Source organism: Citrobacter sp. R4 (assembly GCF_026719175.1).
Lineage (GTDB): Bacteria > Pseudomonadota > Gammaproteobacteria > Enterobacterales > Enterobacteriaceae > Citrobacter_A > Citrobacter_A sedlakii.
Window position 1 is genome coordinate 338,249 of record NZ_JAPPSU010000002.1, and the last position, 348,907, is coordinate 687,155.

Sequence of the window (348,907 nt, forward strand, 5' to 3'; positions counted from 1 at the left end):
AGTCGAATATCCGTTTGACAAACGATAGCGCCAATATTTTTCGCCTTGCTCATCCCTGAAATAAAAACAAAACTATGATGATGACAAATATCTTTATTTCGCCCCATAAACTGCACATACCGTGTATCTAATGCCCTCTTACCATGTAATAACACTGTGCACGAAGATATTGAGGTTGCATCAAGAAGTGTATAAGCGGAAAAAAGGGATTCCGCCGGGGTAAATACCGCCACCGAAACCCCGACGCTGGCCAGTAGCGTCGACACCAAAAGCGTCCCGGTAATGAATGTAAGCTTAAAAAAGGAACGTTTTCTGTCGGGGGGAGATTCTGCATGTAATTCCCTGTCAACATTTCCCACGCCTTCCGCAGGAGAAACATCTGTGCAATGAACATTTGCTGAAATCATTATACCGCGGCGAGCAATGGTTTTAATCAGATCGCGTGAAAGCCCCACTTCCGCGAGAGCATTACGTAACGTTAAAACCGTCTGATATAGCGTATTCATTGACGTGATTGTGTTCTTCTCTCCCCAACCTACTTCAACGAGTTGGTTTTGTGGGATAACCGCCCCTTCATTTTCAATTAAATATAAAAGAATAAAACAGGCGGGTGTTTGCAGCGTGACGCTTTTTTCTGTGATTTTATTGGTTAAGGAGCGGTCACCCGGGTGAAAGTCAACCAGGTTATTAATAGTGTAACATATTGTGTGTGTGGAATTCTCAAGCACCGTGTGCATACTCGCATTTACATGATGAATATCATGCTACAAAAATCTTAAAAAGAGATCACCCTATATATAATAGATGTGCAAACACGATCATGCAATTTCCAGTAAAATTGTTATAAATCAAGAGCATTAAGTTTTAACTGGATCACAAATTCTTAATTAAGACCATTTTAGATGCGTAATGCGGAAGCTCCCGATATCATAGCCTCAGGTTTAAAAAACAAACAGACTGATAAACAAGGCTTTATAATTTAACACAAGCACAATGTAACAAATGCTTCAGACATTGTAACAGATGCTCAACTTTTAACGATAAATGCTATCTGCGGCTATAAAACCAACATTTTTGCAATATAACTATTCCTGGTGGATGTAGCAAAATTCCTGGATGGCTTTTTGCACGTCTTTTACGCAACCGGATAACACCGCTCAGAATTAGACTAAACGCATTTTTATGTCTAAAGCTAAAAATTGTTTTTTTAGGAATAATAGCAATAACGTAAGTTTAGGATTTTTACTCTATCGAATACACATTTTGTAGAGTATTGACATGTTTTAAAACGGATGAAATTATCAAATTATCACGGATAGGGGGGCTCTCAATATGGGGCTGGATGAAAAAATAAAAAGGCTTACATGTAGTAGTTGTACTTTGCACTGTAAAATAATGCCAGAGAAATCGCCACGTTTACAATATTGCGCCAATGCCTGTTTTTGCATGTGGCCTGAAGAAAGCGTCTATTTTAATAAAGGCATTATTGAAGGTATTTTAGCGAATAATCACAACGCCAGGTTAAGTGGGTATATTTTTGTCGATTTCTCGATCAGCTTTTTACGCCTGTTTTTGGACAAAGAGTGGATTGAATATCTGGCAAGTACCCGCATGGGCATTATCCTTGTTAGCGACAGAAATATGCAGTCGCTGGCAAATTATTGGCGGAAATATCATCCTGCGGTGTCCGCCATCATTTATCATGATGATGGACTGGACGTGGCGAATGAAAAAATCCGTCAGGTGTTTATCGGGCGTCATCTGTCGTTCACTAAGGGTAATACCCTGACGCAGATGGAATTCACCATCCTGGGCCATATGGTCGCGGGCAGTACGCCGCATCAGATTTCCCAGGCGCTTGATATGGATATTCGCAGCGTATATGCCTACAAACAGCGCATCGAAAAACGCATGGGTGGACGGATCAACGCATTGTTTATCCACTCTCATTCCGTTTCAGAAGACAAAAATGTCTATTCTGTACTGATGAAAGAGAGTGATTGCACAACGGGACCTTTGCACAGACGTAATTGAGTCCAGGCTCAGGGAAGAAAATGGACGGGAGTCACCAGTGAGTTATTACGAAGAAGAAACGCGCGCGCTGAGCACGGTACTTATTTTTCTTTATGGGGGGGATGGCGAACGGGCTTATCAGGAACTGACGGCTGCGCTGCAGCAACTGACATTTCCGCCCTCGGTCCGGCGCCTCTGCGAAGAAGCGCTGCGGCAACACGCCGATGCGAAAGGCGTTATCTGTCTGCTTCAGGCACTGGAAACGATCAGCGGCTATAAACATATTGAACGTTATATTGTTCAGCGAAATCAGCACACGGTGTTTGGCTGAATGACGGGCCGGGACGGGATTCCCGGCTATTTTATATAAGAGTCCAGTACTTTGAGGATCACGTCCAGATCCGCCTCACGCTTTTCTTCTTCGCTTTGATGCACAATATGCTCTGTGAGATGACCTTTAATCACTTCCCGCATTAAACCATTTACCGCCCCGCGAATTGCGGCAATCTGCTGGAGTACGGCAGCGCATTCGTGCGGCTCATCAAGCATTTTCTTCAGCGCAACCACCTGCCCCTGGATTTTACTGGTACGGGCTTTTAGCTTTTGTTTATCACGAATAGTGTGCGACATAGCAACACCTCCTTAACATAAAACAAGGAAGATTATAGCATTACGCATTTACTGGGGGGTAGTATTTGGTACTGGGGGGGAGTAGAATTCGTCGAAAACAGTCAACCAAGAATCATTATCATGGGTGAATTCACAACGCTTCTTCAGCAAGGCAACGCATGGTTTTTTATTCCCAGCGCCATACTCCTCGGCATTTTGCACGGGCTGGAGCCGGGACACTCCAAAACGATGATGGCGGCATTTATTGTCGCCATTAAAGGAACCGTCAAACAGGCCATCATGCTGGGACTGGCGGCAACGGTTTCCCACACGGCGGTCGTCTGGCTTATTGCCCTCGGCGGCATGACTCTCAGCAAAGCGTTCACCGCGTCCGCCGTTGAACCCTGGCTTCAGTTAATTTCCTCGGCCATCATTTTATCAACCGCGGGCTGGATGTTCTGGCGGACGTGGTCCGGTGAACGCAGTTGGTTAGCCGACATGCAGCACGCTGACGATCGCCATCATCATGACCATCAACATGATCACGACCATCATCACGATCACGACCATCATCACGATCACGACCATCATCACGATCACGCCGGGCTGGAAGGGTTAACGGCAGGGTCGAAGGAATACCAGGATGCCCATGAACGAGCCCATGCCCGAGACATTGAGCGACGCTTTCACGGCAAAAGCGTCGGCAATGGGCAGATCATCCTGTTTGGTCTGACCGGCGGGCTTATTCCTTGTCCGGCGGCTATTACCGTTCTGCTGATTTGTATTCAGCTTAAGGCATTTACGCTCGGCGCGACGCTGGTACTCAGTTTTAGCCTTGGGCTGGCCTTAACCCTGGTAACAGTGGGCGTAGGGGCTGCGATTAGCGTCCATCAGGTAGCCAAGCGCTGGAGCGGAATGGGTACGCTGGTGAGAAAAGCGCCTTATTTTTCCAGCGCGCTGATAGCGCTGGTCGGGCTGTATATGGGGATCCACGGCTATTTTGGCGTTATCCAGACGGCCTGACCGTTGTACACGAGCATCAGCGCATGCCTGGTGCTCATTAAAATTTTCAGAAAACAAACGCCGCGATCGTCGCTGACGCTTCCGCTCGCAGGGCGCAATCCCCCGTGTACTCCTGTGGCATATGACATCATTAACGACGCGGGTAACCACTGGAACTACACGCAGCCCGCGACGATAACACCGTAGCACAGACCTCCCCGGTCGGGTTAGCCCGTTACGCGCCCTGCCATCACTGCGTAACCGCGCCCCTCTCATGCGCGTATATCGTCATACTCCCGCGTCTTATCAAACTCGTGCTTCGCAAACGGGCAAAGTGGGATCACCTTACGGTTCTCACGGCGCATTTTCTCCACGACTTTTGCCACCAACTGTTTCCCGACGCCCTGCCCTTTCAGGCTGGCATCCACATCGGTGTGTTCGATAATGCTTAAATGCTCTCCAGTCGGCACAAAGACAATTTCGGCGACCTGGTTACCCTGCGCATCATTAACATAAAATTTATTGTGACCCTCAATTATTTCCATCTTTCCCCCTACTTATGGCGATATTGCAGCGCGCCGCTTGGACAGGTGTCGATAACCTGCGTCACGATCTGGACATCCACCTCGTCAGGCATAATCCACGGCTTACGCTTCAGGTTAAAAAGCCTGCTATTGCCGCGGACGCAATTTCCCGAGTGTTGGCAGAGGGCCGTATTAAAATAGACATCAATTTTCTCGCCGGTGTAGACACGGTAACCCGCATCTTGAAGATCTTTATCCATGACATTGCCTCGTTATTCGTCTTATTGCTAAGCATAGCGCCGAAATAGCCTTACTTGCTCTCTAATTTTCGAATGAGTAAGTCCTCACCACAGACAGCACCTTCCAGACAAAAATCTAAATATAAGATTATTTAAGATGCTTTATTTGACATTTCAGGGGAATTAAGAAATTTTCCCCTGGCGGATTAATTTTGACCGCCTCCCCCGGGCAACTCATTCAAAAAACTCGCCATAAAAGGCAAAAATCAATCAAAAAAACTCATCAATATTCCTGTTTTAAACCCAGGCTTCGCTGGCTGCCTTTTAACTTGTCTTAAATCGCGTGGTTAAAACAGAATTTCAATTCCGTCAAGAAAATGCAGTTGATAATCTGATGGGAAATGGATGTGTATAAACGAAAGGATATCCCATATGTTAATAAATTGCTTTATATAATAGAGACATATGTAAATAACAGCGATAAAAACATTAGTTTCATAAATGATACCTACTACTGTATTCGCATATTTTATATGTAATACTATGTTCAGACTTTATCTACACTTAAGTATCTTTCTGTCTAACTTCCCCCATCGTGAACATATATGTACTGGATAATCAACGATAATATTGAATTCAGACCCGACAGTAAAAAGTTAATTTCAGTGTCAAATCCTGAACTTAACGTGGTTTTGACAACGCCCGCCAGTCGTTGTCTGCTTTTGCTGCTCGAAGCGTCTCCGGACGTGGTTACCCAGCAGGAGTTCTTCAAGAAGGTATGGGAAGATGAAGGTATGCTGGTTCCGGCGAACACCCTTTACCAGAATATCTCTATCGTTCGTCGCGGCCTGCGCGCCGTCGGGGAAACAGATCGTATTCTGGTCGCCACGGTGCCGCGTAAAGGTTTTCAAATTGATAAAAGCGTAAAAATCACCCGCATCGCGGCGAATCAAATGGCAGAAGCGCCCGTGGATACGCTGGCAGGCGAAGACGAACTGGACGTTGACGATAAAACGGAAGCTGTTGCGCCGTACGAGCCAGAACCCGCATCCGCACCCGCGGTACAGGCCAAAGAAACAGCCAGATTGCCGCGCGTCGCCAGCATTTTGCTCATCGCCGCAGCGTTTCTCATTGGCGCGGTCGGCGTGCATTTTTTCTGGCATGTGACCGACACAAAACCGTTTTTTAAAGATTATGCTTTCGTCGAGCAGGTTCAGGGCTGCCGTTTCTATACCAAAGACGACAGCCACGACAATAAAAGCAATTATGCACGATTTAAGTCCCTGATCCTGAGTTCAGGGCTCGACTGCAAAAAGTTCCCCTGGGTTTACTTCCCGGTATCCAAAACCTCCCCCGGTCTGTCGGTCTTTGTCTGCCGGAAGGAGTACGTAAAATCTCCGGTAGCAGGTTGCATCACTCTCTCTTTCCGAGGAGTCGAAAGTGAATAAAAAAACAATAATAACGATCAGCGCGGTGTTTTTAGCTGCCGGAATGCTCGTCGGCGCGTTATATAACGTGTTTATGTACAGATATCACAATAAACAAGAATGTTCTGCCTCTGTGGTGGTATTTTATAACAACGTCCGCGCGAACATTACGCTGAACTATATGTATTCGCTGGACAACAAAAATGGCATTGTGGCGGTCAGCGGAACCTATTTAGAAGACGGTAAGCTCAAAGGCCGGATCCGCCGGGATGTTGCATACGACTGGAATGAAAACCAGGATTCGTATCACCTCCACTCAACCCGAATCAATAAATTTGAAATTATTGAAACCTTACCGGATGAACTCCTGGCCGATATTCTGCCTGATTTTTACGTCTATCCGGACAAAAACGTGAGCTACTCCATTCTCAACCAGGGCGTTCATGGCTTTTTGTTCACCATTGGTCAGCGCCCGCTCTTTTATTGCGCGCGATAGCCTCACTCAGGCACAGCCCTGTTGTACACAGGGCTGACGCCATTAAAACAAAAAACCTTCTTCCAATAGATTTTCTTTGATTAATAACAGATCGTGAATTTTATTACCGCCAAGTTTTTTACAGGCGATATTGCGATAGGTATATACCCGCTTAGGCGGTAGCGAGAGCGATTTGGCGATCAGATTGATATCTTTTCCTTCCAGCGACTCACGAATGATAATCTTCTCTACCCGGTTAAGCAGATGATTTTTAATGGCTTTACTTTTCTTCATGTTCACCAGGCGCGTTATCGCCATCATCAGGGCCGAAAGCGACTCTCTGGCGTTGATGATCATATCCGCGTCACAAATTAAGGCATTTTTTTGCGCGTTTTGAATAATCATAAGCTTGCATGTCTTGTTCAGCCGAGGAATATCCTTTGCACAACATTTATTATTCAGATGTAGATGTAAAATAACCGTATCGTCAAACGTCAATTGGTCAACAGGCAAATGATGTATGGTCTCTATCATGATGTCCATGTCTGCATCTTTTGCTAATAAGACGATTCCTTCCTGCAAGTAATTATCGTTGCTTATGATATATATAGCCATAGTTTTATTGCCGTATTAATAATTCATTATTAAAATAGTTTTTTGCCTTGTTAAATTCACCTTTAGCGAGACATGGTCAAATTGTATGCGGAGGACCACAGATAACGTAATTAAATAGTCTTAACTGGCGTGATATAACTAACCGATTGAAAAATCATTAATAAAATAATTTTTTTAAGCGTTCTTAAACACGTTTTGCTGGACTTGTCGCTGTATTCTGCGGCTTTCTCTATGCTATGTTGTGCCACACGGGGAGATGCGTAGCGAACAGGAAGGAAAGCAACATGGCCAGGCGTATCGATTATCTGATTGAGAAATATCAATTCACCGAGATCAATGAATCGCCGCGTATTGCCAGCCAGTGGAAGGACGTTCTGGCAGAGTGTCAGCAGGAGCAGGCGGGCGTTGAAGAACGGCTCCGGATTGCGTTGCTCAATGTCGATTACGTCACCAGCTTCGAACTGCCCTTTCGTTTATTGCTCACCCGCACACCACAGCTCATCGATAAGCTGCGTAAAGAATTCTCGCTTACCCAGAAAAGCGTGCTGATCAATGAAAAGCGTCGCGGGCAGGTCTATAGCATCAGCGCCGATCTCAGTCGCGTCCCGGACGCGTTTCGCTACCGCTTATCCTCCCGCATTCGCCGTATGGACGATCAAACCCTTACTACCGCGCCCTATCAGCAGGTGGCCAGCGAGACAAAACAGCCTGAAGATCGTCTGCGTCTGGCGCTGGAAAGCGGACTGGCGGTAAACGCGCTCGACGGACTTTTCTGGCTGGGCATCCAGCGTATCGCCGCCGATATTCAGCGCCTGCGCGCGTCCGGTATGCCCATTCAGACAACAGACGTGGAGGTGTTTGACACCCTGACGGGAACGGTGCGCACCATCACGGCTTATCATCTTTAACCAGTCGTCTCAGTTGTAGTCCAGCACGAAGGTTGCGCTGCTATTTGCCGAACCCGCCGTCACCGTTGCGCCGGTCTGAACATACTGGGCGATAAAATTCACCGGCGTCGCCGCCGATGCGCTGGAGGCCGTCATATGCTTCACGATCGGCGACACCGCGTCGTTGAGCGTCACCCGCGTACCGGCAGCCGGAGCGCCAGCACCGTTATTACCATAGCTGAGTCTGACCCCCACCCCCTCCGCGCCGCCCGACGTACGGACAACCGCCAGCGCGTCGCGGCTGCCGCTTACCGCTGGCGTACCAAAAAAGCCGATCCGCAGTTCAACAGGCGCAGTGCAGTAAACAGGGATGGAAAACGCCGTCGGCGTTCCGCCCGTCGTCCCTTCGCCGGTGAAATCCGTCCGCTTCACTTTCCCCAGGTTGACCTTGATACTGCCGGTCGCGACGCGACAGCTGCCGCTGTTGCCGATGTCCACGTTCATCGCCGCCAGATCGAGGCTCACGTCATGCGTGGACAGCGTCCCGTTGCCACCACCGTTGTCACTCAGCGTCAGAGTGCCCACCCCCGGCAACGCGCCGGAGGAGGCGTGGTTATTACTCACCAGTTGAATATCGCCCGTTTTATAAAACGTGACGAACGGGGTGACGGTGATCTCACGCGCCGACAGCATGGCCGGCAGCGTTGCGCTGTCGCAGACCACCGTCGACGAACCGGCGGTAATAAAGGTTTGCGGCCCGCCGCCGCACTGAAAACTTAATGAATAACCAATACCTGGCAGCGAGGCGCTGAACACCTCATGTCCGTTGATCGTGGCAATGCTTTGTCCCTTCTGGTTATACACAATCTTCTTCAAAGACGATGCCGCATTTTGCTGGTCGCAGGTGAAGTGAATACCGCCGCCGTTAGCCTGCATCGTGGCGCTCATTTGCATATGGGTGCCTAACGCCGGTAAGTAACGAATATTATTAAAGTTAATCGTCATCTGACGGGTACTGGCCTGGCAAGTTTCCGCCCATGCGTTTTGGCTGATTGTTCCCGCCAGCAGCAACAGTCCGGTGATGATGCGAATAATAACTGACATGACAACGTCCTCGTAATTCAGAGACAGGGGCCAGAGATAGTCTTGACCGTTTTATGCGCTTGCGACTCGTCAATATGAAAATGCAGCACGCAGCGACGCGCCACGCCGCCCTCATCCCATCGCGCTTCCAGAACGCCGTCGCTGGGAACGCCGCTCAGATAAACCTGGCCGCGTTCAGCGACGATACCGCTCATCGCCCCTTCATCACCCTGAACCTGTGCGCTGGCGCCAAACGGCAGCGAATGCCGACCGTGATGTAACGTAAACAGTACGCGATGGCCAATATGGGTTTGATAACGGGCTTCAACTACCGCGCCGCCGCCGGGGATCACCGTCGCCCCTTCAATTTCCACGTCGGCATCGTCTGACAACGACGCCGAATCGAGCGTGATCACGTTTTTGTGATAGGGCGTCAGCGTGGGCACCACAGCATACCCGCGCCAGTCGGTATGAACGTTATTGCCGTTCTGAATCGCAACGTTCGTCGCCCCCGGCGCCCGAACGATGGCGAAGCTGTCACCGACATTCTGGCCCAGGGTAATGCCATGGGGATGAGCGATAACAGACCCCGAGGCGCCCCAGGTAAGCTGGCTGCTGTCAGGATCGCGACGATAGCCTATTTGCGTGGTGGCGTAGCCACCGTGGTATTCCAGCGAGGCGCTGCTGTTGTTCCCTTGCCCCTGGTTGGCGTATCCCTGTTGCAAGGCGTAATTCAGATTCGCCTGTCCTGGTACCGAACCATACATCGCCAACTGGTGCGAAGTGTCGCCGTGATTATCCGTCGCGGTGTTGTAACTAACAGCGTTGTCGGACAACGCGCCGCCCAACGGAATAGTCATGTTGAATGACCACGAACGATCAGCCTCCTGATGCCCTGCCGACCGGGTGTAAAAATACCCCAGACTCCAGGAAATGCTTTTCCAGGCGCTGTAATAGCCAGCATGCATTGTTTGCTCACGCTGGTCGCTGTGCCAGTACGCCTGGGCATAGGCAGAAAGGGAAAGACTCCCCACCTCGCCCAGAGTCTGGTTAAGGGTGATTTCCTCGCGACTGCGCTTGTTCCAACGCGGTCCGTCGCGTCGCTCCAGCGTCACCGCCTCGCTCAGATCATAAAAGCCGCTGGAAGAGTAACGATAGTTGGCGAGACTGAAAGAGGTGCCAGTGCCGGTGAAATTCTTCTGGTACTGCGCACGTACCGAATAACCAGCGTAACGTGTTCCGGACGGCGTTGCGGTAGCCGCCCAGGTGGTATCCGCGCCCAACGCGCCCAAAATGCCTAACCCATGACCGGCGCCAAGGGCAACCGCATGATAATCCTCCGCCAGTTGCGTCCCGCCATACAGCGTCAACTCATCCGGCAGACCGTAAAAAAGCGTGCCCTGCATAAACAGAGGGGAACGGCTGTCATCGCCGCTGGCATGATACCGCCCTGCGCTGAGGCTGTACGTCGTTAACCCCTCGCGCAGCATAAACGGCACCGCCGCGAACGGCTGCGTCCAGCGGCGCTCAGTACCGTTGCTCTCTTTAACGTTGATCTCCAGATCGCCGCTTTGCGCGGTGGGATAGAGATCTTTTATGGCGAACGCGCCCGGCGAGACGTAGGTTTCGTAAATCACATAGCCGTGCTGGGAAAGGGTTACTTTCGCGTTACTGTGCGCGACGCCGCGAATCACCGGAGCAAAACCGCTCATGCTGTCCGGCTGCATGTCGTCTTTCGACATCAGTTGCACCCCACGAAACGGTACGCTGTCAAATACCTCGCCGCTGGTGTAAGTATCCCCCATGCGCAATTGGCTTTTCAGCGAACGAATATCCCGCTGCAGCCAGGTGCTCTGCGCGTCCCAGCGGCGAGTTTTGTCATACTGCATTGACGAAATATTGCGCAACCGCCACGCGCCAAGATTCACGCCACTGCGTAAATTCAGATAGCTGGAACGTCCATCAGCGTCGGATTGACGGGTTTGCGAACCGTTGAAGGTGTAATCCACAAACGCGGCCGGGATCCCGTCATCCCAACGGGCGGGATCAACGTAGCCCCGGCTCATGATCTTCATCGCCGCTTGCGGAATACTGAGGTTAAGGCGCTGGGTCGAGAACTCAAACCGGCTGCTGGCATCGGGAATGAACTGTTCTATGCGGGTAAAAGTCTCCCCTTCACGCAGTCGGTCGAAAGCGGAAAACGCGCTAACGTTAACACCGTATTCCTCCAGCTGTGCGGCAGTAAGGACTGGCCTCAGCGTCCCGTTATCCTCGACAAAGGTGATGTTCTCCTGCGCGATCTGCTGGTCGTTGACCCAGATGCCGACAGGATACGTTCCCGGTTGCTGTCCCCCCGCTTTGGCAAAGTAATGCAGATCCGCCATTTTTTGCTGCGGATCGCTTAACTCCAGCGCGGCCGGATCAAAATAATCATCGGCCCAGGCCAGCCGCTGATGCAACAACAGTATGATCACCGTCGGCAGCGTGGCCAACAGCAGGCCAGACCGGTTACAGGAGGCAGAATAAATGCGTTCTTTCACGGTGCTGTCGCCCGGCATCGTTCGTTGTTAGCGTCACTGCTGCGCATAGTCGGTCACGCCGCCAAAATCGTTGATCGCACGCCATTTCACCGTTCCGTGGTTGTTAACGTTCCACGTCCGGGTACTGAAAGGCGCCATCATTCCCGGCTGAGAAATGTCGTACCCGCCCACCGACAGAGAGAAAAAAGAGACGTAATACGGCGTGGGATTCGTGGCCGCTAACTGGTTTCCGTTCTGGCTAAACGTCAACGTTTGCCAGGCCTGGTTAGCCTCTCCTTTCAGCCCGGCAGGGCGATAAAAGAGTTTGAAACGGGATTTGACGTTAATCTGCAACTTATTGACGTCATCTTTTTGCGACGGCGCAATGCTTTTGATACTCAACCAGAAGACGGATTCCCGATCGGCAGGCAGTTCGCCGCCGGTAAAAGTAATACGCAGCACGTTCTGCTGCTCAGGCTCAAGCCGAAACAGCGGCGGCGTTACCACAAACGGCACCGGACGCGGGTCGCCCTCAGCGACATTATCGACAAAGGATTGCACCAGATACGGTGTTTGCGTATCGGCATTGGTTACCGTCATCGACGCCTCCCGCTTCCCTTCCTGATAAATTACGCGGGTTCCTCCCATCACGATGCCAGCCTGAGCCGTTATGCTAAGCAGTAATAAAGATGCCGACAGAGCGGCAAGAATGTGTTTCATTGCGAATAACCATCAGGAAAAAGAGAACAGGAACGCTGACCGGGCAGGCATTACGCCTGCCCAAACGGGAATCAGTTGTAGACCATCAGAAACGTCGCCGTCGCGTTTGCGGGACCGGCGGTCACCGTGGTCGTGGTGGCCCGATAATCCGCCAGGAAATCCAGCTGAGCTTTTGCACTGACCGGCGCCACGGCTTCCGATAACTGACCCAACTGAATTTGCGATGCATTACTGGCGTTATACAGTTTTATCGCAACGCCGGTTGCCGCAGTGCCTCCTGCAGAACCGGCGGCCACTTCCAACAGCGTGGGATCCGTTTTATCTTTTTGCCCGTCAAATAATACTGCCACCGAGGTTACGGATGCCGGGCAATTATCCACATTGATGCTGAACGGTTTTTTTGTCGTCTCATCACCCACGCTGGTGAAATAGCTTTTCGCCCAATGGCCCAGATCGACATGCAGATTTTTTGAGGTCGAGGTGACATTGCACGAGCTGTCAACAATCTCACCGGTAAATTCAATATTGCCACCGGCTCCCTTAAAAGTCGGTACACTTCCTGCGGCGCTGGCTGCGCCAGAGAGGAATACACTGACCAACACGGCAGTTGCTTGAATAGTCTTTTTCATTATCTTGCTCTTTTGTCACATATAATTAATGTTTACTTTCACCGAACACTAAATATCCGGTATTCCTCCCTTCGCGTTGTCCTGCTAATAATATTCACAATCCGTTCGTGATAATACGAGGTATAAGGTATTGCAGTAGCCTGACAATGCATTAACATTGCCGCTAATATAGAGACAGTGGTAAGCCCCACTTAAGATTAAATAAATATTATTTTGCATTGATACAAAACGCAATAAAATAAAATTTAGCAAACTAAGGAAAAATAAAAGTCAGCATTAATATTTTTGTTAATATTTTTTCTTGCTGTATCAGTAAGAACAATACCATCAGCATAAGTAAACATAGTTGCAACAAATAGCCCTATATCTGATCATCTTCATGCTGAAAAATTGCGCAATAACGTAATGCCATACTCAAAATTAGGATTAATCCTAATACGCATTATCTGTATTGCGTTCGCCCAGGGTATGACAGCCTTAACCTGCGGGTAGCGTTCCAGTAAGTACTGATAAAGAGGTGTAGCAGAGCAATGTATCACCCGATATGACGCTCGCGATGTTGCGGTCAGATCGTACCCGGTAAAGTCAGTTTCACTACGATATTAGTTGCCTGCGTTATTATTTACTCGCCTGGTGCCTTTTTGTTGCAAAGTATTTCTTCATCCTGACAACCTATATTGTGCTGGCGCTTTGCGTTAGGGTAAATATACCCACTGCGCAAAATTTCCCCAAACAAAGCAGCCTGGTGAATCGTTACGCACGCCAACAACTTTTTTGAATGAAAATAGGCTATTACAAACATCCTGATTAAATAACCTGCAAGAAATGGTGGGTAACTTATCCCTGTCGACGGTGAAGAATACACGTTTAGCCGGTAACTTTTTAGCGTTAAGCGGGAATCATCCTGGTCATGATAAAATATGATTTTTGCGCCAATACCCCCGCTTGTGCTTATTATGACTATTCTCAGGCTGTTTTTTGCAGTATGGTTTAATCATTGTTGTAGTATTGCAGTGAATGCTAGCCAGGCTGCCATAATGTTCTTCGTATTCACTGAAGTCACTTGCACCCTATTTGCCTGGTTGTCGGGATCTCCGCCCACGAAAAACGTGGTCGTTGCGTATGCCGATTAAAGGCCAATACATTTGGCGCGGTTGGTGTGTTTATATCAACCACAGGGGCTTCTGAGTTCATCATCCAGAGGAGTAAGAATGAACAGGACGTGGAAACCACCCGGAAAACCGTTTTTTTTCAGTCTTAAACATCACTACACCGCGAGATGTCCGAGGAGGCTTTCCCCAGGGAATGGCAATACGTCATGACCTAACGAACAACCGCCGTTTTAACTATCCGGTTCAGCGCAGCAGGGGCCAGGCGATTTTTACCCCCGACAAAGTGCCTATAAATAACGAGTAAAACCGGAAGAGCCATTGGATTGATGGTGATGAGCAGAACAGTTGCATGCCTGCAAAAAAAAGGGAACCTAATGAAAAACAGCGCCGATAACAAAAAAAGGAACTTCCTGACTCAGAATGAAATAGAGTCGCTTCTCAAAGCAGCCAATACCGGACCTCACGCTGCCCGCAATTACTGCCTGACACTACTGTGTTTTATCCACGGGTTTCGTGCCAGCGAAATCTGCCGTCTGCAAATTTCAGACATTGATATCAAATCAAAGTGTATTTATATCCATCGACTGAAAAAGGGTTTCTCTACCACCCATCCTTTATTAGGTGAAGAAATCCAGGCGCTGAAAAACTGGCTGGATATTCGCGGAACGTATCCGCACTCCGACAGCGAATGGTTATTTTTATCACGAAAAGGAAACCCGCTTTCTCGCCAGCAATTTTATCAAATCATTTCCGCATCTGGCGATAACGCCGGACTGCCGCTGGAAATCCATCCGCATATGCTTCGCCACTCCTGCGGCTTCGCCTTAGCCAATATGGGAATCGACACCCGCCTGATCCAGGACTACCTCGGCCACCGTAACATCCGCCACACCGTCTGGTACACCGCCAGCAACGCCGGGCGTTTTTATGGTATTTGGGACGACACAAAACTTAAACAACGTAACGCTCTTTCACTCTGATAAAGCTAACGCCATGGATGGTGTTAAAAAATAACCTTCTGCTTACCGAAGTTTAATCAACATTAACCCTATGTTAATTATGATTATCGTTCAGGCATGTTCATGTAATTAATAATTGCGATACTTATTATATCCTTGTAATCACTCTGGATATCAGATTTTTATTAATCCCAAGGTTAAACCATTCAGCTTATCTTCTTTCGCTGAAAATATCGGCAACGCGAACTATTTTCCTTTTATTTTTAACCACCTGACATTAACGCCTTCGGGTTCGGTTGTGGTAATCCTTAAAATAAATAAAAATAAGATTTATCATGTGGCAATGATTTCCTCATGTGTAAAAGTAATGTAATCACCATTTTGTGATTATTTCCCCGCATATAATACGCCTTTAACATCGTCGATTATTTTTTAATCGTCATGGTTTTTTACAGGTGTTCATTAGCAGAAACCCATTCAGGAGTAATGTATTGTGAATCGACGTCGTTATCTTACCGGCAAAGAAGTTCAGGCGATGATGCAGGCCGCTCGTCACGGTCCGACCGGAGAACGGGATTATTGCCTTATTCTGCTGGCATTCCGTCACGGGATGCGGATCAGTGAACTCCTCGACCTGCATTACCGCGACCTCGATCTTCATGAGGGGCGTATTAATATCCGACGGCTGAAGAATGGTTTTTCAACCATTCACCCGCTGCGCTTTGATGAACGCGAAGCCGTCGAACGCTGGAGCCAACAGCGCGCGAACTGGCGTGGGGCAGGCCGCACCGACGCGGTGTTCATTTCCCGCCGGGGTACACCACTGTCGCGTCAGCAGGCGTATCGCATCATTCGCGCGGCCGGAATTGATGCCGGTACCGTCACCCATACCCATCCCCATATGCTCCGCCACGCCTGCGGTTATGAACTTGCCGAAAGGGGGACGGACACGCGACTTATTCAGGACTATCTCGGCCATCGCAATATTCGCCATACCGTGCGTTATACCGCCAGTAATGCCGCGCGTTTTGCCGGATTATGGGAGAGAAACAATCTGATAGACGAAATTTCACAAGGGAAAAAGAAATAAGCTAAATCATTGAAAAGGAACAGAAAAGTCTAGACCGAACAGGTCAATTGGGGCCAAACTGTTTATATCATAAAAAAATTTAGTTAAGCATTGCAACTAACAAGTTAAGATTTATCTCAAATTCAATGTTATCTCATTGATTAACCAATCATTATATTAAGTCTTTTTTCACAACATTCTTCCCCGACGGATGGCTTCTCACCGATTTGTCTTCCCACGCCTTTCCTGTTCGCGCTTGCTGAACAAATTAAAATATCAGTTTTTTACACTTCAAATACATCAAACACCAATACAAAAAATTAAAAAACACCACAAAAAAACCATCCAAAAGCCATTTATCCCGATGAGTCAAAATGGCCCCAATTGTCTCATAAATTGGGCAAAAACTGTGCAGAACCGGCAGTCGCACCATTCGGCTGAAATAGGGAATGCCTGGAAGGCACAACGACTGCCCATTTCGGTTCGTTACATCGATTTTGTTTAAAGGAAAACAACATGAAAATTAAAACACTGGCAATCGTTGCTATGTCAGCACTGTCCCTGACCTCCGCGGCGGCTCTGGCCGATACCACCACGGTGAACGGCGGTACAGTACATTTTAAAGGGGAAGTCGTTAACGCAGCCTGCGCCGTTGATGCCGGATCTGTCGATCAAACCGTTCGTCTGGGCCAGGTGCGTTCAGCAAAACTGGCGACGGCGGGGAGCACCAGTTCCGCAGTGGGCTTCAACATTCAGTTGGTTGATTGTGATACCAGCGTCGCCACCAAAGCGTCTGTTGCGTTCTCTGGCGCAGCGGTTGACGCCACCAACACCACCGTACTGGCGCTGCAAAACTCCGCAGCCGGTAGCGCAACCAACGTAGGCGTGCAGATCCTCGACAGCCAGGGCACCCCGCTGGCGCTGGACGGCGCAACCTTTAGCGCGGCGACAGCCCTGAATGACGGCCCGACCAACATCCCGTTCCAGGCGCGTTACTACGCGACAGGCGCTGCGACTGCCGGTATCGCAAACGCCGACGCAACCTTCAAAGTTCAGTACGAATAATCCCTCTGACAGGGACGCATTCAGGGCCAGGACGGCCCGTTATCCGCAACAGGACTGAGGTGATAACGATGCAATGGATGAAATCTGGTCTGCTGATCCTTCTGTTTCCCGTTTGCGCGCTGGCCGGGAACAAATGGAATGTGACGTTACCCGGCGGGAACTTACGTTTTCAGGGGGTCATTATCGCCGAATCCTGCCGCGTCGAGGCAGGCGACAGGCAGATGACGGTACAGATGGGACAAATCAGCAGTAATCGGTTTCATGCGCCAGGTGAAGATACGGACCCGGTGCCTTTTGATATTCATCTTCAGGATTGCAGCACTTCGGTAAGCCAACGTGTCGGCGTGGCGTTTCATGGCGTAGCCGATGGTAAAAATCCCGACGTGCTCTCCGTGGGTGAAGGACCCGGGATCGCGACCGGGATCGGCATCGCGTTATTCGATAAAGACGGCAGTCTGGTGCCGCTTAACAGTCCGCCGCTGAGCTGGACACGACTTTATTCCGGGCCAACGACGCTGCATTTCATCGCGAAGTATCGTTCAACCGGACGCCAGGTAACCGGGGGGGCCGCGAATGCCCAGGCCTGGTTCTCTTTGACCTACCAGTAATTAACCCGCAGAGAAACGGAATACAGGAAACGACGGTGAGTATAACAAGGGTAAACATGAACAAAACATGGGCTATGACGCGCGGCCTGCTGGCCGGGTTACTGCTGGTCGCCACCCTGGGCGTGTCTTCTCAGGCTGACGCAGGCGTGGCGCTGGGCGCGACCCGGGTGATTTATCCGGCGGGCCAGAAACAGGTTCAGCTCGCCGTCACCAACAATGACGACAGCAGCACGTATCTGATCCAGTCGTGGGTGGAAAACGCCGACGGCGCGAAGGACGGACGCTTTGTGGTCACGCCGCCGCTGTTTGCCATGCAGGGAAAGAAAGAGAACACCTTACGCATTCTTGACGCGACCAATAATCAGTTGCCGCAAGACCGGGAAAGCCTGTTCTGGATGAACGTAAAAGCGATTCCGTCGATGGACAAGTCGAAGCTCAGCGAGAACACCCTGCAACTGGCGATCATTAGCCGCATCAAGCTCTATTACCGTCCAGCCAAACTGGCGATGTCGCCGGATGAGGCGCCAGCAAAGCTGCGATTTCGCCGCGCGCCGGGCACGCTAACGCTGATTAACCCGACGCCTTATTACCTGACGGTCACCGAACTCAATGCCGGCACCAGGGTGCTGGAAAACGCGCTGGTCCCGCCGATGGGCGAAGCCCAGGTGAAATTACCGGCCGATGCAGGTCGCGAGATTACTTACAAGACCATAAATGATTATGGCGCGCTGACGCCGCGTATGACAGGCGCAATGCAATAACGAACGGGGAAACCAGCGAGATCCCCTGAACAAAAAAAGAACTGACAGCCGGGCGATTTCGGACCGGAGGGACTATGTCATATCTGAAATTTGGACTCGAACGTTTGGGGTCCCGGCGTAGGCGGTATGACGCCACGCGTTTGGCTGGCGCACAGGCGCTGCTCCCCTTTGCCCTTTTGCTTGCCTCGCACTCATTTTCCGCGCAAGCGGAGCTTTATTTTAACCCGCGTTTTCTGGCGGACGACCCTGCGGCCGTGGCGGATCTTTCCGGCTTCGAAAAGGGGCAGGAACTGCCGCCGGGCACGTATCGCGTGGATATTTACCTTAACAATGGGTATATGACCACCCGCGATGTCACCTTCAATGCCAGCGAAAATGGTCATGGGTTAGCGCCATGCCTGACGCGCGGCCAGCTTGTCAGTATGGGGTTGAACGCCGCAGCCGTCAGTGACATCAACACGCTGGCGGCTGACGCCTGCGTGCCGTTAACCGGGATGATTAAAGACGCCACTGCCCGTTTAGACGTGGGGCAACAGCGGCTGTACCTGACCATCCCTCAGGCCTTTATGGGAAGCCAGGCGCGCGGTTATATCCCGCCGGAAATGTGGGATAACGGCATCACCGCCGGGCTGCTGAACTACAACTTTACGGGTAATAATGTCGAAAACGATGTCGGCGGCAGCAGTCATTACGCGTATCTGAACTTGCAGAGCGGGCTGAATCTTGGCGCCTGGCGTTTGCGTGATAACACCACCTGGAGCTACAGCAGCGGCGGAAGTGCATCCAGTAATGAAAACAGGTGGCAGCACGTCAACACCTGGCTGGAGCGGGATATCACGCCTTTACGTTCACGACTGACGCTTGGCGACAGCTACACCAACGGCGATATTTTCGACGGGATTAACTTCCGTGGCGCGCAGTTGGCCTCTGACGACAACATGCTGCCGGACAGCCAAAAAGGGTTTGCCCCGGTGATCCACGGTATTGCCCGCGGGACGGCGCAGGTATCCGTCAAACAAAACGGTTATGAGATCTACCACAGCACGGTGCCGCCGGGTCCGTTCACCATTAACGATCTCTACGCGGCAGGCAACGGCGGCGATCTGCAGGTCACGATCAAAGAAGCCGATGGCAGCAGCCAGAATTTCACCGTGCCCTATTCGTCGGTTCCGGTGCTGCAACGTGAAGGGCATACCCGTTTTGCCCTCACCGCCGGGGAATACCGTAGCGGTAACGATCAGCAGGAAGAACCTAAATTCTTTCAGAGCACCCTGCTGCACGGGCTTCCGGCTGGCTGGACGCTGTATGGCGGCACCCAACTGGCGGATCGCTATCGCGCCTTCAATCTCGGGGTCGGTAAAAACATGGGAGAGTTGGGCGCGCTGTCGGTTGACGTGACACAAGCCAATTCCACCCTGCCCGATGACAGTAAACATCAGGGTCAGTCGGTCCGTTTTCTCTATAACAAGTCGCTCACCGATGTCGGCACCAACATTCAGTTGGTGGGCTATCGCTATTCCACGCAGGGGTATTACAGCTTTGCCGACACCACCTACAAGCGGATGAGCGGCTATGACGTGCAGACCCAGGATGGCGTGATTCAGGTGAAGCCCACGTTCACCGATTACTACAACCTTGCCTATAACAAGCGCGGCAAGGTGCAGGTCAGTGTCACTCAGCAGTTAGGCCGCACCGCCACGCTCTATCTGAGCGGCAGCCATCAGACTTACTGGGGCAACGACAGCGCCGACGAACAGTTTCAGGCCGGACTGAACGCCGCCATTAACGACATCAACTGGACACTGAGCTACAGCCTGACCAAAAACGCCTGGCAGGACGGACGCGATCAGATGCTGGCCATCAACGTCAACATCCCGTTCAGTCACTGGCTGCGATCCGACAGCAAATCCGTCTGGCGCCACGCCAGCGCCAGCTACAGCATGTCCGACGATCTTAACGGTCGGATGACCAACCTCGCAGGGCTGTACGGCACGCTACTGGAAGACAATAACCTGAGCTACAGCGTGCAGACCGGCTACGCGGGCGGCGGCGAGGGCAACAGCGGCGGCAGCGGCTATGCCGCGTTGAGCTATCGCGGCGGCTACGGCAACGCCAACGTCGGCTATAGCCGTAGCGACGGCATTAAACAGCTCTACTACGGCATGAGCGGCGGCGTGCTGGCGCATGCCAACGGCGTGACGTTCAGCCAGCCGCTAAATGACACGGTGGTGCTGGTGAAAGCGCCGGGCGCGGAAGGCGCGAAAGTGGAAAACCAGACGGGTGTCCGCACCGACTGGCGCGGTTATGCCGTTCTGCCGTACGCCACGGAATACCGGGAAAACCGCGTCGCGCTGGACACCAACACCCTTGCGGACAATGTCGATCTTGACGACGCGGTGGTCAGCGTCGTGCCGACACACGGTGCGATTGTCCGTGCGGAATTTAAAGCCCATGTCGGGATGAAGCTACTGATGACGTTGATCCACAACGGCAAACCGGTTCCCTTTGGCGCAATGGTGACATCGGAAAGCAACCAGAGCGGCAGCATCGTTGCCGATAACGGCCAGGTTTATCTGAGCGGAATGCCGCTTGCGGGGCGCGTGCGGGTGAAATGGGGCGACGGCGCGAACGCCAGTTGTGCGGCGGACTACCGTCTCCCCGCCGAAAGCCAGCAACAGTTGCTCAGCCAGCTCACGGCGGTATGCCGTTAAGGACATGAAGATGAAAAAACGCTTTTACCTGCTGGTCGCGGTGCTTTCGCTGGTCGCCGCGAACACCCGGGCCGCTGACAGCACGATCACCATCAGCGGCTACGTCAGAGACAACGCCTGCGCCGTGGCGGGGGAATCAAAAGATTTCACCGTCGACCTGCTGGATAACGCCGCGAAGCAGTTCAGCAGCGTCGGCGCGACGACGCCGCTGGTGCCATTTCGGATTGTGCTGTCCCCCTGCGGCAGTTCAGTAACCGCGGTGAAGGTGGGCTTTGTCGGCGTCGCCGATAACGACAACACCAGCCTGTTAAAGCTTGATAGCGGGGCGTCAGCGGCGGCGGGAATGGGCGTGCAGATCCTCAATGGCCAGCAGACGTCGCTGCCGCTCAACGCCGCTTCCTCCGCTATTCCGTGGACCACATTGACGCCCGGACAGCCTAACACGCTGAATTTTTACGCCCGTCTGATGGCGACACTCGTGCCGGTAACGCCGGGACACGTTAACGCGACAGCAACATTTACTCTCGAATTTCAGTAAGCGGAGGCTCTGATGAAATGGTTTCAATCCGGCTGGCTGTTAACGGTACTGCTGGCGGTCTCCCCAACGCCGCACGCCGCCGACGTGACCATCACGGTAAACGGCAAGGTGGTGGCGAAGCCCTGCACGGTCTCTACCGTCAATGCCACCGTCGATCTTGGCGATCTTTACACCTTCAGCCTGGTGTCTGCCGGATCGTCTTCAGCATGGCACAGTGTGGCGCTCGATCTCAGCAACTGTCCGGTTGGCACCTCGCGCGTGGTCGCCAGCTTCAGCGGTACGGCTGACAGCACCGGCTATTACAAAAACCAGGGCACCGCCAGCAATATCCAGCTCGAATTACAGGACGACAGCGGCAATACCCTGAACACCGGCGCAACAAAATCAGTACAGGTGGATGACGCCTCGCAGTCCGCCCGTTTTCCCCTGCAGGTTAGAGCGCTCTCGGTGAACGGCGGTGCGACCCAGGGGACGATTCAGGCGGTGATTAACGTGACTTATACCTATGCCTGAGCAGGAGAAAAAGTTGATGAAAAAAGTGTTCGCCCTACTTACCACCCTGCTGCTGTTGGGCTGGTCGCTCAACGCCTGGTCCTTCGCCTGTAAAACCGCCAACGGAACGACCATCCCCATTGGCGGCGGCAGTGCTAACGTCTATGTCAATCTCGCGCCTGCCGTCAACGTCGGGCAAAACCTGGTGGTGGATCTTTCAACGCAGATTTTTTGTCATAACGACTACCCGGAAAGCATGACCGACTATGTGACCCTTCAGCAGGGTTCCGCCTACGGCGGCGTTTTGTCGAGCTTTTCCGGTACCGTCAAATATAATGGCACCAGCTATCCGTTCCCGACCACCAGCGAAACCGCGCGGATCATCTACAATTCGAAAACCGATCAGCCGTGGCCGACCATTCTCTACCTGACGCCCATCAGTTCCGCTGGCGGAGTGGCGATCAGCGCGGGTACGCTTATCGCAAAGCTGATCCTTCGCCAGCGAAACGACAAAAACAGCGACGACTTTCAGTTTGTCTGGAACATCTACGCCAACAACAACGTGGTGGTGCCCACCGGCGGCTGCGACGTTTCGGCCCGCAACGTGACGGTGACGCTACCCGACTACCCCGGCTCTGTAGCAATCCCGCTAACGGTCTACTGCGCGCAAAGCCAGAATCTGGCGTATTACCTTTCCGGCGCCACCGCGGATGCCGCAAACTCGATCTTCACCAATACCGCCTCGGCCACGCCGGCGAAAGGAGTAGGCGTTCAGCTTACCCGCAACGGCAGCATCGTGCCCGCCAACAGTACGGTCTCTTTAGGTACGGTAAGCACCTCCGCCGTCAGTCTCGGTCTCACCGCCAACTACGCACGCACCAGCGGACAGGTCACGGCAGGCAACGTACAGTCAATCATTGGGGTGACGTTTGTTTATCAGTAACGCAGGCGGGTTACGACAGGATTATGTTCTGTCGCCCTGCGCGTTCGCTGCCGAGGGAGTGGCGAGAATGATGACGCCAGAGCGCGGGCATCTGACGCGTCTGCATCCGCAAACATTGGTGATGACGCCGCTGCCGGCGCTGGCGTCGGCACGCCGGATAGTGGTGTTTTTACCGGAGGATCCTCTCTGGCTGCTCACAACGCTGCAACAGGCGGCCCTTCTGCTGGATCAGGCCGCCACGCCGTTGCCGATGCTGATCCTCAGCCGCTGTCCGAATGGTTGGCTGTGGCACACGCTTCTTCATCTTGTCGCCGACCGCGCGTTGCTGTCCGAAGTGCGCGCCGCCTCGTCCGACCTGCCCGCCCGCTGTATTGCGGCGCTGCTTCGCGGTCACGCTTTACAGGCGTATCCGCCCCTGCCGACGCTGGCGGAAAAGGAGGCGTTGATTCGCCATAAACCCGCCGCCGGCCTCAGCAAACCGGAACTGATCACCATTCTCGATTTACTGCACGGCGCCAACATTGCGGAACGGGCGCTGCACCGTGGCGTGAGCCAAAAAACCCTTTATAACCAGAGAACTTCAGGACTGAAAAAGATGGCGGAACATCACCCGCAGCTGGCGGCGAATTTTCCCGGTCACCCGGTGACCGCGCAGAATAAAATAGACGGCGAAGATCTCTCTGCTTTTGAGCGTGAGTTTGTGCATGCAATCCACTGCCGGGATCTTTTTCCGGTTTTCCAGCCCATCGTGGATGACGAACAGCGGCTACAGGGTATGGAGATCCTCTCGCGCTGGCGGCGCGACGGGACGATTCTCCAGCCCGGCGCATTTTTGCCAGAGATACAGGCCGACTATGCCTGGCTGGTGCTCACCGCCTTTGTTCTGCAGGAGGCCGTGCAGAAGATCAATCGCTATCCAGGCTCGTTTTATTTCTCCATTAACATACCGCGAGCGATTGCCGGTCACATCCATCTTCCCCGCATGCTGGAAACCGCACGTCAACAGTTGCGCCAGCCCCGACATGTCGACAGGCTGGTACTGGAATTTGCTGAAACCATCGATTTCCGGTTACAGGCTCACGCCGCCGCCAACATTGCAGAATTACAGCGGCTCGGTTTTCGTATTGCGCTGGACGACTGTTATTCGCAGGGTAGCGTGTTTTTTCCGGTCAGACAGATCCGCTTTAACGAATACAAGCTGGATATGAGCATTGTTAACGAGATGCAGCACGATCCCCACGCGCTGGCGCTGATTAAAAGTCTGCATTATTACTGCAAGCTGACCGGCAGCCGCTGCGTTGCCGAAGGCGTGGACAGCGACGAAAAGTTCAGGATGCTGAAGGCGCTGGGTATCGATCGTTTTCAGGGCTACCTTATTTCCCCGCCGGTGAACGGAATGGAACTGGAGGCGTTGATGCTGCGAAAGCGCGAGGAACGGGACGTGTGTGAAGATAAAGCCGACGCATAAGGCGTCGGCCCATTGCGGCCTCATCCGTGGCGAACCTTGCGCGTGAGATAATCACGACCCGCAATGAAAATTCCTGGAGTGATGCCGATTCCCTTGTCCCGGCGCGGTGATGCGATAAAATCCCCCTCTTTGCCTCAGGAGTTGTTGCGTGAAACCGGAAAAGCGAGAACGTAGAATTTCCATCATGCCGCTCGGCAATCCTTTCCCTCCCCGTCACTGTTCCCTCTGTCCTAAAGGCACCGCGATTGACCGTAACAATGAACGAGGGTTGATCGACAAAAGAAGACGATTTGCGCCAGGCGATATCATCGCCTCACAGGGAAAACCGGCAGCGTCGCTGTTTGTTATTCATGAGGGGTACTGCACCGCTCAGGTAGAAATGAATAACAAGGCGGTGGTCAGTCGTTTCTTTCTGCCAGGCGACATCATGGCGCTCGATGCGATAAACGATGGGCGCTATATTTCGACACTTAAAGCCGCCACGGCTGCCGAGATTTGTCATATCAATCTTTCCCGCTTACTTGAAACCGCCGCTAACGACCCTACGGTTGCGGCGTCGGTGATTAAATTTCTCAGCCATGACAGCGGCTTTATGGTGGAAAAGCTTCAGCGCTACGCCAATAAACATGCCGACGCGAAACTTGCCGCCTTTCTGGTGGAATTCTATGAAATGCATTTGCGAATTGGCCGTCCGGAAACGACGCTGCGTCTGCCTTATTCCCGGGAAGATATCGCCAGTTATCTGGAACTTAAAATAGAAACAGTGAGTCGGTCATTAAAAGCGCTTGAACACCTTGGACTCATTAGTCTGCATCGCGTCCGAACGGTCACGCTACATAGTTATCTGGGGTTAAAGAGTCTGCTTTAAAGGATTCCCGTCCGTCACGACACGGAGTGTCATTTTCTGCCCACCTCAAACTGTTTCTGACGTTTATAAATCTCTTGATCAGTAACAGCCTGCGACATAAAAACACGCGCAAATATCGGAATATTCTCCAGATTCCCCGAAAAACATAAGAATTTTCCGATCTTAAATAAAATTTATCATATTTTTAACAAAAAATAAGCATTTAAAAACGTTTGCGTTATAAATCTGTATCATTATGTTTTATAAGAAATTTCCGGACCGTTGCGCTCACTGACTTTTTGATTTTTATCAAAAAGTCAAAACAGGCCAAAAATCTATTTCAGTGTTATTTTTAGAGAAAAAACCTAATACAAACTTCTCTGCCAAACAAAGATACTACACAAAACCCTTTATCGCCGTTATTGAATGGAAAATTCCTGGCTTTTTTATTATTCATAAAATTTATCGGCTGTTGAGTACACATATATTTCAAAAGATAATTTTTATCGCGGCAATTGTTGTTCGCAAATAAAGGATCTGCTGGCTTCCATTTTATAAACAGACGCCCGCAGAGAATAAGTTCTTAGGAGAAGACAAAAATGAAAAAAATATTACTGGTTGCCTCTCTGGCTTCTGTTTTTGCGGCAGCAAATGCGACGGCTGATGTAACGGCCTCTGCGACCGCCTCATGGGATGCTACGGCAACGAAAGATACCAAAAGTATGCTGGTCGTTACCCCGCTTAATTCCCTGACCTTTCAGTACGCCGAAGGGTTAAATGCGTTTAATTCCCAGGACGGCGCGTTTGATATTACCATTCAGGGTCAGGACACCGCGACTGACTTTGAACTGACTGCTCAGGTTATTAGCAATACGCTGACCAACGCCAGCGGCGATGCGTCAACGCTTGACGTAGGCGTTGCGTGGAATGGCACCGCGCTTTCCAGCGCCAGCGAAACCGTTCTGGTCAATAAATCTAAAACCTCTGGCCTGGAAAACCTGCTGGCGGATGGCGCATACAATGGCACTGAGCGCGTCAGCGACCAGTCTAATTTCAAATTTACCATTGCTTCCGCAACGGTCGACGGCACCACCCCGGTAACCGACTATTCCACTCTGCCGGACGGCTACTGGAGCGGTGATGTGAAAGTTCAGTTCAACGCAACCTGGACGACGCCGACCACGACGCCTTAATCGTGATGATAACGAATTCGGGAGAGTACTCTCCCGAATTTTTCAGGGACAATTATCATGAAGAAATATTTTACCGCCGCTATTTTCACAGGTGTTTTCGCACCCTTTTCAGGTTGGGCAATTAACGTCGGTGATATCACGTCGATAATGACGTCCACGGAGAGTTCATTATCGAAAGAGATCACCAATACGACGGATTCCGCCCGCTTTGTTAGCGTCTCGGTAAAACAATTGTCATCGCCCCTTGCGGATGGCGTCGAGATTAAACCAGCGAATAACGGCGAACTGCTGTCCACACCCGCGAATCTTATCCTCCCTGGACAGGCGACGGATGTGTTCCGTTTTTTCTATAAAGGTCCGGAGGACGACACCGAACGCTATTATCGTCTGCAATGGGTTGACGAGCCGGTCAGTGAAAATGCTGAAACCAAAGCCAATAAAATGGCGGTAGCTACCGCTTCCGCGCAGATTGGCACCATTCTGGTCGTCGCGCCGCGTAAAGAAAATTTTAATTACAGCCGCAGCGGTGACGTTATTAGCAATACCGGCAATGTCTCCTTTCGGGTCATCGCGTATGGCGCCTGTAAAGACAAGGCACGCGAGAATGGCAAAGGTTGCCGCGAGCGTTATTACGTCATGCCGGGAACAAAAATAAAACTGCAATATACCGACGTAAACCATTCACGTTCACATATTGGGATCTGGCACGGTAAGCGATTTATAACGGTCAAATAATACACCGTAATCGGATTAATACGGATAAATACTCTACACCGGAATGTAAGGAAGCGAATGACAATGAAATATTTTGTCAGGGGAAGCGTTACCCTTTTAATAGTGCTGACACCGATTATCGTTTATTCAGCGCCGACGAAAGTGGGTAAGTATATTATCCCAGGCGCTTTCTCGCGTTCTCTGGAACAGGGAATGACCGTTCCGGTTTATATTCGTTACAATGAGACTGACGAAAAAAGTCAGCAGAAAATTGCCGATGCGATCATCTCGCTCACGGATAGCAGCATTACCGTGAAATCAATTGCCATTGCGGAATTACCCGACAACGCCGTGTTATCAAGAAAAACCCGCATCATGGTGGAAGGCCTTCGCGATGTGAAATTTCGCGATAACACCGTTATCGATCTGTCGGCTGATGCACGCCTGAAGCTGAATATCGCCTCCTTTCATCTGGAAATGATTGTCAGTAAGGATGCGCTGACGGAGGCCATCGTTGCCCGAAGCAGTCTGCTTGGCCCCTCCAGCGTCGAGACGCTTTCCAACGTGCTGAACTACAACGTCGGGACGTATTACAACGATTATCGAACCGGCAACAGCTCGCGAAGCTATCTTACTATTGATAATACGGCCTCATTACGTGAGCACCATTTAAATATTAATGGCTCGTTCTATGGGATTGGCGACAGCAATAACACCAGCAAACTGTACCGTGCGATGTACGAACGCGACTACCAGGGCTATCGGCTGGCATTGGGTATGCTTGATACCTGGAACGTGCAGTCGGTAGCCAGCCTGAACGCGTTAAATGGCGGTAAAATTTACGGCGTTAGCTACGGCAATAAAGGAAGTACGGTTATTGAGAAAAATTCCCTCTCCTTAACCCCAATTACCGTATTTTTACCCGCGGCAGGTGAAGTCCACGTATTAAGAGAAGGGCGACTGCTGAGCGTACAGAACTTTAATATGGGCAGCTATGAAATCGACACCAGCCGTTTTCCTTACGGCGTATATGACGTCACGGTCGAGGTGGTGGTGAATGGCCGAACGGTAAACAGCCGCGTCAGCCGGGTGAATAAAATCTTCGCCCGACAGCAAACCGCCGGAATACAGGGGTTGAACTGGCAACTCTTCGGCGGCTCGCTGGATTACGATCGCGTGAGTTATAAACGCAATCACTACCGGGATGAAGGGAGTGAGCAAACCTGGATCGCAGGCGGCGCCGCATCAATGACGCTGGCCATTTTGTCTGGCTTAAATCTGAAAACGACCGTTTACGGTTTTGGCAACAACGCGGTCAACGAAACCGATGTGACGCTCAATGTGAATGAGTACGTTAGCCTCGGCAATCAGACGCTTGTCGCTAACGATTCTTCCTGGCGAAACGTCAGTAATATCAATGTGACGATCCCCGGTGGCTACGGGTCGCTGTGGGCGTCACGCGAGGACAGTAAAATTGGCGACCAGCTACCGGTCCAGGAGCGCGATAACTATTCTGTCGGCGGGACGCTTAATCTCGGAAAATTTATTCCCCACGGCGGTTCGTTAACGCTAAGCCAGACGGAAAATCGCTATTCTGGCAACAAGTACCGGAACCTGGATTACAGCACCACCCTGTATTCTGGCCGATACGCCACGGTAGGGCTCCGCGCCGGGATCCAGCGTTATTACTACAACAATAGAAATGATGATGGTCGGCAGGAACGCTACGTCAGCCTGGATTTTTCATTACCTCTGGCTTCCTGGTTAAGTATGGGCGTCTCGCGGGACCGCTACGGCAGCACCCAGGGGAACCTCAGCGCGCGCAAACAGTTTACTGAAGGCGCCATCCGGTCAGTTGGGCTGTCTGCTTCGACGCGCCTGAGCGGCGAACAACATTACGATAATAATTATTCGCTTAACGGTAATATGAGTTACGCCACGAAATACAATTCCGGAATGCTGTCCGTTACGCGCGCGGCAGATAATTCGACGAATATGAACTTTTCGTCACAGGGGTCGGTGGCATGGAGCGGGAAAAACGTGGCGCTGAGCCAGGAACGTCAGCGCGCAGGGATCATCGTCAACACCGATTTGGCTGGCGAAGGGCAACTGGCGGCCAAAATTAACAATCGTCATTATCTCCTGAGCGGTAAGTCAAACTTCATCGCCCTGCCGCCCTATGCGCAATACAGAATGGAAATACTCAATGACAGAAATTCAGAAGACAGCTTCGATATTGTTTCCGGGCGTACCCAGGAATTGACGCTTTATCCGGGCAACGTCGGCGTGATCAATCCGGAAATAAAAAGCATGGTTACGGTATTTGGTCGCATCCGCTACCCGGACGGCCAACTGGCGACGAATACCGATATTCATAACCATATCGGCAAAACGCGCACCGACGCAAAAGGTGAATTCGCCATTGATATTGATAAAAAATATCCAGTAATCACTCTTGTTTCGGCGAATGGCAGCCTGTGTGAAGCCGATCTCGATCTGGACAAAGCGCGCGGCGCGGCATGGGTAGGCGACGTGAAATGTACGGCGCAAACCTCAATGGCACAACGGTGAGGCTAAATTGATGAACAAAACACTCCACCTTATTCTTGGCTGCGCGCTGGCGTCAGTATCCCCTTCTCTCTGGGCATTAACAGCATCAACGCAGGCTGCGGTGAGCAGCAATATTTTATTTATCGAAAACAATATTGATAACGAATATTTTATAACGCCATCTTCGCTGGATCCGCGCATAAGTGGTTCAAACACCTGGGTGAAATACGGTAACAACCAGGTCAGTCTTGGCTATATGGGTATCGTGGGTTGGGTCAGCAGTACCAGCTATTACCGGGACATGTGGATTGACGATTCGCCAGTGAGTGAACCCTTTAACGGCATTCGCTGCACAACGGGCGCGAATTGCCCTTCTTCTGGTTATATTGCGGCTGATTTAACGGATCAATATGGCTTTTACCATACGAAAGCGACCGGGGCGGGCATCGCTGGCGGATACTATGGTTTTGCTTCATTTACTGACTCGGCATTTGACTATTTTCGCTCAATGACTGTCGGCGCGTCGGAAACGCTGAAACTGAATTTTTGTCGCACCACGGTGGATTATGACTATGCCGCCGGTGCGCGTTGTAAAGACCAAACCAGCGGTAACTGGTATATCCGGCCTTATACCATTAATAAAATAGGTCATTTATCGCTCGAGTCGACAAACGCGTTTCAGGAATTGTGGATTGCCAGTGATGGCACGCCGAGTATTACGAAGGACTCCGGCTATTGTGAACTGGGTGTGGTGAGCAGTGTCGATGGCGTAATTTGTAAGATGGTGAGCTATGATCTCCAGCAAACATCAAACCTCACGGCGTCGCTGACGTTCAGAGCCTATATCGACTCGGCGATGCTGGGCTTTACCCCTGCGGCATCAGCGGTCAAGTATTCAGGTAACGGTTCAAACTGGTATAACTACAGTGCAACCACCGCCTATTACAATGTGCTGACGACCTCCGGAGACTATATCTATATTTTTCTGTCGAAAACGTTTTTGAAAGGCCTTGTCGACTCAGGGTTAAGCATAACCAATAGCCAACCCTTCACGTTTGGCTTTTATAATAGCTTAACGCCGGAGTCTGGCTATTACCAGTTTACGCCTTCGTTACAGCTCAATATCGTACCGAAAGAATATGGCATCAGCATTACCTCCACTGATAACACGACATCGGCACAGGGCAGCGGCACGATTGGAGATGCCGATCCTATAGAAATGAATTACACCGTTACCGTTTCCGGGCCGCGGCAGGCCGATACCATTACCGCGCAGGTTATCGGCGACAGCACCACGGTCAATGGCGTGCCGTATTGCCTGTTTCAGTCGGCGCAGGACGGGCTTTCTGTCCCTGTTCCCGCCTACCTGCAATACAACAGTGAGTCGGGCGGGGTAATACAAAAGCGTAACAGCTGTAACGAAGCGCCGATTTCGATGGCCGACGCACAGTGGCAACAAACACCATGGGATGTGAATAATACTGATGACGGCAGTTTTTTTACCACCGGTCTGACACTGTTATTTCCCATGAATGATTCACGTTCAATGCTTACCGTTGCCGGGGCGGACTGGGAAGGGGTGGTCAGCGCAACCGGTGAAATTAAAGTCACGGCAAACTGGCTGGGCGTAACGCCATGAAACGCGCTCAAACAGGGAAACGAGGTCTGTGGCTGGCAATCATGCTGATGGTCTTTCCGGTCCATGCTGTTTATCTTGAGTCGACTATTTATGAAATGCCTGCCGATAAGTCCTTTATCAGCAAGCGGATTTACAACGATAGTGATAAACAAAACGTTTACAGCATTAGCGCGGTGAAAATCGACAAGCCGGGGCCCGGGGGCGAAAAGCGAAGCCCAATTGCCGATGGCGAACTGCTTTTTACGCCGTTAAATTTCTCACTGGCGCCCGAGTCTGGTGAGTTCTTCAAGATCTTTTATCGTGGGCCTGCGGATGAAACGGAGCGCTATTACCGCATACTGTTTCGCGAGCTCCCTGTTACCCTGTTAACCGATCGCGAACATGGCAAGAAGAGCGAAGCGATACCCGCGGTCGCAATTGATACGATCCTTGTCGTTCGGCCACGAAAAATTAACTTCCAGTATCACCTTGATGAACAGAGAGGGATACTGAGAAATACCGGTAACACGTTTTTTAAAATCATTCTTCATCAGGGTTGCCACTCGACGGATGATGAGGCTGAAATGCGCTATCTCCTGCCAGGAGAAACATTCAACAGCGCTCAGCTGAGAGCAAATAACAGAAAATTTATCGTCGCCTTAAACAGGTATCATCCTGTGGGTAAGGCTTGCCAGAGGACGCAGTAATAACACCTTATTACGCGGCATCAGTATGAAAAATCTCATGGCAATTAACCTGAGTGTGTAAGGTCTATAACGGAATAGTTAATTTTAAACAATGATTTTCATTCCCTTTAACAAAAAAAATTTATAGATTTTTCTGAAGCTCCTTGAGTATTTTTAAGTCAATTGTATGGTCAACTGCACTTTTGGTAAAACTTTTAAAACACACTAAAACACAGGGGTTATATTTTTTATACTCAAGAAAAATTTATGTTTTGAGTTTTATATCTCATTTGTGCCTGTAATTTTCGTAACGCCCTGATTTTGTTGATAAGAGTCAGACTCTATCGCTGCTTTGTATTTATTAAAAAGAGAAAATTCGCGTTTTATCACTTTCTCCCGGAAGACGAGGTAGACGCTATACAATAAATTCACGCTGGTAATAGCTATGAATACTAAAAAAATTTTCCTGTTAAGTTATGACATCTGTCTTTTTTCTGGAATTAAGTCCTGGTTACCTAATTTAGTACTGGTTGATGTTCAGTCAGTAACCAATGAAAGACAGCAACACTTACCGCAATATCAGTCCTGTTTGTTGATCATCGACAACAGACTGCCTTTATTTTTCGTCAACAAGTGGATCCAACAAAACAGCAGCTTATTTAACCACATACACAGTATTGTCCTAAAGATGAGTAAGCATGACTGCTTTCATCGCGGTTATGAAAATGTCGACACTATAGATGCGAAACTGGGTGTGAATAGCGTGATAAATGCATTACATAAGAAGGCATTAGCGAGCCATGAATCCACCTTTAGTCTCGAAAATCTATCGGTTGCCCATTTCCGCTTAACGCATTTTGAAAAAGAAATGCTCAATGCCTCTTTTAGCCGAGGGGAATTGAATAATTTTTGCGTCGCGAATGCTGTGAGTCCGAAAGCGCTGTACCGGTATCGGGATAAAATTAACGCCCGACTGGGTTTTCGTTGTTTCAATGAGTCAGTTATCTTTTTATCCCGAAACGGCTTATTGAACGGCTTCACAGACTCGCCGGGCAACGCGCAATGTCTTGATTATGACGAACTGAACGCCAGCAGGCTGAGCATGGCTATTGTGGAGGAAGAGATCATCCCCTACTACCAGCCGATCGTTAATCAGAATGGCGATATGTGCGGTGTGGAAATCCTGGCTCGCTGGCCACAGGGGCACCACTACGCTATTTCGCAAAAAGAGTTTATTCCTTTAGCGATCAACAGCGGTCTGATCTTCGAATTGACCAGCTATCTGATGGCGACCGTCGCCCGCGATCTGATCTCCGCAAAGAGAATCATCAAAAATGAGCTGCTTATCGCTTTTAATATTGGTCCTTCCGGCTTAAGCAACCCTGTTTTCTACTGGGAATGCCTCAATTTTCTGGAGCAAACCCAACATTTACCCATAAAGCTGATGATTGAGATCACTGAAGACCAGGCGTTGAATATTACCCCGGCCATTAAAGAACTCATCCGCTCTCTGCGAAACCGCGGTGTACTGTTCGCCCTCGACGACTTCGGCACCGGTTATGCGAATCTTTACTATCTGAACGAGCTGGAGCTGGACATTATCAAAATTGATAAAACATTTATCAATAATATTAAGGATGGCGAACAGCGGGTTCCGATGCTGGAGTCAATTATTCACCTTGCCAACATTCTGGGTTTACGCACGGTCGCTGAAGGGGTTGAGCATGAGTACCAACACCGCTGGCTGGTCAACAATCACATTCATTTTCTGCAAGGCTATTACTTCCTGCCGCCAGTGCCTTTTGCCGATTTTCTTCGCTATCAACGGCGTGAGGAAAGCCCATGGCAATACAACGTAAATCAGTATGGATGCTGAGCTATCTCCGAAAGGAGATAGCCGCCTTTTCATGATGATATTAATGAAGCCCACCTCTTTTTCAGCCTATCCGCGCGCGGGTCATCCTGGCGACGATTGTCATAAGGTGAGCTTCTGCCTGTTAACGACGCGTCAAATCGATTCTGCGGCGGGCATACACCGTTTCCAGAGGCATGTGAATGTGATATACCGCCAATGCCCCCTTCCTTGATTTAAGCATCTTCTTCGTCACCCCGCTTATCTCTCCTGAATCGACTCGCTTATAAATTTCTGCTGAACTCAGCATGAGCTGCTTTTTCAGAATGGCCAGCAAGTTAACCTGAAAAGCACGGGGGATCCGGATACAAACGCTGACCCATTGTCGAGGGAAAATACTGACCGGCCACTGCTCCTGAATATGAAAATCAGGTTTGCCCGACGGCCTCGCATTGTTCCGCTTAAGAATCGCTTTGTTATGCGCAAAGTTTTCAACCGTATCCGCATCATTGAGCAGGAAACGGCGATAAAGCTCAGGATCTAATTTGTTGACATTGAGCCGCGAAAACAGAGCGATATTCCACGTACATTCGCAATGCGTACATTTATAAATACTCCAGACGTCCAGTCTCTTTTTTTGCGAATTGATTCTGAATGCCCCGGCGGGCGTAAACTCTCGTTTGATGTTGCATGACGGGCAGCGTTTTGCAATGCGCTGGTGCCCAACAGGGGTGACAGTCCATGTGACTTTCATAACGTACCTTTTTTAACCCGTACAAATTCGGATCCGTATTGAACGAACCATGTCTTTGTGTACGAAAAATATTTATTTGATATTTTTCAGTGGGTTAAAAAAAGATGTCCAATGCCACTCCCTTTCTTTGGCAAAGCGATACGCCGAGACTAGCAAAGCGGTCATCATCGGGTATATGCGTTCAATCAATATTCATGATGGTACCGCATGGGATCCTGGAGCGAATGACATGTTTGCACAGGCTAACGCCTGAGCGGTTTCGCGCTGAGATCACACTTTAAAGGATTCGCTATAGCCGCACAAAAAACCTGTGTTAACATTCACTCCGTAAATACCTTTCAACGTCACCCGAGGCTTTGATGCTGGAGAATGTAATCATCTGATAATCAGCTCCCCGACCTTTCAGGCCGGACTGATTATCAATGCGCCGAAATAGAATGCGGACACCGCTGTGTGTTTGCACGTTTTGCACATGATGATTAAACAGGTTTTCCAGTATGAATTTATCCCGTCAGGAACAACGTACCCTACACGTTCTCGCTAAAGGTGGACGTATTACGCACGTCCGCGATACTTCTGGCCGCGTTACCTCTGTTGAATGCTACAGCCGCGAAGGGTTGTTGCTCGCCGACTGTACGCTCGCCGTCTTCAAAAAACTCAAAACCAAAAAGCTGATCAAGTCCGTCAACGGTCAGCCTTACCGCATCAACACCACCGGGCTGAACCACGTTCGCGCCCAGCCTGATAATCGCTAAGGAGAGGATGATGAATATCAGCGCTGTTATTGTCGCTTCAGGACGCATTCGACTTTCACCTGATGAAGGCAAAATCCCCTGGGATGAACCCGCCTTTAGCCAGCGCATGCTGGAAAACCATCTGTCCCAGGAACATGACTGGGCCAGCCGCAGACTGTCGGTGATTGAACAACAGGTTGCGTGGATTGCCCGTCAGCTCCCCTCAGGCGCACGCATTCTGGACCTTGGTTGCGGCCCCGGTTTTTACACCCGTTTGCTGGCCGAACGCGGCTTTAGCTGTACCGGCGTGGATTTCTCGCCGGCTTCTATCGAATGGGCTCGTCAACAGGCGCAAGCCGAGGGGCTGAAGATTGATTATGTTCAGCAGGATGTCCGGGCATATCGCCCGCAACAATCGTTCGATTTCATCATGATGACGTTTGGGGAACTGAATGTCTTTAATGCCGCAGACGCAACCCACCTCATCGGTCAGTGCGCGCGCTGGCTTACGCCGGGCGGAAAACTCCTCGTGGAAGTACACACCTTCGACGAGGTGAAACGTCAGGGCATGGCCCCTGCAAGCTGGCAGCGTTGCCCGCAGGGACTGTTTCTTGCCGATCCTCATCTTCTGTTGACAGAAAATGACTGGGATGAAGAGACACGGACCAGCTCAACCCTGTTCTGGGCAATTGAAGAAACAGGTCGGACGACCCGTTTCGGTAATCAAATGAAGGCCTGGCGTGATGAGGAGTACCTCAACCTGCTTGCTGACGCAGGTTTGAACGTGCTTCAGCGACCTGCCGGCGCCGACTGGCCAGTCAGCGAGACCTTCGCGGACAAACTTTTTGCGTTGCTGGCAGAAAAAGCACACGCGACGGCGAACGTTTCACCGAATATGCATGACATACAAGGAATTAACTAATGGATATCCCACGTATTTTTACGATTAGCGAAAGCGAGCATCGCATTCATAATCCGTTTACAGCAGAAAAGTACGCCACGTTAGGTCGCGTATTACGTATGACTGCGGGCACGCACATTCTCGATCTCGGCAGCGGTTCAGGCGAGATGCTCTGTACCTGGGCGCGTGATCATGGCATTACCGGCCTCGGCATTGACATGAGCCCACTCTTCACCGCACAGGCAAAGCTGCGCGCAGCGGAACTTGGCGTCAGCGAGAGCGTGAAATTTATTCATAACGACGCATCCGGTTACGTTGCCGACGAAAAATGCGATGTGGCGGCCTGTGTCGGCGCCACCTGGATCGCGGGCGGTGTCGCCGGGACGATTGACCTGCTGGCAAAAAGTCTCAAGCCCGGCGGGATCATGCTCATTGGCGAACCCTACTGGCGTAAGGACCCTGTATCGGACGAGGTGGCTGTCGCCTGCGGCGTGGGCAGCGTGGCCGATCTCCTCACCCTGCCCGACCTTGTCGCCTCTTTCGACGCAAGAGGGTACGACATTGTGGAAATGGTGCTGGCGGACCAGGAAGGCTGGGACAGGTACGAAGCCGCGAAGTGGCTGACCCTGCGTCGCTGGCTGGCGGAAAACCCCCATGATGATTTCGCGCAGGAGGTCCGGGCGGAACTGACTGTCGCCCCTAAGCGTCATGTCACCTATAGCCGGGAATATTTTGGCTGGGGCGTGTTCGCTCTGATTGCCCGATAACCTGAAACAGGCGGTGTGGTTTTCACTGCACCGCCATCATGTCAACTGAGAATATTCCCTGGCCTCGCAGACCGCAAAGCGATTTTGTCTTGGGCAAAGAGGCGAGATAAACAATATTGATGCATTCTCTATCTTTTTGAAGGCTAACAAAGCAGACTATACTTATCCACCCATTCATCCCAGAGGCAGTAACTGACGTGAAGGATACGTATTACAACGATACAAGGATCAATGCGTTAATCCAGAATGAGCTGAATAAGTTCTTTGAGGACTACAACGGTATCATCTACGCCTACGCGATAATGAACAAGAAAGACCCTTCACAGATGCGGATAATTAATAATAATCCGGCATGGTTCGACACCTACCTGGAAAGAAAATATCAGTTTATAGACCCTGTTATTATTCGGGCTTTACGCTGTGTGGAAGATTTCTTTTGGGAGAACAAGGTCATCTTGTCTGGCGGATACAACCTGACGCGCATTTTCAACGAAAGTTCTGAACATAACATCTACCAGGGGCAGACATTTCCACTGCATGACTACCTGAATAATCTGGTGGTGTTATCCATCATCAGCCAGGAAGATTCCGGCGTGGACATGGAAAAAAATCGTTCACATTTTATGCACTTTCTTATTCAGTTGCATCAGAAGACGCTCAATCTCTATAGTAAAGTGGATCAGAAAAAGAACGTTTTCTTGTCGCCACGTGAACGGCAAATTCTTAAATGGGTTAGCGCCGGAAAAACATACGCCGAGGTGTCGGTTATTTTGTCCATTACGGAACGCACCGTGAAATTCCATATGAGCAACGCAATGAAAAAACTCGGGGTGAACAACGCCAGACATGCGGTAAAACTGGGGATGGAGCTCAGATTGCTCGACAACTGAGCCCCGGCGCCCGTTATATACGAAGCAGTTGCTGGAGCATTTCACGAAGCCAGTCGCTGTTCTTGTCTTTGCGAATGATGTCTTCCACGGCGCTTACGCTGGCAGGCATAAAAATATAATAGATTGTTTCCCCTTTCTCAGAAAGTCCCTGCTGAATAACCTCTACTTTCCAGTTCGCATGACGAAAAATGGCATACATGCCGCGGCTGGCAACAGCATACATTCCCCGATATTGTTTCTTCATACAGTAAACGATCATTGCCAGAAACAGCGCCTTACTGGTGGGCATACTGCGCAAATTTCCGTTGTCGCGTCGTTCTTTATCTAAAAACAGTCGGCTGACTTCACAGCAGGGAATATCGGTAGGAAGACTAATATCGTCAAAGTAATCATGGAATATTTCGCTGATCATTGTCGGCTGGGTCGCATCGATAAATCGCGCGCCGCAAAGTAATTGCCCGTCATGCATGCCCAGCAGGTAAGTCGTTTTTTCGTTGTCAAATTGATCCTTTTCCATGCCGTTAATGCATTCGACTTTCCAGTCGAGCCGCTCGCGAAATGTTCTTCGTCTGAGCCGGTAGAGTTCGGAGGCAAATCCTGGCGGCAATTCATCGTAATCATGCAAAAAAAACTCAACAACAGAGTTCATCCAGTTATTCCTGATAATCACACACTGAAATTATTATCCCCTGTCTTTTAGGACAGCTTTTTTTTATGTCGGGTCTTCCTTATACTTAAAAAATACCTGACCAACAGCACTCGCAATGCTAACTGGTCAGGGGGTCAAAGACCAACGCAACACCAGGGATAAATCCACACGGGATTATCTTACATTTAGCGTCCCGGGTACAGAATGTTAGAAGCACTTAGCGTATAAAAAACCAATAAAGTACGAAAAATATCAAATAACTATAATTAATCTGTTGCCCCTTGTATTTTCAAGGGGTAATATTTTCTGTTGCTTTAGCAAAAATAAACACCACAGGCTCTCCGTTTCTCTCCTCTCCACAAGCTCTCTTTTCGTAACCGTATGCCTCTGCGCGGCAATCACCGTCATAAGCTGAATGCCGACTCTCGCCGTTATCTTACTGAGTAAACAGACAGTTACCCGTTATTATCACGCAAAACACCAGGGGTTACCGCACGGTGTCGCTTATCCGTTCTATTGACATCTCCTATTGTACAGCCTGGCGATGGGGGCGTAGCGTTTTCCCCGTTAGAGACAGACGGTGAATCGATAAAGCCCGCCTGTCGGATTATGGGCTGTGTCCTATAATCTTGTGGAATATCACTACAGGAGTGACCTCATGGCATTTGTAACGACAGACGACAGTGTAAAGATCTTTTATAAAGATTGGGGAGATAAAACAGCCCAGCCCATCGTGTTTCATCACGGTTGGCCACTTAGCGCCGATGACTGGGATAATCAGATGTTGTTCTTCCTGGGACAAGGTTACCGCGTCATTGCCATTGACCGTCGCGGTCATGGTCGATCAGATCAGGTCAGTGAAGGGCATGATATGGATCATTATGCTGCTGATGTTAATGCCGTTGTTGAACATCTGGATCTGAAAAATGCGATTCATATCGGTCACTCAACCGGCGGCGGGCAGGTTGCCCGCTATGTCGCGCGCTTCGGACAACCCCAGGGACGCGTGGCGAAAGCGGTGCTGATCAGTGCGGTACCGCCGTTAATGGTAAAAACAGCGGCGAACCCGGAGGGCACGCCTGTAGAAGTATTCGACGGATTCCGTAAAGCGCTGGCCGCGAATCGTGCCCAGTTCTATCTTGATGTGGCCTCCGGTCCTTTTTACGGCTTCAACCGTGAAGGGGCTGACATTTCCCAGGGCACTATTCAGAACTGGTGGCGCCAGGGCATGATGGGAAGCGCAAAAGCCCATTACGAAGGCATCAAGGCATTCTCTGAAACAGACCAAACGGAAGACCTCAAAGCCATCACGCTTCCGGTACTGGTGATGCAGGGCGATGACGACCAGGTTGTGCCCTATAAGACCGCCGCACTTATGCAGGATAAATTGTTGAGCAACAGTGAACTGCGTATTTATCCGGGCTATCCACACGGGATGCACACCACCCATGCGGATGTCATTAATGCTGATATTTTGGCTTTTCTTCGCAAGTAAGCGATGACCGTACCGACTCCCGGAGCAGGTGCAGGCAGGTGAGTTGATATTCTGCCGCTCCTCCGTTGTCAGACCCAATACAAGGCGCACGTTATTCCGCAAGCGTGCGCTTTTTTGCGTGCGACAAATCCGCGCCCTTCATCTCCCACAAGATTTATCCTTCGCGTTCACTTTCTTACCAGAAATCATCTTTTTTTGGGAATTGTTTAGTTTATTGTCTGACAATGACGATGTTTAAAGAGCTATTCTGTGACACTTTCTTCAGCACAATGTCCACATAACGTCGTCCTTAACATATGAAGAAAGATCATTTCTCGGTCTTCGTTGTCAGATGGCTGGGGTACATGCCGTATCAGCGGAAACCGCCTTCCGGTTTGCCCGTCATATGCATGACCCGTTTTTCGCCCCTCTTTCGTACCATGACAGAACCCTGTGGGGGAAACACTGGAATTGAACGAGATGAAACTCTTCTTCTTTTACTGACTGACGTGATCGGCTGGCAGCATCAGAGAAGAACCGCCCCACCACAGTCAATTGCGCTTGCGAGAGACCGGATTGACGTATGGCGTGAGGCCGGGCGAATCGTATTTGTTTACTACGAATCCACCCGTTTTAAGCTTCAACAGTCTCGATAATGCATCAAACGGCTTCAGGAGAATACTATGACACCGGCTTTTAATGAAATCGATGTAATGTTTGTAGCAGGCTTTGGACCAGTGACACGCGATACTGATATCAGTAAAGCGTTTTACAAGGATACTCTCCGCTTACCTTTAAAGCATCTCGAGGGTAATAAGGAATATATGCTGACGGACGTTGATGGCTTAGAGGGTGTAAAGCATTTTGCTCTCTGGCCTTTGTCTCAGGCTGCGCTGTCCTGTTTTGGTACAGAAGAATGGCCGGACGATATCCCGGTTCCTCAGGGATGGATCGAGTTTGAAGTAAAAGATATCGAAAGGGCGACGGATATCCTGATGAAAAAAGGTTATCAACTGTTAATCGCCGGGCGGCTGGAACCCTGGGGCCAGACCGTGACCCGTTTACTGAGTCCGGAGGGCTTATTGACAGGTGTGACAATCACTCCGTGGTTACGTCCGGAATCGTTATAAATGGCCGATCTGATTTTTTAAGGCAAAGGGAACTGAGACTGGAGCGGGCGAAGGGAATCGAACCCTCGTATAGAGCTTGGGAAGCTCTCGTTCTACCATTGAACTACGCCCGCTTAGATGAGCGTAAAGCATTATAAACCTTACGCTCTTGTTGGCAAGGGACAATCTGCTGACTGGCGATTAATTCGCCGTCAGCATTTCGGCGGGCTACCCTGCGGCGGCAGATAGCGCAGCGGATCGATGGCCGTGGCGCGATAGCGGATCTGGAAATGCAGTCGCACCGACGCCGCGTCAGTACTGCCCATTGTGGCAATCTTCTGCCCGGCCTTCACGCTCTGCCCGTTATTGACCAGCATTGTGTCGTTGTGCGCATAGGCGGTAATGTAATCTTCACTGTGCTTGATCATAATGAGATTACCGTACCCGCGCAGTTGGTTACCGACGTACACCACCTTCCCTGCGCCTGCGGCGTAAACGGGCGTGCCACGGGCGGCGGCAATATCAATTCCTTTATTGCCTCCGTCAGCCGTTGAGTAAGGCAATATTACTTTCCCGCTGGCAGGCCAACGCCAGCAGCGCTGTCCAACAGGCGGCCAGGATGACTGGGGTACGGAAGAAGACGGTCTGACGGCTGCCGTTTTGCTGGTCGATTTTTTACTCGTTTTGGCGGAAGCCTTTTTCGAACCGCCAAGCCTGAGTTTCTGCCCCACTTCGATGGTATAAGGCGGCGAAATACCGTTCAGGCGCGCCAGCTCTTTAACGCTGGTCCCCGTCGAACGTGATATACGGTAAAGCGTATCCCCCCGTTTAACGGTGTAAACGGCGCCAGAATACGATCCAGATCCGGATGATTTATTTCCTGAACAGCCCGCAAGCAGCAATCCCACACACAGCAGCATCGCCATACCCAGACCATTTCTCTTCAGGCGTCCTGCGCTCAAAACACGTCCTCGCAAAATAATCAGACGCTTTATCATAGCAGCCATAAGGCCGATGCCAAATTTATTGCGTAAGGACAGAACAATCGAGACCATTATTGTCTTATATTTCTGGCTGCCGGGGCGTGTTTTGGTAATACTTAACCCGCAATTCTGCGCTACTCTGGTTCTCTGAATACAAGGTTCAGCGCATTGCCGAATCGTTATCGCTTTTCAGGAGTTTTCATGACCGGGGAACATGTCATTTTACTGGATGCGCAGGATATTCCTTCCGGCACGCTGGAAAAATACGCCGCCCATACCGCTCACACCCCACTGCACCTCGCGTTTTCTTCCTGGCTGTTTAATACCGACGGGCGATTTCTGGTCACTCGCCGTTCGTTACTGAAAAAGGCGTGGCCAGGCGTATGGACGAATTCCGTATGTGGTCATCCTCAGCAGGGCGAAAGCACAGAGGAGGCGATTGTTCGTCGTTGCCGCTTTGAACTGGGCGCGCAAATCAGCCGTCTTACGCCGGTTTATCCTGATTTTCGTTATCGCGCCGCCGACCCGAACGGGATCGTCGAAAATGAAGTGTGCCCGGTCTACGCCGCGCAGGTAGTCGGCGACATGGCGGTAAACAGTGATGAAGTGATGGAATATCAATGGTGCGATCTGGAGAGCATACTGGCATCCATTGACGCCACGCCGTGGGCGTTCAGTCCGTGGATGGTAATGCAGGCGTCAAACAGCGCAGCGCGTCATTTGCTTCGGGAATACTGCCAGCGCTAAAGGTTATCGAATGGCGTAACGCTTACCCGGCCTACAGAACAAATGCCGCAGGCCGGATAAGGCAAAATCGCCATCCGGCAACTCAATGCTTACTTAACCGGACGCATCGCCGGGAACAGGATCACGTCACGAATAGTATGGCTGTTGGTAAACAGCATGACCATACGGTCGATACCGATACCCAGACCCGCCGTTGGCGGCAGGCCGTGTTCCAGCGCCGTCACGTAATCTTCGTCGAAGAACATCGCTTCGTCATCGCCCGCCGCTTTCGCGTCAACCTGATCCTGGAAGCGTTGCGCCTGATCTTCTGCGTCATTCAGCTCGCTAAATCCGTTACCGATCTCACGTCCACCGATAAAGAACTCAAAACGATCGGTGATTTCCGGGTTCACATCGTTGCGACGCGCCAGCGGCGACACTTCCGCCGGGTACTCGGTAATAAAGGTCGGCTGAATCAGATGCGCTTCCGCCACTTCTTCGAAAATCTCGGTCACGATTCGGCCCAGGCCCCAGCTTTTCTCAACCTTAATGCCGATAGCTTCAGCAATGGCTTTTGCCGAGTCGAAGTTATCCAGATCGGCCATCTCGGTTTCCGGACGGTATTTCTTGATCGCTTCGCGCATGGTCAGTTTTTCGAACGGCTTGCCGAAGTCGAACACGTCGTCGCCGTAAGGTACCTGGGTGGTGCCCAGAACGTCCTGCGCCAGAGTGCGGAACAGCGACTCGGTCAGTTCGATCAGATCTTTATAGTCCGCATACGCCATGTAGAGTTCCATCATGGTGAACTCTGGGTTGTGACGTACAGAAATCCCTTCGTTACGGAAGTTGCGGTTGATTTCGAACACACGCTCGAAGCCGCCGACCACCAGACGCTTCAGGTACAGTTCCGGCGCAATACGCAGGTACATGTCGAGGTCCAGCGCGTTGTGATGGGTGATAAACGGACGCGCAGACGCGCCGCCAGGGATCACCTGCATCATCGGGGTTTCAACCTCCATAAAGCCGCGTCCCACCATGAACTGACGAATCCCCGCCAGGATCTGCGAGCGGATTTTGAAGGTATTGCGAGACTCGTCGTTAGAGATGAGGTCCAGATAGCGCTGGCGATAGCGCGCTTCCTGATCCTGCAAACCGTGGAACTTGTCCGGCAGCGGGCGCAGCGCTTTGGTCAGCAGGCGTAGCTCTGTGCAATGAATAGACAGTTCGCCAGTTTTGGTCTTAAACAGCTTGCCTTTCGCGCCAAGGATGTCGCCCAGGTCCCATTTTTTAAACTGCTCGTTATAAACGCCTTCCGGCAGATCGTCACGGGCGACATACAGCTGAATGCGTCCACCGACGTCCTGCAGCGTAACGAAAGAGGCCTTGCCCATGATACGACGAGTCATCATACGGCCTGCGACGGATACCTCGACGTTCAGCGCTTCCAGCTCTTCGTTCTCTTTGGCGTCGAAGTCAGCGTGCAGTTGGTCTGAGGTGTGATCGCGTCGAAAATCGTTCGGGAAGGCGATACCCTGCTCGCGCAGGCCAGCCAGCTTCTCGCGGCGCGTTTTCAGTTCATTGTTAAGATCGGCTACCGCGTCAGCGCCCTGTGCGTGTTGTTCAGACATGTTGGTTCCTCATAACCCTGCTTTCAAACTTGCTTCGATAAATTGATCCAGGCTGCCGTCCAGCACCGCCTGCGTGTTACGGGTTTCAACCCCAGTACGCAAGTCTTTAATGCGGGAGTCATCAAGGACGTAAGAACGAATCTGGCTACCCCAGCCGATGTCCGATTTGTTGTCTTCCATCGCCTGCTTCTCGGCATTTTTCTTTTGCATTTCCAGTTCATAAAGCTTTGCTTTCATCTGCTTCATGGCCTGGTCTTTGTTCTTGTGCTGAGAACGGTCGTTCTGGCACTGGGTCACAATCCCGGTCGGGATGTGGGTGATACGCACCGCTGATTCAGTACGGTTAACGTGCTGACCACCCGCGCCGGATGCGCGGTAAACATCAATACGCAGATCCGCTGGGTTGATTTCGATATCAATGTCATCGTCCACTTCCGGGTAAACAAACGCGGAGCTGAACGAGGTGTGACGGCGACCACCGGAATCGAACGGACTTTTACGCACCAGGCGGTGAACGCCGGTTTCGGTACGCAGCCAACCGTAGGCGTACTCACCTGAAATTTTAATGGTGACGGATTTGATACCGGCCACTTCCCCTTCAGACTCTTCAATGATCTCGGTCTTGAATCCGCGCGCTTCCGCCCAACGCAGATACATACGCTCCAGCATGCTCGCCCAGTCCTGCGCTTCAGTACCGCCGGAACCGGCCTGGATATCCAGATAACAGTCGGCGCTGTCATATTCACCGGAGAACATACGACGGAACTCCAGCTGCGCCAGTTTTTCTTCCAGCGTATCAAGTTCAGCTACGGCTTCGTTAAACGTTTCTTCGTCGTCGGCCTCTACAGCCAGTTCCAGCAGGCCGGAAACGTCTTCCAGACCCTGAGCCATTTGATCGAGAGTGTCGACAATGGCTTCCAGCGAGGAACGTTCTTTACCCAGCGCCTGTGCGCGTTCGGGTTCGTTCCAGACGTCCGGCTGTTCCAGCTCGGCGTTTACTTCTTCCAGACGCTCTTTCTTGGCATCGTAGTCAAAGATACCCCCTAAGAACGTCCGAGCGCTCCGTGAGGTCCTGAATGCGGTTTTTTACCGGGTTAATTTCAAACATGGTCTGATTTCTTTTATTGGACTCGTTAAAATGCGGTGATAAGAGCGGGATTGTACCGAATCCACGCTCTTTTTTATAGGTATTGCTGACGCTAAATTGGCCAGATATTGTCGATGATAATTTGCAGGCTGCGGTTACCACGAAACTCGTTGATGTCGAGCTTATAGGCCAGTTCCACTTCGCGCACGCCGTTGTCCGGCCAGCAGGTGGTGTCGACGTTAAAGGCGATACCGTCCAGCAGCGGCCCGCCGCCAACCGGCTCCACCATCACCTTCAGGTGCCGTTCCCCCACCAGACGCTGCTGGAGCAAACGAAAACGCCCGTCAAACAGCGGCTCCGGAAACATTTGCCCCCACGGGCCTGCGTCGCGCAGCATCTGCGCCACTTCCATCGTCATCTCAGCCGCGCTGAGCGGGCCGTCGGAAACCACTTCGCCCTGCAGCAGAGAAGGATCCAGCCAGTCAGTCACCAGCTCGCCAAAGCGTTGCTGAAACAGCTCAAACCGCGATTCCTCCAGCGACAATCCCGCCGCCATCGCATGGCCGCCAAATTTGATCATCAGCCCGGGATGCAGCGTATCTAACCGCTCCAGCGCATCGCGCATATGCAGCCCCTGGATCGAGCGGCCAGAACCTTTCAGCGTACCGTCGCCCGCAGGGGCGAAAGCAATGACCGGACGGTGAAAGCGCTCTTTAATGCGTGACGCCAGGATCCCGACCACCCCCTGATGCCATTCGGGATGGTACATCGCCAGGCCGCCCGGCAGGGCGTCGCGACTGCGTTCAAGCTTCTCGCACAAGGCCAGCGCTTCCGCCTGCATTCCCTGTTCGATCTCCTTGCGCGTCTGGTTTAGCGCGTCCAGTTCATTCGCCAGCACGCGTGCTTCGCCAATGTTGTCGCACAGCAGTAACGCCACGCCGACGGACATATCATCCAGCCGACCCGCGGCATTCAGACGCGGTCCGAGTGCAAAACCCAGATCGCTGGCGGCCAGCTTTTGCGGGTCGCGATTCGAGACTTCCAGCAACGCTTTGATCCCTGGCCGACACTTCCCGGCGCGAATCCGGCTTAGTCCTTGCCACGTCAAAATACGGTTGTTGGCGTCCAGCGGCACCACGTCGGCGACGGTGCCGAGCGCCACGAGATCCAGCAGTTCCGCCAGATTCGGCGGCGTAATACCGCGTTCGTCAAACCAACCCTTATCACGCAAAAACGTGCGCAGCGCGAGCATCAGATAAAACGCGACGCCCACGCCCGCCAGCGACTTCGACGGGAAGTCGCAGTCACGCAGGTTTGGGTTGATAATGGCCTGAGCGGCAGGCAGCGTCTCGCCCGGGAGATGGTGATCGGTCACCACCACCGGTATCCCCAGCGCGCTGGCGTGATCGACGCCCGCATGAGAGGAGATGCCGTTATCAACAGTGACAATAAGCTGTGCGCCGCGAGCGTGGGCCTGATCGACCACTTCCGGACTCAGACCGTAGCCATCTTCAAAGCGGTTCGGCACCAGATAGCTGATGTTATCGCAACCCAAGGCGCGCATACCCAGCACGCTCAGGGCGGTACTGGTCGCGCCATCGGCGTCAAAGTCGCCGACCACGATAATCCGCGTCCCCTCGCGAAACGCGTTATAGAGGATCTCCACTGCTTTTTCGACGCCGCTTAGCTGCTGCCAGGGCAGCATGCCTTTTACGCTGCGTTCCAGATCCCGTGCGCTACGTACGCCGCGGCTGGCATACAAGCGGCGCAACAATGGCGAGAGGTCGGAAGGCAGTTCCGCCGTCTCATCGACCTCACGCCGACGAAGCTGTATCTGTTGTTTCACGCGAATTACTTACCGCTGGTCTGTTTCTGATGCGCGTCGAGGAACGCCTTCATCTCTTTCGGTCCCTGGTAGCCGGGAACCACATAGCCGTTATTCAGCACAATGGCTGGCGTCCCGCTGACGCCAAACTGCACGCCCAGCGCATAATGGTCGGCAATATCCACGTCGCAGGTTGCCGCTTTCACGCCCTTACCTGCCATCGCTTCGTCGAAGGCTTTGGTTTTGTCCTTCGCACACCAGATCGATTTCATATCCTGCTCAGCCTGGCTTTCCAGCCCCTGGCGCGGGAAGGCCAGGTAACGCACAGTGATCCCCAGCGCGTTGTAATCTTTCATCTCTTCATGCAGCTTGTGGCAATAGCCGCAGGTGATGTCAGTAAAAACGGTAATAACGTGTTTTTCCTGCGGCGCTTTATAGACGATCATCTCTTTTTCCAGCGCGTTCAGGCGCTTCATCAGCAACTGGTTGGTCACGTTTACTGGACTCGCGCCGCTGACGTCATACATCGGCCCCTGAATGATGTGTTTACCGTCTTCGGTGACATACAGTACGCCGCTGTTTGTCATCACCGTTTTCATCCCGGCAACCGGTGCGGGTTGGATATCGGTGCTCTGTACGCCCAGTTTGGTGAGCGACTGGCGAATCGCGGCGTCGTCAGCCTGCGCCAGACCAGAAAACGCGGCGGCCAGCAAGGTGAACATCATTAAACCTTTTTTCATATCTTTTCCTGTTCTTTCAGCCATCACGCTCTGGGGTGATGCTGTTGATGAAGTTGACGCAAGCGCTCGGTCGCGACGTGAGTATAAATCTGTGTGGTGGAGAGGTCGCTGTGTCCCAGCAGCATCTGCACCACGCGCAGGTCAGCGCCATGATTGAGCAAATGCGTGGCAAATGCGTGACGCAAAACGTGCGGCGACAGTTTCTCGCTGTCGATCCCCGCCAGCACGGCATAATGTTTAATGCGGTGCCAGAAGGTCTGGCGCGTCATCTGCTGCGCGCGCTGGCTGGGAAACAATACGTCAATGGAGGCGCCGTTAAGCAGCCATGGACGCCCATGTTCAAGGTAAGTCTCCAGCCAGTACACCGCTTCCTCGCCCAAAGGAACGAGGCGTTCTTTGTTGCCTTTGCCAATCACGCGGACCACCCCCTGACGCAGGCTGATGTCACTCATTGTCAGCCCCACAAGTTCAGAAACACGCAATCCGGTGGCATACAGAATCTCGAGCATCGCTTTATCGCGTAACTCCAGCGGTTGGTCAACCACCGGCGACTGTAATAATCTCTCAACTTGCGCTTCGCTAAGATCCTTCGGCAAGCGCTGCGGAAGTTTGGGCGATGCCAGCGCCGCGCTCGGATCGTCTGCGCGAATCTTTTCCCGATACAGATACTGGAACAGACGACGCACGGCGCTCAGCAGTCGCGCCGTACTGGTCGCTTTATAGCCACCGTCCATCCGCTCGGCCAGCAGCGCTTGCAGATCGTCGCTCTGAGCGGTTTCCAGCGACGCGTTACGGTGCGCCAGCCACTCCACCAGCATAGTGAGATCGCGACGATAGGCGCTCAGGGTATTTTCCGCCAGATTTTTCTCCAGCCACAGCGCATCAAGAAAGTGTTCAATGCGCGCGAGATCCTTTTCCACATCAGCCTCTTTGATTTTGCAAGCCGCCATTATGACTCAATGGTATGGGTTCTGGTACACTACGCCTAAAATCAAAGCAAATATTGAGACGTTTACGCGATGAATATGGGTCTTTTTTACGGTTCCAGCACCTGCTACACCGAGATGGCCGCGGAGAAAATTCGTGACATCATCGGCCCGGAACTGGTCACCCTTCATAACCTGAAAGACGACGCGCCTGCCCTGATGGAGCAGTACGACGTGTTAATCCTCGGTATTCCTACCTGGGATTTTGGCGAAATTCAGGAGGACTGGGAAGCCGTCTGGGATCAACTGGACACACTCAACCTCGAAGGCAAAATTGTCGCGCTCTACGGGATGGGCGACCAGTTAGGCTACGGCGAATGGTTCCTTGACGCGCTGGGCATGCTGCATGACAAGCTGGCGACCAAAGGCGTAAAATTCGTCGGCTACTGGCCTACCGAAGGTTATGAGTTCACCAGCCCAAAACCGGTTATTGCCGATGGTCAGCTGTTTGTCGGTCTGGCGCTGGATGAAACCAACCAGTACGACCTTAGCGACGAGCGGATCCAGACCTGGTGTGAGCAAATTCTCGGCGAGATGGCGGAACACTACGCCTGAATGAGCTCAGTCTGACGGCACAGGGTTCTGCCTGTCCGTCAGCGTTATCGTTGCATTGACTGTTGCAGCATCAGCCGACATAAATCCCGCCACTCCGCTTCATCCATGCTGTCCGCTGCAAGCCACAAATGCTGGCGCTTCCCGCTTTCTGAACGCAGGCGCAACATCATGCCGGTTTTGATGATCCAGGGCGCGCTGACGATTGTCCATTCACGCCCTTGCCATCGAAGCCGACCGTCCATTAGCAGTTTCACCTCGCCCTGACAGGCGTTTATTCGACGCTGACTACGGACGCAGTCAAACACCACCAGCGACAGTAAAATCATCCACAGCGGGGTGTAGCTCAGCGGCCAGGGCATTAACAAAATCGCCGCGGCCACCAGCCCATGCAGGAGCAGCGACAACCACTGCGCGCGCCACGAGACGCGGAGATCAGATTGCCACAGGACCACGATCCCGATTCCGTGTCTGGATGAGTCGTACCATCTGTTCCAGCTCAACATCCGCTGGTTTACCGTGGTTCATTAACCAGTTGAATAAATCGGGATCGTCGCATTCCAGCAGACGGACAAAAATGCGTTTTTCATCATCGCTTAACGTATCGTATTCATGTTCGAAAAACGGCATGATGGAAATATCGAGTTCACGCATACCGCGACGGCATGCCCAGTGAATACGTGCTTTGTTGTTAATATCCATGTTCTTCTTCCTGTCTTACGAAAATGAACGACCCGGCTATTGTAACGTGTTTTTCATCATAATTTACGGGAATATCAGTATTCGGAAGCACGATCGCTAATTAAAACCACAAAGAGACAATGGGTTCATTGTTTCTGGATGACGCCTCGCAATGCGAAAAATAAGGCACAAATGGGATGAGTAAAGCGCTTGCATTAGGCACTGGCTCTTTTACCATTAGTCATTATTACTGCGTTAAGCAAATCAGGACATTATTATGGCATTTACTCCATTTCCTCCCCGTCAGCCGTCAGCCTCCGCGCGTTTGCCGCTGACGCTGATGACGCTTGATGACTGGGCGCTGGCTACCATTACCGGCGCCGACAGCGAAAAATATATCCAGGGTCAGGTCACTGCCGACGTGAGCCAACTGGATGAGCACCAGCATGTTCTGGCGGCGCATTGCGATGCTAAAGGCAAAATGTGGAGCAACTTGCGCTTGTTCCGAGACAACGGCGGTTTCGCCTGGATTGAGCGCCGCAGTCTGCGTGACGCTCAGCTCACCGAACTGAAAAAATATGCCGTGTTCTCGAAAGTGGTTATCGCGCCGGATGACGAGCGCGTGCTGCTCGGCGTTGCTGGTTTTCAGGCGCGTGCGGCGCTGGCGAACAGTTTCAGCGTACTGCCGGACGCCGAAAAGCCGGTTGCTCGTGATGGCGTTACCACGCTGTTATGGTTTGAACATCCGGCAGAGCGTTTTCTGTTGATCACCGATGCCGCAACCGCGGAAGCCGTCAGCGAAAAATTGCGCGGCGAAGCAGAACTGAACAACAGCCAACAATGGCTGGCGCTGGATATCGAAGCCGGTATTCCGGTCATTGACGCGGCAAACAGCGCGCAGTTTATTCCGCAGGCTACTAACATTCAGGCGCTGGGCGGCATCAGCTTTAAAAAAGGCTGCTATACCGGCCAGGAAATGGTCGCCCGGGCGAAATTCCGCGGCGCCAATAAGCGCGCGCTGTGGTATCTGGCCGGTAAAGCCAGCCGGGTTCCGGAAGCGGGTGACGATCTGGAATTGCAGATGGGTGAGAACTGGCGCCGCACCGGCACGGTGCTCGCCGCGGCGCAGCTCGACGATGGTCAGCTGTTGGTGCAGGTGGTGATGAACAACGACATGGAAGCTGACAGCGTATTCCGCGTTCGTGACGATGCCAATACGCTACACATCGAACCGCTGCCCTATTCGCTGGAGGAGTAAAAACCGACCCAGTGGCGCGGCGTCTGACGGCGCTGCGCTTACCAGACCTACCGCTCGGTTAGAAGCCGGATGAGGTGCTCACCGATATCCGGCATACAAACTACGCCTGACCGACGTACAGATAAATCGCGAGGAAATGGCAGACGCTGCCGCCGAGTACAAAGCCGTGCCAGATGGCATGGTTATAAGGTATGCGTTTACATACGTAGAAAATAACGCCCAGCGAGTAGACCACGCCGCCGACTGCCAACAACGTCACACCGCCTGCCGCCAGCTTGATCGCCAGTTGATACACGACAATCAACGACAGCCAGCCCATCGTCAGATAGGTCACCAGCGACAGCACCTTAAACCGGTGCGCAATTGTCAGCTTGAACAAAATGCCCAGCAGCGCCAGACTCCAGATCACAATCATTAGACCACGCGCCAGCGGTGAGTCCAGTCCCACCAGCAAAAACGGCGTATAAGTACCGGCAATCAACAGATAGATCGCGCAGTGGTCGAATTTCTTCAGCCACACTTTGGCGCGCTGATGTGGGATGGCGTGATACAACGTGGAGGCCAGAAACAGCAGAATCATACTGCCGCCATACAGACTGTAGCTGGTAATCGCCGTGGCGCTGGCGTTCATATCCACCGCCTGAACCAGTAACAGCACCAGGCCGACAATACCAAACACCAGCCCAATACCATGACTGATGCTGTTGGCGATTTCCTCTGCCAGTGAATATCCCTGTGCGATTAATGGCTTTTGAACCATAGCTTACTCCGGAGAAACGAACATATTCGTGATTGCTCCTCTAGCGTAACTGAGAATAGTTCCAGTGAACACCTGTTAGCTAAAATATTTCCACTTTTAAATTTAATCAATAAATATCAATAACTTGAATTTACCATTTCAACTTACAGCTGTTCGGTAAAATCAAACACATTTAAAATCAATTACATAAAACTGCTTCTCATTCGGGTAAATGTCAGCGATTACCTGCTTTAGCTCATCAAGCGTCATATTTTCCTGTCGTGCATGTTCTTCCGTCAGCGTGTCCAGCGTCACTGTCGACGTTCCTACCACGTTAATCGTGCAAAAATAACCATCATCTTCATAACGCCCCACCCGCAGAACATCGCCTGCTTTAAAGTGCGCTTCTGAAGCATCGCGAATGGTGATGGTTTTCCGGCCTGCCAGAATATCGTCCTGGAAGCGCTGAAAAAAAGTGATGTCATTGGACTGCATGTTATTATTTCCTGAAGATCAAGTCAGATGAGTGAGTTTTGCCATTGTGAGTATGTTCTCCCACGCCGCCGTCGCCAGTCTCAACAATATCGAGATGTTGGTCTACAACTATGTCATTAAAAACCGTGACAAAGTGATCTACATGACCATCCGCGAGCTGGCCGACGCGGCAGGGGTTTCCACCACCACCGTGTTACGCTTCTGCCGCAAACTCAGTTGCGAAGGCTACTCAGAATTTCGCGTACGTTTTAAATTATATGTAGAGCAAAATGAACCGCAACAGACAAATTTTGGCGCCAGCGAAATCATTAGTTTCTTTAAAGGCGTAAATAATGATGAATTTGATCAGTTACTCGATCGGGCCGTCGAGATAATATTGTCTTCTGAACGCATTATATTTGTCGGTGCAGGGACATCCGGCGCCTTAGCGAAATACGGCGCGCGTTTTTTCTCGAATGTGGGTAAATTCAGTAACCATATTGACGACCCTTATTTTCCGGTCACTAACGATATGGCGCGTAATGCGCTGGCGATTGTGCTTTCAGTTTCGGGCGAAACCGAGGAGATCCTGCGTTTTGCCAGCCAGTTCAGCCTGCATAAGTGTAAGGTCCTGTCGGTCACCAGCCACGAACATTCGCGCCTGGCAAAACTGGCCGACTTTAATCTCTCCTGGCACGTCCCGCAAACCCGTATTGGCGGCGTATACGATATTACTACGCAAATTCCGGTGATTTATATTCTTGAGACGCTTGGTCGCAAGCTGGCAAAAAAACTAGCGTAAAAACAGGGTGTTTTTTGGTGGTAACAAATTACCGCTGCGCTATTTTGTTATATCGTGACATTTACCTTCCCTTTGTTAGACTCAAATCCGTTTGTATGAATTTGAGATAACCTGACGATGAACACACTCACCTTACCGAAAGATTTTTTATGGGGCGGCGCAGTCGCAGCGCATCAGGTGGAAGGCGGCTGGAATAAAGGCGGCAAAGGACCGAGCATTTGTGATGTGCTGACCGGCGGCGCGCACGGCGTACCGCGTGAAATCACCCGGGAAGTGGTGCCGGGCAAATACTACCCGAATCACGACGCAGTGGACTTCTATGGTCACTATAAAGAAGACATCAAACTGTTTGCCGAAATGGGCTTCAAATGTTTTCGCACATCGATTGCCTGGACGCGCATTTTTCCACAGGGCGATGAAACGCAACCCAATGAAGAGGGGCTGAAGTTTTACGATGACATGTTCGATGAGTTGCTTAAGTACAACATTGAACCGGTCATCACCCTCTCCCACTTTGAAATGCCGCTGCATCTGGTAGAGCAATACGGAGGCTGGACGAACCGTAAGGTGGTCGATTTCTTTGTTCGTTTCGCTGAAGTGGTGTTTGAACGCTACAAGCACAAGGTCAAATACTGGATGACCTTCAACGAGATCAACAACCAGCGTAACTGGCGCGCGCCGCTGTTTGGCTACTGTTGCTCCGGCGTGGTATATACCGAGCATGACAATCCGGAAGAAACCCTCTATCAGGTGTTGCATCATCAGTTTGTCGCCAGTGCGCTGGCGGTGAAAGCGGCGCGGCGCATCAACCCGGAAATGAAGGTCGGTTGTATGCTGGCCATGGTGGCGCTGTATCCCTTCTCCTGTAAGCCGGAAGATGTGATGTTCGCTCAGGAGTCGATGCGTGAGCGCTATGTTTTCACCGACGTCCAATTACGCGGATATTATCCTTCTTACGTGCTGAACGAATGGGCGCGCCGCGGCTTTACCATTCACATGGAAGAAGGCGACACGGACATTTTACGTGAAGGCACCTGCGACTATTTAGGCTTCAGCTACTATATGACCAACGCGGTGAAAGCGGAAGGCGGCAGCGGCGACGCCATTTCCGGCTTTGAAGGCAGCGTGCCGAACCCGCACGTGAAAGCCTCTGACTGGGGCTGGCAGATCGATCCGGTGGGTCTGCGTTATTCCCTCTGCGAACTGTACGAGCGCTATCAGAAACCGCTGTTTATCGTCGAAAACGGCTTTGGCGCTTACGATAAAGTCGAGGAAGACGGCAGCATTAATGACGACTATCGCATCGACTACCTGCGCGCCCACATCGCGGAAATGATCAAAGCGGTAACTTACGATGGCGTGGATCTGATGGGTTACACCCCGTGGGGCTGCATCGACTGCGTCTCGTTCACAACGGGTCAGTACAGTAAGCGCTACGGCTTTATTTACGTTAACAAACACGACGACGGTACCGGCGATATGTCACGCTCACGCAAAAAAAGTTTTGAGTGGTATAAAAAAGTGATTGCCAGTAACGGCGAAGAGCTTTAACCCTTTACGCCGGGTGGCGGCTTCGCCTGACCCGGCCTGGACAGGGTCGCGGTGGGATTTACTTCCCCCCGGCCAGTTCCAGAAAACTCCCCGTCACGTATGACGCCTTCTCACTTAATAGCCAGACGATCGCCTGCGCCACCTCTTCCGGCTGACCGCCGCGCTGCATTGGCAGCATTGACTTCACCCGATCCACCCGCCCGGGCTCGCCGCCGGAAGCATGAATATCGGTATAAATCAGTCCAGGACGAACGCAGTTGACGCGGATGCCCTGCGCCGCCACTTCCAGTGATAATCCCGTCGTAAGGGAATCGACGGCGCCTTTTGACGCCGCATAATCCACATATTCCCCCGGTGCGCCTAACCGTGACGCCGCAGAGGACACATTCACAATCGCCCCGCCTTTGCCTCCGTGCCTGAACGACATACGTTTAACCGCTTCACGACAGCAGAGAAAATACCCCGTCACGTTAGTTGCCAGCACGCGGTTGATCCGCTCAGCGGTCAGATACTCAACCGTGCTTTGTTCAAACAGGATACCTGCATTATTGACCAGCGCGGTTAGCGGCTCGTTTTCACTATCGATAGCGGCGAACATCGCCACGACCTGCGCCTCGTCGCTAATGTCAGCGCGCAGGGCAAAAGCCTTGCCGCCCACGGCCGTTATCGCCTGCACGACCTCGGTTGCCGCGCGGATATTATGATGAAAATTCACGGCGACGGTATAACCTTCGCACGCCAGTTGCAGCGCGGTGGCCCTGCCAATTCCCCGGCTGGCGCCGGTGACCAGTGCAATTCCCATACTCTTTCCCCCACAAAAAAGCCGAGCGGCAGTGACGCTCACCCGGCCTACAATGTCACTGACACAGCGGAATGATTACTGGTATTCGCTCATCGGTACGCAGGAGCAGAACAGGTTACGGTCGCCGTAAACATCATCAAGACGCTTCACGGTCGGCCAATACTTATTCGCTCCCCCCGCCGGGAACACCGCGACTTCGCGGCTGTAGCTGTGATGCCATTCTGCCACCAGCTCGTTCTGGGTATGCGGCGCGTTCACCAGCGGGTTATCGTCCAGCGACCACTCACCCGCTTTCACGCGATCGATCTCCGCACGAATCGCCAGCATCGCATTGATAAAACGATCCAGCTCGACCTTGCTTTCAGATTCCGTTGGTTCCACCATCAACGTGCCCGCTACCGGGAACGACATGGTCGGCGCATGGAAGCCGTAGTCGATCAGGCGCTTGGCAATATCCAGTTCGCTGATGCCTGTCTCTTCTTTCAGTGGACGAATGTCGAGAATACATTCGTGCGCCACGCGACCGTCGCGGCCGGTATACAGCACCGGGAACGCGTCTTTCAGACGGCTGGCGATATAGTTAGCATTGAGAATCGCCACCTGGCTTGCCTGCTTTAAGCCCTCCGCACCCATCATCCGGATGTACATCCAGCTGATCGGCAGAATAGACGCACTGCCAAACGGTGCGGCGGAAACCGCGCCCTGACGAGTCAGCATTCCTTCGATCTGTACCACGCTGTGGCCCGGCACAAACGGCGCCAGGTGCGCTTTCACGCCAATCGGCCCCATGCCCGGACCGCCGCCGCCGTGCGGAATACAGAAGGTTTTATGCAGGTTAAGGTGCGACACATCCGCGCCGATAAAGCCTGGCGAGGTAATGCCAACCTGAGCGTTCATATTCGCCCCGTCAAGGTATACCTGACCGCCATACTGATGGACGATCTCGCACACTTCACGGATCGTCTCTTCATACACGCCGTGGGTGGAGGGGTAGGTCACCATGATGCAGGAGAGATTTTCGCCCGCCTGCTCTGCCTTCGCGCGGAGATCGGCAAGATCGATGTTACCGTTCTTGTCGCAAGCGACAACCACAACCTGCATCCCTGCCATTTGTGCAGAGGCCGGGTTAGTACCGTGGGCGGAGGCCGGGATCAGGCAAATATCACGATGCCCTTCGTTACGGCTTTCATGGTAATGACGAATCGCCAGCAGACCAGCATATTCCCCCTGCGCGCCGGAGTTTGGTTGCATGCAAACGGCGTCGTAGCCGGTCAGTTTCACCAGCCAGTCGGCAAGCTGGCCGATCATCTGCTGGTAACCTTCCGCCTGCTCCGGTGGACAGAACGGATGCAGTTCAGCGAATTCCGGCCAGGTGATCGGGATCATCTCTGCCGCCGCGTTCAGCTTCATCGTGCAGGAGCCCAGCGGGATCATCGCCTGATTCAGCGCCAGATCTTTGCGCTCAAGCGAGTGCATGTAGCGCATCATTTCGGTTTCGCTGTGATAGCGGTTAAATACCGGATGACTCAGGATCGCGTCGTCACGCAGCATACTTTGCTGAACAGAGCGGCTGTCATGGGCGACGTCTTTGTCCAGTGCGTCTACGTTCAGACCGTGATCGTCGCCGAGCAGGACGGTAAAAAGTTGCTCTACGTGTTCACGGGTTGTGGTTTCATCCAGAGTAATGCCCACTGCGCTGATGATATCGCTGCGCAGATTAAATTCTGCGGCTTCCGCACGCGCCAGCACCGCGGCTTTATCTGCCACTTCCACACACAGGGTATCGAAGTAGTGCGCATGACGCAGTTTCAGCCCTTTTTGCTGCAAACCTGCCGCCAGAATATCCGTCAGGCGGTGAATACGATTTGCGATACGTTTCAGGCCAACCGGACCGTGATATACCGCATACAGGCTGGCAATATTCGCCAGCAGCACCTGTGAGGTACAGATGTTGGAGTTGGCTTTTTCACGACGGATGTGCTGTTCGCGCGTCTGCATCGCCATGCGCAGCGCGGTGTTACCCGCCGCATCTTTCGATACGCCAATGATTCGGCCCGGCATGGAGCGTTTAAATTCATCTTTTGCCGCAAAGAAGGCCGCGTGTGGACCGCCGTAGCCCATCGGCACGCCAAAGCGCTGGGCGGAGCCGAATACAATGTCCGCGCCCTGTTTGCCCGGCGCCGTCAACAGCACCAGCGCCATAAAATCGGCCGCGACGCTGACAATCACCTTCCGCCCCTTCAGTTCGCTAATCAGCGCGCGGTAATCGTGCACTTCGCCGGTGGTGCCGACCTGCTGCAACAGCACGCCAAAGACGTCCTGATGATCCAGCACCTTTTCGGCGTCATCGACAATCACGTCAAAACCGAAGGTTTCCGCACGCGTCCGCACGACATCCAGCGTTTGCGGATGGACGTCAGCGGCGACGAAGAAACGGTTGGCGTTCTTCAGTTTGCTCACCCGCTTCGCCATCGCCATGGCTTCTGCTGCGGCAGTCGCTTCATCGAGCAGCGAGGCAGACGCCATATCCAGACCGGTCAAATCCAGCGTTACCTGCTGGAAGTTGAGCAGCGCTTCCAGACGGCCCTGAGACACTTCCGGCTGGTATGGCGTGTAAGCGGTGTACCAGCCCGGGTTTTCCAGCATATTGCGCAGGATCACCGGCGGTAACTGCACGGCGGTGTAACCCATACCAATGAAGGAGGTGAAGCGCTTGTTACGTCCGGCGATGGCTTTTAATTCAGCCAGCGCTGCATATTCTGTCGCCGCCTCGCCCACCTGCGGCGGTGTGGCAAGCTGAATATCTTTCGGCACAATCTGGCCGATCAGCGCATTTAACGACTCGGCGCCAACCGTATTCAGCATTTCTTGCTGCTGCGCGGCGTCCGGTCCGATATGGCGTTCAATGAAAGCGCCGCTGTTTTCAAGCTGGCTTAACGTCTGTGTCATGGGCGATGGTTCCTGAAACGTGCAGTGAATCGTGATTGTCTTTAACTCAATTGCCCGGTGGCGATACGCTTACCGGGCCTGGGCGTATAAAACAAATATGCAGAATCATTCGCGTTGCAGGAGGGCGGCGACGCAGAGGATCCCCAGGCGCTTAGGTGAGTCAGTGACCGGGGTAAGCCACGCCTGCAGCGTGAAGAATGCAGCGTAATTACTCGTCTTCTAACAATGCTTCGTACGCCGTGGCGTCCAGCAGTGAATCCAGTTCGCTCTCATCGCTGGCTTTGATCTTAAAGATCCAGCCCGCGGCATACGGCTCGCTGTTGACCAGCTCCGGAGAGTCGCTCAGCGCGTCGTTGACGGCCACAATCTCGCCGCTCACTGGCGCGTAGATGTCAGACGCCGCTTTCACGGACTCGGCCACCGCGCAGTCGTCGCCTGCGCTGACCGTCGCGCCCACTTCCGGCAGGTCAACAAACACCATATCGCCCAGCAACTCCTGAGCGTGTTCAGTGATGCCAACGGTGTAGGAGCCATCTGCTTCTTTACGCAGCCATTCGTGTTCTTTGCTGTATTTCAGTTCTGCGGGTACGTTGCTCATCAATCAATCTCCAGAAAAGGATGAATCACGCGACGGCTTTGCCGTTGCGCACAAAGACAGGTTTAGTCACTTTTACCGGCATTTCACGGTTACGGATCTGCACAATCGCCGTCTCGCCAATGCCTTCCGGCACACGCGCCAGCGCAATGCTGTAGCCCAGCGTCGGAGAGAACGTACCGCTGGTGATGATGCCTTCTTGTTGATTACCCTGGGCATCGGTAAAGCGGACCGGCAGCGCAGTGCGCAGCACGCCTTTTTCCGTCATTACCAGACCGACCAGTTGTTCGGCGCCTTTTTCACGCTGCATCTCCAGCGCTTCACGACCGATAAAGTCGCGCTCAGCCGGTTCCCAGGCGATCGTCCAGCCCATATTGGCCGCCAGCGGGGAGATCCCTTCGTCCATCTCCTGACCGTACAGGTTCATGCCCGCTTCCAGGCGCAACGTGTCGCGCGCGCCGAGGCCGCACGGTTTAACGCCAGCATCGACCAGCGCCCGCCAGAAATCGGCGGCCTTTTCATTCGGCATCGCAATTTCATAGCCCGCTTCGCCGGTGTAGCCGGTGGTTGCGATAAACAGATCGCCCGTCTGGACGCCGAAAAACGGTTTCATGCCTTCTACCGCCTGACGCTGTTCGTCGGTGAACAACGTGGCGGCTTTCGCCTGCGCGTTCGGCCCCTGAACGGCAATCAGCGACAGGTCATCACGAACGGTGATCTCAATGGCGTAAGGTTCGGCGTGTTGGGAGATCCAGGAGAGGTCTTTTTCGCGGGTGGCGGAGTTGACAACGAGGCGGAAGAAATCTTCGGTAAAGTAATACACAATCAGGTCATCGATGACGCCGCCCGACGCGTTAAGCATACCGGAATACAAGGCTTTCCCGGTTTTGGTGAGCTTTGCCACATCGTTCGCCAACAGATAGCGCAAAAACTCCCGGGTGCGGCTGCCGTGCAAATCGACGATGGTCATGTGCGACACATCGAACATGCCGGCATCGGTGCGGACCGCATGGTGCTCATCAAGCTGAGAACCATAATGCAGCGGCATCATCCAGCCATGAAAATCGACCATGCGCGCGCCACATAGCGTGTGTTGTTCGTACAAAGGAGTCTGTTGAGCCATCTTGTCCTCATTGAATAAGCGGGGCTGACAACCATTTCGCCGTGACAATATTCACCACGAAACCTGGCGCCGGAGCCCTGTCCCGACCCCGACGCAAACGTTCTCTTTGACTCTGAACTTACCACCGAAACTGACGCTTAACCATAAGGCAAAATTAATCATCACATTAGCTTATGACCAAAAATCGCCAGCAGCACAGAAAAATAAAATACTGCTTAAATGCCCTTCTGTCTGTGTTTTATTTTTAAAATTGCGCACCCTCTCCGCAGAATGAAACATTAAATGCGGAAAAATTGTCAAAAATCGCGTAGCGCAAAAACACTTTCATTAGAAAAAGTAATGCGAAAACGTGGGTGAAATTAGTTTATTTCAAATGAGTGAAGGTCCCCGGCGAAGACGCCGGGAGAGAGAAGTGTGACGGGTCTCAAACTCTGTGAATCGGGACGATTCTCAGCGTAGCCATTCGGGAAGATCGTTCAGGCCCATCGCCTGACGAATCAACTGCGGTTTTACGCCAGGAAGGGTATCGGCTAGCTTCAGACCGATATCCCGCAGCAGTTTCTTCGCCGGGTTCTCACCGGCAAACAGTTCGCGGAAACCCTGCATACCCGCCAGCATCAGCGCGGCGCTGTGCTTGCGGCTGCGCTCGTAGCGACGCAGATACAGATATTGACCGATATCTTTGCCCTGACGATGCAGGCGCTTGAGCTCCTCAATCAGTTCTGCGGCATCCATAAAGCCAAGATTCACGCCCTGACCGGCCAGCGGGTGGATGGTATGGGCGGCATCGCCGACCAGCGCGAGCCGGTGCGCAGCAAACTGACGCGCATAGCGCCCGGTCAGCGGAAACGCCTGACGCTCGCTTTCCACACGGCACAGGCCGAGACAGTTATCAAACGCGATGGTCAGCGCCTGGTTAAACGCGGCCTCATCAGCGTGCTGCATCCGTTCCGCCTCTTCAGGCGAAAGCGACCAGACGATAGAACACAGGTGCGGATCGCTAAGCGGCAGGAATGCGAGAATGCCGTCGCCGTGAAACACCTGACGGGCCACTGCGCCGTGCGCTTCTTCAGTACGAATGGTGGCGACCAGCGCATGGTGACGATAGTCCCAGAAGGTTAGCGGAATGTCCGCTTTATTACGCAACCACGAATGCGCCCCGTCGGCGCCAATGACCAGACGCGCGGTGAGCATCGTTCCGTCCTTCAGGGTCAGGAAGGTTTCGTTTTCGCCCCACGCCACCTGTTGTAACTCCGCTGGCGCCAGCAGCGTGATATCGGAAGACTGTCGGGCCTTTTGCCACAGCGCGTCGTGAATGACAGCATTCTCGACGATATGACCGAGATGGCTGTAACCCATACTTTTGTCATCGAACGTGATACGGCCAAAGCTGTCTTTATCCCAGACTTCCATTCCGTGATAACAGCTCACACGGTGGGAAACGATCTCTGACCATACGCCGAGACGGCTCAGCAGTTTTTCACTGGCGGCGTTGATGGCCGACACGCGAAGCGCTGGCGCCGCATCCGCTGCCAGAGGCTGCGGTTCACGCTGCTCAAGAACCGCGACGCGCAGTCCGCTGCCCTGTAAACCACAGGCGACAGCCAGGCCAACCATGCCTCCACCAACAATTGCTACATCAACACTTTGCACTGTTTACTCCTGGTCAAAAAAACGTCTTTCGTCTGTTGCAGACCTGATAAAGCCCTCATTCAGGCATTTTAACGCGCATCGTGCCGGATGGCGGTTCACTTATCGCGCAACCCAGCCAAGCGTGCGCTTCACCAGAGCGTCACGGGCGGGTGGAAAAAGCTCCATAGCCATTAACCCGACGTTGCGCCCAACCACCAGCGGTATCCAGCGATTGGCAAACAGATGCACCATGCCGTCGGTCACGCCGACCGTGGCGTTCCGGTCTTGCTGGCGGCGCTGCTGATAGGCGGAAAGCACATTGTAATCGCCGATATCCTGCCCCACAGACTGCGCCTGCGTCAGGGTTTCAGCAAGACTCATCACATCGCGCAGCCCGAGGTTAAACCCTTGTCCGGCGATTGGATGCAGCGTCTGCGCCGCATTGCCCACCAGTACGGTGCGATGGGTAAACGCTTTCGCCGCTGTAGTCAACGCAAGCGGATAAGCATTACGTTTGCCCGCCAGCGTGATCCGGCCAAGCCGCCAGCCGAATGCTGTCTGCAGTTCGCGGCAAAAACGTTCGTCTGACCAGGCCAGAATCTCGTCGCGCTTTTCCAGCGGGTGACACCACACCAGCGAACAGCGGCCTTCAGACATGGGCAGCATCGCCAGCGGACCATGCGCGGTAAAGCGTTCAAAGGCGCGGCCGTCATGCGCAAGAGACGTGGCGACGTTCGCTATCACCGCCAGTTGCTCATACGGTTCCTGCTGCCAGTCAACGCCACACGCGCTTGCCAGCGCTGAACGCGTGCCGTCGGCGGCAACCAGCAGGCTACCGGTAACCGTCTGACCGTTTTCCAGCGTCACGCTCACCTGCTCCGCCGTGCGCGATACGCTGGCGACCCGATCCGGGCAGTGCAGCGTAACGCCAGACGCTTTGCGCAGCAGGGCAAAAAGCCGCAGCCCTACGTCGTGCAGTTCAACCACCTGCCCCAGCGCCGGGAGGCGATAGTCCTCAGCGTGAAGGGTAACAAATCCGGCATGACCGCGATCGCTGACGTGAACGCTTGTGATAGCGGTCGCGCAGTCGGCAATTGCCTGCCACACGCCTATTCGCGCCAGTTGCTGGCAGGTACCTGCTGCCAGCGCAATCGCCCGGGCGTCGAATCCGGGGTGGCCATCGGCCTCCGGCGCCGTCGCTTCAATCAGATGTACCGGCAGCGTCCCATGACTGAGTTGCGAAATAGCCAGCGCCAGCGTCGCGCCGACCATGCCGCCGCCCACGATAATTACGCTCATTGCTGACGCGCCGCCGCCATCAGCGCTTCAATCTCGTCCGCTTTTTTCACGACGCTGGCGGTGAGATTCTCGTTGCCGTTTTCGGTGATCAGGATGTCATCTTCAATACGAATGCCAATGCCACGGTATGCGTCAGGCACATCGGCATCCGGAGCGATATACAAACCCGGTTCAACAGTGATGACCATCCCCGGTTCCAGAATCCGCGAGCGATCCTGACCGTATTCGCCAACATCGTGCACATCCAGACCCAGCCAGTGGCTCAGGCCATGCATGAAGAACGGGCGATGAGCGTTGTCGGCAATCAATTGCTCCACCTCGCCATGCAGGATGCCAAGCTTCACCAGTCCGGTGATCATAATGCGCACCACCTCGCCGGTGACCGCCTGAATGGACGTTCCCGGACGGAACAGGCGCAGGCTGGTTTCCAGCGACTCGAGCACGATGTCATAAATTTCACGCTGGGCCGGGGTGAATTTGCCATTCACCGGGAAAGTACGTGTGATGTCCCCCGCGTAGCCTTTGTATTCACATCCCGCATCGATCAGCACCAGATCGCCGTCGCGCATTTCGCTTTCGTTTTCTGTGTAATGCAAAATACAGCCGTTTTCACCGCTGCCAACAATGGTGTTGTAAGAAGGATAACGTGCGCCGTGGCGGTTAAATTCGTGATGGATTTCACCTTCAAGCTGGTATTCGAACATACCGGGACGGCACTTTTCCATCGCCCGGGTATGCGCCAGCGCGGTGATTTCGCCCGCGCGACGCATGACGGCGATCTCTTCTTCTGATTTAAACAGGCGCATTTCATGCACCATTGGACGCCAGTCGGTCAGGGTTGCCGGTGCTTTCAGATTCTGCCGCGACCCTTTGCGCAGTTTTTCCAGCCCAGAGAAGACGATCTCATCGGCATAAGCGTACGCGCCCTGCGCGTGATAAACCACGTCCAGCCCGTTAAGTAACTGGTACAGTTGCTGATTGATTTCGCTGAAGGCCAGCGCGCGATCGACACCCAGTATTTCCGGTGCGGCATCCTGCCCCAGACGACGACCAAACCAGATTTCTGCGGTCAGATCGCGCACGCGATTGAACAGTACGCTGTGGTTATGGGTTTCGTCGCTTTTGATCAGCACCAGCACAGCTTCCGGCTCGTTAAAACCGGTGAAATACCAGAAATCGCTGCTCTGGCGATACGGGTACTCGCTGTCTGCGCTGCGGGTGACTTCGGGTGCGGCAAAAATCAGCGCGGCGCTGCCTGGCTGCATCTGCGCCAGCAGTGCCTGGCGACGACGTTGGTATTCCTGCGGTGTCATGACGTGGCCTCCGTTTTCGTTATCTTTTTAGTGTAGCGTCGGTTTTCGCACTTCCGGTGCGGTCGGCTGCTGTCGGGTAAAAGTGTCGTGACACAGCAGCGCGGCAACGCGCACGTACTCGATGATCTCCTCGAGGGACATTTCCAGTTCCTCCTGGTCTTCATCTTCGTCGTAGCCAAGTTGCGCGATATTACGCAAGTCGTCGATGGCTTCACCCGTTTCGCCGGTGACCTTATCCAGTTTAGGCTGCGTCACGCCCAGACCGAGCAGGAAATGGTTGACCCATCCCGCCAGCGCGTCGGCGCGATCGAAGACGCTCACGTCATCGCCTTCAGGCAGATAAAGCTGAAAAAGGAAGCCGTCATCTTCCAGCGCGTCGCTGGTGGCCGCGTGCATTTTGCGCAACGCCTGAGCCAGTTCATGACCGAAGGCCAGTCCCTCGTTCGTCAGGTCGTGAAGCAGCGGCTGCCATGAGCTGTCGTTGTTGCCGCCGCAAATCATCCCGCTGATTAAACCGTGCATTTCGGCTGGTGTCAGGCCAGCCCCTTGTTGGTTCAAATACTGGTTCATTTCGTTGTAACCAGGCATTTCGTTCTGTATAGACATACGCATTCGTCATCAAAGGGAGGATATTCATGATATGCTACCACTTTGGACCCTGGTGATACCAGAAAAGGGCTTGTATCTTCACACCAGGGTAGCTATAGTGTCGCCCCTTCGCGGACCCCGGGTCTGGAGACGAAGGCAGCGCAGTCAATCAGCAGGAAGGTGGCATGTCTGCACAACCCGTCGATATCCAAATTTTTGGCCGTTCACTGCGAGTGAATTGCCCGCCTGAACAAAGGGATGCGTTGAATCAGGCTGCGGACGATCTGAATCAGCGGTTGCAAGATCTGAAAGTTCGCACTAGAGTCACAAATACTGAGCAGCTGGTTTTCATTGCCGCACTGAACATCAGCTACGAATTAACTCAGGAAAAAGCGAAGACCCGCGACTACGCGGCGAGCATGGAGCAGCGTATTCGGATGCTACAACAGACCATCGAACAGGCACTGCTTGATCAGGGTCGCATAACCGAAAAAACGGGCCAAAATTTTGAATAACACTTCCCGGTTGACTATGGTACAGTGACCGTGAAGAAAAAATTTCTCTGAGATGTTTGCAAGCGGGCCAGTCCCCTGAGCCGATATTTCATACCACAAGAATGTGGCGCTCCGCGGTTGGTGAGCATGCTCGGTTCGTCCGAGAAGCCTTAAAACTGTGACGACACATTCACCTTGAACCAAGGGTTCAAGGGTTACAGCCTGCGGCGGCATCTCGGAGATTCCCCTTCTTAAATCTGGCGACAGCCATGACGCTACATTCTGAACTTTCCTTATCCAGACAAGACATTCGCCGTATGATTCGGCTACGCCGCCGCGCCCTGACGCCATCATATCAACGTGAATCTGGTCAGCGCGCCGCTACCCGTATGCTTGCTTATCCTCCGGTGGTGATGGCGCATACGGTCGCCGTGTTTTTATCCTTTGATGGCGAACTCGACACACAGCCGCTGATCGAGCAACTCTGGCGCGCGGGCAAGCGCGTTTATCTGCCGGTTCTTCATCCTTTCAGCCCCGGCAATCTCCTGTTTTTACACTATCACCCGCAAAGCGAACTGGTGACAAACCGTCTGAAAATTCAGGAACCTAAGCTCGACGTACGCGACGTACTGCCGCTTGCGGATCTGGACCTGCTGGTGACCCCGCTGGTGGCGTTTGACGAACAGGGTCAGCGATTAGGCATGGGCGGCGGTTTTTACGATCGCACGTTGCAAAACTGGCAGCAGCATGGTTTTACGCCAGTGGGGTATGCGCACGATTGCCAGGTTGTAGAAGCCTTGCCCGTTGAGAAGTGGGATGTTCCGCTACCTGCGGTGGTGACGCCGTCGAAAGTGTGGGAGTGGTGAAAAAAAACCGGGTGGCGGCGACGCCTTACCCGGCATGAAGATAGTATTGTTCATATTTCATACTTTTTTCACGCTACTATGCGATCGTTCCAGCGGTCTTTATACATAATGTTTCCGTCCGTATACTTCCATGTAATTGTTTCATAACGGAGATTTATTTCTTCGAGATGCATATTAGTCATACCACTGGGATGCAAATTAGGCGTTATTGCAGTAATTTTCACATTCTCTAAGAGCATATTGAAATACTCAACTTCGATACCTGCATCATTAATCTTGTACATTTTTATCGTGGCTGATTTGAGCGTTCTTCCTTCACAAAGCGCCCGAAATAACAGTGGCGTTGTTTTATCAAATTCTTTCTGGAACAGAACAGGCGCATGGAGTCTGGTACCTGTCAGTCTTCCTGTATGCTGATCTGTAGGTAACCAGACATGATGGCTCACTGAGCGTAATTCTATAGAACCGAGTCGGGTTGGCATCAAACAAGAACCCGTGACCGGGGAACCATTTTCATCTGTTAACCATAAATATGCAGGATTTGACATAGTATAAAACCCTCAAATAATTATTTCCATTTAAACCAAAGAAAGATATGTATACCGATGATCAGTAGGATATAAAAACCCATCAGTGTAATTGCGAAATCAGGAAAAAATGACACTGCTACCATGCTCAAAACAACAATCGACAGCAACCATCCCGCAGACCAGAAAAAAAGGAAAAGCTCTTCCTTCAACCATTTTATAAAGTAACCCATATAATCACTTCACCAACCTGATGATCAAATCAACTAACGCATCATCTGTAATAAAAGCCGGGTTTAAATATGGGTTCTTCGTAATGACAGGCTCTATGAATAAATACATCATTTCCAGATGATACTCATATAAAGCCTGATAATAGTAGACATTAAACCTCTTCAAATTATTCGCACTTATTGATGCCTGTTGAACTAACCCATAAATGTTCAGTGCCATTGCCGTTGTTGTTACACTGCCTTTTAGCATAAGCGAGCATAACTTCGATATACGACTGTACACCAGAGCATTAAAAGTAAAACTTTGACAGATTGCGACCGCCACGGAGGAGATTAATAATCTATTGGTTAAACCTGTTGTTGAAATATGAACCCCTGCACCTACAATTTTTCGTACTATATTTTGCACCTGCCCTTCTTTTTTATTCTTGAAATGAATCTCTAAATAGATCCGCATCATTAGAAAAATAATATTGCGATCCTTTACGAGTTGAATAAGACCAGAAATAAACCTTACATCTTCATGTTTGAGTCGAGTGCAAACGTCCTGATAGTTTTCCATAAAACAAGAAGAATAATATGTAGCACGAGTAAAACCATCACCCATTTGTTTCAATGTATCGATAACATTTTTTTTCACTCCAGTCAGTGCACTTTCGAGCTTCAAAGCGAGAATTTTTTCAGCTTCTATTGATGTAATGATTGAGTCACTATAATACATAACCATCCTTCAATAATATTCATTAAATAGCAGCATGAATTGTTACAGTCAAAGGCTTTCAACACGCTGTCTGTATTTAACATCAGGTTATACTAAAAAAGGGTTATTCACGCTTATGTCATCTTTTTTCAGAATAAGGCCCGAAAAGGGCAAAAATAGCTGCGCTTGCTGAAGACAGGAAAGGGGACTTGTCAAAATGCCGGATGGCGGCGATGCCTCACCCGGCCTGGAGTTCATGATTCGTGGTTTGCGGCTTGCGGTTATTCCAGGCCCGGTAAACGTAGCGCCTCCGGGAAGAATCATCAGCCATATCAATAGGTTAATTTTTCGAGTCGCCTTCCAGAATACCCTCTTGTCAGCGTCATGGTTAAGCGGTATCTTCTTGCCGCACCTGCAAAATCAGGTGCCGGAATTAGCCTTCCGAAAATCATACTGGCGATATATACTTCTATGTCGTGCGACTGGTCTCGCCTCAATGGTGGGCCGGTCGGGGGCGTCGCAAGACGCGCCGGTATCCAGTATGACCGGTAAGGCTAACTCCGTCCGGCACCACCACCCGCGAGATTAGCCTCTCCAGTGGTGGTTTAAATACGACATACTGGAGACGTCCCTAATGGACACTACCCCACTTTTTTCACACTCTTTATTTACCCTGCCGTTTAACCATGCCACGGATTTCACCGAACTGGCGGATAACTGCGAGCGCTTTACAGAAGCGTTGGTCGAATGCCATAACCCGGTGGAGAAACTGGCTATTTGCGCACGTCTGTCCGCCTGTCTCGCGTTGTTACAGCCCACGCTAACCGAGCCTGTGCCCGCGCATTTGAAAGACAGCCTGACGGTTGACACCTTGCCGACGCGTTTTCCTCTTTTCGCGCCGGAAGCGGATCAGACCGGACGCTACTGCCAGCTGTTAACGCAGTTATTACTGAGCAAAACGCTTTCCGCGGAGATGGAGCGGGTCGCCGGTGATTTATTGCAGGATCTGGTCATCTTTTTTGCCGATACGCTAAAAGCGCCACGCTGGCTGAAAACCGAAGAAGGGTTGGTGGACCTGTAAAAAAAAACCGGGTGGCGGCGACGCCTTACCCGGACTGGAGCTTGACTCTGTATCAGGCCCGGTCAGCGTTAACGCCACCGGGCATTCTGGATAATCAGTACAGCAGACGTGCGCGAATGGTGCCTGGAATGGCTTTCATCGCCTGCAACGCTTTTTCCGCCACGTCTTCATCCGCTTCAATATCAATCACCACATAGCCCATTTGCGCTGAGGTTTGCAGATACTGCGCAGCGATGTTCACGCCCTGCTCAGCAAAGATCTGGTTAAGCGCGGTCAGTACGCCCGGACGGTTTTCGTGGATGTGCATCAGGCGACGCCCACCGTGCAGCGGTAGCGAGACTTCCGGGAAGTTTACCGCAGAAAGCGTGGAGCCGTTATCGGAGTATTTCACCAACTTACCCGCCACTTCAAGACCGATATTTTCCTGCGCTTCCTGCGTGGAACCGCCGATGTGCGGCGTCAGGATCACGTTATCGAATTCACACAGCGGCGAGGTAAACGGATCGCTGTTGGTCGCAGGCTCGGTCGGGAAGACATCGATTGCCGCCCCGGCCAGATGTTTGGTTGCCAGCGCATCGCACAGCGCCGGAATGTCGACGACCGTACCGCGCGCGGCGTTGATCAGCAGCGATCCGGGCTTCATCAGGGCGATCTCTTTCGCGCCCATCATATTTTTCGTGGAGGCGTTTTCTGGTACGTGCAGGCTGACCACGTCGCTCATATTCAGCAGGTCAGAAAGATGCTGCACCTGGGTCGCGTTACCCAGCGGCAGTTTGTTTTCAATATCGTAAAAGAAGACATGCATACCCAGCGATTCCGCCAGGATCCCCAGTTGCGTACCGATATGGCCGTAACCAATGATCCCCAGCTTTTTGCCACGCGCTTCGAACGAACCGGCCGCCAGTTTGTTCCACACGCCGCGGTGCGCTTTGGCGTTGGCTTCCGGCACGCCGCGCAGAAGCAGCAAGAGTTCACCAATCACCAGTTCCGCAACCGAACGGGTATTCGAGAACGGTGCGTTGAACACCGGAATACCGCGCTTCGCCGCCGCGGACAGATCAACCTGATTGGTGCCGATGCAGAAACAGCCGATGGCGACCAGTTTTTCCGCTGCGTTGATCACGTCTTCAGTCAGATGGGTACGGGATCGCAGGCCAATGAAGTGGGCATCACGGATGGACTCTTTCAGCTGTTCAGCATCCAGCGCCCCTTTGTGAAATTCGATGTTGGTATACCCTGCCGCACGAAGGCTATCCAGCGCCTTCTGGTGCACGCCTTCAACCAGCAGAAACTTAATCTTGTCTTTCTCCAGCGATACCTTTGCCATTTCCCCGACCCTGTGTTTTATCTGATGTTGTGTGTGCGGATTTCCATCCGCCTTTCAACATATCAAAAAAAATTATTGCGGCAATATGAACGTTTGCGTCGACTTGCTGAAGAAATATCATGCAGCGGGAAATACCAGAGGAAAATGCTGGAGATAACTTTTTCTTTGGTGAGTTCAGCAGGGCAAACGATAAAACGTGACAGAAGTCACCAAATTTGCCCTGCGGAAATTTTTTAACCGGAGACGGACGCCCCCTGTCAGATCATTTGGTAATGGTTTTTACGCCGTCGGCAGTACCGATCAACGCCACATCCGCGCCACGATTGGCGAACAGACCGACGGTCACCACGCCTGGAATAGCGTTGATCGCGTTTTCCATCGCCACAGGGTCGAGGATCTCCATGCCGTGGACATCAAGGATCACGTTACCGTTGTCGGTCACCACGCCCTGACGGTATTCAGGACGACCGCCCAGTTTTACCAGTTGACGCGCGACCGCGCTGCGCGCCATCGGGATCACTTCGACCGGCAGCGGGAAGTTGCCAAGAATATCCACTTCTTTCGAGGCGTCGGCGATGCAAACGAACGTCTTCGCCACCGAAGCGATGATTTTTTCACGGGTCAGCGCCGCGCCGCCGCCTTTAATCATCTGCATATGCGGGTTAATTTCATCCGCACCGTCGACGTAAACGCCGAGGCTGTCCACTTCGTTGAGATCGAACACAGGAATGCCGAGGCTTTTGAGTTTTTCGGTGGAGGCGTCCGAGCTGGAAACCGCGCCTTCAATTTGTCCTTTCATGGTGCCCAGCGCATCAATAAAGTGTGCGGCGGTTGAACCGGTTCCCACCCCCACAATGGTACCTGGCTGTACATACTGAAGTGCCGCCCATCCTACCGCTTTTTTCAGTTCATCCTGCGTCATGATCGTATCGCCTGTGATATGGAAAAATTCACGCGCATTATAGACGATTGCGCGGAAAAATCTTCCCGCCCCGCTCTCACGCTGCGGATTTCGTCTTTACCGGGGGCGAAATTATGTCATAGTGCAGAACAAGCAATAATTTTCAGGAGTGGGTCAGAGCAATGAAACGTCCGGACTACAGAACATTACAGGCACTGGATGCGGTGATACGTGAACGCGGGTTTGAACGCGCGGCGCAGAAGCTGTGCATCACCCAATCCGCGGTATCACAACGCATTAAGCAGCTTGAAAACATGTTCGGACAGCCGCTACTGGTGCGCACCGTTCCGCCGCGTCCGACCGAGCAGGGGCAGAAACTGCTGGCGCTGCTGCGTCAGGTAGAACTGCTGGAAGAGGAGTGGCTCGGCGATGAGCAGATCGGCTCTACGCCGCTGCTGCTGTCGCTGGCGGTTAACGCCGACAGTCTGGCGACCTGGCTGTTGCCCGCGCTGGCGCCGGTGCTGGCCGACTCCCCTATCCGCCTCAATTTGCAGGTGGAAGATGAAACCCGAACCCAGGAGCGTTTGCGTCGCGGTGAAGTGGTGGGCGCGGTGAGTATTCAGCATCAGGCGCTACCAAGCTGTCTGGTCGATAAGCTCGGGGCGCTGGACTATCTGTTTGTCGGCTCGAAACCCTTTGCCGAGCGCTATTTCCCAAACGGCGTTACCCGTTCAGCGCTGCTGAAAGCGCCTGCGGTGGCGTTTGACCATCTCGACGATATGCATCAGGCCTTCCTGCAGCAGAACTTCGACTTACCGCCTGGCAGTGTGCCGTGCCATATCGTTAACTCCTCGGAAGCCTTCGTCCAGCTGGCGCGTCAAGGCACCACCTGCTGCATGATCCCGCATTTGCAGATCGAGAAAGAGCTGGAAAGCGGCGAACTGATCGACCTCACGCCGGGACTGTTCCAGCGTCGGATGCTTTACTGGCACCGCTTTGCGCCGGAAAGCCGGATGATGCGCAACGTAACCGACGCCCTGCTGGCCTACGGTCACAAGGTGCTGCGCCAGGACTGACGCACTTTAAGACCCCGTGTAAAAATGCCTGAGTTCGTCAAATTGCATGGCAAACTCAATATAGCTCATCAGCGCGGGGGAATTCAGCTTACGGCTGGGGTAAACCAGCCAGAGATCGTTTCCCGCCACCGTCCATTCCGGCAGCACCTGAATTAGCTCGCCTTTTTCGATGCGATCTTCCAGCATAAATGCCGGTAGCAAAGTGATCCCCGCCCCGGCAATCGCGCTTTCACGCGCATAGACCAGGTTATCCGTCAGATGCAGGCGATCGGGTACGTGTTGATAATCTTCGTCCCCGCGATGGAATACCCACTCCGTCCACGCCTTGTGGGTAATGCACTGATGCTCCGGCAGTTGCCGCGGATGAGTCAGTTGCGCAAACCGCGAAAGGTAGTCCGCCGACGCCAGCAGGTAACGCGGGCAATGGCCTATCATCCGGCCAATCAGCGTCGAATCCTGCGGCCTGCCGGTGCGTAACGCGACATCGAACCCGCTGTCGACCAGATCCAGCATGTCGTCAGAAATCGAGACTTCAAGGTTCACGTCGGGATAATGCTGTTGAAAGCGGGCGTTCAGACGCGCCAGCAGCGTCGCGCCGATGCCCGCCGGCGAGGTGATGCGCAACCGTCCACTGGGGTTGTCGCGCAGACGTTGCACCGCGTACTCCGCGCGTTCGCTGGCAGCGAGGATCTCCCGGCAGTGCACAAGATAGTGTTCGCCAGCATAAGTCAGGTTCAGCTTACGGGTGGTGCGGTTGAGCAAACGGATGCCGACCTGCTGTTCAAGCTGGCTGATGCGCTGGCTAACACTGGACTTCGGTAGCCCCGCCTTCTGCGCCGCCGCGGTAAAGCTGCCGTTTTCAGCGACCAGGGCGAACAGCGCCATATCCTGCAAATGCTTAAACATCGTGTTCACCCCGCCGCGAACATTATCCCTGCTCGCCCATCATCTCTTTGACCAGCTCGACGCAGCGCAGGAAGCGTCCGTCGTAATCGGCCTCCTCAACGTGGACAAAGTCGATGTTGTTTTCGCGCAACATCTCCACCAGCAGGGTCTGGAACTCTTTGCGATCCACAGAACTGCCGAGGCTGCGCAAACCGTCGGCCACCCACGGGGTATTATTTTCCAGCAGGATCACAAGGTCAAAGCGATACTCGTCTATCAGCGCCTGCACAAACGGATGCTCCCGCCCTTCGTACTTTTTGCAGAACGCCTGGGTCGTGACGAAATCGGTGTCGATAAACGCCACTTTGTTTGCGTATTTGACCGCAAAATCAATGTATTGCGCATGACCGAGCGCAATCTTGTCGTAATCGGAATACTGAAGCGCCATTTCGTCGCCGCCAAGATGGGAAAAGACGTAGTCACGCCCGTATTCCCACGCGCTGGTGGTGTTGAAGATATTCGCCAGCTTGTTGACCAGCGTCGATTTGCCGCTCGACTCGCCGCCCAGTACCGCCACGGTGCGGACGAAAAACGGCTTTACTTCCGTCGGGATGTATTCCCAGTAGCGGAACGGGTTTTCACGGATTTGCGCGCCGCTAATGCTCATAAAAGTGCGTTTCGGATCGATAAGCACCGTTTCGATGCCCAAATGTTCCAGATACTGCGGCGCGTCGGCTTCCTCAGAGGTATAGATCCAGTTGGGCTGGATGCCCTTATCAGCCATAAACGTTTTGATGCCGCGACTCCACACATCCCAGCCGTGGGGATACGGCTCCATGCCCTCTTCGTTGAACGCATGAATACGAATGTTCTTCTGGTATTTAAAGGTCTGGAGTAGCCAGCGCAGCCGATCCGGCACCGTTGGCTGCTGGGACATGGCGCTGTCTTCAAACAGTTCGCGGTCGCGGGTATCGTCGTAACCCATGATGATATGCAGCTCGTCCACCTGGCTACAGGCACGCTGAATCAGATAAATGTGCCCGGTATGCAGCGGATAGAACTTGCCAAACACCACGCCGATGTTTTTCTGCTGGCGCGGAAATTCCAGACCGAGAAAGCGGTGCAGCGCCTCCAGCTTCTGCGCGCTGGGGCTTTTGATTTTTGCGTTAAGAAGCTGGCTGAGATACCCCTTGGTCATGCCGCTGGCATCCGCCACTTGTTGCAGGGTACAGCCCTTCTGCTTGATGGCGGTTTTGAGATAGTCGAACGATGACACAAGAGCCTCCTGCTGGAAAAACGACGGGTCTTAATTATAAATCGTCAAACACGCTTAGCGCGTCAGAAAGTTTTTTAACGCCGAACACCTGCATCCCTTCCGGCGGTTTTTTCGGCACATTCGCCGCAGGCACAATCGCCCGACGGAAACCGTGCTTTGCGGCCTCGGAAATACGTTCCTGTCCGCTCGGGACCGGACGGATCTCGCCCGCCAGCCCCACTTCGCCGAAGACCACCAGGTCCTGGGGCAGCGGTCTGTCACGCAGACTGGAGACCATCGCCAACAGCAGCGCGAGGTCGGCGCTGGTTTCGGTGACCTTCACCCCGCCCACTACGTTAACAAACACGTCCTGATCCGCCATTTGCAAACCACCGTGGCGATGCAGTACCGCCAGCAAAATCGCCAGCCGGTTTTGTTCGAGACCGACCGCCACGCGGCGAGGGTTCGCCATCATCGAGTGATCCACCAGCGCCTGAATCTCTACCAGCAGCGGGCGCGTGCCTTCCCAGACCACCATCACCGAACTGCCGGAGGTAATTTCGTCGCCGCGGCTTAAAAAGATGGCGGATGGGTTGCTGACTTCCCGGAGCCCCTGTTCAGTCATCGCGAAAACGCCAAGTTCATTGACCGCGCCAAAACGGTTTTTATGGCTGCGCAGGGTACGGAAGCGGGAGTCCGCGTCGCCGTCGAGCAGTACTGAACAGTCGATGCAGTGCTCCAGCACTTTCGGCCCCGCCAGCGAACCGTCTTTGGTGACATGCCCGACCATCACAATCGCCACCCCGCGCGTTTTGGCAAAGCGCGTCAGGTAGGCGGCGGTTTCACGCACCTGCGCCACGCTGCCGGGCGAGGACTGAATGTCCGCCATATGCATCACCTGAATGGAGTCGATCACCATTAGCTTCGGCTGTTCTTCTTCCGCAATCAGGCATATCTGCTCAATGCTGGTTTCCGACAGCATGTTGAGATTGTTGGTCGGCAGGCCGAGACGGTGCGCGCGCATCGCCACTTGCTGTAACGACTCTTCACCCGTGACGTACAGGGTTTTCATCTGCTCGGCGAGTTTACACAGCGTTTGCAGCAGCAGCGTTGATTTCCCCGCGCCGGGATTACCGCCAATGAGGATGGCGCTACCGGGAACGACGCCGCCGCCCAGTACGCGATCGAACTCTTTAAAGCCGGTCGAAAAACGCGGTAGCGCTTCCAGGCTGATATCGGAAAGTTTTTGAACTTTCGCCACGCCCGCGCTGCCGGCGTAACCGCTGAGCCGCTCGTTACGCGCCACCGTTGGCGATGCGGCGAGACGCACCTCAGTGATGGTGTTCCAGGCGTGGCAGGCGCTGCATTGCCCCTGCCAGCGTGGATAATCCGCCCCGCATTCATTACATACAAAGGCGCGTTTTGGAGCTTTTGCCACGGGTTACCTCGTTATTTCTGATTCATGCTGCCAGAAAGAATGCAAAACACGCCCATCAGATCGGCGTGACGGATGGTGATTTCCGTTTTCTCATTCACTTTCGGCTTGGCGTGGTAGGCTATGCCCAGCCCCGCCGTTTTGATCATCGGCAGATCGTTCGCGCCGTCGCCAATCGCCACCGTTTGCGCCATGGGGATCTCATACTCCTGCGCCAACCGGGTCAGGGTATTGGCCTTATATTGCGCGTCAACGATATCCCCCGTCACGTGTCCGGTGAATTTGCCGTCTACGATCTCCAGTTCGTTCGCCACCACGGCGGTTAAGCGCAGCTTTTCACGCAGATACTCGGCAAAAAAGGTGAAGCCGCCGGAGGCGATCGCCACCTTCCAGCCCAGCGTTTCCAGCTTCAGCACCAGTTGCGTCAGGCCGGGCATGAGCGGCAGCGTGTCGCGCACCTGATGCAGGATGTTAGCGTCAGCGCCTTTCAGCGTCGCCACGCGGCTGCGCAGGCTGGCGGTAAAGTCCAGTTCGCCGCGCATCGCGCGCTCGGTCACTTCCGCGACCTGCTCGCCGGTACCGGCCAGTTTTGCGATCTCATCAATGCACTCGATCTGGATCGCGGTGGAGTCCATGTCCATCACCAGCAAACCTGGCGTCCGCAGATGCGGTATTTTACCCAGTGGCGCGACGTCCAGTTGCGCATCATGCGCCAGCTTCGTGGCGCGCGGTGTCAGCGACCCCGCCAGGCGGATCACCTGGTAGTCTTCCACGCACCAGGCTGCGACGATCACCATTGCCGCGCCCAGCTTGCTCTGGTACTGGGTCAGTCGTTGTTTATCCAGCCCGCGACCATACAGCAGCCAGCCGCTACGTCCTGCGTGGTAATCCAGTGGCATCACCTCGTCACCACTTAAAGAAAGGGGCAAACCTGGCCATAAAGAGACATCTTCAGGCAAATCGCACCAGGTAATGTTAGGCATTAAAGCTCCTGTAAAATCGTTCGGGCCGGGAAGGTTCCTGGGGAAAATAACGCATGAGGCTACCTTGTAACCATCGCTTCTGGCAACATTAAGCCTCAAATTTTCAGCAGGTGGAATATGGCTCGCGCAAAACTGAAATTTCGGCTTCATCGTGCAGTGATTGTATTGTTCTGTCTCGCACTGCTTGTCGCGCTCATGCAGGGGGCGTCCTGGTTTAGTCAAAACCACCAGAAGCAACGCAATCCGCAGCTTGAAGAACTGGCTCGCACACTGGCGCATCAGGTCACGCTGAACATCGCGCCTTCTATGCGTACCGAAACGCCTGACGAAAAGCGTATCAAAAGCATATTGCAGCAATTGACCCATGAAAGCCGCATCCTTGACGCCGGGGTTTATGATGAACAGGGCGACATGATTGCCCGCGCGGGTGAAAGCGTAAACGTGCGCGACCGCCTGGCGCTGGACGGCAAAAAAGCCGGGGGCTATTTTAACCAGCAAATCGTCGAACCCATTCAGGGAAAAAATGGTCCGCTGGGCTATCTGCGCCTGACGCTGGATACCCACACCCTGGCGACCGAAGCGAAACAGGTGGACAACACCACCAATATTTTACGCCTGATGCTGCTGCTCTCGCTGGCGATTGGCGTGGTGTTGACCCGAACATTGCTGCAGGGTAAACGAACGCGCTGGCAGCAATCCCCTTTCTTGCTCACCGCCAGTAAGTCGGTACCGGAAGAGGAAGAGAGCGAGAAAAAAGAATAAATTCTGTAAAGGAAAACGCTATGTCTACACTTCGCCTGCTTATTTCTGACTCTTATGATCCGTGGTTTAACCTGGCGGTAGAAGAGTGCATTTTCCGCCAGATGCCCGCCACGCAGCGCGTGCTGTTTCTCTGGCGCAACGCCGATACGGTGGTCATTGGCCGCGCGCAAAACCCGTGGAAAGAGTGTAATACCCGCCGCATGGAAGAGGATAACGTGCGTCTGGCGCGCCGGAGCAGCGGTGGCGGCGCGGTGTTTCACGATCTGGGAAATACCTGCTTTACCTTTATGGCAGGCAAGCCGGAGTATGACAAAACCATCTCAACGTCCATCGTCCTCAACGCGCTCAATTCGCTCGGTGTAACCGCCGAGGCCTCGGGGCGTAACGATCTGGTGGTCAAAACGCCCGACGGGGATCGCAAAGTATCGGGTTCGGCCTATCGCGAAACGATGGATCGCGGCTTCCATCACGGCACCCTGCTGCTTAACGCCGATCTGAGCCGTCTGGCGAACTACCTTAATCCCGACAGGAAAAAGCTTCAGGCCAAGGGGATCACCTCGGTGCGCGGCCGCGTGGCGAATCTGGTGGAGCTACTGCCGGGGATTACGCACGAGCAGATTTGCGATGCGATCCGCGAGGCGTTCTTTGCGCACTACGGCGAGCGCGTGGAGGCGGAGGTAATCTCTCCTGATAAAACCCCGGACCTGCCCAACTTTGCTGAAACCTTTGCCCGCCAGAGCAGCTGGGAGTGGAACTTCGGCCAGGCGCCGGCGTTCTCCCATCTGCTGGACGAGCGTTTTACCTGGGGCGGCGTGGAACTGCATTTTGACGTAGAGAAAGGCCACATCACCCGCACGCAGGTATTCACGGACAGCCTTAATCCCGCGCCGTTAGAGGCGCTGGCAGCGCGTTTGCAGGGCTGTTTGTATCGGGCGGATACGCTGCAGCAGGAGTGCGATGCGTTGATAGGTGATTTCCCGGAGCAGGAAAAAGAGTTGCGGGACCTGTCAGCGTGGATTGCGCAGGCCGTGCGCTAGGTGCGGTCTGCTGCCCTCACCCCGGCCCTCTCCCACAGGGAGAGGGTGGGAAAATGATTACGCTTTGTCGCCCAGAAGAACGGATTCCAGCGCGATTTTGATCATGTCGTTGAAGGTGGTCTGACGCTCGGCAGCCGTGGTCTGTTCATGGGTACGGATGTGGTCAGACACGGTGCAGATGGTCAGCGCTTTCGCGCCAAACTCAGCCGCGACGCCGTAGATACCTGCCGCTTCCATTTCCACGCCCAGGATGCCGTATTTTTCCATCACGTCGAACATCTCGCCGCCGTCTGGTGCGTAGAACAGGTCAGCAGAGAAGATGTTACCTACGCGCGCCTCAACGCCCAGCGCTTTTGCCGCGTCAACCGCGTCACGCACCATGCCGAAGTCCGCAATCGCGGCGAAGTCATGATCTTTAAAACGCATGCGGTTAACTTTCGAATCGGTGCAGGCACCCATACCGATAACGATATCGCGCAGCTTAACGTCCATGCGCACCGCGCCGCAGGAGCCGACGCGGATGATTTTCTTCACGCCGAAATCGGTGATCAGCTCTTTGGTGTAGATGGAGCAGGATGGGATACCCATGCCGTGGCCCATAACGGAAATTTTGCGGCCTTTATAGGTACCGGTGAAGCCCAGCATGCCGCGAACGTTGTTCACTTCACGCACGTCTTCAAGGAAGGTTTCTGCAATGTGCTTCGCGCGCAGCGGGTCGCCAGGCATCAATACGACGTCAGCGAAATCACCCATTTCTGCATTAATGTGAGGAGTTGCCATCTTCAGTTCCTTTTCATTTAAATTCTCCCTCTCCCTGTGGGAGAGGGTTGGGGTGAGGGCATCAGGCCGCACCCCTTGTCATTCAGAACATAGCCTTGCCATATTCCATGTCAGACGTGCCAAAGTATTTCGCAATGGTCTGGCCGATGTCTGCGAAGGTGTCACGGTGGCCCAGCGAACCCGGTTTCACTTTCGGGCCGTACACCAGCACCGGAATATGCTCGCGGGTGTGGTCGGTGCCGGTCCAGGTTGGGTCACAGCCGTGATCCGCGGTCAGGATCAGAATGTCATCTTCACCCACCAGCTCCATCAGCTCCGGCAGGCGGCGGTCAAACAGTTCCAGACCCGCAGCGTAGCCTGCGACGTCGCGACGGTGGCCCCAGGAGGAGTCGAAGTCCACAAAGTTGGTGAAGACAATCGTGTTGTCACCCGCGTCTTTCATCTCTTTGACGGTCGCGTCGAACAGCGCGTCCAGACCGGTCGCTTTCACTTTTTTGGTGATGCCGCAGTTAGCGTAGATATCCGCGATTTTACCCACAGACACTACCTGACCGCCCTTCTCGTCGACCAGTTTTTGCAGCACGGTGGGGGCTGGAGGCTCAACGGCCAGGTCGTGACGGTTGCCGGTACGCTGGAAGTTACCCGCTTTGTCGCCGATAAACGGACGCGCGATCACGCGGCCAATGTTGTAGCCGCCTTCGGTCAGCTCTTCACGGGCGATTTCGCACAGCTCGTAGAGTTTATCCAGACCAAACGTCTCTTCGTGGCAGGCGATCTGGAACACGGAGTCAGCAGAGGTGTAGAAAATCGGCTTGCCGGTTTTCATGTGCTCTTCCCCGAGCTGGTCCAGGATCACCGTACCGGAAGAGTGGCAGTTACCGAGGTAGCCCGGCAGATTGGCGCGCTTCACCAGCTTGTCGAGCAGTTCCTGCGGGAAGCTGTTCTCGTGATCCGTGAAGTAGCCCCAGTCGAACAACACCGGTACTCCGGCGATTTCCCAGTGACCAGACGGCGTATCTTTACCGGAGGAAAGTTCGTGTGCCCAGGCGTAAGCGCCAATGACTTCCGCATTCGCGTCCATTCCGGCCGCGATTTTTCCGGTTGAGCCTTCATGGGCTTTCACCAGACCCAGGCGGGTCAGGTTCGGTAAATTCAACGGGCCTTTGCGACCGTTATCCGCTTCGCCTTTAGCACAGGCTTCTGCGATGTGTCCCAGAGTATCGGCGCCCACATCGCCAAAGCGATCGGCATCTTCCGTTGCACCAATACCAAAGGAGTCCAGCACCATAATAAATGCACGTTTCATAATGTTCTCCATACATCTGCGCTGTAAAAAAGCGATCAGATCAGTATACCGCTATTCGGTAATACGACGATAGACCGTTGGTGTAATTTCAGGCGCGTTGTCGTCAAGGATAATTGCCGCTTTGACCGCTTTCGCCGCATCCTGCCAGCTGGTTTCATCTTTGGCATGAATCACCGCCAGCGGACGTTGGCCATCAACGCTGTCGCCCAGACGGACCATATCGGTGAAGCCGACGCTGTAATCAATGGTGTCGGATGCCTGACGACGACCGCCGCCCATCGAGACCACCGCCATGCCGAGCGCGCGGGTATCCATCGCGCTGACGAAGCCTTCGCTATCGGCATACACCGCTTTGCTGAGCATCGCGGTTGGCAGGTATTTCGCGTAATTTTCCACGAAGTCGGTCGGACCTTTCTGCGCCGCCACCATGCGGCCAAAAATTTCCGCCGCTTTGCCGTTGTCCAGCACCGCCTGGAGCTTCACGCGGGCTTCCGTATCGTCTTTGGCAAGCTTGCCGGAGATCAGCATCTCCACGCACAGCGCCATAGTCACGTCGAACAGGCGCGGGTTGCGATACTCGCCCGTCAGGAACTGCACGGCTTCACGCACTTCGACAGCGTTACCGGCGCTGGAAGCCAGCACCTGGTTCATGTCCGTCAGCAGTGCGGTGGTGCGCACGCCCGCGCCGTTGGAGACGCCAACGATCGCTTCGGCCAGCGCCTCAGAGAGTTCATAGGTTGGCATAAACGCGCCGCTGCCCACCTTCACATCCATCACCAGCGCGTCCAGACCTTCCGCCAGTTTTTTGGCAAGAATCGAGGCGGTGATCAGCGGGATGGAGTCAACGGTTGCGGTGATATCGCGGGTCGCGTAGAAACGCTTGTCTGCCGGCGCCAGAGAGCTGGTCTGGCCGATAATCGCCACGCCAACGTCTTTAATAATTTCGCGGAAGCGGTTGTCATCCGGGAAGATATCGAAGCCCGGAATGGCTTCCAACTTGTCGAGCGTACCGCCGGTATGGCCCAGGCCGCGCCCGGAGATCATCGGAATGTAGCCGCCGCAGGCTGCCACCATAGGACCGAGCATCAGCGACGTCACGTCACCCACGCCGCCGGTGGAGTGTTTATCCACAATCGGGCCGTTAAGGTTGAGGCTTTTCCAGTCCAGAACGGTTCCTGAATCTCGCATCGCCATGGTCAGCGACACGCGCTCAGGCATCGACATATCGTGGAAGAAAATGGTCATCGCCAGGGCAGCAATCTGTCCTTCAGAGACGGTGTTGTCACGAATGCCGTTGATAAAGAAGCGGATCTCTTCGTCGCTCAGGGCAAGACCATCACGTTTTTTACGAATAATTTCTTGTGCGAGAAACACGGTAACCTCCTCAAACCAGGCCGGGCTCGCTACGCGTCGCCCGGCAATTCAAATCTTAGTAGCTGCTTGCGCTCTTACCGTCGCCGTGACCCAGCGCTTTCAGCAGGCTGGCCAGCAGGCTCGACGCGCCGAAGCGGTAGTGACGGGAATCCGCCCACTCAGCGCCAAACAGTTCGTCGGCAATCGCCAGAAATTTCTGCGCGTCTTCCGCCGTACGTACGCCGCCCGCAGGTTTAAAGCCCACGGTTTTTTCAACGCCCATATCACGGATGACTTCCATCATGATGCGCGCGCTTTCCGGGGTTGCGTTGACCGGCACTTTACCGGTAGAGGTTTTAATGAAATCAGCACCGGCTTTAATAGCGATTTCAGACGCTTTACGGATCAGCGCCTCTTCTTTCAGTTCACCGGTTTCGATGATCACTTTCAGCAGCACGTTTGCCGCCGCGCACGCGTCTTTACAGGCTTTCACCAAATCAAAGCCGACCTGCTCATTACCGGCGATCAGCGCGCGGTATGGGAACACCACGTCAACTTCGTCTGCGCCATACGCGATCGCGGCGCGGGTTTCCGCCACGGCGATCTCAATGTCGTCGTTGCCGTGCGGGAAGTTGGTGACGGTCGCGATGCGGATCTCCGGGGTGCCCTGCTCTTTCAGGGCCTTACGCGCAATGGGAATGAAACGCGGATAGATGCAGATGGCGGCGGTGTTGCCGACCGGGGTTTTCGCCTGATGACACAACGCGATCACTTTTTCATTGGTGTCATCGTCATTCAGGGTTGTCAAATCCATCAGTTTCAGGGCACGCAGGCTGCTTGCTGTTAAATCGCTCATAACATTCTCCAACGGCATCGCCGTATCAATTCTCACCTTGCGGGTTTGTTAGTATTCTAACATCCACCCGCGATTACACTTCGATATACATCACAGTTAATGAAAACTACGTACAAATTTGCATTACTGTAATGAGATCAAATTCAAATAAATGACCTCTTCTGCCGCGATCTTCTTCGCACAGGCGCATCAGGATCAAAAGCCGCGTCAGCGCTTCTTTCTACAATGCCCGCACGCCCTTCGGCATAAAAAGGAATCACGATGACCACGAGCAACGAAACCGCGCTGCAACAGCGCTGCCAGCAAATCGTCACCAGCCCGGTGCTGAGCCCGGAGCAAAAACGGCACTTTCTGGCGCTGGAGGCCGAAAACAATTTGCCTTATCCCGCGCTGCCCGCCGGGGCGCGCCAGGCGCTGGACGACGGGGTCATTTGCGATATGTTTGAAGGCCACGCGCCGTTCAAGCCCCGCTATGTGCTCCCCGATTACGCCCGTTTTCTGCGCAATGGCTCCGCCTGGCTGGAACTGGAAGGCGCGCAGGATCTGGACGATGCGCTGTCGTTACTGACCATTCTTTATCATCATGTGCCGTCGGTAACCTCCATGCCGGTTTACCTCGGTCAGCTTGATGCGCTGTTGCAACCATATGTTAAAATTCTAACACAAGACGCGATCGATATTCGAATAAAACGTTTCTGGCGTTATCTCGACCGAACCCTGCCAGACGCGTTTATGCATGCCAATATCGGTCCTGCCGATACTCCCATTACCCGGGCGATTTTACGTGCTGACGCAGAGCTAAAGCAGGTTGCGCCAAATCTGACCTTTATCTACGATCCAGACGTCACCCCGGACAATCTGCTGTTGGCGGTGGCAGAAAACATTTGTGAATGCAGTAAGCCGCATATTTCCAATGGCCCGGCGAATGATAAAATTTTCACAAAAGGGCAGTACGGCGTGGTGAGCTGTTACAACTCGCTGCCGCTTGGAGGCGGCGGCAGCACGCTGGTGCGTCTTAACCTGAAGGCCGTGGCGGAGCGCAGCAGCTCTGTTGATGACTTCTTCACAAATGCGCTTCCTTACTATTGCCGCCAGCAAATCGCCATCATTGATGCCCGATGTGAATTCCTCTATGAAAAATCACATTTCTTTGAGAATAGCTTCCTCGTGCAGGAAGGACTGATCGATCCACAACGTTTTGTGCCCATGTTCGGTATGTACGGTCTGGCGGAAGCGGTAAACCTGCTGTGCGAAAAAGCGGGCATGCGTGCGCGCTACGGAAAAGCGGAAGCGGCTAACGAACTGGGCTATCGCATCAGCGCTCAACTGGCGGAATTTGTCGAGAATACGCCGGTAAAATATGGCTGGAAGCAGCGCGCAATGCTGCATGCACAGTCAGGGATTAGCTCTGACGTTGGCACCACGCCGGGCGCGCGTCTGCCCTATGGCGACGAGCCGGACCCGATCAGCCATCTGCAAGCCGTCGCGCCGCATCACGTCCATTATCATTCCGGGATCAGCGACATACTGACCCTGGACGAAACCATCAAACGCAATCCACAGGCGCTGGTGCAGTTGTGCCTCGGCGCGTTTAAGGCCGGGATGCGCGAATTTACCGCTAACGTCAGCGGCAACGATCTGGTCCGGGTGACTGGCTACATGGTGCGCCTGTCGGATCTGAAAAAGTATCGCGCTGAAGGTTCCCGTACCAATACCACCTGGCTGGGTGAAGAGGCCGCGCGCAATACGCGTATTCTGGAACGACAACCCCGGGTGATCGGTCATGAACAGCAGATGCGCTTCAGTCAGTAAGCTGATCCCCTTCTCCTGCGTTGACGGGCCCGGAAGTCGTCTGGCCCTGTTTTTACAGGGCTGTAATCTGCGCTGTAAAAACTGCCACAATCCATGGACGATGGGACGCTGTAACCACTGCGGCGAGTGCGTGGCGCAGTGCCCACACCAGGCGCTGAGCGTCAGCGACGGAAAAGTCATCTGGCACGCCGAGCATTGCCAGCAGTGCGACACCTGTCTGAAGATGTGTCCGCAACAGGCGACGCCGATGGCGCAGAGCATGAGCGTTGACCAGATGCTGACCCACATCCGCAAGGCCGCGCCGTTTATTGAAGGCATTACCGTTAGCGGCGGCGAAGCCACGACCCAACTGCCGTTTATCCTTGAACTGTTCACCGCGATGAAAGGCGATCCGCAACTGGCATCGCTGAGTTGCCTGGTGGACAGCAACGGGCAGCTTAGCGAAACCGGCTGGCTGAAACTGCTGCCAGTGTGTGAAGGCGTGATGCTCGACCTTAAAGCCTGGAGCAGCGAATGCCACAAGCGGCTTACCGGTCGCAATAACGCGCAGATTAAGCATAGTATCGTGTGGCTGGCAGAGCGTGGAAAGCTGGCGGAACTGCGGCTGCTGGTGATTCCGGGACGGGTGGATTATATGCAGCATGTCGATGTGCTCGCCGCGTTCATCCGACAGCTTGGCGATGTGCCGGTGAGGCTAAACGCCTTTCACGCGCACGGGACGCATGGCGAAGCCAGGACATGGGCAAGCGCAACGCCAGAGGACGTAGAGCAACTGGCCGATGCCCTGCGCGAGCGCGGCGTAGAAAAATTGCGCTTTCCTGCGTTATATCTGTGAATATGCCGGGGGCGCATGGAGCATATAGCGTGCGGCATCTGGCTCCAGGATATTCTCAACGTTGTCACATCAGCAACAGGTTGCGTTCACCCTACGGGAAGTGCTTCTCTACCTCTTCAGCACATTTGAACACTGAGCAGCGACAACGATATTACACATCAAACAACGCCGTGGTATTGCGGTACAACGCGTCAGCGATCACGTCCGCAGGTTCCGGGCGCAGTTCGCAAAGCGCATCAAACACCTTAGCCGCCTGTTCCGGGCGGTTTGGCTGGCCCTGAAAACCATTAAGCGGCATGTCCGGGGCATCGGTTTCCAGCAGTAGCGCCGTCAGCGGCAGTTGCGCTATCACGTCGCGGGTTTTGCTGGCGCGCGGATAGGTGATCGTGCCGCCGACGCCAATCCGGTAACCCAGTTGCACAAAACGCTCGGCTTGCTGAAAACTGCCGGCAAAGCCGTGGACTACGCCGGTGCGCGGCAGGTTCTGACGTTTCAGATGCATCGCCAGCTTGTCATGGGTACGACGGGAATGGAGGATCACTGGCAGATCGTAGCGTTTTGCCAGCTTTAGCTGCGCCTCCAGGATCTGTTCCTGCCTGTCGAACCGCGGGTCGTCGCGAAACAGATCCAGGCCGATCTCTCCCACCGCCACCACTTTTGCCGGACGATCGTCCAGAACCTGCTGTAAGCGTTCCAGACCGTCATCCGCATGCTGTTCGATCACTATCGGGTGTAGCCCCAGCGCGGCGTATAGCGGTACGAAGCGTTCTGCCAGCGCCAGTACGCGGGCAAAATTGGCCGCCTCTGTCGCTGGCACAATGATCTTCTCAATACCCGCTGCGCAAGCCCGCTGCAGGCTGGCGCGCTCATCGCCGGTAAACGGCGGAAAATCAAAGTGACAATGGGTATCGATAAAACGCAAACTCACGCCAGATCCTCATCAGTAAACAGTGTGTCATTGGCCTGCGGCGCTGCTGACACCGCCGCCACATGGGTATCGTTGGCGACCGGTGCGGGAGGCACCACCACCGGGCCAGGCGTGACAATTTTCGGAAGATGCCGCAGCAAAGGCGGCTCTTCGGCCAGCATTTTACCGACCGTGGCGAGAAAATAACGGCCACATAGCCGCCCGACTTTATAATCTTCGCGCAACGCCGGAATGCGGCTGCCCAACGCCATGCTTTTTAATGGCTTCGGCGGATAAATTTCAAAAAGACGGATCCTGCCCGGCGGCTTTTCAATGAAACGCTGGATGTCGGTGTAACTTGCCTCATGATGCTGCACCAGATTCACCAGCGGCTGCAGGCTGCTCTCGCCCAGCCAGCGCTCCATGCGCTTGAACCATTGCGGCGTGTAATACATTTGCGACGGCACGGTGCGGATCACCACCACCGTTTGCGCCCCTTGTTTCACTGCTTCGCGAACCGGGATCGCATCGCTAATCCCACCGTCCAGGTAGCTGACTCCTTCCAGCGACACCCCGGTGCGATAAAAACCGGGGATTGCGCTCGACGCGCGAATGATATCCAGCCAGTTCTGCTTCGTCGGCGTGAAGTAACCGGGCGTATAGTCGTCGCCACGGCAGGCGCACATATAAAAATGTTTGCCGCTGTCGAACAGCCGGGCGGCGGTATCCATTTGCAGCGGCATCTGGCTGGCGGTCGCCTCCACCAGCCAGTCAAGATCGATAAGATTGCCTCCACGCACAAAGCGCAACGGATCAAAAAATTCTTTGCGCGTGGTGTAACGCATGATGACTTTGCGCCCATAGCCAGGTTGATTACAGAGGTAGGCTGAAAGATTTTGCGCGCCTGCGGAGGTGCCGTAGTAGAGATCGAACGGATTAAACTGCGCGCGCATAAATTCATCCAGCACGCCTGCGGTAAAGATGCCGCGCTGTCCTCCGCCTTCACACACCAGCGCCAGGCGGCCCGGCTTGAACGGTCTTAATGACAACGGCGCAATATTGCCGAGCGTGACGGGTATACGCTGCCCCACCTCTGCCTTCCTGTTATTGTTATGCTTAAGGGAGCCAAAGTAACGCAAATTGACCGCGGCGAAAACAGAAAAAGCCAGTCCACTGGACTGGCTTCGTTGCAAGTAAGCGTTACGCTTTCACGCGCTAGGGTCGTTTACGGCCCATAAACAGGCTGACCAGGAACAGGATGATACCGACGACGAAAACAATTTTCGCTGCGCCTGCAGCTGTACCTGCCAGTCCACCAAATCCCAGAGCGGCGGCAATTAACGCGATAACCAGAAATATAATGCCCCAACGAAACATAAGCTTCTCCTTTACCATAGTTAATGTCGACCGCTTGTTATGAGCGCTCAGGCTACTCATTCGCGATATTTTTAGTGTGGTGCACATTACGCCTCCCGACAAATGTCAGGAGGTCGAATACGAAGAATTACTGAGCTTTCAGATCGTTCTTGACGCTTTTCACGCCATCAACGGCTTTTGCGATGCTCTCAGCGCGATCGATTTGCGCCTGCGACTCTACGGTTCCGGAAAGCTGGACAACACCATCGGTGGTTTCCACTTTCACTTTTCGGGAAGGAACAATGTCATCCGCCAGCAGTTTGGCTTTGATTTCACTGGTGGTTGCCGTATCACCGGCATAGCCTTTCACTGAACTCTCTTTACCGTCGCGAACGTGCAGTTTGTCGCTCACCGAGGTCACGCCTTCCACGCCTTTCGCCACTTTCACGGCTTCTTCAGCCTGTGCCTGACTTTCGACGAAGCCGCTCAGGGTCACCACTTTCTGATCGGTTTTGACAGAAATATCGGTGCTCTTAATATTTTCATGATCCACCAGTGCCGCTTTTACTTTTGCGGTAATGGCGCTGTCATCCATGAAATTACCGACTTTATTCATAGAGCTATCGACTTTTTGCCCTGCGCTTTCGGCCCCGGCTTGCGCTTTGTCCATGGTAGCGTTTTCTGCATATGCAGAACCCGTCGCCACAGCAGACGTCAGCATTACGGCCAGCAGAGTTTTAGAAATCTTCAGTCTTGTCATAGTCATCGATCTATTCCTGTATGTTTGCTCGTAATTTGAGCTCCGGCAACACGGGGTTGCATTGCTGAATGGGGTGACAAAACATCACCCAGTCAGAAGTCAATGGCAGCGGTCACATTCACAACGTGTGAAGCAGTGCTGTCGAAGGCCCTTCCGTTTCAGTTATTAATATCGTGGCTACAATCAACATCAGCTTTAAGCACTCCACTTCACGCATTGAACGGTATTTAAAGCCAATATTTATGTCATCACTTTGTTAAATATAGATCACAATTTTGAAATCGCGCGGGGAATTGCGCAAAAAATCGGCAAACATAAGCAAAAGAGAGGGATTTAAGAACATTCCGCAAGGGACTAAAAAGGCAGGGAAAGTGGCAGAGCGCAGCATTGCCGCGCTCTGAGAGGGAGATTAGTGCTCGCGAGTCTTACGGAACTGAACATCAGGATAACGTTCCTGCGTCAGGTTGAGGTTAACCATCGTTGGCGCAATGTAGGTGAGGTTGTCACCGCCATCCAGCGCCAGTTGAACTTCATTTTTACGTTTAAACTCTTCGAACTTCTTCGCGTCAGCGCATTCCACCCAGCGAGCGGTCGCCACGTTGACGGATTCATAAATCGCTTCAACGTTGTATTCGCTTTTCAGACGCGCAACCACCACGTCAAACTGCAGCACACCGACCGCGCCGACGATCAGATCGTTGTTGGCGATAGGGCGGAACACTTGCACCGCGCCCTCTTCCGACAGCTGGACCAGCCCTTTCAACAGCTGTTTTTGCTTGAGCGGATCTTTGAGGCGGATACGGCGGAACAGTTCCGGCGCGAAGTTCGGGATACCGGTGAACTTCATCATCTCACCCTGAGTAAAGGTGTCGCCGATCTGAATGGTGCCGTGGTTATGCAGGCCAAGAATATCCCCCGGATACGCTTCTTCAACGTGTGAACGATCGCCAGCCATGAAGGTCAGCGCATCAGAAATCACCACGTCTTTACCGATGCGCACCTGACGCATTTTCATGCCTTTTTCATATTTTCCGGAAACGACGCGCATAAACGCCACGCGGTCGCGGTGTTTCGGATCCATGTTGGCCTGAATCTTAAAGACAAAGCCAGTGAACTTCTCTTCTTTGGCTTCCACGGTGCGGGTGTCGGTTTGGCGCGGCATCGGCGCAGGCGCCCACTCCACCAGACCGTCCAGCATGTGGTCAACGCCAAAGTTACCCAGCGCGGTACCAAAGAAGACCGGCGTGATTTCCCCGGCGAGGAACAGTTCTTTGTCGAATTCGTTAGACGCGCCCTGCACCAGTTCCAGTTCATCGCGCAGTTGCTGCGCCAGATCGTCCCCCACGGCGGCGTCGAGATCCGGGTTGTTCAGCCCTTTAACAATGCGCACTTCCTGAATGGTATGGCCTTTCCCTGTCTGGTACAGATAAGTTTCATCTTTATAGAGGTGATACACCCCCTTGAACAGCTTGCCGCAACCGATCGGCCAGGTGATCGGCGCACAGCCAATTTTCAGCTCGTTCTCAACTTCGTCCAGCAGTTCCATCGGGTCGCGGATGTCGCGGTCGAGCTTGTTCATAAAGGTCAGGATCGGCGTATCGCGCAGACGGGTGACCTCCATCAGCTTACGCGTACGATCCTCGACGCCTTTCGCGGCGTCGATGACCATCAGACAGCAGTCCACCGCCGTCAGCGTGCGGTAAGTATCTTCCGAGAAGTCTTCGTGCCCCGGGGTGTCCAGCAGGTTTACCAGGCAGTCGTGATACGGAAACTGCATTACTGAGGTGGTAATAGAGATACCACGCTGCTTTTCCATTTCCATCCAGTCGGATTTCGCGTGCTGGCTGGAACCACGGCCTTTAACGGTACCCGCAGTCTGGATAGCCTGTCCGAACAGCAGCACCTTCTCGGTGATGGTGGTTTTACCGGCGTCCGGGTGAGAAATAATGGCAAAAGTGCGGCGCTTGGCCACCTCCTGCAAATAAGGAGACAACGTCATAATTCATTCTTCTTGGTAAGCGCGGCGTCGCGCCGCGCATGTTGAATACGAAAAATTGCGGCTATTTTACCCATCAACGGGGGGGAGGCAATCAGTGTTTACACAGGAGTTGCTCCAGTTCGGCTAATGACGTCACGGTCCAGGTCGGTTGTATGCCTTCTGGCTGCTCGCGATGATGCGCATTCAACCAGCATGTCGCCAGCCCGGCATTGATACCGCCGAGGATATCAGATGCCGGGGTATCGCCCACCATCAGTACCCGGGAACGGTCCGGATTACCGGCCTGCGCCAGCGCGTAATCGAAAATCTTCGGGTCCGGCTTCGCCACGCCAACTTCTTCCGAGATGACCAGCAAATCAAAATAATCGCGCAGACCGGTCCGCTCTAAACGGATCTGTTGCAGGGCGGTAAAACCGTTGGTGATGATGCCAAGCCGGGCATTGCCGCGCAGGGCATTAAGCAGCGACACAGCGCCTGGCAGCGGCGCGCAGATCTCCGCCATCGCATTTATAAAGGCGTCATTAAGCTGCCCCGGCGCCACGTTGAGCCGTTCCGCCCAGCTTTGAAACCGGGCATGCTGAAGCTGTAATGAGGTGATCGCGCCGTTTTGGTAATCCACCCACAGTGGTTTATTGACGGCCTGATAGTCCTGAAAATCCTCAGCGGTAAAGGTAATGCTATAGTCGAGAAACATCCGCTGTAAGCCGGTAAACGAGTCAAACGTAAACAGCGTCTCGTCGGCATCAAAGAAAATCCAGTCCCACTTCATCATTACACCTTCTCTTACATACTGATTGGCAGTGCCATTATGATGGCGTCCTCGCGACCGTCGGCGGTCGGGTAGTAGTTGCGGCGAATCGTTGCCTCGTTGAAGCCTAAGCTTTCATACAGTGCGATGGCGGCAACGTTGGAGGCGCGAACCTCCAGCCACAGCGTCAGGACGCCGCGTTTTTCCAGCTCATCAATGAGGTGTTCCAGCAGCGCTTTCCCTACGCCCTGGCGCTGAAAGTCGGGATCGACCGCGATATTGAACAGCGTCGCTTCATCGACTACCACCTGCGTGATGGCAAATGCGGCCATGCGTCCGTCTATCGTCAACTGATAGTTGAGATAACGTTCCCCCTGATTACTGGTAAATGTCTGTTCACTCCAGGGAAACGCGTGGGCGCGCTTTTCAATCTGAAACGCCGCGGGTAAGTCACGCTGGCTGAGGGAAGAAATCGTGTTCATGTGTGCAGATTTGTCGCCATAACGCGGCGCGCGCGGGCGCGCTGGTTTGTAGTTCATTAAATGAAGGCGTTGAAATCACCGCCCCTTCCAGCGTGACGGGCGCATCGTTGCCGAGACGCCAGCAGTGGCAGCGGCTCCCCTGCGGCAGCATGACCACGCGGTCGGGCGTCAACGGTAATACCTGATCAGGCGTCAGGCGCAGCGCGCGAAGAATATCGCGCATCAGCGGTTCCGTCAGCGCGGGGAGATCGTCGCCAACGATCACCAGGCTGACGTGCCGGGGAAGCGTAATCGCAATCTCGCCCTGTAAAGCGCCAGGGCGACGCAGTGACCACTGGGTGATACCCAACTGTTGCAATTGCCAGTCTCGCCGCGATGTCATGTAAAACGCTCCTGTCTGTCAAGGGCGCAAATATAGCAAATTCATCGAAACTGCGCCAATTACGCTCTATAATCCCCGGCTGATTAACTTAAGGAGCCTTCCATGTCTGCTTTTACCCCGGCAAGTGAAGTCTTGCTGCGCCACAGTGATGATTTCGAACAAAGCCGTATTCTGTTTGCCGGAGATTTGCAGGATGACCTGCCCGCGCGTTTTGCCAGCGCCGCCAGCCGTGTGCATACCCAACAGTTTCACCACTGGCAGGTGCTAAGCGGCCAGATGGGCGACAGCGCCCGTTTTAGCCTGGTAGCCCAGGCTGAAGACGTGGCCGACAGCGATACGCTGATCTACTACTGGCCGAAAAACAAACCGGAAGCCCAGTTCCAGCTGATGAATCTGCTGTCGCTGTTACCGGTGGGCACCGATATTTTTGTCGTTGGCGAAAACCGCAGCGGCGTGCGCAGCGCTGAACAGATGCTGGCGGAATTTGCGCCGCTGAACAAAGTCGACAGCGCCCGTCGCTGCGGTCTGTATCATGGCCGTCTGGAAAAACAGCCGGTCTTTGACGCAGAAAAATACTGGGGCGAATACGCCGTTGACGGCCTGACCATCAAAACCCTGCCGGGGGTGTTTAGCCGCGATGGTCTGGATGTGGGCAGCCAGTTGCTGCTTTCCACCCTGACGCCGCATACCAAGGGTAAAGTGCTGGATGTCGGCTGTGGCGCTGGCGTGCTTTCCGTCGCGCTGGCCAGCCACTCGCCGAAGGTGCGCTTAACCCTGTGCGACGTTAGCGCACCCGCGGTTGAAGCCAGCCGCGCAACGCTTGCCGCCAACGGCATTGAGGGTGAGGTGTTTGCCAGCAACGTCTTTTCTGAAGTGAAGGGTCGGTTTGACATGATCATCTCCAACCCACCGTTCCACGACGGTATGCAGACCAGCCTGGATGCGGCGCAGGCGCTGATTCGCGGCGCAGTGCGCCACCTGAACAGCGGCGGCGAGTTGCGTATCGTCGCTAACGCCTTCCTGCCCTACCCACAGGTGCTGGACGACACCTTTGGCTTCCATGAGGTCATCGCTCAGACCGGTCGCTTTAAGGTCTACCGTACCGTTATGACCCGCCAGGCGAAGAAATAGTCTGGTCATCCCTGGCCGGATTAAGGCGCCTGCGCACCGTCCGGTATGGTTTACAGATGCCGGATAACGCGTTGTTTATCCGGCCTGCGTTCAACGCTACGGTTAGCGCCCATTTTTCCAGCAATTGAGCTTGCGTGCGCAATTAACTATTGACGAAAAGCTGAAAACCACTAGAATGCGCCTCCGTGGTAGCGATTCTTTTCAAGAATCGATGGTATGCGAAGGTGGCGGAATTGGTAGACGCGCTAGCTTCAGGTGTTAGTGTCCTTACGGACGTGGGGGTTCAAGTCCCCCCCCTCGCACCATAATCCACGTTGATATTGCTCGCACTGGGCGAAGGTGGCGGAATTGGTAGACGCGCTAGCTTCAGGTGTTAGTGTTCTTACGGACGTGGGGGTTCAAGTCCCCCCCCTCGCACCAACGAGGCGATATCAAAAAAGTAAGATGACTGTGCGAAGGTGGCGGAATTGGTAGACGCGCTAGCTTCAGGTGTTAGTGTCCTTACGGACGTGGGGGTTCAAGTCCCCCCCCTCGCACCAATTATCTTACGGCCTTCCTTCTGCTGTTCCCTGTTGTTTATCCCTGATTCAAATTCATCATTACCAGCATCATTCCACCGATCAACGCAACGCATGATGGCAACAGAACAAAATGCCGCAGGTGTTTGTGATACAGCATCACCGGAGTGAGTAATAGCCCTAATACAATAATGGTCTTCCAGACCTCAAGGGAAAGATCGGCAAACGCCAGTCCGGCAATCACGATCCCCGGCAGTAATACTCCCCAACCACTGCCCAGCGCCCGTTGCAACATGGTTTCACCTCTCACACTGATAATGATAACCAATATCATATGATAAACTTTCTCATTTGTCAGCACACCGTTGCACACCCTGACATCAGCTTTACTTAAGCATTGATGACATGAATTCTTTAAGGTGATAAATTGCGCAGCGGTAAACATAGAAAGCAAATACCTCTTACTTTGAGCGAGCGACTTCTCGCTTTTTTCACGTGGCCTGAACAGTGTAATTGTTAGATAAATAATGAATTAAGACATGACTGCACAATCCTGGCTTTCCCTGCGCGCTAAAAAATATCAGCTCTCTCTCCGTCTGTTTTTGTTTCTTAACGCCGTTTCCGCTTTGTTTGCTATTGCTTATCCGATCTATCAGATTAAAACCGTCTCAGTGCCGGGTATTGTGATTCTGGCGCTGAGCGCGGCCCTCCTCGCGTGGCACGGTAGATACGCCAATAAAAGGATTAATTTACCGATCGTTTCTTTCGCGTTTGGCGGGCTATGGGCGGCGCATATTACGTTGAAATACACCGAGCTCCCTTCTCCGGACGACACTTTCCTGCTGATGGCGCTGCTGACTGTTTTATTCATCGGATCTATTTCATTTGCCAATAATATTGTCGCTTTTACGCTTCACTCGCTGCCCTCCGTACTGGTCTGCCTGTGGTTAAACGACAATGAACAGGGCCTGCGGATCCTCTATTTCCTGGCGTTGCCCATGGCGGGAGTGGCGATTCAGCATGCAATCCAAAAACGTTACGATGATTTCGCCCAGCAGCTGATGTACAAACTGTTGGCGGAAAAAGAGACGTTGAACGACCTCAGCATGCTCGATCCTTTAACGGGGTTATACAACCGGCGGGGACTTCAACACCGTCTGGAGACCCTTCTTGAGACGGATACCGATGAGCATTACGTGTTGCTGATCGATATCGACCATTTCAAAGCCTACAACGACCATTACGGACACATGATGGGCGATCAGGCGCTGATGCGCGTATCCGCGGCTATTCGCGACGCCGTACGTTCGCGTGATGTGGTTGCTCGCTTTGGCGGCGAGGAATTTATGGTTTTGCTGACGGCAGCCGATCCGCAGCAGGCGCATGCCGCCGCTGAGCGTATTCGTCAAAGCGTGTATGACCTTAAGATCCCACATATGTTTAATGAAAGCGTTGCGACCAACGTCACGATCAGTATCGGTATCGCGCCGCTGTCAGGCAGAGAGATCGAAAGCGCCATTAGCAGTGCGGACAAAGCGCTTTATAAAGCCAAGCATCTGGGACGTAACCATATTTTAGCCAGCAGCGATCCCGGTATCGCCTGACGCGGTATGGTGTAATCGTGCGGCGTGAGAAGCAAGCCTGACAAAGCGCTTGCTATCGGTTATGCCTATAGCTAGGATTGGCAATCATTATCATTTAGATTATTATCCAGACTATGGCTTATCGTTCCGCATCCGTCATTGATAACGTCATCTGGCGAACGCCTCTGCAGCCGCAGCGCCCTTCGCTGGCGGAGGCCGTACGCGCAACTATCGCCCAGACACGCGAGCACCTGCTGGATTTCATTCGTCTGGACGAACCTGCTCCCCAGTCTGCTATGACTCTGGCGCAATGGTGTCGACCAAATGAGCTGCAGTCATTGCTGGCGGTCTATTCCGACCATATTTATCGCAACCAGCCCACGCAGCCGCGAGAAAACAAGCCACTGCTATCGCTGTGGGCGCAGTGGTATATCGGTCTGATGGTGCCGCCGTTGATGCTTGCCTTATTAACGCAGGAAACGGCCATCGATGTCTCTCCCGAGCATGTGCACGTGGAGTTTCATGAAACGGGTCGCGCCGCGTGCTTCTGGATTGACGTTCATCCGGATCGTCAGGCGACGGAATGCTCTCCGCAGATGCGCATTGAAATCCTGATCAAACAGGCGCTAACGCCTGTCGTCCAGGCTCTTGAGGCCACGGGCGAAATTAACGGTAAACTCATCTGGAGCAATACCGGTTACCTTATTCACTGGTACCTCAACGAGATGAAACCGCTGCTTGGCGAAGAGTTACTTCACGCGCTTCGCCATGCCTGCTTCTTCGAAAAACAGCTTTCCTGCGGCACTGATAACCCACTCTGGCGGACCGTTGTCCCGCGCGAAGGCGTACTGGTACGCCGCACGTGCTGCCAACGATACCGCCTGCCCGACGTGCAGCAATGCGGCGACTGCACGCTGAAATAAGCCGGGAGCTTTCGCTCCCGGACCGTTATAACGCAATCTGCTCGCTTTCGGCGTCAGTTCGCTGCGCTTCTTCCGCTTCCTGCGCCAGTAACTGCTTCTCATATACCTTAAAGAAGGGGAAGTAGATAATGGCGGAGACCAGCGCCAACAGCACCACCAGGATCGCCGCGCGATAATCCCAGCCTAATGCCCATGCCGCCCCCACCGGCGCAGGCGCCGTCCACGGCACCACCGAAATCACCCGACCAATCAGATCAAACTGCATGGCTGCCCATGCGATGATGGCGTTAACCATTGGCGCCAGCAGAAAAGGAATGAAGAACACTGGATTCATCACGATGGGCGTACCAAATATCACCGGTTCGTTGATATTGAAGATGCTGGGCACCACGCTTAAACGACCAATCGAACGCAGATGTACGGAACGGCTGCGAAGGTAACAAATCACCAGCCCCATCGTCGCTCCTGAACCGCCAATGACAATGAAGAAGGTCCAGAACGCCTCCATAAAAATGTGCGGTAACGGCGCGCCCTGCGCCAGCGCCGTCTGGTTCATGCCGAGATTGGTCAGCCAGAACATTTGCAGCATCCCGGAGACGATCGCCGCGCCATGGATGCCCGCAAACCACAGCAGATGCCCAATCAGCACCGCCAATAAAATTGCCGGCAACGAATCGGCTGCCGAAACCAGGGGTTTAAAGATGGCCATGATCGCCTGCGGGATCAACATGTCGAACTGCGCCTGGATCAGCAAGCTGAGTGGATACAACGTCAACACAACGACCAGCACGGGGATCAACAGATCGAAGGAGTTTTTGATCATCGGCGGCACCTGATCCGGTAAGCGAATCCCGATGTTATGCGTCTTCAGAAAACGCATCATCTCAACGCAATAAATCGCCACCAGAATCGCCGTAAAAATACCTGTACCGCCAAGACTGTCAACCGGCAACGTCCCCTTCGTTTTTGGCGCGGCGATCAATAAAAAAGCCATAATCGCCAGCATTGCGCACATAAAGGGATCAAGCTGATGTGACTTCGCATAGTGTTTTCCGAGGTTGTACGCAATCGCCGCGCAGATGTAGATAGACATGATCCCCATCGTCATATCGAACGGGGTAAGGATTTGTCCTTCAAACTGCTTTGCCAGATCCAACCAGCCTCTGGCAAAACCCCAGGTGGTGTCGGGGGAAAACGGCGGATAGGCGAAAACCAACAGAAACGATCCAACAATCATAAACGGCATCGCAGAAATAAAGCCGTCGCGAATAGCCATGACATGACGTTGTGAGGAAATACGCCCCGCGACAGGGCTGACGTAGTTTTCGACGAACCGGAAAATCACATTAAAGACTGCATGGTTGGTAGATTTCATAAGTGGCTCTTTTTATGTGATACAGAGGAAGTGACAACTGCAGTATTAATCGCCCTTTCCCGTACTGCAACCGGTTACGGTAACCGGTTTCCGTGAATGTGAAGAGGATCGAAAAAACGTCTATGTTACTGGTTTGTTACATTAAAATATTTACAGCGGCGCCTGTCTTATGACAAATTACGCCAGCGGTTTTGCACACACTGGAAAACCGTCGAATGGTATCAGGAGAAAAGAATGAGTTTGCAATCCGTACGGCAGTTTCTGGCCGAACATGCGCCCGATATTGAAATCATTGAATTAGACCAAAGCACCGCCACGGTTGATCTCGCGGCAAAAGCGCACAATGTGCAACCGGGACAGATCGCAAAAACCCTGTCGCTAAAAGTCAAAGACACGATCGTACTGATCGTCGCGAAAGGCGACGCGCGACTGGACAATAAAAAACTTAAAAGTACCTTTGGCGCGAAGGCCCGAATGCTCAGTTGTGATGAAGTGGTGAACGCGACGGGTCACCCGGTTGGCGGCGTTTGCCCGTTTGGCCTGGAGACGCCGTTACCGGTTTATTGTGATGTGTCGCTAAAGACGTATACCGAAGTGCTTCCCGCCGCTGGCGCAATCCATAGCGCTATCCGCATTTCACCAGAACGGATGGCTGAACTGACCTCAGCGACCTGGGTGGATGTCTGCCAGTGAAGGTCAACCGTACGCATTACTCTTAAGAGAAGCGCGATTCCCGCGCCTACAGCAGAATATCCGCCGCATTCAGCAAACCGGCGTCCGAACTGACGCCCAGTTTCGACATCACATTAAATTTATGCGCCCGAATGGTTTTAATATTTCGCTCAAGCTCAACGGCGATTTCAGGCATAGAGTAACCGTGGGACATAAAACGCAAAATTTCACGCTCAGTAGGGCTGAGCATCCGGCTCTGTGTGAGATACCAGAGATTATGATTACTTTCATTAATTCGGCGGGTACCGCTAAGCGCCGTAAATAATGCTTCCTGTAATACCGGCAGCGACGCCTCTTTACTGAGAACGCCGTCCAGCGGCGACGGCGACAGCGCGCCGATTAATCGCGCTTCGACGTTATCATCGGCAATCACCAGACGTCGCATACGGGGAAAATTGGTGGCCAGTTCAGCCAGACACATTAACCCCATCCGGCGATCTTTTCTGATTGAAGAAAGCGAGAAAATAACGGCAGAAAATGTCGTTGTGTTCATCGCCTGTAGAAATTCATCTCGTGTCGAGTAAAGGTGCAGTTTATAGTGATATTCAGTATTTGTTTTAAATAAATCCTGAATACCAATACCGCTCATAACACATTTTTCTATGAGTGCGACATTTCCCGCATAGCTTCGGTTTTCCATTCTGGCGTATCTCCATATACAGAAGGTAAATTCAGCTCTCTCGCTCCTTGAGAACTGTTAATCCAGGCGTACATCTCAGCGTTGCTGTTGATTGATAAACGGCGCATCGCGCTATTTTTCTGGGCGCTGATGGTTTTATTACTTTTCTTTAGCAGCATCGCGATCTGATTGATGCCCCATCCCTTGCCTAACAAGCGCAGCACTTTCCGCTCGGAGAGCGTTAAGATAATAGAACGCGAACCAAATTCCGCGTGCTCGACGTGTTCTGGCGACAGCAACGTTTGGCTCACGCTGTCAGGATGTTTGCTGCCTGCACGCAAGGTGTTGACCAGGTTTTCAATCGGTTCCACATCGGACAGCAGCGTACTGGATGGGCACATTAGCAATTCCACCGCCTGCGGATACCAGGCGCGTGAGACGAGAAAAACCCAATGGATATCGCGATACTGAGAGATCAGGGTGGAGAACTGTTCACAGATAGTGCGCGGATGGCGGCACTCTCCGGTAAGATCGGCGATGACAACGTTAGAACGACGAAGTTGTAATAACGTAAGTTCGTCGACAGCGCGACAGGTGGAGACGTCATATTCCGGGAAATGCCGATGCATCACCCCATTCAGTCCAGCCTGAATGACCGGTACTTTGCTGATAATAATTCCGTTTTTGCAGCATCCTGGCAACATATATCCTCCACATCCCATAGCCGTTATCGCCCTGTTATTTTTGCATTTTGCGCAGAAAAAGATTATTCAACGCAATACAAATAAACATAACAATAATCAGTATGAATTGTTAATCCCTGGTTTTCTTTCAGAATTCATAGGGGCGATTATACAACTATCCACGTAGTATAATGCAATCCTGCCCCGTCAATATTTAACCATAAATCCAGAATGAGACATTAAAATATTCTTAAATTATAAATTAGCATTACTAATCCTTTTTGAGATAACGGATTTGTTTCATTAATTCACGAAATGCTTTAGGCGACATATTTTCATTTTTTTTAAAGAAACGCGAAAAGTAAGTCACATCGCTAAACCCCAGGTAATCTGAGATCTGGTTGATGGTCATGCTGGTATATTGCAGACTGCGTTTGGCTTCCAGCATGATGCGCTGATGCACGACGATTAATGCACTGCAATTATGAAATTCACGGCATAACTGATTAAGGTAATTCGCGGAGAGTCCCACCCGACGTGCATATTCCCCCAGCGGCAGGTGCTCGCGATAATGACTTTCGATCTGGCGCGCAAAAAGACGCATTGCGCTACGTCTGCGCGCCAGTTTGTCGTCCTGTTGTATTGCCGGGCGATGTTGCCGACGCAGCCAGACCAGTAGCGCGCTCAGCAACGCAAACAGCATCATTTCCCGCGCCTCGTGATCCGTCTGGTATTCCTTACGTAACGCCGAAAACAGGCTGTGAATATGGCCACGGGAGTGTCCCACCGGCACGCACTGCGGGGCGCTGAGCAAAGAGAGCGGCTGTGGAAACTGCGCCTCCAGGCGGCTTATCAGCGGCAGGGCAAGCGAGAGCACATAGCCCTGGGTTCCCGGTGAGAAACGAAAGCCATGCACGCACAGCGCAGGCACCACCTGCAGGCAGGGCTCCCGCATGACCGTCGAGAGTCCTTCAACCTCGATCGTCGCCTCCCCCCGGTGCAAATAGAGAAGCTGGACAATCTCGGCGTGCTGGTGCACCCGGATGTGCCATTCATGCAGGCTGCTGCGCTGATGGATCGACTCACAGTGCAGCAATTCCGGCGTCGGCCACCCCTGTTGTTCGCCATACAGTTTGAAAACGGGAACCCCATCAGTGAACGGCATCTTCTCTCCTTCTCGTTAACCCACTTTTTCGTATGGCAGCCCGACGTAGTTTTCCGCAATGGTCGTCAGTCCGGCGACAGACCCAAGATAATATTGCCGATCCGCCTCCTGCATCTTGCGGTCGAAATCGCTCTTGTCCTGAAAATCATGCAGCAGGTGAGTCATAAACCAACTGAATCTTTCCCCTTTCCAGACCCGGTTAAGGGCCAGGCGTGAATAGCTTGCCAGCAGGTCGCCCCGCCCATGCTGGTAATATTGCGTCAGAATACGCCATAAATAGTTCACATCCGAGGCGGCAAGATTCAGGCCCTTCGCCCCGGTGGGCGGAACGATATGCGCCGCGTCGCCAACCAGGAACAGCCGACCATACTGCATTGGTTCCACGACGTAGCTGCGTAGCGGCGCGATACTTTTTTCCAGTGAGTGACCCGTCACTACCTTTTGCGCTAATCCGTCCGGCAGCCGCCGTTTGAGTTCGTCCCAGAAGCGCTCATCGCTCCAGGCCTCAACCTGCTCGCTAAGCGGCACCTGCAAATAGTAACGGCTTCTTGTTAGTGAGCGCTGACTACAGAGCACGAACCCGCGTTCATGATGGGCGTAAATCAGCTCCGGATTCACCGGTGGCGTGTCGGAGAGCAGCCCCAGCCAACCAAAAGGCCAAAGACTTTCATACTCGCGGATCGCCTCGCGCGGAATACTTTGCCGCGAGACGCCGTGAAAACCATCGCAACCGGCGATGAAGTCACAATCCACACGACACTTCTCCCCCTCCTTTTCAAACGTGACGTACGGGCGATCGCTTTTGGCGTCGTGAATGTCTACCTGCTGCACGCCATAAATCGTGGGCGCTCCACATTCGCCACGTTCCTGCATTAAGTCCCGAGTGACTTCCGTTTGGCCGTAAACCATCACGCTTTTTCCATCGGTTAATTCGCTCAGCGCCACAGGGATACGTTTACCGTCGAAGATAAACTCAACGCCATGATGTACCAGCCCTTCATTGTCCATGCGTCGGGCGGCTCCCGCTTCGCGCAAAAGTTCTACGGTCCCGCTTTCCAGAATGCCCGCGCGGATCCGGCCAAGCACATACTCCGGCGTCTGGCGTTCAATGATAAGCGTGCGGATCCCCGCCTTATGCAGCAATTGCCCGAGCAACAGGCCGGAAGGCCCTGCGCCAATAATGGCGACCTGAGTTTTCATCGCGTCCCCCAGCTGATAGTTGATTATTTGTTTAAACAATGTTGATTAAAAGTTTCAAATTGCATTTTTGATAAGCACGCGACGAAAAAGAAGGTCAAAATGCGGACAAAAATTGCACTTTTCACCGATTTGATAAAAGTGTGGCGCAGTTCAAATTCTCATCTGCAGAGAACTGGCTCTTTTTTCAACATAAAGATTGATCTCAGCGGGAGCCAAAAAACGTCCGCTTCATGATACAAAGAAGTCTTTCGTCATCAGTCAGTACGCAACGCGTCTTTTCAGTCAGGGCGAGTCATGCAAGAAGAGCAGTCATTTCAGCGAACGGTTACACGGTTGTGCATTCAGTGCGGGCTTTTTTTACTGCAACACGGTGCGGAAAGCGCGCTGGTTGATGAACTCTCCACCCGCCTCGGCCTGGCACTGGGCATGGACAGCGTGGAAAGCGCTATCTCCTCAAACGCCATTGTCCTGACCACCATCAAAGACGGGCAATGCCTGACCTCAACGCGTAAAAACCAGGACCGCGGGATCAACATGCATGTGGTGACAGAGGTTCAACATATTGTGATCCTCGCTGAACATAAGTTGCTGGATTACAAAGGCGTCGAGAAGCGCTTTAGCCAGCTCAGACCGTTACGTTACCCGCGGTGGCTGGTCTCGTTGATGGTCGGCCTGTCCTGCGCCTGTTTCTGTAAGCTGAACAACGGCGGCTGGGACGGCGCGGCGATCACCTTCATCGCCAGCATGGTCGCGATGTATATCCGACAGCTGCTGGCGCACCGCCATCTGCATCCGCAGATCAACTTTTGTATTACGGCATTTGTCGCCACCACAATTTCCGGTTTATTGCTGCACCTGCCGGCCTTCCGCCTGACGCCCACGGTGGCGATGGCCGCCAGCGTCCTGCTGCTGGTGCCTGGTTTTCCACTGATCAACGCCGTAGCGGATATGTTCAAGGGGCACATCAACACCGGGCTGGCGCGCTGGGCTATCGCCAGCCTGCTGACGCTGGCGACCTGCGTGGGGGTGGTTATGGCATTAACATTGTGGGGGCTTCGCGGATGGGTATAATCGATTTTATTCTCGCGCTGATGCAGGACATGGCGCTTTCCGCCATACCGGCGATGGGTTTCGCGATGGTGTTTAACGTGCCGCACCGCGCGCTGCCCTGGTGTGCGTTGCTTGGCGCACTCGGACACGGCTCGCGCATGGTGATGATGAGCGCGGGTTTCAATATTGAGTGGTCGACTTTTGTCGCCTCACTGCTGATCGGCAGCATCGGCATTCAATGGTCGCGCTGGTATCTGGCGCATCCAAAAGTGTTTACCGTTGCGGCGGTGATCCCGATGTTCCCCGGCATTTCCGCCTACACGGCGATGATCTCCGCGGTAAAAATCAGCCACTTTGGTTACAGCGAGGCGCTGATGATCACGTTGCTGACCAATTTCCTCAAGGCGTCGTCGATTGTCGGCGCGCTGTCGATCGGCCTGTCGGTACCCGGCCTGTGGCTTTACCGCAAGCGTCCACGCGTATAATCCTGGCGGCAGGTTCCTCCCTGCCGCTCGCCCGCCCCGGTGTGTTACTATAGAAGCAGAGTCCCTTCTCGGTTGCAGTCCGTATTGAGAAACGTTATGTCATCCAGAATTTTAACCCCGGACGTCATTGGTATTGACGCCCTATTACATGACCACCAGACGGTGCTGGCAAAATCCGAAGGCGGCGCGGTAGCGGTGTTCGCCAATAACGCCCCGGCCTTTTACGCGGTCACCCCGGCGCGTCTGGCGGAACTGCTGGCGCTTGAAGACAAACTAGCCCGTCCGGGTTGCGACGTGACGCTGGACGCTCAGCTGTATGAAGAGCCGCAGCCGGTGCCGGTTAGCGTGCCGCTGGGGAAATTTGCGATGTATCCCGACTGGCGCCCGGACGACGACTTTCAGCGTCAGGCTGCGCTTTGGGGCGTGGCGCTACGCGAGCCGGTCACCGCCGAAGAGCTGGCCGCGTTCGTGGCTTACTGGCAGGCGGAAGGGAAAGTCTTTCATCATGTCCAGTGGCAGCAAAAACTGGCGCGCAGCGTACAGATAGGCCGCGCCAGCAACGGCGGGTTACCGAAGCGGGACGTCAACACGGTCAGCGAACCTGACAATCAAATTCCACCGGGTTTTAGAGGGTAACAATGAAAAACGTTGGCGATCTGATGAAACGTCTGCAAAAAATGATGCCAGCACACATCGAACCTGCATTCAAAACGGGTGAAGATCTGCTGGCATGGCAGAAACAGCAAGGTGAAATCCGCGCAGCGGCGCTGGCCCGCGAAAACCGGGCGATGAAAATGCAGCGTACCTTTAACCGTTCCGGCATTCGTCCATTGCATCAAAACTGCTCCTTCGATAACTATCATGTTGAATGTGAAGGACAGATGAACGCGCTCAGCAAAGCGCGCCAGTACGTTGAAGAATTTGACGGCAACATCGCCAGCTTTATCTTTTCGGGCAAGCCGGGAACCGGAAAGAATCATCTGGCGGCAGCCATTTGCAATGAACTGTTGCTGCGCGGCAAATCGGTGCTGATCATTACCGTCGCGGATATTATGTCCGCGATGAAAGAGACCTTCAGCAACCGGGAAACCAGTGAAGAGCAGTTGCTAAACGATCTCAGTAACGTCGATCTGCTGGTGATCGACGAGATCGGCGTACAGACAGAGTCACGCTACGAAAAAGTGATCATTAATCAGATCGTCGATCGGCGCTCTTCCTCCAAGCGTCCGACCGGCATGCTCACTAACAGCAACATGGAGGAAATGACCAAATTGCTGGGCGAGCGGGTGATGGATCGTATGCGACTCGGCAACAGCCTGTGGGTGATCTTCAACTGGGACAGCTTTCGCAGCCGGGTCACCGGTAAAGAGTATTAATAGCCTGATGGGCGGGTTCTAAGACCATTCTTACCTTTCACAGCGCTATACTGCGCTAAACGTGCCTGATGGCGCTACGCTTATCCGGTCTGCGATTCATGTCATCAGGCCGGGTAATCCGCCATACCGATAACTTCCTTACATGAGTCAGTATGATGAAAACAGCTAAATACCTTCTGGGCTGCGCGGTAACCGCCAGCGTGTTTATCGCCACCAGCACCTTTGCCGCCTCCTGGCAGGAGTCGCTTTCCAGCGCCGCCAATGAACTGAGCAAGCAAAGCGCCTCTTCTTCCCAGAGCGGAACGTCGCTTTCTTCCCTGACCAGCCTGCTTAACGGCGGCAATCAGGCGCTGAGCGCGAACAATATGAACAACGCCGCAGGTATTTTACAGTACTGCGCGAAGCAGAAACTGGCCTCGGTAACCGACGCGGAAAACGTGAAAAATCAGGTACTGGATAAACTCGGGCTGGGTGCGACAGAGCAGAAGCAGGACACTCACTATCTGGACGGCATTCAGGGTCTGCTGAATACCAAAGACGGCCAACAACTTAACCTCAACACTATCGGCAGCACGCCGCTGGCGGAAAAAGTGAAAACGAAAGCCTGTGACCTGGTGCTAAAGCAGGGAATGAACTTCATTTCCTGACGCCAGAAGCCGCGTTTCAGCTGTCTCCCGGCTGGCGCGGCGTTTGCCGCTTCTTTTTATCTATCTCCCCCCTCTCGTCCCCCGTATAGCGGGAAGTGACGGCGATCAAAAAAGTCTATTTCTAAACCAATTCTGAATAACATCGCATTAATATGTCACTAGAATTGCAGCTAAGTGACAACCCCATTACATTGTACTTCCTGAAAAAAGATTCACTGCCAGCCAACGCCTGGTTAAGCGCCTTTCTGCAAGAAGGCTATTCGTGAGGATCGTCTGTTGTCTGAGTTACTTTCCATCGTTCTGTTTCTCGCTTCCGTATTCATTTATGCGTGGAAAGCGGGTCGCAACACCTGGTGGTTTGCCGCAACATTAACCGTGCTGGGGCTGTTTGTGATTTTAAATATCACGCTCTACGCCAGCGACTATTTTACCGGTGACGGCATTAACGACGCAGTGCTCTATACGTTGACCAACAGTCTGACGGGCGCAGGCGTGGGCAAGTACATCCTGCCAGGCGTCGGCATTGCGCTGGCGTTAGTGGCGGTCTTTAGCGCGCTGGGCTGGGTGCTGCGCCGTCGTCGCCACCACCCGCACCATTTTGGCTACAGCCTGCTGGCATTGCTGCTGGCCCTCGGTTCAGTGGATGCCAGCCCGGCCTTTCGCCAGATCACCGAACTGGTAAAATCCCAGACCCGCGATGGCGATCCTGATTTCGCGACATACTATAAAGAGCCTGCGAAGCGTATTCCTGACCCGAAGCTGAATCTGGTTTACATCTATGGTGAAAGCCTCGAACGTACGTATTTCGATAACGACGCTTTTCCGGATCTGACCCCGGAACTGGGGGCGCTGAAAAATGAAGGGCTGGACTTTAGCCACACTCAACAACTGCCGGGCACCGACTACACCATCGCCGGAATGGTCGCTTCGCAGTGCGGCATTCCGCTGTTCGCCCCGTTTGAAGGTAACGCCTCGGCGTCCGTTTCCAGTTTCTTCCCGCAGAATATTTGTCTGGGGGATATCCTGAAAAACTCAGGCTACCAGAACTATTTTGTCCAGGGCGCCAACCTGCGTTTTGCCGGAAAAGACGTATTTCTGAAATCCCACGGCTTTGACCATCTGTATGGCGCGGAGGAGTTAAAAAACGTGGTGGCAGATCCGGCCTACCGCAACGACTGGGGCTTTTACGACGATACGGTGCTGGACGAAGCGTGGAAGAAGTTTGAAGAACTGTCCCGTTCCGGCCAGCGTTTCTCACTGTTTACCCTAACGGTCGATACCCATCACCCGGATGGCTTTATTTCGCGCACCTGTAATCGTAAGCGCTACGATTTTGACGGTAAGCCGAACCAGTCATTCAGCGCGGTAAGCTGCAGCCAGGAAAACATTGCCGCCTTTATCCAGAAAATCAAAGCGTCACCATGGTTTAAAGACACCGTTATCGTGGTCTCTTCTGACCATCTGGCTATGAACAACACCGCATGGAAATACCTGAACAAGCAGGATCGTAATAATCTGTTCTTTGTGCTGCGTGGCGACAAGCCGCAGCAGGAGACGCTGGCGGTCAAGCGTAACACCATGGATAACGGCGCAACGGTGCTGGATATTCTCGGCGGCGATAACTTTATCGGTCTTGGCCGCAGCAGCTTATCCGGTCGGTCCTTGTCCGAAATCTTCCTTAACAGCAAAGAAAAAATCCTGTCGATGAAGCCGGACGTTATCCGTTTGTGGAACTTCCCGAAAGAGATGAAAACGTTCACCGTCGATCGGGATAAAAACATGATCGCTTTTTCCGGCAGTCATTTCCGTCTGCCGCTGCTGCTGCGGGTCTCCGACAAGCGTGTCGAGCCGCTGCCGGAAAGTGAATACTCCGCACCGCTGCGCTTCCAGCTTGCCGATTTCGCCCCGCGAGATAACTTCGTCTGGGTCGATCGCTGCTACAAGATGGGCCAGTTGTGGGCGCCGGAACTGGCGCTTTCGACTGACTGGTGCGTGTCGCAAGGACAGCTTGGCGGTCAGCAAATCGTACAACATGTCGACAAAGCGCAGTGGAAAGGCAAAACGGCATTCAACGAGACCCTCATCGACATGGAACGTTATAAAGGCAACGTCGACACGCTGAAGATCGTTGATAACGACATCCGCTACAAAGCCGACAGTTTTGTCTTCAACGTGGCTGGCGCGCCGGAAGAAGTGAAGCAGTTCAGCGGGATTTCCCGCCCGGAATCGTGGGGACGCTGGTCGAACGCCCAGCTCGGCGATGAGGTGAAAATCGAATACAAGCAGCCGCTGCCGAAAAAATTTGACCTGGTGATCACCGCGAAGGCATTCGGCGACAACGCTAACCGCCCAATTCCGGTGCGGGTTGGCAAGCAAGAGCAGACGCTGGTATTAGGTCATGACGTCACCACCACCACGCTTCATTTTGAAAACCCCTCCGAGGCGGATACGCTGGTGATTGTTCCGCCTGAACCGGTTTCCACAAACGAAGGCAATATCCTCGGCCACTCACCGCGTAAGCTCGGTATTGGGATGGTGGAAATCAAAGTGGTTAACGGCCAAAGCTAACATTATCAGTCGGGATAATATTCCGCCTTTAACCCTTAAACACAAAATATAAACCTATAAAAAAATAAAAAACCAGTCATAATAACCTTATAAATAGAAATTATATTTATAAATATCCTGCAGAAAGATAATCCCTTACGCTTTCCCGACATTCATTTTCAGGGCAAGCGAACGCGCCGGTTATCATGCTTACAGGTTATAAATTCGAATCTATCCGCGTTTTACAAAGTGAAAACGTTATCGCCTGGGAGGTGTTGTCCACCGCCCCTGATGAGGTAGACCTGGAGCATTTTTTCAGTCACTTATCGTTGCAGGACAGGTTCAGCCTCTTTTTTGCTCAGCTCACTCACGTCCTGCAAACAACGCAGACGGGTAAATATTATCTCAACGCCAGTGAGGATGTGCTGCTGAGCGAGGGGTTCATAGAACGCCTGGCAGCGGAAGTGCATCAGCCGGAAAAGATTGCCATTGAACTCACAGACCTTGAGCGTCTCCGAGCGCTCAGCCCTGACGAAAGCCGCAGGCTACGTGAGCGCATCGCCACCCTTCGTCAAATGGGCATTGCCGTCTGGGCCGACGATGTCCATGACGACATTCTCACCTGCCTGCTCGAACAGGCCTACGCCTTTTCCGGTGCGAAAATCGACAAACACGCCTTCTGGGCCGGTCGCGAACAGCAAACTCCGCTGTTGAAGCTGGCTCAGCGTTGCCGACAGATTGCGGAAGAAGTGCTGATAGAAGGCATTGAGACCGTCAACGATTACGAATTAGCCTGCCGCTCTACGGCGCATTACGGCCAGGGTTATCTCTGGAATAAACCAGCACTATGATTCCCTCATTTGCAGAGCGTTATCAGCTCATTGTATACAGCGACAACTACTATCTCTGGTCAGGGTTACGCCACTTAATCCGCGAGATGGGCGAACCACAACTGTCGATTGCCTGGCACAACGATCTCTCCAGTAAGAGTCTGTTTCAGCTACGCGAAACGATGCTTAACGACGCCAGCAGCAGAAGATGGTTGGTCGTCACCCCTGACAACCGTCTGCGCGAAGTGCAGCAAATCCTGCCGCCTGAAAACGTCTGCGTAATCCATGACACTCTGACGCTAAAGCAGTTTGCCAATCATCTCCGTCACCCTGATTTTCGCCGCACGATCCAGAGAGATGCGCCACTGACCCGAACAGAAGTGAGCGTTTGTTTATTGATCATTAAGGGATTTTCCACCGTGAAAATTGCCGAAATGATGAACAAATCGCCGAAAACCATTTACACCCATAGACGCAACGCGATGGTCAAGTTTCATTGCCATACGCTGGCGGAACTGCATCGAAAAATGCATCTGATGGAAAGCCGTTCGCTTTACCTGTCATCGTAAGGACGAAAACATGAAAAGTTCTTCCCGCGCGCTCCCGGCGCTTTGTCTCAGTTTATCCGCACTTGTCGCGCCGCTGGCGTGGGCTGACAGCACGGCCAGCGCCACGCTGCACGTCTCGCTGGAGGTGCTGAAGTCCTGCACGCTGCAGGCTAACGATCTGAATTTTTCTCGCCACGGTTCCGACGAAACCAACGAGATTCAGGCCAGTACGCAGCTCAGCGTGCTGTGCACTAACGGTACGCCGTTTTCGCTTTCTGCCGCCAGCGCCGACAGCGAAAACGATGGAACATTCTGGCTGAAAGCAGAAGACAGTAGCCTCGGCGCGAAAAATATCGCCTATAAGCTGTATGCCGACGAAAGTAAGAAAACGCCGGTAAACGCCAGCGGCGGCATCGAAGGCACGGGTAACGGTCAAACGCAGTCAGAAACCCTCTACGGCGTCATTGAGGCTGGCGCGCTGGCCGAGGCCAGAGCCGGTTTATACAGCGATGATGTGACGCTGAATCTGGTGTACTAATATGCGCTGGCTATTTCTGTTGACGCTGTTTTGTCTGGCTATCCTCGGTTTGTTAAGCCGTTACGCCGAGTCCGCCACGTTACAGGTCGCCCCCGTGACGCTGAATCTTAACCCACATCAGCGCGCCGCCGCCCTGTATCTCACCAACACAGGCGATACGCCGATTCACGCGCAGGTGCGAATCTATGACTGGACGCAGGACGACGGTAAAGACGTCCTCACGCTGACCGACGACATCGTCAGCAGCCCGGCGGTGGCCTCACTGGAGCCCGGACAACAGCAACTGGTGCGCATCGTGGTACTAAACCCAGGCTTACACGCGCATGAACAGAGCTTTCGCCTGCAGATCGACGAACTGCCAGGGCTTTCCGCCGCTGGCGCCAGCCATACCGGCGTCCATTTTCTGTTGCGCTATTCGATCCCGCTGTTTATCGCAGCGGAACACAACGCGGCGCTGGATGACATTTCGCAGCTCGCCTGCGCGCAGCAAGAGACGGATATCTGGTGCCAAAACCGCGGAACATCGCATATTCGTCTGAGTAACGTTCAGGCGCTGGCGAACGATGGCCGCCCCATAGAAACACTCCCGGGTCTGGCGGGTTATGTACTGGCAGGACAGCGGTTCATGCTTCCGTTTAAACGCGATCACCGTCGCCTGCTATCCGCCCTGCGCGCCTATCTGAATGAAAATACTGAAGCCAGCCTGCTTAAGGTACATCCTGCTGCTGTGGCTACTGCCCATGACACTCCACGCTGAACCCTCTGCGAAAACCACGCTGTACCTGTCCATTACCGTTAACCATTATGTTCACGACGGACTCTGGGCGGTACGCGTTGAGGATAACGCTCTCTGGCTCGCCAGCCGCGACGCGAAATCTCTGGGGATCGCGTTGAACGATGACAGTCGCCCCTGGATCAATCTCGCTTCTCGCAAGGACATTAAGGCGGAGTTTGACCCTCTGCAACAGCATCTGTCGCTAACGCTCAAACCGTCGGCATTAAACCATCGTCAGCATCTGGTCAGCCAGCCGCCCCCATCGTCACAGGTGCTGCCGCAGGCGGAAACCATGGGGACGCTCTCTCTCGACTATTCACTGTACGCCAGCGAAAGCGCAACGGAACGACAGGCAAGCGTCCAGAGCCGGATGCAAAGCTCCGGATGGCTGCCTGGCCAACTAAGCAGCAGCATGAACAGCCGCATTCAGCAAGGGCAGAATGACGCGCGCACCCGCCATACCCGTCTGATGACCGCCTGGCAATACGATATGCCGCAGTCGTTAACCAGCCTGACGCTCGGTGACGCCATCACCACCGGGGTAAGCTGGAGCCGCCAGGTACGGTTTGCCGGGCTGCATCTGTCGCGCAACTTTCAGCTTGATCCCCGGCTGAATACCGCGCCACGGGCAGAATTCAGCGACAGCGTGGTTTTGCCGTCAACGGTCGATTTGTACATTGACGGCCTGCGACAAAGCCGCCAGCGGGTCGCGCCGGGCAACTACGTTCTGGATACGATGCCGACCTTTTCTGGTCGCGGGCAGGCGCAGGTGGTGATCACCGACATCAATGGACAGCGGCGAGAGGTCACTCTCGACGTATACGGTACGCCAGACATGCTGGCGAAAGGGATGAGCAGCCATTCGCTGGATATCGGTTGGCTACGGGAAAATTATACCGAACACTCAAACGATTACGCCGCATCCCCGCTACTGGATGCGGGATGGCGCTACGGGGTCAGCAACCAACTGACGCTGGGCGTCCATAGCGAGCAGCATCGACAGGCGCACAATATCGGCATCGCCAGCGACTGGCTACCCTCGCCACGCGCCGGGGTGCTCAGCGGTCATCTGGCGACCAGCCAGGGAAAGGTGGGCAACGGCGTGAAATGGGGGCTGGGCTATCAGTGGAACGCGCAGGGCAGCGGTTTTTCGCTGAACACCAGCCGCAGCAGCGACGACTGGTCTGATATTGCCCGGGTCAGCGGAAGTCTGCCCGTCAGCCGCAGCGACAGCCTGTGGCTCAGCCAGGCGTTACCGGACTGGGGCACACTCGGTGCGGGCTGGGTGCGGCAGGACAGCGTACGCTACATCAATGCCAGTTGGTCGCGTACCTTTGATAACCGGATTTCTGCCACGCTGGGCTATAGCCATTCACTCAGCAATGGCGACAAAACCGTTCAGCTTCTGCTCTCTTTGCCACTGGGAAGGCGGGACACGGTGTCGTTCCAGACCCGCCAGACCGCAACTCGCTGGGATTATCGCCATCAACCTGATGACCTGCAGGGCGGCTGGTCCTGGCAGCTTGCCCGCAGCGACGGTCAGCTCAGGCAGCAGCATGCGGAACTTGGGCATTTGAGCCGCTATGGCGAATGGCGCGTTGGTCTGGATCGCGACAACCGCGAGAACAGCCGCTACCTCACCGGCGAAGGCTCCCTGATGCTCCTGGAAAAACACGCCTATGCGCTGCGCTACAATCAGCAGGGCATGGCGCTGATCACCACTAACGGCATAGGTCATATCCCCATCGCCATCGAAAACCGGCCTGCGGGCGAAACCGATGAAAATGGCTTTCTGCTGCTGACCGATCTGCCTCGCTACCACCAGAGCAAAATTACCCTGGATCCGCTGAGGTTGCCGCCGGACGTGGTGACGCCGATGACGGATATCCACGCCGCGCCGGGCGTCACCGAAGCGGTGAAGGTCGACTTTCACGTCCACCGTTCGCGGTTAGTCACGGCAAAGGTAGTGGATAAACAGCGTCATCCGCTTCCGATGGGCAGCAGGGTCAATACTCCCGACGGCGCCACGATTGTCGGACGCGACGGGTTTATCTGGCTGGAAAATCCGCCCATGCCGGGAAAACTGGAGATACAACAGCCGGCAGGACGCTGCCAGATCCGTCTGCCCGCCTCTGAACCGCAGGCTGGTCCGGTTAATCTGGGAGAGCTGTCGTGTCTGTAAGCCAGCGCCCGCTGTTCGCGCTACTGCTGTTTATTCTGTCGGCTTTTAACGCCAGCGCCAGCAAATGCTGGATAACCCAGGGCGCAGGCGTCACGTTTGGTACACTGGTGACCGGTAGCGCCAGTACGACGCATGCCAGCGTCCATTTCAGTTGCTATGCCGATTTCGGCGAAACGCGCTACTTCAACGTCTGCCTGAGCAGCCTTGAGGCCAGCCCGTTTAAGATGACCTCCAACGGCGATGAGGAAGGCAAGGCGTACACGATGCTGTTTAACCTGTACAGCGCCGTGGACAATACCCGGCCGCTTACCGCGCAAACGGCGGGTCGCGCGCTGCAAACGCCGCTAACGGTGGGCGGCAATCAGGTCGGCAGCGGCAGTTTTCCCTTAAACGCGGAGATCCCCGCCGGGCAGAACAACCTGCCGGTGCGCAGTTATTTTAACTATGCCCTCGGACTGAAATTAACGTGGAATAGCGCCACCCGCCCCGAGGCGCTCACTGCCTGTCAGGACGGCGTATCACAAGGCGAAGCCATCGACAGCGCCTCACACGCCAGTGCAACTCTGTCAGACAGCTGTTTCATCCAGAATGTCTCGCCGCTCAACTTTGGCGTGGTAAACAGCACCGCATTACGCGGCCAGGTGAACTCAACGGCATCGATCCGTGCCCGTTGTCCTGTCGGCACGCGCTATTCCCTGGGGCTTAGCGTCGGAGAACATGCGCGCGGGCAAAACCGCCAGATGTGCAATTCGCAACAGCAATGCCTCACGTATAACCTCTGGCAGGATGCCGCCATGAGCCGCCCCTGGGGAGACCAGATCGGCAACAATACGCTGGAAATGGACCATCATAACGGCAGCATTCAGGATGTGACGGTGTACGGCAGCGTACCGGCGCAAACCTTAACCGGCACAGGTGAGTTCAGCGACGATGTTGTCGTAACGCTCACTTATTAATCTGTTTAATACCGGTCTGGATCAATGTTACCGATAACATTTAGCGTTAAAATTATTCACGCACTAAATAAATACACCGCTACTCTTTCACCCGGACTACCAATAATCCCATGAAATACCTGCTTGCAGACATGCTCGTTTACGACAACGAGGATGGTACGCTTACACTCCAGAATGACGCCGCTGCGGAAAGTCAGTCGTTAACCTGCACCGCGCAGACCATTCTGAATCTGCTGATCGACCACCACGGCATGGTGGTTGAACGCGAGACGTTCCTGCAGGAGGTGTGGGATAACCGCGGCCTGCATGGCTCCAGTAATTCACTAAATCAATACATCAGTATCCTGCGTAAAATGCTGGCGACGCTGGTGCCCGACAGCCTGTTTATCGTCACGGTGCCGAAAGTGGGGTTTATGCTCAGCGCAGATATGCCCGTGATCCCTCTCGACACAGAAACGCGCGAAAGCGCCCCCGCGTCCCCCCGCTCCCCGCGCATAACCGGGTCGTTGATACTCGTGACGCTCATCGTGACGGGGTTATGTCTCGCGGCACTGTTCTGGAATGCGCATCGTCAGCGTGCAGAATTGTTTCTGCTCAGCCACATTGATACCTGTCCGGTTTACAGCTTCACTCCCTTCCCTGACGGCTTTCGCGAACAGGCGGATGCGCTGCTGGCGCAGATACAAAAAGCCGGTGAATTTCGCTGTCTGCCCGACTCGCTCTTTTATGTGCACATTCAGGATCCGCTGCTGTATGGCGATCAAGGACGGCTGGTGCTCTCGCAGTGCTCGCGCTTTCGCGGACACACCAGCAGTTGTCAGACCTTGTATTACTATGAGTGGTAGACCGTGAAACAGAAAAAAAGGATCTTCGCCGTTCTTGCCCTCAGCCTGCTGGTGATTCTGAGCACCTGGCTGTGGATCAAACACAGTGAGCAGTTGGCCATGACCTGTCAGGGAGGCCTGGTCTTTAAGGATCGGCGGGCAGACAACCCGTTTACCTTTGAAGGCGTCGTGGTGATGCATTTCACGCCCGACGGCACCGGTTATTTCAGTCTGAACGGCGATATCATGAATAAGCAGAATCACTGGACAGTGTCGCGCCAGCAGAATTTCAGTTGGAAGCACATCCATGACGCTTTTTACCAGTTGCAGATCAATCAGGTTGAACGGTTCGGTCATGATGACGTGCCCGCGGGGGTGTTCGAAAAATACGCCCTTGGGATAACGCAGGACCAGAAGCGCCTCTTAAACATTCAACGAACGCCTGATGAGGCGGTTGTCATCAGCAACTATTACTCGCCGCTGCTGGTTTGTGCCGGATAAAAAGACAGCGCCCCACACTGCTCCGGGCGCTGTATGGCAACAGCTAAAACGTTATCACGCCCTTGATCAGTTCCCGGTTATTGATCACTTCACGTTCGAAGATCCCGGCAAGCTGGCTGAACGGATAGCGATGCGTCAGCATCATCTCAGCGGTCAGCTTGCCTTCCGCCATCAGGCGCCCCACTTTGGCAAAATCTTCCGGAGTGGCATTACGGCTGCCCATCAGGGTGGTCTCTTTCTTGTGAAATTCCGGATCGGAAAACTGAAGATCGCCTTTGAACAAACCGACAAACACAATCGTGCCGCCGTGACGAATCAGGTTAACGGCGTTATTCATCGCGTGCGCGCTGCCAGTGGCATCCAGTACTTTCTGTGCCAGCGCGCCGTCAAATTGCGCACGCAGCTGCGCGTCAAAGTCTGTGGCCGACGGATCCACCACCGGCAGCCCCAGGCGGGTGGCGACATGTTCGCGCCGGGCTGGGCTGGTATCCGCCACCACGACCTGCGCACCATCCGCTTTGGCGATCGCCGCTGCGCCCAACCCGATCGGACCCGCCCCCACAACCAGCACCTGCTCGCCCGGCGCAATTGCCGCCCGTCGAACCGCATGCGCGCTGATGGCATAAGGCTCAATCAATGCCGCCGCTTCCGGCTCAATATCTTCCGCCAGCAGTAAATTCGTTTCCGGGACGCTGAGATACTCGCCAAAGCCGCCGTCCTGGTGAACGCCGATAACCGAAATATGTTCACAGCAGTTTGTGCGACCGCTCAGGCAAGCGGGACACTGTTGGCAGGCGACGTAAGGGATCACCGCCACCTGTTGACCGACCTTAAGATGAGTCACCTTTTCGCCGAGCGCGACAATATCCCCACATATTTCATGGCCTAATACACGTGGATAGTTAAAAAAAGGCTGGTTCCCGCCCCAGGCATGAATATCGGTACCGCAAATACCGACAGTTTTTATTTTAATTAACGCCTCATACCGCGCCGGAATCGGAATTTCTGTTTTTTTCACTATTAATTTTTTGGGTTCCTGACAAATCAACATCGTCATTGTGGACATAATCATGCACTCCGGTTTTTTCGTTGCTTCAGATATTGATGAAAAGCGAAATAACGGCGTAACCGGAAAGCTAATTTGTGAAACTCTACGCATTAAAATGTTTTAAATCGGGTTTTAATGGGCAAAAAGGAGGAAATAATGAGCCGTTCACAAAATTTACGCCACAATGTAATTAATCAGGTAATCGACGATATGGCGCGCGGCCATATTCCCTCTCCGCTGCCGTCGCAAAGCGCGCTGGCGGAAATGTACAACATCAGCCGGACGACCGTGCGCCATATCCTTCATCACCTGTGCGCATGCGGCGTACTGACGCCGGTGGCGGGTGATTACGTCATCGCCCGCCGTCCGGACGCCGACGACGGTTTTGCCTGCACAACGGCGTCGATGGCGGAGCAAAACCGGATATTTGAGCAGGCGTTTTTCACCATGATCAACCAGCGTCAACTGCGCGCGGGCGAAACCTTCTCTGAACTTCAACTGGCGCGCGCGGCGGGCGTAAGCCCGGTCGTGGTGCGGGAATACCTTTTAAAATTCGGGCGTTATAACCTCATTCAAAGTGAAAAACGCGGCTACTGGAGTATGAAGCAGTTTGACCAGTCGTGGGCTGAACAGCTTTTTGAGCTACGGGAGATGCTGGAGACGCACGCATTGCAGCATTTTCTCAATCTACCCGATGACGACCCGCGCTGGTTACAGGCCCGAACCTTGCTTGAGCGCCACCGGACGCTGCGCGACAGCATCGGCAGCAGCTTTCGCATGTTTTCCCAGTTGGACCGGGATTTTCACGCGTTGCTCCTTTCCGCTGCAGATAATATATTTTTTAATCAGTCACTTGAAATTATCTCCGTGATCTTTCATTTCCACTATCAGTGGGACGAGCGTGACCTGAAGCAGCGCAATATCATCGCCGTCGACGAACACATGACCATCCTCAGCGTATTAATCTGCCGAAGCGATCTCGATGCCACGCTGGCACTGCGTAACCATCTGAATACCGCGAAACAATCGATGATTCGCTCAATCAATCAGCGTGTCCAGGAGACGTATTAAAGACAGATTAAAAACAGGATTCCGGAACCCACCGCACGCTTTTATCAAAATAAAAACGCGGAAGAAATATCCCTTACCTATGCTCACGAACTGTCGACGTTATTAAAAAAGCATTGTGAGCGGCGGGGATAAAATATTCCTTTGCCGATCGTTTACATGAACGTTGCGCGACACGATGTCCCGCAGAAAATAATAAACACAAGTAATGGGAGTCCGGCGTGGAAAAAGACAATATTACCCTCGACCCGCGTTCTTCATTTGACAAACCGGCCACTGCCGATATTACCGTCCCGCCTGAAGGCATGGTACAACGCAGCAGTCGAATAAAACGTATTCAGACCACTGCAATGATTTTATTATTTTTCGCGGCGGTGATTAATTATCTTGACCGTAGTTCACTGTCGGTGGCGAACCTGACGATCCGGGAAGAGTTAGGGCTAAGCGCCACCGAGATCGGCGCGCTGCTGTCGGTCTTTTCTCTGGCCTACGGCATCGCCCAACTTCCCTGCGGCCCGCTGCTGGACCGCAAAGGGCCACGCATTATGCTCGGCCTCGGCATGTTCTTCTGGTCGCTGTTTCAGGCGCTTTCCGGGATGGTGCACAGCTTTACGCAGTTTGTGCTGGTGCGCATCGGCATGGGGATTGGCGAAGCGCCGATGAACCCGTGCGGCGTGAAGGTCATCAACGACTGGTTTAACATCAAAGAGCGCGGTCGCCCAATGGGCTTTTTTAACGCGGCATCCACTATTGGCGTAGCCATCAGTCCGCCGATTCTGGCGGCAATGATGCTGGTCATGGGCTGGCGCGGCATGTTTATTACCATCGGCGTGCTGGGTATTTTTCTGGCCATCGGCTGGTATATGCTGTATCGCAACCGCGAGCAGGTGGAACTGACCGCCGTCGAGCAGGCTTATCTGAACGCCGGGAGCGTCAACGCCCGTCGCGACCCGTTGAGTTTTGCCGAATGGCGCAGCCTGTTCCGCAACCGCACCATGTGGGGCATGATGCTCGGCTTTAGCGGCATTAATTATACCGCGTGGCTGTATCTGGCCTGGCTGCCAGGGTATCTGCAAACGGCCTACAGCCTGGATTTAAAGAGTACCGGGCTGATGGCGGCGATCCCTTTCCTGTTCGGCGCGGCGGGGATGCTGGTCAACGGCTACGTCACCGACGGGCTGGTAAAACGCGGAATGCAGCCAATTAAAAGCCGTAAAATCTGCATTATCGCCGGGATGCTGTGCTCTGCGGCCTTCACCTTTGTGGTGCCAAACGCCACCACCTCCATGAGCGCGGTTCTGCTGATTGGCATGGCGCTGTTCTGTATCCATTTCGCCGGGACTTCCTGTTGGGGTCTTATCCACGTGGCTGTCGCTTCACGGATGACCGCGTCGGTGGGCAGTATCCAGAACTTCGCCAGCTTTATCTGCGCCTCGTTCGCGCCGATTATTACCGGCTTTATCGTTGATACCACCCACTCATTCCGCCTGGCGTTGATTATTTGCGGCTGCGTCACCGCAGCAGGCGCGCTGGCTTACATCTTCCTGGTTCGCCAGCCAATTAGCGATCCCCGTAAGGTGTGAAAGGCAATATACTGAGCGGATGAAAATACACTGCCGCCCCACCACACTTGCTGATACCGCCGACCTGCCCGCCATTGAGCGCTCGGCAGGACGGCGCTTTTTAGCCGTTCCTGCGCTTGCCTGGATCGCTGACGACACCATTACGACCGTGGAGCAGCATCGGCAATATGTCTTAGCCGGAATGAGCTGGCTGGCAGAGACCGACGGGCATGCCGTTGGCTTTCTGCTCGCAGAAGCACAGGAGTCTTCGTTGTATATCGCAGAGTTTTCGCTGCATCTCGACTGGCAGGGGAAAGGAATTGGTCGTCAGTTGCTCAACGTTGTCAGACAATGGGCTGATGAACAGGGCTATACCGCGATGACGTTGACCACGTTTCGTGACGTGGCGTGGAACGCGCCGCTGTATGCCCGGCTGGGCTTTGAGATGCTCGACGAGGACTCGCTGCCAGCCGCATTGCGTCAGAAGCGAGAAGCAGAAACGGCGCGGGGTATCGCCCGTGGATCCCGCTGCGCCATGCGCCTGCGTCTGAGGTAAACGTCCGAGGGCGGCTACGCTTTTCCAGGCCGACGCTTACCCGGTAGGCCGGTTAAGCGCAGCGCCAACCGGCGGCGTTCCTTCGCCACCGGCTTTACCGCTTAAAACGTTTCCCAGTTCTCGCCGGTATCCGCCACAACGGCCTTGCGCGGCTGAACGGGCGCCGACACCGGTTTCACGCTGGCGGTTTCGCGCGCGCGCTGCTGCTCCTGTTGGATGCGGAACACGGCGACAGCCTGAGTCAGGCGGCTGGCCTGCTCTTCCAGCGCTGCAGCCGCCGCTGCGGACTCTTCCACCAGCGAGGCGTTCTGCTGCGTGACGCGATCCATCTCCGCCACGGCCAGGCCGACCTGATCAATCCCACGGCTTTGTTCGTCAGACGCGGAGGCGATTTCGCCCATAATGTCGGTTACGCGCGTGACCGCGTTCACGATCTCATCCATCGTTTCCCCCGCGCTTTCCACCAGCGTAGAGCCAACGTCAACACGGCTCACCGAGTCTTCGATCAGGCTCTTGATCTCACGCGCCGCCTGGGCGCTACGTTGCGCCAGATTACGCACTTCACCGGCGACCACAGCGAATCCGCGGCCCTGCTCGCCTGCACGCGCCGCTTCAACCGCCGCGTTAAGCGCCAGGATGTTGGTCTGGAAGGCAATACCATCGATCACGCTAATAATGTCGGCGATTTTTTGCGAACTGGAAGCGATATCGCGCATGGTCTGCACCACGTTGTCCACCACTTTACCGCCTTTTTGCGCCGTCTCGGAGGCGCTAAGCGCCAGATGGCTGGCCTGACGGGCGTTTTCGGCGTTCTGCTTCACGGTAGCGGTCAGTTCTTCCATGCTCGCCGCGGTCTCTTCCAGAGACGCCGCCTGTTGTTCGGTACGGGAGGAGAGATCGTTGTTACCCATGGCGATTTCACTGGCGCCGCTGTAAATCGCGTTCGCGCCGTTACGCACATCACCCACGGTACGCACCAGCTCGCCCTGCATATGGCGCAGGCTCTCCGCCAGCTGGCCCATTTCGTTAGAGCCTTCCACATCAATACGCTTCACCAGATCGCCGCTGGCGATATGGCGAATGCTTTCAATCAGCCGGTTCATCGGCGCAATCAGCGACAGCTTAATGCCAAACCAGACGGCAAAAATCACCACCAGCACCGCGAGCAGCACGCAGCCAAGCACCCACATCGCCTGATTGTAAGAGTTGTTGTTGTCCTTGACCGCCTGGTCATAAAGTCGGTCGTTCTGCTCAAGATAGCTCACATACTGCTTCTCAAAAGCGTCCTGATATCCCTGGGTTGGCTGATCGAAAAACGCGTTGATATTACCCGCGCCGAGCAGTTGTATAAGTTCAGCCAGCGCGTTGTGGTAAATATCGTAATTGCGTTTGATCTCAGCCGAAGCCGCTTCGCTTTGGCGCGGGTCACGCGGCAACGCTTCGTAATCGGCCCAGTTTTTTTCCGCCTGTTTCAGCGACGCCGTGGCTATCTGCATCAGATCCGCCACGGTCGCGCCGCTACCGATGTTGTTCTGATCCATCATGTAACGGATACCTGCGCGGTTCAGGGTATTGCGGGTCTGCAACAGCGCCACCCAGCTACCGTTTAGCGTGGACTGTTGCTGGCGAATGGTTTGTAAAACGGTGAAATTCTCTTTGTCATTCTTCAATGCGTTAAAGAACAGACCGCCTGAGGTGAGTTGTAAAAGGCCAAACAGCGCCAGGACCAGCAATAAGCTGGTCACAATCTTGATACGTTTTAACATGTTTTCTCTTTCCGCTAGACAGATACTCTGGTTTTCGGCCTGGAATGAGAAAACTTTATGGAACCGCGGGCGGTATCACAGGAAATTTGCTTAATTAACTGGCAATAACGGTGATAACCCACTCTGCAAACGGGCAGCGGGCGGCTGCCCGCGTACGTTACAGCAGTGCTGAAATCTCCTCATACAGCGAGCGTGGGATCGTCACGCCTGCATCCTGGCATGTTTGCCGCGAGATGAAACGACGCTCGCCCGGCAGACGCGCCCCCTGCGCCTGCATTGAGGCAAACAGCGTTTCAGCACGATCCAGATGTACATGGGCTTCCGCGCCCAGAAACCGTTCAGGATCAAGCGCCAGGATCAGCTCGCCGCCGTACGGCAAACCGCCTGCGCCATCGTCCCAGGCCAGCGACTCTGCGCTGGTCATATCGCCAATCAGCGGCCCGGCCAGCAGCTCCACCATCGCGGCGAAGGCGGAGCCTTTATGGCCGCCAAACGTCAGCATCGCGCCATCCAGCACCGCCTGCGGATCGGTAGACGGTTGCCCTTCACTGTCGATTCCCCAGCCTTCGGGTATGGGCTTTCCGGCTCGCAGATGAAGCTGAATTTCACCACGCGCCGCCGCGCTGGTCGCCATATCGAAAATATACGGCGGCTTGTCTTTTCGCGGCCAGCCAAAGGCGATGGGGTTCGTACCAAACAACGGACGCGTACCGCCAGCCGGCGCGACCCAGGCATGGCTTGGCGTACAGGCGTAGCCGACCAGCCCGGCGTCGGTGAGCGGTTCGATATCGGCGAACAGCGCTGAGAAATGCACACAGCGATTAATGGCCAGCGCCGCAATGCCGCAGGTTTTGGCTTTGCAAATCAGCAGCGGCAGCGCCTGTTCATAGGCCACCAGCGAAAACGCGCCGCCCGCGTCGGCTTTGACAATCGCGGGGGCCTGATCGGTAATGACCGGACGCGCATCCGCAGAGACTTTTCCCTTACGCAGGGTGTCGACAATCCCCAGCAGCCGCCACAGGCCATGTGACGCGCATCCGTCGCGTTCACCCGCCGTGACGTTACGCGCGATAGCATCTGCATGTTCAGCGCTAAAGCCGTTTTTACATAACACTTCGCGTGACAGCGCATAGGCCTCAGAGAGTGCGAGGGTGACGTTTTCCATGTTCTTCTCCTTATAAGGGTGTCGGCAATAAGCGTAGACCCTTATTGCCCGAGGCCACAGTATTTTTCATTGTGATCTCAGTCACATAAAATCAATCCCTTAACGGTCTTCTTTACCGCTTACTGACACTTCTGACCGCTTAACTCAACATTTGACCGCTTACCCATTTACCTTACTTTACGCGCGCGTACCTCTGGCAAGATCGCTCCACCTTAGTCGTCATTTTTTCTCCTCAAACGCAACGCAAACCCAACGGCTTCGGCCAATTATTCATCTTAGAAAACCAGGTTTTACTATGGATACTAAAAAGATATTCAAGCACATACCCTGGGTGATCCTCGGGATCATCGGGGCCTTCTGCCTCTCGGTAGTGGCCTTACGTCGGGGTGAACACGTCAGCGCCCTGTGGATCGTGGTCGCTTCCGTGTCGGTATATCTGGTGGCTTACCGCTACTACAGCCTGTACATCGCCCAAAAGGTGATGAAGCTTGACCCTACACGTTCAACGCCTGCGGTCATCAATAACGATGGCCTGAACTATGTTCCGACCAACCGCTACGTGCTGTTTGGTCACCACTTTGCCGCTATCGCTGGCGCGGGTCCACTGGTTGGGCCGGTTCTGGCGGCGCAGATGGGCTACCTGCCGGGTACGCTGTGGCTGCTGGCGGGCGTGGTGCTGGCCGGGGCGGTGCAGGACTTCATGGTACTGTTTATTTCTTCACGCCGTAACGGCGCGTCGCTTGGCGAGATGATCAAAGAAGAGATGGGCACCGTGCCGGGGACCATCGCCCTCTTTGGTTGCTTCTTAATCATGATCATCATCCTCGCCGTCCTGGCGCTGATCGTGGTCAAAGCGCTGGCGGAAAGCCCGTGGGGCGTCTTCACCGTCTGCTCAACGGTGCCGATCGCGCTGTTTATGGGCATTTACATGCGCTTTATTCGCCCCGGTCGCGTGGGTGAAGTCTCCGTGATTGGTATCGTTCTGCTGGTCGCCTCGATCTATTTCGGCGGCGTGATCGCGCACGACCCGTACTGGGGCCCGGCGCTGACCTTTAAAGACACCACCATTACCTTCGCGCTGATCGGCTACGCGTTTGTTTCCGCACTGCTGCCGGTCTGGCTGATCCTCGCGCCGCGCGACTATCTGGCGACCTTCCTGAAAATCGGCGTTATCGTCGGTCTGGCGCTGGGTATCGTTATCCTGAACCCGGAACTAAAAATGCCTGCGATGACTCAGTACATCGACGGCACCGGCCCGCTGTGGAAAGGCGCGCTGTTCCCGTTCCTGTTCATTACCATTGCCTGCGGCGCGGTTTCTGGCTTCCACGCGCTGATCTCGTCCGGTACCACACCGAAACTGCTGGCCTGTGAAACCGACGCGCGTTTCATTGGTTATGGCGCAATGCTGATGGAATCCTTCGTGGCGATCATGGCGCTGGTTGCGGCGTCCATCATCGAACCGGGTCTCTATTTTGCGATGAACACCCCGCCTGCGGGCCTGGGCATCACCATGCCGAACCTGCATGAAATGGGTGGCGAAAACGCGCCGCTGATTATGGCGCAACTGAAAGACGTCACCGCACACGCGGCGGCCACCGTCAGCTCCTGGGGCTTCGTGATTTCGCCAGAGCAGATCCTGCAAACTGCGAAAGACATCGGTGAACCGTCCGTGCTGAACCGTGCTGGCGGCGCACCGACGCTGGCGGTAGGTATCGCGCATGTCTTCCACAAGGTGCTGCCTATGGCGGATATGGGCTTCTGGTACCACTTCGGTATTCTGTTTGAAGCGCTGTTCATCCTGACCGCGCTGGACGCCGGTACCCGTTCTGGCCGCTTCATGCTGCAGGATCTGCTGGGTAACTTCGTGCCGTTCCTGAAGAAAACTGACTCTCTGGTCGCCGGCATTATCGGCACTGCGGGCTGCGTGGGTCTGTGGGGCTACCTGCTGTACCAGGGTGTGGTCGATCCGCTGGGCGGCGTGAAGAGCCTGTGGCCGCTGTTCGGTATCTCTAACCAGATGCTGGCTGCCGTGGCGCTGGTTCTCGGCACCGTGGTGCTGATCAAAATGCAACGCACCAAATACATCTGGGTCACCGTGATCCCTGCGGTCTGGCTGCTGATCTGCACCACCTGGGCGCTGGGTCTGAAACTTTTCAGTGACAACCCGCAGATGGAAGGCTTCTTCTACATGGCTAACCAGTACAAAGAGAAGATTGCCAACGGTGGCGAGCTGACCGCTCAGCAGATCGCCAACATGAACCACATTGTTGTGAACAACTACACCAACGCAGGCCTGAGCATTCTGTTCCTGGTGGTGGTGTACAGCATTATTTTCTACGGTTTTAAAACCTGGCTGAAAGTGCGCAACGTGGACAAACGTACCGATAAAGAAACCCCGTACGTTCCGGTTCCGGAAGGCGGCGTGAAGACATCTTCACATCATTAAAAACCGAGACCGGGTGGCGCTGCGCTTACCCGGTCTACGTATGATGAGCGCCGCAGTAAAGTAGGCCGGATAAGGCGTTAGCCGCCATCCGGCTTAATTCATTACAGGTATAAGACAATGTTTGGTAACTTAGGGCAGGCAAAAAAGTACCTCGGCCAGGCGGCGAAGATGTTGATTGGCATTCCAGACTACGACAATTACGTCGAGCATATGCAGACCAATCATCCCGATCAGCCGTACATGAGCTACGAAGAGTTCTTCCGCGAGCGCCAGCAAGCACGCTACGGCGGCGACGGTAAAGGCGGCATGCGCTGCTGTTAGAAGGAGAAGTGAATGACCCCGATTGCAGTCACCCTACTCACTGGATTTCTTGGCGCGGGTAAAACCACCCTGCTGCGCCATATCCTCAACGAACAGCACGGCTATAAAATCGCTGTTATCGAAAACGAGTTCGGCGAAGTCTCCGTCGACGACCAACTCATTGGCGATCGCGCCACGCAGATAAAAACCCTGACTAACGGCTGTATTTGCTGCACCCGCTCCAACGAGCTGGAGGATGCGCTGTTGGACCTGCTTGATAATCTTGATAAAGGCAACATCAGCTTTGACCGGCTGGTGATTGAGTGCACCGGCATGGCCGACCCCGGTCCGATCATTCAGACCTTTTTCTCCCATGAGGTCATTTGCCAGCGTTATCTGCTGGACGGCGTAATTGCGCTGGTCGATGCGGTTCACGCCGACGAGCAGATGAATCAGTTCACCATCGCCCAGTCCCAGGTCGGTTACGCCGACCGTATCCTGCTGACCAAAACCGACGTGGCGGGCGGGAGTGAAAAACTGCGCGAGCGGCTGGCGCGCATCAACGCCCGCGCCCCGGTATATACCGTGACGCACGGCGATATTGACCTCTCTCTCCTGTTCGATACTAACGGCTTTATGCTGGAAGAGAACGTGGTCAGCGCGACACCACGCTTCCATTTTATTGCCGATAAGCAGAATGATATTTCTTCCATTGTGGTGGAACTGGATTACCCGGTAGATATTGGCGACGTTTCGCGCGTGATGGAAAACCTGCTGCTGGAATCCGCCGACAAACTGCTGCGCTACAAAGGAATGTTATGGATTAAAGGCGAACCCAACCGCCTGCTGTTCCAGGGCGTACAGCGTCTGTACAGCGCCGACTGGGATCGCCCGTGGGGCGACGAAACACCCCACAGCCAGCTTGTGTTTATTGGTATTCAATTGCCGGAAGACGAAATCAGAGCCGCATTTGCGGGGCTGAAGAAGTAATACCTCCCTGCCCGATGGCGACGCCTGTCGGGTCTGGCCTGGCCCCACAGGCCGGAGAAAGCGTTTACGCTATTATCCGGCGCCTTCCCATGTAAGCCCGAATCACTTCACCACAAACCGCGTTGCCGCAAAGCAGTTCAGTACCCGGTGTACCAAAAACACCATCGTCAACGTTACCATCAGCGCCACGGTGACCGAGGTGATGCGGTACAGATCGCTGAACACCAGGTCGCTGTCCGGGTGCAGGTTCTGACCGAACATAATGCCGATGGTGGTGATGCTGGCGAAGCCCACTCCCGCGCCGACCTTTTCCATCACATGCAGGCGGGCGCTGAAGGCCAGGCCGAGCCCAATCAACGGCATCATGAGCAGCATGTGGTTGCTGAAGTCATAAATAATCAACTGCACCACCAGAATGTACAGGCAGGCCAACACGACGCCCACCACGCGCCAGATAGAACTGATCACCGCGCCACGATAGTGCATGGGAAAGAGAATCAAAATGCCCGCCATCAGCGCCGACAGGGAGTCACTGAGATCGCAAATCTGGAAAACCACAAAGATCATCGTCGCCACGCTGCCGGAAAGCAGCGACTCATGACGAACCCGGGCAGCGTCTTTGTCAATACGCGGCGGCGGCTGTCGCGGTTCCACATCGGGAATCAGATAGTGCAGAAGCGCGCTCAGCGCCACGGCCATCACACAGGCTTCCATATTGGAAAACATCAGCGTATGCCAGTTCGTGGTGGGATAGCTCATAAAGTTAAGCATTGTACTCTGGCAAACCACCCCCATTGAGCCAAGCAGAAACAGTGGCCCCTTGCTCATAAAGCGAAAGCGCATCACGTACAGAGCCAATACCACCAGCGTCATAATAAGCGGCCATTGCGAAAGATAACCGACAATCAGTACCATTTCGACGCAGTTCACCGCTGCGCTGAACACAAACTGCGTCGCCACGTGACGGTTAAACACGGGCACCAGCGACATCAGCATCAGCGGATAGACCACAAAAAACACGCCGTAGTGAACGTTGTAAAATGTGGAAACACTGAGGGCAACCGTTCCGGCGACGGCGATGCGTACGGTCTGGCGAAAATCGTTGGCCGTGTAAACAATCTTCCCGTGCGGCGTAAACACCTGTGCCAGCGTATTTATCGAGGCCAGAGAGCTAATAAACATAGTGCAGCCAGCTTACGAGGTGGATCTGCGCCCCGGCGAAGGTGCGGGCAAACGGCCCTTCACTGTTATACAGTTGCACTGTGGCGCGCGCCCCGGTCGGTAACGGTTTTTCCAGCGGCTTGTCCAGCGCCACATGGATGCGCATCCGCTGGGCATCACGTACCCAGCGTGTGGACTGCTCCGGCTGCGACAGTTGGCCATTCACATCCTCCTGCCCCGCCAGGATCCCGGCATCGCTGCTGGTGACGTGAGCGGGAAACACGTTGCCCGGCAGTGCGTCAAAGACCACGGCGGCATCGGTGCTGGTCTGAGTATGGCGCAGGCTCTTCTCGCGAAAGTCGGCCACGATATCGGTCTGGTTGCTGACCAGCGCCAGCAGCGGCGTGGCGGCAGTGGCATACAGGCCGGGGTTTAGCTGCAGATTACTCACCGTGCCGTCGGTCTCGGCTCTGACCTTCGTCCAGCCCAGGTTCAGCTTCGCCTCGTCAAGCGCGTTACGGTATTTTTGAAGCGTGACGTTACGACTGTCGTCGCGTTCGCCACGCTGGATCAGCAGGTTCTGAATATTGGCTGTCAATGCCGATACCGACTGTTCGCTGGTTTGCCAGGCGGTGCGGACTTTGTCGAGATCCGCCTGAGAGACGTTCTGCATCGCGCTCAGCTTCTGGTAGCGATTAAGCGTAAGTCTGTCGTTGTGGGCGGTGTATTGCGCGGTGCGCAGGCTGGCGCGCGCAGCGGCGATCTGCGCATCCAGTTGCTGATTGCTCAGTTTCGCCTGTTCCAGAGCGATCTGCGCAGCCTCAACTTTATTAATAAACGGTGTCGGGTCGAGCTCATACAGCAGATCGCCTTTTTTCACCTGGCTGTTGTTGTGTACGTAAACGTGGGAGACGTAACCGGATACCCGGGAAGAAACCGGCGTGACCACGCGCATTACGGTGGCGTCCGGCGTCAGTGGGATCCAGATATCGGCAACAATAAACCAGGCGAATATCACCAGGAAAGCGGCAATACTCACCCTTACCCAACGGGCAAATTTTTGTTCTGGCGTCATCATTTTTAACGTTGATTATCTTCTTCGCGGATTGTCCGCAGATTGCAGGCGATTTGATTAAGTGTGGCGCTGAAAAGGGCAAGTTCCGCTTCCGGGATGGTGCAGGTCACGCGCTGCTGATACGTCTCGATCACCCTGTTGAGTTCACGCAGAACCGCGCGACCGTTGTCCGTCAGGGTGAGCAGGCGAATACGCTTGTCCCAGGGCGATATGGAACGTATCAGATAACCCCGTTTTTCCAGCTGCGCGAGCGTGCGCATGAGCGGCGGCAGTTCAATACCCTGCATTTCAGCCAGCTCGCTTACCGAGACGTTATCGCCCAGTTGATGCAATTGCATCAATACCGTCCAGCTTGACTGCGTCAGGCCGGTGTCGGTGATGGCGGTATCAATAATGGCGCGCCACTGACGCACCACCATCGCCATGCGCATGCCCATCGGACGGCGGGCAAACAGTTCGTCTTCGGTCATAGCACTTCCCCTCTTAGCTGAGGGGAAAATAATACTTATCAGGATAAGTATCAAGAAACAGGCCGGGTATTCGCATGAATTGATAAATATCATGAATGTATTTAGAACGACGCTGTGCGCGTCGCCCTTATTGATTTTACGGGCTTTTAGAGCTCATCCCGCCGTAAGCCAATATCTTTGAGCCGTTCATCATTCATCTGTTGCAAAATGCGTCGCGAGTAAACCCGTAAGCGCCACGCTTTATACGCCCGCCAGATCAGCATAAATCCCGCAAATGGCCGTTTTGCCCTGTTCTCGTAAAATTCCATTCTCCACCTCCGCATTAACCTGAGGCTTTATTCTGGCGGGGGGCGATTATTCAATACAGATTCAAAAAACACTTTTCTTTAACATACAGATTGACTAAAAATACGTCTGAACTGCAAAAAATGCACCTGTCTGTACTGGTTTTGAAATCTGTATGGCATTTATAAGGGATACAGCATGACGCGTTATCAACATCTGGCCAATCTGCTGGCTGAACGTATTGAGCAGGGTTTATATCGTCATGGAGAAAAATTGCCGTCAGTGCGCAGCCTGAGCCAGCAACATGGCGTGAGTATCAGCACTGTGCAACAGGCGTATCAGCGCCTGGAATCTCAGCAGCTCATTACGCCACAGCCGCGGTCGGGCTATTTTGTCGCGCCGCGCGAAGCGCAGCCGCCGGTCCCTCCGATGTCTCGACCGGTACAGCGTCCGGTGGAGATCACCCAGTGGGATCAGGTGCAGGATATGCTGGAAGGGCATCACGATGCGTCTATCATTCCCTTTAGTAGCGGCATCCCGGACATCAGCCAGCCAAGCCTGAAGCCGCTGTGGCGCGAGTTAAGCCGCGTCGCGCAGCACAATCTGAGCGCGGTGCTGGGCTATGATGAGCTATCAGGCTGTCGCGAACTGCGTCAGCAAATCGCGCGACTGATGCTCGACGGCGGTTCCGTGGTCACCGCCGAAGATATTGTCATAACCAGCGGCAGCCAGAGCAGCATGTCGCTGGCGCTGCTGGCGGTGTGTCAGCCGGGGGATATTGTCGCCGTGGAATCGCCCGCATACTACGGCACCATGCAGCTTCTGCGCGGTTTAGGCATCAAAGTAATTGAAATTCCTACCGATCCGGATACGGGGATCAGTATCGAAGCGCTGGAACTGGCGCTGGAACAATGGCCGGTCAAAGGGGTCATACTGGTGCCAAACTGCAATAATCCGCTTGGGTTTATCATGCCGGATGCGCGTAAGAAAGCGGTACTGGCGCTCGCCCAGCGTCACGATATCGTTATTTTCGAAGACGATGTTTACGGCGAACTGGCCTCGGAGTACCCTCGCCCGAAAACCATTCACGCCTGGGATATCGACGGACGGGTGATTCTGTGCAGCTCGTTTACCAAATCGGTCGCGCCGGGCCTGCGCGTCGGTTGGGTGGCGCCTGGCCGTTACCATGACAAGCTGCTGCATATGAAGTACGCCGTTATCGGCTCCAACGTCCCGGTCACCCAACTGGCGGCGGCCGCGTTTGTCCGGGAGGGTCACTATCACCGTCACCTCCGGCGAATGCGCCAGATTTACCAACGCAACATGGAAATCTACACCTGCTGGGCACGGGAATATTTTCCCGGCGGCATCTGCATCACGCGGCCAAAAGGCGGTTTTTTACTGTGGGTTGAATTACCAGAACAGGTCGATATGGTCTGCGTGGCGAAACAACTCTGTCGACTGAGAATCCAGGTTGCGCCCGGCTCCCTGTTTTCGGCATCAGGTAAATACCGCAACTGCGTGCGCATCAATTGCGCGCTACCACCGGACGAGAAACACCGGGAAGTGATGCAAAAGCTTGGCGAGGCGATTAAGGTGGCGATGGACTAGCTTCTGCCACCCGCTACGCGTTGCCAGTCGGGCGCCCCTCAATGCGCCACGTTTTGTATCTCTTCCGCAGAGAGCCCGGTCAGACGCTGCACCGTTGGAGGTTCAATCCCCTCCGCGAGCATCATTGCGGCAATACGCCGGGCTGCTGCGCGCTGGCCTTCGGCCAGCCCTTCCTGTTTACCCTGCTCCATGCCCTGGCGGATCCCTTTTCTGAGAATCGCATTACGAAATCTTTCTGCAACCGTCATTAATCGCTCCTTGTGTTGAGGCACCCGCTGCGCCATCTCTTCCAGAAAGACGCTGAACCGTGGCGTATAACCGTGCTGTCTTTGTAAATAATTAAACAGCGCTTTCAACTGTCTGTCATTAGCGCAACCGGTAACGAGTAGCGATGCCAGTTGTTCTACCAGCCCCAACAGATCGCGTCTGCGAATATGCTTTTGGACCAACTCCAGTACCGCCATCCGCCGATGCTGCATAATTTCATCGTCCGGGATCACCGTGATATCCACCAGAGGGAACGCGGCGCTATACAGTTCACGCGCCAGCGCAGGATCGGCAAAGTCATCCAGCCAGTTCAGAGAAAAGGGATAAGGGCTTTCCGCGCCGTGATAAAACAGCATCGGCACCACCAGCGGTAGCCGCTTATGTCCGGCGTCTAAATGCTGTTGCATCGCCGCGATGGCGTAGCGCATCAGCCTGAATGCCATATGTGCATCAGGCGTGCTTTGATGCTCGATAACCACATAGATATACCCCTCGCCTTCATCGGTTTGTACCGACCACAGCACATCTGAATAATACGCCCGCAGATTGTCTTCAATAAAACTGGTCGGCTCCAGCTTCAGCGTCTGCAAATCGCACAGCGATCGCAGCGAAGCCGGAAGGTGAATATCCAGAAAATCACGGGCGGTATCCGGATGGCGCAGAAAGGTCTTAAACACGGCGTCATGCGGGGTGGATGTGTTTGATTTGCTCATGGCGGTCCGTCACCTAAAAAATTTACCGCCACGTTACCGTGCCGCCTCCCCCGTTTCATGCGCCACTTTTCTTCTCTGCGAAACGCCTCCAGAGAAAAAGCCCCCCCAGATGTAACAGCAACATGTTCGCGGAATGCGCTACGCAAAAACCACACAACGTCGGCGATTACGACGTTTTCGCCGTCCGGCCTGTGGTATAACTCATCATTATCAACAGGAGAGGCTGACCGTGAACCGCACCCGAAATATTTCACAATCATTCTGGCGTGACGAACAACTGCCGTGGCTGGAATTGCGCAGTACCAGACGCAGCCATCAGGCCTACAAGCGCCATTACCACCCGCAACTGTCGGTTGGCGCGATCCTGGAAGGAGAAACCCGTTGCATCAGTCACGGGGTGGAGTACCGCCTGCAGGCAGGCGATCTGATTGTGATCCCGCCGGATGCGCCACACAGCTGCAACCCGGTAGACGGACAGTGTCGCAGCTATCATATGCTCTATCTGGACGCAGACTGGTGCCGTGCGCAATTCGTTGGCGTGACCGCCAGCGCGCGCCTTGTCGCCCCCGCGCCGGTCATTCGCAGCCCGTCGCTGTTTGCCGATTACCTTACGCTGGTCACGTTCATGGCGCGCCGGCAGACGGCGGCGGTAGTGAGCGCCGCCCAGCGTCTGCTGCGCCAGCTCCCCTTGCACATTGGCACGACAGATACTCCACGCGCCAGCAGTCGCTATTTACTGACACGCCTGCAAAGCGATTTGCTTTCTCCACCGTCGCTGGATGAGTTAGCCCATGAGTGCCAGATGCGTAAAGAGACGCTGATCCGCACCTTTAAACAGGATGTCGGCCTGACGCCGGGCAGTTACCTGAACATCGCGCGCATCGGTTACGCCCGCGCGCGTTTACGCGCCGGGGAGACGATTGCCGACGTCAGTTACCAGAGCGGATTCGCCGATCAGAGTCATTTTCATCGCACCTTTGTCAGCTATACCGCCGCCACGCCGCGTCAGTATGCATCGGGGCGATCAATATCAGACAATAATTAGCGCCGGACAAAAGGTAGGGTGATCTCAGGTTTACTGTCTGAGGTCACTATGGAACGCTTCTCTGTTCTCTTTCCGTCGGCATTCCCCGCGCTGGCGTTGGCACATTTTGTGGCGCTGCTGAGTCCGGGTCCCGACTTCTTTTTACTGGTCGGCTATGCGGTCCGCTACCCATTGCGGGGTAGCGCCGGGCTGTGTGTCGGGATTGCCGCAGGCAATGGCCTGTACATCCTGCTGGCGATTGTCGGCTGGGGGATCCTGCGCCAGCTGCCGCTCCTGTTTACCGTCATTGAGCTGCTCGGCGCAGTGTATCTTCTGTGGATTGGCGCCCTGCTGCTGCGAAGCCGTCCGCAGACGTTGTCCGGTTCCGGCGCTGAAAACGCTTACCCGGGTTTTCACCAACAGCTGCTGTTGGGGCTGGGCTCCTCATTGCTCAACCCAAAGAACGCGCTGTTTTACCTGGCGCTAATGACAGCGTTGCTTGGCCCCGGGGTGACGCTGGTGCAGCAAACGGTAAGCGGCATCTGGATGACCAGCGTGGTGCTGGCATGGGATATACTGATCGTCACGGTTATCGCTCTGCCAGCCGTCCAGCAGCGCTTCACCCACGGGTTACTGTGGATTGAGCGGGCCGCTGGCGCCATCTTGTGCGTTTTTGGCGTGGGGATTGTCGGACGGTTTATCTGGCCGCTGATTGTCGCTACGCCGAATTAACCCGCAAAACTCTTTTGATTACCGTCAAAATTTAATTACACTCAATGTGTATATTTTCCACTCAACTTACTTTTCCCGAGGTGTGATGTGCTGAATGTCATCTGTAATCGACACACTTTCTGACGTGAGTCAGTGGTGTTTTCCTGTCTGTGTTTATGTGCGGACAGCGCTTTTGATTACATGAAATTCAGTCCATCCGCAGTCTGTTTGCGCCCGTTCTCTGCCTGACGTCCCTGTGACGGTATTGAATTTCGTTGTTCCCGCTATGGGTTGTTCCACATGGAGTGCGTTTACGATGTCACGGATTTCTCACTTTTTCTCACGGCACGCCACGTCGCTGTTTTTTCCGATGGCGCTGATCGTGTATGACTTTGCCGCTTATCTGTCGACGGATTTGATTCAGCCTGGCATCATCAACGTCGTGCGCGATTTTAACGCCGACGTCAGCCTTGCGCCCGCGGCGGTCAGCCTTTATCTGACCGGCGGCATGGTGTTGCAATGGTTGCTGGGGCCGCTTTCGGATCGCATTGGCCGCAGGCCGGTGCTGATTACCGGCGCGCTGATCTTCGCCCTTGCCTGTACCGCCACGCTGTTCACCACCACCATGACGCAGTTTCTGATCGCGCGCGTGGTACAGGGCACCAGCATTTGCTTTATCGCGACGGTCGGCTACGTCACGGTTCAGGAAGCCTTCGGTCAGACGAAAGGCATTAAATTGATGGCGATTATCACCTCTATCGTTCTTGTGGCACCTATTATCGGCCCGCTTTCCGGCGCGGCGCTGATGCACTTTGTCCACTGGAAAGCGCTGTTTGGTATTATCGGCGTGATGGGCTTTCTTGCATTTATTGGCCTGTTGTTGACCATGCCGGAAACGGTCAAGCGCGGCGCGGTGCCGTTCAGCGCGGTCAGCGTGCTGCGCGACTTCCGCGATGTGTTCCGCAATCGTGTGTTCCTCGCGGGCGCCGCGACGCTGTCGCTCAGTTATATCCCGATGATGAGCTGGGTTGCCGTTTCGCCGGTGATCCTGATCGACGCTGGCGGCATGACCACCTCGCAGTTTGCCTGGGCGCAGGTGCCGGTGTTCGGCGCAGTGATCGTCGCCAACGCCATCGTCGCGCGCTTTGTTAACGATCCCACCGATCCCCGCTTTATCTGGCGCGCGGTGCCTATCCAGCTTAGCGGACTCGCGGTGTTGATTGCCGGAAACCTGCTCTGGCCGCACGTCTGGCTGTGGTCGGTGATGGGCACCAGCCTGTACGCGTTTGGTATAGGAATGATCTTCCCGACGCTGTTCCGCTTTACGTTGTTTACCAACAATCTGCCCAAGGGCACGGTCTCGGCGTCGCTGAATATGGTGATTCTGCTGGTGATGGCCGTCTCCGTCGAGGTTGGCCGCTGGTTGTGGTTTAACGGCGGGCGAATCCCTTTTCACCTGCTGGCGGTAGCGGCAGGCGTGGTGGTCGTGTTCACGCTACGAGGTTTGCTCCATCGCGTGCGCCAGCATGGCGAAACCGAGCTGGCGCTTGAGAAATAAAGCAAGCCGGATGGCGGTGAAGGCCCCTTAACCAACCGACAGGGTTCGCAGGTGGGTTAAGCGTCAGCGCCATCCGGCAAGGGAATCACTTTACGCGATGCGCGCAAATCCGGCGTCGAGATCGGCAATCAAATCGCCCACGTCTTCCAGCCCGATATGCACCCGCACCAGCGTTCCGCTGAAGTCCACGTCCCCTGCCAGACGGATGCTGTTTAGTTCCTCCGGCTGATTCGCCAGAATCAGCGATTCAAAGCCGCCCCAGGAGTAGGCCATATGGAACAGCGAAAAGTTATCAAGGAACGCGGCCAGTTGCGTGTCCGACAGGCGTTTTTTTAGCACAAAGGAGAACAGGCCGGAGCTGCCGCTAAAGTCACGCACAAAGTACTCGTGCCCCGGGCATTCCGCCAACGCCGGATGGTTCACGCGCGCCACTTCCGGTCGCGCCGACAGCCAGCGGGCAATCTCAATACTGCTCTCCTGATGCTGCTTCAGGCGGACCGACAGCGTACGCAGGCCGCGGCTGCCGTTATAAGCGGTATCTGCATCCAGCGTCTGCCCCATCAGATACGAATTCTCACGCAGGCGCTCCCAGCAGCGGGCGTTGGACACCGCCGTACCCAGCATACCGTCTGAATGACCGATGGTGTACTTGGTTCCTGCCTGAATCGAAATGTCCACACCATAGTCCAGCGCCTTAAACAACACGCCAGCCGCCCAGGTGTTGTCGATCATAATGACGATCTCCGGGTTCACCGCGCGGATCGCTTTTACCATCCCCGGAACATCCTGCACTTCCATGGTGATCGAACTGGGTGATTCAAGAAACACCACTTTGGTTTCCGGCCGGATCAGTTCGGCAATTCCCGCGCCGATCATAGGATCGTAATAGGTGGTTTCGACATTGAATTTACTGAGGATCTTATTGCAGAAATCCTGGGTCGGCTCATACGCCGCGCCGGTCATCAACAGATGATCGCCCCCCTGTACAAAGGCGAGGATCGCATTGGTCACCGCCGCCGCGCCGCACGGATAGAGCGCGCAGCCGACGCCGCCCTCCAGTTCGCTCATCGCCTTCTGAAAGGCGAAGTGAGTATACGTGCCGCGACGTCCGTAAAACAGCTCGCCGTTGGCGCGATTGGCAGTGGCGAATTTTTTGTCTTTGACGGTATCAAACACCAGAGAGGAGGCCCGCTGGATCACCGGGTTCACCGCTCCCTGGGTATAGCGCTTATCGCGTCCGGCGATGATTAACTGCGTTTCAAGCTTCATTGAATCTTTCATATTTTTTATCCTTCATCCGTACGCAAACTTATACCGTCGCCGTGCCAGGGTTAATCCCGACACTGGCCTGTTTCTTTCCCGCGAAGCGCTCAACAATCTGCGTCGCGTTTAAATCGTGAATGACGTTAATCAGCGTTGCCGGAGCATCGGTAATGGTACCAAGCACCACCAGCATCGGAATTGCCTCCATCGGCAGTCCCAGCGTGGTGACGATAAAGATCTCGCCGAGAAACGCCCCACCCGGCACGCCGCCAACGATAATCGCCGACAGCACGGCAATCAGCATGGTCAAAAAGAAGGTCTCGGTGGTAAATTCCATCCCCAGTACTGAATAGATAAAGACAATCTTCAGCGCCGCAATCATCGCCACGCCGCCCTTGTTCAGGTTGACCAACAGCGGCACGGAGACATCAACAATTTCCGGATTAATGCCCATCGCCTTGCCCGCGCGCAGGGTCACCGGTAACGTGCCCAGCGAGGAACAGGTGCCCAGCGCGGTCACGGAAGGCTCAATGGCGTGGCGCCAGAAGGCTTTTACCGCCGGAACGCCCCCGCCGATGTACGAATAGAGTATTGAGCCAAAGACGTAATACACCAGGGTGGCGACCATAAACAGGCCAATTGCCCGGGCGAAGGTCAGCAGCAAGTCGGCGTCCTGGCTGGCCATCGTCGCCGCGAAGTAGCAGCCAAGCCCGACCGGCGCGACCTTCATAATGATCGACACGATCTTCATGATCACCGTGTTGGCGTCTTCCAGCAGCGACGCGATGCGCTTACCGGCCTGCTCCGACTGACCGATAGCGATCCCGGCAACGATCGCCATGACGATCAACGCCAGAATATTCGACTTGGAAAACAGGCCGATAAAATCATTGGTGGTGATCATACTGACAAAATCCATCTTGCCGCTGCCCGCCTGCACGGACTGAGACAGATCGATAGTGACGCCCTGCGCCGGGTTGTACCACAGCGCCAGAGCGACGATCCCTGCCGCGGGTATAAACGCCATCGCAATAGAGACGATAAAAATAACCGCCATAATGCGCCCCAGACGCTTCAGGTCGGTCATGCTGGCAATAGAAGACATCACGCTAATGCCAACCAGCGGAACAATAATCATAAACAGCAGGTTCAGGAAAATCTGACCTATCGGCTGAAGTTGACTGGCAACCGCGGGGGCATAAATACCGAATACGCCGCCGGCCACCAGTGCGAGTAATAAGATAATTGACGATTTATAGGGTTCGAGTCGTGACCACATACGAGGCACCTTTCATTAAAATAGAATATAAAATGAGAGTAAATTCACAATTTGATGGGGTTCCGATTTTTCCTCCTTATTATTTTGTGACCTGACTCACTTAAGTTGTTATTTTTTCATTTTGTCAGCACGTTGTTTCCTGTGATTCAATAGTTGCATGTTTCAGAAAGGAATGTAACGGCATATTCGTACCGTTTTTGCAAATCACTTGTGAATAAAAGGAAACAATGAGCGCGCCCATTTCACTCAAGCATTTAGAGTTTTTTGTCCGGATTGTCGACTGTGGCGGCTTATCTGAAGCGGCGGCGCAGCTTAACGTTTCGCCGTCGGCGGTAAGTAAAAGTCTGGCGGCAATGGAAGATACATTAGGAACGACCTTAATTAAGCGTACCACCCGCAGTATTACGCTGACCGACGCTGGACACTATTTATTTAATCGCGCCAATAAATTACTGAAAGAATTTGATGAAACGTTGAATACCACCTCTGGCTATTATCACAATCCTCAGGGGGAATTACGCATTACCTGCTCTATTGCCTTTGGTTATTCCCGGCTGGTCAATCTGGTGGATAAATACCGCACCCAGTTTCCCGACGTGAATCTGTATATCGATCTCAACGATAATTTTATCAACCTGAACGATACTGACTTTGATATTGCGCTGCGCATCTCCACCGCACCGCCGCAAAACTATGCGATGCGCAAGCTGGTGCCGATCCGCTGGGCCTGGTGCGCCTCACCGGGCTATCTCGCCAAAAAAGGGATGCCGCTGCGGCGCGCCGATCTGGTGGATCATGACTGTCTGGTTTACCCCGGCCTGACGCCAACCGTAAAGGTCGCCGACGAGCAGGATCGGCTGCATCAACTCAAACTGCATATGCCGATTCAGGCCAACAGCAGTCTGGTGCTGCTGAAATCGGTGCTGGAGGATCAGGGCGTGGCGTATCTGCCCACCTACCTGATTGGCGATCATATCCAGAAAGAAGAGATCACCCCGCTGATGCTCGACGGTACGATCGCCTGCGAAACGCACACCCTGTACGCACTTTATTTCCCCAGCAAATACAGTAACCCAAAGGTACGATCGTTTATCGATTTTCTGGTGGCGGAACTCGGCGCTCTTCCGGCCTGGGACAACTGGATCCCGGGCTGAGTACGCGTTGCACAATCCCACTGTCTGCCTCTATCCTTAAGCGTATGAATAAAATCGCTGAACTTAAACGCGCCAAACTGCTGGCGCTCTCGTTGCTGCTGATCGCCGCCAGCACTTTTGTGGTCACGCTTTTTCTGCCTCCCGGTTTCTGGGTTAGCGGAATCAAGGCCATTGCCGAAGCGGCGATGGTCGGCGCGCTGGCGGACTGGTTCGCGGTCGTGGCGCTGTTTCGCCGCGTGCCGCTGCCATTTATCTCGCGCCATACGGCGATCATCCCACGCAATAAAGATCGCATTGGCGAGAATCTCGGCCAGTTCGTCCAGGAAAAATTCCTCGATACTCAGTCGCTGGTGGCGTTGATCCGCCGCCACGAACCGGCGCTGTTGATCGGCAACTGGTTTAGCCAGCCGGACAATGCCCAGCGGGTCGGCCTGCATTTATTGCAGATCATGAGCGGTTTTCTGGAACTGACCGACGACGCCCGCATTCAGCGCCTGCTGAAACGCGCGGTACATAAAGCCATCGACAAGGTGGATCTCTCCGGTACCAGCGCCCTGATGCTGGAAAGCATGACCAAAAACGATCGTCACCAGGTGCTGCTCGACACGCTGATCGCCCAGCTTATCGCCCTGCTGCAACGCGACAGCTCACGCCGGTTTATCGCCCAGCAGATCGTGCGCTGGCTGGAAACCGAGCATCCGCTGAAAGCGAAAATTCTGCCGACCGAATGGCTCGGCGAGCACAGCGCCGAACTGGTTTCTGACGCGGTGAATTCACTACTGGATGACATCAGCCAGGATCGCGCTCACCAGATCCGCCATGCTTTCGATCGCGCCACATTCAAACTTATCGATAAGCTGAAAAACGATCCGGAAATGGCGGATCGCGCCGAAAGCATTAAAGAGTACCTGAAGGAAGATGAAGCCTTTAACCGCTATCTGGGCGAGCTGTGGGCGGATCTGCGCCAGTGGCTGAAAAACGATATCAACGCCGACGATTCGCGCGTCAAACAGCGGATCGCCAATGCTGGCCAGTGGTTTGGCGAAACGCTGATTGCCGACGATGCGCTGCGCGCGTCGCTTAATGGCCATCTGGAACAGGCTGCGCATCGGGTTGCCCCAGAGTTCGCCAGCTTTCTGACCCGCCACATCAGCGACACGGTAAAAAGCTGGGACCCGCGCGATATGTCGCGGCAGATTGAACTGAATATCGGCAAAGATTTGCAGTTTATCCGCGTCAACGGCACCCTGGTCGGTGGTACCATTGGGCTGGTGCTTTATCTGTTATCCCACGCCCCGGCCCTGATGGGCTTTTAAGGAAATACTATGGCTGATCTCACTCTTTCCGCAGCGGAGCGCGAGCGCTTGCGCGACGAGCTGGAGCGCTACTGCCGCGATCAGTTCGATCTCCACCTGGAGCAGTTCGACGCTGAGTTTTTTATCGATTTTATTATCGATAAATTGGGCCCCGCCTTCTACAACGCCGGCATTGAAGAGGCGATCCGCACTCACCTTGCGTGGAATGAACGGATTCAGGAGGAGATGGATCTGAAAAAGATCCTCTAGCGATGCCGTCTCAAAGCGATCCGTTTGACGGTTAAGAAGTCGTTAAGATCTTTGCCTAATACTGGACGTCTGTTCGCCGTTCAGGGAAAGATCGCTTATGAAAAGGATTGTCTGGCTGTTAAAACGCCCCGTGGCCGGGTTTGTCGTGTTTGCTGGGGTTATCGCCGCAATGGGCTTCATGCTCCTTACCGGGGCGATGGCCGATGCCGAACGTCCGGATTCTTCTCTACAGCACTATCGCGCCACGATTGATGGCAAAGAAATTGCTGGCATTAAAAACAACATCTCTTCGCTCACCTGGTCGGAAAAAAGCGACACCCTGTTCAGCACCCTGAACAGACCCGCCACCCTTGTTGAGCTGACCAAAGAAGGTGACTTACTGCGCACCATCCCGCTCGATTTTGTGCAAGATATGGAAACGATCGAATACGTCGGCGACGACACCTTCGTGGTGAGCGATGAGAAAAACTACACCATTTACGTGATCACCGTAAATGAGCGCTCAGAGGTGAAAATCGTCAAAAAAGTGCAGTTCGCTGTGCATGACACGCCGACCAACCGCGGTTTTGAAGGACTGGCCTGGTCACAAAACGATCGTACCTTCTGGTTCTTTAAGGAGCGTAAACCGATTGAGATTTACACGGTTCGGGGATTACTGCGTAACGATGAGCTCTCGATTGGCCGGGATCTCGCGCTGCAGCGCAATCTGGCGGTAAAAGACATTTCCGGCGCAGAGTTTAATTCACAAAATAATACCTTGTTGATCCTTTCTCATGAGTCACGAACGCTAAAAGAGGTGACGCGGGACGGCGACGTGATTGGCTCCCTGTCGTTGACCGGAGGCCACCACGGGCTGGCAAAGACTCTCCAGCAGGCGGAAGGGATTGCGATGGACAACCAGGGCACGATCTTTATCGTCAGCGAACCGAATCTGTTTTACCGCTTTACGCCAGTGCCTGCACACTAAATTCACATTATGCCTTACCCGGTTGTTAAAAATTTGTTACTCTCACTCTTACCACGCGAATCATCACACAGGGTACGGCATGAGCCAACAACCGCATCATCTCGCTGACCGTTTTTCTTTTAGCACCGCTCTGTTTGGCATGATGGTTTTAGCGCTCGGCATGGGCATAGGCCGCTTTTTGTATACGCCTATGCTGCCAGTACTGCTGGCTGAAGGACGCTTTAGTTTTAGCGAACTGTCGTGGATCGCCAGCATCAACTATGCGGGCTATCTGATGGGAAGCCTGCTGTTCTCTTTTGGTCTGTTCCATCTGCCGGGACGGTTACGCCCGCTGCTGTTCACCTCTGCCGTCGCCACCGGCATATTGATTCTGGCGATGGCGGCGCTGACACATCCGGTCGGCGTGATGCTGGCGCGTTTTCTCGCCGGGGTCGCCAGCGCCGGAATGCTGATTTTTGGCTCGACGCTGATCCTGCAACATACCCGTCATCCGTTCGTTGTGGCCTCGCTGTTTTCCGGGGTCGGCGTGGGCATCGCGCTGGGCAATGAGTATGTTATCGCCGGGCTTCAACTGGCGCTTACCTCGCAGACCCTGTGGACAGGGGCCGCCGCCTTCTCCGGCCTGCTGGTGGTTTTGCTCGCGCTGCTGCTGCCTTCCCGCGCTCATGCGATACCGCCCGCGCCACTGGCTGAGGCAAAGCATCAGCCAATGCGCTGGTGGTTACTGGCGATACTCTATGGCCTTGCCGGGTTCGGCTACATTATTGTTGCCACCTATCTGCCGTTGATGGCTAAAGACGCGGGGTCGCCGCTTTTAACGGTACACCTGTGGACGCTGGTGGGCCTTTCGATTGTGCCGGGCTGCTTCGGCTGGCTATGGGCCGCAAAACGCTGGGGCGTTCTGCAATGCCTGACGGCAAACCTGGTGATTCAGGGTGCCTGTGTGCTCCTCACCCTCGCCAGCGGCTCGCCGACGCTGCTGGTGCTCAGCAGTATTGGTTTTGGCGCGACCTTTATGGGCACCACTTCGCTGGTGATGACCCTCGCCCGTCAGTTGAGCGTGCCCGGGAATCTCAATCTGTTGGGCTTTGTCACGCTGACTTACGGTATTGGGCAGATCCTCGGCCCGCTATTAACCACCTTTTTCGCCAACGGAACAGAGGCCATTACCCGCGCAACGCTCTGCGGCGCGCTGGCGCTAATGATTGCCGCATTAATCAGTGTCGCCCAGCTTTATCAACAAAAGCGCTTATTACGCTGCCGCGCAAAATAATCACCGGAGTCATAAAAAGCGGGCCTGGATTATTTTCGAAACGCGATGAAGCCATTCCAGAAGTTCCGAAAGAATAAATCCGTGATTATTTTATGGGTGGTGATAATCGGCGAAGGAAATATGATGACGGTACATCCCCACATCATTATCGGTATCATCACGACGGCCAGGGTCAGGCCCATTGTAAAAGCGCTAATACAGTCCACGGAACGGCAGAGCGGCAAAGACAACGTCTGAAAACCTGCGCTTAATTTTCCGCGCCGTGCTTAAGATCGTCTTCGTGGACGGTGCGGTGAAGCATTAACGCTTCGGCAATAATATCCTGCTTACTTTTCCGCGTTTCCAGCGCCAGCGCACGGACATAGTCCCAAAGGGTTGACTCTACGCGGGCGCTCAACAGAACCATATTTTTAGAACGCGTGCCTCTGGCTTTGCGTTGATCGGGATAATCGCGAGAAGGCATTGTCATCTCCTGAAAGCGGGTGGTCTTAACAGGAGAGGAATATGCAGTTAGCGGAAAAACAAGTCAACGCACAAAAATTCATCAGTCACGTAATTTAATTGTTAATAAATCGCCTCAAAATGGAACGATATTTCAAATGAAAGGGAAGACTGGCAACCTTTATTTCGTCACGATTCCTTTACACCCTGACCTTTATTCTACGTCGGCCTGGTGTAAATTGGCATGGATAAAATGTGGACCGACAGTGGAAAATTCCCGTTCGCCAATAAGTTACTCCTCAAATAAATGTTTACATTGCGCGGAATAACCGGAGTTTTAGAGGGGCTTAAACGATGCTTACCCCATCATTTTTGTAGTGAGCCTCACAATATTCTGCCCCCGGACGTCTTACCACTGCTGCTTGTCGCACTGGAAAGGTAAACAAGACGTAAACGGCAACATTTTTTAAGGACGCAAATTAAGTGCCTTCAGTTTGATTTAAGTCAATTTTCAAGAGACACATTTGCCAATTTTTGGTAAGAATCTGATGAAGCGCACAAATAACCGCCCTCGTTGTACAGAAATTTTTACGCGTTTGCCTGTCCATCTCTCTGCGGAGTGGCATTGACATAAAAAAGCTGCTGGTCCGCCCTGAAATTCCCCGGCGGACCGTTGTCCACTGCGGGCTGTCGTTATCTTTCCCGCATGGCTTCTTTCGCCTTATTCAGCGGTTTCAGCAGATACTCCAGCACCGTTTTATTGCCGGTTTTGATATCCACGGTGGCAATCATGCCGGGAAACACCGGAAAGGCTTTTTTCTGTTTATTAATTAACTGATTGCTGTTGGTGCGAATGTAAACCCGGTAATAGTAGAGATCGCGTTTGACTTCATCCTGAATCGTATCCGGCGATATGAGCGTCACCACGCCGTTGATGCCGCCATAAATGGAGTAATCGTAAGCGGTAATCTTTACCATCGCTTCCTGTCCCGGATGGATAAACGCAACATCGCGCGGCAGGATTTTCGTTTCAATCAGGATCTGATCGTCTAACGGCACCAGGCTCATCAGCTTGCCGCCTGGGGCGATCACACCGCCCACGGTCGTGACGTCAATATCTTTCACAATGCCGCGTACGGGGGCGGTAAAGGTCAGGCGGGTCAGCGAATCTTCCCGCCCGCGCATCACTGACCGCTCGGTCTCGATTTCAGCGTTGGCCTTCGCCAGCTCTTCACGGGCGCGCACGTAATACTGGGTTTGCAGCTCGGCGATCTTATTTTCCATCTCATTCTTTTGCCGGCGCAGGCGCAGCACTTCCACCTGGCTGGCTGCGCCCTGTTTGATCAGCGGTTGGGTGAGCGCCAGCTCGCCGTCAATCAGCGCGATGCCCTGCTTCAGCCCCTGGATCCCTTTTTCCAGGCTTTCACGTCGGGAGAGAAACAACGCGCGCTCCTGGTTTATCAGCGCCGTCTCGTTGTTCAGCTCCGGCGGGAATACCGGCTCGGTGCCGTTCACTTCCGCCGTTAAACGCGCCGAGGTCGCCAGCGCCGCATGCAGTTTCGATTCGCTCTCCTGCACGCCGGACTCGGTTTTCGTCCGGTCGAGCTGCGCCAGGACTTGCCCTTTTTCCACAATGTCGCCTTCACGCACGTGCAGTTTGTAGATAATGCCGCCTTCCAGCGACTGGATCTCCTGCTCGTGGGACGATGGCACCACTTTGCCGCTGCCGGTGGTTACTTCATCCAGATGAAAGTAGCTCGCCCAGGCGACAAACGCCGCCAGCAGGGCAAACAGGAACCAGACGATCAGGGAAGAGCGCGGCAGTTTAGGCTCGCTGAGGCGACTGTTAAAACGGTTTACATCGCGCATTTTACGCTCTCCCTGGGTTGTTCGACGGCATCCGGGTAACATTGCCTGTCGTCGGCGGCGTCATACCGTGTTTATGCAAAATGGCGTCACGCGGGCCGTCCATGACAATACGTCCGTTATCCAGCACGATAATGCGATCCACCAGTTCAAGGATCGGCAAACGGTGCGTCGCCACCACCATCGTTCGCGTATTGCCCAGCCAGTTCTTCAGGTGCTGAATAAACTGGCTCTCGCCAATTTCATCCAGCCAGGCAGTGGGCTCATCCAGCAGTAAAACGTTCGGCGACGTCAGCAGCGCGCGCGCCAACAGCAGCGCCTGACGTTGTCCGCCCGACAGTCCGGCGCCGCCTTCGCTGATCACATAGTTCAGCCCGGTTTTCTGCTTGCGCACAAATTCGAGCGCGCCGCTGATCGCCAGCGCCTGCTGGATATCGTCATCGGTCGCCGTGGGGTTACCGAGCGTAATATTGTCGTGGATGGAGCCAAAGAACAGGCGTGCCTGCTGGCTCAGCAACTGCATATCGCGGCGCAGATCCGCCGGGTCAAGGTGATTGAGCGCGATATTGTCGAGCAGCACCGACCCCTGCTGCGGTTCCTGCATACCCGCCAGCACCTGCAGCAACGTACTTTTACCCGAGCCGTTGCGACCGAGCAGCGCCACGCGCTCCCCGGCGTTGATATTCAGCGAAGGCACCGTCAGCACGTTAACTTTCTCTTCTTCGTCGTAGTAAAACGCGACGTTTTCCAGTTGATAATGCCCGCGCAGGTGCGCTTTATGTACTTTCTTGCCCTGCTGCGGCTCATCAACCGGACGCTGCATCAGCTCATCCAGCCCCTGTAACGCCACCTTCGCCGACTGCCAACGCGACAACACGCCGGAGATTTGCGACAGCGGCGCGATAGTGCGCGAGGCCAGAATCGAGGTCCCGACCAGCGCGCCCGTGGTCATATCACCAGCAATGACCAGATAACAGCCAATCAGCAGCACCACCGCATAGACAATGGACTGAACTTCCTGGGTCCAGGTCAGCAACAGACTGGTCAGCCAGCGCTGGCGCATGCCGACGTCAGCGGCGACAAAATTGGTGTTGTTCCACTGGTTCTGAAAACGCTGTTCGGCGCGCATCAGTTTGATATCTTCAATGCCCTGTACCGCTTCCACCAGCGTGGCGTTACGGATAGCCGACTCGCGCATCCCCTCGCTGGACAGCCGCCCCAGCGGACGCTGCACCAGCAGGCCGGGGATCAGCAGCAGCGGAACCGCCATCAGCACCACCAGCACCAGCGGACCGCCAATCATCCATAAAATGAAGACAAACAGCAGGAAGAAGGGCAGATCGGAGAGCGCGGCGATGGTGGTAGAGGTGATCAGCTCACGCACCGACTCCAGTTCGCGGATCTGGGCAATAAACGATCCGGTGGATTTGGATCGCGCGCCGTTCTTAATCCGCATCGCATGAGCAAAAATGCGTTCTGAAATACGCAAGTCGGCCCGCTTGCCCACCACGTCAGAAATATAGACGCGCAGCATGCGCATAATAAATTCAAACAGGATCGCCAGCATTACCCCGCCAAACAGCACCCACAGGGTAGTTTCAGACTGCGAGGGCACTACGCGGTCGTAAACCTGCATCGAAAAAATCATGCCAGAGAGCGCCAGCACGTTCGCCACCAGCGCAACCACCATAATGTCGATATAGCGAGGCCAGTCTTTTAACGCCAACTGCCAGAACCAGTTTTTCTTATACGGCTTAATGTAATCATCAACGCGCGCGTCAGGCGTGGATTCCAGCGGACGTAAAATAAATAACGCTTTCAGTCGCGCGCTTAATTCATCGCGCGGTAATACGGTTTCCAGCCCTTCATCGCCGCTGAACTGCAGGCTGATATTCCCGTCGTTGTCCATGCGGGTAATGACGGCGATTTGCCCTTCGCTAAATTCCGCAATGAGCGGCAGACGCCACGGATCGAGATGCGAGACTTTCGCTGCGACCCTGCGCAAACCCAGCCCCAGTTGGCGCGCCATATCTTTTAACACCAGCTCGCGCGGGGAGTCAGTTTCATAGTTTATCGACACCCGAACATGCTCCTGCGAGTAGTCGAGACGATAATGTTGCGCCACGCCGATCATAGCCTGTAACCAGGGTTCATATTGCGACTGCGTGTTCATAGCATTCTGTTCCTGTTCTGCGACATTGCGCCGTAACGGAATTGCGTGAGGAATAACGGATTGTGTGCTCATACTCGTTTCTGCCGCAGCGCGATAAACCTGTTATCCACTCTGCGCTGTTCATTTTTTAGTCTAGTGCGTATTTACCGCGAAGTGTGCCGGGGGAAGCGATTCCCCCGGACGTCGGTTATTACATAATCACCAATTGATGGTTTGCCAGCAGGGTGGCGAGGTCGGTTTGTACGCCGTTCAGGGTGACCACGGTGGTGGAGGCGGAGACCCCGCCCGCACCGTCAAGATCCACATGAATTTCGGTGTTGCTGCCGTTCTGCACCACGCGGACGTAGTCTTCGATATTCCCCGCCTGGGCATCCAGCGTCGCGACGCTGTTGACGTAGGTGGCTGACCCGCTGCCGGTGTAGCCGCTGCCGGATAACAGTTCGCGCAGGTCGATACGATCGGTATCCGCCGTCCCTTCCCAGGTGCCGACGGTAAAGCCGTTGACCACGTCGCTGCCGTTGCCGCCAGTGGCGTCTGAGGCGTTGATCAGCTTGTACAACAGGGTATCGTGTCCGCCGTTGCCAATATTGAAAGTATCGTTACCGCCGCGCCCGTTGAAGACGTTTTCGCCGGTGCTGCCGGTAAAGACATCGTCACCGTTGCCTCCGGCAATCCCTTCAATGTTGACGAACTGTGCCTGACCAAAACCGGTGTTCTGCATCGCGCCGTTGCTGAGATCGATGTTCAGCGCAGCGCTGCCCGCCAGCGTGTAATCCACCACATCCATCCCGCCCTGTGCAGTCCAGACGTCCACATCCGACACGACGCGACTACCGCCGCCGCCGTTATAGATATGGGTGCCCGCGGTAGCGTTCAGCGTATCGTTGTAGCCGGTACCCACAATTCCCACGGTATTGCTGCCGTCGGTCGCCGCCAGTGCGCTATTCGCCGCTGACGCGCCGTCTTCCGCTGTCAGGACGTACGCATGGTTCTTCTCCACCGCCGTCAGGCCGCCCCAGGAAGCGTTGACGTTTTCAACCGTGTTCACTACGCCGGAAGCGTCAAACGTCGCCGACGACACGCCGCCGTAATCCTGACCGTTCGCCAGCAGCACCGCGCTGTACGACTTGCTGGCGTCCAGACCGTAGAAGTAGACCAGACCTGACGAGTCGTTCATGTTCACACCGCCCTGCGGGTTAATCACCTGCGAGCTGACTACCTTGCCGGTGCTCTCATCCACCAACAGCACGGTATTGCCATAGAAGGCGTTAATCCCGTTGGCATCGGCAATACGCAAAATCATGCTCGTGCCGTTGCTGATGGTGCTGGTGTTCTCGATGTATTCCGTTTTACCGCCCGCGGCGCGGAACACCACCAGATCCTTGTCGCCGTCATAATCCAGGTCCAGCGTCAACGCGCCAGTAGTGATGTTGGTGCTGCCCTGGTTCGCGCCGGTTAGCAAAGTCTGAGAAGACCAGTCAACCTGGTTGCTGCCGTTCACGCCGTTGTTGGTCCACAGCAGCCCCACGTTGCTGGTATTGGTGGCGATGGTCGATCCCGCCGCTCCGGCGATTTCGATCAGATCCATCCGGCCATCGCCGTTCCAGTCCACTGCCAGCGAGGACATACTGTTCACGCTGTCGCCCAGCGTCTGCACGTTTGACCCTACGCCCGCGCCGTTGGCCGCCGCGGTGAGTTTGCCGGTGCCGTCGTTATAGAAGATGGCGCTGGTGGCGCCGCCTTTGGCGGTCAACCCGGCAACAAACAGATCCATATAGCCATCGCCATTCAGATCGGACCAGGTTAGCGTGGTGTAATGGTTATCGGATGCGTTATCCCCGTTGAACACATCCGTGATCAGTTGGGTATTGGTCAGCGTCATATTGCCGTTAGCATCCACGCCGTTGGTTACGATCGCCAGACGGGAGTTGGAGCTACTGGTGCCTCCGGCCGAAGTCGTACTGGTGCCTGAGGTTGCGTGATAGGTAATGTCCACGTAACCGTCGTTGTTCAGGTCAACGCCCGATACTTCACGGTCCGGCGTCGGGTTACCGCCATTGGTCGAAGCCACGCCGTCCTGCGAGTTATTGGTATAGACATAAGCGCCGGTCTTATCAAACCCCATCACGGTGCCGTCAGTGTTGAGTACAAACCCGGAGTCATAGCCGCCCCGTCCTTCAGAGTCGTTCGGCGTTTCGTCGCCGTAGACCATATCCACATAGCCGTCGCCGTTGATATCGATCCCCATTGCGCCGCCGTACCAGCCGTAGACGTTGCCGTTCGGATCGTTAGTCTGGCCCGACACGCCATAAGCGCCCACCTGGAAGGCGGTATAGCTGCCGTCGGCGTTGTATTTGAACGACTGCTGTCCGTTGGCATAGCTGGTGTCCGCGCCGAGAATATCCATCAGGCCATCGCGGTCGAAATCGATAAACGACGACTGCTGCTGACGATCTGGTCCGCTGATCGCCACCGAGTCAAACGAGCCCAGGGTAGTCGAATCCGTCGCGTTCTGGGTAAAGACCGTCGAGTTACTGAGGATACGCCACGTCCCATCTTCGCCCAGGGTTAGCGCGGTACCGGTATCTTCCGAAGAGGCCGCGGATGACGTAAAGGTGATGGACGGCGTTGGCGAAACCGTCAGCTCACCAGTGGTGTCGTCATGGGTAATCTCCGTGCCATCGGCTTTAAACAGCGCGGCCTTCACGTCGTAAGTGCCCAGCGCCAGCGCGTCGCTGTCCGGGAGCTGCACGTACCAGGTGCTGTTTTTTGGGTCAATGACCACCGCGCCGTTGCGTGAGCTGTACACGACGTTATTGATCGTCACCTCCACGTATTCGCCCGGCAGGATTTCAAAGTCCACGCGCCCTGTAATAATCGGCGTGGTATCCAGCGTATTCTGGGTATCGGCATACATTTTGAGGTCGACAGTGAAATCAAATACCGGCGACTGCGCGCCTTCGTTGCCAGCGGCATCGACGACAACCGCATAGAACTCCCCTTTTTCGCCGTCAACCAACGGTTCGTTCAACTGGAACGTCCAGTCGGTGCCGTTGACGTCCGCTTCGCCGACCAGTGTGCCGTCGGCGCGGTAAATACGCACCATTTCCCCGGTCAGCAGACCTGTCGTCAGCGTGCCGTTCAGCACCGGCATACGATCGTCGGTTGTGGTGCCTGCCGCGAACTCGCCGCGTGAAGAGGCAACGTCGTCGGTATAACTGTGGATATTCACCGCGTTGGTGGATGCGGTCAGATCGACGGTGACAACCTGGTTCGTTGTCGCGCCCACGTTGCCCGCCACATCGACAACGCGGACCTGGTAAGTCTGATCGCCTTCCGGCAGCGTGCGCGAATCGACATAATGCCAACTGTTGCCGTTCGTCACGACATCATGCCAGGTCAGGCCGTTATCGACGCTAATCTGTACGCGATCGCCTGCGGCAAGCGGCGCGCCAAGGGAGCCGCTGAGGGTCAGCGAGGTATCGTTGGTCAGGAAGTCGCTGCTGCTGTAACCAGTATCCGTAGAGATACTGTCGATGCTGACCGTGATCGCGCCGTCCGGCGGGGTCAGATCGACGGACACCTGCTGGTGCGCGGTCGCGCCAATGTTTCCGGCGGTGTCGATCACGCGGACCCAGTAATCATGAACGCCTTCGCCCAGCGTACGCCCATCGGCAAACGACCAGCTATTGCCAATCACCGTAACGTTCTGCCAGGTGGCGCCGCCATCGAGGCTGATCTGGACGATCTCGCCCGGCGCCAGCGTCGCGCCCAGCGATCCCTGCAGACTGAGCGAGGTGTCTTTCGTAATAAAGTCACTACTGCTCAGACCACTGTCGTCCGTAATGCTGTCAAAGACGATGGTTTTCGTCGCGTCCGGTACCAGAGTATCCACGGTCACCGTCTGGCTGGTGGTCGCGCTGACGTTACCCGCCTGGTCGATCACGCGCAGCTGATAAATATAATCGCCGTCGGCGAGCGTGCGCCCGTCGGCAAACGACCAACTCAGTCCGCTGACGCTGACGTCAGTCCAGGTGTTGCCGCCATCAAGGCTGATCTGCACATGTTCACCGCTGGCGATCGCCGCGTTCAGCGAGCCTTGCAGGGAAATCTGGTTGTCATGCGTAATGTAATCGCTTGTCGACAGCCCGGTATCCTGGGTGATCGCATCAACGGAGATCAGCGTTACGGCTGGCGGCGTGGTGTCTACCCGCACCGACTGACTGTCGACCGATCCGACGTTACCCGCCGCATCAATCACTCGCACAATGTACAGATAACCGCCGTCCGCCAGGCTACGACCGTCGGCGTAAGTCCACTGTGTGCCGTTCACCAACAGATCGATCCAGGTTGTCCCGCCATCAAGACTGATCTGCGCGGTTTCGCCACTGGCGAGCGATGCGCTGAGCGAGCCGTCCAGTACCACCAGATTGCTGTTAGTCATGAAGTCGCTGCCGCTCAGGCCGCTGTCGCCCTGCACGGCATCAATGTTGATGATCTGGGCTGGCGCGGTCAGATCGACGTTCATTACCCGATCGGCGCTGGCGCTGTTGCCAATGGTATTGCTGACCTGCGCATTTACCGTATACGCCGTGCCGTCCGCCAGCGCGGCGACGTCGACGCTGCTCACTACGCAGCTCCACTGTCCGTTGCTGTCGACCACCGCGGTATAGCGATTGCCGTTAAGCGTGATGGTCACCGTCTGACCGGCAGGCGCGTCCGTCGTACCGCTGAGAGTCAACGGAGCACCTTGCTCTGCGGCATTGATCACATCATCGGTGCTGATGGCATCAATGGCGATAGTCGGCACATCACCGTTCAGGATCACGTTGTGCGTGACGTTACCTGCATTACCCGCCGCGTCGTTAACGGTGACGGAGATGGCATAGTTACCGTCCGCCAGGCCGGTAAAATCGCCCGCCGGGACGAATAGCGACCAGTTGCCGCTGGTATCTACCGTCGTCTGATACGTGTGCCCGTTAAAGGTCAGGGTTACCGTCTGTCCCGGTTCGGCAGTTGTGGTGCCGCTGAGGGTCTGTCCGGCTCGTTGCTCGCCACTGTTGATGATGTTGTCGCCCGCCACCGTATTGACGGTAATAACCGGCGCGCTGGCATCCACCGTCAGATTATGGGCAGCCTGACTTTCATTTCCCGCCTTGTCGCTGACAACAGCGGAAACCGTCAGCGGACCGTTGCTTAACCCGGCCAGATCGGTAGCAGGCACGGTGACGCTCCAGGTGCCGTTCGCCTGCACCTGCGCGGTGTAATTAGCACCATTCAGCGTTACCGTTACGGTCTGCCCCGCTTCTGCGCTGGTGTTGCCCTGCACGGTCAGCGGCTGCTGCTGTTCCGCCGCGTTCAGTACGTCATCCGCGGAGATCGTGTTGATGGCGATCACCGGCGCATCCGTGTCGATGCTGTAGCCGTGGGTGGCCGATGCGGAGTTACCTGCCGCATTGCTGACGCTGGCCTCCACGCGGGCGTTGCCGTCGGTCAGGGTCGCCAGTTCCGCAGCCGGGACGACCAGCGTCCAGTGGCCGGTGCTGTTGACAGTTACCGTGTACGACTTGCCGTTAAACAGCACGGTGACGTTCTGGCCGGCTTCCACGTTTGTGGTGGCGCCGGAGAGCGTCAGGTCTGCGCCCTGCTCGGCGGCGTTGATCACGTCGTCGGCGGTCACGCTGTTGATGGTGATGGCCGGTGCGGCGGTGTTCACCGTCACATCGTGGGTGGCCGAGCCGCTGTTGCCTGCCGCACTGGTGACGGTCACGGACACAGTGGTGGTGCCGTCGTTCAGCGCGGTGATATCTGCCGCCGGGACGCCGATGCTCCAGTTGCCGGATGCATCCACCACCGTGGTGTAGGTTTTGTTGTTAATGGTGACGACAACCGCGTCACCCGCCGCCGCACCGGTGACGGCGCCGCTGACCAGCTGCGTCTGGCCGTGTTCGGCGCTGTTGATGATGTCGTCCGTCGCCACGGTGTTGATGGTCACCACCGGCGCGGCAGTGTCAACGGTCAGGGTATGGCTGGCCGAACCGGTATTACCGGCGGCGTCTGCCACGCTGGCCGTCACTGCCCCCGTTGTGATGGAGGCCACGTCCGCTGCCGGGACGGTCACGCTCCAGCTGCCGTTGGCCTGTACCTGGGTGGTGTAGCCGGTGCCGCCAATCGTCACGGTCACCGTCTGCCCTGCCGGGGCGGTGGTGGTGCCGCCGATCAGCAGATCCGCCTGCGCTTCCGTGGCGTTCAGGATATCGTCAGCCGCGATGGTGCTGATGGCGATCACCGGCGCGTCCGTATCCACGCTGTAGTCGTGGGTGGCTGACGCTGAGTTACCTGCCGCATTGCTGACGCTGGCCTCCACGCGGGCGCTGCCGTCGGTCAGGGTCGCCAGATCCGCTGCCGGGACGACCAGCGTCCATGCTCCGTTACTGTCAACGCTGGCTGTATATGTTTTGCCGCCAAAGGTGACGGTGACGTTCTGGCCGGCTTCCACGTTTGTGGTGGTGCCGGAGAGCGTCAGGTCTGCGCCCTGCTCGGCGGCGTTGATCACGTCGTCGGCGGTCACGCTGTTAATGGTCACCACCGGTGCGGCGGTGTTGACGTTCACATCGTGGGTGGCCGAGCCGCTGTTGCCTGCCGCGTCGGTCACGGTCACTGACACAGTGGTGGTGCCGTCGTTCAGGGCGGTGATATCTGCCGCCGGAACGCCGACGCTCCAGTTGCCCGCCGCGTCCACCACCGTGGTGTAGGTTTTGTTGTTAATGGTGACCACTACCGCATCGCCCGCCACCGCACCGGTGACGGCGCCGCTGACCATCTGCGTCTGGCCGTGTTCGGCGCTGTTGATGATGTCGTCCGTCGCCACGGTGTTGATGGACACCACCGGGGCGGCAGTGTCAACGGTCAGGGCATGGCTGGCCGAACCGGTGTTACCGGCGGCGTCTGCCACGCTGGCTGTCACTGCCCCCGTTGTGATGGAGGCCACGTCCGCTGCCGGAACGGTGACGCTCCAGCTGCCGTTGGCCTGTACCTGGGTGGTGTAGCCGGTGCCGCCAATCGTCACGGTCACCGTCTGCCCTGCCGGGGCGGTGGTGGTGCCGCCGATCAGCAGATCCGCCTGCGCTTCCGTGGCGTTGAGAATGTCGTCGGCGGCGATGGTGCTGATGGCGATCACCGGCGCGCCCGTATCCACGCTGTAGTCGTGGGTGGCTGACGCGGAGTTACCTGCGGTGTTGCTGACGCTGGCCTCCACGCGGGCGCTGCCGTCGGTCAGGGTCGCCAGATCGGCAGCCGGGACGACCAGCGTCCATGCTCCGTTACTGTCAACGCTGGCGGTGTACGTCTTATTGCCAAAGATGACGGTGACGTTCTGGCCGGCTTCCACGTTTGTGGTGGTGCCGGAGAGCGTCAGGTCCGCGCCCTGCTCAGCCGCGTTGATCACGTCGTCGGCGGTCACGGTGTTAATGGTCACCACCGGCGCGACGGTGTTCACCGTCACATCATGGGTGGCAGTACCGCTGTTGCCTGCGGCATTGGTCACGGTCACTGACACGGTGGTGGTGCCGTCGTTCAGGGCGGTGATATCTGCCGCCGGAACGCCGATACTCCAGTTGCCCGCCGCATCCACCACCGTGGTGTAGGTTTTGTTGTTAATGGTGACGACGACCGCGTCACCCGCCGCCGCACCGGTGACGGCGCCGCTGACCAGCTGCGTCTGGCCGTGTTCGGCGCTGTTGATGATGTCGTCCGTCGCCACGGTGTTGATGGTCACCACCGGGGCGGCAGTGTCGACGGTCAGGGTATGGCTGGCCGAACCGGTATTACCGGCGGCGTCTGCCACGCTGACCGTTACGGTGCCGCTGGCGAGGGACGCCACGTCCGCTGCCGGAACGGTCACGCTCCAGCTGCCGTTGGCCTGCACCTGGGTGGTGTAGCCGGTGCCGCCAATCGTCACGGTCACCGTCTGCCCTGCCGGAGCGGTGGTGGTGCCGCCGATCAGCAGATCCGCCTGCGCTTCCGTGGCGTTCAGGATATCGTCAGCCGCGATGGTGCTGATGGCGATCACCGGCGCGCCCGTATCCACGCTGTAATCGTGGGTGGCTGACGCAGAGTTACCTGCGGTATTGCTGACGCTGGCCCCCACGCGGGCGCTGCCGTCGGTCAGACCAGCCAGATCGGCAGCCGGGACGACCAGCGTCCATGCTCCGTTACTGTCAACGCTGGCGGTGTATGTTTTGCCGCCAAAGGTGACGGTGACGTTCTGGCCGGCTTCCACGTTTGTGGTGGTGCCGGAAAGCGTCAGGTCCGCGCCCTGCTCGGCGGCGTTGATCACATCGTCGGCGGTCACGCTGTTAATGGTGATGGCCGGGGCGGCGGTGTTCACCGTCACATCGTGGGTGGCAGTACCGCTGTTGCCTGCGGCACTGGTGACGGTCACGGACACGGTGGTGGTGCCGTCGTTCAGGGCGGTGATATCCGCCGCCGGGACGCCGACGCTCCAGTTGCCGGATGCGTCCACCACCGTGGTGTAGGTTTTGTTGTTAATGGTGACGACGACCGCATCACCCGCCACCGCACCGCTGACGGCGCCGCTGACCAGCTGCGTCTGGCCGTGTTCGGCGCTGTTGATGATATCGTCCGTCGCCACGGTGTTGATGGTCACCACCGGGGCGGCAGTGTCAACGGTCAGGGTATGGCTGGCCGAACCGGTGTTACCGGCGGCGTCTGCCACGCTGGCCGTCACTGCCCCCGTTGTGATGGAGGCCACGTCCGCTGCCGGGACGGTGACGCTCCAGCTGCCGTTGGCCTGTACCTGGGTGGTGTAGCCGGTGCCGCCAATCGTCACGGTCACCGTCTGCCCTGCCGGGGCGGTGGTGGTACCGCCGATCAGCAGATCCGCCTGCGCTTCCGTGGCGTTCAGGATATCGTCAGCGGCGATGGTGCTGATGGCGATCACCGGCACGCCCGTATCCACGCTGTAGTCGTGGGTGGCTGACGCTGAGTTACCTGCGGTGTTGCTGACGCTGGCCTCCACGCGGGCGCTGCCGTCGGTCAGGGTCGCCAGATCCGCAGCCGGGACGACCAGCGTCCAGTTGCCGCTGGTGTCAACGCTGGCTGTATATGTTTTGCCGCCAAAGGTGACGGTGACGTTCTGGCCGGCTTCCACGTTTGTGGTGGTGCCGGAGAGCGTCAGGTCCGCGCCCTGCTCGGCGGCGTTGATCACGTCGTCGGCGGTCACGCTGTTAATGGTCACCACCGGTGCGGCGGTGTTGACCGTCACATCGTGGGTGGCAGTACCGCTGTTGCCTGCGGCACTGGTGACGGTCACTGACACAGTGGTGGTGCCGTCGTTCAGGGCAGTGATATCCGCCGCCGGAACGCCGACGCTCCAGTTGCCGGATGCATCCACCACCGTGGTGTAGGTTTTGTTGTTAATGGTGACCACTACCGCATCACCCGCCGCCGCACCGCTGACGGCGCCGCTGACCATCTGCGTCTGGCCGTGTTCGGCGCTGTTGATGATGTCGTCCGTCGCCACGGTGTTGATGGACACCACCGGGGCGGCAGTGTCAACGGTCAGGGCATGGCTGGCCGAACCGGTGTTACCGGCGGCGTCTGCCACGCTGGCCGTCACTGCCCCCGTTGTGATGGAGGCCACGTCCGCTGCCGGGACGGTCACGCTCCAGCTGCCGTTCGCCTGCACCTGGGTGGTGTAGCCGGTGCCGCCAATCGTCACGGTCACCGTCTGCCCTGCCGGAGCGGTGGTGGTGCCGCCGATCAGCAGATCCGCCTGCGCTTCCGTGGCGTTCAGGATATCGTCAGCGGCGATGGTGCTGATGGTGATCACCGGCGCCCCCGTATCCACGCTGTAGTCGTGGGTGGCCGATGCGGAGTTACCTGCCGCATTGCTGACGCTGGCCTCCACGCGGGCGCTGCCGTCAGTCAGGGTGGATAAATCCGCAGCCGGGACGGCCAGCGTCCATGCTCCGTTACTGTCAACGCTGGCGGTATATGTTTTGCCGCCAAAGGTGATGGTGACGTTCTGGCCGGCTTCCACGTTTGTGGTGGTGCCGGAGAGCGTCAGGTCCGCGCCCTGCTCGGCGGCGTTGATTACGTCGTCGGCGGTCACGGTGTTAATGGTCACCACCGGCGCGGCGGTGTTCACCGTCACATCATGGGTGGCAGTACCGCTGTTGCCTGCGGCACTGGTGACGGTCACGGACACAGTGGTGGTGCCGTCGTTCAGGGCAGTGATATCCGCCGCCGGAACGCCGACGCTCCAGTTGCCGGATGCATCCACCACCGTGGTGTAGGTTTTGTTGTTAATGGTGACCACTACCGCATCGCCCGCCGCCGCACCGCTGACGGCGCCGCTGACCATCTGCGTCTGGCCGTGTTCGGCGCTGTTGATGATGTCGTCGGTCGCCACGGTGTTGATGGTCACCACCGGCGCGGCAGTGTCAACGGTCAGGGTATGGCTGGCCGAACCGGTGTTACCGGCGGCGTCTGCCACGCTGGCCGTCACTGCCCCCGTTGTGATGGACGCCACGTCCGCTGCCGGAACGGTCACGCTCCAGCTGCCGTTGGCCTGCACCTGGGTGGTGTAGCCGGTGCCGCCAATCGTCACGGTCACCGTCTGACCCGCCGGGGCGGTGGTGGTGCCGCCGATCAGCAGATCCGCCTGCGCTTCCGTGGCGTTCAGGATATCGTCTGCGGCGATGGTGCTGATGGTAATCACCGGCGCGTCCGTATCCACGCTGTAGTCGTGGGTGACCGACGCAGAGTTACCTGCCGCATTGCTGACGCTGGCCTCCACGCGGGCGCTGCCGTCAGTCAGGGTGGATAAATCCGCAGCCGGGACGACCAGCGTCCAGTTGCCGCTGGCATCAACGCTGGCGGTGTACGTTTTGCCGCCAAAGGTGACGGCGACGTTCTGGCCGGCTTCCACGTTTGTGGTGGTGCCGGAGAGCGTCAGGTCCGCGCCCTGCTCGGTGGCGTTGATCACGTCGTCGGCGGTCACGCTGTTAATGGTGATGGCCGGCGCGGCGGTGTTCACCGTCACATCGTGCGTTGCAGTACCGCTGTTGCCTGCGGCACTGGTGACGGTCACGCTGATGGTTGCCATACCGTCGTTCAGGGCAGTGATATCCGCCGCCGGAACGCCGACGCTCCAGTTGCCGGATGCATCCACCACCGTGGTGTAGGTTTTGTTGTTAATGGTGACCACTACCGCGTCACCCGCCGCCGCACCGGTGACGGCGCCGCTGACCAGCTGCGTCTGGCCGTGTTCGGCGCTGTTGATGATGTCGTCCGTCGCCACGGTGTTGATGGTCACCACCGGGGCGGCAGTGTCAACGGTCAGGGTATGGCTGGCCGAACCGGTGTTACCGGCGGCGTCTGCCACGCTGACCGTTACGGTGCCGCTGGCAAGGGACGCCACATCCGCTGCCGGAACGGTCACGCTCCAGCTGCCGTTGGCCTGCACCTGCGCGGTGTAATTAGCACCATTCAGCGTTACCGTTACGGTCTGCCCCGCTTCTGCGCTGGTGTTGCCCTGCACGGTAAGCGGCTGCTGCTGTTCCGCCGCGTTCAGTACGTCATCCGCGGAGATCGTGCTGATGGAGATAACCGGCGCATCGGTGTCGATGCTGTAGTCGTGGGTGGCCGATGCGCTGTTACCTGCCGCATTGCTGACGCTGGCCTCCACGCGGGCGCTGCCGTCAGTCAGGGTGGATAAATCCGCAGCCGGGACGACCAGCGTCCAGTTGCCGGTGCTGTTGACAGTTACCGTGTACGATTTGCCGTTAAACAGCACGGTGACGTTCTGGCCGGCTTCCACGTTTGTGGTGGCGCCGGAGAGCGTCAGGTCCGCGCCCTGCTCGGCGGCGTTAATCACGTCGTCGGCGGTCACGCTGTTGATGGTCACCACCGGCGCGGCGGTGTTGACCGTCACATCGTGGGTGGCCGAGCCGCTGTTGCCTGCGGCACTGGTGACGGTCACTGACACAGTGGTGGTGCCGTCGTTCAGGGCGGTGATATCTGCCGCCGGAACGCCGACGCTCCAGTTGCCGGATGCATCCACCACCGTGGTGTAGGTTTTGTTGTTGATGGTGACGACAACCGCATCACCCGCCGCCGCACCGCTGACGGCGCCGCTGACCAGCTGCGTCTGGCCGTGTTCGGCGCTGTTGATGATGTCGTCCGTCGCCACGGTGTTGATGGTCACCACCGGGGCGGCGGTGTCGACGGTCAGGGTATGGCTGGCCGAACCGGTGTTACCGGCGGCGTCTGCCACGCTGACCGTTACGGTGCCGCTGGCAAGGGACGCCACATCCGCTGCCGGAACGGTGACGCTCCAGCTGCCGTTGGCCTCCACCTGGGTGGTGTAACCGGTGCCGCCAATCGTCACGGTCACCGTCTGACCCGCCGGAGCAGTGGTGGTGCCGCCGATCAGCAGATCCGCCTGCGCTTCCGTGGCGTTCAGGATATCGTCTGCCGCGATGGTGCTGATGGCGATCACCGGCGCGTGGGAGTCCAGGGTGACGGTATGGCTCGCACTGGCCGTGTTGCCACTGACGTTAGTCACGCTTACGCCAATCTGTTCGCGGCTGTCGGTCAGTAAATCCATCGCCGATGACGGTACAGTCACGCGCCAGGAACCGTCCGCCTGAACCTGTGCCGTAAAAGTCTGGTCAGCGAATTTCACCACCACAGTTTGACCCGCTTCCACGCCCTGAGTTTGCCCTGAAAGCAGCAGGTCTGCGCCTTTCTCCGCGGCGTTAATGAGATCGTCTGCGGAAACGGTATTGATCGTAATTGCCACCGGATCAAGATCCAGCTCAACCGGATGATCAACGGACACGGGGTTGCCCCAGCCATCCTGTGCGCTGGCTGTTACGGTCAGTTGTCCTGCGTTCCAGTTTTGCAAGTCGCTTGCCGGAACACCAATCTGCCAACCCCCGTTGCTGCTCACCACCGCCTGATAATTCACGTTATTGATAGACACCGTGACCAGCGTACCCGCCGCCAGATGGCTGCTGCTACCGCTCACCACCAGATCCTGATGGTGTTCGATGGCGTTAACAATGTCGTCGCCAGAAAGCGTATTTATACGCAGGCCCGGCAGCGACGCATTAATGCTGATATCGCGATCGCCGGTCCCGGTATTGCCATGACTGTTGGTTACGGAAGCGGTAAAGGTGAGGTCGCCATCGCCAAAGTGTTGCAGGTCGTTGGCCGGAATGGTCACCTTCCAGCTCAGATCATTTTCCACGGTAGCGCTGTAGCTTTTTCCGCCGACCTGAACGGTGACCGTATCGCCCGCCGCGGCATGGATGACACGACCGCTTAAAATCTGGTCGCTTTGCGTTTCCGCGTGGTTCACCAGGTTGTCGGTGGCGAAGTGATTAATGACCACCTGCGGCAGCGCCGTGTCGACGAGGAAGGATGCGCTGGTCGTGCCGCTGTTACCGGTGGCGTCCGTGCCGCTAACGGTGACATGATAGAGGGTATTGGCAAGGTTCAGTACATCAGAAACCGGCACCTGAACAGACCAGACGCCACCGTTGACCGTTGCGGTATAGGCGATATTGTTGAGCATCACGGTCAGGGTGCTGCCGTCCGCGAGAGTACTGGCGCCGCTTAAGGTCAGCGGCTGCATCGACTCCTGGGCGTTAAGTACGTTGTCCTGGCTAATAGTATCGACGGTGATCCCGACGGCCAGGCTGTTGAGAGTCACATCGTGGGTGGCTGTGCTGGTATTGCCCGCCGCATCGGTCACCGTCACGGTAATGGTGTGCTGCCCGTTGCTCATGGAATTAAACAACGAGGCCGGAACGCCCACGCTCCAGCTGCCGTCTGCCTGTACCACGCCAGTAAAGGTCTGATCACCAAACTGAACGGTCACGACGTCGCCGGGCGCGGCGCCGTTCGCCATTCCTGAAATCAGTTGAGCGACATCCTGCTCATCATCATTAAGGATATTATCGCCAGCTACGGGATTGACCGTCAGGATCGGCGCGGTGGTGTCGACAGTCAGTTGATCGGAGAAATCCGCCGCGTTCCCGGCTTTATCGCTCACTGAAACCGTCAAAGAATGGTCGCCATTCGCCAGCGCCTGTACGTCTGCGGCGTCCACCGTCAGCGCCCAGGTCCCCTCGTTCGTCACAAGGGCGGTATAGGTTTGGCCGTTCAGCGTCAGTGTGACCGTCTGCCCGGCTTCGGCAGTGGTTTTTCCGCTTAATGCCAGGGACGCGTTGTGCTCAACGGCATTGAGGATCTGATCAACGGCGATGCTATCCATCGACAGCAGCGGCGCCTGTGTGTCGACAGCGATCACCTGAGTGCCCGTCACCGTATTGCCCGCCGCATTCTGACCGCTTACGCTCACCGTCCAGCTCCCGTCAGCCAACGCAGCGGCATCCGCCGCCGGGACGTTGATCTGCCACTCCCCGTTCGCGTCGACGCGGGTGAGATAGCTTTTACCGTTTAGCGTGACGGTCAGTTGCGTGCCCTGCGCCAGATGACTGCTACTGCCTGACAGCGTAAACCCGGCAGACTGTTCACTGGCGTTAATCACATTATCGTTAGCCGTTGTCGCCAGCGTGAGGGTTGCCTGCGTGGTATCGACATTGACCGTAATTTTGCCTGCTGAGGTGGACTCGCCACCGTTGATTTGCACGACAGACCAGGTATGTACGCCGTCGGTCTGCGTGGGCAGCAGTACCGTCCAGACCCCATTTGCATCGACCATTGTACTGGCGATGGTGTTGCCGTTGCTGTCTTTGATTTGAATTGTCGCGCCCGGATGGCCGGTCCCGCTGAAGGTCGGCGTGTTATCGTCGGTCGTGGCATTGGCGGTCAGACCGCCCTGTTTGTCGCCCTGATTATCGGTGACCATGTAGGTTGGCGTATTTTTGGTGTTATCAACGGTTTCAGTTTCGGTCACTGTGACTGTTTTCGTTTCACCGCCGTCATCATTAGCCAGCAGCGCGCCAATCGCGCCGCCGCCCAACGCGGCACCTGCCAGCCATGCCCACGGAAAATCATTCTCTTCGCTGGCGGCTTCCGCCATCAACGGTTCGATGCTGTCGATCGGCGTCGCATGCGCCGTCAGCTCAACCGCGTCCAGGCTGGCAACATTGCCCACATCGTCAAAGGTCACGTGGGTCAGTCCCGTTTCATCATTGAAAACCAGTTCAGAGTGCAGTTTCGACTCGGGATCTTCGGTGAAATAGCCGCTGCAACGAATCACGCTGCCGTCTTTCATGTAGATCAGCAGGTCGTTGCCCTGGCGGACGTAGCGGGCCACATCCTGAGCGGAACCGAGGATTTCGATCACGGAAGCGCCGGATACTGCGACGGAAAGGTTGCCTTCGCCCGACAGGACGGTTTTTTTCGCGGTGTGACGATTGATAATGTTTGCGGTTTTTAATGTATTCATAGTCTGGCTCATAAAGGTCAGTTAATCAGTACTACGCTTGCGGGTCGCGTCCCTGAGGTCATGGTGCTGCGAGTAAAATGGATTAGAGATCGGGCAATTTTTTAGATGCCTGTTTTTCAATCCCGATAAGGGGCAACAGGTTGTCGACTGCCGTCGCGTACTGAATGGCGGCGCTCCAGCCGTCGTATTCAGCATTAATGCGTGAAGATTGCGCCTGCCAGACGTCCTGTTCGACGCTCAGCAGGTCATTAATGCTTTTTTTGCTCAGGGTGTATTCGTTTTTGTAAACGCTGCGGGTTTGCATGGCATTAACCAGTTGGAATTTGCCGGCATCTTCACGACCGCGTGCGCCTTTCCAGTCCGCCATTGCCGATGAGGCTTTTTGCAGAATGTCGAATCGCGCTTTTTCTTCTTCTGAAGCGGCCATCGCCTTTGCCCCCTGCGCCTGATCAACGCGCGCGGAAACCGCACCACCCTGATACAGCGGCGCATCCACGCTGAGCTGGATTTGATCGTCCCAGTAGCCGCGATTGTCAGATTCATAACGGGTGCGTCCCGCTTTCAGGCTGAGCGTGGGCAGATGTTGGGCTTTCGCCCGATCAATGCCGTGCTGTGCGGATGTCACCATCGCGCGTGCGGACAGCACGGCAGGGATTCTGGAATAATCGATATCGTCAACGGCGACCTGTTTGGCTTCCAGGTTCTCCGGCAGACGGGCGTAACGATGGGCACTGATACCGGTCTGTACCGCCAGCACCGCTTTCGCTTTTTGCAACGCGGCGTCGTACTGCTCCAGCGTCGCTCGCATCCCGGCAATGCGGGTCTGGGTTTGCAGATCGTCAGAGGTCGAGCTAAGACCTGCGCCAGCGCGCAGCTGCGCCAGATGCTGAATTTTCTCCAGCGCGGCGATGTTCTCCCGCGCCGCATTCACTAAGGCGCTATAGCGTTTCACTTCGACATAACCCTGCGCGGCTTTTTCCGCCACTTCCGAAAGGGTGGCCATCAACTGATAGCGATAACTTTCGTATTGCGCTTCCGACTGGGCAATAGCGCTATTGGTTTTACCAAAGTCATACACTAATTGCGTAACGGTAATTCCCCAGGCTGCAGAATTATTTAACGAGCCACTGGAATCCGTTGTCTGGCTGTGACCGGTACTCGCCGTTAAGCCAATTTGCGGCATCCAGCCGCTTTTCGCCTCTTTTGTCATTGCCTGGCCGATTCCCATTTGCGCGGCCTGACGGCTAATTGCCGGGTCGCGATCTAAAGCAAATAAAATACTTTCTTTCAGATTCGTCTCTTCAACATTCGCTAATGCCGCGAAGCAAGAAACAGAAGCGCCGCAAAGTGCAAGGGTTAACGTCACCAATGAAAAAACAAAACGCATACTCACAACACATATCCTAATTAAAATGGCTTTCTTCAGGCTGACCGATGCCTCCACACTTTTCTTTTTCAGAGCGATATGGAAAATAACGAAGCCTGCTATGAGATATGCCCTTATCAATGTGTTTTCAGCGCATTCCGCTGAATTTAACGGTCAGTCTCCCCTGAGCTTAAATAATGCCCACACTGATAACGACATATACCTGTCCGTGACAAACAAAGTTGAAAAACGTCATCATCACTACGTCTGTATGACATTTTCCAGCGTCCAGAAAAGACACTTCCCCGGGTATTCAGGGTAAGCGTTACCTATCGCTGGCATCACGGGTTGAAGAATATTCTGAGGTGTCGGGGTAAACGAGGAAAGAAAAATAACCTTAATTCATCTTAAATGATTTCTGATTGTAACCATGAAGAACTAAAACCAATAAAAACAATAAGATGATATTTCAACCAAAGATCTTAAACACTCTGAAAAGCCCTTTACCTGCTGAAATTTTGAACTAAAAAGCCATGGGTGCGCAGAGATTCATCAGTATTGTTCATCCCTGACTAAAATTAAACCGGATCAGTTTTCAGATGAATAACAAATTAGAAACAATATTATTCCAATCAGTTAGCATCCATGCCGAGGTGAGCGTGTTAATGCGGGAAATCAGGAAGGGAGTAAAACGGTGTGGTTTTTCCGCTTACAGGTGAAAAGAAAGCGGTCGTACTTTTCGATCATCATTTGCGACTTGATGCCTATTTTGTCGCGATAGTCGTTGTATTCCGAGCCTTCAGAGAGCAGGAATGCGTATATTGTATAATTAAGTTCGATGATCGAAGAAATGAATTCACGTTTCGCCAGTTCGAGCGTTTCATCATGCAGGCGATAGTCGGTATCGTTAAATTTTTCAGCCTGCTCCATGCGATGTGAGATTTGATGAATAATCGCCGGATGCAAATAGTACTGCGTACAGCCCACTGTTTCTTCATAGGGCCAAACGTGAAGGATCTCCTCAATAATACGCTGGTCACGCATTCGCTGTTCGGACAACAGATTATTCGCACTAAACGGCGACGTCAGCAAATAGCGAATTGAAAGAAAAAGAAAGGTGCCAATGCTTAATGCACACAGCAACATGAAGACTTTTGTGTAGAACATGATATAGCGAGTCAGTAATTTTGGAAAAGCTATCCTAACGGCAGTCGCGATGGATTTATAGTTTTTTGGAACTGAAAAGTCCTAAATTTTCCAGTTAATGTGAAAATAATAAAACGTTACGGTAAACAGTCGGCTAAATTACCCCCATTATTTAGGATAATCTTAATGGCAGAACGAAATATCCTGGCGAATTTTCTGACATCGCCTTTTTGCCGGGTGGTGCGAAAACACCTTACCCGGCCTGCAACAATGGGGCCACGGACGGCCTTATTTTCGATGCCAGTAGGCCGCCGCGCGCACCAACTGCGGGTCAAACGCATCGCTTTCGAAACGGCGGCTGAGGTTTTTGACCACCTTTCCTTCTCCGGTGACCCAGATAAAGTAATCTGCCGCTGGCACCGACAATTGCGCCAGTCGCGCATCAATCGCCTGCTCGTCGTGCGCCAGCCATTCGATGTTGAACCCGTCAAGATGCGCCAGGTAATCCCGATAAGCAGGATCGTTGACGCTCACCAGCGCGGTCACCGACGGCCTGACCGGCAAGCGGCTGAGCGCTTCCAGACGCCGACGCAGCGCGGGCATACCTGACTCATCGCAAACATAAACCTGGTATGCATAATCCTCCGGCACCACCAGCGAACCACGCGGCCCGCCGATGGTCAGCGTGTCCCCTTCGCGAGCCTGCATCGCCCAACGGCTCGCCACGCCGCCATCGTGAATGAAGAAATCCAGCGCCAGTTCATGACGCGCTTCATCGTAAAGCGGCGTGTAGTCACGGGACGCCGGGCGTGCGCCCTCTCCCCAGACAATGCCTTCGTCAGTGACCGTTGGAGGGACAAACGGAGCGCCAGCCTGGGGGAAAAAGACTTTCGTGTGATCGTCAAAGCCGTGTGAGCAAAAGCCTTTCAGCGCGTCGCCGCCCAGTACAATGCGTTGAAAGCCTGCGCTGATACGTTCCGCGCGCAAAACGGTAAGTTCGCGAAAACGCAATTCGTTGCGCACGCGTTGAGGATAACGTGGGGTGATGTCGGTCATGTCGCTGCCTTCGTGAAATAATCAGATATATCGAATTTAATCTTCAAATGATAATGATTGCTAATCAAGATGATTGCAAGCGATTTTTCGATACTGTTTTATAAAGCCTCACCCGCTACAAATAAGCATTAAATTCAATAGATTATAAAATTTTCATTGCACAGCTTGCCAAAATCAAAGATTTAGATATAAATTAGATACATCTAATAAACATCAGGAGAAACCTATGCGACATCATCACGAGGGTTGCTGCAACGGCGAAGGGGAGCATCATGAGGGCTGCTGTTCCGGCGAAGGTCGCCACCAGGGCGGCTGTCACAGCGAAGGTCATCAACACGGCGGATGTAATGGCGAAGGTCATCATCACGGCGGGTGTGGGCAACGTCATGGCAGAGGCGGTGGAAGACGCCAACGCTTCTTCGGACATGGCGAGCTGCGTCTGGTGATTCTGGATATCCTCTCCCGTGAGGCCAGTCATGGCTACGAGCTGATCAAAGCTATCGAAAATTTGACTCAAGGGAACTATACCCCCAGCCCGGGCGTGATCTATCCAACGCTCGATTTTTTACAGGAGCAGGCGCTTATCACCATTAGCGAAGAAGACGGCGGACGGAAGAAAATCACCCTTACCGCGTCCGGCGCACAATGGCTGGAGGAGAACCAGGAACACCTCGGACACATTCAGGCGCGGATCACTGCACGTAATGTTGGCGCTGAACTGCGTAAGAATCCGCAGATGAAGCGGGCGCTGGACAATTTCAAGGCGGTGCTGGACCTGAAAGTGAATCAAGGGAATCTCAGCGACGCGCAGTTAAAACAGATCACTGGCGTGATCGACCGCGCGGCGCTGGAAATCACTCAACTGGATTAAGCTGGCTGCGCGTCGTCTTCCCTGACACGGAACACTTTCACCAGCTCTTTTAAGTGAAGCGCCTGCTCATTCAGTGACGCTGCCGCGGCAACGGACTCCTCCACCAGACAGGAGTTCTGTTGCGTGGTGGCGTCGATCAGGCCAATCGCGCTGTTGATCTGCGAAATTCCGTCGGTCTGTTCGCGACTGGCCTGGCCGATTTCCCGCAGGATCACGTCCATTTCCTCAACATTGCTCACCATACCGTTGATTAGCGCATTCGCTTTTTCGACCAGCAGCATTCCCTCCTGAGTCTGACCGGTGGAATCTTCAATCAGATTACGGATCTCGCTGGCGGACGAAGCGCTTTTCTGCGCCAACTGCCGCACTTCACCCGCCACTACCGCGAACCCACGCCCGTGTTCACCCGCACGCGCCGCTTCTACGGCAGCGTTCAGCGCCAGTATGTTGGTCTGGAAGGCAATAGAGTCAATCAGATTAATGATGTCGGACATGCGGTTAGCGGTTTCATTTATGACGCGCATTTTTTGCGTGACCTGATTCATCATTTCACCGTTGTTTTTCACTACGGTCGCCGCCCCCGCAGAGAGCTTCGTCGCTTCTCCGGTATGCTCCGCTGTGTTTTTCACCGTCGCGGTGATCTGTTCCATCGAGGCGGCAGTTTGTTCAACCGAGCTGGCCTGCTCTTCGGTACGCGCCGCCAGATCCTGGTTGCCAGCCACAATCTGCGCCGCCGCGCTGGAAATATTCTCCGAGCCGTTTTGTACCTCCTGCACAATCTCTTGCAGGCGGTTTTTCATGGTCATCAGCGCCTGCAGCAATACGCCGGTTTCGTCCCGCTGTTCGCAGGCGATAGTGCGGGTCAGGTCGCCCTCGGCGATCGCTTCGGCAAACTGGACAGCGTCGTCCAGCGGTCGGGTAATGGAACGCACGATGTACAGCCCCATAACGCAACCAGCGACAATGCCTGCCAGCGCCAGGGCGACAAGCAGGATCCGGTTGGCTTTAAAATCGCTCTCCACTTGCTCGCCTGCTTTTAGCATCTGCGCGTCTTCGATGGCGATCAACGCCATAACTTTATCTTTATACGCCTGCTGCACGTTTACCGTGGTGGTCATCATCTCCTGCATTGCCGCCTGACGGTTGTGACTTTGCACCGCCGCCTGGATACGGTGCTGCGAGGCAAGATACTGCTCACGCACGTCGCGAATGTCTGCTATCACCGTTTTCGATTTATCGTCGAGCGGCGCCGCGCTTAGCTCGTCCAGCAGAAGGCTAATCTGCTGGCTTATCGCGTCGAGCCGGGCCTGCGAAGCCCCTGTCCAACGCCCTTCTTCATCCATCAGCATCAGTTGTTGCGTGCTGACATACTCCTGAAAATTGTCGATAAGTTTGTTGGCTTTTACCGTGATCGGATAATCGTCGATCAGGATGTTTTGCATACCACGATTCGCACGATCCAGGCTAAATATCGACAAACCGGAACTCACCATCATCAGCACAATAAACAAACCAAACGCGATAAATAACTTTGAACGAATTTTCACGTTACGCAAAAACATATTTCCCCTCCCGGAGATCGTTTTTCTCAGATAGCATTTCTTATCGGTCGGAATCTCAGTAACTTTATGATATTGATCAGTTTTTATTTTAAACGCTTTCTGATAAATCGTTTTTAACGATGAATAACGGTATACCGATCGTTATATAAGCGTTTTTTATGCTTTCGTGAAATGCGGAAAACCGCCGGGCGACAACGAGAATAAAAATAACTATCTCACCCTTATGGGTTAATATTTAATATAAATTTAACATTAAATTCACAAAACGCTCACCCATTACGGTAAGCGTTGGCAGAAAAAAGAAGAGGCAGAGATGTGAAGAAATGAGGAAATTAATGCAGTACCGTCACGGCATCTTCCAGACGGCTGGCGCGGTGTTTGACCATAGCGGATACCTGCGCGCTTTCTTCAACCAGTTCGGCATTTTTCTGGGTGATGTGGTTAAGCTCATCCACCGCACGGGTCAGGCTGCTCAGCCCGTCGGCCTGTTCCGACGTCGCATGACTGATTTGCGCAATCAGTTGGGTGACGTTTTGCACCTGCGAAACAATGTCATCAATGGTGCGTCCTGCGGCGTGAACCTGCTGCGAACCGGACTGAACTTTGTCCGCGCTGGCGTCAATTAACTTACGGATGTCGTTCGCCGCACTGGCGCTGCGGCTGGCCAGATGGCGTACTTCTCCCGCCACGACGGCGAACCCTTTTCCTTGCTCGCCCGCACGCGCCGCCTCCACCGCCGCGTTAAGCGCGAGGATATTGGTCTGGAAAGCGATGTCGTTTATCAGCGTGGTGATGGTGCCTATCCGCTGGGTGCTGTTGGCGATGTCATCCATCGTTTTGATCACCGTATCCATGGCTTCGCCACCCTGAGTCGCTGCGCTGCTGGCGGCGCTCGACAGTTTGTCGGCAGCGGAGGCGGTTTCGGAGTTCTGCTTAACCGAAGCGGCCATCTGGTTCATGGTAGCAACCGTTTGTTGCACGTTATCAACCGTCTGGCGGGTGTGTTTATTCAGATCGTCATTGCCTTTCGCCAGCGTTTCGCTGCCGTTACGTACGCTCGACACCTGACTTGAGACATCGTTGATGAGCCAGCGGCACATCAACCCAAGTTGCCCAACTGCGCGCAGCGTCAGTCCCAGTTCGTCACTGCGATTAAGATGCGACACGCTGTTACGCTCCCCGGTCGCGACTTTCAGCGCCTGCTTCGCCACGTTTTCGATCGGACGAACTATTTGTCCTTCAAAGATCGCGGTGCCGGCTGCCAGCGCCAGCGCACTCATCAGATACGCCAACGCGGACGCGTCGGAGGCATACAGGCCTGCCGCGACCATCACGAACAACAGCGTCATCACGCCGCGTACCCGCCAGCGCAGCGGCAGAGAAGGGAGTTTTCCCAACCAGCCTTTGCGTACCACCAGCCCTTTGTGAATGCGTCGGGCGCAGCGGTTTTCGTTCAGCGCCTGGTATAAAGGCTCCACCGCGGCGATCTCTTCTTCCGTTGCGCGGGTACGAATCGACATGTAGCCAGTGACCTGCCCTTCACGAACCATCGGCACCGCGTTGGCGCGAACCCAATAATGATCGCCGTTTTTACAACGGTTTTTAACAATGCCGCTCCACGGCTCGCCCTGTTTCAGGGTGTACCACATATCGGCAAACGCAGCTTTTGGCATGTCCGGATGACGTACAAGGTTGTGCGGCTGCGCCAACAGCTCATTGAGCGAGTAGCCGCTAACAGTGACGAAAGTATCGTTAGCGTGCGTGATGTAACTGTGCAGATCGGTCGTGGACATGAGCGTCGTATCGTCATCCAGCGGTGTATTTTGCTGGGTAACGTAGAGATGAGAAGACATAGTAGCGTCCTGTGCAGGTTATCTGGTTGTTAACTTCTTGTCAGATGTTATTTCGGCGCTAACGGATTTATCTTTAGTTGTTAAATTTGATTTAGATCGCAATTTGCGATTAAACCTTATTATTTGTACGAATTCCAATTTGTTGATTTTGAATACTTTCGGGATGAAACTATCCGTACCTGCGAGCCCACCCGCACCACCATAGCGCAAAATCCGCCTCTTTTTTGTGCAGCGAGCGGGATCTCTCCTCGTCGTGAACTGATTAAATTCTGCTCAATATGCTACTTTTTGTTAACAAATAAGATTAAATATTGCGCATTTTCCTTATTTCCTCATGTTTATCCCGATTTTCGTCGGCCTCATTGGGATGGCGCAATCCCTGCAATACTTAAATCGGTATCATGTGATACGCGAGCCGCGGGAGCATATTTTGAACAGGTTACCTTCCAGCGCGTCGGCATTAGCCTGCAGCGCACACGCCCTGAATCTCATCGAAAAGCGAACGCTTGACCATGAGGAAATGAAAGCACTAAACCGAGAGGTGATTGATTACTTCAAAGAGCATGTGAATCCAGGTTTTTTAGAGTATCGCAAATCTGTTACCGCCGGCGGGGATTACGGAGCCGTAGAGTGGCAAGCGGGGAGTCTGAATACGCTTGTCGACACCCAGGGTCAGGAATTTATCGACTGTCTGGGTGGGTTCGGCATCTTTAACGTGGGGCACCGTAATCCAGTCGTGGTTTCCGCCGTACAGAATCAACTCGCGAAACAACCCCTGCACAGTCAGGAACTGCTTGATCCTTTACGGGCGATGCTGGCAAAAACGCTCGCCGCCCTGGCGCCAGGCAAACTGAAATACAGCTTCTTCTCCAACAGCGGTACTGAATCCGTCGAAGCGGCGCTGAAGCTCGCCAAAGCGTACCAGTCGCCGCGCGGTAAGTTCACTTTTATCGCCACCAGCGGCGCGTTCCACGGCAAGTCATTAGGTTCCTTGTCCGCAACGGCGAAATCGACCTTCCGCAAACCGTTTATGCCCCTGCTGCCGGGCTTTCGTCATGTGCCTTTTGGCGATATCAGCGCGATGCGATCGGTCCTTAGCGAGTGCAAAAAGACCGGCGACGACGTGGCGGCGGTGATCCTCGAACCCATTCAGGGAGAAGGCGGCGTGATCCTGCCGCCGCAGGGGTATCTTAGCGCCGTGCGTAAACTGTGCGACGAATTCGGCGCGCTGCTGATTCTGGATGAAGTGCAAACCGGCATGGGGCGCACCGGCAAGATGTTCGCTTGCGAACATGAAAACGTGCAGCCTGACATTCTCTGCCTGGCGAAGGCACTGGGCGGTGGCGTGATGCCGATTGGCGCAACGATTGCCACCGAAGAGGTCTTTTCGGTGCTGTTCGACAACCCGTTCCTGCACACCACCACCTTTGGCGGAAACCCGCTTTCCTGCGCAGCGGCGCTGGCAACCATCAACGTGTTGCTGGAGCAAAACCTGCCCGCTCAGGCAGAGCAGAAAGGCGATATGCTGCTGGACGGTTTCCGCCAGTTGAGCCGTGAATATCCGGATCTGGTGCATGACGCGCGCGGCAAGGGGATGCTGATGGCGATCGAGTTTGTCGACAATGAGATCGGCTACAGCTTCGCCAGCGAGATGTTCCGACAGCGCGTACTGGTTGCCGGCACGCTCAACAACGCGAAAACGATCCGCATTGAGCCACCGCTCACCCTGTCCGTCGAGCAGTGCGAGCAGGTACTGAAAGCCGCGCGTAAAGCGCTGGCGGCGCTACGGGTAAGCGTGGAAGAAGTGTAACGCAACAGTGCCGGGGGGCGGTATGGCCACCCGGCTTACGGGCAAGAAACCAATCCAGGCCGGATAAGCGCTATCCGGCTTTTTTTTATCTGCGGTGGCGCTTTTTTGAATCCCATCACAATCATCGCATTCCCCTTTTCCCTTTTACGGCGCGACGGCTAAATTAGTAACTCATCCGACCACATAACAATAATTTTACATACTGGATACTGCTATGAGCTACCCGTCGCTGTTTGCCCCGCTGGATCTTGGCTTTACCACGCTGAAAAACCGCGTGCTGATGGGATCGATGCATACCGGGCTGGAAGAGCACCCCGAGGGGGCTGAACGCCTGGCGGCCTTTTACGCCGAACGCGCACGGCACGGCGTTGCGCTGATTGTGACAGGCGGCATTGCGCCCTCCCTGTCCGGGGTGGCGCTGAAGGGCGGCGCGACGCTTAACGATGCCTGTCAGTTGCCGCAGCATCGCGTAGTCACTGACGCAGTGCACAATGAGGGCGGCAAAATTGCCCTGCAAATTTTGCACACCGGGCGCTACAGCTATCAGCCGCAGCTGGTCGCTCCCTCCGCGATTCAGGCGCCGATCAACCGTTTTACGCCCCATGCGCTGTCTCATGATGAGATACTGCAATTGATTAAGGACTTTGCGCACTGCGCGCAGCTGGCGCGCGAAGCGGGTTATGACGGCGTAGAGGTGATGGGGTCGGAAGGCTATCTGATTAACGAATTTCTCGCCCTGCGCACCAATCAGCGCGACGACCAGTGGGGCGGAGAATACGCCAACCGCATGCGTTTTGCGGTGGAGGTGGTGCGCGCGGTACGCCAGCGTGTCGGCAACGATTTTATTATTATCTATCGTCTGTCAATGCTGGATCTGGTGGAAAATGGCAGCACCTTTGAGGAGACCGTCCAGCTGGCAAAGGCCATTGAAGCCGCGGGCGCGACAATCATCAACACCGGCATTGGCTGGCACGAAGCGCGTATTCCCACCATCGCCACGCCGGTACCGCGCGGCGCCTTCAGTTGGGTGACACGCAAGCTGAAGGGGCATGTCTCTGTACCGTTAGTGACCACCAACCGTATTAACGATCCGCAGGTCGCCGATGCGATCCTCGCGCGCGGCGATGCCGACATGGTATCGATGGCGCGTCCATTTCTGGCCGATGCCGGGATCCTGTCAAAAGCGCAGTCGGGACGTGCGGATGAGATCAACACCTGCATCGGCTGCAATCAGGCCTGTCTGGATCAAATCTTCGCCGGAAAAGTCACCTCGTGTCTGGTCAACCCACGCGCGTGTCACGAAACCCAAATGCCGGTTCTGCCTGCGCTGCAGGCAAAAAACCTGGCGGTAGTCGGTGCGGGTCCGGCAGGGCTGGCCTTTGCCATCAACGCGGCGTCGCGCGGTCATCACGTCACGCTGTTCGATGCCCTGGGCGAGATCGGCGGGCAGTTTAACATTGCCAAACAGATCCCCGGCAAAGAGGAGTTTTACGAAACTCTACGCTATTACCGGCGGATGATCGACGTTACAGGCGTTACGCTGCAGCTGAACCACGTTGTCAGCGCGGACGACCTTCAGGCCTTTGACGAGGTGATCCTCGCCTGCGGGATCGAACCGCGCAGACCGCCAATTGAAGGCATCGATCATCCTTCAGTATTAACCTATCTCGACGTGCTGCGTGATAAAGCGCCGGTGGGCAACCGGGTTGCGATCGTTGGTTGCGGCGGTATCGGCTTTGATACCGCGATGTATTTAAGCCAGCCTGGCGAACCGACCAGCCAAAACATTGCCGATTTTTGCGTGGAATGGGGCATCGACACCAGCCTGAAACAGGCCGGCGGATTACGTCCGGAAGGGCCGCATCTCCCGCGCAGTCCGCGCCAGATCGTGATGCTCCAGCGTAAAGCCAGTAAACCCGGCGACGGGCTGGGGAAAACCACCGGCTGGATCCATCGCGCCACGCTGCTCGCGCGTGGGGTGAAAATGATCCCTGCGGTGAGTTATCAACGGATCGACGATGACGGGCTGCATCTGCTGATCGGCGGCGAACCGCAGATCCTGAAGGTGGATAACGTCATTATCTGTGCCGGGCAGGAGCCGCGGCGTGAACTGGCCGAACCGCTGTACGCGGCCGGTAAAACGGTGCATTTGATTGGCGGCTGCGATGTGGCGATGGAACTGGACGCTCGCCGCGCCATCGCCCAGGGCACCCGTTTAGCGCTGACGATTTAAGGCGCTACGCTTACCGGGCCGACGGGATAGCACTACGATGCGGCCCGGATAAGGCGTTGGCCGTCATCCGGCAATACGTTAACGACGACGTCCCAGTTTCACCGCTTTGAGCACCACGAATTTGTTGTTGGTGGCGACAGTGGCGCAGTTGCCGAAAATCTTCTTCAGCTTGTGGAAATAGTCGAGATGGCGGTTGGCGACAATATACAGTTCGCCGTTGATCTTCAGGCAACGGCGGGCGTGATGAAACATCTCCCAGGCGATGTTATCGGTCAGGGCATGCTTTTGGTGGAACGGCGGGTTGCAGAAGATGGCGTTAAAACGAAACGGTTCGACGCCAGAAAGGGCGTTGTTGATCATAAACTCGCTGCGATCGACCGCATCCGGCAGGTTGGTTTCTACGTTCAGGCGGCTGGACGCCACCGCCATCGGCGACTCATCAACAAACACCACGCTCGCCTGCGGATTTTTCGCCAGCAAGGTTAAGCCGATCACCCCATTGCCGCAGCCGAGATCGACAATCTCCCCTTCCAGGTTTTCCGGCAGATGCTGCATAAAAAAACGCGCGCCGATGTCCAGCCCGGTACGCGAGAAAACGTTGGCATGGTTATGGATGGTCCAGTCGGTACCGTCCAGCTTCCAGCTCAGGGTGTCCGGGGTGTCGGTCAGCGCAGGTTCGCTGAAGGTGCAGTTGATAAGACGGGCTTTTTTCCATGCCAGCGTGGTGGTGGTCGGCCCCAACACCTTTTCAAACAGTTCCAGCGTGGACGTGTGAATATCCCGGGCTTTTGCGCCAGCGATAATTCGCGTTTGTGGGGTAACGACTTTGCGCAACGCGCGTAGCTGCTGCTCCAGCAGCGCCAGCGTTTTCGGTACTTTGATCAGCACCACGCCCGGCGCCTGCGGATACGCCGCGGTGCTGTCGAGAAACGTAACGCTGGCTTCGCTGATATCGTTATGGCGCAGGTTTTCCCGCGTCGCCAGCTCGCTCAGATATGAGTCGCCAATGCTGTACGGCGTGTGCGCCGCCAGCGCACAACTCAGCGCGCCAAAGGCGTCATTCAGGATCAGCACCGGGCCGCGAATTTCCGTATCGTCCAACTGTTGCAGCAGATACTCGTCCGCCGCTTCCCACGCCAGCAGTGGGTTAACGTCATCCGTCTGGGGAAAACGTTTTAATGTCAGTGAACGGAAACCGTTGTCTGTGTGGCTCATCGGCCCTCCTGAATGGTAAAATTTCGGCTTGTCCCTGAAAAGGGTGCGTGAGTATACAACATTTTCATTCAATGGCGTGGACCGTAATGAACCAACTGCCTTATCTCCAGGGTTACCCTGAACATTTGCTTTCTCAGGTGCGCACGCTGATTGCCGAACAACGACTGGGGGCGGTGCTGGAAAAGCGTTATCCCGGCACGCATGACTTCGCCACCGATAAGGCGCTCTGGCAGTATACCCAGGATCTGAAAAGCCAGTTCCTGCGCAGCGCCCCGCCGATCAACAAAGTGATGTATGACAATAAGATCCATGTGCTGAAAAACGCGCTGGGGCTGCATACCGCCGTGTCGCGGGTGCAGGGCGGTAAACTGAAAGCGAAAGCGGAAATCCGGGTCGCCACCGTGTTTCGCCATGCGCCGGAGCCGTTTTTGCGCATGATCGTGGTGCACGAACTGGCGCATCTCAAAGAAAAAGAGCACAGCAAGGCGTTTTACCAGCTCTGCTGTCATATGGAGCCGCATTATCACCAGTTGGAATTCGATACCCGGCTTTGGCTGACGGCGCTTTCAATCAGGGAAACTGCGCGGTAGCGCACTGGCTTTGACACGTGGGCATGCTACATTGTCGGCAGATACCTTTTATGGAGCCAGAACGCGTTTATGATACGTTTCGCAGTGATTGGCACGAACTGGATCACCCGCCAGTTTGTCGATGCCGCCCATGAGACCGGCAAATATAAGCTCACCGCCGTTTATTCCCGCAGCCTCGAGCAGGCGCAAACCTTCGCCAATGATTACCTCGTCGAGCATCTTTTTACCTCGCTGGACGCGATGGCGCAGAGCGATGCCATTGACGCTGTGTATATTGCCAGCCCGAACTCGCTGCACTTCCCACAAACACAGCTTTTTCTGAGTCATAAGAAACATGTGATTTGCGAAAAACCGCTGGCGTCGAACCTGGCGGAAGTGGAAGCCGCAATTGCCTGTGCGCGGGAAAATCAGGTGGTGCTGTACGAGGCGTTCAAAACCGCCAGCCTGCCGAATTTCCTGCTGCTCCAGCAATCGTTGCCGAAAGTGGGCAAAATGCGTAAAGCGTTTCTTAACTACTGCCAGTACTCCTCGCGCTATCAACGTTATCTGGATGGCGAAAACCCAAACACCTTTAATCCCGCCTTTTCTAACGGCTCCATCATGGACATCGGCTTTTATTGCCTGGCGTCAGCGGTAGCGCTGTGGGGCGAACCGCACGGCGTGACGGCGACAGCCAGCCTGCTGGACAGCGGCGTCGATGCGCACGGCGTGGTGGTGATGGATTACGGCGATTTCAGCGTAACGTTGCAGCATTCGAAAGTCAGTGATTCCGTTATCGACAGTGAAATTCAGGGTGAAGCGGGCGCGCTGGTTGTCGAAAAGATCTCCGAATGCCAGAAAGTGTGCTTCGTGCCGCGCGGCGGGAAATCGCAGGACCTCACCCAACCTCAGCACATCAATACTATGCTGTATGAGGCAGAGGTTTTTGCAGCACTGGTAGAAACCAATGAAGTGAACCATCCCGGGCTGTCGGTCAGTCGCGTGACCGCCAAACTGCTTACGGAAATTCGCCGCCAGACCGGCGTGATTTTCCCGGCGGATGATGTCAGCCACGCGACCCCTGCGTAAAACATTGTAAAACAGATGTTACAGGCCATTGACGAAATGCGTGGCCTGTCATATTTTGTAACCTGCAAAGGGGAGTAACTTCATTGTCGGTTGATCGTCATTACGATGTGTGAAAAACCACATCCGGTCACCGGGCAACCAAACAGGAATGCGACAACGTATTCCTGTTTTGTTGTAAGTGAGACCTTGCCGGAAGGCGAGGTCTATGCATATAAAAAGCAGCGGCTGACGTCTTCCGACGTTGGCCGTTTTTTTATGTGTAAGGAATGTCTATGAATACTGTCGGCACACCGTTGTTATGGGGCGGATTCGCTGTCGTTGTGGTGATTATGCTGGCTATCGACCTCTTGCTTCAGGGGCGTCGTGGCGTACACACGATGACCATGAAGCAAGCGGCAGCCTGGTCCCTCGTCTGGGTTACCCTCTCGTTATTGTTTAATGCCGCATTCTGGTGGTATCTGGTACAAACTGAAGGACGCGCGGTCGCAGACCCACAGGCGCTCGCCTTCCTCACCGGTTATCTGATTGAAAAATCACTGGCCGTCGATAACGTCTTCGTCTGGCTGATGCTGTTCAGCTACTTCTCGGTCCCCCCTGCGCTGCAGCGTCGGGTGCTGGTCTACGGCGTGCTGGGCGCGATCGTACTGCGTACGATTATGATTTTTGCAGGGACCTGGTTGATTACCCAGTTCGAATGGATGCTGTATGTGTTCGGCGCGTTCCTGCTGTTTACCGGCGTGAAGATGGCGCTGGCGAAAGAGGACGAATCCGGCATTGGCGACAAGCCGCTGGTGCGCTGGCTGCGCGGACATCTGCGGATGACCGATACCATTGAGAACGAGCATTTCTTCGTGCGTAAAAACGGTCTGCTGTACGTGACGCCGCTGATGCTGGTGCTGATCCTCGTGGAGCTGAGCGACGTCATTTTCGCGGTCGACAGTATCCCGGCGATCTTCGCTGTGACGACCGACCCGTTCATCGTACTGACGTCGAACCTGTTTGCGATCCTCGGTCTGCGTGCGATGTACTTCCTGTTGGCGGGGGTGGCTGAGCGCTTCTCGATGCTCAAATACGGACTGGCGGTAATACTGGTGTTTATCGGCATTAAGATGCTGATCGTCGACTTCTACCATATCCCGATCGCCATTTCGCTGGGTGTGGTGTTTGGTATTCTGGTTGTTACGCTACTGATCAATGCCTGGGTGAACCACCAGCGTGATAAGCAGCAGCAGGCTTAAATCTGTTATGCCGGGTGGCGGTTTTCCTCCGCCCGGCGCGATCGCTTTTTGTTTATCATGTCACAATCGTGTTAATGATAAGTTATAAAATATGATCACAGCGAAAATTCCAGCATATTTCGCTTCCCGAAGCTTTATCTTTCCTTATACTCGACCATGCAAACACTTTGTTACATCCAGAAAGATGCGCCATCAGAGCGCACAGCGGATGAGCAACATCACACTGTAAGGATCGAGAAATGACTACGCAACGTACACCGGGGTTGTTCCAGCGCCTGGCGCAAGGGAGTCTGGTAAAACAAATTTTAGTGGGCCTCGTTCTGGGGATTCTACTGGCATGGATTTCTAAGCCCGCAGCAGAAGCTGTAGGGTTACTGGGTACACTTTTCGTCGGCGCGTTAAAGGCCGTCGCACCTGTCCTGGTTCTGATGCTGGTCATGGCGTCTATCGCCAACCATCAACATGGGCAAAAAACCAATATCCGTCCGATTCTGTTCCTCTATCTGCTGGGCACCTTTTCTGCAGCGCTGGCTGCGGTCGTGTTCAGCTTCGCCTTTCCGTCCACGCTGCATTTAAGTAGTAGCGCCAATGACGTTGTGCCGCCGTCCGGCATTGTCGAAGTCCTGCGCGGCCTGCTGATGAGCATGGTCTCTAACCCTGTCGATGCGCTACTGAACGCCAACTATATCGGTATTCTGGTGTGGGCTGTCGGTCTGGGCTTTGCCCTGCGTCACGGTAATGAGACCACCAAAAACCTGGTGAACGATATGTCCAATGCCGTCACCTTTATGGTGAAGCTGGTCATCCGTTTTGCGCCGATTGGTATTTTTGGTCTGGTGTCGTCTACGCTGGCCACCACCGGTTTCTCTACGCTGTGGGGCTACGCTCAGCTGTTAGTGGTGTTGATTGGCTGTATGCTGCTGGTGGCGCTGGTGATCAACCCGCTGTTGGTGTTCTGGAAAATTCGGCGCAACCCGTATCCGCTGGTGTTCGCCTGCCTGCGTGAAAGTGGCGTTTACGCCTTCTTCACCCGCAGTTCCGCGGCCAATATTCCGGTAAACATGGCGCTGTGTGAAAAGCTGAATCTGGACCGTGATACCTATTCGGTGTCAATTCCACTGGGCGCGACCATCAATATGGCGGGTGCGGCAATCACCATCACCGTACTGACACTGGCGGCGGTACATACGCTGGGCGTGCCGGTGGATCTGCCGACGGCGTTGCTGCTGAGCGTGGTGGCTTCTCTGTGCGCCTGTGGCGCATCCGGGGTGGCGGGCGGTTCACTGCTGCTTATCCCGCTGGCCTGTAACATGTTCGGCATTCCGAACGATATTGCCATGCAGGTTGTGGCGGTTGGCTTCATCATCGGCGTACTGCAGGACTCCTGCGAAACAGCGCTGAACTCCTCTACAGACGTTCTGTTTACCGCGGCGGCTTGCCAAGCGGAAGACGAGCGTCTGGCCAACAACGCACTGCGTAGCTAATGTGACATCCCCAGGCCGGATAGCGCTGCGCGTATCCGGCCTGTTTTTACAACCTGACTCAAAACGAAGGGTAATTAGAGGGTAACGCCGCTTTTAAAAATAGCCAACTCTCTGAAATCATTACGTTCATTGCAGGTCTGCTTGCCGTTGGCGAACTCAACAATGGTGTCGATAAATTCATCCAGCAACTGCGGCATCGCTTTACCGTGAATGAGCTGACCCGCGTCGAAGTCGATCCAGTGCTTTTTCTTCGCTGCAAGTTCGCTGTTGGTGGCGATTTTCACTGTCGGCACAAAACCGCCATAGGGCGTGCCGCGTCCGGTACTGAACAGCACCATATGACACCCCGCCCCGGCCAGTGCGCTGGTAGCCACTGCATCATTACCCGGCGCGCTCAGCAGGTTCAGCCCGTGCGTTTTCAGACGCTCGCCGTAACGCAGCACGTCCACCACCTGACTGGAACCTGCTTTCTGGGTACAGCCCAGCGATTTATCTTCCAGCGTGGTAATGCCCCCGGCTTTGTTGCCCGGCGAGGGGTTTTCGTAGATGGGCTGGTTATGGGCCATAAAATACTGCTTAAAGTCGTTGACCATCGTCACCAGCTTATGGAAGGTTTCTTCGTCACGGCAGTGGCTCATCAGCAGTTGCTCCGCGCCGAACATCTCCGGCACTTCGGTCAGCACCGTCGTGCCGCCATTGGCAATCATATAGTCAGAAAAACGTCCTAACATCGGATTCGCGGTAATACCGGAAAGCCCGTCAGAACCACCGCACTCCAGACCAAACTTCAGTTCGCTCAGTTTACCCGGTTCGCGCTTATCGTGGCGCATCGCTTCGTAAAGCTGATGCAGATGTGCAATCCCCGCTTCCACTTCATCGTCCTGATGCTGGCAGATCATAAAATGCACGCGTTCAGGATCGAACTCGCCCAGCGTTTCGCGAAACGCATCGACCTGGTTGTTTTCACAGCCGAGGCCAATCACCAGTACCGCCCCGGCGTTCGGGTGGCGCACCATGTTTTGCAGCATAGTGCGGGTGTTGATGTGATCGTCGCCCAGTTGGGAACAGCCGTAGGTATGACTGAACAGGAAAACGCCGTCGGTGCCTTCGGCGTCGCGGGTTTCTTTCAGGAAGCGATTCTGGATCTGCCGGGCGATCCCGTTGACGCAGCCGACGGTCGGCAGGATCCACAGCTCGTTACGTACGCCGACCTCCCCGCTGGCGCGACGGTAGATCTGCACATCGCGATCCGCGGGCTGCGGCGGGAGAGCCTGAAACTCAGGTTGATAGCGATACGCATCCAGGTCGCTCAGGTTGGTGCGTGTATTATGGGCATGAATGTGTTCACCCGCCGCAATGTCCGCCAGAGCATGGCCGATAGGCTGCCCGTACTTAATGACGTATTCATCACGCGTAATATTGCTCAACGCAAATTTATGACCACGTGCGATAGCCTGACGTAGCGTTACGGTGTGGTTATCAACGTTCACTTCCGTGCCCTGCGCCAAATCGGCCAGCGCTACCGCAACGTTATCCAGCGCATGGATCTTGATGTATTGCATATCAACCCCGAACCTTAGTTGAGCTCAATGGCGAAGTAGTCACGCGCATTGTTAAAGCAAATGTTTCTTACCATCTCGCCCAACAGCTGAATGTCTGCCGGGGCTTCGCCCGCGTCCACCCAGCGGCCGATCATCTGGCACAGAATGCGGCGGAAGTATTCATGACGGGTATACGACAGGAAGCTGCGGCTGTCAGTCAGCATGCCCACGAAGCGGCTTAACAGGCCCAACTGCGCCAGTTGTGTCATCTGACGTTCCATCCCGTCTTTCTGATCGTTAAACCACCAGCCGGAACCGAACTGCATTTTGCCCGGCATCCCTTCGCCCTGGAAGTTACCGATCATCGTTCCCAGCACTTCGTTATCACGCGGGTTCAGGCAGTAGAGAATGGTTTTTGGCAGCAGGTTTTCTTCGTTCTGCTTGCTGAGTAATTTAGACAGTTCTTCTGCCATCGGACGGTCATTGATGGAGTCAAAGCCCACGTCCGGCCCCAGCAGTTTGAACTGGCGAAGGTTGTTATTGCGCAGCGCGCCGATGTGATACTGCTGGACCCAACCGCGACGGGCATATTCCGCGCCGAGGAACACCAGCACCGCCGTTTTGAACTGCGCCACTTCGTGTTCGCTCAGGGCGTCGCCCGCCAGACGGCGCGCCAGGATGCCGTCCAGTTCGGCTTCATTCGCCTCCGCAAACAGCACCACATCAAGCGCGTGGTCAGAGACTTTACAGCCGTGGGCGGCGAAATGATCCAGACGTTTGGTCAGCGCGCTTTGCAGATCGCTAAAGCGGCGGATGTCGGTATCGGACACTTCACCCAGCTTCGCCATGTAATCATTGAAGGTCGCCTGTTCAATGTTGAAAGCTTTGTCCGGACGCCAGCTTGGCAGCACTTTAATGGCGAAGCTGCTGTCCTGCGCCACCTTCGCATGGTGCTCCAGCGAGTCGATCGGATCGTCGGTAGTGCCGACCATTTTCACGTTCATTTGCTGCATGATCCCGCGCGCGGAGAAGCGATCCTGCGCCAGCAGGTCGTTGCACTCATTCCAGATCTCATCAGCGGTAGACGGTGACAGCAGCTTACCGGTGATGCCAAACGGGCGACGCAGTTCGAGGTGAGTCCAGTGATACAGCGGATTGCCGATGGTATGCGGAACGGTTGCCGCCCAGGCGTCGAACTTCTCGCGATCGGACGCGTCGCCGGTACACAGCCGCTCAGGCACGCCGTTGGTTCGCATCGCGCGCCATTTGTAGTGGTCGCCCTTCAGCCAGATGTCATACAGGTTCGTGAAACGGTAGTCTTCGGCGATTTGCTGCGGCGGCAAATGGCAGTGGTAGTCGAAGATCGGCTGTTCTTTAGCGTAATCATGATACAGGCGGCGGGCAAATTCGGTATCCAGCAGAAAATCTTCAGTCATAAACGGGGTCATTATCGTCTTCCTCTCATCGAGTGCGTCAGATTGCTTATGTTGCGATGCTGACAAAGTTATCACACCAATTTCCACTATCCGAAGATATTTTCGTGAGCCAGATCAATAAACCCTGACAAAAACGTTACCCTTCTGGAGGTAAAAACCGTCCCAGGCCGCGCCACGACTGGCCTTCCTGTAAAGAAATAATGACCCTGCTAAGAATAGCACTTTTGTGATGGCTCTCACCTTTTAAAGTTGTATGACAAGTTATCTTTCTGCCGTCGCGATACATAAGCTGACGGAATGCATTATTACCGATGAATTCATCATCGGATTGACCGGTACGGAAACCGAATGAGCACAACGACTTAATGGCAACGTTCGGGGAGTACCGGCTTTTTTCGGTTACGCCCTTCGTGAGAAGAACATCCTCCGCCCTACGCTGGATGATGGCCGCGTTCCTGGCGGAAATAACAAAACGATGAGGTTTTACATGCGTAAAATTAAAGGGTTACGTTGGTACATGATCGCACTGGTGACGCTTGGCACCGTGCTCGGGTATCTGACGCGTAACACTGTGGCGGCAGCTGCGCCGACTCTGATGGAAGAGTTACACATCTCCACCCAACAGTATTCCTATATCATCGCAGCCTACTCTGCTGCTTACACGGTTATGCAACCCGTTGCCGGTTACGTGCTTGACGTTCTCGGCACCAAAGTGGGTTACGCGATGTTTGCCGTATTGTGGGCCGTTTTCTGTGGCGCAACGGCACTGGCGGGAAGCTGGGGCGGGCTGGCGCTGGCGCGTGGCGCGGTCGGCGCAGCCGAAGCCGCGATGATCCCGGCTGGCCTGAAAGCCAGTTCTGAGTGGTTTCCGGCGAAAGAGCGCTCCATTGCGGTGGGTTATTTTAACGTTGGCTCCTCTATCGGTGCGATGATTGCCCCGCCGCTGGTCGTCTGGGCGATTGTGATGCACAGTTGGCAGATGGCGTTCATCATCTCCGGCGCCCTGAGCTTTATCTGGGCGATGGCATGGCTGATTTTCTACAAACACCCGCGCGACCAGAAAAAACTGACGGACGAAGAGCGTGACTACATTATTAACGGTCAGGAAGCACAGCATCAGACCAACAGCGCAAAGAAAATGTCGCTGCTGCAGATCCTGCGCAACCGCCAGTTCTGGGGGATCGCCCTGCCACGCTTCCTGGCGGAACCGGCATGGGGTACGTTCAACGCGTGGATCCCGCTGTTCATGTTTAAGGTGTATGGCTTTAACCTGAAAGAAATCGCCATGTTCGCCTGGATGCCTATGCTGTTTGCCGACCTGGGCTGTATCGTCGGGGGCTATCTGCCGCCGCTGTTCCAGCGCTGGTTCGGCGTAAACCTGATCGTGTCGCGTAAAATGGTGGTCACCCTCGGCGCGGTACTGATGATTGGTCCGGGGATGATCGGCCTGTTCACCAGCCCATACATTGCCATCATGCTGCTGTGCGTAGGGGGTTTTGCTCACCAGGCGTTGTCCGGCGCGTTGATTACCCTCTCCTCTGACGTCTTTGGCCGCAACGAAGTGGCCACCGCGAATGGCCTGACCGGGATGTCCGCCTGGCTGGCGAGCACCCTGTTCGCCCTGGTGGTAGGCGCGCTGGCGGATACCATCGGCTTTAGCCCGCTGTTTGCTGTGTTGGCGGTGTTTGACCTGCTGGGCGCGTTGGTCATCTGGACCGTTCTACAAAACAAACCGGCCAGCGATGTCGATGCCGGTCCGCAGGTGAATAAACCGGCTACGCAAAGCTAACCTGCAATCCAGAGCCTGTGCCGGAGCGCTTTACCTGCCCGGCTGACCTAAGCCGCCTGCTCCAGGGCGGCTTTTTCGTCTCTGTGAGTGGAGCGAAACTCGCGAAAGTGGTATAACAAATAGAGTCTGCCGTATCATGCCTGGAGCGCATATGGAAATCACTGAACCCCGTCGTTTGTATCAACAACTTGCCGCTGACCTGAAAGAGCGTATTGAGCAGGGCGTCTACCTGGTGGGCGATAAACTGCCCGCAGAGCGTTTTATTGCCGATGAAAAGAACGTCAGCCGCACCGTGGTTCGTGAAGCCATTATCATGCTGGAAGTGGAAGGTTTTGTCGAAGTGCGTAAAGGTTCGGGTATTCACGTCATTTCTAATCAGCCTCGCTATCATCAGGCGGCCGACGAGTCGCTGGAGTTCGCCAATTACGGACCGTTCGAACTGCTACAGGCGCGTCAGCTGATTGAAAGCAATATTGCTGAATTTGCCGCGACCCAGGTGACCAAGCAGGACATCATGAAGTTGATGGAGATCCAGGAGAAAGCGCGCAACGAAAAGTGCTTTCGCGATTCCGAATGGGATCTGCAGTTTCACATTCAGGTGGCGTTAGCGACGCAAAACTCCGCGTTGGCGGCGATTGTCGAAAAAATGTGGACCCAGCGCAGCCATAACCCCTACTGGAAAAAACTGCACGAACACATTGATGCGCGCACCGTGGACAACTGGTGCGACGATCACGATCAAATCCTTAAGGCGCTGATTCGTAAAGATCCGAACGCCGCCAAACTGGCAATGTGGCAGCATCTCGAAAACACCAAAATCATGCTGTTTAACGAAACCAGCGACGATTTCGAATTTAACGCTGACCGTTATCTTTTTGCTGAAAATCCAGTGGTTCATCTTGATACCGCCGTCAACGCGGCAAAATAAACGTTCTTTCTCCGACAGGCGCGCCGCTGCGCCTGTCTGCACGCCTGACAGTAAGCGAAAGGTATAAAGTGTCAGCCTGTGTAAATCCTCTCGCCTCACTCCACTACGATAAGCAAAATCAGACCTCAGGGACGCGTAATTTCTATAACGGACTCCGTTGACCTTTGTTACAATTAGATGCAAATCGAATTTATGTTTGTTAGTGCTTGCTTACTTCACCACTTTACAGGGATTAGTTCAGGCCGTGACTTTGCGCCGTTCGCACACCATACAAAAAAGTTGATAAATGATGCGGCATAGCAAACTCCTGAAACCGGCGTGACGTTAACCGATTCACCAGGAATACTGAATGGAACTTTTGACCCAATTACTGCACGCTCTGTGGGCGCAGGATTTTGAAACTCTGGCCAATCCTTCCATGATTGGCATGCTGTATTTTGTTTTATTTATGATTCTGTTCCTGGAAAACGGGTTGCTGCCTGCCGCCTTTTTACCCGGCGACAGTCTGCTGGTTCTGGTCGGCGTGCTGATTGCGAAAGGCGCAATGGGCTATCCGCAAACCATTTTGCTGCTCACCACCGCCGCCAGCCTGGGCTGCTGGCTGAGCTATATTCAGGGACGCTGGCTGGGGAATACCCGCACCGTGCAAAACTGGCTCTCGCATCTGCCCGCGCACTATCATCAACGCGCGCACCATCTGTTCCATAAGCATGGGCTTTCAGCACTGCTTATTGGCCGTTTTATTGCATTTGTGCGTACCCTGTTGCCCACCATCGCAGGGTTGTCCGGCCTTAATAATGCGCGCTTTCAGTTTTTCAACTGGATGAGCGGCCTGCTGTGGGTGCTTATTCTGACCACGTTGGGCTATCTGCTGGGCAAAACACCGGTCTTTTTGAAATATGAAGACCAACTGATGTCCTGCCTGATGTTGCTGCCGGTCGTCCTGCTGGTCTTTGGCCTTGCCGGTTCGCTGGTGGTCTTGTGGAAAAAGAAATACGGGAACCGAGGGTAAGGGATGCTGAAACCGCGCATAACGCTGAAGCAACTGGCCTTGAGTACCGCGTTCCTGCTGGTGCTGGGCAGTCTGCTACTGGTCTGGTCGGCCATTCGCCAGCAGGATTCAACTCTCGCGATCCGCGCCGTTCATCAGGGGGCAAGCGTGCCCGACGGTTTCTCTATCTGGCATCATCTTGACGCCAACGGTATTCGCTTTAAAAGCATCACGCCACAGAAAGATACGCTGCTGATCACGTTCGATTCCAGCGCCCAAAGCGCCGCGGCAAAAGCGGTGCTCGATAAAACCCTGCCGCAGGGCTATATCATTGCTCAGCAGGATAATGACAGCCAGGCCGTACAGTGGCTGTCGCGTTTGCGCGATACCCCACATCGGGTAGGATAATATCGCCAGGAATCCGAATCCCGTCACCCACTTTGGTGATTTCCCCGTTTAATGTCTATGATTAATAAAGCGGTGGGTCACTCCATCGCGTTGTCATCTGGATTCTCGTTCCTGACTTCACGGGAACGAATCACAATGGAAGGTTCAAGAATGAAACACCGCATCGCTTTAGCTATTACCCTTTTTGCTCTTAGTGCTGGCAGTTACGCCAATACGCTCTGCCAACAGAAGGAGCAGGATATTCAACGGGAAATCAGCTATGCCGAGAAACACAATAATCAACACCGTATCGATGGGCTGAAGAAAGCGCTCAGTGAAGTCAAAGCCAACTGCACTGACAGTAAACTGCGCGCGGAACATCAGGAAAAGATTGCTGAGCAAAAAGAAGAGATTACTGAGCGTAAACAGGATCTCGTGGAAGCGAAGCAAAAAGGCGATGCGGACAAAATTGCCAAACGTGAGCGCAAGCTGGCTGAAGCAGAGGCCGAGCTGAAAGAGCTGGAAGCTCGCGACTACTAAGCAACCCTAACCCCTTACTCATCTGGAGAAAAACTATGTCGAAAGATACTACTTCGGAACATCTGCGCGCTGAGTTGAAATCCCTGACCGATACGCTGGAAGAAGTGCTGAACTCCTCTGGCGAAAAATCGAAAGAAGAGTTGAGTAAGATCCGTAGCAAAGCCGAACGTGCGCTGAAAGAGAGCCGCTATCGTCTTGGTGAAACCGGTGATGCTATCGCGAAGCAGACCCGTGAAGCCGCTGCGCGTGCAGACGACTATGTTCGCGAAAATCCATGGACTGGCGTAGGTATTGGTGCTGCGGTTGGCGTAGTGCTGGGCGTACTGCTGTCGCGTCGCTAATTATGGCGGACACTCATCACGCGCAAGGGCCCGGTAAAAGCGTTCTGGGCATCGGGCAGCGAATCGTCTCTATTCTGGTAGAGATGGTGGAAACCCGGCTGCGTCTGGCGGTGGTTGAGCTTGAAGAAGAAAAGGCTAACCTCTTTCAGTTGCTGCTGATGCTGGGACTCACCATGCTTTTCGCTGCATTTGGTTTGATGAGCCTGATGGTGCTGGTGATCTGGGCCGTTGATCCGCAGTACCGGCTCAACGCGATGATTGCCACCACGGTCGTACTGCTGGTTCTGGCGCTGATTGGCGGCATATGGACGTTACGCAAAGCGCGTCAGTCCACGCTGCTTCGCCATACGCGGCATGAACTGGCGAACGACAGGCAAATTCTCGAGGAGGAGAGCCGTGAGCGGTAAAGTCGAACGTGCACAGCGTAAGGCCCGACTGCTTAGCGAGATCCAGCAGCAAAGGCTGGATCTTTCAGCCAGTCGCCGTGACTGGCTGGAAGCCACGGGCGCCTACGATCGCGGCTGGAACACGCTCCTGAGTCTGCGTTCATGGGCGCTGGTGGGCAGCAGCGTGATGGCGATCTGGACCGTGCGTCATCCAAATATGCTGGTACGCTGGGCAAGACGTGGATTCGGTGCCTGGACGGCCTGGCGGTTATTCAAAAAGACGTTGAATGCGTAGGCCGAACGCCTTCTGCCCGATGGCGCTTCGCTTATCGGGCCTCTCCTTTTTTCCCCACTTATTGAGCGCATAACCCCCACTGGCACAATACGCCATCGTCGCTGTTCAGCACCCTATCTTATATTCATCAAAATTATTGAAGAAATTTGACAGTTTTCCTTGCTAACAATTCTCATTACTCACGTTTATGATTCTCTCCATCGACAGCAGTGACGCGGAGTACCGCGCCATTGCGCTAAAAAACATAATCAGCAGCCTGAGTGGTTTCCTGGAGAGTAAAATGAAAAAATTAGAAGATGTTGGTGTACTGGTCGCGCGTATTCTGATGCCAATCCTGTTTATTACCGCAGGATGGGGAAAGATTACCGGTTACGCGGGTACACAACAGTATATGGAAGCCATGGGCGTGCCTGGCTTTATGTTACCGTTGGTAATCCTGCTTGAGTTTGGCGGCGGCCTGGCGATTCTGTTTGGTTTCCTGACCCGCACCACCGCCCTGTTTACTGCCGGTTTTACGCTTCTGACCGCGTTTCTGTTCCACAGTAATTTCGCGGAAGGGGTGAACTCACTGATGTTCATGAAAAACCTGACCATCGCTGGCGGCTTCCTGCTGTTGGCCATCACCGGTCCGGGCGCGTTCAGTATCGACCGCGTGCTGAATAAAAAGTGGTAAACGCACTATACTTGATGAACGTAAAACGAGGAGACCTTCTCCTCGTTTTTGCTATCCATACCTAATGGATTTCGCGTTGCTTCGAGTCGGCCTACAACGAAGCGTGTAAAGGAGAGAAACATGGGACAACTGATTGACGGCGTCTGGCATGACACCTGGTACGACACCCAATCCACCGGCGGCAAATTTCAGCGTTCGGTATCGGCATTCCGTAACTGGCTCACTGCCGATGGCGCACCCGGTCCTTCCGGTGAAGGCGGCTTTGCGGCGGAAAAAGATCGTTATCACCTGTACGTTTCGCTCGCCTGCCCGTGGGCGCACCGTACGCTGATCCTGCGCAAGTTAAAAGGGCTGGAGCCGTTTATTTCCGTTTCCGTCGTCAATCCCTTAATGCTGGAAAATGGCTGGACCTTTGACGACAACTTCCCGGCTGCGACAGGTGATACTCTGTATCAACACGAATTTCTGTATCAACTGTATCTACACGCCGACCCGCATTACAGCGGTCGGGTGACCGTACCGGTACTGTGGGATAAAAAGAACCACACTATCGTCAGCAATGAATCCGCAGAAATCATCCGCATGTTTAATACGGCGTTTGATGCGCTGGGCGCCAAAGCAGGCGACTACTACCCTGCCGATCTCCGCGGTAAGATCGACGAACTGAACGGCTGGATTTATGACAACGTCAATAACGGCGTTTATAAAGCCGGTTTCGCCACCAGCCAGCAGGCCTATGACGACGCGGTTAACAATGTCTTTACCCATCTGGCGCGCCTGGAGCAGATCCTCGGTCAGCATCGTTTTCTTACCGGCGATCGCTTAACTGAGGCGGATATTCGTCTGTGGACCACGCTGATCCGTTTTGATCCGGTGTACGTGACGCATTTTAAATGCGACAAGCATCGCATCAGCGACTATCTCAACCTTTACGGTTTCCTGCGCGATATTTACCAGATGCCGGGGATTGCGGAAACGGTGAATTTTGACCATATTCGCACGCACTACTTCCGAAGCCATAAGACCATCAACCCGACGGGGATCATTTCCATCGGTCCGTGGCAGGATCTCAGCGAGCCTCACGGGCGCGACACCCGCTTCGCGTAACACCCTGCCGCCATCCACGGATGGCGGCGCTTCTTTCTTTTTCTGCCTACCTGGCCTCATTCCGTTCACAAATATTTACCCCCCGATCATTCGCAGCTATTCTTAATTTGATTGCTTTAAAAACAAGTGATTGACCCAAGGTTGAGGCGAAAATGGATTGGTATTTAAAAGTTCTACGAAACTACATCGGGTTCGGTGGTCGCGCCCGGCGCAAAGAGTACTGGATGTTTATTCTGGTCAACGTCATCTTAACGTTCGTTCTGGGCGTGCTGGATAAAATCCTGGGCTGGCAACGCGCAGGCGGAGAAGGCGTACTCACAACCCTGTATGGGATCCTTGTGTTTCTGCCGTGGTGGGCGGTTCAGTTCCGACGCCTGCACGACACCGATCGATCTGCATGGTGGCTGTTACTGTTACTCATTCCCGTCATCGGCTGGCTGGTTATTATTATCTTTAACTGTCAGGACGGTACGTCTGGCGAAAACCGCTTCGGCCCGGATCCGAAAACCCTGCCATAAGAACCCAAAAAGGCAGAAAAAAATGCTGCCTTTTTAATTTTATACGGTAAATATTCTTTTTGTTGTCTGTGCGTTTATCCATTCACATCTTATTTATATCTAATCATATTATTATTAATACGAATATTAACATGAAATATTCCTAAGTTTGCATAATAAAAATGACCTCAGCGATATAGCGTGATATATTTCTGCGACTTTTTTTAGCACTAATAAGGATATTTAATGGATTGGTATATAGGTGTATTAAAAAATTATGCCCTTTTTACGGGACGTGCGCGCAGGAAAGAGTACTGGATGTTTGTGCTGATCAACATGATCATCAGCGCAATTCTGAACGTTATTCAAGCCGTTATCGGCATGGAAACGCCGTACATCACGATAATTTATAGCCTCGCCGTTTTGCTGCCGAGTATTGCCGTGGCGGTTCGCCGTCTGCACGATACCGAGCGCTCTGGCTGGTGGTTGCTGATTAGCCTGATTCCGATTGTCGGGGCGATTGTGCTTATCGTCTTTATGTGCCAGAACGGCACCGCCGGAAATAACCGTTTCGGCGCAGACCCTAAGCAGGGTGAGATTAATTAAGATTTTTCGGGGCAATATATTTGCCCCGAATTTCATTGTTCCAGCAAATATTACTTTCCAATAAACAGTTTCGGAATCTCACGCAGACACCAGGCTTTCGCCTCGCCCATACTGTCTCGCCGCCAGGCCATAATAATGTCGATCTCACTGGTCGATTCAGGACTGACAACCCGCAGTCGCCCTTCAGCGATATCATGTTCCACCAACGGATAAGGCATCGTCGCCACCCCAAGCCCCGCCAGCAGCGCCTGACGCTTATCCTCAATTGTACTGACGGTAAGACGCGGCTGCTTATCCAGCAATTGTACGGTCAACACCGGGCGCTCGCGGGCGGTATCCGCCACCGCCACGCCGCGATATTTCACGCGCGTCACTTCAGAAAGCGGTTCTGGCTCCTGATGGATAGGGTGATCCGGCGCAGCCACATAAACATTCATCAGAGTGTATAATTTGCGCGAATTGATTTCTGACGACGAGCGAAAGTGCATGTCCGGGGCGATAACAATATCTGCCCGCCCCTGCTCCAGACGTTCCCAGGCGCCTGCCAGCACTTCGGTAATGACCGATAGCTGCGTGTTGGCTTTGGCCGCCAGCTTGTCGATAAGCGGGAAAAAGGACGGCGTCGGCACCAGCGCTTCCGTTACAATGGTCAAATGTGTTTCCCATCCCCGGGCCAACGCTTCGGCATCGGTAGTCAGTTTATCCGCCGCTTCGAGAAGAACGCGGCCTCTTTCCAGCAACATGCGTCCGACATTGGTGAATTTTGTGCGGTGCCCGGAGCGGTCAAACAGCACCACATCCAGTTCCTCTTCCAGCTTCTGCATGGTGTAACTGAGCGCAGACGGCACGCGCCCCAGTTCATCCGCCGCCGCCGCAAAGCTGCCGCGACGGTCTATCGCATCCATCACGCGCAACGCTTCGAGCGTTAATGCCCTTTCTTTGGCCATATCGTTCTCATTCAGGAAATTTGAACATACCGGGCAGAATATCTGGCTAACAATGTAGCGTCCAGCCCCTTAACATAAAAGGGAGTAAAGAGAGGTCAAGAATTATGATTACTACCCGAACAGCCAAACAATGCGGACAAGCGGACTACGGATGGCTGCAGGCCCGTTACACTTTTTCCTTTGGACACTACTTCGACCCGAAACTGCTGGGCTACGCCTCACTGCGCGTGCTCAATCAGGAAGTGCTGGCGCCCGGCGCCGCTTTTCAGCCGCGCACCTACCCGAAGGTGGATATTTTAAACCTGATTCTGGAAGGGGTTGCCGAATATCGCGACAGCGACGGCAACCATGTCCAGGCCAAAGCGGGCGAAGCGCTGTTGCTCGCCACGCAGCCGGGTATTAGCTACAGCGAACATAACATCAGTAAGGACAAGCCGTTAACACGCATGCAGCTGTGGCTTGACGCCTGTCCTGAACGCGAAAACGCGTCTGTGCAGAAAACCACGCTTGAAAAAGCGAAGCAACAGCTGATCGCCTCTCCTGACGGCGAGAACGGCAGTCTGCAACTGCGTCAGCAGGTGTGGGTGCATCATGTTGAACTGGAAGCGGGAGAATCCCTGCGCTTTCAACTGCATGGTCCCCGTGCCTATCTGCAGTCGATTCACGGTACGTTTCACGCGGTCACGCACGATGAAGCCCGCGAGGCGCTGACCTGCGGCGACGGCGCGTTTATTCGTGATGAAGCTAACATAACGCTCGTCGCCGATTCGCCGCTGCGCGCTTTGCTGATAGATTTGCCGGTGTAGCCGGTAAATGGAGTTGCTTATGAGTAAGAAAATCAAAAAACAGGCTGCCGCGAAACCTACCGCGGCAGCAGAAACCCCGGTCGCTTCCCGTCGTTTTGGCTACGAGGAGATGTTGACCGAGCTGGAGGCGATTGTCGCCGACGCCGAAGTGCGGCTCGCCGAGGAAGAGGCCACCGTCTGACCCCTTCCGCCTGTTGCCTCCCTTACTGCGCTTTACGGGCCATGATCTCGATGATCTGCTTGTCCGTTTGCTGCATAGAATGACACGCCAGCGCGCACAGGTTGGAAATGGACTGTTCCACGTTGTGCGCCACGATGCCTTCGTTGCCGGTTACCGCCGTGTCGTCCAGCGCCATCAACACGGCTTTCCACGCTGCCGACGCGCTGGTCGACACCTTCATCGCACAACTGTTTGACGCACCGTCGCAAATCATCCCACTAACGTCGCCGATCATGCTGCCGATCGCCATGGAGATGGTGCTGTAGCGCCCATCCACCAGCCACGCCATCCCCGCCGCCGCCCCCATTGCCGCCGTAGTCGCCGCACACAAAGCCGACAAACGCGGAAGCTGATGATGGATGTAGATCGCGCTCAGGTGAGAAAGCATCAGCGCGCGCGCCAGTTTTTCCTCGTCGGCGCCGAAGTGCTCCGCCACCACCATCACCGGTACCGTGGCGGTAATCCCCTGATTGCCGGAGCCGGAGTTGCTCATGGCCGGCAGCGTCGCCCCTCCCATGCGCGCATCGGACGCCGCGCTGGTGCGGATAATAATCGCCGTAGAGAGATCGTTCGCCAGCAGTCCGCGCGCGCACTGTTTTTCCAGCGTCGCGCCGATGTGCAGTCCCCAACTGCCGCGCAGCCCTTCCTGCGACAGCGCGCCGTTGAGCCGGGCAGCGTCGAGAATGAAACGAATGTCGTCAAACGGGACGTTATTCACAAACGCCAGAATCTCCTCGAGCGAGGTCGTGGACAACACCGCCAACGGAGAGTCCTGCTCATCGCCGTCCGTCCGCGTGTCCTGAGCAAACTTCACGCCAGCGTGCGTTTCGATGCGCACGATGTTGGTATGCCCGCCGACGATGGTCACGCAGGCCCAACCGTCGCGGCTGTAGACCTTCGCACGGGAAAAAAGGATCTCGTCGCAGGGCTGTTGCAGCATCACCGATACCTTTCCGGCGCTCAGCATCGCTTTCGCGTCATGGATAGCTTGTGCGGAGGCGTCTTTCAGCACCTCCAGCCCGGCCTGACTGTTTCCGCCCAGCGCGCCGAGCGCGGCGGCGATAGGCAGTCCTACCATTCCGGTTCCGGGAACCGTTACGCCCAGCCCGTTTTTCATCAGGTTTGGCGAGACCCAGGCGTCGATACGTTCAACCGCGCCATCCAGTTCGGCAGCGGCAACCGCCGCCGCCAGCGCCAGTGAAATAGGTTCCGTACAGCCCAGCGCCGGTTTGACTTCCTCCTGTACGGCGAGGATAAAACGCTGCCACAACGGATTTTCTGTAGTCTCAAACATAACAACAACCTTCAAAGTCAATCAGGAGAATGCCAGGAACGGAGATACGCACAGCAGCAAACCGGTGACGATAATCAGATATAACGACGCCCCTTTGTATTTGTGCAGTGCAGGAACTTTGTAAACCAGCCAGGCCGGGATCAGACAGCCCACCATGCCGAAAATGGGGCTACAGATTGAGGTAAAGCTGAGCACCGGTGCATTGAGCACAATGGCGCTCCAGGCCAGTAAAATGGCGAACAGCATAATGCCGCGCTGCACCAGCGTTTCGTTGATCTTCTCGGCGGGCATTTTGCGGCGCAGGATGTTCATCACAATCCCCTGGGTAGCCTCACGAAAGCCCAGGTAAACGCCAAAGAACGCGGTCATTACGGCAAAAATATTGAGGATCACGCTGACCACTTTTACCCAGCCTGCGCCCGCGCCACTAATAAACTGTGCGGCGATCGCCAGCGCGGAAATGTTTTGCTCATAGGCTTTCACCGCTTCATCGTGGCCCATCGCCAGCGTAAAGGAGACGGCGTAGAAGAAAACGGTCACAAACAAAATGCCGAAGGCGATGTTCATCGCGCGCAGCGCTTTGTGGCGCGCGACCTCAATGGATTTTTCGCGGGAGCGATAGGAAATCACCATCGGGCTTAAGGTCTGAATAAACAGGATTGAGGTCAGGGTAAACGGCAGCGTGATGATCGCGTTTTTCACCAGCAGCGCCATCGGCGGCAGCGCGCCAATATTGTACAAATGCCACATCCCCACCATCGACACGCCCAGCGCCGCGACCACCAAAAGTTTGGTCAGCACCATACCGGTGGAGATTTTGAACAGCAGTTTCTCACCGCGCGAGGAGATGGCGACCAGGATGCAGATGAGCACCAGACCATAGAACGGGCTGTCGGAGAGTAATCCTTCCGTGACGCCAAAGGTATGCAGATAAGAGGCGCTGTCATTGGTGATTGCGGTGGAATAAACAAACATCCAGATCACCAGCATCACAAAATACAGCGCGCCCAACAAAATACCCCAGTTTTTGCCGAGGTAGCCGCTGATAACGCTCGGATAATCTTTACATTCCGGCGATTCCGCCAGGGTGTTAATAAACAGTCGTTGGAACAGATACATTGCCGGGTAGCCAATGACCGAAGAGAGCAGGAAGACCCATAACCCCATCAGCCCCACCTGGACCGGGAGAAAAACAATCCCCGCGCCAATTGCCATCCCGATACTCATAATGACCCAGCCGGTGTCGGTGCTGTCGAATTTGATCGCTTCACGCCATTCGCTTTCGGTCATACCGGCCCGGCGCGCCGGGCTGGAGACACCAGGTATCACACTGCTGTTCGTTGCCGTTTCCATAAAATTCTCGCTCAATATGTAGGGTAAGTTTTTATATTTTTGTCGTGCCGCATCAGGGCGATACGCGGTACAGGTGTGCAGGCGAGTTGTTAGTATGAAAAAAATCATACGCCCGGGCGCAGAGAAAAACTTCACAAACAAACCCCTGTATTTTCCCTGTGTTAAGAAAAATTTCCCCCTTAACCGCCACTTAAAGGCATTAATTTCTTAATTTGATAGCGATCACAATAAAAAAAGCACACCGAAGTGTGCTTTTTTTACCGGACCGGGGCGTAGGCTAACTGCAAACCACCTTGATCGCCAGCCCGCCGCGTGACGTTTCGCGGTATTTGTCGTTCATGTCTTTGCCGGTTTCGTACATAGTTTCAATGACTTTATCGAGCGACACGCGCGGCTGCGAAGTGCGACGCAGGGCCATGCGCGCGGCGTTAACCGCTTTTACCGCATTGATCGCGTTGCGTTCAATACAGGGGATTTGCACCTGTCCGGCCACCGGATCGCAGGTTAAGCCGAGGTTATGTTCCATGGCGATTTCTGCCGCAATGCACACCTGCGCCGGACTCCCGCCGAGCAGCTCCGTCAGCCCTGCCGCCGCCATTGACGCCGCTACGCCGATCTCTCCCTGACAGCCCACCTCCGCGCCGGAGATCGACGCATTCATCTTATATAGCGCGCCAATAGCGCCTGCCGCCAGCAGGTAGCGGGCGATAGAATTGGCGTTCACCGGACGGCGAAACTTATCGTAGTAGGCCAGCACCGCCGGGATAATCCCGCACGCCCCGTTAGTGGGCGCTGTCACCACACGTCCGCCCGCGGCGTTCTCCTCACTGACCGCGAGGGCGAACATGTTGATCCAGTCGATAACGTTCATTGGATCGCTGGAAAGGTTATCGCTGGACACCAGCAAGCGCCGCAGCGCCACCGCCCGCCGCGGTACATTGAGCGGACCGGGCAGTACGCCTTCGGTATTCATGCCTCGCTCGATTCCGGCGCGCATAACGTCCCATATACGGGCAAATCCGTCGTCGATTTCCGCCTTACTGCGCAGCGCCAGTTCGTTTTGCATCATCAGTCCGGAGACCGACAGCCCGTTGCGCTCACACAGCCTGAGCAGTTCGCTCGCCGAATGGAAATCGTAAGGCACAGGGGCTTCGACATCGTGGGCCTGACCAAAATGCTCTTCATCGACGATAAACCCACCGCCAATCGAATAGTAGGTTTTACTCAACAACTGGCGCTGGTGTTCCCAGGCGCTGATGCGCATACCGTTTTCGTGACGGGGAAGCGTTTCGCCGTGAAACAGAATGCTGTCCGTCACCGGAAAATCAACGACATGCGCGCCTTCCGCCAGCGGCAGACGCCCGCTGCGAGTGACCGCCTCTATAAACCCGTGAATGGCGTCAATATTGACGTTTTGCGGACTGTTACCCGCCAGCCCCATGATGATGGCGGTATCGGTAGCATGGCCTTTTCCGGTCAGCGACAGCGACCCATACAGATCCACCGTGATGCGCGTTGTACGCAGCAAGTCACCGCTGTTGACCAGTTGATCGATAAAACGCTTACCTGCATTCATTGGCCCTACGGTGTGGGAACTGGAAGGACCAATACCTATTTTAAAAATATCGAATGCGCTAATCATATCTACACCCTCGGAATGCCGTTCAGTGGAGACCAGGTTTGATACGCATTATGACCAGGGGCGATCGGCTGACCGCCCCGATAATGTTACATCGCCTGGGTGAAAGTCCGCGAGATGACATCCTGCTGCTGCTCGCGGGTGAGCGCGTTAAAGCGCACCGCATAACCGGAAACGCGAATCGTCAGGTTCGGGTAGCTTTCCGGATGTTCGATGGCATCCAGCAGCATTTCCCGGTTCATGACGTTGACGTTCAGATGCTGACCGCCTTCCACATGCGCTTCATGATGGAAGTAGCCATCAAGTAGCCCGACCAGGTTGGTTTTCCGCACCGGAGCTTCTTTGCCCAGCGCCGCTGGCACAATGGAGAAGGTGTATGAAATACCGTCTTTGGCATAGGTGAATGGCAGCTTCGCCACGGAGGTCAGCGAGGCGACCGCGCCTTTGCGGTCGCGTCCGTGCATCGGGTTGGCTCCCGGCGCGAACGGCGTACCGGCACGGCGTCCGTCCGGCGTATTCCCGGTTTTCTGCCCGTACACCACGTTTGAGGTAATGGTCAGAATGGACTGGGTCGGCACCGCATTGCGGTAGGTCGGCAACACCTTAATTTTCTTCATAAAACGTTCGACCAGATCGCAGGCGATACTGTCGACGCGCTCGTCGTTATTACCGTACTGCGGGTAGTCGCCTTCGATAACAAAATCGACCGCCAGGCCGTTATGGTCGCGCACCGGTTTTACCTTCGCGTATTTGATGGCGGAAAGGGAGTCCGCCGCCACTGACAGCCCGGCAATACCGCAGGCCATGGTGCGATACACGTCGCGGTCATGAAGCGCCATTAACGAGGCTTCATAGCTATACTTATCGTGCATGTAGTGAATGATGTTCAGCGCGCTGATGTACTGCACCGCCAGCCAGTCCATAAAGTGGTCGAGACTTTCCATCACGGTGTCATAATCCAGCACATCGTCCATCAGCGGCGCGGTTTTTGGCCCAACCTGGATTTTCAGCTTCTCATCCACGCCGCCATTGATCGCGTACAGCAGCGTTTTGGCGAGGTTGGCGCGCGCGCCGAAGAACTGCATCTGCTTACCGATTACCATCGGGCTAACACAACAGGCGATCGCGTAGTCGTCGCTGTTAAAGTCAGTACGCATGAGATCGTCATTTTCGTATTGCAGCGACGACGTGACGATAGATACTTGCGCAGCGTACTTTTTAAAGGCCACCGGCAGCGCTTCCGACCACAGCACGGTAAGGTTTGGTTCCGGCGCGGGCCCCATAGTGTGCAGCGTATGCAGGTAACGGAAAGCGTTCTTCGTCACCAGCGTGCGACCATCCAGCCCCATCCCGCCGATCACTTCCGTCGCCCAGATCGGATCGCCGGAGAACAGGGTGTCGAATTCCGGCGTACGCAGGAAGCGCACCATGCGGATCTTCATAATGAAATGATCGATCAACTCCTGCGCCTGTTGCTCTGTCAGGATCCCCGCCTTGAAGTCACGTTCAATGTAGATATCGAGGAACGACGCGGTACGCCCCAGCGACATCGCGCCGCCGTTTTGCGACTTCACTGCCGCCAGGTAGGCAAAGTAGAGCCACTGTACTGCTTCCTGAGCGTTGCGCGCTGGACGCGAGATATCGAAACCATATTTTGCCGCCATCTCCTGCATTTGCAGCAGCGCGCGGCGGTGTTCCGCCAGCTCCTCGCGCAGTCGGATGGTGGCTTCGAGATTTTGCCCCCACTCCAGGTTTGACTGGAGATCGGCGAACTGCAGTTCACGCTCGCGCACCAGATAGCGGATGCCGTACAGCGCCACGCGGCGGTAGTCGCCAATAATTCGCCCGCGGCCATAGCCGTCCGGCAGACCGGTCAGGACGCCGGATTTACGGCAGCGCAGCATGTCCGGCGAATAGGCGTCGAAAACCCCCTGGTTGTGGGTTTTTCGTAGCTCGGTGAACAGGTATTCGAAGTGTGGGTCCATCTCGCGACCATAAGCCTCAAACGAGCTTTTGATCATATTGATGCCGCCAAACGGATGCAGGGCACGCTTGAGCGGTTTGTCCGTTTGCAGACCGACGATTTTTTCCAGCGACTGCTCGATATAGCCCGCGTCATGCGCGGTGATCGTCGTGGCGATATTAGTGTCGAAATCAACCGGCGCATGGGTCGCGTTTTCGATGCGAATCCCCGCCATCACCTTTTCCCACAGCGCCGTTGTGGCTGGCGTCGCTTCCGCGAGAAAAGATTCATCCCCTTCATAAGGCGTATAGTTGTGCTGAATAAAATCACGGACATTAATTTCTTCTTTCCAGTCCGTACCTTTAAAACCCTGCCATGCGTCGGCGTACAGCATATCGCTGGTATCGATATTTACCTTCATGAAAAATAATCTCTCTACAGAACAACAATGAATTAAGCGAGTTCCACTGGCGCGTGAATACGGCCTAACTGGATCGCATCAAGCGCAATCATTTTTTCTTCATTGGTCGGAATAACGGCGCACATGACCCGGGCATCGCTGGCGGAAATAATGCGTTCGCCGTGGGAATTCGGCAGGCTATTTCTGTCACTGTCGAGCGTAACGCCCAGCACCGCCAGACGCTCTGCTACCAGGCGACGAATTAAGACCGAGTTCTCGCCGATACCGCCGGTGAAAACAATGCCGTCCAGACGATGTAACGACGCTGCATGCCCGGCGATATGGCGGGCGATACGGTGGACGAACGTTTTGATCGCCAGTTGCGCCCGCGCGTGTCCTTCATGCCAGGCTTTTTCCAGCACTCTTAAGTCGGACGATAAACCCGAAATTCCCAGCAGACCGGACTCTTTGTTGACCACCCGCTCCAGATCGCTCAGGGTCTGACCGGTTTCGCTGGCGACCCACGCCATCGCCCCGAAGTCGACATCGCCGCTGCGGGTGCCCATCATCAGCCCTTCCAGCGGCGTCATGCCCATTGAGGTGTCCACGCTCTGCCCGTTACGAACCGCGCAGACAGACGCGCCATTGCCAAGATGCGCCACCACCAGGCCTGAATCGTCATCAGCAAGATCCAGCAGCGCATGCGCCCGCAGAGACACATAGCGATGTGACGTGCCATGAAAGCCGTAACGCCGCACGCCGAGTTGTTCGTAATATTCCCACGGCAGGCCGTACAGGTAGGCCTCAGGCGCCATCGTCTGATGAAAACTGGTATCAAAAACAGCGACCTGCGTGACGCCGGGAAATAACTGCTGTGCGGATTCTATTCCGCTCAGATTCGCATAGTTATGTAACGGCGCTAACGGTGAAACCCGGCGGATATTGTCGATGACCTCATCGGTAATAATGGCCGACGCGGTAAAGATATTTCCACCGTGGGCGATGCGGTGGCCAATTAAGGCCACGCTGTCGTTTAAATTACGTTTTTCCAGTTCGAAGGCGATCGCCTTTAATGCCCCTTCGTAACTGTGGTGAGCCAGCGTTGCTGGCTCTCCTCCGTTTACCGACAAGAAGGCGCTTTCAGTGTTAATGCCGTCAGCAATACCTGCCATTAAAACGTCGCAGTTTGTTGCATCCAGCACTGAAAACTTAATTGAAGACGAACCGCAGTTAATTACCAGAACTACAGGAAATTCAGTCATTTCACTACTCCGCTCATCCTGAGCCTAAGGCTTAAAACAGTTTGTACACGATGTTCAGGATGGTCAGCAGACCAATGACGGTGACAAACACGTTATCCAGACGGCCACGGTATTTCGCCAGCGAAGGCGCTTTACGAATGGCGTACATCGGCAGCAGGCAGAGCAGCGAGGCGATAATCGGCGCGCCCATCGCTTCAATCAGGTCCAGAATATTCGGGTTGGCATAGGCCACAACCCAGGTGGACCCCATGATAAAGATCATGCTGAGGGTATTGAGTTTACCCATCGAGACTTTAGTTTTATCGCCCTTATAGCCAAACTTAAGGATCAGACCGTTCAGCCCTTCCAGCGTGCCCAGATAGTGCCCGAAGAACGATTTGAAAATGGCGACCAGCGCGATAATCGACGCGCCGTATTCCAGCGTGGTCGCGAACGTTGACTTAGTACCGGACATTGAGGCGAAGTGGTTCGCCAGGTAAGAGAGCACAGGGATGTTCTGCGCTTTCGCATCCGCCATGTTTTGCGGCGAGAGCGTAAACAGGCAGCTGAAGGCGAAGAACATTACCACGGCGACCATCAGCATGCTGGCGCGGGAGATGATCTGTGAACATTTCTGCTCGGTAAAGTCGCGGCCAAAATCTTTCTCATACTCTTCGCGCTTCGACACCACGAACGAGGAGACGATCGGCGAGAAGTTAAACGAGAACACCATAATGGAGATACCGAGCCATACGGTGACCAGAATGCCATCGTGACCGGTCAGCGCGATGTTGCTCAGATCGACCTGATCGATCACCGCCGAATTCCAGTACGGGATCAGCGACAGTGAAATCAGCACCAGGCTGGCGATAAACGGCCAGACCAGATAGCTCATCACTTTTACCATCAGATCCTTACCAAACCAGATGACAAACGCCATCAGCAAGAGCAGGAACAGCGCCACAAAGCCGCGGTTCAGGGCTGGCAACTGCAACTGGTTTTCCCAGAAGGTCATGAAGGTGTTGGTAATGGTCACGCCGTAAATCCACAACAGCGGACAAATGGCGAAGAAGTAGAGGAACGTGATCACCACGCCGCCCGTCTTGCCAAAGTGCTCTTCTACCGTTTCCGTAATGTTACCGGACGGGTTCGAGCCGGACAGGCACAGGCGCGCCAGCGCCCGGTGGCAGTAAAAGGCGATGGGGTACGCCAGCACCAGCATCAGTAGAATGGGGATCAGGCCGCCAAATCCGGCGCGAATGGGGAAGAACAGCACTCCGGCGCCGATGGCGGTACCAAATAATCCCAGTGTCCAGGTGGTGTCCGATTTACGCCAGGACGACTGTTTTGTCTGGCTGGATACAATGCTATCAGTAGTACTCATATCCTATCCTCAACGAAAAGATGAATAGCCGGTGTTAAGCGTCTGCTAAACCCGTTATTTGCGATACACGAGAAAGATCGATATTGCCGCCAGAAATAATGCTGACCGTTTTTCTGTTCTGGATATAGCTATCTAATTTCCCGCTTAATAAAGCGGCACAAGCCAGTGCGCCAGCGCCTTCTGTCACCACTTTATTGCGCTGAATTAAGGCAATCATGCTGTTGCGTATTTCGTCTTCGCTCACGAGGACTATGTCATCCACTAATTCACGCACAATTTCGTAAGTTAAATTACCCGGGCGGGAAACGTCACAACCATCCGCCAGGGTGCCGGTCGTTCGGTGCGTGGTTATTTCTCCGGCCTGATAAGATGCCGCCATACCGTGTACGTTTTCAGCCTGAACGCCGATGACTTTAATTGTCGGGTTAATGGATTTAATCGCGATGGCAATCCCGGCAATTAAACCGCCGCCGCCAATAGGTACAATAACGTTATCGACGTCATAAAGATCCTCCATGATTTCCAGACCAATTGTGCCTTGCCCGGCAATGACTTTCGGATCGTCATACGGTGGAATAAAAATACGGCCTTCGGTTTCTACAATTTCGCTGACCTTGGCGATGGTGTCGTTAAAGTTATCCCCGTGCAGCACCACCTCCGCGGAGTAGTCGCAGGTCGCGGCAACTTTTGATTTCGGCGCGCCTTTTGGCATCACCACTTTGCCGTCAATACCGAGCATCGCGCAGGAGAGCGATACGCCCTGCGCGTGGTTGCCCGCGGAACAGGCCACCACGCCCTTGCGTTTTTCCGCATCCGTCAGCGAACTTAACTTGTTAAACGCGCCGCGGATTTTAAAAGAACCGGTACGCTGCATATTTTCGAACTTGAGAAATATTTCACCTTTACAGCGCTCACTAAAATAGTTCGAACGCGGCATGCCTGTTTTATATATTTTTCCTGCCAGGCGTTTTTTGGCTTCGAGGATATCGTCAATGGCAACCGGTAGATCGTAAGTAATGTGCATTGTAACCTCTTACTTATTGTAAAGTAATAAATGACCGTGACCAACGGCTGAAATACAGCGCGATGGCGTTAATATTGGATTAACTAAATTTAATTGGGTTAATCGATTTCAATTAATTGCTTTCGTCTGCGACCTTTATAAGATGAATACTCTTTCGCTAATTCCACCAACACCGAGGCGGCTTTTTTAATACGATAATTTTTAGACCATATTGCAGCATATCGCGCAATGGGTAATAATTCTTCTACAGGGAGCGTAATAAACTGGTTTGAACCAAAAGGCGCGGTCATGTCACATGGAATAACAGTTAAAAAATCGGCATTGAGAACAAGATTATAAATGGTGACGACGGAGTCGGTTTTAACGATGTTTTCAATACTGATGCCATTTCTTTGCAGGGTGGTGAGGAGTTCGCTGTAGTAGCCCATATTCGTTTGTGGCAGCACCCACTGTTCGTTTTGCAACGATTCCAGCGTGGTGGTGCCGGTGCATGTTCGGGACTTATTCGCCACCAGCACGAACTCTGACTCGAACAACGGCTCGACATGGAGATCCTGTAACTTCATTTCATCGCTGAGCGTGCCAATAGCAAAGTCCAGTCGTCCGTCGCGAATCGCTGGCAGAAACGAGGAGAGCTGCGCCTCATACATAGAGACCTGCGATTTCGGGTAGACCTCTTTGAACTTCTGGATCATATCGGACATAAAGGTAAATCCAATCAGCGACGGGAATCCGAAGGAGACGTCCACCACCGCGCTGTCGGTCATGCTGTTCATCTCATTCACCATGTTTTTCATCTCGCGAGTGATGGACTCTGACCACGAGAGTAAAACCTGCCCTGCGTGGGTTAAGGTGACGCCGGTGTTTTTCCGCACCACCAACTCAACGCCGAAATACGCTTCAATATCGTTAATGATTTTACTGACCGCCGGTTGAGTTAACCCTAATTCTTTCGCCGCAGATCCGATCGAACCACTTCTGATTACTTCCTGAAAGACCACCAACTGCTGAGTTTTTGGGAGAGCAAACGTATTCATATCGACCTGCGTAAATAACTTTGTTGACGGCGTGGAGTGTAACAAATTACGTAAAGGGGGATATGTGCGACCACTCACAAATTGCCTTGCCATTATTTTATGAAGCTGGCAAATAAATTATTAAATTTATATTTTTCAAACAGTTATATAATTACAATGTCGCTTTAGTCTGATTTTAGTCAAAAAAATAGGGGGGGATAACAATATTTTATGGCGATAACATCGATAAACTTGTGGTTATTTTCAAAATCGGCGAATGATGATATTTCAAGCAATTATCGTGCAATTAACGTTCAAATATGTCATTAAATTTAATGTGCAATTTATCAAATATAATTATATATAAAACATAAATGACGTTAAATATTGTGGCATATCACATTTTTTTGCCGTATTTGTTTGTAAATAAACATTACTTTTATCAATAATTAAATATAAGCATACAATTCATTATCATTACCAACAAACCATTAACACTAGTTTTTATAGATTTTATAGCAAGTAATTTTGTGAAGGCGATCGTTTGCTTTTTGTTTCTGTCGCAAAAAGAATCAAAGCCAGCGTTTTGTGTTTCCTGTCACATATCGGGAAATCTATTGCGTTCAATACGCTCCCCTGCCGAATGGTTATCCTTGTGGACAGGCATTCATCTGCTTCACAAAAGCAAAAACCCCGCCTGATGGGGGGGTCAGTAATGAGCTGAAGCTGACCGGTAAGCCGCTTTCTTTTGGGTATAGCGTCGTGGACAGGCATTCATCTGCTTCACAAAAGCAAAAACCCCGCCTGATGGCGGGGTTTCAGTAATGAGTTGAAGCTGACCGATAAGCCGGGTTCTGTCGTGGACAGTCATTCATCTAGGCCAGCAATCGCTCACTGGCTCAAGCAGCCTACCCGGGTTCAGTACGGGCCGTACCTTATGAACCCCTATTTGGCCTTGCTCCGGGTGGAGTTTACCGTGCCACGGACTGTTACCAGCCGCGCGGTGCGCTCTTACCGCACCCTTTCACCCTTACCTGATCCCACGTGTGTGGGCCATCGGCGGTTTGCTCTCTGTTGCACTGGTCGTGGGTTTCCCCCCCAGGCGTTACCTGGCACCCTGCCCTATGGAGCCCGGACTTTCCTCCCCTCCGCCTGTCTCCCCCGAAAGGGACGACGACGAAGCGGCGACTGTCTGGTCAGCTTCGGCGCGAAGTATAGAGGGTTTACGCGCCCTTGTCACCCCGCGCTGCGCATTCCCATCGCCAGCGTGGCCGCAATATTTCGCGAAGCGCGGTAAATATTGTCAAATGCGCCCCGGAAGGCTTCTTCCAGCGTGCCAATGCTGCTTAATACGCTAAACACGGCATCAATACCGTGCTGGTGCACCACCGCGACGTCACGCGTCAGGCTGCCGGCAATACCTATCACCGGCTTGTGGTATTTCTTCGCCACGCTCGCCACGCCGACCGGTACTTTTCCGTGAATGCTCTGACTGTCAATTCGTCCTTCGCCAGTCACCACCAGCGTACAGTCGTGGATATGCTCTTCCAGATTCAGCGCCTGGGTCACAATCTCGATACCGCTTTTCAGCTCCGCGCCGAGAAAGGCCATCAGCGCCGCGCCCATACCGCCCGCCGCGCCTGCGCCAGGAACGTCTCTGACATCCACCCGTAGCGATTTTTTGATGATATCGGCGTAATGGGCAAGATTGGCGTCCAGTTCGACAATTAACGCCTCGGTCGCGCCTTTCTGCGGTCCAAAAATTCGCGATGCACCCTTTTCCCCCACCAGCGGATTGGTGACGTCGCAGGCAACGCGAATCGTGCAGGCGCGTAATCGCGGATCAAGACCCGAAATATCAATTGCGTTGAGGCTGTTCAGGCAGCCTCCGCCATAGCCGATCTCGGTGCCATTGGCGTCGCACAGTTTCGCGCCCAGCGCCTGTATCATACCCGCGCCGCCGTCATTGGTGGCGCTGCCGCCAATACCGATGATGATGTTTCGCGCCCCGCTTTCCAGCGCCTGCAAAATCAGCTCGCCCGTGCCGCGAGAGGTGGTGATCAGCGGATTGCGTTTTTCCGGGGGAACCAGCGCCAGTCCGCTGGCTGCCGCCATTTCGATAAACGCGGTTTTTCCGTCTCCTGACATGCCCCAGTTGGCATTGACCTTTTCCCCCAACGGGCCGGTAACCCAAGCGGAATGTTCAGTTCCCTGCGTGGCGGCAATCATGGCTTCAACTGTTCCTTCACCACCGTCGGCGACGGGAACAGAAACATATTGCGCATCCGGAAAAATTTCCCGGAATCCTTTTTCTATTGCCTGAGCTACCTCACTGGCAGAAAGGCTTTCTTTATAAGAGTCTGGGGCAATGACGATTTTCATAGGGGTAGCCTGTTACTGCATAACGCCAATTAGCGTTTCACTGTTCCGGCCTGCGCCAGGCAGGCCAGATTGCTGCGTGCCACGAGGCACGACGTGATTAGCGAGTGACTTCCACTTTCGCCAGTTTTTCGTAATAGCATGCCAGCGCGCTGTGATCGGCCGTCCCCAGCCCGTCCGCGCGTAGCGCCTGCATCATCTCCATCACCGCAGCGGTCAGCGGCAGCTGCGCGCCGACACCGTGCGACGTATCCAGCGCGTTCGCCAGATCTTTAATATGCAGATCGATACGGAAGCCCGGTTTGAAGTTGCGATCCATGACCATCGGCGCTTTCGCATCCAGCACGGTACTGCCCGCCAGACCGCCGCGAATCGCCTGATATACCAGGTCCGGGTTTACCCCCGCTTTGGTCGCCAGCGTCAGCGCTTCTGACATCGCGGCAATATTCAGCGCCACAATCACCTGGTTTGCCAGCTTGGTGACGTTACCCGCGCCGATTTCACCGGTATGCACCACGGATCCCGCCATCGCCTTCAGCAGATCGTAATATTTGTCGAAGATCGCTTTGTCGCCGCCCACCATGACGGACAACGTGCCGTCGATGGCTTTCGGTTCGCCGCCGCTGACCGGCGCGTCGAGCATATCAATCCCTTTGGCCTTCAGCGCGTCGCTGATTTCACGGCTTGCCAGCGGCGCGATCGAACTCATGTCGATCAAAACGGTGCCCGGCTTCGCGCCTTCAATAATGCCGCCTTCACCTAGCGCAACGTCTTTCACGTGCGGGGAGTTCGGCAGCATGGTGATGATCACATCACACTGCTCAGCGATCGCTTTTGCGGTAGAGGCGGTTTCTGCCCCGGCAGCAATAACTTCAGCAATCGCTTCAGGGTTACGGTCAGAAACCACCAGCGAGTAACCTGCTTTCAGGAGGTTTTTACTCATTGGTTTACCCATGATACCCAGGCCAATAAAACCAACTTTCATCGTCATATCACTATTCTCTCTTGTTGCGGTGGTGGTTATTTCTTAAAGGAATCTGCCAGCTTCTGCGTGGCGGAACGGAATACGCCCAGATCGCTGCCCACGGCCACAAACGTCGCTCCCCACTCCAGATAACGGCGCGCATCGGCTTCAACCGGCGCCAGAATGCCGCAGGGTTTACCGTTCGCTTTCGCACGGGAAAAAATGTGCTGAATGGCTTTCTGAACGTCAGGATGCGACGCGTTGCCAAGGTGGCCTAACGCGGCAGCCAGATCGCTTGGCCCGACAAAAATACCGTCAACGCCTGCGGTTGCCGCAATCGCGTCCACGTTATCGACGCCCTGCTGGCTTTCGATCTGCACAATGATGGTGATGTTCTTATTCGACTGCGCAAAGTAATCCGCTACGGTGCCAAACATATTGGCGCGGTGTGATACGGATACGCCGCGAATCCCCTCTGGCGGATAGCGGGTCGCCGCCACGGCGTTTACGGCTTCTTGTTCTGTTTCCACAAACGGGATGAGGAAATTGTAAAAGCCGATATCCAGCAGACGCTTGATAATCACCGGCTCGTTGGTCGGCACGCGCACAACCGGCGCGCTGGCGCTACCTTTTAATGCCATCAGTTGCGGGATAAAGGTTGAGACATCGTTCGGCGCATGTTCGCCGTCCAGCACCAGCCAGTCAAAGCCCGCCAGACCGAGCACTTCGGTGCTGATGGGGCTTGCCAGCGCCGACCAGCAACCGATCTGCACCTGATGCGCAGCCAGCGCTGCCTTGAATTTGTTGGGGAAGATGTCGTTATTCATCACGTTTACCTTGTCACTTAACCGTTATATAGAGAGTTTTATAAACCGACGGACGGGTCACTATTTATTTACCCAGACATTTAAGCCGGTATTTTATTATTGTTTGACATTTACCGATGCTAATTAAAATAACCGACGGGTGTAATAAGTTCGTGGTTCAGTATAATCAGCAGCGGTGTATTAGGCATTGTGCAAACGCTCATTAAAGAAACGAGCATTAAATATTATTTTGAGCATATGCACATAAGCCTGGGCGCTGATGCACAGATTTACGCTTTGCTCACCCTGCGGGCGTGGCGTTCGCCACAACGGGTGATCGCGATCACATTCTTATTCCAGCGCGCCTGACATGCTTATTTTATCAAAATGACATTCTCTTTTTTCAGGTTCACTGAACGAATTATTTTTAGCTGGAGAATACTGAGCAATGGCTAACATCGACATCCGACAGGAATCGCCGACGGCGTTTTATATTAAAGTTCACGACATCGATAATGTGGCAATCATCGTTAACGACAATGGTTTAAAAGCCGGAACGCGTTTCCCGGACGGGCTTGAACTGATCGAACATATTCCGCAGGGGCACAAAGTGGCGCTGGTGGATATTCCCGCGCATGGTGAAATCGTTCGCTATGGCGAGGTGATTGGTTATGCCGTTCGCAATATCGCGCGCGGAAGCTGGATCGATGAGTCCATGGTGGAACTGCCGAAGGCGCCGCCACTGCACACGTTGCCGCTGGCGACCAAAGTGCCGGAGCCGCTGCCGCCGCTGGAAGGTTATACCTTTGAGGGCTATCGCAATGCCGATGGCAGCGTGGGCACCAAAAATCTGCTCGGCATTACCACCAGCGTCCACTGCGTGGCGGGTGTGGTCGATTATGTGGTGAAGATCATTGAGCGCGATCTGCTGCCTGACTACCCGAACGTCGACGGCGTCGTCGGCCTGAACCATCTGTACGGCTGCGGTGTGGCGATCAACGCCCCGGCAGCGGTAGTGCCGATTCGCACAATTCACAACATTTCGCTGAACCCGAACTTTGGCGGCGAAGTGATGGTCATCGGCCTCGGCTGTGAAAAACTGCAACCTGAGCGCCTGCTGGAAGGTACCGACGATGTGCAGAGTATCCCGGTGGACAGCGCCAGCATCGTGAGCTTGCAGGATGAAAAACACGTCGGTTTCCGCTCAATGGTGGATGACATTCTGCAGGTGGCTGAGCGCCATCTCGCGAAACTCAATCAGCGCCAGCGCGAAACCTGCCCGGCCTCTGAACTGGTCGTCGGGATGCAGTGCGGCGGCAGCGATGCGTTTTCCGGCGTCACGGCGAACCCGGCGGTAGGGTATGCCTCGGACCTGCTGGTTCGCTGCGGCGCCACGGTGATGTTCTCCGAAGTGACCGAAGTGCGTGACGCCATCCATCTGCTGACCCCGCGCACGGTCAACGAAGAGGTGGGCAAGCGCCTGCTCGAAGAGATGGCCTGGTACGATAACTACCTCGACATGGGGAAAACCGACCGCAGCGCCAACCCGTCACCGGGGAACAAAAAAGGCGGGCTGGCGAACGTGGTCGAAAAAGCGCTCGGCTCCATTGCCAAGTCAGGTAAGAGCGCGATTGTTGAAGTGCTGTCGCCGGGCCAGCGGCCAACGAAGCGCGGCCTGATATACGCGGCAACCCCCGCCAGCGACTTTGTCTGCGGCACCCAGCAGGTGGCGTCAGGGATCACCGTCCAGGTCTTTACTACCGGACGCGGTACCCCGTATGGGCTGATGGCGGTACCGGTGATCAAAATGGCTACCCGCACCGAGCTGGCAAACCGCTGGTATGACTTAATGGATATTAACGCCGGGACCATCGCCACCGGGGAAGAGACCATTGAAGAGGTCGGTCAGAAGCTGTTTGCGTTTATCCTGGAGGTAGCCAGCGGACGGAAGAAAACCTTCTCGGATCAATGGGGCCTTCATAACCAACTGGCAGTGTTTAACCCGGCGCCGGTGACGTGACGCCTCCCTTCTCTTCTGATAAAGCATGCCCGGCGGGCGTGCTTTTTTTTCGCCCGTAATCTTTCGCAAACCTTCTTTTGCTTTCGTAACTTTCATTTATCCGATCGAAATCACATAAAAACATTACGAAAGCCTATAAATTCTTTCGAAGAAGACAAACGAAAGATTTCGGAGGAAGGATGTTTATTATTTCCAGCAAGACCATGCTCAGGAAGGCCCAGCGCGAGGGTTACGCCGTACCGGCTTTCAACATCCACAATCTTGAAACCCTGCAGGTGGTCGTGGAAACCGCAGCAGAATTACGTTCCCCGTTGATCGTTGCGGGGACGCCAGGCACGTTTCGCTATGCAGGCGTGAGCAATATCGTCGCCATCGCCGGGGAACTGGCGAAGTCATGGAACCACCCTCTCGCGATCCATCTTGATCATCATGAAAAACGTGAAGATATAGAACAGAAAGTCGCTGCTGGCGTGCGTTCCGTCATGATCGACGGCTCGCACCTTCCGTTTGCCGACAATATTGCCCTGGTGAAAAATGTTGTCGATTACTGCCATCGTTACGACGTTAGCGTCGAAGCCGAGCTGGGCCGTTTGGGTGGACAGGAAGACGATTTGAGCGTTGACGAAAAAGACGCGCTTTACACCCATCCGCAGCAGGCCCGGGAGTTTGTCGCCGGAACCGGCATTGATTCTCTGGCCATAGCAATTGGAACGGCTCACGGCCTCTACACCGCCGAACCGCGACTGGATTTTCAGCGCCTGGCGGAGATTCGGCAACACGTGGATATTCCACTGGTACTGCACGGCGCCTCGGGCCTGCCCACCGGGGATATCCAACGCGCAATCTCACTCGGCATCTGCAAGGTTAACGTTGCCACCGAACTTAAAATTGCCTTTTCCGATGCCCTGAAAACCTATCTTAGTGAGCATCCCAAGGCCAATGATCCCCGACATTACATGGTGCCAGCCAAAGCCGCCATGAAAGCCGTCGTGCGCAAAGTCATCGCCGACTGCGGCTGCGAAGGCAAGCTTTGACAGATAGCGCATTCGCATTCAATACAAACGAAAGATATCGGAGTCAGAAGTGAAAGAAATTATCTCGCGTCATAAAGCCGGTGAACATGTCGGGATCTGTTCTGTCTGTTCAGCCCATCCGCTGGTCATTGAAGCGGCCCTGCGCTTTGATCTGCACAGCGACAACAAAGTGCTGATTGAAGCGACCTCTAACCAGGTTAATCAGTTCGGCGGGTATACCGGCATGAAACCCGCTGATTTCCGCGATTTTGTCTATGGCATTGCCCAGGAGGTTGGCTTCCCGCGTGAGCGTTTAATCCTTGGCGGGGATCATTTGGGCCCGAACTGTTGGCAGGATGAACCCGCAGCGGATGCGATGGAAAAATCGGTGGTGTTGATTCAGGCCTACGTCGCCGCAGGATTCAGTAAAATCCACCTGGACGCCTCTATGTCCTGCGCCGATGACCCCACGCCGCTCGACCCGATGGTGGTCGCCGAACGCGCAGCGGTACTTTGCCAGGCGGCTGAAGCGACGGCAACGGAAGAACAAAAACGCCGACTGACCTATGTAATCGGCACTGAAGTTCCGGTACCGGGCGGGGAAGCCAGCAGCATTGGGACGGTTCACGTCACCCGCGCCGACGATGCCGCCCGCACGCTGGAAACGCATCAGGTTGCCTTTCGCGCTCGGGGGCTTGATGAGGCCTTAACCCGCGTTATCGCCATCGTCGTGCAGCCCGGCGTGGAATTCGATCACACCCAAATTATCCACTACCAGCCTCAGGCTGCCGAAGCGCTCACTACCTGGATCAAGGCCACGCCAATGGTTTACGAAGCGCACTCCACAGACTACCAGACCCGACAAGCCTACCGCGCGCTGGTTCGTGATCACTACGCCATTCTCAAGGTCGGCCCGGCCCTGACTTTCGCTCTGCGTGAAGCCGTTTTTGCGCTGGCGCAGATGGAAGACGCCCTGATTTCGCCGGAACAACGCAGCCGGGTGCTGGAGGTGATCGATGAAGTGATGCTTAACGAGCCTGGATACTGGAAGAAGTATTACCGGCCGACCTGGAGCCAGGCGATGGTCGATATCCATTTCAGCCTGTCAGACCGTATCCGTTACTACTGGCCGCACCCGCGTATTCGGCAAAGTGTGGAAAAACTGATCGCCAATCTGAGTGGCGTCTCATTACCGCTGGGATTAATCAGCCAGTTTATGCCTGTACAGTTTGAACGGCTGTCGGAAGGCGCGCTAACCGCCACGCCGCGCAGCCTGATTATTGACAAAATTCAGGATGTTTTACGTGCATACCGGTTCGGTTGCGCGTCAGAAACAGCCTGAAAACCGGAGACGCTATGAGCCAACTTTTTGTCCGTACTGGAATTCATTTTACCTCGCGCCAGCAGGCGCTCGCGCACATTGCCGAGGAGATGCTGGCCAAAGGCGTGGTGCATGACACGTATCCGCAGGCGCTTCTCGAACGTGAAGCAAACTTTCCAACCGGCATCGCGCTGGAACGCCATGCCGTTGCGATTCCACACTGCGAAGCGGTTCACGCCAAATCGCCGGCGATCTACCTCATCCGTCCCGATACTCCGGTGGCGTTTCAGCAGGCCGATGACGACGGCGAAATTGCCGTTTCGCTGATCATCGCGCTGATCGTTGAAAACCCGACGGCGCAGCTGAAACTCCTGCGTCGTCTGTTTAGCGAACTGCAAAACCCGGACACCCTTGAAGCGTTACTGAGTGCCCCTGAAACAGCGCTGGCAGCCCGTTTTCAGGAAACTATCCTGATGCCTGAGCCTTGCGAACAGGCCTGATAATATACTGATAATGAAAGGAATACCCTATGAAACGTAAAGTGATTGTGGCCTGTGGCGGTGCTGTCGCGACCTCTACGCTGGCCGCGGAAGAAATTAAAGAGCTATGTGAAGCCAACGATATCACACTCGACCTGGTGCAATGTCGGGTCACGGAAATCGAAACCTATATGGACGGCGCCGATCTCATTTGCACCACCGCCCGCGTCGACCGCACCTTTGGCGATATTCCTGTCGTTCACGGTATGCCTTTTGTTTCCGGGGTGGGTATCGAAGCGTTGCAGCAAAAAATACTGACGATCCTCGTGGGGTGACGCCATGTTTAGCGAAATTATGCGTTATATCCTCGACTTAGGCCCAACGGTAATGCTGCCGCTGGTGATCATCATCTTCTCAAAACTGCTGGGGATGAAGCTCGGGGACTGTTTTAAATCGGGTCTGCATATTGGCATTGGCTTTGTCGGAATCGGCCTGGTGATCGGTCTGATGCTTGACTCTATTGGCCCTGCGGCGAAAGCGATGGCCGAACAATTTCAAATCAATCTTCACGTCATTGATGTTGGTTGGCCCGGCTCGTCACCCATGACCTGGGCCTCGCAAATTGCGCTGATCGCCATCCCGGTCGCGATTGGCGTCAATATTCTGATGCTGGTGACGCGTATGACCCGCGTTGTGAACGTCGACATCTGGAATATCTGGCACATGACCTTTACCGGTGCGATGCTGCATCTGGCGACCGGATCGTACTGGCTGGGGATCCTCGGCGTGATTGTCCATGCTGCCTTTGTTTACAAACTTGGCGACTGGTTCGCAAAAGATACCCGCGACTTCTTCGGTCTGGAAGGAATAGCTATCCCGCATGGCACCTCAGCCTACCTCGGTCCTGTCGCGGTACTGGTCGATACGGTTATCGACAAAATACCGGGCCTTAACCGCATTCATTTCAGCGCGGACGATGTGCAAAAACGCTTCGGTCCGTTTGGCGAGCCGGTGACCGTCGGTTTTGTGATGGGGTTGGTGATTGGCATGTTGGCAGGCTACGACATGAAAGCCGTCCTGCAACTGGCAGTCAAAACAGCGGCAGTGATGCTACTGATGCCGCGCGTGATCAAGCCGATCATGGATGGCTTAACGCCGATAGCCAAACAGGCGCGTAAACGTCTGCAGGCCCGATTTGGCGGCCAGGCGTTTCTGATTGGACTGGATCCGGCGCTGCTCCTCGGCCATACCTCTGTGGTTTCCGCGAGCCTGATTTTTATCCCGCTGACGATCCTGATTGCGGTGCTGGTCCCGGGTAACCAGGTGCTGCCGTTCGGCGACCTTGCGACTATCGGTTTCTTTGTCGCGATGGCGGTGGCGGTACATCAGGGCAACCTGTTCCGCACGCTGATATCCGGCGTCATCATTATGGGCATCACGCTGTGGATCGCCACGCAAACCATCGGTCTGCATACCCAGCTTGCCGCCAATGCCGGGGCGCTGAAAGCCGGTGGCATGGTGGCCTCCATGGACCAGGGGGGATCGCCGGTAACCTGGCTTCTGATCCAGCTCTTTACCTGGCAGAACGTTATAGGGTTCGTGGTGATTGCCGCCCTCTATTTCACCGGCGTACTGCTGACCTGGCGTCGGGCGCGTCATTTTGCAGCCGCGGAGCAAAACGCAACGCTGACGGAAAGTCAGCCCACCGTGTAATTTCAGGGGAGCGTTCGCTCCCCGTTATCTTTCTGGAGAATGTTATGAAATCAGTGGTGATTCACGCTGAGGGAGACGTGCGCGTTGAAGAACGCCCTATGCCCCAGTTGCAAAACGACGACGACGTGCTGGTGAAAGTCATCAGTTCTGGTCTGTGTGGTTCTGATATTCCGCGTATTTTTGCTAAAGGCGCGCATTATTACCCTATCACCCTCGGACATGAATTTAGCGGCTACGTTGAATCGTATGGCAAGGGCGTGAAGGACATGCAGCCGGGCGACGCGGTTGCCTGCGTGCCGCTTCTGCCCTGCTTTCACTGTCCCCAGTGCGAGCGTGGTTTTTACTCGTTGTGTAAACAGTACCAGTTTGTCGGTTCGCGCAGTGAAGGCGGCAATGCGGAGTTCGTTGTCGTAAAGCGCGCCAATCTGTTCCGCTTACCTTCCGATATGCCTGTCGAAGACGGCGCGTTCATTGAGCCGATCACCGTTGGTCTGCATGCGTTTCATCTGGCGCGGGGATGTGAAGGGAAAAACGTTATCATCGTTGGCGCGGGCACCATCGGCCTGCTCGCGCTTCAGTGCGCAAAAGAGCTCGGTGCGAAAAGCGTCGCCGCTATCGACATTAATCCACAGAAACTGGCGCTGGCAACAGCGCTAGGAGCCACGCGGGTGTATAACAGCCGGGAGATGAGCGCAACAGAGATTCAGGCAGCGCAGAACGACGCGCAGTTCGACCAGTTGGTGCTGGAAACGGCAGGCACGCCGCAGACCGTCTCACTCTCAATTGAAATTGCCGGACCGCGTGCGCAGGTAGCGTTGGTCGGCACGCTGCATCATGATCTGACGCTCACCAGTCACGTTTTCGGGCTGATCCTGCGCAAAGAGCTCACGGTGCTGGGCAGTTGGATGAACTACTCCAGCCCGTGGCCAGGAGAAGAGTGGGAAACCGCCGCACGCTTGTTGACCGAGAAACGCCTGCAGCTCACCCCGCTGATTGCCCATCGGGGTAACCCAGAGCGTTTCGCAGAAGCCGTGAAAGCGCTAAACGGCGCACCTATGCAGGGAAAAATTCTCCTGGACTTCTCCTGATCGTACGAGCCAGCAACCTGCGCTGGCTCACATTTACTTTCGAAATTTAGCGTTCACCTTTCGCAATCCTTCGATTAAACTAGTCACAGTTAATTATCAGGCAAATCAATATGAACTCATTTGAGCGAAGGAACAAAATTGTCGACCTGATTAATTCGCAGGGCAGCGTGTTGGTGCTTGATCTTTCGAATACCTTTGGTATTTCTGAAGTCACTATCCGTGCCGATCTGCGTTTGCTGGAGGAAAAGGGTCTGGTTACGCGGTTTCACGGCGGCGCGGCTAAACCCGGAAGTCATCTGGCGGAAGGCGATAATCAGGAAGTTATACTCGAGGACCGTTACCAGCTTGCCAGCGATCCGAAAAAGCGCATTGCTCAGTCAGCGGCGGCGATGGTGGAAGAAGGGATGACCGTGATTCTGGATAGCGGCAGCACCACGTTATTGATCGCCGAAGCGTTGAACCGTAAGAGCAACATTACCGTGATTACCAACAGCTTACCGGCGGCATTTACTCTGTCCGACAACAAAGACCTGACGCTGGTGGTTTGCGGCGGCACGGTAAGGCATAAAACACATTCCATGCATGGCACCATCGCCGAACGTTCGTTACAGGGCATCAGCGCAGACTTAATGTTTGTCGGTGCGGACGGTATCGACGCCACCAACGGGATCACCACCTTTAATGAAGGGTATTCGATAAGCGGAGTGATGGCCGCTGCGGCACACAAAGTTGTCGCCGTTCTGGACGCCACCAAGTTCAACCGCCGCGGATTCAACCAGGTTCTCCCCATGGAGAAGATCAACTGCGTGATCACTGACGATGGCATCAGTAAGCAGGATAAAGCGGCGGTGCTCAAAACCGGCGTTGAGCTTATTATTGTTTAGAGCTTCACTTAATAAAGGCAGGCCTGCGCCTGCCTACAGCGAGTCTACTTTTTATCCGGTTATACAAATTAAAAATACTGTTTAGTTTAAGATTATATCTTTAGCTTGATGGTATCTTATCCCGAAAGAAATTTATATAAAGATATTGCACAAAAATAATATTAAAAAGTCTTTTTTGAGATGAATCGCCCCCTCATATCAATAATATGAATATTTTTATTTGACTTATATTAAATAGACTGCTCACTTTTATTTAACCTTACACTTTCATTATGACTTAAAATCAACCAGTTATGAGCAACAGCATTAAGCATGAATTTTTAAAACCCCCTATTGACAGATCAATTAACCACCAGCCAAATAGACTTTACTAATATAAATATATTCCGAAAACATAACATTACGCCATTCTAAGCCGTCAGGAACTGTATAATCCTTAAAGCATGCAGATATATTGCCTAATGAAATATTTCATTGTATTTTAAGCAAGGATAAGGAATTAGTAATGAAACGCTATACGAAATCCGTTATTGCGGGTTTACTCACGCTTTCCGCAAGCCACGCGTGGGCGACAGATGGAACGATTGAATTTACCGGGCAAATATTAACCAGCACCTGTGAATTTGCTAATGGCGACACGGTTGATGTTGAACTTGGTCATTACGCCGCTTCTCAGTTCAAAACCGTTGGCGATAAAACGCCAAGTATTCCAGTCACTATCCCATTAAAAAATTGTCCAACTGACCCGTGGGAGCATGTTGATGGTGTTGAAGATGCGTCTTTCCAGCTATGGTTAGAAACACGAAATGGCGGAACGACCGGAACAAATGACGAACTGGTTGCGGTGACGGGTATGGACGAACCTGCGACGGGTGTCGGCATTCGTATCGATAACGACCAGGGGACACAAATGGCCATTAACAAGCTCAACGATCCTAAAGTGTCTTTCCCTATTACCGGGGCGACGATGGATATCAATTTACTGGCTTATTACGTTTCAACCGTAGAGTCTAAAGACATTACGCCAGGTGAAGCAAACGCTTCGGTTGATGTCACTCTTGATTACCGTTAATCCCTTCATCATATCTCTTTATCCCTTTTTACAGGGATAAAGAGATATTAACATTTCAGGGAGTAAATAATGAAGAGACTGGCGACACTGGCATTTTTTATCTTGCTTACCACTCTGGCAAGCACGGCTTTCGCAGGGGGTATCGTACTGGAAAGGACGCGCGTTATTTATGACGCCAGTAAAAAAGAGGCCGCTCTGCCGCTCGCTAACCACAGCGAAAAAATGCCTTATCTGCTGCAATCATGGGTAGAAAATAGCAACAACAGCTCGCGCGGCCCGTTTATTGTCACGCCCCCACTGTTTCGACTTGATGCCGGAGAAGACTCTACGCTACGTATTATTAAGGCTGATGGACAGGTGCCTAATGACAGAGAGTCGATGTATTTTATCAATGTGCGAGCCATTCCTGCACAGAACAAAGCCGATCTCGCCAATACCAATACATTAACGTTAGTGTTTAAAACCCGGATCAAACTTTTTTACCGACCAAAAGGACTCAACGGTAAAGCCAGAGATGCTTTCAAAGCGCTCGAGTTTGGCATCTCAGCGAACCAACTGACTATTTATAACCCATCGGCATATCATGTCGTTTTTGCGGGATTAAGTTTAGACAATGTCAACCTCACAGACAAAATTGAATACATCGCGCCGCAGGAAAGAAAAATAATTGCCATCAATGCCACGACTGGAAGAACGGTGAAATGGGCGGCAATAAATGATTTTGGTGGCAGTACAGCGCCAGAAACACGCCTGATTCCATAAAACAGGCAACGCTTCAGTGATAAGGGAAATATGAGCTATAAGCGGAAAAAGGATTTAACGGAGAAAATCGATGTACTGTACGCAAAGAAATATTTGCGCCACTGCATCAGGTACCTTTTGCCGTTTACCATCACCAGCGGTTACCTGGTTTCAGGTACTGCTTTTGCCGATGACTATTTTTTCGACCCCGCTCTACTGGAAACCGCCAAAAGTGGTCAACGCCCCGTCGATCTGTCACTTTTTTCTCATAAGAATGCACAGCAACCCGGTGAATATTCTGTCGAGATTTACATCAATAATAAAAAGTTGATGCAACGAACGCTGCCTTTTGTCATCGCAAATAATCACCAGCTTCAACCACAATTTACAGTAGGGCAACTACGCGAATTAGGCTTTAAAGTCGATGAGAATCCGGCATTTGCCAATGCTGATGACGGTACGCGCATTCCCGATCTCGCTAAAGCCGTTCCCGGTAGCGTTGCGATATTTGATTTTAACCACAGCAAACTCAAGTTAAGCGTTCCGCAAATTGCCCTTTATCGCGATGCCAGAGGCTATGTCGATCCTTCGCGCTGGGATAACGGTGTTCCGGTCGTTTTCACCAACTACAGTTTCACCGGTTCCAGAAGCCGCTACGACAATAACGAACAAAGTGAACGCCAGTACATGAACCTGCAAAGTGGCGCGAACTTCGGCGAGTGGCGATTACGTAACTACTCCACCTGGACGCACAATGAGGATGACGCTCGTTGGGACAGCATCAACAGCTGGTTGCAACGGGACATAAAGTCACTCAGATCACAGTTGGTGATTGGCGAAAGCTCAACAGACGGCGCCATTTTTCCGGGCTACCAGTTTACCGGCGCTCGCCTTTACTCCGACGACAACATGCTGCCAAACAGTCAAAAAGGCTTTGCGCCAACCATTCGTGGCATCGCCAATTCCAGCGCTATCGTCACGGTTCGCCAGAACGGTTATACCATTTACCAAAGCAACGTCCCTGCAGGCGCATTTGAGATTAACGATCTCTATCCCTCCTCCTTCGGGGGCGATTTGGACGTCAGTATCGAAGAAGCCGACGGGACAGTTCGCCATTTCGTTCAACCTTTCTCGTCGCTTCCCGTTATGCAAAGGCTGGGGCATCTGAAATACAGCCTTACTGCGGGTCGCTTTCGCGCCGCCCAATCAGCAGAGAGTAAAGAACCCCAATTTATTGAAAGTACCGGCATCTATGGTCTGAGCAACGCCCTGACGGTGTATGGCGGAATGCTAACCGCTGAAAATTATCGGTCGCAAACCGTCGGCGTTGGCGGCACTCTGGGAGAATTCGGCGCCGTTTCAGTGGATATTGGCAGGGCAGAGACGCAATTTGATGATGGCAATACCTTTGAAGGCTATACCTGGCGTACCCAATATATTAAAGATTTGCCAGAAACTGGCACGAATTTATCGCTGGGATATTATCGCTATACCAGCAATGGCTATTTTACGTTTTCTGATGCCAATGCAAAGAATATAAATAATAGTTACCGTCAAAAAAGTGAAGCACAATTCAGCATCAGCCAGACGCTACTCAAGAGCATCAATTTTTATGTTTCCGGTTCTCAACGTACCTACTGGAACGACAGCCAAAAAGATAACAACTTCTCCGCAGGACTGAATGGCAGCCTCTACGGCGTCAGCTATAACCTTAACGGACAATTCACCGATTCAACGGACCGCGAGAGCGAGCGCTCCGTTTCACTCAGTATTAGCGTACCGCTGGATCGATGGCTTCCCCATGCGCAGGCGACATGGCGTGTTACGGAAGATAAAAATAAAGCGACGCAGCATGAGGTAGGAATTAATGGTTCGCTGTTGGATGACTATCGTCTGAGCTATAGCCTTAAGCAACGGCAAAGCGAAGATAATGAAAACACCAGTAGCAGTTTTTCCGCAAATTACCGCTCCGCATACGGTACCGTCAGCAGTAGCTACGACTACAGTCCAGATAATCGCCAGCTCAGCTATGGCCTTTCTGGCGGCGTCGTTGCGCATTCTCATGGCGTAACGCTGTCCCAGCCGCTTGGTAATGCCTTTGCGCTTATTGACGCCAATGGCGCCGCCAATATACGGATTAAGAACTACCCGGGAATCGCAACCGACTATTTTGGCAATGCCGTTATCCCTTTTCTCACGCCGTATCAGGAAAACCGAATTACGCTGGACACGACCACCATGCCGGATGACGTTGACGTAACGGAAACAGCAAAAATCGTCGTGCCAGGTCAGGGCGCTGCCGTGAGTGCCTATTTTAGTGCGCAGACGGGGCGCAGAGTTTTACTCACCGTGACCGATGCGCAGAACACCCCTTTACCTTTCGGTGCTATGGCGAATAACCAGAGTGCGGGAACGCAAAGCATCGTGGACGAGGGCGGCGTGCTTTATCTCACTGGGGTTAATGAGTTGCCGCAAACCTGGACGATTCGCTGGGGTAAAGAAGCCAGCCAGCAATGTCAGTTTACTTATAGCCTGTCAGATAACCGGCAGAGCGCATCATCTGTTCTAAAAGACACAACGGTATGTCGTTAAGGGTGTATTCGATGAGAATTTATATTTTATCTGTGATTACCGCGCTTATCGCCCTGGCTTCTGCCTCACCGGCTCAGTCAGCGACAGGTATCTGCGAAGCGAATGGAAATTTTATGACAGATATCGCAACCGACTGGACAAAAGAACAGAATGTGACAGCTTCAGTCTGGCAGATCCCTTCGGCAGCCAGGGGCAGCGCCTATCAATTAGGATGCGACTGCAGTGCTAACACCAAGGTCAACCTTTATTATTCAACCGTCAGCGCAATCACCACCACCGGACATTTAAGTGGTTTTTATCGTTTAAACGACAGCCTGGATATTAAAACCGAGATCAACGATATCCCCAACGCAGGTACCGTACTTGTTCCCACGAAAATTGGTTCGCCCATCAAGGATACCAGCGGTTCTTACAGTACAAAAACCAGTAACAGCGTCTGTAATGACGATCCTGCCGAGCAAAGATCGTCAGCGATTTCATTCGGTATGGATACCACATTTACGCTGTATGTCCGCAAACCGTTTTTAGGCGAAATGATTATTCCTGACACCCTTGTCGCCTACATCCAGGCGGCATGGAGCAGCTCGTCGACCTATCCTAAAACCTTCAATAATATTGCTGAACTGCATATCCAGGGGCGAATTACGGTTCCACAACACTGTAAGATTAATCAAGGAGACGTCATCCAGGTGAATCTTGGAACGATCAGTGCTGCGCATTTTACAATTAAGGACCAAATGCCTGAGCATTACACACCCATTAACTTCGACATTACCTATGACTGCGGGGATATGTCTGAAATAAAGAACAGCCTGTATATGTATATCGAGGGCAGCGATTTGGCCAGCCAATATGTGCTCGTCGCAAGACGTAGAGAGTCTGACAACGTGCCGGATGTGGGAATCCGCCTGGTGGATATCACCACCACAAACATAGATATTCCTTTTAACCCCGGCGCACTTCTGATGGACAGTTCCGGCAGCGGGACCGCGCATTTACAGGCTTACCCGGTCAATCTCACCGGGGGCACGCTTGCCGGAGGGCGTTTTAAGGGGACCGCCACCATTACCGTGGTGGTGAAGTAGCAGCGTTAGTCGTGCTGCTCCAGCGCATACTTATACAACGCGTTTTTCTTCACGCCGTGAATTTCAGCCGCCAGCGCGGCGGCTTTCTTCAGCGGCAGCTCCGCCTGGAGTAACGCCAGCGTGCGCAGGGCGTCGGCGGGCAATTCGTCTTCTTGCGCTTTATGCCCTTCGACAATTAATACCATCTCGCCCTTGCGGCGGTTTTCGTCCTCTTTCACCCACGCCAACAGCTCGCCGACCGGCGCGCCGTGAATCGTTTCCCAGGTTTTGGTCAGCTCTCGCGCCAGCACGACGTAACGGGCTCCTCCCCATACCGCCACCATATCTTCCAGACTGTCGAGCAGGCGGTGAGTCGATTCATAAAAAATCAGCGTCCGCGGTTCCGCTTCGAGGGCTTTGAGTGCATCACGCCGGCCCTTTGATTTTGCAGGTAAAAAGCCTTCATAGCAGAAGCGATCAGAAGGCAAGCCCGCCGCGCTTAATGCCGCAATGGCCGCGCAGGGCCCCGGCAGCGGCACCACGCGGATCCCCTGCTCACGGCAGGTACGCACCAGGTGATAACCCGGATCGTTAATCAGCGGCGTTCCGGCATCTGATACCAGCGCAATGTTCTGCCCTTCTTTCAGCTTTGCCACCAGCGTATCGGCTTTTTGTTGCTCGTTATGGTCGTGCAGGGCGAACAGGCGGGCGGTAATCGCGAAATGCTGCAACAGCAAACCGGTATGACGGGTGTCTTCAGCGGCAATTAAATCAACGGCTTGCAAAACTTCGAGCGCACGTTGGGTAATATCGGACAAATTCCCGATGGGAGTAGGTACAATAAAGAGTTGGCCGGGAGATTTATCCGCCGATTCGTGTTGTTTCATTGTGTCGTCCGTATTGCCGATTTAATATTGAGCATTGCGTATAAAAAATATCACTGGATACAGTATGGTACCCTTAACATTTTCTCGTTTAAAAGCCGCGCGCTGTCTGCCCGTCATTCTGGCAGCACTGATTTTCGCCGGCTGTGGCACCCAGGCGCCCGATCAAAGCACTGCGCACATGCAGGGCAGCGCGCAAGCTGACTCTGGCTTTTATTTACAGCAAATGCAGCAGAGCGCAGATGATAGCAAGACCAACTGGCAATTACTCGCCATTCGTGCCCTGCTGAAAGAGGGCAAAAACCAGCAGGCTATCGAACTGTTTAATCAACTGCCGCAGAACCTGAACGACGCCCAGCGCCGTGAGCAGGCGCTGCTGGGGGCAGAAGTGAAGGTCGTGCAGCAGGACGTTGCCGGCGCGAAAAAACAGTTAGGCGAGATCGATCTTTCCGCGCTGGATAAAAATCAACAATTGCGTTTCTGGCAAATCGGCATCGCCGCGGAACAGGGACAGCCTTCCCTGACGCTCCTGCGTGCGCTGATCGCCCAGGAACCACTGCTCGGCGCAAAAGAAAAACAGGCGAACATCGATGCCACCTGGCAGGCCCTGACTTCCATGAGTCAGGATCAGGCGAAAGCGTTGGTTATCAATGCGGATGAAAACGTACTGCAGGGTTGGCTGGATCTGCAGCGGGTCTGGTTTGATAACCGCAGCGATCCGGACATGATGAAAGCGGGCATTACAGACTGGCAAAAACGCTATCCACAGAACCCGGGAGCGAAAATGCTGCCGACGCAATTGGTGAATGTGCAGAGCTTTAAGCCAGCGTCCACCAGTAAAATCGCCCTGCTGCTGCCGCTGAACGGTCAGGCCGCCGTTTTTGGCCGTACCATCCAGCAAGGGTTTGAAGCGGCGAAAAACCAGGGCACGCAGCCCGTAGACGCGCAGCCAGCCGCCCAGCCCGCGCCGGTGGAGGCGCCTGCGCCAGCCGAGCAACAGCCGCAGGTAACCGATGGCGTCGCCAGCCCGTCTCAGGCGTCGGTGAACGATCTGACCAACGAGCAGCCAGCACAGCAACCCACGCCGACCAGCGCCCCGCAAACAGCGCCTGCACAGCCTGTAACGGCAAGCGCGGCGGCGAATCCCTCCGCGGAACTCAAAATTTATGACACCAGCTCACAGCCGCTGACGCAGATCCTGAATCAGGTTCAGCAGGATGGCGCGAGCATCGTGGTAGGCCCGCTGCTGAAAAGCAATGTCGATGAGCTGATCAAGAGCAATACCCCGCTGAACGTGCTGGCGCTAAACCAGCCGGAAGCGGTGCAGAACCGCGTCAATATCTGCTATTTCGCCCTCTCGCCGGAAGATGAAGCGCGCGACGCCGCCCGTCACATTCGTGACGAGGGTAAACAGTCGCCGCTGCTGCTGATCCCACGCAGCGCGCTGGGCGATCGCGTGGCCAACGCTTTTGCTGAAGAATGGCTGAAGCTGGGCGGCGGTACCGTTCTACAGCAAAAATTCGGTTCTACCGCAGAATTACGGATGGGCGTCAACGGCGGCGCCGGCATCGCGTTAACCGGTAGCCCGGTCGCCGCCAGCGCGCCATCGCAGCCTGGGGTGACCATTGGCGATCTGACCATTCCGGCACCGCCAACCGAGGCCCAAATTACCGGTAGCGGCGGTCGTGTCGACGCGGTCTATATACTGGCGACGCCGAACGAGATCGCGTTTATTAAGCCGATGATCGCCATGCGCAACGGCAGCCAGAGCGGCGCAACGCTTTACGCCAGTTCCCGTAGCGCACAGGGAAATGCCGGACCGGACTTCCGTCTGGAAATGGAAGGCTTACAGTACAGCGAAATCCCAATGCTGGCTGGCGGCAATCCGTCGCTGATGCAACAGGCGCTCGGCGCGGTACGCAACGACTACTCTCTGGCGCGCATGTACGCGATGGGCGTTGACGCCTGGTCGCTGGCGAACCATTTCTCGCAGATGCGTCAGGTTCAGGGCTTTGAAATCAACGGCAACACCGGCGCGCTGACCGCTAATCAGGACTGTGTGATTAACAGGAAGTTATCATGGCTCAAATACCAGCAAGGGCAGATCGTCCCGGCCAGTTAACGAGCAAACAGACCGGCGGCGCGTGGGAAGTCACCGCGCGACGCTGGCTCGAGCGCAAGGGACTGCAGTTTATCGCCGCCAACGTCAACGAACGTGGCGGCGAAATTGATCTGATTATGCGTGAAGGTAAAACGACCGTCTTTGTTGAGGTCCGCTACCGCCGCTCAGCAGCCTTCGGCGGCGCGGCGGCCAGTGTGACCCGGAGCAAACAACGCAAATTATTACACACTGCCCGCTTGTGGCTCGCGCGCCACAATGGGAGTTTTGATACTGTGGATTGCCGGTTCGATGTGTTAGCCTTCACCGGAAATGATGTTGAGTGGTTAAGGGATGCCTTTAACGACTGCTCATGATACTTAAACCAGTTCCTGCTTATAAGGCGTCATTGTTGCCGCCAGTCCGGGCGGACAGCGCGGAACACCCGGAGCGTACGTGTCGTACGTGCGGAGGGTAAGCGCTTGCCAGGAACAAATGGCAAATAAAATAGCCTTATAGCAGGGACTTAAGGATTCGCGTGTTAGACAGAATTAAAGTCTGCTTTACAGAAAGCATTCAAACTCAGATAGCTGCGGCTGAAGCGCTCCCGGATGCGATCTCCCGCGCCGCCATGACGCTGGTACACTCGCTGCTGAATGGCAACAAAATCCTCTGTTGTGGTAATGGGACATCCGCTGCCAATGCACAGCATTTTGCTGCCAGCATGATCAACCGTTTTGAGACAGAGCGCCCCAGTTTACCCGCTATCGCACTAAATACCGATAACGTGGTCTTAACTGCGATTGCCAACGATCGCCTGCATGATGAAATCTATGCAAAACAGGTCCGGGCGCTGGGACATGCGGGCGATGTTTTATTGGCTATTTCGACGCGCGGCAACAGTCGCGATATCGTAAAAGCCGTAGAAGCCGCCGTCACGCGTGATATGACGATTGTGGCGCTGACCGGGTATGACGGAGGAGAGCTGGCCGGGCTGTTAGGGCCGCAGGACGTTGAAATCCGCATACCGTCTCACCATAGCGCGCGCATTCAGGAGATGCATATGCTGACGGTAAATTGTTTGTGCGATCTGATCGATAACACGCTTTTCCCTCACCAGGATGATTAAGGAGTTTACATGAAGGCTTTATCGCCAATCGCAGTCCTTATTTCTGCGCTGCTGTTGCAAGGCTGTGTCGCTGCCGCCGTAGTCGGTACCGCCGCGGTGGGAACCAAAGCAGCAACCGACCCGCGTAGCGTCGGCACCCAGGTGGATGATGGAACCCTGGAACTGCGCGTGAACAGCGCGCTGTCGAAAGACGAACAAATTAAGAAAGAAGCGCGGATTAACGTGACGGCTTATCAGGGCAAGGTGCTGCTGGTGGGTCAGTCGCTTAACAGCGAACTGTCATCGCGCGCCAAACAGATCGCAATGGGCGTGGAAGGCACAACCGAAGTCTTTAACGAGATCCGTCAGGGCCAGCCAATTGGCCTCGGAACCGCCTCCAACGACACCTGGATCACCACCAAAGTACGCTCTCAGTTACTCACCAGCGACCAGGTGAAATCCTCTAACGTGAAAGTGACCACCGAAAACGGCGAAGTGTTCCTGCTGGGCCTGGTGACTGAACGTGAAGCCAAAGCCGCAGCCGACATCGCCAGCCGGGTGAGCGGCGTGAAGCGTGTCACCACCGCGTTTACCTTTATTAAATAACACATCACCCTGCCTACGTGATGGCTCACGTAGGCAGGGTAGCAATCCCACGTCACACTCGCGCAAGACAGCCGACAATCACCCCCGATATCGCCACCAGCCCCCCCGTCAGCCACAGCGCTTTTGCCGGGAATGCTTTGCGCAGCATGATCAGCGACGGCAAGCTCACCGCCGGAAGCGTCATCAACAGCGCCAGCGCGGGCGCGGTGCCCATACCGGCCAGCATCATCGTTTGCACAATCGGAATTTCCGCCGCCGTCGGGATCACGAACAGGCATCCGGCTACCGCCAACGCGATGATCCACATCAGGCTGTTATCAATGGCGCCATCGGCGTGCGGAAACAACCAGACGCGCGCCGCGCCGAGAACCAGCACCGCCAGAATATAGACCGGAATAGTGTTCCAGAACAGCGTCCACAGCGCTTTACCCCAACGCGCAAAGAACCCACCCTGCGCTTGCGGCGCGGCGATCTCGATCGGCAGATCGGCTTGTACAGGCTCTTTCACCCATTTTTGTACCAGCGTCGCCACCACCAGCACCATTGCCAGCCCGGCAACCAGGCGAATCGCCGCGAAATGCCAGCCAAGCACAAAGCCCATAAAGACCAACGTCGCCGGGTTAAGCAGTGGGTTTCCCAGCCAGAAGGCCAGCGCGCCGCCCATTGACACTTGCTGACGGCGCATTCCTGCCGCCACTGGCGCGGCGCAGCAGGTACACATCATTCCGGGCAAAGAAAACAGCGTGCCAAACAGCGTACCGCGAAAGCGCGATTGCCCCAGCGTGCGCAGCAGCCAGTCTCGCGGGATCAACACCTGGATTAATGAGCCGAGAATCACGCCCAGCGCCGCCGCTTTCCAGACGGCGATGAAATAGACCATGGCGTAATCCCAGGCTGCCTGCCACGGATTCGCATCCGCCTGCGCCAGAATGGATTGGCCGATACTGTGAGTTTCGGCGGCAGTAAAAGCTTTACCGTAATACGGTTGCCATTTCACATACCAGAGACCGACGATAACAACGAGAAAGAAAAGAGCGGGTTTCCACCATTGCATTGGCGTTGCCGCCTGAGATGAAGACTGACCAGTCATAGCATTCCCCAGGGAGTGTTAGAATATTTTGCCGGTGAATACTACGCCTTTGGGAAATGTTTGGAAATGTCGTTTTTTTGCCTGATGCTGAATGCCGGATAAGACGCAACGCGTTGGCTTCCGGCACGATGCGAAAGCCTATTGCGCCGCTTTTTCCCGCAACTGCGCAGAACTAAGAATTGTTACCCCCTCTTTTTCGGGCGCCAGCGCCTCTGCCAGCATCGCCCGCGCCACATCCCTCGCCTCTATCGACTTCCAGTTACCCGGAAGCAGCCGGAACAGCGGCGCAAAAAGGGTTTCGTTCATTCGATGTTTCGCCCGGTCCCCCAGCAGCATCGACGGGCGGACAATGGTCAGCCGCGGCCAGTCCTGGGCGATGAGCGCCTCTTCCATCTCCCCTTTTACCCGATTGTAGAAAAAGGGCGAGCGGGCATTAGCGCCCATTGAGCTGACTACCAGCATGTGCTGTGCGCCAAGCCGCCGTCCGGTCAGCGCGGTATCCACCACCAGCGTATAATCTGCATGGACAAACGCCTCTTTGCTTCCCGCCTCGCGCCGGGTGGTCCCCAGGCAGCAGAAAACAATATCCACCGGATCCGTCACCTGCGCCAGCGCATCGGTCAGTTGCGGATCGTGAGGATTGTACACGCCAGGCATGTCAGCCAGCGGACGACGCGTGGGTGCGGCAATCGAATGGATTCTCGGTTCATTAAGCAGCATTCTCAGCAGATGACCGCCTACCAGCCCCGTCGCGCCTGTAATCAATACCTGACTCATCCTCACCCCTTTACAGAATTGTCCAACTTGCACTCTCAGTCTCATCGACCAGACTTATTCATTCACAAGGTAATTATCCCTCATCATGGAAAATTTGCCTTATCCAATGCCAACACCGCGGAGGAAGCATGAGCAAGAAGATAGCCGTTTTAATCACTGACGAGTTTGAAGATTCCGAATTTACTTCACCTGCAGCAGAATTTCGTCAGGCCGGACACGAGGTCATCACCATTGAGAAGCAGGCGGGGAAAACGGTAAAAGGGAAAAAAGGCGAAGCCAGCGTCACCATCGATAAAGCCATTGATGATGTCAGCCCTGCCGACTTTGACGCGCTGCTGCTGCCCGGCGGCCATTCACCGGATTACCTGCGCGGCGACGATCGCTTCGTCACCTTCACACGCGACTTTGTGAACACCGGAAAGCCGGTTTTTGCCATTTGCCACGGCCCACAGTTACTGATCAGCGCGGACGTCATTCGCGGGCGCAAGCTCACCGCCGTTAAACCCATTGTGATTGACGTGAAGAACGCCGGGGCGGAATTCTTCGATCAGGAAGTGGTGGTGGATAAAGTCCAACTGGTCACCAGCCGAACCCCTGACGATCTGCCGGCGTTTAACCGCGAGGCGTTACGTATTCTCGGCGCCTGACTGCCTTAACCAGTGAAGTTTTTTGCCAAAGCCCAGCGTGTTGTCGGTGAACTTGAGTTCATCCAGCCGGATCTCCCAGACTGGCGCTGACAGCATTCTGGCAACCGGAAAGCGGCGATGATAGGCGTTACGCGCCGCGTCGCTTTCTTCACCGTCCAGTCGGCGAATTTCACCTGTAAATTGCACACCGCGAATAAGCGCTACTGATTTGGGCTGACCGTTTACCGTCCCGGCGACCTTCGCTCGCGGCCCCGACATCTGCGCGTGGCGGGTTTTGTCTTCTGTCAGCAGGTAAAAAACCACCTTCTGCGCATCATAAAGGTAAAACGCGTTGGCGCACCAGAGTTCCCCTTCATGCTGGACGCACCAGGTCACAACGTGTTGTTTTGCCAGCCAGCGGCTAATCGCAGTGAGTGTTTCCATTGCTGTTCTCTTTTATACTGGGAGCCAGAAACGTAACACGCAGAAGGTCACGATGACACCCTGGTTTCTCTATTTGATCCGTACTGCGGATAATGCGCTGTATACCGGTATCACCACCGATGTGGCGCGCCGCTATCAACAGCATCAGAGTGGAAAAGGCGCGAAGGCGCTGCGGGGAAAGGGCGAGCTGACGCTGGCGTTTTCCGCGCAGGTGGGCGATCGCTCGCTGGCGCTGCGCATGGAATACCGCATTAAACAGCTCACCAAGCGTCAAAAAGAGCGCCTGGTGGCGAATGGCGACGGTTTTGCAGCGTTACTCAACGACCTGCAAACCACGGCGCTTAAAAGCGATTAAAGTGTTCGTGATACTCAACCCGCCCCGTCACGCCCTTCAGCGCATCTTCAGCTAAACGATGCACCTGGAACGCGCTCTCCGTGCCCGGCCAGCGGCAGTGTAGATCGTAATGGGCGGCCAGTTCAAAACCAAAACGGCTATACAGTGCCGGATCGCCCAGCGTGACGACGGCGGCATAGCCAAATTCGTTGAGGGAATCGAGTCCTTCGTAGACCAGTTGACGAGCCAGCCCTTGCCCACGGTAGTGTTCATCCACCGCCAGCGGCGCCATCCCCACCCATTGCAGGTCTTCGCCCTGTACATCGACCGGGCTAAACGCGACGTACCCCACCACCTGACCTTCGTCGTCCGTGGCGACCAGACCGAGCGTCAGAAAACCATCTTCACGCAGATCGTGAACCAGTTTTGCTTCCGCATCGCTTTCGAATGAACGACGCAACAGGGCATCAATCCCCGGCGCGTCAATTGGAATTTCTACTCGAATCAGCATGGTTCACCTACCGATGTCTGTTTGGTTTCCGGCGAGTGCTTCAGTCCCGCCTCAACAAAATCCGCCACCTGTAGCAGCAGCACGCGTAAGGCTTTTGGCATCTGCTCCAGCTCAATGGCGTCCATCAGGTTTTTCACATACAACCCTAACTCCGTATCCCCTTCAATGACCAGCCGACGCTGGAAAAAGAGCGTATCCGGATCCTGCTTACGCGCGGCGATCATCAGCAGATCGCTGGCTTCGGCGCGAAAACTGACGTCGGCCTGCGCGTGCTGACTGACGATCAGCTTGTCATTTTCAACAGAGGTATACCATTGAAGGCCAATATCGCTAACCGTAATGCTTAACCAACGGCCTTCGAGGAACGCCAGCTCCCCGTCTGCCAGCGCCTGGCGAAACTGCCAGCTCAGGACCTGTTCCAGAACCTGGCGCTTCAGCGCAAAGGGCGTCAGTTTAACCGGCACGCTCATCAGAGACGGACCAAAATGCACTAAGCGTGAACGCAGTTTATCTAACACGAGCTTTACTCCCTGTTTCCGTAGTCCTGCCATTTTGCCATATCAGATAAACGACATAGCGGCGTAAATCAACAATTGTATGCGTTAACCGTACCTCTTTATTGCTGATATCAATACGACTTTAACTGCCTTAAATCAAAAATTGTCGCAGCAAGGTTAACTAAAATCCCAGTTCGTTAACAATTATGCGTCCCAGGCGGCGCTACCTTCAGGATAAATTATGGAGCTGCTCTGCCCTGCCGGAAATCTCCCGGCGCTTAAGGCGGCCATCGAAAACGGCGCTGACGCCGTCTATATCGGGCTGAAAGATGATACCAATGCCCGTCACTTCGCCGGCCTTAACTTTACCGAGAAGAAACTGCAGGAAGCGGTGAGTTTTGTCCATCAACATCGCCGCAAGCTGCATATCGCCATCAACACCTTTGCGCATCCGGACGGCTATGCCCGCTGGCAGCGCGCTGTCGATATGGCGGCGCAACTGGGCGCCGACGCGCTGATCCTCGCCGACCTGGCCATGCTTGAGTATGCCGCAGAACGTTATCCGCATATTGAGCGCCATGTCTCCGTTCAGGCATCGGCGACCAACGAAGAAGCGGTGAACTTCTACCATCGCAACTTCGACGTCGCACGTGTGGTGCTGCCCCGCGTGCTGTCCATTCACCAGGTGAAGCAACTTGCCCGCGCCACGCCAGTACCACTCGAGGTCTTTGCGTTCGGTAGCCTGTGCATTATGGCGGAGGGTCGCTGCTACCTGTCGTCGTATTTAACCGGCGAATCGCCGAATACGGTAGGAGCCTGCTCCCCCGCCCGTTTTGTTCGCTGGCAGCAAACCGGGCAGGGACTGGAATCCCGCCTGAACGATGTGCTGATAGACCGCTACCAGGACGGCGAAAACGCCGGGTATCCGACACTGTGTAAAGGCCGCTATCTCGTCGGCGGCGAGCGCTATCACGCGCTGGAAGAACCCACCAGCCTGAATACGCTGGAACTGCTGCCGGAACTGCTGGCGGCGAACATTGCGTCGGTGAAAATCGAAGGACGCCAGCGCAGCCCGGCATACGTAAGCCAGGTGGCGAAAGTGTGGCGTCAGGCGATCGACCGCTGTCTGGCCGACCCGCAAAACTTTGCGCCGCAAAGCGCATGGATGGAGACGCTCGGCGCGATGTCCGAAGGCACCCAGACCACGCTTGGCGCGTATCACCGGAAATGGCAGTGAGAGAAGCAATGAAATATTCCCTGGGGCCGGTGCTTTATTACTGGCCGAAAGAAACACTGGAAGATTTTTATCAACAGGCGGCGCAAAGCAGCGCTGACGTGATTTATCTGGGTGAAGCGGTGTGCAGCAAACGCCGCGCCACTAAAGTGGGCGACTGGCTGGAGATGGCGAAATCGCTCGCCGGCAGCGGCAAGCAGGTGGTGCTTTCGACGCTGGCGCTGGTGCAGGCCTCGTCTGAGCTGAACGAACTGAAACGCTACGTGGAAAACGGCGAGTTTTTGCTGGAAGCGAGCGATCTCGGCGTGGTAAACATGTGCGCCGAGCGCAAGCTGCCGTTTGTCGCCGGACATGCGCTGAACTGCTATAACGCGGTGACGCTGCGCCTGCTGCTCAAACAGGGAATGGTACGCTGGTGTATGCCGGTAGAGCTTTCCCGCGACTGGCTGGCTAACCTGCTGGAACAGTGCGATGAGCTGGGCATTCGCAACCAGTTTGAAGTCGAGGTGCTGAGCTACGGCCATCTGCCGCTGGCATATTCCGCTCGCTGCTTTACCGCCCGTTCGGAAGATCGTCCGAAAGATGAGTGTGAAACCTGCTGCATCAACTATCCGAATGGCCGCGACGTGCTCTCCCAGGAGAATCAGCAGGTGTTTGTACTAAATGGCATTCAGACCATGAGCGGCTATGTCTATAACCTTGGTAACGAACTGACGTCGATGCAGGGACTGGTGGATATCGTTCGTTTGTCGCCGCTCGACACCGGGACGTTCGCCATGCTGGACGCCTTCCGCGCCAACGAAAACGGCGCGTCGCCGCTGCCGCTCGCTGCGCACAGCGATTGCAACGGCTACTGGAAGCGGCTCGCCGGGCTGACGCTGGAAGCCTGATAAAACAGCTCACTTTGTTAACAACATTCGCTAATCTTTAATGCAGTATGACAAGATTAACCGGAACAAAGTGAGCCGTTATGACTGACAAAACCATTCCATTCTCGGTGCTGGATCTGGCGCCGATCCCTGAAGGGGCCTCGGCCAAAGAGGCATTCTCACACTCGCTGGACCTCGCGCGTCTGGCGGAAAAGCGCGGCTATCATCGCTACTGGCTGGCGGAACACCACAACATGACCGGCATCGCCAGTGCGGCAACCTCGGTGCTGATTGGTTACCTGGCGGCGAATACCAGCACGTTGCATCTGGGGTCCGGCGGCGTGATGCTACCCAACCATTCACCGCTGGTGATTGCCGAACAGTTCGGCACGCTCAACACCCTGTATCCGGGACGCATTGATTTGGGTCTCGGCCGCGCACCGGGCAGCGATCAGCCCACGATGCGCGCGCTGCGTCGTCATATGGGCGGCGATATCGATAACTTCCCGCGCGACGTGGCGGAGCTGGTGGAGTGGTTTGACGCCTGCCACCCCAACCCGCAAGTACGTCCGGTGCCCGGCTACGGCGAACAGATCCCGGTGTGGCTGTTGGGTTCCAGCCTGTACAGCGCGCAGCTGGCGGCGCAGCTTGGTCTGCCGTTTGCGTTCGCCTCGCACTTCGCGCCGGATATGCTATTCCAGGCGCTACATCTGTACCGTACTCAGTTCAAACCCTCCGCGCGACTGGAAAAACCGTACGCGATGGTGTGCATTAATATCATCGCCGCCGACAGCACCCGTGATGCGGAATATCTGTTTACCTCAATGCAGCAGGCGTTTGTGAAACTTCGCCGTGGCGAAACGGGCCAGCTTCCGCCGCCCATTCAGAATATGGATCAGTTCTGGTCGCCGTCAGAACAGTACGGCGTACAACAGTCGCTGAGCATGTCGCTGGTGGGGGATAAAGCGAAAGTCCGCCACGGTCTGGAATCCATTCTGCGGGAAACGCAGGCCGATGAGATTATGGTTAATGGCCAAATTTTCGATCATCAGGCGCGTCTGCACTCCTTCGATCTTGCCATGCAGGTGAAAGAAGAACTGGTGGGGTAAACAGGGGTTTGCCCGGTGGCGCTACGCCTGCCGGGCATTATCGCTATTGATACACCGGCAATAAATTAAAGCTCGACAGGATATGCACCAGCGCGTTGCCCACGCCGAACACCAGGATCAGCGCAATCATCGGTTTGCCGCCCCAGACGCGGAATGTTGGGCTACCGAAGCGTTCACGTGATTTACGCGCCAGCAGCGCCGGGACAATCGCCGCCCAGATCGTCGCCGCCAGTCCTGCGTAGCCAATCGCGTACAGGAATCCGTTCGGCCACAGCAGGCCGCCCACCACCGGCGGAACAAAGGTCAACAGCGCGGTTTTGAAACGCCCCATCGCTGAGTCGTCAAAGCCAAAAAGATCCGCAAGATAATCAAACAGACCAAGCGTGACGCCGAGGAACGAACTCGCCACCGCGAAGTTGGAGAAGACTACCAGCAGCAGATCCAGACTGCGGCTGTTCAGTACGCCGCTCAGCGCCTGCACCAGCACATCAATATTGCCGCCCTTCTGCGCAATGCCGATAAATCCCGGACGTGGAATATTGCCCATCGTCCCCAGCAGCCAGACGCTGTACAGCACCAACGCCAGCAGCGTACCGTAGACCAGACACTTCACAATGGTGCGCGGATCTTTGCCGTAGTACTTCATCAGGCTCGGCACGTTACCGTGGTAGCCAAATGACGCCAGACAAAACGGCAGCGTCATCAGCAGGTACGGCGTATAGGTGGCGTTGCTTTCCGCGACGTTAAACAGCGTGGTTGGGTTGACGTGCCCAAGCAGGCTGCCGAAAGTCAGGAAGAAGGTGATCACCTTCGCGCCCAGTACAATTGCCGTCATCCGGCTCACTGCTTTTGTACTCATCCACACCACAAACGCCACCAACAGCGCAAAGCCGAAGCCTGCTGCCCGAGCCGGCACATTCAGCGACATTTCAGCGAAGGTGTGATGCAGAATCGAGCCGCTCGCCGAAATGTAGGCATAGGTCAGAATATAAAGCACAAAGGCAATCGAAATGCCGTTGACCACGTTCCAGCCTTTACCCAGCAGGTCTTTGGTGATGGTGTCAAAGCTGGCGCCAATACGGTAGTTCAGGTTGGCTTCAAGGATCATCAGCCCGGAATGCAGCATGCAAAACCAGGTAAAGACCAGCGCTGCCATGGACCAGAAAAACCAGCTACCTGCCATAACCACCGGCAGAGAGAACATCCCTGCGCCAATAATAGTGCCGCCGATGATCACCACGCCGCCAAGCAGCGACGGTGACGTTTGGGTGGTGGTTAGTGTTGCCATACAGCCCGATCTCCAGTGAATTCTTTTGCGACTGAATTTTAATACGCTGCACTGTACCAGTACAATAGTACAAAGGGAATAAAAAAAGCCCCGATAATTTTATCGGGGCCTGTATCTTTTACTTTACGTTAGTCAGCGCGGGATTTACGCGTCACCAAAACGGCGACGGCTTGAACCCTCTTCACGACGTGGAGCACGACCTTCGCGACGCTCGCCGCTGAAGCGACGTCCATCACCGCGACCGCCTTCGCGACGCTCACTGCCGAAACCGCGACCTTCGCCACGACCGCCTTCACGGCGTTCGCCACCGAAGCCACGACCACCGCCACGACGTTCAGTGTGCGGCTGTGCATCGCCCAGCAGCTGCATGTTCATCGGCTTGTTCAGGATGCGGGTACGCGTAAAGTGCTGCAGCACTTCTCCCGGCATGCCTTTCGGCAGTTCAATGGTGGAGTGAGAAGCGAACAGCTTGATGTTACCAATGTAACGGCTGCTGATATCACCTTCGTTGGCAATCGCACCCACGATATGACGCACTTCCACGCCATCATCACGGCCCACTTCAATGCGGTACAGCTGCATATCACCTACGTCGCGACGTTCACGACGCGGACGATCTTCTCGGTCGCCACGCGGACCACGATCGTTGCGGTCACGCGGACCACGGTCATCGCGGTCGCGGAACTCACGCTTAGGACGCATTGGCGCATCCGGCGGAACGATCAGGGTACGTTCACCCTGCGCCATTTTCAGCAGCGCAGCGGCCAGCGTTTCGAGATCCAGCTCTTCGCCTTCTTCGGTCGGCTGGATTTTCGCCAGCAGCGCACGGTACTGATCCAGGTCGCTGCTTTCCAGCTGTTGCTGTACTTTCGCGGCGAATTTTTCCAGACGGCGTTTGCCCAGCAGCTCTGCGTTCGGCAGTTCCACTTCCGGAATGGTCAGCTTCATGGTGCGTTCGATGTTACGCAGCAGACGACGCTCGCGGTTCTCAACGAACAGCAGCGCGCGACCCGCACGACCGGCGCGGCCCGTACGGCCGATACGGTGAACGTAAGACTCGGAATCCATCGGGATGTCGTAGTTGACGACCAGGCTGATACGCTCAACGTCCAGGCCACGGGCGGCAACGTCGGTCGCGATCAGGATGTCCAGACGACCATCTTTCAGGCGTTCCAGCGTCTGCTCACGCAGCGCCTGGTTCATGTCACCGTTCAGCGCGGCGCTGTTATAGCCGTTACGCTCCAGCGCTTCCGCCACTTCCAGGGTCGCGTTTTTGGTACGAACGAAGATAATCGCCGCATCAAAATCTTCTGCTTCCAGGAAACGCACCAGCGCTTCGTTTTTACGCATGCCCCAGACGGTCCAGTAGCTCTGGCTGATGTCAGGACGGGTTGTCACGCTGGACTGAATGCGCACTTCCTGCGGCTCTTTCATAAAGCGGCGGGTAATGCGACGAATCGCTTCCGGCATGGTGGCAGAGAACAGCGCGGTCTGATGACCTTCCGGGATCTGCGCCATGATAGTTTCGACGTCCTCGATGAAGCCCATACGCAGCATCTCATCGGCTTCGTCCAGTACCAGACCGCTCAGGCGAGACAGGTCAAGGGTACCGCGTTTTAAGTGATCAAGCAGACGACCCGGCGTACCGACGACGATCTGCGGCCCCTGACGCAGGGCGCGTAACTGCACGTCATAACGCTGGCCGCCGTACAGGGCTACCACGTTTACGCCGCGCATATGTTTAGAGAAATCTGTCATGGCTTCAGCAACCTGAACCGCCAGTTCGCGGGTCGGTGCCAGCACCAGAATCTGAGGTGCCTTCAGCTCAGGATCAAGATTGTTGAGCAGCGGTAAAGAGAACGCTGCGGTTTTGCCGCTACCTGTCTGGGCCATACCCAGAACATCGCGACCACCCAGCAGATGCGGAATGCACTCTGCCTGGATTGGAGATGGTTTTTCGTAACCCAGATCGTTAAGGGCTTCAAGGATAGGAGCCTTCAGGCCCAGATCTGCAAAAGTGGTTTCGAATTCAGCCATGTAGTACGTGTGCCTCAAAATTAATGGCGGCCAGTCTACATAACTCATCATGAAATTGATCTGCAATTTTCATTGAAAAGTGTGAACCGGCTCAAAGTAGGTGTATTAACGAACAACAACGCCCTCACCCGTGAAGGTGATGGCAATCAATAAGATTACGGGCTGATGTGTACGTCAGCTATTGCTGGTCCGATTCTGCCAGGTCATCTTGGTCCTGGCCCAGGAGCGATAATTCCAACAATGCATATCGGTGCTCAACAAAGTTATGAACGTTGTTAGCCACCGCCAGTTTGAACAGAGCCGTAGCGCTGTCCAAATCCCCCAGACTTAGGTAGTACTTACCTAAATAGAAGTTGGTTTCACTGAGATGCTCAGCGAGCGAGGTGTTATCCGTTGCGTCTGCCTTAAGCTTTTCCATTAGCGTGGATTCGCTAATGTCGCCCAGGTAGAACTCGACAATGTTCCATCCCCATTGTTCTTTATCCGATTTCTCGAAGCGCTGTTTTAACGCTTCTTTCGCCTGCTTCTCATCGAGCTTCTGCTCAGCGAGATAAAGCCACAGGCTGCGGAAAGGATCATTGGGATCGTCTTGATAAAACGCCAGCAGATCATCTTGCGCTAACTTGTCGCGACCGCCGTAATACAATGCGATACCGCGATTTAAGTGCGCGTAGTTGTAAGTTGGATCAAGCTCAAGTACAGAATCAAACGCTTCATAGGCAGCATCAAAATTGCCTGCCTGCGTTAAATATATACCTAAGTAATTGAATACTTCAGGCATATCCGGTCGGATTGCCAGCGCTTGTGAAAAATCATTTCGCGCTAATGCCCTCAGACCGAGACTATCATACAACACTCCGCGCTCATATAAAAGCTGCGCGCGTTCGTCATCGGTTAAAGCCCGACTGGCAAGGATTTGTTCCATGCGTGCCAGAATCACTTCCTGCTGCAAAGTCGGTTGCAATGGTACTGCGAGGACTTCACTCTTACGCCAGGCGGAGTTACTGCATCCTGCCAGCGTGAGTGCTGTCGCTACGAAACACCAGCGCAAAAAAGGCTTCATTTCCCACTCCCGAAGACAACGATTAACTGAACGTCCTGTCCACCGGCGGCTCAACAAGGCGTCCTGCCAGGTTAAACGCCCTCCGCAAAGCGGAGGGCAAAAACAACCTTACTCGCCCTGTTCGCTGGCTGGCGCTTCCGGCGCAGCAGCTGGCTGGGACTGCTCAGTGGCTTCTTTGATGCTCAGACGTACGCGGCCCTGGCGGTCAACTTCCAGAACTTTAACCGGTACTTCCTGTCCCATCTGCAGGTAATCGGTCACTTTCTCAACGCGCTTATCAGCGATCTGAGAGATGTGGACCAGACCTTCTTTACCGCCGCCGATGGCAACAAACGCGCCAAAGTCAACGATACGGGTCACTTTACCATTGTAGATACGACCCACTTCGATTTCAGCGGTGATCTCTTCGATGCGGCGAATCGCGTGTTTCGCTTTGTCACCGTCAGTCGCGGCGATCTTCACTGTACCGTCGTCTTCGATTTCAATGGTGGTGCCGGTCTCTTCGGTCAGCGCACGGATCACAGAACCGCCCTTACCGATCACGTCTTTGATCTTGTCCGGGTTGATCTTGATGGTGTGGATACGCGGAGCGAATTCAGAGATGTCGCCGCGCGGCGCGTTGATCGCCTGTTCCATCACGCCGAGGATGTGCAGACGCGCACCCTTAGCCTGGTTCAGCGCAACCTGCATGATCTCTTTGGTGATACCTTCAATTTTGATATCCATCTGCAGCGCAGAGATACCGTCGCGGGAACCCGCTACTTTGAAGTCCATATCGCCCAGGTGATCTTCGTCGCCCAGAATGTCAGACAGGACAACAAAGTTGTCGCCTTCTTTCACCAGACCCATCGCGATACCCGCAACGGCGGCTTTGATCGGCACGCCTGCGTCCATCAGCGCCAGAGACGCGCCACACACGGAAGCCATGGAGGAAGAACCGTTGGACTCAGTGATTTCCGATACCACACGCACGGTGTACGGGAATTTATCCATGTCCGGCATAACCGCCAGCACGCCGCGCTTCGCCAGACGACCGTGGCCGATTTCACGACGTTTCGGAGAACCGACCATGCCGGTTTCGCCGACGGAGTACGGAGGGAAGTTGTAGTGGAACAGGAAGCTGTCGGTGCGCTCGCCCATCAGTTCATCAAGCACCTGCGCGTCGCGGGCAGTCCCCAGCGTCGCGGTAACCAGCGCCTGAGTTTCACCACGGGTGAACAGTGCGGAACCGTGAGTACGCGGCAGTACGCCAGTGCGCACGTCCAGACCACGAATCATATCTTTTTCACGACCATCGATACGCGGTTCGCCTGCCAGCACGCGGCTACGGACAACGTTTTTCTCGATGGCGTGCAGGATTTCACCCAGCTCGTTAGCGTCCAGAGTGTCGTCTTCCGCCAGCAACGCATCGATGGTTTCAGATTTGATCACGTCTACCTGAGCGTAACGCTCCTGCTTGTCGGTGATGCGGTAAGCGTCGCTCAGACGAGACTCGGCCAGAGCAGCAACGCGCGCGTTCAGCGCTTCGTTTACGGCTTCCGGCTGCCAGTCCCAGCGCGGTTTACCGGCTTCTTTCACCAGATCGTTGATCGCCTGGATAACCACCTGCTGCTGTTCGTGACCGAACACCACCGCGCCCAGCATCTGGTCTTCGCTCAGCAGTTCCGCTTCGGATTCAACCATCAGCACAGCCGCTTCAGTACCGGCAACAACCAGATCCAGCTTGCTCTCTTTCAGTTCGTCCTGCGTCGGGTTCAGTACGTACTGGTCATTAATGTAGCCTACACGCGCGGCGCCAATCGGGCCGTTGAACGGAATGCCGGACAGGGACAGCGCGGCAGAGGCGCCGATCATCGCAACGATATCCGGGTTAACCTGCGGGTTAACGGAAACCACGGTCGCGATAACCTGGACTTCGTTGACAAAGCCTTCCGGGAACAGCGGGCGAACCGGGCGGTCAATCAGACGCGCGATCAGGGTTTCACCTTCGCTCGGGCGGCCTTCACGACGGAAGAAGCTACCCGGAATACGACCAGCAGCGTAGGTACGCTCCTGATAGTTAACGGTCAGCGGGAAGAAGTCCTGACCTGGTTTGGCTTTTTTCTGGCCCACAACGGTAACGAATACCGCAGTGTCATCCATGCTAACCATAACAGCGGCAGTGGCCTGACGCGCCATCATGCCAGTTTCCAGCGTAACGGTATGTTGACCGTACTGGAATTTACGAACGATCGGATTAAGCAAAATAATATCCTTTCCTGATTCTGGCGACCCTATGCTGAGTCGCCGTTAAGACCCGATCTTCTGCGCATCCTCGCGACTAATGACAACCCTAACCCGCATGATATTGGGTAAAGCCTCTCATTAGCCGCGCGAACCTCTGCAACGGAAGATCATTCATAGCAACAATACAATAGTTTCCCGTGAATTGCTGCCATCTGCTTGAAAAAAGGGGCCATGAAGGCCCCCTTTTTTGAAACTCGCAAGAATTAGCGACGCAGACCCAGACGCTCGATCAGCGCGGTGTAGCGTGCAACATCTTTACGTTTCAGGTAGTCGAGCAGTTTACGACGCTGAGAAACCATGCGCAGCAGACCACGACGGCTGTGGTGATCTTTTTTGTGCTCTGCAAAGTGACCCTGCAGGTGGTTAATCTGTGCAGTCAACAGAGCAACCTGAACATCGGTAGAACCGGTGTCGTTTGCGTCACGACCGAACTCAGAAACGATTTTAGCTGTAGCTTCAGTACTTAGAGACATTTTAAAACTCCAAAGTATTAAGAATGAAAGGACGCCGATCTCTAATTCAGCAGTCCCAGTGTACATCGCGTAAACTGTTAAAAAATTTACGCGACGTTAAGCGCCAGTATTCTACTCGTAGCGCCTGCTTATCGCAAGACGAACCCGCATCAGGCTGGGTATTCCACCACTAACCGACGAGGCGCCACGCGGCCTTCATCGTCGATCTCGCCCATGCCAATAAACTTACCGTCATCCCCTTCCGTCACGCGGACCAGCCCGTCCAGCGGCGCGCCCGCGGTGCGTACCGGATTACCATTTTTAAAGTAAACCGAGGAGGTTAACGGCAGATTAACGACCGGGTAGTCCGAGGCCGGACTGTCCATTGGCATCAGCAGCGGATCCAGCAGCTGCGCCGCCGGAATGCCCTGCTGCTCGGCTTGCGCCACCCGCTCACGCAGTTGTTCCAGCGTCACCATCCGATCAACCGGATAGTTGCTTACCGTCAGGCGGCGCAGATAGGTGACATGCGCCCCGCAGCCCAGCGCTTCGCCAAGATCGTCGATGATGGTGCGGATGTAGGTGCCTTTCGAGCAGTGCACTTCCAGCTCCAGTTCATTGCCTTCCTGGCGAATAAACAGCAGTTCGTAAACCGTTATCGGTCGGGCTTCCCGCGGTACTTCTATCCCCTGACGCGCGTATTCGTAGAGCTTTTTGCCCTGATACTTGAGCGCCGAGTACATCGATGGGATCTGTTCAATGTCGCCACGAAAGGTATCCAGCGCGGCGGCAAGCTGCTCAGGGGTAAACGTTACCGGACGCTCCTGCACGATTTGCCCGTCGGCATCGGAGGTGTCCGTTCGCTGCCCGAGACGGGCAATCACACGATAGCGCTTGTCAGAATCCAGCAGATATTGCGAAAACTTTGTCGCTTCTCCGAGGCAAATCGGCAGCATACCGGTCGCCAGCGGATCCAGCGCACCGGTGTGTCCGGCGCGGTTGGCGTTATAAATGCGCTTTACTTTCTGCAGGACATCATTGCTGGACATGCCCTGCGGCTTGTCCAGCAGCAGGACACCGTGAATGTCGCGACCACGACGACGAGGACGACTCATTAGTCCTCCTTGCTGTCGTCCGGGTTCACACGACGCTCTTCGTCATGTTTTACCACGTTGGTCACCAGGTTAGACATGCGCATCCCTTCGACCAGCGAGTTGTCGTAGAAGAAGGTCAGTTCCGGCACGATCCGCAGGCGCATTGCCTTACCCAGCAGGGAACGGATAAAACCGGAGGCTTCCTGCAACGCTTTGATGCCCGCTTTCACTGCGTCTTCATCTTTGTCGTTCAGGAAAGTGACGTACACTTTGGCATACGCCAGATCGCGGGACATTTCGACACCGGAAACGGTCGTCATCATGCCCAGGCGCGGATCTTTAATTTCGCGTTGCAGGATAATTGCGATCTCTTTTTGCATTTCCTGCGCCACGCGCTGCGGGCGACCAAATTCTTTCGCCATAATCAATTCTCCAGACAAAAAAGGGAGCAATCAGCCCCCTTTTGAAATTCATGCCGGGTGGCGCTTCGCTTACCCGGCCTACGCAAAATTATCTTCTAAGTATTTTGGGTTGCAACAAGGCGGCAAGAGTGTGAATCCCCGGGAGCATAGATAACTATGTGACCGGGGTGAACACTCGTAGCCAACGCAGTTGCGGCCCGAAAGACGACGAAGATTATGCGATGGTACGTTGGATCTCGATAATCTCGAACACTTCGATCATATCGCCGACGCGAACGTCATTGTAGTTCTTCACGCCGATACCACATTCCATACCGTTACGGACTTCGTTGACGTCATCTTTGAAGCGGCGCAGGGATTCCAGCTCGCCTTCGTAGATAACCACGTTGTCGCGCAGAACGCGGATCGGGTTGTGACGTTTGATCGTGCCTTCGGTAACCATACAGCCCGCGATCGCACCGAATTTCGGTGATTTGAACACATCACGCACTTCAGCCAGACCAATAATCTGCTGTTTCAGTTCCGGAGACAGCATACCGCTCATCGCCGCTTTCACTTCGTCGATCAGGTTATAGATGACGGAGTAGTAACGCAGATCCAGGTTTTCCGCTTCGATCACTTTGCGCGCAGACGCATCGGCACGTACGTTGAAGCCAACCAGAATCGCGTTGGATGCTGCCGCCAGGGTCGCGTCGGTTTCGGTGATACCGCCCACGCCGGAACCGATGATCTTCACTTTCACTTCGTCCGTAGACAGTTTCAGCAAGGAGTCGGAGATCGCTTCCACAGAGCCCTGTACGTCGGCCTTCAGCACGATATTCACTTCGTGAACTTCGCCTTCGGTCATGTTGGCGAACATGTTCTCGAGTTTCGATTTCTGCTGACGCGCCAGTTTGACTTCACGGAATTTGCCCTGACGGTACAGTGCAACTTCACGCGCTTTCTTCTCGTCACGCACCACGGTCACTTCATCACCCGCAGCCGGTACGCCGGACAGACCGAGGATTTCCACCGGAATCGACGGACCCGCTTCCAGCACTTCCTGACCCAGTTCGTTACGCATCGCACGAACGCGGCCATATTCGAAGCCACACAGCACGATATCGCCTTTATGCAGGGTACCTTCGCGAACCAGAACGGTAGCAACCGGGCCACGTCCTTTATCCAGGAAGGATTCGATGACCGCGCCGCTCGCCATGCCTTTACGTACCGCTTTCAGCTCAAGTACTTCGGCTTGCAGCAGGATCGCATCCAGCAGCTCGTCAATGCCCGTACCGGCTTTTGCCGATACGTGGACGAACTGGCTTTCACCGCCCCACTCTTCCGGCAGAATGCCGTACTGGGACAGTTCATTCTTCACGCGATCCGGATCCGCTTCCGGCTTATCGATTTTGTTCACTGCAACCACCACCGGCACACCCGCCGCTTTCGCGTGCTGGATAGCTTCGATGGTCTGCGGCATCACGCCGTCGTCTGCGGCAACAACCAGAACCACGATATCCGTTGCCTGGGCGCCACGCGCACGCATGGAGGTAAACGCGGCGTGACCCGGGGTATCCAGGAAGGTGATCATGCCGTTGTCGGTTTCAACGTGATACGCACCGATGTGCTGGGTAATGCCGCCCGCTTCGCCAGAGGCCACTTTCGTGGAACGGATATAGTCCAGCAGAGAGGTTTTACCGTGGTCAACGTGACCCATGATGGTCACTACCGGTGCGCGCGGTTCAGCCGCTGCGCCGGTGTCACGGTCGCTCATTACCGCTTCTTCCAGCTCGTTTTCACGACGCAGGATCACTTTGTGGCCCATCTCTTCGGCAACCAGCTGCGCGGTTTCCTGGTCGATGACCTGGTTAATGGTGGCCATTGCGCCCAGTTTCATCATCGCTTTGATGACCTGAGAGCCTTTCACCGCCATCTTGTTCGCCAGTTCGCCAACGGTGATGGTTTCGCCAATCACAACGTCACGGTTAACGGCTTGCGCTGGCTTCTGGAAGCTCTGCTGCAGCGCGGAACCTTTACGCTTGCCGCCTTTACCGCCACGAACCGCTGCGCGCGCTTCTTCGCGATCGGCTTTAGACTCAGCGTGCTTGTTGCCTTTCTTCGCCGGACGGGCCGCTTTCGTGTTGCGACCGCGGCCACGGCCGCCTTCAACCTCACGATCATTCTCGTCTTCAGCCTGGCGGGCATGCTGAGAAGTGGTGACGTGATAATCACTGGTGTCTTCAGTCGGCTCAGTGTTATCCGTCCATTTGTTTTCTTCCGCCATACGGCGAGCTTCTTCCGCTACGCGACGCGCTTCTTCTTCAAGCTTGCGGCGCGCTTCTTCTTCCGCTTTACGCTTCAGCTCAGCAGCTTCATTTTCACGGCGGGCTTTTTCGGCCTGGGCGGTTTTGGTCATATCGTCAGTCTGTTGATTGCTCACTTTGTCTTTTTCCGCAGCTTCACGTTTCGCTTTTTCAGCGGCGTCACGCTTAGCTTGTTCTGCGGCCTCACGTTCAGCTTTTTGTTGCGCCTCGCGTTTGGCTGCTTCTTCTGCCTCACGACGGGCTTGCTCTTCCGCTTCACGCTGCGCTTGCTCCTCCGCGGCGAGACGTTCAGCCTCTTGCGGGTCGCGTTTCACAAATGTGCGCTTCTTGCGGACTTCGATTTGTACCGATTTGCTTTTTCCACCGGTACCAGGAATGTTCAGGGTGCTACGCGTTTTACGTTGCAGCGTCAGCTTATCCGGGCCTGAGCCGTTTTCACGGTTCAGGTGCGCCAGTAAGGTCTGTTTTTCTTGTGCGGACACAGAGTCATCAGCAGACTTCGGGATACCGGCATCAGCAAATTGCTGTACCAGGCGTTCCACGGAGGTCTGTATCTCTGCGGCCAGCGTTTTTACGGTTACATCTGTCATGCTGTTCCTTCCTGCTACAGTTTATTACGCTTCGTCACCGAACCAGCAAATATTACGGGCAGCCATAATCAGCTCTCCGGCTTTTTCGTCGGTCAACCCTTCGATATCAGCCAGATCATCAATGCCCTGTTCGGCGAGATCTTCCAGCGTACAAACACCACGGGCAGCCAGTTTGAAGGCCAGTTCACGATCCATACCGTCGAGATTCAGCAGATCGTCAGTCGGTTTGTTATCACCGAGGCTTTCTTCCTGGGCCAGTGCCAGAGTGGTCAGTGCGTTTTTAGCGCGCTCGCGCAGCGCTTCAACGGTCGGCTCGTCAAGTCCGTCGATTTCCAGCAGTTCTTTCATTGGCACGTAGGCCAGCTCTTCCAGGGTTGCGAAACCTTCTTCAACCAGAACTGTTGCGAACTCTTCATCAATATCGAGATATTTGGTGAAGGTATCGATGGCGGCGTGGGCTTCAGCCTGATGTTTTGCCTGCAGGTCATCAACGGTCATTACGTTGAGTTCCCAGCCGCTCAGTTGCGAAGCCAGACGGACGTTCTGACCGTTACGTCCAATCGCTTGCGCCAGATTACCCGCTTCGACGGCGATATCCATGGTGTGTTTGTCTTCATCCACCACGATAGACGCGACGTCAGCAGGCGCCATTGCGTTAATGACGAACTGCGCCGGATTATCGTCCCACAGAACGATATCAATACGCTCGCCGCCCAGTTCGGTCGACACCGCCTGAACGCGCGCGCCGCGCATACCTACGCAGGCGCCGACCGGGTCGATACGCTTGTCGTTGGTTTTCACCGCGATTTTCGCACGGGAACCCGGATCGCGAGCCGCCGCTTTAATTTCGATCACTTCTTCGCCAATTTCCGGCACTTCAATGCGGAACAATTCGACCAGCATTTCCGGTTTGGAGCGGGTAACGAACAGCTGCGCACCGCGCGCTTCCGGACGGACTGCATACAGTACGCCGCGGATACGGTCGCCCGGACGGAAGTTTTCACGCGGCAGCATATCTTCACGCAGGATCACGGCTTCAGCATTATTTCCGAGATCCAGTGAGATGTTGTCGCGGTTCACTTTCTTCACTACGCCGGTGATGATTTCACCTTCGTGTTCACGGAACTGATCGACAACCATCGCGCGTTCGGCTTCACGTACTTTCTGTACGATAACCTGTTTTGCCGTCTGGGTGGTGATACGGTCAAAGGTGACAGATTCGATCTGATCTTCAACGTAGTCGCCCAGGTTCAGGCTTTCGTCTTCAAAACGCGCCGCTTCGAGCGTAATCTCTTTCGTCGGCTGGGTTACTTCTTCAACAATCAGCCAGCGACGGAAGGTATCGAAATCACCGCTTTTACGATCGATTTCTACGCGAACGTCGATCTCTTGTTCATATTTTTTCTTAGTTGCTGTAGCCAGCGCACTTTCCAGCGCTTCAAAAATCTTCTCGCGTGGCAGCGCCTTTTCGTTGGATACGGCTTCAACAACAGCCAAAATTTCTTTGTTCATCGCGGGCTTTTCACCTCAATCCAGACTGTTAAAAGTGGGGAACCAGGTTCGCCTTCTGGATATTACTCAGCGCGAACACTTCATCTTTTCCTTCGACTGTGACGGTAATCATTTCACCATCCACCGCTTTAATCACGCCCTGCCATTTACGGCGGTTCTGTACCGCCATGCGGAGTACCAGCGAAACGTCTTCACCCAGGAAACGCGCGTAGTGTTCAGCAGTGAACATCGGACGGTCGAGCCCCGGTGAGGAGACTTCCAGGTTATACGCCACCGTGATCGGATCTTCTACGTCCAGTACAGCGCTCACCTGATGGCTCACATCAGCACAATCATCAACATTGATGCCATCTTCACTATCAATATAGATGCGCAGTGTGGATGTGCGACCGCGAATAAATTCGATGCCGACCAGCTCGTAACCTAAGGCTTCAACTGGCGCTGTAATCATCTCTGTTAATTTTTGCTCTAATGTGGACAAGCCCACCCCCAAGACATAAAAAAAGGGCCTAAAGCCCAGTTATTCTGTAGTCAGATAACAAAAAACCCCGATAAATCGGGGCTTTAGATAACTGAACCCTATAACCGCAACTGCGGTCTGGAGAACCTTCCGAAAGAATTTTTTTCAAATCCAGCTACGAAGGCCTAAGTCTTCACAGTATATTTGAAAAAGAACTCTAAGGGAAAGTGGTTGCGGGGGCCGGATTTGAACCGACGACCTTCGGGTTATGAGCCCGACGAGCTACCAGGCTGCTCCACCCCGCGCCTGAAACGTGGCAAATTTTACTCGTTTTGGGTAAAAGATGCAAATACTGCTGGGATTTGGTACCGAGGACGGGACGTAAAATCTGCGGCTATTATATTGATTACTCCCCCATTGTGTCAACCTTGTTAACAGCATCCTCTCGCGACACGCCATCGGCGCGAATGGTGGAAAAACGCATGAAACACTTCCTGTCTTGCGAAAAAGATGTTTAAATGAAAACTCATTTATTTTGCATAAAAATGCAAAAAGAGCAGAAAGCCGATCTCACCATCAGTCTATCAAGCAGGGTTTTATTTTATGACGACGATTCTCAAGCATCTTCCGGCAGGTCAACGTATTGGTATCGCTTTTTCCGGCGGACTGGACACCAGCGCAGCACTGCTGTGGATGCGACAAAAAGGGGCTGTCCCATATGCATATACTGCGAATCTGGGTCAGCCAGATGAGGACGATTACGATGCGATTCCTCGTCGCGCAATGGAATACGGTGCAGAGAACGCTCGCCTGATTGACTGCCGTAAACAGCTGGTTGCCGAAGGTATCGCCGCGATTCAGTGTGGCGCATTTCATAACACCACTGGCGGCCTGACCTATTTTAATACCACGCCACTGGGCCGCGCAGTAACCGGCACCATGCTGGTTGCCGCGATGAAAGAAGACGGTGTGAATATCTGGGGTGACGGCAGCACCTATAAAGGAAACGATATTGAGCGTTTCTACCGCTACGGTCTGCTGACCAACGCTGAGCTACAGATTTACAAACCGTGGCTGGACACCGACTTTATTGATGAGCTGGGTGGTCGTCACGAGATGTCTGAATTTATGATCGCCTGCGGCTTCGACTACAAAATGTCTGTCGAAAAGGCGTATTCCACGGACTCCAATATGCTCGGCGCGACGCACGAAGCCAAAGACCTCGAGTTTCTGAACTCCAGCGTGAAGATCGTTAATCCGATCATGGGCGTGAAGTTCTGGGACGAAAACGTGAAAATCCCGGCGGAAGAAGTCACCGTACGTTTCGAACAGGGGCATCCGGTGGCGCTGAACGGCAAAACGTTTAGCGACGATGTGGAGATGATGCTGGAAGCGAACCGTATCGGCGGCCGTCATGGTCTGGGCATGAGCGATCAGATTGAAAACCGTATCATTGAAGCGAAAAGTCGCGGTATTTATGAAGCCCCGGGGATGGCGCTGCTGCATATCGCCTACGAACGTTTGCTGACTGGCATTCATAATGAAGACACTATTGAGCAATATCATGCGCACGGACGTCAGCTGGGCCGCCTGCTGTATCAGGGCCGCTGGTTTGACTCTCAGGCACTGATGCTGCGTGACGGTCTGCAACGCTGGGTCGCCAGCCAGATCACCGGTGAAGTCACGCTGGAACTGCGCCGCGGTAATGATTATTCCATCCTCAATACCGTTTCAGAGAATCTGACCTACAAACCGGAACGCCTGACGATGGAAAAAGGTGACTCTGTATTCTCACCGGACGATCGTATCGGTCAGTTAACTATGCGTAATCTGGATATCACCGACACCCGGGAGAAGCTGTTTGGCTATGCGCAGTCTGGCTTGCTCACCGCCTCTTCCGCGACCGGTCTGCCGCAGGTAGAGAATCTGGAAAATAAAGCGAAGTGATCGGAATAGATGCTTTTCACCAGGCCGCGTTTGCGGCCTTTTTTATACGTGGCGTCACCCTGTATACCGGATAAGCGTGGCGCCATCAGGCTTCGTGAATAATGTTGAATATCGGCGCAACCACTATTCGGCAGGCAAATGACCACAGACGGCAAGGGTCATAAATAAAAGACGAAAAAAAAGACGCTTTTCAGCGTCTTTCTTTCGGAATATTGGTACCGAGGACGGGACTTGAACCCGTAAGCCCTATTGGGCACTACCACCTCAAGGTAGCGTGTCTACCAATTCCACCACCTCGGCACGAAAATCTTATTGTGGGATATCGCTGGTCGGCTTAGCCGGAGCCGCAGGCTGAGTTTGCTCGGTTTTCGCCGGCGCGCTCAGATTTTCCCACTCACTTCCTTTATTGGTTTTATTGCTGTTGATATTGCCCAGCACCAGACTGATGATGAAGAACAACGTCGCCAGCACTGCCGTCATTCGGGTCATGAAGTTACCAGAACCACTTGAACCAAACAGCGTAGCGGAAGCGCCTGCTCCGAAGGAGGCTCCCATATCAGCGCCTTTACCTTGCTGCAGCATGATCAGACCGACAAGGCCAATTGCCACAATAAGGAAAACTACCAAAAGAGCTTCGTACATAATCAACCTGTTCCTTGCGGAGTTGCCGCATACCAATGCTTCAAACCAATAAAGTGGGATAAGCTACTGTTTCCCACTGAAGCGGGTGTGAATACTAACCAAAGCGAATGTCCTTCGCAAGGGCAATTTTAGGCCATTGTATCAACTGCGGAAAAAAACAGCAAAAGCATGCCATTTCTACCTGCAACAGGCGGCATTTGCCGCCTTTTTATGCAGTAAAAAGGACCTTTACACCGCCTTTACAGCCTCTGCGATACGGTGAGCGAATTCAGTGACCTGGGCTTCGTCCTCGCCTTCCACCATCACGCGGATTAACGGCTCGGTGCCTGACTTACGTAACAGCACGCGACCGCGGTTGCCCAACGCCGCTTCCACATCCGCCGTGATCGCCTTCACGGTTTCGTTTTCCAGCGGATCGCCGCTGCCGGCGGTATAGCGCACGTTAACCAGAATCTGCGGGAACATTTTCATGCCGCTGCAGAGATCGTGAAGACTCATATGGTTACGCACCATTGCCGCTAATACCTGCAGTCCCGCCACAATGCCGTCGCCCGTGGTGGTCTTATCCAACAGAATGACGTGCCCGGAGTTTTCCGCACCGATACGCCAGCCTTTTTCCTGCATTTTTTCCAGCACGTAGCGGTCGCCTACTTTGGCACGGGTGAACGGAATGCCCAGTTGTTTGAGCGCCAGCTCCAGCCCCATGTTGCTCATCAGCGTACCGACGGCGCCGCCGCGTAATTGTCCCTGACGCAACGCTTCACGGGCGATGATATACATGATCTGATCGCCATCGACTTTGTTGCCTTCATGGTCAACCATGATCACGCGGTCACCGTCACCGTCCAGAGCAATCCCCAGGTCGGCTTTTTCCGCGACAACGCGCGCCTGCAGAGCACGCACATCCGTCGCGCCCACTTCTTCGTTAATATTGACGCCGTTCGGTTCACAGCCAATCGCAATGACCTTCGCGCCCAGCTCGCGCAACACGTTGGGCGCGATGTGGTAGGTCGCGCCGTTCGCGCAATCGACAACAATTTTTAACTCATTCAGGCTCAGTTCATTCGGAAATGTGCCTTTGCAGAACTCAATATAGCGTCCTGCGGCGTCCACAATACGGCTGGCTTTACCCAGTTCAGCAGAGTCCACGCAGGTGATCTCTTTTTCCATTTCTGCTTCAATGGCTTCTTCCACCGCATCCGGCAGTTTGGTGCCATCAATAGAAAAGAACTTAATACCGTTGTCATAGAACGGATTGTGCGACGCTGATATCACAATGCCAGCCTCTGCGCGGAAAGTGCGCGTCAGGTATGCCACGGCGGGTGTCGGCATCGGGCCGGTAAATGAGGCGGATAAGCCCGCCGCCGCCAGTCCCGCTTCCAGGGCCGACTCCAGCATGTAACCGGAAATACGCGTGTCTTTACCGATGATGATTTTACGGGAGCCGTGGCGCGCGAGCACTTTACCGGCCGCCCATCCCAGTTTAAGCACGAAATCAGGGGTGATCGGGGCATCGCCAACGCGACCACGGATTCCATCGGTACCAAAATATTTACGGTTACTCATAGCGTTTGTTTTCCTTTGCGGACAATGTGGCTTCGACCACACGCATCGCTTCTACGGTTTCTTTGACGTCATGGACACGAATGATCTGCGCTCCCTGCATGGCCGCAATTACCGCGCAGGCCAGGCTGCCGCTCAGTCGCTCTGAAGGTCCGACGTTGAGCAACTGGCCCACCATCGATTTGCGCGACATTCCCACCAACAGCGGCAGATTAAAATGATGAAACTCAGATAAACGCGCCAGTAATGTATAGTTGTGGGAGAGATTTTTACCGAAACCGAATCCCGGGTCGAGTAACAATTTCTCTTTTGCGATACCCGCCCTTTCACAACGTGCTATCTGCTCAATAAAGTAGCGATTAACTTCAGCGAATACGTCGTCATATTTCGGCGCCTGCTGCATGGTTTTCGGTTGCCCCTGCATGTGCATTAAGCAAACGGGCAAACCGGTTTCCGCTGCGGCTTCCAGCGCGCCGGGTTCAGAAAGCGAGCGGATGTCGTTAATGATGTGAGCGCCCACTCTGGCTGATTCGCGGATCACCTCCGGCTTTGATGTATCCACTGAAATCCAGACTTCAAAACGCTGCGCAATCGCCTCAACAACCGGAATCACCCGCTGCAATTCCTCTTCCACGCTGACATCAGCCGCGCCAGGACGCGTTGATTCGCCACCAACATCAATGATGGTGGCACCGGCGTTAATCATCAGATTCGCATGCTTCACGGCCTCGATCAGCGTGTTATGCGTTCCACCGTCAGAGAAGGAGTCTGGGGTGACATTGAGAATGCCCATCACATGCGGATGGCTAAGATCAAGTGAAGTGCCCTGGGCGAAGAGTTGCATAATGTTATCCCTGGTATGAAATCATAAAAAACCCCGGAGCAAGCCCCAGGGTTTTCATTAACGCGCAGTCATCAACAATGGTATGACTTATTTGTCGCCTAACTGCTCTGACATGGTATTGCCCGGGTTCGGCGTACGGGGTTCATCAACCGGACGCGGCGCACGCGGGGTGCCATTGTTGTCAGAATTGTTAGAGCCGGGTTCTTCCCAGCCAGCTGGCGGGCGAACGTCACGGCGTGCCATCAGGTCATCAATCTGCGGCGCATCGATGGTCTCGTATTTCATGAGCGCATCTTTCATTGCGTGCAGGATGTCCATGTTATCGTTCAGAAGCTGACGCGCACGATTGTAGTTACGTTCAATCAGCGCTTTCACTTCCTGGTCGATGATACGCGCGGTTTCATCGGACATGTGTTTGGCTTTCGCGACGCTTCGACCAAGGAACACTTCACCCTCTTCTTCCGCATACAGCAACGGACCGAGTTTTTCCGAGAAGCCCCATTGGGTCACCATGTTACGCGCCAGGTTGGTCGCCACTTTGATGTCGTTTGACGCGCCGGTAGAAACGTGTTCCACACCGTAGATGATCTCTTCTGCCAGACGACCACCGTAAAGCGTCGAAATCTGGCTTTCCAGTTTCTGGCGGCTGGCGCTAATCGCGTCGCCCTCAGGCAGGAAGAAGGTCACACCCAGAGCACGACCGCGCGGAATAATCGTCACTTTATGCACCGGATCGTGTTCCGGCACCAGACGACCAATGATCGCATGGCCAGCTTCGTGGTAAGCGGTCGATTCTTTCTGCGCTTCCGTCATCACCATGGAGCGACGTTCCGCACCCATCATGATTTTGTCTTTCGCTTTTTCGAATTCAACCATGGAGACCACGCGCTTGTTGCCACGCGCAGCAAACAGGGCCGCTTCGTTCACCAGGTTCGCCAGGTCCGCACCGGAGAAGCCAGGCGTACCGCGGGCAATGATGGCCGCATCGATATCCGGCGCCAACGGCACGCGACGCATATGGACTTTCAGGATCTGTTCACGACCGCGCACATCCGGCAGCCCCACCACGACCTGACGGTCAAAACGGCCTGGACGCAGCAGCGCCGGGTCAAGAACGTCCGGACGGTTTGTCGCCGCGATAACAATAATACCTTCGTTACCTTCGAAGCCGTCCATCTCAACCAGCATCTGGTTCAGCGTCTGTTCACGTTCATCGTGACCGCCACCCAGGCCTGCGCCACGCTGGCGGCCTACGGCGTCGATTTCATCGATGAAGATAATGCACGGCGCTGCCTTCTTGGCCTGTTCGAACATGTCACGTACGCGAGACGCACCGACACCAACAAACATTTCCACGAAGTCAGAACCGGAAATGGTAAAGAACGGTACCTTCGCTTCACCGGCGATGGCTTTCGCCAGCAGGGTTTTACCGGTACCCGGCGGCCCCACCATCAGAACGCCTTTCGGGATTTTACCGCCCAGTTTCTGGAAACGGCTCGGCTCGCGCAGGTATTCAACCAGTTCACCGACTTCTTCTTTCGCTTCGTCACAACCTGCTACGTCGGCAAAGGTGGTTTTGATCTGATCTTCCGTCAGCATGCGCGCTTTGCTCTTACCAAACGACATGGCGCCTTTGCCACCGCCGCCCTGCATCTGACGCATGAAGAAGATCCAGACACCGATCAACAGCAGCATCGGGAACCAGGAAATAAAGATGGAAGCCAGCAGGCTCGGCTCTTCCGGTGGTTCACCCACAACCTTGACGTTTTTCGTCAGCAGGTTATCAAGCAGCTTCGGATCGTTAACCGGAATGTAGGTCGTGTAACGGTTACTATCTTTCTTGGTAACGTTGATCTCACGTCCGTTAATACGTGCTTCACGAACCTGGTCGTTGTTGACCTCTTGCAGGAAGGTAGAGTAATCCACCTTACGGCCATTAGACTCGCTGGGCCCAAAGCTCTGGAATACTGACATCAGCACAACGGCAATGACCAGCCAGAGTATTAGGTTTTTCGCCATGTCACTCAAGGGATTAACCTCTTATTACAACTGTGTTAAAAACAGCGTCAGGATACTCTATATCCAGCGTCTTTCAAACTTTCGTCTGAAATCGACCAGTTATGGTTTACGCCCGGTCGCTACAATATACACTTCACGCGAACGTGCGCGAGAAGAGTCCGGCTTACGAACTTTCACCTTCGTAAACAGGGAGCGAATTTCCCTTAGGTACTCATCGAAACCTTCGCCCTGGAACACCTTCACTACAAAACTTCCACCCGGCGCTAGCACATCACGACACATTTCTAACGCCAGTTCCACCAGGTACATGGCGCGGGGGATGTCCACCGCCGGTGTTCCGCTCATGTTTGGTGCCATATCTGACATGACAACTTGTACTTTACTGTCACCCACGCGTTCCAGCAGCGCTTTCATCACTAGTTCATCACGAAAGTCGCCCTGAAGAAAGTCCACACCAACAATAGGATCCATAGGTAAAAGATCGCAAGCGATGATGCGGCCTTTGCCGCCAATTTGCGAGACCACATACTGTGACCAGCCTCCTGGCGCGGCACCGAGATCGACAACCGTCATTCCCGGCTTAAAGAGTTTGTCACTTTGCTGTATTTCATCAAGTTTAAACCAGGCACGGGAACGTAACCCCTTTTTCTGTGCCTCTTGAACATATTTATCGCTAAAGTGTTCCTGAAGCCAGCGACTCGAGCTGGCAGAACGCTTTTTACCTGTCATTTAACTTTCCCATCCGGGCAGAACATCGTTGCCATGCGGTGTAAATTTCAACGCACTATTTGGTGATATATGGGAGATGGCGGTAGAATGACCCGTTTTCAATCCCAACGTAAGCAAAAATATACGATGAATCTGAGTACTAAACAAAAACAGCACCTGAAAGGTCTGGCACATCCGCTCAAGCCGGTCGTTATGCTTGGCAATAATGGTTTGACCGAAGGGGTACTGGCCGAGATTGAACAAGCGTTAGAGCACCATGAACTTATCAAGGTGAAAATCGCATCAGAAGATCGCGAAACCAAAACCTTGATCGTGGACGCTATCGTGCGCGAAACCGGCGCCTGTAACGTACAGGTCATCGGTAAAATGCTGGTGCTTTATCGCCCAAGTAAAGAACGTAAAATCTCGCTGCCGCGCTAAGAATATCCTGACGTTGAACACAAATTCTGTGTAAAACGAGGGATTTTCCGCTGGCAGGAGAGCAAAATGCCACGCTCTGTTCGTTGATAAAAGGCCGCTATGCGGCCTTTTTCCTTTCTTTACAATACATCAACATCTTGAGTATTGGGAAATTCTTACAGGTATTCGACCCTGGTGATCTCATACTCCACTTCGCCGCCCGGCGTTTTGATGACCACAACGTCATCCTGCTCTTTGCCAATCAGACCGCGGGCAATCGGCGAATTCACCGAAATCAGGTTTTGTTTAAAGTCGGCCTCATCATCGCCCACGATGCGCCAGGTCTGCTCTTCATCGTTATCAAGATTCAGCACGGTGACCGTCGCACCGAAAACCACGCGACCGTTGTTAGGCATTTTTGTAACGTCGATCACCTGCGCATTCGACAGTTTCGCTTCGATATCTTTGATGCGGCCTTCGCAAAACCCTTGCTGCTCACGCGCGGCGTGATATTCCGCATTCTCTTTGAGATCGCCGTGTTCACGCGCTTCAGCGATAGCGGCGATAATTTCAGGGCGGCGCACAGATTTCAGAAAATCCAGCTCTTCGCGCAGTTTTTCTGCGCCGCGTAAGGTCATCGGAATAGCTTGCATTTGTTATACCTCTTAAACATTCCTGTAGGGGGCAATGGTCCACCCCGGCTGTTAAGCCTGCCCCGGTATGGCGTCATACCCGAGCCAGAAGCAAAAAAATACCGACCCGGGCAAAAACCCAGGTCAGCTACAATTCTCAATTTGATACTCATTTTACCCTGGAGTTCCCTATGGGTCATCGTTTACTTTCCAGGGCATTGCGCCGTAGTATGACGGCTTGTTTCCAGGTTGTTAGCGCGAGATTATGCGATTTTCCAGATTTATCATCGGATTGACCACCAGTATAGCGTTCAGCGTCCAGGCCGCGAACGTTGATGAGTACATCAACCAGCTTCCTGCCGGAGCCAATCTTGCCCTCATGGTGCAGAAGGTTGGCGCGCCGGCCCCCGCGATTGATTATCATAGTCAGCAAATGGCCCTACCTGCCAGCACGCAGAAAGTCATCACCGCGCTGGCGGCGCTGATACAGCTTGGCCCGGACTTCCGTTTTACGACAACGCTGGAGACCAAAGGCCAGGTCGATAGCGGCGTTTTGAAGGGAGACTTAGTGGCGCGATTCGGCGCCGATCCGACGTTAAAACGTCAGGATATTCGGAATATGGTCGCAAACCTGAAAAAATCAGGTGTCACGCAGATTACCGGAAATATCCTCATTGATACCTCGATTTTTGCCAGTCATGACAAAGCGCCGGGATGGCCGTGGAATGACATGACTCAATGCTTTAGCGCCCCGCCTGCGGCTGCGATTGTGGACCGAAACTGCTTCTCCATTTCGCTTTATAGCGCCCAGAAACCCAACGATTTGGCGTATATTCGCGTGGCGTCTTACTATCCTGTCACCTTCTTTAGCCAGGTGCGTACGCTCGCTCGCGGCTCCGCTGAGGCGCAATACTGTGAGCTGGACGTGGTGCCTGGAGATTTAAACCGCTTCACATTAACCGGCTGCCTGCCGCAGCGTGCCGAACCGCTGCCATTAGCCTTCGCCATTCAGGATGGCGCCAGCTATGCCGGGGCAATTTTAAAAGCCGAGTTAAAACAAGCCGGTATCAGTTATGGCGGAACGTTATTACGCCAGACGCAGGTCAATGAACCGGGAACCATTGTTGCCAGCAAACAGTCCGCCCCGTTGCACGATCTGCTTAAGATTATGCTGAAAAAGTCGGACAACATGATTGCCGATACCGTCTTTCGCATGATTGGCCATGCCCGTTTCAACGTGCCGGGCACCTGGCGCGCCGGATCCGATGCGGTACGCCAGATCCTTCGTCAGCAGGCGGGCGTAGATATTGGCAATACCATTATCGCCGATGGTTCCGGTCTTTCTCGCCACAACCTGATAGCCCCTGCGACCATGATGCAGGTGCTGCAATATATCGCACAGCACGACAACGAGCTGAACTTCATCTCTATGCTTCCGCTGGCGGGCTATGACGGCTCTCTGCAATACCGGGCGGGTCTGCATCAGGCGGGAGTGGATGGTAAGGTGTCGGCGAAAACCGGTTCGCTTCAGGGCGTTTATAACCTGGCTGGGTTCATCACTACCGCAAGCGGGCAGCGTATGGCATTCGTACAGTATCTGTCAGGCTATGCGGTTGCGCCAGCCGAGCAGCGTAACCGCCGAATTCCGCTGGTGCGTTTCGAAAGCCGGTTGTACAAGGATATTTATCAGAACAACTAGGCGGGCGGTAATGCCGGAGAAGCGAAGCGCCATCCGGCGCTTCGCATTACACAGGTTAACGCTTATAAATGAACTCAACGCCTTCTTCGTCGTCTTCGTCCCAGTCGTCATCCCAGTCATCTTCCGCTTCGTCTTCGACTTCCGCGAGCTGCTGGCGGTGGTAGTCATCCCACATGAATTCGACTTTTTCCGGCTGCTTCGCTTCTTCAGCCTGAACGATTGGATTCTCGATGATAAAGGTCATCACATCCCAACAGAGATCTTTCACGCCCAGTTGGCTGGCGGCAGAGATGAGATAATATTTACCTTCCCAGCCCAACGCGTCGGCGATCGCTTTCGCTTTCTCTTCCGCTTCGGCTTTATCCAGCAGATCGATCTTGTTGAACACTAACCAGCGCGGCTTGGACGCCAGATCCTGGCTGTACTTCTCCAGTTCGCCGATGATGATACGGGCGTTTTCCACCGGATCGGAACCGTCGATCGGATCGATGTCGATGAGATGCAGCAGAACACGGCAGCGCTCAAGGTGCTTCAGGAAGCGAATCCCCAACCCTGCGCCTTCAGAAGCGCCTTCAATCAGCCCCGGGATGTCCGCGACCACAAAGCTCTTCTCATTATCCATACGCACCACGCCAAGGCTCGGCACCAGCGTGGTAAACGGGTAATCCGCCACTTTTGGTTTCGCCGCCGATACTGCGCGGATAAAGGTCGATTTACCGGCGTTTGGCATACCGAGCATACCGACGTCAGCCAGCAGCATCAGCTCCAGTAACAGATCGCGCTTATCACCCGGCGTCCCCATGGTCTTCTGACGCGGGGTACGGTTTACGGAAGATTTAAAACGGGTATTCCCCAGACCGTGCCAGCCGCCTTTCGCCACCATCAGACGCTGACCGTGTTTGGTCATATCGCCCATGGTTTCGCCAGTGCCCTGATCGATCACGCGTGTGCCGACCGGCACTTTAATGGTGACATCTTTACCGCGTTTACCGGTGCAGTCACGGCTGGCGCCATTCTGACCACGCTCCGCGCGGAAGGATTTCTCAAAACGGTAGTCGATCAAGGTGTTAAGGTTTTCGTCCGCTTCCAGCCAGACGTCACCGCCGTCACCGCCATCGCCGCCGTCCGGGCCGCCTTTCGGGATGTATTTTTCGCGACGGAAGCTGACACAACCGTTACCACCATCGCCTGCAACGACCAGAATCGTTGCTTCATCAACAAACTTCATTTTACTCTCCGTAAATCATTCGCCTGAGCGGGGTTGCGATACCACCGGTTCATGCTTGCGTAATCCGCCCCAAATTCGATGACCAATGGCGGAGTACATCGCGCCCGCAACCACGACAAACGCACCGAGATAACCTAAAAGGTTTAACATCGGTCTGGCGAAGAAATCGGGCCAGGCCACAGATAAAAGATCTGAAAATAACAAGGTAAACAGCGGGGTAAGCGTGATTAACGCGCTCACCTGCGCCGCTTGCCAGCGCGCCATCGCTTCCGCCAGGGCGCCATATCCTACCAGCGTATTCAGCCCGCAGAAAATCAAACAGGCAAGCTGCCAGTCGCTGAGCTGCGCGATCACCCCTGGCTTCGCCAGCGGCAATAGCGCTATCGTACATAAAGTGTACAGTAAAAACAGGATCTGCGGTGACGCCAGACGCCGCAATAATACTTTTTGCGCAACGCCATAACTCACCCAGACCATCGCCGCGCCAACGCCAAAAATGACGCCCCAGGTGTAATCGGTCAGTTTGGTAAAGATTTCGACCAGGCTGGTGTTGAAGAACATCACCAGCCCACTCAGCAGCATCATTGCGCCGATGATCTGCGTGCCGCGCATTTTCTCTTTGAGAATAAATACGCTGGCAACCATCATACCAACCGGCGACAGTTGCCCAATAACCTGCGAGGCTGTCGGGCTAAGATATTGCAGGGAAGAGCTGAACAGAATGAAATTACCAAAAAGCCCGCCGGTGGCAATCGCCAACAGCACCAACCAGCGCGGCTTACGGAAAATTCGCAGCGGCGGCAGCTTGCGCTTCACCGCCAGGATCGCCCCCAGACCAACGCTGGCCATTAAAAAACGGTAAAACACGACGGTAGGAGGTTCCATCACCTCCAGCACCTGCTTCATCGCAATTGGCAAAGCCCCCCAACACATCGCGGTGGTGAGCGCCAAAAGAATGCCAATGCCAGCCTGCTGCTTCATGCCCGTTTCCCTGCAAGGGCTCGTGAGCCGAAAAGGAACGGTTTCACGAGCATATTTACCGGTCGTCGAATGTAAAAAGCCCCGCAACAGGTGCGGGGCTTTAATCCGTTACCGGACCACGAAAAACTTACTCAGCAACGATGCTGATGTATTTACGGTTGTTCGGGCCTTTAACTTCAAATTTCACTTTACCGTCTGCTTTAGCAAACAGAGTGTGGTCACGACCGCAACCTACGTTAGCACCAGCGTGGAATTTGGTACCACGTTGACGAACGATGATGCTACCCGCCAGAACGGTTTCGCCACCGAAACGCTTAACGCCCAGGCGTTTAGCTTCTGAATCGCGACCGTTACGAGTGGAGCCGCCAGCCTTTTTATGTGCCATTTAAATCTCTCCTCAGGTCTTAGGCGCTGATGCCAGTAATTTTCACATCAGTGAACCACTGACGATGGCCCTGCTGCTTACGATAGTGTTTACGACGACGAAACTTAACGATTTTAACTTTCTCGCCACGACCATGAGCAACAACTTCAGCTTTGATTACGCCGCCATCAACGAAAGGAACGCCGATTTTGACTTCTTCACCGTTTGCGATCATCAGAACTTCAGCGAACTCAACAGTTTCGCCAGTTGCGATGTCCAGCTTTTCCAGGCGAACGGTCTGACCTTCGCTTACTCGGTGTTGTTTACCACCACTTTGGAAAACCGCGTACATAAAAAACTCCGCTTCCGCGCACACCTTTTGAATGATTCAGAGTGCGCTATAAATATTCACAATAGGGCGCGAATATTACGCAAAACGTGAGCCTTTGACAAGTGCTACAGTCAATACATGAAGAAAAAAAACACAACGTGTATGGTAACGTTTATCTGCGGCGTTTTTTCAGTACAATCAGCATTTATTTCTAACCCTAAACCCTAAGTTACCTTGATGTACCGTCAGGTAAACAGGGCGAAAAGCCCGGCTTTTGCGATGAATTTAGAAAAAATCAACGAGTTAACCGCGCAAGATATGGCGGGTGTCAATGCGACAATCCTTGAACAGCTTAATTCCGACGTCCAGTTGATCAACCAGTTGGGCTATTACATTGTGAGCGGCGGCGGAAAACGTATCCGTCCGATGATTGCGGTACTCGCGGCGCGCGCCGTGGGTTATCAGGGAAATGCCCATGTCACTATCGCGGCGCTGATCGAGTTTATCCACACCGCCACCCTGCTTCACGACGATGTGGTGGACGAATCCGACATGCGTCGTGGCAAAGCCACCGCCAACGCCGCGTTTGGTAACGCCGCCAGCGTTCTGGTCGGCGACTTTATCTATACCCGCGCGTTTCAGATGATGACCAGCCTTGGCTCGCTGAAGGTACTGGAAGTGATGTCCGAAGCCGTTAACGTCATCGCAGAAGGCGAAGTGCTGCAGTTGATGAACGTTAACGACCCGGACATCACCGAAGAAAACTACATGCGCGTCATCTACAGCAAGACCGCGCGCCTGTTTGAAGCGGCGGCGCAATGTTCCGGTATCCTTGCGGGCTGTACTGGCGCGCAGGAAAAAGGGTTGCAGGACTATGGCCGTTACCTCGGCACCGCTTTCCAGTTGATTGACGATTTGCTGGATTACAGCGCCGACGGCGAGCAACTTGGTAAAAACGTGGGTGATGATCTGAACGAAGGCAAGCCAACCCTTCCCCTGCTGCATGCGATGCGTCACGGTACGCCTGAACAAGCGCAAATGATTCGCACCGCCATTGAACAAGGAAACGGCCGACATCTTCTGGAACCGGTTCTGGATGCGATGAACGCCTGCGGCTCGCTGGAATGGACACGCCAGCGCGCGGAAGAAGAAGCGGATAAGGCCATCGCCGCCCTGCAGATCCTACCGGACACGCCGTGGCGCGATGCGCTGATTGGCCTCGCGCATATCGCCGTCCAGCGCGACCGTTAAACACATCCTCTCCATCCCGTATCGCACGGGATGGATTCATATAAATTCCAGTAAATTTCTTTAATTATTTTGCTCATCCATAAACCCCTTGCAATAGTTGTAATAACTCCTGGCATATTCTGAATATTCGCTCTCTTTACATGAACTTTTTAGAACATTTGTTCTTGCGGCGTATAGTGTGTTTCTCAGGTTTATTGTTCAGAATTCCCATGAACAAGTTAAGGAGCGAGGGAAAAATGGAGAGCAAACTGATCGACTGGCATCCCGCTGATATCATCGCGGGATTACGCAAAAGAGGGACATCAATGGCGGCAGAATCGCGCAGAAACGGATTAAGTTCTTCGACGCTGGCCAATGCCTTAACCCGACCGTGGCCGAAAGGCGAACTGATTATTGCCAAAGCGTTGGGAACGGAACCGTGGGTGATCTGGCCGTCGCGCTATCACGACGCCAAAACGCATGAATTCATCGACAGAACGCGCCTGATGAGAGCGTCGCGTCGGGAGAAGCCAGGCACCGAGTGAGGCGGCAGAACGGTAGCCCCTTTCGCGATGGGGCTACCTGTTTATTCGTGACGAATGCGTCCGAATTACTCGCCTTTTACGCGCTCGATGTTCGCGCCCAGCGCACGCAGTTTATCTTCAATGCGCTCGTAACCGCGATCGATATGATAAATACGATCAACCACTGTGGTTCCTTCTGCAATACATCCTGCCAGCACGAGGCTTGCAGAAGCACGCAGGTCGGTTGCCATCACCTGGGCGCCGGAAAGTTTATCGACGCCGTGGCAAATCACGGTATTGCTTTCGATTTCCGCATGCGCGCCCATGCGACTCAGCTCCGGCACATGCATAAAACGGTTTTCAAACACGGTTTCAGTAATGAAGCCCGTGCCTTCCGCCACCAGGTTCAGCAGCGTAAACTGCGCCTGCATATCGGTCGGGAACGCCGGATGCGGCGCTGTACGCACATTTACCGCTTTCGGGCGTTTGCCATGCATGTCGAGGCTGATCCAGTCTTCGCCCACTTCGATTTCCGCACCGGCGTCGCGCAGCTTCGCCAACACGGCGTCCAGCGTATCCGGCTGCGCGTTACGGCAGATGATCTTACCGCGAGAGATAGCCGCCGCGACCAGGAAGGTGCCGGTTTCGATACGGTCCGGCAGTACGCGGTACACGCCGCCGCCCAGACGTTCAACGCCTTCGATCGTAATCCGATCGGTCCCCTGACCGGAGATCTTCGCCCCCAGCGTCACCAGGAAATTCGCCGTATCGACAATTTCCGGCTCACGCGCGGCGTTTTCAATAATGGTGGTGCCTTCCGCAAGGGTCGCTGCGCACATGATGGTGACCGTCGCGCCAACGCTGACTTTATCCATCACGATATGCGCGCCTTTCAGTCGTCCGTCGACAGAGGCCTTCACATAACCTTCTTCCAGCTTAATGGTCGCACCCAGTTGCTCAAGACCGGTGATATGCAGGTCAACCGGACGTGCGCCGATAGTACAGCCGCCCGGCAGTGAAACCTGGCCCTGACCAAAACGGGCGACCAGCGGACCCAGCGCCCAGATCGACGCGCGCATGGTTTTCACCAAATCATACGGCGCGCAGAATACGTTGACGTCGCGCGCATCAATGTGCACAGAGCCGTTACGCGTCACTTTGGCGCCAAGCTGGCTCAGCAGCTTCATGGACGTATCCACATCTTTCAGTTTCGGGACGTTCTGGATCTCGACCGGTTCTTCCGCCAGCAGCGCCGCAAAGAGGATCGGCAGTGCGGCGTTTTTTGCACCTGAAATGGTGACTTCGCCCTGGAGCTTCGTTGGCCCCTGTACACGAAATTTATCCATGATGTTGTTCTCAGTTAAAATTCATCGTCGCTACCGGTATTTCTCCCGTAGCTCAAAAACCGTTAAGTTTGCGATCGCGCGCCCACTCTGCGGGGGTATACGCTTTGATGGACAGAGCATGAATGCGGTTGTCCGCAATATACTCCATCAGCGGGGCATAGATGGTCTGCTGTTTCTTCACCCGGCTCATACCGTCAAACATCTCACCCACGGCAATAACCTGAAAGTGACTGCCATCGCCGGAGACGTGGACTTCCTGGAGGGAGAGTGCGTTCATCAGCACGCTCTGGATTTCATTATTTTCCATGGGCTCTATATTCGTCAGATAGTGAAAACAGCCCAACATCTTAGAGCAAAGTTGCGCTGTCATAAATAAGCAAAAGGGCGATCAACGTAAAGTTGCCTGATGGTGACGCTAACGCGGTGATCAGAACGACAGGAAAAGGCCGGATAGCCAGTAAGCTACCCGGCGCAAATTACAGGCGAGGAAGAACGTCCTCAGGCAGATTATACAGCTGCGCCAGGGTGTAAACTTTATCGTTCACCCCCTGCAACGAAACACGGGTGCCCTGCTTTTTTGCCTGATCGATAAGATGGAGCAGCAGCGCCAGCCCACCGGTATCGACGCGGGAAATCTGGCTCAGGTCGATACAGGTGACGCCTTGCATTGCCTCAACGCGCGCATCCCATAGCGGATTTACCACGTCCTGATCAAGCTCTCCCATCAGCGCCAGCGTATCGCCTTTACGCGTCCAACTGAGTGACTGCGTCATTACTTCTTCTCATCCAGCGTGATTTTCTGCTGTGCGATAGATTTCAGTTGCGCGGTCAGGCCGTCAATCCCTTTGGTTCGCAGCAGGTCGCTCCACTCATTTTGTTTAGTGGTGATCATGCTGACGCCTTCGGCGATCATGTCATAGGCCTGCCAGTTGCCCGTCTGGGTGTTTTTACGCCACTGAAAGTCGAGGCGCACCGGCGGACGACCGTTAGGATCGATAATGGTGACGCGGATCGGCACGATCGTCGCATCGCCCAGCGGTTGTTCAGGCGCAATCTGGTAAGTCTGACCGTGGTACATCGCCAGCGCCTGTCCGTAAGCCTGCTTCAGGTATTCACGGAACGCGGCGAAATAGGCTTCGCGCTGCGCGGGGGTCGCTTCTTTGTAGTAACGGCCCAGCACCAGCGCGCCCGCATATTTCACCTGCACATACGGCAGCAGTTCCTGATCGACGACGTCGCGCAGGTAGTCCGGATTCGAACGGATTTTCGGCTGTTCATTTTTCAGTCTGTCGAACGTTTTTTGCGCCGCTTCGTTCATCAGCTTGTACGGGTTAGTTTGATCGGCTGCAGTGGCGGCGGTCAGTGGTGCAATCACCAGCAGAGCCACCATCATCAATCGTTTAAACATATGTCGAATCTCCTGAGATTAATTCGTTGTGCCCGCAGGCCCGTTAGCGTCATTATTGCCTTCGGCCGGCGCTGGCGCATCGCCAGAATTCTTATTGTCATCCCCCTTACTGTTGTAAAGGAACTGACCAATCATATCTTCCAGCACCATCGCGGATTTAGTGTCCTGAATCGTGCCGCCATCTTTGAGGATAGACGTTCCCAGCTCCGGGTCCTCAAAACCGACGTTCAGCGCCAGATATTGTTCGCCCAGCAAACCGGAGGTCCGGATGCTCAACGAGCTGGTGTCAGGAATGTGGTTATAACGTTCTTCGATATCCAGCGTGACGCGCGGTAAATAAGTTTTCGGATCTAACGAAATATCCGCGACGCGTCCCACGACCACCCCGCCAATGCGCACCGGCGAGCGCACTTTCAGGCCGCCGATATTATCGAAGGTCGCATAAATCGTGTAGGTCGGCTCTGTGCGCATCGACGTTACGTTTGCCGCTTTCAGGCAGACAAACAGCGCCGCCAGCAGCGCCGCTAATAAGAAAATCCCCACCCAAATTTCATTTTTTTTCGTTTGCATGAACTCAATTCCCAAACATCAAAGCGGTCAGCACAAAATCCAGGCCCAGAACGGCCAGCGACGAGTGCACAACGGTGCGTGTGGTAGCCCGGCTGATCCCTGCCGAGGTCGGGATCGCATCATATCCATTGAATAATGCAATCCATGTTACGGTGATGGCGAACACCACGCTTTTAATCAAACAGTTCACCAGGTCGAGACGCCAGTCGACGGCGTTTTGCATCGCCGACCAGAAGAATCCCGGGTCGATCCCTTTCCAGCTTACGCCGACCAGGGAGCCGCCCCAGATACCGACCGCGACAAACAGAATGGTTAGCAGCGGCAGCGAAATCACGCCAGCCCAGAAGCGCGGCGAAATCACCCGGCGTAGCGGATCAACGGCCATCATTTCCATACTGGACAGCTGCTCGGTGGCGCGCATCAGACCGATTTCCGCGGTTAACGCGGAACCCGCGCGTCCGGCAAACAGCAGCGCCGCGACAACCGGGCCAAGCTCACGCAGCAGCGACAGCGCCACCAGCATGCCAAGGCTGGTTTCCGCGCTGTAGGTGGTGAGCACCAGATACCCCTGTAGCCCCAGCACCATGCCGATAAACACGCCCGACACCAGAATGATAAGCATCGACAGGACGCCGACATTATAGAGTTGGCGCACCAACAGCGGCGCATGTTTACGAAATTCCGGTTTGCCGACCAGCGCATTGAATAACATTAACCCGGCGCGCCCAAACGAGCTGACGGTTTTAATACCTTTGTGTCCCAGCGTCGCCAGTGCATTTAACAGCATGTGTGGCTTAACTCCCTGTTCCGAGTAGATCAGAATGATAATCGCCCGCCGGATAGCGGAACGGGACCGGCCCGTCGGCAATACCGTCCAGGAATTGACGGACGCGCGGATCGGCGTTCTCCTGCAGTCCTTGCGCGCTACCGTGGGCGACAATTTTCTTGTCCGCCATGATCCAGGCGTGATCGGCAATGCTCAGGACTTCAGGCACATCGTGAGAAACCACCACGCAGGTGACGCCCAGCGCGCTGTTTAATTCAGAGATCAATTTAACCAGTACGCCCATCGTGATGGGGTCCTGCCCCACGAACGGTTCATCGAACATGATAAGGTCCGGTTCCAGCGCGATAGCGCGCGCCAGCGCGGCGCGCCGGGCCATCCCGCCGGAGAGTTCGGACGGCATCAGTCTGGCCGCCCCGCGCAGACCGACCGCTTCGAGCTTCATCATGACTGTACTTTTCAGTAACGGCGCGGGCAGCGTGGTATGTTCGCGCAGCGGATAGGCGACGTTATCGAAAACGTTCATGTCGGTAAAGAGCGCGCCCGACTGAAACAGCATACTCATCCGTTTACGCACCGTGTAGAGCCGCGAACGCGACATGGCGGGAATATTCTCGCCATCAAACAGGATCTCGCCCTTGTCTGGGGAAATTTGACCGCCGATCAGGCGCAGGAGCGTCGTTTTACCGATGCCCGATGGTCCCATGATCGCGGTGATCTTTCCACGCGGCACCGTCAGGGAGATATTATCGAAAATGCAGCGGTCGCCACGCGTAAAGCTGACGTCGCGCATATCGACTAAATTCGCCGCAGACTCACCCATTCATTCATCCTTTGTATTACGTGTTGATCAAAGCATGGCGTTGAATGGCGCCATGAACCCAACATATTTACAGAATATTACCTGCCCTGGTTAGCTAAAGCTGGCATTTGTTTTACTTTTTAGCTGCATAAAGTCAAAATTAAGACTTCGTTACGGTTTCCAGAGGATCCCGGTGACCGGCGAGTATACCTGAAGAAAGGACTTTAGATGCTTTTAGCAACGGCGCTGTTAATTATTGGTTTACTTCTGGTCGTCTACGGCGCCGACCGTCTGGTGTTCGCCGCGTCTATTTTATGCCGAACGTTGGGGGTCCCGCCGCTGATCATCGGCATGACGGTGGTCAGTATCGGCACGTCGTTACCAGAGATCATCGTTTCGCTCGCCGCCTCCCTGCACGGGCAGCTGGATCTCGCCGTTGGCACCGCGATCGGATCCAATATCACCAATATCCTGTTGATTCTGGGGCTTGCCGCGCTGATCCACCCCTTTACCGTGCATTCCGATATTCTGCGTCGCGAATTACCGTTAATGTTGCTGGTCAGCGTAGTGGCCGGTTCCGTACTTTACGACGGCCAGCTAAGCCGTAGCGATGGCATATTTTTGCTGTTGTTAGCGGTGTTATGGCTGCTGTTCATTGTTAAAATCGCCCGTCTGGCCGAACGCCAGGGCAATGACAGCCTCACCCGCGAACAACTGGCGGAGCTACCGCGCGAAGGCGGGCTGCCGGTGGCGTTTTTATGGCTGGGCATCGCGCTTATCATAATGCCGATGGCCACCCGCATGGTGGTTGATAACGCCACCGTTATTGCCAATTACTTTGCGATGAGCGAACTGACCATCGGCCTGACGGTTATCGCTATCGGCACCAGCCTGCCGGAGTTGGCGACCGCGATCGCCGGCGTGCGTAAAGGTGAGAACGATATCGCGGTAGGCAATATTATTGGGGCGAACATTTTTAATCTCGCTCTGGTCCTTGGCCTGCCCGCGCTGCTGACGCCCGGCGAGGTCAACCCGCTGGCGTTTAGCCGCGATTACAGCGTGATGCTACTGGTAAGCGTCATCTTTGCATTACTCTGCTGGCGGCGCCCCCGCCAGTCCGGTCGCGGCGCGGGCGTACTGCTGACCGGCGGTTTTATCATATGGCTGGCGATGCTGTATTGGCTGTCGCCGCTCCTTGTTGGATAACTGGAAACAGATTATGTCGCACTTAGCGTTACAACCGGGTTTTGACTTTCAGCAGGCCGGTAAAGAGGTCCTGGCGATTGAACGTGAAGGCCTGGCGGAGCTTGATCAGTACATCAATCAGGACTTCACCCTCGCCTGTGAGAAGATGTTCAACTGCACTGGCAAAGTGGTAGTCATGGGCATGGGTAAATCGGGGCATATCGGACGCAAAATGGCCGCGACGTTCGCCAGCACCGGCACGTCCTCCTTTTTTGTGCATCCGGGTGAAGCCGCCCATGGCGATCTCGGCATGGTAACCTCGCAGGATGTGGTGATTGCCATCTCCAACTCCGGCGAATCCAGCGAGATTGCCGCGTTAATTCCCGTACTCAAACGCCTCCAGGTGCAGCTTATCTGTATCACTGGCCGGCCAGAAAGCAGCATGGCGCGTGCCGCGGATGTGCATCTGTGTGTTAAAGTACCGAAAGAGGCCTGCCCGTTGGGGCTGGCGCCGACCAGCAGCACCACAGCCACATTAGTCATGGGCGATGCGCTGGCGGTGGCATTGTTGAAAGCGCGCGGGTTTACCGCCGAGGATTTCGCGTTGTCTCATCCGGGCGGCGCGCTGGGGCGTAAACTTTTACTGCGCGTTAACGATATTATGCATACCGGGGATGAAATCCCCTATGTACGCAAAGACGCCAGCCTGCGCGAGGCGTTGCTGGAAATCACCCGTAAAAATCTCGGTATGACCGTGATTTGCGACGATGCGATGAAGATCGACGGTATCTTCACCGACGGCGATTTACGTCGCGTCTTTGATATGGGCGTTGACGTACGCCAGTTAGGTATCGCCGACGTGATGACGCCGGGCGGTATCCGCGTGCGTCCCGGGATTCTGGCGGTCGATGCGCTGAACTTAATGCAGTCCCGCCATATCACCTCAGTAATGGTTGCCGATGGCGACCAGTTACTCGGTGTGTTACATATGCATGATCTCCTGCGTGCAGGCGTTGTGTAGCAATTCAAGGATAAAAGAAATGAGTAAAGCAGGTGCGTCGCTTGCGACCTGTTATGGCCCCGTTAGCGCTGAAGTCATCGCCAAAGCAGAGAACATTCGGCTGCTGATTCTTGACGTCGACGGCGTGCTGTCGGATGGGCTGATTTACATGGGTAACAACGGTGAAGAGCTAAAAGCCTTTAACGTACGCGACGGTTACGGCATCCGCTGTGCGCTGACGTCTGATATCGACGTTGCCATTATTACCGGGCGAAAGGCTAAACTGGTAGAAGATCGCTGCGCCACCCTGGGGATCACCCATCTGTATCAGGGCCAGTCTGACAAGCTGCTGGCGTTTCACGATCTGCTGGATAAGCTGGCGATTGCTCCGGAAAACGTGGCGTACGTCGGCGATGATCTGATCGACTGGCCAGTGATGGAAAAAATCGGCCTGAGCGTCGCGGTCGCGGATGCGCATCCGTTACTGATTCCGCGCGCGGATTACGTCACGAAAATCGCTGGCGGACGCGGTGCGGTACGGGAAGTGTGCGATTTACTCCTGCTGGCGCAGGGTAAGCTTGATGAGGCCAAAGGGCAATCGATATGAGTAAAGCCAGACGTTGGGTTATCATTCTACTGTCGTTGGCCGTGCTGGTGCTGATTGGTATTAATCTGGCCGATAAAGACGATACCGCGCAGGTGGTGGTGAACACGAGCGATCCCACTTATAAGAGCGAGCATACCGATACCGTCGTGTACAGCCCGGAAGGCGCGCTGAGCTATCGTTTAATTGCGCAGAACGTTGAGTATTTCTCGGATGAAGCCATTTCGTGGTTTACTCAACCGGTATTAACCACCTTTGATAAGGACAAGGTCCCTACGTGGTCAATCAAGGCGGATAAAGCCAAGCTGACCGACGATCGGATGCTGTATCTGTATGGTCACGTTGAAGTCAACGCGCTGGTGCCTGACGCTCAACTTCGCAAAATTACCACCGATAACGCGCAGATCAACCTCGTGACGCAGGATGTCACGTCTGAGGATCTTGTCACGTTATACGGAACAACATTTAACTCCAGCGGACTGAAAATGCGCGGCAACTTACGCAGCAAGAACGCCGAGCTGATTGAAAAGGTTAGAACCTCCTATGAAATTCAAAACAAACAAACTCAGCCTTAATCTTGTGCTTGCCAGCGCCCTTCTGGCCGCCAGCATTCCAGCGTTCGCCGTCACCGGCGATACCGAGCAGCCGATCCATATCGAGTCGGACCAGCAGTCTCTGGATATGCAAGGTAACGTCGTCACCTTCACCGGCAATGTCGTCGTGACCCAGGGCACCATTAAAATCAACGCCGATAAAGTTGTCGTGACCCGCCCGGGCGGCGAAGAAGGCAAAGAGGTCATTGACGGCTTCGGCAACCCGGCCACCTTCTATCAAATGCAGGACAACGGGAAGCCGGTCAAAGGCCACGCCTCGAAGATGCACTACGAGCTGGCGAAAGACTTCGTCGTGCTTACCGGCAATGCTTACCTGGAACAGCTCGACAGCAACATCACCGGCGACAAGATTACCTATCTGGTGAAAGAGCAAAAAATGCAGGCGTTCAGCGAGAAAGGCAAGCGCGTGACCACCGTTCTGGTACCGTCCCAGCTACAGGACAAAAATAAAGACCAGGCTCCGGCTCAGAAAAAGAGTAACTAATTCGTTATGGCAACATTAACTGCAAAGAATCTGGCGAAGGCCTACAAAGGCCGCCGCGTCGTGGAAGATGTCAGTCTGACCGTTAACTCAGGCGAAATTGTCGGTCTGCTCGGGCCTAACGGCGCGGGTAAAACCACCACGTTCTATATGGTGGTCGGCATTGTGCCGCGCGACGCCGGTAACATCATCATTGATGATGAAGACATCAGTTTGCTGCCGCTGCACGCCCGCGCGCGCCGCGGTATTGGCTATCTGCCGCAGGAAGCATCGATCTTCCGCCGCCTGAGCGTGTTCGATAACCTGATGGCGGTACTGCAAATTCGCGACGATCTTACCAGCGAGCAACGCGAAGATCGCGCCAACGAGCTGATGGAAGAATTTCACATTGAGCACCTGCGCGACAGCATGGGACAGTCGCTTTCCGGGGGCGAACGCCGCCGTGTCGAGATCGCCCGCGCGCTGGCCGCAAACCCGAAATTTATCCTGCTTGATGAACCGTTTGCGGGCGTTGACCCGATCTCCGTCATCGACATCAAACGTATCATTGAGCACCTGCGCGACAGCGGCCTGGGCGTTCTGATCACCGACCATAACGTCCGTGAAACGCTGGCAGTATGTGAACGCGCCTATATCGTCAGCCAGGGACATCTGATCGCCCACGGCACGCCAACGGAAATTCTCCAGGATGAACACGTTAAGCGCGTATACCTTGGGGAAGACTTCAGACTCTGATAGGGTAGAAGTTCGCGACGTTATAGCGGGGGAAAACGACTCTGAACATGAAGCAAGGTTTGCAACTCAGGCTCAGCCAACAATTGGCGATGACGCCGCAACTTCAGCAGGCTATCCGTCTGCTGCAGCTGTCCACGCTGGAACTTCAGCAGGAGCTGCAACAGGCGCTGGAAAGCAATCCGCTGCTTGAGCAAACCGACGTTCATGATGAAGTGGAAACCCGCGAAACTCAGGACAGCGAAACGCTGGACGCCGCCGACGCGCTCGAACAAAAAGAGATGCCGGAAGAGCTGCCGCTCGACGCCAGTTGGGATGAGATCTATACCGCCGGTACGCCATCCGGCACCAGCGGAGATTACATCGACGACGAGCTTCCCGTTTATCAGGGCGAGACCACCCAGTCCCTTCAGGATTACCTGATGTGGCAGGTGGAGCTGACGCCCTTCTCCGATACAGACCGCGCGATAGCCACTTCCATCGTTGATGCCGTGGATGACACCGGGTATCTCACCGTCTCTCTGGAAGACATTCTCGACAGCATGGGCGACGAGGAGGTGGACATTGATGAGGTCGAAGCGGTCCTGAAACGAATCCAGCGCTTTGATCCGGTTGGCGTGGCGGCGAAAGATCTGCGCGACTGTCTGCTGATCCAACTGTCCCAGTTTGATAAGGCCACCCCGTTTCTCGACGAAGCCCGGCTGATCGTCAGCGATCACCTTGATCTGCTGGCGAATCATGACTTCCGCACCCTGATGCGCGTGACGCGCCTGAAAGAAGACGTGCTGAAAGAGGCGGTCAATTTTATCCAGTCGCTCGATCCCAGGCCCGGCCAGTCGATCCAGACCAGTGAACCTGAATACGTCATTCCGGATGTACTGGTGCGTAAGCACAATGGCCGCTGGACGGTCGAACTGAACGGCGACAGCATCCCCCGGCTGCAGATCAATCAGCACTATGCGGCAATGTGTAGCGGCGGGCGTAACGATGCCGACAGTCAGTACATTCGCAGCAATTTGCAGGACGCGAAATGGCTGATTAAAAGCCTGGAGAGCCGTAACGATACGCTCCTGCGCGTCAGCCGCTGTATCGTCGAGCAACAGCAGGCCTTCTTTGAGCAGGGCGAAGAATTTATGAAACCGATGGTGCTGGCGGATATCGCCCAGGCCGTCGAAATGCACGAATCAACCATTTCCCGTGTGACCACGCAGAAATACCTGCACAGTCCGCGCGGCATTTTTGAACTGAAGTATTTTTTCTCCAGCCATGTGAACACCGAAGGCGGTGGCGAAGCGTCCTCCACGGCTATCCGCGCGCTGGTGAAAAAGCTGATTGCGGCCGAAAACCCCGCGAAACCGCTGAGCGACAGCAAGTTAACATCTTTGCTGTCGGAACAGGGTATCATGGTGGCGCGCCGCACCGTTGCGAAGTACCGAGAGTCTTTATCCATTCCGCCGTCGAATCAGCGTAAACAGCTGGTTTGACCCAACCGATAAGGAAGACACTATGCAGCTCAACATCACTGGAAACAACGTCGAGATCACTGAAGCCCTGCGCGACTTCGTCAATACCAAGTTCGCGAAGCTCGAACAGTATTTCGACAGAATCAATCAGGTCTACATTGTGTTGAAAGTGGAGAAGGTCACCCACATCTCGGATGCAACCCTGCACGTCAACGGTGGCGAAATTCACGCCAGTGCGGAAGGTCAGGACATGTATGCCGCTATTGACGGCTTAATCGATAAGCTGGCAAGACAGCTGACCAAACATAAAGATAAACTGAAACAACACTAATTGTCCGGGCAGTTAGCGGGTGCAGGACGGCCTGTTGTGTACAACAACGGGCCATTTGTACAGTTAGCGCTCCGAACCTGTTTTCTCACTTGAAGGGGCAGGTTCTTAGGTGAAATTATGATAAATAACGATACAACTCTACAACTGAGCAGTGTACTTAACCAGGAATGTACACGCAGCGGCGTGCATTGCCAGAGCAAAAAACGCGCGCTGGAGATTATCAGTGAACTGGCGGCAAAGCAGCTAAGTTTGCCTCCACAGATCGTTTTTGAAGCGATCCTGACGCGGGAAAAGATGGGCAGTACCGGCATCGGCAACGGCATCGCCATCCCACACGGTAAAGTGGAAGAAGATACCTTGCGGGCCGTAGGCGTGTTTGTGCAACTGGAAACGCCGATTGCTTTCGACGCGATCGATAATCAACCGGTGGATCTGCTCTTTGCACTGCTGGTGCCCGCGGATCAAACCAAAACGCATCTGCACACGCTGTCTTTAGTCGCCAAGCGTCTGGCGGATAAAACCATTTGTCGCCGGCTTCGCGCTGCGCAAAGCGATGAAGAGCTGTATCAAATCATCACTGACACAGAAGGCCGCCAGGATGATGAGTAAGCGCGTAAAACACTCCCCTTTTGACGTGGTGAGGAGAAACAGTACATGGTACTGATGATCGTCAGCGGTCGTTCAGGGTCAGGTAAATCTGTCGCCCTGCGGGCGCTGGAAGATATGGGTTTTTACTGCGTGGATAACCTTCCCGTGGTGCTGTTGCCCGATCTGGCTCGCACGCTTGCCGAACGCCAGATCTCGGCAGCTGTCAGTATTGACGTGCGCAACATGCCTGAATCCCCGGAGATCTTCGAGCAGGCGATGAACAACCTGCCCGATGCGTTCTCACCGCAGTTGCTGTTCCTTGACGCCGATCGCAACACCCTGATTCGCCGTTACAGCGATACACGTCGTCTGCATCCTCTTTCCAGTAAAAACCTCTCCCTGGAAAGCGCGATCGATCAGGAAAGCGACCTGCTGGAGCCGCTACGCTCCCGCGCCGACCTGATTGTCGATACTTCAGAAATGTCGGTACATGAGCTGGCGGAAATGCTACGCACCCGATTACTGGGGAAACGCGAGCGCGAGCTGACGATGGTGTTTGAGTCCTTTGGCTTTAAGCACGGCATCCCGATTGATGCCGACTATGTTTTCGACGTGCGCTTTCTGCCAAACCCGCACTGGGACCCGAAGCTACGCCCCATGACCGGTCTCGACAAACCCGTTGCCGCTTTTCTCGACAGGCACACAGAAGTACACAATTTTATTTACCAGACGCGCAGCTATCTTGAGCTATGGTTACCGATGCTGGAAACCAACAACCGTAGCTATCTGACCGTAGCCATCGGCTGTACCGGCGGGAAGCACCGTTCGGTGTATATTGCAGAACAGCTGGCAGACTACTTCCGCTCGCGCGGTAAAAACGTTCAGTCGCGCCATCGTACGCTGGAAAAACGCAAAACATGACCGTGAAGCAAACTGTGGAAGTCACCAACAAGCTGGGCATGCATGCCCGGCCTGCGATGAAGCTTTTCGAATTAATGCAGGGGTTTGACGCCGAAGTTCTGTTACGTAACGATGAAGGCACCGAAGCCGAAGCCAACAGCGTCATTGCGCTGCTGATGCTGGACTCGGCGAAAGGCCGCCAGATTGAAATTGAAGCCTCAGGCCCGCAGGAAGTCGAGGCGCTGGCTGCGGTGATCGCCTTGTTCAATTCAGGATTCGACGAAGACTAAGTCTCCGGTTGACCGCAATTAAGATCTTCACAGAAAACGCCGCCCGGCGTTTTTTTATTCTCACGCTCTCCGTTTGTACATTTTGTGCGCTTTTTTCTCTAAGAATAACCTTAAGAAAACCTTAAGGCCGCTCGTTTAGGTTTCATTTACTTTGGTTGTCCATACTGGATTATTGTCAGTAAATATTTCCAGGATACCCTCATGATTCGTCTATCCGATCAGACACCCCTGGGCACCGGACGACATCGTAAATGTTATGCGCATCCGGATGATGCCCGGCGCTGTATCAAGATTGTCTATAACGGCGGCCACGGCGGCGATAAAGAGACACAGCGCGAACTGAAATACTACGCGCGTCTCTCTCGCTATTTGCAGGACTGGAGCGGGATCCCGCGCTATTACGGCACGGTGGAGACCGACTGCGGTACAGGATATGTATACGATGTGATTGCCGATTACGATGGCAAACCGTCTGTGACGCTCACTGAATTTGCTAAACAGTGTCGTTACGAGGATGACGTTGCCGTTTTGCGTCAATTACTGAAGAAGCTGAAGCGCTATCTGCGTGACAACCATATCGTGACCATGACGCTGAAGCCGCAGAATATCCTCTGCCATCGCATCAGTGAATCCGAAGTGGTGCCCGTCGTGTGCGATAACATTGGTGAAGGAACGCTGATCCCGCTGGCCAGCTGGTCGAAATGGTTTTGCCAGCGCAAGCAGGAACGTTTGTGGCAGCGGTTTATTGCCCAACCGGCATTGGCACTGGCGCTGGAAAGAAGCGCGGCGCCAAAAGAGTCCGCAGGTCTGGCGCTCTCTTCCCGCGAGGCTTAAAACGTTTAATACAACGCGTTGCGGGTCATAAACGACTCGCCACCCAACTGCCGCATCTGACGCAGTATCCATGCCTGACGGCTACGGACATACCCGGACGGCGCGGCGGCATTATAGCGCAGCGGATTAGGCAACACAGCCGCGAGCAGCGCCGCTTCCGACTGCGTCAACCGGCTGGCGGGCTTGCCGAAATAGCGCTGTGCCGCGGCCTCCACGCCAAAAATTCCCTCGCCGAATTCGGCGATATTCAGATACACCGTCAGGATCCGCTTCTTGCTCCAGACGGTCTCGACACCCAGCGTCAGACCCGCCTCCAGACCTTTACGCAGCCAGCTTCGCCCGTCCCATAAAAAGAGATTCTTGACCGTTTGCTGTGACAGCGTAGAGGCGCCGCGTATGCGGTTCTCGTTGCGCTCATTGTGCGACAGCGCTTTTTCAATCGCGGCGACGTCAAACACCCAGTGCGCCGGGAAGTGCTGATCTTCAGCGGCAATCACCGCCAGTCCCATCCAGGGGGAGATTTCATTCATATTCACCCAGTCGGAATGGGCGACATAGCCGAAATCCCCCTGTAGCCACGCGCTAATCTGGCGCTCCGCCATAACCGCGGAAAACGGCACCGGCGCCACGCTGAACAGCGCAATGCCGCCGCCCCAGAACACCGCGAGCACCAGAATAATGCGCAGAACCAGACGCCGCAGAAACGCGGTGATGCCTTTTTTCATTCCGTCAGAACCAGCACGCGCGACACCAGTTTTTCAATGCCAGACGCTGCCTCGGCAATATTCTGCGCCAGCATATACGCCGGTGTAGTGACAATTTTATGGTCTTCATCGACGACAATATCATCAACCGGGCATGGCACATGCTCTGCGCCCATATCTTCCAGTACTTCTGCGGTATCAATGTCGGTACCAATGGTCAACCGCAGCGGGAAGCCGAAGATTTTCGGCAGCATCGCCGGGGCGATACACATAAAGCCGAGCGGTTTCCCCGACTGATGCATGGCGACAGCCAGCGCCGCAAGATCTGCGTCAACCTGACATTCACGGCCCTGGCTGGCGAAGGTGCTCAAATTTTTAGCCGCGCCAAAGCCGCCAGGAACGATCAGCGCATCCAGTTCAGCAGAAACGGCTTGCGAAAGCGGGCGTATCTCACCACGCGTAATGCGGGCCGCCTCGATCAGCACATTGCGGGTTTCCGCCATCGACTCTCCCGTCACATGGTTAACCACATCGGCCTGGGGCTTATCCGGCGCAAAGCAAACGGCCTGCGCGCCGCTACGGGCAATCGCCAGCAAAGTCAGCACCGCTTCATGAATTTCCGCGCCGTCATAGACGCCGCATCCGCTGAGCACTACGCCAATTTTCTTCATGCAAAATGTCCTTTTCCCTTCGTATGAAGCGCATTAATAATTGTGATTACACTGCCGCGCTTCACACATTTAACTGATTCATGTAACAAAACATTTAAGATTTGCTATCTTATCTGCGTGCGGCCTGAAAATGAGCGCTGCGCCTTTTGAGATAATGAGTATAACTTACGGCGCAGCCACGATTTCCCTGGTGTTGGCGCAGTATTCGCGCACCCCGGTCAAGCCGGGGTCATTTTTTTCCGCCGTTCGCCGCCACCCAGGCTTTCAGCACCGCCACGTCGTGCTGCCACTCCTGCTTCATCTCTTCTATCCATTCGCCGACGTTATCCTCCCAGGCCGGGAGATCCGGAGACTGGATCTGCTGCCCCAACTGTTGCAAATGACGCAAACCGACAGAGCCAGCGGCGCCTTTGATTTTATGTCCTTCTTCCACCACGCCTTTTTTGTCGCGCGCCGTCAGATTGGACTCCAGCACGCTCAAATAGCCCGGCATCATCTTTTCAAACACGGCGAGGCCATCGGTAATCAGCTTCGGCCCCACCAGCTCGATATACTGTTCCAGCATCGGAATATCTAACAGCGCTTGTGATTTACTGCTTTCTTCAGGTGTCACCGTGCTCTCCTCCTCGTTTTGCGTGTCCCAGTACTTCTTGATCATCGCGGTTAATGCCGGAACCGACAGCGGCTTGCTCAACACGTCATCCATTCCGGCATCCAGATACTCTTGTTTATCTTTCAGAACGTTCGCGGTCAGCGCCACCAGCGGCGGCAGATCTTCACGCGAATAGCGTTTGGTCAGCTCACGGGAGATATCAAGACCGGTCATGTCCGGCAGTTGGATGTCAAGCAGCACCAGGTCATACTCGCCCGGCGTGAACATCTCCAGCGCCGCTTTGCCCGTCATTGCCACGTCTACGCTATTACCGAGTTTTTCCAGCACCGAACGCGCCACAATGACATTGAGTTCGATATCTTCCACCAGCAGCACATGCAGCGCCGGCAGCGGCAGATCGTCCTCTTCAAACGCGTCTTCCACTTCTTCCGCGACGGCGGGCGCATGCACGGTCAGCGTAAAGGTGGAACCTTTCCCCGGCTGGCTGGACACGGTGATATCGCCGCCCATGTTCTTCGCCAGACGACGGGAAACCGCCAGACCAATCCCGGTGCCGGTGGCCGGTTTACCGCCGTGGCTGTCTTTCACCTGATAATACATGGCGAAGATTTTATCCTGCTCATCCTGCGGAATACCGATGCCGGAGTCCTGCACCTCAAAATGCAAGATATCGCCTTCGTCATAGCGAACCCGCACCGTCACCTGACCCTGCTGGGTAAATTTCACCGCGTTGCTGATCAGATTCCACAGAATCTGGCGCAGACGCGTACCGTCGGTCACCACCTTATGCGGCAGCGGCAGCGTCGGCTCCAGCACAAAACGCAGCCCTTTCTGCTGCGCCTGCAGACCGGAGAGGTTTTCCAGGTCGGCCATAAAGCTGGTGAAATCCACCGGCTGATTATCGAGCTGGACTTTTCGCCGCTCCATCTTATCCATGTCAATGATATCGTTGAAAATATTCCCAAGCGTCACGGCGGAAACATGGATCGTTTTCAGGTATTTTTCCTGCTCGGCGGTCAGGTCGGTGTCGAGCAGAATACGGCTCAGGCCGACGATGCCGTTCAGCGGCGTACGAAGCTCATGGCTAATAGTGGAGATAAATGTGGTTTTGTCGCGGCTGGCGCGCTCAAGGGCATCCTGGTAACGCTTCCGCTCGGTAATATCACGGCCAAAGCCCATCAGACCGTGGCGTTTACCCACGCGGTCGTAGTACGGCACTTTGCGGATTTCAAAACAGGCTTTCCGTCCGTCCGGGTAGTCCAGCCACTGTTCGTAAGTCAACGACACGTTATGGCGGAACACTTTTTCATCGGTTTCAATGACTTTTTCTGCCGCTTCCGGCGAATAAACATCAGCAGGCTTTAAGTGCACCAATTGCTTTTCACTTTTGCCGGTCAGCAACTCCATCGCCCGGTTACAGCCGGAAAATTCTTTATCTTCGTTGCGATAAAAAACCAGGTCCGGAGATGCATCAAGGAATGACCGCAGAAAAGAAGACTGTTGCTCAAGCTGAATTTGCGCTTCCTCGCGCTCTTTGATCTCCACTTTCAGCTGTTCAAAGGTCGACTGACGTTCAGCTTCCGCCTTTTCGCGATCGGCGATCTCCTGATTCAACTGCGCGATATTATCTTTTAACTGAACGTTGAGCTTAAGGTCGCGCTCGCGCATCTCCTCCAGCTTTTGCACCAGCCGGGAAAGCCGCTGGCGTGACTCCTCCAGTTGCTCGACCACCACCGACAGAAAATAGACGGCCCAGGGAGTGATTAATAAACCAAAGAAGATGGAGCGGATGACGTCGATCTGTTCGACCCGGCCATGCAGCACCATAGTGACCGCCATCTGCACGACAATTGCCAGCACAACGAGCGCTAACGCCAAAAGCAGCGAAAAGCGCACCAGACCCAATTTCATCATTAGATCAACATAGTACTGCGCCAGCATACGAATTTGCTTCATCAGGAATTTCCTTTACGACAACCTGGCACAATAATACTCAATTCTGGGCGTGACGTTGAAGAATGTGCAAGAAATGCGAGCGCCCGTCATAGATCAGGCGTCGGGCGAAATCCAGGGGCGTCCAAGCGCCGCCCCCTGAACGCCGTGTTCGTTAAGATAGCGATCCAACTCGACCATTCCGGTCCAGCGATTTTCACACCACAGCGGCGCCAACAGCGTCGGACGGCGGGCGCTGGCGGAGATACGATGGTAAATCACTTCCGGCGGCGTATGGCGGATCATCTCTCCTGCCGTCAAGGTATAATCGTCCAGCGCAATGCCGGTCAGCCGACCCGCTTCCCAGGCCTTCGCCATAATGCTACCCGTGACAATATGCAGCGGGTGCAGCTTAATGCCATCCACCCCCGTCTCCACCACCCGCGCCAGCGTTTGCAGGCACTCACGCTGGCCTTCGCCCGGCAAGCCGACGATAAGATGCGCGCACACCTTCAGTCCGCGCTCGCGCGCCAGCCGGGTGGTGCGCTGGTAGCAGGCGAAATCATGACCCCGATTAATACGATGCAGGGTTTTATCATGCGCGGTCTGTAACCCAAGCTCCAGCCACACTTCGTAGCCCTGGTCTTTATACTCACAGAGCAGATCGAGCACCGCATCCGGCACGCAGTCGGGACGCGTGCCGACGCACAGGCCGACCATGTTGGCCTGGCTTATCGCCTGCTGATACATCGCGCGCAGCACCTGCACTTCGGCGAAGGTGCTGGTATACGCCTGGAAATAGGCCAGATAACGTTTGGCGCGATTGACCCGATGCGCCTGATGGGCAAGCTGTTCGGCGATCGATCGATGCTGCTGGGCTTCATCGGCAAAAGAGGCGACGTTACAGAAAGTGCAGCCGCCACGACCGATGGTGCCGTCACGGTTAGGGCAGCTAAACCCGCCGTGCAGCGTCAGTTTATGAACCTTTTGTCCATAACGACGCGAAAGATCCCCACCAAACATATTGACTAATTTCTGTAACTGCATAATCTGATAGACCGCCTCTTAAAAAGAGGCCAAAGCCTGCCATTTTTAGCCCCGTTCGGCGATGACCTGGATCAATCGCCACGGCGGGCTTTTATCAATTGCATATCCAGTCAAAATAAACGCTATTTCATTCATTAGCTGTTCAATTATTTTTCCTTATCTCCTTCCATTTTTTTTATCTTCTGACGCCGATTGCGCAAAAACAGTATGATGAATTACCTTCACAGCGACAACCAGCACAAAACACTACATCTCACGGGGAATCAAGCTGAGATAAGGGTTAACAGAGGGATATGACAGTGAGACAGATCACACTCCGCATCCCGTCTCTCCCACGTTAAAGCAATGTAAAAATGTCAATAATTCCAGTAATTTCATTCTGATACATGCTGCGTAGCACATTTTGGCATAAATAAGCTTGCCATTTGACCTGTGTGTGGATTCCCGATAAGTTGGAAATCCGCTGGAAGCTTTCTGGATGAGCGCTGCGCTCATCATATTTATGCAGTAATTGAGATTCCCTCTGACAGCAAGTCCTCAAACTTGTTTGACCTACGCGATAAGGATAAAGAGGGCGAATGCGAGGTAAGCGTAAGATGCGCAAACCCCGTCGCCATGCTCTTGGTGTGCCCGCGCGCAAACGGTGTCGGAAGGGGATCCCGCAGAGCCTGGGGAGGTTCACTGATATGTTGTACGATAAATCCCTTGAGAAGGATAACTGTGGTTTTGGCCTGATCGCCCACATAGAAGGCGAACCTAGCCACAAGGTAGTGCGTACCGCAATCCACGCACTGGCCCGAATGCAGCACCGTGGCGCGATCCTCGCCGATGGTAAAACCGGCGACGGTTGCGGCTTGCTGTTACAAAAACCGGACCGCTTTTTTCGTATCGTTGCCGAAGAGCGCGGCTGGCGCTTAGCCAAAAACTACGCCGTCGGGATGATCTTTTTAAATAAAGATCCGGATCTGGCCGCCGCCTCTCGCCGTATTGTTGAAGAAGAGCTGCAGCAGGAAACCCTGTCGATTGTCGGCTGGCGTGATGTGCCAACCAACGAAGGCGTTCTCGGTGAAATTGCCCTCTCCTCTCTGCCGCGCATTGAGCAAATTTTTGTCAACGCCCCTGCAGGCTGGCGTCCGCGCGATATGGAACGCCGCCTGTTCATCGCCCGCCGCCGCATTGAAAAGCGCCTCCAGGATGATAAAGATTTCTACGTCTGTAGCCTGTCGAACCTGGTCAACATCTATAAAGGCCTGTGTATGCCGGCGGATCTGCCGCGCTTCTACCTGGACCTGGCGGATTTGCGTCTGGAGTCGGCCATCTGCCTGTTCCATCAGCGCTTCTCCACCAACACCGTACCGCGCTGGCCGCTGGCGCAGCCGTTCCGCTATCTGGCGCATAACGGCGAGATCAACACCATCACCGGTAACCGTCAGTGGGCGCGCGCCCGTACCTATAAATTCCAGACGCCGCTGATCCCGGACCTGCACGACGCCGCGCCGTTTGTTAACGAAACCGGCTCCGACTCCAGCTCCATGGATAACATGCTGGAGCTGCTGTTGGCCGGCGGGATGGATATCGTTCGCGCGATGCGCCTGCTGGTGCCGCCAGCCTGGCAGAACAACCCCGATATGGACCCCGAGCTGCGCGCCTTCTTCGACTTTAACTCCATGCACATGGAGCCCTGGGACGGCCCGGCGGGGATCGTCATGTCCGACGGTCGCTTCGCTGCCTGTAACCTCGATCGTAATGGTCTGCGTCCGGCGCGCTACGTCATCACCAAAGATAAGCTCATTACCTGCGCCTCGGAAGTCGGCATCTGGGATTACCAGCCTGACGAAGTGGTGGAAAAAGGCCGCGTTGGACCTGGCGAACTGATGGTGATCGACACCCGCGGCGGCCGTATTCTGCATTCCGCCGAAACCGACGACGATCTGAAAAGCCGCCACCCGTATAAAGAGTGGATGGAGAAAAACGTTCGCCGCCTGGTACCGTTTGAAGAGCTGGCTGACGATCAGGTGGGAAGCCGCGAACTGGACGACGACGCGCTCTCCAGCTACCAGAAACAATTTAACTACAGCGCGGAAGAGCTGGACTCCGTCATCCGAGTGCTGGGCGAAAACGGCCAGGAAGCGGTCGGCTCTATGGGGGATGACACCCCGTTTGCCGTGCTCTCCAGCCAGCCGCGCATTATTTACGACTACTTCCGCCAACAGTTTGCGCAGGTAACCAACCCGCCAATCGATCCGCTGCGCGAAGCTCACGTCATGTCGCTGGCCACCAGCATTGGTCGCGAAATGAACGTCTTCTGCGAAGCGGAAGGCCAGGCGCATCGTCTGAGCTTTAAATCGCCGATCCTGTTGTACTCTGACTTTAAGCAGTTGACGACGATGAAAGAGGAGCATTATCGCGCCGACTGGCTTGATATCACCTTCGACGCCACGCAGACCACGCTGGAAGAGACCGTGAAAACGCTCTGCGACACCGCCGAACAGATGGTGCGTAATGGTACCGTCCTGCTGGTGCTTTCCGACCGCAACATTGGCAAGAACCGTCTGCCGGTGCCCGCGCCGATGGCCGTGGGCGCGGTACAGACGCGTCTGGTGGAACAAAGCCTGCGCTGCGACGCGAACATCATCGTTGAAACCGCCAGCGCCCGTGACCCGCATCATTTTGCGGTGCTGCTCGGCTTCGGCGCGACCGCCATCTATCCCTATCTGGCATACGAAACGCTGGGCCGTCTGATCGACACCCAGGCGATTGCCAAAGACTACCGCACCGTGATGCTGAACTACCGTAACGGCATCAACAAAGGGCTGTACAAGATCATGTCCAAAATGGGCATATCAACCATCGCCTCTTACCGCTGCTCGAAGCTGTTTGAAGCGGTCGGCCTGCATGACGACGTGGTGAACCTGTGCTTCCAGGGCGTGGTGAGTCGCATCGGCGGGGCGGGCTTCGCCGACTTCCAGCAGGATCTGCTGAATCTCTCCAAACGCGCCTGGCTGGCGCGCAAGCCAATCGCCCAGGGCGGCCTGCTGAAGTACGTGCACGGCGGCGAATACCACGCCTATAACCCGGACGTGGTGCGTACCCTGCAACAGGCGGTACAAAGCGGCGAGTACAGCGACTACCAGGAATACGCGAAGCTGGTCAACGAACGTCCCGCCACGACGCTGCGCGATCTGCTGGCTATCACACCGGGTGACGACGCCGTGAGTATTGACGACGTTGAACCGGCCAGCGAACTGTTCAAGCGTTTCGACACGGCGGCAATGTCCATCGGCGCGCTGAGCCCCGAAGCCCACGAAGCGCTGGCGGAAGCCATGAACAGCCTCGGCGGGAACTCCAACTCCGGCGAAGGCGGTGAAGACCCGGCACGCTACGGCACCAATAAAGTGTCGCGAATCAAGCAGGTGGCATCCGGTCGCTTTGGCGTAACGCCAGCGTATCTGGTCAATGCCGATGTTATCCAGATCAAGGTCGCGCAGGGCGCGAAGCCGGGCGAAGGTGGCCAGTTGCCGGGTGATAAAGTCACCCCATACATCGCCAAACTGCGCTACTCGGTACCGGGCGTGACGCTGATCTCCCCGCCGCCGCACCACGATATTTACTCTATCGAGGATTTAGCGCAGCTGATTTTCGACCTGAAGCAGGTTAACCCGAAAGCGATGATCTCCGTGAAGCTGGTTTCCGAGCCGGGCGTCGGCACTATTGCGACCGGCGTGGCGAAAGCCTATGCGGATCTCATCACCATCGCTGGCTACGACGGTGGTACTGGCGCCAGCCCGCTCTCCTCGGTGAAATACGCGGGCTGTCCGTGGGAACTGGGCCTGGTGGAAACCCAGCAGGCGCTGGTGGCAAACGGTCTGCGTCATAAGATCCGCTTGCAGGTGGACGGTGGCCTGAAAACCGGCGTTGATATTATCAAAGCCGCGATTCTGGGCGCGGAAAGCTTCGGCTTCGGTACCGGCCCGATGGTGGCGTTGGGCTGTAAATACCTGCGTATTTGTCACCTGAATAACTGCGCGACGGGCGTCGCAACGCAGGATGACAAACTGCGTAAGAATCACTATCACGGGCTGCCGTTCAAAGTGACCAACTACTTTGAGTTTATCGCCCGTGAAACCCGCGAGCTGATGGCGCAGTTGGGCGTCACCCGCCTGGTGGATCTGATTGGCCGTACCGACCTGCTGAAAGAGCTGGAAGGCTTTACCGCCAAACAGCAGAAACTGGCCCTGTCCCGTCTGCTGGAAACCGCCGAGCCTCATCCAGGCAAAGCGCTGTACTGCACGGAAAACAACCCGCCGTTCGATAACGGCGTGCTGAACGCGCAATTGTTACAACAGGCGAAACCGTACGTTGACGAACGTCAGAGCAAAACCTTCTGGTTTGACATTCGCAATACCGACCGTTCCGTTGGCGCGTCGCTGTCGGGCTATATCGCCCAGACGCATGGCGATCAGGGGCTGGCGTCTGACCCGATCAAAGCGCACTTTAACGGCACCGCGGGCCAGAGCTTCGGCGTCTGGAACGCCGGCGGCGTTGAGTTATACCTGACCGGCGATGCTAACGACTATGTCGGTAAAGGCATGGCGGGGGGGCTGCTGGCGGTACGTCCACCGGTCGGTTCAGCTTTCCGCAGTCATGAGGCGAGCATTATTGGTAACACCTGCCTGTACGGCGCGACCGGCGGTCGCCTGTACGCCGCAGGCCGCGCAGGTGAACGTTTTGCGGTGCGTAACTCCGGGGCAATCACCGTCGTGGAAGGCATTGGCGACAACGGCTGTGAATACATGACCGGCGGTATTGTCTGCATTCTCGGCAAAACCGGCGTGAACTTCGGCGCAGGCATGACGGGCGGTTTTGCTTACGTGCTGGATGAAGACGGCGAGTTCCGCAAACGCGTGAATCCGGAATTAGTGGAAGTGCTGAGCGTTGACGATTTGGCGATTCACGAGGAGCATTTGCGTGGATTGATTACCGAACATGTGCAGCATACCGGATCGCAGCGTGGCGAAGAAATTCTGGCGAACTGGTCAGCCTTTGCCACGAAGTTCGCGCTGGTGAAGCCGAAATCCAGTGATGTGAAAGCCCTGTTGGGTCACCGTAGTCGTAGCGCAGCCGAGCTGCGCGTGCAGGCGCAGTAAGAGGGTCTGGTCATGAGTCAAAACGTATATCAATTTATCGACCTGCAGCGCGTTGATCCGCCCAAGAAGCCGCTGAAAATTCGCAAAATCGAGTTCGTCGAAATCTACGAGCCGTTTTCTGAAGGTCAGGCCAAAGCACAGGCAGACCGCTGCCTGTCCTGCGGCAACCCGTACTGCGAGTGGAAGTGTCCGGTACATAACTACATCCCGAACTGGCTGAAACTGGCCAACGAAGGGCGTATTTTCGAGGCCGCCGAGCTGTCTCACCAGACCAACACCCTGCCGGAAGTGTGCGGTCGCGTCTGCCCTCAGGATCGCCTGTGCGAAGGATCCTGTACGCTGAACGACGAGTTTGGCGCGGTGACTATCGGCAATATCGAGCGCTATATCAACGATAAAGCGTTCGAGATGGGCTGGCGTCCGGATATGACCGGGGTACGTCAGACCGACAAACGCGTGGCGATTATCGGCGCCGGTCCAGCCGGGCTGGCCTGCGCCGACGTGCTGACCCGCAACGGCGTAAAGGCGGTGGTCTTTGATCGTCATCCGGAAATCGGCGGCCTGCTGACCTTCGGCATCCCGGCGTTTAAGCTGGAAAAAGAGGTGATGACCCGTCGCCGCGAAATCTTCACCGGCATGGGCATTGAGTTCAAACTCAACGTGGAAGTGGGTCGTGACATACAGCTCGACGACCTGCTGAAGGATTACGATGCGGTGTTCCTCGGCGTCGGCACTTATCAGTCCATGCGCGGCGGGCTGGAAAACGAAGACGCCGATGGCGTGTTTGACGCGCTGCCGTTCCTGATCGCCAACACCAGGCAGATCATGGGCTTTGGCGAAACCACCGACGCGCCGTTCATCAGTATGGAAGGCAAACGCGTGGTCGTGCTGGGCGGTGGCGATACGGCGATGGACTGTGTGCGTACCTCTGTTCGTCAGGGCGCGACGCACGTCACCTGCGCCTATCGCCGCGACGAAGAAAATATGCCGGGTTCAAAACGCGAAGTGAAAAACGCGCGTGAAGAAGGCGTCGAGTTTCAGTTCAACGTGCAGCCGCTGGGTATTGAAGTCAACGCCAACGGCAAGGTGTGCGGCGTGAAAATGGCGCGCACCGAAATGGGCGCGCCGGATGCGAAAGGCCGTCGTCGCGCGGAGATCGTCGCCGGTTCAGAACACGTGGTCCCGGCTGACGCCGTCGTGATGGCGTTTGGTTTCCGTCCGCACAGCATGGAATGGTTGAAAGCGCACAGCGTCGAGCTGGACTCACAGGGCCGTATTATCGCTCCGGAAAGCAGCGATAACGCGTTCCAGACCAGCAATCCGAAAATCTTCGCCGGTGGCGACATCGTACGCGGTTCTGATCTGGTGGTCACCGCCATTGCCGAAGGCCGTAAAGCGGCTGACGGGATCATGAACTACCTCGAAGTATAAACCGTTCAGGCTTCCCGGCTATCGCACCAGCGCTGATAGCCGGGGAGTCCATTTCCAACGAAAAATTTGCGCCAGACCTGTTTTGCAGCATTTGGAAATCCCGCAAACAACATCCGCAGAACTTTAAAACGCCCCAACCCTGACCTGACGATGCCTTCTTCTTTTCAATGCTGAATCCAGCCCTACGGAAACGTTTGCATTCACCAGAAAAATGTATATCATGCGGCGGATTTTTTGGCCAAAATTCAAGGAGGCGTTGTGTCGCAAGATAACAATTATAGCCAGGGACCCGTCCCACTGACGGCGCGGAAAGGTGTCATTCCATTAACGTTTGTAATGTTGGGATTGACGTTTTTTTCCGCCAGTATGTGGACTGGCGGCACGCTCGGCACCGGTCTTTCCTATCATGATTTCTTCCTGGCAGTTCTCTTCGGTAATCTTCTCCTCGGTATTTACACCGCTTTTCTCGGTTACATTGGCGCCAAAACTGGCCTTTCGACCCACCTCCTAGCCCGCTACTCATTTGGTGTGAAAGGCTCATGGCTTCCCTCCCTGCTATTAGGCGGGACGCAGGTAGGCTGGTTTGGGGTTGGCGTGGCCATGTTCGCAATCCCGGTAAGTAAAGCAACGGGAATTGACGTCAATATCCTCATCGCGGTTTCCGGCCTGCTGATGACCATGACCATTTTCTTTGGCATCTCGGCGCTGACGGTGTTATCGATCATCGCCGTTCCGGCGATTGTCATCCTCGGCAGCTACTCCGTGTGGCTGGCAGTGGACGGCGTGGGCGGTCTGGATCACTTAAAAGCGATCGTGCCGCAGACACCGCTCAATTTTTCAGGCGCGCTGGCGCTGGTCGTCGGCTCGTTCATCAGCGCCGGGACGCTCACCGCCGATTTCGTCCGCTTTGGCCGCAACGCGAAAGGCGCCGTACTGGTCGCGATGGTGGCGTTTTTCCTTGGCAACTCGCTGATGTTTATTTTCGGTGCCGCAGGCGCCGCCGCGGTGGGCCAGGCTGATATCTCTGACGTTATGATTGCTCAGGGCCTACTACTGCCCGCCATTATCGTTCTTGGCCTGAACATCTGGACGACCAATGACAACGCGCTCTACGCATCGGGTCTGGGCTTTGCCAACATTACCGGGCTCTCCAGCCGCACGCTGTCAGTAGTAAATGGGATTATCGGTACGCTCTGCGCGCTGTGGCTGTACAATAACTTTGTCGGCTGGCTGACCTTTCTGTCGGCAGCGATTCCCCCCGTTGGCGGGGTGATTATCGCCGATTATCTGATCAACCGCCGCCGCTACGCCAACTTCCACAACGCAACTTTTGTGACGGTCAACTGGGTCGCCATCTTGTCAGTCGCGCTCGGCGTGGCAGCCGGGCACTATCTCCCCGGTATTGTGCCGGTGAATGCGGTCCTCGGCGGCGTATTCAGCTACATCCTGTTAACCCCATTCGCCAGACGAACCTTTGCTAACGCCCCGGAGGCCACCCATGCAGAATAATAATACGCTCACGATTCGTCAGGCCCGCTTGCAGGGGCAAGAAGGGCTATGGCAGATCGCGATTGAAAACGGACGATTCAGCCGTATTGAACAGCAGGAAACCGCCTCAGCGCCTGCAGGTCAACAACTTGACGCCGAAGGCGGGTTGGTGATTCCGCCTTTCGTCGAGCCGCATATTCACCTGGATACAACGCAAACAGCAGGTGAACCAAGCTGGAACCAGTCGGGTACGTTATTCGAAGGTATTGAACGCTGGGCAGAGCGTAAGGCGCTCCTCACCCACGAAGACGTTAAGACTCGCGCAATGCAGACGCTGAAGTGGCAAATGGCCAACGGTATCCAGCATGTCCGTACTCACGTTGACGTCTCCGATCCCACGCTGACGGCGCTTAAAGCGATGCTGGAAGTGAAGCAGGAGGTTGCCCCATGGGTCGATCTGCAAATCGTGGCGTTCCCGCAGGAGGGCATTCTTTCTTACCCCAACGGCGAGGCATTGCTGGAAGAAGCGGTGAGGATGGGCGCGGACGTAATTGGCGCGATCCCCCACTTTGAATTTACCCGCGAGTATGGCGTTGAGTCGTTGCATAAAACGTTCGCACTGGCGCAGAAGTACGACAGGCTGATCGACGTGCACTGTGACGAAATCGATGATGAGCAGTCGCGCTTCGTTGAAACCGTCGCCGCGCTGGCGCATCGTGACGGGATGGGCCCACGCGTCACGGCCAGTCATACCACGGCGATGCACTCTTATAACGGCGCGTACGCGTCCCGCCTGTTCCGTTTACTGAAAATGTCGGGCATTAACTTCGTCGCTAATCCGCTGGTGAACATTCACCTGCAGGGCCGTTTCGACACCTATCCTAAGCGCCGCGGCGTGACGCGGGTGAAAGAAATGCTGGAAGCGGAAATCAACGTTTGCTTTGGTCATGATGACGTTTTCGATCCGTGGTATCCGCTGGGCACCGCAAACATGTTGCAGGTGCTGCATATGGGATTACACGTCTGCCAACTAATGGGATACGGACAGATTAACGATGGGCTAAATCTGATCACCAGCCACAGTGCGAAAACGCTCCACCTGCAGGATTACGGCGTGAAGGTAGGACATTCGGCGAACCTGGTGATTTTACCGGCTGAGAATGGTTTTGATGCGGTTCGTCGTCAGACGCCTGCGCGCTATTCCATCCGCCACGGAAAGATCATTGCCGAGACGGTTCCCAGCCAGACAACGCTGCATCTGACGCAGCCAGAAGCGGTCACGTTTAAGCGGTAATGTGCTGAAGAATATTGCCGGATAGCGGAGTCATCCCTGTCCGGCCTGTAAATGCATCCGGTCTAAACGGCCAGCAAACTGGCTCGTACCTTCACCACCACTTTCTTAATTTCGCCTGGCTCCTGAAATACACATCCTGGCTTATGCGGCTCTCCCGGCATAAACACGGCGAACATCCCCGGTTGCAGGGTGACCGACTGTTCGTCTGCGATTTCACTACACAACTGGTAATCCTCTTCTTCATGCATCTCTTCGCAACGTCGCGCCGCGCCGTTCACGCCAAAGTGAATGCGCTCTTTCCCCGCTAACAGCAGCTGGATATCGATATACTGCTCGTGCAGCTCCGCTTTCTTTTCCGTCGGCGACTGCGTGAAAAATTCCATCACATTCATAAAAATATTGTCGCTCTGCAGCGCATAGCGACCAGGCGCTTTTTCCTGCGGCCTTGCCGCCAGCGCGAGCGTCAGCGCATCCAGAAGCACAGGATGCAAACCTGCGGACGGTAACGAACGAACTTCACCCAATATCATAGACGTTCTCCTTGAGCCAGCAGCGCTGCGCCCAGTAACCCTGCATCGTGTCGGTAGTGCGCGGCGGATAATGCAACGTGATAGACCGGCGGTTGTTGGGCCAGAAAATCGCCGACCTGCGTCAAATAACCTTCCGCCAGTCCGACGCTGCCGCCCACCACTACCCGCTGGCAGTCGGTGATCGCTTTGACATCGGCGATCAGCCGCGCCAGTACTTTCGCCGAGCGCGTAACCAGCTGTGCCGCCTGCGCATCCCCTTCCGCCGCGCGTGCAAAAAGGGTTCTGGCGTCGCAACCAGCAAGATCCCCTTGCGCGGCGGCGGCAATGCCGCGTCCCGAGGCAATCGCCTCCACGCAGCCAATCCGACCGCAGCCGCACCGTGGGCCGTTCGGATCCGCCAGGGTGTGTCCGAGATGCCCGGCCAGCCCTCCGCTACCGGTCAGCAGTTTGCCGCCGCTCACCACCCCGCCGCCCACACCGGTCGACACGGTGATAAACACCATATCGCGGGTCGCATCGGCCAGCGCATGGTATTCCGCCCAGGCCGCTGCCTGCGCATCGTTGACCGCCAGGGTCGGTAACCCGGTGATCGCTTTTACTGTTTCAACTAGCGGAAAGTGTAGCAACCCGCCGAGATTTTGCGGGTTAATCGCCAGCAGGCTACCGTCGCGAATTATCCCGGTTGACGCGACAGCAACCCGCTGCGCCTGCGCCTGCAGCGGCGCAATCAGTTCCGCGAGCGCTTCGCGCAGGGCATCTGGCGTTTTACTGGCGGGCGTTGGACGTTCAATTCGTTCGCGGATCTGTAAATCCTCATCCACCCGGGCGGCGGCGAGTTTGGTGCCGCCAATATCAATCGCCAGCGTCGTCATAGCACCGCCTTTTTCAGCGCCGCGTTGTACCACCCGCAGATGTGTTCCAGACGCGTAATCGCAGACCCCACCGTCACCGCCCAGGCGCCGTGACGCATCGCCTCCGCGGCCTGCGCTGGCGTGTTGTAGCGCCCTTCGGCAATCACCCGACACCCGGCGTCGCTCAGGGTTTTGACCAGCGCCAGATCGGGCTCTTCTGGCGTTTCCGGCGTCGTGTAACCGGAAAGCGTGGTGCCAATCATATCCGCGCCCCGCTGATGGCAGGCCAGTCCGTCCTCACGCGACGCGCAGTCCGCCATCGCCAGACGCTGATGATGATGGATCCTCGCCAGCAGCGCGTCCACAGGAACCGGTCGCACGCGATCGGTTCCATCAAACGCAATAATATCCGCCCCGGCCTGCGCCAGCGCATCGACATCGTCCAGAAACGCAGTGATGCGCACAGGAGAGTCGTCTAGATCGCGCTTGAGGATGCCGATAATCGGCACGTTCACCACAGCGCGCGTTGCCCGTACATTGTCGATTCCTTCAATACGCAGGGCGACCGCCCCCGCCTGCTCCGCCGCCAGCGCCATCGCCGCAACGATGTCCGGCTTATCCAGCGGACTGCCGGGAACCGGCTGACAGGAGACAATCAGGCCGCCGTTTGCGGCGATGCTTTTATCCAGTTGAGCAAGTAACGACATACTTCTTCCCTTCCAAGTGTTACCCGGTACGAGACCGGGTAAATGGCTTAACTTTTACCTTTCGCTAACGCGCTTTTATCGCCGCCGAGCGGTACGGCGCCGCTGAACGGTTTACCATCAATGGCGTCGTGCGTACGTAATGCTTCCGGGCGCAGCCAGCGCTGCACGCGGGACGGCATATCCAGGCCAATCAGCAGGATCACCACAAAGGTCAGGCTAAACGAGAGCGATCCCAGCGCGGTACCCAGATCCAGACGCTGGGCGATAAGCGCGCCGAGGATCGGGGCCAACGCGCCGCCCAATGCCCCCACGTTGTAGGTGAAGCCCAGGCCCGCCGCACGCTGATCGGTGTCAAAATAACCACCGATCAGCTTCGGTAAGATCCCGGAGATCCCCTGCCCTAACATCTGCTGGAAAAACAGTAGCAAACCGAGCACCCAGACGTTTGTGCCGCCAATCGCAAACACCGGAATGATCAATACTTGCGAGGCCAGCAGACTGCAGACATAGGCTTTGCGCGTGCCAAGCCAGTCGCCGAGGAAACCGCCCACGCAGCAGCCGACCGCCGCGCCAAAGCCGCTAAAGAACAGCACGCGCGCCACGGTTGACGGATCGTACGCCAGTTCGGTTTTCAGATACGTTGGCAACAGCGCCTGGATAGGCCATGAATAGAGGAACGCAAACAGCACGACGACCATCAGCATCACCCCTGTCGGCCAGCGCTTGCCGCTGCTTTGCACCATGAAGCTGATAAAGATAACCGCACACAACAGGCCAAGCACGGCAACGATCGCCGCATTTTGCAGGTTGCCGGCAAAGCAGAACCACAGCGCTGTTGCCGCCGCGATCGTCATCAATACGTTGACGACGCGATGCTCGCCCCGATAGAGAATATCGACCATCGTGCGCACCGGCGCTTTGCCTTCATGCTTCTCTTTCCAGTCTTCGGCTTCCGGAATGTTTTTACGCAGCCAAAGGGCAAAGACGATTGGCAAAATGCCGATAAAAAACAGTGCACGCCATCCCCAGACAGGAACGACAAGGCTATAAACCTGTGCGGCAACCACCGCACCGACGGAGAAACCGGAAATCAGAAAGCCGCTGGCTTTGTTACGCAGATGTTTCGGCCAGCTTTCAATGACGTACGTGGCGCTGGAGCCGTATTCCCCCGCCATGCCCATGCCGATCACCAGTCGGGCGATAAACATGGTGGTGTATCCCGGCGCAAAACCGCAGGCCAGGGTTCCCACAGAGAACATAATGATGCTGGTGACCATCGCCAGACGACGCCCGTAGCGATCGCCCATCGCCCCCAGCATCAGCCCGCCAAACCAGCGGGAAATAAAGGCCGCCGAAATCAGGCTTGCCGCCTGTACCGTCGTCAGCCCAAATTCGCTCTGTACTTCGGTCAGGACAAGGGCGATTAACACAAAGTCAAAACCATCCAACAAATATCCCAGCCATGCGGCAGAAAACGCCCGCCATTGGGCGCGATTGAGATGGCGATACCACGGGATGCTTTGGGTACACTTACTCATAACACTCTCCCGATAATTTTTGCTGTTATGCCGGACGGCGGCGTTGCCTTATCCGGCCTACAGAGTATGTTTTGCAGGCCGGGCAAGCGAAGCGCCCCCGGCTTTTCACGGTTACGCCTTCTCTGCCAACAATTGCTGAGCCAGCGCCTTCAGTTCCGGTAGATAGCGTTCGTCTACCGGGGCAAACGGCTTACGGCACAGCGGGACGGACAGCACGTCCATGTAGTGCAGTACCGTTTTCAGCCCACGGAATACCCCGGTTTTTATCAGCAGATCGATAACCTGATTACACTCGGTTTGCAGTTGTTGCGCAGCCTGAATGTCACCTGCCTTGAGCGCCTTTACAATGCCCTGGTAGCGCCAGCCCATAATGTTATAGGTGCTGCCGATCCCACCATCCGCCCCCGCCAGCAGGCCGGAAGCAAAAATCTCATCGTAGCCGTTGTACAGCACCAGATCCGGATGCGCGCGACGGATTTGCTCCATCTGATACAGATCGCCAGAAGTTTGCTTCAGCGCGCCGACGCCCGGTAGCGTCACCAACGTGTTGATCTGATCCAGGCTGAGCTTCACGCCGCTGAGCGCCGGGATGTTATAAACCACCATGGGTAATCCCTCTGCCGAATCAATGATTGCCCGATAGTGGTCGCAATGCTCCTCAAAACTAAACGGATAGTAAAACGGCGTCACCGCGGAGACAGCGTCAAAACCATAGCGATGCGCCGCCCGGGCGAGCTGTTGGCTTTCCGCGGTACTCACCGTTCCCACATGGGCAATCAGCGTGACGTCGCCCTTCGCTTCTTCAGCGACAACTTCCAGTACCCGCTCTCTCTCCGCGACGCTCTGAACGAAGGCTTCCCCGGTCGACCCACCCACATAAAGCCCATCGATGCCCTGCGAGACAGTAAAGCGCACCAGACGGCGCAGACTGTCGATATCCAGCTGCTGTTGCGAATCGAAAGGGGTTAATAACGCTGGCATTACGCCTCGTAACTCTTTTGCCATACCGACCTCTGTCGCTGTTAGTGTTATCTGATTGCATACCTTTATACCTGTTATACCAGATCAAATAAGCAGCAGTGCAATACAGCGTGCTTATATTGCGATCTGCTTCACTAAAGGATCGTTATTTTTTAGATCGAGACTGTTGTCCGAGGGCGTGCCAGGTGGCGGAGACGCTATTGAGATGGGTTTGTAACGCACGATCGGCTTCGTCAGGATCGCGTTGACGAATCGCTTCGACGATCGCGATATGCTGCTGATAGCTGACGCTATTATGCTCATGAAGCTCGCGATCAGGTACCGTTGGACGCGCGGCGATCAGCCAGTCGAGCAAAGCGACATGGATCGCCATGAAAATCGGATTACCGGGGATCTCCGCCAGCACGCGGTGAAAATCCACGTCGGACCGGATAAACAGCGCGTTGTCATCCAGCGACTGGCTGTTGAGTTCCAGCGCTTTCGCCAGTAGATCGATCTGCGCGTCAGTGGCGTGCTCCGCGGCGTAGCGCACCAGACTCGATTCAAAAAACAGCCGCAGTTGTTCGAAGTGGGCAATGCCTCCGGGATGGGCGAGGAAATCTTTCGCCATGCCGGACAATTCGCTGATGATCGTGTCGGCGGAAGGACGGGAGACACGGGCGCGTTCACCATTGTTGATCTGCACCAGCCCTTTACGCTTGAGCGCCGCCAGCGCTTCACGCACCGAGGGGCGTCCCACGTTGAAGAACGCCATCAGCTCACGCTCAGACGGAAGCTGTTCGCCCTCGCCAAATTCCCGACGACGAATCATTTGTTCCAGTTCTTCTTCCACCATCTCAGAGAGCTTTTTCCGCGCCAGCGGACGTTTTCGCAGACTACGACCGATAAGGGCAGACGAATTTTCAGCTTGTGAATCAAATGTTTTCATAAGACCTGATCAGCACGTTACGGGAATGTATAGCAGCTTCATCCTAACACAGGATCGAAATAAGGGGGAAACAGGGCGGCAGGCACAAAAAAACAGGCTCTGACGAGCCTGTTTGACATCACTTCACCACGCGAAGCGCTGGTCGTCCACCGCGCGGCGGCGGATCGTTATCCGGATTGTCGTCGTCATCACGATCCGGCTTATCGCCGTCGATAACCGACATGACGGTTTCGCTCTCAGCGCCAGACGCCGCGTCATCATCATTCAGGCTGGCAACGTCTTCGTCGTACGCCGCTTCCGGTTCAAACATCGTTCCGGCGCCGTTCTCACGCGCATAAATCGCCAGCACTGCCGCCAGCGGGACGGAAACCTGGCGCGGTACGCCGCCAAAACGCGCATTAAAACGCACTTCGTCGTTGGCCAGTTCCAGATTCCCCACCGCGCGCGGGGCGATATTCAGGACGATCTGACCGTCGCGCGCATACTCCATTGGAACATGCACGCCAGGCAACGTCACATCCACCACCAGATGCGGCGTGAGCTGGTTGTCGAGCAACCACTCATAGAAAGCACGCAGCAGATAAGGACGACGTGGTGTCAGCTGTGACAAATCCATAGGCATTAACCCCGGCCGAGGCGCATTTCACGTTCAGCTTCGGTTAAAGAAGCCAGGAAAGAGTCACGTTCAAAGACGCGGGTCATATAGCCTTTCAGCTCTTTCGCGCCCGCACCGCTGAACTCAATGCCCAGGATCGGTAAACGCCACAGCAGCGGCGCCAGGTAGCAATCGACCAGACTGAATTCATCGCTCAGGAAGTACGGCTTCTGACCGAAGACCGGCGCAATCGCCTGCAGTTCTTCACGCAGTTGCTTACGCGCGACGTCCGCTTCCGAGGCAGACCCGTTGACGATGACGTTCATCAGGGTGTACCAGTCTTTTTCGATACGGTGCATGTACAGGCGGCTTTCGCCACGTGCGACCGGGTAAACCGGCATCAGCGGCGGATGAGGGAAACGCTCATCCAGGTATTCCATAATGATGCGAGATTCCCACAGGGTCAGCTCACGATCCACCAGTGTCGGGACGCTCTGATTCGGGTTGAGGTCAATCAGATCCTGAGGTGGATTGTCCTTCTCCACGTGCTCGATCTCAAAACTCACACCTTTCTCAGCCAGCACAATGCGGACCTGATGGCTATAGATGTCAGTAGGACCAGAAAACAGCGTCATTACCGAACGTTTGTTGGCAGCGACAGCCATGAAAACCTCCAGGTATATTCAGAATTTTTACTGCTACCAGCCACCGCGTGGCCAGCCAGAAGTGATGTCACCCACATCGGAAAGGTCATCATCGTTCAAAAAGCAAACAAAAAATGAGCAATACCCGATATTTGGGCAGAAAATTGGATGATAGTTTACCAGATTTTGTGACCTTTGTGGTGAGTCGATTCCGGAAATGGGGAAAAAGAGGGAGTTGTCAGGGGATTACGCCCGATTTATCCATAAAAAAACCCGCCGAAGCGGGTTTTTTCGCCAAGAGTCTTCTGCCAGAGGCAGAGAACCATTAACGTTTGGAGAACTGCGGACGACGACGTGCTTTACGCAGACCGACTTTCTTACGTTCAACCTGACGAGCGTCACGAGTAACGAAGCCAGCTTTACGCAGTTCAGAACGCAGAGACTCGTCGTACTCCATCAGAGCGCGGGTGATACCGTGACGGATCGCACCAGCCTGACCAGAGATACCACCACCTTTAACAGTGATGTACAGATCCAGTTTCTCAACCATGTCGACCAGTTCCAGCGGCTGACGAACTACCATGCGAGCAGTTTCACGACCGAAGTACTGTTCCAGAGAACGTTGGTTGATTACGATTTTGCCGTTGCCCGGTTTGATGAACACACGAGCTGCGGAACTTTTGCGGCGACCAGTGCCGTAGTATTGATTTTCAGCCATTGCCTATAATCCCGATTAGATGTCAAGAACTTGCGGTTGCTGTGCCGCGTGGTTGTGCTCGTTGCCAGCGTAAACTTTCAGTTTACGGAACATAGCACGACCCAGCGGGCCTTTTGGCAGCATGCCTTTAACCGCGATTTCAATCACACGCTCAGGACGGCGAGCAATCATCTCTTCAAAGGTCGCTTGTTTGATACCACCGATGTGGCCGGTGTGATGATAGTACACTTTGTCAGTACGCTTGTTGCCGGTTACAGCAACTTTGTCAGCGTTCAGAACGATGATGTAATCACCGGTATCTACGTGCGGAGTGTATTCCGCTTTGTGCTTACCGCGCAGGCGAAGAGCCAGTTCAGTAGCCAGACGGCCCAGAGTTTTACCGGTCGCGTCAACAACGTACCAGTCGCGTTTTACGGTTTCTGGTTTAGCTGTAAAAGTTTTCATTAAAAGCTTACCCAATAAATAAGTTACACGTTGGTGAACACCCAAACGTTTAGTCAGTTGAGGTTCACACGACAAAGTCCGGCAAACCTACCCCTTCGAATAGCCAATGCCAGCACACAAAAAGTTTCGGGAAAAAAACTTTCTTGTAACGTGGGGTCGCAGGATTATAGAGAAGTCGGGGTCAAAGATCGACCCCTTTTTGTGATTTGTGTAACGGTCATCCGCGCCGGAGGGCGAGCGTTCAGGGCATATGCTCCCGCTTGAGGTACTCCTCGCTCTGCATCTCCTGCAACCGCGACAAGCAGCGCTGGAACTCGAACTTCAGCCGCTCCCCCTGATAAATATCATATAAAGGCACCGCCGCGCTGATCACCAGCTTGACATGGCGTTCGTAAAACTCATCCACCAGCGCGATAAAGCGCCGCGCTTCGCTCTCCATCAGCGGCGTCATCACCGGCACATCGAACAGCATTACCGTATGGTAAAGGCGCGACAGGGCAATGTAGTCATGCTGGCTGCGGGCGTCGACGCACAGCGTGTCGAACGACACCGCCAGCGTTTGGTTTTCGGCGCCCAGCGTCGGCAGCGGACGGTGATTGATTTCCAGCGTCGGCCCCTGCTCGCGCTTCACCCCTGCCAGCGCCAGCCACAGCGTATCCATCTGTTGCCGCGTTTCATCGTTAAGCGGTGAAAGCCACAGGTGCGCCTGGGTCAGGGTTCGCAGGCGATAATCAACGCCCGCGTCCACGTTCATGACGTCGCAATGTTGCTTAATGGCATCAATGGCGGGAAGAAAGCGTGCGCGCTGCAGGCCATTACGGTACAGCTCGTCAGGCGGAATATTCGAGGTCGCCACCAGCGTGATACCGCGGGCAAACAGCGCTTTCATCAGCCCGCCGAGCAGCATCGCGTCGGTAATGTCGGAAACAAAAAATTCGTCAAAGCACAGCACGTCCGTTTCGGCCTGAAAACGGTCAGCGATCGTTTCCAGCGGATCGCTCTGCCCCTGGAGCGCCGTCAGTTCTTCATGGACGCGCAGCATAAAACGATGAAAGTGCAGACGCTGTTTACGTTCGCCCGGCAGACTATGGTAGAAAAGATCCATCAGCCAGGTTTTCCCACGCCCGACGCCGCCCCACATATATAAGCCGCGCACCGGGACGCGCTGCGTCACTTCTCGTTTTCCCAACAGCTGGCCGACGCGGGCCATAAAGCCTTTCACCGGGGCGGCTGGCGGCGTCTTCACCGTTAGCGCCTGATAGATCGCCTCCAGGCGGTTAACCGCCTCTTTTTGTACGTCGTCGGGTTGGTGGGTGCCGTCGTTAATGGCTTTCAGATAACGCGATGTGGGGGAAATGCTTTGCATGATGTTATTGTTATTCCTTGAAAATCGGTGTGCCGTCGTTCACGGTTGTCGAAAAAAAGGCCGTTCTACACTACGCGATATACACGTGGGATTCCACTTCTGCGGGATTAGCGGTTATAGTGGCTATATCAGGCGCGGGCATGGAGCCTAAAGCCAACACCCTACGGAAACAAAAGACAACGGGAGATGTTCATGACCTGGGAATATGCGCTAATTGGTTTAGTCGTCGGCATCATCATCGGCGCCGTAGCCATGCGTTTTGGTAATCGCAAATTACGTCAGCAACAGGCGTTGCAGTACGAACTGGAAAAGAACAAAGCTGAGCTGGAAGAGTACCGTGAAGAGCTGGTGAGCCACTTTGCCCGCAGCGCCGAACTGCTGGACACCATGGCCCACGATTACCGCCAGCTGTATCAGCACATGGCGAAAAGCTCCAGCAGCCTGCTGCCGGAACTGTCTGCAGAGTCGAATCCGTTCCGTAACCGCCTGGCGGAGTCTGAAGCCAGCAACGATCAAGCGCCGGTGCAAATGCCGCGTGACTACTCTGAAGGCGCATCCGGCCTGCTGCGTAGCGGCGCAAAGCGCGACTGATCGCACATCGGCACGAAATTTTCCGGGCGCGCTCATTGCGCCCGCCTCTTCTCTCCCGTCCCGACTATCATTTAATCATTATCCGCATTGTTAGCTGACTGAAAATTCAATAACATCAACCTGTTTTGAATCGACTTTCCTTTCACTCAAGGTACGAGAGCAGGATCCATGAAAAAACACACCCAGCTGTTGAGTGCTTTAGCGTTAAGTGTCGGGTTAACTCTCTCGGCACCGTTTCAGGCCGTCGCCTCGATTCCCGGTCAGGTTCCGGGCCAGCCCGCGTTGCCGAGCCTGGCGCCGATGCTCGAAAAGGTGCTGCCTGCCGTGGTGAGCGTGAAGGTTGAAGGCACCGCCACCCAAAGCCAGAAAGTACCGGAAGAGTTCAAAAAGTTCTTCGGTGACGAACTGCCGGATCAGCCCTCACAGCCGTTCGAAGGTCTTGGCTCCGGGGTGATCATCGACGCCGCGAAAGGTTATGTGCTGACCAACAATCACGTCATTAACCAGGCGCAAAAAATCAGCGTACAGCTTAACGACGGTCGCGAGTTTGACGCGAAGCTGATTGGCAGCGACGACCAGAGCGACATCGCCCTGCTGCAAATTCAGAACGCCAGCAAGCTGACGCAAATCGCTATCGCCGACTCCGACAAACTGCGCGTCGGCGATTTTGCGGTGGCCGTAGGCAACCCGTTCGGTCTGGGACAGACCGCCACCTCGGGTATCGTCTCCGCGCTGGGACGCAGCGGGTTGAATCTGGAAGGACTGGAAAACTTTATTCAGACCGACGCCTCGATTAACCGCGGGAATTCCGGCGGCGCGCTGCTTAACCTGAACGGCGAGCTTATTGGCATCAACACCGCCATCCTCGCGCCCGGGGGCGGCAGCGTGGGCATTGGCTTTGCTATCCCCAGTAATATGGCGCGCATTCTGGCGCAGCAGTTGATTCAGTTTGGCGAAATCAAACGCGGCCTGCTCGGTATCAAGGGCACCGAAATGACCGCTGACATCGCCAAAGCGTTCAAACTTGACGTTCAGCGCGGCGCGTTTGTCAGCGAAGTGCTGCCGAACTCCGGTTCCGCGAAGGCAGGCGTGAAATCCGGCGACGTCATCACCAGCCTCAACGGTAAGCCGCTCAATAGCTTTGCCGAGCTGCGATCGCGTATCGCCACCACTGAACCGGGCACAAAAGTGAAACTGGGCCTGCTGCGTAACGGTAAGCCGTTGGACGTGGAAGTCACACTCGACACCAGTACTTCCGCCTCTGCGAGTGCGGAAATGATCGCCCCGGCGCTTCAGGGCGCGACGCTGAGCGACGGTCAGCTGAAAGACGGCAGCAAAGGCATCAAAATTGACAGCGTGGAGAAAAGCAGCCCGGCCGCCCAGGCTGGTTTGCAGAAAGATGATGTGATTATCGGGGTCAACCGCGATCGCGTCCATTCCATCGCCGAAATGCGCAAAGTGCTGGAAGCGAAACCGTCAATCATCGCGCTACAGGTGGTTCGCGGTAACGAGAGTATTTACCTGCTCCTGCGCTAATGCGACTTAACCGGACATCAGCCCCGCGTGTGATGTCCGGTTAACTCGTGGTATGCTGCTGCCGTTTCCTTTATTAATGACGCCTCCATCATGTTTGTGAAGCTCTTACGTTCGGTCGCAATTGGTTTGATTGTCGGCGCCATTCTTCTGGCCGCCATGCCTTCGCTACGCAAAATCAACACCCTTTCCGTACCGCAATACGACAGCGCCGACGAGACGCCGGCGAGCTACAACTCTGCGGTACGTCGCGCGGCGCCTGCGGTGGTCAACGTCTATAACCGCAGCATGAACAGCACCGCGCATAACCAGCTGGAGATCCGCACGCTCGGTTCGGGCGTCATTATGGATCAACGCGGCTATATCATTACCAACAAGCACGTGATCAACGATGCCGACCAAATCATCGTCGCCCTTCAGGATGGTCGGGTGTTCGAAGCGCTGCTGGTCGGCTCCGACACGCTGACCGATCTGGCGGTCCTGAAAATCAACGCCACCGGCGGCCTGCCAACCATTCCGATCAACACCCGTCGCACGCCACACATTGGCGACGTCGTGCTGGCTATTGGTAACCCGTACAACCTCGGGCAGACCATTACCCAGGGGATTATCAGCGCGACGGGGCGCATAGGCCTGAACCCGACGGGACGGCAGAACTTCCTGCAAACGGACGCCTCGATCAACCACGGAAACTCCGGCGGCGCGCTGGTGAATTCGTTGGGCGAACTGATGGGAATCAACACGCTGTCGTTTGACAAGAGCAACGATGGTGAAACCCCGGAGGGGATCGGCTTTGCCATCCCGTTCCAGCTGGCGACCAAAATTATGGATAAGCTGATCCGCGACGGGCGCGTGATCCGCGGCTACATTGGCATTGGCGGTCGCGAGATTGCGCCGCTGCACGCACAAGGCAGCGGGATGGATCAGATCCAGGGGATCGTCGTAAATGAAGTCGCCCCGGATGGCCCGGCGGCGCAGGCGGGAATTCAGGTTAACGATCTGATTATCTCGGTGAACAATAAGCCGGCCGTGTCCGCGCTGGAAACGATGGATCAGGTGGCGGAGATCCGACCGGGGTCGGTGATCCCTGTGGTGGTCATGCGTGATGACAAGCAACTGACGTTGCAGGTCACCATTCAGGAATACCCGGCGACCAATTAATACGCTGCATCCGTCACGCTGCCGCTTTGTTGGCTATGGTCATTCTCCCCAGTCTCGTACTGTTCGTACGCTTCTGGGAATTCACTGACTTGCTGCCCCGACGCTACGTGAATAATTCGGGGTACAGAGAATATCGCCAAACCCAATCACAAAAAAACCGGAGTCTGCGCTCCGGTTTTGTCTTTTCTGGCTACGGTTCGCTTACTTGTTAACGAACTCTTCGCCAAGCTGAATGTCTTTCTTCAGCGTGTCCAGCATGCCTTCCAGCGCGTTCTGTTCGAATGCGCTCAGTTTGCCGATAGACTGACGTTCTTCCACGCCGTTTTTACCCAGCAGCAGCGGCTGAGAGAAGAAACGCGCATACTGGCCGTCACCTTCAACGTAGGCACATTCCACCACGCCTTTTTCGCCCTGCAACGCGCGAACCAGAGACAGGCCAAAACGTGCCGCCGCCTGGCCCATCGACAGGGTTGCGGAACCGCCACCGGCTTTTGCTTCAACCACTTCAGTACCCGCGTTCTGGATACGTTTGGTCAGGTCAGCCACTTCCTGCTCGGTAAAGCTCACGCCCGGGATCTGCGACAGCAGCGGCAGAATCGTCACGCCAGAGTGTCCGCCAATTACCGGAACTTCAACGTCGGTTGGCAGCTTGCCTTTCAATTCCGCGACAAAGGTGTTGGAGCGGATGATGTCCAGCGTGGTGACGCCAAACAGTTTGTTCTTATCGTAAACGCCCGCTTTTTTCAGCACTTCAGCGGCGATAGCCACGGTGGTGTTCACCGGGTTGGTGATGATACCGATGCAGGCTTTCGGACAGGTGGTCGCGATCTGCTGAACCAGGTTCTTAACGATACCTGCGTTAACGTTAAACAGGTCGGAACGGTCCATGCCCGGCTTACGTGCAACGCCTGCGGAGATCAGCACCACGTCAGCGCCTTCGAGCGCCGGGGTCGCGTCTTCACCGGAGAAGCCTTTGATTTTCACAGCAGTTGGGATATGGCTCAGATCAACGGCCACACCGGGAGTCACTGGAGCGATGTCGTACAGGGAGAGTTCTGAACCTGAAGGCAGTTGGGTTTTTAACAGTAGTGCAAGCGCCTGGCCGATGCCGCCAGCTGCGCCGAGGACTGCGACTTTCATCCTAAACTCCTTATTATATTGATAAACTAAGTGTTTGTTGCTCCGCGGCGGCGACCATAATCCACAAATACGATGAATACAATCACTCATACTCAATTATGTGTAGTCACGCGAATTTAGCTTTTATGCATTTAATTTACGTAATACGAGGACGCCAGCGCAGTCGAGCAACTTTCCAACAGGTGGTGACAATATACCCTACTGCCCGACCAAAACAACATCATTTTGATAACAATTAATTTACTTTTAAGCTTATTTGCGAGGCGTGACACAGGCATGTTTCTTGATAACGAAATTTGATAAAATTCCGCTCTTTCATAACATTATTTCAGCCTTCACTAAGGCAGACTGTTTGCATAAAAATTCATCTGTATGCATAATAATGTTGTTTCCATCCTCATACTACGGGTGACTTATGCGAAGCTCCGCTAAGCAAGAAGAGTTAGTTAAAGCGTTTAAAGCGCTGCTCAAAGAAGAAAAATTCAGTTCCCAGGGCGAAATCGTCCTCGCGTTGCAGGATCAGGGCTTTGATAATATCAACCAGTCCAAAGTATCCCGCATGTTGACCAAGTTCGGCGCGGTACGCACCCGCAACGCGAAAATGGAGATGGTTTACTGCCTGCCGGCTGAACTCGGCGTCCCCACGACCTCCAGTCCGCTGAAGAATCTGGTGCTGGACATCGACTATAACGATGCGGTGGTGGTGATCCACACCAGCCCCGGTGCCGCGCAGCTGATCGCGCGCCTGCTGGACTCGCTCGGTAAAGCCGAAGGTATCCTTGGCACCATCGCCGGTGATGACACTATCTTCACCACGCCGGCGAACGGCTTTACGGTGAAAGATCTGTACGAAGCCATTCTGGAGCTGTTCGAGCAAGAGCTTTAATCCCCTTCACCCCGCTGCGTTCCGCGGCGGGGAAAACCCGGCCCGCACCTCAATTCACCCGCTTTTCTGCTGCATCTGATTTAACAGTTAGTGCCTTTTACTGCCTAAAGACATTCACATAGTGAATACATCTTCTCTAAAACGCACAAATCGCTAAATTGTATAACATTTTGATTTTATTGAAAAACACACTAAATGCCTGCATTTTTAATGACGCATTGTTATAAAAATGTCGTTTTTAATCACTGACAAAGCAGCGAAACAGTTAGCGTGGTATTAATTTATCGCGTTATTAGTGTATACTCAGTTCTGTGATGAGGGTCACGAAACGAAGACCCCCAATAATAAAATTCGACGAGGTACTTATCATGAAAATCAAAACTACTGTTGCAGCATTAAGCGTTCTCTCTGTTCTTTCTTTCGGCGCTTTCGCCGCAGATTCGATTACCGCAGAACAAGCACAAAATCGCGAAGCAATGGGTTCTATCTCCGTAAGCGCGATCGGCTCAAACCCGATGGACATGCATGAAATGCTGAACAAAAAAGCCGAAGAAAAAGGCGCATCAGCGTATCAGATCACTGAAGCCCGCAGCGGTGACAACTGGCATGCCACTGCCGAACTGTACAAATAAACCCTCGTCGTCTAGTCCGACGACCTTGCCCCCGACTGTCGGGGGCTTTTTTATGCCTTAATGACGGACGTTGAAGCGCAACTGCCCTTCCAGCTCTTCTTCCGCTTCATCAAACAGCAGAATCAGCGCGCCATAGCGTCTGCGCAGCTTGTCGGGGAGATGCACAAACTCGATCTCCAGCGGCAGCGGCAGCTTTTCGCTCATAACGATATCCCACAGCGCATCGAGATCGTTCACGTTTTCGCTGGCGAGGCCAAACATCCGGGTAAATTCACGATAAAAATCGTTCTGATCCTCAATTTCATCAAAATCAAATGTATAGATGTTCATTTGTCGCCACCTTCCCGACGCCACCTCACTTACAGGCCGCCAATGTGCAGGGTTTTCACTTCCAGGAATTCGTCCAGCCCCAGCACCGATCCTTCACGTCCCAACCCTGACTCTTTCACGCCGCCAAATGGCCCCAGCTCGGTGGAAACCGCACATTCGTTAATGCCGATCATGCCGCTTTCAATGGCCTGCGAGACGCGGAAAACCCGCTGCAGGTTTTGCGTATAGAAGTAGGCGGCGAGGCCAAACGGCGTGTTATTCGCTCGCTGAATGACCTCGTCTTCGCTGGTAAAACGGAAGCAGGCGGCAACCGGCCCAAAAGTCTCCTCGCTGGCCAGCTTCATGCCATCACTGCACTCCCCCAGCACCGTCGGTAGCCAGAAGTTACCGCCAGACGGATGCGCCTTGCCGCCCGCTAACACCTTCGCGCCTTTCGCCACTGCATCGTCGACGTGCTCACGCACTTTGTCGACCGCAGACGGCTCTATGAGCGGCCCGACCACTACGCCTTCGTCCAGTCCGTTGCCGACCTTCAGCGCCTGTACTGCGTCCGCCAGCCTGCGGGTAAATTCGTCGTAGACGTTCTCCTGAATATAGAAACGGTTGACGCTCACGCATACCTGACCGGCATTGCGGAATTTATTGGCGATCGCACCCTGCACGGCGGCATTGATATCGGCATCGTCAAATACGATATAAGGCGCGTTGCCGCCCAGCTCCATCGAGACCTTTTTCATCGTTTCCGCCGCGTTTCGCACCAGCGTTTTCCCGACGGCAGTGGAACCGGTAAAGGAGATTTTGCGCACTTCATGGCTGGCCATAATCGCGTCGCTGATCTCCTGCGTATTGCCCGCCACGGCGTTGAGGACGCCATCCGGTACGCCCGCTTTCTTCGCCAGGGTAAGCAGCGCAAAGGCGCTTAGCGGTGTGTTATTGGCGGGTTTAATCACGCCGGTGCAGCCAGCGGCCAGCGCCGGGCCAAGTTTTCGCGTCAGCATCGCCATCGGGAAGTTCCACGGGGTTATGGCCGCCACCACCCCCACCGGTTCACGGGTCGCCAGAATGCGCGATCCGGGTTTGACCGGCGGAATAATTTCACCGTTAGCGCGTTTAGCCTGCTCCGCAAACCACTGGATAAAGCTGGCGGCGTACTCCACTTCGCCTTCCGCTTCTTTCAGCGGTTTCCCCTGTTCGGTGGTCATTAACTGGGCCAGCCAACGTTTATTCTCAATAATCAATTCGTACCAACGGTACAAAATAGCCGAGCGCGCTTTCGCCGTTTTCGCTCGCCAGGCGGGAAACGCTTTGCTGGCGGCGGCAATCGCCTCCTCGGTCTGCTGTTTACCCGCTTTGGCGACCTTCGCGATTATCTCGCCGGTGGCCGGGTTCAGGACATCAAAGGTGGTATCCAGCGTTTTCCACAATCCATCAACCAGATATCCCGTCTGGAAAAGTTCGTTCTCCTGGAGCGTTTGCATGATGTTTCTCCTTTCGATGTCATGGTTTTGCGCACATCGAATAAGTATAGCCATAAAAAAACCGACGCTTTTGGCGTCGGTTTCAGGTCAGCTATCGGTGAGCGCATGTTGATACTTGTGTAGCATGCCGGTCAGACGTTTTACCGGCTCGGTCACCTGCGGCGGCGCTTCCCAGACTCGCAGTTTTTCCTGATAGACGTTCAGCTCCTCCAGCAATTGCGCGAAGTAGCGTCGACGCTTATCGTCATTGCTGGCCGATATTACGTGATCCGCTGTACGGCGCAGCTGGCGGTGAAACGCTGACAGATCCTCGTTGACTGGAACAGGCGCGTCGCGCAGGCGCTGATGCGCAATGATCATCGTCAGGGCAAGACGGAATTTCGGCAGGTCGCCAGGAAATTTGTTCATCAGCAAAAACAACTGCTGATAAAGCGCCGGAAGATGATTCTCTTTACGACGCACCACGTTGGTGGTCATCGCCGAGACTGCCGCAGAGACAAACTGGTTCAGCAGCACACGCCCGGTACGGGCGCGGGAGTTATCACGCACCAACAGAATAACCAGGAACGCCAGCACGCAGCCGACAATTTGTCCTAACGCGCTGTCGAGAAACTGGCTGAAATGGAAGGTCATCGGGTTGTCCAGTACGATAATGTTAATGGTACTGGCAAGCGCCCCCATCGATCCCAGCCGCCGCTTCTGTACTTCGATCCCGAGAAAGAACCCCAACACCGCAAGGCTCAGACACAGCAGCAACATGCTTTGCTGGGTATTAGGCAGGATCACCAGAAAGTAAAACGCCCCCAACGGCAGCGCCGCGAGCGTCCCGTAGATAAAATCGATCCCCACCATCCGCGGATTCGGCAAACGCATGGCGAGCGAGGTCACCACCGCGATCATGACCATTGCCCCGTTGCCGGAGGTCCAGCCGGTCCACAGCCAGAACAGGCTGCCCAGTACGCAGGAAATCGTGGTACGCCAGAAGTTGACCATCGCATGATGACGCTCGGCGGATTCCACTTTCACCACCGGCTCGCCCTCCAGGATCTCCTCCTCGGTACCGCTAATTTTGGTATTACCGATTACTCCCCGTTTAAGCAGCAGATAGCGCGTCGCCGCCCCGGCCCAGGTGTACAAGGTCACCGGCGTTTCGCGCTCGCCGGTCCACGCAATCACCCGACGCAGGCGTTTAAGCTGTTTATGCACGTCCTGCGCCGTTTCAACGGGCATATCGAAGAACTCCCGGAACGTATCGGTGATCGCTTCCGGTCGCGTATTCTGAATCAAATAGGTTTCGCAGGACTGAGTCACCATGGTCAGCGAAAGCGTGTTAATCGCCTTCAGACGGCGGTTGGCAAGCGCCCAACGCGATGATTCCATGTTCAGGTTACTGCGCATTCCCTCCAGCGCGGCGGTTCGCCGCACCAGATCGCCCCAGGCCTGATCCACTTCTTCGCTGTCGCCATGTTTGATACACAGCTGCATCAATTGGTACTGCGCGACCAGCAGGCTGTCCAGTTCGCGATCCACTTCCTGTTTGATGGATCGCGGAGAAAACAGAAGATCCGCCATGATGGCGCAGACAATCCCGATGACGATTTCGCTACATCGTTCAACGGCGAACTGCGGCGTCAACAGCGGTTCCGGCTGAATGGTGATAACGATAATCAGGGCGGTATAGCCCGACAATCCCCAGGCATAGGAGTTTTCGATACGCACCAGCGACGATACCCAGGTACAAAACCCCGCCCAGATACAGCACACCATAATCATCAGCAGCGGCGCGCGGATCATCGTCGTGATGATCACCAGGGCGGCAATACAGCCGATGAAAGTCCCAATAATACGCAGCATCCCGCGATAGCGGATAGCGCCGGAATAGGGTTCGCCGCCAGCGGCGAAAGCCGGTCCCGCCGCGACAATAGCCGCGGTCAGAACGGCCCAGCGCGGCGTCTCAAGCTGAAAATGAAAGCCAACAAACAGCGCCAGTACGATGGCGCATGCCAGTTTAACCGCAAAGCGGATGTGCTGGTTGGCAATGGAAAAAATACCCATCGCGATTAACCAAACTCGCGCAGACGGTGCGCCATTTTACGGAAGAACGAGTCGTTGTTGGCGTCGCGATCCTGCTTACCGGTGACAACCACGGTGGCGGTCGTCCCGGCAGGCCACAGGTTCTCCTGCTGATCGTCAAGACGAATACGCACCGGCACGCGCTGCGCCAGACGGACCCATTCAAGGTTAGAATCGATAGTGGCCATACCTTTGTCGTCACGCGTGCTGCTGGCGTTGGTCACCCCCGCCGCCACGCTGTCCACCGTACCTTTCAGCACCGTGTTGCTGCCCAGCGGGGTGATCTCGGCGCGGTAACCCGGACGCACGCCTTCCAGTTTGGTCTCTTCCATATAGGCCAGCACGTAGAACGAGTTTTGCTTCACCAGCGCCACAGCGGTGGAGCCCCGGGTAATAAATTCGCCAGTATAAACGTTAAGGTTAGTGACCCAGCCGTCGGCCGGAGCGCGGATCACGGTACGCTCAAGATCTAATTTTGCCAGGTCGCGGGTCGCCTGCGCTTTCGCAAGCTGATGTAAGACGGTTTGCAGAACGTTATTGGCCTGGTCGATTTCCTCTCGTGACATCGCCTGTACGCCAAGACGGTTACGGCGGCTGGCCTCCTGACGTTTTTCCTGCGACAGCACCCGGTAATAGGCGACGTCGGCTTCTGCTTCTTCAAGCGCTTTATTGTAGCGCGGCTGGTCAATGGTAAACAGCACCTGATCTTTCTTTACCAGCTGGTTATCATGCACATTCACGTTAGTGATCAGCCCGGAAACATCGGGCGCAATGGCGACCACGTCGGCGCTGAAGCGCGCGTCACGCGTCCACGGTGATTCGGTGTAATAGACCCAGGCGCGAAAAATAGCGATGAACGCCAGGATGACCAGAACGAGGGTAATGGCCGTACGGGAGAGTTTTCTTGTTAGTGTTTTCACTTCAACCTCAAACGAACAGGCGCGATATTAAGTAAAAGAGACAGCAATACAGCGCGGTATTGAACAGAGCCGGATGCCAGACAAAATCATAGATGCCCGTGGGCACAAGCACCCGGCGCACCAGCCAGAAAATCGCCAGTGACAGAAGCAATTCGAAAAATATCGGTGGGAAGGACAGACCAAACACCACGATAACGGGAAACAGACTCATGTTGACCTTGATTTTTTAGAGAGTGCAGGCGATACAGTTTTTAGCCGTGTCGCCGCGGAGAAGGGCAAGGAAAGCCAGGCGAGAGCGACGCAGCCGTTATTTGAATAATAATATATTAACGTAACTGTTATGCTGTTATCTATAATATGTGATCTAAATCACTTTTAAGCCAGAGTGAATAATGGAACGATTAAAACGGATGTCGGTGTTTGCCAAAGTCGTGGAATTTGGCTCCTTCACCGCCGCGGCCAGACAGCTACAAATGAGCGTTTCATCCATCAGCCAGACGGTTGCAAAACTGGAAGATGAACTGCAGGTTAAACTGCTCAACCGCAGTACGCGCAGCATTGGGCTGACTGAAGCCGGAAAAATTTACTACCAGGGCTGCCGTCGAATGCTCCATGAAGTGCAGGATGTTCACGAGCAGCTTTACGCGTTTAACAATACCCCTATCGGCACGTTGCGGATCGGCTGTTCTTCAACGATGGCACAAAATGTCCTCGCCGGACTGACCGCAAAAATGCTGAAAGAGTACCCCGGCCTGACGGTAAATCTGGTCACCGGTATTCCCGCACCCGACCTGATTGCTGACGGCCTGGACGTGGTGATCCGCGTGGGCGCGTTACAGGATTCCAGTCTGTTTTCCCGCCGCCTGGGAGCGATGCCAATGGTGGTTTGCGCCGCCAAACGCTATCTCGCGCAATATGGCATACCGGAGAAGCCAGCCGACCTCGCAAACCACTCATGGCTGGAGTACAGCGTCCGTCCGGACAATGAGTTTGAGCTGATCGCGCCAGAAGGGATTTCAACCCGTCTGATCCCGCAGGGACGCTTTGTCACCAACGATCCGATGACCCTGAGCCGCTGGCTGACCGCCGGCGCGGGCGTCGCCTACGTCCCGTTGATGTGGGTGATCAACGAGATTAACCGCGGAGAGCTGGAGATCTTATTACCGCGTTATCAGTCCGATCCGCGTCCGGTTTATGCCTTGTATACCGAAAAAGATAAGCTGCCGCTGAAAGTGCAAGTCGTGATTAACTACCTGACCGATTATTTTGTCGATGTATCGCAGCTGTTTCAGGGAATGTACGGTCGGGGAAAAGAGAAAGGCTAAATTGCCCGATGGCGCAGTCGCTTATCGGGCACGCAGGAACACAACACGCCAGGCCGGATAACTCGCAACGTGCGGCCATCCGGCACGGCAGACCCGCGACTTACGCGGTGCCGCCCACGGTCAGGTTATCCACCTTCAACGTCGGCTGACCGACGCCCACCGGCAGGCTCTGTCCTTCCTTGCCGCAGACGCCGACGCCGTTGTCCAGCTTCAGGTCATTACCCACCATAGAGATCTGCTGCATCGCTTCGATCCCGGAACCAATCAGCGTTGCGCCTTTTACCGGTTTGGTCACTTTACCGTTTTCAATGAGATAGGCTTCCGAAGTCGAGAAGACGAACTTACCAGAAGTGATATCCACCTGCCCGCCGCCAAAGTTTGGCGCATAGATGCCATATTCGACGGATTCAATGATCTCCTGCGGGGTGGATTTCCCCGGCAACATATAGGTGTTGGTCATGCGCGGCATCGGCAGATGTGCGTAAGACTCACGACGACCGTTTCCGGTTGGCGCAACGCCCATTAAGCGCGCATTCAGCTTATCCTGCATGTAACCTTTCAGAATGCCGTTTTCGATGAGCACGTTGTACTGGCCCGGCGTGCCTTCGTCGTCAATCGCGACAGAACCACGACGATCGACCATCGTGCCGTCATCCACCACCGTACAGAGTTCAGAAGCGACCCGCTCGCCGACCTGTCCACTGAACACCGACGTACCACGACGGTTAAAGTCGCCTTCCAGTCCGTGGCCTACCGCTTCATGGAGCAGCACGCCCGGCCAGCCCGCGCCAAGCACCACCGGCAACGTGCCTGCCGGCGCGGCGACGGCGGAGAGATTAACCAGCGCCATACGTACCGCTTCTTTCGCCCATGCGTCTGCGCGAACCTCCCCGTCCAGATCCGCAAGGAACCAGTCATAGCCGAAACGACCGCCGCCGCCGCTGGCGCCGCGCTCGCGTTTACCGTCTTCTTCCACCTGTACGCTAACGGAAAGACGCACCAGCGGACGCACATCCGCCGCCAGCGTTCCGTCCGTTGCCGCCACAAGGATCAGTTCATAGACGCCGGTCAGGCTCGCGGTGACTTCCTGCACGCGCGTATCAGCGTCTCGCGCCACGCTATCGACACGACGCAGGATATCGAGCTTCTCCTCACGGGTCATGCTCTGGAGCGGGTCCACTGAGGTATAAAGCGCGGAGTGTTCCACTGCGCCCAGCGTTTTCACTTTCCCGTCACCGCTGTCTCTGACAATGGTGCGCGCAGCCTGTGCGCTCTGACTCAGCGCCTGCAGGCTGATCTGGTCTGCATACGCAAACCCGGTTTTTTCGCCGCTGATCGCCCGTACGCCCACGCCCTGGTCAATATTGTAAGAACCATCCTTAATGATGCGATCTTCTAAAACCCAGGATTCGTGATAGCTCGACTGAAAATAGAGATCGCCGTAATCGAGACGGCGTTCGGCCAGTTGGCCCAAAATGGCAAACAGATCCTGATGTTTCAGGCCGTTTGCTGCCAGCAATTGTTCACTTACCAGGTTCAGACTCATCGTTTTGCTACTCGTTAGTTGCTGCGTAGGAGAGCGCTATGCTAAAAAATTTACGCCGGATGGCGCTGCGTTTATGCGGCCTACGGAAACGTCATAATGTAGGTCGCTACGTTACCCTCCGGCAAGACTATGTACTGAGAGTGGGGTAATTCCGCGTCGCCGTCAAATCATTGCGTTTTTTCTTTCCGCGGCTGGCGCAGAACTTCGTTGATCTGCGGTTGATCGACCGGACCGGTGATGCGATAGCGCAGAATCGACACTTTGTTCCACAGCGGCCCAAGCACCTTACTGGCGGCAAATACCGCCGCGCCGACGATCGGGTTGACCGCAAACGCGGCAGCCACGCCCACCGTGGCAGAGATTTCCGGCGCCACGACCGCTTCAATGTCCAGTTCGCGTCGCACCAGATTAACCGACCCTTTCATAGCGATATCCGCTTCCAGGCCGTCCACCAGCGTATCATCGGTATGCAACACGCCGTCTTTAATCCACGCGGTACTGCGGATCGAATCAAAGTAGAACCCTTCGCTAAAGGTGTCGCTAAAATCAAAACGCAGTTTACGCAGCAGCGCGTCTACGCTGAGCAAGCGCAGGAGCTGCCCGGCGTGGCCGGTGCTTAAGTCGGTGATTTCCCCTTTGCCCAGACGGGTACGAATAATCCCGTTGAGTGAGGCTTCATCTGGTTGCCACGGCGGATTGCGCCAGTGCAGATCGTAATCGACATTAAACGACGCGTTGCGCATCGGCGTGGTCACGCCAAAGAAGCCTGCCGCCGCATCAATCTTGTTGCCGCGCAGTTTACCTTTAATCGAAGTGCGTTCGCGGCCAGGCGCGTTGACCCACTGGCCGTCCGCGGTGAGCCGGGCAAAGCCGGTGTCCAGCAACCCGTTGCTCAGGTTCAGCGTATCGCCGTTGATCGCCAGATCGGCATCGATGCGCCCATACTTCTGCCCCCATAACCAGCATTCGCTACAGCGCAGCTGCATGTCAGGCCAGCCGCGGAAACTGACGCGATCTACAGTGGCAAACGGCGTCGCGGGAGCGTCGTTTTTTTCTGCAGGTTTCGCTGTGGACGGGTTGTAATAAAGGTATTTGATATTCGCCAGCCACGGCGCGTTATTGCGCATCGCCAGCGTCGCATTGATCTCTCGCCCCTGCGCTTCAACGGTCGTTCCGTTCAGCGCTGGCTGCGAGACAATGCTCATGTTGTTCCACTGTTGACCGCCCAGCGTCAGCGCTGGCGTACGCAGGGTAATTCGCTGAGGAAACTTCGCGCTGCTGGTCACGTTATCCGCCGCACCTTTCTGGAATAACGCCAGCCATTCGGCGCCATCCAACGCGGGCAGATTAAGTTCGATACCTTCCTGTTCGGGCAGTGGCGGTGTGGTTCGACTTTCCGCCGTCCAGATGGCGCGGTCCAGGGTAAGCTTCTGACCCAGCAGCCAGCGGCTGTTGAAATGGTTCTCTTTGTCTGCGTTGCCGGTGAGGGCAAAGCTACGCAGGTCGCCGTTAGCGGTAATGTTAACGGGTAACGGTTCACCGGCTTTTTTATTCAGCGGCGCAGGTAAGCGACTACTTACATTTTTAAGATCGCCGTTCAACTCAACGTGGTAATGCGCGCCTGAACGATACGGCAGGTCAATCCCCACCTTTCCCTTCCACGCCACGCTGCCACCGAGCGCGTCATTCACCTGGGCAGGCAATACGCCGGTACGGGTGGGCTGCCAGTTACCGTTGAGGTTCACCGCGACCTGATACGCTTTTGCTCCCTGGGTCGTGGAGAAATCGACGTTTAACGGTTGATTAAACCAGTTCGCCGTCATCGGCCCACTGTTGAGATCGCCATTGGTAAAGCTGAATTTACCGCTAAGGTTTTTCAGGGTGCTGTCGATCGGTTTTATCAACAGACTGTTGTCGCGCAACGTGACGTCGCCTTTCGCCGTCACCAGCTCGCCGTCGAGGGGAATATCCAGATGTAAGCGAGCATTCACATCGCCGCCAATTTGCAACTGCTCAAGGGCGGCTCCGAGCGACTCTTTAAGCGGCGTACCGTCAAAATACGGCCCCACTGCGTCGCCAGGCCCAGTGATATCGGCATCAATCAACAGTTTTTCTTTCGAATAGTCGGGGATGACCGCTGTCAGATTGGAGGCTTTTACACCACCCAAATCGACACCGTCGGTTTTCATCCACAAGCCGTCGTTAAGGAAATCCAGCTCGATATTCAGATTGGTCAGCGCAGGCCAGTCCGGCTGGAAAGCGAATTTGGCGTTACGCAGCGGCACCAGCACTTCAAACTGACCTTCGTTATGTTTATAGGGGAACAGATGGGGGTTTCCGCCATAGACCAGCGTCGCGTTATCCGCTTCACCGCCCTGAATCGCCCCGCTGAGATAATCCACCAGCGCTTTACCCATCAGGTTTTCCGGAAAATACCGCCAGGCCTGGGAGCCGTCGTCGGTGCTGATACCCGCCAGAATGCCCAGCCACGGCTCGTCGCCTGCGGGTTGCAGATAGCGGAAACCGCCGCGGGCATGTACCGCTTTGGCTTTAACGTCAATATCGCGCCCATCCAGTTGAAAACCTTTCTCATTCTTCAGCCAGTTCAGGGTCGCTACGCCATCTTCAATTTCTAACGGCGCGCGGAAAACCGTTTCATACGGCATTTTCGCCTGCTTCATGGCGGCGGTTAGCCGACCATCCTCAACGCTTCCTGAAAGGGTCCCGGAAAAATGCTCTGCTCCCGGCAACAACTTCCACTGCTTCCACGCCAGATCGCGCCATGCAGCCTGAAAACGGGTCTTTTCGGTCGCATCAAGGGGGATATCCAGCGCCAGCGTGTCAATCGTTCCGCTCGGCTGCGTCGCCTGCCAGACTTCACCAAGCGCAGGCGAGAGCTTCGCCGCCACGGGGCGCAGCCCATCAAGGCCGGCTAAATCAAGATGGCTGGCGCGAATGCGTAGCTCGTCGCTACGTTTACCGTCCGCGCCGCCCACGTCCTGCTCAGGGATCCAGGCAAGCTGCAGTGCGCCGCTCGGCCAGCGCTTGCCGTCCATGGAGATGCGGGTATCTGGAATGGCGAACTGCCAACCGGGCTGTTCGCGACTGATATGCGCCGTCAGGTTATCGACTGCAAGCGTGTGGGTCGTGTTTTCGCCTTTCCAGCTCGCGCCGCCCTTTTTCAGCCAGACATCGCCGCCAGCGATCTCTCCCTTGCTGATGTTCATCCAGCCCTCAAGACTAAAGCGCGCGGTTTCCAGCACCACGTTGTCCTGCATCCATCGCCCCAACCACGGCTTGACGTCAATGTCGTCCGCCTGCAACCAGACGCGGCCATTATTCAGCAGTCCATCATCGTCGCGCAGGTCCATACGGACCTGCATTACGCCATGTTGACCGGTCAGGCTCGACAGGCTGACCTGCCCCTCCGCGCGGTGACGGTTTCGGCTGTTAAGCCAGGTCAACTGGGGGATAGCCAACTGGGCGCGCTGGCCTGAAAGGGTCAGAAAGCTAATCTGGCTGTCGCGGAGATCGAAGTGATCGAACTGACGCAGAAAAAGATCGCTGATGCGTCCCGCTTCAGGGGTATCCGCGTCTCCGCTGCGTTGAATGGGGGTATTGGTGCGTAGGTTCAGTTGCCAGAACGTCAGATCGCGAAACTGCCAGCGCATATGCAGCAAACTTTGCCAGACATCCAGCGCCAGGGTGACGCGCTTCACCGCAAACTCGCCGCCGTCAGTTAGCTGCACGCGGATGTCACGCGCTTCCAGCGTCGGACCAAAATTTTGCCAACTGGCGGTAAGCTGGCTGGCCTCCGTCGGCAAACCGGTCGCGGATTCGATCTTGGCGAGGATGGCAGGACGCCAGCTGTTGAGATGCGGCAGGGCCAGGCGCAGGCCACTGACCAGCAGCGCTACGATGACGACGAACGCGGCTCCAGTGAGCAGTAATATCCCCGGCAATCGCCTCACGCGTCTCTCCTTGTCTGCCTGAAAGTGGCTCGCAAACTGCAAGCAAAGGGTGCCAGATGGCGGCGTGAACGCGTGATCTGGCCTACGTAAATGATTACATCATTACGACGTCGAACTGCTCCTGGTTATAGAGCGGTTCGATTTGCACTTTAACCTGTTTGCCAACAAAAATTTCCACTTCCGCCAGCGCGTGCGACTCCTCCCCTTTCAGGGCCTCCGCGACCGCCGGAGAAGCATAAACCAGGAAACGGTCGGAATCGTATGCATGATGCACGCGTACGATCTCACGCATAATTTCATAACACACGGTTTCCACCGTTTTCACCGTACCGCGACCGTGACAGGTTGGACACTCGTTGCAGAGCACATGTTCCACGCTTTCACGCGTGCGTTTGCGCGTCATTTCCACCAGTCCCAACTGTGAAAAGCCATTGATGCTGGTTTTCACACGGTCTTTGCTCAGCGCCTGCTCCAGAGAATGCAGAACCCGACGGCGGTGATCGTCATTATTCATATCGATAAAGTCGATGATAATAATGCCGCCCAGATTGCGCAGGCGAAGCTGGCGGGCAATGGCCTGCGTTGCTTCGATATTGGTGTTAAAAATGGTGTCGTCGAGATTGCGATGGCCGACAAAAGCGCCGGTATTGATATCAACGGTCGTCATCGCTTCGGTCTGATCGATAATCAGATAGCCGCCGGACTTCAGCTCAACCTTGCGCTCCAGCGCCCGCTGGATCTCATTTTCCACATCAAAGAGATCAAAAATCGGCTGACGCCCGCTGTAATGCTCCAGCTTGCTGGTCATTTCCGGAATGTACTCGGCGGTAAACTCCAGCAGCGCCTCGTAGGTCAGACGGGAATCCACGCGAATGCGATCCAACTGCGCATCGGCAAAATCACGCAATACGCGCTGCGCCAGCGCCAGTTCGCCGTACATCTGATACCGCGTCTGCGGGCGCTTTTTGCGCTCCATGACTTTCGTCCAGACACGCTTGAGGTAGGCGGCATCGGAAGCCAGATCGTCTTCACATACGCCTTCTGCCGCGGTGCGAATGATAAATCCACCCTGCTCGTCGCAATATTCCGCCACCACCTTTTTCAGTCTTTCGCGTTCGGCTTCGCTTTCAATACGCTGAGACACCCCAACGTGTGACGCGCCGGGCATAAAGACCAGATAACGGGAAGGCAGGGTGATGTCGGTGGTCAGACGCGCGCCTTTGGTGCCGAGGGGATCTTTCACCACCTGCACCATCAAATCCTGTCCCTGACGCACCAGTTCGGAAATGTCCCGTACGGTAAACTGTTTCTGCTCATCGCCCGCCACGCATTCGGTATGCGGCATGATGTCAGAAGCATGAAGAAATGCGGCTTTATCCAGCCCAATATCTACAAAAGCCGCCTGCATACCCGGCAGTACGCGACTTACCCGACCTTTGTAGATATTGCCTACGATTCCCCGTCGCGCCTCACGCTCAATGTGAATCTCCTGGAGGATCCCGCCGTCGATATACGCCACACGCGTTTCCGATGGCGTTACGTTTACCAACAATTCAGCCGTCATGTTTATCCCTTTTCTCACGCAGTGAGTTAAAATTGCTTAGCAACTCATACGTTTCAACCAGCGGTAAGCCGACTACGGCGTGATAGCTGCCATTTATCTTCCTGACAAAACAGCCACCCAGCCCCTGAATACCGTATGCACCTGCTTTATCCATCGGTTCACCGCTGGCGATATAGTCAGCGATATCCGCATCCGACAACGCTCTGAACGTCACGTCGGTCACCACCAGACAGTCGAGCACGTACTGACTGTCGGCCAGCGCCACGGCGGTCATCACCTGGTGCGTCTGCCCGGATAGCTTACCCAGCATTGTCGCGGCGTGTTCTGCATCGCGCGGTTTCTCTAAAACTTCACCATGAAGGATGACGATCGTGTCCGCCCCTAGCACCGGCAAATCGCGCGGGGTTTGCGTCACGCCTGCCTGTGCTTTTTCACGCGCCAGCCGAGAGACATACTGCTGCGCGCTTTCCCCTGCGCCGCGCATCTCTTCGATACCGGTAACGATACGCTCGAACGCAACGCCCAATTGGGTGAGCAGTTCCTGGCGGCGGGGTGAACCGGAAGCTAAGTATAGAGACGTCATAGAAACCTTTATTGCACTTATTGCACCGCGAACTGCTGGCGGATTTTACGCATCAGCAAGAACAGCCACGGCCAGAGCACGCCGTTGACTACACTACTCCAGAACACTTCAGGTCTGAAAGAGACGTTGATCACTAAAAACTCTGACCAGAAAACAATAATATCCACCACCAGCGAAAGCAACATCACCACCAGAGCCTGCTGCCAGAGCGCCAGATTGCGGAATAACTGAAATTTTAATGCGACCAGATACGCGATGATGCTCATCGACAGCGCCCGCACGCCAAGCGTGGAACCGCTAATCAGATCCAGTATGGCACCCATCACAAAGCCTGTGCCCACATTTACGCGGTGCGGCAGCGCGAGGATCCAGTACAGTAAAATGAGCAGCACCCAGTTTGGCCGAAAGACGATGATCTCCTCCGGCCAGGGCATGATTTGTAATAAAAGCGCGATGAGAAACGAGAGCCAGATAACCCAGCGACCCTGGCTACGATAGCTCGCCACTACTGACCTCCCGACGGACGCGGCTGAGGCGACGCAGGCTGCGGCGGCGTTACGGGCGTCGTGGCGATCCCGGTCGCTGGCGCGGGCATTGGCGCAGGCGGCCCCATCATATCCGGCGAGGGCAGCACCTGAGGCATCATCTGCGTCAGGCGCTCATTCGCCACGCGATGCACATCTTCCGGCGTCATGGGATTTGCCCCGTTACGGTCGGCGCCCCACAACAGCAGCAGATAGCGCAGACGCTGTAAACCGGCGGTTGGACGCGCCTGTATCACGGTATATGCCCGCTGTGTATCCAGCTTAACGGAGGAAACCACGGCCACCGGATAACCTTCCGGGAAGCGCCCGCCCAGCCCCGACGTCACCAGCACATCGCCGACGCGAATGTCGGTATTGGCTGGCAGGTGTTCGAGCTGTAAATCATCGGTGCAGCCGTTACCGGCGGCAATCACACGGATATCGTTACGCAGTACCTGAATCGGCAGCGCATGGGTCGCGTCGCAAATCAGTAATACACGGCTGGTCAGCTTCGCCACCGCGACCACCTGGCCGACAACGCCTTTATCGCTGATGACCGGCTGGCCTTCGTAAACGCCGTTCACGCTGCCTTTGTCGATAACCACCTGATCGCTGTAGGGATCGTTAACCGTCGAGATGACCTGCGTCACCATTTTTTGTTCATCCTGACGCAGCGGCGATCCCAGCAGCTCGCGCAGACGCGCATTCTCCTGTTTGTACTGCCCGAGCATCAGCAGCTCGCTGTTTTTCAGCAGCAGTTCCTGACGCAGCGCCCGGTTTTCAAGCTCAAGCTGGTCGCGTGAAGCCAGCGTTTGCGAGACGCCATCAAGCAGTTCACGGGGACCATTGGAAATAAAGTAGAAAGGACTGACGGCGGTATCCATGTACGTGCGTATTTGACTGAACGTACCCAGACGGCTGTCGGCGATAATGACGCCGAGCGCCACCAGCACCGCCAGGATAAGGCGAATCTGTAGCGACGGGCCACGGCTAAAAATTGGCTTCATAAGTTTGCGTATTCTCGTATCAGATTCGGCAGAGGCGCCAGACACGCCCCTGCCTGCATCCGATTACTCTTCGCTGAACAGGTCGCCGCCGTGCATGTCGATCATTTCCAGCGCTTTGCCGCCGCCACGCGCCACACAGGTCAGCGGGTCTTCTGCGACAACAACTGGAATACCGGTTTCTTCCATTAACAGGCGGTCAAGATTGCGCAGCAGCGCGCCACCGCCGGTGAGCACCATGCCGCGCTCGGAGATATCAGACGCCAGTTCCGGCGGGCACTGTTCCAGCGCAACCATCACCGCGCTCACGATACCGGTCAGCGGTTCCTGCAGCGCTTCCAGGATTTCATTGGAGTTCAGGGTAAAGCCGCGTGGAACGCCTTCCGCCAGGTTACGACCACGCACTTCGATTTCGCGCACTTCGTCACCCGGGTAAGCGGAACCGATTTCGTGCTTAATACGTTCTGCGGTCGCTTCACCGATCAGAGAGCCGTAGTTACGGCGGACGTAATTGATGATTGCTTCGTCGAAGCGGTCGCCGCCGATACGCACAGATGACGAATAAACGACACCGTTCAGAGAGATAACGGCCACTTCCGTCGTCCCGCCACCGATATCCACCACCATGGAACCGGTTGCCTCAGAAACCGGCAGGCCTGCGCCGATAGCGGCAGCCATTGGTTCTTCGATCAGGAACACTTCACGGGCGCCTGCGCCCTGCGCGGATTCACGAATAGCACGGCGTTCAACCTGGGTCGCGCCAACCGGCACACACACCAGCACGCGCGGGCTTGGACGCATAAAGCTGTTGCTATGCACTTGCTTGATGAAGTGCTGGAGCATTTTTTCAGTCACGAAGAAGTCGGCGATCACGCCGTCTTTCATGGGGCGAATCGCAGCAATATTGCCCGGCGTACGGCCCAGCATCTGCTTCGCGTCATGACCTACTGCAGCCACGCTTTTCGGCGAACCGGCACGATCCTGACGAATGGCCACAACGGAAGGCTCATTCAATACGATGCCTTGTCCTTTTACATAAATAAGGGTATTCGCGGTACCCAGGTCAATGGACAAGTCATTGGAAAACATGCCACGAAATTTTTTCAACATACTAAGGGATAATCCTGAAAGCTGGGGCGGAAAACAAAATCCGCTTACTTTACCAACCACACGCAGCAGCGACAAGGCGCAAAAATCATCTGCTACGGTGAAAATTAGTGCAGTTCGTTTCCTCTGTTACAAATCTCTACCTGAGTCCCTCAGGGCTGAGCTTTTCAGCAGCAATCCTCGCTTTCATTTGCAACCTGTTTAAGGTCATTCACCTGCATATGTGCTGCAACACCCTGGCGAGCAGACAAGCACACCCCCATGAAAGCACAGCGCGCGTTATTCTACGTGAAAACTGAACAAACGGCAGGTCAAACCGAGTATCTTTGAGAATATTTTTTCACGTTTGTATCCAGCGGTTGGGAGGAGGCAAAGAAATCCCCCTGTCCGCCCGCAACGCCGCGGGCTGTCAGCGTCTGCCACTCGCCACGCGACCGTACGCCTGTCGCGTAAACCTGGGTATGGGTGCCCGAACAGGCTTCCACCAGGCTTTGCACCAGTAACTGGTTCTCTGTTCGCTTCTCAATGTTTCTGACCAATCCCGGATGGAGCTTGAGTAATTCCACATTGAGCTCTTTGATCCAACTGGTGCTGACCAACGTTAAACCCGCCTGGGTTACCGCCACCCGAACGCCTAACGCATTCACCAGACGAATAACTGGCTGTAACCGGCTGATGTGTTGACCCACATCTGCCTCTGCAAGTTCAATAATTATGCGTTTACGTTGTGATTTTTCACACTGCATCAAGGTATCACGCAGCCAGCGTTGAAAACGCGGGCGAATCAGCGACTCTACGGTGACCTGAATCGCCAGATTTTCTTCCGGCCAGTAGCCCAGGAGCGGAATGACCCGGCTGATCTGCAGACGGTCATACTCTTCCGACAGGCCGAACTGAAGCACCATCGGCATATATTCCGCCGAGCTAACCTCTTCATGGCCGTCAAAAATGCGGCACATCAGTTCCCGGTGGTGAACGCGCCCTTCGCGGGTAACCGCTGGCTTTTGATAAATGCGCGGCCCGCCGCGACTGAGCATTTGTTCAATGAGGGTGCGCCAGCGTACGTTGCCGCGCCCTTTTTCCGGCAGCGTATCATCGTACACCGCCCAACTATTTCCGCCCTGCAATACCGCGTTGCGGGTGGCCGCTTCCGCATGTTCCATCACCTGTTCGGTCGACTGGCCGCTACGCCAGGCGCAAATGCCGATATGGAACATATCGTCGCGATCGAGCATTTTATTGGTTGGCAGCGCATCGACCGCTTTCAGAAGTTGCCCGGCGACGCTCTCCGCCTCTTTCAGGGTACGGTGCGGCAGCAGCACGGCGAAGTCACTGCGATGGTAACGCGCCAGCAGCGCGCCCGGAAAGCGCAGGATAAAGGTGGATAACAAATTGATCAGACTGAACAGTTCTTCTTCGGCGAGGTTGCGGCCCCAACTGTCACGCAGCAAATTGAAGTCCGGCAGACGAATCATCATCACCACCCCATGAGCGCCGACCTTTTCTTGATCGTCCAGCAGTGTCGCCAGTTGGTTATCAAAAAAGAGACGGTTGCTGAGGCCGGTTTTGGTGTCCTGAGCCGCGTACGAGCGAATAAGCGTATCGAGTCGGCTGCGTTGCTCCTGCGCGCTCTGGATCTCGGAGAGCAGCATGTCCAGCGCGCTGCTGGTGCGCGCCGGCCATTCATACACGCTGCCGCGAACATTCGGTCCGCGCTCGCCGTTCAGGATCCGCGTAGAACGCACCTCCAGTAGCTCCTGGCCGGAAAGTTGGCGCTGCAGCCAGCGCACCGCCAGAAACAGCATCAGGATAATAAAACCGATCGCCAGCGTGAGCGGCGCGGTGGTCATCAGCGAATGAAAATAATTCCCCATCGGATCCTGATAAACCAGATCCATCGTCATGCCCGGATGTTTTAACAGCGGTACCGACAGTTCCCGGAACATATTACTGGTGCCAACCGGACGGTAGCTGCTGGCGCGCGTCTGGGTAAAGATCGTTTTTTCACCCTGGCGCAAATCAAGCCGGACGATATCCGCAGACATCATCAGTTCGTTGATGTGTGGTGACAGCGCGTTGTAATCGCGCGAAACGAGATGCGTATCGATGGCAGTGGCGACCGCCTGCACGCGATGACTCATTTTGTACTGGATGGCATTGTAAAAACTCAGCGAGCAGCCGATCAGGGTGACAAAAATGGTCAACCCGGTGAGTAGCGTAACAAAAGCTGAGAATTTCGTCGTTAATCGCATCCTTGTGTTAACTCCGCCAGTAAATTGCGACACGAAAATGCATAACCAAACGCGAAATCCGCCTGGTTGCGCAAAGAGTGAGTGCATACTACCAAATCAGGTGTATCTGGCAATTTATTGCGTTGAATCGACGTCACGTTTCAATTAGCGAGTATAGTCTTCAGGAATCATTTTCCAATCCACTACGCAACATTGAGGACAGGTTATGCAGGCTTTGATATTGGAACAGCAGGACGGTAAAACCCTCGCATCCGTGCAGACGCTTGAAGAAAGCCGGTTGCCGGAAGGCGATGTTACCGTGGACGTGCACTGGTCCAGTCTGAACTACAAAGATGCGCTCGCGATCACCGGAAAGGGAAAAATCATTCGTCATTTTCCGATGATTCCTGGAATTGATTTCGCTGGCACTGTGCGCACAAGCGAGGATCCGCGTTTTCATGCCGGTCAGGACGTTTTACTGACCGGATGGGGCGTTGGCGAGAATCATTGGGGCGGTCTGGCCGAGCAGGCGCGCGTCAAAGCGGACTGGCTGGTGGCGATGCCGAAAGGCCTGGATAGCCGTAAGGCAATGGTGATCGGTACGGCGGGCTTCACCGCCATGCTCTGCGTAATGGCTCTGGAAGAGGCCGGTATCCGTCCTGAAGATGGCGAAATCGTGGTGACCGGCGCCAGCGGCGGCGTGGGCAGTACGGCTGTCGCCCTGTTGCATAAGCTGGGTTATCAGGTCGTTGCCGTATCGGGTCGTGAAAGCACCCATACTTATCTGAAACAACTTGGCGCCCAGCGCATTTTGGGACGCGACGAGTTCGCTGAGTCTCGCCCGCTGGAAAAACAGCTGTGGGCAGGCGCGGTGGATACCGTTGGCGATAAGGTGCTGGCAAAAGTTCTGGCACAGATGAACTACGGGGGTTGCGTGGCGGCCTGTGGCCTGGCGGGCGGTTTTGCCCTGCCGACAACGGTGATGCCGTTTATTCTGCGCAACGTGCGTTTGCAGGGTGTGGATTCCGTGATGACGCCGCCCGCCCGCCGCGCCCAGGCCTGGGAACGACTGGTTCGTGACCTGCCGGAAAGCTTCTACGCGCAAGCCACAACGGAGATCGCGCTGGCCGACGCGCCGAAATTCGCCGACGCCATCATGAACAATCAGGTTCAGGGCCGTACGCTGGTTAAGGTTAAATAAGCCGTAGCGCTGCAAAAATTTACATTTAAATAACGAAATTTCTCAGCGCATTGACAGACTCCCTGCCATAGTAACTACGCGTTACGCGTATGCCGGGAGTCTGTTATGAAAAAATACCGTCCACTTACTGAAGCCGATGTCACCGCCGAATCGGCTTTTTTTATGCATCGCCGCCAGGTGCTTAAAGCCCTGGGCATCAGCGCTGCCGCCCTCTCGCTCCCTACAACGGCGCAGGCCGATCTGTTGGGATGGTTTAAAGGCAACGATCGCCCCCCCGCGCCTGCCGGAAAGCCGCTCGACTTCAGTAAACCCAGCGAGTGGCAAAACAGCCTGACTTTAACGCCGGAAGATAAGGTCACTGGCTATAACAACTTCTATGAATTCGGACTGGATAAAGCCGATCCGGCGGCCAATGCCGGCAGCATGAAAACCGATCCCTGGACGCTGAAAATCAGCGGAGAGGTCGCTAAACCTCTGACGCTGGACCACGAAGCCTTAACCACCCGCTTTCCTTTAGAAGAACGCATTTACCGGATGCGCTGCGTCGAGGCCTGGTCAATGGTGGTACCGTGGATTGGCTTTCCTTTACATAAGCTGCTCGCGCTTGTCGAACCCACCAGCAATGCCCGTTATGTGGCGTTCGAGACGCTTTACGCGCCGGACGATATGCCGGGACAAAAAGATCGTTTTATCGGCGGCGGGTTGAAGTATCCCTACGTTGAAGGCCTGCGGCTTGACGAAGCCATGCACCCGCTTACCCTGCTCACCGTTGGCGTCTACGGTAAAGCGCTACCGCCGCAAAACGGCGCGCCCATCCGTCTGACAGTGCCGTGGAAATATGGCTTCAAAGGCATTAAATCGATCGTTAGCATCAAACTCACCCGCGAACGACCGCCGACCACCTGGAATCTCGCCGCCCCGGATGAGTACGGTTTTTACGCCAACGTGAATCCGCACGTCGATCATCCGCGCTGGTCGCAGGCCACGGAGCGATTTATCGGTACGGGCGGGATCCTTGACGTTAAGCGCCAGCCGACCTTGCTGTTCAACGGCTATGGCGAGCAGGTGGCGTCGTTATACCGGGGACTGGATCTGCGGGAGAACATATAAGTGCGGCTGAATGCAAAACAGATTACCTGGCTGAAAATCCTCCTTCACCTGGCGGGGATTGTGCCGTTGCTTTGGCTGTTCTGGGCAATTAACAGCGGCGGGTTAAGCGCCGATCCGGTGAAAGATATTCAGCATTTTACCGGTAGGACCGCTCTGAAATTCCTCCTGGCGACCTTGTTGGTCACGCCGCTGGCGCGTTACGCTAAACAGCCCTTATTGATACGCACGCGGCGTTTGCTGGGGCTATGGTGTTTTGCCTGGGCCACGCTGCATCTAACCAGCTATGCGATGCTGGAGTTGGGCATTCAGAATCTGGGTTTACTGGGCCGCGAATTGATTACGCGCCCGTATTTGACGCTGGGCATTATCAGCTGGCTTATTTTGCTGGCGCTGACGCTGACCTCCACGCAGGCGGCGCAGCGCAAGCTGGGCAAACGCTGGCAATTGCTGCATAACGTCGTCTATCTGGTGGTGATCCTCGCCCCTTTACATTATCTCTGGTCAGTGAAGGTTTTATCCCCGCAACCCGTTATTTACGCCCTGCTGGCGCTGGCGCTTTTAGCCTGCCGTTACAAGAAGTTTCGCCAGTGGTGGCGCTAGTTCAGCGAAGTGTGCTGTCGGTTACAAAACGCAGAGACTCAGATGTTATTTACGTGTTAGCGGTTGATTATCTTCCCTGATAAGACCAGTATTTAGCTGCCAATTGCTACGAAATCGTTATAATGTGCGACCCTGACCTCCCGGAAGGCGTTTTTAAGCCGCTGAAAGGGTGACAATCGCGCTTTGAAGGTATATTTTGTTTTTTGCCGGAGGATTGCCGCAAATCGCAGCATTTTGACCGACAAGTCTCACTTGAGGCGTAAAGGCGAAATAGACCGACGTCCTGACAGGCAAACGCGCTGTTGCCGTTGGGACTCACGCTTTACAGACAGCGGTAACCCCTCTGTCACAATCACACTAAACAAAGAGTACGGAACCCACTCATGGATATTCGTAAGATTAAAAAACTGATCGAGCTGGTTGAAGAATCAGGCATCTCCGAACTGGAAATTTCTGAAGGCGAAGAATCTGTACGCATCAGTCGTGCAGCGCCGGCAGGCAGCTTCCCGGTTATGCAACAGGCTTACGCTGCGCCAGTGATGCAGCAGCAACCGGCTCTGTCTAACGCAGTTGCTCCGGCAGCAGAAGCGCCGGCAGCCGCCGCAGCGGAAATCAGTGGTCACATCGTACGTTCCCCAATGGTTGGTACTTTCTACCGCACCCCGAGCCCGGACGCCAAAGCGTTCATCGAAGTGGGTCAGAAAGTCAACGTCGGCGATACCCTGTGCATCGTCGAAGCCATGAAAATGATGAACCAGATCGAAGCAGACAAATCAGGTACTGTGAAAGCGATCCTGGTCGAAAGTGGTCAGCCGGTAGAATTTGACGAGCCGCTGGTCGTCATCGAGTAACGAGGCGAACATGCTGGATAAAATTGTTATCGCCAACCGTGGCGAGATTGCACTGCGTATTCTTCGTGCCTGTAAAGAACTGGGCATCAAGACCGTGGCCGTGCACTCAAGCGCGGATCGCGATTTAAAACACGTATTGCTGGCGGATGAGACGGTCTGTATTGGCCCGGCTCCGTCCGTAAAAAGCTATCTGAACATCCCGGCGATCATCAGCGCCGCCGAAATCACCGGCGCGGTCGCGATTCACCCGGGTTACGGCTTCCTCTCTGAGAACGCCAACTTTGCCGAGCAGGTTGAACGTTCCGGCTTTATCTTCATCGGCCCGAAAGCCGACACTATTCGCCTGATGGGCGACAAAGTGTCTGCGATTACCGCCATGAAGAAAGCAGGCGTACCGACTGTACCGGGTTCTGACGGCCCGCTGACCGATGATATGGATGCGAACCGCGCCCATGCGAAACGCATCGGTTACCCGGTGATCATCAAAGCCTCCGGCGGCGGCGGCGGTCGCGGTATGCGCGTGGTGCGCAGCGATGCTGAACTGGCGCAGTCCATTTCCATGACCAAGGCGGAAGCGAAAGCGGCTTTCAGCAATGACATGGTGTACATGGAGAAATACCTCGAAAACCCACGCCACATCGAAATTCAGGTGCTGGCTGACGGTCAGGGGAACGCGATCTATCTGGCGGAACGTGACTGCTCCATGCAGCGTCGTCACCAGAAAGTCGTCGAAGAAGCGCCAGCGCCGGGCATTACCCCGGAACTGCGTCGTTACATCGGCGAGCGTTGCGCGAAAGCGTGCGTCGATATCGGCTATCGCGGGGCGGGTACCTTTGAGTTCCTGTTCGAAAACGGCGAGTTCTACTTCATTGAGATGAATACCCGTATTCAGGTTGAACATCCGGTTACCGAAATGATTACCGGCGTCGATCTGATCAAAGAACAACTGCGTATCGCAGCCGGTCAGCCACTGTCCATCAAACAGGAAGAAGTTGTGGTTCGCGGCCATGCGGTGGAATGCCGTATCAACGCCGAAGACCCGAATACCTTCCTGCCAAGCCCCGGCAAAATCACGCGTTTCCATGCGCCTGGCGGTTTTGGCGTGCGCTGGGAGTCCCATATCTACGCCGGTTACACCGTACCGCCGTACTATGATTCCATGATCGGCAAGCTCATCTGCTACGGCGAAAACCGTGACGTGGCGATTGCCCGCATGAAGAACGCCCTGCAGGAGCTGATCATCGACGGTATCAAAACCAACGTTGATTTGCAGACCCGCATTATGAACGACGAGCACTTCCAGAATGGTGGCACGAACATCCACTACCTGGAGAAAAAACTCGGTCTGAACGAGAAGTAAGTCAGCGTTAATGCGAAAAGGCCGGGCAACCCGGCCTTTTTTATTTCTGGGGATCGCCAGGCCCCATCATGTACAATCCCCGCTTTCTTCATCCACAAGGGACAAAAAATGGACAAACGTTTTGTTCAGGCCCATAAAGAAGCGCGCTGGGCGCTGTGGCTGACCCTTCTTTATCTTGCTGCATGGTTAGTGACCGCTTACTTACCAGGCGTGGCGCCGGGTTTCACCGGGCTGCCCCATTGGTTTGAGATGGCCTGCCTGTTGACGCCGCTGATCTTCATTCTGCTGTGCTGGGCAATGGTAAAATTTATCTATCGCGACATTCCGCTGGAGGATGACGATGCAGCTTGAAGTCATTCTGCCGCTGGTTGCCTACCTGGTTGTGGTATTTGCCATTTCTGTTTATGCCATGCGTAAAAGGCAGACCGGCTCATTTCTGAATGAATATTTCCTCGGCAGCCGCTCAATGGGCGGGGTTGTGCTGGCCATGACCCTGACCGCGACCTATATCAGCGCCAGTTCATTTATTGGTGGCCCGGGCGCCGCCTATAAATACGGGCTGGGCTGGGTTCTGCTGGCAATGATTCAGCTCCCCGCTGTCTGGCTCTCGCTGGGCGTCCTCGGTAAAAAGTTCGCCATTCTCGCGCGCCGTTATAATGCCGTGACCCTTAATGACATGCTGTTTGCCCGCTACCAAAGCCGACTGCTGGTGTGGCTGGCGAGTCTCAGCCTGCTGGTGGCCTTTGTCGGGGCGATGACAGTGCAGTTCATCGGCGGCGCGCGGCTGCTGGAAACGGCGGCGGGTATTCCTTACGAAACCGGGCTGCTGATTTTCGGGGTCAGTATCGCGCTGTACACCGCCTTTGGCGGCTTTCGCGCCAGCGTGCTGAACGACACCTTGCAAGGGTTGGTGATGCTTATTGGTACGATCGTTCTGCTGGTCGGTATCGTGCACGCCGCAGGCGGTTTAGGACACGCGGTTGCAACCCTGGAGGCCATTAATCCGCAACTGATCTCCCCTCAGGGAGCGGATGATATCCTGTCTCCCGCCTTTATGACCTCGTTCTGGGTGTTGGTGTGCTTTGGCGTGATCGGGCTGCCGCATACGGCGGTACGCTGTATTTCGTATAAAGACAGCAAGGCCGTGCATCGCGGGATGATCATCGGCACCATCGTGGTCGCGATCCTGATGTTCGGGATGCACCTTGCGGGCGCGCTGGGACGCGCGGTGATCCCGGACCTGACGGTGCCGGATCTGGTGATTCCCACGCTGATGGTCAAGGTGTTGCCGCCTTTCGCTGCCGGGATCTTCCTGGCTGCGCCAATGGCGGCGATTATGTCGACGATCAATGCGCAATTGCTGCAGAGTTCCGCTACGATCATTAAAGATCTCTACCTTAATATTCGCCCGGATCACGCGGAAAATGAGACGCGGCTGAAGCGTATGTCTGCGGCGATCACCTTGATCCTGGGAGCGCTGTTATTGCTGGCGGCCTGGAAGCCGCCAGAGATGATTATCTGGCTGAATCTGCTGGCGTTTGGCGGACTGGAAGCGGTATTCCTGTGGCCTCTGGTGCTTGGGCTGTACTGGGAGCGCGCAAACGCAACCGGGGCGTTGAGCGCGATGATCGTCGGTGGTGGGCTATACGCCATCCTCGCCACCCTGAATATTCAGTATCAGGGCTTTCACCCGATAGTGCCCTCGCTACTGCTAAGTCTGCTGGCCTTTCTGGTCGGAAACCGTTTCGGTTCCCCCGCACCACAGGCCGCCGTATTGTCTACTGATAAATAAAGAGTTTTGCCATGCCATGGATCCAATTAAAACTGAATACCACCGGTGCGAATGCGGAAGATCTGAGTGATGCGTTAATGGAAGCAGGCGCTGTTTCCATTACCTTCCAGGATACCCACGACACGCCGGTTTTCGAGCCATTGCCGGGCGAAACCCGCCTGTGGGGCGACACTGACGTGATCGGCCTGTTTGACGCAGAGACGGACATGAAAGAAGTGGTCGCGATTCTTGAGAATCATCCGCTGCTTGGCGCGGGTTTTGCCCATAAAATCGAACAGTTAGAAGATAAAGACTGGGAGCGCGAATGGATGGAAAACTTCCACCCGATGCGCTTTGGCGAACGCCTGTGGATCTGCCCCAGCTGGCGTGAAGTCCCCGACGAAAACGCGGTCAACGTCATGCTCGACCCGGGACTGGCGTTCGGTACCGGCACACATCCAACGACCTCCCTGTGCCTGCAATGGCTGGACAGCCTCGATTTAACCGGTAAAACCGTGATCGACTTCGGCTGTGGCTCCGGCATTCTGGCGATTGCGGCGCTGAAGCTTGGGGCGGCGAAAGCCATCGGCGTGGACATTGATCCGCAGGCGATTCAGGCCAGTCGCGACAACGCCGAACGTAACGGCGTTTCCGATCGCCTGGCGCTTTACCTGCCGCAGGATCAACCAGAAGCCCTGAAAGCCGACGTGGTGGTCGCTAATATCCTTGCTGGCCCGTTACGCGAGCTGGCGCCGTTAATCAGCGTCCTGCCCGTTACAGGCGGTTTGCTGGGCCTTTCCGGTATCCTCGCCAGCCAGGCGGAAAGCGTCTGCGAAGCCTATGCCGACCTCTTCGCCCTCGATCCGGTAGTGGAAAAAGAGGAGTGGTGCCGGATCACCGGAATAAAACAGTAATCCCTTTTTTCCAATATGGCCTGTTCGCAGGCCTTTTTTTCGGTTTTTTATCTCTTCTCCATCGCCTTCCATTCGCTAAAATAGTGACGTAACCAATTGAAGTTACACATATAAAAATCATATACATTCATTGGAAGAATACGATGAACCATTCTTTGAGCAAGGCAGCGCTTCTGGCGCTAAGTATCATGCCGTTTACGGCACTGGCCTCACACTGGACCTATGAAGGCGAAGGCGCCCCGGAGCACTGGGGTACGCTGAGTGAGGAATATAAAACCTGTCAGACAGGAATGAATCAGTCCCCTGTTAATATCGACCATACGGTCAATGCCCATTTGAGTCCGCTGGCTACCCACTATGTTGATGGCCCTGTCACGCTGATCAACAACGGGCATACCATTCAGGCCGGGTTAAAATCCACCACTGCGGATACCGTAACGATCGATGGCCAACCATTCACGTTGCAGCAGTTTCACTTCCATGCGCCGAGCGAAAACACCGTTCACGGTAAGCATTACGCCATGGAGATGCATCTGGTGCATAAAGATGCGAAAGGGGCGATTACCGTCGTCGCCGTCATGTTCGACAAAGGCGCCGCCAATAGCGAACTGGAAAAGCTGTGGGCGACGATGCCGGAAAAAGCCGCTCAGGACGTCAAGATTACCACTCAGATGGACCTGAACGCGCTGTTGCCAAAAGAGAAATCTTACTGGCGTTTCAGCGGCTCTCTGACCACTCCGCCCTGCTCTGAGGGCGTGACCTGGATCGTTCTTAAGCATCCGCTGACCCTCTCTGCGGCACAGCTGGAGAAGTTCAGCCACACCATGCACCATGACAATAGCCGCCCGGCACAGCCGCTGAATGGCCGCGTGGTGGTTGAGTAAACGACGACACCGTAAACGTTCATGCCTGAAATGAGAGCATAGTCACACTATGACCTGCTAATCTGCTGGTTAATTCAGCAGATTATCTTGTCAGCTCCTGTGGTATCGAAGAAAAAATGAGAAGTTACGCAAAATAATACGCGTACAGAAATTCGACACATTTTTTTAATTTAATGATTTATAAAGCTAATTATTCAAGTCACCTTCGTTTAACGGTGATTCTTTGATCCATCTCAGAGGATTGGTCAAAGTTTGGCCTTTCATCTCGTGCAAAAAATGCGTAATATACGCCGCCTTGCAGTCACAGTATGGTCATTTCTTAACTCATGCGCATCGGACAATACCAGCTCAGAAATCGCCTGATCGCAGCGCCAATGGCTGGCATCACTGACAGACCCTTTCGGACGCTGTGCTACGAGATGGGAGCAGGATTGACCGTATCCGAGATGATGTCTTCTAACCCGCAGGTTTGGGAAAGCGACAAGTCCCGGCTACGGATGGTGCACGTTGATGAGCCAGGAATTCGCACGGTGCAAATTGCCGGTAGCGACCCTGTTGAGATGGCCGATGCCGCACGTATCAACGTGGAAAGCGGCGCCCAGATTATTGATATCAATATGGGGTGTCCGGCTAAAAAAGTGAATCGCAAGCTCGCAGGTTCAGCCCTCTTGCAGTACCCGGAATTAGTGAAGTCAATACTAACCGAGGTCGTCAGAGCAGTGGACGTTCCTGTCACCCTGAAGATTCGCACCGGCTGGGCTCCGGAACACCGTAACTGCGTAGAGATTGCCCAACTGGCTGAAGACTGTGGCATTCAGGCTCTGACCATTCATGGACGCACCCGCGCCTGTTTGTTCAATGGAGATGCTGAGTACGACAGTATTCGGGCAGTTAAGCAGAAAGTTTCCATTCCGATTATCGCGAATGGCGACATTACTGACCCGCTTAAAGCCAGAGCTGTGCTCGACTATACGGGGGCTGATGCCCTGATGATAGGCCGCGCAGCTCAGGGAAGACCCTGGATCTTCCGGGAAATCCAGCATTATCTGGACACTGGGGAGCTGCTGTCCCCCCTGCCTTTGGCAGAGGTTAAGCGCTTGCTTTGTGCGCATGTTCGGGAATTGCATGACTTTTATGGCCAGGCAAAAGGGTACCGAATTGCGCGTAAACACGTCTCCTGGTATCTCCAGGAGCACGCTCCAAATGACCAGTTTCGGCGCACATTCAACGCCATTGAGGATGCCAGCGAACAGCTGGAGGCGTTGGAGGCATACTTCGAAAATTTTGCGTAATGAAATAAAGAGCTGACAGAACTATGTTCGAACAACGCGTAAATTCTGACGTACTGACCGTTTCTACCGTTAACTCTCAGGATCAGGTAACTCAAAAGCCCCTGCGTGACTCGGTTAAACAGGCACTGAAGAACTATTTTGCTCAACTGAACGGTCAGGATGTTAATGACCTCTATGAGCTGGTACTGGCTGAAGTTGAACAGCCCCTGTTGGACATGGTGATGCAATACACCCGCGGTAACCAGACCCGTGCTGCTCTGATGATGGGCATCAACCGTGGTACGCTGCGTAAAAAATTGAAAAAATACGGCATGAACTGATACTAATCAGTTAACTGTCTGATATAAAAGGCGCTACTCGGCATGGGGAAGCGCCTTTTTTATACGCATTTCTTGTGGAGTAGAGATGAAAACGGGAGTTGAACCACACTACTTTGGCAATGAATCGACGTCGGTCATTCACGGAGATGCGTTAGCCGAACTCAAGAAATTACCCACTGAAAGCGTCGACTTAATTTTTGCCGATCCGCCCTATAACATCGGAAAAGATTTTGACGGCATGCGGGAAGCCTGGGACGCGGACGTTTTCCTCGCCTGGCTGTTCGAATGCATTGAAGAGTGTCATCGGGTACTGAAAAAGCAGGGCACGATGTACATCATGAACAGCACCGAGAACATGCCATATATTGATCTCAAGTGCCGGAATCTGTTTACCATCAAGAGCCGGATCGTCTGGTCCTACGACAGCTCAGGCGTACAGGCGAAGAAATATTTCGGCTCAATGTACGAACCGATCCTGATGATGGTAAAAGACGCCAAAAATTACACCTTCAATAGCGAAGCGATTCTGGTTGAGACGAAAACCGGCGCTAAACGAGCGTTGATTGACTACCGTAAAAACCCGCCTCAGCCCTACAACACGCAAAAAGTCCCGGGAAACGTCTGGGAGTTTCCCCGTGTGCGTTACCTGATGAATGAATATGAAAACCATCCGACGCAAAAGCCTGTCGCCCTGTTAAAGCGGATCGTATTGGCCTCCTCAAACCCTGGCGATACCGTTCTTGATCCTTTCGCGGGCAGCTTTACCACCGGCGCGGTGGCGCTGGAGACAGGACGGAAGTTCATTGGTATTGAGGTAAATGATGAATACGTCAAGATAGGCCTGCGACGCATGAATGTGACCTCGCACTTCACCAGCGATGAGCTTGCGAAAGTGAAAAAACGGAAGACGAAAAATTTGTCGAAAAAGAGCCGGACGGGGCCCAAAACGCTCAGCGTCGTGACAAAGTAAAAGCATTGTAAGCCCGCTTTTCAGAGCGCATTTTTCGTGTATATTTCCAGCACGCTTGGGCATGAATACACAGGATTGGACAATGATTCGCAAGTATTGGTGGCTGGTTGTTTTTGCGGTCTCCGTTTTTATCTTTGATGCGTTACTGATTCAGTGGATCGAGCTTATCACCACGGAATCCGACAAGTGTCGCAACATGGACTCGGTGAATCCCCTTAAGTTGGTCAACTGTGCCGACCTGCAATAGCGTCACGTTTTTGAATTGGGGAAATGATTATATTTCCCCGTGAATATTGGTTGGTTTTATTAATTGCCTGACATTTCCGTCCGGGCTTAACATGCTTAATACGTTATCCACCAGCGCAGGCGCCTGCTCATAAAGATTATAACTGGCAGGGTTCATTAACCAGTTTTTAAGGATGCCGCTAAAACTGCCGCAAATAATGATTAAGGCCACGTCCAGATCAAGGGTTCCGGGTATCATGCCCTCCGCTATACAGGCCTGTAATGCCTCGCGTAACGCCTGCTGGTTAAAACCTATTTTCTCACGTATTTCCCGCTCAGATATCATGTCATCCTGAAATTCACATTTATGATATAAGATTTGTAATAAAGCCTGCTGTCGTGGAACGTCGGCAATATATTGCAATGCGACGATAAACTTCTCACGCAGTTGTTGTAACGGGTTTTCTGCATTCAGCGCAGTGACTCGTTCCTGAATAAGATCGCGCAAAGGGGGTTGCTGCTGCCACACTTCGTTAAACAACTGCGTCTTGTTGCTGAAGTGCCAGTAGATTGCGCCACGCGTGACCTGGGCGGCGTCAGCAATATCATTGAGCGTGGTGTTGCCTACGCCCCGTGCGGCAAACTGAGTAATGGCCGTTTCAATTAAATGTTGTCGCGTTTTAAGGGCATCAGCCTTGGTTTTTTTTGCCATGGAGTATCACATCAGAGTTGGAGTAATTATTACGCCAGTAAAGCCGTTCTGGAAAAACCGACTGTAACATCTCAGACCCGCGCACACGAAATAAAAGCCTGATTGTGACGCACAAATCATTCAAATAAATAGAGTACGCGAATGCCAATAGATAAATTATTCACACAAGGAATGTATATTTCAAAATATATTAACTCGCAATAAAGAATGTCTAAATTCGACAGGGCAATACGGTAAGCCAGTGTTCCTTTTTTTGTTTTTACGTGCCGTTGCGCCAACCTAAAAATAAGTATTACTTACATCGCGACCCAATAATTTGTAGGATAGCAAGCTGTTATTTTTTCGCGCACGTTACCGCCTTACCGTTATCCGGTAAATAACGAGCTATTGGTTTTTAAGGAACAGTAATGACGAAACATGCCAGGTTTTCACTCCTGCCCTCATTCATTATCATCTCTGCTGCGCTGCTGGCCGGTTGTAACGATCAGGGAGAGCAACAAGCGCATGCCAGCGAGCCGCAAGTGACCGTACACGTGGTCAACACCGCGCCATTAGCCGTGACCACAGAATTACCGGGACGCACCACAGCCTTCCGCATTGCCGAGGTTCGCCCGCAGGTTAGCGGTATTGTCCTTAAACGGAATTTCACCGAAGGTAGCGATGTCGAGGCCGGACAGTCGCTTTACCAGATCGATCCGGCAACCTATCAGGCCGACTATGACAGTGCGAAAGGCGAGCTGGCGAAAAGCGAAGCCGCTGCCGCCATCGCCCATTTGACGGTGAAACGCTATGTTCCGCTGGTTGGTACAAAGTACATCAGCCAACAGGAATACGATCAGGCCATTGCCGATGCGCGCCAGGCTGATGCCGCCGTCACAGCCGCAAAAGCCGCGGTGGAAAGCGCGCGTATCAATCTCGCTTATACCAAAGTCACCTCGCCGATAAGCGGACGGATTGGCAAATCAAGCGTCACCGAAGGCGCACTGGTGACTAACGGGCAGGCGACGGAACTGGCAACCGTACAGCAGCTCGACCCTATTTACGTCGATGTGACCCAGTCCAGCAACGACTTCATGCGTCTGAAAGAATCTCTCGAACAAGGCAGTCTGCACAAGGATAACGCCAGCAGTAGCGTCGAGCTGGTCATGGAAAATGGCCAAGCGTATCCGCTAAAAGGCGCTTTACAGTTCTCTGATGTCACCGTTGACGAAAGCACCGGCTCAATCACCTTACGCGCCGTGTTCCCTAACCCGCAGCACACATTACTGCCGGGCATGTTTGTCCGCGCGCGTATCGATGAAGGCGTTCAGCCAAACGCGATCCTCGTACCACAGCAAGGCGTCACACGAACCCCGCGCGGCGATGCCACAGTACTGGTCGTGAACAACGAAAGCAAAGTGGAATCCCGCCCCGTCATCGCTTCGCAGGCAATTGGCGACAAATGGCTGATAAGCGAAGGGTTACAGCCTGGCGATCGGGTGATCGTGAGCGGGTTGCAAAAAGCGCGTCCAGGCACCAAAGTGAAAGCCACGCCGGATACCGAAGCCCCTGCTGCACAAGCGGCGCAATAAGGTAAACGGACATGGCAAACTTTTTTATCAGGCGTCCTATTTTTGCTTGGGTACTGGCCATCATTCTGATGCTGGCGGGCGCCCTGGCCATTATGCAACTGCCCGTTGCGCAGTACCCCACCATCGCTCCACCGGCGGTTTCAATTTCCGCAAACTATCCGGGGGCAGATGCCCAGACGGTACAAGATACCGTGACTCAGGTTATCGAACAGAATATGAACGGTATCGATAACCTGATGTATATGTCCTCCACCAGCGACTCTGCGGGAAGCGTAACCATCACGCTGACCTTCGAGTCGGGTACCGATCCGGATATCGCTCAGGTTCAGGTTCAGAACAAACTGCAGCTGGCGACACCGCTCCTGCCGCAGGAAGTTCAGCAGCAGGGAATTAGCGTTGAGAAGTCGAGCAGTAGCTTCCTGATGGTTGCAGGCTTTGTTTCCGATAACCCTCAGACCACCCAGGACGATATCTCCGACTATGTCGCCTCAAACGTTAAAGACTCCATCAGCCGTCTGAACGGCGTCGGTGACGTTCAACTGTTTGGCGCGCAGTATGCGATGCGCATCTGGCTGGATGCCACTCTCCTGAACAAATACCAGCTCACGCCGGTAGATGTTATCAACCAGTTGAAAGTGCAGAACGACCAAATCGCGGCCGGTCAGCTTGGCGGGACGCCCGCCCTGCCGGGACAACAGCTTAACGCCTCGATCATTGCGCAGACGCGTCTGAAAGATCCCGAAGAATTCGGCAAAGTCACGCTGCGCGTAAACAGCGACGGCTCCGTCGTGCGGTTGAAAGATGTCGCGCGCATTGAGCTTGGCGGAGAAAACTATAACGTTGTCGCTCGCATTAACGGTAAACCGGCATCCGGTCTGGGGATTAAACTGGCTACCGGCGCCAACGCCCTTGATACTGCCACCGCCATTAAGGCCAAACTGGTCGAGCTACAGCCCTTCTTCCCGGCGGGAATGAAAGTGGTTTACCCATATGACACCACCCCGTTTGTGAAAATCTCCATTCATGAAGTGGTGAAAACACTTTTCGAAGCAATCGTACTGGTATTCCTGGTGATGTATCTGTTCCTGCAGAACATCCGCGCCACGCTGATCCCGACCATTGCCGTTCCGGTTGTCCTGTTGGGGACGTTTGCGGTACTGGCGGCATTTGGTTACTCGATAAACACCCTGACCATGTTCGGCATGGTGCTCGCCATCGGCCTGTTGGTCGATGACGCGATAGTGGTGGTTGAAAACGTCGAACGCGTGATGATGGAAGATAAATTGCCTCCACGGGAAGCCACTGAGAAGTCCATGTCGCAGATTCAGGGCGCCCTGGTGGGGATCGCAATGGTGCTCTCCGCCGTGTTCATCCCGATGGCCTTCTTTGGCGGATCGACAGGCGCAATCTACCGCCAATTCTCCATCACCATTGTGTCGGCAATGGCGCTCTCGGTGCTGGTCGCGTTGATTCTCACGCCTGCGCTCTGCGCGACGTTGCTTAAACCCGTCTCCGCTGAGCATCATGAGAAAAAGAGCGGTTTCTTCGGCTGGTTTAACGCCAAATTCGATCATAGCGTCAACCATTACACCAATAGCGTCAGCGGCATTGTCCACAACACCGGTCGTTACCTGCTAATCTATCTGCTGATTGTTGTCGGGATGGCGCTCCTGTTCGTACGCTTGCCGACATCCTTCTTGCCTGAAGAGGATCAGGGCGTGTTTCTGACCATGATCCAACTTCCTGCCGGGGCAACGCAGGAGCGCACGCAAAACGTGCTGGATCAAGTGACCCATTATTATCTGGACACCGAGAAAGCCAACGTTGAAAGCGTCTTTACCGTGAACGGCTTTAGCTTCAGCGGTCAGGGACAAAACTCGGGGATGGCCTTTGTGAGCCTCAAGCCCTGGGAGGAGCGTAGCGGCGAAGAAAACAACGTTGAATCGATTATCGCCCGGGCGACTCGCGCTTTCAGCCAGATCCGGGATGGCATGGTTTTCCCTTTCAACATGCCAGCAATTGTCGAGCTGGGTACCGCAACGGGCTTCGACTTTGAGCTTATCGACCAGGCGGGGCTGGGGCATAACGCGTTAACCCAGGCGAGAAACCAGCTTTTAGGAATGGTGGCTCAACATCCTGAAACGTTAGTACGCGTTCGCCCGAATGGGCTGGAAGACACTGCGCAGTTTAAGCTGGACGTCGATCAGGAAAAAGCGCAGGCGCTGGGCGTCTCGCTGTCCGATATCAACGAGACAATCTCTGCGGCGCTGGGCGGCTACTACGTTAATGACTTCATTGACCGTGGTCGTGTGAAGAAAGTCTATGTTCAGGCCGACGCCCAGTTCCGCATGTTGCCAGAGGACATCGATAATCTGTATGTGCGGAGCGCAAATGGAGAGATGGTGCCGTTCTCTACGTTTAGTTCGTCGCACTGGATTTACGGTTCGCCGCGTCTGGAACGTTACAACGGCCTGCCTTCAATGGAGCTCCTGGGGGAAGCCGCCCCTGGAACCAGTTCCGGTGAGGCGATGGCCTTAATGGAAAGCATGGCTTCCAATCTTCCTGTGGGGATTGGCTATGACTGGACAGGAATGTCGTATCAGGAGCGGCTATCCGGAGACCAGGCGCCAGCGCTAATCGCCATCTCGTTTGTCGTCGTCTTCCTTTGCCTGGCCGCATTGTATGAAAGCTGGTCGATACCTTTCTCGGTGATGCTGGTTGTGCCGTTAGGTATTGTGGGGGTATTGCTCGCCGCAACGTTATTTGGGCAAAAGAATGACGTTTACTTTATGGTTGGGCTGTTAACCACCATTGGCCTGTCCGCGAAGAACGCGATCCTGATTGTCGAATTCGCGAAAGACTTAATGGATAAAGAAGGCAAAGGCGTTATTGAAGCGACCCTCTCTGCGTCACGTATGCGTTTACGTCCAATTCTCATGACGTCACTGGCCTTTATACTTGGCGTATTGCCGCTTGCGATCAGTAATGGCGCGGGCAGCGGCGCGCAAAATGCGGTCGGGATCGGCGTGATGGGCGGCATGGTTTCAGCAACCCTGCTGGCAATCTTCTTTGTGCCTGTCTTCTTCGTGGTCGTCAGAGGACGTTTTGGACGAACCCGCCAGTAACCGTGTCAACAAAGGCGTCTCAGGACGCCTTTGTGACAGCCTGTCTTGTTCTTACTTTATGAATCGAATCATTATTTTGTTCTGTACGGCAGGGTGTCATTACGCTTTTACCTGTATCACCATAATTAAGCCGTTTGAAAATGATTTCTGGTATCACCTTTAATTATCTTTTTCTCTTCATTGATTTACTTTTCTGTTAGCTCTGTAAATTTCCTACTGCTCATTTACGAAATACTTTTCTATTACTCACCCTGTCGATATTCACGTCCGAAATTAGTATTTCGTTTTAGTGAATATGTTAAAAATATTTTGCTCCAAAATGTGGCTTACGTTTCATTTTCGCACTATTTAAGGGCGCTGCATGTATTTAATCCTGTCTACACTCTGGATATTGCGTCGTGCACGCTGACGCAAAACCTGGCACTCCCTTTGCTTATAAGAGTATGGCCAGGCCACAGACAGGTTTAAAACGTTGCATAACGTTCTCTATAACAATAATTCTCGCCACACAGGATGCATTATGAAAAAGATGATGATCGCCACGCTGGCTGCCGCCGGCGTGCTGCTTACGGTTGCAAATCAGGTACATGCGGGTGCAACCCTGGATGCCGTAAAAAAGAAAGGCTTCGTACAATGTGGGATCAGTGATGGACTGCCCGGTTTTTCTTACGCCGACGCGGAGGGGAAATTCTCGGGCATTGATGTCGACGTATGTCGCGGTGTCGCTGCTGCTGTGCTCGGCGACGACAGCAAAGTGAAATACACCCCGCTGACGGCCAAAGAGCGCTTCACCGCGTTACAGTCCGGCGAAGTGGATCTTCTCTCGCGGAATACGACCTGGACCTCCTCGCGTGACGCCGGGATGGGCATGTCATTTACCGGCGTAACCTATTACGACGGCATCGGTTTTCTGACACACAACAAAGCGGGTCTGAAAAGCGCGAAAGAACTTGATGGTGCGACCGTTTGTATTCAGGCAGGAACAGACACTGAGCTGAACGTGGCTGACTATTTTAAAGCGAATAAGATGAAGTATACCCCAGTGACCTTTGATCGCTCTGACGAGTCGGCAAAAGCGCTGGAGTCAGGACGTTGTGATACCCTCGCCTCCGACCAGTCTCAGCTTTACGCTCTGCGCATTAAGCTAAGTAACCCAGGCGAATGGATCGTCCTGCCGGAGGTAATCTCCAAAGAGCCGCTTGGCCCTGTTGTCCGTCGCGGCGATGATGAATGGTTTGCTGTTGTACGCTGGACGCTGTTTGCGATGCTTAATGCTGAAGAGATGGGAGTCACGTCGAAAAACGTTGATGAGAAAGCGGCTAACCCTGCAACGCCGGATATGGCGCATCTGTTAGGCAAAGAAGGGGATTACGGTAAAGACCTGAAACTCGATAACAAGTGGGCATATAACATCATCAAGCAGGTGGGTAATTACGCTGAGATCTTTGAACGTAACGTGGGATCGGAAAGCCCGTTGAAGATCAAACGTGGGCAAAACAATCTCTGGAATAACGGCGGCATCCAGTACGCACCACCCGTACGTTAAGCCGTTGTGCTGTAACGAGCGCCGCACAGGCGGCGCTCAGTCCAGAGTCATGGTTACCGAGGCTTTCTTATGTTCCATCGCCGCTCTCACGCAAAAGGATCGCTCTCCTTTTCTCATCCTGTGGTCCGCGCGTGGCTGTTTCAAATTATCGCCATTCTTGCGGTCGTCGCCGTGGTTATTTACCTTGTTCACAATACGATTAATAACCTGAGCAATCGCGGCATTACTTCAGGTTTTGCGTTTCTTGACCGTAGTGCCGGGTTTGGTATTGTCCAGCACCTGATTGACTATCAACAGGGTGATACTTACGGGCGCGTTTTTCTGGTTGGTTTGCTTAACACCTTGTTGGTTTCCGCATTGTGTATTGTGTTTGCCTCCGTTCTCGGCTTTTTTCTCGGGCTGGCACGCCTTTCCGATAACTGGTTACTGCGCAAACTGTCGACGGTGTATATTGAGATCTTTCGCAACGTCCCCCCGCTTTTGCAAATATTTTTCTGGTACTTCGCGGTGTTACGCAATTTGCCCGGCCCGCGGCAAGCTGTCAGCGCGCTGGATGCCGTGTTTCTGAGTAACCGGGGTCTCTATATTCCCTCTCCGCAATTGGGAGAAGGCATACTGCCTTTTACGATCTCAATTGCGCTCGCCGTTGCGATTTCCGTTGGGCTGTTTCGCTTCAATAAAATGCATCAGACAAAAACAGGACAGTTACGTAAAACCTGGCCTACTGCGCTGGGGCTGATTGTCCTGTTGCCACTGTTCGCCCACTGGCTTTTTGGCGCTGCGCTTCATTGGGACATCCCCGAATTGCGGGGCTTTAACTTCCGTGGCGGAATGGTGCTTATCCCCGAACTGGCGGCGTTGACGCTGGCACTGTCGGTTTATACCTCGGCGTTTATTGCGGAAATTATTCGCGCGGGGATTCAGGCGGTGCCGTATGGTCAACATGAAGCAGCGCGTTCGCTGGGGCTTCCAAACACGGTCACCCTACGTCAGGTCATTATTCCTCAGGCGCTGCGGGTGATCATCCCGCCGTTAACGAGCCAGTACCTCAATATTGTTAAGAATTCCTCGCTGGCCGCCGCGATTGGTTATCCCGATATGGTTTCGCTGTTCGCGGGAACGGTTCTGAATCAGACAGGACAGGCCATTGAAACGATCGCCATCACCATGTCGGTGTATCTGATCATCAGCCTGAGCATCTCACTGCTGATGAACATCTATAACCGCCGCATCGCCCTCGTTGAGCGCTAAGGAAGCATGATGACAAAAGTTCTGCTGTCACATCCCGCGCGTCCGGCCAGTCATGGTCATGGCCGAATCGTGGCCTGGGTGCGTAAAAATCTTTTTTCCAGCGTATTGAATAGTCTACTGACGATCTTATGCCTGTGGCTGATGTGGGAGCTTATTCCTCCCTTCGTAAACTGGGCGTTTTTGCAGGCCAATTGGGTCGGTTCTGCTCGTGCGGACTGCACGCAATCAGGCGCATGCTGGGTGTTCATCCATGAACGCTTCGGCCAGTTTATGTTTGGCCTTTATCCGCACGAGCAACGCTGGCGGATCAAGCTGGCGCTGTTTGTCGGGCTGGTCTCAATTGTTCCGATGTTCTGGAACAGGATGCCCCGGCGCGGACGTTATATTGCTGTCTGGGCAGTCATCTACCCGTTAGTGGTCTGGTGGTTGTTGTATGGCGGTTTGCTGGGGCTGGAGCGGGTTGAGACGCGCCAGTGGGGAGGGCTGACCCTGACCTTAATCATCGCCTCTGTCGGGATCGCTGGGGCGTTACCCTTAGGGATTCTTCTGGCTCTGGGGCGCCGCTCCCCTATGCCCGTTGTCCGGATCTTATCCGTTATTTTCATTGAGTTCTGGCGAGGCGTGCCGCTGATCACCGTCCTGTTTATGTCATCGGTTATGCTGCCATTGTTCATGGAAGAAGGAACAAGTATCGATAAACTTATTCGGGCGTTGGTAGGGGTGATTCTGTTTCAGTCCGCCTATGTCGCGGAAGTTGTTCGTGGTGGGCTTCAGGCGCTGCCAAAGGGTCAATATGAAGCGGCGGAATCGTTAGCTCTTGGCTACTGGAAAATGCAAGGGCTGGTCATTCTTCCCCAGGCCCTGAAGATGGTTATTCCGGGCCTGGTCAACACCATCATCGCGCTGTTTAAAGATACCAGTCTGGTCATCATCATCGGCCTGTTCGATCTCTTTAGTAGCGTGCAACAAGCCACGGTTGACCCTGCCTGGCTGGGTATGTCCACCGAAGGCTATGTTTTTGCCGCTCTGATTTACTGGATTTTTTGCTTCAGCATGTCGCGCTACAGCCAGTATCTGGAAAAGCGCTTTAACACCGGGCGTACGCCGCACTGAGGATTCTATGAGCCAACTTTTAATGCCATCTGCCGACGCGATGATTACGCTGGAAAACGTTAATAAATGGTACGGGCAGTTCCATGTTTTAAAGAATATTAACCTTAGCGTAAGACAGGGAGAACGCATTGTTTTATGTGGTCCTTCCGGATCGGGGAAATCAACGACGATCCGCTGCATTAATCATCTCGAAGAACATCAACAAGGACGTATCGTTGTGGATGGTATCGAGCTGAATGAGGACATTCGTAATGTCGAACGCGTCAGGCAGGAGGTTGGAATGGTGTTCCAGCATTTTAATCTCTTTCCGCATCTCACTGTTCTGCAAAACTGTACGCTGGCTCCCATTTGGGTACGTAAAATGCCGACAAAAGAGGCCGAAGCCCTGGCGATGCACTATCTCGAACGCGTTCGTATAGCGGAGCATGCTCATAAATTCCCGGGCCAGATCTCGGGCGGTCAGCAGCAGCGCGTAGCGATTGCTCGCTCGCTGTGCATGAAACCGAAAATCATGCTGTTTGATGAACCTACTTCAGCGTTGGACCCTGAAATGGTTAAAGAAGTGTTGGATACCATGATTGGCCTGGCACAGTCGGGGATGACAATGCTTTGCGTCACGCATGAGATGGGGTTTGCCAGAACCGTGGCAGACAGAGTGATCTTCATGGACCGGGGAGAGATTGTAGAGCAGGCTCCGCCAGATGAGTTCTTCGCGCATCCGAAATCAGAACGTACGCGAGCGTTCCTGTCGCAGGTCATTCATTAAACGCTTGTTTTGCCCGGTGGCGCCACGCTTACCGGGCCTATAGATTCATAGGGTTCCAAACGCAAAAAGGCCATCCTTTCGGATGGCCTTCTCACTTAATTGATGTCTGGCAGTTCCCTACTCTCGCATGGGGAGACCCCACACTACCATCGGCGCTACGGCGTTTCACTTCTGAGTTCGGCATGGGGTCAGGTGGGACCACCGCGCTACTGCCGCCAGACAAATTCTTTTCTACTGTGCCGAACTTTAACCTAATTAAGTGGTGCTGATACCCAGAGTCGAACTGGGGACCTCACCCTTACCAAGGGTGCGCTCTACCAACTGAGCCATATCAGCACGCTAAATTTGATGCCTGGCAGTTCCCTACTCTCGCATGGGGAGACCCCACACTACCATCGGCGCTACGGCGTTTCACTTCTGAGTTCGGCATGGGGTCAGGTGGGACCACCGCGCTAAGGCCGCCAGGCAAATTCTTTGTGCTCTGTACGCAATACTTTATCGCATCAGCAGCGCTGGCTGCGCAAACTATTGCGTACTTAACTCTGAATCTGAGCTGAAAATCTTCTCAATTCCGCCAAAACATCTTCGGCGTTGTAAGGTTAAGCCTCACGGTTCATTAGTACCGGTTAGCTCAACGCATCGCTGCGCTTACACACCCGGCCTATCAACGTCGTCGTCTTCAACGTTCCTTCAGGACTCTCAAGGAGTCAGGGAGAACTCATCTCGGGGCAAGTTTCGTGCTTAGATGCTTTCAGCACTTATCTCTTCCGCATTTAGCTACCGGGCAGTGCCATTGGCATGACAACCCGAACACCAGTGATGCGTCCACTCCGG

Annotated in this window: 315 protein-coding genes, 7 tRNA genes, 3 rRNA genes, 2 other RNA genes and 2 pseudogenes (1 of these 329 only partly in view); 168 read left to right on the forward strand and 161 right to left on the reverse strand. The window is 54.6% G+C overall.

Annotated elements, in window-relative coordinates; all coding sequences use genetic code 11:
• Window positions 1-737, reverse strand: the 5' portion of a protein-coding gene (locus OOJ60_RS07125) for a winged helix-turn-helix domain-containing protein (RefSeq protein ID WP_205612309.1). The gene continues 52 nt to the left of window position 1, outside the view; 737 of the gene's 789 nt are visible here — the first part of the coding sequence; it begins with the start codon at window positions 735-737; its stop codon lies off the left edge, out of view.
• 595 nt (window positions 738-1,332) lie between these two features.
• On the opposite strand from OOJ60_RS07125, the gene OOJ60_RS07130 reads away from it, so the two are divergent.
• Window positions 1,333-2,034 (forward strand): helix-turn-helix transcriptional regulator, encoded by a 702-nt coding sequence (locus OOJ60_RS07130; protein WP_042288985.1) that lies wholly within the window; start codon window positions 1,333-1,335, stop codon window positions 2,032-2,034.
• Window positions 2,035-2,071: 37 nt separating this feature from the next.
• Entirely contained in the window at window positions 2,072-2,344 is a 273-nt protein-coding gene (locus OOJ60_RS07135) for a hypothetical protein (RefSeq protein ID WP_042288986.1), read from the forward strand.
• 26 nt (window positions 2,345-2,370) lie between these two features.
• Here the strand turns inward: OOJ60_RS07135 and rcnR are convergent, their stop codons facing one another.
• Window positions 2,371-2,643 (reverse strand): Ni(II)/Co(II)-binding transcriptional repressor RcnR, encoded by a 273-nt coding sequence (gene rcnR / locus OOJ60_RS07140; RefSeq protein ID WP_042288990.1) that lies wholly within the window; start codon window positions 2,641-2,643, stop codon window positions 2,371-2,373.
• Between the two features lie 120 nt (window positions 2,644-2,763).
• Between rcnR and OOJ60_RS07145 the strand changes: the two genes are divergently transcribed.
• Entirely contained in the window at window positions 2,764-3,645 is an 882-nt protein-coding gene (locus OOJ60_RS07145; RefSeq protein ID WP_205612310.1) for a nickel/cobalt efflux protein RcnA, read from the forward strand.
• Between the two features lie 251 nt (window positions 3,646-3,896).
• Here OOJ60_RS07145 and OOJ60_RS07150 read toward each other — a convergent pair whose 3' ends face one another.
• Together OOJ60_RS07150 and yjdI are read right to left on the reverse strand one after the other, a co-directional pair.
• Window positions 3,897-4,169 carry a GNAT family N-acetyltransferase gene (locus tag OOJ60_RS07150; RefSeq protein ID WP_042288994.1) on the reverse strand — a complete coding sequence of 91 codons (273 nt, stop codon included), beginning with the start codon at window positions 4,167-4,169 and terminating at the stop codon, window positions 3,897-3,899.
• Between the two features lie 8 nt (window positions 4,170-4,177).
• The gene (gene yjdI / locus OOJ60_RS07155) at window positions 4,178-4,408 is read right to left on the reverse strand and encodes a 4Fe-4S mono-cluster protein YjdI (RefSeq protein WP_042288998.1); all 231 of its coding nucleotides are present in this window, start codon (window positions 4,406-4,408) and stop codon (window positions 4,178-4,180) included.
• Window positions 4,409-4,992: 584 nt separating this feature from the next.
• Here yjdI and OOJ60_RS07160 point away from each other — a divergent pair.
• Complete coding sequence (locus tag OOJ60_RS07160; RefSeq protein ID WP_205612311.1) at window positions 4,993-5,835, forward strand: winged helix-turn-helix domain-containing protein; 843 nt, start codon at window positions 4,993-4,995, stop codon at window positions 5,833-5,835.
• A complete protein-coding gene (locus OOJ60_RS07165) occupies window positions 5,828-6,310 on the forward strand; it encodes a hypothetical protein (RefSeq protein ID WP_072197074.1) in 483 nt (160 codons plus the stop codon). The genes OOJ60_RS07160 and OOJ60_RS07165 overlap by 8 nt, the downstream gene beginning before the upstream one ends.
• Window positions 6,311-6,352: 42 nt before the next feature.
• Here OOJ60_RS07165 and OOJ60_RS07170 read toward each other — a convergent pair whose 3' ends face one another.
• Window positions 6,353-6,904, reverse strand: a complete 552-nt coding sequence (locus OOJ60_RS07170) for a hypothetical protein (RefSeq protein ID WP_042289006.1) — start codon at window positions 6,902-6,904, stop codon at window positions 6,353-6,355.
• Between the two features lie 284 nt (window positions 6,905-7,188).
• On the opposite strand from OOJ60_RS07170, the gene OOJ60_RS07175 reads away from it, so the two are divergent.
• Complete coding sequence (locus OOJ60_RS07175) at window positions 7,189-7,812, forward strand: helix-turn-helix domain-containing protein (RefSeq protein ID WP_200035452.1); 624 nt, start codon at window positions 7,189-7,191, stop codon at window positions 7,810-7,812.
• 9 nt (window positions 7,813-7,821) lie between these two features.
• On the opposite strand, the gene OOJ60_RS07180 is transcribed toward OOJ60_RS07175, so the two are convergent.
• The 4 genes from OOJ60_RS07180 to OOJ60_RS07195 all read right to left on the reverse strand — a co-directional run bounded on the left by OOJ60_RS07180 (window position 7,822) and on the right by OOJ60_RS07195 (window position 12,742).
• Window positions 7,822-8,895 (reverse strand): fimbrial protein, encoded by a 1,074-nt coding sequence (locus OOJ60_RS07180; protein WP_205612312.1) that lies wholly within the window; start codon window positions 8,893-8,895, stop codon window positions 7,822-7,824.
• Between the two features lie 17 nt (window positions 8,896-8,912).
• Entirely contained in the window at window positions 8,913-11,432 is a 2,520-nt protein-coding gene (locus OOJ60_RS07185; protein WP_205612313.1) for a fimbria/pilus outer membrane usher protein, read from the reverse strand.
• Between the two features lie 15 nt (window positions 11,433-11,447).
• Window positions 11,448-12,113: a fimbrial biogenesis chaperone gene (locus OOJ60_RS07190; RefSeq protein ID WP_181822577.1), complete on the reverse strand. Its 666-nt coding sequence runs from the start codon at window positions 12,111-12,113 to the stop codon at window positions 11,448-11,450.
• A gap of 71 nt (window positions 12,114-12,184) precedes the next feature.
• A complete protein-coding gene (locus OOJ60_RS07195) occupies window positions 12,185-12,742 on the reverse strand; it encodes a fimbrial protein (RefSeq protein ID WP_205612314.1) in 558 nt (185 codons plus the stop codon).
• Window positions 12,743-14,228: 1,486 nt separating this feature from the next.
• Here OOJ60_RS07195 and OOJ60_RS07200 point away from each other — a divergent pair.
• The 17 genes from OOJ60_RS07200 (at window position 14,229) to OOJ60_RS07280 (ending at window position 33,952) form a co-directional block, all read left to right on the forward strand.
• Window positions 14,229-14,834: a tyrosine-type DNA invertase gene (locus tag OOJ60_RS07200; protein WP_042289022.1), complete on the forward strand. Its 606-nt coding sequence runs from the start codon at window positions 14,229-14,231 to the stop codon at window positions 14,832-14,834.
• Window positions 14,835-15,306: 472 nt separating this feature from the next.
• Window positions 15,307-15,903, forward strand: a complete 597-nt coding sequence (locus OOJ60_RS07205; protein WP_042289024.1) for a tyrosine-type DNA invertase — start codon at window positions 15,307-15,309, stop codon at window positions 15,901-15,903.
• Between the two features lie 495 nt (window positions 15,904-16,398).
• Window positions 16,399-16,947, forward strand: coding sequence for a type 1 fimbrial major subunit FimA (gene fimA / locus OOJ60_RS07210; RefSeq protein ID WP_042292073.1), 549 nt, complete (start codon window positions 16,399-16,401; stop codon window positions 16,945-16,947).
• A gap of 68 nt (window positions 16,948-17,015) precedes the next feature.
• The gene (locus OOJ60_RS07215) at window positions 17,016-17,555 is read left to right on the forward strand and encodes a fimbrial protein (RefSeq protein ID WP_042292076.1); all 540 of its coding nucleotides are present in this window, start codon (window positions 17,016-17,018) and stop codon (window positions 17,553-17,555) included.
• Between the two features lie 56 nt (window positions 17,556-17,611).
• Window positions 17,612-18,316, forward strand: a complete 705-nt coding sequence (locus tag OOJ60_RS07220; protein WP_042292079.1) for a fimbria/pilus periplasmic chaperone — start codon at window positions 17,612-17,614, stop codon at window positions 18,314-18,316.
• A 74-nt stretch (window positions 18,317-18,390) separates the two neighbouring features.
• Window positions 18,391-21,027, forward strand: a complete 2,637-nt coding sequence (locus OOJ60_RS07225; protein ID WP_205612315.1) for a fimbrial biogenesis usher protein — start codon at window positions 18,391-18,393, stop codon at window positions 21,025-21,027.
• 10 nt (window positions 21,028-21,037) lie between these two features.
• A complete protein-coding gene (locus OOJ60_RS07230; RefSeq protein WP_205612316.1) occupies window positions 21,038-21,565 on the forward strand; it encodes a fimbrial protein in 528 nt (175 codons plus the stop codon).
• Between the two features lie 12 nt (window positions 21,566-21,577).
• Window positions 21,578-22,078 carry a fimbrial protein gene (locus tag OOJ60_RS07235; RefSeq protein ID WP_042292085.1) on the forward strand — a complete coding sequence of 167 codons (501 nt, stop codon included), beginning with the start codon at window positions 21,578-21,580 and terminating at the stop codon, window positions 22,076-22,078.
• 16 nt (window positions 22,079-22,094) lie between these two features.
• On the forward strand, window positions 22,095-23,000 hold the full coding sequence (locus tag OOJ60_RS07240; RefSeq protein ID WP_042292364.1) for a fimbrial protein: 906 nt from the start codon (window positions 22,095-22,097) through the stop codon (window positions 22,998-23,000).
• Window positions 23,001-23,067: 67 nt separating this feature from the next.
• Complete coding sequence (locus tag OOJ60_RS07245; protein WP_082636772.1) at window positions 23,068-24,468, forward strand: EAL domain-containing protein; 1,401 nt, start codon at window positions 23,068-23,070, stop codon at window positions 24,466-24,468.
• 148 nt (window positions 24,469-24,616) lie between these two features.
• Complete coding sequence (locus OOJ60_RS07250; RefSeq protein WP_233470883.1) at window positions 24,617-25,336, forward strand: Crp/Fnr family transcriptional regulator; 720 nt, start codon at window positions 24,617-24,619, stop codon at window positions 25,334-25,336.
• Window positions 25,337-25,914: 578 nt separating this feature from the next.
• Entirely contained in the window at window positions 25,915-26,508 is a 594-nt protein-coding gene (ecpA, locus tag OOJ60_RS07255; protein WP_181822574.1) for a common pilus major fimbrillin subunit EcpA, read from the forward strand.
• Window positions 26,509-26,565: 57 nt separating this feature from the next.
• Complete coding sequence (locus OOJ60_RS07260; RefSeq protein WP_042292091.1) at window positions 26,566-27,243, forward strand: hypothetical protein; 678 nt, start codon at window positions 26,566-26,568, stop codon at window positions 27,241-27,243.
• Window positions 27,244-27,300: 57 nt separating this feature from the next.
• Complete coding sequence (locus OOJ60_RS07265; protein WP_205612317.1) at window positions 27,301-29,793, forward strand: TcfC E-set like domain-containing protein; 2,493 nt, start codon at window positions 27,301-27,303, stop codon at window positions 29,791-29,793.
• A gap of 10 nt (window positions 29,794-29,803) precedes the next feature.
• A complete protein-coding gene (locus OOJ60_RS07270) occupies window positions 29,804-31,411 on the forward strand; it encodes a fimbrial protein (RefSeq protein WP_205612318.1) in 1,608 nt (535 codons plus the stop codon).
• A gap of 41 nt (window positions 31,412-31,452) precedes the next feature.
• A complete protein-coding gene (locus OOJ60_RS07275; protein ID WP_220186090.1) occupies window positions 31,453-32,097 on the forward strand; it encodes a molecular chaperone in 645 nt (214 codons plus the stop codon).
• Window positions 32,098-32,521: 424 nt separating this feature from the next.
• A complete protein-coding gene (locus OOJ60_RS07280) occupies window positions 32,522-33,952 on the forward strand; it encodes an EAL domain-containing protein (RefSeq protein ID WP_200035464.1) in 1,431 nt (476 codons plus the stop codon).
• A gap of 121 nt (window positions 33,953-34,073) precedes the next feature.
• On the opposite strand, the gene OOJ60_RS07285 is transcribed toward OOJ60_RS07280, so the two are convergent.
• Window positions 34,074-34,682, reverse strand: coding sequence for a DUF1062 domain-containing protein (locus tag OOJ60_RS07285; protein ID WP_200035465.1), 609 nt, complete (start codon window positions 34,680-34,682; stop codon window positions 34,074-34,076).
• A 497-nt stretch (window positions 34,683-35,179) separates the two neighbouring features.
• Between OOJ60_RS07285 and OOJ60_RS07290 the strand changes: the two genes are divergently transcribed.
• From OOJ60_RS07290 to OOJ60_RS07300, 3 genes and pseudogenes are all read left to right on the forward strand, one after another.
• On the forward strand, window positions 35,180-35,437 hold the full coding sequence (locus OOJ60_RS07290) for a YjhX family toxin (RefSeq protein ID WP_042292105.1): 258 nt from the start codon (window positions 35,180-35,182) through the stop codon (window positions 35,435-35,437).
• 7 nt (window positions 35,438-35,444) lie between these two features.
• Window positions 35,445-37,084: pseudogene (locus tag OOJ60_RS07295) on the forward strand (methyltransferase domain-containing protein).
• A gap of 197 nt (window positions 37,085-37,281) precedes the next feature.
• Window positions 37,282-37,974, forward strand: coding sequence for a helix-turn-helix transcriptional regulator (locus OOJ60_RS07300; protein ID WP_205612321.1), 693 nt, complete (start codon window positions 37,282-37,284; stop codon window positions 37,972-37,974).
• A 13-nt stretch (window positions 37,975-37,987) separates the two neighbouring features.
• On the opposite strand, the gene OOJ60_RS07305 is transcribed toward OOJ60_RS07300, so the two are convergent.
• Window positions 37,988-38,623 carry an acyl-homoserine-lactone synthase gene (locus OOJ60_RS07305; protein WP_200035467.1) on the reverse strand — a complete coding sequence of 212 codons (636 nt, stop codon included), beginning with the start codon at window positions 38,621-38,623 and terminating at the stop codon, window positions 37,988-37,990.
• 658 nt (window positions 38,624-39,281) lie between these two features.
• Here OOJ60_RS07305 and OOJ60_RS07310 point away from each other — a divergent pair.
• Window positions 39,282-40,118 carry an alpha/beta fold hydrolase gene (locus tag OOJ60_RS07310; protein WP_042292117.1) on the forward strand — a complete coding sequence of 279 codons (837 nt, stop codon included), beginning with the start codon at window positions 39,282-39,284 and terminating at the stop codon, window positions 40,116-40,118.
• Window positions 40,119-40,780: 662 nt separating this feature from the next.
• Window positions 40,781-41,227, forward strand: a complete 447-nt coding sequence (locus OOJ60_RS07315; protein WP_200035468.1) for a glyoxalase — start codon at window positions 40,781-40,783, stop codon at window positions 41,225-41,227.
• A 39-nt stretch (window positions 41,228-41,266) separates the two neighbouring features.
• On the opposite strand, the gene OOJ60_RS07320 is transcribed toward OOJ60_RS07315, so the two are convergent.
• Window positions 41,267-41,340 (reverse strand) — tRNA-Gly (locus OOJ60_RS07320).
• Window positions 41,341-41,418: 78 nt separating this feature from the next.
• Window positions 41,419-42,168: an amidase activator ActS gene (gene actS, locus OOJ60_RS07325; RefSeq protein ID WP_042292370.1), complete on the reverse strand. Its 750-nt coding sequence runs from the start codon at window positions 42,166-42,168 to the stop codon at window positions 41,419-41,421.
• Between the two features lie 222 nt (window positions 42,169-42,390).
• Here actS and idi point away from each other — a divergent pair, with 222 nt between their 5' ends.
• Entirely contained in the window at window positions 42,391-42,936 is a 546-nt protein-coding gene (gene idi, locus OOJ60_RS07330; protein WP_042292121.1) for an isopentenyl-diphosphate Delta-isomerase, read from the forward strand.
• Between the two features lie 89 nt (window positions 42,937-43,025).
• Here idi and lysS read toward each other — a convergent pair whose 3' ends face one another.
• The 5 genes from lysS to xerD form a co-directional block, all read right to left on the reverse strand.
• Entirely contained in the window at window positions 43,026-44,543 is a 1,518-nt protein-coding gene (gene lysS / locus OOJ60_RS07335; protein WP_042292124.1) for a lysine--tRNA ligase, read from the reverse strand.
• 9 nt (window positions 44,544-44,552) lie between these two features.
• A protein-coding gene (gene prfB, locus OOJ60_RS07340; RefSeq protein WP_120714868.1) for a peptide chain release factor 2 occupies window positions 44,553-45,651 on the reverse strand; the annotation gives its coding sequence in 2 pieces (ribosomal slippage) (window positions 44,553-45,575 and window positions 45,577-45,651; 1,098 coding nt in all).
• A gap of 91 nt (window positions 45,652-45,742) precedes the next feature.
• On the reverse strand, window positions 45,743-47,476 hold the full coding sequence (gene recJ / locus OOJ60_RS07345) for a single-stranded-DNA-specific exonuclease RecJ (RefSeq protein WP_060569467.1): 1,734 nt from the start codon (window positions 47,474-47,476) through the stop codon (window positions 45,743-45,745).
• A gap of 5 nt (window positions 47,477-47,481) precedes the next feature.
• The gene (gene dsbC / locus OOJ60_RS07350; protein ID WP_181822565.1) at window positions 47,482-48,195 is read right to left on the reverse strand and encodes a bifunctional protein-disulfide isomerase/oxidoreductase DsbC; all 714 of its coding nucleotides are present in this window, start codon (window positions 48,193-48,195) and stop codon (window positions 47,482-47,484) included.
• Between the two features lie 23 nt (window positions 48,196-48,218).
• Complete coding sequence (gene xerD / locus OOJ60_RS07355; RefSeq protein ID WP_042292373.1) at window positions 48,219-49,115, reverse strand: site-specific tyrosine recombinase XerD; 897 nt, start codon at window positions 49,113-49,115, stop codon at window positions 48,219-48,221.
• Window positions 49,116-49,214: 99 nt separating this feature from the next.
• Here xerD and fldB point away from each other — a divergent pair, with 99 nt between their 5' ends.
• The gene (gene fldB, locus OOJ60_RS07360; RefSeq protein WP_042292135.1) at window positions 49,215-49,736 is read left to right on the forward strand and encodes a flavodoxin FldB; all 522 of its coding nucleotides are present in this window, start codon (window positions 49,215-49,217) and stop codon (window positions 49,734-49,736) included.
• Window positions 49,737-49,780: 44 nt separating this feature from the next.
• Here the strand turns inward: fldB and OOJ60_RS07365 are convergent, their stop codons facing one another.
• Window positions 49,781-50,188: a protein YgfX gene (locus OOJ60_RS07365; RefSeq protein WP_042292137.1), complete on the reverse strand. Its 408-nt coding sequence runs from the start codon at window positions 50,186-50,188 to the stop codon at window positions 49,781-49,783.
• Window positions 50,169-50,435, reverse strand: coding sequence for an FAD assembly factor SdhE (gene sdhE, locus OOJ60_RS07370; RefSeq protein ID WP_042292140.1), 267 nt, complete (start codon window positions 50,433-50,435; stop codon window positions 50,169-50,171). Before sdhE ends, OOJ60_RS07365 begins: the two co-directional genes overlap by 20 nt.
• A 256-nt stretch (window positions 50,436-50,691) precedes the next feature.
• Here sdhE and ygfZ point away from each other — a divergent pair, with 256 nt between their 5' ends.
• Complete coding sequence (ygfZ, locus tag OOJ60_RS07375) at window positions 50,692-51,672, forward strand: tRNA-modifying protein YgfZ (RefSeq protein ID WP_042292142.1); 981 nt, start codon at window positions 50,692-50,694, stop codon at window positions 51,670-51,672.
• 100 nt (window positions 51,673-51,772) lie between these two features.
• Here the strand turns inward: ygfZ and trhA are convergent, their stop codons facing one another.
• Together trhA and yqfB are read right to left on the reverse strand one after the other, a co-directional pair.
• Complete coding sequence (gene trhA, locus OOJ60_RS07380; protein ID WP_060569470.1) at window positions 51,773-52,432, reverse strand: PAQR family membrane homeostasis protein TrhA; 660 nt, start codon at window positions 52,430-52,432, stop codon at window positions 51,773-51,775.
• 162 nt (window positions 52,433-52,594) lie between these two features.
• On the reverse strand, window positions 52,595-52,906 hold the full coding sequence (gene yqfB, locus OOJ60_RS07385; protein WP_042292149.1) for a N(4)-acetylcytidine aminohydrolase: 312 nt from the start codon (window positions 52,904-52,906) through the stop codon (window positions 52,595-52,597).
• A 52-nt stretch (window positions 52,907-52,958) separates the two neighbouring features.
• On the opposite strand from yqfB, the gene OOJ60_RS07390 reads away from it, so the two are divergent.
• Both OOJ60_RS07390 and OOJ60_RS07395 read left to right on the forward strand, forming a co-directional pair.
• Window positions 52,959-53,687 carry a MurR/RpiR family transcriptional regulator gene (locus tag OOJ60_RS07390; RefSeq protein WP_060569471.1) on the forward strand — a complete coding sequence of 243 codons (729 nt, stop codon included), beginning with the start codon at window positions 52,959-52,961 and terminating at the stop codon, window positions 53,685-53,687.
• Window positions 53,688-53,804: 117 nt separating this feature from the next.
• Window positions 53,805-55,238 carry a 6-phospho-beta-glucosidase gene (locus OOJ60_RS07395; RefSeq protein WP_205612322.1) on the forward strand — a complete coding sequence of 478 codons (1,434 nt, stop codon included), beginning with the start codon at window positions 53,805-53,807 and terminating at the stop codon, window positions 55,236-55,238.
• 58 nt (window positions 55,239-55,296) lie between these two features.
• On the opposite strand, the gene OOJ60_RS07400 is transcribed toward OOJ60_RS07395, so the two are convergent.
• The 4 genes from OOJ60_RS07400 to gcvT form a co-directional block, all read right to left on the reverse strand.
• Window positions 55,297-56,040, reverse strand: coding sequence for an SDR family oxidoreductase (locus OOJ60_RS07400; protein WP_205612323.1), 744 nt, complete (start codon window positions 56,038-56,040; stop codon window positions 55,297-55,299).
• A 75-nt stretch (window positions 56,041-56,115) separates the two neighbouring features.
• Window positions 56,116-58,989: an aminomethyl-transferring glycine dehydrogenase gene (gene gcvP / locus OOJ60_RS07405; RefSeq protein WP_205612324.1), complete on the reverse strand. Its 2,874-nt coding sequence runs from the start codon at window positions 58,987-58,989 to the stop codon at window positions 56,116-56,118.
• A 208-nt stretch (window positions 58,990-59,197) separates the two neighbouring features.
• Entirely contained in the window at window positions 59,198-59,587 is a 390-nt protein-coding gene (gene gcvH / locus OOJ60_RS07410) for a glycine cleavage system protein GcvH (RefSeq protein WP_042292161.1), read from the reverse strand.
• Between the two features lie 25 nt (window positions 59,588-59,612).
• Complete coding sequence (gene gcvT, locus OOJ60_RS07415) at window positions 59,613-60,707, reverse strand: glycine cleavage system aminomethyltransferase GcvT (protein WP_042292164.1); 1,095 nt, start codon at window positions 60,705-60,707, stop codon at window positions 59,613-59,615.
• Window positions 60,708-61,024: 317 nt separating this feature from the next.
• Here gcvT and OOJ60_RS24835 point away from each other — a divergent pair.
• A pseudogene (locus tag OOJ60_RS24835) lies at window positions 61,025-61,084 on the forward strand (hypothetical protein); the annotation flags it as partial.
• A gap of 73 nt (window positions 61,085-61,157) precedes the next feature.
• Here OOJ60_RS24835 and ubiI read toward each other — a convergent pair.
• The 4 genes from ubiI to ygfB form a co-directional block, all read right to left on the reverse strand.
• Window positions 61,158-62,360: an FAD-dependent 2-octaprenylphenol hydroxylase gene (gene ubiI / locus OOJ60_RS07420; RefSeq protein WP_205612325.1), complete on the reverse strand. Its 1,203-nt coding sequence runs from the start codon at window positions 62,358-62,360 to the stop codon at window positions 61,158-61,160.
• A gap of 99 nt (window positions 62,361-62,459) precedes the next feature.
• Entirely contained in the window at window positions 62,460-63,638 is a 1,179-nt protein-coding gene (ubiH, locus tag OOJ60_RS07425) for a 2-octaprenyl-6-methoxyphenyl hydroxylase (RefSeq protein WP_060569476.1), read from the reverse strand.
• Window positions 63,635-64,951 (reverse strand): Xaa-Pro aminopeptidase, encoded by a 1,317-nt coding sequence (pepP, locus tag OOJ60_RS07430; RefSeq protein WP_205612326.1) that lies wholly within the window; start codon window positions 64,949-64,951, stop codon window positions 63,635-63,637. The genes ubiH and pepP overlap by 4 nt, the downstream gene beginning before the upstream one ends.
• 27 nt (window positions 64,952-64,978) lie before the next feature.
• On the reverse strand, window positions 64,979-65,557 hold the full coding sequence (ygfB, locus tag OOJ60_RS07435) for a UPF0149 family protein YgfB (RefSeq protein WP_131729030.1): 579 nt from the start codon (window positions 65,555-65,557) through the stop codon (window positions 64,979-64,981).
• Between the two features lie 167 nt (window positions 65,558-65,724).
• On the opposite strand from ygfB, the gene zapA reads away from it, so the two are divergent.
• The 3 genes from zapA to OOJ60_RS07450 all read left to right on the forward strand — a co-directional run bounded on the left by zapA (window position 65,725) and on the right by OOJ60_RS07450 (window position 66,899).
• A complete protein-coding gene (gene zapA, locus OOJ60_RS07440) occupies window positions 65,725-66,054 on the forward strand; it encodes a cell division protein ZapA (protein ID WP_006686880.1) in 330 nt (109 codons plus the stop codon).
• A 41-nt stretch (window positions 66,055-66,095) separates the two neighbouring features.
• Window positions 66,096-66,279, forward strand: a non-coding RNA gene (ssrS, locus tag OOJ60_RS07445) — 6S RNA.
• 23 nt (window positions 66,280-66,302) lie between these two features.
• On the forward strand, window positions 66,303-66,899 hold the full coding sequence (locus tag OOJ60_RS07450) for a 5-formyltetrahydrofolate cyclo-ligase (protein WP_205612327.1): 597 nt from the start codon (window positions 66,303-66,305) through the stop codon (window positions 66,897-66,899).
• A 68-nt stretch (window positions 66,900-66,967) separates the two neighbouring features.
• Here the strand turns inward: OOJ60_RS07450 and OOJ60_RS07455 are convergent, their stop codons facing one another.
• Complete coding sequence (locus tag OOJ60_RS07455; protein ID WP_042292182.1) at window positions 66,968-67,447, reverse strand: Hcp family type VI secretion system effector; 480 nt, start codon at window positions 67,445-67,447, stop codon at window positions 66,968-66,970.
• A gap of 216 nt (window positions 67,448-67,663) precedes the next feature.
• The gene (locus tag OOJ60_RS07460; protein ID WP_205612328.1) at window positions 67,664-68,380 is read right to left on the reverse strand and encodes a hypothetical protein; all 717 of its coding nucleotides are present in this window, start codon (window positions 68,378-68,380) and stop codon (window positions 67,664-67,666) included.
• 613 nt (window positions 68,381-68,993) lie between these two features.
• Here OOJ60_RS07460 and OOJ60_RS07465 point away from each other — a divergent pair.
• Window positions 68,994-69,440, forward strand: a complete 447-nt coding sequence (locus tag OOJ60_RS07465) for a hypothetical protein (protein WP_205612329.1) — start codon at window positions 68,994-68,996, stop codon at window positions 69,438-69,440.
• A gap of 94 nt (window positions 69,441-69,534) precedes the next feature.
• Here OOJ60_RS07465 and serA read toward each other — a convergent pair whose 3' ends face one another.
• A complete protein-coding gene (gene serA, locus OOJ60_RS07470; protein ID WP_042292195.1) occupies window positions 69,535-70,767 on the reverse strand; it encodes a phosphoglycerate dehydrogenase in 1,233 nt (410 codons plus the stop codon).
• 262 nt (window positions 70,768-71,029) lie between these two features.
• Entirely contained in the window at window positions 71,030-71,689 is a 660-nt protein-coding gene (rpiA, locus tag OOJ60_RS07475; protein ID WP_042292197.1) for a ribose-5-phosphate isomerase RpiA, read from the reverse strand.
• 161 nt (window positions 71,690-71,850) lie between these two features.
• Between rpiA and argP the strand changes: the two genes are divergently transcribed.
• The gene (argP, locus tag OOJ60_RS07480) at window positions 71,851-72,744 is read left to right on the forward strand and encodes a DNA-binding transcriptional regulator ArgP (RefSeq protein ID WP_060569479.1); all 894 of its coding nucleotides are present in this window, start codon (window positions 71,851-71,853) and stop codon (window positions 72,742-72,744) included.
• Window positions 72,745-72,750: 6 nt separating this feature from the next.
• Here the strand turns inward: argP and OOJ60_RS07485 are convergent, their stop codons facing one another.
• Genes OOJ60_RS07485 through serB form a run of 4 tightly spaced genes read right to left on the reverse strand, consistent with a single transcriptional unit; the run spans window position 72,751 to window position 77,302 of the window.
• Window positions 72,751-73,650, reverse strand: coding sequence for a LysR family transcriptional regulator (locus OOJ60_RS07485; RefSeq protein WP_205612330.1), 900 nt, complete (start codon window positions 73,648-73,650; stop codon window positions 72,751-72,753).
• A gap of 22 nt (window positions 73,651-73,672) precedes the next feature.
• Window positions 73,673-74,905 carry a multifunctional transcriptional regulator/nicotinamide-nucleotide adenylyltransferase/ribosylnicotinamide kinase NadR gene (gene nadR / locus OOJ60_RS07490; protein WP_042292205.1) on the reverse strand — a complete coding sequence of 411 codons (1,233 nt, stop codon included), beginning with the start codon at window positions 74,903-74,905 and terminating at the stop codon, window positions 73,673-73,675.
• 34 nt (window positions 74,906-74,939) lie between these two features.
• A complete protein-coding gene (gene radA / locus OOJ60_RS07495) occupies window positions 74,940-76,322 on the reverse strand; it encodes a DNA repair protein RadA (protein WP_181822548.1) in 1,383 nt (460 codons plus the stop codon).
• 11 nt (window positions 76,323-76,333) lie between these two features.
• Entirely contained in the window at window positions 76,334-77,302 is a 969-nt protein-coding gene (gene serB, locus OOJ60_RS07500) for a phosphoserine phosphatase (RefSeq protein ID WP_042292209.1), read from the reverse strand.
• 117 nt (window positions 77,303-77,419) lie between these two features.
• Here serB and OOJ60_RS07505 point away from each other — a divergent pair, with 117 nt between their 5' ends.
• The gene (locus OOJ60_RS07505; RefSeq protein ID WP_060569483.1) at window positions 77,420-78,064 is read left to right on the forward strand and encodes a YtjB family periplasmic protein; all 645 of its coding nucleotides are present in this window, start codon (window positions 77,420-77,422) and stop codon (window positions 78,062-78,064) included.
• 20 nt (window positions 78,065-78,084) lie between these two features.
• A complete protein-coding gene (lplA, locus tag OOJ60_RS07510; RefSeq protein ID WP_205612331.1) occupies window positions 78,085-79,101 on the forward strand; it encodes a lipoate--protein ligase LplA in 1,017 nt (338 codons plus the stop codon).
• A gap of 57 nt (window positions 79,102-79,158) precedes the next feature.
• Here lplA and deoD read toward each other — a convergent pair whose 3' ends face one another.
• The 4 genes from deoD to deoC all read right to left on the reverse strand — a co-directional run bounded on the left by deoD (window position 79,159) and on the right by deoC (window position 83,396).
• Window positions 79,159-79,881 (reverse strand): purine-nucleoside phosphorylase, encoded by a 723-nt coding sequence (deoD, locus tag OOJ60_RS07515; protein WP_032643987.1) that lies wholly within the window; start codon window positions 79,879-79,881, stop codon window positions 79,159-79,161.
• Window positions 79,882-79,963: 82 nt separating this feature from the next.
• The gene (deoB, locus tag OOJ60_RS07520; protein ID WP_205612332.1) at window positions 79,964-81,187 is read right to left on the reverse strand and encodes a phosphopentomutase; all 1,224 of its coding nucleotides are present in this window, start codon (window positions 81,185-81,187) and stop codon (window positions 79,964-79,966) included.
• A 51-nt stretch (window positions 81,188-81,238) separates the two neighbouring features.
• Window positions 81,239-82,561, reverse strand: coding sequence for a thymidine phosphorylase (deoA, locus tag OOJ60_RS07525; protein ID WP_205612333.1), 1,323 nt, complete (start codon window positions 82,559-82,561; stop codon window positions 81,239-81,241).
• A gap of 55 nt (window positions 82,562-82,616) precedes the next feature.
• Window positions 82,617-83,396: a deoxyribose-phosphate aldolase gene (gene deoC, locus OOJ60_RS07530; RefSeq protein ID WP_205612334.1), complete on the reverse strand. Its 780-nt coding sequence runs from the start codon at window positions 83,394-83,396 to the stop codon at window positions 82,617-82,619.
• A gap of 261 nt (window positions 83,397-83,657) precedes the next feature.
• On the opposite strand from deoC, the gene OOJ60_RS07535 reads away from it, so the two are divergent.
• Together OOJ60_RS07535 and OOJ60_RS07540 are read left to right on the forward strand one after the other, a co-directional pair.
• On the forward strand, window positions 83,658-85,208 hold the full coding sequence (locus tag OOJ60_RS07535) for a YjjI family glycine radical enzyme (RefSeq protein ID WP_042292225.1): 1,551 nt from the start codon (window positions 83,658-83,660) through the stop codon (window positions 85,206-85,208).
• On the forward strand, window positions 85,180-86,043 hold the full coding sequence (locus tag OOJ60_RS07540; RefSeq protein ID WP_205612335.1) for a YjjW family glycine radical enzyme activase: 864 nt from the start codon (window positions 85,180-85,182) through the stop codon (window positions 86,041-86,043). The genes OOJ60_RS07535 and OOJ60_RS07540 overlap by 29 nt, the downstream gene beginning before the upstream one ends.
• A 151-nt stretch (window positions 86,044-86,194) precedes the next feature.
• Here the strand turns inward: OOJ60_RS07540 and OOJ60_RS07545 are convergent, their stop codons facing one another.
• From OOJ60_RS07545 to OOJ60_RS07580, 8 genes are all read right to left on the reverse strand, one after another.
• Window positions 86,195-86,971, reverse strand: a complete 777-nt coding sequence (locus tag OOJ60_RS07545; RefSeq protein ID WP_042292231.1) for a metal-dependent hydrolase — start codon at window positions 86,969-86,971, stop codon at window positions 86,195-86,197.
• Complete coding sequence (locus OOJ60_RS07550) at window positions 86,968-88,041, reverse strand: patatin-like phospholipase family protein (protein ID WP_060569488.1); 1,074 nt, start codon at window positions 88,039-88,041, stop codon at window positions 86,968-86,970. Before OOJ60_RS07550 ends, OOJ60_RS07545 begins: the two co-directional genes overlap by 4 nt.
• Window positions 88,042-88,165: 124 nt before the next feature.
• The gene (locus OOJ60_RS07555; RefSeq protein ID WP_000490275.1) at window positions 88,166-88,327 is read right to left on the reverse strand and encodes a DUF1328 domain-containing protein; all 162 of its coding nucleotides are present in this window, start codon (window positions 88,325-88,327) and stop codon (window positions 88,166-88,168) included.
• A gap of 127 nt (window positions 88,328-88,454) precedes the next feature.
• The gene (gene osmY / locus OOJ60_RS07560; RefSeq protein WP_042292235.1) at window positions 88,455-89,072 is read right to left on the reverse strand and encodes a molecular chaperone OsmY; all 618 of its coding nucleotides are present in this window, start codon (window positions 89,070-89,072) and stop codon (window positions 88,455-88,457) included.
• Window positions 89,073-89,475: 403 nt separating this feature from the next.
• Window positions 89,476-91,065 (reverse strand): peptide chain release factor 3, encoded by a 1,590-nt coding sequence (gene prfC, locus OOJ60_RS07565; protein ID WP_042292237.1) that lies wholly within the window; start codon window positions 91,063-91,065, stop codon window positions 89,476-89,478.
• A gap of 91 nt (window positions 91,066-91,156) precedes the next feature.
• Window positions 91,157-91,834, reverse strand: coding sequence for a pyrimidine 5'-nucleotidase (gene yjjG, locus OOJ60_RS07570; RefSeq protein ID WP_042292375.1), 678 nt, complete (start codon window positions 91,832-91,834; stop codon window positions 91,157-91,159).
• A 14-nt stretch (window positions 91,835-91,848) separates the two neighbouring features.
• Complete coding sequence (rimI, locus tag OOJ60_RS07575; RefSeq protein ID WP_042292239.1) at window positions 91,849-92,295, reverse strand: ribosomal protein S18-alanine N-acetyltransferase; 447 nt, start codon at window positions 92,293-92,295, stop codon at window positions 91,849-91,851.
• Window positions 92,264-92,677: a DNA polymerase III subunit psi gene (locus OOJ60_RS07580; RefSeq protein ID WP_042292241.1), complete on the reverse strand. Its 414-nt coding sequence runs from the start codon at window positions 92,675-92,677 to the stop codon at window positions 92,264-92,266. The genes rimI and OOJ60_RS07580 overlap by 32 nt, the downstream gene beginning before the upstream one ends.
• Window positions 92,678-92,779: 102 nt before the next feature.
• Here OOJ60_RS07580 and rsmC point away from each other — a divergent pair, with 102 nt between their 5' ends.
• From rsmC to OOJ60_RS07600, 4 genes are all read left to right on the forward strand, one after another.
• A complete protein-coding gene (rsmC, locus tag OOJ60_RS07585; RefSeq protein ID WP_199957212.1) occupies window positions 92,780-93,808 on the forward strand; it encodes a 16S rRNA (guanine(1207)-N(2))-methyltransferase RsmC in 1,029 nt (342 codons plus the stop codon).
• 218 nt (window positions 93,809-94,026) lie between these two features.
• A tRNA-Leu gene (locus OOJ60_RS07590) sits at window positions 94,027-94,113 on the forward strand.
• Between the two features lie 28 nt (window positions 94,114-94,141).
• Window positions 94,142-94,228: transfer RNA gene (locus OOJ60_RS07595), tRNA-Leu, on the forward strand.
• 32 nt (window positions 94,229-94,260) lie between these two features.
• Window positions 94,261-94,347, forward strand: a tRNA-Leu gene (locus OOJ60_RS07600).
• 37 nt (window positions 94,348-94,384) lie between these two features.
• Here the strand turns inward: OOJ60_RS07600 and OOJ60_RS07605 are convergent.
• The gene (locus tag OOJ60_RS07605) at window positions 94,385-94,660 is read right to left on the reverse strand and encodes a DUF1435 domain-containing protein (RefSeq protein ID WP_042292378.1); all 276 of its coding nucleotides are present in this window, start codon (window positions 94,658-94,660) and stop codon (window positions 94,385-94,387) included.
• A gap of 205 nt (window positions 94,661-94,865) precedes the next feature.
• On the opposite strand from OOJ60_RS07605, the gene OOJ60_RS07610 reads away from it, so the two are divergent.
• A complete protein-coding gene (locus OOJ60_RS07610; protein ID WP_205612336.1) occupies window positions 94,866-95,930 on the forward strand; it encodes a diguanylate cyclase in 1,065 nt (354 codons plus the stop codon).
• Window positions 95,931-96,043: 113 nt separating this feature from the next.
• Window positions 96,044-96,832: a siderophore-iron reductase FhuF gene (fhuF, locus tag OOJ60_RS07615; RefSeq protein WP_042292249.1), complete on the forward strand. Its 789-nt coding sequence runs from the start codon at window positions 96,044-96,046 to the stop codon at window positions 96,830-96,832.
• Between the two features lie 25 nt (window positions 96,833-96,857).
• Here the strand turns inward: fhuF and OOJ60_RS07620 are convergent, their stop codons facing one another.
• Entirely contained in the window at window positions 96,858-98,207 is a 1,350-nt protein-coding gene (locus tag OOJ60_RS07620; protein WP_042292252.1) for a PTS sugar transporter subunit IIC, read from the reverse strand.
• A 234-nt stretch (window positions 98,208-98,441) separates the two neighbouring features.
• Between OOJ60_RS07620 and OOJ60_RS07625 the strand changes: the two genes are divergently transcribed.
• Complete coding sequence (locus OOJ60_RS07625; RefSeq protein WP_199957216.1) at window positions 98,442-98,900, forward strand: YbaK/EbsC family protein; 459 nt, start codon at window positions 98,442-98,444, stop codon at window positions 98,898-98,900.
• 46 nt (window positions 98,901-98,946) lie between these two features.
• Here OOJ60_RS07625 and bglJ read toward each other — a convergent pair whose 3' ends face one another.
• The 4 genes from bglJ to pobA form a co-directional block, all read right to left on the reverse strand.
• On the reverse strand, window positions 98,947-99,579 hold the full coding sequence (gene bglJ / locus OOJ60_RS07630; protein ID WP_060570311.1) for a DNA-binding transcriptional activator BglJ: 633 nt from the start codon (window positions 99,577-99,579) through the stop codon (window positions 98,947-98,949).
• Window positions 99,540-100,262: a helix-turn-helix domain-containing protein gene (locus OOJ60_RS07635; RefSeq protein WP_205612337.1), complete on the reverse strand. Its 723-nt coding sequence runs from the start codon at window positions 100,260-100,262 to the stop codon at window positions 99,540-99,542. Before OOJ60_RS07635 ends, bglJ begins: the two co-directional genes overlap by 40 nt.
• 250 nt (window positions 100,263-100,512) lie before the next feature.
• On the reverse strand, window positions 100,513-101,406 hold the full coding sequence (locus tag OOJ60_RS07640) for a helix-turn-helix domain-containing protein (protein ID WP_060570313.1): 894 nt from the start codon (window positions 101,404-101,406) through the stop codon (window positions 100,513-100,515).
• A 15-nt stretch (window positions 101,407-101,421) separates the two neighbouring features.
• On the reverse strand, window positions 101,422-102,606 hold the full coding sequence (gene pobA, locus OOJ60_RS07645) for a 4-hydroxybenzoate 3-monooxygenase (RefSeq protein WP_205612338.1): 1,185 nt from the start codon (window positions 102,604-102,606) through the stop codon (window positions 101,422-101,424).
• Between the two features lie 294 nt (window positions 102,607-102,900).
• Here pobA and OOJ60_RS07650 point away from each other — a divergent pair, with 294 nt between their 5' ends.
• From OOJ60_RS07650 to OOJ60_RS07715, 14 genes are all read left to right on the forward strand, one after another.
• Window positions 102,901-103,677, forward strand: coding sequence for a threonine/serine ThrE exporter family protein (locus tag OOJ60_RS07650; RefSeq protein WP_042292269.1), 777 nt, complete (start codon window positions 102,901-102,903; stop codon window positions 103,675-103,677).
• The gene (locus OOJ60_RS07655; RefSeq protein ID WP_042292271.1) at window positions 103,668-104,141 is read left to right on the forward strand and encodes a threonine/serine exporter; all 474 of its coding nucleotides are present in this window, start codon (window positions 103,668-103,670) and stop codon (window positions 104,139-104,141) included. Before OOJ60_RS07650 ends, OOJ60_RS07655 begins: the two co-directional genes overlap by 10 nt.
• Window positions 104,142-104,237: 96 nt before the next feature.
• Window positions 104,238-104,777, forward strand: a complete 540-nt coding sequence (gene dnaT, locus OOJ60_RS07660) for a primosomal protein DnaT (protein ID WP_205612339.1) — start codon at window positions 104,238-104,240, stop codon at window positions 104,775-104,777.
• Between the two features lie 2 nt (window positions 104,778-104,779).
• On the forward strand, window positions 104,780-105,517 hold the full coding sequence (dnaC, locus tag OOJ60_RS07665) for a DNA replication protein DnaC (RefSeq protein ID WP_205612340.1): 738 nt from the start codon (window positions 104,780-104,782) through the stop codon (window positions 105,515-105,517).
• A 152-nt stretch (window positions 105,518-105,669) separates the two neighbouring features.
• A complete protein-coding gene (locus OOJ60_RS07670; protein WP_072015037.1) occupies window positions 105,670-106,164 on the forward strand; it encodes a DUF2501 domain-containing protein in 495 nt (164 codons plus the stop codon).
• A gap of 276 nt (window positions 106,165-106,440) precedes the next feature.
• Window positions 106,441-108,732, forward strand: a complete 2,292-nt coding sequence (gene opgB / locus OOJ60_RS07675; RefSeq protein ID WP_205612341.1) for a phosphatidylglycerol--membrane-oligosaccharide glycerophosphotransferase — start codon at window positions 106,441-106,443, stop codon at window positions 108,730-108,732.
• Window positions 108,733-108,917: 185 nt separating this feature from the next.
• Window positions 108,918-109,562: an EAL domain-containing protein gene (locus OOJ60_RS07680; RefSeq protein ID WP_060570317.1), complete on the forward strand. Its 645-nt coding sequence runs from the start codon at window positions 108,918-108,920 to the stop codon at window positions 109,560-109,562.
• Window positions 109,559-110,110 carry a helix-turn-helix domain-containing protein gene (locus OOJ60_RS07685; RefSeq protein ID WP_205612342.1) on the forward strand — a complete coding sequence of 184 codons (552 nt, stop codon included), beginning with the start codon at window positions 109,559-109,561 and terminating at the stop codon, window positions 110,108-110,110. Before OOJ60_RS07680 ends, OOJ60_RS07685 begins: the two co-directional genes overlap by 4 nt.
• 10 nt (window positions 110,111-110,120) lie before the next feature.
• Window positions 110,121-110,627, forward strand: coding sequence for a Csu type fimbrial protein (locus OOJ60_RS07690; protein ID WP_205612343.1), 507 nt, complete (start codon window positions 110,121-110,123; stop codon window positions 110,625-110,627).
• 1 nt (window position 110,628) lies between these two features.
• The gene (locus tag OOJ60_RS07695; protein WP_205612344.1) at window positions 110,629-111,384 is read left to right on the forward strand and encodes a fimbrial biogenesis chaperone; all 756 of its coding nucleotides are present in this window, start codon (window positions 110,629-110,631) and stop codon (window positions 111,382-111,384) included.
• Window positions 111,368-113,584 (forward strand): fimbria/pilus outer membrane usher protein, encoded by a 2,217-nt coding sequence (locus OOJ60_RS07700; RefSeq protein ID WP_205612345.1) that lies wholly within the window; start codon window positions 111,368-111,370, stop codon window positions 113,582-113,584. The genes OOJ60_RS07695 and OOJ60_RS07700 overlap by 17 nt, the downstream gene beginning before the upstream one ends.
• Window positions 113,575-114,540 (forward strand): Csu type fimbrial protein, encoded by a 966-nt coding sequence (locus OOJ60_RS07705; RefSeq protein WP_042292293.1) that lies wholly within the window; start codon window positions 113,575-113,577, stop codon window positions 114,538-114,540. The genes OOJ60_RS07700 and OOJ60_RS07705 overlap by 10 nt, the downstream gene beginning before the upstream one ends.
• Window positions 114,541-114,650: 110 nt before the next feature.
• Window positions 114,651-115,385 carry a winged helix-turn-helix domain-containing protein gene (locus OOJ60_RS07710; protein ID WP_042292295.1) on the forward strand — a complete coding sequence of 245 codons (735 nt, stop codon included), beginning with the start codon at window positions 114,651-114,653 and terminating at the stop codon, window positions 115,383-115,385.
• A gap of 3 nt (window positions 115,386-115,388) precedes the next feature.
• Window positions 115,389-115,865 (forward strand): hypothetical protein, encoded by a 477-nt coding sequence (locus OOJ60_RS07715; protein WP_060570323.1) that lies wholly within the window; start codon window positions 115,389-115,391, stop codon window positions 115,863-115,865.
• A gap of 43 nt (window positions 115,866-115,908) precedes the next feature.
• Here the strand turns inward: OOJ60_RS07715 and OOJ60_RS07720 are convergent, their stop codons facing one another.
• On the reverse strand, window positions 115,909-116,931 hold the full coding sequence (locus tag OOJ60_RS07720; protein WP_042292383.1) for a zinc-binding alcohol dehydrogenase family protein: 1,023 nt from the start codon (window positions 116,929-116,931) through the stop codon (window positions 115,909-115,911).
• Between the two features lie 138 nt (window positions 116,932-117,069).
• On the opposite strand from OOJ60_RS07720, the gene OOJ60_RS07725 reads away from it, so the two are divergent.
• The 3 genes from OOJ60_RS07725 (at window position 117,070) to OOJ60_RS07735 (ending at window position 120,099) form a co-directional block, all read left to right on the forward strand.
• Window positions 117,070-117,984: a GntR family transcriptional regulator gene (locus OOJ60_RS07725; protein ID WP_205612346.1), complete on the forward strand. Its 915-nt coding sequence runs from the start codon at window positions 117,070-117,072 to the stop codon at window positions 117,982-117,984.
• 218 nt (window positions 117,985-118,202) lie between these two features.
• Window positions 118,203-119,564 (forward strand): MFS transporter, encoded by a 1,362-nt coding sequence (locus OOJ60_RS07730; protein ID WP_042292298.1) that lies wholly within the window; start codon window positions 118,203-118,205, stop codon window positions 119,562-119,564.
• A 19-nt stretch (window positions 119,565-119,583) separates the two neighbouring features.
• Entirely contained in the window at window positions 119,584-120,099 is a 516-nt protein-coding gene (locus OOJ60_RS07735; RefSeq protein WP_205612347.1) for a GNAT family N-acetyltransferase, read from the forward strand.
• Between the two features lie 101 nt (window positions 120,100-120,200).
• Here the strand turns inward: OOJ60_RS07735 and tsr are convergent, their stop codons facing one another.
• Both tsr and OOJ60_RS07745 read right to left on the reverse strand, forming a co-directional pair.
• Window positions 120,201-121,865, reverse strand: coding sequence for a methyl-accepting chemotaxis protein (tsr, locus tag OOJ60_RS07740; RefSeq protein WP_042292301.1), 1,665 nt, complete (start codon window positions 121,863-121,865; stop codon window positions 120,201-120,203).
• A 157-nt stretch (window positions 121,866-122,022) separates the two neighbouring features.
• Window positions 122,023-123,030 (reverse strand): Ldh family oxidoreductase, encoded by a 1,008-nt coding sequence (locus tag OOJ60_RS07745; protein WP_042292302.1) that lies wholly within the window; start codon window positions 123,028-123,030, stop codon window positions 122,023-122,025.
• 295 nt (window positions 123,031-123,325) lie between these two features.
• Here OOJ60_RS07745 and btsT point away from each other — a divergent pair, with 295 nt between their 5' ends.
• From btsT to yjiA, 3 genes are all read left to right on the forward strand, one after another.
• Entirely contained in the window at window positions 123,326-125,476 is a 2,151-nt protein-coding gene (btsT, locus tag OOJ60_RS07750) for a pyruvate/proton symporter BtsT (protein WP_042292303.1), read from the forward strand.
• 117 nt (window positions 125,477-125,593) lie between these two features.
• Window positions 125,594-125,797: a YbdD/YjiX family protein gene (locus tag OOJ60_RS07755; protein WP_042292305.1), complete on the forward strand. Its 204-nt coding sequence runs from the start codon at window positions 125,594-125,596 to the stop codon at window positions 125,795-125,797.
• A gap of 12 nt (window positions 125,798-125,809) precedes the next feature.
• Window positions 125,810-126,766 (forward strand): GTPase, encoded by a 957-nt coding sequence (gene yjiA / locus OOJ60_RS07760; protein WP_205612348.1) that lies wholly within the window; start codon window positions 125,810-125,812, stop codon window positions 126,764-126,766.
• Between the two features lie 102 nt (window positions 126,767-126,868).
• Here the strand turns inward: yjiA and OOJ60_RS07765 are convergent, their stop codons facing one another.
• The 4 genes from OOJ60_RS07765 to OOJ60_RS07780 form a co-directional block, all read right to left on the reverse strand.
• Entirely contained in the window at window positions 126,869-127,948 is a 1,080-nt protein-coding gene (locus OOJ60_RS07765; RefSeq protein WP_205612349.1) for a DUF2955 domain-containing protein, read from the reverse strand.
• Entirely contained in the window at window positions 127,938-129,005 is a 1,068-nt protein-coding gene (locus OOJ60_RS07770; protein ID WP_199957229.1) for an HlyD family secretion protein, read from the reverse strand. Before OOJ60_RS07770 ends, OOJ60_RS07765 begins: the two co-directional genes overlap by 11 nt.
• Before the next feature lie 2 nt (window positions 129,006-129,007).
• The gene (locus OOJ60_RS07775; protein ID WP_042292325.1) at window positions 129,008-129,472 is read right to left on the reverse strand and encodes a MarR family transcriptional regulator; all 465 of its coding nucleotides are present in this window, start codon (window positions 129,470-129,472) and stop codon (window positions 129,008-129,010) included.
• Between the two features lie 146 nt (window positions 129,473-129,618).
• On the reverse strand, window positions 129,619-129,780 hold the full coding sequence (locus OOJ60_RS07780) for a DUF1127 domain-containing protein (RefSeq protein ID WP_181822528.1): 162 nt from the start codon (window positions 129,778-129,780) through the stop codon (window positions 129,619-129,621).
• Between the two features lie 175 nt (window positions 129,781-129,955).
• Between OOJ60_RS07780 and OOJ60_RS07785 the strand changes: the two genes are divergently transcribed.
• Window positions 129,956-131,368 (forward strand): aminotransferase-like domain-containing protein, encoded by a 1,413-nt coding sequence (locus tag OOJ60_RS07785; RefSeq protein WP_205612350.1) that lies wholly within the window; start codon window positions 129,956-129,958, stop codon window positions 131,366-131,368.
• A gap of 38 nt (window positions 131,369-131,406) precedes the next feature.
• Here the strand turns inward: OOJ60_RS07785 and OOJ60_RS07790 are convergent, their stop codons facing one another.
• A complete protein-coding gene (locus OOJ60_RS07790) occupies window positions 131,407-132,348 on the reverse strand; it encodes an Rpn family recombination-promoting nuclease/putative transposase (protein ID WP_205612351.1) in 942 nt (313 codons plus the stop codon).
• Between the two features lie 229 nt (window positions 132,349-132,577).
• On the opposite strand from OOJ60_RS07790, the gene OOJ60_RS07795 reads away from it, so the two are divergent.
• The 3 genes from OOJ60_RS07795 (at window position 132,578) to mdtM (ending at window position 135,641) form a co-directional block, all read left to right on the forward strand.
• Window positions 132,578-133,393 carry a helix-turn-helix transcriptional regulator gene (locus OOJ60_RS07795; protein ID WP_205612352.1) on the forward strand — a complete coding sequence of 272 codons (816 nt, stop codon included), beginning with the start codon at window positions 132,578-132,580 and terminating at the stop codon, window positions 133,391-133,393.
• 48 nt (window positions 133,394-133,441) lie between these two features.
• Window positions 133,442-134,104 (forward strand): LysE family translocator, encoded by a 663-nt coding sequence (locus OOJ60_RS07800; RefSeq protein ID WP_200035506.1) that lies wholly within the window; start codon window positions 133,442-133,444, stop codon window positions 134,102-134,104.
• Window positions 134,105-134,408: 304 nt separating this feature from the next.
• The gene (gene mdtM / locus OOJ60_RS07805) at window positions 134,409-135,641 is read left to right on the forward strand and encodes a multidrug efflux MFS transporter MdtM (protein WP_167333870.1); all 1,233 of its coding nucleotides are present in this window, start codon (window positions 134,409-134,411) and stop codon (window positions 135,639-135,641) included.
• A 90-nt stretch (window positions 135,642-135,731) separates the two neighbouring features.
• On the opposite strand, the gene metC is transcribed toward mdtM, so the two are convergent.
• Both metC and OOJ60_RS07815 read right to left on the reverse strand, forming a co-directional pair.
• Window positions 135,732-136,922 (reverse strand): cystathionine beta-lyase, encoded by a 1,191-nt coding sequence (gene metC, locus OOJ60_RS07810; RefSeq protein WP_042292339.1) that lies wholly within the window; start codon window positions 136,920-136,922, stop codon window positions 135,732-135,734.
• A 28-nt stretch (window positions 136,923-136,950) separates the two neighbouring features.
• Window positions 136,951-138,183, reverse strand: coding sequence for a dicarboxylate/amino acid:cation symporter (locus OOJ60_RS07815; protein WP_042292341.1), 1,233 nt, complete (start codon window positions 138,181-138,183; stop codon window positions 136,951-136,953).
• A gap of 227 nt (window positions 138,184-138,410) precedes the next feature.
• Here OOJ60_RS07815 and OOJ60_RS07820 point away from each other — a divergent pair, with 227 nt between their 5' ends.
• From OOJ60_RS07820 to OOJ60_RS07845, 6 genes are all read left to right on the forward strand, one after another.
• Complete coding sequence (locus OOJ60_RS07820) at window positions 138,411-139,337, forward strand: LysR family transcriptional regulator (protein WP_060570336.1); 927 nt, start codon at window positions 138,411-138,413, stop codon at window positions 139,335-139,337.
• A gap of 44 nt (window positions 139,338-139,381) precedes the next feature.
• Window positions 139,382-140,653 carry a DUF445 domain-containing protein gene (locus OOJ60_RS07825; RefSeq protein ID WP_042292344.1) on the forward strand — a complete coding sequence of 424 codons (1,272 nt, stop codon included), beginning with the start codon at window positions 139,382-139,384 and terminating at the stop codon, window positions 140,651-140,653.
• Window positions 140,654-140,662: 9 nt separating this feature from the next.
• The gene (locus OOJ60_RS07830) at window positions 140,663-140,902 is read left to right on the forward strand and encodes a DUF2164 domain-containing protein (RefSeq protein ID WP_042292346.1); all 240 of its coding nucleotides are present in this window, start codon (window positions 140,663-140,665) and stop codon (window positions 140,900-140,902) included.
• 169 nt (window positions 140,903-141,071) lie between these two features.
• The gene (locus OOJ60_RS07835; RefSeq protein ID WP_233470888.1) at window positions 141,072-141,869 is read left to right on the forward strand and encodes an SdiA-regulated domain-containing protein; all 798 of its coding nucleotides are present in this window, start codon (window positions 141,072-141,074) and stop codon (window positions 141,867-141,869) included.
• 79 nt (window positions 141,870-141,948) lie between these two features.
• Window positions 141,949-143,142, forward strand: coding sequence for an MFS transporter (locus OOJ60_RS07840; RefSeq protein ID WP_205612354.1), 1,194 nt, complete (start codon window positions 141,949-141,951; stop codon window positions 143,140-143,142).
• 81 nt (window positions 143,143-143,223) lie between these two features.
• Window positions 143,224-143,379 (forward strand): hypothetical protein, encoded by a 156-nt coding sequence (locus OOJ60_RS07845; protein ID WP_200035510.1) that lies wholly within the window; start codon window positions 143,224-143,226, stop codon window positions 143,377-143,379.
• Between the two features lie 10 nt (window positions 143,380-143,389).
• On the opposite strand, the gene OOJ60_RS07850 is transcribed toward OOJ60_RS07845, so the two are convergent.
• From OOJ60_RS07850 to OOJ60_RS07880, 7 genes are all read right to left on the reverse strand, one after another.
• Complete coding sequence (locus OOJ60_RS07850) at window positions 143,390-143,605, reverse strand: hypothetical protein (RefSeq protein WP_042292358.1); 216 nt, start codon at window positions 143,603-143,605, stop codon at window positions 143,390-143,392.
• 671 nt (window positions 143,606-144,276) lie between these two features.
• On the reverse strand, window positions 144,277-145,452 hold the full coding sequence (locus tag OOJ60_RS07855; RefSeq protein WP_199957238.1) for an HlyD family type I secretion periplasmic adaptor subunit: 1,176 nt from the start codon (window positions 145,450-145,452) through the stop codon (window positions 144,277-144,279).
• A gap of 1 nt (window position 145,453) precedes the next feature.
• On the reverse strand, window positions 145,454-147,622 hold the full coding sequence (locus OOJ60_RS07860; protein ID WP_205612409.1) for a type I secretion system permease/ATPase: 2,169 nt from the start codon (window positions 147,620-147,622) through the stop codon (window positions 145,454-145,456).
• A gap of 190 nt (window positions 147,623-147,812) precedes the next feature.
• A complete protein-coding gene (locus tag OOJ60_RS07865) occupies window positions 147,813-163,070 on the reverse strand; it encodes an Ig-like domain-containing protein (protein ID WP_205612355.1) in 15,258 nt (5,085 codons plus the stop codon).
• Window positions 163,071-163,152: 82 nt separating this feature from the next.
• Window positions 163,153-164,457, reverse strand: a complete 1,305-nt coding sequence (locus OOJ60_RS07870) for a TolC family outer membrane protein (RefSeq protein WP_042292970.1) — start codon at window positions 164,455-164,457, stop codon at window positions 163,153-163,155.
• 654 nt (window positions 164,458-165,111) lie between these two features.
• The gene (locus OOJ60_RS07875; RefSeq protein ID WP_205612356.1) at window positions 165,112-165,603 is read right to left on the reverse strand and encodes a hypothetical protein; all 492 of its coding nucleotides are present in this window, start codon (window positions 165,601-165,603) and stop codon (window positions 165,112-165,114) included.
• Between the two features lie 267 nt (window positions 165,604-165,870).
• The gene (locus OOJ60_RS07880; protein WP_205612357.1) at window positions 165,871-166,638 is read right to left on the reverse strand and encodes a siderophore-interacting protein; all 768 of its coding nucleotides are present in this window, start codon (window positions 166,636-166,638) and stop codon (window positions 165,871-165,873) included.
• Window positions 166,639-166,864: 226 nt separating this feature from the next.
• Between OOJ60_RS07880 and OOJ60_RS07885 the strand changes: the two genes are divergently transcribed.
• On the forward strand, window positions 166,865-167,509 hold the full coding sequence (locus OOJ60_RS07885; protein ID WP_205612358.1) for a PadR family transcriptional regulator: 645 nt from the start codon (window positions 166,865-166,867) through the stop codon (window positions 167,507-167,509).
• On the opposite strand, the gene OOJ60_RS07890 is transcribed toward OOJ60_RS07885, so the two are convergent.
• Window positions 167,506-169,071 (reverse strand): methyl-accepting chemotaxis protein, encoded by a 1,566-nt coding sequence (locus OOJ60_RS07890; protein WP_200035673.1) that lies wholly within the window; start codon window positions 169,069-169,071, stop codon window positions 167,506-167,508. The two genes, OOJ60_RS07885 and OOJ60_RS07890, sit on opposite strands and share 4 nt — an antisense overlap.
• Window positions 169,072-169,403: 332 nt before the next feature.
• On the reverse strand, window positions 169,404-170,924 hold the full coding sequence (locus OOJ60_RS07895; protein WP_205612359.1) for a methyl-accepting chemotaxis protein: 1,521 nt from the start codon (window positions 170,922-170,924) through the stop codon (window positions 169,404-169,406).
• 430 nt (window positions 170,925-171,354) lie between these two features.
• Here OOJ60_RS07895 and ygjG point away from each other — a divergent pair, with 430 nt between their 5' ends.
• Together ygjG and OOJ60_RS07905 are read left to right on the forward strand one after the other, a co-directional pair.
• The gene (gene ygjG / locus OOJ60_RS07900; protein ID WP_167333872.1) at window positions 171,355-172,734 is read left to right on the forward strand and encodes a putrescine aminotransferase; all 1,380 of its coding nucleotides are present in this window, start codon (window positions 171,355-171,357) and stop codon (window positions 172,732-172,734) included.
• Window positions 172,735-172,948: 214 nt separating this feature from the next.
• The gene (locus OOJ60_RS07905; RefSeq protein ID WP_205612360.1) at window positions 172,949-174,967 is read left to right on the forward strand and encodes an oxidoreductase; all 2,019 of its coding nucleotides are present in this window, start codon (window positions 172,949-172,951) and stop codon (window positions 174,965-174,967) included.
• Between the two features lie 78 nt (window positions 174,968-175,045).
• Here the strand turns inward: OOJ60_RS07905 and rlmG are convergent, their stop codons facing one another.
• Entirely contained in the window at window positions 175,046-176,182 is a 1,137-nt protein-coding gene (rlmG, locus tag OOJ60_RS07910) for a 23S rRNA (guanine(1835)-N(2))-methyltransferase RlmG (RefSeq protein WP_199957634.1), read from the reverse strand.
• Between the two features lie 86 nt (window positions 176,183-176,268).
• Here rlmG and OOJ60_RS07915 point away from each other — a divergent pair, with 86 nt between their 5' ends.
• The 4 genes from OOJ60_RS07915 (at window position 176,269) to sstT (ending at window position 180,562) form a co-directional block, all read left to right on the forward strand.
• Window positions 176,269-176,772 (forward strand): M48 metallopeptidase family protein, encoded by a 504-nt coding sequence (locus OOJ60_RS07915; protein ID WP_042292980.1) that lies wholly within the window; start codon window positions 176,269-176,271, stop codon window positions 176,770-176,772.
• Between the two features lie 69 nt (window positions 176,773-176,841).
• Window positions 176,842-177,840, forward strand: a complete 999-nt coding sequence (locus OOJ60_RS07920) for a Gfo/Idh/MocA family protein (RefSeq protein ID WP_205612361.1) — start codon at window positions 176,842-176,844, stop codon at window positions 177,838-177,840.
• Window positions 177,841-178,112: 272 nt separating this feature from the next.
• Window positions 178,113-179,078 (forward strand): TerC family protein, encoded by a 966-nt coding sequence (locus tag OOJ60_RS07925; protein ID WP_042292924.1) that lies wholly within the window; start codon window positions 178,113-178,115, stop codon window positions 179,076-179,078.
• A 239-nt stretch (window positions 179,079-179,317) separates the two neighbouring features.
• A complete protein-coding gene (sstT, locus tag OOJ60_RS07930; RefSeq protein ID WP_042292921.1) occupies window positions 179,318-180,562 on the forward strand; it encodes a serine/threonine transporter SstT in 1,245 nt (414 codons plus the stop codon).
• A gap of 74 nt (window positions 180,563-180,636) precedes the next feature.
• Here the strand turns inward: sstT and OOJ60_RS07935 are convergent, their stop codons facing one another.
• Entirely contained in the window at window positions 180,637-182,124 is a 1,488-nt protein-coding gene (locus tag OOJ60_RS07935) for a UxaA family hydrolase (RefSeq protein ID WP_205612362.1), read from the reverse strand.
• A 14-nt stretch (window positions 182,125-182,138) separates the two neighbouring features.
• Window positions 182,139-183,551 carry a glucuronate isomerase gene (uxaC, locus tag OOJ60_RS07940; RefSeq protein ID WP_042292917.1) on the reverse strand — a complete coding sequence of 471 codons (1,413 nt, stop codon included), beginning with the start codon at window positions 183,549-183,551 and terminating at the stop codon, window positions 182,139-182,141.
• A gap of 475 nt (window positions 183,552-184,026) precedes the next feature.
• Here uxaC and exuT point away from each other — a divergent pair, with 475 nt between their 5' ends.
• The 12 genes from exuT to OOJ60_RS08000 all read left to right on the forward strand — a co-directional run bounded on the left by exuT (window position 184,027) and on the right by OOJ60_RS08000 (window position 192,079).
• Entirely contained in the window at window positions 184,027-185,328 is a 1,302-nt protein-coding gene (exuT, locus tag OOJ60_RS07945; protein ID WP_042292977.1) for a hexuronate transporter ExuT, read from the forward strand.
• Between the two features lie 151 nt (window positions 185,329-185,479).
• Window positions 185,480-186,256: a transcriptional regulator ExuR gene (gene exuR / locus OOJ60_RS07950; protein WP_042292915.1), complete on the forward strand. Its 777-nt coding sequence runs from the start codon at window positions 185,480-185,482 to the stop codon at window positions 186,254-186,256.
• A 349-nt stretch (window positions 186,257-186,605) separates the two neighbouring features.
• Complete coding sequence (yqjA, locus tag OOJ60_RS07955) at window positions 186,606-187,268, forward strand: DedA family general envelope maintenance protein YqjA (RefSeq protein WP_042292913.1); 663 nt, start codon at window positions 186,606-186,608, stop codon at window positions 187,266-187,268.
• Window positions 187,269-187,271: 3 nt separating this feature from the next.
• A complete protein-coding gene (mzrA, locus tag OOJ60_RS07960) occupies window positions 187,272-187,655 on the forward strand; it encodes an EnvZ/OmpR regulon moderator MzrA (protein WP_042292912.1) in 384 nt (127 codons plus the stop codon).
• Between the two features lie 150 nt (window positions 187,656-187,805).
• Window positions 187,806-188,174, forward strand: coding sequence for a DUF1090 domain-containing protein (locus OOJ60_RS07965; RefSeq protein WP_042292909.1), 369 nt, complete (start codon window positions 187,806-187,808; stop codon window positions 188,172-188,174).
• Window positions 188,175-188,209: 35 nt separating this feature from the next.
• Window positions 188,210-188,515, forward strand: coding sequence for a DUF883 family protein (locus OOJ60_RS07970; RefSeq protein ID WP_042292907.1), 306 nt, complete (start codon window positions 188,210-188,212; stop codon window positions 188,513-188,515).
• Between the two features lie 2 nt (window positions 188,516-188,517).
• A complete protein-coding gene (locus OOJ60_RS07975) occupies window positions 188,518-188,922 on the forward strand; it encodes a phage holin family protein (protein ID WP_042292904.1) in 405 nt (134 codons plus the stop codon).
• Window positions 188,912-189,196 (forward strand): YqjK-like family protein, encoded by a 285-nt coding sequence (locus tag OOJ60_RS07980; RefSeq protein ID WP_042292902.1) that lies wholly within the window; start codon window positions 188,912-188,914, stop codon window positions 189,194-189,196. Before OOJ60_RS07975 ends, OOJ60_RS07980 begins: the two co-directional genes overlap by 11 nt.
• Before the next feature lie 280 nt (window positions 189,197-189,476).
• The gene (locus tag OOJ60_RS07985; RefSeq protein ID WP_003024847.1) at window positions 189,477-189,869 is read left to right on the forward strand and encodes a DoxX family protein; all 393 of its coding nucleotides are present in this window, start codon (window positions 189,477-189,479) and stop codon (window positions 189,867-189,869) included.
• A 120-nt stretch (window positions 189,870-189,989) separates the two neighbouring features.
• Window positions 189,990-190,976 (forward strand): glutathione S-transferase family protein, encoded by a 987-nt coding sequence (locus OOJ60_RS07990; RefSeq protein WP_199957637.1) that lies wholly within the window; start codon window positions 189,990-189,992, stop codon window positions 190,974-190,976.
• A 152-nt stretch (window positions 190,977-191,128) separates the two neighbouring features.
• Window positions 191,129-191,494 (forward strand): DUF805 domain-containing protein, encoded by a 366-nt coding sequence (locus tag OOJ60_RS07995; RefSeq protein WP_042292897.1) that lies wholly within the window; start codon window positions 191,129-191,131, stop codon window positions 191,492-191,494.
• A gap of 225 nt (window positions 191,495-191,719) precedes the next feature.
• Window positions 191,720-192,079 carry a DUF805 domain-containing protein gene (locus OOJ60_RS08000; protein WP_042292895.1) on the forward strand — a complete coding sequence of 120 codons (360 nt, stop codon included), beginning with the start codon at window positions 191,720-191,722 and terminating at the stop codon, window positions 192,077-192,079.
• 50 nt (window positions 192,080-192,129) lie between these two features.
• On the opposite strand, the gene yhaJ is transcribed toward OOJ60_RS08000, so the two are convergent.
• Window positions 192,130-193,026 carry a DNA-binding transcriptional regulator YhaJ gene (yhaJ, locus tag OOJ60_RS08005; protein ID WP_042292892.1) on the reverse strand — a complete coding sequence of 299 codons (897 nt, stop codon included), beginning with the start codon at window positions 193,024-193,026 and terminating at the stop codon, window positions 192,130-192,132.
• Between the two features lie 104 nt (window positions 193,027-193,130).
• Between yhaJ and OOJ60_RS08010 the strand changes: the two genes are divergently transcribed.
• Window positions 193,131-193,832: a pirin family protein gene (locus OOJ60_RS08010; RefSeq protein WP_042292890.1), complete on the forward strand. Its 702-nt coding sequence runs from the start codon at window positions 193,131-193,133 to the stop codon at window positions 193,830-193,832.
• Between the two features lie 19 nt (window positions 193,833-193,851).
• Window positions 193,852-194,013: a hypothetical protein gene (locus tag OOJ60_RS08015; protein WP_205612363.1), complete on the forward strand. Its 162-nt coding sequence runs from the start codon at window positions 193,852-193,854 to the stop codon at window positions 194,011-194,013.
• A 22-nt stretch (window positions 194,014-194,035) separates the two neighbouring features.
• Here OOJ60_RS08015 and OOJ60_RS08020 read toward each other — a convergent pair whose 3' ends face one another.
• The 12 genes from OOJ60_RS08020 to garL form a co-directional block, all read right to left on the reverse strand.
• Window positions 194,036-195,346 (reverse strand): L-cysteine desulfidase family protein, encoded by a 1,311-nt coding sequence (locus OOJ60_RS08020; protein ID WP_042292887.1) that lies wholly within the window; start codon window positions 195,344-195,346, stop codon window positions 194,036-194,038.
• A 21-nt stretch (window positions 195,347-195,367) separates the two neighbouring features.
• Window positions 195,368-196,699, reverse strand: a complete 1,332-nt coding sequence (locus tag OOJ60_RS08025; RefSeq protein ID WP_205612364.1) for an HAAAP family serine/threonine permease — start codon at window positions 196,697-196,699, stop codon at window positions 195,368-195,370.
• Window positions 196,700-196,976: 277 nt separating this feature from the next.
• Window positions 196,977-198,341, reverse strand: a complete 1,365-nt coding sequence (gene tdcG / locus OOJ60_RS08030; RefSeq protein ID WP_205612365.1) for an L-serine ammonia-lyase — start codon at window positions 198,339-198,341, stop codon at window positions 196,977-196,979.
• An 86-nt stretch (window positions 198,342-198,427) separates the two neighbouring features.
• Window positions 198,428-200,722 carry a 2-ketobutyrate formate-lyase/pyruvate formate-lyase gene (gene tdcE, locus OOJ60_RS08035; RefSeq protein WP_205612366.1) on the reverse strand — a complete coding sequence of 765 codons (2,295 nt, stop codon included), beginning with the start codon at window positions 200,720-200,722 and terminating at the stop codon, window positions 198,428-198,430.
• A 32-nt stretch (window positions 200,723-200,754) separates the two neighbouring features.
• Window positions 200,755-201,963, reverse strand: a complete 1,209-nt coding sequence (gene tdcD, locus OOJ60_RS08040; protein ID WP_060571083.1) for a propionate kinase — start codon at window positions 201,961-201,963, stop codon at window positions 200,755-200,757.
• A gap of 31 nt (window positions 201,964-201,994) precedes the next feature.
• Window positions 201,995-203,326, reverse strand: coding sequence for a threonine/serine transporter TdcC (gene tdcC, locus OOJ60_RS08045; protein ID WP_042292876.1), 1,332 nt, complete (start codon window positions 203,324-203,326; stop codon window positions 201,995-201,997).
• A gap of 34 nt (window positions 203,327-203,360) precedes the next feature.
• Window positions 203,361-204,350 (reverse strand): bifunctional threonine ammonia-lyase/L-serine ammonia-lyase TdcB, encoded by a 990-nt coding sequence (tdcB, locus tag OOJ60_RS08050; protein WP_042292873.1) that lies wholly within the window; start codon window positions 204,348-204,350, stop codon window positions 203,361-203,363.
• Between the two features lie 98 nt (window positions 204,351-204,448).
• Window positions 204,449-205,387 (reverse strand): transcriptional regulator TdcA, encoded by a 939-nt coding sequence (gene tdcA / locus OOJ60_RS08055; protein ID WP_205612367.1) that lies wholly within the window; start codon window positions 205,385-205,387, stop codon window positions 204,449-204,451.
• An 806-nt stretch (window positions 205,388-206,193) separates the two neighbouring features.
• Window positions 206,194-206,570: RNase P RNA component class A (gene rnpB, locus OOJ60_RS08060), an RNA gene on the reverse strand.
• Between the two features lie 32 nt (window positions 206,571-206,602).
• The gene (garK, locus tag OOJ60_RS08065; protein ID WP_205612368.1) at window positions 206,603-207,748 is read right to left on the reverse strand and encodes a glycerate 2-kinase; all 1,146 of its coding nucleotides are present in this window, start codon (window positions 207,746-207,748) and stop codon (window positions 206,603-206,605) included.
• Window positions 207,749-207,845: 97 nt separating this feature from the next.
• A complete protein-coding gene (garR, locus tag OOJ60_RS08070) occupies window positions 207,846-208,736 on the reverse strand; it encodes a 2-hydroxy-3-oxopropionate reductase (protein WP_042291774.1) in 891 nt (296 codons plus the stop codon).
• 29 nt (window positions 208,737-208,765) lie between these two features.
• The gene (gene garL, locus OOJ60_RS08075; protein WP_205612369.1) at window positions 208,766-209,536 is read right to left on the reverse strand and encodes a 2-dehydro-3-deoxyglucarate aldolase; all 771 of its coding nucleotides are present in this window, start codon (window positions 209,534-209,536) and stop codon (window positions 208,766-208,768) included.
• 427 nt (window positions 209,537-209,963) lie between these two features.
• Here garL and garD point away from each other — a divergent pair, with 427 nt between their 5' ends.
• The 12 genes from garD to OOJ60_RS08135 all read left to right on the forward strand — a co-directional run bounded on the left by garD (window position 209,964) and on the right by OOJ60_RS08135 (window position 223,523).
• Window positions 209,964-211,535, forward strand: coding sequence for a galactarate dehydratase (gene garD / locus OOJ60_RS08080; RefSeq protein ID WP_042291778.1), 1,572 nt, complete (start codon window positions 209,964-209,966; stop codon window positions 211,533-211,535).
• Between the two features lie 179 nt (window positions 211,536-211,714).
• Window positions 211,715-212,569 (forward strand): tagatose bisphosphate family class II aldolase, encoded by an 855-nt coding sequence (locus OOJ60_RS08085; RefSeq protein ID WP_205612370.1) that lies wholly within the window; start codon window positions 211,715-211,717, stop codon window positions 212,567-212,569.
• Between the two features lie 49 nt (window positions 212,570-212,618).
• The gene (gene gatZ / locus OOJ60_RS08090; RefSeq protein WP_042291781.1) at window positions 212,619-213,890 is read left to right on the forward strand and encodes a tagatose-bisphosphate aldolase subunit GatZ; all 1,272 of its coding nucleotides are present in this window, start codon (window positions 212,619-212,621) and stop codon (window positions 213,888-213,890) included.
• 14 nt (window positions 213,891-213,904) lie between these two features.
• Complete coding sequence (gene gatA / locus OOJ60_RS08095; RefSeq protein ID WP_042291783.1) at window positions 213,905-214,369, forward strand: PTS galactitol transporter subunit IIA; 465 nt, start codon at window positions 213,905-213,907, stop codon at window positions 214,367-214,369.
• A 29-nt stretch (window positions 214,370-214,398) separates the two neighbouring features.
• The gene (gene gatB / locus OOJ60_RS08100) at window positions 214,399-214,683 is read left to right on the forward strand and encodes a PTS galactitol transporter subunit IIB (protein ID WP_042291785.1); all 285 of its coding nucleotides are present in this window, start codon (window positions 214,399-214,401) and stop codon (window positions 214,681-214,683) included.
• A 4-nt stretch (window positions 214,684-214,687) separates the two neighbouring features.
• Window positions 214,688-216,061, forward strand: a complete 1,374-nt coding sequence (locus OOJ60_RS08105; protein WP_205612371.1) for a galactitol-specific PTS transporter subunit IIC — start codon at window positions 214,688-214,690, stop codon at window positions 216,059-216,061.
• A 44-nt stretch (window positions 216,062-216,105) separates the two neighbouring features.
• A complete protein-coding gene (gene gatD, locus OOJ60_RS08110; protein ID WP_205612372.1) occupies window positions 216,106-217,149 on the forward strand; it encodes a galactitol-1-phosphate 5-dehydrogenase in 1,044 nt (347 codons plus the stop codon).
• Between the two features lie 110 nt (window positions 217,150-217,259).
• The gene (locus OOJ60_RS08115; RefSeq protein ID WP_042291789.1) at window positions 217,260-218,033 is read left to right on the forward strand and encodes a DeoR/GlpR family DNA-binding transcription regulator; all 774 of its coding nucleotides are present in this window, start codon (window positions 217,260-217,262) and stop codon (window positions 218,031-218,033) included.
• 505 nt (window positions 218,034-218,538) lie between these two features.
• Entirely contained in the window at window positions 218,539-219,105 is a 567-nt protein-coding gene (locus OOJ60_RS08120) for a fimbrial protein (protein WP_060571077.1), read from the forward strand.
• A gap of 78 nt (window positions 219,106-219,183) precedes the next feature.
• Entirely contained in the window at window positions 219,184-219,867 is a 684-nt protein-coding gene (locus OOJ60_RS08125) for a fimbrial biogenesis chaperone (protein WP_392397389.1), read from the forward strand.
• A gap of 93 nt (window positions 219,868-219,960) precedes the next feature.
• Complete coding sequence (locus tag OOJ60_RS08130; protein WP_407057099.1) at window positions 219,961-222,438, forward strand: fimbria/pilus outer membrane usher protein; 2,478 nt, start codon at window positions 219,961-219,963, stop codon at window positions 222,436-222,438.
• A gap of 11 nt (window positions 222,439-222,449) precedes the next feature.
• Window positions 222,450-223,523 carry a fimbrial protein gene (locus tag OOJ60_RS08135; RefSeq protein WP_233470884.1) on the forward strand — a complete coding sequence of 358 codons (1,074 nt, stop codon included), beginning with the start codon at window positions 222,450-222,452 and terminating at the stop codon, window positions 223,521-223,523.
• Between the two features lie 5 nt (window positions 223,524-223,528).
• Here OOJ60_RS08135 and rsmI read toward each other — a convergent pair whose 3' ends face one another.
• Window positions 223,529-224,389: a 16S rRNA (cytidine(1402)-2'-O)-methyltransferase gene (gene rsmI / locus OOJ60_RS08140; RefSeq protein WP_205612375.1), complete on the reverse strand. Its 861-nt coding sequence runs from the start codon at window positions 224,387-224,389 to the stop codon at window positions 223,529-223,531.
• A 64-nt stretch (window positions 224,390-224,453) separates the two neighbouring features.
• On the opposite strand from rsmI, the gene OOJ60_RS08145 reads away from it, so the two are divergent.
• The 4 genes from OOJ60_RS08145 to dolP all read left to right on the forward strand — a co-directional run bounded on the left by OOJ60_RS08145 (window position 224,454) and on the right by dolP (window position 228,198).
• The gene (locus OOJ60_RS08145; RefSeq protein WP_205612376.1) at window positions 224,454-226,508 is read left to right on the forward strand and encodes a penicillin-binding protein activator; all 2,055 of its coding nucleotides are present in this window, start codon (window positions 224,454-224,456) and stop codon (window positions 226,506-226,508) included.
• Window positions 226,466-226,861, forward strand: coding sequence for a YraN family protein (locus OOJ60_RS08150; RefSeq protein ID WP_042291797.1), 396 nt, complete (start codon window positions 226,466-226,468; stop codon window positions 226,859-226,861). Before OOJ60_RS08145 ends, OOJ60_RS08150 begins: the two co-directional genes overlap by 43 nt.
• A gap of 161 nt (window positions 226,862-227,022) precedes the next feature.
• Complete coding sequence (diaA, locus tag OOJ60_RS08155) at window positions 227,023-227,613, forward strand: DnaA initiator-associating protein DiaA (RefSeq protein WP_012135279.1); 591 nt, start codon at window positions 227,023-227,025, stop codon at window positions 227,611-227,613.
• 9 nt (window positions 227,614-227,622) lie between these two features.
• Window positions 227,623-228,198 (forward strand): division/outer membrane stress-associated lipid-binding lipoprotein, encoded by a 576-nt coding sequence (gene dolP / locus OOJ60_RS08160; protein WP_205612377.1) that lies wholly within the window; start codon window positions 227,623-227,625, stop codon window positions 228,196-228,198.
• A gap of 52 nt (window positions 228,199-228,250) precedes the next feature.
• On the opposite strand, the gene OOJ60_RS08165 is transcribed toward dolP, so the two are convergent.
• Complete coding sequence (locus OOJ60_RS08165) at window positions 228,251-229,288, reverse strand: permease (protein ID WP_205612378.1); 1,038 nt, start codon at window positions 229,286-229,288, stop codon at window positions 228,251-228,253.
• A gap of 138 nt (window positions 229,289-229,426) precedes the next feature.
• Complete coding sequence (locus tag OOJ60_RS08170; protein ID WP_042291801.1) at window positions 229,427-230,065, reverse strand: NAD(P)H-binding protein; 639 nt, start codon at window positions 230,063-230,065, stop codon at window positions 229,427-229,429.
• Between the two features lie 128 nt (window positions 230,066-230,193).
• Here OOJ60_RS08170 and OOJ60_RS08175 point away from each other — a divergent pair, with 128 nt between their 5' ends.
• Window positions 230,194-230,712, forward strand: coding sequence for a type 1 glutamine amidotransferase domain-containing protein (locus tag OOJ60_RS08175; RefSeq protein ID WP_205612379.1), 519 nt, complete (start codon window positions 230,194-230,196; stop codon window positions 230,710-230,712).
• Here the strand turns inward: OOJ60_RS08175 and OOJ60_RS08180 are convergent.
• Window positions 230,692-231,135, reverse strand: a complete 444-nt coding sequence (locus OOJ60_RS08180; RefSeq protein WP_199957650.1) for a YhbP family protein — start codon at window positions 231,133-231,135, stop codon at window positions 230,692-230,694. The genes OOJ60_RS08175 and OOJ60_RS08180 overlap by 21 nt on opposite strands.
• Window positions 231,136-231,187: 52 nt before the next feature.
• Between OOJ60_RS08180 and OOJ60_RS08185 the strand changes: the two genes are divergently transcribed.
• The gene (locus OOJ60_RS08185) at window positions 231,188-231,490 is read left to right on the forward strand and encodes a GIY-YIG nuclease family protein (protein ID WP_042291807.1); all 303 of its coding nucleotides are present in this window, start codon (window positions 231,188-231,190) and stop codon (window positions 231,488-231,490) included.
• Here the strand turns inward: OOJ60_RS08185 and OOJ60_RS08190 are convergent.
• Together OOJ60_RS08190 and ubiT are read right to left on the reverse strand one after the other, a co-directional pair.
• The gene (locus OOJ60_RS08190; protein WP_042291809.1) at window positions 231,477-231,980 is read right to left on the reverse strand and encodes a GNAT family N-acetyltransferase; all 504 of its coding nucleotides are present in this window, start codon (window positions 231,978-231,980) and stop codon (window positions 231,477-231,479) included. The genes OOJ60_RS08185 and OOJ60_RS08190 overlap by 14 nt on opposite strands.
• Complete coding sequence (gene ubiT / locus OOJ60_RS08195; protein ID WP_042291811.1) at window positions 231,974-232,498, reverse strand: ubiquinone anaerobic biosynthesis accessory factor UbiT; 525 nt, start codon at window positions 232,496-232,498, stop codon at window positions 231,974-231,976. Before ubiT ends, OOJ60_RS08190 begins: the two co-directional genes overlap by 7 nt.
• A gap of 220 nt (window positions 232,499-232,718) precedes the next feature.
• Between ubiT and ubiU the strand changes: the two genes are divergently transcribed.
• The 3 genes from ubiU to OOJ60_RS08210 all read left to right on the forward strand — a co-directional run bounded on the left by ubiU (window position 232,719) and on the right by OOJ60_RS08210 (window position 235,689).
• Window positions 232,719-233,714 carry a ubiquinone anaerobic biosynthesis protein UbiU gene (ubiU, locus tag OOJ60_RS08200; RefSeq protein WP_060571069.1) on the forward strand — a complete coding sequence of 332 codons (996 nt, stop codon included), beginning with the start codon at window positions 232,719-232,721 and terminating at the stop codon, window positions 233,712-233,714.
• An 8-nt stretch (window positions 233,715-233,722) separates the two neighbouring features.
• Window positions 233,723-234,601: a U32 family peptidase gene (locus OOJ60_RS08205; RefSeq protein WP_042291817.1), complete on the forward strand. Its 879-nt coding sequence runs from the start codon at window positions 233,723-233,725 to the stop codon at window positions 234,599-234,601.
• A gap of 80 nt (window positions 234,602-234,681) precedes the next feature.
• Window positions 234,682-235,689, forward strand: a complete 1,008-nt coding sequence (locus OOJ60_RS08210; protein WP_205612380.1) for a luciferase-like monooxygenase — start codon at window positions 234,682-234,684, stop codon at window positions 235,687-235,689.
• Window positions 235,690-235,732: 43 nt separating this feature from the next.
• Here OOJ60_RS08210 and mtr read toward each other — a convergent pair whose 3' ends face one another.
• From mtr to OOJ60_RS08270, 12 genes are all read right to left on the reverse strand, one after another.
• The gene (mtr, locus tag OOJ60_RS08215; RefSeq protein ID WP_205612381.1) at window positions 235,733-236,977 is read right to left on the reverse strand and encodes a tryptophan permease; all 1,245 of its coding nucleotides are present in this window, start codon (window positions 236,975-236,977) and stop codon (window positions 235,733-235,735) included.
• Between the two features lie 144 nt (window positions 236,978-237,121).
• Window positions 237,122-239,014, reverse strand: a complete 1,893-nt coding sequence (deaD, locus tag OOJ60_RS08220) for an ATP-dependent RNA helicase DeaD (protein WP_205612382.1) — start codon at window positions 239,012-239,014, stop codon at window positions 237,122-237,124.
• Window positions 239,007-239,087, reverse strand: coding sequence for a protein YrbN (gene yrbN / locus OOJ60_RS08225; protein WP_010723222.1), 81 nt, complete (start codon window positions 239,085-239,087; stop codon window positions 239,007-239,009). The genes deaD and yrbN overlap by 8 nt, the downstream gene beginning before the upstream one ends.
• A 105-nt stretch (window positions 239,088-239,192) precedes the next feature.
• The gene (gene nlpI, locus OOJ60_RS08230; protein ID WP_042291827.1) at window positions 239,193-240,077 is read right to left on the reverse strand and encodes a lipoprotein NlpI; all 885 of its coding nucleotides are present in this window, start codon (window positions 240,075-240,077) and stop codon (window positions 239,193-239,195) included.
• 108 nt (window positions 240,078-240,185) lie between these two features.
• Window positions 240,186-242,321 (reverse strand): polyribonucleotide nucleotidyltransferase, encoded by a 2,136-nt coding sequence (gene pnp, locus OOJ60_RS08235; RefSeq protein WP_042291830.1) that lies wholly within the window; start codon window positions 242,319-242,321, stop codon window positions 240,186-240,188.
• A gap of 245 nt (window positions 242,322-242,566) precedes the next feature.
• On the reverse strand, window positions 242,567-242,836 hold the full coding sequence (rpsO, locus tag OOJ60_RS08240) for a 30S ribosomal protein S15 (RefSeq protein ID WP_000059465.1): 270 nt from the start codon (window positions 242,834-242,836) through the stop codon (window positions 242,567-242,569).
• 149 nt (window positions 242,837-242,985) lie between these two features.
• The gene (truB, locus tag OOJ60_RS08245) at window positions 242,986-243,930 is read right to left on the reverse strand and encodes a tRNA pseudouridine(55) synthase TruB (RefSeq protein ID WP_042291832.1); all 945 of its coding nucleotides are present in this window, start codon (window positions 243,928-243,930) and stop codon (window positions 242,986-242,988) included.
• A complete protein-coding gene (rbfA, locus tag OOJ60_RS08250) occupies window positions 243,930-244,331 on the reverse strand; it encodes a 30S ribosome-binding factor RbfA (protein ID WP_001040201.1) in 402 nt (133 codons plus the stop codon). The genes truB and rbfA overlap by 1 nt, the downstream gene beginning before the upstream one ends.
• Before the next feature lie 214 nt (window positions 244,332-244,545).
• Window positions 244,546-247,227: a translation initiation factor IF-2 gene (gene infB / locus OOJ60_RS08255; RefSeq protein ID WP_042291835.1), complete on the reverse strand. Its 2,682-nt coding sequence runs from the start codon at window positions 247,225-247,227 to the stop codon at window positions 244,546-244,548.
• Window positions 247,228-247,251: 24 nt separating this feature from the next.
• Window positions 247,252-248,739, reverse strand: a complete 1,488-nt coding sequence (nusA, locus tag OOJ60_RS08260) for a transcription termination factor NusA (RefSeq protein WP_042291836.1) — start codon at window positions 248,737-248,739, stop codon at window positions 247,252-247,254.
• A gap of 28 nt (window positions 248,740-248,767) precedes the next feature.
• Window positions 248,768-249,220, reverse strand: a complete 453-nt coding sequence (gene rimP / locus OOJ60_RS08265; protein WP_042292047.1) for a ribosome maturation factor RimP — start codon at window positions 249,218-249,220, stop codon at window positions 248,768-248,770.
• A 207-nt stretch (window positions 249,221-249,427) separates the two neighbouring features.
• A tRNA-Met gene (locus OOJ60_RS08270) sits at window positions 249,428-249,504 on the reverse strand.
• A gap of 298 nt (window positions 249,505-249,802) precedes the next feature.
• Here OOJ60_RS08270 and argG point away from each other — a divergent pair.
• Entirely contained in the window at window positions 249,803-251,146 is a 1,344-nt protein-coding gene (gene argG / locus OOJ60_RS08275) for an argininosuccinate synthase (RefSeq protein WP_042291839.1), read from the forward strand.
• A 213-nt stretch (window positions 251,147-251,359) separates the two neighbouring features.
• Here argG and OOJ60_RS08280 read toward each other — a convergent pair.
• The 6 genes from OOJ60_RS08280 to rlmE all read right to left on the reverse strand — a co-directional run bounded on the left by OOJ60_RS08280 (window position 251,360) and on the right by rlmE (window position 256,943).
• Window positions 251,360-251,446 (reverse strand) — tRNA-Leu (locus tag OOJ60_RS08280).
• A gap of 9 nt (window positions 251,447-251,455) precedes the next feature.
• On the reverse strand, window positions 251,456-251,788 hold the full coding sequence (gene secG, locus OOJ60_RS08285) for a preprotein translocase subunit SecG (protein ID WP_042291843.1): 333 nt from the start codon (window positions 251,786-251,788) through the stop codon (window positions 251,456-251,458).
• A gap of 228 nt (window positions 251,789-252,016) precedes the next feature.
• Window positions 252,017-253,354 (reverse strand): phosphoglucosamine mutase, encoded by a 1,338-nt coding sequence (gene glmM, locus OOJ60_RS08290; protein WP_042291845.1) that lies wholly within the window; start codon window positions 253,352-253,354, stop codon window positions 252,017-252,019.
• Window positions 253,347-254,195, reverse strand: a complete 849-nt coding sequence (folP, locus tag OOJ60_RS08295; RefSeq protein WP_060571064.1) for a dihydropteroate synthase — start codon at window positions 254,193-254,195, stop codon at window positions 253,347-253,349. Before folP ends, glmM begins: the two co-directional genes overlap by 8 nt.
• Window positions 254,196-254,282: 87 nt before the next feature.
• A complete protein-coding gene (gene ftsH / locus OOJ60_RS08300) occupies window positions 254,283-256,214 on the reverse strand; it encodes an ATP-dependent zinc metalloprotease FtsH (protein WP_042291851.1) in 1,932 nt (643 codons plus the stop codon).
• A gap of 99 nt (window positions 256,215-256,313) precedes the next feature.
• Complete coding sequence (gene rlmE, locus OOJ60_RS08305; RefSeq protein ID WP_042291855.1) at window positions 256,314-256,943, reverse strand: 23S rRNA (uridine(2552)-2'-O)-methyltransferase RlmE; 630 nt, start codon at window positions 256,941-256,943, stop codon at window positions 256,314-256,316.
• 126 nt (window positions 256,944-257,069) lie between these two features.
• On the opposite strand from rlmE, the gene yhbY reads away from it, so the two are divergent.
• On the forward strand, window positions 257,070-257,363 hold the full coding sequence (gene yhbY / locus OOJ60_RS08310) for a ribosome assembly RNA-binding protein YhbY (protein WP_042292049.1): 294 nt from the start codon (window positions 257,070-257,072) through the stop codon (window positions 257,361-257,363).
• 155 nt (window positions 257,364-257,518) lie between these two features.
• Here the strand turns inward: yhbY and greA are convergent, their stop codons facing one another.
• A complete protein-coding gene (greA, locus tag OOJ60_RS08315; RefSeq protein ID WP_042291859.1) occupies window positions 257,519-257,995 on the reverse strand; it encodes a transcription elongation factor GreA in 477 nt (158 codons plus the stop codon).
• Window positions 257,996-258,239: 244 nt separating this feature from the next.
• On the opposite strand from greA, the gene dacB reads away from it, so the two are divergent.
• Window positions 258,240-259,673: a serine-type D-Ala-D-Ala carboxypeptidase gene (dacB, locus tag OOJ60_RS08320; RefSeq protein WP_205612383.1), complete on the forward strand. Its 1,434-nt coding sequence runs from the start codon at window positions 258,240-258,242 to the stop codon at window positions 259,671-259,673.
• Window positions 259,674-259,728: 55 nt separating this feature from the next.
• On the opposite strand, the gene cgtA is transcribed toward dacB, so the two are convergent.
• From cgtA to rplU, 4 genes are all read right to left on the reverse strand, one after another.
• Window positions 259,729-260,901, reverse strand: coding sequence for an Obg family GTPase CgtA (gene cgtA, locus OOJ60_RS08325; RefSeq protein ID WP_042291862.1), 1,173 nt, complete (start codon window positions 260,899-260,901; stop codon window positions 259,729-259,731).
• Window positions 260,902-260,916: 15 nt separating this feature from the next.
• Window positions 260,917-261,882: a DMT family transporter gene (locus tag OOJ60_RS08330; protein WP_060571061.1), complete on the reverse strand. Its 966-nt coding sequence runs from the start codon at window positions 261,880-261,882 to the stop codon at window positions 260,917-260,919.
• 127 nt (window positions 261,883-262,009) lie between these two features.
• Window positions 262,010-262,267 carry a 50S ribosomal protein L27 gene (gene rpmA / locus OOJ60_RS08335; protein WP_042291867.1) on the reverse strand — a complete coding sequence of 86 codons (258 nt, stop codon included), beginning with the start codon at window positions 262,265-262,267 and terminating at the stop codon, window positions 262,010-262,012.
• Between the two features lie 19 nt (window positions 262,268-262,286).
• Entirely contained in the window at window positions 262,287-262,598 is a 312-nt protein-coding gene (gene rplU / locus OOJ60_RS08340; protein WP_000271401.1) for a 50S ribosomal protein L21, read from the reverse strand.
• Between the two features lie 258 nt (window positions 262,599-262,856).
• Between rplU and ispB the strand changes: the two genes are divergently transcribed.
• Window positions 262,857-263,828, forward strand: coding sequence for an octaprenyl diphosphate synthase (gene ispB, locus OOJ60_RS08345; RefSeq protein ID WP_042292051.1), 972 nt, complete (start codon window positions 262,857-262,859; stop codon window positions 263,826-263,828).
• A 236-nt stretch (window positions 263,829-264,064) separates the two neighbouring features.
• Window positions 264,065-264,352 carry a DNA-binding transcriptional regulator SfsB gene (sfsB, locus tag OOJ60_RS08350; protein WP_042291869.1) on the forward strand — a complete coding sequence of 96 codons (288 nt, stop codon included), beginning with the start codon at window positions 264,065-264,067 and terminating at the stop codon, window positions 264,350-264,352.
• 65 nt (window positions 264,353-264,417) lie between these two features.
• Here sfsB and murA read toward each other — a convergent pair whose 3' ends face one another.
• The 7 genes from murA to mlaF all read right to left on the reverse strand — a co-directional run bounded on the left by murA (window position 264,418) and on the right by mlaF (window position 269,262).
• On the reverse strand, window positions 264,418-265,677 hold the full coding sequence (murA, locus tag OOJ60_RS08355) for a UDP-N-acetylglucosamine 1-carboxyvinyltransferase (protein ID WP_205612384.1): 1,260 nt from the start codon (window positions 265,675-265,677) through the stop codon (window positions 264,418-264,420).
• Window positions 265,678-265,729: 52 nt separating this feature from the next.
• Window positions 265,730-265,984: a BolA family iron metabolism protein IbaG gene (gene ibaG / locus OOJ60_RS08360; protein WP_042291873.1), complete on the reverse strand. Its 255-nt coding sequence runs from the start codon at window positions 265,982-265,984 to the stop codon at window positions 265,730-265,732.
• Window positions 265,985-266,153: 169 nt separating this feature from the next.
• Complete coding sequence (gene mlaB, locus OOJ60_RS08365) at window positions 266,154-266,450, reverse strand: lipid asymmetry maintenance protein MlaB (protein WP_042291875.1); 297 nt, start codon at window positions 266,448-266,450, stop codon at window positions 266,154-266,156.
• Entirely contained in the window at window positions 266,450-267,085 is a 636-nt protein-coding gene (gene mlaC / locus OOJ60_RS08370) for a phospholipid-binding protein MlaC (protein WP_042291878.1), read from the reverse strand. The genes mlaB and mlaC overlap by 1 nt, the downstream gene beginning before the upstream one ends.
• An 18-nt stretch (window positions 267,086-267,103) precedes the next feature.
• Window positions 267,104-267,655, reverse strand: a complete 552-nt coding sequence (gene mlaD, locus OOJ60_RS08375; protein WP_042292053.1) for an outer membrane lipid asymmetry maintenance protein MlaD — start codon at window positions 267,653-267,655, stop codon at window positions 267,104-267,106.
• A 4-nt stretch (window positions 267,656-267,659) separates the two neighbouring features.
• Window positions 267,660-268,442, reverse strand: coding sequence for a lipid asymmetry maintenance ABC transporter permease subunit MlaE (mlaE, locus tag OOJ60_RS08380; protein ID WP_042291881.1), 783 nt, complete (start codon window positions 268,440-268,442; stop codon window positions 267,660-267,662).
• Between the two features lie 7 nt (window positions 268,443-268,449).
• Window positions 268,450-269,262: a phospholipid ABC transporter ATP-binding protein MlaF gene (gene mlaF, locus OOJ60_RS08385; RefSeq protein WP_042291883.1), complete on the reverse strand. Its 813-nt coding sequence runs from the start codon at window positions 269,260-269,262 to the stop codon at window positions 268,450-268,452.
• 207 nt (window positions 269,263-269,469) lie between these two features.
• On the opposite strand from mlaF, the gene OOJ60_RS08390 reads away from it, so the two are divergent.
• The 12 genes from OOJ60_RS08390 to yrbL all read left to right on the forward strand — a co-directional run bounded on the left by OOJ60_RS08390 (window position 269,470) and on the right by yrbL (window position 278,263).
• Entirely contained in the window at window positions 269,470-270,447 is a 978-nt protein-coding gene (locus tag OOJ60_RS08390; RefSeq protein ID WP_042291885.1) for a calcium/sodium antiporter, read from the forward strand.
• 13 nt (window positions 270,448-270,460) lie between these two features.
• Complete coding sequence (gene kdsD, locus OOJ60_RS08395) at window positions 270,461-271,447, forward strand: arabinose-5-phosphate isomerase KdsD (RefSeq protein WP_205612385.1); 987 nt, start codon at window positions 270,461-270,463, stop codon at window positions 271,445-271,447.
• Between the two features lie 19 nt (window positions 271,448-271,466).
• The gene (gene kdsC, locus OOJ60_RS08400) at window positions 271,467-272,033 is read left to right on the forward strand and encodes a 3-deoxy-manno-octulosonate-8-phosphatase KdsC (RefSeq protein ID WP_042291889.1); all 567 of its coding nucleotides are present in this window, start codon (window positions 271,467-271,469) and stop codon (window positions 272,031-272,033) included.
• Window positions 272,030-272,605, forward strand: coding sequence for an LPS export ABC transporter periplasmic protein LptC (gene lptC, locus OOJ60_RS08405; RefSeq protein WP_042291892.1), 576 nt, complete (start codon window positions 272,030-272,032; stop codon window positions 272,603-272,605). The genes kdsC and lptC overlap by 4 nt, the downstream gene beginning before the upstream one ends.
• Window positions 272,574-273,128 carry a lipopolysaccharide ABC transporter substrate-binding protein LptA gene (lptA, locus tag OOJ60_RS08410; RefSeq protein ID WP_042291895.1) on the forward strand — a complete coding sequence of 185 codons (555 nt, stop codon included), beginning with the start codon at window positions 272,574-272,576 and terminating at the stop codon, window positions 273,126-273,128. Before lptC ends, lptA begins: the two co-directional genes overlap by 32 nt.
• A gap of 6 nt (window positions 273,129-273,134) precedes the next feature.
• On the forward strand, window positions 273,135-273,860 hold the full coding sequence (gene lptB, locus OOJ60_RS08415; protein WP_003025073.1) for an LPS export ABC transporter ATP-binding protein: 726 nt from the start codon (window positions 273,135-273,137) through the stop codon (window positions 273,858-273,860).
• Window positions 273,861-273,907: 47 nt separating this feature from the next.
• Window positions 273,908-275,341 (forward strand): RNA polymerase factor sigma-54, encoded by a 1,434-nt coding sequence (gene rpoN, locus OOJ60_RS08420; protein ID WP_042291899.1) that lies wholly within the window; start codon window positions 273,908-273,910, stop codon window positions 275,339-275,341.
• 22 nt (window positions 275,342-275,363) lie between these two features.
• Window positions 275,364-275,651: a ribosome hibernation promoting factor gene (hpf, locus tag OOJ60_RS08425; protein ID WP_003025078.1), complete on the forward strand. Its 288-nt coding sequence runs from the start codon at window positions 275,364-275,366 to the stop codon at window positions 275,649-275,651.
• A gap of 117 nt (window positions 275,652-275,768) precedes the next feature.
• The gene (gene ptsN, locus OOJ60_RS08430) at window positions 275,769-276,260 is read left to right on the forward strand and encodes a PTS IIA-like nitrogen regulatory protein PtsN (protein ID WP_042291903.1); all 492 of its coding nucleotides are present in this window, start codon (window positions 275,769-275,771) and stop codon (window positions 276,258-276,260) included.
• 45 nt (window positions 276,261-276,305) lie between these two features.
• Window positions 276,306-277,160, forward strand: coding sequence for an RNase adapter RapZ (rapZ, locus tag OOJ60_RS08435; RefSeq protein ID WP_042291907.1), 855 nt, complete (start codon window positions 276,306-276,308; stop codon window positions 277,158-277,160).
• Window positions 277,157-277,429 carry a PTS phosphocarrier protein NPr gene (gene npr, locus OOJ60_RS08440; RefSeq protein ID WP_042291909.1) on the forward strand — a complete coding sequence of 91 codons (273 nt, stop codon included), beginning with the start codon at window positions 277,157-277,159 and terminating at the stop codon, window positions 277,427-277,429. Before rapZ ends, npr begins: the two co-directional genes overlap by 4 nt.
• A 201-nt stretch (window positions 277,430-277,630) precedes the next feature.
• Entirely contained in the window at window positions 277,631-278,263 is a 633-nt protein-coding gene (yrbL, locus tag OOJ60_RS08445; RefSeq protein ID WP_042291913.1) for a PhoP regulatory network protein YrbL, read from the forward strand.
• 5 nt (window positions 278,264-278,268) lie between these two features.
• On the opposite strand, the gene mtgA is transcribed toward yrbL, so the two are convergent.
• The 4 genes from mtgA to OOJ60_RS08465 all read right to left on the reverse strand — a co-directional run bounded on the left by mtgA (window position 278,269) and on the right by OOJ60_RS08465 (window position 283,230).
• Window positions 278,269-278,988, reverse strand: a complete 720-nt coding sequence (gene mtgA, locus OOJ60_RS08450) for a monofunctional biosynthetic peptidoglycan transglycosylase (protein ID WP_205612386.1) — start codon at window positions 278,986-278,988, stop codon at window positions 278,269-278,271.
• Complete coding sequence (gene elbB, locus OOJ60_RS08455; RefSeq protein ID WP_042291918.1) at window positions 278,985-279,638, reverse strand: isoprenoid biosynthesis glyoxalase ElbB; 654 nt, start codon at window positions 279,636-279,638, stop codon at window positions 278,985-278,987. The genes mtgA and elbB overlap by 4 nt, the downstream gene beginning before the upstream one ends.
• Before the next feature lie 229 nt (window positions 279,639-279,867).
• On the reverse strand, window positions 279,868-282,207 hold the full coding sequence (gene arcB, locus OOJ60_RS08460) for an aerobic respiration two-component sensor histidine kinase ArcB (RefSeq protein ID WP_042291921.1): 2,340 nt from the start codon (window positions 282,205-282,207) through the stop codon (window positions 279,868-279,870).
• A 93-nt stretch (window positions 282,208-282,300) separates the two neighbouring features.
• Window positions 282,301-283,230 carry a TIGR01212 family radical SAM protein gene (locus tag OOJ60_RS08465; protein ID WP_042291923.1) on the reverse strand — a complete coding sequence of 310 codons (930 nt, stop codon included), beginning with the start codon at window positions 283,228-283,230 and terminating at the stop codon, window positions 282,301-282,303.
• A gap of 686 nt (window positions 283,231-283,916) precedes the next feature.
• Between OOJ60_RS08465 and gltB the strand changes: the two genes are divergently transcribed.
• The 4 genes from gltB (at window position 283,917) to OOJ60_RS08485 (ending at window position 292,590) form a co-directional block, all read left to right on the forward strand.
• A complete protein-coding gene (gene gltB, locus OOJ60_RS08470) occupies window positions 283,917-288,377 on the forward strand; it encodes a glutamate synthase large subunit (protein WP_205612387.1) in 4,461 nt (1,486 codons plus the stop codon).
• A gap of 12 nt (window positions 288,378-288,389) precedes the next feature.
• Window positions 288,390-289,808 (forward strand): glutamate synthase subunit GltD, encoded by a 1,419-nt coding sequence (gene gltD, locus OOJ60_RS08475; protein WP_060571057.1) that lies wholly within the window; start codon window positions 288,390-288,392, stop codon window positions 289,806-289,808.
• A 258-nt stretch (window positions 289,809-290,066) separates the two neighbouring features.
• A complete protein-coding gene (codB, locus tag OOJ60_RS08480) occupies window positions 290,067-291,317 on the forward strand; it encodes a cytosine permease (RefSeq protein ID WP_042291930.1) in 1,251 nt (416 codons plus the stop codon).
• Window positions 291,307-292,590 (forward strand): cytosine deaminase, encoded by a 1,284-nt coding sequence (locus tag OOJ60_RS08485; protein ID WP_205612388.1) that lies wholly within the window; start codon window positions 291,307-291,309, stop codon window positions 292,588-292,590. Before codB ends, OOJ60_RS08485 begins: the two co-directional genes overlap by 11 nt.
• Window positions 292,591-292,652: 62 nt before the next feature.
• Here the strand turns inward: OOJ60_RS08485 and nanQ are convergent, their stop codons facing one another.
• The 11 genes from nanQ to zapE all read right to left on the reverse strand — a co-directional run bounded on the left by nanQ (window position 292,653) and on the right by zapE (window position 301,892).
• A complete protein-coding gene (nanQ, locus tag OOJ60_RS08490; protein ID WP_181822473.1) occupies window positions 292,653-293,120 on the reverse strand; it encodes an N-acetylneuraminate anomerase in 468 nt (155 codons plus the stop codon).
• Window positions 293,117-293,992, reverse strand: a complete 876-nt coding sequence (gene nanK, locus OOJ60_RS08495; RefSeq protein WP_181822472.1) for an N-acetylmannosamine kinase — start codon at window positions 293,990-293,992, stop codon at window positions 293,117-293,119. Before nanK ends, nanQ begins: the two co-directional genes overlap by 4 nt.
• On the reverse strand, window positions 293,989-294,678 hold the full coding sequence (locus OOJ60_RS08500; RefSeq protein WP_042291938.1) for an N-acetylmannosamine-6-phosphate 2-epimerase: 690 nt from the start codon (window positions 294,676-294,678) through the stop codon (window positions 293,989-293,991). The genes nanK and OOJ60_RS08500 overlap by 4 nt, the downstream gene beginning before the upstream one ends.
• A 47-nt stretch (window positions 294,679-294,725) precedes the next feature.
• On the reverse strand, window positions 294,726-296,216 hold the full coding sequence (locus OOJ60_RS08505; protein WP_042291941.1) for an MFS transporter: 1,491 nt from the start codon (window positions 296,214-296,216) through the stop codon (window positions 294,726-294,728).
• 111 nt (window positions 296,217-296,327) lie between these two features.
• Window positions 296,328-297,221, reverse strand: a complete 894-nt coding sequence (gene nanA / locus OOJ60_RS08510) for an N-acetylneuraminate lyase (RefSeq protein WP_042291944.1) — start codon at window positions 297,219-297,221, stop codon at window positions 296,328-296,330.
• A 121-nt stretch (window positions 297,222-297,342) separates the two neighbouring features.
• A complete protein-coding gene (gene nanR, locus OOJ60_RS08515) occupies window positions 297,343-298,125 on the reverse strand; it encodes a transcriptional regulator NanR (protein WP_042291946.1) in 783 nt (260 codons plus the stop codon).
• Between the two features lie 118 nt (window positions 298,126-298,243).
• Complete coding sequence (gene sspB / locus OOJ60_RS08520) at window positions 298,244-298,741, reverse strand: ClpXP protease specificity-enhancing factor (protein ID WP_042291947.1); 498 nt, start codon at window positions 298,739-298,741, stop codon at window positions 298,244-298,246.
• 5 nt (window positions 298,742-298,746) lie between these two features.
• Window positions 298,747-299,385 carry a stringent starvation protein SspA gene (sspA, locus tag OOJ60_RS08525; RefSeq protein WP_042291949.1) on the reverse strand — a complete coding sequence of 213 codons (639 nt, stop codon included), beginning with the start codon at window positions 299,383-299,385 and terminating at the stop codon, window positions 298,747-298,749.
• A 304-nt stretch (window positions 299,386-299,689) separates the two neighbouring features.
• Complete coding sequence (gene rpsI, locus OOJ60_RS08530; RefSeq protein ID WP_000829818.1) at window positions 299,690-300,082, reverse strand: 30S ribosomal protein S9; 393 nt, start codon at window positions 300,080-300,082, stop codon at window positions 299,690-299,692.
• Window positions 300,083-300,097: 15 nt separating this feature from the next.
• Window positions 300,098-300,526 (reverse strand): 50S ribosomal protein L13, encoded by a 429-nt coding sequence (gene rplM / locus OOJ60_RS08535; protein ID WP_000847556.1) that lies wholly within the window; start codon window positions 300,524-300,526, stop codon window positions 300,098-300,100.
• A gap of 241 nt (window positions 300,527-300,767) precedes the next feature.
• Entirely contained in the window at window positions 300,768-301,892 is a 1,125-nt protein-coding gene (gene zapE / locus OOJ60_RS08540) for a cell division protein ZapE (protein ID WP_042291953.1), read from the reverse strand.
• A 192-nt stretch (window positions 301,893-302,084) separates the two neighbouring features.
• Between zapE and zapG the strand changes: the two genes are divergently transcribed.
• From zapG to degS, 3 genes are all read left to right on the forward strand, one after another.
• Window positions 302,085-302,483 (forward strand): Z-ring associated protein ZapG, encoded by a 399-nt coding sequence (gene zapG / locus OOJ60_RS08545; RefSeq protein ID WP_042292056.1) that lies wholly within the window; start codon window positions 302,085-302,087, stop codon window positions 302,481-302,483.
• Window positions 302,484-302,651: 168 nt separating this feature from the next.
• On the forward strand, window positions 302,652-304,019 hold the full coding sequence (degQ, locus tag OOJ60_RS08550) for a serine endoprotease DegQ (protein ID WP_042291955.1): 1,368 nt from the start codon (window positions 302,652-302,654) through the stop codon (window positions 304,017-304,019).
• A gap of 90 nt (window positions 304,020-304,109) precedes the next feature.
• Window positions 304,110-305,177, forward strand: coding sequence for an outer membrane-stress sensor serine endopeptidase DegS (gene degS / locus OOJ60_RS08555; RefSeq protein ID WP_042291957.1), 1,068 nt, complete (start codon window positions 304,110-304,112; stop codon window positions 305,175-305,177).
• A 201-nt stretch (window positions 305,178-305,378) separates the two neighbouring features.
• On the opposite strand, the gene mdh is transcribed toward degS, so the two are convergent.
• Entirely contained in the window at window positions 305,379-306,317 is a 939-nt protein-coding gene (gene mdh / locus OOJ60_RS08560; RefSeq protein WP_042291960.1) for a malate dehydrogenase, read from the reverse strand.
• A 415-nt stretch (window positions 306,318-306,732) separates the two neighbouring features.
• On the opposite strand from mdh, the gene argR reads away from it, so the two are divergent.
• Together argR and yhcN are read left to right on the forward strand one after the other, a co-directional pair.
• Window positions 306,733-307,203, forward strand: a complete 471-nt coding sequence (gene argR, locus OOJ60_RS08565; RefSeq protein WP_012135369.1) for a transcriptional regulator ArgR — start codon at window positions 306,733-306,735, stop codon at window positions 307,201-307,203.
• Between the two features lie 368 nt (window positions 307,204-307,571).
• The gene (gene yhcN, locus OOJ60_RS08570) at window positions 307,572-307,835 is read left to right on the forward strand and encodes a peroxide/acid stress response protein YhcN (RefSeq protein ID WP_042291961.1); all 264 of its coding nucleotides are present in this window, start codon (window positions 307,572-307,574) and stop codon (window positions 307,833-307,835) included.
• Between the two features lie 57 nt (window positions 307,836-307,892).
• Here yhcN and OOJ60_RS08575 read toward each other — a convergent pair whose 3' ends face one another.
• The 5 genes from OOJ60_RS08575 to aaeX form a co-directional block, all read right to left on the reverse strand.
• The gene (locus tag OOJ60_RS08575) at window positions 307,893-308,165 is read right to left on the reverse strand and encodes a barstar family protein (protein ID WP_042291964.1); all 273 of its coding nucleotides are present in this window, start codon (window positions 308,163-308,165) and stop codon (window positions 307,893-307,895) included.
• Between the two features lie 29 nt (window positions 308,166-308,194).
• Window positions 308,195-309,643 (reverse strand): NAD-dependent succinate-semialdehyde dehydrogenase, encoded by a 1,449-nt coding sequence (locus OOJ60_RS08580; protein WP_042291967.1) that lies wholly within the window; start codon window positions 309,641-309,643, stop codon window positions 308,195-308,197.
• Between the two features lie 87 nt (window positions 309,644-309,730).
• Window positions 309,731-311,698, reverse strand: coding sequence for a p-hydroxybenzoic acid efflux pump subunit AaeB (gene aaeB, locus OOJ60_RS08585; RefSeq protein ID WP_042291969.1), 1,968 nt, complete (start codon window positions 311,696-311,698; stop codon window positions 309,731-309,733).
• A 5-nt stretch (window positions 311,699-311,703) separates the two neighbouring features.
• Window positions 311,704-312,636: a p-hydroxybenzoic acid efflux pump subunit AaeA gene (gene aaeA / locus OOJ60_RS08590; RefSeq protein WP_205612389.1), complete on the reverse strand. Its 933-nt coding sequence runs from the start codon at window positions 312,634-312,636 to the stop codon at window positions 311,704-311,706.
• A gap of 7 nt (window positions 312,637-312,643) precedes the next feature.
• Entirely contained in the window at window positions 312,644-312,847 is a 204-nt protein-coding gene (aaeX, locus tag OOJ60_RS08595) for a p-hydroxybenzoic acid efflux pump operon protein AaeX (RefSeq protein WP_000051841.1), read from the reverse strand.
• A 181-nt stretch (window positions 312,848-313,028) separates the two neighbouring features.
• Between aaeX and aaeR the strand changes: the two genes are divergently transcribed.
• Complete coding sequence (gene aaeR, locus OOJ60_RS08600) at window positions 313,029-313,961, forward strand: HTH-type transcriptional activator AaeR (protein ID WP_060571044.1); 933 nt, start codon at window positions 313,029-313,031, stop codon at window positions 313,959-313,961.
• A 100-nt stretch (window positions 313,962-314,061) separates the two neighbouring features.
• On the opposite strand, the gene tldD is transcribed toward aaeR, so the two are convergent.
• From tldD to csrD, 8 genes are all read right to left on the reverse strand, one after another.
• The gene (tldD, locus tag OOJ60_RS08605) at window positions 314,062-315,507 is read right to left on the reverse strand and encodes a metalloprotease TldD (RefSeq protein WP_205612390.1); all 1,446 of its coding nucleotides are present in this window, start codon (window positions 315,505-315,507) and stop codon (window positions 314,062-314,064) included.
• 167 nt (window positions 315,508-315,674) lie between these two features.
• Entirely contained in the window at window positions 315,675-319,478 is a 3,804-nt protein-coding gene (gene yhdP / locus OOJ60_RS08610; RefSeq protein WP_205612391.1) for an AsmA2 domain-containing protein YhdP, read from the reverse strand.
• Window positions 319,479-319,572: 94 nt separating this feature from the next.
• On the reverse strand, window positions 319,573-321,042 hold the full coding sequence (gene rng / locus OOJ60_RS08615; RefSeq protein ID WP_042291983.1) for a ribonuclease G: 1,470 nt from the start codon (window positions 321,040-321,042) through the stop codon (window positions 319,573-319,575).
• Complete coding sequence (locus OOJ60_RS08620; protein ID WP_205612392.1) at window positions 321,032-321,625, reverse strand: Maf family protein; 594 nt, start codon at window positions 321,623-321,625, stop codon at window positions 321,032-321,034. Before OOJ60_RS08620 ends, rng begins: the two co-directional genes overlap by 11 nt.
• A 17-nt stretch (window positions 321,626-321,642) precedes the next feature.
• Window positions 321,643-322,131: a rod shape-determining protein MreD gene (gene mreD / locus OOJ60_RS08625; RefSeq protein ID WP_042291986.1), complete on the reverse strand. Its 489-nt coding sequence runs from the start codon at window positions 322,129-322,131 to the stop codon at window positions 321,643-321,645.
• Window positions 322,131-323,156 carry a rod shape-determining protein MreC gene (gene mreC, locus OOJ60_RS08630; protein ID WP_205612393.1) on the reverse strand — a complete coding sequence of 342 codons (1,026 nt, stop codon included), beginning with the start codon at window positions 323,154-323,156 and terminating at the stop codon, window positions 322,131-322,133. The genes mreD and mreC overlap by 1 nt, the downstream gene beginning before the upstream one ends.
• Window positions 323,157-323,219: 63 nt before the next feature.
• A complete protein-coding gene (gene mreB / locus OOJ60_RS08635) occupies window positions 323,220-324,263 on the reverse strand; it encodes a rod shape-determining protein MreB (protein WP_000913396.1) in 1,044 nt (347 codons plus the stop codon).
• 308 nt (window positions 324,264-324,571) lie between these two features.
• A complete protein-coding gene (csrD, locus tag OOJ60_RS08640; RefSeq protein ID WP_042291991.1) occupies window positions 324,572-326,512 on the reverse strand; it encodes an RNase E specificity factor CsrD in 1,941 nt (646 codons plus the stop codon).
• Between the two features lie 205 nt (window positions 326,513-326,717).
• Between csrD and acuI the strand changes: the two genes are divergently transcribed.
• The 13 genes from acuI to OOJ60_RS08705 all read left to right on the forward strand — a co-directional run bounded on the left by acuI (window position 326,718) and on the right by OOJ60_RS08705 (window position 338,011).
• Window positions 326,718-327,692, forward strand: coding sequence for an acrylyl-CoA reductase (NADPH) (acuI, locus tag OOJ60_RS08645; RefSeq protein ID WP_042291994.1), 975 nt, complete (start codon window positions 326,718-326,720; stop codon window positions 327,690-327,692).
• 105 nt (window positions 327,693-327,797) lie between these two features.
• On the forward strand, window positions 327,798-328,802 hold the full coding sequence (gene msrP / locus OOJ60_RS08650) for a protein-methionine-sulfoxide reductase catalytic subunit MsrP (RefSeq protein WP_205612394.1): 1,005 nt from the start codon (window positions 327,798-327,800) through the stop codon (window positions 328,800-328,802).
• Entirely contained in the window at window positions 328,803-329,402 is a 600-nt protein-coding gene (gene msrQ, locus OOJ60_RS08655) for a protein-methionine-sulfoxide reductase heme-binding subunit MsrQ (RefSeq protein WP_205612395.1), read from the forward strand.
• A 383-nt stretch (window positions 329,403-329,785) separates the two neighbouring features.
• A complete protein-coding gene (accB, locus tag OOJ60_RS08660) occupies window positions 329,786-330,253 on the forward strand; it encodes an acetyl-CoA carboxylase biotin carboxyl carrier protein (RefSeq protein ID WP_042292003.1) in 468 nt (155 codons plus the stop codon).
• A 10-nt stretch (window positions 330,254-330,263) separates the two neighbouring features.
• Window positions 330,264-331,613, forward strand: coding sequence for an acetyl-CoA carboxylase biotin carboxylase subunit (gene accC, locus OOJ60_RS08665; protein WP_042292006.1), 1,350 nt, complete (start codon window positions 330,264-330,266; stop codon window positions 331,611-331,613).
• A 108-nt stretch (window positions 331,614-331,721) separates the two neighbouring features.
• Complete coding sequence (locus OOJ60_RS08670; RefSeq protein ID WP_060571036.1) at window positions 331,722-331,964, forward strand: YhdT family protein; 243 nt, start codon at window positions 331,722-331,724, stop codon at window positions 331,962-331,964.
• A complete protein-coding gene (gene panF, locus OOJ60_RS08675) occupies window positions 331,954-333,405 on the forward strand; it encodes a sodium/pantothenate symporter (RefSeq protein ID WP_181822459.1) in 1,452 nt (483 codons plus the stop codon). Before OOJ60_RS08670 ends, panF begins: the two co-directional genes overlap by 11 nt.
• Before the next feature lie 11 nt (window positions 333,406-333,416).
• The gene (prmA, locus tag OOJ60_RS08680; protein ID WP_042292014.1) at window positions 333,417-334,298 is read left to right on the forward strand and encodes a 50S ribosomal protein L11 methyltransferase; all 882 of its coding nucleotides are present in this window, start codon (window positions 333,417-333,419) and stop codon (window positions 334,296-334,298) included.
• A gap of 143 nt (window positions 334,299-334,441) precedes the next feature.
• The gene (locus OOJ60_RS08685; RefSeq protein WP_042292016.1) at window positions 334,442-335,182 is read left to right on the forward strand and encodes a carbonic anhydrase; all 741 of its coding nucleotides are present in this window, start codon (window positions 334,442-334,444) and stop codon (window positions 335,180-335,182) included.
• A 326-nt stretch (window positions 335,183-335,508) separates the two neighbouring features.
• Complete coding sequence (dusB, locus tag OOJ60_RS08690; protein WP_181822458.1) at window positions 335,509-336,474, forward strand: tRNA dihydrouridine synthase DusB; 966 nt, start codon at window positions 335,509-335,511, stop codon at window positions 336,472-336,474.
• Window positions 336,475-336,497: 23 nt separating this feature from the next.
• Window positions 336,498-336,794: a DNA-binding transcriptional regulator Fis gene (gene fis / locus OOJ60_RS08695; RefSeq protein ID WP_000462905.1), complete on the forward strand. Its 297-nt coding sequence runs from the start codon at window positions 336,498-336,500 to the stop codon at window positions 336,792-336,794.
• A gap of 85 nt (window positions 336,795-336,879) precedes the next feature.
• The gene (yhdJ, locus tag OOJ60_RS08700; RefSeq protein ID WP_042292021.1) at window positions 336,880-337,764 is read left to right on the forward strand and encodes an adenine-specific DNA-methyltransferase; all 885 of its coding nucleotides are present in this window, start codon (window positions 336,880-336,882) and stop codon (window positions 337,762-337,764) included.
• Window positions 337,765-337,846: 82 nt separating this feature from the next.
• Complete coding sequence (locus OOJ60_RS08705) at window positions 337,847-338,011, forward strand: DUF2556 family protein (RefSeq protein WP_042292024.1); 165 nt, start codon at window positions 337,847-337,849, stop codon at window positions 338,009-338,011.
• Window positions 338,012-338,038: 27 nt separating this feature from the next.
• Here OOJ60_RS08705 and envR read toward each other — a convergent pair whose 3' ends face one another.
• Window positions 338,039-338,701 (reverse strand): acrEF/envCD operon transcriptional regulator, encoded by a 663-nt coding sequence (envR, locus tag OOJ60_RS08710; RefSeq protein WP_060571032.1) that lies wholly within the window; start codon window positions 338,699-338,701, stop codon window positions 338,039-338,041.
• A gap of 407 nt (window positions 338,702-339,108) precedes the next feature.
• On the opposite strand from envR, the gene OOJ60_RS08715 reads away from it, so the two are divergent.
• The 6 genes from OOJ60_RS08715 to OOJ60_RS08740 all read left to right on the forward strand — a co-directional run bounded on the left by OOJ60_RS08715 (window position 339,109) and on the right by OOJ60_RS08740 (window position 348,073).
• Window positions 339,109-340,272: an efflux RND transporter periplasmic adaptor subunit gene (locus OOJ60_RS08715; RefSeq protein WP_042292029.1), complete on the forward strand. Its 1,164-nt coding sequence runs from the start codon at window positions 339,109-339,111 to the stop codon at window positions 340,270-340,272.
• Between the two features lie 11 nt (window positions 340,273-340,283).
• Window positions 340,284-343,397 carry an efflux RND transporter permease subunit gene (locus OOJ60_RS08720; RefSeq protein ID WP_205612396.1) on the forward strand — a complete coding sequence of 1,038 codons (3,114 nt, stop codon included), beginning with the start codon at window positions 340,284-340,286 and terminating at the stop codon, window positions 343,395-343,397.
• Between the two features lie 520 nt (window positions 343,398-343,917).
• Complete coding sequence (locus tag OOJ60_RS08725) at window positions 343,918-344,943, forward strand: amino acid ABC transporter substrate-binding protein (protein ID WP_060571030.1); 1,026 nt, start codon at window positions 343,918-343,920, stop codon at window positions 344,941-344,943.
• 69 nt (window positions 344,944-345,012) lie between these two features.
• Window positions 345,013-346,194, forward strand: a complete 1,182-nt coding sequence (locus OOJ60_RS08730; RefSeq protein ID WP_060571029.1) for an amino acid ABC transporter permease — start codon at window positions 345,013-345,015, stop codon at window positions 346,192-346,194.
• A gap of 9 nt (window positions 346,195-346,203) precedes the next feature.
• Window positions 346,204-347,307 carry an amino acid ABC transporter permease gene (locus tag OOJ60_RS08735; RefSeq protein ID WP_205612410.1) on the forward strand — a complete coding sequence of 368 codons (1,104 nt, stop codon included), beginning with the start codon at window positions 346,204-346,206 and terminating at the stop codon, window positions 347,305-347,307.
• Between the two features lie 7 nt (window positions 347,308-347,314).
• Complete coding sequence (locus tag OOJ60_RS08740; RefSeq protein WP_205612397.1) at window positions 347,315-348,073, forward strand: amino acid ABC transporter ATP-binding protein; 759 nt, start codon at window positions 347,315-347,317, stop codon at window positions 348,071-348,073.
• A 104-nt stretch (window positions 348,074-348,177) separates the two neighbouring features.
• On the opposite strand, the gene rrf (OOJ60_RS08745) is transcribed toward OOJ60_RS08740, so the two are convergent.
• From rrf (OOJ60_RS08745) to OOJ60_RS08760, 4 genes are all read right to left on the reverse strand, one after another.
• Window positions 348,178-348,293: ribosomal RNA gene (gene rrf / locus OOJ60_RS08745) — 5S ribosomal RNA — on the reverse strand.
• A 40-nt stretch (window positions 348,294-348,333) separates the two neighbouring features.
• Window positions 348,334-348,409: transfer RNA gene (locus OOJ60_RS08750), tRNA-Thr, on the reverse strand.
• Between the two features lie 14 nt (window positions 348,410-348,423).
• Window positions 348,424-348,539, reverse strand: a 5S ribosomal RNA gene (rrf, locus tag OOJ60_RS08755).
• 129 nt (window positions 348,540-348,668) lie between these two features.
• Window positions 348,669-348,907: ribosomal RNA gene (locus OOJ60_RS08760) — 23S ribosomal RNA — on the reverse strand; the annotation flags it as partial.

Excerpts from the sequence above, each read along its gene's own strand:
- OOJ60_RS07130 (WP_042288985.1), top strand. The coding sequence starts at position 1,333 with ATGGGGCTGGATGAAAAAATAAAAAGGCTTACATGTAGTAGTTGTACT.
- rcnR (WP_042288990.1), bottom strand. The coding sequence starts at position 2,643 with ATGTCGCACACTATTCGTGATAAACAAAAGCTAAAAGCCCGTACCAGT.
- OOJ60_RS07145 (WP_205612310.1), top strand. The coding sequence starts at position 2,764 with ATGGGTGAATTCACAACGCTTCTTCAGCAAGGCAACGCATGGTTTTTT.
- OOJ60_RS07150 (WP_042288994.1), bottom strand. The coding sequence starts at position 4,169 with ATGGAAATAATTGAGGGTCACAATAAATTTTATGTTAATGATGCGCAG.
- yjdI (WP_042288998.1), bottom strand. The coding sequence starts at position 4,408 with ATGGATAAAGATCTTCAAGATGCGGGTTACCGTGTCTACACCGGCGAG.
- OOJ60_RS07160 (WP_205612311.1), top strand. The coding sequence starts at position 4,993 with ATGTACTGGATAATCAACGATAATATTGAATTCAGACCCGACAGTAAA.
- OOJ60_RS07170 (WP_042289006.1), bottom strand. The coding sequence starts at position 6,904 with ATGGCTATATATATCATAAGCAACGATAATTACTTGCAGGAAGGAATC.
- OOJ60_RS07175 (WP_200035452.1), top strand. The coding sequence starts at position 7,189 with ATGGCCAGGCGTATCGATTATCTGATTGAGAAATATCAATTCACCGAG.
- OOJ60_RS07180 (WP_205612312.1), bottom strand. The coding sequence starts at position 8,895 with ATGTCAGTTATTATTCGCATCATCACCGGACTGTTGCTGCTGGCGGGA.
- OOJ60_RS07185 (WP_205612313.1), bottom strand. The coding sequence starts at position 11,432 with ATGCCGGGCGACAGCACCGTGAAAGAACGCATTTATTCTGCCTCCTGT.
- OOJ60_RS07190 (WP_181822577.1), bottom strand. The coding sequence starts at position 12,113 with ATGAAACACATTCTTGCCGCTCTGTCGGCATCTTTATTACTGCTTAGC.
- OOJ60_RS07195 (WP_205612314.1), bottom strand. The coding sequence starts at position 12,742 with ATGAAAAAGACTATTCAAGCAACTGCCGTGTTGGTCAGTGTATTCCTC.
- OOJ60_RS07200 (WP_042289022.1), top strand. The coding sequence starts at position 14,229 with ATGAAAAACAGCGCCGATAACAAAAAAAGGAACTTCCTGACTCAGAAT.
- fimA (WP_042292073.1), top strand. The coding sequence starts at position 16,399 with ATGAAAATTAAAACACTGGCAATCGTTGCTATGTCAGCACTGTCCCTG.
- OOJ60_RS07215 (WP_042292076.1), top strand. The coding sequence starts at position 17,016 with ATGCAATGGATGAAATCTGGTCTGCTGATCCTTCTGTTTCCCGTTTGC.
- OOJ60_RS07220 (WP_042292079.1), top strand. The coding sequence starts at position 17,612 with ATGAACAAAACATGGGCTATGACGCGCGGCCTGCTGGCCGGGTTACTG.
- OOJ60_RS07225 (WP_205612315.1), top strand. The coding sequence starts at position 18,391 with ATGTCATATCTGAAATTTGGACTCGAACGTTTGGGGTCCCGGCGTAGG.
- OOJ60_RS07230 (WP_205612316.1), top strand. The coding sequence starts at position 21,038 with ATGAAAAAACGCTTTTACCTGCTGGTCGCGGTGCTTTCGCTGGTCGCC.
- OOJ60_RS07235 (WP_042292085.1), top strand. The coding sequence starts at position 21,578 with ATGAAATGGTTTCAATCCGGCTGGCTGTTAACGGTACTGCTGGCGGTC.
- OOJ60_RS07240 (WP_042292364.1), top strand. The coding sequence starts at position 22,095 with ATGAAAAAAGTGTTCGCCCTACTTACCACCCTGCTGCTGTTGGGCTGG.
- OOJ60_RS07245 (WP_082636772.1), top strand. The coding sequence starts at position 23,068 with ATGATGACGCCAGAGCGCGGGCATCTGACGCGTCTGCATCCGCAAACA.
- ecpA (WP_181822574.1), top strand. The coding sequence starts at position 25,915 with ATGAAAAAAATATTACTGGTTGCCTCTCTGGCTTCTGTTTTTGCGGCA.
- OOJ60_RS07260 (WP_042292091.1), top strand. The coding sequence starts at position 26,566 with ATGAAGAAATATTTTACCGCCGCTATTTTCACAGGTGTTTTCGCACCC.
- OOJ60_RS07265 (WP_205612317.1), top strand. The coding sequence starts at position 27,301 with ATGACAATGAAATATTTTGTCAGGGGAAGCGTTACCCTTTTAATAGTG.
- OOJ60_RS07270 (WP_205612318.1), top strand. The coding sequence starts at position 29,804 with ATGAACAAAACACTCCACCTTATTCTTGGCTGCGCGCTGGCGTCAGTA.
- OOJ60_RS07275 (WP_220186090.1), top strand. The coding sequence starts at position 31,453 with ATGCTGATGGTCTTTCCGGTCCATGCTGTTTATCTTGAGTCGACTATT.
- OOJ60_RS07280 (WP_200035464.1), top strand. The coding sequence starts at position 32,522 with ATGAATACTAAAAAAATTTTCCTGTTAAGTTATGACATCTGTCTTTTT.
- OOJ60_RS07285 (WP_200035465.1), bottom strand. The coding sequence starts at position 34,682 with ATGAAAGTCACATGGACTGTCACCCCTGTTGGGCACCAGCGCATTGCA.
- OOJ60_RS07290 (WP_042292105.1), top strand. The coding sequence starts at position 35,180 with ATGAATTTATCCCGTCAGGAACAACGTACCCTACACGTTCTCGCTAAA.
- OOJ60_RS07305 (WP_200035467.1), bottom strand. The coding sequence starts at position 38,623 with ATGAACTCTGTTGTTGAGTTTTTTTTGCATGATTACGATGAATTGCCG.
- OOJ60_RS07310 (WP_042292117.1), top strand. The coding sequence starts at position 39,282 with ATGGCATTTGTAACGACAGACGACAGTGTAAAGATCTTTTATAAAGAT.
- OOJ60_RS07315 (WP_200035468.1), top strand. The coding sequence starts at position 40,781 with ATGACACCGGCTTTTAATGAAATCGATGTAATGTTTGTAGCAGGCTTT.
- idi (WP_042292121.1), top strand. The coding sequence starts at position 42,391 with ATGACCGGGGAACATGTCATTTTACTGGATGCGCAGGATATTCCTTCC.
- lysS (WP_042292124.1), bottom strand. The coding sequence starts at position 44,543 with ATGTCTGAACAACACGCACAGGGCGCTGACGCGGTAGCCGATCTTAAC.
- dsbC (WP_181822565.1), bottom strand. The coding sequence starts at position 48,195 with ATGAAAAAAGGTTTAATGATGTTCACCTTGCTGGCCGCCGCGTTTTCT.
- fldB (WP_042292135.1), top strand. The coding sequence starts at position 49,215 with ATGAATATGGGTCTTTTTTACGGTTCCAGCACCTGCTACACCGAGATG.
- sdhE (WP_042292140.1), bottom strand. The coding sequence starts at position 50,435 with ATGGATATTAACAACAAAGCACGTATTCACTGGGCATGCCGTCGCGGT.
- ygfZ (WP_042292142.1), top strand. The coding sequence starts at position 50,692 with ATGGCATTTACTCCATTTCCTCCCCGTCAGCCGTCAGCCTCCGCGCGT.
- trhA (WP_060569470.1), bottom strand. The coding sequence starts at position 52,432 with ATGGTTCAAAAGCCATTAATCGCACAGGGATATTCACTGGCAGAGGAA.
- yqfB (WP_042292149.1), bottom strand. The coding sequence starts at position 52,906 with ATGCAGTCCAATGACATCACTTTTTTTCAGCGCTTCCAGGACGATATT.
- OOJ60_RS07390 (WP_060569471.1), top strand. The coding sequence starts at position 52,959 with ATGTTCTCCCACGCCGCCGTCGCCAGTCTCAACAATATCGAGATGTTG.
- OOJ60_RS07395 (WP_205612322.1), top strand. The coding sequence starts at position 53,805 with ATGAACACACTCACCTTACCGAAAGATTTTTTATGGGGCGGCGCAGTC.
- OOJ60_RS07400 (WP_205612323.1), bottom strand. The coding sequence starts at position 56,040 with ATGGGAATTGCACTGGTCACCGGCGCCAGCCGGGGAATTGGCAGGGCC.
- gcvP (WP_205612324.1), bottom strand. The coding sequence starts at position 58,989 with ATGACACAGACGTTAAGCCAGCTTGAAAACAGCGGCGCTTTCATTGAA.
- gcvH (WP_042292161.1), bottom strand. The coding sequence starts at position 59,587 with ATGAGCAACGTACCCGCAGAACTGAAATACAGCAAAGAACACGAATGG.
- gcvT (WP_042292164.1), bottom strand. The coding sequence starts at position 60,707 with ATGGCTCAACAGACTCCTTTGTACGAACAACACACGCTATGTGGCGCG.
- ubiH (WP_060569476.1), bottom strand. The coding sequence starts at position 63,638 with ATGAGCGTAATTATCGTGGGCGGCGGCATGGTCGGCGCGACGCTGGCG.
- pepP (WP_205612326.1), bottom strand. The coding sequence starts at position 64,951 with ATGACACCGCAGGAATACCAACGTCGTCGCCAGGCACTGCTGGCGCAG.
- ygfB (WP_131729030.1), bottom strand. The coding sequence starts at position 65,557 with ATGTCTATACAGAACGAAATGCCTGGTTACAACGAAATGAACCAGTAT.
- zapA (WP_006686880.1), top strand. The coding sequence starts at position 65,725 with ATGTCTGCACAACCCGTCGATATCCAAATTTTTGGCCGTTCACTGCGA.
- OOJ60_RS07450 (WP_205612327.1), top strand. The coding sequence starts at position 66,303 with ATGACGCTACATTCTGAACTTTCCTTATCCAGACAAGACATTCGCCGT.
- OOJ60_RS07455 (WP_042292182.1), bottom strand. The coding sequence starts at position 67,447 with ATGTCAAATCCTGCATATTTATGGTTAACAGATGAAAATGGTTCCCCG.
- OOJ60_RS07460 (WP_205612328.1), bottom strand. The coding sequence starts at position 68,380 with ATGTATTATAGTGACTCAATCATTACATCAATAGAAGCTGAAAAAATT.
- OOJ60_RS07465 (WP_205612329.1), top strand. The coding sequence starts at position 68,994 with ATGGACACTACCCCACTTTTTTCACACTCTTTATTTACCCTGCCGTTT.
- serA (WP_042292195.1), bottom strand. The coding sequence starts at position 70,767 with ATGGCAAAGGTATCGCTGGAGAAAGACAAGATTAAGTTTCTGCTGGTT.
- rpiA (WP_042292197.1), bottom strand. The coding sequence starts at position 71,689 with ATGACGCAGGATGAACTGAAAAAAGCGGTAGGATGGGCGGCACTTCAG.
- argP (WP_060569479.1), top strand. The coding sequence starts at position 71,851 with ATGAAACGTCCGGACTACAGAACATTACAGGCACTGGATGCGGTGATA.
- OOJ60_RS07485 (WP_205612330.1), bottom strand. The coding sequence starts at position 73,650 with ATGTTTAAGCATTTGCAGGATATGGCGCTGTTCGCCCTGGTCGCTGAA.
- serB (WP_042292209.1), bottom strand. The coding sequence starts at position 77,302 with ATGCCTAACATTACCTGGTGCGATTTGCCTGAAGATGTCTCTTTATGG.
- OOJ60_RS07505 (WP_060569483.1), top strand. The coding sequence starts at position 77,420 with ATGGCTCGCGCAAAACTGAAATTTCGGCTTCATCGTGCAGTGATTGTA.
- lplA (WP_205612331.1), top strand. The coding sequence starts at position 78,085 with ATGTCTACACTTCGCCTGCTTATTTCTGACTCTTATGATCCGTGGTTT.
- deoD (WP_032643987.1), bottom strand. The coding sequence starts at position 79,881 with ATGGCAACTCCTCACATTAATGCAGAAATGGGTGATTTCGCTGACGTC.
- deoB (WP_205612332.1), bottom strand. The coding sequence starts at position 81,187 with ATGAAACGTGCATTTATTATGGTGCTGGACTCCTTTGGTATTGGTGCA.
- deoC (WP_205612334.1), bottom strand. The coding sequence starts at position 83,396 with ATGAGCGATTTAACAGCAAGCAGCCTGCGTGCCCTGAAACTGATGGAT.
- OOJ60_RS07535 (WP_042292225.1), top strand. The coding sequence starts at position 83,658 with ATGACCACGAGCAACGAAACCGCGCTGCAACAGCGCTGCCAGCAAATC.
- OOJ60_RS07540 (WP_205612335.1), top strand. The coding sequence starts at position 85,180 with ATGAACAGCAGATGCGCTTCAGTCAGTAAGCTGATCCCCTTCTCCTGC.
- OOJ60_RS07555 (WP_000490275.1), bottom strand. The coding sequence starts at position 88,327 with ATGTTTCGTTGGGGCATTATATTTCTGGTTATCGCGTTAATTGCCGCC.
- osmY (WP_042292235.1), bottom strand. The coding sequence starts at position 89,072 with ATGACTATGACAAGACTGAAGATTTCTAAAACTCTGCTGGCCGTAATG.
- prfC (WP_042292237.1), bottom strand. The coding sequence starts at position 91,065 with ATGACGTTGTCTCCTTATTTGCAGGAGGTGGCCAAGCGCCGCACTTTT.
- yjjG (WP_042292375.1), bottom strand. The coding sequence starts at position 91,834 with ATGAAGTGGGACTGGATTTTCTTTGATGCCGACGAGACGCTGTTTACG.
- rimI (WP_042292239.1), bottom strand. The coding sequence starts at position 92,295 with ATGAACACGATTTCTTCCCTCAGCCAGCGTGACTTACCCGCGGCGTTT.
- OOJ60_RS07580 (WP_042292241.1), bottom strand. The coding sequence starts at position 92,677 with ATGACATCGCGGCGAGACTGGCAATTGCAACAGTTGGGTATCACCCAG.
- rsmC (WP_199957212.1), top strand. The coding sequence starts at position 92,780 with ATGTCTGCTTTTACCCCGGCAAGTGAAGTCTTGCTGCGCCACAGTGAT.
- OOJ60_RS07605 (WP_042292378.1), bottom strand. The coding sequence starts at position 94,660 with ATGATATTGGTTATCATTATCAGTGTGAGAGGTGAAACCATGTTGCAA.
- OOJ60_RS07610 (WP_205612336.1), top strand. The coding sequence starts at position 94,866 with ATGACTGCACAATCCTGGCTTTCCCTGCGCGCTAAAAAATATCAGCTC.
- fhuF (WP_042292249.1), top strand. The coding sequence starts at position 96,044 with ATGGCTTATCGTTCCGCATCCGTCATTGATAACGTCATCTGGCGAACG.
- OOJ60_RS07620 (WP_042292252.1), bottom strand. The coding sequence starts at position 98,207 with ATGAAATCTACCAACCATGCAGTCTTTAATGTGATTTTCCGGTTCGTC.
- OOJ60_RS07625 (WP_199957216.1), top strand. The coding sequence starts at position 98,442 with ATGAGTTTGCAATCCGTACGGCAGTTTCTGGCCGAACATGCGCCCGAT.
- bglJ (WP_060570311.1), bottom strand. The coding sequence starts at position 99,579 with ATGGAAAACCGAAGCTATGCGGGAAATGTCGCACTCATAGAAAAATGT.
- OOJ60_RS07635 (WP_205612337.1), bottom strand. The coding sequence starts at position 100,262 with ATGTTGCCAGGATGCTGCAAAAACGGAATTATTATCAGCAAAGTACCG.
- OOJ60_RS07640 (WP_060570313.1), bottom strand. The coding sequence starts at position 101,406 with ATGCCGTTCACTGATGGGGTTCCCGTTTTCAAACTGTATGGCGAACAA.
- pobA (WP_205612338.1), bottom strand. The coding sequence starts at position 102,606 with ATGAAAACTCAGGTCGCCATTATTGGCGCAGGGCCTTCCGGCCTGTTG.
- OOJ60_RS07650 (WP_042292269.1), top strand. The coding sequence starts at position 102,901 with ATGCAAGAAGAGCAGTCATTTCAGCGAACGGTTACACGGTTGTGCATT.
- OOJ60_RS07655 (WP_042292271.1), top strand. The coding sequence starts at position 103,668 with ATGGGTATAATCGATTTTATTCTCGCGCTGATGCAGGACATGGCGCTT.
- dnaT (WP_205612339.1), top strand. The coding sequence starts at position 104,238 with ATGTCATCCAGAATTTTAACCCCGGACGTCATTGGTATTGACGCCCTA.
- dnaC (WP_205612340.1), top strand. The coding sequence starts at position 104,780 with ATGAAAAACGTTGGCGATCTGATGAAACGTCTGCAAAAAATGATGCCA.
- OOJ60_RS07670 (WP_072015037.1), top strand. The coding sequence starts at position 105,670 with ATGATGAAAACAGCTAAATACCTTCTGGGCTGCGCGGTAACCGCCAGC.
- OOJ60_RS07680 (WP_060570317.1), top strand. The coding sequence starts at position 108,918 with ATGCTTACAGGTTATAAATTCGAATCTATCCGCGTTTTACAAAGTGAA.
- OOJ60_RS07685 (WP_205612342.1), top strand. The coding sequence starts at position 109,559 with ATGATTCCCTCATTTGCAGAGCGTTATCAGCTCATTGTATACAGCGAC.
- OOJ60_RS07690 (WP_205612343.1), top strand. The coding sequence starts at position 110,121 with ATGAAAAGTTCTTCCCGCGCGCTCCCGGCGCTTTGTCTCAGTTTATCC.
- OOJ60_RS07695 (WP_205612344.1), top strand. The coding sequence starts at position 110,629 with ATGCGCTGGCTATTTCTGTTGACGCTGTTTTGTCTGGCTATCCTCGGT.
- OOJ60_RS07700 (WP_205612345.1), top strand. The coding sequence starts at position 111,368 with ATGACACTCCACGCTGAACCCTCTGCGAAAACCACGCTGTACCTGTCC.
- OOJ60_RS07710 (WP_042292295.1), top strand. The coding sequence starts at position 114,651 with ATGAAATACCTGCTTGCAGACATGCTCGTTTACGACAACGAGGATGGT.
- OOJ60_RS07720 (WP_042292383.1), bottom strand. The coding sequence starts at position 116,931 with ATGTCCACAATGACGATGTTGATTTGTCAGGAACCCAAAAAATTAATA.
- OOJ60_RS07725 (WP_205612346.1), top strand. The coding sequence starts at position 117,070 with ATGAGCCGTTCACAAAATTTACGCCACAATGTAATTAATCAGGTAATC.
- OOJ60_RS07735 (WP_205612347.1), top strand. The coding sequence starts at position 119,584 with ATGAAAATACACTGCCGCCCCACCACACTTGCTGATACCGCCGACCTG.
- tsr (WP_042292301.1), bottom strand. The coding sequence starts at position 121,865 with ATGTTAAAACGTATCAAGATTGTGACCAGCTTATTGCTGGTCCTGGCG.
- OOJ60_RS07745 (WP_042292302.1), bottom strand. The coding sequence starts at position 123,030 with ATGGAAAACGTCACCCTCGCACTCTCTGAGGCCTATGCGCTGTCACGC.
- btsT (WP_042292303.1), top strand. The coding sequence starts at position 123,326 with ATGGATACTAAAAAGATATTCAAGCACATACCCTGGGTGATCCTCGGG.
- OOJ60_RS07755 (WP_042292305.1), top strand. The coding sequence starts at position 125,594 with ATGTTTGGTAACTTAGGGCAGGCAAAAAAGTACCTCGGCCAGGCGGCG.
- yjiA (WP_205612348.1), top strand. The coding sequence starts at position 125,810 with ATGACCCCGATTGCAGTCACCCTACTCACTGGATTTCTTGGCGCGGGT.
- OOJ60_RS07765 (WP_205612349.1), bottom strand. The coding sequence starts at position 127,948 with ATGTTTATTAGCTCTCTGGCCTCGATAAATACGCTGGCACAGGTGTTT.
- OOJ60_RS07770 (WP_199957229.1), bottom strand. The coding sequence starts at position 129,005 with ATGATGACGCCAGAACAAAAATTTGCCCGTTGGGTAAGGGTGAGTATT.
- OOJ60_RS07775 (WP_042292325.1), bottom strand. The coding sequence starts at position 129,472 with ATGACCGAAGACGAACTGTTTGCCCGCCGTCCGATGGGCATGCGCATG.
- OOJ60_RS07780 (WP_181822528.1), bottom strand. The coding sequence starts at position 129,780 with ATGGAATTTTACGAGAACAGGGCAAAACGGCCATTTGCGGGATTTATG.
- OOJ60_RS07785 (WP_205612350.1), top strand. The coding sequence starts at position 129,956 with ATGACGCGTTATCAACATCTGGCCAATCTGCTGGCTGAACGTATTGAG.
- OOJ60_RS07790 (WP_205612351.1), bottom strand. The coding sequence starts at position 132,348 with ATGAGCAAATCAAACACATCCACCCCGCATGACGCCGTGTTTAAGACC.
- OOJ60_RS07800 (WP_200035506.1), top strand. The coding sequence starts at position 133,442 with ATGGAACGCTTCTCTGTTCTCTTTCCGTCGGCATTCCCCGCGCTGGCG.
- metC (WP_042292339.1), bottom strand. The coding sequence starts at position 136,922 with ATGAAAGATTCAATGAAGCTTGAAACGCAGTTAATCATCGCCGGACGC.
- OOJ60_RS07815 (WP_042292341.1), bottom strand. The coding sequence starts at position 138,183 with ATGTGGTCACGACTCGAACCCTATAAATCGTCAATTATCTTATTACTC.
- OOJ60_RS07820 (WP_060570336.1), top strand. The coding sequence starts at position 138,411 with ATGAGCGCGCCCATTTCACTCAAGCATTTAGAGTTTTTTGTCCGGATT.
- OOJ60_RS07825 (WP_042292344.1), top strand. The coding sequence starts at position 139,382 with ATGAATAAAATCGCTGAACTTAAACGCGCCAAACTGCTGGCGCTCTCG.
- OOJ60_RS07830 (WP_042292346.1), top strand. The coding sequence starts at position 140,663 with ATGGCTGATCTCACTCTTTCCGCAGCGGAGCGCGAGCGCTTGCGCGAC.
- OOJ60_RS07835 (WP_233470888.1), top strand. The coding sequence starts at position 141,072 with ATGGGCTTCATGCTCCTTACCGGGGCGATGGCCGATGCCGAACGTCCG.
- OOJ60_RS07840 (WP_205612354.1), top strand. The coding sequence starts at position 141,949 with ATGAGCCAACAACCGCATCATCTCGCTGACCGTTTTTCTTTTAGCACC.
- OOJ60_RS07850 (WP_042292358.1), bottom strand. The coding sequence starts at position 143,605 with ATGCCTTCTCGCGATTATCCCGATCAACGCAAAGCCAGAGGCACGCGT.
- OOJ60_RS07855 (WP_199957238.1), bottom strand. The coding sequence starts at position 145,452 with ATGCGCGATGTAAACCGTTTTAACAGTCGCCTCAGCGAGCCTAAACTG.
- OOJ60_RS07860 (WP_205612409.1), bottom strand. The coding sequence starts at position 147,622 with ATGAACACGCAGTCGCAATATGAACCCTGGTTACAGGCTATGATCGGC.
- OOJ60_RS07865 (WP_205612355.1), bottom strand. The coding sequence starts at position 163,070 with ATGAATACATTAAAAACCGCAAACATTATCAATCGTCACACCGCGAAA.
- OOJ60_RS07870 (WP_042292970.1), bottom strand. The coding sequence starts at position 164,457 with ATGCGTTTTGTTTTTTCATTGGTGACGTTAACCCTTGCACTTTGCGGC.
- OOJ60_RS07875 (WP_205612356.1), bottom strand. The coding sequence starts at position 165,603 with ATGTTCTACACAAAAGTCTTCATGTTGCTGTGTGCATTAAGCATTGGC.
- OOJ60_RS07880 (WP_205612357.1), bottom strand. The coding sequence starts at position 166,638 with ATGACCGACATCACCCCACGTTATCCTCAACGCGTGCGCAACGAATTG.
- OOJ60_RS07885 (WP_205612358.1), top strand. The coding sequence starts at position 166,865 with ATGCGACATCATCACGAGGGTTGCTGCAACGGCGAAGGGGAGCATCAT.
- OOJ60_RS07890 (WP_200035673.1), bottom strand. The coding sequence starts at position 169,071 with ATGTTTTTGCGTAACGTGAAAATTCGTTCAAAGTTATTTATCGCGTTT.
- OOJ60_RS07895 (WP_205612359.1), bottom strand. The coding sequence starts at position 170,924 with ATGTCTTCTCATCTCTACGTTACCCAGCAAAATACACCGCTGGATGAC.
- OOJ60_RS07905 (WP_205612360.1), top strand. The coding sequence starts at position 172,949 with ATGAGCTACCCGTCGCTGTTTGCCCCGCTGGATCTTGGCTTTACCACG.
- rlmG (WP_199957634.1), bottom strand. The coding sequence starts at position 176,182 with ATGAGCCACACAGACAACGGTTTCCGTTCACTGACATTAAAACGTTTT.
- OOJ60_RS07915 (WP_042292980.1), top strand. The coding sequence starts at position 176,269 with ATGAACCAACTGCCTTATCTCCAGGGTTACCCTGAACATTTGCTTTCT.
- OOJ60_RS07920 (WP_205612361.1), top strand. The coding sequence starts at position 176,842 with ATGATACGTTTCGCAGTGATTGGCACGAACTGGATCACCCGCCAGTTT.
- OOJ60_RS07925 (WP_042292924.1), top strand. The coding sequence starts at position 178,113 with ATGAATACTGTCGGCACACCGTTGTTATGGGGCGGATTCGCTGTCGTT.
- sstT (WP_042292921.1), top strand. The coding sequence starts at position 179,318 with ATGACTACGCAACGTACACCGGGGTTGTTCCAGCGCCTGGCGCAAGGG.
- OOJ60_RS07935 (WP_205612362.1), bottom strand. The coding sequence starts at position 182,124 with ATGCAATACATCAAGATCCATGCGCTGGATAACGTTGCGGTAGCGCTG.
- uxaC (WP_042292917.1), bottom strand. The coding sequence starts at position 183,551 with ATGACCCCGTTTATGACTGAAGATTTTCTGCTGGATACCGAATTTGCC.
- exuT (WP_042292977.1), top strand. The coding sequence starts at position 184,027 with ATGCGTAAAATTAAAGGGTTACGTTGGTACATGATCGCACTGGTGACG.
- exuR (WP_042292915.1), top strand. The coding sequence starts at position 185,480 with ATGGAAATCACTGAACCCCGTCGTTTGTATCAACAACTTGCCGCTGAC.
- yqjA (WP_042292913.1), top strand. The coding sequence starts at position 186,606 with ATGGAACTTTTGACCCAATTACTGCACGCTCTGTGGGCGCAGGATTTT.
- mzrA (WP_042292912.1), top strand. The coding sequence starts at position 187,272 with ATGCTGAAACCGCGCATAACGCTGAAGCAACTGGCCTTGAGTACCGCG.
- OOJ60_RS07965 (WP_042292909.1), top strand. The coding sequence starts at position 187,806 with ATGAAACACCGCATCGCTTTAGCTATTACCCTTTTTGCTCTTAGTGCT.
- OOJ60_RS07970 (WP_042292907.1), top strand. The coding sequence starts at position 188,210 with ATGTCGAAAGATACTACTTCGGAACATCTGCGCGCTGAGTTGAAATCC.
- OOJ60_RS07975 (WP_042292904.1), top strand. The coding sequence starts at position 188,518 with ATGGCGGACACTCATCACGCGCAAGGGCCCGGTAAAAGCGTTCTGGGC.
- OOJ60_RS07985 (WP_003024847.1), top strand. The coding sequence starts at position 189,477 with ATGAAAAAATTAGAAGATGTTGGTGTACTGGTCGCGCGTATTCTGATG.
- OOJ60_RS07990 (WP_199957637.1), top strand. The coding sequence starts at position 189,990 with ATGGGACAACTGATTGACGGCGTCTGGCATGACACCTGGTACGACACC.
- OOJ60_RS07995 (WP_042292897.1), top strand. The coding sequence starts at position 191,129 with ATGGATTGGTATTTAAAAGTTCTACGAAACTACATCGGGTTCGGTGGT.
- OOJ60_RS08000 (WP_042292895.1), top strand. The coding sequence starts at position 191,720 with ATGGATTGGTATATAGGTGTATTAAAAAATTATGCCCTTTTTACGGGA.
- yhaJ (WP_042292892.1), bottom strand. The coding sequence starts at position 193,026 with ATGGCCAAAGAAAGGGCATTAACGCTCGAAGCGTTGCGCGTGATGGAT.
- OOJ60_RS08010 (WP_042292890.1), top strand. The coding sequence starts at position 193,131 with ATGATTACTACCCGAACAGCCAAACAATGCGGACAAGCGGACTACGGA.
- OOJ60_RS08015 (WP_205612363.1), top strand. The coding sequence starts at position 193,852 with ATGAGTAAGAAAATCAAAAAACAGGCTGCCGCGAAACCTACCGCGGCA.
- OOJ60_RS08020 (WP_042292887.1), bottom strand. The coding sequence starts at position 195,346 with ATGTTTGAGACTACAGAAAATCCGTTGTGGCAGCGTTTTATCCTCGCC.
- OOJ60_RS08025 (WP_205612364.1), bottom strand. The coding sequence starts at position 196,699 with ATGGAAACGGCAACGAACAGCAGTGTGATACCTGGTGTCTCCAGCCCG.
- tdcG (WP_205612365.1), bottom strand. The coding sequence starts at position 198,341 with ATGATTAGCGCATTCGATATTTTTAAAATAGGTATTGGTCCTTCCAGT.
- tdcE (WP_205612366.1), bottom strand. The coding sequence starts at position 200,722 with ATGAAGGTAAATATCGATACCAGCGATATGCTGTACGCCGACGCATGG.
- tdcD (WP_060571083.1), bottom strand. The coding sequence starts at position 201,963 with ATGACTGAATTTCCTGTAGTTCTGGTAATTAACTGCGGTTCGTCTTCA.
- tdcC (WP_042292876.1), bottom strand. The coding sequence starts at position 203,326 with ATGAGTACTACTGATAGCATTGTATCCAGCCAGACAAAACAGTCGTCC.
- tdcB (WP_042292873.1), bottom strand. The coding sequence starts at position 204,350 with ATGCACATTACTTACGATCTACCGGTTGCCATTGACGATATCCTCGAA.
- tdcA (WP_205612367.1), bottom strand. The coding sequence starts at position 205,387 with ATGAATACGTTTGCTCTCCCAAAAACTCAGCAGTTGGTGGTCTTTCAG.
- garK (WP_205612368.1), bottom strand. The coding sequence starts at position 207,748 with ATGAAAATCGTCATTGCCCCAGACTCTTATAAAGAAAGCCTTTCTGCC.
- garR (WP_042291774.1), bottom strand. The coding sequence starts at position 208,736 with ATGACGATGAAAGTTGGTTTTATTGGCCTGGGTATCATGGGTAAACCA.
- garL (WP_205612369.1), bottom strand. The coding sequence starts at position 209,536 with ATGAATAACGACATCTTCCCCAACAAATTCAAGGCAGCGCTGGCTGCG.
- garD (WP_042291778.1), top strand. The coding sequence starts at position 209,964 with ATGGCTAACATCGACATCCGACAGGAATCGCCGACGGCGTTTTATATT.
- OOJ60_RS08085 (WP_205612370.1), top strand. The coding sequence starts at position 211,715 with ATGTTTATTATTTCCAGCAAGACCATGCTCAGGAAGGCCCAGCGCGAG.
- gatA (WP_042291783.1), top strand. The coding sequence starts at position 213,905 with ATGAGCCAACTTTTTGTCCGTACTGGAATTCATTTTACCTCGCGCCAG.
- gatB (WP_042291785.1), top strand. The coding sequence starts at position 214,399 with ATGAAACGTAAAGTGATTGTGGCCTGTGGCGGTGCTGTCGCGACCTCT.
- OOJ60_RS08105 (WP_205612371.1), top strand. The coding sequence starts at position 214,688 with ATGTTTAGCGAAATTATGCGTTATATCCTCGACTTAGGCCCAACGGTA.
- gatD (WP_205612372.1), top strand. The coding sequence starts at position 216,106 with ATGAAATCAGTGGTGATTCACGCTGAGGGAGACGTGCGCGTTGAAGAA.
- OOJ60_RS08115 (WP_042291789.1), top strand. The coding sequence starts at position 217,260 with ATGAACTCATTTGAGCGAAGGAACAAAATTGTCGACCTGATTAATTCG.
- OOJ60_RS08120 (WP_060571077.1), top strand. The coding sequence starts at position 218,539 with ATGAAACGCTATACGAAATCCGTTATTGCGGGTTTACTCACGCTTTCC.
- OOJ60_RS08135 (WP_233470884.1), top strand. The coding sequence starts at position 222,450 with ATGAGAATTTATATTTTATCTGTGATTACCGCGCTTATCGCCCTGGCT.
- rsmI (WP_205612375.1), bottom strand. The coding sequence starts at position 224,389 with ATGAAACAACACGAATCGGCGGATAAATCTCCCGGCCAACTCTTTATT.
- OOJ60_RS08145 (WP_205612376.1), top strand. The coding sequence starts at position 224,454 with ATGGTACCCTTAACATTTTCTCGTTTAAAAGCCGCGCGCTGTCTGCCC.
- OOJ60_RS08150 (WP_042291797.1), top strand. The coding sequence starts at position 226,466 with ATGGCTCAAATACCAGCAAGGGCAGATCGTCCCGGCCAGTTAACGAGC.
- dolP (WP_205612377.1), top strand. The coding sequence starts at position 227,623 with ATGAAGGCTTTATCGCCAATCGCAGTCCTTATTTCTGCGCTGCTGTTG.
- OOJ60_RS08165 (WP_205612378.1), bottom strand. The coding sequence starts at position 229,288 with ATGACTGGTCAGTCTTCATCTCAGGCGGCAACGCCAATGCAATGGTGG.
- OOJ60_RS08170 (WP_042291801.1), bottom strand. The coding sequence starts at position 230,065 with ATGAGTCAGGTATTGATTACAGGCGCGACGGGGCTGGTAGGCGGTCAT.
- OOJ60_RS08175 (WP_205612379.1), top strand. The coding sequence starts at position 230,194 with ATGAGCAAGAAGATAGCCGTTTTAATCACTGACGAGTTTGAAGATTCC.
- OOJ60_RS08180 (WP_199957650.1), bottom strand. The coding sequence starts at position 231,135 with ATGGAAACACTCACTGCGATTAGCCGCTGGCTGGCAAAACAACACGTT.
- OOJ60_RS08185 (WP_042291807.1), top strand. The coding sequence starts at position 231,188 with ATGACACCCTGGTTTCTCTATTTGATCCGTACTGCGGATAATGCGCTG.
- OOJ60_RS08190 (WP_042291809.1), bottom strand. The coding sequence starts at position 231,980 with ATGCTGATTCGAGTAGAAATTCCAATTGACGCGCCGGGGATTGATGCC.
- ubiU (WP_060571069.1), top strand. The coding sequence starts at position 232,719 with ATGGAGCTGCTCTGCCCTGCCGGAAATCTCCCGGCGCTTAAGGCGGCC.
- OOJ60_RS08205 (WP_042291817.1), top strand. The coding sequence starts at position 233,723 with ATGAAATATTCCCTGGGGCCGGTGCTTTATTACTGGCCGAAAGAAACA.
- OOJ60_RS08210 (WP_205612380.1), top strand. The coding sequence starts at position 234,682 with ATGACTGACAAAACCATTCCATTCTCGGTGCTGGATCTGGCGCCGATC.
- mtr (WP_205612381.1), bottom strand. The coding sequence starts at position 236,977 with ATGGCAACACTAACCACCACCCAAACGTCACCGTCGCTGCTTGGCGGC.
- deaD (WP_205612382.1), bottom strand. The coding sequence starts at position 239,014 with ATGGCTGAATTCGAAACCACTTTTGCAGATCTGGGCCTGAAGGCTCCT.
- yrbN (WP_010723222.1), bottom strand. The coding sequence starts at position 239,087 with ATGAAAATTGCAGATCAATTTCATGATGAGTTATGTAGACTGGCCGCC.
- nlpI (WP_042291827.1), bottom strand. The coding sequence starts at position 240,077 with ATGAAGCCTTTTTTGCGCTGGTGTTTCGTAGCGACAGCACTCACGCTG.
- rpsO (WP_000059465.1), bottom strand. The coding sequence starts at position 242,836 with ATGTCTCTAAGTACTGAAGCTACAGCTAAAATCGTTTCTGAGTTCGGT.
- truB (WP_042291832.1), bottom strand. The coding sequence starts at position 243,930 with ATGAGTCGTCCTCGTCGTCGTGGTCGCGACATTCACGGTGTCCTGCTG.
- rbfA (WP_001040201.1), bottom strand. The coding sequence starts at position 244,331 with ATGGCGAAAGAATTTGGTCGCCCGCAGCGCGTGGCGCAGGAAATGCAA.
- infB (WP_042291835.1), bottom strand. The coding sequence starts at position 247,227 with ATGACAGATGTAACCGTAAAAACGCTGGCCGCAGAGATACAGACCTCC.
- nusA (WP_042291836.1), bottom strand. The coding sequence starts at position 248,739 with ATGAACAAAGAAATTTTGGCTGTTGTTGAAGCCGTATCCAACGAAAAG.
- argG (WP_042291839.1), top strand. The coding sequence starts at position 249,803 with ATGACGACGATTCTCAAGCATCTTCCGGCAGGTCAACGTATTGGTATC.
- secG (WP_042291843.1), bottom strand. The coding sequence starts at position 251,788 with ATGTACGAAGCTCTTTTGGTAGTTTTCCTTATTGTGGCAATTGGCCTT.
- glmM (WP_042291845.1), bottom strand. The coding sequence starts at position 253,354 with ATGAGTAACCGTAAATATTTTGGTACCGATGGAATCCGTGGTCGCGTT.
- folP (WP_060571064.1), bottom strand. The coding sequence starts at position 254,195 with ATGCAACTCTTCGCCCAGGGCACTTCACTTGATCTTAGCCATCCGCAT.
- ftsH (WP_042291851.1), bottom strand. The coding sequence starts at position 256,214 with ATGGCGAAAAACCTAATACTCTGGCTGGTCATTGCCGTTGTGCTGATG.
- rlmE (WP_042291855.1), bottom strand. The coding sequence starts at position 256,943 with ATGACAGGTAAAAAGCGTTCTGCCAGCTCGAGTCGCTGGCTTCAGGAA.
- yhbY (WP_042292049.1), top strand. The coding sequence starts at position 257,070 with ATGAATCTGAGTACTAAACAAAAACAGCACCTGAAAGGTCTGGCACAT.
- greA (WP_042291859.1), bottom strand. The coding sequence starts at position 257,995 with ATGCAAGCTATTCCGATGACCTTACGCGGCGCAGAAAAACTGCGCGAA.
- dacB (WP_205612383.1), top strand. The coding sequence starts at position 258,240 with ATGCGATTTTCCAGATTTATCATCGGATTGACCACCAGTATAGCGTTC.
- cgtA (WP_042291862.1), bottom strand. The coding sequence starts at position 260,901 with ATGAAGTTTGTTGATGAAGCAACGATTCTGGTCGTTGCAGGCGATGGT.
- OOJ60_RS08330 (WP_060571061.1), bottom strand. The coding sequence starts at position 261,882 with ATGAAGCAGCAGGCTGGCATTGGCATTCTTTTGGCGCTCACCACCGCG.
- rpmA (WP_042291867.1), bottom strand. The coding sequence starts at position 262,267 with ATGGCACATAAAAAGGCTGGCGGCTCCACTCGTAACGGTCGCGATTCA.
- rplU (WP_000271401.1), bottom strand. The coding sequence starts at position 262,598 with ATGTACGCGGTTTTCCAAAGTGGTGGTAAACAACACCGAGTAAGCGAA.
- ispB (WP_042292051.1), top strand. The coding sequence starts at position 262,857 with ATGAATTTAGAAAAAATCAACGAGTTAACCGCGCAAGATATGGCGGGT.
- sfsB (WP_042291869.1), top strand. The coding sequence starts at position 264,065 with ATGGAGAGCAAACTGATCGACTGGCATCCCGCTGATATCATCGCGGGA.
- murA (WP_205612384.1), bottom strand. The coding sequence starts at position 265,677 with ATGGATAAATTTCGTGTACAGGGGCCAACGAAGCTCCAGGGCGAAGTC.
- ibaG (WP_042291873.1), bottom strand. The coding sequence starts at position 265,984 with ATGGAAAATAATGAAATCCAGAGCGTGCTGATGAACGCACTCTCCCTC.
- mlaB (WP_042291875.1), bottom strand. The coding sequence starts at position 266,450 with ATGACGCAGTCACTCAGTTGGACGCGTAAAGGCGATACGCTGGCGCTG.
- mlaC (WP_042291878.1), bottom strand. The coding sequence starts at position 267,085 with ATGTTTAAACGATTGATGATGGTGGCTCTGCTGGTGATTGCACCACTG.
- mlaD (WP_042292053.1), bottom strand. The coding sequence starts at position 267,655 with ATGCAAACGAAAAAAAATGAAATTTGGGTGGGGATTTTCTTATTAGCG.
- mlaE (WP_042291881.1), bottom strand. The coding sequence starts at position 268,442 with ATGCTGTTAAATGCACTGGCGACGCTGGGACACAAAGGTATTAAAACC.
- mlaF (WP_042291883.1), bottom strand. The coding sequence starts at position 269,262 with ATGGGTGAGTCTGCGGCGAATTTAGTCGATATGCGCGACGTCAGCTTT.
- OOJ60_RS08390 (WP_042291885.1), top strand. The coding sequence starts at position 269,470 with ATGCTTTTAGCAACGGCGCTGTTAATTATTGGTTTACTTCTGGTCGTC.
- kdsD (WP_205612385.1), top strand. The coding sequence starts at position 270,461 with ATGTCGCACTTAGCGTTACAACCGGGTTTTGACTTTCAGCAGGCCGGT.
- kdsC (WP_042291889.1), top strand. The coding sequence starts at position 271,467 with ATGAGTAAAGCAGGTGCGTCGCTTGCGACCTGTTATGGCCCCGTTAGC.
- lptC (WP_042291892.1), top strand. The coding sequence starts at position 272,030 with ATGAGTAAAGCCAGACGTTGGGTTATCATTCTACTGTCGTTGGCCGTG.
- lptA (WP_042291895.1), top strand. The coding sequence starts at position 272,574 with ATGAAATTCAAAACAAACAAACTCAGCCTTAATCTTGTGCTTGCCAGC.
- lptB (WP_003025073.1), top strand. The coding sequence starts at position 273,135 with ATGGCAACATTAACTGCAAAGAATCTGGCGAAGGCCTACAAAGGCCGC.
- rpoN (WP_042291899.1), top strand. The coding sequence starts at position 273,908 with ATGAAGCAAGGTTTGCAACTCAGGCTCAGCCAACAATTGGCGATGACG.
- hpf (WP_003025078.1), top strand. The coding sequence starts at position 275,364 with ATGCAGCTCAACATCACTGGAAACAACGTCGAGATCACTGAAGCCCTG.
- ptsN (WP_042291903.1), top strand. The coding sequence starts at position 275,769 with ATGATAAATAACGATACAACTCTACAACTGAGCAGTGTACTTAACCAG.
- rapZ (WP_042291907.1), top strand. The coding sequence starts at position 276,306 with ATGGTACTGATGATCGTCAGCGGTCGTTCAGGGTCAGGTAAATCTGTC.
- npr (WP_042291909.1), top strand. The coding sequence starts at position 277,157 with ATGACCGTGAAGCAAACTGTGGAAGTCACCAACAAGCTGGGCATGCAT.
- yrbL (WP_042291913.1), top strand. The coding sequence starts at position 277,631 with ATGATTCGTCTATCCGATCAGACACCCCTGGGCACCGGACGACATCGT.
- mtgA (WP_205612386.1), bottom strand. The coding sequence starts at position 278,988 with ATGAAAAAAGGCATCACCGCGTTTCTGCGGCGTCTGGTTCTGCGCATT.
- elbB (WP_042291918.1), bottom strand. The coding sequence starts at position 279,638 with ATGAAGAAAATTGGCGTAGTGCTCAGCGGATGCGGCGTCTATGACGGC.
- arcB (WP_042291921.1), bottom strand. The coding sequence starts at position 282,207 with ATGAAGCAAATTCGTATGCTGGCGCAGTACTATGTTGATCTAATGATG.
- OOJ60_RS08465 (WP_042291923.1), bottom strand. The coding sequence starts at position 283,230 with ATGCAGTTACAGAAATTAGTCAATATGTTTGGTGGGGATCTTTCGCGT.
- gltB (WP_205612387.1), top strand. The coding sequence starts at position 283,917 with ATGTTGTACGATAAATCCCTTGAGAAGGATAACTGTGGTTTTGGCCTG.
- gltD (WP_060571057.1), top strand. The coding sequence starts at position 288,390 with ATGAGTCAAAACGTATATCAATTTATCGACCTGCAGCGCGTTGATCCG.
- OOJ60_RS08485 (WP_205612388.1), top strand. The coding sequence starts at position 291,307 with ATGCAGAATAATAATACGCTCACGATTCGTCAGGCCCGCTTGCAGGGG.
- nanQ (WP_181822473.1), bottom strand. The coding sequence starts at position 293,120 with ATGATATTGGGTGAAGTTCGTTCGTTACCGTCCGCAGGTTTGCATCCT.
- nanK (WP_181822472.1), bottom strand. The coding sequence starts at position 293,992 with ATGACGACGCTGGCGATTGATATTGGCGGCACCAAACTCGCCGCCGCC.
- OOJ60_RS08500 (WP_042291938.1), bottom strand. The coding sequence starts at position 294,678 with ATGTCGTTACTTGCTCAACTGGATAAAAGCATCGCCGCAAACGGCGGC.
- OOJ60_RS08505 (WP_042291941.1), bottom strand. The coding sequence starts at position 296,216 with ATGAGTAAGTGTACCCAAAGCATCCCGTGGTATCGCCATCTCAATCGC.
- nanA (WP_042291944.1), bottom strand. The coding sequence starts at position 297,221 with ATGGCAAAAGAGTTACGAGGCGTAATGCCAGCGTTATTAACCCCTTTC.
- nanR (WP_042291946.1), bottom strand. The coding sequence starts at position 298,125 with ATGAAAACATTTGATTCACAAGCTGAAAATTCGTCTGCCCTTATCGGT.
- sspB (WP_042291947.1), bottom strand. The coding sequence starts at position 298,741 with ATGGATTTGTCACAGCTGACACCACGTCGTCCTTATCTGCTGCGTGCT.
- sspA (WP_042291949.1), bottom strand. The coding sequence starts at position 299,385 with ATGGCTGTCGCTGCCAACAAACGTTCGGTAATGACGCTGTTTTCTGGT.
- rpsI (WP_000829818.1), bottom strand. The coding sequence starts at position 300,082 with ATGGCTGAAAATCAATACTACGGCACTGGTCGCCGCAAAAGTTCCGCA.
- rplM (WP_000847556.1), bottom strand. The coding sequence starts at position 300,526 with ATGAAAACTTTTACAGCTAAACCAGAAACCGTAAAACGCGACTGGTAC.
- zapE (WP_042291953.1), bottom strand. The coding sequence starts at position 301,892 with ATGCAAAGCATTTCCCCCACATCGCGTTATCTGAAAGCCATTAACGAC.
- zapG (WP_042292056.1), top strand. The coding sequence starts at position 302,085 with ATGACCTGGGAATATGCGCTAATTGGTTTAGTCGTCGGCATCATCATC.
- degQ (WP_042291955.1), top strand. The coding sequence starts at position 302,652 with ATGAAAAAACACACCCAGCTGTTGAGTGCTTTAGCGTTAAGTGTCGGG.
- degS (WP_042291957.1), top strand. The coding sequence starts at position 304,110 with ATGTTTGTGAAGCTCTTACGTTCGGTCGCAATTGGTTTGATTGTCGGC.
- mdh (WP_042291960.1), bottom strand. The coding sequence starts at position 306,317 with ATGAAAGTCGCAGTCCTCGGCGCAGCTGGCGGCATCGGCCAGGCGCTT.
- argR (WP_012135369.1), top strand. The coding sequence starts at position 306,733 with ATGCGAAGCTCCGCTAAGCAAGAAGAGTTAGTTAAAGCGTTTAAAGCG.
- yhcN (WP_042291961.1), top strand. The coding sequence starts at position 307,572 with ATGAAAATCAAAACTACTGTTGCAGCATTAAGCGTTCTCTCTGTTCTT.
- OOJ60_RS08575 (WP_042291964.1), bottom strand. The coding sequence starts at position 308,165 with ATGAACATCTATACATTTGATTTTGATGAAATTGAGGATCAGAACGAT.
- OOJ60_RS08580 (WP_042291967.1), bottom strand. The coding sequence starts at position 309,643 with ATGCAAACGCTCCAGGAGAACGAACTTTTCCAGACGGGATATCTGGTT.
- aaeB (WP_042291969.1), bottom strand. The coding sequence starts at position 311,698 with ATGGGTATTTTTTCCATTGCCAACCAGCACATCCGCTTTGCGGTTAAA.
- aaeX (WP_000051841.1), bottom strand. The coding sequence starts at position 312,847 with ATGAGTCTGTTTCCCGTTATCGTGGTGTTTGGTCTGTCCTTCCCACCG.
- aaeR (WP_060571044.1), top strand. The coding sequence starts at position 313,029 with ATGGAACGATTAAAACGGATGTCGGTGTTTGCCAAAGTCGTGGAATTT.
- tldD (WP_205612390.1), bottom strand. The coding sequence starts at position 315,507 with ATGAGTCTGAACCTGGTAAGTGAACAATTGCTGGCAGCAAACGGCCTG.
- rng (WP_042291983.1), bottom strand. The coding sequence starts at position 321,042 with ATGACGGCTGAATTGTTGGTAAACGTAACGCCATCGGAAACGCGTGTG.
- OOJ60_RS08620 (WP_205612392.1), bottom strand. The coding sequence starts at position 321,625 with ATGACGTCTCTATACTTAGCTTCCGGTTCACCCCGCCGCCAGGAACTG.
- mreC (WP_205612393.1), bottom strand. The coding sequence starts at position 323,156 with ATGAAGCCAATTTTTAGCCGTGGCCCGTCGCTACAGATTCGCCTTATC.
- mreB (WP_000913396.1), bottom strand. The coding sequence starts at position 324,263 with ATGTTGAAAAAATTTCGTGGCATGTTTTCCAATGACTTGTCCATTGAC.
- csrD (WP_042291991.1), bottom strand. The coding sequence starts at position 326,512 with ATGCGATTAACGACGAAATTCTCAGCTTTTGTTACGCTACTCACCGGG.
- acuI (WP_042291994.1), top strand. The coding sequence starts at position 326,718 with ATGCAGGCTTTGATATTGGAACAGCAGGACGGTAAAACCCTCGCATCC.
- msrP (WP_205612394.1), top strand. The coding sequence starts at position 327,798 with ATGAAAAAATACCGTCCACTTACTGAAGCCGATGTCACCGCCGAATCG.
- accB (WP_042292003.1), top strand. The coding sequence starts at position 329,786 with ATGGATATTCGTAAGATTAAAAAACTGATCGAGCTGGTTGAAGAATCA.
- accC (WP_042292006.1), top strand. The coding sequence starts at position 330,264 with ATGCTGGATAAAATTGTTATCGCCAACCGTGGCGAGATTGCACTGCGT.
- OOJ60_RS08670 (WP_060571036.1), top strand. The coding sequence starts at position 331,722 with ATGGACAAACGTTTTGTTCAGGCCCATAAAGAAGCGCGCTGGGCGCTG.
- panF (WP_181822459.1), top strand. The coding sequence starts at position 331,954 with ATGCAGCTTGAAGTCATTCTGCCGCTGGTTGCCTACCTGGTTGTGGTA.
- prmA (WP_042292014.1), top strand. The coding sequence starts at position 333,417 with ATGCCATGGATCCAATTAAAACTGAATACCACCGGTGCGAATGCGGAA.
- OOJ60_RS08685 (WP_042292016.1), top strand. The coding sequence starts at position 334,442 with ATGAACCATTCTTTGAGCAAGGCAGCGCTTCTGGCGCTAAGTATCATG.
- dusB (WP_181822458.1), top strand. The coding sequence starts at position 335,509 with ATGCGCATCGGACAATACCAGCTCAGAAATCGCCTGATCGCAGCGCCA.
- fis (WP_000462905.1), top strand. The coding sequence starts at position 336,498 with ATGTTCGAACAACGCGTAAATTCTGACGTACTGACCGTTTCTACCGTT.
- yhdJ (WP_042292021.1), top strand. The coding sequence starts at position 336,880 with ATGAAAACGGGAGTTGAACCACACTACTTTGGCAATGAATCGACGTCG.
- OOJ60_RS08705 (WP_042292024.1), top strand. The coding sequence starts at position 337,847 with ATGATTCGCAAGTATTGGTGGCTGGTTGTTTTTGCGGTCTCCGTTTTT.
- envR (WP_060571032.1), bottom strand. The coding sequence starts at position 338,701 with ATGGCAAAAAAAACCAAGGCTGATGCCCTTAAAACGCGACAACATTTA.
- OOJ60_RS08715 (WP_042292029.1), top strand. The coding sequence starts at position 339,109 with ATGACGAAACATGCCAGGTTTTCACTCCTGCCCTCATTCATTATCATC.
- OOJ60_RS08720 (WP_205612396.1), top strand. The coding sequence starts at position 340,284 with ATGGCAAACTTTTTTATCAGGCGTCCTATTTTTGCTTGGGTACTGGCC.
- OOJ60_RS08725 (WP_060571030.1), top strand. The coding sequence starts at position 343,918 with ATGAAAAAGATGATGATCGCCACGCTGGCTGCCGCCGGCGTGCTGCTT.
- OOJ60_RS08730 (WP_060571029.1), top strand. The coding sequence starts at position 345,013 with ATGTTCCATCGCCGCTCTCACGCAAAAGGATCGCTCTCCTTTTCTCAT.
- OOJ60_RS08735 (WP_205612410.1), top strand. The coding sequence starts at position 346,204 with ATGACAAAAGTTCTGCTGTCACATCCCGCGCGTCCGGCCAGTCATGGT.
- OOJ60_RS08740 (WP_205612397.1), top strand. The coding sequence starts at position 347,315 with ATGAGCCAACTTTTAATGCCATCTGCCGACGCGATGATTACGCTGGAA.